438 protein-coding genes, 3 tRNA genes, 3 rRNA genes, 3 pseudogenes and 1 riboswitch (1 of these 448 running past the window's edge) are annotated in these 449,087 nt (G+C 68.3%); of the genes and pseudogenes, 276 read left to right on the top strand and 171 right to left on the bottom strand.

The features are described 5' to 3' along the window. The 4 genes in view from KNO15_RS08970 to KNO15_RS08955 are tightly spaced (at most 3 nt apart) and all read right to left on the bottom strand, a layout consistent with a single transcriptional unit that may run on beyond the window. Nucleotides 1–386: the 5' portion of an FtsW/RodA/SpoVE family cell cycle protein gene (locus KNO15_RS08970; protein ID WP_241703262.1), read on the bottom strand. Its footprint begins 1,009 nt before the window's first position; only the first 386 of its 1,395 coding nucleotides appear in the window; the start codon lies at nt 384–386; its stop codon lies beyond the left edge, outside the window. Continuing rightward, on the bottom strand, nt 373–1,617 hold the full coding sequence (locus tag KNO15_RS08965; RefSeq protein WP_241703261.1) for a PP2C family protein-serine/threonine phosphatase: 1,245 nt from the start codon (nt 1,615–1,617) through the stop codon (nt 373–375). Before KNO15_RS08965 ends, KNO15_RS08970 begins: the two co-directional genes overlap by 14 nt. Before the next feature lie 3 nt (nt 1,618–1,620). Continuing rightward, nucleotides 1,621–2,220: an FHA domain-containing protein FhaB/FipA gene (locus tag KNO15_RS08960; RefSeq protein WP_241703260.1), complete on the bottom strand. Its 600-nt coding sequence runs from the start codon at nt 2,218–2,220 to the stop codon at nt 1,621–1,623. Further along, the gene (locus tag KNO15_RS08955; RefSeq protein WP_241703259.1) at nt 2,217–2,930 is read right to left on the bottom strand and encodes an FhaA domain-containing protein; all 714 of its coding nucleotides are present in this window, start codon (nt 2,928–2,930) and stop codon (nt 2,217–2,219) included. The genes KNO15_RS08960 and KNO15_RS08955 overlap by 4 nt, the downstream gene beginning before the upstream one ends. 153 nt (nt 2,931–3,083) lie before the next feature. Between KNO15_RS08955 and KNO15_RS08950 the strand changes: the two genes are divergently transcribed. Then, nucleotides 3,084–3,167, top strand: a tRNA-Leu gene (locus tag KNO15_RS08950). 221 nt (nt 3,168–3,388) lie between these two features. On the opposite strand, the gene KNO15_RS08945 is transcribed toward KNO15_RS08950, so the two are convergent. The 3 genes from KNO15_RS08945 to KNO15_RS08935 form a co-directional block, all read right to left on the bottom strand. Next, the gene (locus tag KNO15_RS08945) at nt 3,389–5,146 is read right to left on the bottom strand and encodes a hypothetical protein (RefSeq protein WP_241703258.1); all 1,758 of its coding nucleotides are present in this window, start codon (nt 5,144–5,146) and stop codon (nt 3,389–3,391) included. Then, a complete protein-coding gene (locus KNO15_RS08940) occupies nt 5,143–6,201 on the bottom strand; it encodes a hypothetical protein (protein ID WP_241703256.1) in 1,059 nt (352 codons plus the stop codon). The genes KNO15_RS08945 and KNO15_RS08940 overlap by 4 nt, the downstream gene beginning before the upstream one ends. A gap of 132 nt (nt 6,202–6,333) precedes the next feature. Next, a complete protein-coding gene (locus KNO15_RS08935) occupies nt 6,334–6,762 on the bottom strand; it encodes a hypothetical protein (protein WP_241703254.1) in 429 nt (142 codons plus the stop codon). Nucleotides 6,763–6,881: 119 nt separating this feature from the next. Here KNO15_RS08935 and KNO15_RS08930 point away from each other — a divergent pair, with 119 nt between their 5' ends. Beyond that, on the top strand, nt 6,882–7,160 hold the full coding sequence (locus KNO15_RS08930; RefSeq protein ID WP_241703252.1) for a hypothetical protein: 279 nt from the start codon (nt 6,882–6,884) through the stop codon (nt 7,158–7,160). A 6-nt stretch (nt 7,161–7,166) separates the two neighbouring features. On the opposite strand, the gene KNO15_RS08925 is transcribed toward KNO15_RS08930, so the two are convergent. The 5 genes from KNO15_RS08925 to KNO15_RS08905 all read right to left on the bottom strand — a co-directional run bounded on the left by KNO15_RS08925 (nt 7,167) and on the right by KNO15_RS08905 (nt 10,524). Continuing rightward, nucleotides 7,167–7,460: a hypothetical protein gene (locus KNO15_RS08925; RefSeq protein WP_241703251.1), complete on the bottom strand. Its 294-nt coding sequence runs from the start codon at nt 7,458–7,460 to the stop codon at nt 7,167–7,169. Beyond that, nucleotides 7,457–7,753 carry a hypothetical protein gene (locus tag KNO15_RS08920; RefSeq protein ID WP_241703249.1) on the bottom strand — a complete coding sequence of 99 codons (297 nt, stop codon included), beginning with the start codon at nt 7,751–7,753 and terminating at the stop codon, nt 7,457–7,459. Before KNO15_RS08920 ends, KNO15_RS08925 begins: the two co-directional genes overlap by 4 nt. Before the next feature lie 79 nt (nt 7,754–7,832). Further along, entirely contained in the window at nt 7,833–8,675 is an 843-nt protein-coding gene (locus KNO15_RS08915; protein ID WP_241703247.1) for a hypothetical protein, read from the bottom strand. A gap of 713 nt (nt 8,676–9,388) precedes the next feature. After that, nucleotides 9,389–9,979, bottom strand: coding sequence for a hypothetical protein (locus tag KNO15_RS08910; protein ID WP_241703245.1), 591 nt, complete (start codon nt 9,977–9,979; stop codon nt 9,389–9,391). A 32-nt stretch (nt 9,980–10,011) separates the two neighbouring features. Continuing rightward, nucleotides 10,012–10,524 carry a hypothetical protein gene (locus KNO15_RS08905; RefSeq protein ID WP_241703243.1) on the bottom strand — a complete coding sequence of 171 codons (513 nt, stop codon included), beginning with the start codon at nt 10,522–10,524 and terminating at the stop codon, nt 10,012–10,014. Between the two features lie 291 nt (nt 10,525–10,815). On the opposite strand from KNO15_RS08905, the gene KNO15_RS08900 reads away from it, so the two are divergent. Next, nucleotides 10,816–11,664, top strand: coding sequence for a serine/threonine-protein kinase (locus KNO15_RS08900; RefSeq protein ID WP_241703241.1), 849 nt, complete (start codon nt 10,816–10,818; stop codon nt 11,662–11,664). Then, entirely contained in the window at nt 11,661–12,863 is a 1,203-nt protein-coding gene (locus KNO15_RS08895; RefSeq protein WP_241703239.1) for a hypothetical protein, read from the top strand. Before KNO15_RS08900 ends, KNO15_RS08895 begins: the two co-directional genes overlap by 4 nt. 3 nt (nt 12,864–12,866) lie before the next feature. Here the strand turns inward: KNO15_RS08895 and KNO15_RS08890 are convergent, their stop codons facing one another. The 4 genes from KNO15_RS08890 to KNO15_RS08875 all read right to left on the bottom strand — a co-directional run bounded on the left by KNO15_RS08890 (nt 12,867) and on the right by KNO15_RS08875 (nt 16,624). Continuing rightward, complete coding sequence (locus tag KNO15_RS08890; protein ID WP_241703237.1) at nt 12,867–13,307, bottom strand: hypothetical protein; 441 nt, start codon at nt 13,305–13,307, stop codon at nt 12,867–12,869. Between the two features lie 812 nt (nt 13,308–14,119). Further along, nucleotides 14,120–14,389 carry a hypothetical protein gene (locus tag KNO15_RS08885; protein WP_241703235.1) on the bottom strand — a complete coding sequence of 90 codons (270 nt, stop codon included), beginning with the start codon at nt 14,387–14,389 and terminating at the stop codon, nt 14,120–14,122. A 132-nt stretch (nt 14,390–14,521) separates the two neighbouring features. Continuing rightward, on the bottom strand, nt 14,522–15,535 hold the full coding sequence (locus KNO15_RS08880; RefSeq protein WP_241703233.1) for a hypothetical protein: 1,014 nt from the start codon (nt 15,533–15,535) through the stop codon (nt 14,522–14,524). Nucleotides 15,536–15,598: 63 nt separating this feature from the next. Continuing rightward, nucleotides 15,599–16,624 carry a hypothetical protein gene (locus KNO15_RS08875; protein ID WP_241703231.1) on the bottom strand — a complete coding sequence of 342 codons (1,026 nt, stop codon included), beginning with the start codon at nt 16,622–16,624 and terminating at the stop codon, nt 15,599–15,601. Nucleotides 16,625–16,802: 178 nt separating this feature from the next. Here KNO15_RS08875 and KNO15_RS08870 point away from each other — a divergent pair, with 178 nt between their 5' ends. Next, nucleotides 16,803–19,097 carry an NACHT domain-containing protein gene (locus KNO15_RS08870; protein WP_241703230.1) on the top strand — a complete coding sequence of 765 codons (2,295 nt, stop codon included), beginning with the start codon at nt 16,803–16,805 and terminating at the stop codon, nt 19,095–19,097. Nucleotides 19,098–19,418: 321 nt separating this feature from the next. On the opposite strand, the gene KNO15_RS08865 is transcribed toward KNO15_RS08870, so the two are convergent. Then, nucleotides 19,419–19,943, bottom strand: coding sequence for a hypothetical protein (locus tag KNO15_RS08865; protein WP_241703229.1), 525 nt, complete (start codon nt 19,941–19,943; stop codon nt 19,419–19,421). A gap of 238 nt (nt 19,944–20,181) precedes the next feature. After that, on the bottom strand, nt 20,182–21,465 hold the full coding sequence (locus KNO15_RS08860; RefSeq protein WP_241703227.1) for an APC family permease: 1,284 nt from the start codon (nt 21,463–21,465) through the stop codon (nt 20,182–20,184). A 70-nt stretch (nt 21,466–21,535) separates the two neighbouring features. Here KNO15_RS08860 and KNO15_RS08855 point away from each other — a divergent pair, with 70 nt between their 5' ends. Genes KNO15_RS08855 through KNO15_RS08835 form a run of 5 tightly spaced genes read left to right on the top strand, consistent with a single transcriptional unit; the run spans nt 21,536 to nt 24,763 of the window. Continuing rightward, nucleotides 21,536–21,976, top strand: coding sequence for a MarR family winged helix-turn-helix transcriptional regulator (locus KNO15_RS08855; RefSeq protein WP_241703225.1), 441 nt, complete (start codon nt 21,536–21,538; stop codon nt 21,974–21,976). Further along, nucleotides 21,973–23,376, top strand: a complete 1,404-nt coding sequence (locus KNO15_RS08850; protein WP_241703223.1) for an MFS transporter — start codon at nt 21,973–21,975, stop codon at nt 23,374–23,376. The genes KNO15_RS08855 and KNO15_RS08850 overlap by 4 nt, the downstream gene beginning before the upstream one ends. Nucleotides 23,377–23,408: 32 nt before the next feature. Beyond that, nucleotides 23,409–23,756, top strand: a complete 348-nt coding sequence (locus KNO15_RS08845) for a VOC family protein (protein WP_241703221.1) — start codon at nt 23,409–23,411, stop codon at nt 23,754–23,756. Further along, nucleotides 23,753–24,190: a MarR family winged helix-turn-helix transcriptional regulator gene (locus tag KNO15_RS08840; RefSeq protein ID WP_241703220.1), complete on the top strand. Its 438-nt coding sequence runs from the start codon at nt 23,753–23,755 to the stop codon at nt 24,188–24,190. Before KNO15_RS08845 ends, KNO15_RS08840 begins: the two co-directional genes overlap by 4 nt. Before the next feature lie 9 nt (nt 24,191–24,199). Then, nucleotides 24,200–24,763 (top strand): hypothetical protein, encoded by a 564-nt coding sequence (locus KNO15_RS08835; RefSeq protein ID WP_241703218.1) that lies wholly within the window; start codon nt 24,200–24,202, stop codon nt 24,761–24,763. On the opposite strand, the gene KNO15_RS08830 is transcribed toward KNO15_RS08835, so the two are convergent. From KNO15_RS08830 to KNO15_RS08815, 4 genes are all read right to left on the bottom strand, one after another. Next, nucleotides 24,744–25,307 (bottom strand): dihydrofolate reductase family protein, encoded by a 564-nt coding sequence (locus KNO15_RS08830; RefSeq protein WP_241703216.1) that lies wholly within the window; start codon nt 25,305–25,307, stop codon nt 24,744–24,746. The two genes, KNO15_RS08835 and KNO15_RS08830, sit on opposite strands and share 20 nt — an antisense overlap. Nucleotides 25,308–25,359: 52 nt before the next feature. After that, nucleotides 25,360–25,581, bottom strand: coding sequence for a hypothetical protein (locus KNO15_RS08825; protein WP_241703214.1), 222 nt, complete (start codon nt 25,579–25,581; stop codon nt 25,360–25,362). A gap of 141 nt (nt 25,582–25,722) precedes the next feature. Then, nucleotides 25,723–26,136 (bottom strand): MerR family DNA-binding transcriptional regulator, encoded by a 414-nt coding sequence (locus KNO15_RS08820; protein ID WP_241703212.1) that lies wholly within the window; start codon nt 26,134–26,136, stop codon nt 25,723–25,725. A gap of 94 nt (nt 26,137–26,230) precedes the next feature. Continuing rightward, a complete protein-coding gene (locus KNO15_RS08815) occupies nt 26,231–27,046 on the bottom strand; it encodes a shikimate 5-dehydrogenase (RefSeq protein WP_241703210.1) in 816 nt (271 codons plus the stop codon). A gap of 125 nt (nt 27,047–27,171) precedes the next feature. Here KNO15_RS08815 and KNO15_RS08810 point away from each other — a divergent pair, with 125 nt between their 5' ends. From KNO15_RS08810 to KNO15_RS08780, 7 genes are all read left to right on the top strand, one after another. Beyond that, nucleotides 27,172–28,362 carry an ROK family transcriptional regulator gene (locus KNO15_RS08810; protein WP_241703208.1) on the top strand — a complete coding sequence of 397 codons (1,191 nt, stop codon included), beginning with the start codon at nt 27,172–27,174 and terminating at the stop codon, nt 28,360–28,362. Between the two features lie 178 nt (nt 28,363–28,540). Further along, entirely contained in the window at nt 28,541–30,091 is a 1,551-nt protein-coding gene (gene mmsA, locus KNO15_RS08805; RefSeq protein ID WP_241703207.1) for a multiple monosaccharide ABC transporter ATP-binding protein, read from the top strand. Beyond that, on the top strand, nt 30,088–31,434 hold the full coding sequence (gene mmsB / locus KNO15_RS08800; RefSeq protein ID WP_241703205.1) for a multiple monosaccharide ABC transporter permease: 1,347 nt from the start codon (nt 30,088–30,090) through the stop codon (nt 31,432–31,434). The genes mmsA (KNO15_RS08805) and mmsB (KNO15_RS08800) overlap by 4 nt, the downstream gene beginning before the upstream one ends. 49 nt (nt 31,435–31,483) lie before the next feature. Next, complete coding sequence (locus KNO15_RS08795) at nt 31,484–32,575, top strand: substrate-binding domain-containing protein (RefSeq protein ID WP_241703204.1); 1,092 nt, start codon at nt 31,484–31,486, stop codon at nt 32,573–32,575. Between the two features lie 224 nt (nt 32,576–32,799). Further along, the gene (mmsA, locus tag KNO15_RS08790; RefSeq protein ID WP_241703202.1) at nt 32,800–34,362 is read left to right on the top strand and encodes a multiple monosaccharide ABC transporter ATP-binding protein; all 1,563 of its coding nucleotides are present in this window, start codon (nt 32,800–32,802) and stop codon (nt 34,360–34,362) included. Then, entirely contained in the window at nt 34,362–35,711 is a 1,350-nt protein-coding gene (gene mmsB / locus KNO15_RS08785) for a multiple monosaccharide ABC transporter permease (protein WP_241703200.1), read from the top strand. The genes mmsA (KNO15_RS08790) and mmsB (KNO15_RS08785) overlap by 1 nt, the downstream gene beginning before the upstream one ends. Nucleotides 35,712–35,763: 52 nt before the next feature. Continuing rightward, nucleotides 35,764–36,855, top strand: coding sequence for a substrate-binding domain-containing protein (locus tag KNO15_RS08780; protein ID WP_241703198.1), 1,092 nt, complete (start codon nt 35,764–35,766; stop codon nt 36,853–36,855). Between the two features lie 164 nt (nt 36,856–37,019). On the opposite strand, the gene KNO15_RS08775 is transcribed toward KNO15_RS08780, so the two are convergent. Continuing rightward, a complete protein-coding gene (locus KNO15_RS08775) occupies nt 37,020–37,670 on the bottom strand; it encodes a GntR family transcriptional regulator (protein ID WP_241703196.1) in 651 nt (216 codons plus the stop codon). 124 nt (nt 37,671–37,794) lie between these two features. Between KNO15_RS08775 and KNO15_RS08770 the strand changes: the two genes are divergently transcribed. After that, nucleotides 37,795–38,463, top strand: coding sequence for a GntR family transcriptional regulator (locus KNO15_RS08770; protein ID WP_241703194.1), 669 nt, complete (start codon nt 37,795–37,797; stop codon nt 38,461–38,463). Here the strand turns inward: KNO15_RS08770 and KNO15_RS08765 are convergent. From KNO15_RS08765 to KNO15_RS08745, 5 genes are read right to left on the bottom strand one after another with little or no spacing between them, the layout of a single operon-like run. After that, complete coding sequence (locus KNO15_RS08765) at nt 38,435–38,944, bottom strand: DUF6328 family protein (RefSeq protein ID WP_241703192.1); 510 nt, start codon at nt 38,942–38,944, stop codon at nt 38,435–38,437. The genes KNO15_RS08770 and KNO15_RS08765 overlap by 29 nt on opposite strands. Further along, nucleotides 38,941–39,345: a hypothetical protein gene (locus KNO15_RS23325; protein ID WP_241703190.1), complete on the bottom strand. Its 405-nt coding sequence runs from the start codon at nt 39,343–39,345 to the stop codon at nt 38,941–38,943. The genes KNO15_RS08765 and KNO15_RS23325 overlap by 4 nt, the downstream gene beginning before the upstream one ends. Before the next feature lie 50 nt (nt 39,346–39,395). Next, complete coding sequence (locus KNO15_RS08755) at nt 39,396–39,701, bottom strand: AzlD domain-containing protein (RefSeq protein ID WP_241703188.1); 306 nt, start codon at nt 39,699–39,701, stop codon at nt 39,396–39,398. Then, a complete protein-coding gene (locus KNO15_RS08750; RefSeq protein ID WP_241703187.1) occupies nt 39,698–40,438 on the bottom strand; it encodes an AzlC family ABC transporter permease in 741 nt (246 codons plus the stop codon). The genes KNO15_RS08755 and KNO15_RS08750 overlap by 4 nt, the downstream gene beginning before the upstream one ends. Before the next feature lie 9 nt (nt 40,439–40,447). Next, complete coding sequence (locus KNO15_RS08745) at nt 40,448–41,050, bottom strand: TetR/AcrR family transcriptional regulator (protein WP_241703186.1); 603 nt, start codon at nt 41,048–41,050, stop codon at nt 40,448–40,450. Between the two features lie 90 nt (nt 41,051–41,140). Here KNO15_RS08745 and KNO15_RS08740 point away from each other — a divergent pair, with 90 nt between their 5' ends. After that, nucleotides 41,141–42,442, top strand: coding sequence for an MFS transporter (locus tag KNO15_RS08740; RefSeq protein ID WP_241703185.1), 1,302 nt, complete (start codon nt 41,141–41,143; stop codon nt 42,440–42,442). Here KNO15_RS08740 and KNO15_RS08735 read toward each other — a convergent pair. From KNO15_RS08735 to KNO15_RS08725, 3 genes are all read right to left on the bottom strand, one after another. Next, nucleotides 42,426–43,445, bottom strand: coding sequence for an NADPH:quinone reductase (locus KNO15_RS08735; protein WP_241703184.1), 1,020 nt, complete (start codon nt 43,443–43,445; stop codon nt 42,426–42,428). The two genes, KNO15_RS08740 and KNO15_RS08735, sit on opposite strands and share 17 nt — an antisense overlap. Nucleotides 43,446–43,478: 33 nt before the next feature. Next, a complete protein-coding gene (locus tag KNO15_RS08730; protein WP_241703183.1) occupies nt 43,479–44,666 on the bottom strand; it encodes a MarP family serine protease in 1,188 nt (395 codons plus the stop codon). A gap of 120 nt (nt 44,667–44,786) precedes the next feature. Beyond that, entirely contained in the window at nt 44,787–45,710 is a 924-nt protein-coding gene (locus tag KNO15_RS08725) for a DMT family transporter (RefSeq protein WP_241703182.1), read from the bottom strand. A 72-nt stretch (nt 45,711–45,782) separates the two neighbouring features. On the opposite strand from KNO15_RS08725, the gene KNO15_RS08720 reads away from it, so the two are divergent. From KNO15_RS08720 to KNO15_RS08680, 9 genes are all read left to right on the top strand, one after another. Then, on the top strand, nt 45,783–46,718 hold the full coding sequence (locus tag KNO15_RS08720) for a LysR family transcriptional regulator (RefSeq protein ID WP_241703180.1): 936 nt from the start codon (nt 45,783–45,785) through the stop codon (nt 46,716–46,718). A gap of 82 nt (nt 46,719–46,800) precedes the next feature. Further along, the gene (locus tag KNO15_RS08715) at nt 46,801–48,048 is read left to right on the top strand and encodes an ROK family transcriptional regulator (protein WP_241703178.1); all 1,248 of its coding nucleotides are present in this window, start codon (nt 46,801–46,803) and stop codon (nt 48,046–48,048) included. Between the two features lie 138 nt (nt 48,049–48,186). Beyond that, on the top strand, nt 48,187–49,539 hold the full coding sequence (locus KNO15_RS08710) for an extracellular solute-binding protein (protein ID WP_241703177.1): 1,353 nt from the start codon (nt 48,187–48,189) through the stop codon (nt 49,537–49,539). Between the two features lies 1 nt (nt 49,540). Continuing rightward, nucleotides 49,541–50,506 carry a carbohydrate ABC transporter permease gene (locus KNO15_RS08705; protein ID WP_241703175.1) on the top strand — a complete coding sequence of 322 codons (966 nt, stop codon included), beginning with the start codon at nt 49,541–49,543 and terminating at the stop codon, nt 50,504–50,506. Next, complete coding sequence (locus KNO15_RS08700; RefSeq protein WP_241703173.1) at nt 50,506–51,342, top strand: carbohydrate ABC transporter permease; 837 nt, start codon at nt 50,506–50,508, stop codon at nt 51,340–51,342. Before KNO15_RS08705 ends, KNO15_RS08700 begins: the two co-directional genes overlap by 1 nt. Nucleotides 51,343–51,373: 31 nt before the next feature. After that, complete coding sequence (locus KNO15_RS08695; protein ID WP_241703171.1) at nt 51,374–54,364, top strand: alpha-mannosidase; 2,991 nt, start codon at nt 51,374–51,376, stop codon at nt 54,362–54,364. Nucleotides 54,365–54,533: 169 nt separating this feature from the next. After that, complete coding sequence (locus KNO15_RS08690; protein ID WP_241703169.1) at nt 54,534–55,190, top strand: response regulator transcription factor; 657 nt, start codon at nt 54,534–54,536, stop codon at nt 55,188–55,190. Further along, entirely contained in the window at nt 55,187–56,890 is a 1,704-nt protein-coding gene (locus tag KNO15_RS08685) for a hypothetical protein (RefSeq protein ID WP_241703167.1), read from the top strand. The genes KNO15_RS08690 and KNO15_RS08685 overlap by 4 nt, the downstream gene beginning before the upstream one ends. A gap of 317 nt (nt 56,891–57,207) precedes the next feature. Next, nucleotides 57,208–58,356: a hypothetical protein gene (locus KNO15_RS08680; protein WP_241703165.1), complete on the top strand. Its 1,149-nt coding sequence runs from the start codon at nt 57,208–57,210 to the stop codon at nt 58,354–58,356. Nucleotides 58,357–58,409: 53 nt separating this feature from the next. Here the strand turns inward: KNO15_RS08680 and KNO15_RS08675 are convergent, their stop codons facing one another. After that, nucleotides 58,410–59,585, bottom strand: coding sequence for an RtcB family protein (locus KNO15_RS08675; RefSeq protein WP_241703163.1), 1,176 nt, complete (start codon nt 59,583–59,585; stop codon nt 58,410–58,412). 304 nt (nt 59,586–59,889) lie between these two features. Continuing rightward, nucleotides 59,890–60,345, bottom strand: a complete 456-nt coding sequence (locus tag KNO15_RS08670; RefSeq protein ID WP_241703161.1) for an Lrp/AsnC family transcriptional regulator — start codon at nt 60,343–60,345, stop codon at nt 59,890–59,892. An 82-nt stretch (nt 60,346–60,427) separates the two neighbouring features. Between KNO15_RS08670 and KNO15_RS08665 the strand changes: the two genes are divergently transcribed. Further along, nucleotides 60,428–61,048 carry a LysE family translocator gene (locus KNO15_RS08665; protein ID WP_241703159.1) on the top strand — a complete coding sequence of 207 codons (621 nt, stop codon included), beginning with the start codon at nt 60,428–60,430 and terminating at the stop codon, nt 61,046–61,048. Nucleotides 61,049–61,086: 38 nt separating this feature from the next. On the opposite strand, the gene KNO15_RS08660 is transcribed toward KNO15_RS08665, so the two are convergent. Then, nucleotides 61,087–61,764: an NUDIX domain-containing protein gene (locus KNO15_RS08660; RefSeq protein WP_241703158.1), complete on the bottom strand. Its 678-nt coding sequence runs from the start codon at nt 61,762–61,764 to the stop codon at nt 61,087–61,089. Further along, the gene (locus KNO15_RS08655; protein ID WP_241703156.1) at nt 61,761–62,120 is read right to left on the bottom strand and encodes a YciI family protein; all 360 of its coding nucleotides are present in this window, start codon (nt 62,118–62,120) and stop codon (nt 61,761–61,763) included. Before KNO15_RS08655 ends, KNO15_RS08660 begins: the two co-directional genes overlap by 4 nt. A gap of 205 nt (nt 62,121–62,325) precedes the next feature. On the opposite strand from KNO15_RS08655, the gene KNO15_RS08650 reads away from it, so the two are divergent. Together KNO15_RS08650 and KNO15_RS08645 are read left to right on the top strand one after the other, a co-directional pair. Continuing rightward, the gene (locus tag KNO15_RS08650; RefSeq protein WP_241703153.1) at nt 62,326–62,739 is read left to right on the top strand and encodes a hypothetical protein; all 414 of its coding nucleotides are present in this window, start codon (nt 62,326–62,328) and stop codon (nt 62,737–62,739) included. Nucleotides 62,740–62,879: 140 nt separating this feature from the next. After that, entirely contained in the window at nt 62,880–63,440 is a 561-nt protein-coding gene (locus KNO15_RS08645; RefSeq protein WP_241703151.1) for a hypothetical protein, read from the top strand. Nucleotides 63,441–63,525: 85 nt separating this feature from the next. On the opposite strand, the gene KNO15_RS08640 is transcribed toward KNO15_RS08645, so the two are convergent. From KNO15_RS08640 to KNO15_RS08630, 3 genes are read right to left on the bottom strand one after another with little or no spacing between them, the layout of a single operon-like run. Beyond that, a complete protein-coding gene (locus KNO15_RS08640) occupies nt 63,526–64,506 on the bottom strand; it encodes a YihY/virulence factor BrkB family protein (RefSeq protein ID WP_241703149.1) in 981 nt (326 codons plus the stop codon). Beyond that, complete coding sequence (locus KNO15_RS08635; RefSeq protein WP_241703147.1) at nt 64,496–64,699, bottom strand: hypothetical protein; 204 nt, start codon at nt 64,697–64,699, stop codon at nt 64,496–64,498. Before KNO15_RS08635 ends, KNO15_RS08640 begins: the two co-directional genes overlap by 11 nt. Next, nucleotides 64,696–65,127: a phage holin family protein gene (locus KNO15_RS08630; protein WP_241703145.1), complete on the bottom strand. Its 432-nt coding sequence runs from the start codon at nt 65,125–65,127 to the stop codon at nt 64,696–64,698. The genes KNO15_RS08635 and KNO15_RS08630 overlap by 4 nt, the downstream gene beginning before the upstream one ends. Before the next feature lie 101 nt (nt 65,128–65,228). Between KNO15_RS08630 and KNO15_RS08625 the strand changes: the two genes are divergently transcribed. From KNO15_RS08625 to crcB, 3 genes are all read left to right on the top strand, one after another. Continuing rightward, nucleotides 65,229–65,753, top strand: coding sequence for a universal stress protein (locus KNO15_RS08625; RefSeq protein ID WP_241703143.1), 525 nt, complete (start codon nt 65,229–65,231; stop codon nt 65,751–65,753). Then, a riboswitch (Fluoride riboswitch) is annotated at nt 65,754–65,828 on the top strand. Nucleotides 65,829–65,849: 21 nt separating this feature from the next. Further along, a complete protein-coding gene (locus tag KNO15_RS08620) occupies nt 65,850–66,287 on the top strand; it encodes a fluoride efflux transporter FluC (RefSeq protein ID WP_241703141.1) in 438 nt (145 codons plus the stop codon). Further along, nucleotides 66,284–66,661 carry a fluoride efflux transporter CrcB gene (gene crcB, locus KNO15_RS08615; RefSeq protein WP_241703139.1) on the top strand — a complete coding sequence of 126 codons (378 nt, stop codon included), beginning with the start codon at nt 66,284–66,286 and terminating at the stop codon, nt 66,659–66,661. Before KNO15_RS08620 ends, crcB begins: the two co-directional genes overlap by 4 nt. Nucleotides 66,662–66,673: 12 nt before the next feature. Here the strand turns inward: crcB and KNO15_RS08610 are convergent, their stop codons facing one another. Further along, a complete protein-coding gene (locus KNO15_RS08610; RefSeq protein ID WP_241703137.1) occupies nt 66,674–67,027 on the bottom strand; it encodes a nuclear transport factor 2 family protein in 354 nt (117 codons plus the stop codon). Nucleotides 67,028–67,132: 105 nt separating this feature from the next. Between KNO15_RS08610 and KNO15_RS08605 the strand changes: the two genes are divergently transcribed. Further along, a complete protein-coding gene (locus KNO15_RS08605; RefSeq protein ID WP_241703135.1) occupies nt 67,133–67,633 on the top strand; it encodes a hypothetical protein in 501 nt (166 codons plus the stop codon). Here KNO15_RS08605 and KNO15_RS08600 read toward each other — a convergent pair. Next, entirely contained in the window at nt 67,630–68,100 is a 471-nt protein-coding gene (locus KNO15_RS08600; RefSeq protein ID WP_241703133.1) for a MarR family winged helix-turn-helix transcriptional regulator, read from the bottom strand. The two genes, KNO15_RS08605 and KNO15_RS08600, sit on opposite strands and share 4 nt — an antisense overlap. 132 nt (nt 68,101–68,232) lie before the next feature. Between KNO15_RS08600 and KNO15_RS08595 the strand changes: the two genes are divergently transcribed. The 3 genes from KNO15_RS08595 (at nt 68,233) to KNO15_RS08585 (ending at nt 71,991) form a co-directional block, all read left to right on the top strand. Beyond that, nucleotides 68,233–69,462: an MFS transporter gene (locus KNO15_RS08595; RefSeq protein WP_241703131.1), complete on the top strand. Its 1,230-nt coding sequence runs from the start codon at nt 68,233–68,235 to the stop codon at nt 69,460–69,462. Then, nucleotides 69,459–70,409: a hypothetical protein gene (locus KNO15_RS08590; RefSeq protein ID WP_241703129.1), complete on the top strand. Its 951-nt coding sequence runs from the start codon at nt 69,459–69,461 to the stop codon at nt 70,407–70,409. The genes KNO15_RS08595 and KNO15_RS08590 overlap by 4 nt, the downstream gene beginning before the upstream one ends. 82 nt (nt 70,410–70,491) lie before the next feature. Beyond that, the gene (locus tag KNO15_RS08585; protein WP_241703128.1) at nt 70,492–71,991 is read left to right on the top strand and encodes a hypothetical protein; all 1,500 of its coding nucleotides are present in this window, start codon (nt 70,492–70,494) and stop codon (nt 71,989–71,991) included. 87 nt (nt 71,992–72,078) lie between these two features. Here KNO15_RS08585 and KNO15_RS08580 read toward each other — a convergent pair whose 3' ends face one another. The 7 genes from KNO15_RS08580 to KNO15_RS08550 all read right to left on the bottom strand — a co-directional run bounded on the left by KNO15_RS08580 (nt 72,079) and on the right by KNO15_RS08550 (nt 77,561). Beyond that, a complete protein-coding gene (locus KNO15_RS08580) occupies nt 72,079–72,417 on the bottom strand; it encodes a ParB family protein (protein WP_241703126.1) in 339 nt (112 codons plus the stop codon). 114 nt (nt 72,418–72,531) lie between these two features. Next, nucleotides 72,532–73,581 carry an NAD(P)/FAD-dependent oxidoreductase gene (locus tag KNO15_RS08575; RefSeq protein ID WP_241703125.1) on the bottom strand — a complete coding sequence of 350 codons (1,050 nt, stop codon included), beginning with the start codon at nt 73,579–73,581 and terminating at the stop codon, nt 72,532–72,534. Further along, nucleotides 73,578–74,108, bottom strand: a complete 531-nt coding sequence (locus tag KNO15_RS08570; RefSeq protein ID WP_241703123.1) for an isoprenylcysteine carboxyl methyltransferase family protein — start codon at nt 74,106–74,108, stop codon at nt 73,578–73,580. The genes KNO15_RS08575 and KNO15_RS08570 overlap by 4 nt, the downstream gene beginning before the upstream one ends. Next, the gene (locus tag KNO15_RS08565; RefSeq protein WP_241703121.1) at nt 74,105–75,214 is read right to left on the bottom strand and encodes a type III polyketide synthase; all 1,110 of its coding nucleotides are present in this window, start codon (nt 75,212–75,214) and stop codon (nt 74,105–74,107) included. The genes KNO15_RS08570 and KNO15_RS08565 overlap by 4 nt, the downstream gene beginning before the upstream one ends. A 72-nt stretch (nt 75,215–75,286) precedes the next feature. Continuing rightward, nucleotides 75,287–75,691 carry a RidA family protein gene (locus KNO15_RS08560; RefSeq protein ID WP_241703119.1) on the bottom strand — a complete coding sequence of 135 codons (405 nt, stop codon included), beginning with the start codon at nt 75,689–75,691 and terminating at the stop codon, nt 75,287–75,289. Then, the gene (locus tag KNO15_RS08555; protein ID WP_241703118.1) at nt 75,688–76,545 is read right to left on the bottom strand and encodes an IclR family transcriptional regulator; all 858 of its coding nucleotides are present in this window, start codon (nt 76,543–76,545) and stop codon (nt 75,688–75,690) included. The genes KNO15_RS08560 and KNO15_RS08555 overlap by 4 nt, the downstream gene beginning before the upstream one ends. Beyond that, nucleotides 76,542–77,561: a sugar kinase gene (locus KNO15_RS08550; protein WP_241703116.1), complete on the bottom strand. Its 1,020-nt coding sequence runs from the start codon at nt 77,559–77,561 to the stop codon at nt 76,542–76,544. The genes KNO15_RS08555 and KNO15_RS08550 overlap by 4 nt, the downstream gene beginning before the upstream one ends. A 102-nt stretch (nt 77,562–77,663) precedes the next feature. Here KNO15_RS08550 and KNO15_RS08545 point away from each other — a divergent pair, with 102 nt between their 5' ends. The 4 genes from KNO15_RS08545 to KNO15_RS08530 are packed head-to-tail and all read left to right on the top strand — an operon-like array spanning nt 77,664 to nt 81,760. Continuing rightward, nucleotides 77,664–78,914, top strand: coding sequence for an amino acid deaminase (locus KNO15_RS08545; protein ID WP_241703115.1), 1,251 nt, complete (start codon nt 77,664–77,666; stop codon nt 78,912–78,914). A gap of 52 nt (nt 78,915–78,966) precedes the next feature. Beyond that, the gene (locus KNO15_RS08540) at nt 78,967–79,587 is read left to right on the top strand and encodes a bifunctional 4-hydroxy-2-oxoglutarate aldolase/2-dehydro-3-deoxy-phosphogluconate aldolase (protein ID WP_241703114.1); all 621 of its coding nucleotides are present in this window, start codon (nt 78,967–78,969) and stop codon (nt 79,585–79,587) included. After that, nucleotides 79,584–81,200 (top strand): N-acyl-D-amino-acid deacylase family protein, encoded by a 1,617-nt coding sequence (locus tag KNO15_RS08535; protein WP_241703112.1) that lies wholly within the window; start codon nt 79,584–79,586, stop codon nt 81,198–81,200. Before KNO15_RS08540 ends, KNO15_RS08535 begins: the two co-directional genes overlap by 4 nt. Beyond that, nucleotides 81,185–81,760 carry an RBBP9/YdeN family alpha/beta hydrolase gene (locus tag KNO15_RS08530; RefSeq protein WP_241703111.1) on the top strand — a complete coding sequence of 192 codons (576 nt, stop codon included), beginning with the start codon at nt 81,185–81,187 and terminating at the stop codon, nt 81,758–81,760. Before KNO15_RS08535 ends, KNO15_RS08530 begins: the two co-directional genes overlap by 16 nt. 27 nt (nt 81,761–81,787) lie before the next feature. Here the strand turns inward: KNO15_RS08530 and KNO15_RS08525 are convergent, their stop codons facing one another. The 6 genes from KNO15_RS08525 to KNO15_RS08500 all read right to left on the bottom strand — a co-directional run bounded on the left by KNO15_RS08525 (nt 81,788) and on the right by KNO15_RS08500 (nt 87,272). Further along, nucleotides 81,788–82,939 (bottom strand): mannitol-1-phosphate 5-dehydrogenase, encoded by a 1,152-nt coding sequence (locus KNO15_RS08525; protein WP_241703108.1) that lies wholly within the window; start codon nt 82,937–82,939, stop codon nt 81,788–81,790. A gap of 12 nt (nt 82,940–82,951) precedes the next feature. Continuing rightward, on the bottom strand, nt 82,952–83,389 hold the full coding sequence (locus KNO15_RS08520; RefSeq protein WP_241703106.1) for a PTS sugar transporter subunit IIA: 438 nt from the start codon (nt 83,387–83,389) through the stop codon (nt 82,952–82,954). Beyond that, a complete protein-coding gene (locus KNO15_RS08515; RefSeq protein WP_241703105.1) occupies nt 83,386–84,912 on the bottom strand; it encodes a PTS mannitol transporter subunit IICB in 1,527 nt (508 codons plus the stop codon). Before KNO15_RS08515 ends, KNO15_RS08520 begins: the two co-directional genes overlap by 4 nt. Nucleotides 84,913–84,942: 30 nt before the next feature. Beyond that, complete coding sequence (ptsP, locus tag KNO15_RS08510; RefSeq protein WP_241703103.1) at nt 84,943–86,631, bottom strand: phosphoenolpyruvate--protein phosphotransferase; 1,689 nt, start codon at nt 86,629–86,631, stop codon at nt 84,943–84,945. Nucleotides 86,632–86,633: 2 nt separating this feature from the next. Beyond that, nucleotides 86,634–86,900: an HPr family phosphocarrier protein gene (locus KNO15_RS08505; RefSeq protein ID WP_241703101.1), complete on the bottom strand. Its 267-nt coding sequence runs from the start codon at nt 86,898–86,900 to the stop codon at nt 86,634–86,636. 63 nt (nt 86,901–86,963) lie between these two features. Next, the gene (locus tag KNO15_RS08500) at nt 86,964–87,272 is read right to left on the bottom strand and encodes a PTS sugar transporter subunit IIB (RefSeq protein ID WP_241703099.1); all 309 of its coding nucleotides are present in this window, start codon (nt 87,270–87,272) and stop codon (nt 86,964–86,966) included. Nucleotides 87,273–87,468: 196 nt separating this feature from the next. On the opposite strand from KNO15_RS08500, the gene KNO15_RS08495 reads away from it, so the two are divergent. Continuing rightward, the gene (locus KNO15_RS08495; protein ID WP_241703097.1) at nt 87,469–89,370 is read left to right on the top strand and encodes a BglG family transcription antiterminator; all 1,902 of its coding nucleotides are present in this window, start codon (nt 87,469–87,471) and stop codon (nt 89,368–89,370) included. A 137-nt stretch (nt 89,371–89,507) separates the two neighbouring features. Here KNO15_RS08495 and KNO15_RS08490 read toward each other — a convergent pair whose 3' ends face one another. From KNO15_RS08490 to nucS, 4 genes are all read right to left on the bottom strand, one after another. After that, a complete protein-coding gene (locus KNO15_RS08490; RefSeq protein ID WP_241703094.1) occupies nt 89,508–89,918 on the bottom strand; it encodes a hypothetical protein in 411 nt (136 codons plus the stop codon). Between the two features lie 85 nt (nt 89,919–90,003). Then, a complete protein-coding gene (locus KNO15_RS08485; RefSeq protein WP_241703092.1) occupies nt 90,004–90,699 on the bottom strand; it encodes an HAD family hydrolase in 696 nt (231 codons plus the stop codon). A 37-nt stretch (nt 90,700–90,736) separates the two neighbouring features. Then, nucleotides 90,737–91,159, bottom strand: coding sequence for an SseB family protein (locus KNO15_RS08480; RefSeq protein ID WP_241703090.1), 423 nt, complete (start codon nt 91,157–91,159; stop codon nt 90,737–90,739). Next, nucleotides 91,159–91,854 carry an endonuclease NucS gene (gene nucS / locus KNO15_RS08475; RefSeq protein WP_241703088.1) on the bottom strand — a complete coding sequence of 232 codons (696 nt, stop codon included), beginning with the start codon at nt 91,852–91,854 and terminating at the stop codon, nt 91,159–91,161. The genes KNO15_RS08480 and nucS overlap by 1 nt, the downstream gene beginning before the upstream one ends. 56 nt (nt 91,855–91,910) lie before the next feature. On the opposite strand from nucS, the gene KNO15_RS08470 reads away from it, so the two are divergent. Continuing rightward, nucleotides 91,911–92,954 (top strand): lactonase family protein, encoded by a 1,044-nt coding sequence (locus tag KNO15_RS08470; RefSeq protein WP_241703086.1) that lies wholly within the window; start codon nt 91,911–91,913, stop codon nt 92,952–92,954. 69 nt (nt 92,955–93,023) lie between these two features. Here KNO15_RS08470 and KNO15_RS08465 read toward each other — a convergent pair whose 3' ends face one another. Continuing rightward, entirely contained in the window at nt 93,024–94,283 is a 1,260-nt protein-coding gene (locus tag KNO15_RS08465) for an MFS transporter (protein WP_241703085.1), read from the bottom strand. Between the two features lie 67 nt (nt 94,284–94,350). Between KNO15_RS08465 and KNO15_RS08460 the strand changes: the two genes are divergently transcribed. Together KNO15_RS08460 and KNO15_RS08455 are read left to right on the top strand one after the other, a co-directional pair. Beyond that, nucleotides 94,351–95,421, top strand: a complete 1,071-nt coding sequence (locus tag KNO15_RS08460) for a LacI family DNA-binding transcriptional regulator (RefSeq protein ID WP_241703084.1) — start codon at nt 94,351–94,353, stop codon at nt 95,419–95,421. A gap of 102 nt (nt 95,422–95,523) precedes the next feature. Then, the gene (locus tag KNO15_RS08455) at nt 95,524–96,732 is read left to right on the top strand and encodes an amidohydrolase (protein WP_241703083.1); all 1,209 of its coding nucleotides are present in this window, start codon (nt 95,524–95,526) and stop codon (nt 96,730–96,732) included. Between the two features lie 511 nt (nt 96,733–97,243). Here KNO15_RS08455 and KNO15_RS08450 read toward each other — a convergent pair. Then, complete coding sequence (locus KNO15_RS08450; RefSeq protein WP_241703082.1) at nt 97,244–98,578, bottom strand: MATE family efflux transporter; 1,335 nt, start codon at nt 98,576–98,578, stop codon at nt 97,244–97,246. 75 nt (nt 98,579–98,653) lie between these two features. Between KNO15_RS08450 and KNO15_RS08445 the strand changes: the two genes are divergently transcribed. The 8 genes from KNO15_RS08445 to KNO15_RS08410 all read left to right on the top strand — a co-directional run bounded on the left by KNO15_RS08445 (nt 98,654) and on the right by KNO15_RS08410 (nt 107,077). Beyond that, nucleotides 98,654–99,280, top strand: a complete 627-nt coding sequence (locus tag KNO15_RS08445) for a hypothetical protein (protein WP_241703081.1) — start codon at nt 98,654–98,656, stop codon at nt 99,278–99,280. Continuing rightward, nucleotides 99,277–100,053: an HNH endonuclease family protein gene (locus KNO15_RS08440; protein ID WP_241703080.1), complete on the top strand. Its 777-nt coding sequence runs from the start codon at nt 99,277–99,279 to the stop codon at nt 100,051–100,053. The genes KNO15_RS08445 and KNO15_RS08440 overlap by 4 nt, the downstream gene beginning before the upstream one ends. A gap of 92 nt (nt 100,054–100,145) precedes the next feature. Further along, nucleotides 100,146–101,090 (top strand): ABC transporter ATP-binding protein, encoded by a 945-nt coding sequence (locus KNO15_RS08435; protein ID WP_241703079.1) that lies wholly within the window; start codon nt 100,146–100,148, stop codon nt 101,088–101,090. Beyond that, on the top strand, nt 101,087–102,787 hold the full coding sequence (locus KNO15_RS08430) for an ABC transporter permease (RefSeq protein ID WP_241703078.1): 1,701 nt from the start codon (nt 101,087–101,089) through the stop codon (nt 102,785–102,787). Before KNO15_RS08435 ends, KNO15_RS08430 begins: the two co-directional genes overlap by 4 nt. Nucleotides 102,788–102,798: 11 nt before the next feature. After that, entirely contained in the window at nt 102,799–103,275 is a 477-nt protein-coding gene (locus tag KNO15_RS08425) for a GbsR/MarR family transcriptional regulator (protein WP_241703076.1), read from the top strand. A gap of 317 nt (nt 103,276–103,592) precedes the next feature. Further along, nucleotides 103,593–103,994, top strand: a complete 402-nt coding sequence (locus KNO15_RS08420) for a hypothetical protein (protein ID WP_241703074.1) — start codon at nt 103,593–103,595, stop codon at nt 103,992–103,994. Between the two features lie 32 nt (nt 103,995–104,026). Then, complete coding sequence (locus KNO15_RS08415; protein ID WP_241703073.1) at nt 104,027–106,003, top strand: M13 family metallopeptidase; 1,977 nt, start codon at nt 104,027–104,029, stop codon at nt 106,001–106,003. 159 nt (nt 106,004–106,162) lie between these two features. Beyond that, on the top strand, nt 106,163–107,077 hold the full coding sequence (locus tag KNO15_RS08410) for a serine hydrolase (RefSeq protein ID WP_241703071.1): 915 nt from the start codon (nt 106,163–106,165) through the stop codon (nt 107,075–107,077). Nucleotides 107,078–107,104: 27 nt separating this feature from the next. On the opposite strand, the gene KNO15_RS08405 is transcribed toward KNO15_RS08410, so the two are convergent. From KNO15_RS08405 to KNO15_RS08390, 4 genes are all read right to left on the bottom strand, one after another. Beyond that, on the bottom strand, nt 107,105–109,663 hold the full coding sequence (locus tag KNO15_RS08405) for a bifunctional lysylphosphatidylglycerol flippase/synthetase MprF (protein WP_241703069.1): 2,559 nt from the start codon (nt 109,661–109,663) through the stop codon (nt 107,105–107,107). Nucleotides 109,664–109,717: 54 nt separating this feature from the next. Beyond that, the gene (locus tag KNO15_RS08400) at nt 109,718–111,106 is read right to left on the bottom strand and encodes a glycine--tRNA ligase (RefSeq protein WP_241703067.1); all 1,389 of its coding nucleotides are present in this window, start codon (nt 111,104–111,106) and stop codon (nt 109,718–109,720) included. 65 nt (nt 111,107–111,171) lie between these two features. Next, on the bottom strand, nt 111,172–111,795 hold the full coding sequence (locus KNO15_RS08395) for a GNAT family N-acetyltransferase (protein ID WP_241703065.1): 624 nt from the start codon (nt 111,793–111,795) through the stop codon (nt 111,172–111,174). A gap of 32 nt (nt 111,796–111,827) precedes the next feature. Further along, a complete protein-coding gene (locus tag KNO15_RS08390) occupies nt 111,828–113,132 on the bottom strand; it encodes a glutamyl-tRNA reductase (protein ID WP_241703063.1) in 1,305 nt (434 codons plus the stop codon). Between the two features lie 113 nt (nt 113,133–113,245). On the opposite strand from KNO15_RS08390, the gene KNO15_RS08385 reads away from it, so the two are divergent. From KNO15_RS08385 to hemL, 11 genes are all read left to right on the top strand, one after another. Continuing rightward, the gene (locus KNO15_RS08385) at nt 113,246–114,415 is read left to right on the top strand and encodes a uroporphyrinogen decarboxylase (RefSeq protein ID WP_241703061.1); all 1,170 of its coding nucleotides are present in this window, start codon (nt 113,246–113,248) and stop codon (nt 114,413–114,415) included. Beyond that, the gene (locus KNO15_RS08380; RefSeq protein WP_241703060.1) at nt 114,412–116,025 is read left to right on the top strand and encodes a protoporphyrinogen/coproporphyrinogen oxidase; all 1,614 of its coding nucleotides are present in this window, start codon (nt 114,412–114,414) and stop codon (nt 116,023–116,025) included. The genes KNO15_RS08385 and KNO15_RS08380 overlap by 4 nt, the downstream gene beginning before the upstream one ends. Before the next feature lie 7 nt (nt 116,026–116,032). Continuing rightward, nucleotides 116,033–116,362: a hypothetical protein gene (locus tag KNO15_RS08375; protein WP_241703058.1), complete on the top strand. Its 330-nt coding sequence runs from the start codon at nt 116,033–116,035 to the stop codon at nt 116,360–116,362. 35 nt (nt 116,363–116,397) lie between these two features. Next, nucleotides 116,398–116,808 carry a phage holin family protein gene (locus KNO15_RS08370; RefSeq protein WP_241703056.1) on the top strand — a complete coding sequence of 137 codons (411 nt, stop codon included), beginning with the start codon at nt 116,398–116,400 and terminating at the stop codon, nt 116,806–116,808. After that, the gene (locus KNO15_RS08365; protein ID WP_241703055.1) at nt 116,798–117,013 is read left to right on the top strand and encodes a DUF3618 domain-containing protein; all 216 of its coding nucleotides are present in this window, start codon (nt 116,798–116,800) and stop codon (nt 117,011–117,013) included. Before KNO15_RS08370 ends, KNO15_RS08365 begins: the two co-directional genes overlap by 11 nt. 88 nt (nt 117,014–117,101) lie before the next feature. Further along, nucleotides 117,102–117,836: a hydrogen peroxide-dependent heme synthase gene (gene hemQ, locus KNO15_RS08360; RefSeq protein ID WP_241703053.1), complete on the top strand. Its 735-nt coding sequence runs from the start codon at nt 117,102–117,104 to the stop codon at nt 117,834–117,836. Then, on the top strand, nt 117,833–119,014 hold the full coding sequence (locus KNO15_RS08355) for a ferrochelatase (RefSeq protein ID WP_241703051.1): 1,182 nt from the start codon (nt 117,833–117,835) through the stop codon (nt 119,012–119,014). Before hemQ ends, KNO15_RS08355 begins: the two co-directional genes overlap by 4 nt. Continuing rightward, on the top strand, nt 119,011–120,012 hold the full coding sequence (hemC, locus tag KNO15_RS08350; RefSeq protein ID WP_241703049.1) for a hydroxymethylbilane synthase: 1,002 nt from the start codon (nt 119,011–119,013) through the stop codon (nt 120,010–120,012). Before KNO15_RS08355 ends, hemC begins: the two co-directional genes overlap by 4 nt. Further along, on the top strand, nt 120,009–120,797 hold the full coding sequence (locus tag KNO15_RS08345) for a uroporphyrinogen-III synthase (RefSeq protein WP_241703047.1): 789 nt from the start codon (nt 120,009–120,011) through the stop codon (nt 120,795–120,797). Before hemC ends, KNO15_RS08345 begins: the two co-directional genes overlap by 4 nt. Before the next feature lie 174 nt (nt 120,798–120,971). Continuing rightward, complete coding sequence (hemB, locus tag KNO15_RS08340; RefSeq protein ID WP_241703045.1) at nt 120,972–121,898, top strand: porphobilinogen synthase; 927 nt, start codon at nt 120,972–120,974, stop codon at nt 121,896–121,898. Then, nucleotides 121,886–123,280 carry a glutamate-1-semialdehyde 2,1-aminomutase gene (hemL, locus tag KNO15_RS08335; RefSeq protein WP_241703043.1) on the top strand — a complete coding sequence of 465 codons (1,395 nt, stop codon included), beginning with the start codon at nt 121,886–121,888 and terminating at the stop codon, nt 123,278–123,280. Before hemB ends, hemL begins: the two co-directional genes overlap by 13 nt. Nucleotides 123,281–123,351: 71 nt before the next feature. Here hemL and KNO15_RS08330 read toward each other — a convergent pair whose 3' ends face one another. From KNO15_RS08330 to KNO15_RS08310, 5 genes are all read right to left on the bottom strand, one after another. Beyond that, nucleotides 123,352–123,588 carry a hypothetical protein gene (locus tag KNO15_RS08330; protein WP_241703041.1) on the bottom strand — a complete coding sequence of 79 codons (237 nt, stop codon included), beginning with the start codon at nt 123,586–123,588 and terminating at the stop codon, nt 123,352–123,354. A 38-nt stretch (nt 123,589–123,626) separates the two neighbouring features. After that, a complete protein-coding gene (locus KNO15_RS08325) occupies nt 123,627–124,880 on the bottom strand; it encodes a sugar ABC transporter permease (protein ID WP_241703039.1) in 1,254 nt (417 codons plus the stop codon). Then, nucleotides 124,877–125,743, bottom strand: coding sequence for an ATP-binding cassette domain-containing protein (locus KNO15_RS08320; protein ID WP_241703892.1), 867 nt, complete (start codon nt 125,741–125,743; stop codon nt 124,877–124,879). The genes KNO15_RS08325 and KNO15_RS08320 overlap by 4 nt, the downstream gene beginning before the upstream one ends. A 148-nt stretch (nt 125,744–125,891) precedes the next feature. After that, the gene (locus tag KNO15_RS08315; protein WP_241703037.1) at nt 125,892–127,010 is read right to left on the bottom strand and encodes an ABC transporter substrate-binding protein; all 1,119 of its coding nucleotides are present in this window, start codon (nt 127,008–127,010) and stop codon (nt 125,892–125,894) included. Nucleotides 127,011–127,158: 148 nt separating this feature from the next. Next, on the bottom strand, nt 127,159–128,340 hold the full coding sequence (locus KNO15_RS08310; RefSeq protein WP_241703036.1) for an ROK family transcriptional regulator: 1,182 nt from the start codon (nt 128,338–128,340) through the stop codon (nt 127,159–127,161). Between the two features lie 164 nt (nt 128,341–128,504). On the opposite strand from KNO15_RS08310, the gene KNO15_RS08305 reads away from it, so the two are divergent. Continuing rightward, nucleotides 128,505–128,891, top strand: a complete 387-nt coding sequence (locus tag KNO15_RS08305; protein WP_241703034.1) for a hypothetical protein — start codon at nt 128,505–128,507, stop codon at nt 128,889–128,891. Nucleotides 128,892–128,937: 46 nt separating this feature from the next. On the opposite strand, the gene KNO15_RS08300 is transcribed toward KNO15_RS08305, so the two are convergent. Both KNO15_RS08300 and KNO15_RS08295 read right to left on the bottom strand, forming a co-directional pair. Continuing rightward, nucleotides 128,938–129,633 (bottom strand): alpha/beta fold hydrolase, encoded by a 696-nt coding sequence (locus KNO15_RS08300; protein ID WP_241703032.1) that lies wholly within the window; start codon nt 129,631–129,633, stop codon nt 128,938–128,940. Between the two features lie 22 nt (nt 129,634–129,655). Beyond that, nucleotides 129,656–130,045, bottom strand: coding sequence for a DUF1304 domain-containing protein (locus tag KNO15_RS08295; RefSeq protein WP_241703030.1), 390 nt, complete (start codon nt 130,043–130,045; stop codon nt 129,656–129,658). 24 nt (nt 130,046–130,069) lie between these two features. Here KNO15_RS08295 and KNO15_RS08290 point away from each other — a divergent pair, with 24 nt between their 5' ends. Then, nucleotides 130,070–131,290, top strand: coding sequence for an FAD-dependent oxidoreductase (locus KNO15_RS08290; RefSeq protein WP_241703028.1), 1,221 nt, complete (start codon nt 130,070–130,072; stop codon nt 131,288–131,290). Between the two features lie 30 nt (nt 131,291–131,320). On the opposite strand, the gene KNO15_RS08285 is transcribed toward KNO15_RS08290, so the two are convergent. Genes KNO15_RS08285 through KNO15_RS08275 form a run of 3 tightly spaced genes read right to left on the bottom strand, consistent with a single transcriptional unit; the run spans nt 131,321 to nt 133,559 of the window. After that, entirely contained in the window at nt 131,321–131,701 is a 381-nt protein-coding gene (locus KNO15_RS08285) for a DUF1304 domain-containing protein (protein ID WP_241703026.1), read from the bottom strand. Between the two features lie 27 nt (nt 131,702–131,728). Beyond that, the gene (acuI, locus tag KNO15_RS08280) at nt 131,729–132,751 is read right to left on the bottom strand and encodes an acrylyl-CoA reductase (NADPH) (RefSeq protein WP_241703024.1); all 1,023 of its coding nucleotides are present in this window, start codon (nt 132,749–132,751) and stop codon (nt 131,729–131,731) included. A 31-nt stretch (nt 132,752–132,782) separates the two neighbouring features. After that, nucleotides 132,783–133,559 (bottom strand): isocitrate lyase/PEP mutase family protein, encoded by a 777-nt coding sequence (locus KNO15_RS08275; protein WP_241703022.1) that lies wholly within the window; start codon nt 133,557–133,559, stop codon nt 132,783–132,785. Nucleotides 133,560–133,604: 45 nt separating this feature from the next. On the opposite strand from KNO15_RS08275, the gene KNO15_RS08270 reads away from it, so the two are divergent. Further along, entirely contained in the window at nt 133,605–135,089 is a 1,485-nt protein-coding gene (locus tag KNO15_RS08270) for an LssY C-terminal domain-containing protein (RefSeq protein WP_241703020.1), read from the top strand. A 19-nt stretch (nt 135,090–135,108) separates the two neighbouring features. Here the strand turns inward: KNO15_RS08270 and KNO15_RS08265 are convergent, their stop codons facing one another. Further along, entirely contained in the window at nt 135,109–136,692 is a 1,584-nt protein-coding gene (locus KNO15_RS08265; protein WP_241703018.1) for a Na+/H+ antiporter, read from the bottom strand. Nucleotides 136,693–136,777: 85 nt separating this feature from the next. Beyond that, nucleotides 136,778–137,662 carry an oxygen-dependent tRNA uridine(34) hydroxylase TrhO gene (gene trhO / locus KNO15_RS08260; protein ID WP_241703016.1) on the bottom strand — a complete coding sequence of 295 codons (885 nt, stop codon included), beginning with the start codon at nt 137,660–137,662 and terminating at the stop codon, nt 136,778–136,780. Nucleotides 137,663–137,743: 81 nt separating this feature from the next. Between trhO and KNO15_RS08255 the strand changes: the two genes are divergently transcribed. Together KNO15_RS08255 and KNO15_RS08250 are read left to right on the top strand one after the other, a co-directional pair. Beyond that, nucleotides 137,744–138,532: a polyprenol monophosphomannose synthase gene (locus KNO15_RS08255; protein WP_241703891.1), complete on the top strand. Its 789-nt coding sequence runs from the start codon at nt 137,744–137,746 to the stop codon at nt 138,530–138,532. A 10-nt stretch (nt 138,533–138,542) separates the two neighbouring features. Next, complete coding sequence (locus KNO15_RS08250; protein WP_241703014.1) at nt 138,543–139,073, top strand: YbhB/YbcL family Raf kinase inhibitor-like protein; 531 nt, start codon at nt 138,543–138,545, stop codon at nt 139,071–139,073. Between the two features lie 48 nt (nt 139,074–139,121). On the opposite strand, the gene KNO15_RS08245 is transcribed toward KNO15_RS08250, so the two are convergent. Beyond that, nucleotides 139,122–139,760, bottom strand: a complete 639-nt coding sequence (locus KNO15_RS08245; protein WP_241703012.1) for a LysE family translocator — start codon at nt 139,758–139,760, stop codon at nt 139,122–139,124. 178 nt (nt 139,761–139,938) lie between these two features. Between KNO15_RS08245 and KNO15_RS08240 the strand changes: the two genes are divergently transcribed. Continuing rightward, nucleotides 139,939–141,066, top strand: coding sequence for a bifunctional 2-methylcitrate synthase/citrate synthase (locus KNO15_RS08240; RefSeq protein ID WP_241703010.1), 1,128 nt, complete (start codon nt 139,939–139,941; stop codon nt 141,064–141,066). A 105-nt stretch (nt 141,067–141,171) separates the two neighbouring features. On the opposite strand, the gene KNO15_RS08235 is transcribed toward KNO15_RS08240, so the two are convergent. Further along, entirely contained in the window at nt 141,172–142,377 is a 1,206-nt protein-coding gene (locus tag KNO15_RS08235; protein ID WP_241703008.1) for an acetyl-CoA C-acetyltransferase, read from the bottom strand. 130 nt (nt 142,378–142,507) lie between these two features. Between KNO15_RS08235 and KNO15_RS08230 the strand changes: the two genes are divergently transcribed. Further along, nucleotides 142,508–143,260: a JAB domain-containing protein gene (locus KNO15_RS08230; RefSeq protein WP_241703005.1), complete on the top strand. Its 753-nt coding sequence runs from the start codon at nt 142,508–142,510 to the stop codon at nt 143,258–143,260. On the opposite strand, the gene aspS is transcribed toward KNO15_RS08230, so the two are convergent. After that, entirely contained in the window at nt 143,184–144,536 is a 1,353-nt protein-coding gene (aspS, locus tag KNO15_RS08225; protein ID WP_241703004.1) for an aspartate--tRNA(Asn) ligase, read from the bottom strand. The two genes, KNO15_RS08230 and aspS, sit on opposite strands and share 77 nt — an antisense overlap. Before the next feature lie 82 nt (nt 144,537–144,618). Here aspS and KNO15_RS08220 point away from each other — a divergent pair, with 82 nt between their 5' ends. The 10 genes from KNO15_RS08220 (at nt 144,619) to KNO15_RS08175 (ending at nt 158,113) form a co-directional block, all read left to right on the top strand. Continuing rightward, complete coding sequence (locus KNO15_RS08220; RefSeq protein WP_241703002.1) at nt 144,619–145,326, top strand: histidine phosphatase family protein; 708 nt, start codon at nt 144,619–144,621, stop codon at nt 145,324–145,326. Further along, entirely contained in the window at nt 145,323–145,946 is a 624-nt protein-coding gene (locus tag KNO15_RS08215) for a TlpA family protein disulfide reductase (protein WP_241702998.1), read from the top strand. Before KNO15_RS08220 ends, KNO15_RS08215 begins: the two co-directional genes overlap by 4 nt. A gap of 2 nt (nt 145,947–145,948) precedes the next feature. Then, entirely contained in the window at nt 145,949–146,686 is a 738-nt protein-coding gene (locus KNO15_RS08210; protein ID WP_241702995.1) for a cytochrome c biogenesis CcdA family protein, read from the top strand. Next, entirely contained in the window at nt 146,670–148,295 is a 1,626-nt protein-coding gene (gene resB, locus KNO15_RS08205) for a cytochrome c biogenesis protein ResB (protein WP_241702994.1), read from the top strand. Before KNO15_RS08210 ends, resB (KNO15_RS08205) begins: the two co-directional genes overlap by 17 nt. Before the next feature lie 9 nt (nt 148,296–148,304). Continuing rightward, the gene (gene ccsB, locus KNO15_RS08200) at nt 148,305–149,390 is read left to right on the top strand and encodes a c-type cytochrome biogenesis protein CcsB (protein ID WP_241702992.1); all 1,086 of its coding nucleotides are present in this window, start codon (nt 148,305–148,307) and stop codon (nt 149,388–149,390) included. A 668-nt stretch (nt 149,391–150,058) separates the two neighbouring features. Continuing rightward, nucleotides 150,059–151,582 (top strand): 16S ribosomal RNA (locus tag KNO15_RS08195). A gap of 441 nt (nt 151,583–152,023) precedes the next feature. Then, nucleotides 152,024–155,135 (top strand): 23S ribosomal RNA (locus KNO15_RS08190). A gap of 134 nt (nt 155,136–155,269) precedes the next feature. Beyond that, a 5S ribosomal RNA gene (gene rrf / locus KNO15_RS08185) occupies nt 155,270–155,386 on the top strand. Together the 16S, 23S and 5S rRNA genes form the textbook arrangement of a ribosomal RNA operon. Before the next feature lie 1,121 nt (nt 155,387–156,507). Then, nucleotides 156,508–157,119, top strand: a complete 612-nt coding sequence (locus KNO15_RS08180) for a hypothetical protein (protein ID WP_241702991.1) — start codon at nt 156,508–156,510, stop codon at nt 157,117–157,119. Then, a complete protein-coding gene (locus KNO15_RS08175; protein ID WP_241702989.1) occupies nt 157,094–158,113 on the top strand; it encodes an HAD-IIA family hydrolase in 1,020 nt (339 codons plus the stop codon). Before KNO15_RS08180 ends, KNO15_RS08175 begins: the two co-directional genes overlap by 26 nt. 20 nt (nt 158,114–158,133) lie before the next feature. Here the strand turns inward: KNO15_RS08175 and KNO15_RS08170 are convergent, their stop codons facing one another. Then, entirely contained in the window at nt 158,134–159,126 is a 993-nt protein-coding gene (locus KNO15_RS08170; protein ID WP_241702986.1) for an o-succinylbenzoate synthase, read from the bottom strand. A gap of 57 nt (nt 159,127–159,183) precedes the next feature. Here KNO15_RS08170 and KNO15_RS08165 point away from each other — a divergent pair, with 57 nt between their 5' ends. From KNO15_RS08165 to KNO15_RS08155, 3 genes are read left to right on the top strand one after another with little or no spacing between them, the layout of a single operon-like run. Continuing rightward, nucleotides 159,184–160,095: a 1,4-dihydroxy-2-naphthoyl-CoA synthase gene (locus KNO15_RS08165; RefSeq protein WP_241702984.1), complete on the top strand. Its 912-nt coding sequence runs from the start codon at nt 159,184–159,186 to the stop codon at nt 160,093–160,095. 40 nt (nt 160,096–160,135) lie between these two features. Beyond that, a complete protein-coding gene (locus KNO15_RS23320; RefSeq protein WP_241702982.1) occupies nt 160,136–161,341 on the top strand; it encodes an AMP-binding protein in 1,206 nt (401 codons plus the stop codon). 26 nt (nt 161,342–161,367) lie between these two features. Beyond that, nucleotides 161,368–162,351 (top strand): 1,4-dihydroxy-2-naphthoate polyprenyltransferase, encoded by a 984-nt coding sequence (locus tag KNO15_RS08155; RefSeq protein ID WP_241702979.1) that lies wholly within the window; start codon nt 161,368–161,370, stop codon nt 162,349–162,351. Here KNO15_RS08155 and KNO15_RS08150 read toward each other — a convergent pair. Further along, entirely contained in the window at nt 162,339–162,734 is a 396-nt protein-coding gene (locus KNO15_RS08150) for a DUF4229 domain-containing protein (protein WP_241702976.1), read from the bottom strand. The two genes, KNO15_RS08155 and KNO15_RS08150, sit on opposite strands and share 13 nt — an antisense overlap. Nucleotides 162,735–162,776: 42 nt before the next feature. Here KNO15_RS08150 and KNO15_RS08145 point away from each other — a divergent pair, with 42 nt between their 5' ends. Both KNO15_RS08145 and menD read left to right on the top strand, forming a co-directional pair. Then, a complete protein-coding gene (locus tag KNO15_RS08145; RefSeq protein WP_241702974.1) occupies nt 162,777–163,133 on the top strand; it encodes a PLDc N-terminal domain-containing protein in 357 nt (118 codons plus the stop codon). Further along, the gene (gene menD, locus KNO15_RS08140) at nt 163,126–164,925 is read left to right on the top strand and encodes a 2-succinyl-5-enolpyruvyl-6-hydroxy-3-cyclohexene-1-carboxylic-acid synthase (protein ID WP_241702973.1); all 1,800 of its coding nucleotides are present in this window, start codon (nt 163,126–163,128) and stop codon (nt 164,923–164,925) included. Before KNO15_RS08145 ends, menD begins: the two co-directional genes overlap by 8 nt. Before the next feature lie 18 nt (nt 164,926–164,943). Here menD and KNO15_RS08135 read toward each other — a convergent pair whose 3' ends face one another. Next, complete coding sequence (locus tag KNO15_RS08135) at nt 164,944–165,858, bottom strand: LysM peptidoglycan-binding domain-containing protein (protein WP_241702971.1); 915 nt, start codon at nt 165,856–165,858, stop codon at nt 164,944–164,946. 92 nt (nt 165,859–165,950) lie between these two features. On the opposite strand from KNO15_RS08135, the gene KNO15_RS08130 reads away from it, so the two are divergent. Continuing rightward, the gene (locus KNO15_RS08130) at nt 165,951–166,496 is read left to right on the top strand and encodes an acyl-CoA thioesterase (protein WP_241703890.1); all 546 of its coding nucleotides are present in this window, start codon (nt 165,951–165,953) and stop codon (nt 166,494–166,496) included. A gap of 31 nt (nt 166,497–166,527) precedes the next feature. On the opposite strand, the gene KNO15_RS08125 is transcribed toward KNO15_RS08130, so the two are convergent. Beyond that, nucleotides 166,528–167,898, bottom strand: coding sequence for an FAD-binding oxidoreductase (locus KNO15_RS08125; RefSeq protein ID WP_241702969.1), 1,371 nt, complete (start codon nt 167,896–167,898; stop codon nt 166,528–166,530). Between the two features lie 81 nt (nt 167,899–167,979). Between KNO15_RS08125 and KNO15_RS08120 the strand changes: the two genes are divergently transcribed. Next, a complete protein-coding gene (locus tag KNO15_RS08120) occupies nt 167,980–168,933 on the top strand; it encodes a DNA-3-methyladenine glycosylase family protein (RefSeq protein WP_241702968.1) in 954 nt (317 codons plus the stop codon). 31 nt (nt 168,934–168,964) lie between these two features. Here KNO15_RS08120 and KNO15_RS08115 read toward each other — a convergent pair whose 3' ends face one another. The 3 genes from KNO15_RS08115 to KNO15_RS08105 form a co-directional block, all read right to left on the bottom strand. Continuing rightward, the gene (locus tag KNO15_RS08115) at nt 168,965–169,519 is read right to left on the bottom strand and encodes an SRPBCC domain-containing protein (protein WP_241702966.1); all 555 of its coding nucleotides are present in this window, start codon (nt 169,517–169,519) and stop codon (nt 168,965–168,967) included. Between the two features lie 96 nt (nt 169,520–169,615). Beyond that, nucleotides 169,616–171,202 carry a phytoene desaturase family protein gene (locus KNO15_RS08110; RefSeq protein WP_241702964.1) on the bottom strand — a complete coding sequence of 529 codons (1,587 nt, stop codon included), beginning with the start codon at nt 171,200–171,202 and terminating at the stop codon, nt 169,616–169,618. After that, a complete protein-coding gene (locus tag KNO15_RS08105; protein ID WP_241703889.1) occupies nt 171,199–172,137 on the bottom strand; it encodes a LysR family transcriptional regulator in 939 nt (312 codons plus the stop codon). Before KNO15_RS08105 ends, KNO15_RS08110 begins: the two co-directional genes overlap by 4 nt. 162 nt (nt 172,138–172,299) lie before the next feature. Between KNO15_RS08105 and KNO15_RS08100 the strand changes: the two genes are divergently transcribed. Continuing rightward, on the top strand, nt 172,300–176,007 hold the full coding sequence (locus KNO15_RS08100) for a proline dehydrogenase family protein (RefSeq protein WP_241702962.1): 3,708 nt from the start codon (nt 172,300–172,302) through the stop codon (nt 176,005–176,007). A gap of 21 nt (nt 176,008–176,028) precedes the next feature. On the opposite strand, the gene KNO15_RS08095 is transcribed toward KNO15_RS08100, so the two are convergent. Beyond that, nucleotides 176,029–176,274 (bottom strand): hypothetical protein, encoded by a 246-nt coding sequence (locus KNO15_RS08095; protein WP_241702961.1) that lies wholly within the window; start codon nt 176,272–176,274, stop codon nt 176,029–176,031. Between the two features lie 49 nt (nt 176,275–176,323). Here KNO15_RS08095 and KNO15_RS08090 point away from each other — a divergent pair, with 49 nt between their 5' ends. Continuing rightward, entirely contained in the window at nt 176,324–177,175 is an 852-nt protein-coding gene (locus tag KNO15_RS08090; RefSeq protein ID WP_241702959.1) for an aldo/keto reductase, read from the top strand. Between the two features lie 97 nt (nt 177,176–177,272). On the opposite strand, the gene KNO15_RS08085 is transcribed toward KNO15_RS08090, so the two are convergent. The 3 genes from KNO15_RS08085 to KNO15_RS08075 form a co-directional block, all read right to left on the bottom strand. Next, nucleotides 177,273–178,706, bottom strand: coding sequence for a sensor histidine kinase (locus KNO15_RS08085; protein WP_241702957.1), 1,434 nt, complete (start codon nt 178,704–178,706; stop codon nt 177,273–177,275). After that, nucleotides 178,703–179,419, bottom strand: coding sequence for a response regulator transcription factor (locus KNO15_RS08080; protein ID WP_241702956.1), 717 nt, complete (start codon nt 179,417–179,419; stop codon nt 178,703–178,705). Before KNO15_RS08080 ends, KNO15_RS08085 begins: the two co-directional genes overlap by 4 nt. A 166-nt stretch (nt 179,420–179,585) precedes the next feature. After that, nucleotides 179,586–180,023 carry an Lrp/AsnC family transcriptional regulator gene (locus KNO15_RS08075; RefSeq protein ID WP_055921605.1) on the bottom strand — a complete coding sequence of 146 codons (438 nt, stop codon included), beginning with the start codon at nt 180,021–180,023 and terminating at the stop codon, nt 179,586–179,588. Nucleotides 180,024–180,227: 204 nt separating this feature from the next. On the opposite strand from KNO15_RS08075, the gene ddaH reads away from it, so the two are divergent. The 5 genes from ddaH to KNO15_RS08050 all read left to right on the top strand — a co-directional run bounded on the left by ddaH (nt 180,228) and on the right by KNO15_RS08050 (nt 185,018). Beyond that, a complete protein-coding gene (ddaH, locus tag KNO15_RS08070; RefSeq protein ID WP_241702954.1) occupies nt 180,228–181,088 on the top strand; it encodes a dimethylargininase in 861 nt (286 codons plus the stop codon). Between the two features lie 42 nt (nt 181,089–181,130). Next, nucleotides 181,131–182,396 carry an ornithine--oxo-acid transaminase gene (rocD, locus tag KNO15_RS08065; RefSeq protein WP_241702952.1) on the top strand — a complete coding sequence of 422 codons (1,266 nt, stop codon included), beginning with the start codon at nt 181,131–181,133 and terminating at the stop codon, nt 182,394–182,396. 59 nt (nt 182,397–182,455) lie between these two features. Beyond that, complete coding sequence (locus tag KNO15_RS08060) at nt 182,456–183,961, top strand: peptide MFS transporter (protein WP_278046496.1); 1,506 nt, start codon at nt 182,456–182,458, stop codon at nt 183,959–183,961. Nucleotides 183,962–184,004: 43 nt separating this feature from the next. Then, a complete protein-coding gene (locus KNO15_RS08055; RefSeq protein WP_241702951.1) occupies nt 184,005–184,292 on the top strand; it encodes a hypothetical protein in 288 nt (95 codons plus the stop codon). Between the two features lie 63 nt (nt 184,293–184,355). Next, a complete protein-coding gene (locus tag KNO15_RS08050) occupies nt 184,356–185,018 on the top strand; it encodes an MOSC domain-containing protein (protein WP_241702950.1) in 663 nt (220 codons plus the stop codon). Nucleotides 185,019–185,024: 6 nt separating this feature from the next. Here the strand turns inward: KNO15_RS08050 and KNO15_RS08045 are convergent, their stop codons facing one another. Beyond that, nucleotides 185,025–185,930, bottom strand: coding sequence for a hypothetical protein (locus KNO15_RS08045; RefSeq protein WP_241702949.1), 906 nt, complete (start codon nt 185,928–185,930; stop codon nt 185,025–185,027). 74 nt (nt 185,931–186,004) lie between these two features. Between KNO15_RS08045 and panD the strand changes: the two genes are divergently transcribed. The 3 genes from panD to KNO15_RS08030 are packed head-to-tail and all read left to right on the top strand — an operon-like array spanning nt 186,005 to nt 187,349. Next, nucleotides 186,005–186,457 carry an aspartate 1-decarboxylase gene (gene panD / locus KNO15_RS08040; protein WP_241702948.1) on the top strand — a complete coding sequence of 151 codons (453 nt, stop codon included), beginning with the start codon at nt 186,005–186,007 and terminating at the stop codon, nt 186,455–186,457. Beyond that, nucleotides 186,454–186,984 (top strand): hypothetical protein, encoded by a 531-nt coding sequence (locus KNO15_RS08035; RefSeq protein ID WP_241702947.1) that lies wholly within the window; start codon nt 186,454–186,456, stop codon nt 186,982–186,984. The genes panD and KNO15_RS08035 overlap by 4 nt, the downstream gene beginning before the upstream one ends. A gap of 44 nt (nt 186,985–187,028) precedes the next feature. Continuing rightward, entirely contained in the window at nt 187,029–187,349 is a 321-nt protein-coding gene (locus KNO15_RS08030; RefSeq protein WP_241702946.1) for a MazG nucleotide pyrophosphohydrolase domain-containing protein, read from the top strand. Nucleotides 187,350–187,383: 34 nt separating this feature from the next. Here KNO15_RS08030 and KNO15_RS08025 read toward each other — a convergent pair whose 3' ends face one another. Continuing rightward, nucleotides 187,384–188,652, bottom strand: a complete 1,269-nt coding sequence (locus tag KNO15_RS08025) for a saccharopine dehydrogenase family protein (protein WP_241702945.1) — start codon at nt 188,650–188,652, stop codon at nt 187,384–187,386. Between the two features lie 113 nt (nt 188,653–188,765). Between KNO15_RS08025 and KNO15_RS08020 the strand changes: the two genes are divergently transcribed. Beyond that, on the top strand, nt 188,766–189,656 hold the full coding sequence (locus tag KNO15_RS08020; RefSeq protein ID WP_241702944.1) for a LysR family transcriptional regulator: 891 nt from the start codon (nt 188,766–188,768) through the stop codon (nt 189,654–189,656). 24 nt (nt 189,657–189,680) lie between these two features. Here the strand turns inward: KNO15_RS08020 and KNO15_RS08015 are convergent, their stop codons facing one another. Together KNO15_RS08015 and KNO15_RS08010 are read right to left on the bottom strand one after the other, a co-directional pair. Further along, entirely contained in the window at nt 189,681–190,577 is an 897-nt protein-coding gene (locus KNO15_RS08015) for an aldo/keto reductase (protein ID WP_241702943.1), read from the bottom strand. A 14-nt stretch (nt 190,578–190,591) separates the two neighbouring features. Further along, complete coding sequence (locus tag KNO15_RS08010; RefSeq protein WP_241703887.1) at nt 190,592–191,563, bottom strand: aldo/keto reductase; 972 nt, start codon at nt 191,561–191,563, stop codon at nt 190,592–190,594. A gap of 124 nt (nt 191,564–191,687) precedes the next feature. Between KNO15_RS08010 and KNO15_RS08005 the strand changes: the two genes are divergently transcribed. Together KNO15_RS08005 and helR are read left to right on the top strand one after the other, a co-directional pair. Beyond that, nucleotides 191,688–192,317: an MBL fold metallo-hydrolase gene (locus KNO15_RS08005; RefSeq protein WP_241702942.1), complete on the top strand. Its 630-nt coding sequence runs from the start codon at nt 191,688–191,690 to the stop codon at nt 192,315–192,317. Between the two features lie 140 nt (nt 192,318–192,457). Continuing rightward, on the top strand, nt 192,458–194,647 hold the full coding sequence (helR, locus tag KNO15_RS08000) for an RNA polymerase recycling motor ATPase HelR (RefSeq protein ID WP_241703886.1): 2,190 nt from the start codon (nt 192,458–192,460) through the stop codon (nt 194,645–194,647). Between the two features lie 3 nt (nt 194,648–194,650). On the opposite strand, the gene KNO15_RS07995 is transcribed toward helR, so the two are convergent. From KNO15_RS07995 to KNO15_RS07985, 3 genes are read right to left on the bottom strand one after another with little or no spacing between them, the layout of a single operon-like run. Further along, a complete protein-coding gene (locus KNO15_RS07995) occupies nt 194,651–194,899 on the bottom strand; it encodes a glutaredoxin family protein (protein ID WP_241702941.1) in 249 nt (82 codons plus the stop codon). Between the two features lie 9 nt (nt 194,900–194,908). Next, complete coding sequence (locus KNO15_RS07990) at nt 194,909–195,589, bottom strand: nucleoside/nucleotide kinase family protein (protein WP_241702940.1); 681 nt, start codon at nt 195,587–195,589, stop codon at nt 194,909–194,911. A gap of 38 nt (nt 195,590–195,627) precedes the next feature. After that, on the bottom strand, nt 195,628–196,458 hold the full coding sequence (locus KNO15_RS07985; protein WP_241702939.1) for an amidohydrolase family protein: 831 nt from the start codon (nt 196,456–196,458) through the stop codon (nt 195,628–195,630). Between the two features lie 126 nt (nt 196,459–196,584). On the opposite strand from KNO15_RS07985, the gene KNO15_RS07980 reads away from it, so the two are divergent. The 4 genes from KNO15_RS07980 (at nt 196,585) to KNO15_RS07965 (ending at nt 200,857) form a co-directional block, all read left to right on the top strand. After that, complete coding sequence (locus KNO15_RS07980; protein WP_241702938.1) at nt 196,585–197,718, top strand: mandelate racemase/muconate lactonizing enzyme family protein; 1,134 nt, start codon at nt 196,585–196,587, stop codon at nt 197,716–197,718. After that, complete coding sequence (locus KNO15_RS07975) at nt 197,715–198,671, top strand: aldo/keto reductase (protein WP_241702937.1); 957 nt, start codon at nt 197,715–197,717, stop codon at nt 198,669–198,671. Before KNO15_RS07980 ends, KNO15_RS07975 begins: the two co-directional genes overlap by 4 nt. A gap of 56 nt (nt 198,672–198,727) precedes the next feature. Further along, nucleotides 198,728–199,438, top strand: coding sequence for a GntR family transcriptional regulator (locus KNO15_RS07970; RefSeq protein ID WP_241702936.1), 711 nt, complete (start codon nt 198,728–198,730; stop codon nt 199,436–199,438). Nucleotides 199,439–199,576: 138 nt separating this feature from the next. After that, on the top strand, nt 199,577–200,857 hold the full coding sequence (locus tag KNO15_RS07965) for an enolase C-terminal domain-like protein (RefSeq protein WP_241702935.1): 1,281 nt from the start codon (nt 199,577–199,579) through the stop codon (nt 200,855–200,857). Between the two features lie 81 nt (nt 200,858–200,938). On the opposite strand, the gene KNO15_RS07960 is transcribed toward KNO15_RS07965, so the two are convergent. From KNO15_RS07960 to KNO15_RS07950, 3 genes are all read right to left on the bottom strand, one after another. After that, entirely contained in the window at nt 200,939–201,685 is a 747-nt protein-coding gene (locus KNO15_RS07960; protein ID WP_241702934.1) for an SDR family NAD(P)-dependent oxidoreductase, read from the bottom strand. 45 nt (nt 201,686–201,730) lie between these two features. Continuing rightward, nucleotides 201,731–202,582 carry a fumarylacetoacetate hydrolase family protein gene (locus tag KNO15_RS07955; RefSeq protein WP_241702933.1) on the bottom strand — a complete coding sequence of 284 codons (852 nt, stop codon included), beginning with the start codon at nt 202,580–202,582 and terminating at the stop codon, nt 201,731–201,733. Between the two features lie 156 nt (nt 202,583–202,738). Next, nucleotides 202,739–203,749, bottom strand: a complete 1,011-nt coding sequence (locus KNO15_RS07950; RefSeq protein WP_241702932.1) for a LacI family DNA-binding transcriptional regulator — start codon at nt 203,747–203,749, stop codon at nt 202,739–202,741. A gap of 116 nt (nt 203,750–203,865) precedes the next feature. On the opposite strand from KNO15_RS07950, the gene KNO15_RS07945 reads away from it, so the two are divergent. The 4 genes from KNO15_RS07945 to KNO15_RS07930 are packed head-to-tail and all read left to right on the top strand — an operon-like array spanning nt 203,866 to nt 208,909. Next, a complete protein-coding gene (locus KNO15_RS07945) occupies nt 203,866–204,225 on the top strand; it encodes an L-rhamnose mutarotase (RefSeq protein ID WP_241702931.1) in 360 nt (119 codons plus the stop codon). Continuing rightward, a complete protein-coding gene (gene rhaI / locus KNO15_RS07940; protein WP_241702930.1) occupies nt 204,222–205,385 on the top strand; it encodes an L-rhamnose isomerase in 1,164 nt (387 codons plus the stop codon). Before KNO15_RS07945 ends, rhaI begins: the two co-directional genes overlap by 4 nt. Before the next feature lie 54 nt (nt 205,386–205,439). Next, the gene (locus tag KNO15_RS07935; RefSeq protein WP_241702929.1) at nt 205,440–207,476 is read left to right on the top strand and encodes a bifunctional aldolase/short-chain dehydrogenase; all 2,037 of its coding nucleotides are present in this window, start codon (nt 205,440–205,442) and stop codon (nt 207,474–207,476) included. Beyond that, a complete protein-coding gene (locus KNO15_RS07930; protein ID WP_241702928.1) occupies nt 207,473–208,909 on the top strand; it encodes a rhamnulokinase in 1,437 nt (478 codons plus the stop codon). Before KNO15_RS07935 ends, KNO15_RS07930 begins: the two co-directional genes overlap by 4 nt. Before the next feature lie 223 nt (nt 208,910–209,132). On the opposite strand, the gene KNO15_RS07925 is transcribed toward KNO15_RS07930, so the two are convergent. Both KNO15_RS07925 and KNO15_RS07920 read right to left on the bottom strand, forming a co-directional pair. Continuing rightward, nucleotides 209,133–210,431 (bottom strand): MFS transporter, encoded by a 1,299-nt coding sequence (locus KNO15_RS07925; RefSeq protein WP_241703885.1) that lies wholly within the window; start codon nt 210,429–210,431, stop codon nt 209,133–209,135. Between the two features lie 5 nt (nt 210,432–210,436). After that, nucleotides 210,437–210,865, bottom strand: a complete 429-nt coding sequence (locus tag KNO15_RS07920; RefSeq protein ID WP_241702927.1) for a MarR family winged helix-turn-helix transcriptional regulator — start codon at nt 210,863–210,865, stop codon at nt 210,437–210,439. Between the two features lie 101 nt (nt 210,866–210,966). Here KNO15_RS07920 and KNO15_RS07915 point away from each other — a divergent pair, with 101 nt between their 5' ends. The 7 genes from KNO15_RS07915 (at nt 210,967) to KNO15_RS07885 (ending at nt 218,935) form a co-directional block, all read left to right on the top strand. After that, entirely contained in the window at nt 210,967–211,818 is an 852-nt protein-coding gene (locus KNO15_RS07915; RefSeq protein WP_241702926.1) for an alpha/beta fold hydrolase, read from the top strand. A gap of 112 nt (nt 211,819–211,930) precedes the next feature. After that, the gene (locus tag KNO15_RS07910) at nt 211,931–212,980 is read left to right on the top strand and encodes a lipoate--protein ligase family protein (RefSeq protein ID WP_241702925.1); all 1,050 of its coding nucleotides are present in this window, start codon (nt 211,931–211,933) and stop codon (nt 212,978–212,980) included. A 220-nt stretch (nt 212,981–213,200) separates the two neighbouring features. Continuing rightward, entirely contained in the window at nt 213,201–215,540 is a 2,340-nt protein-coding gene (locus KNO15_RS07905) for an HtaA domain-containing protein (protein WP_241702924.1), read from the top strand. Continuing rightward, a complete protein-coding gene (locus KNO15_RS23095; RefSeq protein ID WP_241702923.1) occupies nt 215,537–216,637 on the top strand; it encodes a heme/hemin ABC transporter substrate-binding protein in 1,101 nt (366 codons plus the stop codon). The genes KNO15_RS07905 and KNO15_RS23095 overlap by 4 nt, the downstream gene beginning before the upstream one ends. Nucleotides 216,638–216,654: 17 nt before the next feature. Then, entirely contained in the window at nt 216,655–217,746 is a 1,092-nt protein-coding gene (locus tag KNO15_RS07895) for a FecCD family ABC transporter permease (protein WP_374113165.1), read from the top strand. Continuing rightward, on the top strand, nt 217,743–218,573 hold the full coding sequence (locus tag KNO15_RS07890) for a heme ABC transporter ATP-binding protein (RefSeq protein ID WP_241702922.1): 831 nt from the start codon (nt 217,743–217,745) through the stop codon (nt 218,571–218,573). The genes KNO15_RS07895 and KNO15_RS07890 overlap by 4 nt, the downstream gene beginning before the upstream one ends. After that, nucleotides 218,570–218,935 carry a hypothetical protein gene (locus KNO15_RS07885; RefSeq protein WP_241702921.1) on the top strand — a complete coding sequence of 122 codons (366 nt, stop codon included), beginning with the start codon at nt 218,570–218,572 and terminating at the stop codon, nt 218,933–218,935. The genes KNO15_RS07890 and KNO15_RS07885 overlap by 4 nt, the downstream gene beginning before the upstream one ends. A gap of 25 nt (nt 218,936–218,960) precedes the next feature. On the opposite strand, the gene KNO15_RS07880 is transcribed toward KNO15_RS07885, so the two are convergent. Both KNO15_RS07880 and KNO15_RS07875 read right to left on the bottom strand, forming a co-directional pair. Further along, a complete protein-coding gene (locus tag KNO15_RS07880) occupies nt 218,961–219,608 on the bottom strand; it encodes a hypothetical protein (RefSeq protein ID WP_241702920.1) in 648 nt (215 codons plus the stop codon). Between the two features lie 63 nt (nt 219,609–219,671). Further along, nucleotides 219,672–219,956 (bottom strand): GNAT family N-acetyltransferase, encoded by a 285-nt coding sequence (locus tag KNO15_RS07875; protein ID WP_241702919.1) that lies wholly within the window; start codon nt 219,954–219,956, stop codon nt 219,672–219,674. A 55-nt stretch (nt 219,957–220,011) separates the two neighbouring features. On the opposite strand from KNO15_RS07875, the gene KNO15_RS07870 reads away from it, so the two are divergent. Then, nucleotides 220,012–220,905, top strand: a complete 894-nt coding sequence (locus KNO15_RS07870; RefSeq protein WP_241702918.1) for a DNA-methyltransferase — start codon at nt 220,012–220,014, stop codon at nt 220,903–220,905. Between the two features lie 160 nt (nt 220,906–221,065). After that, nucleotides 221,066–221,899: a phosphatase PAP2 family protein gene (locus tag KNO15_RS07865; RefSeq protein ID WP_241702917.1), complete on the top strand. Its 834-nt coding sequence runs from the start codon at nt 221,066–221,068 to the stop codon at nt 221,897–221,899. Nucleotides 221,900–222,077: 178 nt separating this feature from the next. Here KNO15_RS07865 and KNO15_RS07860 read toward each other — a convergent pair whose 3' ends face one another. From KNO15_RS07860 to KNO15_RS07840, 5 genes are all read right to left on the bottom strand, one after another. Beyond that, nucleotides 222,078–223,100, bottom strand: a complete 1,023-nt coding sequence (locus tag KNO15_RS07860; RefSeq protein WP_241702916.1) for a LacI family DNA-binding transcriptional regulator — start codon at nt 223,098–223,100, stop codon at nt 222,078–222,080. 60 nt (nt 223,101–223,160) lie between these two features. Next, complete coding sequence (locus KNO15_RS07855) at nt 223,161–224,693, bottom strand: GH1 family beta-glucosidase (RefSeq protein ID WP_241702915.1); 1,533 nt, start codon at nt 224,691–224,693, stop codon at nt 223,161–223,163. A gap of 2 nt (nt 224,694–224,695) precedes the next feature. After that, a complete protein-coding gene (locus KNO15_RS07850; protein ID WP_241702914.1) occupies nt 224,696–225,577 on the bottom strand; it encodes a carbohydrate ABC transporter permease in 882 nt (293 codons plus the stop codon). Further along, a complete protein-coding gene (locus KNO15_RS07845; protein WP_241702913.1) occupies nt 225,574–226,713 on the bottom strand; it encodes a carbohydrate ABC transporter permease in 1,140 nt (379 codons plus the stop codon). The genes KNO15_RS07850 and KNO15_RS07845 overlap by 4 nt, the downstream gene beginning before the upstream one ends. A 115-nt stretch (nt 226,714–226,828) precedes the next feature. Continuing rightward, complete coding sequence (locus tag KNO15_RS07840; RefSeq protein ID WP_241702912.1) at nt 226,829–228,154, bottom strand: ABC transporter substrate-binding protein; 1,326 nt, start codon at nt 228,152–228,154, stop codon at nt 226,829–226,831. Between the two features lie 291 nt (nt 228,155–228,445). Between KNO15_RS07840 and KNO15_RS07835 the strand changes: the two genes are divergently transcribed. Continuing rightward, nucleotides 228,446–229,039 carry a TetR/AcrR family transcriptional regulator gene (locus KNO15_RS07835; protein WP_241702911.1) on the top strand — a complete coding sequence of 198 codons (594 nt, stop codon included), beginning with the start codon at nt 228,446–228,448 and terminating at the stop codon, nt 229,037–229,039. 325 nt (nt 229,040–229,364) lie between these two features. Continuing rightward, a complete protein-coding gene (locus KNO15_RS07830) occupies nt 229,365–230,699 on the top strand; it encodes a cation:proton antiporter domain-containing protein (RefSeq protein WP_241702910.1) in 1,335 nt (444 codons plus the stop codon). Nucleotides 230,700–230,703: 4 nt separating this feature from the next. Here KNO15_RS07830 and KNO15_RS07825 read toward each other — a convergent pair whose 3' ends face one another. Beyond that, the gene (locus tag KNO15_RS07825; RefSeq protein WP_241702909.1) at nt 230,704–232,890 is read right to left on the bottom strand and encodes an MDR family MFS transporter; all 2,187 of its coding nucleotides are present in this window, start codon (nt 232,888–232,890) and stop codon (nt 230,704–230,706) included. Between the two features lie 313 nt (nt 232,891–233,203). Between KNO15_RS07825 and KNO15_RS07820 the strand changes: the two genes are divergently transcribed. Continuing rightward, nucleotides 233,204–234,100 (top strand): amidase domain-containing protein, encoded by an 897-nt coding sequence (locus KNO15_RS07820; protein WP_241702908.1) that lies wholly within the window; start codon nt 233,204–233,206, stop codon nt 234,098–234,100. An 81-nt stretch (nt 234,101–234,181) separates the two neighbouring features. Further along, the gene (locus KNO15_RS07815) at nt 234,182–235,009 is read left to right on the top strand and encodes a M15 family metallopeptidase (protein WP_241702907.1); all 828 of its coding nucleotides are present in this window, start codon (nt 234,182–234,184) and stop codon (nt 235,007–235,009) included. A 90-nt stretch (nt 235,010–235,099) separates the two neighbouring features. On the opposite strand, the gene KNO15_RS07810 is transcribed toward KNO15_RS07815, so the two are convergent. After that, complete coding sequence (locus KNO15_RS07810; RefSeq protein WP_241702906.1) at nt 235,100–236,341, bottom strand: LCP family protein; 1,242 nt, start codon at nt 236,339–236,341, stop codon at nt 235,100–235,102. A 261-nt stretch (nt 236,342–236,602) separates the two neighbouring features. Between KNO15_RS07810 and KNO15_RS07805 the strand changes: the two genes are divergently transcribed. Both KNO15_RS07805 and KNO15_RS07800 read left to right on the top strand, forming a co-directional pair. Continuing rightward, nucleotides 236,603–237,745, top strand: coding sequence for a PP2C family protein-serine/threonine phosphatase (locus tag KNO15_RS07805; protein ID WP_241702905.1), 1,143 nt, complete (start codon nt 236,603–236,605; stop codon nt 237,743–237,745). A gap of 125 nt (nt 237,746–237,870) precedes the next feature. Continuing rightward, entirely contained in the window at nt 237,871–238,347 is a 477-nt protein-coding gene (locus KNO15_RS07800) for a universal stress protein (RefSeq protein ID WP_241702904.1), read from the top strand. 80 nt (nt 238,348–238,427) lie between these two features. Here KNO15_RS07800 and pgm read toward each other — a convergent pair whose 3' ends face one another. After that, nucleotides 238,428–240,047 carry a phosphoglucomutase (alpha-D-glucose-1,6-bisphosphate-dependent) gene (pgm, locus tag KNO15_RS07795; protein WP_241702903.1) on the bottom strand — a complete coding sequence of 540 codons (1,620 nt, stop codon included), beginning with the start codon at nt 240,045–240,047 and terminating at the stop codon, nt 238,428–238,430. An 89-nt stretch (nt 240,048–240,136) separates the two neighbouring features. On the opposite strand from pgm, the gene pheA reads away from it, so the two are divergent. From pheA to KNO15_RS07780, 3 genes are all read left to right on the top strand, one after another. Beyond that, nucleotides 240,137–241,129 carry a prephenate dehydratase gene (gene pheA, locus KNO15_RS07790; RefSeq protein WP_241702902.1) on the top strand — a complete coding sequence of 331 codons (993 nt, stop codon included), beginning with the start codon at nt 240,137–240,139 and terminating at the stop codon, nt 241,127–241,129. A gap of 21 nt (nt 241,130–241,150) precedes the next feature. Next, on the top strand, nt 241,151–241,831 hold the full coding sequence (locus tag KNO15_RS07785; RefSeq protein ID WP_241702901.1) for a hypothetical protein: 681 nt from the start codon (nt 241,151–241,153) through the stop codon (nt 241,829–241,831). A gap of 89 nt (nt 241,832–241,920) precedes the next feature. Further along, nucleotides 241,921–242,622: a DUF4190 domain-containing protein gene (locus KNO15_RS07780; RefSeq protein WP_241702900.1), complete on the top strand. Its 702-nt coding sequence runs from the start codon at nt 241,921–241,923 to the stop codon at nt 242,620–242,622. Nucleotides 242,623–242,714: 92 nt separating this feature from the next. Here KNO15_RS07780 and KNO15_RS07775 read toward each other — a convergent pair whose 3' ends face one another. Both KNO15_RS07775 and KNO15_RS07770 read right to left on the bottom strand, forming a co-directional pair. Further along, a complete protein-coding gene (locus KNO15_RS07775) occupies nt 242,715–243,965 on the bottom strand; it encodes an Ig-like domain-containing protein (protein ID WP_241702899.1) in 1,251 nt (416 codons plus the stop codon). Between the two features lie 193 nt (nt 243,966–244,158). Continuing rightward, nucleotides 244,159–245,145 (bottom strand): diacylglycerol/lipid kinase family protein, encoded by a 987-nt coding sequence (locus KNO15_RS07770; RefSeq protein WP_241702898.1) that lies wholly within the window; start codon nt 245,143–245,145, stop codon nt 244,159–244,161. Nucleotides 245,146–245,208: 63 nt separating this feature from the next. Between KNO15_RS07770 and serS the strand changes: the two genes are divergently transcribed. The 6 genes from serS to KNO15_RS07740 all read left to right on the top strand — a co-directional run bounded on the left by serS (nt 245,209) and on the right by KNO15_RS07740 (nt 250,731). After that, entirely contained in the window at nt 245,209–246,474 is a 1,266-nt protein-coding gene (serS, locus tag KNO15_RS07765) for a serine--tRNA ligase (protein WP_241702897.1), read from the top strand. Next, nucleotides 246,471–247,283 (top strand): HAD family hydrolase, encoded by an 813-nt coding sequence (locus tag KNO15_RS07760; protein ID WP_374113158.1) that lies wholly within the window; start codon nt 246,471–246,473, stop codon nt 247,281–247,283. The genes serS and KNO15_RS07760 overlap by 4 nt, the downstream gene beginning before the upstream one ends. 160 nt (nt 247,284–247,443) lie before the next feature. Then, nucleotides 247,444–248,697, top strand: a complete 1,254-nt coding sequence (locus KNO15_RS07755; RefSeq protein ID WP_241702896.1) for an LCP family protein — start codon at nt 247,444–247,446, stop codon at nt 248,695–248,697. A gap of 205 nt (nt 248,698–248,902) precedes the next feature. Next, complete coding sequence (locus KNO15_RS07750) at nt 248,903–250,147, top strand: MFS transporter (RefSeq protein WP_241702895.1); 1,245 nt, start codon at nt 248,903–248,905, stop codon at nt 250,145–250,147. 106 nt (nt 250,148–250,253) lie between these two features. Then, nucleotides 250,254–250,341: transfer RNA gene (locus KNO15_RS07745), tRNA-Ser, on the top strand. 183 nt (nt 250,342–250,524) lie between these two features. Beyond that, nucleotides 250,525–250,731: a hypothetical protein gene (locus KNO15_RS07740; RefSeq protein ID WP_241702894.1), complete on the top strand. Its 207-nt coding sequence runs from the start codon at nt 250,525–250,527 to the stop codon at nt 250,729–250,731. On the opposite strand, the gene KNO15_RS07735 is transcribed toward KNO15_RS07740, so the two are convergent. After that, entirely contained in the window at nt 250,687–251,835 is a 1,149-nt protein-coding gene (locus tag KNO15_RS07735; protein WP_241702893.1) for a site-specific integrase, read from the bottom strand. The genes KNO15_RS07740 and KNO15_RS07735 overlap by 45 nt on opposite strands. Nucleotides 251,836–251,847: 12 nt before the next feature. Beyond that, nucleotides 251,848–252,429, bottom strand: a complete 582-nt coding sequence (locus tag KNO15_RS07730; RefSeq protein WP_241702892.1) for a helix-turn-helix domain-containing protein — start codon at nt 252,427–252,429, stop codon at nt 251,848–251,850. A 777-nt stretch (nt 252,430–253,206) separates the two neighbouring features. Between KNO15_RS07730 and KNO15_RS23485 the strand changes: the two are divergent. From KNO15_RS23485 to KNO15_RS07670, 13 genes and pseudogenes are all read left to right on the top strand, one after another. Next, a pseudogene (locus tag KNO15_RS23485) lies at nt 253,207–253,446 on the top strand (sigma factor); the annotation flags it as partial. Nucleotides 253,447–253,467: 21 nt separating this feature from the next. Then, complete coding sequence (locus KNO15_RS07725) at nt 253,468–253,956, top strand: hypothetical protein (RefSeq protein ID WP_241702891.1); 489 nt, start codon at nt 253,468–253,470, stop codon at nt 253,954–253,956. Continuing rightward, nucleotides 253,953–255,056, top strand: coding sequence for a hypothetical protein (locus KNO15_RS07720; RefSeq protein ID WP_241702890.1), 1,104 nt, complete (start codon nt 253,953–253,955; stop codon nt 255,054–255,056). Before KNO15_RS07725 ends, KNO15_RS07720 begins: the two co-directional genes overlap by 4 nt. 88 nt (nt 255,057–255,144) lie before the next feature. Then, on the top strand, nt 255,145–255,804 hold the full coding sequence (locus KNO15_RS07715) for a hypothetical protein (RefSeq protein WP_241702889.1): 660 nt from the start codon (nt 255,145–255,147) through the stop codon (nt 255,802–255,804). Nucleotides 255,805–255,809: 5 nt separating this feature from the next. Further along, the gene (locus KNO15_RS07710) at nt 255,810–255,965 is read left to right on the top strand and encodes a hypothetical protein (protein ID WP_241702888.1); all 156 of its coding nucleotides are present in this window, start codon (nt 255,810–255,812) and stop codon (nt 255,963–255,965) included. Further along, nucleotides 255,962–256,285: a hypothetical protein gene (locus KNO15_RS07705; RefSeq protein WP_241702887.1), complete on the top strand. Its 324-nt coding sequence runs from the start codon at nt 255,962–255,964 to the stop codon at nt 256,283–256,285. The genes KNO15_RS07710 and KNO15_RS07705 overlap by 4 nt, the downstream gene beginning before the upstream one ends. 5 nt (nt 256,286–256,290) lie before the next feature. Beyond that, complete coding sequence (locus KNO15_RS07700) at nt 256,291–257,334, top strand: hypothetical protein (protein ID WP_241702886.1); 1,044 nt, start codon at nt 256,291–256,293, stop codon at nt 257,332–257,334. A gap of 3 nt (nt 257,335–257,337) precedes the next feature. Then, the gene (locus KNO15_RS07695; RefSeq protein WP_241702885.1) at nt 257,338–258,870 is read left to right on the top strand and encodes an SCO6880 family protein; all 1,533 of its coding nucleotides are present in this window, start codon (nt 257,338–257,340) and stop codon (nt 258,868–258,870) included. Between the two features lies 1 nt (nt 258,871). Next, a complete protein-coding gene (locus KNO15_RS07690) occupies nt 258,872–260,320 on the top strand; it encodes an ATP-binding protein (RefSeq protein WP_241702884.1) in 1,449 nt (482 codons plus the stop codon). Then, on the top strand, nt 260,317–262,122 hold the full coding sequence (locus tag KNO15_RS07685; protein WP_241702883.1) for a type IV secretory system conjugative DNA transfer family protein: 1,806 nt from the start codon (nt 260,317–260,319) through the stop codon (nt 262,120–262,122). Before KNO15_RS07690 ends, KNO15_RS07685 begins: the two co-directional genes overlap by 4 nt. After that, a complete protein-coding gene (locus tag KNO15_RS07680; RefSeq protein ID WP_241702882.1) occupies nt 262,122–262,526 on the top strand; it encodes a hypothetical protein in 405 nt (134 codons plus the stop codon). Before KNO15_RS07685 ends, KNO15_RS07680 begins: the two co-directional genes overlap by 1 nt. Further along, on the top strand, nt 262,523–262,993 hold the full coding sequence (locus KNO15_RS07675; RefSeq protein WP_241702881.1) for a hypothetical protein: 471 nt from the start codon (nt 262,523–262,525) through the stop codon (nt 262,991–262,993). Before KNO15_RS07680 ends, KNO15_RS07675 begins: the two co-directional genes overlap by 4 nt. A 109-nt stretch (nt 262,994–263,102) precedes the next feature. Continuing rightward, nucleotides 263,103–263,546 carry a single-stranded DNA-binding protein gene (locus tag KNO15_RS07670; RefSeq protein ID WP_241702880.1) on the top strand — a complete coding sequence of 148 codons (444 nt, stop codon included), beginning with the start codon at nt 263,103–263,105 and terminating at the stop codon, nt 263,544–263,546. A 108-nt stretch (nt 263,547–263,654) separates the two neighbouring features. On the opposite strand, the gene KNO15_RS23480 is transcribed toward KNO15_RS07670, so the two are convergent. Genes KNO15_RS23480 through KNO15_RS23475 form a run of 3 tightly spaced genes read right to left on the bottom strand, consistent with a single transcriptional unit; the run spans nt 263,655 to nt 265,453 of the window. Then, nucleotides 263,655–264,071: a DUF6527 family protein gene (locus KNO15_RS23480; RefSeq protein ID WP_374113157.1), complete on the bottom strand. Its 417-nt coding sequence runs from the start codon at nt 264,069–264,071 to the stop codon at nt 263,655–263,657. Then, the gene (locus KNO15_RS07665; RefSeq protein ID WP_241702879.1) at nt 264,055–265,272 is read right to left on the bottom strand and encodes a ThiF family adenylyltransferase; all 1,218 of its coding nucleotides are present in this window, start codon (nt 265,270–265,272) and stop codon (nt 264,055–264,057) included. The genes KNO15_RS23480 and KNO15_RS07665 overlap by 17 nt, the downstream gene beginning before the upstream one ends. Continuing rightward, entirely contained in the window at nt 265,247–265,453 is a 207-nt protein-coding gene (locus tag KNO15_RS23475; protein WP_374113164.1) for a multiubiquitin domain-containing protein, read from the bottom strand. The genes KNO15_RS07665 and KNO15_RS23475 overlap by 26 nt, the downstream gene beginning before the upstream one ends. A gap of 163 nt (nt 265,454–265,616) precedes the next feature. Here KNO15_RS23475 and KNO15_RS07660 point away from each other — a divergent pair, with 163 nt between their 5' ends. The 4 genes from KNO15_RS07660 to KNO15_RS07645 all read left to right on the top strand — a co-directional run bounded on the left by KNO15_RS07660 (nt 265,617) and on the right by KNO15_RS07645 (nt 267,888). Further along, nucleotides 265,617–265,973, top strand: coding sequence for a helix-turn-helix domain-containing protein (locus tag KNO15_RS07660; protein WP_241702878.1), 357 nt, complete (start codon nt 265,617–265,619; stop codon nt 265,971–265,973). Between the two features lie 11 nt (nt 265,974–265,984). Continuing rightward, nucleotides 265,985–266,557, top strand: a complete 573-nt coding sequence (locus KNO15_RS07655) for an ImmA/IrrE family metallo-endopeptidase (RefSeq protein WP_241702877.1) — start codon at nt 265,985–265,987, stop codon at nt 266,555–266,557. Nucleotides 266,558–266,757: 200 nt separating this feature from the next. Beyond that, entirely contained in the window at nt 266,758–267,408 is a 651-nt protein-coding gene (locus tag KNO15_RS07650; RefSeq protein WP_241702876.1) for a hypothetical protein, read from the top strand. Between the two features lie 75 nt (nt 267,409–267,483). Then, the gene (locus KNO15_RS07645; RefSeq protein ID WP_241702875.1) at nt 267,484–267,888 is read left to right on the top strand and encodes a hypothetical protein; all 405 of its coding nucleotides are present in this window, start codon (nt 267,484–267,486) and stop codon (nt 267,886–267,888) included. A gap of 23 nt (nt 267,889–267,911) precedes the next feature. Here the strand turns inward: KNO15_RS07645 and KNO15_RS07640 are convergent, their stop codons facing one another. The 5 genes from KNO15_RS07640 to KNO15_RS07620 all read right to left on the bottom strand — a co-directional run bounded on the left by KNO15_RS07640 (nt 267,912) and on the right by KNO15_RS07620 (nt 274,521). Continuing rightward, on the bottom strand, nt 267,912–270,620 hold the full coding sequence (locus KNO15_RS07640; RefSeq protein ID WP_241702874.1) for an AAA family ATPase: 2,709 nt from the start codon (nt 270,618–270,620) through the stop codon (nt 267,912–267,914). A gap of 130 nt (nt 270,621–270,750) precedes the next feature. Further along, nucleotides 270,751–271,992 carry an integrase core domain-containing protein gene (locus tag KNO15_RS07635; RefSeq protein WP_441328149.1) on the bottom strand — a complete coding sequence of 414 codons (1,242 nt, stop codon included), beginning with the start codon at nt 271,990–271,992 and terminating at the stop codon, nt 270,751–270,753. A gap of 375 nt (nt 271,993–272,367) precedes the next feature. Continuing rightward, nucleotides 272,368–273,225, bottom strand: coding sequence for an ArdC-like ssDNA-binding domain-containing protein (locus KNO15_RS07630; protein WP_241702873.1), 858 nt, complete (start codon nt 273,223–273,225; stop codon nt 272,368–272,370). A 239-nt stretch (nt 273,226–273,464) separates the two neighbouring features. Continuing rightward, nucleotides 273,465–273,974 carry a hypothetical protein gene (locus tag KNO15_RS07625; RefSeq protein WP_241702872.1) on the bottom strand — a complete coding sequence of 170 codons (510 nt, stop codon included), beginning with the start codon at nt 273,972–273,974 and terminating at the stop codon, nt 273,465–273,467. Nucleotides 273,975–274,026: 52 nt separating this feature from the next. After that, nucleotides 274,027–274,521 carry a GNAT family N-acetyltransferase gene (locus tag KNO15_RS07620; RefSeq protein ID WP_241702871.1) on the bottom strand — a complete coding sequence of 165 codons (495 nt, stop codon included), beginning with the start codon at nt 274,519–274,521 and terminating at the stop codon, nt 274,027–274,029. Nucleotides 274,522–274,714: 193 nt separating this feature from the next. Between KNO15_RS07620 and KNO15_RS23315 the strand changes: the two genes are divergently transcribed. The 5 genes from KNO15_RS23315 to KNO15_RS07600 all read left to right on the top strand — a co-directional run bounded on the left by KNO15_RS23315 (nt 274,715) and on the right by KNO15_RS07600 (nt 277,990). Next, nucleotides 274,715–275,053, top strand: a complete 339-nt coding sequence (locus tag KNO15_RS23315) for an arsenate reductase/protein-tyrosine-phosphatase family protein (RefSeq protein ID WP_241702870.1) — start codon at nt 274,715–274,717, stop codon at nt 275,051–275,053. Between the two features lie 246 nt (nt 275,054–275,299). Then, nucleotides 275,300–275,542 carry a hypothetical protein gene (locus KNO15_RS23310; protein WP_308220432.1) on the top strand — a complete coding sequence of 81 codons (243 nt, stop codon included), beginning with the start codon at nt 275,300–275,302 and terminating at the stop codon, nt 275,540–275,542. An 87-nt stretch (nt 275,543–275,629) separates the two neighbouring features. Continuing rightward, the gene (locus KNO15_RS23305) at nt 275,630–275,806 is read left to right on the top strand and encodes a hypothetical protein (RefSeq protein ID WP_308220431.1); all 177 of its coding nucleotides are present in this window, start codon (nt 275,630–275,632) and stop codon (nt 275,804–275,806) included. Between the two features lie 819 nt (nt 275,807–276,625). After that, complete coding sequence (locus KNO15_RS07605) at nt 276,626–277,099, top strand: TlpA family protein disulfide reductase (protein ID WP_374113163.1); 474 nt, start codon at nt 276,626–276,628, stop codon at nt 277,097–277,099. 6 nt (nt 277,100–277,105) lie between these two features. Beyond that, a complete protein-coding gene (locus tag KNO15_RS07600; RefSeq protein ID WP_241702868.1) occupies nt 277,106–277,990 on the top strand; it encodes a cytochrome c biogenesis CcdA family protein in 885 nt (294 codons plus the stop codon). Between the two features lie 624 nt (nt 277,991–278,614). On the opposite strand, the gene KNO15_RS07595 is transcribed toward KNO15_RS07600, so the two are convergent. From KNO15_RS07595 to merA, 3 genes are all read right to left on the bottom strand, one after another. Then, the gene (locus tag KNO15_RS07595; protein ID WP_241702867.1) at nt 278,615–279,964 is read right to left on the bottom strand and encodes a dihydrolipoyl dehydrogenase family protein; all 1,350 of its coding nucleotides are present in this window, start codon (nt 279,962–279,964) and stop codon (nt 278,615–278,617) included. Between the two features lie 114 nt (nt 279,965–280,078). Continuing rightward, the gene (gene merB, locus KNO15_RS07590) at nt 280,079–280,726 is read right to left on the bottom strand and encodes an organomercurial lyase MerB (protein WP_241702866.1); all 648 of its coding nucleotides are present in this window, start codon (nt 280,724–280,726) and stop codon (nt 280,079–280,081) included. A 64-nt stretch (nt 280,727–280,790) separates the two neighbouring features. After that, complete coding sequence (gene merA / locus KNO15_RS07585) at nt 280,791–282,233, bottom strand: mercury(II) reductase (protein WP_241702865.1); 1,443 nt, start codon at nt 282,231–282,233, stop codon at nt 280,791–280,793. A 229-nt stretch (nt 282,234–282,462) separates the two neighbouring features. Between merA and KNO15_RS07580 the strand changes: the two genes are divergently transcribed. Beyond that, nucleotides 282,463–282,852: a heavy metal-responsive transcriptional regulator gene (locus KNO15_RS07580; RefSeq protein WP_241702864.1), complete on the top strand. Its 390-nt coding sequence runs from the start codon at nt 282,463–282,465 to the stop codon at nt 282,850–282,852. 97 nt (nt 282,853–282,949) lie between these two features. Here KNO15_RS07580 and KNO15_RS07575 read toward each other — a convergent pair whose 3' ends face one another. After that, on the bottom strand, nt 282,950–283,303 hold the full coding sequence (locus KNO15_RS07575; RefSeq protein ID WP_241702863.1) for an ArsR/SmtB family transcription factor: 354 nt from the start codon (nt 283,301–283,303) through the stop codon (nt 282,950–282,952). 83 nt (nt 283,304–283,386) lie between these two features. On the opposite strand from KNO15_RS07575, the gene KNO15_RS07570 reads away from it, so the two are divergent. From KNO15_RS07570 to KNO15_RS07535, 8 genes and pseudogenes are all read left to right on the top strand, one after another. Next, a complete protein-coding gene (locus KNO15_RS07570; protein ID WP_241702862.1) occupies nt 283,387–284,724 on the top strand; it encodes an NAD(P)-binding domain-containing protein in 1,338 nt (445 codons plus the stop codon). 263 nt (nt 284,725–284,987) lie between these two features. Then, nucleotides 284,988–285,305: a PadR family transcriptional regulator gene (locus KNO15_RS07565; protein ID WP_241702861.1), complete on the top strand. Its 318-nt coding sequence runs from the start codon at nt 284,988–284,990 to the stop codon at nt 285,303–285,305. Continuing rightward, a complete protein-coding gene (locus KNO15_RS07560) occupies nt 285,305–286,576 on the top strand; it encodes an APC family permease (protein WP_241702860.1) in 1,272 nt (423 codons plus the stop codon). The genes KNO15_RS07565 and KNO15_RS07560 overlap by 1 nt, the downstream gene beginning before the upstream one ends. Nucleotides 286,577–286,586: 10 nt before the next feature. Next, nucleotides 286,587–287,498, top strand: a complete 912-nt coding sequence (locus KNO15_RS07555) for a metalloregulator ArsR/SmtB family transcription factor (protein ID WP_241702859.1) — start codon at nt 286,587–286,589, stop codon at nt 287,496–287,498. 55 nt (nt 287,499–287,553) lie between these two features. Next, nucleotides 287,554–287,967, top strand: coding sequence for an arsenate reductase ArsC (locus KNO15_RS07550; protein ID WP_241702858.1), 414 nt, complete (start codon nt 287,554–287,556; stop codon nt 287,965–287,967). Nucleotides 287,968–287,972: 5 nt separating this feature from the next. Beyond that, nucleotides 287,973–288,635, top strand: a complete 663-nt coding sequence (locus KNO15_RS07545) for an arsenate reductase/protein-tyrosine-phosphatase family protein (protein WP_241702857.1) — start codon at nt 287,973–287,975, stop codon at nt 288,633–288,635. Then, nucleotides 288,632–289,593 (top strand): annotated as a pseudogene (trxB, locus tag KNO15_RS07540) (thioredoxin-disulfide reductase). The gene KNO15_RS07545 and the pseudogene trxB overlap by 4 nt, the downstream one beginning before the upstream one ends. Beyond that, on the top strand, nt 289,590–290,306 hold the full coding sequence (locus KNO15_RS07535; protein ID WP_241702856.1) for an aquaporin: 717 nt from the start codon (nt 289,590–289,592) through the stop codon (nt 290,304–290,306). The pseudogene trxB and the gene KNO15_RS07535 overlap by 4 nt, the downstream one beginning before the upstream one ends. A 44-nt stretch (nt 290,307–290,350) precedes the next feature. Here the strand turns inward: KNO15_RS07535 and KNO15_RS07530 are convergent. The 3 genes and pseudogenes from KNO15_RS07530 to KNO15_RS07520 form a co-directional block, all read right to left on the bottom strand. Next, nucleotides 290,351–291,006 (bottom strand): annotated as a pseudogene (locus KNO15_RS07530) (cation diffusion facilitator family transporter). After that, the gene (locus tag KNO15_RS07525; RefSeq protein ID WP_241702855.1) at nt 291,003–291,347 is read right to left on the bottom strand and encodes an ArsR/SmtB family transcription factor; all 345 of its coding nucleotides are present in this window, start codon (nt 291,345–291,347) and stop codon (nt 291,003–291,005) included. Before KNO15_RS07525 ends, KNO15_RS07530 begins: the two are co-directional and overlap by 4 nt. A 6-nt stretch (nt 291,348–291,353) precedes the next feature. Beyond that, nucleotides 291,354–291,944: a hypothetical protein gene (locus KNO15_RS07520; protein ID WP_241702854.1), complete on the bottom strand. Its 591-nt coding sequence runs from the start codon at nt 291,942–291,944 to the stop codon at nt 291,354–291,356. Between the two features lie 84 nt (nt 291,945–292,028). Between KNO15_RS07520 and KNO15_RS07515 the strand changes: the two genes are divergently transcribed. The 13 genes from KNO15_RS07515 to KNO15_RS07455 all read left to right on the top strand — a co-directional run bounded on the left by KNO15_RS07515 (nt 292,029) and on the right by KNO15_RS07455 (nt 303,968). Continuing rightward, on the top strand, nt 292,029–292,331 hold the full coding sequence (locus KNO15_RS07515; RefSeq protein WP_241702853.1) for a hypothetical protein: 303 nt from the start codon (nt 292,029–292,031) through the stop codon (nt 292,329–292,331). A 971-nt stretch (nt 292,332–293,302) separates the two neighbouring features. Continuing rightward, nucleotides 293,303–293,917 (top strand): hypothetical protein, encoded by a 615-nt coding sequence (locus KNO15_RS07510; protein WP_241702852.1) that lies wholly within the window; start codon nt 293,303–293,305, stop codon nt 293,915–293,917. A gap of 1,138 nt (nt 293,918–295,055) precedes the next feature. After that, nucleotides 295,056–295,574, top strand: coding sequence for a M23 family metallopeptidase (locus KNO15_RS23300; RefSeq protein ID WP_241702851.1), 519 nt, complete (start codon nt 295,056–295,058; stop codon nt 295,572–295,574). A gap of 107 nt (nt 295,575–295,681) precedes the next feature. After that, nucleotides 295,682–296,494, top strand: coding sequence for a F510_1955 family glycosylhydrolase (locus tag KNO15_RS07500; RefSeq protein WP_241702850.1), 813 nt, complete (start codon nt 295,682–295,684; stop codon nt 296,492–296,494). A 68-nt stretch (nt 296,495–296,562) separates the two neighbouring features. Further along, nucleotides 296,563–297,804: a M23 family metallopeptidase gene (locus KNO15_RS07495; protein WP_241702849.1), complete on the top strand. Its 1,242-nt coding sequence runs from the start codon at nt 296,563–296,565 to the stop codon at nt 297,802–297,804. Continuing rightward, nucleotides 297,797–298,429: a TlpA family protein disulfide reductase gene (locus KNO15_RS07490; RefSeq protein ID WP_308220430.1), complete on the top strand. Its 633-nt coding sequence runs from the start codon at nt 297,797–297,799 to the stop codon at nt 298,427–298,429. The genes KNO15_RS07495 and KNO15_RS07490 overlap by 8 nt, the downstream gene beginning before the upstream one ends. A gap of 56 nt (nt 298,430–298,485) precedes the next feature. Further along, complete coding sequence (lgt, locus tag KNO15_RS07485) at nt 298,486–299,451, top strand: prolipoprotein diacylglyceryl transferase (RefSeq protein ID WP_241702848.1); 966 nt, start codon at nt 298,486–298,488, stop codon at nt 299,449–299,451. Continuing rightward, on the top strand, nt 299,444–301,141 hold the full coding sequence (gene resB / locus KNO15_RS07480) for a cytochrome c biogenesis protein ResB (protein WP_241702847.1): 1,698 nt from the start codon (nt 299,444–299,446) through the stop codon (nt 301,139–301,141). The genes lgt and resB (KNO15_RS07480) overlap by 8 nt, the downstream gene beginning before the upstream one ends. After that, the gene (gene ccsB / locus KNO15_RS07475) at nt 301,138–302,136 is read left to right on the top strand and encodes a c-type cytochrome biogenesis protein CcsB (protein WP_241702846.1); all 999 of its coding nucleotides are present in this window, start codon (nt 301,138–301,140) and stop codon (nt 302,134–302,136) included. Before resB (KNO15_RS07480) ends, ccsB (KNO15_RS07475) begins: the two co-directional genes overlap by 4 nt. A 43-nt stretch (nt 302,137–302,179) precedes the next feature. Beyond that, entirely contained in the window at nt 302,180–302,458 is a 279-nt protein-coding gene (locus KNO15_RS07470; RefSeq protein ID WP_241702845.1) for a hypothetical protein, read from the top strand. A gap of 22 nt (nt 302,459–302,480) precedes the next feature. Then, on the top strand, nt 302,481–303,248 hold the full coding sequence (locus KNO15_RS07465; protein WP_241702844.1) for a cytochrome c biogenesis CcdA family protein: 768 nt from the start codon (nt 302,481–302,483) through the stop codon (nt 303,246–303,248). 36 nt (nt 303,249–303,284) lie between these two features. Next, entirely contained in the window at nt 303,285–303,689 is a 405-nt protein-coding gene (locus KNO15_RS07460; RefSeq protein WP_241702843.1) for a DUF3566 domain-containing protein, read from the top strand. Between the two features lie 39 nt (nt 303,690–303,728). Beyond that, nucleotides 303,729–303,968 carry a hypothetical protein gene (locus KNO15_RS07455; protein WP_241702842.1) on the top strand — a complete coding sequence of 80 codons (240 nt, stop codon included), beginning with the start codon at nt 303,729–303,731 and terminating at the stop codon, nt 303,966–303,968. A 32-nt stretch (nt 303,969–304,000) separates the two neighbouring features. Here KNO15_RS07455 and KNO15_RS07450 read toward each other — a convergent pair whose 3' ends face one another. Next, complete coding sequence (locus tag KNO15_RS07450) at nt 304,001–305,848, bottom strand: DUF4396 domain-containing protein (RefSeq protein WP_241702841.1); 1,848 nt, start codon at nt 305,846–305,848, stop codon at nt 304,001–304,003. A 316-nt stretch (nt 305,849–306,164) separates the two neighbouring features. Here KNO15_RS07450 and KNO15_RS07445 point away from each other — a divergent pair, with 316 nt between their 5' ends. From KNO15_RS07445 to KNO15_RS07405, 9 genes are all read left to right on the top strand, one after another. Then, the gene (locus KNO15_RS07445) at nt 306,165–306,809 is read left to right on the top strand and encodes a hypothetical protein (protein WP_241702840.1); all 645 of its coding nucleotides are present in this window, start codon (nt 306,165–306,167) and stop codon (nt 306,807–306,809) included. A gap of 98 nt (nt 306,810–306,907) precedes the next feature. Then, a complete protein-coding gene (locus KNO15_RS07440; protein ID WP_241702839.1) occupies nt 306,908–307,345 on the top strand; it encodes a hypothetical protein in 438 nt (145 codons plus the stop codon). Nucleotides 307,346–307,419: 74 nt separating this feature from the next. Continuing rightward, on the top strand, nt 307,420–308,076 hold the full coding sequence (locus KNO15_RS07435) for a DUF305 domain-containing protein (RefSeq protein WP_241702838.1): 657 nt from the start codon (nt 307,420–307,422) through the stop codon (nt 308,074–308,076). Nucleotides 308,077–308,203: 127 nt separating this feature from the next. Then, entirely contained in the window at nt 308,204–309,718 is a 1,515-nt protein-coding gene (locus tag KNO15_RS07430) for a multicopper oxidase family protein (protein WP_241702837.1), read from the top strand. 134 nt (nt 309,719–309,852) lie between these two features. Then, on the top strand, nt 309,853–310,062 hold the full coding sequence (locus KNO15_RS07425; protein ID WP_241702836.1) for a heavy-metal-associated domain-containing protein: 210 nt from the start codon (nt 309,853–309,855) through the stop codon (nt 310,060–310,062). Between the two features lie 196 nt (nt 310,063–310,258). After that, a complete protein-coding gene (locus KNO15_RS07420) occupies nt 310,259–312,571 on the top strand; it encodes a heavy metal translocating P-type ATPase (protein WP_241702835.1) in 2,313 nt (770 codons plus the stop codon). 37 nt (nt 312,572–312,608) lie between these two features. Next, nucleotides 312,609–312,863, top strand: a complete 255-nt coding sequence (locus KNO15_RS07415; RefSeq protein ID WP_241702834.1) for a YHS domain-containing protein — start codon at nt 312,609–312,611, stop codon at nt 312,861–312,863. Nucleotides 312,864–312,946: 83 nt separating this feature from the next. Next, the gene (locus KNO15_RS07410; RefSeq protein WP_374113156.1) at nt 312,947–315,157 is read left to right on the top strand and encodes a heavy metal translocating P-type ATPase; all 2,211 of its coding nucleotides are present in this window, start codon (nt 312,947–312,949) and stop codon (nt 315,155–315,157) included. 20 nt (nt 315,158–315,177) lie between these two features. Next, a complete protein-coding gene (locus tag KNO15_RS07405; RefSeq protein WP_241702833.1) occupies nt 315,178–315,480 on the top strand; it encodes a metal-sensitive transcriptional regulator in 303 nt (100 codons plus the stop codon). 54 nt (nt 315,481–315,534) lie between these two features. On the opposite strand, the gene KNO15_RS07400 is transcribed toward KNO15_RS07405, so the two are convergent. The 4 genes from KNO15_RS07400 to KNO15_RS07385 form a co-directional block, all read right to left on the bottom strand. Next, nucleotides 315,535–317,022: a hypothetical protein gene (locus KNO15_RS07400; protein WP_241702832.1), complete on the bottom strand. Its 1,488-nt coding sequence runs from the start codon at nt 317,020–317,022 to the stop codon at nt 315,535–315,537. 121 nt (nt 317,023–317,143) lie between these two features. Further along, nucleotides 317,144–317,917, bottom strand: a complete 774-nt coding sequence (locus tag KNO15_RS07395; RefSeq protein ID WP_241703880.1) for a M15 family metallopeptidase — start codon at nt 317,915–317,917, stop codon at nt 317,144–317,146. Between the two features lie 194 nt (nt 317,918–318,111). Then, nucleotides 318,112–318,828: a type 1 glutamine amidotransferase gene (locus tag KNO15_RS07390; protein ID WP_241702831.1), complete on the bottom strand. Its 717-nt coding sequence runs from the start codon at nt 318,826–318,828 to the stop codon at nt 318,112–318,114. After that, a complete protein-coding gene (locus tag KNO15_RS07385) occupies nt 318,825–320,093 on the bottom strand; it encodes a Mur ligase family protein (protein ID WP_241702830.1) in 1,269 nt (422 codons plus the stop codon). The genes KNO15_RS07390 and KNO15_RS07385 overlap by 4 nt, the downstream gene beginning before the upstream one ends. 979 nt (nt 320,094–321,072) lie before the next feature. Here KNO15_RS07385 and KNO15_RS07380 point away from each other — a divergent pair. From KNO15_RS07380 to KNO15_RS07365, 4 genes are all read left to right on the top strand, one after another. Further along, nucleotides 321,073–321,477 carry a four-helix bundle copper-binding protein gene (locus tag KNO15_RS07380; protein ID WP_241702829.1) on the top strand — a complete coding sequence of 135 codons (405 nt, stop codon included), beginning with the start codon at nt 321,073–321,075 and terminating at the stop codon, nt 321,475–321,477. A 292-nt stretch (nt 321,478–321,769) separates the two neighbouring features. Then, nucleotides 321,770–322,144 carry an ArsR/SmtB family transcription factor gene (locus KNO15_RS07375; RefSeq protein WP_241702828.1) on the top strand — a complete coding sequence of 125 codons (375 nt, stop codon included), beginning with the start codon at nt 321,770–321,772 and terminating at the stop codon, nt 322,142–322,144. A gap of 206 nt (nt 322,145–322,350) precedes the next feature. Then, the gene (locus tag KNO15_RS07370) at nt 322,351–323,286 is read left to right on the top strand and encodes a cation diffusion facilitator family transporter (protein ID WP_242599419.1); all 936 of its coding nucleotides are present in this window, start codon (nt 322,351–322,353) and stop codon (nt 323,284–323,286) included. A gap of 279 nt (nt 323,287–323,565) precedes the next feature. Then, nucleotides 323,566–324,846 carry a coiled-coil domain-containing protein gene (locus tag KNO15_RS07365; protein WP_241702826.1) on the top strand — a complete coding sequence of 427 codons (1,281 nt, stop codon included), beginning with the start codon at nt 323,566–323,568 and terminating at the stop codon, nt 324,844–324,846. A 482-nt stretch (nt 324,847–325,328) separates the two neighbouring features. Here the strand turns inward: KNO15_RS07365 and KNO15_RS07360 are convergent, their stop codons facing one another. Next, entirely contained in the window at nt 325,329–326,531 is a 1,203-nt protein-coding gene (locus KNO15_RS07360; RefSeq protein WP_241702825.1) for a trans-sulfuration enzyme family protein, read from the bottom strand. A 127-nt stretch (nt 326,532–326,658) separates the two neighbouring features. Here KNO15_RS07360 and KNO15_RS07355 point away from each other — a divergent pair, with 127 nt between their 5' ends. The 4 genes from KNO15_RS07355 (at nt 326,659) to KNO15_RS07340 (ending at nt 330,843) form a co-directional block, all read left to right on the top strand. Next, nucleotides 326,659–327,087, top strand: coding sequence for an Lrp/AsnC family transcriptional regulator (locus KNO15_RS07355; protein WP_241702824.1), 429 nt, complete (start codon nt 326,659–326,661; stop codon nt 327,085–327,087). Nucleotides 327,088–327,333: 246 nt separating this feature from the next. Continuing rightward, nucleotides 327,334–328,890 carry an amino acid permease gene (locus tag KNO15_RS07350; protein ID WP_374113155.1) on the top strand — a complete coding sequence of 519 codons (1,557 nt, stop codon included), beginning with the start codon at nt 327,334–327,336 and terminating at the stop codon, nt 328,888–328,890. Beyond that, a complete protein-coding gene (gene alr, locus KNO15_RS07345; RefSeq protein WP_241702823.1) occupies nt 328,887–330,053 on the top strand; it encodes an alanine racemase in 1,167 nt (388 codons plus the stop codon). The genes KNO15_RS07350 and alr overlap by 4 nt, the downstream gene beginning before the upstream one ends. Before the next feature lie 37 nt (nt 330,054–330,090). Further along, complete coding sequence (locus KNO15_RS07340) at nt 330,091–330,843, top strand: IclR family transcriptional regulator domain-containing protein (RefSeq protein ID WP_241702822.1); 753 nt, start codon at nt 330,091–330,093, stop codon at nt 330,841–330,843. On the opposite strand, the gene KNO15_RS07335 is transcribed toward KNO15_RS07340, so the two are convergent. Together KNO15_RS07335 and KNO15_RS07330 are read right to left on the bottom strand one after the other, a co-directional pair. After that, entirely contained in the window at nt 330,840–331,643 is an 804-nt protein-coding gene (locus KNO15_RS07335) for an IclR family transcriptional regulator (RefSeq protein WP_241702821.1), read from the bottom strand. The two genes, KNO15_RS07340 and KNO15_RS07335, sit on opposite strands and share 4 nt — an antisense overlap. Nucleotides 331,644–331,705: 62 nt before the next feature. Continuing rightward, a complete protein-coding gene (locus KNO15_RS07330) occupies nt 331,706–332,146 on the bottom strand; it encodes an Lrp/AsnC family transcriptional regulator (RefSeq protein WP_241702820.1) in 441 nt (146 codons plus the stop codon). A 185-nt stretch (nt 332,147–332,331) separates the two neighbouring features. Between KNO15_RS07330 and KNO15_RS07325 the strand changes: the two genes are divergently transcribed. Genes KNO15_RS07325 through KNO15_RS07315 form a run of 3 tightly spaced genes read left to right on the top strand, consistent with a single transcriptional unit; the run spans nt 332,332 to nt 336,189 of the window. Continuing rightward, nucleotides 332,332–333,393, top strand: coding sequence for a homoserine dehydrogenase (locus KNO15_RS07325; protein WP_241702819.1), 1,062 nt, complete (start codon nt 332,332–332,334; stop codon nt 333,391–333,393). A 10-nt stretch (nt 333,394–333,403) separates the two neighbouring features. Next, complete coding sequence (locus tag KNO15_RS07320) at nt 333,404–334,801, top strand: aldehyde dehydrogenase family protein (protein WP_241702818.1); 1,398 nt, start codon at nt 333,404–333,406, stop codon at nt 334,799–334,801. Beyond that, complete coding sequence (locus KNO15_RS07315; protein ID WP_241702817.1) at nt 334,798–336,189, top strand: aspartate ammonia-lyase; 1,392 nt, start codon at nt 334,798–334,800, stop codon at nt 336,187–336,189. Before KNO15_RS07320 ends, KNO15_RS07315 begins: the two co-directional genes overlap by 4 nt. 284 nt (nt 336,190–336,473) lie before the next feature. On the opposite strand, the gene KNO15_RS07310 is transcribed toward KNO15_RS07315, so the two are convergent. From KNO15_RS07310 to KNO15_RS07295, 4 genes are read right to left on the bottom strand one after another with little or no spacing between them, the layout of a single operon-like run. Beyond that, nucleotides 336,474–336,929, bottom strand: a complete 456-nt coding sequence (locus KNO15_RS07310) for a carboxymuconolactone decarboxylase family protein (RefSeq protein ID WP_241702816.1) — start codon at nt 336,927–336,929, stop codon at nt 336,474–336,476. Nucleotides 336,930–336,943: 14 nt separating this feature from the next. Then, a complete protein-coding gene (locus KNO15_RS07305; RefSeq protein ID WP_241702815.1) occupies nt 336,944–337,432 on the bottom strand; it encodes a hypothetical protein in 489 nt (162 codons plus the stop codon). A 48-nt stretch (nt 337,433–337,480) separates the two neighbouring features. Then, complete coding sequence (locus KNO15_RS07300; protein WP_241702814.1) at nt 337,481–337,981, bottom strand: RNA polymerase sigma factor; 501 nt, start codon at nt 337,979–337,981, stop codon at nt 337,481–337,483. Then, nucleotides 337,978–338,736, bottom strand: a complete 759-nt coding sequence (locus tag KNO15_RS07295; RefSeq protein ID WP_241702813.1) for a hypothetical protein — start codon at nt 338,734–338,736, stop codon at nt 337,978–337,980. Before KNO15_RS07295 ends, KNO15_RS07300 begins: the two co-directional genes overlap by 4 nt. Nucleotides 338,737–339,151: 415 nt before the next feature. Between KNO15_RS07295 and KNO15_RS07290 the strand changes: the two genes are divergently transcribed. After that, the gene (locus tag KNO15_RS07290; protein ID WP_241702812.1) at nt 339,152–340,648 is read left to right on the top strand and encodes an APC family permease; all 1,497 of its coding nucleotides are present in this window, start codon (nt 339,152–339,154) and stop codon (nt 340,646–340,648) included. Further along, complete coding sequence (locus KNO15_RS07285) at nt 340,645–341,892, top strand: M24 family metallopeptidase (RefSeq protein WP_241702811.1); 1,248 nt, start codon at nt 340,645–340,647, stop codon at nt 341,890–341,892. The genes KNO15_RS07290 and KNO15_RS07285 overlap by 4 nt, the downstream gene beginning before the upstream one ends. On the opposite strand, the gene KNO15_RS07280 is transcribed toward KNO15_RS07285, so the two are convergent. Continuing rightward, nucleotides 341,883–342,524, bottom strand: a complete 642-nt coding sequence (locus KNO15_RS07280) for a TetR/AcrR family transcriptional regulator C-terminal domain-containing protein (protein WP_241702810.1) — start codon at nt 342,522–342,524, stop codon at nt 341,883–341,885. The genes KNO15_RS07285 and KNO15_RS07280 overlap by 10 nt on opposite strands. 71 nt (nt 342,525–342,595) lie before the next feature. On the opposite strand from KNO15_RS07280, the gene KNO15_RS07275 reads away from it, so the two are divergent. From KNO15_RS07275 to KNO15_RS07250, 6 genes are all read left to right on the top strand, one after another. Then, nucleotides 342,596–344,206: an amidohydrolase gene (locus tag KNO15_RS07275; RefSeq protein ID WP_241702809.1), complete on the top strand. Its 1,611-nt coding sequence runs from the start codon at nt 342,596–342,598 to the stop codon at nt 344,204–344,206. A 73-nt stretch (nt 344,207–344,279) separates the two neighbouring features. Beyond that, nucleotides 344,280–344,879 (top strand): TetR/AcrR family transcriptional regulator, encoded by a 600-nt coding sequence (locus tag KNO15_RS07270; protein WP_241702808.1) that lies wholly within the window; start codon nt 344,280–344,282, stop codon nt 344,877–344,879. Next, nucleotides 344,876–346,672 (top strand): alpha/beta fold hydrolase, encoded by a 1,797-nt coding sequence (locus KNO15_RS07265; protein ID WP_241702807.1) that lies wholly within the window; start codon nt 344,876–344,878, stop codon nt 346,670–346,672. Before KNO15_RS07270 ends, KNO15_RS07265 begins: the two co-directional genes overlap by 4 nt. A 164-nt stretch (nt 346,673–346,836) precedes the next feature. Beyond that, entirely contained in the window at nt 346,837–347,781 is a 945-nt protein-coding gene (locus KNO15_RS07260; RefSeq protein WP_241702806.1) for an alpha/beta fold hydrolase, read from the top strand. Nucleotides 347,782–347,785: 4 nt separating this feature from the next. Next, a complete protein-coding gene (locus KNO15_RS07255; RefSeq protein WP_241702805.1) occupies nt 347,786–349,000 on the top strand; it encodes a sensor histidine kinase in 1,215 nt (404 codons plus the stop codon). Next, a complete protein-coding gene (locus tag KNO15_RS07250; protein WP_241702804.1) occupies nt 348,997–349,596 on the top strand; it encodes a response regulator transcription factor in 600 nt (199 codons plus the stop codon). The genes KNO15_RS07255 and KNO15_RS07250 overlap by 4 nt, the downstream gene beginning before the upstream one ends. Nucleotides 349,597–349,638: 42 nt before the next feature. Here the strand turns inward: KNO15_RS07250 and KNO15_RS07245 are convergent, their stop codons facing one another. Continuing rightward, a complete protein-coding gene (locus KNO15_RS07245; protein WP_241702803.1) occupies nt 349,639–350,682 on the bottom strand; it encodes a LacI family DNA-binding transcriptional regulator in 1,044 nt (347 codons plus the stop codon). Nucleotides 350,683–350,835: 153 nt separating this feature from the next. Here KNO15_RS07245 and KNO15_RS07240 point away from each other — a divergent pair, with 153 nt between their 5' ends. The 12 genes from KNO15_RS07240 (at nt 350,836) to KNO15_RS07185 (ending at nt 361,792) form a co-directional block, all read left to right on the top strand. Further along, a complete protein-coding gene (locus KNO15_RS07240) occupies nt 350,836–352,188 on the top strand; it encodes an ABC transporter substrate-binding protein (RefSeq protein ID WP_241702802.1) in 1,353 nt (450 codons plus the stop codon). A gap of 2 nt (nt 352,189–352,190) precedes the next feature. Then, entirely contained in the window at nt 352,191–353,180 is a 990-nt protein-coding gene (locus KNO15_RS07235) for a carbohydrate ABC transporter permease (RefSeq protein WP_241702801.1), read from the top strand. Next, a complete protein-coding gene (locus tag KNO15_RS07230) occupies nt 353,177–354,001 on the top strand; it encodes a carbohydrate ABC transporter permease (protein ID WP_241702800.1) in 825 nt (274 codons plus the stop codon). The genes KNO15_RS07235 and KNO15_RS07230 overlap by 4 nt, the downstream gene beginning before the upstream one ends. A 3-nt stretch (nt 354,002–354,004) precedes the next feature. Continuing rightward, nucleotides 354,005–354,988 carry a glycosyl hydrolase family 32 gene (locus KNO15_RS07225; RefSeq protein ID WP_241702799.1) on the top strand — a complete coding sequence of 328 codons (984 nt, stop codon included), beginning with the start codon at nt 354,005–354,007 and terminating at the stop codon, nt 354,986–354,988. Beyond that, the gene (locus tag KNO15_RS07220; protein ID WP_241702798.1) at nt 354,988–356,139 is read left to right on the top strand and encodes a serine hydrolase domain-containing protein; all 1,152 of its coding nucleotides are present in this window, start codon (nt 354,988–354,990) and stop codon (nt 356,137–356,139) included. Before KNO15_RS07225 ends, KNO15_RS07220 begins: the two co-directional genes overlap by 1 nt. Nucleotides 356,140–356,330: 191 nt before the next feature. Continuing rightward, complete coding sequence (locus KNO15_RS07215; protein WP_241702797.1) at nt 356,331–356,753, top strand: carboxymuconolactone decarboxylase family protein; 423 nt, start codon at nt 356,331–356,333, stop codon at nt 356,751–356,753. Between the two features lie 128 nt (nt 356,754–356,881). Beyond that, nucleotides 356,882–358,054, top strand: a complete 1,173-nt coding sequence (locus KNO15_RS07210; RefSeq protein WP_241702796.1) for an FAD-dependent oxidoreductase — start codon at nt 356,882–356,884, stop codon at nt 358,052–358,054. 34 nt (nt 358,055–358,088) lie between these two features. After that, nucleotides 358,089–358,697 (top strand): amino acid synthesis family protein, encoded by a 609-nt coding sequence (locus tag KNO15_RS07205; protein WP_241702795.1) that lies wholly within the window; start codon nt 358,089–358,091, stop codon nt 358,695–358,697. Nucleotides 358,698–358,731: 34 nt separating this feature from the next. Next, the gene (locus tag KNO15_RS07200) at nt 358,732–359,493 is read left to right on the top strand and encodes a class II aldolase/adducin family protein (RefSeq protein ID WP_241702794.1); all 762 of its coding nucleotides are present in this window, start codon (nt 358,732–358,734) and stop codon (nt 359,491–359,493) included. A gap of 61 nt (nt 359,494–359,554) precedes the next feature. Continuing rightward, the gene (locus KNO15_RS07195; protein ID WP_241702793.1) at nt 359,555–360,490 is read left to right on the top strand and encodes a 3-hydroxyacyl-CoA dehydrogenase NAD-binding domain-containing protein; all 936 of its coding nucleotides are present in this window, start codon (nt 359,555–359,557) and stop codon (nt 360,488–360,490) included. A 2-nt stretch (nt 360,491–360,492) separates the two neighbouring features. After that, nucleotides 360,493–361,356 (top strand): alpha/beta fold hydrolase, encoded by an 864-nt coding sequence (locus KNO15_RS07190; protein ID WP_241702792.1) that lies wholly within the window; start codon nt 360,493–360,495, stop codon nt 361,354–361,356. Continuing rightward, on the top strand, nt 361,340–361,792 hold the full coding sequence (locus KNO15_RS07185) for a YbhB/YbcL family Raf kinase inhibitor-like protein (protein WP_241702791.1): 453 nt from the start codon (nt 361,340–361,342) through the stop codon (nt 361,790–361,792). Before KNO15_RS07190 ends, KNO15_RS07185 begins: the two co-directional genes overlap by 17 nt. A 52-nt stretch (nt 361,793–361,844) precedes the next feature. Here KNO15_RS07185 and KNO15_RS07180 read toward each other — a convergent pair whose 3' ends face one another. The 4 genes from KNO15_RS07180 to KNO15_RS07165 all read right to left on the bottom strand — a co-directional run bounded on the left by KNO15_RS07180 (nt 361,845) and on the right by KNO15_RS07165 (nt 365,350). Further along, nucleotides 361,845–363,368 (bottom strand): GMC family oxidoreductase, encoded by a 1,524-nt coding sequence (locus KNO15_RS07180; RefSeq protein WP_241702790.1) that lies wholly within the window; start codon nt 363,366–363,368, stop codon nt 361,845–361,847. Between the two features lie 3 nt (nt 363,369–363,371). Beyond that, nucleotides 363,372–364,100, bottom strand: coding sequence for a pyridoxal 4-dehydrogenase, SDR-type (gene pldH, locus KNO15_RS07175; protein WP_241702789.1), 729 nt, complete (start codon nt 364,098–364,100; stop codon nt 363,372–363,374). A gap of 50 nt (nt 364,101–364,150) precedes the next feature. Further along, complete coding sequence (gene pldA / locus KNO15_RS07170) at nt 364,151–364,909, bottom strand: 4-pyridoxolactonase (RefSeq protein ID WP_241702788.1); 759 nt, start codon at nt 364,907–364,909, stop codon at nt 364,151–364,153. A gap of 96 nt (nt 364,910–365,005) precedes the next feature. Then, a complete protein-coding gene (locus KNO15_RS07165) occupies nt 365,006–365,350 on the bottom strand; it encodes a hypothetical protein (protein WP_241702787.1) in 345 nt (114 codons plus the stop codon). Between the two features lie 278 nt (nt 365,351–365,628). Between KNO15_RS07165 and KNO15_RS07160 the strand changes: the two genes are divergently transcribed. The 7 genes from KNO15_RS07160 (at nt 365,629) to KNO15_RS07130 (ending at nt 373,616) form a co-directional block, all read left to right on the top strand. Next, nucleotides 365,629–366,711, top strand: a complete 1,083-nt coding sequence (locus KNO15_RS07160) for a putative B6 ABC transporter substrate-binding protein (RefSeq protein WP_241702786.1) — start codon at nt 365,629–365,631, stop codon at nt 366,709–366,711. An 84-nt stretch (nt 366,712–366,795) separates the two neighbouring features. Further along, complete coding sequence (locus KNO15_RS07155) at nt 366,796–368,403, top strand: putative B6 ABC transporter ATP-binding protein (protein WP_241702785.1); 1,608 nt, start codon at nt 366,796–366,798, stop codon at nt 368,401–368,403. Then, complete coding sequence (locus KNO15_RS07150) at nt 368,390–369,511, top strand: putative B6 ABC transporter permease subunit 2 (RefSeq protein ID WP_241702784.1); 1,122 nt, start codon at nt 368,390–368,392, stop codon at nt 369,509–369,511. The genes KNO15_RS07155 and KNO15_RS07150 overlap by 14 nt, the downstream gene beginning before the upstream one ends. Next, nucleotides 369,508–370,440, top strand: coding sequence for an ABC transporter permease (locus KNO15_RS07145; RefSeq protein WP_241702783.1), 933 nt, complete (start codon nt 369,508–369,510; stop codon nt 370,438–370,440). Before KNO15_RS07150 ends, KNO15_RS07145 begins: the two co-directional genes overlap by 4 nt. Before the next feature lie 14 nt (nt 370,441–370,454). Beyond that, complete coding sequence (locus tag KNO15_RS07140; protein WP_241702782.1) at nt 370,455–371,615, top strand: pyridoxal-phosphate-dependent aminotransferase family protein; 1,161 nt, start codon at nt 370,455–370,457, stop codon at nt 371,613–371,615. 59 nt (nt 371,616–371,674) lie between these two features. Further along, nucleotides 371,675–372,454, top strand: coding sequence for an IclR family transcriptional regulator (locus tag KNO15_RS07135; RefSeq protein WP_241702781.1), 780 nt, complete (start codon nt 371,675–371,677; stop codon nt 372,452–372,454). Beyond that, nucleotides 372,447–373,616, top strand: coding sequence for a M20/M25/M40 family metallo-hydrolase (locus KNO15_RS07130; RefSeq protein WP_241702780.1), 1,170 nt, complete (start codon nt 372,447–372,449; stop codon nt 373,614–373,616). Before KNO15_RS07135 ends, KNO15_RS07130 begins: the two co-directional genes overlap by 8 nt. A gap of 51 nt (nt 373,617–373,667) precedes the next feature. Here KNO15_RS07130 and KNO15_RS07125 read toward each other — a convergent pair whose 3' ends face one another. Beyond that, complete coding sequence (locus tag KNO15_RS07125) at nt 373,668–374,636, bottom strand: ketose-bisphosphate aldolase (protein ID WP_241702779.1); 969 nt, start codon at nt 374,634–374,636, stop codon at nt 373,668–373,670. A gap of 147 nt (nt 374,637–374,783) precedes the next feature. Between KNO15_RS07125 and KNO15_RS07120 the strand changes: the two genes are divergently transcribed. From KNO15_RS07120 to KNO15_RS07100, 5 genes are all read left to right on the top strand, one after another. Further along, nucleotides 374,784–376,139, top strand: coding sequence for an FGGY family carbohydrate kinase (locus tag KNO15_RS07120; protein ID WP_241702778.1), 1,356 nt, complete (start codon nt 374,784–374,786; stop codon nt 376,137–376,139). A 57-nt stretch (nt 376,140–376,196) separates the two neighbouring features. After that, nucleotides 376,197–377,258 (top strand): LacI family DNA-binding transcriptional regulator, encoded by a 1,062-nt coding sequence (locus KNO15_RS07115; RefSeq protein WP_241702777.1) that lies wholly within the window; start codon nt 376,197–376,199, stop codon nt 377,256–377,258. A gap of 165 nt (nt 377,259–377,423) precedes the next feature. After that, nucleotides 377,424–378,458, top strand: coding sequence for a substrate-binding domain-containing protein (locus tag KNO15_RS07110; protein WP_241702776.1), 1,035 nt, complete (start codon nt 377,424–377,426; stop codon nt 378,456–378,458). A 46-nt stretch (nt 378,459–378,504) separates the two neighbouring features. Beyond that, a complete protein-coding gene (locus tag KNO15_RS07105) occupies nt 378,505–379,503 on the top strand; it encodes an ABC transporter permease (RefSeq protein WP_241702775.1) in 999 nt (332 codons plus the stop codon). Beyond that, complete coding sequence (locus KNO15_RS07100; RefSeq protein WP_241702774.1) at nt 379,500–380,276, top strand: ATP-binding cassette domain-containing protein; 777 nt, start codon at nt 379,500–379,502, stop codon at nt 380,274–380,276. Before KNO15_RS07105 ends, KNO15_RS07100 begins: the two co-directional genes overlap by 4 nt. A gap of 32 nt (nt 380,277–380,308) precedes the next feature. Here the strand turns inward: KNO15_RS07100 and KNO15_RS07095 are convergent, their stop codons facing one another. The 3 genes from KNO15_RS07095 to KNO15_RS07085 are packed head-to-tail and all read right to left on the bottom strand — an operon-like array spanning nt 380,309 to nt 383,238. Then, nucleotides 380,309–380,998 (bottom strand): NADPH-dependent F420 reductase, encoded by a 690-nt coding sequence (locus KNO15_RS07095; RefSeq protein WP_241702773.1) that lies wholly within the window; start codon nt 380,996–380,998, stop codon nt 380,309–380,311. A 13-nt stretch (nt 380,999–381,011) separates the two neighbouring features. After that, the gene (locus KNO15_RS07090) at nt 381,012–382,091 is read right to left on the bottom strand and encodes an LLM class flavin-dependent oxidoreductase (RefSeq protein WP_241702772.1); all 1,080 of its coding nucleotides are present in this window, start codon (nt 382,089–382,091) and stop codon (nt 381,012–381,014) included. Between the two features lie 46 nt (nt 382,092–382,137). After that, nucleotides 382,138–383,238, bottom strand: coding sequence for an LLM class flavin-dependent oxidoreductase (locus KNO15_RS07085; RefSeq protein ID WP_241703878.1), 1,101 nt, complete (start codon nt 383,236–383,238; stop codon nt 382,138–382,140). Between the two features lie 100 nt (nt 383,239–383,338). Between KNO15_RS07085 and KNO15_RS07080 the strand changes: the two genes are divergently transcribed. The 13 genes from KNO15_RS07080 (at nt 383,339) to KNO15_RS07020 (ending at nt 394,018) form a co-directional block, all read left to right on the top strand. Next, nucleotides 383,339–383,821 (top strand): MarR family winged helix-turn-helix transcriptional regulator, encoded by a 483-nt coding sequence (locus tag KNO15_RS07080; protein WP_241702771.1) that lies wholly within the window; start codon nt 383,339–383,341, stop codon nt 383,819–383,821. 104 nt (nt 383,822–383,925) lie between these two features. Next, nucleotides 383,926–385,089, top strand: a complete 1,164-nt coding sequence (locus KNO15_RS07075; RefSeq protein ID WP_241702770.1) for a thioester domain-containing protein — start codon at nt 383,926–383,928, stop codon at nt 385,087–385,089. Nucleotides 385,090–385,164: 75 nt separating this feature from the next. Further along, nucleotides 385,165–385,485 carry a nuclear transport factor 2 family protein gene (locus tag KNO15_RS07070; RefSeq protein WP_241702769.1) on the top strand — a complete coding sequence of 107 codons (321 nt, stop codon included), beginning with the start codon at nt 385,165–385,167 and terminating at the stop codon, nt 385,483–385,485. A gap of 225 nt (nt 385,486–385,710) precedes the next feature. After that, nucleotides 385,711–386,676, top strand: a complete 966-nt coding sequence (locus tag KNO15_RS07065; RefSeq protein WP_241702768.1) for an ABC transporter permease — start codon at nt 385,711–385,713, stop codon at nt 386,674–386,676. Beyond that, on the top strand, nt 386,676–387,494 hold the full coding sequence (locus KNO15_RS07060) for an ABC transporter permease (RefSeq protein WP_208041597.1): 819 nt from the start codon (nt 386,676–386,678) through the stop codon (nt 387,492–387,494). Before KNO15_RS07065 ends, KNO15_RS07060 begins: the two co-directional genes overlap by 1 nt. A 36-nt stretch (nt 387,495–387,530) precedes the next feature. Continuing rightward, nucleotides 387,531–388,595, top strand: coding sequence for an ABC transporter substrate-binding protein (locus KNO15_RS07055; protein WP_241702767.1), 1,065 nt, complete (start codon nt 387,531–387,533; stop codon nt 388,593–388,595). Between the two features lie 38 nt (nt 388,596–388,633). Then, nucleotides 388,634–389,770, top strand: a complete 1,137-nt coding sequence (locus tag KNO15_RS07050) for an ABC transporter ATP-binding protein (RefSeq protein WP_241702766.1) — start codon at nt 388,634–388,636, stop codon at nt 389,768–389,770. An 89-nt stretch (nt 389,771–389,859) separates the two neighbouring features. Further along, a complete protein-coding gene (locus KNO15_RS07045; RefSeq protein ID WP_241702765.1) occupies nt 389,860–390,654 on the top strand; it encodes a carbon-nitrogen hydrolase family protein in 795 nt (264 codons plus the stop codon). A 69-nt stretch (nt 390,655–390,723) separates the two neighbouring features. Then, the gene (locus KNO15_RS07040; RefSeq protein WP_241702764.1) at nt 390,724–391,392 is read left to right on the top strand and encodes an RraA family protein; all 669 of its coding nucleotides are present in this window, start codon (nt 390,724–390,726) and stop codon (nt 391,390–391,392) included. Between the two features lie 82 nt (nt 391,393–391,474). Then, complete coding sequence (locus KNO15_RS07035) at nt 391,475–392,209, top strand: 3-keto-5-aminohexanoate cleavage protein (RefSeq protein ID WP_241702763.1); 735 nt, start codon at nt 391,475–391,477, stop codon at nt 392,207–392,209. A gap of 31 nt (nt 392,210–392,240) precedes the next feature. Further along, on the top strand, nt 392,241–392,729 hold the full coding sequence (locus KNO15_RS07030; RefSeq protein ID WP_241702762.1) for an Lrp/AsnC family transcriptional regulator: 489 nt from the start codon (nt 392,241–392,243) through the stop codon (nt 392,727–392,729). Nucleotides 392,730–392,734: 5 nt separating this feature from the next. Beyond that, the gene (locus tag KNO15_RS07025) at nt 392,735–393,253 is read left to right on the top strand and encodes an Lrp/AsnC family transcriptional regulator (RefSeq protein WP_208041700.1); all 519 of its coding nucleotides are present in this window, start codon (nt 392,735–392,737) and stop codon (nt 393,251–393,253) included. A 72-nt stretch (nt 393,254–393,325) separates the two neighbouring features. Beyond that, nucleotides 393,326–394,018 carry a VIT1/CCC1 transporter family protein gene (locus KNO15_RS07020; RefSeq protein ID WP_241702761.1) on the top strand — a complete coding sequence of 231 codons (693 nt, stop codon included), beginning with the start codon at nt 393,326–393,328 and terminating at the stop codon, nt 394,016–394,018. Nucleotides 394,019–394,044: 26 nt separating this feature from the next. Here KNO15_RS07020 and KNO15_RS07015 read toward each other — a convergent pair whose 3' ends face one another. Beyond that, on the bottom strand, nt 394,045–394,245 hold the full coding sequence (locus KNO15_RS07015) for a hypothetical protein (RefSeq protein ID WP_241702760.1): 201 nt from the start codon (nt 394,243–394,245) through the stop codon (nt 394,045–394,047). 104 nt (nt 394,246–394,349) lie between these two features. On the opposite strand from KNO15_RS07015, the gene KNO15_RS07010 reads away from it, so the two are divergent. Both KNO15_RS07010 and KNO15_RS07005 read left to right on the top strand, forming a co-directional pair. After that, complete coding sequence (locus tag KNO15_RS07010) at nt 394,350–395,351, top strand: DUF2804 domain-containing protein (RefSeq protein WP_241702759.1); 1,002 nt, start codon at nt 394,350–394,352, stop codon at nt 395,349–395,351. 93 nt (nt 395,352–395,444) lie between these two features. Then, the gene (locus KNO15_RS07005) at nt 395,445–397,289 is read left to right on the top strand and encodes a glycoside hydrolase family 2 protein (protein WP_241702758.1); all 1,845 of its coding nucleotides are present in this window, start codon (nt 395,445–395,447) and stop codon (nt 397,287–397,289) included. Nucleotides 397,290–397,866: 577 nt separating this feature from the next. Here KNO15_RS07005 and KNO15_RS07000 read toward each other — a convergent pair. Next, complete coding sequence (locus KNO15_RS07000; RefSeq protein WP_241702757.1) at nt 397,867–398,943, bottom strand: LacI family DNA-binding transcriptional regulator; 1,077 nt, start codon at nt 398,941–398,943, stop codon at nt 397,867–397,869. A 181-nt stretch (nt 398,944–399,124) separates the two neighbouring features. Between KNO15_RS07000 and KNO15_RS06995 the strand changes: the two genes are divergently transcribed. From KNO15_RS06995 to KNO15_RS06975, 5 genes are all read left to right on the top strand, one after another. Next, nucleotides 399,125–400,492, top strand: coding sequence for an ABC transporter substrate-binding protein (locus KNO15_RS06995; RefSeq protein WP_241702756.1), 1,368 nt, complete (start codon nt 399,125–399,127; stop codon nt 400,490–400,492). Nucleotides 400,493–400,496: 4 nt separating this feature from the next. Continuing rightward, the gene (locus KNO15_RS06990) at nt 400,497–401,420 is read left to right on the top strand and encodes a carbohydrate ABC transporter permease (protein WP_241702755.1); all 924 of its coding nucleotides are present in this window, start codon (nt 400,497–400,499) and stop codon (nt 401,418–401,420) included. Then, a complete protein-coding gene (locus KNO15_RS06985) occupies nt 401,417–402,310 on the top strand; it encodes a carbohydrate ABC transporter permease (RefSeq protein ID WP_241702754.1) in 894 nt (297 codons plus the stop codon). The genes KNO15_RS06990 and KNO15_RS06985 overlap by 4 nt, the downstream gene beginning before the upstream one ends. 35 nt (nt 402,311–402,345) lie before the next feature. Then, the gene (locus KNO15_RS06980) at nt 402,346–403,377 is read left to right on the top strand and encodes a DUF2804 domain-containing protein (protein WP_241702753.1); all 1,032 of its coding nucleotides are present in this window, start codon (nt 402,346–402,348) and stop codon (nt 403,375–403,377) included. A gap of 130 nt (nt 403,378–403,507) precedes the next feature. Then, nucleotides 403,508–403,819: a hypothetical protein gene (locus tag KNO15_RS06975; protein WP_241702752.1), complete on the top strand. Its 312-nt coding sequence runs from the start codon at nt 403,508–403,510 to the stop codon at nt 403,817–403,819. Nucleotides 403,820–403,850: 31 nt separating this feature from the next. Here KNO15_RS06975 and KNO15_RS06970 read toward each other — a convergent pair whose 3' ends face one another. The 3 genes from KNO15_RS06970 to KNO15_RS06960 all read right to left on the bottom strand — a co-directional run bounded on the left by KNO15_RS06970 (nt 403,851) and on the right by KNO15_RS06960 (nt 407,653). After that, the gene (locus KNO15_RS06970) at nt 403,851–404,867 is read right to left on the bottom strand and encodes a DUF2804 domain-containing protein (protein ID WP_241702751.1); all 1,017 of its coding nucleotides are present in this window, start codon (nt 404,865–404,867) and stop codon (nt 403,851–403,853) included. Further along, the gene (locus KNO15_RS06965; RefSeq protein WP_241702750.1) at nt 404,864–406,126 is read right to left on the bottom strand and encodes an MFS transporter; all 1,263 of its coding nucleotides are present in this window, start codon (nt 406,124–406,126) and stop codon (nt 404,864–404,866) included. Before KNO15_RS06965 ends, KNO15_RS06970 begins: the two co-directional genes overlap by 4 nt. 303 nt (nt 406,127–406,429) lie before the next feature. Next, complete coding sequence (locus tag KNO15_RS06960) at nt 406,430–407,653, bottom strand: DNA polymerase domain-containing protein (RefSeq protein WP_241702749.1); 1,224 nt, start codon at nt 407,651–407,653, stop codon at nt 406,430–406,432. A 134-nt stretch (nt 407,654–407,787) separates the two neighbouring features. On the opposite strand from KNO15_RS06960, the gene KNO15_RS06955 reads away from it, so the two are divergent. The 5 genes from KNO15_RS06955 to KNO15_RS06935 all read left to right on the top strand — a co-directional run bounded on the left by KNO15_RS06955 (nt 407,788) and on the right by KNO15_RS06935 (nt 411,514). Next, nucleotides 407,788–408,087 (top strand): lactococcin 972 family bacteriocin, encoded by a 300-nt coding sequence (locus KNO15_RS06955; RefSeq protein ID WP_241702748.1) that lies wholly within the window; start codon nt 407,788–407,790, stop codon nt 408,085–408,087. Nucleotides 408,088–408,142: 55 nt separating this feature from the next. Then, nucleotides 408,143–408,766: a hypothetical protein gene (locus KNO15_RS06950; RefSeq protein ID WP_241702747.1), complete on the top strand. Its 624-nt coding sequence runs from the start codon at nt 408,143–408,145 to the stop codon at nt 408,764–408,766. A gap of 314 nt (nt 408,767–409,080) precedes the next feature. After that, the gene (locus tag KNO15_RS06945) at nt 409,081–409,836 is read left to right on the top strand and encodes a peptidoglycan-binding domain-containing protein (RefSeq protein ID WP_241702746.1); all 756 of its coding nucleotides are present in this window, start codon (nt 409,081–409,083) and stop codon (nt 409,834–409,836) included. Beyond that, nucleotides 409,827–410,447, top strand: coding sequence for an ABC transporter ATP-binding protein (locus KNO15_RS06940; protein ID WP_241702745.1), 621 nt, complete (start codon nt 409,827–409,829; stop codon nt 410,445–410,447). Before KNO15_RS06945 ends, KNO15_RS06940 begins: the two co-directional genes overlap by 10 nt. Next, the gene (locus KNO15_RS06935; protein WP_241702744.1) at nt 410,444–411,514 is read left to right on the top strand and encodes a hypothetical protein; all 1,071 of its coding nucleotides are present in this window, start codon (nt 410,444–410,446) and stop codon (nt 411,512–411,514) included. Before KNO15_RS06940 ends, KNO15_RS06935 begins: the two co-directional genes overlap by 4 nt. A 10-nt stretch (nt 411,515–411,524) precedes the next feature. Here KNO15_RS06935 and KNO15_RS06930 read toward each other — a convergent pair whose 3' ends face one another. Both KNO15_RS06930 and KNO15_RS06925 read right to left on the bottom strand, forming a co-directional pair. Further along, on the bottom strand, nt 411,525–413,327 hold the full coding sequence (locus tag KNO15_RS06930) for a glycoside hydrolase family 2 protein (RefSeq protein WP_241702743.1): 1,803 nt from the start codon (nt 413,325–413,327) through the stop codon (nt 411,525–411,527). Next, nucleotides 413,324–414,313, bottom strand: coding sequence for a LacI family DNA-binding transcriptional regulator (locus tag KNO15_RS06925; protein ID WP_241702742.1), 990 nt, complete (start codon nt 414,311–414,313; stop codon nt 413,324–413,326). Before KNO15_RS06925 ends, KNO15_RS06930 begins: the two co-directional genes overlap by 4 nt. Before the next feature lie 164 nt (nt 414,314–414,477). Here KNO15_RS06925 and KNO15_RS06920 point away from each other — a divergent pair, with 164 nt between their 5' ends. The 4 genes from KNO15_RS06920 to KNO15_RS06905 all read left to right on the top strand — a co-directional run bounded on the left by KNO15_RS06920 (nt 414,478) and on the right by KNO15_RS06905 (nt 418,962). Continuing rightward, entirely contained in the window at nt 414,478–415,800 is a 1,323-nt protein-coding gene (locus KNO15_RS06920) for an ABC transporter substrate-binding protein (RefSeq protein ID WP_241702741.1), read from the top strand. Between the two features lie 96 nt (nt 415,801–415,896). Then, on the top strand, nt 415,897–416,835 hold the full coding sequence (locus KNO15_RS06915; protein WP_241702740.1) for a carbohydrate ABC transporter permease: 939 nt from the start codon (nt 415,897–415,899) through the stop codon (nt 416,833–416,835). After that, nucleotides 416,835–417,728, top strand: a complete 894-nt coding sequence (locus KNO15_RS06910) for a carbohydrate ABC transporter permease (protein ID WP_241702739.1) — start codon at nt 416,835–416,837, stop codon at nt 417,726–417,728. Before KNO15_RS06915 ends, KNO15_RS06910 begins: the two co-directional genes overlap by 1 nt. 25 nt (nt 417,729–417,753) lie before the next feature. Beyond that, nucleotides 417,754–418,962, top strand: coding sequence for a family 1 glycosylhydrolase (locus tag KNO15_RS06905; protein WP_241702738.1), 1,209 nt, complete (start codon nt 417,754–417,756; stop codon nt 418,960–418,962). Between the two features lie 81 nt (nt 418,963–419,043). On the opposite strand, the gene KNO15_RS06900 is transcribed toward KNO15_RS06905, so the two are convergent. Further along, nucleotides 419,044–419,475, bottom strand: a complete 432-nt coding sequence (locus KNO15_RS06900) for a VOC family protein (protein WP_241702737.1) — start codon at nt 419,473–419,475, stop codon at nt 419,044–419,046. Nucleotides 419,476–419,620: 145 nt separating this feature from the next. Here KNO15_RS06900 and KNO15_RS06895 point away from each other — a divergent pair, with 145 nt between their 5' ends. Next, a complete protein-coding gene (locus KNO15_RS06895; protein ID WP_241702736.1) occupies nt 419,621–420,631 on the top strand; it encodes an aldo/keto reductase family protein in 1,011 nt (336 codons plus the stop codon). A 104-nt stretch (nt 420,632–420,735) separates the two neighbouring features. Here KNO15_RS06895 and prpB read toward each other — a convergent pair whose 3' ends face one another. The 3 genes from prpB to KNO15_RS06880 are packed head-to-tail and all read right to left on the bottom strand — an operon-like array spanning nt 420,736 to nt 423,859. After that, nucleotides 420,736–421,641, bottom strand: a complete 906-nt coding sequence (gene prpB, locus KNO15_RS06890; RefSeq protein WP_241702735.1) for a methylisocitrate lyase — start codon at nt 421,639–421,641, stop codon at nt 420,736–420,738. Continuing rightward, a complete protein-coding gene (locus KNO15_RS06885; protein WP_241702734.1) occupies nt 421,641–423,194 on the bottom strand; it encodes an MmgE/PrpD family protein in 1,554 nt (517 codons plus the stop codon). Before KNO15_RS06885 ends, prpB begins: the two co-directional genes overlap by 1 nt. Continuing rightward, nucleotides 423,191–423,859 (bottom strand): GntR family transcriptional regulator, encoded by a 669-nt coding sequence (locus KNO15_RS06880; protein WP_241702733.1) that lies wholly within the window; start codon nt 423,857–423,859, stop codon nt 423,191–423,193. Before KNO15_RS06880 ends, KNO15_RS06885 begins: the two co-directional genes overlap by 4 nt. A 196-nt stretch (nt 423,860–424,055) precedes the next feature. Here KNO15_RS06880 and KNO15_RS06875 point away from each other — a divergent pair, with 196 nt between their 5' ends. Beyond that, the gene (locus KNO15_RS06875; protein WP_241702732.1) at nt 424,056–424,652 is read left to right on the top strand and encodes a class I SAM-dependent methyltransferase; all 597 of its coding nucleotides are present in this window, start codon (nt 424,056–424,058) and stop codon (nt 424,650–424,652) included. 15 nt (nt 424,653–424,667) lie between these two features. Here KNO15_RS06875 and KNO15_RS06870 read toward each other — a convergent pair whose 3' ends face one another. Both KNO15_RS06870 and KNO15_RS06865 read right to left on the bottom strand, forming a co-directional pair. After that, nucleotides 424,668–424,967 carry a Dabb family protein gene (locus KNO15_RS06870; RefSeq protein ID WP_241702731.1) on the bottom strand — a complete coding sequence of 100 codons (300 nt, stop codon included), beginning with the start codon at nt 424,965–424,967 and terminating at the stop codon, nt 424,668–424,670. 46 nt (nt 424,968–425,013) lie between these two features. Beyond that, nucleotides 425,014–425,871: a DUF6578 domain-containing protein gene (locus KNO15_RS06865; protein ID WP_241702730.1), complete on the bottom strand. Its 858-nt coding sequence runs from the start codon at nt 425,869–425,871 to the stop codon at nt 425,014–425,016. 119 nt (nt 425,872–425,990) lie between these two features. Here KNO15_RS06865 and KNO15_RS06860 point away from each other — a divergent pair, with 119 nt between their 5' ends. From KNO15_RS06860 to KNO15_RS06845, 4 genes are all read left to right on the top strand, one after another. Continuing rightward, a complete protein-coding gene (locus tag KNO15_RS06860) occupies nt 425,991–427,610 on the top strand; it encodes a Re/Si-specific NAD(P)(+) transhydrogenase subunit alpha (protein ID WP_241702729.1) in 1,620 nt (539 codons plus the stop codon). Beyond that, nucleotides 427,607–428,998 carry a Re/Si-specific NAD(P)(+) transhydrogenase subunit beta gene (pntB, locus tag KNO15_RS06855; RefSeq protein WP_241702728.1) on the top strand — a complete coding sequence of 464 codons (1,392 nt, stop codon included), beginning with the start codon at nt 427,607–427,609 and terminating at the stop codon, nt 428,996–428,998. The genes KNO15_RS06860 and pntB overlap by 4 nt, the downstream gene beginning before the upstream one ends. 31 nt (nt 428,999–429,029) lie before the next feature. Further along, nucleotides 429,030–429,677: a DUF2510 domain-containing protein gene (locus tag KNO15_RS06850; protein ID WP_241702727.1), complete on the top strand. Its 648-nt coding sequence runs from the start codon at nt 429,030–429,032 to the stop codon at nt 429,675–429,677. A gap of 70 nt (nt 429,678–429,747) precedes the next feature. Then, a tRNA-Ser gene (locus KNO15_RS06845) sits at nt 429,748–429,839 on the top strand. 253 nt (nt 429,840–430,092) lie between these two features. Here KNO15_RS06845 and KNO15_RS06840 read toward each other — a convergent pair. Next, the gene (locus KNO15_RS06840; protein ID WP_241702726.1) at nt 430,093–430,944 is read right to left on the bottom strand and encodes a hypothetical protein; all 852 of its coding nucleotides are present in this window, start codon (nt 430,942–430,944) and stop codon (nt 430,093–430,095) included. A 153-nt stretch (nt 430,945–431,097) separates the two neighbouring features. Here KNO15_RS06840 and KNO15_RS06835 point away from each other — a divergent pair, with 153 nt between their 5' ends. Both KNO15_RS06835 and KNO15_RS06830 read left to right on the top strand, forming a co-directional pair. Continuing rightward, nucleotides 431,098–432,027 carry a HipA domain-containing protein gene (locus KNO15_RS06835; RefSeq protein ID WP_241702725.1) on the top strand — a complete coding sequence of 310 codons (930 nt, stop codon included), beginning with the start codon at nt 431,098–431,100 and terminating at the stop codon, nt 432,025–432,027. Next, nucleotides 432,011–432,820, top strand: coding sequence for an HIRAN domain-containing protein (locus KNO15_RS06830; protein ID WP_241702724.1), 810 nt, complete (start codon nt 432,011–432,013; stop codon nt 432,818–432,820). Before KNO15_RS06835 ends, KNO15_RS06830 begins: the two co-directional genes overlap by 17 nt. A gap of 301 nt (nt 432,821–433,121) precedes the next feature. Here the strand turns inward: KNO15_RS06830 and KNO15_RS23085 are convergent, their stop codons facing one another. Then, nucleotides 433,122–433,883: a site-specific integrase gene (locus KNO15_RS23085; protein ID WP_278046501.1), complete on the bottom strand. Its 762-nt coding sequence runs from the start codon at nt 433,881–433,883 to the stop codon at nt 433,122–433,124. Nucleotides 433,884–434,036: 153 nt separating this feature from the next. Between KNO15_RS23085 and KNO15_RS06820 the strand changes: the two genes are divergently transcribed. From KNO15_RS06820 to KNO15_RS06805, 4 genes are all read left to right on the top strand, one after another. Continuing rightward, entirely contained in the window at nt 434,037–434,318 is a 282-nt protein-coding gene (locus KNO15_RS06820) for a hypothetical protein (RefSeq protein WP_241702722.1), read from the top strand. Beyond that, nucleotides 434,315–435,172: a hypothetical protein gene (locus KNO15_RS06815; RefSeq protein WP_241702721.1), complete on the top strand. Its 858-nt coding sequence runs from the start codon at nt 434,315–434,317 to the stop codon at nt 435,170–435,172. Before KNO15_RS06820 ends, KNO15_RS06815 begins: the two co-directional genes overlap by 4 nt. A 139-nt stretch (nt 435,173–435,311) precedes the next feature. Beyond that, nucleotides 435,312–435,761: a hypothetical protein gene (locus KNO15_RS06810; protein ID WP_241702720.1), complete on the top strand. Its 450-nt coding sequence runs from the start codon at nt 435,312–435,314 to the stop codon at nt 435,759–435,761. A gap of 208 nt (nt 435,762–435,969) precedes the next feature. After that, a complete protein-coding gene (locus tag KNO15_RS06805; protein WP_241702719.1) occupies nt 435,970–436,425 on the top strand; it encodes a hypothetical protein in 456 nt (151 codons plus the stop codon). A gap of 309 nt (nt 436,426–436,734) precedes the next feature. On the opposite strand, the gene KNO15_RS06800 is transcribed toward KNO15_RS06805, so the two are convergent. The 3 genes from KNO15_RS06800 to KNO15_RS06790 all read right to left on the bottom strand — a co-directional run bounded on the left by KNO15_RS06800 (nt 436,735) and on the right by KNO15_RS06790 (nt 438,890). Continuing rightward, a complete protein-coding gene (locus tag KNO15_RS06800) occupies nt 436,735–437,040 on the bottom strand; it encodes a DUF4190 domain-containing protein (RefSeq protein WP_241702718.1) in 306 nt (101 codons plus the stop codon). Between the two features lie 42 nt (nt 437,041–437,082). After that, nucleotides 437,083–437,466 (bottom strand): hypothetical protein, encoded by a 384-nt coding sequence (locus tag KNO15_RS06795; protein WP_241702717.1) that lies wholly within the window; start codon nt 437,464–437,466, stop codon nt 437,083–437,085. Nucleotides 437,467–437,834: 368 nt separating this feature from the next. Then, nucleotides 437,835–438,890 (bottom strand): LacI family DNA-binding transcriptional regulator, encoded by a 1,056-nt coding sequence (locus tag KNO15_RS06790; RefSeq protein WP_241702716.1) that lies wholly within the window; start codon nt 438,888–438,890, stop codon nt 437,835–437,837. 107 nt (nt 438,891–438,997) lie between these two features. On the opposite strand from KNO15_RS06790, the gene KNO15_RS06785 reads away from it, so the two are divergent. Continuing rightward, the gene (locus KNO15_RS06785) at nt 438,998–440,170 is read left to right on the top strand and encodes a serine hydrolase domain-containing protein (protein WP_241702715.1); all 1,173 of its coding nucleotides are present in this window, start codon (nt 438,998–439,000) and stop codon (nt 440,168–440,170) included. Between the two features lie 28 nt (nt 440,171–440,198). Here KNO15_RS06785 and KNO15_RS06780 read toward each other — a convergent pair whose 3' ends face one another. Continuing rightward, nucleotides 440,199–443,399 carry a GH92 family glycosyl hydrolase gene (locus KNO15_RS06780; RefSeq protein WP_241702714.1) on the bottom strand — a complete coding sequence of 1,067 codons (3,201 nt, stop codon included), beginning with the start codon at nt 443,397–443,399 and terminating at the stop codon, nt 440,199–440,201. A 174-nt stretch (nt 443,400–443,573) separates the two neighbouring features. Between KNO15_RS06780 and KNO15_RS06775 the strand changes: the two genes are divergently transcribed. From KNO15_RS06775 to KNO15_RS06760, 4 genes are all read left to right on the top strand, one after another. Next, the gene (locus KNO15_RS06775) at nt 443,574–444,935 is read left to right on the top strand and encodes an extracellular solute-binding protein (RefSeq protein ID WP_241702713.1); all 1,362 of its coding nucleotides are present in this window, start codon (nt 443,574–443,576) and stop codon (nt 444,933–444,935) included. Between the two features lie 95 nt (nt 444,936–445,030). Next, complete coding sequence (locus KNO15_RS06770) at nt 445,031–446,005, top strand: carbohydrate ABC transporter permease (protein ID WP_241702712.1); 975 nt, start codon at nt 445,031–445,033, stop codon at nt 446,003–446,005. Next, a complete protein-coding gene (locus tag KNO15_RS06765; RefSeq protein WP_241702711.1) occupies nt 446,005–446,934 on the top strand; it encodes a carbohydrate ABC transporter permease in 930 nt (309 codons plus the stop codon). The genes KNO15_RS06770 and KNO15_RS06765 overlap by 1 nt, the downstream gene beginning before the upstream one ends. Nucleotides 446,935–447,017: 83 nt before the next feature. Continuing rightward, entirely contained in the window at nt 447,018–449,045 is a 2,028-nt protein-coding gene (locus KNO15_RS06760) for a right-handed parallel beta-helix repeat-containing protein (protein WP_241702710.1), read from the top strand. Nucleotides 449,046–449,087: the final 42 nt, after the last annotated feature.

Raw genomic sequence — 449,087 nt, 5'->3', positions numbered from 1 at the left:
GCCCAGACGATCTGCTTGACACCGGCGCTGTCCCAGCCCGAATCCTTGTAGTGGATGTCGATGCGGTAGATCTCGGCGATGCCGATGCCGGTGAGCACGGTCGCGATCGGCAGCAGGAACGGGTCGGCCTGCGGCGCGACGAACCGGAGCGCGATGTGCATGCCGATGACGAGCACGGACAGTCCCGCCCCGAGGTAGACGAGGGTCAGGTCGACGTGTCCGAGCGCGCCGAGCTGCACCAGGACGACTGCCGCCGCGTTGATCCCGCACGCGATGAGCAGCAGCAGCAGTTCGAGGTTCCGCAGCTTCGCGGGCAGGCGCAACCGCTTGACCGGGCCGGTGGCCGGCCTGGCCTGCTTGCGTTCCCTCACGTCACTTGGCGGCATCGGTCAACTGGTCCACGATCGCCCTGGCTGCCGCCAGGTCGTCAGCGTTGATGGTCTGCTGCACGAGTTGCTTGTCGTACTGGGGCAGGCTCTTGACCGGCACGTCGCTCTCCTCATAGACGTGGGAGAGGACGATCGGTCCGAGATTCTGCTGTACGCCCTGATAGATCGCGACCTTGCCCGCGGGGGAGGCGCCGACGAAGAAGCGCGACTGGGTCCACTGGTACCCGAAGAGCACGGCGAGGACGATCGCGATGACGAGTACCGCCAGCCCGATCATCCAGGTGAGGCGCCGACGCCGCACTCGGCGTTCGTCCTCCTCGATCAGCTCGTCGAGGTAGTCGTCCGACTCCGGCTCGAAGTGGGTCGGCCCGGTCGCCGGCCGGACGGGGTGGAGGCGCAGTGTGGGAAGGCGGGCGGCGCGCGTGGTGGGCTTCGGCTCGCCGAACTGGAGCGGTGCGGAGGCCGACCCCACGGTCACCGGGTCTTTGACCACATCGCCGCGGCTCACGTCGCCGATGTCGAGGATCACCACGGTGACGTTGTCGGGCGCGCCGGCGTCGAGGCTCTGCTTGACCAGCCGGTCGGCGACCTGCTTGGGTGCGTCCTTCGATGCGAGGGCCGCGAGGAGGTCGTCGTTCTTGACGACACCGCTGAGCCCGTCCGAGCAGATCAGCCAGCGGTCGCCCGGCCGGGTGGCGAGGATGAGGGTGTCGATCTCCGGGGAGGCGTCGACATCGCCGAGCACGCGCATGAGCACGGAACGGCGGGGGTGGACCATCGCCTCCTCCTCCGTGATCCTGCCGCTGTCCACCAGTCGTTGGACGAAGGTGTGGTCGACGGAGACCTGGCTGAGTTCGCCCTCGCGGAAGAGGTAGATGCGCGAGTCGCCGATGTGGGCGATCGCGACCTCGTCGCCCACGCGCAGGAGCGCGCTGACGGTGGTGCCCATGCCTGTGAGCTCCGGGTGCTCGAAGACCGTCTCGGCGAGCAGCGAGTTCGCTGCGATCAGCGCGGACTGCAGCGCGAACTCGGCCTCCGAGGCCGTCTCGTAGTCGCCGTCCGCCTCGCGGATGCGGTTGACGGCGATGGCGCTGGCGACGTCTCCGCCGGCATGGCCGCCCATGCCGTCGGCCACCACGAACAGCTCACGCCCAGCGTAGCCGGAGTCCTGGTTGTTCGAGCGGATCTTCCCGGTGTGGGAGACGGCCGCTGCCCGGTTCGCTGCCACCGGTTACCGTCGCAGCTCGAATGTGGTCGTCCCGATCTTGATCGGGGTGTCGAGCGGTACCTGGGTCGGGACGGTGACGCGTCGACCGTCGAGGAACGTTCCGTTGGTGGAGTCGAGGTCTTGGATCATCCACTCGTCGTTCCAGAGCAGGAGACGCGCGTGGTGGGTGGACGTGTAGTCGTCGCGGATGACGAGGCCGGATTCGCTCGAGCGTCCGATGGTGATGGGGTCGCGACCGAGGGCGAGTTCGGTGCCCGAGCGCGGCCCTGAGGTGATGACCAGCCGATGCGCGGTCTGGACGCTGGCGTTGGTGCCGCCGCCCGCCGTGTTCGCGCCGGAAGGGAGGCTGGACACCGGGGCGTGCTTCATGACCGGTTCGGTCGGCCCTGCGGCGCCGGCCGGCGCACCGGCGGGGACGGGAGCAGGAGCCGCCGTGGGGAACGGCGAGGCGGGCGCCTGTGTCGCCTGCGTCTCGGGGAGCTTGCGGACACGCTGGCCGAACAGATCGGTGCGGAGCGCGTACACGATGCCGAAGACGAAGAGCCAGAGGAGCAGGAGGAACCCGAAGCGCAGCACCAGGAGCGTGAGCTCGCTCGGGTTCACGAGGTGCTCCAGAAGTTGTCGCCCTGCGTGGAGTGCGGGGATGGCGCGGCTTGGGGGAGCACCCGGAACACGATACGGGTGCGCCCGATGGTGACGACGGAGTCGGGTTCGAGGATCGCCTTCTTCACCGGCTGCCCGTTCAGCTTCGAGCCGTTCGTGGAACCCAGGTCTTCCACCTGTGCGCGGTGGCCGTCCCAGGTGATCATGACGTGACGGCGGGAGATGCCGGTGTCGTCGACGGTGATGTCCGCGTCGCCGCCGCGGCCGACGACCGTCCGTCCGCCGGTGAGCGGGTAGTGGCGTCCGTCGATGTCGAGAATGGGAGTCCAGGCGACATCGCCCTTGACGTTCTCGGAGTCGATCTGCAGCATCCCGACGCTGATGTCCTCGTCCTCCACCAGCTCGATGGAGAGCCCGCCCGCGAACTGGTAGTGCTGGCTGGTCGCGTGCTTCTGCGCGAACGAGACGAGCTCGTCGGTGAGCGCGGCACCCATCGACCGCATGCGCTTGTAATCGGCGGTCGACATGCGCAGGACGAAGCGGTTCGGGGCCAGAACGCGGTCGCGTGCGACGACGGCGGCCCGCGTGTCCATCTCTTTGCGGATGGCGCTGGTGAGCTCGACAGGCTGCAGCCCAGAGCGGAAGGTCTTCGCGAACGCGCCGTTGACGGCGCGCTCGAGCCCCCGCTCGAAGTTGTCCAGAATGCCCACTAGTCTCCCGCTCCCGGCTTGCCAGCTACATGCATGTTAGTCGGAACGCCCTGGAAGACACCCCGGACTGCTGGCTGAGCGGCGAAGATCGGGGATGGGCACGCCCGGCCGATTCGTCGGCGGCGACGCGCTCGTGTTAGTCTTCCTTGGTTCGCGCGAGTGGCGGAATTGGCAGACGCGCTGGCTTCAGGTGCCAGTGCCCGCAAGGGCGTGGGGGTTCAAGTCCCCCCTCGCGCACGGAGGGTGGATTTCAGAATCTCCGAAGGGGGATTTCGAAATTCGCTCGGACGAACGAAGAAGGGCCGGATCGACTGGAAACGTCGATCCGGCCCTTCGCATTTGGGGATCATTTGCCCCGATGACGGGGTTCGGGTCAGCGGGAAGTGGCTGGATTCCGCTATTCGGGCAGGCTGAAGCGCCCTGTCTTGCGGGTGAAAATGTCTTGGCCTGTCGGCTGACTAGGCGGGCGGCGCTGTTGCCGTCGTCGCGGTTCGAGCGAGCGTCGTGCCGGTCAGGGTCTTTCGACGTCGGATGCGGTGCTTCGGCTCGACGCTGCGTTCGTGGTCCTGGACGAAGAAGGACTCAATCTTGCGGAGGTTAGTAGAGGCAGCGGCGAGAGCCGCTGCGAGGTAGTGGAAGGCGTACCCCCGCCCCGAGCGCTTGCGCTTGTTGGCGATGTCTTCGCGCCCGGCCTCCTTGAGCATCTTGTGGGACGACTCTACGAGGCTGCGCATACCGTAGAAGGCCTGGTGTTCGGGCGACATGTATGGGAACTCCTGCAGGTACTTGACCGCAGGCGGATTCTCCTTCCGCTTCTTGCCCTTCGGAGGTGTTCCCGCGTCGATCGGAATCGTGATCGTTCCTGGCGTCGTCGGGGTGATCATCTTCTTTGAGCCACGGTCGTAGGCGATGTAGGTGCCCGGACGTGGGTAGCTGTAGCGCTGGTAGCCGTCAGCGTCAGGTCGACCTTTCGGAATCATGCGGTACGGCTTGCGGTTCTTGAGTAGCGTCTTCAGGGCTTCCTCATCGATTACAGTCCGCTTTTCGCCCGTGTCCGGATCCTCGACTTCCGATCGAATTGCCTTCATTCCTTCGATGAGGTTTTCAGGCATGGTGGTGACATACCAAGTGCCTTCGACCAGGATGAGGTCCTTGTATTCGCTCTGGATGCCGAGCTCGTCCTTCTTGTAGTCGATCGCCAGCTTCCAGCCATTCAGGCGTACCGGTATCTGGAAGTTCTTCGCTTGCTCGCCGTTGTAGGCGCGGTCCGCCATGATCATCCCGGGCCTGACGCCGAGTCTCTCGACGGATTCCACGAGGCGAAGTCCGTGTCCGACCAGGCGTCCTGGCTGGTGGAACGTCACAGCGAGCGTCAGAGAAGGGAAGAGGTTCCGCTCACCTGGGTTGTTCCAGACCATGACAGCGTTCTCGAGTTCATACGCGGCGACGTCGGTCTTCGCGCCCTCGCCGTTGTGGTTGCCTTCTCGGCGGTAGCGCTCGGCAAAAGGGTCGGCGTTCGTTCGTTTGCGACGGTCATCTGGAGAGTTAGGGCGCCCCGCGATTTCGAGCTTGGTGGCGTCGATTGCGATGTTGCCGTTGTAGCGGGCCCAGATGTCCGAGGGAAGCATTCGCACCGTTGCGTGTACGAGTTGTTCGCACATCCAGTCCAGCTTCACCATCGCGACCTTTGTGGCGATGCGTCCTTCGACGCTGTCCCACTTCGTACGCTGTGCGGCGAATTCAGCTTGGTCGAGGCGCTTGTTCCTCCGCGAAGGGTAGGGGTCCATGAGGTTGAGCAGGTTGACGGTCGACCGTCGCATCCGCTGGTACCAGCCGCCACGCGAGGTGGCCGCATCGTTGATACCGAGCATCGATCGGTGCTCCGCGTCGAATCGGTAGTGGAGCGTGTTGGCGATTTCCTGGTAGTTGGCGCCGAGACCCATCTGGATGTGGATAAGCAGGAGAATGAGGACCGCGCGGTACGGGATGGTGGGCTTTCGACCGGCGCCGCTCTTGCGCTTTGCAGAGTCCCACTCGTCCAGTCGGGCCACCACACCGGAGTTGTCGACGATGCGTGCAGCGAGCGCGAGGTACGCCTTGGACATCGGGCCGTACTTGACGCGTTCTCGCGTCAGTTCGTCACTGCTTGCGACCCCGAAGGTTTCAAGCATGCGTCGGGTAAGCAGCTTCTCCGGGTCCTCGCGGTTGGCGCTCACTTGTCACCGCCACTGTTACGGATGGCGGAGCGGTAGGACGCGACGTCCATCTGTTGGACGAAGGCGAGATAACGGGGGAGATTCTCGAACTTGTCGAAGCCGAGTGCTCGGAAGAGTTCCTTGATCGGGACGCCGGCTTGAAGCCTTCCGACGATCCAGGTCGATCGCAGTCGGTCGCCTCGCGGGTGCTTGCCGATCGTGTACTGGGTGAAGCTGCTGAGCAGGTTGCCGCCGTCGCTGCGGTTCGGAGGACCCCAGAGAGGTACGTCTTGGTCTGCGTCTTCGAGCAGAGCGATGCACCAGTCCTCCCACTCTGCGAGGAGTGGGACCGAGCGTGGATTGGTTCCTCCGCGGACGTTGATGAAGACGCCGAGGTCGTCGATGAGGACGTCCTCTGCCGCGACGTCGATGATCTCGACTGGCCGCAGGGCTGCTCCGGCGCAGAGGATGAGCATCAGCATCGCCTTGCGACGCTTGGCCTGCGTCTTCTGCCCGAGAGCCCAGGACCGGAACTCTTCCATCTCTTTCGGGCCGTATGGGTGGGCGATGCCCTTTCGGCTGAGAGGTGTCATCGAAGCGCCTTGCTCCGTCGGTAGGAGCACCTGTGAGATCCGGAGCAGCATTGATCGGTAATTGCGTCGTGTTCCCTCGCTGCGGCCGCGGTTCTCTTCGGTGGCGTAGACGTTGATGACCTGACGGCTGAAGATGACGTCTGTCTGGAGTGGCAGTCCACGTTCCACAACTGCCCAGGTCACGAAGGCGGTCGTGATGGTGACGAGGAGTTTTGCCGAGTAGGCGGTCTGGGGTGCGGCGAGCGAGCAGGCGTCTCGGACGAACTCGGCGATGCGCGGCCACGTCTCGGTGTCGCGGCGAGGCTTGTACGTCGTCATCGCTTCACGGGCTTCGAGGGGCAGCGCGTTGTGACCGATGCGGGTCAGGAGCGCGGCGACCGATCCGGTCTGTCGCGCGAAGGCGCCGACGGCGTCGGCGAGATCGGATGCATGGCTACGCGCCCAGGTCGTGTCGCCGAAGGAGAGGCGCTCGTCGAGGCGCACCTGTTCGGGAGTGCGGAGGGGTGATTGAGCTGCGTGCGGTCGGCGCGATCTCGTGGAGGCGTGGGTCATGCCTCCGGCTATGCCAGCTCGGGTGGCTCCAGGTGTGAGTTATGAACGAAGGCGCACGTGCGCTCAGAAGTAGTGCGCCGTCCACGACCAGTCTTCGTTCCGTGCCGCGGCGAGGACCGATTCGTCACCCTGTAGGAGGGCGTCGATGGGTGCGCTGCCGTGGTGTCTCGGGTTCCAGCCGCTTACCCAGAGCGCCCAGAGCCATTCTTCTTCGCAGGAGCGCGCGAGCACCTCAAGCAGGCACCTCAACTTGGGGAGCACACGATACCCAGTGCTGTCGGCGCTGGCGTCTGCGAGAGCAAAGACTGGATAGAGGATCGTCCCTCGTGCGTCGTGGACCTCGAGGATCTCTTTCTGCACCGCGAGTTCCCTCACTCGGCTAGCGGGAACATGCAGTTGTCGCGCGAGTTCGTCGAGAAGTAGATACGGGCCAAGTTCGATCTGCCACTTCTGGCGGAGGTGAATTGGAGTTCGAAGTGTGGTTGTCATCATGGCCGTTATGAGACACTATTGCTGTAGATACAGCAGCGCGAGGCGGTTGCCGATGTGAAGGGAGTGGCGATGGTGCTGCGATCGCGCCATGTGGTGCGCCCATCGTCTAGCGTGGTCGCATGGCCCGTCCGTTGCGTGTTAGTCCGAACCTTGGGCTCGACGACTGGCCGACCGCACGGATGAGTGACCATGCGCACGAAGCTGCGCGCCGTTTCGTAATCAACCTCAAAGAGGCGATGGGCGGCGACAGTGTCCTCTCGACGGCGAAGCGGGCCGGCGTGGATCGGAATTCGCTGCGACTCGTTCTTGAAGGTCGCACGTGGCCTGATGCCCGACTGGTGGCCCGGCTGGAAGCGGCCTTCAAGAAGACACTGTGGCCTGGGTACTTCGAGGAATGACATCGCCTACTCCTCGATAATCGCCTCGATGGCGATAATCGGCGACGTGACCTGCCACAAGTAGTCGAACACCTCATCGAGCTCGGGCGAATCGGGCTCCAGGGTCCAGAACCCCGATGTCCCCACCTGCCCCTGGATGATCATGCGCAGTTGGTGCATCCCGTCCCAGATGTCGTGATGGGATCTCTCTCCTGGTGTTCGGGTGACGGTGTGTGAGGAAAGGTCGAAGACGTACACGGAGCCGGAGCGGGTAGTCACGCGGTAGCGCCCTTGATCATCGGGGATTCGATCGAGCGTCATCGCTCACCTCCGAGGAGCTTCGCCCGGTAGTAGAGGAGCGCATCTACGTACACCTCGGCGTCTTCGTCGAGCACGAACTCGAGGGCGGTCAGTGATGGCTTGATGCCTGGGATCGTGACGGCGACGCAGCCGACGAGCTGTGAAACGGTGCGTCCGACGAAGATCGTCCCGTAGTCGAAGCTGACAGAGCCGGCGGGCATCAGTAGCTCGAGGTCGCGAATGTATGCGATCGCGAACTCACGCTTGGCGTCCGCCTCCGCTTGAGTGCGGTAGTAGTGAACCTCGTCCATCATCAACTCGCCCTGCTGTAGATACAGCGGGTGAGGTAACAATAGCAGCAGCTTGCCTGAGGAACAACCTTGCTTGGTCGGGCTACGCAGCCCGGAGCGAGCGCACCGATTCAGTTGTCTCGCGGGCGGGGACGTACCTCAAGTACCGGGTGAAGGCCTCCAGCGAATCCACGCCAGCGGCCTTCACCAGCTCCGGAAGAGGGGAGGACGCAGCCAGATGGGTCACGATCCACGCGGCTCTCATGCGCTGCGTCTGCACGTGGATCTTGTTGCCTCCGCGGGCGACGAAGTTCGAGATCAGATTCTTGCCCGCACCAGAGCGCCCCGGAATGAACAGGTAGTCGTCGCCGGAGAGCTCGGCCGCGCGCCGAAGCGCCGCTCGCTCCCAACGGCGCAGTAGCGGAACGGTTCGTGTCCGTCCTTCTGCTACGCGAACGAGGACCGCACCGCTCGTTGACTGCAGCACATCATGAGCTCGGATGTTCATGATCTCGATGGCCGAAAGGCCGGCGCCCAGCCCGAGCGCGACCAGAATTTCGGCATCTGCCCGTCGAGCCTTCTTCTCCTTGCGAGCCCACTCGCGCAGGAGTGACTGCTCGTCCGTTGTATAGGGGACGCTCGGGTCCGACGGCGCGAGCGCTGAAAGCGGGCGCGGAGCATGTGCTTCGTCGAGCAGGGCTTCGGCGACGCGGAGGAGCTGAGAGCGGTAGTTCCCGCGCGTGGCCGAGGCGAGCGTCGGAAGTCCCACCTCGACGAAACGGGCGATGTTGGCGCGCTCGAAGACAACCGTGCGCTCGAGTGGGATTCCCTTCTTGGAACACCACTCGGTGAAGGTGGTCAGTGCCGGCTTGAGTTTCGATGGCTCGTAGGAGGCGATGGATGCGTCGGTGATGCAGGCGGTGACGAAGTCGGTGGAGTGGCTCACGCGTCAGATATGCGCGGACGGAGGGCTTCAGCTGTAGGTTTTGGCGCTTGAGTGGTCATCTGTTCCTCGAACTGGGGCAACGTGGCGGCGTAGCCTGGGCTCCAGAGCAGGAATGAGTTGGAAGGCGCCACCGATGGACTCTGATTCGAGGGAAACGGAATCTGTGCCTCCACCCACAGTGGTCGACGGGCGGGATGACGGCAACGGTCGAGAGAAGTCAGGTGAAGTTGTCGCGAACGGTCAGCACGCTGAGCGTGATGAAGTTCTGCGACGAGCGTCGAATGACTACGCAGGATCTTTCGAGACAGCAGAGGATTCGCTGCCGCGCATTCGCGAAGGATGGCCCGAGTAGATTGAGTGGTGTTGCCCGGCGCTGAACGGGCCGGATCAGTTTCCGTCAACATCCCGGAGACGGCTGCCGGAGCGTAAGCGGTTGACGTACTCCTCACCGTCCGAATCGTGAGCGTCCCCCCACGCGCCCGTCGCCGAATCGATAGCGTCGATGTCCCGGTCGCTGAGACTGTGCGAGTTGTATCTTCGGTCAACGGCATCTCGAACCAGTGACGAGATCGAGCGGCTCGTGCGCGCTGCTTCGGCATCGAGAAGGCTCCGCTCCTCCGGTCGAAGCCAGATCTGAACCCGTCGCATCACGTTGTTCTCCGTCCGGGGTTGATTTCGGAACGCGGAGTCCCGTCGCTGTCCATCCCTGGCGCTCACGTGTCGCTCTCAAAGAGCTCATCGAGGTCCGGGTCCTCTCCGGCGACCAGACGCCCACGAAGGTCGTACAGAAGATCGGTCGCTCGAAGTTGAGCCAGGGCGTCACGTGGATCGATCCCCTCGGCATACGACCAGACCCGACGGACCTGGTCGATTGCATGTTCATCTGGATCGCGAGTGATCCGGGCGACGTAGGCCGCGGCGCACCGATTGGCGGCTTCGCGCATCACGTCATAGATGACCACCGGGTCACCCCGCTCGGCGTATCTCACCAGTTCGAGGTCGGCGGCACGCTTGGCCGCGCTGATGACGACGTCGAATTCGTCGGAACGAATCCGGTCGACTGGTGAGCTTCCGAGAACGGGGTCGAAATCAGCGAACCAGGCCTTTGTCGCATCGTCTCGCTTCCACCGTTCGAGAATCTTCCACGCCTGGTACGCGCAACGAACGCGGCGCTCTTGCTCGGGCGTCGGGCCAGTGCTTGGCTCCGCCCACATCCACGCGTCCATCTTGTTAGGCGTCACCGCGAGGTAGGAAACAAGGGGGGTGCCGAGTCGATCCAGCAGGTAGCCGACGGTGCGCTGCAAGCGTGCGCGATCGTCGTCGCGTCCACGCGCTGTCATCGGCCGTCGCCCTCGGACCGCGTTTGGTTCGGGTGATCGAGTTGATTCGTCGCTGACGCAGCTTCACGAACGTTGATCCCCAGGTCCCGAAGCCGCCGCCTGAGCGCGTTGATCAGTGGCGTCGACTCCAGCCATTCATTCGCAGTGGTGCCATCGCCGAGGATCTCGAACAACTCGTTCGCCCGCTTCTTCAGAAACACGATCACCGCGGCAGCGTGACTTGCCGACATCACCGCGATGAAGTGCTTCCTACGGAAGATGTCGACCCATATCTCGTCGTTGAGGACAATGCGCACGTCGAAGGTTCCTGGCGGCATCGCGTCTAGGTCGGAAACGGGCGCCTCGGAGGCTTCGCCGGCCCCATGTATTCGCAGGTAGGTGAGTGTCCGCGTGAATCCATCAATGATGTCGCGCGCCGAAACATCTCGGAGGAAGGCCTCCTCCATCAGGCCAGCCGGATTGATCTCAAACATCGTGCACAGTTCGCCCACGAGCGACCAGTCATCCATTGGGGCGCACCTCCCTGACGGGAATCATAGCTGTAGTTACAGCAGGCTGTGTTGTTTTGACCGCACGTCAGTCGGCGCCGCGCAGGAGCAGCGGTCCTGTACGTCGGTGCGCGAACGTGATCATCGCGTGGCTTGATCTGGCGTGGTGAGCGTGGGCTTCATCACCGAGCTGGGGCATCGACTTGCCCGTTCGCGTCAGGTGGCGAACTTCCTGATCGCCCCCCGTTCGTGGTCTTGGACCGTGACCCGTGATGCCGATAGACAGGAATGTCTAGTTGAGCAAGGGGAAAGATGGCGAAGCCGAATCTGGCAGCCGATGATGTGCGCGCGGCATTCGACGCAGCCGAAGTGAAGTTCCTTGGCAAAGGAACCTTTGGGGAGACCTGGCGAGTCGACTCGGTAGACGTCGGAGGCCAACCCACGGTTTGCGCGGTGAAGTTCCTCGACCCGAAGAACTTCAACGCCCGGCTCGTCCAGCGGGAGATCGACGGGCTCACCGTCGTTCACGGCCGACGGTTTGCGCGACTGCATGAGGTTCGCGAGGTCGCTGTCGCCGGTACAGCCCACACGACGTTGGTGTGCGAGTACCTCCCGGGCGGAGACGTCGCATCGAACGTTACTGAATCCGGGCTCCCGAGCCAGAAGGAAGTCCTTGCCTTCGGTGTCGAACTCCTCCACGGTGTGAAGCAGCTCCACGACGTCGAACGTGTCCATCGGGATCTGAAACCGGCGAACATCATTCTCCGAGACGGCCGTTGGGACACACCCGTGCTGATCGACATGGGCCTGTCGAAGGGTGCTTCCGACCTCACGATGACGGCTTACCCGCAGCGAGTCGGTTCGCTGATCTACATGGCGCCGGAGCAGCTGCGCGGTGAACGGGCGCGGAAGAGTTCGGACTTGTGGGCGTGTGGGGTGGTCCTTTTCATGCTGCTCACCGGCCAGCACCCATTCGTGACGTCATACGCAGGCAAGAGCGAAGACGACATCGCCGAGGAGATCACCGGTCCGCCGGCGCCGCTCCCTGCACACGTTGACCCTGGCCTTCGGAAGGTCATACTCCGGCTGCTTAGCGAGGACGCGTTCGAACGCGGATCCGCCAAGCGCGCCCTCAAAGACCTTCGAAAGGCTATGAAGTGACCGACCTGTCCACGCCGAAGACCGCTTCCCTCGACAAGATCCTGCGGGGGAAGGTTCCAACCTTCATCGTGCAGCGAAGCGCACGGGGAAACAAACGAACGCCGGAGGTCCTTGCGGGCCTGATCGACGACCACGGGAAAGACCTCGGAGTTGGCACATCGATCAAGATGTGGGGCAAGACCCAGAAGACGCTGAGCGAGTATCTCGGCCCGCTAGACGAGGTTCCGCTCCGCCTTGCCGACCCCGTCCTCTACCGGCACCCGAAGTCGGCCTGGCCCGGAATGGACACCATCGACGAGGCGAAGACGCCGCCCAAATTTGCCTTCTACGAAGATCTCCCGGTCGGTGTGGACCGAAACTGGATCTCGCGGGTTATTCAGGCGCAGTACAGCGTCGGCGCGACCGTTGCACTGTCCGCGAACGGGTGGGTTTCCACCACGAACGCGGCCGCTGCGCTCGACGCCGCGATGGCGGTCGCGCGCGAGAGCCGCGACATCGTCGGCGACAAGCCCATGTTCGTCAACCTCACCTTGGACAAGGAATGGCTGCTCGACCGGCAGCTACGAAACCTGTTGCTGCGTGAACTTGTCGAGTCCAACGAAAAGCAGTGGTACTTGCGGTTCTGGTGGCCGGAGATGACGAATTCGTACGGTCAGCTCACCGACGACGCGATCCTCCGCGGTTACATGAGGCTGGCCTCCACAGCACGGATCGAAGGGAAGCGGCTATTCCTTCCGAACTCCGGCCTAACCGGATGGCTCATGGGGGCGTACGGAGCGTCCGGGTTCTCCACTGGGGCATCGGCCACCGACCAGGCATTCGCCCGGCAGCGACGGATTGGCCGTCGAAAGGGACAGAAGGCACCGCCGGCAACACCACGAATCTTCGATCGGTTCCTGCTGCACACGATGGAACACAGCGTGTTCGAACGGATTCGCGTTCTGCCCGAGCATAGAGCGTTCCCGACCCGGTTCCTCGACGAAATCGACGCGGGCTCCCACAAGCCGGAGCTAGCCGGATTGCACTACGTGAAGTCGGTCGGAGACCTGCAAGCGAAGATGGCCGCCAAGGACCGACTTGTGGTCGCACACCGGCCAATCAACCGGGCGTCGAAATGGGTGAAGGGACTTGCCAACGTCGACAAGCCGACCGGCGCGAGCAACCCCGGTCACCTCGAGGTGTGGCGGGAGTTGCAGTAGCGATCACTCCAGGTCGCGCTCGGCGGTTGGGAGGTACCAGCCGAACACCGGTGAAACCTGGCCGGCGCGTTCACCTGCCTGCCACAGGCCAAAACTGCGCTCCGCAATGAGCTCTCGTCCAACGGATGTCTTCTTGGGGTCTAGCGCCCGCTTCGGGCGTACGAGTACACGGTGCCGGCCTGACTCGGCGTTGACCGTAATGACTCCGATTCCGCGTTCGGCGATCGCGTCCACCTGCTTGACGGCTGTTGTTGCGGAGGTCTCGTCCAAGGCGATGTAGGCGGCGTCAGCGGAGTACAACTGGTTCCGCGCCTGGTTGAACGCTCGCAGCCAGTCGCGAAGTTTCGCCTCGACGGTGACGACACGCCGGCCGATCGGTTGGGTACCTGGCTGAAGGGTCACCTGCCCTGCCGTGGTTGTTGTCCAGCCGAGCTGTTCAAGCATCGGTAGGACGGAGCGGCGTAGGTAGTCGCGAGTCAGGCTGACACGGTCGGCAAGCTCTCCAGGATCGATTGGTCCAGCCCCGCGGAGAGTCTGGACGACTCGAACTTCGACGTCACTACTGAGGCTACGGATGCCAAGTGCCTGCCGTTCTGCCACAACGGCGTGGTCGAATCGGACGGCGACCAGATCCGGGATTCCGCGTACCGCGGGCACCTCTCGGAAAGTGAAGACGTTCGGGTCATTCCGTCTGAAGACCGAGTCAGCGAAGCCGGGCTCGAGCGCATCGACGAGGTCGTTCTCGTACCGAAACCTGCTCTGGCTTCTGGTTGCTGAACTTGCCAATGTTTCCGCTTTCGTCTTGTTCTCGGGTACGTGATGGACCGCGTGAGACAGCGGCGGGTACTAGCCGACGTTGCCACGATAATAGATGCGGCGAGTTCGCCCGTGCAGACCCGCGATCGAGGGGAATGCCGGGAGCGCGTGCGGTCAGTCGTTCTGTGGGTATCCGATGCGTCGTACGGCGTTCGACCACAGCCAGACGAACTCCTCGAACTTTTCGCCCGCGGGGACGAACCGGATCAAGACGGCTCCACCAGGGGTGGACGCTATCACCTCCGCTTCTACCTCGATTGCGTCCGAGTAGGCGACGCGAACTGGGACGATCGCCCGAACCCGAACTGGCCTCGGTTCGTCTTGTCTACGGCCCGTGCGGCGCACCAAATCGTCAGGCAGGCTAACTGGTCGCGGCCGACGGTCCCGAGCTTCCGTCTCGGCAGCGAGGTCGGGCCTTCCGAGCTCGTAGCGCTTCTGGCTCACGTGTAGACGCCGGTGAGCACCCAGCGCGTGCAGGCGGTCTGATGCGCGTCGAACACCCGCGTGGCGCCATCATCGAGGCTGCGGCCTTGGAATCGCCAGCCGACAATGCGTTGCGCCGGATGCGTGGAGGCGTCATGGTCGAACGACTCGTGCAGCGGGGTCGGTGTGTCCGTGACCAAGTAGCGATTGCCGCGCCACACCAATCGGATAGGTCGACCGTTTTCGGTCCATACGGAGACAACCTCCGGCGTCTGGACGGTGCTCATACTCGCCTCCCTAATCGAATCTATGTTCGGAACACATATTCGATCAGAGTAGATCTGAATGACGTGACACGCCAAGTGTGTCAAGCAGCGCGCCAAGACCGACCTTGCGTATGGGGTGCATTTGCGGGGGCGTTAGCTCCGCCTTGCGACCTCCTGAAGCGCGCGCACGAGGCTGCTCGTTCCATCGTTCGGACTCCAGTGAGTCGCGAAGATCCCGCTTTCGAGGAGCATGACGCCTTCGCCAAGCTCAGCAGGTACTACCAACAAAATCCGATCTGCTGGACCCTCGGACAAAAAGTACCTCAGCTGATCAAGCACCTTCTTCGACCGGGTTTGGCTAGCCGGGGTGAAGCGCTTGACTTCGACGCCGACGGTGACTCCATCAATCTCGACCAGCACGTCAGGGACGCGCAAGTCGGTAGTCGGGCCCTCTCGAACAACTACTGGGAAATCGGATGACTCGTCAGACTCCAGTTTCAAAATCGCCTGAATGACTTGCGCCTCGTACAGCTGCGACTCAGCAGCCCGCGACCTAGCGGGGGTGTTTGCAGTCCTTCTAACGAACGCCTCCAATGCTGCGAGTTCCGACCCCGTGTATTCCTCACTGCTAGGTGAGTTTGTGGCGGCTTGCTTTCGGCGGCCTTCTTCTCTGCCTGCGACTTCGTCCATGACGCCCGACACTGCGGCTTCCTGGACCGGACTGGTCGCGGACTCCGCGAGGGCCTCAAACGTGCGAAGGATGGCCGCATACGGGAGGGGGTCCTCCGTCTTGTCTGCCGGAATCGCCCTGGAAGACGCCCACTCGAACATCTGCCACCAAGAATTGCGGTCCGCCGTAGTGCGTTGAGCCTCCAGCGCGCGATCCGAACTGCGCTGTCCCTCGTCTATGCCCTGACGGGTCACCTTCAGCTGCCGGGATATGCTCCAGAACGCAACCAGCGCTGCTGCGACAGCACACAGGCCCGCGAATCCCGAGGTCTTCACGAAATCAGTTACCCATGATCCGATGGTTGCGTCGTGTGGCCGGAACACTGCAAGCGTAAGAATGAGGGTGACCACCGCGACGACGATGGCTGTGCAAAGCACCGACCAGACCAACGTGCGTCGTGTGCCACTTGCGGTCGAAGAACCCTTGGCGTCAGTCATGGCACCCATCCAGACATCATGAGACATCGCCTACAAGATCGGGCATGACACTGCCGTTCTTCTTCAGAATGGCGTTTCGTCCCACCGACCCGGGGCTTCCCACGCTGCCGTTGATGTTCCGGCTTCGTGCGGCGCGGACGTTGCGGCTTCCGCCAGTCGACGTTGTTCTTCGCGTCGCGCGCGCACAGCCATGATTTCGCGAGGCTCCTGGTTGGAAAGCCGCACTGCGAGGGCTGCCGCTACGTGAATCGAGAGCCATGCATCCGCCCGCGTCACATCTCCATCGCGATGGGCGTGTGCATTGCCGTGGTCAGAACGGTCTGCATTGATCCAGTCGATGATTGGCTTCATGAGGGCCCTGTCGGCGGCAGTAATCAGCCCGGAACGCTGAGCCGCATTGAGCTGGTCTCCGATGCTGTTGCCCTTGGCGCCGAGCGATCGGAAAAGCTCCTGAATCGCTGCCGCCGCGTCCGTTATCGCCGCGTCTGGCTTGTTCTCCGAAAGTCGGGTTAGAGCCAACTGCAGGCCGGCGGACGCCCTAGAGAACTTAGGGTCAGAGTCCAGAAGAATTGTCGCAGGCTGCACAACTGCTTCGTGAAGTACTGAGCTGGTTCGCGGTAGAAATCGCCCATCAACGAACTCCCAATTCACGCGAGAACCAAGGAGGAAGTCGTTGACTGTCTCCGTGAAATCGATGAGCCGGTACCAAGGCTTTTCCCACTCGTGGCTGTCCCAGCCACCCACCTCGACCATTTCGTCATCGTGTTCCGCGAGCCCGGCGAAGGCGTACATTACTGCAGCTACCACGTCCAGCCGCTCCTCGGCCGAGCCGTCTCCATTTTCAAGCGAATGCCACGCGTCGGTCTCGATCAATCCGTCCGCACTACCAATGGTCCGATAGCGATCTGCTTGCGTTAACACGCGGTAGCGAGCGTTTGTTGCGTCTTCAAGCAGGGCGTACACCTTGTGGCCGACTGAAGCCGGGCAGTCCTCGAGCCAGTTCACGCCGTCACGGGCTTCTTGTTCAGCGAGCGCCTGGCGTCGCCGAATCTCTGACGGTAGCGGGTTGAACGGACCAACGCTGCTCATAGACCAACAGTACGGCGGATGAAGGCGTCTAACCGTAAGCGCACTTGTCTGGAGTCAGGCAGGGTTGCCGCGTGTTGGGACGTGAACTGACGGCGTGCGGATCGGTTGACACCCCCCCAAAGGGGAGGAACGCTGGTGCTTCCGCTCGCGTAGCGTGAATTGGGATCTGAGGAGGGAAATGGCTAGGAGCGACGATCAGCAGGAGGAGCAACTTTTCGAGGAGGAAGTGCTCCGTGTTTCTCGCGCGCTGTTCGCTAAGGATCGTCCATACCAAGGCGCGACCTACCTAGACGCGTCGGAGCGCGACGGGATCTTCATCGGCGATGACGTCGTCGTGGTCGTCGAGGCAACGGTTTCGCGACGGCTCGAAAAAGCGCAGAAGGACGGCGATAAGCTCAAGCAAGCCTGCGAGCGTTTGGCGAAGGAGCACCGGTTCAAGGGGGTCAAGGGCTACTTCGTCACCCGCGATGAGCCCACAGCAGACCAGCGTCGCTACATCGAGCAGATTGACGCCAACGTGGTCGCCTGCAGCCTGACTCAGTTGCGTTCGAAGCTCATCGATGCCAACGAGTACCTCACCGTACGCGAAATGTACGCGTTTGGAAGCGCGCGGAATCCAGCGAGCGGCAGCATGACGGACCTCGACACGTATGTCCCGTTCAGTCTGTCTCACCTCACTGAAACGTCCGAACGGAGCTTCTCTACGAAGGAGCTTGCTGACCGTACGCTCGAGGGTGGGCTCACTGTTCTCACGGGTGACTTCGGTGCCGGAAAGAGCATGACCCTACGCGAGGTACACAGAATTCTCGCCGCCGGCACTTTGAAGAAGCGGACCCTCAAGTTTCCGCTCACCCTGAACCTGCGAGATCACCAAGCTCAGACCGAACCCGACGAAGCAATACGACGCCACGCGTCCCGCGTCGGGTTTGGCAGCGGAACGCAGCTCGTCAGAGCGTGGCGCGCAGGCGAGGTATCCCTTCTTCTCGATGGGTTCGACGAAATCGCAACGACGGGCTGGTTAGGTCAGGCAACTGAGCTCCGCGACATTCGCCGACGTTCGGTGGAACTCGTTCGTAAGTTCGTTGAGCAATCTCCGGCAGGGTGCGGAATCCTCCTGACTGGTCGACGTCACTTCTTCGACAGCGCGTCCGAGATGCGACAGAGCCTTGGTATCGCAGCACGCGACCCTTTGATGCTCACGGCCGACCAATTCACGAACCAGCAGGTTTCGACTTATCTAGAGAGGCATGGATGGACGGGTGCGTTGCCGAACTGGCTACCAGCGCGTCCACTCCTGCTTGGTTACCTCGCGACGTCGGGCGCAATCAAGCAGTTGGCGGAGTCGACCACTGATGTGGGACCAGCGGAAGGTTGGGATCTCCTCCTCGAGCGTCTCTGCGCACGTGAGGCAACTATGGAATTCGGTGTTGACGGCCCGACCATTCGGCGGATCCTCGAGCGCCTTGCCACCGTCGCTCGTGGAAAGCCGGATGGAACGGGACCGCTTTTCAAGGAAGATCTGGCGCTGGCCTTCTATCAGGTGTGCAACTACAACCCGGACGAGGGCTCGTACCAGCTTCTCGAACGTCTGCCAGGGTTAGGGGTTCTCGACGAAACCGATGGCTCTAGACACCTGATAGATCCGTCCCTCGCGAGCGCGGCCGGCGCAGGCGACGTTGTACGGTTCGTGATCGCGCACGGTGCTGATGAGAGTCTAGGAGACCTGAGACGCACCGCGGTTCCGCTCAATCAACTCGGCATCTCAGTCAGCGAATTCATCGCTCGGCGCACAGATATTTCCGGCTCGCATGTGCTGGCAGTCGCAAAGCGGATCGCCGGGGCGGCGAGTGACGCGCTCGTATTGGATATGGCGCGTCTTGCGCTCGAGCTGGGTGAGACAGGGGAATGGCCGGCTCTCACTTTCTCCGAACTGTACCTTGAGAGCATCGTCGTTGCTGATGTCGACGAGGACCTTCAGTCGCTCAACTTCGTCGATTGCGTAGTCGCGACGCTGGACCTAACAGAATACGACGGCGATAGGTCGCTTCCGGTTTTTCGGAGATGTGCTTTCGGCGTGGTGAAGGGCGCTGGGAGCCTTGCTTCGTTGCCGACGGGCCACTTTCAGGACTGTGGCTTTGACCAGTTTGACCCGGCGTCCAAAACGACGCGGGGAATCCTCGCTTCTCCGGGGCTCTCTTCGCGCCAGCGGGTAATCCTTACCATCCTCAAGAAGGTCTACATGCAGGCTGGTTCGGGCAGAAAGGACAGCGCGCTCACGCGCGGATTGGATGACAAGCTGCGAGCACTGGTACCCCTGGCGGTCGAGTCGCTTATCAATGCCGACCTCATCGTCACCGGGAGGGCTGGTGGAAACACGATCTATTACCCAGTTCGCGGAGCAACGGGCCGAGTTCGACAGATGCTTGAAAGTGGATCGTCCAGCTCGGACCAGGTCATGGCCGACGCGCGTTGATGTAGCTGGCAACCTACGCGCATAGATTGGTCAGCGACGGACATGCTCCGTTCGATGTTTCGCTCTGCGCTCACCGCTACATTGTCATCCGCGCGTGCTTGAAACGTCGAAAAGATCTACTAGCCGTGCCGCGCCAGCACTGGGATTGCGTGGTGTCGTGGAATTCTCGGAGCCTTAGCCTGGAATACCGCGCGGTATGTTCCCAAACAGCCCAGTCGTCACGTGGGTCTACAGATTCTGATAAGCAGCCACGGACGAGAAGGGCCGGATCGAGTATCGATCCGGCCCTTCTTCGTTTGGCGCAGGCGAGTTCAGGCGAGTTCAGCCTGTCTTCGTCCACGTGCCACAGCGACTTGTTTCGAAGATGTCGCCCGGTTTGAGGGTGACGACGGCCGGCCCGTTCACGATGTTGTTGTCGATGATCTGCGCGTCGGATCCGGTGCTCGTCTTCCAGACGTAGTAGCAACCCGTGGAACTGGTGATCGAGTACACGCCGGGGACGACCGTCGAGCCGACGATGTGCACCCCGTCGCCGAACTGGGTCGACTGGACTTGTCGCGTCTTCTCGTCGAGAGCCGCCTGATCGGTCTTGAGTCTGGCTTCTCCCGCGGTCAAAGCGGCTTCGCGATCGCTGATGTCGTTGATGCGCTGGTTGGCCGCGTCGAGGTCGTTCTTCGCGATACCGAGGTCAGATCTCGACTCGGACAACTGGCGCTGGAGGCTGTGCTCCATCGTCGTGAACTCCGATGTCGTCGAGACGTCGGGACGGGAGATGTAACCGACAAGCGCTCCGGCCACGCCGGCAAGTACGAGAACCGCGCCGGCGACGAGTGCACAGGTGCGCACGGTTACCGTGTGCTCGAGGAGTCGCCGGCGGGGCGAGACAGCGACCGGTGGCTGTTCAGTGGTCGGCTCGTCACGATCGACAGCATCGGTCCCGTCACCGCCTTCAGCAGCACGTCGGTCCGGCTGGGAGTCTGTGTCTGGGTGTTGAGAAATGATCTGGCTCCTCGGGTTCCCGCGAGAGCCTACCGAAGTGACAGATTCTCACGCTGTCCCCAAAACGGGACGCCCGCCTTGTTTCTCAACGGCCCTGGGAGCTCCGCCCCACCCGCAACCGGATCACCCGGTACCCGACCCCCACCGCCAGCACGACGACCCCCGCGACGATCGACCCGAGCGGCAGCGTGGCCACGAGCACCAGGCACCCGATCGCGCCGGCAACCGTCAGCGCGCGCGGATACCGCCGGTTCGTCCGGTCCTGCGTCCAGGCGGAGAGGTTCGCGATGAAGTAGTAGAGCAGAACGCCGAAGGATGAGAAGCCGATCGCGCCGCGCAGGTCGGTCACGGCGATGAGCAGGCAGACGAGCAGGCCGAGCGCGAGTTCCGCGCGGTACGGCACGTGGAAGCGCGGGTGAACGGCCGCGAACCACGACGGGAGGTCGCGATTGCGGGCCATCGCAAGGCTCGTCCTGCCGATGCCCGCGATCATCGCGAGGAGGGCTCCGAGCGCGGCGGCGGCGGCACCGATCCGCACGACCAGTACCGGCCAGTCGGCTCCGGTGGTGGCCGCGACGTCGCTGAGCGGGGCCGGCGCCGCCGCGAGGCCGGCTGCGCCGAGCGCGTGGAGGGCGGAGACGGCGACCAGGGCGTAGACCAGCAGTGCGATGGTGAGCGCGATGGTGATGGCGCGGGGGATCGTGCGGGCCGGATCGACGACCTCCTCGCCCATGGTCGCCACCCGCGCGTAGCCGGCGAAAGCGAAGAAGAGGAAGCCCGCTGCCTGGAGCACGCCGTAGACGGTCACGGCGGTGCCCGGTTGCGCGGCGCTCGCCGAGGTGTGCGTGAAGCCGATGACGATGGCGACCGTCAGGGCGATCAGAGAGATCGCGACGAGGATGCGCGTGAGGAGCGCGGTCCGCGTGATGCCGAGCGTGTTCACGACGGTGAGGGCGACGACGGCGAGGATGGCCACGGGCTTCAGCCAGGCGGCGGGCACCGCGTAGGTCGCGAAGGTGATCGCCATGGCGGCCGAACTGGCGGTCTTGCCGACGACGAACGACCAGCCGGCGAGGAAGCCCGGCCATTCGCCGAGGCGTTCCCGTCCGTAGACGTAGGTGCCGCCGGAGGTCGGGTACTGCGCGGCGAGCTGCGCCGAGGAGGTGGCGTTGCAGTAGGCGATGAATCCGGCGACGACGAGACCGATCAGCAGGCCCGCACCCGCGGCCGCCGCCGCAGGCGCGAACGAGGCGAAGATCCCCGCGCCGATCATGGAGCCGAGGCCGATCACGACGGCATCGCCGAGGTTCAGCCGTCGCGCGAGCGCGCCAGGGGATGGGGCGGGGGAGGCGGTCACGGGCGCAAGCATAGCGATGCGGGGTTACGCGAAATGGACAGTTGCAACTGCACAGTTTTAACTGAACAGTTAGACTGTCGGTATGACTGATCCGTCGTCGTCCTCCGTTCGTGCCGCTCTCGACCTCCGGGTCGCGTTCGCGAGGCTCCGCCGTCGTTTGAGGGAGGTCGCGACCGAGTCCGCGGGGCTCAGTGCGCAGCAGTCGTCCGCCCTGGCGCGCATCGGCAAAGGGGAGGCCAGCACGGCGTCACGGCTCGCCGAGCTGGAGGGGGTGCGCCCGCAGTCGATGGCGACGACGATCGCCTCGCTCGAGGAGCTCGGGCTCGTAACACGGACACCCGACCCGACCGACGGCAGGCGGCAGCTCGTCGCGCTCACCGAGGCGGGGCGCAGCGCCGAGAGCGGCAACCTCGACGCCCGAAGGGAGTGGCTCGCACACGCGATGGAGGAGCGCCTGACCGAGCAAGAACGGCAGACGATCCTCGCGGCGACCGCGCTGATCGAGAAGCTGGTGCGCGCGTGATCGATCTGATCACCGCCAAGCCGGGGCCGCCCGACCGGTTCGACCGTCGGCTGCTCGCGCCCATGATGGTCGGCGCGGTGCTGAACCCGGTCAACTCGTCGATCATCGCCGTCGCCCTCGTGCCGATCGCGACGGCGCTCGGAGCGCCGGCGTCCGAGACGGCCTGGCTCGTGTCCTCCCTCTATCTCGCGACCTCCATCGGTCAGCCGCTCGTCGGCCGACTGGTCGACATGTTCGGGCCGCGCCGGCTGTCCATCGCCGGCGCGATCCTCACCGGGCTGGCCGGCGTGATCGGCGTCTTCGCCCCGAACATCGCCGTGCTCGTGATCGCGCGCGTGATCCTCGGCTTCGGAACCTGTGCCGGCTATCCCGCCGCCATGTACCTGATCCGGAGCGAAGCGACCCGCACAGGGATGCGCAGCCCGGCCGGCGTGCTGACGGCGCTCTCGGTGACCACGCAGACGATCGCCGTGGTCGGGCCGACCCTCGGCGGCCTCCTGATCCAGGTCGGTGGATGGCGGGCGACCTTCGCGGTCAACATCCCGCTGGCGCTCGCCTCGCTCGTGCTCACGCTGTTCTTCCTGCCTCGCCACACCGCTCTCGAAGCCGCCCGCCCGGCGCGTGGACGCCTGGACCTCCTCGGCATCGCCCTCTTCGCTGCGACCCTGGTGAGCCTGCTGCTCTTCCTCATGGACATTCAGCTCGCGCAGCTGTGGCTGCTCGGGCTGGCCGCGGTCTTCGGCGCGGGGTTCGCGCTGTGGGAGCTGCGCACCGACGACCCCTTCATCGACGTGCGGGTGTTCGCGGGCAACGTGCCGCTCCTCGTGACGTACGCACGAGCCGTGCTCGCCGCGACCGTCAGCTACTGCTATCTCTACGGCTTCACGCAGTGGCTGGAGGGTGGACGGGGTCTCTCGCCTGCTCTCGCCGGTCTCGTGCTGCTGCCGACGTTCGGTGTCGGCATCGTCGTGGCCGCGGTCTTCGGGCGGCGTCCCGAGATCCGCTGGAAGCTCATCGCCGGCGCACTCGGGCAGGTCGTGATGGCGGTGCTGCTGCTCTTCGTCGGCCCGGAGGCCGCGCTCTGGGCGCTCCTGCTGATCGCCGTCGTGGTCGGCGTTCCGCAGGGCATCGTCAACCTGGCGATCCAGAACACGCTCTACCACCAGGCCGACCCCACGAAGATGGGCGCGACCTCCGGGCTCCTGCGCACGTTCATGTACCTCGGGGCGATGCTCGCCTCCGCTGCGACCGGCGCGTTCTTCCACACGACGGCGAACACCGCAGGGCTCCATGACCTGGCGTGGTTCATGCTGGCAGCGGCGGTGATCTTCCTCGTGATCACGCTCGTCGACCGGTCGCTGCGCCGCGTGGATCGGCTTGCGACGGGACTCGAGGATTGACAGGCACCTGTCAATCCTCGACCATGGGATTCATGACCGCGACCATCCAGCGCATCATCGTCTCCTCCTCCCGCATCGCGGATGCCCTCCCTCTCTATCGCGACGCCCTCGGCCTGCGTGTCGACCGCGAGGCGGAGGGGTTCGCGTGGCTCACGAGCACCGACGGCGTCGAACTGATGCTTCACGAACGGGAGGCCGTGCCGTCGGACGGCGCGGTGGCGATCGGCTTCGCCGTCGACCGGCTGGACGCCGTCGTCGACGCGTGGACCCGTGCGGGAGGCGTCGTGGTCGACGCACCGCAGCTGCAGCCGTGGGGCGAGCGCATGGCGGTCGTCCGCGACGGCGACGGTCACATCGTCTGCCTCGGTGAGCGCGCGTGAGTGCCGGCGACAGGCTCACCGAGCTGGTGGACGAGGTCTTCCGCCTCGCCGACGCCTTCACGCGCGCGGGCGACGCCATCGTGGCGCACGACGGCCTGACGTCCTCCCGCTGGCTCACCCTCGGAGCGGTGGCGCACGGTCCGCTGAGCGTGGCGGCGATCGCCCGTCGCCGTGGGATGCGGAGGCAGTCGGCTGCCGAAGCCGTCGCACAGCTGGAGGCCTCCGGGTTGGTGGTCCGCCGGCCGGATCCCGCCGACGCGCGCGCGCCGCTGGTCGCGCTCACTCAGCGGGGCCGGGAGGTCCTCGACGGGATCCGCCCACGGCGCACGGCCTGGGCCGAGCAGACCGCGGCTGTCGCGGACGCAGGTGAGCTGGAGGCCGCCGTCCTGCTCGCTCGCCGCCTCCGGGAGCGACTGGACAGCCCCGCGCCGTAGAATCTTCGCGTGTCCGAGGACGTCCCGGTGCTGAGCGATTCGCTCGTCGACGTGTTCGCGAGCGGGAGCTGGATCTTCCTGCCCGCCGCGCCCGCGCGAGGACTCGCGACCGAGCTCGAGGCGGAGATCCTCGACGAGCAGTTCTCGTGGTGCGAGAACCCGCACCTCGGCGAAGGTGCCGGGCTGCTGATCCTCACGTCCGTGATGAACGGGTGGATGCTGCTACACGGCGCGAGCGAGACCGTGGGCTGGGCGGCCGGACTGCTCAGCGAACAGCGCGACGTCTACCGCGCCACGATCGACGTGCGGCTTCCGGCGATGAGCTGGGCCTTCCTCGAACGCGGTGCACCGACTCGTTCCGTCTCCGTCGAACTGGGCGACGACGGCGACCTGGTCGCACGCACGTCCGGTCATCCGCTGCCGTTCGAAGCCGACGGCATCGAGCTCCCCGACACCGGAACCGGTCTCGACGCCTTCTTCTACCCGGTCGCGCTCCTCGCCGAGCACGGCGTCACCCTGCACGACCTGGAGGTCGCGCTCGACCGGCCGAGCGTCACGCTTCGGGTGCGATGACGCGGTAGCGGACCATCACCACGCCGGAGGCGAAGGTATGCTCCTCCCGCAGTTCCAGTCGCAGCATCAGGTCGGTCGGCAGGGCCGGCGTCCCGCCGCCGACCGAGACCGGGACGAGGAGCAGGGTGACCTCGTCGACCAGCCCTGCGCGGAACGCCTCCGCTGCCAGAGTCGGGCCGCCGATGGAGACGTCACCAGGCGCGGAGTCGACCAGAGCACGCACGGCTCCCGGGTCGAAGGCGGACTCCACACGCGTGCGCGGGATGGTCACACCGGTCAGAGTCGACGAGAAAACGACTTTGTCGGCGGCGCGCCAGATGTCGGCGTACTCGCGCATCACCGCCGGCTCGTCGCCCGCGCCGATGTCCTGCCAGACGCGCATCGTCTCGAACATCCGACGGCCGTAGAGATAGGTGGAGACGCCGCGCTCGCGGGCGTTGACGGTGGCGTGGACCTCGTCGTCGGGCGCTGCCCAATCAAAGGATCCGGTGGTGTCGGCGGTGTAACCGTCGAGCGAAGCGATCGCGGAGAACACGAGAGACATGCCGCGACTCTAGGCCTCGGCGGGTCGGCGGAACAGGGGTGGGCGCGCCTGCCTAGTGGGGGAGGAGCGCAGCCAGCGCACGCAGCTCGTCGCCGAAGATCAGCGGCACGACGATGTCGAACGTGAAGCCGATCATGATGGCGAGGACTGCGGCGCCGGCCGCGAGGACGACCAGTGTCGCGAACAGCCTGAGATAGGCGTTCTCCGCCACCGACGCGAGCGCCCCCCGCGCTCGTGTCAGTTCCCCGTGGTGGCGGTGCTCCAGCGTGGTCATCTCGTTCCCCTCCGTGGCCTTCCCCTCGGCCACGACATCCAGTCAAGCCGGGATGCGGACTCGGGGCATCGGCCGGTGGGCGGGACCTGGTCATCCCCAGGGATGACACCGCCGCCCGGCGAGGGGGGACCGCGGGGGGACTCAGCGTGCGAGGAGCGAGTCGATCACGGTGCACCCCGTGCCCTGATCGGGCGACGGCGGCACCACGTCGGTCGCCGACGCGAGTCGGCGTGCGAGCTGCTCACGACGCGCTTCGAGTGCCGCGATCGCGGCGTCCAACTCGGCGATCCCGTCGGTGTACGCGACCACGGAGGCGGGGCACTCGTCACTGCGGGCATGGCCGGATCCGAGACAGGCGATGAACGGTGCCGCTTTGCTCGGCGGGATGCCGACGGCGGCGAGTTCGCGGATCTCCCGTGCAGCACGCAACTGGCCGTCGTCATAGTCCCGGTACCCGTTGGCCAGCCGGTGCGGTGCGAGCAGTCCGAGGCGCTCGTAGTAGCGCACGGCCTTCACCGTCACGCCGGCCCGATCGGCCAGCTCGCTGATCTGCATCGGACGAACCTCCACGGCGGCACGATCATGCCGCTCCGCCGCCAGCGTAAACCCTGACCCGGGGGGCAGGGTCAAGAAATCCGATGGAGGCGCCCTACTCGGCGCGAGAGAACGCCGACGCCCTGGCGACCTGCTCGGGAGTCAGCGCGACGCCGGTATAGCGCTCGAACTGGCGCGCGGCCTGGAGCGCGACGACCTCGGCGCCGGTGATGAGTCGCTTGCCCGCCGCCCGGCCGGCCGCGATCAGCGGCGTCTCCGCCGGGAAGGCGACCACGTCGAAGACCACCGATGCGCGATGCACGAAAGCCCCGCCGAACGCCAGGGCGTCCTCCTCGGCCCCGCGCATGCCGAGCGGTGTCACGTTCACGATCACGTCGAAATCGGGCTCGGGATCGTGCGCGGCCCAGGCGTAGCCGTACTTGTCCGCCAGGGTCGACCCGGCCCGCTCGTTGCGGGCGAGCACCGTCAGGTCGTCGAAACCCGCCCCGCGGAAGGCTGCGACCACGGCCTTGGCCATGCCGCCGGACCCGCGCACGACCACGCGCGATGTCGGGTCGACCGCGTGTTCGTCGAGGAGCTGGGCCACCGCTTCGTAGTCGGTGTTGGAGGCCGTGAGCAGGCCGTCTTCGTTCACCACGGTGTTGACCGACTCGATCGCCAGAGCAGACGGCTCCAGGTTGTCGACGAGCGGGATGATCGCCTCCTTGAACGGCATCGACACCGAGCACCCACGGAGACCGAGCGCCCGGATGCCGCGCACCGCGCCCTCCAGGTCGTCCGTCGTGAACGCCTTGTAGACGAAGTTCAGCCCGAGTTCGTCGTAGAGGAAGTTGTGGAATCGCGTCCCGAGGTTGCTGGGTCGGCCGGAGAGGGAGATGCAGACCTGCATGTCCTTGTTCAGGATGGGCATGGGTCCATTGTGACAGCGGGCGCAGACGGTGGGAGGGGTGACCCTGAACGCACTCGAAGCAATACGCGCCCAACCGTTACGTTCACAACTTGACTACAACTCAGTGATCATCCACGCTTATCGCTATGACCGCCACTCCGGGTCTTCCCCTGCGTGGCGCACGCAATCCCGGGTCACAGGGTGCGCTCAGGCACTTGAATCAGGAGCGGCTCGTCGAGTTCCTGCTCGCCAACGGCCCGTCGACCCAGGCAGAGCTGGCGCGCGGGACGGGGCTGTCCACCGCCACTGTCTCCAACATCGTCCGCGACATGGCGATGAAGGGGGTCGTCGCGACCTCGCCGGTGACGTCCAGCGGGCGGCGTGCGTTGCTGGTGCAGCTCACGGACACCGGGGACATCGCCGTCGGCGTGGACTTCGGTCGTCGGCACGTGAGGATCGTGCTCTGCACCCTCGGGTACGAGGTGATCGCCGAGGAGGAGGTGCCGCTGCCGCTCGGCTACGACGTGTCGGGGGCCGTCAGGGAGGCCGCTGAGCTCCTCGATCGCATGCTCCTCGCGGGAGCCCACGACCGGCAGTCGGTGCTCTCCGTCGGGGTCGGCATCCCTGGGCCGATCGACCGGCGCACCGGGACCGTGCTGCAGGGCGCCATCCTCCCGGAATGGGTCGGCGTGCGGCTCCGTGACCTCGAGGACGTGTTCCGGTTCCCGGTCGTCGTGGACAACGACGCGAACCTCGGCGCGCTCGCAGAGGTGACTTGGGGTGCGAATCGCGGGGTGCGCAACCTGATCTTCGTCAAGATCGGCACCGGCATCGGCGCCGGCCTGATCCTCAACGGCCAGCCGTACTACGGCTTCCTCGGAATCACGGGCGAGCTCGGACACACCCCCGTCACCGACCAGGGCGTGATCTGCCGCTGCGGCAACCGGGGCTGCCTGGAGACGATCGCGTCGACCACCGTGATGATCGAGACGCTCGGACACCGGGTGAACGCGCCGGTGAGCACAGCGGACATCCTGCAACGCGGACGGGACCGCGACCCCGCGGTCCTCCGCGTGGTGAGCGATGCCGGGATCGCGATCGGCCAGGCGATCGGCAACATCGCCAACGTCATCAATCCCGAGCTGGTGCTGATCGGCGGACCGCTGGTCGGGCTCGGCGATGCGCTCCTGGATCCGATCCGGCGCGGAATCCAGCACAACGCCATCCCCGTGATCGCCGACACGACCGCTGTGCGCATCTCGTCGCTCGGCGACCGCGCGGAATCGCTCGGTGCTGCGGCCCTGGTCATCCAGGGCGCGCTCGCCGGCAACGAGTAGAGCACCGCTCCCACCGGTCTCGCGGCTCGCCAGCCCGCCGACAGGTGGGCGACGGTCGTCGCGGCTCTCTCCATCGATATGTAAGCATCGATATTTGCCGGTAACATTGACATCGCGTCCGCCGCATGGCGCGATCACGCACACCAGTATTCAGCCCGATCACGATCAAGGAGCGACGATGCCGTCGAACGCAGTCATTCTGCAGATGCGCGCCATCACGAAAGAGTTCCCGGGCGTGAAGGCGCTCGAGGACGTCTCCCTCACCGTCCGTGCGAACGAGATCCACGCGATCTGCGGAGAGAACGGGGCGGGCAAATCGACGCTGATGAAAGTCCTGTCCGGGGTGTACCCCTTCGGGTCGTACTCGGGAGACATCGTCTTCCAGGGCGAGGTCATGCGTTTCAAGGACATCAAGTCGTCGGAGCAGCGCGGCATCGTGATCATCCATCAAGAACTGGCGCTGATCCCGGAACTCTCGATCACCGAGAACATCTTCCTCGGCAACGAGCCGGGCCGCGCAGGTGTCATCGACTGGAGTGCGGCGAAGAGGCGCGCGACAGAACTCCTCGCGCGTGTGGGGCTCGCCGACGACCCTGGCACGCAGATCAAGAACATCGGCGTGGGCAAGCAGCAGCTGGTGGAGATCGCCAAGGCGCTGAACAAGGACGTCAAGCTCCTGATCCTCGACGAGCCCACCGCCGCACTCAACGAAGCGGAGTCCGAGCATCTGCTCGATCTGATCGTGGGCCTGAAGCACAAGGGCGTCAGTTCCATCATCATCAGCCACAAGCTCAATGAGATCGAACGCGTGGCCGACGAGATCACGATCATCCGCGACGGCCGGTCCATCGAGACGCTCAACGTCGAAGGCGACGGCGTCGACGAAGACCGCATCATCCGCGGGATGGTCGGGCGCACGCTCGAGAGCCGGTTCCCGGAGTACACCCCGAACATCGGCGAGGTCCTGTTCGAGGTGCGCGACTGGATCGTCCAGCACCCGCAGATCCCTGACCGGCTCGTGGCGAAGAATTCGAGTTTCACCGTCCGCCGGGGCGAGATCGTGGGGTTCGCCGGGTTGATGGGCGCGGGGCGCACCGAGCTCGCGATGAGCGTGTTCGGGCGGTCGTACGGCACCTTCGTCTCGGGTGAGTTGTACAAGGACGGACGCCGGATCCGGGTGCGCAACGTCTCTGAGGCGATCGACAACGGCCTCGCGTACGTCTCGGAGGACCGCAAGGTGCTCGGCCTGAACCTCCTCGACGACATCAAGCAGTCGATCGTCGCGGCGAAGCTGAAGAAGATCGCAGCGCACGGCGTCGTCGATGATCGCGCGGAGTACACGGTCGCCGAGCAGTACCGCACGAGCCTGCGGATCAAGAGCCCGGACGTGGATCGCGGCGTCGGTACGCTCTCGGGCGGCAATCAGCAGAAGGTCGTGCTGGCCAAGTGGATGTTCACCGATCCCGACATCCTCATCCTCGACGAGCCGACCCGCGGCATCGACGTCGGCGCCAAGTACGAGATCTACGGGATCATCCAGCAGCTGGCCGCGCAGGGGAAGGGCGTCATCGTCATCTCCTCCGAGCTGCCGGAGCTGTTGGGGATCTCCGATCGCATCTACACGATCTTCGAGGGCCAGATCACCAACGAGCTTCCGCGCGCGGAGGCCACTCCCGAGACGCTCCTGAAAAGCATGACATCCGCCGAGAAGAAGGCAGCGAGCCAATGACGACACAGAAACCCGCCACGAAGCGTTCCGGAGGGATCCGCGATCTCGGAATGATGTTCGGCGGAGGCCAGTCGACGGGGCGACAGTTCGGCATCCTGGGCGCCCTCGTCGTCATCGTCCTGCTGTTCCAGGTCCTCACCGGCGGCAAGACGCTCGACCCGGTCAATCTGATCAACCTGGTCAACCAGAACGCTTACGTGCTGATCCTGGCGATCGGGATGGTGATGGTGATCATCGCCGGGCACATCGACCTCTCGGTCGGATCGGTCGCCGCCGTCGTGGGCATCATCGTGGCCACCTCGATGACCGAATGGGAGCTGCCCTGGCCCCTGGCGATCCTGCTGGGCCTGCTCGTCGGTGTGGTCATCGGCGCCTGGCAGGGCTGGTGGGTCGCGTACGTCGGAGTCCCCGCGTTCATCGTCACGTTGGCCGGCATGCTGATCTTCCGCGGCCTCAACCAGCTCATCGGCAATGCCAACACCATCCCGGTCCCCGACGACTTCACCTTCATCGGCGGCGGCTTCCTGCCCGAGTGGGGCCCCGACACGGGCTACAACAACTCCACCCTGGTGCTCGGGTTGGTGGTCGCGGTGGCGATCGCTCTGCTCGAGGTCCGCGCGCGTCGCAACCAGGCCGCGACGGGTGCGGAGAAGGCCCCGCTGTGGGTGAGTGTGTTCAAGGTGCTCGTGCTCGGCGCGGTCGTCATCTACGCGACACTGCTGTTCGGCGGCGGCCGCGTCGGCACGTCGTTTCCGGTCTCCGGCATCATCCTCGGCGCGCTGATCATCCTGTACTCGTTCGTGACCCGCAGCACGATCTTCGGTCGGCATATCTATGCGGTCGGCGGCAATGCGCACGCGGCGGAGCTTTCGGGCGTGAAGATCAAGCGCGTCAACTTCTTCGTCATGATGAACATGTCGGTGCTCGCCGCGCTGGCCGGCATGATCGCTGTCGCGCGCTCGGTCTCCTCGGGTCCGCAGGACGGTCTGGGCTGGGAGCTCGATGCGATCGCCGCGGTGTTCATCGGTGGCGCGGCCGTCTCCGGCGGTATCGGCACCGTCGCCGGTTCCATCGTCGGTGGTCTGGTTATCGCGGTGCTGAACAACGGCCTCCAGCTGCTCGGTGTCACCAGCGACAAGGTTCAGATCATCAAGGGCCTCGTCCTGCTGATCGCGGTCGGCATCGACGTCTACTCGCACCGCCGCGGCGGCCCCTCCTTGATCGGACGACTGCTGGGCGGAGGTCGCCGAACCGGGGCAGCAGCTGCCGCTCCGGCCGAGCAGCCCGCCATCGTTCCCGATTCAGAGGCCGCCGAGGACTCCTCCCGGTCACTGACCACCTGATTCCTGCGCCGTCCACGACGACGCACCGCACACCAGAAGGAACTGCAGAATGCGCAAACTCGCACTCACGACGGTGGCCATCGCCGCCGCCGCAACGCTCGCCCTGTCGGGCTGCTCCACCAGAACCGGCACTTCCACATCGACGGAGGCCGGCTTCGCCACGGACGCGACGATCGGCGTCGCCCTCCCGAGCAAGACGTCCGAGAACTTCGTCCTCGCGGGCGGCCTGTTCACGGACGGGCTCAAGAAGGCCGGATTCACGGGCGACGTGCAATATGCGGGAGGCACCAGCCTGGTCGCGGATCAGCAGTCGCAGATCCAGTCGATGATCACCAAGGGGGCGAAGGTCATCATCATCGGCTCGGTCGACGGGGGCCAGCTGACGGCGCAGACCAAGGCCGCGCACGACGCCGGCGCCGTCGTCATCGCCTACGACCGCCTCATCATCAACTCGAAGTACGTGGACTACTACGTCGCGTATGACAACGAGAAGGTCGGAGAGCTGCAGGGGCAGTCCCTGCTGGACGGCCTGGCCAAGCGGTTCCCCGGCGTGAAGCCCTGGAACATCGAGCTGTTCTCCGGGTCGCCCGACGACGCGAACTCCAAGGTCTTCTGGCGGGGCGCCATGAAGATCCTGCAGCCGAAGATCGACGACGGCACCGTCCGTGTCGTCTCCGGTCAGACCGACATCAAGGCCACGGCGACGCAGGGCTGGTCGGGCCAGAATGCGCAGAACCGGATGGACACCCTGCTCGCGGCCAACTACAGCTCCACCGAGCTCCACGGCGTGCTTTCGCCGAACGACACCCTCGCCCGGGGAATCATCACCTCGGTGCGCAGCACGGGCAAGCCGATCCCTGTCGTCACCGGCCAGGACTCTGAAGCGCAATCGGTCAAGTCGATTATGGCGGGCGAGCAGTTCTCGACCATCAACAAGGACACCCGCAAGCTCGTCGACCAGGCGATCGCGATGGTGAAGGACCTCCAACAGGGCAAGAAGCCCGAGATCAACGACGACACGTCGTACGACAACGGAGCCCGGATCGTCCCTGCCTATCTGTTGACGCCGCTCATCGTGACCAGGGAGAACGCTGCCGAAGCGTACGCCAACGACCCGCTCCTGGCGCCCCTCACCAGGTAGTCGAACCACGCGGCAGTCAAGGCCGGTCCCGCTCGGGACCGGCCTTCTTCCGTCTCCGGTGGGCCACTGCCCGCCCTCGGTGTACCGTGCGGTCTGCCCGACTGTTATCCATCCGTTGTCTTCACTATTTGACGCCAAGACTGAATTTAGCGTTTACTACTTAGGCGCAACTCGAACCTCGCGCACGCACCAGACCACCATGTACATCACACCAAGGAGCGACGATGCCGTCGAACGCAGTCATCCTGCAGATGCGCGCCATCACGAAAGAGTTCCCGGGCGTGAAGGCGCTCGAGGACGTCTCCCTCACCGTTCACGCGAACGAGATCCACGCGATCTGCGGCGAGAACGGCGCGGGCAAGTCCACGCTGATGAAGGTCCTGTCCGGCGTCTATCCCTACGGGACCTATAGCGGAGACATCGTCTACCAGGGCGAGGTCATGCGCTTCAAGGACATCAAGTCGTCCGAGCAGCGTGGCATCGTGATCATCCACCAGGAGCTCGCGCTGATCCCGGAACTCTCGATCACCGAGAACATCTTCCTCGGCAACGAACCCGGCCGCGGAGGCGTCATCAACTGGGGGGACGCCAAGCGTCGCGCCGTCGAGCTGCTCGCTCGCGTCGGCCTGAGCGACGACCCCGACACCCAGATCAAGAACATCGGCGTGGGCAAGCAGCAGTTGGTGGAGATCGCCAAGGCGCTGAACAAAGACGTGAAGCTGTTGATCCTCGATGAGCCCACCGCCGCACTCAACGAAGCGGAGTCGGCCCACCTCCTCGACCTGATCGTCGGGCTGAAGCACAAGGGCGTCAGTTCCATCATCATCAGCCACAAGCTCAACGAGATCGAGAAGGTCTCCGACGAGATCACGATCATCCGCGACGGACGTGCGATCGAGACGCTCAACGTCAAGGGCGACGGGGTGGACGAGGACCGCATCATCCGCGGGATGGTGGGCCGGACCCTCGAGAGCCGGTTCCCCGAGCGCACGCCCGAGATCGGCGAGGTCTTCTTCGAGGTGCGCGACTGGGTCGTCCAGCACCCGCAGATCCCCGACCGGCTCGTGGTCAAGAACTCGAGTTTCACCGTCCGCCGGGGCGAGATCGTCGGGTTCGCCGGCCTGATGGGCGCCGGACGCACCGAGCTCGCCATGAGCGTGTTCGGCCGGTCGTACGGCACCTTCGTCTCGGGCGAGATCTACAAAGACGGCAAGCAGATCCAGGTCCGCAACGTCTCCGAGGCCATCGACAACGGCTTGGCCTACGTGAGCGAGGACCGGAAGGTGCTCGGGCTGAACCTCCTCGACGACATCAAGCAGTCGATCGTAGCGGCGAAGCTGAAGAAGATCGCCAAGCGCGGGGTCGTGAACGACCAGAAGGAGTACGCGGTCGCGGAGGAGTACCGCACGAGCCTCCGCATCAAGACGCCCGATGTCGACCGTGGCGTCAGCACTCTCTCGGGCGGCAACCAGCAGAAGGTCGTGCTGGCCAAGTGGATGTTCACCGATCCCGACATCCTCATCCTCGACGAGCCGACCCGCGGCATCGACGTCGGCGCCAAGTACGAGATCTACGGCATCATCCAGGCCCTCGCGGCCCAGGGGAAGGGCGTCATCGTCATCTCCTCCGAGCTGCCGGAGCTCCTCGGCATCTCGGACCGCATCTACACGATCTTCGAGGGCCAGATCACCAACGAGCTTCCCATCAGCGAAGCCACCCCCGAAACGCTCCTCAAGAGCATGACCTCCGCCAAGAAGAGCCCCGCCACGAAGGGTAGTTCCCGATAATGACCACTCAGATCGCAGAGAAGAAGAAGTCCGGAGGGATCCGCGACCTCGGCAAGATGTTCGGCGGAGGCCAGTCCACTGGGCGACAGTTCGGCATCCTGGGCGCCCTCGTCGTCATCATCGTGCTGTTCGAGATCCTGACCGGCGGCAAGACGCTCGAGTCGGTGAACCTGATCAACCTGGTCAACCAGAACGTCTACGTGCTCGTGCTGGCGATCGGCATGGTGATGGTGATCATCGCCGGCCACATCGACCTCTCGGTCGGATCGGTGGCGGCCCTAGTCGGCATCATCGTCGCGAAGTCCATGACGGAATGGCACTTCCCGTGGCCGGTCGCCATCGTGCTGGGCTTGCTCGTCGGTGTGGTCATCGGCGCCTGGCAGGGCTGGTGGGTCGCGTACGTCGGAGTCCCCGCGTTCATCGTCACGTTGGCCGGCATGCTGATCTTCCGCGGCCTCAACCAGCTCATCGGCAATGCCAACACCATCCCGGTCCCCGACGACTTCACCTTCATCGGCGGCGGCTTCCTGCCCGAGTGGGGCCCGGACACCGGATTCAACAACTCCACTCTGCTGCTGGGTCTGATCGTCGCCGTCGTCATCGCCCTGCTCGAAGTGCGGACCCGCCGCAACCAGACGAAGATGGGCTCGGACAAGGCGCCGCTGTGGGTGAGCGTGTTCAAGGTCGTCGTGCTCGACGCCGTGGTCGTCTATGCCACGTTCCTCTTCGCGGGCGGCCGGGTGGGGACCTCCTTCCCGGTGTCGGGCATCATCCTCGGCGTCTTGGTGATCCTGTATTCGTTCATCACGCGGAACACCATCTTCGGTCGGCACATCTACGCGGTCGGTGGCAACTCGCACGCGGCGGAGCTGTCCGGCGTGAAGATCAAGCGCGTCAACTTCTACGTGATGATGAACATGTCGGTGCTCGCCGCGCTGGCCGGCATGATCGCCGTCGCCCGCTCGGTCTCGTCCGGTCCGCAGGACGGTCTGGGCTGGGAGCTCGATGCGATCGCGGCCGTGTTCATCGGTGGCGCAGCTGTCTCCGGCGGTATCGGCACCGTCGCCGGTTCCATCGTCGGTGGTCTGGTCATCGCGGTGCTCAACAACGGCCTCCAGCTGCTCGGTGTCACCAGCGACAAGGTTCAGATCATCAAGGGCCTCGTCCTGCTGATCGCGGTCGGCATCGACGTCTACTCCCACCGGCGCGGCGGCCCATCGCTGATCGGGCGGCTCTTCGGCGGCCGTAACCGCTCGGAGCTCACTGCGGATGCCGCAGGCGCCGAGCAGCCCGCTGTCGTGCCCACCGCCGACCCGGCCGAGGACTCCTCCCGCTCCCTCACCTCCTGACGTGCACCACCTCCCGAAACCTGCACCATCCCAACCACAGAAAGAGAACGCAATGCGCAAATTCGCACTCGCGACAGTGGCTGTCGCAGCTGCCGCCGCGCTCGCCCTGTCGGGCTGCTCGAGCCGCGACGGCTCCAGCGGAAGCTCGACGGCGTCCGGCTTCGCCAAGGACGCGACGATCGGCGTCGCCCTCCCGACCAAGACGTCGGAGAACTGGGTGCTCGCCGGCGGTCTGTTCACCGACGGCCTGAAGGCGGCCGGCTTCAAGGGTGACGTGCAGTACGCCGGTGGCTCCGGCGTCTCGGACCAGCAGTCGCAGATCCAGTCGATGATCACCAACGGCGCCAAGGTCATCATCATCGGCGCCGTCGACGGCGGCCAGCTGACCGCGCAGGCCCAGGCCGCGCACGACGCCGGTGCCACGGTGATCGCGTACGACCGCCTGATCCTCAACTCGAAGGACGTCGACTACTACGTCGCGTACGACAACGAGAAGGTCGGCGAGCTCCAGGGCCAGGCCCTCCTCGACGGCATGAAGGCCAAGTACCCGGGCAAGACCAAGTACAACATCGAGCTGTTCTCGGGCTCGCCCGACGACGCCAACTCGAAGGTCTTCTTCGACGGCGCCATGAAGGTCCTCCAGCCGAAGATCGACGACGGCACGCTGACGGTCGTCTCCAAGCAGACCGACATCAAGGCGACCGCGACCCAGGGCTGGCTGCCGCTGAACGCGCAGAACCGCATGGACACCCTGCTCGCGGGCAGCTACGGCTCGACCGAGCTCGACGGCGTCCTCTCGCCGAACGACACCCTGGCGCGCGCGATCATCACCTCGGTGAAGGGCGCGGGCAAGCCGGTCCCGATCGTCACCGGTCAGGACTCCGAGGCCGAGTCGGTCAAGTCCATCATGGCGGGCGAGCAGTACTCGACCATCAACAAGGACACCCGCAACCTGGTCAAGCAGGCCATCGACATGGTCAAGGACCTGCAGCAGGGCAAGAAGCCGGCCACGAACGACGACAAGTCGTACGACAACGGTGTGAAGATCGTCCCGGCCTTCCTGCTGAAGCCGGTCATCGTCACCAAGGAGAACGCGGCGGAGGCGTACGCCAATGACCCGACCCTGGAGCCGCTGACCAAGTAGTCGGCAGCCGAACGACACAGAAGGCCGGTCCCATCGGGACCGGCCTTCTCGCTGTCCCCCCTGGACATTTCCCCGTGGCCGAGCGTGTCTCCACGGTAGACCGCAGGGGAGGGGGAGGGCATCCGGGCTGTCACGGATATCGACACCCGTGGTGTCACGGAGGGTCAGAGGACGGAGAGGACATCTCCGATCCGAGTCACATAGTCGTTGATGACGGTGACGGCGGCGCGACCATCTCGCCTGGTCGTGGCCTCGCGCAGCTCGCGGGTGAAGCGGGACACCACGAGCGGGTCGAGTCGCCCGTGCAGCTTGCGACCGAGCCGACGCACCTGGGGAAGGACGTTGCCGAGCGTCCGAATGCGGACGTTGTTGCCCTCGATCCGCGCGAAGGCGACGACGAGGTGCTCGAAGATCGTGATGAAGCGCACGGTGTCGTCGTTGGTCGCAGCCTCCACGAGCTCGGTCAGGATGTCGCTGATGAGATCATCGTCGTCGTCCTCCCACGACGAGACGCCGCGCAGAGCGGCGCCGGCCCAGAGATCGCCGGCGACCTGCACGGACTCGAGGACGCCGACGATGTCGAAGGCGGCGACGCGGGTGAAGCGGTTGCGCTCCATCTCGACGAGGCCCTGCTCGGCGAGCCGGTCGAGTGCGTGGCGGATGGGGGTGCGCGAGATCCCGAGCCATTCGACGAGGTCGGAGTCGCGGAGTCGCTCGCCGGGCTCGAGCGTGCCATCCATGATGGCGGCCTCGATTCGGACATACGCCTCGTCGGACAACGAGATTCGAGCGACGTGATCGGTGGGCATCGGCATGGTCTTCGGGCTCCTCGGGGGAAGGATCGGGGTGGGGTGGAACGATCGGTTTGCCGGGATCAGATTCCTCTTGCTAAACTATAAATATACCAGATCAAACACTGAGTTCAGGAAACGAGCCTCTATGACACTCGAAGAACTCCGCGCGCGGTTCCCCTCGCTCGCGGCTGACAGGCGCCTCCTCCGCAACGATGTCTATGCGATCCTTCTGGCCGGCATCGTCGCCGGCGACCTGGCTCCGGGCGAACGACTCAAGGACGCCGAGCTCACCGAAGCCCTGCGCGTCTCGCGCACACCGGTGCGGGAGGCGATGAGCCGACTCTCCCAAGTCGGCCTCATCCACACCGCGCCGAACCGGTACACGCTGGTCGCGCCGATGGACAGAGCCGAGACCGGCAGCGTGATCGGAGTGCTGGGGCTGCTGCTCCCCGCGGCGATCCGTCGATCGCTCGACGACCTCGACGTCGACACCGAACTCGAGCTGACGGTGATCGCGGAACGGCTCGAGCGGGAGTCGGCGTTCTCGCCGATCGACGCTCTTCAGCGCACCACCAGCGCGTTCCTCGACGGCATCCTCGACCGCGTCCTCGCGGAGACGATCGAGACACTGCTGCCGCGGTTCATCCGCTATGTCGCGCTCTCCGAGGTCGGCGCCGCCGCTGCCTCACGCGACCGTGTCCTCGCGCTCACCCGTGCCCTCGCGGCCTCCGATGAGTCGGCGATCGAGGTGATGGAGCAGATGCTCCGCGATCTCGCCGCGACGCTCATGCCGAGTGTCGGCGGAGCCGGCTGAGCACACGCGCCGGAAAGACGAGCAGAAGGAGCGCGAGCACGACGAGCAGTGCACTGCCGGCCACGAGAGCGGCGACCAGGCCGAGCGTCACGTCGAAGATGAACGCGACGACTCCCGAGGTCAGCAGGGCGATCAGGCCGACCGTGATGCGCAGCAGCCGGTTGGCGATGGCCACCGTCCGGACCTTCTCGTGGTGTCGGAACAACTGGCGGTGCAGGGCGACCGGTGCGAGGCCGAGGGCGGTGCAGCCGGCGGCGAGCACGACGAGGACGAGGTAGAAGCCCACTTGCGGCGGGGAGAGCGAGCCGAAGCGCTGCTGAAACGCGATGGCGAGCAGGAAGCCGCTGATGAGCTGGGTGCCGGTCTGCGTCACGCGCACCTCCTGGAGGATCTCGCCCCAGTTGCGGTCCGCCCGCTGCTCTTCGGATTCCGGACGACCGTCGGCGGGATCGATGTCGTCGCGACCGGAGGTATCGCTCACCGCCCCATGGTCGTCCTCGGAGGCGGGGGACGCAATGCGCGCGCTCCCTGCGCTGCGAGCGCCGCACGATAGAAGCGCACCAACTCGGCTGCACTGGGACGCTGCGCAGCCATCGTGGCCGAGTCGGAACGCCGCTTGGCCATGTGGTGGCGCCAGGATTCCGCCGCACAGCGGTGATCCCAGGCGACGGCCGCGGCGGCCTCCAGGGTGCGGCACCAGCCGATCAGCTCCCTGCCGTCCGATCGCGGAGCCCAGGTGACGACTCGAAACCAGATGTCGGGGCGGTTGGCGTCGCCGAAGGCGAAGCGCCGGACGACGGCATACGGCGTGCCGAGGGCGCCCTGGCTGAGCAGCCACTCCATGGGCTGCGCGTTCGCCACCGGGTGCCAGGATGCGCTCACGTCAGAACGTTAGGGAGAGCCGCCGACACCGCCCCGCCGGCGGGACGCGCTCAGGTCAGGAGACGGATCAGGGCGGCGACGGCGGCCGCCGCCGGGACCACGATGATGAAGGGGACGCGCAAGGCGTAGAGACCCGCGGCGATCGCGAGGGCGGGGAGCCGGGCGTCCAGCTGGAGCGACTGGCCCACACCGAAGGTCTGCACGCAGATCAGCGCGGCGAGCAGCGCCGCCGTGAGCAGGTCGCTCGTGCGGGCGATCGTCGGATGGTCGAGTGCCTTGGGCGGGACCAGCCAGCCCGCGGCCTTGAGCGCGAGCACGGCGATGGATGCGAGCAGGATGATGTTCCAGGTCGTCACGGCTCTACCTCCCGTTCCATCGGGATGGGATCGGGGTGCCGACCGGCGTCGCGCTTGCCGAAGAGGTTGAGCGCGCCGAAGACGATCGCGACAACTGCGGCGGCGAGGACCGGGAGCCCCGGCATGAGGAACGGGGTCAGCAGCGTCGCGACGAACCCGGCCGCGACGGCGACGGCCTGGGTCTGGCGGGCGCGGAGCCTCGGCCAGAGGAGTCCGAGGAACGCGGCGGCGGCGGCCGCGTCCAGGCCGTACGCTTTGACGTCACCGATCAGGTTGCCGAGCAGAGCGCCGGCGAGCGTCATGAGGTTCCACCCGACGTACACGACGAGGCCGGTGACCCAGAAGCCGATGCGCTGCGCGCGCGGTTCCGCCTGGGCGGTGGCGACCGCCGTCGATTCATCGATCGTGAGCTGGGTCGCGGCCGTGCGCCTCCAGAATCCGGGGCCGATGATGCGCGACAGGCGCAGCGCGTAGAACGAGTTGCGGATGCCGAGGAGGGCAGCGCCGGCGATCGCCGTGCCTCCCGCCGAGACGCCGCCGGAGGCGAGGACGCCGATGAGCGCGAACTGGGACCCGCCGCTGAACATCACCAGGCTGAGGACGCAGGTCTGCCAGACATCGAGTCCGGACGCGGTCGCGAGCGCGCCGAAGGAGATGCCGTAGAGCGCCGTCGCGATCCCGACGGCCCAGCCGGAGCGGGCGGCAGCGCGCTCCTGGACTGTACGAGGCCGGGACATCTGTCGAGACTAGGGCGTATCTCCCGACTCCGCACGTCGGGCGGGGCTCTCGTCGGCCGTGCCTGCTCCCGCCCGGAACAGCCGTGCCACCATGTCGTCTGCCGTGGTGTCGCCGAGTGTCCACGGCTGGAAAATGACGCGGTTGATGATCGGTGCGATCACCACGTCCATGACGTCGTCTTCGGTGACGGCGGTCTCGGGGTGCCGTGCCAGCAGTTGCGTCGCCTCGGTGCGCCGGTTGCGAAGGCAGTCCGACGTGCGCTCTCCCGCCGCTCCGGCGCCACCGCGGAGGAGGGCGGCGTTGACCGGCTTGCGGAAGTGGGTGACGATGCCGCCCGCCCAGTCGGTGAGGTCGTCGCGAAGATCGCCGCGCTCGGCGAGTGGGCGATCCGGGTCGAGATGGTAGGTGGCGATGTCGTTGAGCAGCGTGGGGAGGTCGCCCCAGCGGCGGTAGATGCTGGTCGGGTTGACGCCGGCGCGTTCGGCGATCATCGGCACCGTGACGCGCTCGCTGCCCTTCTCTTTGACGAGCTCCTCGACGGCGGTGCGCACGCTGTGGATGACCGCGGCGCTGCGTCCGCCCGTCCGCTTCGACGGTGTGGTCGTAGACATGGGAATAGCTTAAAGCAAATCTTGTTGCTTTTTGACAGATCGCGCTTTATAGTCCATTAAAGCAACTCAATTTGCTTTTAGGAGGCCCCGATGTCCACTGCAGGAGACGCCTGCCCGACCGTCGCGACAGGTGGAATCGCCGTCGCCCGGCCGCAGGCCCGCACGGGTCGCCTACGGTCGGCCCGGCTCCGCCCGGCCGCCGCCTTCACGGGCACCGCTCTGGCGTTCGTTGCCGTCGCTCTCGCCGTCGGCGCTCCCAGCCCGCTCTTCGTGCTCTACCAGCAGGAGTGGGGATTCCCGTCGTGGCTGCTCACCGTCGCATTCGCGATCTACGCCGTCACGCTGCTGATCACACTGCTGGTCGCCGGCTCGCTCTCCGACCACGTCGGCCGGCGTCCGGTGCTGATCGGCGCACTCGCCCTCCAGGCCGCTGCGATGCTCATGTTCCTGTTCTCGAGGGACATCGGCGCGATCATCGCCGCGCGTTCCGTACAGGGCGTCGCGACCGGTGCGGCGATGAGCACCTTCACCGCTGCACTCGTCGAGCTCGCGCCCGAGCGCCAGAAGAGGCTCGGGGCGACCATCGGATCCACCGCCCCGGTCGGCGGCATCGCGCTCGGGGCGTTCTTCACCGGGCTCGCGGTTCAGTTCAGCGCCCAGCCGACCACCCTCGTCTTCGTGACGCTCGCCCTGCTGTTCGCGGCCGGCATCGTCGTGGTCGCCGCGTCGCCCGAGACCGTCGCGCCGCGGCCCGGTGCACTGCGGTCGCTCACACCCCGCCTCTTCATCCCGCCGGCCGCGCGCAGCGAGTTCGTTGCGGCCCTCCCGCTGTTCGTCGCGACGTGGATGCTCGCCGGCCTGTTCATCGGGCTCTCGCCCTCGATCCTGCACGGTGTCTTCCACCTCGACTCGGGGATTCTGAACGGTGCGATCGTGGCCGTTCCCCCTGCGGTCGGCGCCGTGGCGGGTCTGTTGCTCACCCGGGCCCCTGCCCGCACGACCACGGTGTGGTCGATGGCGGCCATCATGGTCGGGGTGGCGCTCGCCGCGGTCGGGATCGCGGGCGGGATCCTCGCCGTGCTGTTCGCCGGTGCCGTCGTCGCCGGCGCGGGATTCGGCGCCGGGTTCTCGGCGATGTTGCGGATCATCGCACCGCTCGCCCCCAACGACCAGCGTGCCGAGCTGTTCGCCGGAGTGTTCCTCGTGAGCTATCTGGCCTACGGCATCCCCGCGCTCGCAGCCGGGGAGCTGATCGGCGCGGTCGGACTCCTGCCGACCGCGCTGGGGTACACGGCCGCGATCGCCGTGGCCGCGGCGGTCGCGATGGTGGTTCAGATCGTGCGGCTCGCCCGCTCCACCCGGCTCGCGGAACCGATCACGTCAGGTCGATGAGCACCTTTCCCACGATGCCGTTCTTCACGGCGTCGTGGGCGGCGGCCGTCTGCTCGAGCGGGAAGCGCGTGATGGGGAGGCCGTGCTCCGCTCCGACGGGAAGGGCTCCAGCCGCTGCGGCCGCGGCGACGGCGCGCACGGCGGCCGCCTTCGCCTCGGGTGACACCGTGTAGGTCAGCAGGAACTGCCAGCGCAGGTTCTTCTGCATCGACGGGCGGATCGGGATCGTCACCTCGGCCGACCCGGGGGCGTCCGCATAGCTCGCGATCGTCGCGTTGCGGCCCGCGATCCTCGTGTCGAGTTCGGCGTTCGCGCTCACGTTCACCTCCACCACGATGTCGACTCCGCGAGGCGCCAGCGCGCCGATGGCCTCCGCCGTGTCCGGCTCGCGATAGTCGACGACGTGATGTGCGCCGGCAGCCCGGGCGAGCTCGGCCTTCTCGTGGCTGCTCACGGTGGCGATGACCGTCGCCCCCGCCCAGACGGCCAGCTGGATCGCGGCGTGACCGACGGCGCCCGCGCCGCCCGCGACCAGGACGGTGAGACCCTCGAGGGTGCCGGGCGCCAGCTCGAGCGGCGCCGACTCGGACGACGTGAGCGCCCGATGGGCCGTCAGGGCCGGGATGCCGAGCGACGCTCCGACATCGAAGCCGACATCGTCCGGAAGCGCGACGACCTGGTCGCGCGGGAGGACGACCAGCTCCTGTGCGGTGCCGTCCGGTCGCTGGTAGGCGGCGTCCCACACCCACACCCGGTCGCCCGGCGCCAGGCCGGACACCCCTGGCCCGACCTCGTCCACGACGCCGGCGCCGTCTTGGTTCGGCACCTGCGGACGGGGGAGCTCGGTGGGGCCGGAGCCCTGCCGCGACTTCCAGTCGGTCGGATTGACGCCGGAGACGTGGATGCGCACGCGCACCTGGCCTTCGCCGGCGTGCGGCTCGGGGCGCTCGCCGAGCGTGAGGACGTCGGAATCACCGGTGGACGAATAGCTGACAGCCTTCATGCGTCCAAGCCAACCACGTGGGAGGCGCACTCGTCAGCCCGCGGAGCAGGCTCCCGAGCTGATCGGCGTCGGGCCGACCGAGCCGAGCACCGGACGCAGCTCTTCGAGCGTGAGCGCGTATCCGGTGTCCGGGTCGACCGTCGAGCGCGCGAAGACGACGCCGACGACATCGCCGCTCTGATCGAGCAGTGGGCCGCCGGAATTGCCGGGGCGGATGGAACCGCGGAGCGAGTAGATCTGCCGCTCGACGGTTCCGCTCTGGTAGATGTCGGTGCCGCGGGCGGTGAGCTGGTCGCGGACGCGCTGCGGAGTGACCGTGAAGGGGCCGTCTCCGGGGTAGCCGGCCGCGTACGCCTGGTCGCCGGCGCCGAGATCCTGCCCGATGTCGAGCGCCGGTGCGCTCAGATCAGTGACGTCGAGCACCGCGAGGTCGCGCTCGGGGTCGAACGCGACGAGCGTCGCACGGTCGACGGTGGTGCCGCCGGACTCCCGAACGACGATCGACGATGCGCCGGCCACGACGTGTGCGTTCGTGACGACGCGGCCGCGCTGCACCACCCAACCGCTGCCTTCGGAGTCCACACCGCAGGCGGGCTTCGAGGCCAGCACCGTCACGACGGACTGCTGCGAATTCGCCACCCCGGCCGGCACGGTCGAGTCGGGCGCTCCGATGCTCTTGATCGACTCCCCGCCCTCGAACACCTTGGGGAGGCCCGCACCCGCGAGGGCGTCGTCGACCGCGCCGAGCACGGTCGAGGAGGGGAGCGGCGCGATTCCGTTCAGAGTGGAGACGACCCGGGACGAGTCGGCGGCCTGAACGACGGTCGCGAGGCTGGTCGCCATCGCGAACCCGGCGACCAGCCAGACCACGACGGCCCAGGTGACGAAGCCGAGCGCTGCACCGATCAGGGAGTCGACCCAGCGGATCGGCCCGCGACGCAGCACCTTGCCGATCACCGAAGCGGCGGCGGTGGCGAGCGCGTAGACCACGGCAGCACAGACCAGCAGGACGACGGCGGCCACGATGGATCGCTGGCTGACCCCGGTGAGCCCGGAGGAAGCCATCCAATTGACGACCATCGGTGCGAGCAGAAGGCCGAGGGCCAGGCCGACGCCGAGGCCGATCAGCGCGCCGGCGGCACGGATGGCGCCGTTGCTCCAGCCTGCGGCCACCGCGAGAACGGCGAGCACCAGCAGCACGACGTCGACCACGATCTCCACGCGACTCACCCTGCCCCACCAGGCTGGGCGCGGGCTGGGGTGGGGGTGCACGTCGGCGGTGGTTCTCCTCCAGGTCCTTCAGGTCCGCCCTCCGCCCTCCGCCCTCCGCGCTCCGCCCGATCAGCGTGGGCGGGAGACGGAGGCCGCCATCGCGCGCGGCGGAGTCCTGCGGCGCGCGGGGCTGAAGCCGATCACCGCGACACCGGCGATCACGACGGCGCCGCCGAGCAGTTCGGCGGGCTGCGGGACCTCCCCGAGCCAGACCGCCGCGATCCCCACGGCGACCGGCGACACGAGGTAGAGCAGGGACGTCGCGGTGGCCATCGGCAGGCGCGCCACCGCGTAGCCCCAGAGCACGAATCCGGCGGCGGAGGGCAGCACTCCGAGGTAGGCCGCCCCGAGCCAGGCCTCCGGACCGGCGGACGCCAGTGCAGGGAGCGACCACGGCAGTGCGGCCAGCAGCGGGATGAGCCCTGCGACCATCGCATACGTGGCGACCTCCAGCCCCGAGTAGCGGCGGAGAAGGGGCTTGGTCAACGGGTGATAGACGCCCTGGACGACCATCGCCGCCAGCACCAGCCACACCGCTGCGCTCAGCGTGAGGCCCGACCGTGCGACCGAGACGATGGCGACGCCGCCGAGCGCGACACCGCTGCCGATGAGCTTGAGCGGGGTGAGGCGCTCGCCGAAGGCACCGGCGGCGATGGCCACGCTCACGAGGGGAGCGGCGGCGACGATGAGGCTCGCGGTGCCCGCGGGAACGGTCAGCTCGCCGGCGGTCAGGAGCACCTGGTAAGCCGCCATCCCGATCACCCCGCAGGCCGCGATGAGCGGGAGGTCGCGACCGGCGGGGAGGCGCACACCGGCGAACGGTGCGACGACGAGCAGGGCGAGGCAGGCGACCGCCGTGCGCACGAGCGCCAGGCCGAGCGGCCCGAGCGCGGGAGCTGCGGCGCGGATGGCCGGGAAGGCGCTGGCCCACAGCACGACGACCAGCATGCCTGCGGTGACGATACGGACGCGTGCGATGCCTGCCGAGCTCATGAGTCCACCCTGGGCGCACGCATTCGAAAAGTCCATTTACTTTGATTGGTGGAACGCGTAAGAATCGATGATGTGTTAGACGCGAGAAAGCTCCGGATGCTGGCCGAACTCGACAGGCTCGGCACGGTCGCCGCCGTCGCCGCGGAACTGCGTCTGACCCCGCCGGGTGTGTCGATGCAACTGGCGGCCCTGGAGCGCGAGCTCGGCCTCCCGCTCACCGAGCGCCGGGGCAGGGGCCTCGCCCTCACCGCGGCGGGCCGCACGCTGGCCGCCCACGGCGGTGCGGTCTCCGACCTCCTCTCGCTCGCGGAGCTGGAGGTGGCGGCCCTGCGCGACGGCGTGGTCGGGACCTATCGCGTGGGGGCTTTCCCGTCGATCGCACGCACCGTGGTGGCCGGCGCCTGGCGGACCCTGCGACAGGATGGCGGTCTCGGGATCCGGATGGAGCTGCTCGAGCTCGAACCGCGCGACGCCCTGTCGGCGCTCGCCGCCGGCGAGGTGGACATCGCTCTCACCCACGCCTACTCGAACATGGCCGAGACGGTCGGTCCCGGCTTCGTCGCGACGCTCATCGCAGTGGAGCCGGTCTGGCTCGCGGTGCCGGCCGGCGACCCGGCCGGCACCGATGGGCCGGCGGATCTCCGGTGGTTCGCCGACCACGACTGGGTCGTGCCCCACCGGCGCTGGACCTGCTACGAGATGACCGAGCGGGCCTGCGGCCTCGCGGGGTTCGCGCCGCGGTCGGTGGCGGAGGCGACCGACTTCGCCGTCCTCCTCGCGCTCGTCGACGCGGGCGCGGGCGTCGCGCTCGTGCCCGAGCTGACCGTCGCCGAGGTCCCCGACGGTGTGCGGCTGGTTCCTCTGGCGACCCCGGTGACGCGCAACGACTACGCGGTCGTCCGGGCGGGCTCGGCGACCGATCCCGGTCTGCTGCGCGTGCGGTCGCTGCTCGCGGAGACGGCGGCCGGCCTGCTCGCCGAGCGTGAGCGAACCTCCGTCCGTCGCTGACCCTCGCGCGGATGCCGGCCGACGCGTGGGTATATTACGAGAAGGCGCCGGGTGCCCCGAAGCCCCGCGCGGAGGAGGAGCCGTGCCCAAGGGAGCGAACCTCCCCGCGATCGCCGCGTTCAACGAGACCGTGGTGCTCGACGCTGTGCGCCGCTCCGAAGGCGGTCTGAGCAGGGTCGAGCTCGCCTCCGTCACCGGGCTGTCCGCTCAGACGGTCACCAACGTCACGCGGCGGCTGCTCGCGCAGGGACTCATCCGGGAGGCCGGCAAGCAGAACGAGGGCAGCCCGGGCAAGCCGCGCACGCTCCTGCGCCTGGACCCGGCGGGTGCGTACGCCGTCGGGGTGCACCTCGACCCGACCGTGATCACCTGCGTGCTCCTCGACCTCGAGGGCGAGGTCGTCGAGCACGATCGGCGGCCGTCGCCCCCCGACGGCGACGCGAAGGAGACGCTGGCGGCGATCCTGGAGGCCATCGGCTCCGTTCTGGCGACGCCGGGGGTGGATGCAGCCAGAGTCATCGGGGTGGGTGTGGCAGCCCCTGGCCCGATCGATGCCGAGACCGGAGTGGTCGTGCGGCCTCCGCTGATCCCCGGCTGGAACGACTTCCACCTGCGCGACGAGCTCACCAGCGCGACCGGACTGCCGTCGCTGGTCGCCAAGGACGTGATCAGTGCGGCCGTCGCAGAGCGCTGGCGCGACCCGGCCGGAGCCAGCAAGGACTACGCGTTCATCTACTACGGAACCGGCGCCGGAATCGGCCTCGTACTGAACGGCGAGGTGTACACCGGCTCGACCGAGAACGCGGGCGACGCCGGCCACGTCCTGGTCGATCCGGGCGGCGCGCTGTGCGCATGCGGGCGCCGCGGCTGCTGGGGCGAGTCCGTGCGTCCCCAGCGCCTGGTCATGCAGGGGATCTGGGCCGGCGTGCTGGAGCCTCCCGGCGGCGAGACGGTGGTCGACGGCGTCGACCTCGAGCTCGACGTGGAGGTCGTCGACACGCTGTTCACGCAGCTGACCGCCGCGGCAGACGCGGGCGACGGGCGCGCCGCCGCGATCGTGGACCGATCGATCCGGAACACGGCCTTCTACCTGTCGAACCTCGCCGCCCTGCTCGACATCGACCGGGTTGTCTTCGGCGGCCCGTCGTGGTCGCGGGTCGAGAGCAGATACCTCGAGCAGCTGCCGGGCCGGATGGCCGAGATCGACATGAGCATCCTCACGCACCCGGTGCTGCTGCAGGGCACCGCGGTCGGCGAGGACGTCGCGGCCGTCGGCGCCGCGTGCCTCGTGCTCGACGAGACTTTCTCGCCACGCGTCGGGCGTCTCTGACGCCTCCTTCGGCTGTCCCCCGAGCGAGGGGAGGACGGCAACTTCTGCGCAGCTCTTGATCTATAAATCAAATTGATTTATAAATTACGAAGAGTCCACGGCATGGGAGCCGGCGGACCTCAATGCAAAGGAGCATCGATGAAGCGAAGCAGGGTACTGGCCGCAGCAGTTGCCGCAGCCGCTCTCGTCGCGTTGGCGGGCTGCTCGTCGTCCTCCGGGGGCGGCGACGGCAAGACCATCAAGGTCGCCTTCCAGGACTACGGGTCGGACATCATGTCCAACTTCATGAACAAGGCCAAGACCGACTTCGAGAAGGCGAACCCGGGGAACACCGTCACTCTGGTGCCGATCAAGGCGGCGGAGAACGACTACTACACGAAGCTCGCTCTGATGAACCGCGCGGCCACCACGGCGCCCGACATCATGTCGGAGGACACCTTCCTCATCCGCGCCGACGCGCAGGCCGGCTACCTCGCCCCGCTCGACTCCTACGTGTCGAAGTGGTCGGACTGGTCCAACTTCTTCGACAACGCCAAGGACGCGGGCAAGGGCGACGACGGCAAGGTCTACGGCATCCCCACCGGAACCGACACGCGCGGTCTCTGGTACAACAAGCAGATCTTCGAGAAGGCCGGCATCCCCACGCCGTGGCAGCCGAAGACCTGGGACGACGTGATCAGCGCCGCCAAGAAGATCAAGGTCGCCGACCCCGGTGTGATCCCGCTCAACATCTTCTCGGGCAAGGCCGCCGGTGAGGCGAGCTCGATGCAGGGCTTCGAGATGCTCCTCTACGGAGCCAGCGAGAAGGGTCTCTACGACGACTCGACCTCCAAGTGGATCACCGGCTCGAAGGCGTTCACCGACTCGCTCGACGTGATCAAGGAGGTCTACCAGGGCGGTCTCGGCCCGAGCCAGGAGATCACGAGCGACACCAACTACCAGAACACGGTCAACAACCAGCTCGTGCCGCAGGGCAAGCTGGCCATCAACCTCGACGGATCGTGGGCCTCCAACGCGTGGCTGCCCACCGGCGCCACCCCGTGGGCCGACTGGGACAAGGTCATGGGCGTCGCCAAGATGCCGACGCAGAAAGGCCAGGAGCCCGGCTCGATCAGCCTCTCCGGCGGCTGGACCTTCTCGATGGGCGCGAAGAGCTCGGCGAAGGACCTGGCCTGGAAGTTCATCACCTTCCTGACCGACAAGCAGCGATCGCTCGAGTACAACATCAACACGGCGGGCATCCCGGTGCGCAAGGACGTCGCGGACGACGAGAAGTACAAGACGTCGAACCCGACCTCCGAGTTCTTCTCCTCGCTCGTCGCGGTCACCAAGTTCCGCCCCGCGACACCGGACTACCCGAAGATCTCCAACGGCATCCAGGTCGCGATGGAGTCGGTCATGACCGGCCAGGCCTCGCCGTCCGAGGCCGCCAAGACCTACGACGACTCGGTCGTGGGGATCGTAGGCAAGGACAAGACGGAGTCGAAGTAACGTGACCTCCACTCTGGATGCCGTCGGCTCCGACGCGCGCGGCCGGGCCAGCCAGGCCCGGCCGCCGCGCGGCCAGCAGAAGGCTCGTTCGCGCGCACACACCCGGCGGTCCCTCGCCCGGGCCGTCCCCCTGGTGCCGGCCATCGGCCTCCTGGTCGTCTTCCTGGTCGGGCCGATCCTGTCGTCGTTCTACGGCTCGTTCACCAACATGTCGCTCACCGGCTCGTCGGCGGCGTCGGCGCAGTGGGTGGGCCTCCAGAACTACATCGACTTGTTCAAGAGCCCGGACTTCCCGGTGTCGGTGTGGCTGACGCTGGTGTTCCTGATCGGTTCGGCGGTCATCGGCCAGAACGTCGTCGGCATGGTGCTCGCCCTGCTGATGCGCAACGGCAGCCGCTGGGTGGGCGCCCTCGTCTCGACGTTCGTCGTCGGTGCCTGGGTGCTGCCGGAGATCGTGGCGGCGTTCGCGTCGTACGCGTTCTTCAGCCAGCACGGCACGCTCAACGCCATCCTCGCCGCCTTCGGCGTCACCGGCCCGTCGTGGCTGTTCGCGTTCCCGATGCTGTCGATCATCCTCGCCAACACCTGGCGCGGTGCCGCCTTCTCGATGCTGGTCTACTCGGCCGCCCTGCAGGAGGTGCCGCCCGAGATCACCGAGGCGGCGGAGGTCGACGGCGCGAACGGCGTGAAGAGGTTCTTCCTCGTGACGCTGCCGATGATCCGGCGCAGCATCTCCACGAATCTGATGCTCATCACGCTGCAGACCCTTTCGGTCTTCACGCTCATCTACGTGATGACCGGCGGAGGACCGGGAAACAAGAGCATGACCCTTCCCGTTCTGGCCTACCAGGAGGCCTTCAAGTTCTCCGAGCTCGGCTACGGCACGGCCATCGCGACCATCCTGCTGCTCGTCGGCGCGGTCTTCGCGATCGTCTACGTTCGCGCTCTCAAGACGGAGGTGGACTGATGAAGCTGTCCTCGCCCAACGGCCTCGCCCTGAAATGGACGGCCAACATCCTTCTGCTGCTCATCGGCATCGTGTTCGTGCTGCCCCTGGTGTGGGTGGTGCTCGCGTCGTTCGACGGAAGCGCGACCCTGTCGGTCGCCTGGCCGAAGCAGTGGACGCTGGAGAACTTCCAGAAGGTGCTCACTCCCGAGCTCGCGTTCGTGCCGCTGTGGAACAGCCTCCTGCTGTCGGCCGGGTGCGCGATCCTCACGGTGATCGTCGCCGTGCTCGCCGCCTACCCGCTGTCGCGGTACCGCAACCGCTTCAACCGGCCGTTCCTGTACGCGATCCTGTTCGGGACCTGCCTGCCGATCACCGCGATGATGGTGCCGGTCTACAGCCTGTTCGTGTCGCTCAACCTGATCGACTCGCTCGGTGGGACGATCCTGTTCATGGCGGCGTCGTCGCTCCCCATGGCGATCTGGATGACGAAGAACTTCGTCGACTCGGTGCCGATCTCCCTCGAGGAGGCAGCGTGGGTCGACGGCGCCTCGAGCATGAAGACGCTGTGGACCGTGGTGGTGCCGCTCGTGCGCCCCGGGATCGCCGTCGTCTTCATCTACGTGTTCGTCGCGGCCTGGGGCAACTTCTTCGTCCCGTTCGTGCTGCTGCTCAGCCCCGGCAACCAGCCGGCGGCGGTGAGCATCTTCACGTTCTTCGGGCAGTACGGCGCTGTGGCCTACGGCCAGCTCGCCGCGTACTCGCTCATCTACTCCGTGCCCGTCATCGCTCTCTACGTGATCGTCTCCCGCTCCCTGGGCGGTTCGTCGGCGCTCGCCGGAGCGGTCAAGGGCTAGCCCGTACCTCTTATATAGAAGGAGTCGTCGTTTGTACCAGCAGAACCAGCTCGCCGAGTTGCGGGTCGACCGTTTCGTCCGCGAGCGCCTGACGCCCGCCCTCGAGCGGGCGTCCGTGCCGGTGTCCGTCGAGATGTGGGAGGTGCCCGACGAGCCGGTGCCCTTCGCGCAGGCGGTGCAGGGGCGGTTCGAGCCCTTCGCCGTCGGTCGGCCGTGGGGACGGCCGTGGGGGACGGTCTGGTTCCGGGTCACCGGCACAGTGCCTGCCGAGTGGGAGGCCGACCCGGCAGAGGTGGAGCTCGTGGTCGATCTCGGCTTCACGGCGGGGCAGGTCGGCTTCCAGGCGGAGGGCCTGGTCTGGGCGGGCGACGGCACGATCGTCAAGGCGCTCGAGCCGCTCAACGACTACGTCCGGCTGCGGGCGGCGCCGGGGGAGTCGTTCGAACTCTTCATCGAGGCGGCGTCCAATCCCGACGTCGGCTCGGACTGGTCGTTCCGCCCGACGCCGGTCGGCCGGAAGTCGACCGCGCCGACGACCTCCATCTACACGCTGCGGCGCATCGACGTCGTGCACCGCGACACCACGGTCTGGGAGCTGATCCAGGACATCTTCACCGTGCGCGGACTGGCTGCGGCGCTGCCGGACACGTCGCCGCGCCGCGCCGCACTGTTCACCGCCCTGGAGGACGCCGTCGTCGCCGTCGACCCGTTCGCCGTGTCGGCCACGGCCGCCCGGGGCCGGGCCGCGCTCGCCGCCGTGCTCGCCTCGCCGGCCGCTGCCACGGCTCACCGTGTGTTCGCCGTCGGCCACGCGCACATCGACTCGGCCTGGCTCTGGCCGGTGCGCGAAACGATCCGCAAGTGCGCGCGCACGTTCTCGAACGTGCTCGACCTGATGGACCAGGATCCGGACTTCGTCTTCGCCTGCTCGTCGGCGCAGCAGTTCGCCTGGATGCAGCAGTACTACCCGGAGCTGTTCGAGCGCATCCGGGCGCGCGTCGCCGAGGGCCGGTTCATCCCGGTCGGCGGGATGTGGGTGGAGTCGGACACCAACCTCCCCGGCTCCGAGGCGATGGCCCGGCAGTTCGTGGAGGGCAAGCGCTTCTTCGCGGACGAACTCGGCTACGAGCCGCGCGAGGTCTGGCTGCCCGACTCGTTCGGCTACTCGGGGGCCCTCCCGCAGATCGCACGTGCCGCCGGGATGGACCACTTCCTGACGCAGAAGATCTCGTGGAACGAGGTGAACCGCTTCCCGCACCACACGTTCGAGTGGGAGGGCATCGACGGTACGCGCATCTTCACGCACTTCCCGCCGGTCGACACCTACAACTCCATCCTCTCGGGGGAGGAGCTGGCGCACGCGGAGCACAACTTCGCCGACAAGGGCAGGGCGAACACCTCCCTGGTGCCGTTCGGGTTCGGCGACGGAGGCGGTGGTCCGACCCGCGAGATGGTCGCCGCGGCCGCGCGCACGGCCGACCTCGAAGGCTCGCCGACCGTGCGGGTCGCATCGCCCGCCGCGTTCTTCGCGGCGGCCCGCGCCGAGTTCGACCTCGCGCCGGTGTGGGCCGGGGAGCTCTACCTCGAGTTCCACCGCGGCACGTACACATCGCAGGCCCGCACCAAGCAGGGCAACCGCCGCAGCGAGGCCCTGCTGCACGAAGCGGAGCTCTGGGCGGCGACCGCCGCCGTTCGAACGGGCGCCGAGTACCCGGCGGAGGAACTGCGCCGGGCCTGGCGCACGGTGCTGCTGCAGCAGTTCCACGACATCCTGCCCGGGTCGTCGATCGGCTGGGTGCACGACCAGGCCGTCGAGAACTACGCGGCCGTCGCCCGCAGCCTGGAGGATGTGATCGCCCGGTCGCTCGCCGCGCTGGGCGCGTCCGGCGAGGAGTCGGGCGCCGTCGCGAACGCGTCGCCGTACGCCGTCGACGGCGTCGCCCCGGGAGGAACGGGAGTCCCGCGCCGTGGCTCGGACGTCCGCGTCGAGCGCGATGGCGACACCGTCCGCCTGGTGAACGGCCGGATCGCGGTCACGGTCGACGCCGACGGTCTCATCCCGTCGATCGTGGACGCGGCGACCGGGCGGGAGGCCGTGCCGGCGGGTACCCGCGCGAACCTCTTGCAGCTGTTCCGCGACACCCCGACCCAGTGGGACGCGTGGGATGTCGACGTCGAATACCGGTTGTCCGGGGAGGATCTCACGGCCGTCGAGTCGCTCGACGTCGTGACGGAGACGCCGGAGCTCGCTGCCCTCCGGCTGGTGCGCCGGTTCGGCGACTCCGCCGTGACGCAGACGCTGAGCCTGGCCGCCGGCTCGTCGGCGCTCGACATCGAGACCGAGGTCGACTGGCACGAACGGCAGCGGATGCTGAAGCTCGGCTTCCCCGTCGACGTGCACACGACCTCGGCGCGATCGGAGATCCAGTTCGGCCACATCGACCGGCCGACGCACACCAACACCAGCTGGGATGTCGCGCGCTTCGAGACCAGCGCACACCGCTGGGTGCACGTGGGCGAGTCGGGCTTCGGGGTGGGTATCGCCAACGACGCCAGCTACGGCCACGACATCACGCGGCACGAGCGGGAGGGCGGGGGGACGTACTCGTTCGTGCGGCAGACGCTGCTGCGGGCGCCGCTCTTCCCCGACCCGGAGGCCGACCAGGGGGCGCACACCCTCCGCAGCTCCATCGTCGTCGGCGACGTCGACGCCGCGATCGAGACCGGCTACCGCCTCAACCTGCCGCTGCGCCCGGCCGCTGCCGGCGTGGAGCCGCTCGTGGCCTCCTCGTCGCCCGCCGTGGTCGTGGAGACCGTGAAGCTCGCCGAGGACGGCTCGGGCGACGTGATCGCCCGGCTGTACGAAGGCCACGGGTCGCGGGCAGAGACGACGCTCGCCGTCGGCTTCGCCCACGAGCGCATCGTTCGCACCGACCTGCTGGAGCGCACGACCGGCGAGGGCTCGACCGCCCTGACCCTCCGACCCTTCGAACTCGTCACGCTGCGGTTCGTCCGCGGCTGACACCTGACCGCCCGCCCCGGGCCGCGCGAACCCCGGGGCGGGCAACATCGCCTCCCGCCGCATCGCGTCACTTCGCCGTGCGATCCGCTCCCGAACTGGGGTGTGCGAACGGCGAGGAATGGCCACTCCGTGCGGTTATCCTGTGCAGACGACGGCGGAGGTGGGCAGGATGACGGCGACGTGGCGCAGGCGCGTTCTCGTGGTCGAGGACCATGCCCTGCTGCGTTCGCTCGTCGCCGAAGCGTTCACCCAGCGCGGGTTCGAGGTCGCGGCGTCACCGTCGGCCGTCGAGGCCCTCCGCGTCCTCGACGACGCCGACCCCGACCTGCTCGTGACCGACATCGATCTGGGATCCCGGCCCAACGGCGTCGAGCTGGCCACCATCCTGCGCGAGCGCGCGCCGCAGATCGCGGTCCTGTTCCTGAGCAATCTGTCCCTGGAGGCCGCCGCGGCGCAGGCGCGTGACACCGTCGCGGGAGCCTCCTTCGTGAACAAGGGCGCGATCGCCTCGGTCGACGAGCTGGTCGACGCCGCGGAAGCCGTGCTCACCGACCGCCCGGTCCGGCACGTGAGCGGAGCGGAGGGAGCACAGGGCGCGTTGCTGCGCCTCAGCACGGCCCAGCGGGAGACCACCCGGCTGCTGGCCGAAGGGCTCACGAACGCCGAGATCGCCCGCCGACGCGGGGTCTCGGTCAGGGCGGTCGAGAAGAGCGTCGCGCGGGTGTTCCAGGCGCTCGGACTCGTCGGCGACGACGCGACCGCTCCTCGCGTCGCGGCGGCGACCCTCTACACGGCCACCTACGGCAACCCCCGGTCCGGACTGTGAGCGCCACCGCCTCCATCGCCAGACGCCTGATCGCCCAGGCGACGGGACCCTCCGCCGCCACCATCTGGACGTGGCTGGTCACGGCTCCGATCGCGCTGACCGTGATGTCGGGGCTGCAGTACGTGACCGGCGGCCCGGGAGCGGTCGTCGCCGTCGCCGCAGTCGAGCACGTCGCCGTCGGCCTTCTCCTGATCGCGCTCCGGCTCCTGTTGCTGCTCGTCCCGCTGTCCGCGCGCGCCGTGACGGTGTTCGCCTCGTTCGCGGTGATTGGTGTGCTGCGTCCCCTGCTGTTCCTCGGTGCCGGCATACTGCTGCACATCCCGGTCGCGGCCGGCAACCTCGGCGGCCGGATCCTGATCAACATGGTCACGACCGTCGCGATGTTCTCGCTGATCGCCGTCGCCGTGCAACTGGTGCGCGACCACACCGGCGTCTACCGCAGGCTGCGCGCGGCCCAGGAGGCCTCCGCCCGCGACGCGGAGCGCGCCGCCGCGCGGATCCGGCAGCTCCGGCACTCGGCCGTCGACGCCGTGCTCGAGCAACTGGAGAGCGCGACGTCCGACGCGGCGATCCAGGGCATCCCTCCCGGCGAGGCCGCGACGCTGTTGCGCGGACTCGCGGAGGAGGTGGTCCGGCCGGCGAGCCACCGCATCTACGACGAGGAGTTCGCCGACACCGGCGATGGCGTCCTTCCCGGCGACGGCACCGAGCTGCAGCCCGTTCGCCGCCGGGAGTGGATCGCGTCGGTCTTCGGCGCGATGCAGGCGGCGCCCCCGCTGGCGCTCGCCGTTCTGTTCGTCCTCCTCGTGCTGCCGTTCGGCATCTGGCAGTACGGCGTGCTCTTCATGCTGCCGCCGCTCGGCTGCGGCTTCGCCGTGCTCATCGGCGGCAATGCGGTGATGGTGCCACTCGTCCGCAGCGCACCTCCCGTCCTTCGCCTCTTCGTCGTGCTCGTCGGATACGCGCTGGTGGGCGTCCTGTTGTCGGCGGCGAGCCAGCTCGTGATCCGGCTGCTCGGCGGTGACCCGCGCCTGGTCTGGTTCGAAGCCGCGACCTACTGGGTGGTGGGCTTCGCCGTCGCGTTCGTCGCCTCGCTCACGGCCCGCATGCGCCGCGACCAGAGCGAGCTGGAGGCGGCCATCCAGTCGAACATCCGCGCCGCCGCCGCCACCCGCTCTGCGCTGGAGCACGAGCGCGCCGGGCTCGCCCGCCTCCTGCACTCCGGGGTGCAGTCGGAGCTGATCGCTGCGGCGCTGGCGCTGGGATCCGGTTCGGCTCAGGACGCCTCCGCCGAGCTCCGGGACGTCGTCGACAAGATCCGCGCCGAGCTGAGCGCACCGCGCATCGAGCCGGAGGCCGCCGATCGCATCGCGGCCCTGGTCGAGAGCTGGGGTTCCGCCATCCCGTTGCGGTCGTCCATCGGCGACGTGTGGGACCGGCTGGGCGAGCCGGAGAGGGCGGAGGCCGTCGTCGACGCGATCTCGGAGGGCCTCGCCAACGCCGTGCGACACGGCGACGGCACACCGGTGACGCTCGAGGTGAGCCCGGTGGCCCCGAACGGTGTCTCGGTGCTCGTCGTCTCGGGGGGCGTGCTGTCGTCGACGAGGCCGGGAATCGGGCTGCTCCAGCTCGCCGAACGCGGGGAGGTCGCGCTTCGCGAGAGCGCCGGTCGCGTCGAGCTCGCCGTCGCCATCCCGTAGGTCACGCGCCTGTCGTAGCAGCCGTACCCACCCGCCGTCGTGCGGATCCGCGGAGCTATCTTCGTGGTGATCGGACCCGCATCCGAGATCAATCCGGGCCCGGGGTGCTTCTGCGTGACCCGAACGCGCGGGATGCGCCCCGACCCCGGTTCTCCTTCCTCCTCCTGTGTTCGCCTTTCTCGTCGGCCGGACGATTTCGTCGGATCTATTCATCCGCATTGATAGAACGTCCAGCCGAAATGGGGTAGAAATGGTTGGTACGCCTGAAGCCGTCGTCCCCCCGCGACGCCTCGACCCGACCGTCCAGGAAGTTTCGCTTGCCCAAGTCGCCTGCCCCTCTGCGGCCTCGCCGCAGCTATCGGGCACCCGTCGTCCTCGACGTGGACGCGCAGACGCAGGCGGTCGCCGACCCGGTGAGCGACTTCACGCAGGGCGATTCCCTGGCTCCGGCGGCGTCGACTCCCGCGGTTTCTGCGCCGGCGGCGTCCAGCCGGCGCGCGGCTCTGGAAGCCGAGCGCTCCCGGCCGCGCCGCGCGCAGAAGGCCGGCGCGCAGAAGGTCGTCCGCGAGCGCGTCGTCGTCAAGCCGACGCGGCCGTCCCGGGCCGACCGTCGCGCTGCGGCAGCGCAGCAGACCACCGTCCCCGCGGCGTACGTGTCGGCCGGTCCCTCGGTCGCCGACCCGCGTGACCCCCGGCACCCGCGCCGGGGCATCTTCGTCGAGAACCGCCGCCGTCGCAGCTTCCACGTCTTCGTCCTCGTCGCTCTGACGGCCTTCTTCGGCACCGCGGCCTTGCCGTCGTACGCCAGCACGGGCGAGGCCACGACCGCCGGTGCGGCTCGCACCGCGCTCGCCGTGCAGACGCTGACCGGTGGCGATGCGACCGCCCAGGTCGTCTCGCGCGACGGCCTCGGCATCGCCGAGAGCCCGCAGGCGCTCGACTCCACCACCAACAGCTCGGTGTCGCCGACAGTGCAGGCTCTCGCCGTGCAGCTCATGGGTGCCGTCGCGGCGGGCCGGCTCGTCGGCTCCACTCCCAACCACATCCCCGAGATCGCCAACCTCGCCGAGGGCAAGGTGGTGCCGAACTGCGGCGTCGACTACCGCGTGCTGCAGGCCATCTCGGTCGCGCTCGACAACTTCAGCCAGGTCGGCGTCAGCGACATCAACCGCAAGTGCACCGGCCAGATCGAAGGCGCGGGCACAGACTCCGCGCACTACGCGGACGGCGGCGGTCACGCGGTCGACTTCTACCTCCTCAACGGCTCCGCGCTGACCGGCGGCGACTCCCGCTCGGTGCAGCTGATCCGCCTCCTCGACCCGCTCGTGCCGAGCGGTACAGGCCTCGGCCAGGTCGAGTGCCGCGCCTCCATCAGCCTCGAGCACTTCGCGCCGTTCTCCGACACCTGCAACCACCTGCACATCGACTTCCTGAAATCGTCGGGCGCCACGCTCCGGTACGGATAGCCGAGCCGGGGCCGCGCCGCCGAAACGACGCGACCCAGACAGCCGGGCCCCCCTCAGTTCCCCTTCACGTTGACGATCTGCCGCAGCGTGTGCCGGACATCCACCAGGTCCGCCGCATCCGCCATCACCTGGTCGATGGGCTTGTAGGCCTGGGGGATCTCGTCCAGGAACGCGTCCGTGTCGCGGAACTCGATGCCGGTCATGGCCTCCCGAAGCTGGTCGATCGTGAACGCCTTCCTGGCAGCCGACCGCGAGAACTGCCGCCCGGCACCGTGCGGTGACGAGTGCAGCGCGAGCGGGTTGCCCCGACCTGCGACCACGTACGACGCCGTTCCCATCGACCCGGGGATGAGGCCGAGCTGACCCTCCCGCGCCGAGATGGCGCCCTTGCGCGACACCCACACCTCCTTGCCGAAGTGGCGCTCGCGCTCCGTGAAGTTGTGGTGGCAGTTGATGCGCTCGCGTTCCACGACCGCCCTTCCGAAGTACTCCTCGGTCTGGCGGACGACGCGGTCCATCATCTCCTCGCGGTTGAGCAGCGCGAAGTGCTGCGCCCACCGCAGGTCGGCGATGTACGCGTCGAACTCCGGTGTGCCCTCCACGAGGTAGGCCAGGTCACGATCCGGGAGGTCGATCCACCACTTCTCCATCAACGCCTGGGCCACCTTGATGTGGTGGCCGGCGATCCGGTTGCCCACGCCGCGGGACCCGGAGTGCAGGAACAGCCACACGGTGTCGGTCTCGTCCAGGCTCACCTCGATGAAGTGGTTGCCCGACCCGAGCGAGCCCAGCTGACGCTGCCAGTCCTTCACATGGTCGGCCGGGTCGAGCCCGATGTCGTCCGCCATCCGGGTGAGCTCGTCGACGCGCGGCTGCGCGGTCGCGACGACCCGGTTGTTCCTGCCGCCGGCCGAGAGCGGGATCGCGCGCTCGATCGCCTCACGCAGTGCCGACAGCGGAGCGGCGACGCCAGCGACGTCCTCGCGCGTGAACTGCGTGCGCACGGCGATCATCCCGCAGCCGATGTCGACGCCCACGGCGGCGGGCATGACGGCGCCGAGTGTGGGGATGACCGAGCCCACCGTCGCACCGAGCCCGAGGTGCGCATCCGGCATCAGGGCGAGGTGGGGGTGGATGAACGGCATCCGTGAGGTGGTGACCGCCTGATCCCTGGTCTTGTCCTCCAGCAGGGAGGCCCAGTTGAGCAGGCGGTTCGAGATTCTCTCCATTGTCCTTTCGTCTCTTCTCAGGGGTGGACCGGGACGGTCCACGCTCCCCGATGTGACGGAGGACGGTGAGGACGGGCCCCGGAGAACGGCCGGGGCTGTGCGCATCGATGGATGCGGTGCTACAGACCCCGAGAGCGCTCGCTCGGATAGAGGGCGCGCTGATCGCGCTTCAGGTGAGCGGGATTCCGCATCCTGGTTCCCTCCTTCGTGAGCGTGTCGCCGGGGCCGTCTGCGCCAGGTGGCGCAGGGTTCCCGACCATACACGTCCGGTGGCGGGGATGTCCAGCATTCGCCGTCGATCCCCTCACCCCAGCGGCACGCCCGCCCCCGCACCCAACCGCTTCATCACCAGCGTCGACGTCATCCGCTGGATCCCCGGCAGGCCGCCGAGCGGGCCGTCGTAGAGCTCCTGGTAGGCGGCGAGGCTCGGGGTGAGGATGCGCAGCATGTAGTCGGGGTCGCCGAAGAGGCGTTCGGCCTCCGTGACGTTCGGGATGGCGACCACGGCCTCCTCGAACGCCCCGACCGTGTCCGGATCGGTGCGGCTGATGGTCACGAAGACGATCGCCTCGAAGGTGAGGCCGACGGCGGTCGGCGACACGACGGCGCGGTACTGCTCGATGACGCCCGACTGCTCCAACTCGCGCACGCGCCGGTGGCACGCGGAGAGGCTGAGCCCGACCCGGGAGGCCAGCTCGGTGACACTGATCCGGCCGTCCTGCTGCAGTGCCGAGAGAATCTCCCGATCAAGACTGTCCATGCAGAAGATTCTGCTACACAAAGGCGATGTCGTCCGCAGATTTCGAAGCACCTTTCGCGTTTCTTCGCGTAGCTTCTCCGCCATGGACCTCGCACTCGTCGCGCAGTTCTGGACCATCGCCGTCCTGCTCGCACTGACCCCCGGCGCCGACTGGGCGTACGTCATCGGCGCCGGCCTGCGAGCACGGTCGGTGGTGCCGTCCATCCTCGGGATGCTGACGGCTTACGCGATCGTGATCGCGGCGGTCGCCGTCGGCGTGGGTGCGCTCGTCACCCAGTACCCGGTGGTCCTCACCGTGCTCACCGTGGGCGGTGCCGCCTACCTGATCTGGCTCGGCATGATTGCGCTGCTGCGCCGTGTGGAGCCCGTCGGACCGCACGGCGAGCCCATCGCCGGCAGCGCGACGGCGCAGTTCCTGCGCGGAGCCGGCGTCAGCGGGATCAACCCGAAGGGCCTCCTCCTGCTGCTGGCGCTCCTGCCCCAGTTCACCAGCCCGGGCGGGATGCCCGCGGCCGCCCAGATGCTCGTGCTCGGCGCCCTCCACCTGGCGGACATCGCGGTGATCTACACGATCGTCGCGCTCCTGGCGCGCCGGCTGCTCCGTTCGCGGCCCCGCGCGCTGGTCGTGGTCGCCAAGCTGTCGGGGGCGATGATGGTGCTGATCGGCACCAGCCTGCTGGCCGAGCGGTTCCTCCACGGGTGACGCCACGCGTCAGCCCGAAAAGCGTCAGGGCGACGGTGTCAGCGCCCGAACAGGTTCAGCGCGGCCCACTGCAACAGGATGACCGTCTTGCCGTCGACGATGCGCCCGTCGGCGATCATCGCGAGCGCCTCGTCGTACCCGACGGTCACCGGCTCGATCTCCTCACCCTCCTCGGCGAGCCCACCGCCACCCACGATCGCGGCCGGGAGGTACTCGGCGGCGTAGAAGTGCACGCACTCGGTGACGGAGCCGGGGCTCATGAACAGGTCGAAGAGATGCTCGAGGGCTCCCACCTGCACGCCGAGCTCCTCCGCGGCTTCGCGACGGATCGCCTCCTCGGGCGCGTCGCCGTCGAGGAGTCCGGCAGCGGCCTCCACCAGCATCCCGTCGGGGTGGCCGTTCACATAGGCGGGGAGGCGGAACTGCCGGGAGAGCAGCAGCGTGCGCCCGGCGGGGTCGTAGAGCAGCACGGTGGCGCCGTTGCCGCGGTCGTAGGTCTCCCGCGAGTGCGTGGCCCACGCGCCGTCGCGTCCGCGATAGTCGAAGGTCGTCCGGCGCAGGACGTGCCATCCGTCCGAGACGACCTCCACGTCGCTGATGCGCACATCGGGGTTGCCCGTTACGTCGAGGCCCGTGCGGTGGAGGCCTGTGCGGCCGCGGCTGTCGGGGAGGTCGTGGCCGGGTCGAGGGTCGTGCGAAACGTCATCACTGCTCACGGAGTGAGCGTATCGGCCGTTCCTTGGGGACGGACATACGCCCCGATCACTTCGCGCACCTCCACCCCGCCGCCCTGCCAGGTCGCCGGATTGCGCCGGGCGATCGCGAGCGCGGCCTCCCGGTCGGCGGCCTCGATGATGCCGAGGCCCGCGATGATCTCCTTCGACTCGGTGTAGGGACCGTCGGTCGTGCCGGTTCCCCTGATCGAGGTCGACTCGGTGTGCGGGGCCAGCGCGAACGCGGCGACCAGCTCGCCGTCGCGGATCATGTCCTCCGAGTGACGGTCGTGCTCGGCGAGTTCCTCGGGTGTTCCGGCGACCCCGTTGCCGTAGATGAAGATGGCGAACTGAGCCATGATCGGTCCTCTCTGTCGTGTGTCGTCGACGTGTGTCGTTCACCGGAGCGTCGAACGAGCGACGCCGGATTCGACACTACCGACCTCCCTGGGGAGTGATGACGGGTAAAACTTCACATGTGTTACGGTCTGTGCTGTACTGTTCGTCACCGATCCGACCCCGAGGGGCGGGGTGCAGCGGACGAAAGAACGGAGACACACAGACGTGAGATTCAGAAACTACGTGGAGCAGGAGTCTCCGAGACAGTGGAGAGCGAAGGTCGCCGGTATTGCAGTCCTCTCGATCGTCGTGGGGGCCACGGCGGTTCCGATTGCCGCGTCAGCGAAGAACACGTATTACGCAGACATGCTCGCCTCGAGCCGCGATCAGATCCGACAGACCAAGTCACCGCTGAACATCCGTGGTGCGCAGGGGTCCGCAGCAACGAACATCTTCCAGTTCCACCTGACAAACACGGCTGGAGCGGGCTGGTTGCTCGCGGGAGCGTCCAGCGAAAAGGGCGGAGGGCTCGGCTTCCTGCACACTCCGTACAGCCCTGGCTACAGCAATTGTTGGTGGGCCAACGCTCAAGCAAAGACCACGGGACAGATCGGATTGACATGCTACGCGATCAGCTGAACCTCGAAGGTCGCCGAAGCCGGGTCATTTTGGGCGCTGTCGCGTGCGTGCTCACGGTCGGCATCGGCGCATCGGTGGGCGTTACCGTCGCGACAGCGGAAGCTCGGCACGATGGGCCGTCTCCGGCGCGGGTGATCGCCGTGTTGGATGAGCCAGCGGACGCATTCCCCGCGACCATCGACACCGATCAGCTGATCAGGGGCGGAATCGATCGGAGTACCCTGCAGAAGCTCGGGTCGGACGGCGCGAAGTCGTTCTGGACGGGCGTCGACAACGCTGGTGACATCTGTCTGATCACGATCCTGGACGTCCGGCTCACCACGGCCGCCTCGTGCAGCACTCCGGCGAATGTGGAAGAGAAGGGGCTCGACCTCACCGCTGCCGGCGACAACCACCAACCGGACTACGACCCGGTCGTGATCGTCCTTCTCCCCGACTCGGCCGCGGCCGACCCGGTCGCGGAGGAGTCATACACGAGGGACTCCGAGTCGTTCGTGGAGTCCGTGGCGGAGGAAGCCAAGAGCCGGCCACAAGCGAAGCAACGCAGCTACGACAAGATGCACAGCCCGAAGAAGAACCCGTGGAAGAAGCATGGCTCCAACTTGCTGGTCGCTAAGCAGTCAGAGGTTCCGAAGGACGTGCGGTACGACTTCGGCCGGAAGCGGGGGCACAGCGGGCCGAAGATCAGTTACCACGGCTGATCCGTGACCGGACAGGGATGGTGCACGAGGATCACAGCACCCTCCCTGTCCGTGGTCTGCCGCCTGGACGCAGACGCGGACACCCTCACCGGAACCGCCGCCGGATCGCCCGCGCCGCCAGAGTGTCCGCCGCGTCGGCGTCTTCCGCCTTCACGATCGCCTTGTCGGATTTGAGCGGAAGAGTCCTGCCCTCTTCGACGCGGGCACCGCGCACCAGCTCGCGTGTCCTCCCGATCTCCGAGTCGAGTTCGGCGCCGAGCAGAAGGGCCACGTTCGCGATCCAGATCCACAGCAGGAAGACGATGATCCCGGCCAGGGTGCCGTAGGTCTTGTCGTAGCTGCCGAAGTTGGCGACGTAGAACGCGAACAGCGTCGAGGCGATCCCGAGCGCGACGATCGCCACGACGGCGCCGGGCGTCAGCCAGCGGAACCGCGGCTGGCGCACGTTCGGGGTCGCCGCGTAGAGCAGGGCGACCAGCAGGATCAGCGCGGCGACGACCACCGGCCAGCGGAGGATCGACCACGCGGTCTTCGCCGCGTCGCCGACGCCGAGCGCGTTGCCGAGGGCCTCGGCGATCGGGCCGGAGACCACCAGGAGCACGGCCACCACGGCGATCAGCACGAGCGACGCCAGCGTCACTCCGAGCTGGACCGGCCGCAGAGCGAACGCGCTCCGACCCTCGCGCACGCCGTAGATCCGGTTGAGCGCCCGGCCGAAACCGCCAACGTAGCCGGACGCCGACCAGATCGCACCCACCACGCCGATCACGAGCGCCCAGCCGGTCGCCGGCGACGACGCCAGGCTCTCGATCGGCTGCTTCACGACGGTCAGCATTCCGGGCGCCAGTTCGTCCACCATCCCGAACAGCGCGCCGATGCCCGCCTGGCTCTGGCCCACCAGCCCCAGGATGCTGACCAGCGCGATCATCGCGGGGAAGAGCGAGAGCACTCCGAAGTAGGTGAGGCCGGCGGCGAGGTCCGTGCAGGCGTGCAGGCCGAAACTGCGCAGGGTGCGCTTGAGGATGTATCCCCAGGGGAGGCGTCGCCAGGAGACGTCAGCGGCCACGCGAGAGTCCTCGCGCCACGAGGGCGGCCGCACCTCCCACGACGGCGAGGAAGACGGCGGCCGATGCCACCGGGTGCGAACGGATCTGCACGAGCGGGTTGAACGTGGCGAAGATGTCGTCGAGCGTCGCCGCCAGCTCGTCGCGCGTCTCTTCCAGCTCGAGCTTGAGCGTGTTGATCCCTTTGCCGCTCACGGCTGCTCCCCTCGCAGTGCCTGCGCGTCCGCCTTCAGCTCCGGCCCGAGATCGTCGGGAACCGGAGGCACTCCCCGCTTGAGCATCGCGCGTCCGATCAGCGCCAGGATGATCGCCACCACGATGAGGATGCCGGCGACGATGAGCGCGGCAAGCCAGCCCGGCACGATCAGGCTGAACGCGAAGACGGCGGCCGTCACCAGCACGCCCAGCGCGAAGAAGACGAAGACCAGAGCACCCACGAGCATCCCGGCGCCGATGCCCGCGGCCTTCGCCTTCGCCGTCATCTCGGCCTTGAACAGTGCGAGCTCGGCGGTCAGGAGGCGTTTGAGCTGTGCCGTCGCATCGCGCGTCAGCTGCGGCAGCGGCCGAAGTCCGCGCGTGGTCCGGCGGCGCTCGCGGGGGAGCGCGGTCTTGTGTTCGCTCATTTCCGTGGCCTCCCTGGCTTCGGGTTCGAACGTACCCCACCGGTGGTGACGAGCCAAGGGAGGGTCATCCTGGGAAGCAGAGGATGGTGCACACTAGGGGCATGAGCGGCAATGGCAGCACCGGCTCGGGCGGCGTACTCGTGGCGGTCGTGCCCGGCCAGCCCACAGCGGTGCTCGACCAGGCGGCCAGACTGGCCGACGACCTCGACGTGCCGCTGGTGTGCGCCAACGTCGATCCCAACCGCTACCTGGTCTCGAACTATGTGGACGGCACGGTCGTGGCCCTGCCGTACGACCCCGACCTCCCCGAGGTCGAGGAAGAGACGTTCGACCCCGAGCTCGAGTCCGACATCCGCGAGGTGATGAACGGACGTGGCGTCCCGTACACGCTGAAGCAGCTCGCCGGCGACCCCGCGTGGGCGCTCGCGCGCCTCGCCGACGAGATGGACGCGCGCTACATCGTGGTCGGAACCCGCGAGGCCGGACTGCGCGGCAGCCTCCGCGAGTTCTTCAACGGGTCGGTCGCCGTTCACCTGGCCCACCGGCAGCACCGTCCGATCATCGTCGTGCCCCTGGCACCGGTCAGCGGGTCCCAGGCGCTGCCCTGGGAGTACCCGCCGGTATAGTGGTCCAGCGGCGATGGATCTCGCCGGGGCACGCGTGCCCGAACCGCGACGGTCGCTGATAGTTCCTGCGCTTCATCACTGAAGGGTGGATGCCGCGTGTCCGCGAGAACCTCATTGCCCGTGCACCTGCACTGGCGGTCCGTGCTGCTCGTCTTCGTCGGCGGTGCGATCGGCACCACCGTGCGCTACCTGCTGTCCGCCGCCGTGCCGACGGTCGCGGGCGTCCCGCTGATCACGTTCGTGATCAACGTGACCGGGGCGTTCGTGCTCGGCTGGCTGCTGGAGGCTCTCGCCCTCCGCGGGCCGGACGCGGGGCGCCGGCGCGACCTGCGCCTGTTCGCGGGCACGGGCATCCTCGGCGGCTACACGACGTACAGCTCGTTCGCCGTCGACACGGACGGGTTGTTCGTCGCCCACGCGCCGGTCTCCGGCATCGGCTACGCGGTGGCGACCATCGTGATCGGAGCGCTCGCCTCCGTCGCCGGCATCGCCGCGGCGGCCGCGATCGCGCGGCGCAGGGGAGCCCGCCGGTGACGCCCCTGCTCGCGCTCGCCGTCGCGGTCGCGGGTGGCTTCGGCGCGGTCTCGAGACTGGTGCTCGACGGCGTGCTGCGCGCACGCTTCAGGATCGCGTTCCCGTTCGGCACCACGGTGATCAATGTGACCGGCTCGTTCCTGCTCGGTCTGGTGACCGGGCTTGCGGCGGCCCACGGCCTCCCTCCCGAGTGGAGGGCCATCCTCGGCACCGGATTCCTCGGCGGATACACCACGTTCAGCACGGCCAGCTACGAGACGGTGCGCCTGGCGCAGCAGCGGCGCTACCGTGCGGCGTTCGTCAACGGGGTCGGGATGCTCCTGCTCGCGCTCGCCGCGGCCGGTCTGGGGCTGTGGCTGGGCGGCCTTCTCTGACGAGGCGGGCCCTCAGCCCTCCTGCTCCATCCACCACTCGGTGAACTCCTCCGCTCGCCCGTCGGCGGCCAGGCGGATCACCCACAGGTTTGAGTAGGTCGGGCCGTCGTGGTAGTCGGTGACGCCCTCGACGAAGTACTGGGCGCCGTCCTGACCGAGCAGCCGCCACTCGAAGTCGACCGACCCGGGGTCGTCCTGAGCGTCCAGCCAGCCCTCGACGATCTCGAGGTGGCCGTCCCACGGCTCCGCGAACGGCTCCGTGCGGTAGCTCGCGTCCTCGGTGAACAGCGCGCGGATGTCATCGGGGTCGTTCGACTCCCACGCGGTGCGGTAGCGGTCGATCCAGCTCGTGATCGCGTCGGCCATGCACCCGTTATACGCCCTGCGTGCGCCGGCCCACCAGACTTGACAGTTCGGCGCCGCTCTGCGCGTGGGCCGCTACGCTGTGCGCATGACCGGGATGCTGCGCCCATGACGGGGTTCTTGGAGGGCTGGTCCGACTTCAACGTGGCCGTGGCGGGCGCCGGCGCGGCCCTGGGCGGGCTGCTGATCGTGGCACTGTCGGTGAACATCCGCCAGATCGCCGAGTCGCGTGGGCTGGCCGCGCGAGCCGGCGCATCCATCGCAACGCTGATCCTCGGAGTCGCCTTGAGCTGCGCGGCGCTCATCCCCGGCCAAGTGGCGTGGGGTTACGGCCTCCAGGTGCTCGGCGGGACAGCGGTGTGCGGTGTCGTCGCGGTGCGCTCCTCGATCGCGATCCGGGCGGACGCCAAGGCGACCGGCTACGGACGGTTCGACGCCGAGCGGATCGCCGTGTTCACCCTCCCGCTGTTGTTCGACCTCGTCGGCGGAGTCCTTCTGCTGGGGTTCGCGTCGCCGGTCGGTCTGGTGATGGTCGCGATCGCGACCATCCTGGCGATCGTGACGACGGTGCTGTTCTCGTGGGTCGCCCTCGTCGAGGTGCTGCGTTAGCTCCGCGCGCCGGCGCCCGCTCCGGCCAGCGCCAGCTGCGGAAGGGCGTCGAGCAGGGGGGCGAGCTCGGGGATGCTGTGCGCCTCCTGCAGGGCCGCCTCCAGCGCGTCGTCGTGTACCGGACGCGCCGTGTCGAGCAGTCGGTGGCCGCCGGCGGTGAGCTCGGTGTAGATGCCGCGTCTGTCGTCGAGGCAGTCGACGCGGGTGAGGAGGCCGCGCTCCTCCAGCCGGTTGACCAGGCGGGTGGTGGCGGACGGGCTGAGCGCGCTGGCGCGCGCGAGCTGCTGCATGCGCATGTGCCAGCCGTCCTGCCTGCTGAGGGCGTCGAGCACGGTGTACTCGACCACGGAGAGGCCGGCCTCGCGGGAGAGCGACCGCTCCAGTTCGTTCTCGATGAAGTTGTGGAGGGCGGCGAGCGTTCGCCAGCCCTGTGCGCGCACTTCGACGGCGTCGTCGGCGATGCCCACGGGGTCTCCTCACTGTCGGCGGCAGACGACGGGTTGCGCAAAGTAATTGCATGTGCAACTATTTAGGACGCGTCTGCAAGTACCTATGGTACGCGTTCGTCTCCACCATCCCCGACATTCCCAGGAGTTCCCATGCCTGTCGGCCTGATCGCGCTCGCCCTCGGCGGTTTCGGCATCGGCCTCACCGAGTTCGTGATCGCCGGGCTCCTGCCCGAGGTCGGCGCCGACTTCCACGTCGACGCCGCCGCGGCCGGGTGGCTCATCTCCGGTTACGCGCTCGCCGTCGCGGTCGGTGCGGTCGGCCTGACGGCGGCCGTCACACGGCTGCCGCGCAAGACCGTGCTGCTCGGACTGATGGTGCTGTTCATCATCGGCAACGCGCTGTCGGCCGTCGCGACCGACTACCCGACAATGCTCGCCGGACGGATCGTCGCAGCGCTCTGCCACGGCGCGTTCTTCGGCATCGGGTCCGTGGTGGCGGCGGGGATGGTCGAACCGGACAAGAGGGCACGCGCGATCGCGATCATGTTCACCGGACTGACCGCGGCGAATGTCCTGGGGGTCCCGTTCGGCACCCTGCTCGGGCAGCAGCTCGGCTGGCGCTCGACCTTCTGGGCGATCACCGCGATCGGCGTGATCGCCTTCGTGGGCCTCGCCATCCTGGTGCCGCGGTCGACGGGACAGGCCGCCGACGGAACCGCAGCGGCCGGTGGCCTGCGCGGCGAACTGCGGGCGTTCCGCTCTGCGCAGCTGTGGCTCTCGCTCGCCGCGACCGTGCTCGGGTTCGGCGGGATGTTCGGTGCGTTCACCTATATCGCCTACACGCTGACCGGCCTGTCCGGCTTCCCGGCCGCGGCCGTGCCGTGGCTGCTCATCCTCTTCGGTGTCGGACTCTTCGTCGGCAACGCGGTCGGCGGCCGGTTCGCCGATCGCTCGATCGACGGAACGCTGCTGGTGGTGCTCGCCGCGCTCGCCGTCATCCTCGGACTGTTCGCCGCGGTCGCGTCACTGCCGGTCGGAGCGGTGATCGCGCTCGTGCTGATGGGCGCGGCCGGGTTCGCGACGGTGCCGGCTCTGCAGCTCCGCGTGCTCCGCTCGGCCGAGTCCGCGCCCACACTCGCCTCGGGGGCGAACATCGCCGCGTTCAACGTCGGCAACGCGCTGGGCGCCTGGCTCGGCGGCCTCACCATCGCGGCCGGGCTGGGATACGCCTCCCCGCTGTGGGTGGGCGCTGCGATGACGGTCGCCGCGCTCGTCGTCATCCTGGTCGCGGCGCGGCTGAGGAACAGACTCTTCCGTGAAGGTAGACAGAGGAGTACGCTCACGACTGTCTCGAATGGAAGGCCGACGATCAGGGGGTGATCGTGGTGGATGTGCCCGGTGCGCGGCGCTCCTCCCTCACTCCCGTGCGGCTTCTGATCGGGGCTCTCGTCCTCGGCGGCGGAGTCACCGTGCTCGGCCTGCTGTTCGGAGGCGGCTCGGCGAACGCCGCCCAGCCTCCCGCGCCCGACCCACTGGGTTCGGTCGTCTCGAGCCTCACGAACGGTGTCGGCGACACGGCGCACGCGGTCACGTCCGCGGTCGCGCCGGCCCTGCCCGACCCGGTCCGCTCGACGGTCGCCCAGGTGGTCCAGCCGGTGACGCAGGTCGTCGACCGCGTTGCCGAGGCGACGCCGGTCTCCGCGGTCGTGACGCCCGTGGCGGCCACCGTCGACAAGGTCGTGGCGGCGACTCCCGTCTCGCAGCTCCCGGTGGTGGGTGCCGTGCTCGGCGCCACGCCGGTCGAGTCCCTGACGGCGCCGGTCACCGCCGTGGCCGACGGCGCCGTCTCCGGCGTGTCGGCCGCGCTCGACACCGCCGTGAAGCCGCTCGCGCCGGCCGTCGCGCAGCCTCCGCTCGGAGGCGCCCCGACCGTGGGGCCCGTGGTGGGTGCGTCCGGAGGCGGGTCTTCCCCGGTCGCGCTCGTCGCTACAGCTGTCGTGCCCGACGGGGGCGCTGCGGTTGTGACGGGACCCGTGCTGCACGATCCCCTCACGGCCACCGGGTCTGCCCGGGTCGCCGTGTCTTCGGCTTCCGTTCCGGGCGGTGCGCCTCCAGGCGGCTCCGACCCGCCGGCTCCGGGTGTGCCGTCCGGTTCTCTGGGAACGGGTTCCTCCGCGGGCTCGTCCGTCGGCGGCGCATCGGCTCCGGCTGTAGCCGGCGATGCGTTCGCGGCCGCCTCGACCGCGCGTGCAGGCCGTGCTGCTCTGCCTGCCGGCGACGACCTGCCGGCAGCACCGCTCTTCGACCACGACATCAGCCCCGACTGAGTGTGTCGCCTCTGCCCTCCGGCAGAACGCGACCCGAGCTCCCGACCGGGAGATCGCAGACACTCATTCGAAAGGCTGAACGATGAACAAGTACGTCTCCCGAGGGTTGTGGTTCACCCTCTGCGTCGGTGGGCTGTGGCTCGCCGGCACCGCGGCTGCGAACGCCGCGGAAGCACCATCCACGACCGGTTCCGGAGGCGTGGCCTCCGGAGGACAGGCCGCCATCGGCATCACGGTGCCCGTGACAGTCGCCGGAAACGGCATCGCCCTGGTGGGCGACGGGAGTTCGGCCGGCGCCTCGTCGCCGACGCCCGCTCCCGCTCCGGCCGTCTCCGTCTCGACCAGCGGGCTCGGCGGGGTCGCCAGCGGGGACCAAGCGCTGGTCAGCCTCTCCGTGCCCGTCTCGGTGACGGGGAACGCTGTGAGCGCCCTCGGCGACGCGGGCTCGAGCTCGGCAAGCACGACCGCCGCGAGCGCGCCGAGTGCTGCGCCGGCCGCAGGCGCGTCGACCAGCGGAACGGGCGGCGTGCTCTCCGGGGCGCAGGCGCCGATCGCCGTAGCGGTGCCGGTGACGGCGTCCGGCAACGCGATCAGCGTGCTCGGAGATGCGGGCTCGTCGGGCTCGACGGCGGCCGTGCCTGCTGCATCGGCACCGGCCGCGACCGGCTCGGGTGCGACGACGTCGGGTGCCAGTGGCCTCCTGTCCGGGGTGCAGGTACCGGTCGGAGCCTCGGCTCCGGTGACGGCGTCCGGCAATGCGGTGAGTGTGCTCGGTGACGCGACGAGCAGTGGTTCGACGGCGGCCGTGCCTGCTGCATCGGCACCGGCCGCGACCGGCTCGGGTGCGACGACGTCGGGTGCCGGTGGCCTCCTGTCCGGGGTGCAGGTCCCGGTTGGAGCCTCGGCTCCGGTGACGGCGTCCGGTAATGCAGTGAGTGTGCTCGGGAACGCCGCTTCGTCGGGTTCGTCGGCGACGGTTCCCGCCGCCGCAGCGGGCTCGGCCGGGTCGACCTCGGGTGCCGGCGGTGTGGGATCCGGTGCTCAGGTGCCGCTCGGAGCCTCGGTTCCGGTCACGGCGTCCGGTGACGCGGTGAGCGTCCTCGGCGACGCGACGAGCAGTGGTTCGTCGGCGACCGCACCGACGGCCGGATCCGGCGGCACCGGATCCACGCCGACGGGGTCGACGACCTCCGGCGACGGCGGCATCCTCGGCGGCGTGCAGCTGCCGGTGGCACTGTCGCTGCCGATCACGGTCTCCGGTGACTCGATCGCTGTGCTCGGCGACAGCACGACCAGCGGCTCGACGACCGGTCCCACCGGGCCGACGACCCCGACGACACCGACCACGCCGACGACACCGACGACGCCGACGACTCCGACCGGCCCCTCCACAGGCGGTGCCGTCTCGGTCGCGTCGACGGGTGGTGTCGCGATGCTGGCAGCTGCCGGCGCCACGACGGCTCTCGCGTCGACGGGTTCGGATGCGCTCACGCTGGGTGCGCTCGGTGCCCTGCTCGCGCTGCTCGGTGCACTGGCCGTGTTCGGCACGGCCAACCGTGAGCGCCGCCACCACACCCGATGACTCGGGAGGGATGACGACGGGATCGCACGAAGGATGACGCGACGGGGGCGGCCGGCCGCACAGCCCGGTCCGCCCCCGTGACGTCGGTCAGAACCCGATCGGACGACCGGGGGAGAGGGGCTCCTCGCTCGCTGTGAACGTCTCTCCGCTGTTGTACTCGGCCTCGCGCCGCTCGACTTCGGCGATCAGGGCCTTGTTGATCATCTCGGACCAGCTGCTGTCCTGTTCCTCGAAGGAGGTGGATCGGTAGGCCGCCCGCGCACGATTGCGGAGGCCTTCGCTGAGATAGAACGTGACGCTGGTGCGTCGGGCAGGGGCCGCCTTCTCGGCGACCGCCGTCGGGCGCACCCGGAACTCCAGGGGCGGGGCGGAGCCCTCGTCGAGCTGCGCTTCGGCGCCGCGATCGGACTGGTCGTGGTTGGTCATCGCACCTCGCAGAAATATTGCATGTGTCATCTATCGGCAGCATACTACCTGATGTTCCTGCCCACGCGATGCGCGTCGACGGCACGACAGACGTGCTCCCGGCGCGCGATCCCCTCAGCGGGACAGGCGCTCCACGATCGCCCCGAAGAGCCGAGGACGCGCCGTCGCCGTGGGGACGATGCGGGGACGGAACGACGAGCGCGCCGCGACGACGAGTCCCGTGGTGAGCATCCGGAAGTCCCGGGTGGTCGCCCGCCACGCCCGCTCGTACTGTTCCGTGTTCCCCGCGCGGACCGCCGCAACGGCCGCACGCGCCTGTGCGAAGCCCACCCGCATCCCCTCGCCGGTCAGCGCATCGACGTAGCCGGAGGCGTCGCCGGCGAGGAGCACCCGGCCGGCGGCCCTCGCTCGCGACCGCTGCAGGAGGGGACCGGCGCCGCGCGCGTCCGAGACGGCGGGGGCGCCGGCCAGCCGCTCGGCCAGAGCCGGGATCCCGGTGATCGACGCATCCTGGTCGAGCGGGCGAGGACCGAGCACCGCGACGCCGACGGTGTGATCGTCCACCGGCGTCACGTACGCCTCCACGAGCGGCGACCAGTGCACCTCCACCAGATCCGTCCACGGTTCCACCGCGTAGTGGCGGCGCAGCCCGTACCGGCGGCGGCCGGGGCGCTGCGCGCGCCCCTCGAGGCCGATCAGGCGGCGTATCGGAGAGTGGAGGCCGTCGGCGGCGATCACCCACGGCGACTCGATCGTCTGCGATCCGTCTGCTCCGAGGGTCAGCTCCACGGCATCCCTCCGCTGCACCACCCCGGTCACCCTGTCCCGGACGACGGGTGTGCCGAGTTCGGCGGCGCGGCGGGCGAGCTCACGGTGCAGCACGGTGCGCCGCACGCCCCTGCCCGGACGGTCGGCGAAGTGGTGCTCGACGCGTCGGCCGTCGTCCAGGTAGGCGATCCCGGCCAGCGGATGACCGGGCGGATCGACGCCGATGCGGTGCAGAGCGGCGAGCGCGCCCGGCATTAGACCCTCGCCGCACGCCTTGTCGATCGGATCGTCACGCGGCTCGACGACGACGACGTCCATACCCGCCAGCCGCGCTTCGATCGCGCAGGCCAGCCCGATCGGGCCCCCGCCCACGATCACGAGTTGCGGCGCGGTCATGCGCGGGCGGCAGTCGCCTCGGAGGTGGCGAGGGCACGGTTCTCGCAGGGGATGCGGAAAGCCAGCAGGAGCACCGCGTTCAGCACGGTGAAGACGGCGGCGGTGATCCACGCCGTGTGGACGAGCGGAAGGGCGAAACCCTCCACGACGACGGCCACGTAGTTGGGGTGGTGCAACCAGCGGTACGGGCCGCGCGCCACCAGCGGGAGGCCGGGCACGACGATCACTCGCGTGTTCCAGCGTGGCCCGAGGGTCGCGATGCACCACCACCGCAGGGCCTGGCTCGCCACGACCAGCACCAGCATCGGCCAGCCGAGCCAGGGAAGGAACGGGCGGTCGAGCAGCCAGACCTCGGCGAGGCAGGCGAGGAGGAGCCCGGTATGCAGCGCGACCATCGGCGGGAAGTGCCGGCGGCCGTACTCCACGCCGCCGCGCGCGAACGACCAGCGGGCGTTGCGCGACGACACGACCAGCTCGGCGATCCGCTCCGCCCCCGTCGCGAGGACGAGCACGGTGTACCAGATCACGCGACGGCCCCGAGCTCGGCCGGAGGCCGCTCGACTCGCGCGCCGCCGGCCCAGCGCAGCAGCACGAGCTCGCTGGTGACGCCGGGTCCGAGCGCGAACAGCAGGCCGATGGTGCCGGGAGGGTGGGCGTCCAACTGCTCCGCCAGCACGTGCAGCACGGCGGCAGACGAGAGGTTGCCGACCCGGGCGAGCGACCGCCAGCTGGCGTCGAGCGCGTCCGGGGGGAGGTCGAGCGCCCGCGCGAACGCCTCCAGCACTTTGGGGCCGCCGGGGTGCGCGGCCCACGCGCCGACATCGGACACCGCGAGGTCGTGCTCGGAGAGCAAGCCGCGTGCGTCGTCCGCGAAGTTGCGGTCGATGACGTCGGGGACGCCGGCGCTCAGCACGATGCGGAACCCGGTGCCGCCGATGTCCCAGCCGATCACCCCCTCGGTGTCGGGGTAGATGCGGCTGCGGGTGTCGAGGATCTCCGGTCCAGGGAGGCCGAGCTGCCGGGCGCGGTCGTCTCCCGCCATCACGACGGCGGCCGCCCCGTCGCCGAAGAGGCCGCTGGCCACGATGTTCGCCATCGAGTCGTCCCTCGCCTGCACGGTCAGCGAGCAGAGCTCCACCGAGAGCAGCACGGCGATCTCGCCCGGGTGGCCCTGCAGATAGTCGTGCACCCGGGCGATCCCGGCTGCGCCGGCGACGCAGCCGAGGCCGAAGCTCGGCAGGCGCTTGACGTCGGGCCGCATCCCGAGCCGCTGCACGAGCTGGGCGTCGATGGACGGTGCGGCGATGCCGGTGACGGAGGTGAAGAGCAGGAAGTCGACGTCGCTCGCGAGGAGCCCGGCGGCGGCCAGGGCCTGGGTCACCGCCCGCTCGGCCAGGGTCGTCCCCTCGGCGATGAAGAAGTCGTTGGACTCGCGGAACGACCCCAACGAGCTGTACCGCTCGAGCGGCATCACGAGGCTGCGGGTCTCTACGCCGCTGGCGGCGTGGATGCGGCGCATCACGGCCTGACGCTGCGGGTCGCTGGTGATCATCGCGAGCAGGGCGGCGGTGATCTCGCCCTGGCTGTAGCTGCGGGCGGGAAGCACGGGCGCCACGGCCACGATACGGCTCACATGCGAAACGTACCACCGGGGACGGTTCGCGCGGCGGGGTCGCGGGGAACTGTCAGACCCGGCGGAGGTGCATCAACCGAGCACCGCGAACGCGTCGATCTCGACGAGCATCTCCGCGCGCGGCAGACCCGTGAAGACGGTCGTGCGCGCTGGCAGCACGCCGGAGGGGACGCGCGAGGCGAGGAACTCGCCGTACGCCTCGTTCATCGCCGCGAAGTCGTCTCGGGTCGTCAGGTAGACACGCAGCATCATGACGTCGTCGAAACCGGCTCCGCCCGCCGCGAGCACGGCCTCCACGTTGCGGAGGGTGCGGACGGTCTGCGCCTTCACGTCGCCGGTGTGGAGGTACTCGTTCGTCTCCGGGTCGACCGGACCCTGCCCGGACACCTGCAGGAACGGGCCGCGGCGCACCCCCTGCGAGAAGGTGTGCGCGGGGGCGGGGGCCTCGGTCGTGCTGATGGCGATGCGGTCGGTCATGGGGTTCCTTTCGGTGGTGCGGAGGTCACGCGTGCGGAGGTCATCCGTGCGGAGGTCACCCGTGCGGAGGTCGATGGCGCCGAGGTGGCCGGCTCGAGAGCGGCCGCCTGCGGGACGGGTGCTCCGAGCTCGGCCGAGATGCGGCTCGTCGCATCGAGGAGCGTGGGCAGCAGTGCGAGGACGCCGTCGTGCGGGAGCACCACGTTCGGCACTGAGATCGAGACCGCGGCGGCGATCCGGCCGTCGGGACCGCGGACCGGCGCGCCGACGCAGTTCATGAACGTCTCGTGCTCCTCGTGGTCCTCCGCCCAGCCGCGCTCGGCGCTGATCCTGACGTCGGCGAGCAGGGCGGAGGCGGTGACATGCGTGCGCGGCGTGAAGGCGGCGAGGTCGAGGCCGGCGACCACGCGCTCCCGCTCGGCCACCTCCACGCCGCCCAGGAGCACCTTTCCGACCGCCGTCGCGTGAAGAGGGGCCGGGAGGCCGATCCGCGAGTACATCCGCAGACCCTGCCGCGAGTCGACCTTGTCGATGTACGTGACGACGCCGTCCTGGTAGGTCGCCAGATGCACTGTCTGACCGGTGGCCGCGGCGAGTTCGCGAAGGATCGGCCCGGACGCCGCGCGCACGTCGACGCCGTCGATCGCGTCGGAGGCCAGGGCGAAGACCGCGGGCCCGACGTGGTACCGGTGAGCGGCGTCGTGGCCGGCGAACCCCCGTGACTCGAGCGTCTGCAGCAGCCGGAGCACGGTCGACTTGTGCACGCCCAGTTCCTCGGCCAGCTCGTCGAGCGTGCGAACGCCACGAGCGACGAGCCCGAGCAGGTCGAGCGCTCGGGCGACGGATTGGCTCACGACGTCGTCTCGTGCCACGGGATGTCGCCGGGGTGCACGCGCCACCGGGCCCAGCTCGCGTCGTCGACCGCCGCGATCGCATCGCGCTCGCCCTCGGTCGGGACGGTCAGCGGGCGGTCGCCGTGTCCGATCAGGGTCAGTGCGGCCAGTGCGTGACCGAACCGGAGCGCGGTGCTGTCGTCGCGTCCCTCCGCGCGCCCGGCGAGGAAGCCAGCGGCGAAGGCGTCGCCCGCGCCCACCGGCTCCACGACCTCCACGGTGAGGGACGGAACATGGGTGTCGCCTCCGTCACGTCGGTACGCGGAAGCTCGTCGCTCCTCGTCTTTCAGCACCAGCGTCTCGAGGTGGGGGAGGTCGGCGAAGAGGCGCGCGGGGTCGGAATGGCCGAATTGGGCCTCCGTTTCCTCGTGCCCGGCGAACAGGAGGTCGGCCTGCCCGACGAGCGCTTGGAGCGCGGAACGGTCGCCGTCGATCCAGAGTGCCGGCCGGAGGTTGAGGTCGACGCTGACGAGCGTGTCCGGCCCGATGAGAGAGCGCAGGTTCGCGGCTGCTTCTGCCGCGGACGCCGAGAGCGCGGGCGTGATGCCGGAGGTGTGGACCAGGGCCGCACCGCGCAGGAGGGCCGCGGCGGGCTCGGAACGGAGCTGCGCGACCCCGAGCACCGACGCCGCCGACCGGCTGCGGTAGTAGTGCATACGCGTCCGCACGCCGGCGGGTCCGGCCACCGGCTCTTTCACATACAGGCCTGTCGGTCGCGCAGGGTCGCGCTCGACGGCGGAAGTGTCGACGCCGGCCTCCCGGGCGCTGCCGAGGATGCGGTCGCCGAAGCCGTCCGCGCCCAGCCGCGACACCCACGCCGTCGGCAGGCCGAGCCGCGCGAGGGAGGTCGCCACGTTGAACTCCGCGCCGCCGACGTCGGAGCCGAAGCTGCGCGCGTCCGACAGCGGGAGGTGGTGGTCGGGATACAGCGCGATCATCGCCTCACCGATGGTCACCAGGGTTGCGGGCACCGCCATCCGTTTCCCCTTCCGCGATCGTCCGGGATCATGCTAGACAAGAGGACAGCAGTTGTGCAACGGGCGTTGCATGATGCGCAACACCACGAACCAGGAGGTCGGATGGAGCAGTACAAGGCCGCGCCGCTCGGCGTCACGGCCGCCGACCTGGCCGAGCTTCCGAGCACTCGCCCGCTCCTCCAGGACTTCCCCACTCCGATCGTGACCCTCAGCGAGTCGGCCGTCGCACACAACCTCGCGACGATGGCCGAGTGGTGCCGGGAGGCCGGCGTGGGCATCGCACCGCACGGCAAGACGACCATGAGTCGCGAGCTCTGGAATCGCCAGCTCGACGCGGGGGCGTGGGGAATCACGGTGGCGACGCCGTGGCAGGCGTCCGTCGCGCTCGGCTGGGGTGTCCCGCGGGTGCTGCTGGCCAACGCGCTCGTGCAGCCGGCCGCCCTGCGCGCGCTCGCCGCCGATGCCGACCGCCTGACCGTGTGGGCGGACTCCACCCGCGCCGTCGACATCATGACCCGGGCGCTGAGCGGGGTCGACGCCGCTGCGCCGCTCGACGTGCTCGTCGAGCTCGGCGGCGCGGGAGGACGCACGGGCGCGCGCGGAGAGCAAGCGGCGCTGGCCGTCGCGACCGCCGTCGCCGCGTCACCGAGCCTCCGGCTCGCGGGCGTCGCCGGCTATGAGGGGGCGCTCGCGCACGACGCCTCGCCGGAGTCGCTCGCGCGCGTCCAGGCCTACCTCGACGAGCTTCTGGCGCTGCACGACGCCATCGAGGCCGCCGGTCTCTATCCGCCGGACGGGACGGTGATCCTCACGGCCGGCGGGAGCGCCTACTTCGACCAGGTCGCCGACGCCCTCGCGCCGCGCCGCGACCTCGACGGCCGACGCGGCCGGCGGGTCGAGGTGCTGTTGCGCTCCGGCGCGTATGTCACCCACGACGACGGCTACTACCGCTCGATCACGCCACTGCGCCGCACCGGGTCGGGTCGGGAGTTCCGGTCGGCCATCCACGGGTGGGCGACCGTCGTCTCCCGCCCCGAGCCTGGGCTGGTGCTGGTCGACGCCGGCAAGCGCGACCTGCCGTACGACGAAGGGCTGCCCGTGCCGCAAGCGATCCGGCGCCTGGATTCCCCGGTCGCCGTCCCGCTGGACGGGGCCGTCACAACGGCGCTCAACGATCAGCACGCCTTCGTGCGCGTGCCGCGCGACGCCGCTGTCGACGTCGGTGACGTCATCCGCTTCGGGCTCTCGCACCCGTGCACCACGTTCGACAAGTGGCGGGCGCTCGCCGTGGTCGACGACGCCCTCGCGCCCGAACCGCGCGTGGTCGGACTGCTGGACACGACCTTCGGATGAACGACGTTCGGATGATGCGCGCACCGCTGAGCCGCCCGCTGACAGGAGACCCATGCTGATCGAGACCCTCACCGCCGACCGGGCACTCGCCGTCGTCCGCGCGCCGCGCATCGACGACCCCGCCGCACTGTGCCGGGCTCTCGCGGCCGGGGGCATCCGCACGGTCGAGTTCACGTTCACCACGCCAGGGGTGGAGGCGGTGATCGCGGCGGCAGCGGCCGAGCCGCACGGTGCGCTCGTCGGGGCGGGCACCGTCACCGACGCCCGCACGGCGGAGGCGGCCATCGCCGCCGGCGCGCGCTTCCTGGTCACTCCCGGCATCAGTGAGGGTGCCGCCGCCGTCGCCCGCGACGCGGGAGTGCCGATCATGCTGGGCGCGCTCAGCCCGACCGAGGTCATGCGCGCCGTCGAGCTCGGCTCGGCCGCGGTGAAGATCTTCCCGGCCTCCACCGTCGGACCCGGGCACCTGAAGGATCTGCGCGGCCCGTTCCCCGACGTGCCGTTCGTGCCGTCCGGCGGCCTCCACGCCGACAACGCCGCCGAGTGGACGGCCGCGGGAGCCCTCGCGGTCACAGCTGGATCGAGTGTGGTCAGCGCGAACGACATCGAGGCGGCGGCCTGGGAGGCGGTGACCGAGCGGGCGCGCGCGTTCGCCAGGGCCGCGACCGCATGAGCAGCGGCGCCCCGGTCGGCGCCCTCCTGATCCGTGGCGGGACGATCGTCGACGGCAGCGGCCGGCCCGCCCGGAACGGCGATGTGCTCGTCGACGCCGGACGCATCGTCGGGGTCGGGGAGCGCATCGCGCCCTCTTCCGCCCGCGTGATCGACGCGAACGGCCTCGCCGTGGCACCCGGCTTCATCGACATGCACGCGCACGCCGACCTCGCGGTTCTCGACGACCCGCAGAACCTCGCGGCGGTGAGCCAGGGTGTGACGGCGCAGGTCGTGGGACAGGACGGCCTCTCGTACGCGCCGGCCACCGAGGCGACGCTGGAGGTTCTCCGCGAGCAGCTCGCCGGCTGGAACGGCCCGGCAGGAGGTGCCGGCTGGCCGGATATCGCCGGATACCTCGCCGAGGTCGACCGCCGGGGCAGTGCGGCGAACGTCGCCGTGCTCCTCCCGCACGGGACGATCCGTCTCAACGTCGTCGGCGCTGACGATCGACCGGCGACCACGCTCGAGCTCGCTGCGATGCGTGCCGAGGTCGAGCGCGGGATGCGAGACGGCGCGTTCGGCCTGTCCACCGGCCTCACCTACGCCCCCGGCATGTTCGCGGACACCGGCGAGCTGGTGGCGCTCTGCGAGATCGTCGCGGCGCACGGCGGCTACTTCGCGCCGCATCAACGCTCGTACGGGGCGGGAGCCCTCGCCGGCTACGCCGAGATGATCGAGATCGCCCGTCGCGCCGGCTGCGCTCTGCATCTCACTCACGCGACCATGAACTTCGCCGTGAACCGCGGTCGTGCCGCCGAATTGGTCGCGCTGATCGACGATGCGCTGGCCCGCGGCGACGACATCACCCTCGACACCTATCCGTACCTGCCCGGATCGACCACCCTCGCGGCTCTCCTGCCGGGCTGGGCGGCGGCGGGAGGCCCGGAGTCGACCCTCGCCCGCCTCCGCGACCCCGCAGCGCGGGCGCGGATCATCCACGAGCTGGATGTCGTCGGCAGCGACGGCGCCCACGGCGTGCCTGTGGACTGGGGCGCTGTGGAGATCTCCGGCGTGCGCGACGCCGCCCTGAGCGACCGTGTCGGACGCACCGTCGCGGAGCTCGCCGCCGCCGTGGGCGAGCCAGCGTCGGAGGTGGCGGTCGACCTCCTGATCGCCGACCGGCTCGGCACCGGCATCCTCCAGCACGTGGGCGACGAGGAGAACGTCCGCACGATGATGCGGCACCGGCGGCACACCGGCGGCAGCGACGGCATCCTCGTCGGCGCGAAGCCGCACCCGCGCGCGTGGGGGACCTTCCCGCGCTACCTCGGCCACTACGTCCGCGAGGAGGGAGTGCTCACGCTGGAGGACGCGATCGTCCACCTGTCCCGCCGGCCGGCCGATCGTCTCGGCCTCACCGACCGCGGGCGGATCGCGCCGGGCGCCGTCGCCGACCTCGTACTGTTCGACCCGCAGACCGTCGCCGACCGCGCGACCTTCGCCGAGCCGCGGCGCCAGGCCGCGGGCATCCCGTGGGTGCTGGTCGCGGGGACCCCCGTCGTGGAGGAGGGCGAGCGCACCGGGGACGTGCCCGGGAGGGCACTACGCTCGGCAGCATGCGCGCGTTCCTGATCCTGCACGGCTGGGACAACTTCCGCCCGCCCGGGCACTGGCAGCACGAGCTGGCCTCGGCCCTCCGGCGGGCCGGCGAGCGCGTGGAGTACCCGCAGCTGCCCGATGCGGCCGATCCCGACGTGGAGGCGTGGCGGCAGGCCGCCGCGGCGGCGCTGGACGAAGCGTCCGCCGACGGTGCGCGCGTCACGGTCATCGCGCACAGCCTGGGTGCCGCGCTCTGGCTGGGCGCGCGGCCGGACGACTCCGGCGCCGGGTCGGTCGTCGACCGGGTGCTCCTGGTCTCCCCGCCCTCGCCCGGTTTCCTGCGCGGCAACCCGGAGGTCGCGGCGTTCGCCGAGCTGCGGCCCAGCCGCCCGGCCGCCGCGACGCGTATCGTCGCCTCGGACGCCGACCCGTGCTGCCCGGAAGGGGCGGAGGCGGTCTTCGCCGAGCCGCTCGGCATCCCGCTGACCACGATCCCGGACGGCGGCCATCTCACCGTCGCAGCCGGATACGGCGAGTGGCCGTCGGTTCTCGACTGGTGTCTCGACCCGACGGCCACGATCGTCCCGCGCTAGCGGCTTCGCCGCCCGCGCAACCGCGCCTCAGCCCTGCGCGGCGCGCACGACCTCCACCAACGGCCCGAAGAGCTCCTCGCCCGCCTGAACGCCCATGACGTCGTCGACGATGTCCTCAGCCGCCGCGCGCTGGAGCAGCTGCTGCAGCTCGAAGCTCTGCGAATCCTCCGGCACGTCGAAACGCAGTGCGGCGCCCACGGCCGCGAGCAGGGCCTCCGGCACGCCGCCGACGAACTGCACGTAGTCGGCGGCCGGCCCGATGAACCGGTCGTTGCGGCCGAGCTTGCGCAGCGGTTCGCGGCCGACCCGGGTGACCTCGTCGACGAGGTAGGGATTGCGGAAGCGGTTCAGGATCCTGGCCCGGTACGCCGCCAGCTCCTCCGGGTCGAGCCCGTGCTTGGCGCTGAGCGCAGCCGAGGTCTCCGCGAGCGCGGCCTCTGCGGCCGTCAGCACCGTCGGGATCCCGATGGCCTCGCTGATCGTCGTCGCGCCGGCGAGGAACCCGGTGTACGCCACCGTCGCGTGCCCGGTGTTCACCGTGAACAGCTTGCGCTCGATGTACGGGCCGAGCGAGTCGACGAAGTGCGCGCCGGGGATCACCGGCACGTTCCCGTTGAACGCGCTCCGGTCGACGACCCACTCGTAGAAGGTCTCCACCGTCACGTCGATGCCCGCGTCCGGCGCCTGGGCGGGCACGATGCGGTCGACCGCCGTGTTGGCGAACACGGCTCGGGGAGCCAGCTCGTCGCGGGTGTCGTCGTCCGGCAAGCCGTCCATCAGCTCGGCGGCGAGCAGGTCGGTCGCGCCGATCGCGTTCTCGCACGCCATCACCGCCAGGCGCGGCGCGTCCGACGCACGGGCCGCCAGGCCCCGCGCGATCACAGGAGCCACGAAACGCAGGATGCGCGGGCCGACGGCGGTCGTGACCACGTCGGCGGTCGCGATCTCGGCGACCAGCGCATCCTCGTCGGTCGCGCTGTTGATCGCGCGGAAACCGGTGACGGTCTTCGTCTCCGACTCGTCGCCGACCAGGTGCACGTCGTAGGAGTCGGCCGCCGCGAGGGCGTCGATCAGCTCCGCGTTCACGTCGGCGAACACCACCTCGTACCCGGCTTCGTGGAGCAGGAGCCCCACGAAACCGCGCCCGATGTTGCCTGCCCCGAAATGGACGGCCTTCATTCGCGCCTCCGTCTACTCGTTGACGTCGCCGAGGAGGGCGAACAGAGCGTCCGCGTCCGGGGCGTCGATGAGCTTCTGAACGTCGTCCTCCTCCGAGAAGAGGATCGCGATCTTGCTCAGGATGTCGAGGTGCTCGTTGTTCCGTCCGGCGATGCCCACGACGAACCGCACCTCCTCGCCGCCCCAGTCGAGCGGCGAGGGGTAGCGGACGAAGGAGAGCGCCGACCGCACGATCTCGTCCTTGGACTCGTTGGTGCCGTGCGGGATGGCGAGCCCGTTTCCCATGAAGGTGGACACGGTCGCCTCGCGCTGCGCCATCGAGTCGACGTAGCCCGGCTGCACGGCGCCCGCCCTCACCAGCAGCTCACCGGCCTCGCGGATCGCGTCCTCCCGCGTGGTCGCGCTGCCGGCGGCCACGACGTCCCCCCGGTCGAGAATCGTGTCGGTCATCTGCTGGCGTCCTCCGTTGTGTTCTGGTTCTGCTTGGCGACCAGGTCGACGACCTCGTCGTACTTCGGGCTGTTCATGAAGTTGTCGACGGACACGTGCAGCGAGTTCGGCGACTGCCCCTTGGCGCGGTCGGTGAGCTGCTGCTGGGTGATGACGAGGTCGGCTGTACCGTCGAGATTCGCGATGGCCTGGTTCGTCACGGTGACCCCCTCCACGCCGGCCTTCTTGAACTTGTTCCGGAGCACGGACGCGCCCATCGCGCTCGAGCCCATCCCAGCGTCGCACGCGAACACGATGTTGCGCACCAGCCGATCGGTGGCGTCACCCTGGGCGTCGCCCGTGTCGTGCTCGCCCTCGGCGACGAGACCGTCGAGCACCGAGGACGACTTGCCCTTGTTGGCCTCGGTCTGGGCCACGGCGGCCGACAGGTCGCCGGCGTTCCCGGCCGCGAGGTCGCGTTTGCGCGTGGCCCGCAGAACCAGCGCGGTGAAGGTGAACGAGACGGCCGCGGCCGCGATGATCGCCAACGCGATGCCCAGCATGCTCGAAACGGGCGCTTGCGCGAAGATCGCGAACACCGAGCCGGGCGCTGCCGGCGCACGCAGCCCCGTCTGGAACGCGACGTTCACCGCCACGCCGGTCATCCCGCCCAGCACGGCGCCGATGATCAGGATGGGCTTCATCAGCACGTAGGGGAAGTAGATCTCGTGGATGCCGCCGAAGAACTGGATGACGAAAGCCCCGGGTGCGCTCGCGCGAGCGATGCCGAGCCCGAAGATCGCGTAGGCGAGAAGGATGCCGGCGCCGGGACCCGGGTTCGTCTCGATCAGGAAGAGGATCGACTTGTGGGTCGGGCCGTTCGCCTCGAGCGTTCCGATCGGTGTGAACACGCCGTGGTTGATCGCATTGTTGAGGAACAGCACCTTGCCGGGTTCGACCAGGATGCTGACGAGCGGGAGCAGATGTACTGACACCAGCCAGTCGACGCCGGCCTCGAGCGCCTTGCTCAGGCCTTGAACCAGTGGGGCGATTCCGAAGAAGCCGCCGATCGCGAGAAGGAAGCCGAGGATGCCGGCGGAGAAGTTGTTGACGAGCATCTCGAAGCCCGCCTTGATCTTCCCCTCCCAGATCTTGTCGACCAGCTTCATCAGGTAGCCGCCGAGCGGGCCCATGATCATCGCGCCGATGAACATCGGGATGTCGGAGCCGACGATGACGCCCATCGCCGCAATGGTTCCGACGACGCCGCCGCGCACGCCGTAGACGATGCGACCACCCGTGTTCGCCAGCAGGAGCGGCAGGAGGTAGGTGATCATCGGCGAGACGAGTCCGCCGATGGCCTTGTTCGGGAACGGGCCTTCCGGGATGAACAGCGCCGTGATGATGCCCCAGGCGATGAAGGCCGGAATGTTCGGCATCACCATGTTGGAGAGGAACGTCCCGAACTGTTGCACGCGGACCCGGGCGTTCCCCGGCTTCTTCGTGGTCGACGCCTTCGGCGTCGTCGCTGTCGCCGATGTCATGATGGTGCCTCGTTTCTCTGTCGGCCCGCGCTAGGGAGCGGCGGGCGTGGCGAACCCGGCGGCCGCGGTTCGGACGGCATCCCGGGCTTCGGCCGCGCCATCGGCGGCCAGGGCGACCTCGGCCAGGGTGCGGGCCTGGTCGAGGGTGTAACGGGTGAGGGACAGCCGCACGTCGGCGAGAGCCGCCGGCGACATCGAGAGGGTCGTCGCGCCGAGGCCGACGAGGACGACCGCGAGAAGGGGGTCGGCGGCGGCCTCGCCGCAGATCCCCACGGGCTTGCCGTAGGCGGCTCCGGCGGAGCCGACCTCGCCGATGAGGCGGAGGACGGCCGGATGCCACGGGTCCTGGAAGCCGGCGACCGAGCCGAGAAGGCGGTCGGCCGCGAGCGTGTATTGGGTCAGGTCGTTGGTGCCGATGGAGGCGAAGGCCGCCTCGCGCAGGACGCGGTCGGCGAGCAGGGCGGCCGACGGCACCTCCACCATCACCCCGACGGTCTTCAACCCGAACTCGGTGGCCAGGCCCACGAAGTACCGGGTCTCCTCCACCGTCGCCACCATCGGAGCCATGACCCACAGGTCGGCCTCGGTGGCGGCGTCCGCCTCGGCGAGAGCCGTCAGCTGCTCGCGCAGGATGTCCTCGTTGGCGCGCAGCGAGCGGATGCCGCGCAGGCCGAGGGCGGGGTTGTCCTCGTGGGCGTCGTTGAGGAACTCGAGCGGCTTGTCGGCTCCGGCGTCGAGCACGCGGACCACGACCTTCTTGCCGGGGAACGCCTGCAGCAGCTTCACGTACTGCTCCCGCTGCTGCTCGACGGTCGGAGCCATCCGCGCGTCGAGGAAGAGGAACTCGGTGCGGAACAGGCCGACGCCTTCCGCTCCGGCGGCCACGGCCTTCTCGGTCGCCTCGGCCGAGCCGAGGTTCGCCAGCAGCGGGACGGGCGTGCCGTCGGCGAGCGCGCCGGGCTCGAGACCGCCGGAGAGGGCGGACTCGCGTTCGGCGATCCGGCGCCGGGCCTCGTCGCTCTGCGCTGCACTCGGTGCGACGGTGACCGTGCCGGCGCCCGCGTCGAGGATCACTTCGGTGCCCTCCGCCAACTCGTCGGCCCCGGCGACCCCGACGATCGCGACGATCGCGTTCTCGCGGGCGAGGATCGCGGTGTGCGACGCCTGGCTGCCCTCGCGGGTCACCAGCCCGCGCACTTTCGTCAGGTCGAGCGAGGCGGTGTCGGCGGGGGCGAGATCCGTCGCGACGAGGATGTACGGCTGGTCGGACTCCGGGACTCCCGGCGCCGGACGACCCTCCAGCGCCGCGATCACCCGCTGGGCCACGTCGTCGAGGTCGGTGGCGCGCTCGCCCATGTAGCCGCCGAGGCCGATGAGCAGGTCGCGGAAGACGCCGAATCCCTCGAACACCGCGCGCTCGGCGGTGGTGCCGCCGTCGATGCGGGAGGCCACGTCGTCGGCGAGGGAGGAGTCCTCCGCCATCATCGACTGCGCCTCGAGCACATCGGCGGCGGTGCCGGTGACCTTTCCCGCGCGCTCGCGGAGGTCGGCTGCCACGGCCTGGACGGCGGCGGCGACGCGGGCCTTCTCCTCGTCGGGGGTGCGGGTACTGGGGGTGGCCTCCGGCTCGGGAAGCGGCGCGGACATCCGGAGGACCGGACCGAGGGCGATGCCCTGGCCGATGCCGGCTCCGGTGAGGACGATGCTGGTCTCGGTCATGATCAGGCGTCGTGGTCGGTGGTCAGGATCACGGCCAGGTCGTCGAGGACGGCCTCGGCGTTGGGGGCGTCCGTCGTCAGGACGATCTTGTCGCCGTGGTCGATGCCGAGCGAGATCACTCCGAGGATGCTGCCGGCGTCGACCGACCGGCCGCCCTCCTTCGCGAGCGACACCTTCGCGCCGGAGGCGCCGACCGCCTCGACGAAGAGCTTGGCGGGACGTGCGTGCAGCCCGTGGGTCGATCCGACGGTGATGATCCGCTCAGCCATGGTTTCGGTCTCCTTCGTTGTCCGGTGGCAGAGTACGCCGCGATTCCGCGGTGCCATCCGCTCTCATCGTGCCTCGGCCTCCGCGCTCAGGGCCAGCTCCAGCGCGCTGGCGCCGTCGAGCGAGGCGGGGGAGACGGGTGGGAGGACGGCGACGGCGGTACCGGTCGCACCGGCTCGCGCCCGCAGTTCCGGCACGGCGGCCTCCAGGTGCGCCCCGACGAGGACGACGTCGATGCCGGAGAGCGAGTCGAGCTGGCTCGCGCTGCCCGCGGCGACCTCGACCTGCAGACCGCGCGCGGCGGCGGCGGAGCGGAGCTTGACGGCGACGAAGGTGCTGGAGGCACCCGCGCCGCAGACGACCACGATCTTCATCGACCTCGTGCCTTTCGGTGGTGCGGGTTCTGCGGGTGGAACGGGACCGAGGGTCCGCTTGATGATCTCAATCGTGGTCGCGGCGCCCATCCGGGGGCCAGCAGCGTTTCTTCCTGGGGGGAGGAAGTCGCATCGTGTACCCCTCCCGTCGCCCGCTCGTCGTGGTTGACTCGATGCGGAAAGGTGGTCTCGGCGGGTGGCGCTCTCGGCGAAGCAGACGAGGATGCTCGACATCCTGTCGCGTCGTGCTGCCTGGGTGACGGCCGCCGAGCTCGCGCAGGACCTCGGTGTGACCTCACGCAGCATCCGCAGCTACGCGGCGGCACTCGGCGAACTCGTCGAGTCGGGGCCGACCGGCTACCGCGTGAAGGGCGACGCCTACGCGGCCTACCTCGCCGACGCGCCGGCCACGTCGCCCTCGGCGGGATCGCCGCAGGAGCGACTGGCGTTCCTCGCCCGGCGCCTGCTCGACGAGCCGGACGGGATCGACGTCTACGAGACCGCGGAGAGCGTGTTCGTCAGCGACTCCACCATCGAGGCGGATCTGACCCGGGTGCGCGGTCTGCTCGCCGGCACCGAACTCGAACTCGAGCGTCGGGGAGCCGTCGCGCGCCTCACCGGGCCGGAGATCGCGCGGCGCAAGCTCATCAGCCGGCTGTTCCGTGACGAGATGCGTCAGGGCGTCATCGACGTGTCGCGCATCCAGGAGGCGTTCGCGTCAGAAGGGTTGGCTGCGTTCAAGTCCGACCTGGTCGAGATGTTGGACGCGCGCGGCTTCTTCGTCAACGAGTACGGCATCAACGATGTGCTGCTGCACATGGCCGTCGCACTCGACCGGGTGGCCAAGGACCGCGTGCTGCCCGCCGCGGGCGGCGCGGAGGCGGGGGAGGCGCTGCGGAGCCTGGCCGACGATCTCGGCGAGCTCGTGCACAAGCACTTCGACGTCGAGCTCGACCCGACGGAGTTGCGGTACCTCGCGATCCTGCTGCGTACCAGGGTCATCGCCCCCGGCGCGGGCAAGGACAGCGTGACCGAGTTCGTCGGCGAGGAGGATCTCGCCACCGTCCGCGGGATCGTGGCCCGGGCCTCCACGGAGTACCTCGTCGACCTCCGGGACGAAGACTTCATCGTGCGTCTCACCCTGCACGTGCAGAATCTGGTGGCTCGCGCTCACGAGAACACCTACTCCCGCAACCCGCTCACCCGGTCGATCAAGAGCTCGTACCCGATGACCTACGAGCTCGCCGTCTACATCGCGAGCAGGTTGCAGGCGGCAGAGGGCATCGCGGTGAACGACGACGAGATCGCCTACATCGCGATGCATGTGGGCGCCTACCTCGAGCAGCAGTCGCGCCGACAGGACTCCGTGCGTACTGCAGTGGTCTGCCCCAACTACTACGACATGCACATCCTGCTGCGCGAGAAGCTGGAGAGCGCGCTCGGCGACGAACTCGACATCGTGAGCGTCATCACCTCCACCGACGCCGACTGGTCGGCGATCGACGCCGACCTGGTGCTGACGACCATCGATCCGCGCGGCCGCCGGGAGAACACGGTGATCGTGCAGCCGTTCCTCACCGAGACGGACGTCGAGCACATCCGGCAGTCGGTCGCGCGGATCCGCCGCCAGCGCCGTCGAGCCGGGATCAAGAACGAGCTGCTCGAGTACTTCGACGAGAGCCTCTTCCTGCGCAATTTCTACGCGCGCGATGCGATCACGATGATCCGGGCTCTGGGCGACCGGATGATCGCGGCCGACGCGATCGGCAGCGACTACGTGGAACAGGCCGTCGAGCGCGAGCAGATGTCGTCGACGGCGTTCACCGACACCCTCGCCGTGCCGCACGCCATGACCATGAACGCCAGGCGCACGGCGATCGCGATCGTCGTCAACGACACGGCGATGGACTGGGGCGACGCCCGGGTCAACGTGATCGCGTTCATCGCCTTCTCCGAGGGCGGTCGAGCTGCGTTCCAGACGGTCTTCGACCAGTTCGTGGAGGTCTTCTCCGACCGGGAGGCCGTGCTCGGCCTCATCCGCCGGGCCGACACCTTCACGGCGTTCATCGACGAGCTCGTGCGCATCATCGACGCGTGAAGGCTGCCCGTATTCGCCGAACGTCTCGCGTCTGACGCCGCGTACCGCCGCCTTCGCCGCACATCCGATGGTCCGAAACGACGAGACCGCCGAGAACGCAGCGGGCCTGCGCGCTCGGCGGTCTCGGGTGGCGCCGGTCAGTTGGCGGTGACGGCGTAGGTCACAGCCACGCCGGGGGTGCTGACGGCGACGGTGTACTTCGCGTTCGTGTACACCGCCTTGCTGTCGGTGGCTCCGGCCTGAACGGTGTAGCCGGCCTTCTCGAGGGCGGCCTTCGCCGCAGCGAAGCCGGTCTTGTCCTTTGGCTGCACGGTGACGGACCAGCCGTCGTTGTGATCGCCGTTGGCGACGATGATCGTGCCGTCGACCAGCGGGACGTCCGACTTCGGGAAGTCGGACGGAAGCGACTTGGAGGTCGCCTCCTGCGAGGCCGTCGCCGTCGGCGACGAGCTCGAGCCGCTCCCGCCGCCGGAGCAACCGGTCAGCGAGGCGATGGAGAGTGCCGCGACGATGGCGGCGGGTACGAGCAATTTGCTGTTGGCGCGCATGATTCTTCCTAGTGCTGTATGCGGTGCGGTAGTGGAACACTCCAGCCTACTGCGCGACCACCGACGCTCCGGTCGGCCTGCGGGATCAGCCCAGCAGCAGCGCGCTGAGCTGGTCGGCCGAGTGCACGACGGCGATGGCTCCGGCCGCCTCGGCCGGCGACCCGTAGCCCCATTCGACGAGGATCGTGGGCAGGCCGTGCTCGCCGGCGCCCTCCACGTCGTACTGACGGTCGCCCACCATGACCGTGTGGTCGAGCGCGACACCGCGCTCGGTCAGCCGGCGGAGCGCCTCGGCGACGACGTCCGCCTTGGCGCTGCGGCTCTCGTCGTCGGTGGCCCCCGCGATGACGTCGAAGTACTGTGCGAGCCCGAAGTGCTCCAGGATGCGGGTGGCCTGGGTCTCCGGCTTGCTGGTGGCGACCGCGAGTGGGATGCCCGCAGCGCGCAGCCGCTGCAGCAGGCCGCGGATGCCGGGGAAGACGGCGCTGTCGAACGCGCCGTGCGCGGCGTAGTCGGCGCGGTAGACGGTCAGGGCCGCACGGGCGGCCGCCTCGTCGAAGCCGGCCATGGACTGCAGCGAGTCGAGCAGCGGAGGCCCGACGTACTCGACGAGCTCCGCCGGGGTCGGGACGGGCAGGCCGAGGGTCTCGAACGTGCGCGCGAGCGACGCGGTGATCCCGGGCGCCGAGTCGGTGAGGGTGCCGTCGAGATCGAACAGGACGCAGGTCCAGGTGCGTGCGACGGTCGCGGTCGACGGGGTGGTCGTGGTCGGGTTGGTCATAGCCGTCCTATGGTATGTGACGTATTCGAGAGTGACGTCAGCGCTCGCTGAGAGCGGACTCGATGTGCGAGCGCGCGACCACCATGGTGTGGGCCGCTCCCGGGTCGAACTGGACCGCCACGAAATCGGCGTTGTGGATGTACCCGAGCGCCTCTGCCGCCGGCACGATGACCGCCTGAACGCGGGTTCCCTTGCCCGCGGCGGCGCCGACCGCGTTCCGCAACATCTTCATGGACGTGAACAGCGGCAGCACGGGCTCGCCCGCGGTGGACTGGATGGTGCGCAGCCGGACCTCGCCGGGGTCGGAGCCCGTGACGTCGACGACGAGCCCGCCCTTCATCGCAGCGTCGAGCAGCGCACCGAGTCGTTCGAGCGTCGGCTCTGCCGCGATGTCGGCGAGGGCCTTACGGACCGGGGCGTTCTCGTAGGTCTGCGGGAAGCGTCCCGTCGGCCCGGCCATCAGAACAGCCTCGAGTCGCTGTCGTCGAGGCCGCGCATGGCGTCGTAGTCGAGGACGAGGCAGCGGATGCCGCGATCCTCGGCCAGCGTGCGGGCCTGAGGCTTGATCTCCTGCGCGGCGAACACACCGCTCACCGGGGCGAGCAGCGGATCGCGGTTCATCAGCTCCAGGTAGCGGGTGAGCTGCTCGACGCCGTCGATGTCGCCACGACGCTTGAGTTCGACGGCGACGGAGCCGCCCCGTTCGTCCCTGGCCAGGATGTCCACGGGTCCGATCGCCGTCATGTACTCCCGGCGCACGAGTACGTGGCCGTCGCCGAGGAGGTGGATCTGCTCGGCCAGCAGCTTCTGGAGGTGCGCCTCCACGCCGTCCTTCTGCAGGCCGGGGTCGATGCCGAGGTCGTGTGCGGAATCGTGCAGCACCTCGTGGATGGACACGATCAGGAGGTCGGCGGTCTTCGCCTGGGTGACCCGCCACACCTGCGTGATCCCGGCCTCCCGCTGCAGCTCGTCCGGCTCGTCGACCGTGACGGTGCAGGGAGGGCTCATCCAGTTGAGCGGCTTGTACGAGCCGCCGTCGGAGTGGACCAGCAGGCTCCCGTCGGCCTTGAGCATCAGGAGCCGCTTGGCGAGCGGAAGGTGAGCGCTCAGTCGCCCGGCGTAGTCGACGGAGCAGTTGGCAATCACGAGGCGCACCGGTCAAGTGTACGGTGCGCGCGCGATCGCGTTCGGCCTGCTGGCAGGATGAGGGGATGGCTCACGACCTCCTCATCGGCACGTACACCCAGAGGCTCCCGCACGTCGACGGCCACGCGGAGGGCCTCCTCTCCGCCCGCTTCGACGGCACGGCCGTCGTCGACGTGGCGGTCGCCGCCGCGGTGCCCAACCCGTCGTGGGTGGTCGTCGCCGACGACGGCACACGTGCCTACGCGGTCGAGGAGACCGGCCCGGACGGCGGTGTCTCGGCGTTCGCCCGGAGCGCGGACGGGACGCTGCGGCCATTGGGCCGCGTGTCGAGCGGCGGAGACTCTCCCGCGCACCTGATGGTGCACCCCTCCGGACGGTGGCTGGCCACCGGCACCTACGTCGGAGGCACGGTCTCGGTCTTCGCTCTGGCCGACGACGGCTCGATCGGCGAGCGGACGGCGTTCGTCCAGCATGAGGGACACGGGAGCCATCCCCGCCAGGAGTCGCCGCACGTGCACCAGCTGGTCCTCGACCCGGTGACGGGAGAGCTGGTCGTGGTGGATCTCGGCCTGGGCGAGGTGCGCTGGTACGCCGTGACGGACTCCGGTGACCTGACACTGCGCCCGGAGGCGACGGTGGCGGTCGGCGCAGCGGGTCCCCGGCACCTGGCATTCCACCCCGACGGGCGGCACCTCTTCCTTCTCAACGAACTCGACAGCACGCTCGCCCTGTTGCGGCGCGACGGCGACCGCTTCGCGCTCGTCGCCTCGGTCGGCACGCGCGGTCCGGAGTCCGCCCCCGGCAATCAGACGGCGGCCGTCCGGGTCTCGCCCGACGGGCGGACCGTCCTGGTCACCAATCGCGGCGACGACACGATCGGGGTCTTCGCGTTCGACGCGGCGACCTCCGCGCTCGAGTTCCTTCAGGTCGTGGCGGTGGGAGGCCGGGCGCCGCGCGACCTCGTGTTCGCGCCCTCCGGCGACCGCGTGCTCGCCGCCTGCCAGGACAGCGACGAGGTCGTCGTGTTCGCGTTCGACGCGGACAGCCGCGCGCTGACGCGCCTCGGCGCCTCTTCCGTCCCCACCCCCGTCTGCCTCGCGTTCGCGTAGCCTGCGCCGCGAGACGGCGGATCCTCCGCCCACTCGATGGGTTTCGGCGTCGTTTGCGCCGTCTCGGCGCTACTCGGTGGCGGGGGCTGAGGCGCGGGCGCGGCGCTCGGCGAGCGGGCGGACGGCGGGCGCGGCCAGGAAGGACGCGACCAGCAGCACGAGGATGAGGTAGAGGGCGTTCAGGAGGCCGAACTCCTTGCCCAGGAAGCCGATCAGCGGAGGCCCGACGAGGAACGCGCAGTATCCGATGATGGCGACGGCGGAAACCCGTGCCGCGGGGTTGTCGTGGCCGTCCGAGGCCGCGGACATCCCGAGCGGGAAACCGAGCGAGACGCCGAAGCCCCAGAGCACCGTGCCCACCACGACCACCCAGAGCGGGCCTCCGAGGATGAACAGGAGGAGCCCGGCGACGCCCATGGCCGCGGTGACGCGGATGGCGGTCACGCGCCCGATGCGGTCGACGACCGGTCCGCCGAGCACACGACCCAGGGTCATCGCCGCGACGAAGAAGCCGAAGACGACGGCGCCGGTGGAGTTCTGCTGGCCGTGGCCGTCGACGGTGGCCAGGGCGATCCAGTCGTTCGCCGATCCCTCGCCGAACGCCATGCCCAGCATGACGACGCCGATCAGGATGAGTCGCCAATCCGCCCACACCGCGAGCGAGGCGCGCAGGCGCTGCCCGAACGGCAGGCGCGGCTGCGCCTCCGTCTCGTCGCCGAGTTCCGCCTCCCGCGGGATGAACCGGATGGCGAACAGCGCGACGGCGACCATCAGCACCGCGATGATCGCGAGGTGCCACGCCACCGCGATGTGAAGGGCTGCGGCGGCGGCGCCGATGCCTGCCCCGAGAACCGTGCCGAAGCTGAAGAAGGCGTGCATGAGCGGCATCAGCGTCTTGCCGATCTCGCGCTCGACGGCGGTGCCCTCGACGTTCATCATCACGTCGACCATCCCGTTGCCGAAGCCGAGCAGGATGAGGCCGATCGCGACCAGCGGGACAGCGTGGAAGACGCTGGAGCCGAAACCGATCAGCAGGGTGCCGACCGCGACGATCGTGAGGCCGCCGACCATTCCCTTGTGGGGTCCGAAGCGCACCATGACCAGCGATGAGACCGACAGGCCGATGATCGCGCCGACGGACATCCCGAGGATGAGGAGCCCGACCGAGGACGGGTCGCGGCCGAGGCCGAGGTCGTCGCGCACCCCCGGGATGCGCGCGACCCAGGTCGCCATGGCGAGCCCGCTGAGGATGAAGATGACGAAGACGGCGTTGCGCCAGGCACGCAGCTCGCGGCGCGAGCGGGTCGTGGTCGGGGTCGGCTGTGACATCGGCTTTTCCTGGTGAATTCGGCACTCGAATCGTTTCGATCGAAACGATTCGACTAAGCTACCACACGTGAACGACAGCAGCACACCCCTTCTGGGCGCTCGGCCGACGCTGGCCGCGGTCGCCCGACTGGCCGGTGTCTCCAACTCCACCGCCTCTCTCGCCTTCTCCGGCACGGGGCCCGTTTCCGACGCCACGCGCGAGCGGGTGCTGGAGGCCGCCAAGCAGCTCAACTACGCAGGCCCGGACCCGCGTGCCCGCTCGCTGCGCCGCGGCCGCTCCGGCATCGTCGGGGTGGTGATGGAGGAGCGGGTCGGCGACGCGTTCCGCGACCCGATCAAGATCGCACTCCTCGATGGGATCTCCGACGAGATCGCGGCCATCGACGCGGGGCTGCTCATCCTGACCGATGCGGGCGAGACCGCGCAGCGGATCGAGGACGCGCCCATGGACGCCGTGGTGCTCGTCGGCTGCAGCCCGCGGCTCGACGAGTCGGTCGCGATGCTGCGCCAGCGCGGCATCCCGCTGGTCGCGATCGAGGGCGGCCCGTCCGAGGACGTGCCGTCGATCGGGCAGGACAACAGGGAGGCGACCCGCTTCGCCGCCCAGCACCTCAGCGAGCTGGGCCACCGCGACGTCGCGATCGTCGCCCTCCCGCTCACCCGCGACCGCGCCCGCGGGCCGCTGACGGCCGAGAACGTGAGCAGCGGCAGCTCCTCCACGGGCAACGAGCGTCTCGCCGGGGCGCGGGACGTCTTCCCGACGGCGGGCGGGTGGATGACCAGGGGCTCGTTCGTCGAGGAGGGCAGGATCGCCGGCATGGCCCTCCTGTCCGACCCGAGTCACCGCCCGACCGCGGTCATCGCGCAGAGCGACCTGCTCGCCGCCGGCGTGATCCGCGCGGCCGAGGAACTCGGGCTGGAGGTCCCCGGCGACGTCAGTGTCGTCGGATTCGACGGCGTCCGCGTCGACGGGCTGTGGCCGTACGATCTCACCACCTTGGTCCAGCCCGCGGTCGAGAAGGGCCGCGCCGCGGGTCACGCCATCGTCGAGATGCTGGAGGGCCGGCCGCCCCACCCCGCTTCGTTCACGAGCGAGTTCCACCGCGGCAACACGACCGCGGCCCCCCGCCCGGCCTAGCCTCCGGCGTCCGTTCCCTGACTTTTCGTGCATCCCCCTGCTGATCTCCTCCGTTGGCGGCATGAACGAGGCCGTGCGGTCGGGCACCCGTAGGGTGGACCCATGGACCTCGAAGCCCTCTATCGCGACCTGCACGCCCACCCCGAACTCTCGTTCCAGGAGCACCGCACAGCCGGCATCGTCGCGGAACAGCTCACCGCGCTCGGCCTCGAGGTGCACACCGGGATCGCACGCACGGGCGTCGCCGGCGTGCTGCGAAACGGCGACGGCGCGACCGTCCTGCTGCGTGCCGACATGGACGGCCTCCCTGTCCTCGAGCAGACCGGGCTGCCGTGGGCCTCCACTGCGACGGCGCCCGGCGACGACGGCCACCCGGTGCCGGTCATGCACGCGTGCGGCCACGACATCCACATCACCTGCCTGCTGGGCGCGGTCGAGCGGCTGGCCGCGACGACCGACGACTGGTCGGGCACCCTGGTCGCCGTCTTCCAGCCCGCCGAGGAGCACGGCGGCGGCGCCGAGGTGATGGTGCAGGACGGCCTGTACACGAAGGTGCCCGTGCCCGACGTCGTGCTCGGGCAGCACGTGACGCCGTTCCCCGCCGGCATGGTGGGGGCGCACCCGGGAGCGGCGATGGCCGCCGTGGACGCCTTCGAGGTCACGCTGCACGGGCGCGGCGGCCACGGATCGCGACCGGAGACGACCATCGACCCGGTGGTCATGGCTGCGGCTGCGGTGATGCGCCTGCAGACCGTCGTCTCCCGCGAGATCGCCCCGCAGGACACCGCAGTCGTGACCGTCGGCACCATGCACGCCGGAACGAAGAACAACATCATCGCCCCGTCGGCGACGCTCGGGATCAGCGTGCGCAGCTTCGACGAGACGGTCCGCACCCACGTGCTGGAGGGCGTCGACCGCATCATCCGCGCCGAAGTTCAGGCCAGCGGCTCGCCGCACGAGCCGACCGTCGAGTGGGGCGAGCGCTACCCCGTCACCGTCAACGATCTGGACGCCACCGCCCGCGTCAACACCGCCTTCGCTGCAGAGTTCGGCGCAGAGGCCGTGCTCGAGCCCGGCGCGCTCTCGGGCAGCGAGGACGTCGGGAACCTCGCGACGGCCGCGGGCGTTCCGCTGGTCTACTGGCTGCTCGGCGGCGGCGACCCGGAGGTCGTTCGTGCGGCGATGGCGGCGGGAACCGTCGACACCGACATCCCCTCGAACCACTCGCCATTCTTCGCCCCGATGGCGCAGCCGACGATCGACGTCGGAGTGCGCGCCCTCGTCACCGCGGCCCGGGAGTGGCTCGCCTGAATCGACATTTGCGCCGAATGTGGCGCTAGGCGCCGCCAAACGCCACATTCGCCGCAAACGCGGCGGGGCGGTGGTGCGCGCGTCGAGGGGTGCCGCCGGTATCGAAGCGCTCGTCGTCGCTCCCGGGTGCGGCGGGATTCGTCACGAATGTCGTGATTCGTGGCACGAAAGCGCGGATTCGTCACGAATGTCGTGATTCGTGGCACGAAAGCGCGGATTCGTCACGAATGTGCGCGTGAGGACGTCGGTGAGATTCGGCACGGTCGTTGTGACACGCGCGGCGGTGGCGAGATTCGTGACGAATGTCGAGTTTCGTGGGGCGAAGGTGCGGATTCGTCACGAATGTCGTGATTAGGCGCACGAAGGTGCGGATTCGTCACGAATGTCGCGATTCGTGGCACGAAAGCGCGGATTCGTCACGAATGTTCGTGCGGCGGCTCACTGGGATTCGTCACGAATGTGGTCATGCTCGACGCGGCGGGCTTCGCCACGCTTCCGCGGCGGCCCCGCGTCAGCGCTCGGCGCCCGGGCGCATCCACGCGTGGCCTCGCGCGCGCAGGCCGAGGGTGAGCGCCCGCGCGCCGAGGTATCCGAACGCGAAGGCCGCGGTCAGCGCGGCGAGGCCTCCGCCGTCGGGCGAGCCCCACGCGACGACGGCCACGGCGAGGGGCGCGAAGACCGCGACGTTGAGCACTCCGGTGAGTGCCAGGTAGCGCGCGTCGCCCGCCCCAATGAGCACGCCGTCGAGCACGAAGACGTACCCGCCGAGCGGTGCACTGACTCCGATGATCGCCAGAGCGACCGGCAGCAGCGCCGCGACCGACGGGTCGCTCGTGAACAGGCCGGCGGCGACCGGGCTGAGCACGAGTGTCGCGACGCCGAGCACGACTCCGGATCCGATCCCCCACTGCACGCAGCGCCGGAGGACCTCGCGCACATCGTCGAGCCGTCCGGCGCCGAGCCCCTTGCCGACGAGGGCTTGCGCTGCGATCGCGAGGGCGTCGAGCGCGAACGCCAGCGTGGCGAAGACGGTCATCGTCACCTGGAAGGCCGCCAGCTCATCCGGCCCCAGCCTGGTCGCAGCGAACACCGCCAGCAGCATCGCGGCCCGCAGGCTCGCCGTGCGCAGGAACAGCCAGCCGCCCGCGCGGGCCGTGCGGCCGATGCCGCTGTGGTGGGGGAGGAGCGGCGCGCGGACGCGGCGGGCGTGGCGCACGACGATCACCGCGTAGACGACGACCATCGCCCATTGCGCGACGACGGTCCCGAGCGCGGACCCGGCGATTCCGAGCCCCGCCAGGTAGATGAAGACGAAGTTCAGGATGACGTTCGCCCCGAACCCTCCGACAGCGACCGCGAGTGGCGTCCGCGTGTCCTGCAGGCCCCGGAGCAGGCCGGTCGTCGCGAACACCAGCAGCATGGCGGGCAGGCCGAGCATCGAGAGCGTCAAATAGGTCGTGGCCTCCGCGGCGACCTCGGGGGAGGCGCCGAACAGCCCGACGAGGAACGGCGAGGCGAACCAGCCGGCCGCCGCCAGCACGATTCCCAGCCCGAGCGCCAGCCAGGTGCCGTCCACGCCGGCGGCGACGGCACCGCGCTCGTCGCCCGCGCCGAGCCGTCGCGCGACCGCCGGCGTGGTCGAGTAGGCGAGGAACACCATCAGGCCGACGATCGTCTGCAGCACCGCGCTCGCGATGCCGAGCCCGGCGAGCGGTGCGACACCGAGGTGGCCGACCATCGCCGAGTCGGCCAGGAGGAAGAGCGGTTCGGCGACGAGCGCGCCGAGGGCGGGCACGGCGAGGCGGAGGATCTCCCGGTCGAGCGGGCGGCGGAGGAGGAGGTTCACGGCTCGACCACGCTACCGCGGACCGCCGACGTGTCGTTCGGGCCGGGTGTCGGAGGCTCTTCCTACAGTGGAGGCATGAGCCATCTGATGCCGGAACTCCTGTCGACCTGGTCATGGCGTCTCGATCGCGTCCGCAACGGGCGCACGGTGCTCACGAAGGGGCAGGCGGCCTCGGCGCGCACCGATCTGGCGTACGATCGGTCGGCTCATCCGTCCGAGTACGCGGGCTACGAAGAGGAGTACGCGTCGGCGGTCGACGCCCTCGAGGTGCTGGCGCAGCAGGCCAACCGCAGCGACGACCTCCTCGCCGTCCTCCGTGCCGAGCGGCGTGCGAGCGACCAGCCGGCGCGCGACCGCTACGCCACGGCTCCCGACAGCGCGGGTGTGACCCGCACGTCGCTGGCCGCCGAGCACGACCGGGTCCCCGCGGGGCTGCCGGAGGCGCTCGACGAGTGGGTGCACCGGCTCATCCGCTATCGCGGCGGAGCGAAGGTCATCGCACCGGTCGAGGCCGCGCGGGCCGAGATCCGGCTGCGCAACGAGGCAGACCTCCACCCCGGCGCCTATCGCAATTCGACGGCCGCGCCGTACTACGGGCGCGTGATGCGCGAGCTCGGTGAGATCTCGACATCCCAACGGCCTGGCGTCCACGTCTCACGACGTGGGCTGCACCGCGGGCTCGCGGACGACTCGTTCCTGTGACGCGGACCGGCACAGCGCGCTCCGGCAGCCGGCGTCGCGCCGCTCCCTGGCCGATCGCTGCCGTCGTCCTCCTCATCGCCCTGGCGGGTGCGGGAGGCTACGCCGCGCTGAACGGTGGAGCGGCGGACGGCAGCGGGCCGTACGGGGTCGCGACCGCGCCTCCTGCGTCGCCGCCCGCTGCGTCGCCGCCCGCCGGTGCACGTTCGGCCGTCGGACTGCTCGATGCCTCGGCGGCGCGCGCCGCGCTCGCGGCCCTCCCGGTGAAGGGCAGGGCGCCCGCGACCGGCTACGACCGGGTCGCGAAGTTCGGCGAAGCGTGGCTCGACGTCGACCGCAACGGCTGCGACACCCGGGACGACATTCTGGCGCGCGATCTCGCCGACGTCACGCGACGGTCGGACTGCCGTGTGCTCACCGGCACGCTCGCCGATCCGTACACGGGCACGACCATCGCCTTCACCCGGGGTCAGCAGACCTCCGCTCGCGTGCAGATCGACCACGTGGTCGCCCTCCTCGACGCCTGGGAGACCGGGGCGCAGTCCCTGAGTCAGGAGACGCGGATCCAGCTCGCCAACGATCCGCTCGAACTCCTCGCCGTGGACGGGCCGACCAACCAGGCGAAGGGCGCCGGCGACGCGGCGACCTGGCTGCCGCCTGCCGTCGGCTTCCGGTGCGAGTACGCCGCCCGTCAGGTCAGCGTGAAGGCCAAGTACGGGCTCTGGGTGAAGCCGGCGGAGAAGTCGGCGTTGCAGCGCATCCTCGCCGGCTGCTGAGGCTCTCGGACGCCGCGATGCCGTCTCGACACGCCGTAAGGATTCCGTTAAAGGTTTTCACAAATTACTGAAACAAGCGTAGAGTCCCGCGCATGAGCACAGTGATTGAGGCCTCGGGCCTCGAGAAGCGATTCGGCCGGGTGCGGGCCCTCAACGGACTCGACCTCGCCGTGACCGAAGGTGAGGTGCACGGATTCCTCGGGCCGAACGGCGCGGGCAAATCCACCACCATCCGCATCCTGCTGGGACTGGCCCGCTCCAACGGAGGCAGTGCCCGTGTCTTCGGCAGCGATCCGTGGCGCGACGCCGTCGCTCTCCACCGCCGCATCGCGTACGTCCCCGGTGACGTCAGCCTCTGGCCGAATCTCTCCGGCGGCGAGGCGATCGACCTCCTCGCGCGTCTGCGCGGAGGCACCGCAGACAAGGCCGCGTACGCAGAGCGCAAGAAGCGGCTCGTCGACGTCTTCCAGCTCGACCCGACCAAGAAGGGTCGCGCCTACTCGAAGGGCAATCGGCAGAAGGTGGCGCTCGTCGCCGCGTTCGCGACGCCGGCCGACCTCTACATCCTCGACGAGCCGACCAGCGGTCTCGATCCGCTGATGGAGGCCACCTTCAACGCCGAGATCGCGCGCATCGCCCGCGAGGGGGCGACCGTGTTGCTGTCCAGCCACATCCTGTCGGAGGTGGAGCAGCTCTGCGACCGGGTGAGCATCATCCGCGAGGGCAAGACCGTGGAATCCGGCACACTCGAGCAGCTGCGCCACCTGACCCGCACCGAGATCTCGTTCGCGGCCGACGGCGTGACGCAGGAGCAGCTCGCCCGCATCCCGGACGCGCACGACCTGCGCACCGACAACGGCCGTGTGAAGTTCACCGCGGACAGCGACGCCCTCCCGCCCGTGCTCGCCGCGCTCGCCGAGCTCAACGCGAAGAGCCTGACGGTCGCGCCCCCGTCGCTGGAGGAGCTGTTCCTCCGCCACTACGGAGACGAGCTGGCCGCGGTCGAACAGACTGAGGAGGGGGCGAAGGCGCGATGAGCACCACCACCGCCGACCGGGCGACCGCCCGTTCGGGAGGCCACTCCGCAGCGCCCGAGCGCGGCCGGGGTGCCATCCTGCGCGTCCTGCTGCGGCAGCGACTGCGTCGCGACCGCTGGCAGCTGGTCATCTGGATCCTGTGCATCGCATTCCTGGCATTGTTCTCGGCCGCGAGCATCGACCAGACCTACGGGTCGGCCTCCGGTCGCGCCGAGCTGATCAAGCTGGCCATCGCCAACCCGACGGTGCTCGTGCTGCGCGGCCTCCCGCAGGGGACCGGCCTCGCCGCCGTCACGTTCTTCGAGATCTACACCTTCCTGGCCCTGCTCGCCGGGCTGATGAACACCTTCCTCGCCGTGCGGCACTCGCGCGCCGAGGAGGAGTCCGGTCGCGCCGAGCTCGTCGGCTCCACGCCGGCGGCGCGCCTGATGCCGACGATCGCCACGGTCGTCCACGGCGTCCTCGCGAACATCGTGCTGGCGCTCGCCACCGCGCTGGGCTTCATCGCCTCCGGGCTCCCCGCATACGGATCGCTGGTGGCGGGCGCCGCAGTCGGGGGAGCCGGGATCGCGTTCCTCGCCGTCGGCCTCCTGCTCGCCCAGGTCATGAGCACCTCGCGCGGAGCGAACGGCTACGCCGCGGCCGTCGTGGTGATCGCCTGGGCGCTGCGCGGAATCGGCGACGCCATCGGAACCGTCACGAGTTCCGGCACCGTGATGGTGTCGGGCTGGCCGACCTGGCTCAGCCCGATCGGCTGGGGCGAACAGTTCTCGCCCTACGTCCAGAACATCTGGTGGCCGCTGCTCCTGCAGCTCGGCTTCGCGGCCGTGCTCATCGCCGCCGTGTTCGGCCTCCAGGCGGTCCGCGACTCCGGAGCGGGCATCGTGCCGGAGCGAGCGGGCCGGCGGGATGCGCTGCCCCTGCTGAACGGACCGCTCGGCCTGGCGTGGCGGCTCCAGTGGCCGACCATCATCGGCTGGGCCGTCGGCGGCCTCCTGACCGGGGTGCTCGCCGGGGCGCTCGGCAGCGTCGTCAGCTCGTCGATCGCGTCCGACCCCAACCTCTCGAACATCCGCGACGCCGTCGCCCATCTGGGTGCGGGAGGCACGGGTTCGATGACCGCGCTGTTCCTCTCGGCGATCATGTCGATCGTCGGCGTCCTGGCGGCGGCGTGCGCTGTGCAGGCGGTCATCCGGCTGAGGCAGGAGGAGGTGAGCGGGTCCGCCGAGGTGATGATGGCGACGCCCGTCTCCCGGGTGCGCTGGCTGCTCGAGTTCGTCCTCGTCGGCCTGATCGCGATCGTGCTGGTGCTGGTGGCGGCCGCGCTCGCCGCCGGTCTGTCGGCCGTGGCGGCGGGGGAGAAGGCCTCGACGTTCAACGACGCGTTCGCCGCCGCAGCCGCGCAGTTCCCCGTCGCGCTGGTGTACCTGGGCGTGCTGACGCTGGTCTTCGTGCTGCTGCCGAGCTGGACCGTCCCGGTCGGCTGGGCGGCGCTCGGGGCCGGCGCTTTCATCGGTATCTTCGGGGCTCTCATCAAGCTGCCGGACTGGCTGCGGCACTTCTCGCCGTTCGCGGACGCGCCCGTCGTCGTCGGAAAGGTGGATTGGACCGGGGGATACTGGATGTTCGGCATCGCGCTGGTCGCGCTCGCCGCGTCCGCGGCGCTCATCCGTCGCCGAGACTTCGCGATCGGCTAGGGGAGAGCGGTATGGCCAGAGACGAGCAGGCTCTTGCCGAGATGATGGAGCACTCGGCGGCGGTGCTCACCGCCGCCGGGTTCCCGAAGATGCCCGCCCGGGTGCTGATGGCTCTCACCGTGACCGAGTCCGCGGGACTCACGGCGTCGCAGCTGGCCGAGCGCCTCGATGTGAGCGCCGCAGCGATCTCGGGAGCCGTGCGGTATCTCCAGACGCTCGGCATCGTCCGTCGGCTGTCGCAGAACGGCAGCCGACGGGATCTCTACCAGATGCCTGCCGACTGGTACGCGCTGATGGTGCGCAACAGCCCGATCTACGGTGTGCTGGCCGACCAGGCCGAGACCGGTCTGGCGGCGATCGACGACCCGGCCGATCCCGCGACCGAGCGGCTGCGCGACATGGCGGGCTTCTACCGGTTCATGCAGGACCGCCTCCCGGAGATGCTCAACGAGTGGGAGCAGATCCGTGCGCAGCGCTCCGAGGGCTGAGGCCGGGAGAGGGTGTCCCGGGCGACACGCCCGATCTCGGTCGAATTTGCAAAACTCCAAATATCACCAATAGAGTTTTATCTGCGTCTGATCTCAGACGTAGCGCTGTCTCGGGGGAGAGGCAGCTGCGCCGGTTGTCGGGCGGAGGCCCGGCGACCGGATCCGGGCGTGGTGCGGAACCCAGGGGGCCGAGGCGCTCGGGCCTGTCTGTCGGTTCGGTGCCGGGGTGGCACTGCATCCGTTCGGCTTCCGGCGCGCCGTTCTGAACGCGCTTCCAAAATCTGAAATGCTAGCTCTCGAACTCACCAGGGGGCAGCATGCGTTTCACCAGTCCGGCTCAGAAGGCGCTCGTCGTCGTCGTGCTGCTCGGTATCAACCTGGTGCTGGCGCTGGTTTTCGATGCACTGCACTCGGAGGTCGCCTCCATCGTGCTGACCGTCCTGCAGCTCATCGGCTGGTACCTCGCGTCGCGGCTGTTCCGCGGTCCGGGAGAGCCGCTGCGCGCGGCGCGGCCGTGGTGGCGGATGACGAATCGGCCGCTCCTCTCCGGTGTGCTCGGCGCGGGGTACGCCCTCCTCGCCGTGGTCAACATCGGGTTCTCCTTCGCCGGCTACGGGAGTCTCTCCGGCACCGTCTCGATCCTCGCGGAGCTCATCCTCGCCGCGCTCTTCCTCCTCTCGTTCGCCCGGCTGCGCGCGGCCGGCCCGGCGCGCGCCTGACAGTCGGGGCACCCGCCACGTAGGCTGGCCCCATGACGCTCACCTCCGGAATCGCGACCGACGAACTCGACCCCACGATCCGCCCGCAGGACGACCTGTTCCGGCACGTCAACGGCACGTGGATCTCGCGCACCGAAATCCCGTCCGACAAGGCGCGCTGGGGATCCTTCATGGAGCTCGCCGAGCAGTCGGAGGCCGCAGTGCGCGAGATCGTGGAGGCCGCCCAGAGCGCCCCCGAGGGCACGGAGGAGCGCAAGTTCGGCGACCTCTACACCAGCTTCCTCGACGAGGAGCGCGTGGACGCCCTCGGCGCGAAGCCCATCGAGGCACAGCTGGCGATCGCGAGCGACGTCGACAGCATCGCGGAGTTCCTGAAGACCCTCGGCCGGCTGGAGCGGCACGGCGTGGGCGGTTTCTACCAGCTCTTCGTCGACAACGACCCGGGAGACCCGGAACGCTACCTCGTCTTCGCCGAGCAGGCCGGTATCTCGCTGCCCGACGAGTCGTACTTCCGCGAGGAGCGCTTCGCGCCGATCCGCGAGGCGTTCTCCGCCCACATCCAGCGGATGTTCGAGCTCGCCGGCTTCGAAGACGCCCCCGAGCGCGCACAGCGGGTCTACGACCTCGAGGTCGAGATCGCGGCGCAGCACTGGGACAATGTGCGCTCACGCGACTCCGAGAAGACCTACAACCTCTACGCATGGGCCGACGCGGCAGCGCTGTTCGCGGGTGGTGGCGACAGCGGGGGCGCGGCGAGCCTCGACAGCTGGGCCGAGGGGCTGGGGGCGCCGCAGGGTGCACTGGCCGAGGTGGTCCTGCGTCAGCCGTCGTTCACCTCCGGCATCGCGGGGCTGCTCACCGATGACCGCCTGGAGTCGTGGAAGGACTGGCTGGCCTGGCAGATCATCCACGGCTCGGCCCCCTATCTCTCGGGTGACTTCGTCGACGCGAACTTCGACTTCTACGGTCGGACGCTCACCGGCACGCCCGAGATGCGGGCCAGGTGGAAGCGCGGCATCTCCCTGGTGGAGGGCGCGATGGGGGAGGCCGTCGGCCGCACCTACGTCGAGAAGCACTTCCCGCCCACGGCGAAGCAGGCGATGGACGCACTCGTCGCCAACCTGATCGAGGCGTACCGGCAGAGCATCCAGAAGCTCGAGTGGATGGGCGAGGACACCCGTGACAGGGCCCTCGACAAGCTCGCCAAGTTCACGCCCAAGATCGGCTATCCGGTGAAGTGGCGCGACTACTCGTCGCTGGTCATCGATCCCACCGACCTGATCGGCAACGTGCGCGCGGGCGCCCTTTTCGAGTTCGACCGCGAACTCGGCAAGATCGGCAAGCCGATCGACCGCGACGAGTGGTTCATGACGCCGCAGACGATCAACGCGTACTACAACCCGGGCTTCAACGAGATCGTCTTCCCCGCCGCCATCCTGCAGTACCCGTTCTTCGACGAGACCCGCGACGACGCCGCCAACTACGGCGCCATCGGCGCGGTGATCGGCCACGAGATCGGTCACGGCTTCGACGACCAGGGGTCGAAGTTCGACGGCGACGGCAAGCTGGAGGACTGGTGGACCGCCGCCGACCGCGAAGCGTTCGAGAAGCGAACCGGTAGCCTCATCGCCCAGTACGACGCGCTCGCGCCGGCCCAAGTGCCCGACCACCACGTCAACGGCGCGCTCACCATCGGCGAGAACATCGGCGACCTCGGTGGCCTCGGCATCGCCTGGAAGGCGTACCTGCTGTCACTCGGGGGCGGGCAGCCTCCGGTCGTCGACGGGCTCACGGGCGCCGAGCGGTTCTTCCTCTCCTGGGCGCAGGCCTGGCAGCAGAAGTCGCGCGACGAGGAGGTCATCCGGCTGCTCGCGATCGACCCGCACTCGCCCAACGAGTTCCGGTGCAACCAGATCGTCCGCAATATCGACGCCTTCTACGACACCTTCGGGGTGACCGACGCCGATGCCCTGTGGCTCGCTCCGGAGGACCGCGTCACGATCTGGTGAGGTGGTCGCGGCCCCTCCCGCGAAAGGTCTCTCGGTGACCCCCCGATCGGGGTAACATCATCCCTATCGTGTCGGGGCGCCCTCCCCGTCGCGACGCGGGCCGGGGGGACCGCTGAACAAGCCGAAGCCCCGACTCGGAAGAAAGACCCAGCCCGACCCGTGACGATCCAGACCCCGGAGACCGACCACCGACGCCGCCATGTGACCACGCGTCGAGGTCGCCACCGCGGGTCGGCGGCCGCCACTCCCGAGGTGTTCACCCGCGGGTTCGACGCGCTCGGCCGACTTGCCGTGCAGGGCGTGCAGGTGTCGGCCCGGGCGACCGACCTCTCCACCGGCGAGGTGCTGTTCTCGGTGGACGACCACGTGGTGATGCCGACGGCGAGCATCGGCAAGGTGCTCCTCCTCGTGGAGGTCTCCGCCCGGTTGCAGTCGGGCCAGCTGAGCCCGCTGGTTCAGCTCGATCGCGCGCCGCAGGACGTCGCGGGCGACTCGGGGATCTGGCAGCACCTCCAGGTGCCGGCGCTTCCCGTGTCCGACCTGGCGGCGCTGGTCGGGGCGACGAGCGACAACCTGGCGACCAACGTGCTCCTGCGCCGGGTGGGTCTGGAGGCCGTGAGCGCCCGCACGGAGTCCCTCGGCCTGACCCGCACCGCCCTCCTCGACCTGGTCCGTGATCACCGCGGGCCCGACGACGCCCCACAGCTGTCGGTCGGCAGCGCGAACGAGCTGACCTGGCTGTTCTCCGCGCTGGCCCGTGGGGAGATCGTCGACGCGCAGACCAGCCGTCAGGTGATCTCGTGGCTGTCGCTCAACAGCGACTTCTCGCTCGTCTCGAGCGCGTTCGGACTCGACCCGCACTCGCACCGCCATCCCGAGCACGGCATCCTGCTGGTCAACAAGACCGGCACCGACGAAGGCGTCCGCAGCGAGGTCGGAGTGCTGCGCGGCCCACGCGCCGGCGTCACGTACGCGGTCTCGACCTACTTCGACGACACCGCCCTCCCGGCGCGCCTCGGCGTCATCGACGGGATGCGCACGGTGGGGCTGGATCTGCTGGAGTACGTGTTCTGACGGGCTCGGGCGTCGAAGACCCCACCCTCACCGCATCAGCGTCTTCGCCAGCGCCACATACTCCTTCGCGTTCGCGTCGGGCAGGTAGGCTCGGCCGATCGCGTTGCCGATCGAGGGCAGTGCGACCGCGTCGGGGTAGGCCAGCCACAGGGTCTCGTACGTCGGGTTGAACTTGCTCTTGAAGCTGAACAGCGAAGCGAAGCCGTACGCCGGCTCCAGGGTCTTGGCGAGGAACGCGAGCAGGCGGTCGATCACCGCAGGCTCTCCCTCCGCGCTGTCGTCGTCGGTGCTCCCCGGTTTGGTCGCGAGCGGGGCGCCCGAGAGGCTGAGCACCTCCACGCCCTCCCCGCGCATCCGCTGGGCCGCGGAGGCGATCACGAACTCCATGATGCCCGGGATGCTGCGGTCGGCCCTCCGCATGAAATCGATCGTGTACCCGACGATGCGCTCGTCGCGCCAGCTCGGCAGCCAGCTGGTGACCGCCTGGAGGTCGCCCTGAGGGTCGTAGGCCAGGTAGAGCCGAACCTCCGGATCCTTCAGCTCGGCCATCCCGCCCAGGGTGAAACCCATCTCAGGCAGTTCCTTCTCGGACACCCACTGCTCGCTGAGCGACACGATCTGGCTCTGCTGCAGGGGAGCGAGTTCGTCCCAGGTGGTCCAGAGCGTCGAGATGCGCTCCTTCACACCGCGGTTGTGCGCTTGCCGCACCTTCTGCCACGGCTTGCCCTGCATGTCGAAGGTCTGCGGGTGCATGAGCGTCTCCTCGCCGACGGAGACGCTCTGCCAGCCGAGCGACTCGAACACCGGCAGGAACGAGCTGTGGATGCTGTAGAACGCGGGAGTCCAGCTGTTCGCGTCGCAGAATCCGATGAAGTCGATGATGGTCTGCTCGGCGCGGTCCGGCGGGCAGACCGGGTCGGACAGCGTGATGGCGACGCCGTTGATGACGCGGTACGCGACCGCCGCCTCGCCGTCTTCCGAGAACCAGTAGACGTTGCCCGGCCAGGTGCCCATGAAGCCGAGCGTGCCGCCTCCGCCTACGCGCAGCAGCTCCCGGAAGCGCAGTTCGTCCCCGAGGGTGCGTCCCGTGGAGGTCGCGCGGTACAGCCGCATCGTGCCGATGACGAAGATCGTCCAGAACGCCGGGCCGACCCACTGGTAGAGGAACAGCACGATCGGTGCCGTCGGCACGATCACCGGACCGAGCACCGACTCGAAACCGGACGGCACGAAGCGGCGCAGCGTTGACATGAACACGTCCCCGATGCCGGCCTCCGGCACGAATGAACCCAGGGTGGCGAGTCCTGCGATCAGGTACGCGACCGCGAGCAGCGCGAACGAGACGACGATCAGGATCGTGAAACGCACGACCGCGTCCCGCGGCGCCCGGATCTGGAACTGGCGGCGGGTCGCCAGCAGCAGCACGATCGTCGCCAGCGGCACCAGGAACGCGGCAAGCAGCCAGAGCAGAACCTCGATCGCCGGTGCGAGCGCGTCCAAGCCGTCGACCTGCACGGTGACCTCGCCGCCGGGGAGGGCGGTGAACGGGAGGACGATCATCGCCGCGTTGACCACGATCCCGAGCAGCCAGGCGAAGTGGCGTCCGCGCCGGAGGCCGATCGCCGTCACGATGAGAAGCACCAGCGGTAGCAGGGTGAGCAGCAACGGGCCGACGCCCTGCACCGCGACAGCGGCGAGCTCGTCGCGGCAGTTGGAGGTGTCGACGGCTCGGCAGGCCGCCAGCACCGAGACCGCGTCGACCTGTCGATGCAGGAACAGCGCGGCGACGAACGAGAGCGGGCCGAGACCGCCCGGCGGCAGCAGTGCGGCGAGCGGACCCACAGCCGTGATGGCCACGATCGCGGCGACGAGGTTGCGTGTCTCCGCGTGCGAGCTGCGGCGCATCCTGTGCAGCCGGCCGCGCCGGAGGATCACGCCCAACGCGAGCCCGAGCAGCGCCGCGATGAGGCGGTAGACGTTGTTCTGGTCGCCGTTGTAGAGCACGAACATCACGACGACGGCGAACGTCAGCAGCCGGATGCGCCGCCGCCACAGGGTGCTGGCGAAGGCACTCGCCGCGATCAGCGCGCCGACGATCCCGATGGTGGGGTCGAGAGTGAAGTCGAACTCCGTCGCCCGGGCTAGGATCTCGCCCACGCTCGCGGCCGCCCACTGACCGACGACGCCCAGCGTGATGCCGACCACACCGGTGACGAGGAAGGCGACGACGAGCCTCACCGTGCCGAGCAACCGCTCCGCCACGGCCAGGAGTGTGAGGGCCAGCACGAACGAGATCACGAACTGGATCGGGTCCTCCGGCACGAAGAGCGCCGTCAGCGGTGTCCACCAGTAGCCCGCATGGATCGTCGTCGGCACGCCGGCCGCCCAGACCAGCGATCCGCCTCCGACGGTGGCGGCACTCCAGAGCGTTCCGGTCGCGAGGGAGGTCGCCAGCACGATCAGCGCGAGCGCGACGCTCGCGGGCGCGACCTGCACGTAGGCGCGCAGCAGCGCCCACGCCGGCGGACGCTCCGGTGATGGAGCGGCCGGCGGGGCCGGTGCGGTGTTCGGGGGAGCCGTGCTCATCGTGTCTCCGTCGCGGTGGGCACCACCCTAGCGGTCGATGCCCGTGTGCGGAGGTCAGATCTCGCGGAGACGCTCCGCGAGGTAGCGGTCGAGACCCTCGAGCGGGATGCGCTCCTGCTTCATGGTGTCGCGGTCGCGAACGGTCACGGCGTCGTCCTCGAGCGAGTCGAAGTCGACGGTCACGGCGAGCGGCGTACCGATCTCGTCCTGACGGCGGTAACGGCGGCCGATCGCGCCCGAGTCGTCGAAGTCGACGTTGCGGCGCTTGCGCAGCTTGTCGGCCAGGCCGCGTGCGAGCGGCGACAGGGCCTCGTTGCGGGAGAGCGGGAGAACGGCGACCTTGACCGGAGCGAGGCGCGGGTCGAGGTGCAGCACCGTGCGCTTGTCGGTGCCGCCCTTGGCGTTCGGTACCTCTTCCTCGTCGTACGCGTCGACCAGGAACGCCATCAGAGCGCGGGTGAGACCGAACGACGGCTCGATCACGTAGGGCACGTAACGCTCGTTCTTGTTCTGGTCGAAGAAGCTGAGGTCTTTGCCGGAGTGCTCGATGTGGGTCTTCAGGTCGAAGTCGGTGCGGTTGGCGACGCCCATCAGCTCGCCCCACTCGCTGCCCACGAAGTCGAACTTGTACTCGATGTCGATGGTGCGCTTGGAGTAGTGCGCGAGCTTGTCCTTCTCGTGCTCCAGGCGACGGATGTTCTGCGGGTCGATGCCGAGGTCGACGAACCAGTCCCAGCACAGGTCGATCCAGGTCTGGAACCACTCCTCGTCGGTGCCCGGCTCGACGAAGAACTCGATCTCCATCTGCTCGAACTCGCGGGTGCGGAAGATGAAGTTGCCCGGCGTGATCTCGTTGCGGAACGCCTTGCCGATCTGGCCGATGCCGAACGGCGGCTTCTTGCGCGCGGTCTGCAGCACCGCGGCGAAGTCGGTGAAGATGCCCTGCGCCGTCTCCGGGCGCATGTAGTGGAGGCCGGACTCGTCGTCCACGACGCCCAGGTAGGTCTTCATCAGCCCGGAGAACTGGCGGATCGGCGTCCACTGGCCCACCTTGTCCGGGTGGTCGGGGTCGGCGATGTCGTCCAGCCCGTTCGCCGGCGGGTGGCCGTGCTCGGCCTCGTACGCCTCGAACAGGTGGTCGGCGCGGTAGCGCTTGTGCGTGATCAGCGACTCGGTCAGGGGGTCGCTGAAGACCTGCACGTGACCGGAGGCCTCCCACACCGCGGTGGGGAGGATGATGGCCGAGTCGAGCCCGACCATGTCGCCACGACCGCGCACGAACGCGTTCCACCACTCGCGCTTGATGTTCTCCTTGAGCTCCACGCCGAGGGGACCGTAGTCCCACGCCGAGCGGGTACCGCCGTAGATCTCGCCGGAGGGGAACACGAATCCGCGGTGCTGCGCCAGCGTGATGACGGAATCCAGTCTCGACGGTGCGGCCATGGGTGCTCCCTGTTCGGTGCCGGGTGGTGTGGGGACCCGTCCATCCTACTGAGGATGCGAAGGCGTCACCGGCCCACGCGGAAGTCCTGCTCCAGGATCGCGTACACGGCGGTGTCCGACCACTCGCCCTTGAAGATCTCGGTCTGGCGCAGGAAGGCCTCCTGGCGCATGCCGATGATCTCGCAGAGCCGCGCGGAGGCCTCGTTGCGCGCGTCCAGTTGAGCGAACACGCGGTGACCGCCGAGGGTGTCGAAGCACAGCTCGAGGAGACGGGTTGTCGCCTCGGTGGCGTAGCCGCGGCCGTGGACGGCCGGGTGGAACACCCAGCCCATCTCGAATTTCGCCCACTCGGCCTTCTTGAGGAACAGGCTCACGTGGCCGATCACCCTGCTGTGGCCTCCCTCGGGGTCCGGCAGCTCGACGGCGTAGACGATTCCGTCGCCGTCGGCGGCGAGCCGGTTCATGGCGATGCGCTTGCGGAGGTGCTCCGCCGACTCGTCGTGGTCGTGGACCTCCCAGTAGAGGTAGCGGGCCACATCCTTCAGCCGCTCGAACTCGTGCTCGTTCTCGAGGTCGCCGCTGTTGAGCGGACGGAGCAGGAGCCGCTCGGTGCGGAGGTCCTCCGCGGAATACGGCAGCCCGGTCGCGGCGTGCGGTGCTTCGGTGGTGATCGTGGCCTCGTCGCTCACGTGTCCTCCTCGGTCGGTTGTCGGGTGATCCGTCAGGATGCCGCGGTCTCGTCGTCGACGGCGCGCAGGGCGCGAGTCGTCGGCACGTCGTCGACCTCCAGGCCGAACAGGGCGGAGGTCGCGTCGACGAACGCCTGCGCGTCGCCGTTCCTGGCGAGCTCGCGTGCCCGCACCGACGGCGTGTGCAGGAGGACGCCGGCGAGGTGGCGCAGTGCCGCCTCCGTCTGCTCCGAGGAGTCGCCGCGCGAGCGGGCGCGGGCGATCTCGGCGTCGAGGACCCCGAAGACGTGCGAGCGCAGCGCGACGAGCGCGGGCGTGACGGCCTGCTCGGCATTCTGCGCGGCGAACTCGGCCGCTGCGGCGTCGACCAGCTCCCGGGCGTCGGCTGCGGCGTTCAGCTCTTCGACCGGGGCGTGGATGCTGATGGTCTCGAGGTCGAGGAGCTCGACGCCGGTCAGCTCTGCGACAGCGGGGTCGACGTTGCGGGGCAGGCCGAGGTCGATCACCAGGCGGCGTTCGGCGGAGCCGGGGAGGGCGATGGCCGCGGTCAGCAGGTCGCGGGTGATGACGTGGTCGGTGACGGCCGAGCAGGTGACGATCAGGTCGGCGCTCGCCAGCTCGTGCTGGAGGCCGTCGGCCTCCACCGCCGCGACATCGTGCGAGAGCGCGAACTTCGCCGCGCGTCCGGTGGGGGAGTAGACCCGCACGTCGGTCACGCCGTGGTCGCGCAGCGCGGCGAGGCTGGCGCCGGCGTATTTGCCCGTGCCGACCAGCAGCACCCGGACCTGCGTCCAGTCGGTGACGCGGCTCTCGGCCAGCTCGAGGGCGAGGCGCACCATCGATCGGCCGGCGGTCATGATCCCGGTCTGGTTCTTGACGCCGCGGGAGGTGCGCGACGCGACCTGGAAGACGCGCTCGAGGTCACCGGTGACCGTGCCCGCCGTGCGGGCCGCCTGCAGCGCCCGCCGCACCTGGCCGGCGATCTCGCCCTCGCCCACGACGACGGACTCGAGGCCGCTGGAGACCGAGAAGAGGTGCTCGGCGACGGCGTCGTCGCAGTAGACGGTGCTGGAGGCGCGCAGCACATCGGCGTCGATGCCGGCGGCGACGCTCACCGCGTCGATCACGGCCTCCGCCGAGACGGCGCGCGCCGCCGGGAGGGGCTCGTCGATGTCGAGATACGCCTCGAAGCGGTTGCACGTCGCGAGGACGACCGATCCGCTCACGAGTTCGCTGTGCTCTGCGAGTGCCGCGGTGACGGCCGGCGCATGGCGCTCGAGCCGTTCGAGGAGGTCGAACTCCGCGGTGCGGTGGCTCGACGAGAAGCAGAGAAGCACGGGGGAAAGCCTACGCTCGCCGTCGGCGTTCCTCGAATCGAGATACCCCGTCGCGGGGACCGTCCGCGAGATTCCCGGAGGATTGGCAGATTCGTCCCTGGGAGAATGGTCGGGTGACCTCCCTCGACCCGTCCCACCCGCTCTCCGCAGGCCTCACCGCCGACAGCCGCCTCGTTCGCTCCTATCACGGCGAGCGGCAGGAGGTCGTTCCCGTCTGGTTCATGCGCCAGGCCGGCCGCTCCCTGCCGGAGTACCGCGAGCTCCGGGTCGGCACCCGCATGCTCGACGCGTGCCTGGAGCCGGCGATGGCCAGCGAGATCACCCTGCAGCCGGTGCGCAGGCACGGCGTGGACGCCGGCATCTTCTTCAGCGACATCGTCGTGCCGCTCAAGCTGGCCGGCGTCGCTGTGGAGATCCAGCCCGGCCGTGGCCCCGTGTTCGAGCAGCCGGTGCGCACCGCGGCCGACGTCGCACGGCTGGAGGAGGTCGACCCCGCGTCCCTCGACGCGGCGACCTTCGCGCCGATCGCGGAGGCCGTGCGGCTGACGACGGCGGAGCTGGGGAGCACGCCGCTCATCGGTTTCGCCGGGGCGCCTTTCACGCTGGCCGCCTACCTCGTCGAGGGCGGCCCGTCGAAGGATCACATCCGTGCCCGCACGATGATGCACGCCGACCCGCAGACCTGGTCGCGGCTCATGGCGTGGAGTGCCGACGTGACCGGCGCGTTCCTCCGGGCCCAGCTGCTCGCGGGCGCGAGCGCCGCCCAGCTCTTCGACTCGTGGGCGGGTTCGCTCTCGCTGCGCGACTACGTCGAGCACGTGGCCCCTGCGTCGGCGCGCGCCCTCTCGCACGTGCGCGACCTGACCTATGAGGTGGCACAGCCTGAGGCTGCCGAGGCCCCCGACACGACGGAGGCCGGAGCGACGCCCGCGACCGACGAACCACTTGTGCGCAACGTGCCGATCGTCCACTTCGGCGTCGGCACCGGCGAGCTGCTCAAGGCGATGCACGACGTGGGCGCCGACACCGTCGGCGTCGACTACCGCACCCCGCTCGACGAAGCCGCGAGACGACTCGGCCACGTCGTGCCGGTGCAGGGCAACGTCGACCCGGCGATGCTGGACGCGCCGTGGGAGGTGCTGTCCGCGCACGTCGTCGACGTCTTGACGCGTGGGCGCGAGGCCCCGGCGCACGTGCTGAACCTGGGCCACGGTGTGCCGCCCGAGACCGACCCGACCGTGCTGACCCGCGTGGTCGAGCTCGTCCACGGGTGGCGGCCATGACCTCGGAGCCCTTCGACCACGACGCGGTCGCGGCGGAGGTCCGGCACGCCATCGAGGCACCCGCCACGCGCATCGCCGTGGTCGGCGGAGGCGTTTCCGGCCTGGTGGTGGCGCGGGAGTGCGCCCGGCCGGGGTTCTCGGTCACGGTGCTGGAGGCGTCCGGCCGCGTCGGCGGCTCCGTCGCGCCGCTGGAGCTCGACGGCCTGACGCTCGACGCGGGAGCCGAGAGCTTCGCGACGCGCGGCGGCCACGTCGCCGCTCTGCTGGAGGACCTCGACCTCGCCGACGAGATCGTCACGCCGAACCCCGCGGGCGCCTGGGTGCGCAACGGCACGCGCAGCGTCCCCCTGCCGAAGGCCGGCCTCCTAGGGATCCCCAGCTCGCCGCTGGCCAGTGACGTCGTCGCCGCCATCGGCTGGGGAGGTGCGCTTCGCGCCTACCTCGACAGGCTGATGCCGGTGCTCAAGATCGGCCAGGAGCGGCGTCTCGGCACGCTCGTCCGCAAGCGGATGGGATCGAAGGTCCTCGACGAGCTGGTGTCGCCCGTCGTCACCGGCGTCTATTCGGCGAACCCCGACGACCTGGACGTCGATGTCGTCGCGCCCGGGCTCAACGCCGCCCTGACCCGGCTCGGTTCGCTGTCCGGAGCGGTCGGCGATCTGCGCTCGTCCGCGAAGGCGGGCAGCGCAGTGCAGGGCATCCACGGCGGGATGTGGAGGCTGCCGGCGGCGCTCGCCGACGACATCGTCGCCCGAGGCGGCGCGATCCGCACGGACGCCGCCGTCGTCTCGGTGTCGCCGTGGGTGGCGCCGGACCCGGAGGAGCTCGCCGCCGTCGCAGCCGAGGAGGCTCTCGCCGGTCTGGACGACGACGCCGCACCCGGCGGCGCGACTCAGCAGGAGAGCGCTCCCGACGACGAGCGCCGCGCGCGCTGGACCCTTCGCCTCGCCGACGGCTCGTCCGTCGACGCCGACGTCCTCGTCGTGACCGCACCTGCAGACGCGGCGCTCGCCCTCCTGCCCGGCCTCGACGACGGGCTGGCCGAACTCGCGGCACTCGACTGGCCGGCCGCATCGAGCGTGGAGCTCGTGACCCTGGTGCTCACCGACGACCGTGTCGGCGACGCGCCCGTCGGCACCGGTGTGCTCGTCGCCGACGGCGAACCCTCCGGGGTCGGGGCGAAGGCGATGACGCACTCCAGCGCCAAGTGGGCCTGGGTGGCCCAGGCCGCGGGATCCGGTCGTCACGTGGTCCGGCTGTCCTACGGCCGGGCGGGTCGCCCGGCGGCGACGCTCGGCCTGAGCGATGCCGAACTGCGTGAGCGCGCGGTCGCGGACGCTGCAGCGCTGTTGAATATTCCGCTCGCGGCATCCGATGTCTCCGCATTCGCCCGGACCCCCTGGACGAACGCGCTTCCCTATGCGACAGTGGGGCAGCGGGAACGCATCACGCGCGTCCGTGACGAGGTCGAGAAGATCGAGGGCGTCGAGGTGACCGGCTCCTGGCTGACCGGCACCGGGCTGGCGTCCGTCATCCCGGACGCACGCCGGGTGGCGGAGCGGGCACGGGGTCTACGCTGGAAGTCACTGACCGACGACCTGGAGAGGTGAGGGACGAATGCGGGGAAAGCTTCTCTTCGTGACGGGCGCGGCGGTGGGTTACGTGCTCGGCACCCGGGCTGGACGCAAACGGTACGACCAGATGAAGTCGGCCGCGCTCAAGGTCTGGGAATCCCCAGGGGTGCAGAAGCAGGTGAACGCCGTCGAGGATTTCGTGGCCGAGAAGGTCGGAGAGTTCCCCGAGGCCGTCTACGTCACGGTCAAGAAGGCCGTCGTGCGCGCGAACGACCGCCGCCGGGAGTCGCGCGTGCCGGATCCGGGGCCGTCGGGGGTGGCCGTCGTTCCGCAAGCACGGGATGATCAGACTCGGGATGATTCCCAGGAGTAGCGGATGTCGTCGCGTCCGAAGGGGCAGGTGAGCGGATGACCGATCGAGAACGGGCCGGATCGCAATCGCTGGGCGAGTTGATCACGGCCCTGCCACGGCTGCTCATCGAGCTGCTGAAGGCCGAGTTGGCCCATCTCCGGGCGGAGCTCGCCGAGAAGGCGAAGTATGCCGGCATCGGCATAGGGCTCTTCGTCGGTGCTGCCGCGTTTCTGTTCTTCGCACTGGGCGTCCTCGTCGCGGCCGCGATCCTCGGGCTCGCAGTCGTCCTTCCCGGCTGGGCCTCCGCTCTCATCGTCTTCGGCGCCCTCCTGATCATCGCCGCCGTCCTCGTCCTGATCGGCGTCTCGTCGCTCAAGCGGATGAACGGCGTGGCTCCGACGGAGACGATCGCGAGCGTCAAGACCGACATCGACGCACTGAAGGGGCTGGGACGGTATGACAACTGACCGCAGCGATGTCGAACGCGCTCGCGCCGACCTGGCCGCCACCGTCGACGCGATCACCTACAAGCTGAACGTGCCCAAGCGCACGGCCGAACGCGTGCGCAGGCTGCGCGATGACAACCCGCTCGCCCTCGTCGGACTCGCGCTCGGGGTGGCCGTCGCGGTCGGCGGGGCCGTCTGGGGGATCGTGGCGGCACGCCGCCGCTGAAGTCCTCGGCCGCTGAAGTCCCGGCCACCGAGGTATCGGGCGACCGAGGCGTTTTTGCCTTCACAGGTTTGCGAGGGAGACTGTCGGTATGAGTACCCCGGCTGCCGCTCCGGCAGAGTCGACCTCCCCCGAATCCAGCACCCCCGAGAACCCCAGCGGTTTCACCCTCTGGGCTGTTCTGCGCCGCGACCCGGCGCGCCCCGACGACCTCGACGGCACCGACGTCCCCCGCGCGGTGCAGGAGCTCGAAGGCGTGATCGCCGACCTCGAGCTGCACGACGTCACCACCCGTGGACTGTACGATGTGAGCGGGCTCCGCGCCGACGCCGACCTCATGATCTGGCTGCACGGCCCGGAAGCCGAGGCGCTGCAGTGGGGACTCCGCCAGCTCCGGCGCACACAGCTCTTCAAGGCGCTGCTCCCCACCTGGAACGCCATGGGCGTGCACCGCGACGCCGAGTTCAACCGGTCGCACGTGCCGGGCTTCCTGCGCGGCAAGGAGCCGAAGGGTTGGCTCTGCGTCTACCCGTTCGTCCGCAGCTACGAGTGGTACCTGCTGCCCGACGAGGAGCGGTCGCAGATGCTGGCCGAGCACGGCCGCAAGGGTGCGGCCTTCCGCGGGGTCCTCGCCAACACCGTCGCGTCGTTCGCGCTCGGCGACTACGAGTGGATCCTCCCGCTGGAGGCCGACGAGCTGACCGACCTCGTCGACGTGATGCGTGACCTGCGCTACACGGAGGCCCGCCGCCACGTACGCGAAGAGGTGCCGTTCTTCACCGGCCGCCGCATCCTGCCGGCCGAGGTCGTGGAGGTCCTCCAGTGACGGGGACCGAGGCTGCCCCGCGCGTCCTGGCCGCCACGCCGGCCGCCGCGTCCGGAGCCGAGCACGTCACGGAGCCGGTGGCCTACGACGCGATCCTGCTCGCCGGGTTCGGTGGCCCCGAGGGCCAGGACGACGTCATCCCCTTCCTCCGCAACGTGACCCGCGGCCGCGGCATCCCCGAGGAGCGTCTCGAGGAGGTGGCGCACCACTACCGCCACTTCGGCGGCGTGAGCCCGATCAACGACCAGAACCGGGAGCTCAAAGCGGCGTTGGAGGCAGAGCTCGCCTCGCGCGGCATCGACCTGCCCGTGCTGTGGGGCAACCGCAACTGGGATCCCTACCTCGAAGACGCGCTGCGCGAGGCCCAGGAGCGCGGCTTCACGCGCATCATCGCGATCGCCACGAGCGCGTACTCCTCCTACTCGAGCTGCCGCCAGTACCGCGAGGACTTCGCCCGCGTGCTGGAGGAGACGGGGCTGGAGGGCACGATCCAGATCGACAAGGTGCGCCAGTTCTTCGACCACCCCGGCTTCGTCGAGCCCTTCATCGAGGGTGTCAAGAACGCCGTCGCTGAGCTGCAGGAGAAGGTGCCGGGCATCGACCCGGCCACCGAGATCCGCATCCTCTACTCGACGCACTCCATCCCGTCGACCGACGCGGCCAAGTCCGGTCCGGCCGAGCGCGGCTTCGGAGAGGGCGGCGCCTATGCGGCCCAGCACCTCGCCGTCGCCGAGGTCGTCTCGCACGCGGCGACCGGCGGCACGATCGGGTGGGATCTCGTCTACCAGTCCCGCTCGGGCCCGCCGTCGATGCCGTGGCTGGAGCCCGACATCAACGACCGCATCGCGGAGCTCCCCGCGCTCGGAGCCAAGGCCGTCGTGATCGTGCCGCTCGGCTTCGTGAGCGACCACATGGAGGTGCTCTGGGACCTCGACAACGAGGCGATGGAGACCAGCGAGGAGAACGGCCTCGTCGCCGTCCGCGTCCCGACCCCCGGCACGCACGCGAAGTACGTGCAGGGACTCGTGGATCTCGTGCTCGAGCGGCGCGACGGTGTGCCGGTCGACCAGCGACCGGCCCTGACCTCGCTCGGCCCCTGGTACGACGTGTGCCGGCCGGGGTGCTGCGAGAACGTGCGACTGGGCTTCAAGCCCGCCGCAGCGGGGCTCGCGCCGTGACCGGCACGGTGAGCCTCGCCGAGGGCCGCGCGGAGAAGCGGGACGGCGTGCTCCGCATCGGCACCCGCGGAAGCGCACTGGCGGTCGCGCAGACCCGCGCCGTCGCCGAGTCGATCGCGCGGGCGACCGCGCTCGACGTCGAGCTGGTGACCATCACGACGCATGGCGACACGTCTCGGGAGTCGCTGTCCGACCTGGGCGGCACCGGCGTCTTCGCCACCGCGCTGCGCGAAGCGCTCCTGGCCGACGAGTGCGACCTGCTCGTGCACTCGCTCAAAGACCTCCCGACCGCTCCAGCACCCGGCCTGGTCATCGGCGCCGTGCCCAAGCGGGCCGATGCGCGCGACGCGCTGTGCGCCCGCGAGGACTGGACGCTCGAGACGTTGCCCGATGGTGCGAAGGTGGGCACCGGGTCGCCGCGTCGCGTCGCCCAGCTGAGATCGGTGCGACCCGACCTCGACGTGATCGACATCCGCGGCAACGTGGACACCCGTCTCGGGAGGGTGGCGGAGGGCGACCTCGATGCCGTCGTCCTGGCCGCGGCGGGGCTCGGCCGGCTCGGCAGGCTGGAGGCCGTCACCGATTTCTTCGCCCTGTCGCAGGTTCCCACCGCACCAGGGCAGGGCGCCTTGGCGCTGGAGGTCCGCGAGGGTGAGCAGACCGGGCGCGGTGACGTCGCGCGCGCCCTGAAGGCCGTCGATCACGCGACCACCCACGCTTGCGCGACCGCGGAGCGCACCGTGCTCGCCGGGTTGGAGGCGGGCTGCGCCGCACCCATCGGCGCCTCGGCACTCGTCGACGACGGGCTGCTCTTCCTCACCGCCACGGTCTACCGGCCCGACGGGTCCGAGAGGCTGACGGCGTCCCACGCAGCGACGCCAGACTCGTTCGGCGCGGCCGATCTCGACGAAGCGGCCCGCGACGTCGGTGCGCGCGTCGTGGCCGAGCTGCTCGCAGCGGGGGCGGCCGACCTGGCGCCCCTCGGGGGCACGCGATGACCTCCACGACCACCACCCCGAAGCCGCTCGCCGGCTGGCGCGTGCTTGTACCGCGGGGCGGCCCGTGGGGCGACTCCGTCGCCGCCGACCTGCGCGCGAAGGGCGCGTCGCCTGTCGTCGCGGCGATGATCAACTTCGCTCCGACGGCCGATGCGCCGGCTCTGGAGGCCGCCCTGGCGCGCCTCGCCGACGGCGGGTTCGACTGGGTCACCGTCACCAGCGCGACCACCGTCGACGTCCTGAGCGCCGCGCGCGCCGTGGTTCCGCCGACCACCCGCATCGCGGCGGTCGGCGAGACCACGGCCGCCGCCCTGGCCGCAGCGGGCTACGCCGTCGACCTCGTTCCCGCCGAGGACAACTCCGCGCGCGGGCTCCTGGAGGAGTGGGAGGCCGCCACCGACGGCGTCGTGCCGCTGCGCATCCTCACCCTGCGTTCCGAGATCGCCAAGCCCCTCCTGACCGAGGGGCTGCGTCGCATCGGGCACCAGGTCGAGTCCGTCGTCGCCTACCGCACCGTCGGCATCCCCGTGCCGGAGAACATCGTCGCCGACGTGCGCGACGGGCTGGTGCAGGCCATCCTCGTCACCTCCGGTTCGGTGGCCGAGCAGGTGCAGGTGCAGCTCGGCCCCATCCCGGAGACGACGCTGGTCGCGGCCATCGGCCCGCAGACCGCGCGCGACGCCCGCGAGTACGGGCTGCGCGTGGACGTGATCGCCGAGGAGCGCACGGCGGCGTCCCTCATCGAGGCGGTCGCCGCGGCCGCCACCGGCCGCCCCACCCCCTGACCCAGCCAGCTGTTCCTCACTTCCTCTCGCGACACGCCGTGCAGGGGCGGGAGAAAGTGAGGAAGCGATGGCTGACGGCGTGCGGCGGGCACACAGCGCCGCGGGCGTAGGCTGGGGAGAGTGAGTGAGTTGCATCCCGTTGTGCGGCCGCGACGGCTTCGGCAGTCGCCCGCAATGCGCCGTCTGACCGCCGAGACCCGCCTCCATCCGGCCGAGCTGATCCTCCCGCTCTTCGTGCGCGAGGGCGCCTCCGAGCCGCACCCGATCGCCTCCATGCCGGGCGTCGCCCAGCACAGTCTCGACTCCCTGAAGCGCGCGGCCGTCGAGGCCGCGGAGGCCGGCGTCGGCGGGGTCATGCTCTTCGGCGTGCCGCAGGTCAGGGACGCGGTCGGCAGCGCCGCGACCGACCCGGACGGCATCCTCAACGTCGCCACGCGTGCGGTCGTCGACGAGGTCGGCGACGCACTCGTCGTGCAGACCGACCTGTGCCTCGACGAGTTCACCGACCACGGCCACTGCGGCGTGCTCGACGCCGATGGCCACGTCGACAACGACGCCACACTGCTGCGGTATCGCGACATGGCGATCGCACAGGCCGAGGCCGGGTCGCAACTGCTCGGTCTGAGCGGGATGATGGACGGCCAGGTGGCCGCCGTCCGCGACGCCCTCGACGCGGCGGGCCGCAGCGATGTCGTCATCCTGGCGTACGCCGCGAAATACGCGTCCGGTTTCTACGGGCCGTTCCGCGAGGCGGTGGACTCGCAGCTCTCCGGCGACCGCCGCGCCTACCAGCAGGACCCGGCGAACCGCCGCGAGGGCCTGCGCGAGGCGCGCCTCGACCTCGACGAGGGCGCCGACATCCTGATGGTGAAGCCGGCGCTGAGCTACCTCGACGTGCTGAGCGACGTCGCCGCGATCAGCGACGTGCCGGTGTGGGCCTACCAGGTCTCCGGCGAGTACGCGATGGTGGAGGCCGCCGCCGCGAACGGCTGGATCGACCGTGACCGCGTGATCGAGGAGACTCTGATCGGCGCCAGGCGCGCAGGTGCCGACGCCGTGCTCACCTACTGGGCGACCGAGGTCGCGGGATGGCTGCGATGAACGACTTCAACACGGTCCCCGGTCGGGCCGGCGACACCCAGGACCTCCAGGGACTGGCCGACGGCGCCGCGATCGGCGACGTGAACCTCGCCCAGTTCGAGCGGGCGCAGCGCGTCATCCCCGGCGGCGTCAACTCCCCGGTGCGGGCGTTCCGCTCGGTCGGCGGCACACCGCGCTTCATGGTGTCGGCGCGCGGACCCTACATCGTGGACGCCCAGGGGCGCGAGTACGTCGACCTGGTCGCATCGTGGGGGCCGGCGATCCTCGGCCATGCCCATCCGGCCGTCGTCTCGGCGGTGCAGGAGGCCGTTGCGCGCGGTCTCTCGTTCGGCGCCTCCACGCCGGCCGAGACCGAGCTCGCGGAGGCCGTGCTCGCCCGCGTCCCGTTCGTCGACAAGCTGCGGCTCGTATCGACAGGGACCGAGGCGACGATGACCGCCATCCGGTTGGCGCGCGGTTACACCGGCCGCCCGCTGCTGATCAAGTTCGCCGGTCACTACCACGGCCACTCGGACAGCCTTCTCGCCGAGGCCGGCTCCGGTCTCGCGACCCTGTCGCTTCCCGGGTCGGCGGGCGTCACCGAGGCGACGGCCGCGCAGACCCTGGTGCTCCCGTACAACGACCTCGACGCCGTGCGCGCCGCCTTCGAGGCGAACGGGCCGGACATCGCGGCCGTCATCACCGAGGCCGCCGCGGCGAACATGGGTGTCGTCGCACCGGACGACGGCTTCAACGCCGCACTCACCGACCTCGCGCACGAGTACGGCGCCCTGCTCATCCTCGATGAGGTGCTGACCGGTTTCCGGGTGAGCGAGGCCGGCTACTGGGGTCTCGACCGCGGCTACACGCCGGATCTCGTCACGTTCGGCAAGGTCATCGGCGGTGGGATGCCGCTGGCGGCGGTCGGCGGTCGCGCCGATCTCATGGACTTCCTCGCGCCGACCGGGCCCGTCTACCAGGCGGGCACGCTGTCGGGCAATCCGGTCGCCGTGGCTGCGGGTCTCGCCACGTTGGCGTACGCCGACGAGGCGGTCTACGACCGGCTCGACGTGGTGGCCGACACGCTCTCGAGCGCCGTCTCGGACGCGCTGGCGGCGGAGGGCGTCGCCCACCGTGTGCAGCGGGCGGGCAACCTGTTCAGCTTCGTCTTCGGCGACTTCGCCTCAGCGCCGCGCACGTACGCCGAGGTGCAGTCGCAGGAGGCCTTCCGGTACCGTCCGTTCTTCCACGCGATGCTCGACGCCGGGGTCTCCCTGCCGCCGAGCGTGTTCGAGGCCTGGTTCGTCACGGCCGCGCACGACGATGCGGCCATCGACCGCATCCTCCAGGCGCTCCCGGCCGCCGCGCGCGCCGCCGCTGCCGCGTCCTCCGCTCCCGCCTGACCCGAGGGGCACGTAAACGCCCCTAAACCCTCGGTTTAGGGGCGTCAACGTGCCCCTCGGCGGGAGGAAAGTCACTCGTCGGCGGCGGAGGGTTCGCGCGAGAGCGACTCGACGTACGTATAGGTCGCGGCCGACGGCCAGCCGTCGGCGTCGAGCAGGGCGTACACGTCGAAGTTCAGCTCACCGCCGCCGCCCGCCGCCCGTCGCAGCGTGCGCGGAGGCACATCCGACGACGCCCGCACCGTCACCGTCTGCGGGTCCGCACCGGAACGCAGAAGGCGAGCGTGGAAGGTGGTGGTTCGGGTCACCGGTCCACCTTCTCACACCCGCCCCGTGTCGCCGGCCGCTAAGCCTGCCCGTGCGATTCGCGCGAGCGGCGGGACAGCGAGTCGATGATGACTGCGAGCAGCAGCACGGCGCCCGTGATCATGAAGCGGTACGACGAGTCGAGGTTCATCAGCGTCAGGCCGTTGGAGATCGACTGGATGACCAGGATGCCGAGCAGCGCCGACCACGCCGAACCACGGCCGCCGAAGAGGCTCGTTCCGCCGATGACCGCCGCGGCGATGGCGTTGAGGTTGGTGTCGGTGCCGCCGGAGCCGGCGCCCACGGACGCGAGCCGGGCCGCGGCGAGCAGCCCGCCCACCGCCGCGAACGTCGAACACAGGATGAACACGCTGATGAAGATCCGGTTCACCTTGATGCCGGCGCGGCGTGCGGCCTCCACCGAGCCGCCCACTGCGAAGACCGAGCGCCCCCACTTGGTGCGGGTGAGGAAGAAGTTCATCACGATGACGAGGACCACGAAGAACAGGAACATCGCGCCGGTGCCGCGGTCGGTCGACAGATACCAGACGGCGATGCAGAGCCCGACGAGCAGCAGGACGGCCTTCACGAGCACGACGGCCGTCGATCCCTCGGACAGTCCCGCCTTGCGTCGGCGCACGTTGCGACGCCAGTCGGACCAGAACATCCCGCCCGCCGCGATCACGGCCAGCGCGTACGCCGCCCACGGCGGGAGGAAGGTCTGCTGCGCGAACTTCACGATCCAGGAGTCGTAGGGGATGTTGATCGAGCTGTTCGGTCCGAGGATCCAGAGCTGCACGCCGAGGAAGCCCAGGAGACCGGCCAGGGTGATCACGAAGCTCGGCACGCCGAACCGGGTGAAGAGCAGGCCGTAGAGCAGGCCGATCACGGATCCCGCGAGGATCGCGACGATGACCGTGAGCGCGAGCGGCCAGTGCAGCTGGGTGAAGCCCACGCCGAGGATGGCCGCGGCGACACCGCTCACCGACCCCACCGACAGGTCGATCTGACCGAGCAGCAGCACGAGCACGATACCGATGGAGATGGTGCCGATGGCCGCGCACTGCAGGGTCAGGTTGACCAGGTTGTTGGCGCTGAGGAAGGCGGGGTTCAGGATCTGGAACACCACCCAGATCACGATGAGGCCGATGACGACCGGCAGAGAGCCGAGGTCGCCTCCTCGCACCCGCCGCCCGAAGGCGCGCACGGCGCCGCCGAGGCCCTCGTCGCGGATGAGGCGCTCGTCCTGCAGGTCTGCCGCGAGCTGGGCCGGAGTCTCGGGTGCCTTGGTCATCGGTCCTGCTTCCCTTCGGTGCTCTCGGCGCCCGCGGTGTGGTCGCCGTGCTCGATGAGCTCGACACGCTCCTCGATGCGTTCTGCGCGCTGCGAGACGACATTGTCCGTCGCGCCGGTGATGGCCGAGATGATCTCTTCGTAGCTGACGTCGGGAACCCGGAAGTCCCCGTTGTTGCGGCCGAGGCGCAGCACGGCGACCCGGTCGGCCACCGCCTGCACATCGGCCATGTTGTGGCTGATGAGGATGACGCCGAGCCCCCGCTCGCGCAGGCGCTCGATGAGGTTGAGGACTTCGGCGGTCTGCGCCACCCCGAGTGCGGCGGTCGGCTCGTCCAGGATGACGACGCGCGGGTCGCCGATCAGCGAGCGGGCGATGGCGACGGTCTGGCGCTGGCCGCCCGACAGCGACGCCACAGCGATCCGCACCGACGGGATACGTGCGGATAGCTGGCGGAGCAGGCTCCACGAGCGCTTCTCCATCTCCTCCTCGTCGAGCGTGCCGTGGGTGATCTCACGGCCGAGGAACAGGTTGGAGACCACGTCGAGGTTGTCGCACAGTGCGAGGTCTTGGAACACCGTGGCGATTCCGAGATGGCGCGAGGCGGCCGGCGAGGGGATGCTGACATCCTGGCCGTCGAAGGTGATGGTGCCGGCGTCCTGCGGGTGCACGCCGGCGAGGATCTTCACCAGCGTGGACTTGCCGGCGCCATTGTCGCCGACGAGGGCGACCACCTCGCCGGGGTAGACCTCGAGGTGGATGTCGGTGAGCGCCTGAACGGCACCGAACCCCTTCGAGATTCCTCGGAGCGAGAGGACGGGCTCTCGGCTGGACCGCTCCTGGTCGGTGACCGCGGATTCCATCGTCACGGCGTACTCCTTCGGGCCTAACGCTTTCGATCACGCTGCGCGATCGTTCGCGTGCGTTCTGGGCTAACTGTATGGCGGAACCACCCGGCCCGGGATGGCGGATATCCGCCACCCCAGGCCGGGTGGGTACTGCTCTCGGTGGTTACTTGATGCCGTACTTGTCGCAGTCCGCCTTGTAGTCCGCGGTGCAGATCTTCGCGGCGGAGTCGGGGCCGTAGAAGTTGTCCTTCACGACTGTGGACTCGATGTTGTCCGTCGTCACGGCGACCGGGTTGAGCAGGATGGACGCGATCTTCGCGCCGCCCGCCGTTGCGACCTCGGTGGTCTGCTCGGACGGCTTCTGGCCCTTCGTCAGAGCGACGGCGAGTGTGGCCGCCTGCTCAGCCTCGGGCTGGAGCGCCTTGTAGACCGTCATGTACTGGTCGCCGGCGAGGATCCGCTGGATACCGGCGAGCTCGGCGTCCTGACCGGTGACCGGCGGGAGCGGGCTGACGTTGGCCGCCTTCATGGCCGCGATCGCGCCACCACCGGTGCCGTCGTTCGCCGCGTAGACGGCCTTGATCTGGTCCTTGAACTGCGAGACCTGGCCGGACACCCAGTCCTGGGCCTTGGCGGGGTCCCATCCCGGTGTGTCGAACTCGGCGAGCACCTTGTAGCCGCTGGAGTCGATGACGCTGTGCGCGCCCTTCTTGAAGAGGGTCGCGTTGTTGTCCGTCGGCGAGCCGTTGACCATCAGGATTCCGCTGCCCGCGGGCACGTTGTCCTTCTTCAGCTTGGCGACGAGCGCCTGGGCCTGCAGCTGGCCGACCTTCTCGTTGTCGAACGAGATGTAGTAGTTGAGGTCGGGGCTGTTGATGAGGCGGTCGTAGGAGATGACCGGGATGTTCTTCGCCTTGGCCTCTCCGACGATCGACGCGGCGGCCTCACCGTCGAACGGGTCGAGGACCAGGACCTTGACGCCCTGGGTCAGCATGGACTCGGCCTGCTGCTGCTGCTTGCTGGCGTCGCCGTCGGCGTTCGCGTAGAGCACCTGGCAGCCGGAGCAGAGTTGCTTGACCTTCGCCTCGAAGAACGGCTTGTCGGCCGACTCGTAACGAGCGGTGACCGAGTCGGGGAGGAGGAGACCGATCTTGGCGTTCGCCGCGCCCGAGGCGTTGTTCGTCGAGGAGTTGCCGGAACCGTTCGAACACGCTGTGAGGGTGAGGGCTGTGGCCACGATCGCGGCGGCCGCGATGACCGCTCTCTTGGTGGCGATCTTCATTGAAAAACCTCCGATTCGAAGCCGCCTTCGTTGGCGGCTGGGTTGAGTGTGTCAGTGTGGGCGCTTGGCGTCAATACTTGAATTCAAGCTTTCGATAACGGTTCGTCACGGACGGGGGGCACGGCGGGTCGGCAATGGGGGCCGAGCGTCAGACCGCCACTCCGACGCTCGTGAGCGAGACGCTGTCGACGGCGTGGGCGACGGCCCCCAGCGTCGCCGCGCGCACTCCCAGCTGCCCCTGGACGATGTCGGGCATCAGGTCTTCGTTGACGATGATCGAGCGCTCGACCGCGTGCCGCATCGGGCCGAGCAGCAGCTCGCCTGCCCGCGCCAGCTCGCCGCCGACGATGACCCGCTCGGGGTCGAGGAGGTTGCACAGGTTCGCCGTGGCGATCCCGATGTGCTTGCCGGCATCGGCGATGGCGCGGATGCAGCGTGCGTCGCCGGCCATCGCCTGCAGCACGACGTCGCCCAGCTTGAGGCTGCCGAGGTGGTCGCGCAGCTCGTCCAGGATGGCGGGGCCTCCCGCGATCGCCTCCAGGCATCCTCGGTTGCCGCAGCGGCAGAGCGGGCCGTTCTCGCGGATCGTGGTGTGACCGAACTCGCCGGCCACGCCGTTCTTGCCACGGAAGAGCTGTCCGTTGAGGAGGAGTCCCGCGCCGATCCCGTCGCCCACGTCGAGCGTGATCGTGGTGCCCTTGCCGCGGCCCGCTCCGAGCCGCGACTCCGCGAGCGCCGTGAGGTTCGCCGCGTTGTCGATGAACACGGGTCGCTTGACCCGGCGCTCCAGAGCCTCGGCGATGAAGACGCCGTCCCAGCCGCGCATGATGCCGCTGCGGGCGATGGTGCCGGTGGCGCGGTCGAGGGGAGCGGGCACCGCGAGGCCGATGGCGAGCACTTCGTCGCGGGAGGCGTCGACCGAGTCGAGCATGTCGGTCAGCAGCATGGAGACCTTGTCGAGCTCGTTGTCTGCACGGTGGTCCTTGGCCAGCGGCATGTGGTTCTCCGCCACCACGGTATTGGCGACGTCGGCGAGTGCGACGCGGAGGTGGCGCGTGGAGAAGTGCACCCCGACGACCAGGCCGAGCGCGTGGGCGAGGGTGACGTGCTGGGCGCGGCGTCCGGAACGGATGCTCTGCGCGGTATGCAGCACCCCGGAGGTCGACAGCTCCTTGACGATGTTCGAGACAGTGGCGGGGGAGAGGCCGGTCGCGCCGGCCAGCTCCACCTGCGTGAGGCCTCCGTGCTTCTTGATGGCGTCGACGATCCGAGCCCGGTTGGCTTCACGAAGTGAAGTCTGCGAGCCCGGAGTCCGCCGCTGCGTTGCCACGACGAGAAGGATACATGCCGCTTCGTGGAGCGGATCATGTGAGTCTCCGCACGGCTCGTTCGGCGGCCCGTGCCCCTCCCGATCCGTCCGCCTCCAAGGCAACGGTTATGGCTTTGTGAGATTCACGACCCCCGCCGGCGCCGGTCGCCGGGCAGGATAGACCTATGGCCGACCTGCACGTTCACCCCGACCGCCTGGAGATCCATCTCACGCGGGCTGAGAAGGTGCTGTCCCTGCGCAGGGACGATCTGGTGATCCCCCGCGACAGCATCAAGTCGGTGGCCATCACGGAGGACCCGTGGATCTGGATCCGCGGCATCCGCGCACCGGGGGCGGCCGTGCCCCTCACGCTGTCCGTCGGCACCTGGAAGTTCCACGGTGGCAAAGACTTCCTGCTCATCAAGGGCAAGCAGCGCGCCGCTGTCGTCGTCGACCTCGACGGCGAGGAGTTCTCGCGCGTGATCGTCTCCACACCGCACGCCGCCAAACTGGTAGAGGCGCTGCGCATCGACGTCAACGACATCCCCGTCGACGGCGAGATCATCGAGTAGAGCGCGTCGCCCACGGTCGATCGTCGCGTGCGATCGCCCGCCGATCTCACTCGCCGCCGCCCAGGAACGATGCGATCGTTTCGGCGACGGCCGCACGACCGGACATCATCGGCGTCCTGTGGCCACCCGTGTACCACTCGAGCCGCGAGTTCGGTATGCCTTCATGCAATTCCTCCGCGAGAGACGGCGTCGCGATGCGGTCCGCTGGCCCGGCAAGGACAAGCGTCGGCGCGACGATCGTCGCGAGCCGGCTGCGGGCATCGTAGCCTTCGGAGGCAGCGCGCTGCCTCCGGAACGCGTACGCAGGCTGCCGCGGCTTCGCACCGATCGGGATGTGTGGCGCGATCGACGTGATCAAGGAGCGTCGATGCAACGGCACGCGCGCGGAGGTCGAGAGCAGCACCAGGCGTCGGACCAGGTGGGGCCGGTCAGCTGCGAGTTGCAGAGCGATCCTTCCGCCGAGCGAGTAGCCGAGCACGTCGAGGGGCGCGAGTCCCGAATCCTCTGCGACGGCGATCGCATCCGCCGCCATGACCGCGATCGAGTACGGTTCGTCAGGCTTGTCACTCAGGCCCGCGCCGCGGTTGTCGACCGCTATGACCCTCACGCGCCCGGCAAGGGCCGTCACGAACGGTGCCATATCCGCGATGGAGACCCCAAGGCCCGGAATGAACAGCAGCGGCAGCCCGGAGCCGCGCACGTCGTAGTGGAGTCGAATATCTCCGTTGCGCGCAAACGGCATGACGTGACGCTCGTCCGCTCGCTCACCCCGCGTGCGCGAGCGAGAACACGAGTAGCCCGACGAGCGGCGGCAGCCCCTGCAGCAGGGACGCCCGCCAGTAGCGCCGGCCGGTCGTGAGCAGGACCATCGCAGCGAGCACCATGCAGGCGCCGGTGAAGAAGATCAACCCGAACCCGACATGCCGCAGGGTCGTCCAGTACAGGACGAGCCCGACGGTGGCGCCGCCGGCGAGGAAGAGGTTGTAGAAGCCCTGGTTGTAGGCCATCGGGCGTACGACGTCGGCATCCCGCTGGTCGGCGAGCCCGAATCGGCGCCAGACGTTGGGCGACGACCACAGCATGCTCTCCATGGCGAAGAACCCGAGGTGCACGATCGCCGCGAGTGCGATGAGAACGGATCCGACGATCGCCATGTGGGGAGGATACGCTTCGGGGTCATGGAAGTGATGCAGGCGTCCTGCGCCATCTCCGGGGGCGGTCCTGCGGGCATGATGCTCGGGCTGCTTCTGGCGCGCGCCGGTCTCGAGGTCGTCGTGCTCGAGAAGCACGCCGACTTCTTCCGCGATTTCCGCGGTGACACCATCCACCCGTCCACCGTCGGGGTGCTCGGCGAGCTGGGACTCCGCGATGCTTTCCTCGGCCTCCCGCACACCAGCATCCGCGCGCTCGACGCGGTGGTCGACGGTACGCGGCTGCACCCCATCGACTTCGGGAGGCTGAAGCCGCCGGACGACTTCCTGGTGCTCGCACCGCAGTGGGACTTCCTCACCTTCCTCGCGCAGGAGGCGGAACGGTATCCGAACTTCCGGCTCGTTCTGCAGGCCGAGGCGACCGCGCTGATCCGGGAGGCCGACGTCGTGCGCGGCCTGGTGGCGCACACCCCGGCGGGCGGGCTCCGAGTGGAGGCCGACCTCACCGTGGCGGCCGACGGGCGCGACTCGGTCTTGCGCGCCGCCGCGGGGCTGCGCCCCCGCCGCTTCGGTGTGCCCATCGACGTGATCTGGTTCCGGCTTCCGAAGCCGGGCGGCACGCAACCCTCGACGCTCGCCTACCTCGGCGGCGGCGCCATGGTCATCACCATCGACCGCGGCGACTACTTCCAGGCCGGGCTGGTGATCGCGAAGGGCGGCATCGACGGGCTCCGCGCGGCGGGCCTGCCGGCGTTCCGATCCGCGGTCGCCGGTGCGGCTCCGTTCCTCCGGGAGCCGTTGGAGACGATCACGGACTGGGAGTCGCTCAAGCTCCTGAACGTGCAGGTCGACCGGCTTCCGCGGTGGTACCGGCGCGGGTTCCTGGCGATCGGCGACGCCGCGCACGCGATGTCGCCGGCGTTCGGTGTCGGTGTCAACTACGCGGTGCAGGACGCCGTGGCCGCGGCGAACGTGCTCGCGGCGCCGCTGCGCGACGGCCCTGTGGATCTGCGGCTGCTCGATGCCGTGCAGCGGCGTCGTCTGCCACCCGTCGAGCGGATGCAGCGCATCCAGTTGGCGGCGCACCGCAGGATCACGAAGCCGGGCGGCGGTCCGATCCTGCCGTCACCGCCCCCTCCCGCCCTTCGGCTGGCGGTCGCCGCGGCGACCCCGGTGGTGCAGCGGTTCACAGCCCGGCTGATCGGGCGGGGGTTGCGGCCGGAGTCCGTCGCCCCTGAGCTCCGCTGACGGAGAGCCCCCTCGACCGACCGCGCCGCCTCAGGAGAACAGCATCAGCACGATGCCGATGAGCGGTAGCACGCCCTGGATGATCGCGGGGCGCACGTAGCCGCGGCCCGTGGTGACGAGCACGATCGACGCGGCGAGCATGCTCGCCATGGTGAAGTAGATGAGGGCGAGGCCGGCGGCGTGCAGTCCGACACCGAGCAGGATCAGCCCGATGATCGCGCCGATCGCCAGGAACAGGTTGTAGAACCCCTGGTTGTACGCCATCGGGCGGGTCGTGTCGGCCGCGGCCTGATCGGTGACGCCGAAGCGCTTCCAGACGGCGGGCCTGGACCAGGCCACGCTCTCCATCACGAAGATCCCGATGTGCAGTGCCGCGGCGAGGGTGACGACGACGGTCGCGAGGACGATCATGCGGTCAGCCTATTGCAGCCGTGGGGCTCAGGCCCGGACATCGACCACGGTGCGCCCGTGGAGTCGTCCCGCGAGGATGTCGTCAGCAGCAGGGATCGCCTCGGCGAGCGGGATGAACCGCGTCATCGCCGCGAGGGCCTCCTCGTCGAGGTCGGTGCCGAGGCGGCGCCACGCGGTCTCACGGAGTGCCGGAGGTGCCTCCACCGAGTTGATGCCGGTGAGGGTGACCCCGCGCAGGATGAACGGCATGACCGTCGCCGGGAGGTCGGCGCCCTGCGCCAGTCCGCAGGCGGCGACCGTTCCTCCGTAGCGCGTCTGCGCGAGCACGTTCGCGAGGGTGTGGCTGCCGACCGAGTCGATCGCACCCGCCCAGCGCTGGGTCTGCAGCGGCCGGCCCGGGTCGGAGAGCTCTGCGCGGTCGATGATGGCGGCGGCGCCGAGGTCGGTCAGGTAGCCGCCGTGCTCCACCGGGCGGCCGGTGGACGCTGTAACCGGGTATCCCAGCTTCGCCAGGAGGGACACCGCGACCGAGCCGACGCCTCCCGCCGCGCCGGTGACCAGCACGCTCGATCCGGACTCGCGCACCTCCTCAGGGTCGACACCCGTGCGCTCGAGCGCGAGCACCGCGAGCATCGCGGTGAAGCCGGCCGTGCCGATCGCCGCCGCCTGCTCGTTCAGGAGCGTGTCGGGCACGCGAACGAGAGCGTCGCCGCGAACGCGGGCGCGCTCGGCCAGGCCGCCGTGGTGGCTCTCGCCGATGCCGTCGCCGTTCAGCACGACGCGATCGCCCGGGCGCCAGCGCGGGTCCTCCGACGACTCGACGACGCCCACCAGGTCGATCCCGGGGATCAGCGGGGACACCCGCGCGACGCCGGGGCGCCCGGCGATGGCCAGGCCGTCCTTGTAGTTGAGGTCGGAGAACTCGACAGCGACAGTCACCTCGCCCGCCATCAGGAACGCGTCGCTCAGCTGCCGCACCTCCGCGGTGTGCGCGAGGATGCGGCCGCCCTCGGTCTCCTGCTCGATGACGATGGCGCGGAAGTCGCCCATGGTCCTCCTTCGGTCGGTTCGGTCGGGGGTCTCAGTTCAGCACGGGAACGCCATCGGGCAGGTCGCCTCCGGCGTAGAGCTCCGTCGCCGTGCGCTGGAGCGCCGCGAGTGCGACGCGCTGCGTCCACGGGCCGTACGAGATCCGGGCGACGCCCAGCTCGTGCAGCCGGGCGGGCGAGAGCGAGCCGGGCACTGCGATGACGCTGAGCGTGCGCGGCCCCAGGGCGGCGACGAGGCGTGACACCGTCTCCTCGTCGAGCCGACCCGGCACGAACACGCACGTCGCGCCCTCGTCGAGGAAGGCCCTGCCGCGGCGGATGGCCTCCTCGGTCTTCTCGTCGGCAGTGTTGATGTTGTCTCGGATCCAGACGTCGGTGCGGGCGTTGAGCGCGAACGGCACGCCCTCCGCCTCCGCCGCACCGACCGCGGAGCGCACGGCGGAGACCGCGTCGTCGAACGGCCGGACCTGGTCCTCCAGGTTGGCGCCGACCACGCCGACGCCGATGGCCCGGCGGATGGTGTCGCCCGCATCGCCGTAGCCGGCCTCCAGGTCGGCGCTCACGGGGAGGTCGGTCGCGGTCACGATACGGCCGACCATGTCGAGCATCAGCTCGAGGGGGATCCGCTCGCCGTCCTCGTAGCCGAAGGTCGCCGCGATGGAGTGGCTGGCCGTCGCCAGCGCCCGCGTCTCGGGGAGCGCTGCGACCACCTTCGCGCTGATCGCATCCCACACGTTGACCACCTGGAGCAGTTCAGGGGCGTGATGGAGTCGGCGCAGTTCTGCGCCGCGTTCGGTGATGGAGGCCATGACGCCACCCTACGACCCGCGCCGCGCCCGCTCTAGGATGGGCGCATGGAGGGCGCCGGGGAGCCGGGTGGACCGCCGCGGGCAGCATCCGCGGGCGGGGGACCGGGGCCGTCCAAGACCCTCTCCGCCACCGGCCGCCGGGTGTCCGTCAACGCCGTCGTCGACAACGCGTTCTTCGTGTTCGGCGGCGTCGCGGCGATCTGGCTCGCGTGGCTCGTGCTCACCGAGAGCTTCGGGTGGGGCTGGTTCCTCGTCCTCTTCTTCGTGCTGTTCTGGATCGTGCTCGCCTACCTGGTGCTGCCGAGACTGCATCGCATCCTCACCCAGATTTACGTGCCCGACTACTTCATCGGGAGGGCGAGGACCAGCGACGGCCTGCTGGGCGACCCGATCAACCTGGCACTGCTCGGGTCGGAGGCACAGCTCGACGAGGCGATGACGGCGGCGGGCTGGACCCGGGCCGACGAGGTCACCGCGGCCTCCAGCCGGCGCATCATCACCTCGACGCTGCTCCGGCGCAGCTACGACGAGGCGCCGGTGAGCCCGCTGTTCCTCTTCGGCCATCAGCAGGACCTCGCCTACCAGCAGGAGGTGCTCGGCAACCCCGCGAAGCGGCATCACGTGCGGTTCTGGCGGTGCCCGGAGGGATGGCTGCTCCCTGGCGGCCATCGCGTCGACTGGCTGGCGGCAGGGACGTTCGACCGGTCCGTCGGGTTCTCCCTGTTCACGCTGCAGATCACGCACAAGATCGACGCCAACACCGACATCGAGCGCGACCACATCGTCTCGACCCTGCAGGACGCCGGGATCGGTGCGGAGGTGTCGGTCATCCGCGACTTCTCGAGCGGCTACCACTCACGCAACGGCGGGGGCGACAGCATCGAGACCGACGGCGACCTCCCCGTGGTCGATCTGACGGCGGTGACGGTCGAGCCGTGGGCGGTGGCGCGCGCGGCCGGGGCGTATGAGCGCCGTGTGGCCCGCGCCGAGCGCCGGCCGGTGCCGACGACGCTCGGTTTCCTCCTCATGCTGCTGCGCGTGCTCGCCGGCGTGCTCACGGTCGTCCTCACGGTGCTCGCCTGGCCGGCCTTCATCCGCTCCGAGCTGGTGTCGCAGACCGGGCAGACACTCACCGCGTCCGAACTGCAGGTAGCCGACCTGGTGTTCGGGATCGCGATGGGCGTCTTCGCGGCGGGGCTCGTCTTCTCCTTCGCACTCGCGCTGCTGGTGTTCGCCGGCAGCAACTGGGCGCGCATCGCCTCCATGTCGTTGAGCGCCCTGCTGGTGATCCTCGCGGCGATCGACTTCTTCAACGGCGGCGCGCAGGTCACGCTGCACACCAACATCCTGGGGCTGCCGCTGGACATCCTGGTCGTGCTGGCGCTGTCGTCGCAGCGGGCCCGACTCTGGGCGCGGCGACCGCGGGTCCCGTCAGGGCGGGGTGCCGATGCGGGAGCAGGAGCCGACGCGGCGCAGGCGGCGGCGCTCGCCGCAGCGGACGCGCCGACCGACGACACGACCGTGCGCTGACGTCGGCGGCGTCCTGCGCTCACATCAGCTTCTTGCCGTCGCTCCCTCCGGCCTTGAGGGCCGACTCCTCGGCGTCGAGGAATGCCAGCACCGACCGGACCGCCAGTTCCTGGTAGCGGCCCTCAGCACGCGCCTCGAGCACCGCCTGGCGTTCGGCCACGATCATCGACCTCCGGAGCCTGCGGTACTCGAGCGGTGCGTCCTCGGTGTCCTCCGGGGTGGGATTCTCGAGCGCGTCCGACAGGAACACGGCGTTCACGCGCAGTCGCTCGATGACCCGGTCGTCCTCGTCCCCGGTGACCTGCGCCTCCAGGTGCTCGAGCCCCGCGGACTGCGCCTCGGCCAGGAGGCGCTGCATCTCGCCGGCCTCCTGCGCGAAATCCGGAGGCGGCAGCTTCAGTCTGCGGATGACCCACGGCAGCGTGAGCCCCTCCAGAAGGGTCGCGACGACGACCACGAACGCCAGGAACTGCAGGAACTCGCGGTGCGGCGTCTGCGCGGGGAGCAGAAACACCGCCGCGAGGGTGACCACTCCGCGGATTCCGGCGAACGACACCGCGATGCCCGTCGGCCAGGTCCAGCCACGCTCCCGGAGCCGTTGCGGTCCATAGCGGTAGAGCGCCGTCGTCCCGACCATCCAGACGAACCGCGCGAGGAACAGCGCGAGGAGCACGGCGACGCTGATCCACACCGTCTCGGCCACCGTGATGCCCGACCGGAAGGCCGAGCTCAGGATGCTCGAGAGCTCCAGCCCGATGAACAGGAACACCGCGTTCTCGAGCAGGAACTCGATCGTGCGCCAGTTGATCGTCTCGGCGATCCGCGCCTCCGCCGTCTGGATGGTCGGGGAGCGGAAGCCGAGGTAGAGGCCGGCGACCACCACGGAGAGGATGCCGGACCCGTGCAGGAACTGGGACGGGATGAACGCGAGATACGGCGTGATCAGCCCGAGGGAGGTGTCGAGCACCGGCGAGCGCAGCTGCTTGCGGATCAAGGACAGGATCCAGCCGATCAGCAGGCCGGTCCCGACACCGACCACCACGGCGATGACGAAGTCGCCGGCGATCGCCCACGGGTTGACGACGCTGACGATCGCCGCGATGGTCGCGTTCAACGCCACCAGGGCGGTCGCGTCGTTGAGCAGGCTCTCGCCCTCCAGCACGGTCACGAGTCGCCGGGGGAGGTGCACGCGCCCGGCGATCGCCGTCACGGCCACCGTGTCCGTCGGGGCGACGACCGCGCCGAAGGCGAAGGCGGCGGCGATCGTGATCGCGGGCACCACCAGCCACGTGGTGAGACCGACGACCACGACGGTGAAGATCACCAGACCGACCGAGAGCAGCAGGATGCCGTCGCGCCTGGCCCGGACGTCGACGATGGAGGTCTGGATGGCCGCCGCGAAGAGCAGCGGAGGCAGCAGGCCGTACAGCACGACCTCGGGCTCCAGGGCGACCTGTGGAACCCCGGGGATGAACGAGGCGACCGCGCCGACGACGACGAGCACGACGGGAGCCGACCAGCCCACGCGGCGCGAGAGTCCCGTGACCGTGACCGTCACGACGACGAACGACACGATCCAGACGATGGTGGCTACCGGATCCATGGTGTTCATGATGGCCGCAACGCGAAAGCGCCAGCAATGGTTCCCGGCGATCCGCGTGGATCGGGCCCGCCGATCCTGTGCCCGGTCAGGAGTGCGCGGCGCAGGCCGATGCCGAGCAGTCCTCGCAGACCACGAGCTGTTCGCGGCACGTGAGATCGGTGCAGTTGCGCATCCGATCGGTGGCGGCGCCGCACCCGGCGCAGCGGCCAACGACGGCCGCGTGGTCGGAGAACCGCACGGAGCCCCGTCCGTCGAAGACGTAGAGCGAACCCTCCCAGAGTCCGTCGTCGCCGAAGCGCTCGCCGTAGCGGACGACGCCGCCGTCGAGCTGGTAGACCTCGCCGAACCCGCGCGAGCGCATCAACCCCGAGAGCACTTCGCAGCGGATCCCTCCGGTGCAGTAGGTGACGACCGCCTTGTCCTTCAAGTGGTCGTAGCGGCCGCTGTCCAGCTCGGCCACGAACTCCCGCGTCGTCGCGACGTCGGGGACGACCGCGTCGCGGAAGCGCCCGATGCCGGCCTCGAAACGGTTGCGCCCGTCGAAGAAGACCACGTCGTCCCTCTGTTCGAGAAGCGTGTGGAGGCCGTCAGGGTCGAGCCGCTCGCCGCCGCCGACGACGCCGCCGGCCTCCACGCGAAGCTCCTCCGGGGCGCCGAACGAGACGATCTCGTCGCGCACGCGCACCGAGAGCCTCGGGAAGTCGAGACTCCCTCCCTCGTCGTCGAGGCCGGAACCCTCACTCCACTTGACGTCGAGATCGTGGAACGCGGAGTAGTCCTTCGTCTTGCGCACATAGCGTTTGAGCGCGCCGAGCTCACCACCGAGGGTTCCGTTGATGCCGTCCTTCGACAGCAGGATCCGACCACGCAGTCCGAGCGACTCGCAGAGGTCGCGCTGCCACAGCCGCACCGCGTCGGGATCAGGGAGGGGCGCGAAGACATAGAAGAGCAGTACCTTGGCGACGGGCATCGGGGGATGGTAGCAGCGTCGACTGCGAATACAGACAGATTCGTTCGCCTCCCGTTCAGCAGAATGGATGATGGTATGAGTATGCGAACCATCGTGATCCTTCCGACGTACAACGAGCGCGAGAACATCGGGTCCGTCGTCGGACGGATCCGCGCCTCCGCACCCGAGGTGGACATCCTCGTCGTCGACGACGGATCGCCGGACGGCACCGGCCAGATCGCCGACGCGCTCGCCGCGACCGACGCCAACGTGCACGTCCTGCACCGGGCGGGCAAGGAAGGCCTCGGCGCCGCGTACCGCGCGGGGATGTCGTGGGCGCTTGACGGCGGCTACGACGCGGTCGTCGAGATGGACGCCGACGGGTCGCACCGTCCGGAGGAGCTCCCGTCGCTGCTCGCCGCGCTGCGCGCCGTTCCGGCGGGCGACGGAGCAGACGGCGCCGACCTGGTACTCGGTTCCCGCTGGGTGGCGGGTGGCAGCGTGGTCAACTGGCCGATCCACCGGCGCCTCATCTCCCGCGGTGGCAGCACCTATTCGCGGTTCTGCCTGGGCGTCCGGGCGCGCGACGTCACCGGCGGCTACCGGGCTTTCACGGCGGATGCGCTGCGTCGCATCCACTTCGAGGCCGTCGAGAGCCAGGGCTACTGCTTCCAGATCGACATGCTGCGGCGCGCATACGATGCCGGCCTGGCTGTGGTCGAGGTGCCCATCACCTTCGTCGAGCGCGAGCACGGGGCCTCGAAGATGACCGGAGGCATCGTCGCGGAGGCGATGTTGCGGGTGACCGGCTGGGGGATCGTGGGTCTGCCCAAACGCTTCCGCAAGCGGCCGGAGCGATCGGCACTGACGGAGTCGACGCAGCGCGCGTAGCGTTGCCTCCATGTCGAGAGATCCGCTCGAGCGCTTCGGCGCCGTCCCCTTGTTCACCCTCACGAGCGACGACGTCGCCGACGACCGGCCGCTGGCGCGGGCCCAGTGGGGAGCGGGCGGTGGCGGCGGAGACGTCTCGCCGCAGCTCTCCTGGAGCGGGTTCCCGGCAGAGACCAAGAGCTTCGCCGTCACGATCCACGACCCCGATGCGCCGACGGGCTCCGGGTTCTGGCACTGGGCGGTCTACGACATCCCCGCCTCGGTGACCTCGCTGGCCGCCGGCGCGGGAGCCGAGGGCGGGGCCGCCCTCCCGCAGGGCGCGGCGATGCTCTCCAACGAGCTGAGGTCCAAGAGCTTCACCGGTGCGGGGCCGCCCCCGGGAACGGGCACGCACCACTACTACATCGTGGTCCACGCCCTCGACGTCGACCACCTCGAGCTCGATCCCGAGTCGACCCCGGCGGTGCTGGGCTTCAACGCCCACTTCCACTCGCTCGCGCGCGCAGTGCTCGTGCCGGTGGCGACGGCGGGGGACATCTAGCCGCGCATCGCGGTCAGTGCTGGTTGCCGGGTCAGTGCTTGTTTCCGGTCAGTGCTTGTTCCCGGTCAGCGCCAGCACCCCGCCGAGCCCGATCATGAGCACGCCCCCGGTCGCGCCGAGCCGTTCGACGCGCTTCGGCGACTTGCCGAACCACGCCCGGGCGGTGCCGGCGACGAGCGCCCAGATGCTGTCGAACGTCAGCGCCAGCAGCAGGAAGACCACGCCGAGCTCGAAGAGCTGCACGGGGATGGCACCGGCCCGGTAGTCGACGAACTGCGGCAGCACCGCGACGAAGAACACCAGGGACTTGGGGTTGGTCAGCCCCACCAGGAAGCCCTCGCCGAGGATCCGCACCCAGGACCGTCGAGACGGCGTCGCCTCGTGCGTGACCGCGGTGTGACGGCGGTGACGGATCGCCTGCACGCCGAGGTACATCAGGTACGCCGCCCCGGCGAACTTGATGATCGTGAACGCCACCAGCGACTGCGCGATCAGGGCGCCGATCCCGAGCGCGACCGCGAGCACGAGCGGCAGCATCCCGAGGGCGTTGCCGAGAACGCTCAGGAGGCCGCCCAGCCGGCCGAGCGCCAGTGACCTCCCGATCACGAACAGCACGCTCGGCCCGGGAATGACGATGAGGGCGATCGCCGCGAGCGCGAACGCGAGCAGGGACGGAACGGGCACCATGAAGAGGAGCGTAGGCGAAGGACGTTCGCCGTGTGAAGCGCGGCGCACCCGCAGATGCGACATCGCGCCGACCTCCGCGACCTGATTGACTACGAGTGAGACGACGCGTTCGACACCTCGGCGCACGACATCGGGGTGCGCCGCTGGCACCCGCCACAGCAGCGAAGGAGCAGCACACATGACCGACCCCGAGATCCACAAGGGCCTCGCCGGCGTCGTGGTCGACACCACGACCATCTCATCCGTCAACCCGCAGACCAATTCGTTGCTCTACCGCGGTTACCCAGTGCAAGAGCTGGCCGCGCAGTGCTCGTTCGAGGAGGTCGCCTGGCTGCTGTGGCACGGTGAGCTGCCCACGGCCGAGGAGCTCGAGGTCTTCGAGAAGCTGGAGCGGGGGCTGCGTCGACTCGACGACCGCACACGTCGTGCGCTCGACGACATCCCCGCCTCCGCGCACCCGATGGACGCGCTGCGCACGGCGGTCAGCCAGCTCGGCGGGCTCGACCCGACGCTGGAGCAGGAGAACGGCATCCTCGACCCCGAGCTGAACCTCGGCAGGGCCGTCTACCTCTTCGCACAGCTGCCGACGATCGTGGCGTACATCCAGCGTCGCCGTCGCGGGCTCGACGTGCTGGAGCCTCGGGACGACCTCGACTATGCGCGCAACTTCCTCTGGCTGACGTTCGGGGAGGTGCCGGACGACGTGGTCGTCGACGCCTTCCGGGTCTCGCTCGTGCTGTACGCCGAGCACTCGTTCAACGCCTCGACGTTCACTGCACGCGTGATCGCCTCCACCCTCTCCGATGTGTACTCCGCCGTGACCGGCGCGATCGGCGCTCTCAAGGGGCCGCTGCACGGCGGCGCCAACGAGGCCGTGATGCACGCGTTCGACGAGATCGGCAGCGCCGACCGGGCGGAGGCGTGGCTCGACGACGCGCTGGCCCAGAAGAGCAAGATCATGGGTTTCGGCCACCGCGTCTACAAGAACGGCGACTCCCGGGTGCCGACGATGCGCGCGTCGCTCGAAGGCCTGGTCGAGCACTACGACCGCCAGGACATGCTCGACCTCTACGACGCCCTCGAGAACGCGATGGGTGAGCGCAAGAACATCAAGCCCAACCTCGACTACCCCTCGGGGCCGGCCTACAACCTGATGGGGTTCGACACCGAGACCTTCACGCCGCTGTTCGCCGCGGCGCGCGTCACCGGCTGGACGGCGCACGTCTTCGAGCAGTACGCCGCCAACTCGCTGATCCGCCCGCTCTCGCAGTACACCGGCCCCGCCGAGCGCCACCTGACCCGCTGACCTGCGGCCACCGACGCGCCGACAACGGAGGAGATCCGCCCCATCCCGGGCCGGATCTCCTCCGTTCACTGCGGATCGGGCTGCCCCGCTTCCGGATCTCCTCCGTTAGCGCCAGAGCAGCAGCGCGTCCCCCTGCCCGCCGCCACCGCACAGTGCGACAGCCGCACGCCCGGATCCGCGCCGTGCCAGCTCATGCGCGGCATGACCCGCGAGCCGCGCTCCGGAGGCACCGATCGGATGTCCCAGCGCGATCGCGCCGCCGTGGATGTTGACCTTCTCCGGGTCGAGGTCGAGGTCGGCCGTCGACTGCACGGCGACGGCGGCGAAGGCCTCATTGATCTCGACCAGATCGAGGTCGTCCACGTCCCAGCCCGCGCGTGCGAGCGCCGCCTGGATCGCGTTCGACGGCTGCGAGTGCAGTGAGTTGTCCGGGCCGGCGACCTGCCCGCTCGCGCCGACGACCGCGAGCCAGTCCAGTCCCAGCCGCTCGGCGTTCTCGCGCGAGGTGAGGATGAGGGCCGCCGCTCCGTCGCTGAGCGGCGAGGAGTTGCCCGCCGTGAGCGTGCCGTCGGTGGCGAAGCTCGGCCGGAGTTTGCCCAGTACCTCCACTGTGGAGTCCGGGCGCACCCCCTCATCGACGGAGACGACCACAGGGTCACCCTTGCGCTGCGGGATGCTGACGGGCGCGATCTCGTCCGTGAAGACTCCGGAGGCCGCGGCGGCGCCGGCCCGTTGGTGCGAGGAGGCCGCGAATGCGTCCTGGGCTTCGCGCGTGAGCCCGAGCTTCTCGGTGTACCGCTCGGTGGAGGCGCCCATCGAGATCTTGTCGAAGGCGTCGGTCAGCCCGTCGTACGCGGCGGAGTCGACCGCCTCGATCGAGCCGTAGGTCCACCCCTTCCGCGAGCCGGGCAGGACGTGCGGGGCGTTGGTCATCGACTCCTGGCCGCCGGCCGCGACGACGGTCGCCTCGCCGGCGCGGATGAGGCGGGCGGCGTCGATCACGGCCGCGAGACCGGAGAGGCACACCTTGTTGATCGTCGTCGCAGGGACGTCCCAGCCGATGCCCGCGCCGATCGCGGTCTGCCGGGCGGGGTTCTGGCCGGCGCCGGCCTGCAGCACCTGGCCGAAGATCACGGCATCGACGTCCGAGGCGCCGACACCGGACTGCTCCAGGGCGCGGCGGAGGGCGACGGCCCCCAGCTGCAGGGCGCTCTGACTGGCGAGCGAACCCAGGATCTTGCCCTGCGGGGTGCGCGCCGCCGACAGGATGACGACGTCGTTCGGTTGGGGATCGGGGAGGGGACTGGTCATTGCGGGGCGACTCCTTCGTTGCCGGATACTCTCCATCCATTGTCATCCACAGGATGGGGCCCGGAGGCAGTTGTCCACAGATTGGTCGGGCCCGCCCGTCGCACCACCCTGCTGTTCGTACCGTGGGTCCATGTCTGTCGTGGAAGAAGCCGAGCAGTCCCTCGCCGATGTACCGAGCCACGATCGGCCGCGCGAGCGGATGCGCCGCCTCGGTGTCGGCTCCCTCACCGACGACGAGGTGCTCGCGCTCATCCTCGGGTCGGGTCAGACCGGCCGCAGCGTTCTGTCGCTGGCGCGGTCGATCCTCGGCAGCTGCGGCGGATTCCCCGGGCTCGCGACCATGGATTTCGCGCGGCTCGAGAACCTCCCGGGAGTCGGGCCGGCGACCGCAGGCCGTCTCGTCGCCATCATCGAGATCTGGCGGCGCGCCGGGCGCTCGTCGGCCTGGACGCGCCTGGTGGACCACACCGCCGTCGCCGATGTCGTGCGCCCCGAGCTGCTGCATCGCGACAGCGAGCGTTTCGTCGTCGTGGTCGCCGACCGTGCAGCGCGCCCGCTCGAGCTCGTGATGCTCCGTGACGGCGGCGTCGACGAGCGCTCCATCCAGCCGGCCGACATCCTGCAGGCGGTCCTCACCCGCGGCGGACGCTCGTTCGCCGTCGCGCACAACCATCCGTCCGGATCGCTCGACCCCTCGGTCGCCGACACGGTGCTCACCCGCAGGCTCGATCAGGCCGCCGCGACGATCGGGCTCCGCTTCCTGGGGCACATCCTCGTCGCGGGTGAACGCTGGACCGCGCTGTCCGCTACGGGGTCAGTCGCGTCGGGCCGCGGAAGAGGTAGGTCGTCTCGCGCAGGTTCGACAGGTGCAGCATCAGCATGAGCACGCGGGCGAGGCCCATTCCGAAGCCGCCGTGCGGCGGGATGCCGTACCGGAAGGTCGCGAGCACGTCCTCCAGCTCCTCGACCGACAGGCCCTTGTCGGCGGCCTGCTTCTCGAGGATGTCCACGCGGTGCTCGCGCTGGGCGCCGGTCGAGATCTCCACACCGTTGAAGATCAGGTCGTAGCTCTTGGTGAGCGACGGGTCGTCGGCGTGACGCATGTGGTAATACGGGCGGATGCTCGACGCGTAGTCCGTCAGGAAGACGAATTCGTGTCCGTAGGTCTCCTTGACGTACTGGGAGATGCGGCGCTCGCCCTCGGGGTCCATGTCGTCGTCGGCGCGCGGCACCTCGTAGCCCTGCTCGGCGACGATGCGCTTGGCCTCGGCGAGCGGGATGCGCGGGAACGGCGTGGTCGGAACGGTGACCTCGACGCCGAAGAGCGCCTCGATCTCCGCGCCGTGCTTCTCCTTGACCGCGGTGAAACCGGCGACGAGGAGGTCCTCGTGCACTTTCATGACGTCCTCGTGGCTGTCGATCCAGCTCAGCTCGGTGTCGACGCTCGTGAACTCCGTCGCGTGACGGCTCGTGAAACTCGGGTCGGCGCGGAACGCCGGCCCGATCTCGAACACCCGGCCGAATCCGGCCGCCTGGGCCATCTGCTTGAAGATCTGCGGGCTCTGGGCGAGGTAGGCGGTCGTCTCGAAGTACGGGAGCTCGAAGAGCTCGGCACGCGACTCGGACGCCGACGCCATCAGCTTCGGGGTGTGGATCTCGATGAAGCCGTTGTCGACCCAGTACTGACGCATCGCGTGTTCGAGAGTGGTCTGCACGCGGAAGATCAGGTTGTGCTTCGGTTCGCGGAGGTCGAGGAAGCGCCAGTCCATGCGCTTGTCGATGCCGCTGTCCGCCGCGATCGGGGTCTCCGGGATGGCGGCCGTCTCGACTTCGAGGGTGCTCAGCTTGATCTCGATGCCGCCGAGCTTGACCCGCTCGTCGTGCTTGAGCTCGCCCGTCGCGCGCACGAACGAGCCCTGCGACAGCCCCGAGATGGTCGTGGCCGGCTCGTCGGCGACCACCGTGCCGTCGTCGGCGACGGTGCGCGGGTTCACCAGCTGCACAGCACCCGACTCGTCGCGCAGCACGACGAACTGCACCTTCTTCTGGTCGCGGACGGTCTCGACCCATCCGGCGACACTGACGGGGCCGTCGGGAAGAGCGGCGAGGTCCTTGATCAAAACGCGTGCGGTCACGATCGACAAGCCTACCGCCCGCATCTACCGCCGCATTGGGCCGAGTCACTGCCTCCCAGCCCGGCGCTCAGTGAATTCAAGGCAAAGCGCTCCGTAGACTGGAGCCGTGGTAGCAAGCCAAGTGCATCTCGTCCGTCACGGAGAGGTGTTCAATCCCGACGGCATCCTGTATGGCAGGCTGCCGGGCTTCGGCCTCTCCAAGCTCGGTCACCGGATGGCCGCTGCGGCGGCAGACGACCTGGCAACCCGCGGCCGCCCGATGTCGTCGCTGCGTGTCTCCCCATTGCAGCGCACGCGCGAGTCCGCCGCCCCGATCGCTGCGGCGTTCGACCTCGAGCCCATCATCGACGACCGGATCATCGAGCCCACCAACCACTTCGAGGGCACGAACATGCGGCGTGCCTTGAAGAACCCGGTCAACTGGCCGTTTCTGATCTACCCGCCGCGGCCCAGTTGGGGCGAGGCCTACACGAGCATCGAGAAGCGCATGCTGGCCGCGATCGACGACGCGTTCGACTCCGTCGAGTCCGGAGACGTCGTCCTGGTGAGCCACCAGCTGCCGATCTGGGTCACGCACCTGTCGGTCGCGGGCGAGAGCTTCCCGCACGACCCGCGCAAGCGGCGGTGCGCGCTCTCGAGCGTCACGACCTTCGAGCGCGTCTCCGAGCCGTCTCCTGCCCCGCAGCCCCGCCCGGGCGAGGAGCAGACACCGGCCGATCCGTCCGCGCCGCCGGTGCTCCGCCTCGTCGAGGTCGGCTACGCCGAGCCCGCGGGCAGCCTGATCGCCACCGCGTCCGATGTGGGGGCCGTGTGAACGCCCGCTCCCCGCTCTCCGCTCGCGCGCGGTTCGCTCTCGTCGTCCCGGCCATCGCGGCGGCGGCCGCTCTGTTCCTCTCCGGCTGCACCTCCAATGACGCGCTCGCCAACCAGTACCGTTCCGGCTCCGGCCAGAACTACATCGCGGGCGATGGCAGTGTGAGCGAGTACGCAGCGGGCAACCGTGGAGCCCCCGTCGCGTTCTCCGGAACGCTGGCCGACGGCACCGCGGTGTCGTCGAAGGACTACGCGGGCAAGGTCCTCGTGGTCAACTTCTGGTACGCCGGCTGCCCGCCATGCCGGGTGGAGGCTCCCGCTCTCCAGTCGCTGTCCGAGAAGTACGCATCGCAGGGAGTGAGCTTCCTCGGCGTCAACCTGTACGACTCCGAGAGCACGGCTGCCAGCTTCGAGAAGGACAAGGGCATCACCTACCCGTCGGTCCTCGACCGCGATACCGGCTCGGTGCTGCTCGCGTTCAGCAAGACCGTCCCGCCCAAGGCGACGCCGACCACCCTCGTGATCGACAAGCAGGGCCGTGTGGCCGCCCGCATCCTCGGCGCGATCCCGGACAAGAGCATCCTCGACTCGCTCATCTCCGACGCCGTGGCCGGGAAGTGACCGTGGACGTCGGCCAGATCGTCTTCAGCGGGCAACTCCTCCTCGCGCTTCCCATCGCGCTCCTCGCCGGGCTGGTGTCGTTCGCGTCGCCGTGCGTACTACCGCTCGTGCCGGGATACCTGGCCTACGTCGGCGGCATGAGCGACCCCGGCGCCAAGCGTGACCGAAGCCGTGTGCTCCTCGGCGTCGCCCTGTTCGTCCTCGGCTTCGCCGTCGTCTTCGTCGCCTACGGTGCAGCCTTCGGCGCCCTCGGCCTCTGGCTGGTCCGCTGGCAGGAGGTGGTCATCCGGGTGCTCGGGGTGCTGGTCATCCTGATGGGGCTCGTGTTCATCGGCCAGTTCTCGTTCTTGCAGCGCACGATCAAGCCGACCTGGAGGCCCGCGACCGGGCTCATCGGCGCTCCGCTGCTCGGCATCGTCTTCGGCCTCGGCTGGACGCCGTGCATCGGCCCGACCCTCGCCGCGATCAGCGCGTTGAGCGTCGGCAGCGGCTCCCCGTGGCGCGGCGCGCTGCTGGGGCTGTTCTACTGCATCGGCCTCGGCATCCCGTTCCTGCTCGTCGCGCTCGGCTTCGACTGGGTCGCCGGATCGGTCGCGTTCATCAAGCGGCACATCCGTGTCATCAACATCATCGGAGGCGCACTGCTCGTGGTCATCGGCGTCCTGATGGCGACCGGTCTCTGGACCGCCATGATGTCCCAGTTCCTGGGGGTGATCTCCGGCTTTGTCCCGGCCATCTGATCACATCGACTCCGCGCCGCCGCGCGAAGACCCGGACGTCGCCCAGCCCAAGCTCGGACCGCTCGGCTGGCTGCGCTGGGCCTGGCGCCAGCTCACGAGCATGAAGACGGCTCTGTTCCTGCTGCTGCTGCTCGCGATCGCGGCTGTCCCCGGTTCGCTCTTCTCGCAGCGGGGGGCGGATCCCAGCGGTGTCACCAGGTACTTCAACGAGCACCCGCAGCTGGCTCCGGTGCTCGACAAGTTCCAGCTGTTCGACGTCTACACGTCCTTCTGGTTCTCGGCCATCTATCTGCTGCTGTTCGCCTCGCTGATCGGCTGCATCATCCCGCGCACCGTGCACCACGCCAAGGCACTGCGAGCGCGGCCGCCCAAGACGCCGGTTCGACTGACCCGCATGTCCGGCTTCCAGTCGCGGATCCTGCCCGCCGAGCTGCGCGACGACGCACCGAACCCGATCGAGTCGGCGCGGCAGATCCTGCGCCGGTCGCGCTATCGGGTCTCTCTCTACCAGGACGCGCGATCCACCTCGGTCTCGGCGGAGCGCGGCTACCTGCGCGAGACCGGCAACCTGGTGTTCCACATCGCGCTCCTCGGCGTCCTGGTCGCGGTCGGCATCGGCGGAGGCTTCGGCTACACCGGGCAGAAGGTCGTGGTCGTCGGGCAGAGCTTCGTGAACAGCCTCCCCTCGTACAACTCGTTCAACCCGGGGCGGTTCTTCTCCGACGGCTCGCTCGAGCCGTTCTCGATCAGGGTCGACAGCCTCGACGTCGCCTACGAGACCAAGAACCCGAATGCCGTTGGCACGCCGCTCGACTACACCGCCAAGGTGACGACGACCGGGCCCGGAGACACCTCGGGCTCCGCGACCATCAAGGTCAACGACCCGCTCGCGATCGGCGGCACCAACGTCTACCTCCTCGGCAACGGGTACGCGCCGACGATCACGGTGAAAGATCCGGAGGGCAAGGTCGTCTTCAGCGACTCCGTGCCGTTCATCGCGCAGGACGCGCGGCTCACGTCGCTCGGCTGGGTGAAGATCCCCGACGGGCTGCGCGAGCAGGTCGGGATGGTCGGCTTCTTCTATCCCACGGTCGGCAAGAGCCAAACGGCGGCGGGAGCTCTGACGTCGACCTTCCCGGGCCTCGACGACCCGCTGCTGAGCCTCAACGTCTACGCGGGCGACCTCGGCGTCGACACGGGCGTCCCGCAGTCGGTCTACAGCCTGAACACCGACAAGATGACCCAGCTCGCCGGCGCCGGCACGAAGACCAAGGCGCTCCAGCTGAAGCCGGGGCAGACCGTCGAGCTCCCGAACGGCCTCGGCACCATCTCGCTCGGCGACGTCAAGCGGTACGCGTCGCTCGACGTGCACCACGACCCCGCCCAGATCTGGGTGCTGATCTTCGCCGTGCTCATCTTCGGCGGACTGCTCATAGCGTTGTTCGTCCCGCGCAGGCGCATCTGGGTCAAGGCCGTCGAGAACCCGGACGGATCCCTGACGCTGGAGTACGCTGGCCTCGCACGAGGCGAGGACCCCAACCTGCTTGCCGCCGTCTCCGCCGTCGCGGACGAGCACATCGCCCTCCTCACCCGACAACCGACGAATTAGAGTCTTATCGTGACCGATACCCTGTCCCAGCTGTCCACGGTCTTCATCTACGTGGCGATGGGGTTCTACGCCGCGGCCTTCATCGCCTTCGCCCTCGATCTCGCCCGGCGCGGGGCGAGGGCGACGGCCGACGAGGCCGCCGTGGTACCCAGTGCCGTCGCCCGCCGGGCCGAGGTCGCGGCGCCCGTCGGGGCGTCGACCACCACGCTCACGGCGGCGGGAGGGCCGGGGGCTCCGCCATCCGCTTCGACCCGGCCGTCGTCAGCGCTGGGGCGGTTGTCGTCACGGATCAGCTCCCGGGTCGAGGACGACGTGATGAACGGCGACGCGTCGTCGGCGTCCATCCGCTGGGCGTTCGGGCTCACCATCGCCGGTTTCGTCGCCCACCTCATCGCCACGCTGTTCCGCGGCATCGCCGCCGACCGGGTCCCGTGGGCGAACATGTGGGAGTTCTCGATGACGGGAACGCTGGTCATCATCGGCGTCTTCCTCGTCGTCAACCTCAAGTGGGACATCAAGTACCTGGGCACGTTCATCGTCGGTCTGGTGCTCGTGCTCCAGGGGATCGCGCTGCTGCGGTACTACGTCCCCGTCGTCCCGCTGCAGCCGGCGCTCCAGTCGTACTGGCTGGTGATCCACATCATCGTGGCCGTGCTGGGCACGGCGTTCTTCGCGCTCGGGTTCGCACTGTCGGGGCTGCAGCTGCTGCAGTACCGGCGCGAGCGGCAGGTGGCGGAGTCGCGTCCGCAGCAGTTCAGGTTCCTGGAGACCCTCCCGAGCGCGGTCGCGCTCGAGAACCTCGCGTATCGGATCAACATCGTCGGCTTCATCGCCTGGACGTTCACGCTCATCGCCGGAGCCATCTGGGCCGAGAAGGCCTGGGGTCGTTACTGGGGCTGGGACACGAAGGAAGTCTGGACGTTCATCATCTGGGTGATCTACGCCGGCTACATCCACGCGCGGGCGACGCGCGGCTGGCGCGGATCGCGTTCCGCCTGGCTCGCCATCATCGGCTTCGCCGCGGTGCTGTTCAACTTCGGCATCGTCAACGTGTTCTTCCACGGACTGCACGCCTATTCGGGTCTCGGATCCTGACCCGATCCGCATCCGTTGTCAGACGCGGCCGCCCCTCTCGGGCGGCCGCGTTTCTGCGTCTCCGGGGTCGAGTCCCGCGGAATCTCGCGGAAGCGATGTCGCGACACGCCCGGGATGTAAGCGGGATTTGCGACGTCCCGGGGGCCTGCGTAAAGTACTTACTTGTCACCCCAAAGGTGCGGGAGAGCGGAAGAGCTCCCCGGCCTCAAGCGGGACCGAATCCTTAGCCTAGCGGCAAATCTCAACTTGAAAGAGTTGCTTTGCTGCGCTTAGGATTAACACCCCACTCACTGAGCAGGTCTAACCGGTTCGGTTCGTGCAAATCGGATGTATCCCACGATGGATGAACGAAAGAGCGCGAAACGGCCAACTTGACAAACTGACTGAGAGTGGTAAGGTAGAGAAGTTGCCTCACAGAGAAGCCCGAGAGGGTTGAAGGTGAGAGCGTCCGATCCTTGAGAACTCAACAGCGTGCACAATGTCAAATGCCAAAAACCTCGGCATTGACCCGAAGACCTCGGTCTGAAAGTCGATGCAAGAGATTCCTTTGGATTAGATAACGAATGTCAGACATTCGAATTTAGTCAAGACAAACTCGCAGTGAGAAGAGATATTCCTCTCCGATCCTGCACTATGTTTCCAGACGCTTGCGTCTTGGAGCTAAACATTTTACGGAGAGTTTGATCCTGGCTCAGGACGAACGCTGGCGGCGTGCTTAACACATGCAAGTCGAACGATGAACCTGGAGCTTGCTCTAGGGAATTAGTGGCGAACGGGTGAGTAACACGTGAGTAACCTGCCCTTGACTCTGGGATAACCTCCGGAAACGGAAGCTAATACCGGATATGACGCACGGAGGCATCTCCTGTGCGTGGAAAGAACTTCGGTCAAGGATGGACTCGCGGCCTATCAGGTAGTTGGTGAGGTAACGGCTCACCAAGCCTACGACGGGTAGCCGGCCTGAGAGGGTGACCGGCCACACTGGGACTGAGACACGGCCCAGACTCCTACGGGAGGCAGCAGTGGGGAATATTGCACAATGGGCGCAAGCCTGATGCAGCAACGCCGCGTGAGGGACGACGGCCTTCGGGTTGTAAACCTCTTTTAGTAGGGAAGAAGCGAAAGTGACGGTACCTGCAGAAAAAGCACCGGCTAACTACGTGCCAGCAGCCGCGGTAATACGTAGGGTGCGAGCGTTGTCCGGAATTATTGGGCGTAAAGAGCTCGTAGGCGGTCTGTCGCGTCTGCTGTGAAAACCCGAGGCTCAACCTCGGGCCTGCAGTGGGTACGGGCAGACTAGAGTGCGGTAGGGGAGAATGGAATTCCTGGTGTAGCGGTGGAATGCGCAGATATCAGGAGGAACACCGATGGCGAAGGCAGTTCTCTGGGCCGTAACTGACGCTGAGGAGCGAAAGCGTGGGGAGCGAACAGGATTAGATACCCTGGTAGTCCACGCCGTAAACGTTGGGCGCTAGATGTGGGGACCATTCCACGGTTTCCGTGTCGCAGCTAACGCATTAAGCGCCCCGCCTGGGGAGTACGGCCGCAAGGCTAAAACTCAAAGGAATTGACGGGGGCCCGCACAAGCGGCGGAGCATGCGGATTAATTCGATGCAACGCGAAGAACCTTACCAAGGCTTGACATACACGAGAACGCCCTAGAAATAGGGAACTCTTTGGACACTCGTGAACAGGTGGTGCATGGTTGTCGTCAGCTCGTGTCGTGAGATGTTGGGTTAAGTCCCGCAACGAGCGCAACCCTCGTTCTATGTTGCCAGCGCGTAATGGCGGGAACTCATAGGAGACTGCCGGGGTCAACTCGGAGGAAGGTGGGGATGACGTCAAATCATCATGCCCCTTATGTCTTGGGCTTCACGCATGCTACAATGGCCGGTACAAAGGGCTGCAATACCGTAAGGTGGAGCGAATCCCAAAAAGCCGGTCTCAGTTCGGATTGAGGTCTGCAACTCGACCTCATGAAGTCGGAGTCGCTAGTAATCGCAGATCAGCAACGCTGCGGTGAATACGTTCCCGGGCCTTGTACACACCGCCCGTCAAGTCATGAAAGTCGGTAACACCCGAAGCCGGTGGCCCAACCCTTGTGGAGGGAGCCGTCGAAGGTGGGATCGGTGATTAGGACTAAGTCGTAACAAGGTAGCCGTACCGGAAGGTGCGGCTGGATCACCTCCTTTCTAAGGAGCATCTGGCACCCTCGGGTGTCCAGGCGCCGGATCTGAGCGAATGTCTCAGCCGGTTAGCTCATGGGTGGAACATTGACATTGGTGCGGAGCCGATCGGCTCGAACTCAGTACGCCTCCTCGGAGGAAGGAACAGTTCGGGTCAGGAAGCCCCGCACATGCACGCTGTTGGGTCCTGAGGGACCGGGCCTCATCCAATCGGATGAGAACTGGGAACTCGGACCTTTTCTTGTCGGTCATAACTCGGCCGGCGGAGAAGGTACCGCCCGTACTTTGAGAACTACACAGTGGACGCGAGCATCTTAGATTCGAACCTTCGGGTTCGGATCACAGATCAAAGCAGTACTTCATGTACTGACTTATAGATCATTGGTCAATCTGCGTCAGAGTCTGCTTCGGCAGATGAGACGTCGATCGATTCTAAAACTCATGTGATTTCAAATTTCTAAGAGCAAACGGTGGATGCCTTGGCATCTGGAGCCGAAGAAGGACGTAGTAATCTGCGATAAGCCTCGGGGAGCTGATAAACGAGCTTTGATCCGAGGATCTCCGAATGGGGAAACCCCGCTGGGCCCGCAAGGTGACCCAGTGACTCCCGCCTGAATATATAGGGCGGGTAGAGGGAACGTGGGGAAGTGAAACATCTCAGTACCCACAGGAAGAGAAAGCAAAAGCGATTCCGTTAGTAGTGGCGAGCGAAACCGGAAGAGGCTAAACCGATCATGTGTGATAGCCGGCAGGCGTTGCATGGTCGGGGTTGCGGGACTTTTCAGCAGCTTCTGCCGAACTGCAAGCGTTACAGAGGATCATAGGCGAATGGCATTGAAAGGCCAGTCATAGAGGGTGCCAACCCCGTAGCCGAAATGGTCCAATGGCGCGAAGAGTATCCCAAGTAGCACGGGGCCCGAGAAATCCCGTGTGAATCTGTCAGGACCACCTGATAAGCCTAAATACTCCCAGATGACCGATAGCGGACAAGTACCGTGAGGGAAAGGTGAAAAGTACCCCGGGAGGGGAGTGAAATAGTACCTGAAACCGTTTGCTTACAAACCGTTGGAGCCTCCTTGTAGGGGTGACAGCGTGCCTTTTGAAGAATGAGCCTGCGAGTTAGCGATATGTGGCGAGGTTAACCCGTGAGGGGTAGCCGTAGCGAAAGCGAGTCTGAATAGGGCGATTCAGTCGCATGTCCTAGACCCGAAGCGAAGTGATCTATCCATGGCCAGGTTGAAGCGACGGTAAGACGTCGTGGAGGACCGAACCCACTTAGGTTGAAAACTGAGGGGATGAGCTGTGGATAGGGGTGAAAGGCCAATCAAACTTCGTGATAGCTGGTTCTCTCCGAAATGCATTTAGGTGCAGCGTTGCGTGTTTCTTGCCGGAGGTAGAGCTACTGGATGGCCGATGGGCCCCAAAAGGTTACTGACGTCAGCCAAACTCCGAATGCCGGTAAGTGAGAGCGCAGCAGTGAGACGGTGGGGGATAAGCTTCATCGTCGAGAGGGAAACAACCCAGACCACCAACTAAGGTCCCTAAGCGCGTGCTAAGTGGGAAAGGATGTGGAGTTGCACAGACAACCAGGAGGTTGGCTTAGAAGCAGCCACCCTTGAAAGAGTGCGTAATAGCTCACTGGTCAAGTGATTCCGCGCCGACAATGTAACGGGGCTCAAGCACGCCACCGAAGTTGTGGCATTGACATTATTGGTAGGCCTTCGTGGTCCAGCCGTGTTGATGGGTAGGAGAGCGTCGTGTGGCGAGTGAAGCGGCGGTGTAAACCAGCCGTGGACGCCACACGAGTGAGAATGCAGGCATGAGTAGCGAAAGACGGGTGAGAAACCCGTCCTCCGAAAGACCAAGGGTTCCAGGGCCAGGCTAATCCGCCCTGGGTAAGTCGGGACCTAAGGCGAGGCCGACAGGCGTAGTCGATGGACAACGGGTTGATATTCCCGTACCGGCGAAGAACCGCCCAAGCTAATCCAGTGGTGCTAAGAGTCCTAATCCTGGACACGGATCCCTTCGGGGTGAAGGTCTGGGCCTAACGCTCGACCCCATGCTGGTGCGGCTAGCGTATTAACAGGTGTGACGCAGGAAGGTAGCCCAGCCGGGCGATGGTTGTCCCGGTGTAAGTGTGTAAGCCGAGAGATAGGCAAATCCGTCTCTCACATAGGCCCAGGCACGATGCGTAGTCGTAAGACGAAATGGGTGATCCTATGCTGCCAAGAAAAGCATCGACGCGAGGTTCCAGCCGCCCGTACCCCAAACCGACTCAGGTGGTCAGGTAGAGAATACCAAGGAGATCGAGAGAATCGTGGTTAAGGAACTCGGCAAAATGCCCCCGTAACTTCGGGAGAAGGGGGGCCTGAGGCGTGAACGGACTTGCTCCGGGAGCGTTTGAAGGCCGCAGAGACCAGTGGGAAGCGACTGTTTACTAAAAACACAGGTCCGTGCCAAGTCGCAAGACGATGTATACGGACTGACGCCTGCCCGGTGCTGGAAGGTTAAGAGGAAGGGTTAGCTTCGGCGAAGCTCAGAATTTAAGCCCCAGTAAACGGCGGTGGTAACTATAACCATCCTAAGGTAGCGAAATTCCTTGTCGGGTAAGTTCCGACCTGCACGAATGGCGTAACGACTTCCCAGCTGTCTCAACCGCGAACTCGGCGAAATTGCACTACGAGTAAAGATGCTCGTTACGCGCAGCAGGACGGAAAGACCCCGTGACCTTTACTATAGTTTGGTATTGGTGTTCGGTGTGGCTTGTGTAGGATAGGTGGGAGACTTTGAAGCGGGCACGCCAGTGTTCGTGGAGTCAATGTTGAAATACCACTCTGGTCACTCTGGATATCTAACTTAGAACCGTAATCCGGTTCAGGGACAGTGCCTGATGGGTAGTTTAACTGGGGCGGTTGCCTCCCAAAAAGTAACGGAGGCGCCCAAAGGTTCCCTCAACCTGGTTGGCAATCAGGTGTCGAGTGTAAGTGCACAAGGGAGCTTGACTGTGAGACTGACAAGTCGAGCAGGGACGAAAGTCGGGACTAGTGATCCGGCAGTGGCTTGTGGAAGCGCTGTCGCTCAACGGATAAAAGGTACCTCGGGGATAACAGGCTGATCTTGCCCAAGAGTCCATATCGACGGCATGGTTTGGCACCTCGATGTCGGCTCGTCGCATCCTGGGGCTGGAGTAGGTCCCAAGGGTTGGGCTGTTCGCCCATTAAAGCGGTACGCGAGCTGGGTTTAGAACGTCGTGAGACAGTTCGGTCCCTATCCGCTGCGCGCGTAGGAAATTTGAAAGGATCTGACCCTAGTACGAGAGGACCGGGTTGGACGAACCTCTGGTGTGTCAGTTGTTCCGCCAGGAGCACCGCTGATTAGCTACGTTCGGGATGGATAACCGCTGAAAGCATCTAAGCGGGAAGCCGGCCTTGAGATGAGATTTCCATGCCTTCGGGCGAGAGGCTCCCAGCTAGACTACTGGGTTGATAGGCCGGATGTGGAAGTGGGGACTAAAGACCCATGGAGCTGACCGGTACTAATAAGCCGATAATTTGATAATCACCACTCTCATACTGTTGTAAGGCTGGTATGAGGGGCCATGAGATTGCACGCGTCCACTATGTGGTTCTCGATGTACGGTCGAGAACTGATTCAAGCGAAGCTTGATCGTTCACTTTGATACATCAATTGTGTTTCGGCGGCCATAGCGAGAGGGAAACGCCCGGTTACATTCCGAACCCGGAAGCTAAGACTCTCTGCGCCGATGGTACTGCAGGGGGGACCCTGTGGGAGAGTAGGACACCGCCGGACTTCTTTGTGAGATGGCCACCCAGTGATGGGTGGCCATTTCGCGTTAACAGGACAATTTCGCGCGAGCGGTTCCTTGCGCGATCCACGCACCTAGGCTGGGCAGAGACCCGCCACCTCGACAGGGAGAAGTCGTGAGCGATACACCGGCAGACGACGACCGGACGTCCGCGTCCCGCGGCGACGACCGCGGCCGCGGGACCGGTCGTGGGCGACGCGACGACTCCTCCAGCGGAGGGCGTTCGCAGAGTGGCGGCCGCTCGTACGACCGGGGTGGGTCGACCAATCGCGGCGGCTCCGGCCGGGGCGGCGCCTCCGACGGAGGGCCGCGACGTGACTCGTCCGGACAGGGACGCGGGCGTCCCGACACGGGCGACGGATCTCCGCGACGGAACAGCACTGGCGGGCCGTCTCGCTCGAGCGGAGCGTCCCGTTCGGGCGATCGGGACCAGCAGCGAGAGGGCAGCTGGAACCGAGACGGTCAGCGCGGCGGCGCCAGCGGCGGAGGCCGCGGCGGGCAGCACAGCCGGGACGGCCAGAGTGGTGGACAGTATCGCCGCGATGGCCAGGGTGGCGGTGGACAGTACCGCCGCGACGGCCAGGGTGGCAGTGGTCGGTACGGCCGTGATAGTGGCGACGCACGCGGTGGCCAGCGCGGTGATCGGCCGCAGCGTGATGGTGCTCCGCGCGGTGATCGGCCGCAGCGTGATGGTGCTCCGCGTCGGGGTAGTGGCTCGCGTCAGGGCGGATCATGGGATTCGAACCGGAAGCCCACTGCCGGCGGCGGATACGGCGGTCGGTCCGGCGGCCAGGACGGACGTCCGGGCGGAGCGCGATCAGGAGGAGCGCGTTCGGGCGCTGGACGATCGGGCGCTGGACGCTCCGACGACAAGCTCTGGACGAAGGGCGGCCGGCCGGCGCGCGGCGACCGGGACGCGCGTGACCACGAGTACGAGCTGACCGAGGAAGAGAAGCGCGCTCGTGAGCTGCGCTCGGTTCGCCCCCGGCACGACGACCCCGACCTCCCCGCCGATGTCGATGCCCGCGACCTCCCGAAGGAGGCGCGCATCGAGCTCAAGACGCTGAGCAAGGACAACGCGGAGTGGGTCGCACAACACCTGATCATGGCCTCACGGCTCATCGACACCGATCCGGAGCTCGCGCACCGTCACGCGTTGTCGGCGTCCCGTCGAGCCGGTCGGATCGGAGTCGTCCGGGAGACACTCGCGATCACGGCGTACGCGACCGGCGACTTCGCGCTGGCCCTGCGGGAGCTGCGCACCTACCGCCGGATCACCGGGTCCAACGACCAGATCGCCCTGATGGTCGACAGTGAGCGCGGCGTCGACAGGCCTGACCGTGCGCTCGAGCTCGGGCGATCCGTCGACCGGGCGAGCCTCCCGAGCGACGTGCAGGTCTCGCTGGCGATCGCGATGTCGGGCGCCCGCCTCGACCTCGGCCAGGACGAGGCGGCGCTCGCCGAGCTGGAGATCCCGCAGCTCGACCCGAACCGTGCGTTCAGCTGGAGCCCCGACCTGTTCCACGCCTACGCGGAGGTGCTCGAAGCCCTCGGCCGCGACGCCGACGCCGCCACCTGGCGCGAGCGCGCGGAGCGTGCCGAGATCGCCCTCGAGGAGGCGCACGCCGACGCGGAGCTCGAGACCATCCAGGTCATCGAAGAGGACTTCGAGCTGGAGGGTGAGCCGGACGATGGCGCTGTTTCGACGGACGAGTGAGGTCGCGTCGCCGCTGACCGGCGTCGACCTCGTGCTGGCCGATCTCGATGGCGTGGTCTATACCGGACCGAATGCGATCCCACACGCGGTCGACAGCCTCAACGGAGTCGCCGAAACCATTCGTGTCGGTTACATCACGAACAACGCCTCCCGTACCGACGCATCCGTCGCCGCACACCTGAGCGACCTCGGTCTCCGAGTGGAGCCGCGAGACGTGGTGACGTCGCCGCAGGCTGCGGTCCGGCTGCTGAGCGAGCACGTGCCGGCGGGGTCGACGATCCTCGTCGTCGGCGGCGACGGCCTCGTCGATGAAGTGCAGAAGGGCGGATTCGCTGTCACCCGCTCCGCCGACGACGACCCTGCCGCAGTGATCCAGGGCTTCGCGCCGGAGGTCGGCTGGGCGCAGCTGGCCGAAGCGGCGTTCGCCTTGCAAGGCCGCAGCGACAGCGAGCGCCCGTGGATCGCGACGAACACCGACTGGACGATCCCCGTCGCGCGCGGGATCGCGCCTGGCAACGGCACACTCGTGTCGGCGGTGCACACCGCAGCGGGCCGCCTGCCGCTGGTGGCGGGCAAGCCGGAGGTGGCGATCTTCCACGAGGCCATCGCTCGGTTCCAGGCGAGCAAACCCCTGTTCATCGGAGACCGACTCGACACCGACATCCTCGGTGCGAACCGCGCGGGGATCGCCTCCGTGCTCGTCCTGACCGGGATCGATCGCGCGAAACAGCTTCTCGCGGCCGACGCGGACTCCCGGCCGACCTACATCCTGCGCGACCTGCGGGGCCTCGGCGAGCCGTATCCCGAGGCGAAGACCGCACGAAACGGCGCAGTGACCGTCGGAAAGTCGACGGTCGCGATCGAGGGCAACGACGTCCGCATCATCGACGAGGGCGACGACGAGCTCGACCTGCTGAGAGCCGCGTGCGCGGTGATCTGGAGTTCGGGACGTGCCATCTACGGCCTCGAGGTCCCGGAACGCCTCTACGCCTGACCGGCCTGCCGCGGGCGGCGTCAGAGCGCCGTCGCGCGTTCGACCAGTCGGTAGCAGCGGCGGACGCGATCGAGCCACCAGTCACGGCGGTCCGCCGGTGCGCTGAGCCGATCGAGCTGAGCAGCCGAGACCTCCGGGCGCTCCACACGGATGGCGCCATCCACCGGAACGATCGGCTCCACCGCGACATCCTCTTCGAACATCGCCACGGTACCGAGTCCACAATCGAAGTCGAGCGCAGGGACCGCGGACGCCAGCCGAGCGCCCATCGCGATGCCGATGGAGGTGTCCAACGCACTGGAGACGACGACGGGGAGGCCGGCCTCGGCGACGATCCGGAGGGCCGCGTGAACTCCGCCGAGCGGCTGCGCCTTGATCACGAGCAGGTCGGCAGCACCGGCGCGGGCCACGGCGAGCGGATCGCTCGCCTTGCGAACGCTCTCGTCTGCGGCGATCGGGATGTCCATGTAGCGCGTGCGGGCGCGGATCTCGGCGAGTTCCTCGACGGTCGCGCACGGCTGCTCCACGTACTCGAGGTCGAATGTGGCAAGCGCGTGGATGGCGTGCTCGGCCTCGTCCACGTTCCACAGGGCGTTCGCGTCGATCCGGATGCGCCCCTCCGGCCCCAGCCGATCGCGGACGGCTCGAACGCGAGCGATGTCATCGGCGAGCGTCTGGCCCGGCTCGGCGACTTTGACCTTCGCCGTGCGTGCTCCGGGGTAGCGGTCGAGGATCATCGCCACGGCCTCGGCGGCGACCGCGGGCACCGTCGCGTTGACCGGGATCAGCTCCCGCAGTGGAGCGGGTTGGGCGCGCCATCCGAAGTCGATGGCGGCGTGCAGCCAGGCAGAGGCCTCCTCGTCGCGGTACTCGACGAACGGGGAGAACTCAGTCCAGCCCTCCGGCCCCTCGAAGAGAACGGCCTCGCGGAGCGTGATTCCGCGGAACCGCGCCCGCATCGGGAGCTGGACGACGCGAGCCGTCCCTAACAGGTCGTCGAGGTGCGCCAGCATTCCACAAGTTTGGCACGCGGGCCTCCGCCGGGATCGGCACGATCGTAGGCTTGGGGCATGTCTTCGGCAGTATCAGAGCTCTTCGATTCCGAGGTGTGGAAGGACGTCCCGGGATTCGGGGCGCTCACCGACATCACCTACCACCACGACCTCACCGGAAGGATCGCGCGTGTCGCTTTCAACCGGCCAGAGGTGCGCAACGCGTTCCGCCCGCACACGGTCGACGAGCTCTATGCCGCACTCGACGATGCACGAACCAACCCGCGCATCGGCGTGGTGCTGCTCACCGGCAACGGGCCGAGCCCCAAAGACGGCGGCTGGGCCTTCTGCTCGGGCGGCGACCAGCGTATCCGCGGCCGCGACGGCTACAAGTACGCCGACGGCGAGACGGCCTCCGGGATCGACAGTGCGCGGAGCGGTCGCCTCCACATCCTGGAGGTGCAGAGGCTGATCCGGTTCATGCCCAAAGTCGTCATCGCGGTGGTCCCTGGCTGGGCCGCCGGCGGAGGCCACTCGCTCCACGTGGTCTGCGACCTCACGATCGCGAGCGCGGAGCACGGCAGGTTCAAGCAGACCGACGCGGACGTCGGGTCGTTCGACGCCGGCTACGGCAGCGCCTACTTCGCGCGCCAGGTGGGGCAGAAGTTCGGGCGGGAGGTGTTCTTCCTGGCTCGGGAGTACTCCGCGCAGCGCGCCTACGAACGGGGAGCGGTGAACGCTGTCGTGCCCCACGCCGAACTGGAGGAGACGGCCGTCGAGTGGGCGGAGGAGATCCTCACCAAGTCTCCGACGGCCATCCGAATGCTCAAGTTCGCCTTCAACGCGGTGGACGACGGGCTCGTCGGTCAGCAGGTGTTCGCGGGCGAAGCGACACGCCTGGCCTACGGCACCGACGAGGCGGTCGAGGGGCGTGACGCGTTCCTCGAGAAGCGCGAGCCGGACTGGTCACCGTTCCCGTGGCAGTACTGACGGAGCCGGCGGTGCCGGCTCTCGGCGGCGGGGTGGGCGTGTGACGCGGGAGTACCGGGTGGTCGACGCGGGGCGGCCCGACGAGGTGTACGTCGCGCTTCGTGCGGCGCTCACCGACGGGGGTTCGGCGGTCGTTCCGCGGAGCACAGCGGAGCGGGTTTCACCGCAGGGTGTTTCGGCGGAGGGCGTTTCAGGGGAGCGGCAGGCGTGGCCGGGGCACGGTGACCGGGCGCCGCAGAATGTCGCGCTCGTCATCGAGACCTCGGGGTCGACCGGTGTTCCGAAGCGGGTCGCGCTCTCCGTCGACGCCCTTCTTGCGAGCGCGGCGGCCTCGGCCGGCGCCATGGGAGGTCAGGGGCAGTGGCTGCTGGCGCTTCCGGCGCACTACGTCGCGGGGGCACAGGTACTCGTGCGCTCACTCGCGGCGGGCACGGAGCCGGTGTACTACGGCGACGGGCATTTCGACCCGCTGCGGTTCGCCGAGCTGACGGCAGAGCTCGACGACGATCAGCTTTACACCTCGCTCGTACCGGTGCAGCTGGCGCGGGTCGTCGAAGCCGCAGAGGCGGGCGCCCGGGGGGCCGGAACTGCGCTGCGGCGGTTCGACGGCATCCTGGTCGGCGGCCAATCGCTCGATCCTCGCCTTCGCGAACGCGCGGAGACGCTCGGCGCTCGGCTCCTGACCACGTACGGTTCCAGCGAGACAGCGGGCGGCTGCGTCTACGACGGCGTCCCCATCGGGACGACGGTCGTGCGCGCCGTGGACGGTCTGCTCGAGATCAGCGGGCCGACGCTGGCCGAAGGATACGTCGGCGACGACGAACGGACCGCGGCGTCCTTCCACGAAGACGGAGGCGTCCGCTGGTATCGCACGGGCGACCTCGGCGACGTCGTCGACGGGCGGGTGATGGTGCGCGGGCGCTCGGACAACGTGATCATCTCCGGGGGCGAGAAGGTGCTCCTCGACTCCGTCGAGCGCATCGTCCGGGGGGTGCCGGCGCTCGGCGAAGTGGTCGTGGTCGCGGCGGACGACGACGAATGGGGGCAGGTGCCGGTCGTCGTCGCGACGGGAAGCGACAGCATCGCCGACCTCCGCGACCTGGTCGTCCGGGAGCTGGGACGCGCCGCCGCACCCGCGCGCATCGTCACGGTGGCCGACCTGCCACGCCTCAGCAACGGCAAGCCCGACCGCGTGAGCGCCGCACGTCTCGCGCGCGTCGACGGCTCCGCGTCGTCGGAGACATAGCCGTTGTTGTTACGATTCGCTCTGTGATGAGCCAGAACAACTCCCGGATGCAGCGGATGGCGCCACCGCCGGCGCGAGGACCACGTGGCGGCAGGAGCGGGCGCCCTGGGGCAAAGGCATCGGCGGTGCGACCGGCGACGACGTCGGACTGGATAGCCGGTGCACGCCTCCGCACGCTCCCGCTCGCCGTCGCGCCCGTGCTCATCGGCGTCGGGGCCGCCAAGGTGATCGAGGGGGTGGGTATCTGGCACCCTGTGCGATCACTGCTCTGCCTCGCGGTCGCCGTCCTGCTCCAGATCGGCGTGAACTACGCCAACGACTACTCCGACGGCGTCCGCGGCACCGACGAGTTCCGTGTCGGACCGGGCCGACTCACCGGGTCGGGCAAGGCGGCACCGAAGAAGGTGCTCGCCGTCGCCCTCACGTTCTTCGGACTGGCGGCCGTCGCCGGCCTCATCCTCGTCCTGCTCACGCAGTACTGGTGGGTCCTCATCGTCGGCGCGGCGGCCATCGCGGCGGCCTGGTTCTACACCGGCGGCAAGCGTCCCTACGGCTACTACGGGCTCGGCGAAGTCTTCGTGTTCGTCTTCTTCGGTCTGGTCGCCACCGCCGGCACGACCTACATGCTGGCCGGGTCGGTGAACCAGGAGGCCTGGTTCGGCGGAGTGATCGCCGGACTGATCGCGTGCGCCGTGCTCATGGTGAACAACATCCGCGACATCGGCCCCGACAAGCAGGCGCGCAAGCGCACGCTCGCCGTCCTCCTCGGCAACGTGGCCTCGCGCATCGTGTTCTGCGTGTTCCTGCTGGTGCCGTTCGGCATCCTGGCCGTGCTGGCGCTGTTCTACCCGTTCGCGTGGTTCGGCATGTTCGCTTTGCTCGCGGCCCTTCCCGCCTGCGTCATCACGCTGTTCGGCAAGACGCCGCGCGAGCTGATCACCGCCCTGCAGCTCACCAGCATCACGGGGCTGCTCGTGGCGATCGCGCTGGGCGCGGCCTACGCCTTCTGACCGGAAGCGGTACCGCCCCGCTCGACCTCGGACTGTGTCGAGTCGGACCGCGTTGCATCGGACCGTGTCGCGTCGGGCTCAGGACCTTCGGACGACCCGCCCGGGACGTGACCTGCCTCGGACTGCGCTGCGTCGATCGCGGCGTCCTCTTCGTCGTCGGCCGAGGGGGCCGGCTTGTCGCGGTGGCGAGCGGCGTACAGGTCTGACGAGACCGCGTTGCGCGGCTTGCTGAGCAGGATGTACGACAGGCACAGCCCGATCAGAGCAGCGGCGATGACCGCAGCCCACCAGACGATGCCGATCACGAGAAGGATGATCAGCGGCACGACGAACACCACCAGGCGCAGCACGGTGTAGGTCAACCAAGAGGGAATCCGCTTCACCCTCCCAGCTTAGGCACGCTCTCTGAGAGTTACGATGTAGCCATGGTTCGCCTCTGGATAGTCCTCGGCGTCGCAGCCGCGGTTTTCTACATCTATTCGGTGGCAGACTGCGCCCTCTTCGACCGTTCCCGGGTGCGTGGCCTACCCAAGCCCGTGTGGCTCCTCATCATCATCCTGTTCCCGATCATCGGCGGGGTCCTCTGGTTCCTCGTCGGCCGCGGCCGGCGCGCCAGAGCCGAGTCGGCGCGACGCGTCAGCGCTCCGGACGACGACCCGGAGTTCCTCGGCAAGCTCCGGGTCGACCACGACCAGGAAGAGCGCATCAAGCGGCTCGAGAAGGAGCTCGCCGAGCTCGACGACAACGGTCCAGACGACCAGGCCGGCCGACGGGATGGGTGACCCGCGGGTCTCGGAAGAGCCCGCGGACCTCGAAGCCGGCACAGCCGGTCGACTGCCGCGCGTCGACAGCCCAGCGACCGACTATGCGCTCGCCCTGCTGGCGGGCTTCGTGGAGGCCGGCGTCGTCGACCTCGTGGTGAGCCCCGGCTCCCGTTCGCAGGCTCTTGCGCTCGCCGCGGCCGAGCTGGAGCGCTCCGGCGCGGCGCGGCTCCACGTCCGCATCGACGAGCGGGTCGGCGGGTTCCTGGCGCTCGGGCTCACCCGGGAGACCGGAGCACCGACGGTCATCGTCACTACCAGCGGAACGGCGACCGCCAACCTCCACCCCGCCGTGCTGGAGGCCCACGAGGCTGGCGTTCCGATGATCGTGGTCACCGCCGACCGCCCCGCCGAGCTGCGCGGCATCCGGTCCAACCAGACCACTCGGCAGGACGGGCTGTACGGGACCGCGGTGCGATCCACGCGTGACATCCCCGCTCCGGTCGGCGCCGCAGACGAACAGGACGCAGCCCGGTCGATCGCGCACGCGGCGGTGGAGGAGGCTGTCGGAGCCGCGACCGCCGACCCCGGCCCCGTGCACCTCAACGTCGCGTTCCGCGAACCGCTCTCGGTGGCCGTTCCACGCCTCGCCGGCCTCGAGCGCGGAGAACTCCCCGCGACCGCCGGACCTGACGCCCTGGGCCGACCGGTCATCGAGCTCGAGGACGGTCCACTGACCGTGGTCATCGCCGGCGCCGACGCCGGTGCCGCCGCGGCCGACCTCGCGCGCGCCGGCGGGTATCCGCTGCTCGCCGAGGTGTCGAGCGGCTCGCGCTTCGGGCCGGAACTGGTGGTCGCGTACCGGGACCTCCTCCGGGAGGACGACTTCGGCGGCCGCATCGAACGGGCCATCGTGTTCGGACATCCCACGCTCAGCAGGGAGGTCCCCTCACTGCTGCAGCGCGCGGACGTCGAGGTGATCGTCGTCGCCCCGACCGGTGCCGAGGCGTACAACCCCGGTCATCGTGCCCGCGTCGTCGGGGGAGCGGGCGCTCCGGCGACGGTCGACCTCCGGAGCCCGGAGGTCCGCGCGTGGGTGGGCAGCTGGGTGTTCGCGAGCCGCAGGCTCACCGAGGAGGCAGAGCGCTCCGCCGATCCGGCCGCCACCGCCCCCGACGTGCAGAAGGCGCGCTCGTACGCGCCGTCCGACGCCCTCGCGTTCGCGCGCGCAGAACTGGCGGCCGTGCGGGCACCGATCACGCGTCCGCTGCTCGCCGAGGCGATGTGGCGATACACCTGGCCTCATGACCGCCTGGTGCTCGGCGCCTCTCGGCTGATCCGCGACGCCGACCGGCTGGTCCCCGGCAAGAAGGTCGTGGTCCACTCCAACCGCGGGCTCGCTGGAATCGACGGAACGATCGCGACCGCGACGGGGATCGCGCTCGCCAGCGCGGCGGCGGCACGAGCGGAGGGCGGAGCGTCGGGCGTCACCCGCGTGCTGCTCGGAGACCTGGCATTGCTGCACGATGTCGGCGCGCTGCTCGGCGCGCCGGGCGAAGAGCGGCCGCACTTGCAGGTCGTCGTCGGCAACGACGGCGGCGGCACGATCTTCGACGGCCTCGAAGTCGCGGCGACCGCTCCCGCCGACGCATTCGACCGAGTGCTGTACACGCCGCAATCGGTGGACCTGGCCGCGCTCGCGCGAGCCTACGGGTGGGAGCACAGCGTGGCCCGCACGAAGGGCGAGCTGGATCAGGCGCTCTCGGCGCCGCCTCCCGGGCCGAGCATCCTGGAGGTCCCGCTGCCGCGGTGAACCGGCACGCGGGGCGGGTCAGAGGCTGTCGGGATCGAGGTTCAGCTTCGTCGACGCGTACAGGAACTGGTTGCCGCCGTCGCCGGGGAGGTCGGGGTTGAGCCACAGGAGCCACTCGACCGGGATGCCGAAACGATCGGCGACGGCGGTCGTCGTGTCACCCTGCGCGACCTCGTAGCTCTTGGGTGCCCCGCTCGCGGTCTTCGCCGTGACGCTTCCCGCCGCGTTTGTGCGGGCTCCGCCGTCCACCGGGTGGACGTTCGACTGCCGGACCGGCACCGACCAGTGGACCGTGTTGACGGCGAGGACCTTGTTGGGGCCGAGCTCCTGGGGCACGCCGTCGAAGGAGGCGGCCGACGAATAGGTCACCAGCGCGGCCAGGTAGGAGGGCTGGCTGTCACCGATCAGCCCCGTCGACGATTGCGCCGCCGATGTCGGGCCGCCGAGCAGGTGATCGCCGACGCCGTGGTACGTGAGCCCGTCGCCCACGTTCGGCGCGACCTCGATGAGGGTGACGGACACCGGCACCGGGACGGTCGACGTGAAGTTCGTGTACTGGGCGGAGTACGTGTTGTTGCCGTTGGAGACGATGCGGTAATGGAAGTGGATGCTGCCCAGGGGCGACGCCACGTTGCCCTCCGCGACGACCGTGCCCTGCGGCACCGGAGTCAGCGTCGCCGCAGGGACCGGTGTGCTCGTGGGCACGGGGGTGACCGTCGCGAGGCTCCTGCTCTGGCCCAGCGGCGTGCTCGTCGGCTTGGGGGTCTTGGTGTGGGTCGATGACGCGGTCGGTTTCGCGCCTCCGCCGAAGAGTGCGCAGCCGGTGAGCAGCGAAGCCACGGTCACAGCGGCGACGAGCGCCGCCCAGCCCCTCCGCGCGCGTGCTGAATGGTCCGACAGCCGACGACGGCCGTGGTTTGTTCGAAACGACACGATTTCCCCCTCGAAGAACCCTAGCGGGCTTGGAGGCCGTCGACAATGAAGATGAGGTCGCGTTGACGGATCACTAACATGACCGCGTGCACATGATCTTCCGGACGATGCTCCACGCGTTCCTCTCCCGGTTCGGCCCGCGGCTCGATCACTGGGACGTGGCACGGACCCGCTTCCGGGTGCTGCCGACCGACCTCGACATCCTCAAGCACATGAACAACGGGGTCTACCTGTCGATCGCGGACATCGGACGGTTCGACCTGCTCCGCCGGAACGGGGTCTGGGCGATCTTCGAGAAGCGCGGCTGGTATCCCGTCGTCGCGTCGGAGACCATTTCGTTCCGCAAGTCGCTGGAGCTCTGGCAGCCGTTCGTCGTTGAGTCGCGCATCCTCGGTTTCGACGAGAAGGCCGTCTATGTGGAGCAGCGGTTCACCGTCGATGGTGAGATCTACACCCAGGCCTTCATCCGCGGGCGCTTCCTGAAGCGGTCAGGCGGTGTGGTCTCGATCGCCGAGCTGCTCGACGCGGTCGGACCGACCCCGACCGACATGACCGTTCCGGAATGGCTGCTGGAGTGGGGAGCGGACGCCGCACTCCCCTCCACGCGCGCGGAGGCCCCGAGCGTCTGGAGCGAGTGACGACGCCCGCTCGCGGAGAGCGGCGCGCGGCTCAGCTCGGCCCGAACGCGAACACGCGATCGGGGTCGTAGGAGGCACGCACCTCGGTGAGCCGGGCGTACACAGGGGCCGGCCACGCGCTCTCGAAGGTCGACGGGTCGCTGAGGTCGGACGCCCAGTTGACGTTGGTGACGGCGGAGACGCGGTGCTTCAGCGCGCGTGAGAGCGCTTCGGCCGCAGCCGGTGCGGCGCTGTCGAACGTCGTGGGATCGGCGGCGATCGCACTCAGCGTGTAACCGCTGTCGCGCCCGCCGACCGCGGTGCCGTCTGGGGTGTCGCGGCGGGCGGCGCCTCCCAGCTGCCGGATCTCGAGCGCGAGGAACGGGCTGTCGACGCGCGGGCCGGCGACCTCCAGGAGCGTGTCTCCGTCGGCGGCGTCGAAGTCGTCGAGCATGAACCCCCGGATCCACGACGGCGATCCCTGCTCCGGGTCGTTGTGGATGCTCGCGACCGCGGTCGTCGGGATCTCGGCCACGGCGTCGAGGAAGACGGGGGCGGCCTCCCGGATCGGAGCGAAGAGGCGCTCGCCCGTCGCACTGTCGCCCGGGTAGGCGAATCGCACGCTGAGGACCGTGCGCCCGCGCAGGGGCGGAGGCGGCCCGTCGACATCGGGGATCCGCAGGAGCACGACGGACGTCGTGGCCTCCTCGCCCAGACCGGCAGCCCAGTCGACCCAGGCGCGGAACGCCGGCTCGATGGCGTCGCCCTCGAAGAAGACGCTGCCGGCGTACAGCGTGGTGAGCGGGACCAGCTCGAGCGTCATCTCGGTGACGATCGCCAAGCCGCCCTTGCCTCCTCGCAGGGCCCAGAAGAGTTCGGAGTGCGAGTCGGCATCGGCGGTGACGATGTCGCCCTGGGCGGTGACCACCCGGAAGCCACGGACCCAGTCGGCGCTGAAGCCGTGCGTGCGGGCCAGCGGCCCGAGACCGCCGCCGAGGGTGTAGCCGACGGCCCCGACGCTCGTGGAGGACCCGGTGATCGGGGCGAGCCCGTACTGGGCCGTCTGCTCGATGACGGGTGCCCACCGAACGCCGGCGCCGAGCCGGACGAGGCGTGCGGGAGCATCGACGACGATCGAGTCGAGCGCCCGCGTGGAGACGATGAGCCCTCCTGCGATCGGCGACTCCGACCCGTGCCCGGTGGCCTGCACGCGCACCGGGAGGTCGTGCTCGCGCGCGAAGCGCACGGCCTCGGCGACATCGCTTTCGTCTGCGACGGCGACCACGACGTCAGGATCGTGCCGGATGGCCGGATTGAAGCAGGCGACTTCGGCGGCGAGCCCCTCGTCGCCGCGGAGGTAGACGGTTCCCTGAACGCGCTCGCGCAGGCGCGCGAGGGCATCGGCTTGGATTTCGATTCCCATGGGGAGAACGTAGGGGAGACCACCGACACTCGGCCGCTCCTGTCCGCCCGCCGGTCAGCCGTGTGACGTAGCATGCCGTTCATGACCGCTCTGCTCCCCGTCGACGCGCACTCCGGGCGCGCGGTGGAGACGGTCTACCGCCCGGCGGGCGCTCTCGACCTCGCGGGGACGATCGGCCAGCTCGGTCGCGGCCCGTACGACCCGACCACCTCGTGGGACCTGCAGGGGATGTGGCGCACCTGGCGCACGCCCGAAGGGGCGGCGACGCTGCGGATCCTCCGCGCTTCGGCCGACGGCAGTGTCCGAGCCGTCGCCTGGGGTGCCGGGGCGCACTGGGCGATCGACGCCGTTCCCGGCCTGCTCGGCAAGGGTGACGACTGGTCGGGCCTCGACGTGCGATCGCATCCGCTCCTGCGAGACAGCCTGCATCGCAACCCCGGGTTGCGTCTCACGCGCACCGGCCTCGTCCTGGAGGCGCTCATCCCGGCGATCGTCGAACAGCGAGTGACCAGCCTGGAGGCGTACCGCTCGTGGGCGCGCCTGCTGCGCTGGTACGGCGAACCCGCGCCGGGGCCGGCCCCGGAAGGCATGCGCGTGGTGCCGACACTCCAGCAGTGGCGGGGCATCCCCTCGTGGGACTGGCACAGGGCCGGCGTCGACCCGCGCCGCGCCCGCACGATCCAGGCCGTGCTCGCCGTCGCGCCCTCACTCGAACGGGCGATCGGGACCGCGGCCGCCCTCGACGACGCCGAGACGGCGATGCGAACCGTCCCCGGCGTCGGACAGTGGACGGCGGCCGAGACGCTGCAGCGTTCGCACGGCCACCCGGATCTGGTCAGCGTCGGCGACTACCACCTCGCCCACCAGGTCGGGGAGGCCCTCACCGGGTCGCGCGTCGACGACGACGGGATGCTCGAACTGCTCGAGCCGTGGCGGGGCAACCGTCAGCGTGTGGTGCGGCTGATCCTCGCGAGCGGCTTCCGGTTCCAGCGCCGCGGGCCGCGCGTCGCCCTCCAGGACCACCGCTGGCACTGACCGCCGACCGCTGCGGCGATCGTTCGCGCGCTCAGCCGGTCGTGCCGTCCCGCTGCGCTGTGGCGTGCTCGAGCCGGAGGTCGTGGTCGAGGTCACGGCACAGCGTCTGGTAGTGGTCGCGCATCGACGGGTAGTAGTCGTCCCAGTTCGGCATCGCCTTGCCATCGTGGGCGGCGACGAGCCGATCGAGGTAGTAGTCCCAGCCCACGCAGTAGTCGGCGGAGCCGGCGACCGAACGCAGCCGCTGCCCGAACGTGACGGTGGTGTGGCCGCTCGCCTCGGTCAGATGGACGAACATCACGAGGGAATCGGGAGCCTTGCCGACGTCGACGTGGAGGCGGTGCGGTGACTCGCAGAGCATGACCGCCACGTTCTGCCACTCTGCGCCGTCTCCTTCCGCGTTCATGCGGAACTTGACCGCACCGGTCGACCCGGTGCCGGTGTACTCGCCGATCCACTGCGCGAGTCGCGGCGATCTCGTGAAGTACGACCACACCTCCTCGATCGGAGCCTTGAAGATGCGGTCGAGGACCACATAGACCCCGTCTTCCTTGCGAACCAGTCGTCCCGTCGGCTGCGGCAGCATGGTGACCTCCCTGAAGAGCCCCTCCTGAACCTCACCATAGTCACACCGGTTCGATTAAGGCAGTGGGCCGTGCCTGGGTGTCGCGTGCGAGTCCTCTCAATCCTCCAGGACCGCCATCGCGGCGTTGTGCCCGCCGAGTCCGCTCACCGCACCGCCGCGCCGGGCGCCAGAGCCGCACAGCAGGATGCGCGCGTGGCGCGTGGCGACGCCCCACCGCTCGGCGGGGGTGCCGAGCGCGTCGTCGTCCTCGGCGAAGGGCCACGAGAGCGGGCCGTGGAAGATGTTGCCGCCCGGCATGTTGAGCGCGTGCTCGAGGTCGCGGGTGGTCTTCGTCTCGATGCAGGGGTTGCCCTCCCCATCGGTGAGCAAGAGGCTCTCCACCGGCTCGGCGAGGACCGAGTTCAGCGACGCGAGCACGGCATCCTGCAGGCGCTGCCTCGTCGCGTCGTTGTTGTCGTCGGTCAGCCACCGGTCGGGTGTGTGGAGGCCGAAGACGGTGATGGTCTGGGCGCCGCTCTCGGCGAGATCGGGGTCGAGGATGCTGGGGTCGGCGAGCGTGTGGCAGTAGATCTCGCACGGGAGGAGCTCGGGCATCACTCCGCGCAGCATGCCGTCGTGGGCGGCCTCCAGCTGCGTGTAGGTCTCGTTGATGTGGAACGTCCCGCCGAACGCGGCGGCCGGATCGATCGAGGCGTCGCGCAGGCGCGGCAGCCGCTTCAGCAGCAGGTTGACCTTGACCTGCGCGCCCTCCGCGCCCGGTCGCGGCGGGTCGGCGGGCTCCCCGAGCAGTGCGTCGAGGACGTCTGGCGCGACGTTGACGAGGACGTGCCGCCCCTCCACTCGGCGCTCGTGCCCGTTGCGGGTGTACGCCACAGAGCCGTCGGGCCGGATCGACGTGACCTCTGCACCGGTGACGATGCGGGCGCCGGCCTCGCGGGCGACGCGGGCGAGCTCGCCGGTGACCGAGCCCATGCCGCCCACCGGGACGTCCCACTCCCCGGTGCCCTGACCGATCACGTGATAGAGGAAGCAGCGGTTCTGCGCGAGGTCGGGGTCCGAGACGCTGGCGAAGGTGCCGATGAGGGCGTCGGTCGCCGCGACGCCGCGCACGAGGTCGTCGCTGAGGCGCGACTCGATGAAGGCGCCGATCGGGCGTTCGATGAGGGCATCCCACAGCTCGTCGTCACCGACGAGCGCCTTGGCCTCCGTGCGCGTGAGCAGGGGCTCCGTGACGGTCGGCCAGAGCGCACGGGCGACGGCGCCCGTCGACTCGTAGAAGCGGGTGAACCCCTCTGCGTCGCTTGCGGCCCCGATACGTGCGAACGAGGCGGCCGTCGCCTCGGGATCGGTGTTGTCGATCAGGAGCCCCGCGCCGTCCGGGTCGCCGGGGACCGGCGTGTAAGAGGAGTAGCGCCGTCGGGCCAGGCGGATGTCGAGACCGAGCTCGTCGATGATCCGCTGCGGGAGGAGGCTGACCAGATACGAGTAGCGCGAAAGCCGCGCCTCGACGCCGGGGAAGGCCTGGGTGCTGACCGCCGCTCCGCCGACGTCGTCGAGGCGTTCGAGCAGGATGACGCTGCGTCCGGCCTGGGCGAGGTAGGCGGCAGCGGTGAGGCCGTTGTGCCCGCCGCCGACGATCACGACATCGTGGGACGCGGCGGAGGAGGCTGCGGGGTCGGTCATGCGTCAGAGCCTACGGTACGGGTTCGGGGGTGGCGGGCGTGGTCGGCGGGCACCGCCGCGGTGAGCGCGGCGCGCACCGCGACCACTCCGGGGCTCGTCGCCGCCGCGCGTCGGGCGGACGTGAAGATCGTGCGGCGCGGGGTTCCGGGAAGCGGGAGGAGCTCGACATCGGGGCGGCCGCCGGCCCAGACCAGACCGGGGAGCAACCCGACGGCGTTGCCCGACGCGATGAGCCGGATATGGGTGACCAGATCGGCGGTCTCGAAACGGACATCGGGCTCGAAACCCGCGGCACGGCACAGCTGAACGGCCCAGGTGCGCGACACCGTGCCGACGGGTTCGAGCACCCACGGGAGACCGGCGGCGCTCGACAGGTCGGCAGCACGGATGCGGGCGTTCGCGTCGGTCGAGACCGCCAGATGGATGCTGTCGGCGGCGAGCTCCGCCCGGTCGAGGTCTGAACGCAGGGGCCGGGTGCTGCCCGGGTACTGTTCGGCGACCGCCAGGTCGAAGTCGCGCGCGGACACTTCGAAGAGGCCCTGCTCGGGTTCGCGCTCAGTGACCTCCACCCGCAGCGCGGGGTAGTCGCGCGCGAGGGCGTCGATGGCGGCGGGCAGGATCGCGTGAGCAGCGGACTGGAACACCGCGACCCGGACGACGCCGGAGACGGTGGCGCCGGAACCGGCGACGGCGGACTCGGCGGCGTCGAGCGCATCCATGAGCTCTGCGGCCCGCAGCGCGAGGAGCTCGCCCTGCGGGGTGAACTGCAGGCGCCGCCCCGACTTGACCAGGAGGACGACGCCGGTCTCCCGTTCGAGCGCGGCGAGCTGCTGCGAGACGGACGAGGGACTGTACGAGAGGGCTGCCGCGACCGCGGTGACCGTGCCGCGGATCCTCAGTTCGTGAAGCAGGCGCAGCTTGCGGATGTCGAGCACGGTGACCATTCGATTGAGGTGAACGATATCGTTCGGAAACGTTCGCTTTTGCTGATAGTAGCGCCCATCGAGAATGTATCCACAGGCGTCGTCGGCTGTGACTTCTCCACCGATCGGGAGTGGTCCCGCGTCGCCTCAGGAGCGAGGAATACAGTCGTGGACATGGTTGAACACACGGACGAGGTGCGGCCCGCGGCGCTGGCCCAGGAGGCGGTCGAGCTCGTTCGGCGCTGGCTGGCCGAAAGCGGGAGCGGTGCCGGGAGCGGTGACGGCGCGGAGGCGCGCCGCGATCCTGCCGCCGAGCGCCTCGCCGGCGTGCTGCGCGACCCCGACGGCCTCGACTTCGCGGTGGGATTCGTCGACGGCGTCGCCCGCCCTCAAGACCTCTTCGTGGCCGGATACAACCTCCAGCGCGTCGCCAAGAAGATCCCGCGATTGCTGCCGTGGTACATGCGTGCGGCGATCTGGCTCGGCGGCGTCTTCGGGCCCGTCCTGCCCTGGGTGGTCATCCCGATCGCGCGGCGCGTGCTGCGCGCCATGGTCGGCCACCTCGTGGTCGACGCCACTCCGCAGAAGCTCGGCCCGGCCATCGCTCACCTGCGCGCCCCCCGCGACCCCGCCGGCCACGGGGCACGGCTCAACCTCAACCTGCTCGGGGAGGCCGTGCTCGGCGAGACGGAGGCCGCGCGGCGTCTCGACGGCACGCGCGCCCTGCTCACCAGAGACGACGTCGACTACGTCTCGATCAAGGTCTCATCGATCGCATCGCAGCTCTCGATGTGGTCGTTCGACGAGACCGTCGATCGGGTCGTCGAGCGACTCGTCCCGCTCTACGAGTTCGCGGCGTCGTCGCCGGCACCCAAGTTCATCAACCTCGACATGGAGGAGTATCGCGACCTCGATCTCACGATCGCGGTCTTCGAACGCATCCTGAGCCGCCCGCGGCTGCTCGGCCTCGAGGCCGGAATCGTGCTGCAGGCGTATCTGCCCGACGCGCTGGACGCCCTCCAGCGATTGACGGAGTGGGCGACGCAGCGCCGCATCCAGGGCGGAGCCGCCATCAAGGTCCGCGTGGTCAAGGGCGCCAATCTCGCGATGGAGCGCGTCGATGCGGCATTGCACGACTGGCCGCTCGCCACCTACGACAGCAAGCAGGCGACCGACGCCGACTACAAGCGCGTGCTCGACTGGGCGCTCACACCCGAGCACACCGACGCGGTGAAGATCGGTGTCGCCGGGCACAACCTGTTCGACGTCGCGTACGCGTGGCTGCTCGCCTCGCGTCGTGGAGTGACCGACCGCATCGACTTCGAGATGCTGCTCGGCATGGCGACCGCGCAGGCGGAGGCCGTCAAGCGCACCGTCGGCGGGCTCTTGCTCTACACGCCCGTCGTCGACCCCGGCGAGTTCGACGTCGCGATCTCCTACCTCATCCGTCGGCTCGAAGAGAACGCCAGTCACGAGAACTTCATGTCGGCGGTCTTCGAGCTCGATTCCGACCCCGCGCTCTTCGATCGGGAGCGGAACCGGTTCCTGGCGTCGGTCGCCGACCTCGAGGCGGACCCGTTGCCGTACGGTGCCGCGCCCCTGCCCAACCGCAGGCAGGACCGCACGCGCGAGTGGGAGCAGGAGACCGCTGAGTCGTTCCTCCGGCCGCCCGCAGTCGAGGCCGAACCGGCAGCGGCTGAGGGGCTGACGAGCGTGGTGCTCGGGCTCAGCCGCGGGTCGGGCGGCGGGCTGCTCGAGCCGCCGACGGAGGCGGCGGCGCCTCCTGGGGCGGCGCCCGGTTCCGCGTCGGGTGCGTCGGGTGCTCCGGGTGCGCCGGCTGGGACGGCGACGGGGTTCCACAACACGGCGGACACCGACCCATCACTTGCGGCGAATCGCGCGTGGGGCCGCCGCATCCTGGCTCGATCGGTGTCGAGCGAGCTCGGAGCGAGGACCATCGCGGACGCCCAGGTGATCGACGCCGGGCACCTCGACCGCATCATCGCCGCGGTGCGCGCGTCAGGACTGGCATGGGGAGCACGCAGCGGCGCCGAACGCGGCGCGATGCTCGACCGGGCCGGCCACGCTCTCGAGGCCAACCGTGATCGGCTCATCGAGGTCATGGCGGCGGAGACCGGCAAGACCATCGCCGAAGCGGACCCGGAGGTGAGCGAGGCGGTCGACTTCGCCCACTACTACGCCTCGCTCGCCCGTGAGCTCGACGTGGTGCAGGGAGCGCGGTTCGTGCCGTCGGCGCTGACCGTCATCACGCCGCCCTGGAACTTCCCGGTCGCCATCCCGGCCGGGGGAGTGCTGGCCGCGCTCGCCGCGGGCAGCGGGGTGATCATCAAGCCGGCGCCGCAGGCGCGGCGCGCGGCAGCGGTCATGGTCGAGGCCCTGTGGGAGGCCGGCATCCCGCAGGAGATCCTGGCGCTCATCGACGTCGCCGAGAACGAGCTCGGGCAGCAGCTGGTCTCCGATCCGCGCGTCGACAGGGTCATCCTCACGGGCTCCTACGAGACGGCGAAGCTGTTCCGTTCGTGGCGGCCCGACCTCCCCCTGCTCGCAGAGACCAGCGGCAAGAACGCGATCATCGTGACGCCGAGCGCGGACTACGACCTCGCCGTCGCCGACATCGTGAAGAGCGCCTTCGGCCACGCCGGTCAGAAATGCTCGGCGGCGAGCCTGGTCATCCTGGTCGGGTCGGTCGCGCGGTCCGAGCGATTCCGCAATCAGCTCGTGGATGCGACGAAGAGCCTGCGCGTCGGCTACCCGAACGATCCGGTCACTCAGATGGGTCCCCTGATCGAGCCGGCCTCCGGCAAGCTCCTGCACGCGCTCACCACGCTGGGTGCCGACGAAGAGTGGCTCGTCCGCCCCCAGCCGCTCGACGACAGCGGCCGGCTCTGGTCGCCGGGCATCCGCACGGGCGTGCAGCCGGGGTCGTACTTCCACCTCACCGAGTTCTTCGGTCCGGTGCTCGGCATCATGACGGCGCGCACGCTGGATGACGCGATCCGGTACCAGAACGCGATCGAGTACGGCCTCACGGCCGGCCTGCACTCCCTCGACTCCGAGGAGCTGGCGCAGTGGCTGGACACCGTGGAGGCCGGCAACCTCTACGTGAACCGCGGAATCACCGGGGCCATCGTGCGACGTCAACCGTTCGGCGGCTGGAAGCGATCCTCCGTCGGAGCCGGCGCCAAGGCCGGCGGGCCCAACTACCTCATCGGGCTGGGCTCGTGGGAGGCGGAGACGGGCGCCTCGAGTTCCAGCCTGCACCTGCGGGGCCTGGAACCGCGGGTGACGGAGCTCATCGAGTCGGGACAGTCCGCCATGGACTACCCCGCATTCGATCTCGTGCGGCGGTCCGCCCTCAGCGATGCGATCGCCGTCGCCACCGAGTACCACCAGGCGAAAGACGTCTCGGGACTCGGGGTCGAGCGCAACGTCTTCCGGTACCGGCCCGTCCCCGTGGCGATCCGGCTGTCGGAGGGCAGCGGGCTGCCGGAGCTGCTCCGGGTGCTCGCTGCGGGCACGGTCGCTCGCTCGCCGTTCACGGTGAGCACGAGCATCGCCCTCCCGCGCGCGACACTGCAGGTGCTCAAGGCAAGAGAGGTGGAGGTCGTGGTCGAGACCGACGCGCACTGGCTCTCCCGGGTGCGCGGACGCCGCATCACCGCCCACCGCATCCGCCTCATCGGCGGCGACCCCGCCGCACTCGCGGCAGCGCTCGGCGGGACCCCGGACGTCGCGGTCTACAGCGGCGCCGTCACCCCGTCCGGCCGGATCGAGGTGCTGCCGTTCGTCCACGAGCAGGCGATCTCGATCACCAACCACCGCTTCGGCAACCCGACGCGGCTGTCGGAGGGGGTGATCTGAAGGCCCGGCGCCGGTAGCGGGCTACTCCTCTTCCTCCTCCAGCTCGAGGAGCTCGTCTGCGGCGTCCGTATTGCCGGCGGCGGCGAGGCGGCGGAGCTCCTCGAGATCGCCGCGTTCGGCCGCGAGCTCGACGAGGGCGTCCTCAGCGTCGGTGCTGCCGGCGTCCGCCAGGCGACGCAGCCCGGCGAGGTCCTCGCTCTCGATCGCGGCCTCCACCGCGAGGGCGATCTCGTCCGGATCGGACGGGACGGGTGGGATGACGGTCATGACGCTCCTTCCGACGAGCGCCACCTTACCCGGGCGTACGCTGAGACGCATGACCGAGAATCCGTCCCTCTCCACGGCCGTGCCCGCGATCGCACTGAACTCCGGAACCACCATCCCTCAGCTCGGTCTCGGCACCTGGCCCCTCGACGACGCGGAGGTCGAGCGTGCGATCGTCGCGGCGGCCGAGATCGGGTACCGGCACGTCGACACTGCGGCCAAGTACGGCAACGAGACCGGCGTGGGCCGCGGCCTGCAGGCCAGCGGGATCGCACGTGAAGACTGGTTCGTGACCACCAAACTGGACGGCGGATACCAGGGCGACGACCGTGCGATCGCCGGACTCGACGCCAGCTTGCAGCGGCTCGGGCTCGACTACGTCGACCTGTTGCTCATCCACTGGCCGCTGCCCGCGCGCGACCAGTACGTCTCCACCTGGCAGACCTTCATCGCGCTGCAGCAGAGCGGCAGAGCGCGGGCGATCGGCGTCTCCAACTTCAAGCCGGCCCACATCGACCGGCTCATCGCCGAGACGGGAGTGACGCCGGCGATCAACCAGATCGAGCTCAGCCCCGCCATCCCGCGGCTCGAACAGCGTGCGTACGGCGCCGCCCACGGAATCGTGACCGAGTCGTGGAGCCCGATCGGCGGCTCGGGCGACCTGCTCGCGTCGCCCGTCCTCGCTTCCCTCGCCGACAAGCACGGGCGCACCCCCGGCCAGATCGTGCTGCGCTGGCACGTGCAGAACGGGCTCGTCGCGATCCCCAAGTCGCGCAACCCTCAGCGGATGGCCGAGAACCTCGCGGTCTTCGACTTCGAACTCGACGCCGACGACCTCGCAACGCTCGACGGGCTCGACCAGGGCCCCGACGCGGGCGTCGACTCCGACCACACCGGGCACTGAGGAGACCGCACCTGCAGCGGGTGCCGCCGGCCGGGACGCGACGGCGTCGCGCCAGCCGCGCCCGCGACGGATCGCGCGACAGTGCTGCAGCGGGTGCCTACACTCGCACGAGCGGCAGCCGCACGCTGACCACGAGGCCGCCGCTCGGCGCGTTCGCGAGCTGCACAGAGCCTCCCGCGGCGCCCGCCAGCGCCGCGACGATCGCCAGACCGAGCCCGCCGCTGCCTCCCGACGTCGACGTGCGGGCACCGTCGGCGCGCGTGAAACGGTCCAGAGCGACCGGGATGAAGTCCTCCGGCATTCCCGGGCCCGAGTCGTGCACCGTCAACACCACCGAGCGGGTCTCGACGTGGAGGGTCGCGCTCACCACGTCCTCCGGGCCCGCACCCGCCTTCTGGCCGCGGATCGCGGTGATGGCGTTGCCCAGGAGGTTGTCGAGGATGCGCCCGAAGTCCGTCGGCGAGAGGGCGACCCGGGACGCCGGGTCCGGGCGGCTCTTGGGGTCGTAGTCGAAGTCGACCGAGATCGGGCGGGCGTCCTCATCGCTGCTCACCAGCAGGCGGGCGCGGTCGATGGCGTCGGTGAGCTCGTCGACGAGCGTGCGCCAGTCGATGCGGCCGCTCGATGGGCCCGCCTCGATGCGGGACAGCTCCAGGAGGTTGTTGGCCAGCTGACCGAGTCGCAGTGCCGTCGAATGCGACGAGCGGATGTCGTCGAGCAACGCGTCCGCGTCGCCGGCGTCGAGCTCGGCGAGTTCGAGCTGCCCGCGCAGCACCGCCAACGGCGTGCGGAGCTCGTGGCTGGCGTCCGACACCATCTGCCGCTCGCGATCCGCCGAGGCACGCAGCCTCCTGATCAGGTCGTTCAGCGTCGTCGCCAGTTCGGAGAGCTCGTCCTGGGCGGGGCCGACCGTGAGCAGCCCCTCCCGATCGTCTCCCGAGCCGCTGCGCTCGCCGCCGGCGATGCGGTCGGCCTGTTCGCGCATCCTGCTCACCGGGCGCAACGCCGTGCGCGCCAGCAACCACGACGCAGCGCCGAAACCGAGGATCAGCACCAGCGCCCCCACCAGCAGGGCGAGCGTGAGCCGGTCGAGGATCAGGGACGTCGTCTCGTCGTTGCGGGCCGCGATCACGTGCATCTCGCCCGCCGTCGTCGCCACGCTGCGCACCAGCACGTCGTAGGTGTTGCCGTTGACCGAGAACGTCGACGGGTAGGGGCCGAGCGCGAGGAGCCGGGGGATCCGATCCTCCAGCGACTCCGGAAGCGTCGAGGCGAGGATGTCGCCGTTGGCGTCGACGACGGCCAGCTCCTGGCCGCCGCCCGGCAGGTCGAACGGACCGGCCGGTTTCGCCTCCACGGACGCCGCGGGCGCGGTCACGTCGTTGGTCAGCAGGGTATTGGTCGCGTTGTGGAGGATGGAGGCCACTCCGACCCGGATCACGACGACGGCGACGAGGCCGAAGAGGGTGGCGACGACGAGGCTGCCGATCGTGATGCGCGCGGTGATCGACAGGCGCCGCAACCAGGTCACGGCGCCGGAGCCTCCGCCGACGGCTGCTTCGCGTCGAGCGCGTTCTTCGCGTCGAGCCGGTACCCGCGGCCGCGCTCGGTGACGATCGACAGACCGGCGCCGGCGAGGTCGAGCTTCTTGCGGAGGTACGAGACGTACTGGTCGATGACGTTGGTCCCGATGTTGTCCGTGGTGCCCCAGACCGACTCGAGGATGTCGGAGCGCGACAGTGTCTTGTCGGGGTTCGTGGCGAAGAGCCGCAGCAGCGTGAACTCCCGGCGGCTCAGCGGCATCTCGTGTCCTGAGACGAGCGCCTGGTGCTCGTGCGAGTCGATCGTCAGCCGGCCGACGCTCACCTGGGGGCGCATGCCGCTGGGCTCGCGGCGCAGCAGCGCGCGGACCCGGGCGGCCAGCTCGGCGAACGCGAACGGTTTGGTCAGGTAGTCGTCTGCGCCCGAGTCGAGGCCGTGCACGCGGTCCTCGATCGCGTCGCGCGCCGTGAGGAGGAGGATCGGCATCGAGTTGTCGGCCTCGCGGATGTGACGGCACAGCTCGAAGCCGCTCATGCCGGGCAGCATCACATCGATCGCGGCGGCGGAGAACGCGTCGCCGCGCAGGGCGATGAGGGCGTCGACGCCGTTGGTGACCAGAGTGACGTCGTAACCCTCAGCAGCCAGGCCGCGCTCGACGAGGCCTCCCATGTCCGGATCGTCTTCGACAACGAGGAGCTTCATGCGCCCATCGTGCCACTGATCGCCGTGTCCGCGCTCGGATCACGGCCTCGCTCACTGAGCGTCTGCTGAATGTTCTCGCAGAACGACCGTCAGGTTTGCTCTATCGCGGTCCGGAGTCGGCGCGACGCCGGAGGCCGTGCGACGGCGTCGACGGGGCCCGGGATCGTCAGTTGTTGCCGCGGTTGATGAGTCGCGAGAGCACGATCGCGCTCCGGGTGTGGTCGACGTTGGGCGCCAGCCGCACCTTCTCGAGTGCGGCCTCCAGACTCGGGATGTCGCGGGAGCGGATGTGGACGATCGCGTCGGCGCTGCCCGTGACGGTGCCGGCGTCCACGACCTCGGGAACCGCGGAGAGGATGCGCAGCAGCTCTTCGGGCGAGACCGTCCCCCGGCAGAACAGCTCGACATAGGCCTCCGTGCTCATGCCGTCGATCGCGGGGTCGACCTGGATGGTGAAGCCGCGGATCACCCCGTCGGCGACCAGCTTGTCGACGCGGCGCTTGACCGCCGAGGCCGACAGGCCGACGACGCCGCCGATGTCGCCGTAGCCGGCGCGCGCGTTCTGGCGGAGCAGGTCGAGGATGCTGCGATCGAGGTTGTCCACGGCGCAAGCATACGGTGGATCGTTGCGCGAAGGGGAAGATTACGCGAGGATCGTGCGCCCGTGCGCAAAGGATGCGCGCGGGGGCCGGCCCTTCAGCACACAGCGCCCCGGGTTTGCAAGAACCGTGCGCGAAGGCATCATGGGCGGCGATTTCGTGCGTGCAGACGCAGCCAATCGCCGACAATCGTGTGTGACACTGTCGTCATGTCCATCACCGACGAGGAGGAGCGCGCCCGCGCCGTCCGCCCGTTGCGCACTCCCCGGGCGCGGTCGGTCCTGATGTGCCCGCCAGAGCACTTCGACGTGGTGTACCGGATCAACCCGTGGATGAATCCCGGTCTCCCGACGGACACGCCCCTCGCGATGCGGCAGTGGGACGAGCTGCACCGCCGGTACGTCGCACTCGGCTTCGACGTGCAGCTCATCGAGCCGCTCGCCGGCCTCCCCGACATGGTCTACGCGGCCAACGGCGGATTCGTGATCGGCAACGTCGCCTACGGCGCGAGCTTCGCCTACCCGGAACGACAGCCGGAAGGACCCGCCTACCGCGAGTGGCTTCGCGTTGCGGGCTTCGAGGTCGTGGCGCCGCACGAGGTCAACGAGGGCGAGGGCGACTTCCTCCTGGTCGGCGAGACGATCCTGGCCGGAACCGGATTCCGCAGCAGCGACGCCAGCCATCGTGAGCTGGCCGGCGTCTTCGGGCGGGAGGTGCTCACGCTGCGCCTCGTCGATCCCAGCTTCTACCACTTGGACACCGCGCTCGCGGTGCTGGACGACGCTCCCGGACGGGAGCACATCGCGTACCTACCGCGCGCGTTCGACGCGGACAGTCGCGCCCTCCTCGCCGATCGGTACCCGGACGCGATCCTCGTCGACGACGCCGACGCCGCCGTGCTCGGCCTCAACGCGTTCTCCGACGGCTACCACGTGGTGATCGCCTCCCGTGCCATCGGGTTCGCCCGCCAGCTGCGCGATCACGGCTACGAACCCATCGGCGTCGACCTCTCCGAGCTGCTGCTCGGCGGCGGAGGCGTCAAGTGCTGCACGCTCGAACTCCGGCGATGACGCCGCACCCCACGATGAGACAGAAACGTTGAGAGGACGACCATGACCGACACCGTCGCCCACCGGATCCACCCGTCGAGCGCCGCCCCGACGGACCGCCAGGCACAGGCGATCGCGCTCGAGGACGAGCACGCGGCGCACAATTACCACCCGCTCCCCGTCGTCGTCGCCGAAGGAACCGGAGCGTGGGTCACCGACATCGACGGCCGGAGGTATCTGGACTGCCTCGCCGCCTACTCCGCCGTCAACTTCGGCCACTCCAACCCACTGCTGCTGGACGCCGCCCGCGCTCAGCTCGAACGGATCACGCTGACGAGTCGCGCCTTCCACAACGACCAGCTCGGCCCCTTCGTCACCGAGCTCGCGGCGCTCGCCGGCAAGGATCTGGTGCTGCCGATGAACACCGGCGCTGAGGCGGTGGAGTCCGCCATCAAGGTCGCGCGCGCCTGGGGCTACCGGGTGAAGGGTGTCGCGGACGGCCGGGCGAACATCATCGTCATGGCCGGGAACTTCCACGGCCGCACCACGACCATCGTGAGCTTCTCCGACGACCCGGACGCGCGCGAGGGGTTCGGCCCGTACACCCCGGGATTCCGGACCGTGCCGTACGGCGATGCCGAGGCCGTCGCCGCGGCGATCGACGCGGACACGGTCGCCGTGCTGGTGGAACCGATCCAGGGGGAGGCGGGGATCGTGGTTCCGCCTCCGGAGTTCCTGCCGGCGCTGCGGGCGCTGTGCGACGAGCGTCGTGTGCTCCTGATCGCCGACGAGATCCAGTCGGGCCTGGGGAGGACGGGCTCGACGTTCGCGTGCGACCTGGTCGGCGTCGTGCCCGACCTCTACCTCCTCGGCAAAGCGCTCGGCGGCGGTATCGTGCCGGTGTCGGCGGTGGTCGGCAACCGGGAGGTGCTGGGTGTGCTGCGCCCGGGCGAGCACGGGTCGACCTTCGGCGGGAACCCGCTGGCGGCTGCCGTGGGCCGCGCGGTCGTGGCGCTGCTCGCCACCGGGGAGCCGCAGGAACGGGCCGAGCTCCTCGGCCGCCGCCTCCGCGCCGACCTCGAGCGACTCATCGGTCACGGCGTGCTGCGCGTGCGTGGCGCCGGTCTGTGGGCCGGAATCGACATCGACCCGGCCCTCGCCACCGGCCGGGAGGTCTGCGAGCTGCTGATGGAGCGGGGCGTGCTCGCGAAGGACACCCACGGCGCCACCATCCGGCTCGCGCCGCCGATCGTGGTCGAACCGGCCGACCTCGACTGGGCCGTCGACCAGCTGGAGGCCGTGCTGGAGGACCTCGCCGCGCGCTCCTGAGCCCGCCGACGTAGAACGGAGTGTTCACCTCGGCGGGTCGCGGTGGGAGCATGGGCGCCATGACCGACACGGGAAGCAGCAACGGGCCGGAAGGCCAGACCCGCGGCGCGGGCACGACCACCACGGTCGAGGCGAATCGGGGCTTCTTCGGGCAGCCGCGCTCGCTCGCCAACATCTTCGGCGTGGAGATGTGGGAGCGGTTCTCGTTCTACGGGATGCAGGGCATCCTCCTGATCTACCTCTACTACTCCGCGGAGCGGGGCGGTCTCGGGGTCGACCAGGCGACCGCGGCGGGGATAGTAGGGGCTTACGGCGGTGCGGTCTACCTGTCGACGATCCTCGGCGCTTGGCTGGCCGACCGGCTGTTCGGGTCGGAGCGGGTGCTGTTCTGGAGCGCCGTGGTCATCATGGCGGGGCACATCTCGCTCGCCCTGCTGCCGAGCTACGCGGGAGTCATCGTCGGCCTCCTGTTCGTGGCGGTCGGCAGCGGAGGCCTCAAGGCGAACGCCACCCGCATCGTCGGCACCCTCTACGACGAGCACGACTCCCGGCGCGACGCAGGCTTCTCGCTCTTCTACCTCGGGATCAACCTGGGCGCGTTCTTCGGACCGCTGCTCACCGGGCTGCTGCAGTCGACGCTCGGCTTCCACTGGGGCTTCGGTCTGGCCGCGGTCGGAATGGCGATCGGCCTCGTCCAGTACTCGCTGGGCCGCAAGCGGCTCCCCGACGCCGCGCGCGAGGTGCCGAACCCGCTGCCCTCCGGCCGCTATCCGCTGGTGATCGCAATCGGGGTCGCCTGGATCATCGTGATCGTCGCCCTCGTGCTCACCGGCGTGATCAACGCGATCAACCTGGCGCTCTGGGTGATCGGCATCACCATCGTCGCGGCGATCGCGTACTTCGTCGTCATCCTCGGCTCGCGGCTGCTGAACAGCGACGAGCGCAGCAGGATCATCGCGTTCATCCCGCTGTTCATCACCAACGCGGCCTTCTGGTCGCTGTACCAGCAGCAGTTCACCGTCGTGACGATCTACTCGGACAAGCGGCTCGACCGCAACCTGTTCGGTTGGGAGTTCCCGGTCTCCTGGGTGCAGTCCATCAACCCGATCTTCATCATCATCCTGTCGGGCGTCTTCGTCGCGATCTGGACGAAGTGGGGTGACAAGCAGCCGTCGACGCCGCTGAAGTTCGCGGCGGGCACGGTCATCATGGGCCTGGCGTTCTTCCTGTTCCTGTTCTGGGCGGGCGGCGGCGAGCACAGCACGCCTCTGCTCGCGATGGTCGGCATCCTTCTGGTGTTCACGGTCGCCGAGCTGCTGATCTCGCCGGTCGGGCTCTCGGCGTCGACCAAGCTGGCGCCGCACGCGTTCCGGGCTCAGACGGTCGCCCTGTACTTCCTCTCCGTGGCACTCGGGACGGCCATGTCCGGCCAGCTGGCCAAGCTGTACTCGCCGGCGACGGAAGGCGTCTACTTCGGGGTGATCGGGGCGGTCGCCGTGGTCATCGGTCTCATCCTCGCCCTGCTGAGCCCCTGGGTGCTGAGGATGATGCGCGGCGTGCGCTAGCTGGCTGCCGGGCAAAGGAGGCGGCGGGGTCTAGGGTCTTGTCATGCGATCTCACCGCCCGTACCTCGTGTGGCTGCTCGGGATCGGCGGGCTGGTGACGGTCGTCGGCGTCGTCTGGGCGTTCGCGGCGATCGAGGCGGCGGGGCGGTCGGCGGCGGGCTCCGGCCCGATGATGACCCTGCCGGTGGGCGTCTACACCCAGTACACGCAGCGCAGCATCGTGCCCGACTACACGGGCCTGTGGCTCGCTCTCATCGTTACCGTCATCGGGGCCCTCGTCCTCCTGGCCGGCGCCGTCACTGCGTTCGTGCGGCGGCCTCGTCCGGCGTGAGGCCTGCAAGCCGCGGCAGGGTGCGATAGCGGCCTCCGACGGCCGGTTGCCATACTGGAGGGCATGGCTCCGCACGACAGCACCGCGCGCATCCTCGCCGTCTGTCGCGTCGCCCAGCTGCGACCCGACAGCGGCAACGTCGGCGTGACCGCGATCGACAAGCAGCCGGTCACGCCACGGCTGAAGGCGCGCGCTCTCGGGCTCTACGGCGACGTGCAGGCCGACCGCAAGCACCACGGCGGCGTCGGCAAGGCGCTCTACGCGTACGCGGACGAGGCCGCGGACTACTGGGCGGCACAGCTCGGCCGGCCGATCCCGCCCGGGTTGTTCGGCGAGAACCTGCGAACGGCCGGCCTGGATGTCGACGGCGCGGAGATCGGCGAGCGCTGGCGCATCGGTGGCGACCTCGTCGTCGAGGTCACCTGCCCGCGGACGCCGTGCGCGACCTTCCAGCGCAGGATGGGCGAGCCGCAGTGGGTGCGGCGCTTCACCGAGGCGGGACGCGTCGGCGCCTACCTCGCGGTCGTGCACCCGGGTACCGTCGGTGCGGGCGACGCGGTGGAGGTCGTCCGAAGGCCGGGGCACGGCGTCACCGTCGCGTCGTGGTTCGCCGGAGCGGACGCCGAGCAGGCGGAGGCGCTGCTCGCCGCGGAGGCGGACGGCCGGCTCGAGCTCTACCGCGCGATGACCGAGTCGATCGCGAAGGTGCGCGGCCGGGCCGCGTGAGACCGCTCAGGCCTCTCCGTCGCCCTCGTCGCCCTCGTCGAGACCCAGCTCGCGCCTCCAGTGGGCGAGGAACTCGGCGCCCGCGGTGTCGTGGACGGCGTCGCCGATCGTGATCACCTCATAGGGGCGATCGAGCAAACCGTCGGCCGGGCGCACGTCGACGTGCGCGACCTCCCGGCCGGTGCTGTGCACGAAGTCGGCCATCTTGTAGTCGCTGCGCGAGTCGCCGACCGAACGCCAGCGGTGCGGGAGCGGCCCGCGCTCGGCGAAGTAGTCGAACGCACGCTGGGCGCCCCGGTCCTTGTCGAGCAGCACCGACTCGATGTCGGTGGAGATGATCGTCGGGTCGATGCGGAACGGCACGGCGCCGTCGGCGTCGGGCGCGACGCGGTCGCCGTACCGCAGGCCGAGGCCGAGGCCGGTGAGGAGGCCGAAGGCGGCGTCCTGGAAACGGTCCTGGGCCTCCGTGTAGGTCTCGGTGTCGACGTCGGTGCGCTGCTCGACCGAGATCATCGCGCGCTTGGTCTCGTCGTAGAACATCGTGTCGGCGAAGCGGTCCCCGACCAGCTGCCGGATGCCGTCGACCGCAGCCTCGGGCAGGGCGACCGAAGCGTCGACGGCGACCTCTCCCATCCCATCGCCCGTGATCGGCGCCCACGCGCCGCCCTTCTCGAACACGCCGAACATCCGCGCGCCGTGCGACGCGAGCGCGTCGCCGAGTCCGGCATCGCACAGCGGAGCGACCACCTGATTGCGGATGAAGTCGCCGGAGCGGCCGGTGATGAAGGCGATCGGCACGCCGGCCGCAGTCATCGCGACCAGGTCGGTGACGATGCTGCGGATGGCGATGGTCCGCGTGACGGGGCTGGCGATCGGGCCGTCGACATCGAAGAGGAGACCGAGATTGTGCACGCCCCATTCTCCCGTGGCGGGCCGGCGCCTCCGAACCCGCGGGACAATGGAGGGAGACCACGAAAGGACCGGCCGTGCTCCGCACCATGTTCAAGTCCAAGATCCACCGCGCGACGGTCACCCACGCCGACCTCCACTACATCGGCTCGCTGACCGTCGACCTCGACCTGATGGAGGCCGCCGACCTGCTGCCGGGCGAGCAGGTCGCGGTGGTCGACGTCACCAACGGCTCCCGGTTCGAGACCTACCTGATCGCCGGGGAGCGCGGCAGCGGCGTCATCGGGGTGAACGGCGCGGCGGCCCACCTGGCCGACGTGGGCGACACCGTCATCGTCATCTCCTACGCGCAGCTCGACAACGCGGAGGCGCGCACGTTCGTGCCGTCGGTCGTCCACGTAGACGGCGCGAACCGCATCGTCGCGATCGGCGCCGACCCCGCAGAGGCGCTCGCCGAAGGCGTCGGTGCGCCGCCCTTCGCCGTGCCGGCCGGTGGCCCGGCGGCTGCGCCTTCTGCCGGGGCCGCGTGACCTACCGCGCCACCGAGCGCCTCCACCCGATCGACGGGACCCGCATCGAGCTGGAGGCCGAGGTGCCGTTCGCCGCATTGCGCGCCGCATTCGAGGCGGAGGTCCCGGAGCTCGACCGCGACCTCCTGCGCAGACTGCTCGACTCCGGGGCGGACTGGACGACCCTGACGCGGTCGCTCGCCGGGCCCGAATCGCATCGGCTGGTGTGCTTCTGGCGCGGCGACGCGACCGCGGTGATGCGGGTGGGCGGCATCGACCGCCCGGGCATCGGCTATCTCGTCGGCGACTACGCGACCGCGGCCAGGATGTATCGGCACGACGCGGGCACCGCGCTCTACACGCCGTTCCGCGTCGAGCTGCACGCGGCGGGGGAGGGCCGGACCGTGCTGAGCGCCGACCAGCCCAGCGCACCGCTGCTCGGCTTCGGCAACAACAAGATCACGCAGGCCGGCTACGAGCTCGACCGCATGCTCGGCGACCTCCTCGAAGACCTGGGACTGCCGCGGCCGAGCGTGCTGCGGCGGTAGAGCGTCGGCCCTGGGGCGTCCGCGGTCGCTGCCAGGATCGGAGCATGGAGATCGTGGCATTGCAAGACGAGGTGGAAGAGGTGTCGGCGTTCTACGCGCAGCGCCACGACATCACCCGGACGGACGACTGGTTCCTGCTCAAGCTCGGCGAGGAGGTCGGCGAGCTGATGCAGGCGTATCTCGCGAGGTCGGGTCAGACGCGCGACAAGGGCCGCACCGAGCTGCAGCGAGTGGAGGACTTCCGTGCGGAGCTGTCCGACGTGCTGGCGCAGGTGCTGTTGATCGCGCGGCGGTTCGACGTGGACCTGGAAGCGGAAGTCGCACGCAAGTGGCTCGTCTGGAAGCCGCAGCAGTCCGACGCGTGACCCGGGACTCCACCGTTGCCACTTCGGCGGGAGGTCAAGGTTCGCGGAGCCCCCAGGCCTGTCCGTAGCCGCCGTCGGCCTCTGGGCGTTGCATGAGTTCGAGGTACGGGCGGGCGGGGAAGGCTTCGGGGCCGAGGATGCCGGTGCCTGACCAGGTGCCGGTGGCGAGGAGTTCGAGGGCGATGACGGGGTTGAGGGCGGTCTGCCAGACGACGCATTGGGCGTCGTATTCGCGCATGGTCCATTCGTTGTCCGCGACGTGGTAGAGGTAGACGCTGCGGGGGAGGCCGTCCGTTCCGGTGCCGGTGACCTGGACGCCGGCGCAGGTCTTGCCGGTCATCCGCGGGCCGATGGTGGCCGGGTCGGGGAGAGCCGCGGCGACGACGTCGCGGGGGGCGACCTCCACCGGGCCGGCCGTGCTGCGGACGCGGATCGGGTCGGTGGAGTCGAGGCCGAGGAGATGAAGGGTCTTGAGGACGCCGATGAACTCGTCGCCGAGCCCGTATTTGAAGGTGACGCGTTCGGCGTCGAGCCAGCGGGGCATGAGGAGGACTTCCTCGTGTTCGACGTTGACGCACTCGACTTCGCCGATGCCTTCGGGGAAGTCGAAGACCTCCGGTTCGCTGAACGGCGGGGTCGTGTACCAACCGCGGTCCTTCTCCCAGATCACGGGCGGGTTGAGGCATTCCTCGATAGTGGTCCAGATGCTGAAGGACGGGGCGAAGATCTCGTTGCCCTCGTCGTCGCGGACGACGAGGTTGGCGCCGTCGCGGGTGCCGAGCTCCTGGATGTGCGAGAAGAGTTCGTCGGCGGCGTAGCGGGCGAACACGTCGGAGAGGCCGGGCTCGACTCCCATGCCGACCAGGGCGAGGCGGCCGGCGGCCTCCCAAACGCCGGCCTGCGCGAATTGGGCGTCGCCGAGCTTGATCCCGGTTCGGGCGTAGGGGTCGGTGGGGTGTGGGTGGGACAGGCTCATCGCCATATCGAGGTAGTCGGCTCCGGCGGCGAACGCGCCGGCGAAGATCGACTCGACGAACTTCGGTTCCACCGCGTTCATCACATGCGTGGCCCGGTGCTCGCGGGCGACGGCGGCGACGGAGTCCGGGTCGGAGGCATCGATGCGGGTCGCGGTGAATCGGGACGCGACGTGCTGGCCGTGCCGGGCCCGGATCCACTCCACGGTGGCTTCCGCGCGGGCCGGGTCGTAGTCGCCGACCACGATCGTCTCGTAGAAGGAGCGGCGGGCGGCGATCTTCGCGATGGCGTTTCCGACGCCACCGGCGCCGATCAGCAGGATACGCATGAGGCTCATTGTGCTCGATCGGCGAGCCGCGCGGCAGAGCGGCAGACGGGTGCGGCACCCACCTATCCGCCCGCGTCGATGATGCAGGCTGGATTGACCAGTATCCTTGCTGAATGGAACTCCGCCAGCTCGAACACTTCGTGACCGTCGCCGAAGAGCGGCACTTCACTCGCGCCGCCGAGCTGCTGCAGATCTCGCAATCCGGCCTGTCGGCCTCCATCCGGTCGCTCGAACAGGAGCTCGGCACCTCCCTCTTCATCCGCAGCACGCGTCGCGTCGAGCTGACGACGGCCGGCCAGGCACTGCTCGCCGACTCGGTGCGCACGCTCGCGAGCGCCGCAGCAGCGCGCAACGCCGTGGCAGCGGTGCGCGGGCTGCTGCGCGGCCGGCTCACCATCGGAGCCGAGCCCTGCCTCGGATCGGTGGACCTGCCCGCGGAGCTGGCGGCGTTCCGCACGGCGAACCCCGGCGTGGAGGTGCGGCTGCGGTACTCGGGCTCGGAGGAGCTGGTGGACGCGGTCGCCGGCGGTCGCGCCGACGTCGCCGTGGTGGTCGACACCGGCCACGCGCCGAACGGCGTGCGGCTGCGCGGACTGAGCACGCAGCAGCTGCTGGTGCTCTGCCACCCCGACCACCGCTTCGCAGCCGAGACCGGCATCCCGATCGAGGCGCTCCGCGGCGAGCCGCTCGTCGGGTTCCAGGAGGGCTGGGGCGCCCAGGCGCTCGCCCGCCGAGCCTTCGCGGGCGCCGGGTTCGACTATCGCGCGGCGATGGAGGTCAACGACGTGCACCCGCTGCTCGACCTCGTCGGCTACAACCTCGGCGTGGCCGTGGTGCCGCAGAGCTTCGCCCGCAAGCGCCCGGACCAGCTCCGAGCCGTCGCGCTCAACGGCGACGTTCCCGAGTGGACCGTCGCTGTGGCGGTCTCCGATGAGTCGAGCCCGGCCGCGGCGGCCTTCCTGCGCCAGCTCGCGCGCGTGGAGGCGCCGGTGCCGCCCGCCTGAGCGTCGAGGGGCACGCCAACGCCCCTAAAACTCGGTTTTAGGGGCGTTTGCGTGCCCCTCGGTGGAGAGCCGGAGGCGGGCGAGTTCCTCGGGCGTGAGTTCGACATCCACCGCCGTGATCGAGTCCAGGATGGTCTCCCGGCGGGAGGAGCCGGGGATCGGGATGACGTGCGGGCTCTGGGCCAGCTCCCACGCGAGCGCGACCACCTGGGGGGTGATTCCGCGCGCCGACGCGATCTCTGCGAACGGTGCGAACCGGTCGCCGAGGTCACCGGCGCGGCTGATGCCGCCGAGCGGGCTCCACGGCAGGAAGGCGATGCCCAGCTCGTCCGCGAGTCGCAGTTCGGGCTCGCTGGAGCGGAACGCCGGCGAGAACTGGTTCTGCACCGACGCCAGGCGACCGCCGAGAATGCTCTGAGCCTGGCGGATCTGATCCGGGTTCGCGTTGGAGATCCCGGCCAGCCGGATGACACCCTCGTCGAGGAGGTCACGGATCGCGCCGACGGAGTCCTCGTACGCGACAGCGGGGTCGGGCCGGTGGAACTGGTACAGGCCCAGCGCATCCCCGCCGAGGCGTGCCAGGGACGCTTTGGCGGCCTCCTTCAGATACTCCGGGCGACCGTCCACGTACCAGCTGCCGTCGCCGGGGCGCAGGTGGCCGCCCTTGGTGGCGACCAGCACCGTGGAGGCGTCGCCGCTCCAGGTGCGCAGCGCTTCGGCGAACAGCTCCTCGTTGTGGCCGACCTCGTCGGCGTGGAGGTGGTATGCGTCGGCGGTGTCGAGCAGCGTCACACCGGCGTCGAGGGCGGCGTGGAGGGTGTCGATGGAGCGCTTGCGGTCGGGTCGGCCCTCGATCGACATGGGCATGCCGCCCAGGCCGATCGCGGAGACTTCGACATCGCCGATTCTGCGGTTCTTCACTCAGGGTCCTTTCGTTACCAGGCGTAATCCTCGGGCGCCGTCTTGTGGCCCGGGAAGATCTCGTCGAGACGGTCGAGCGCTGCGCCATCCAGGTGGACGTCGAGGGCGCGGATGCCGGCCTCCAACTGCTCGCGGGTGCGGGGTCCGATGATCGGGCCGGTGACGCCCGGGCGGGTGAGCAGCCAGGCGAGCGCGATGTCGCCCGGCTCGTGGCCGAGCTCGGCCGCGAACGATTCGTAGGCCTCGATCGCGTCGCGGTGCGTGGCGAGCGTCTCGGCCGCGCGCCCTTCCAGGCGGCGCCTGCCCTCGTTCTGCTTGCGCAGCACCCCGCCGAGCAGGCCGCCGTGGAGCGGCGACCAGGCGATCACGCCGACACCGTTCGCCCGGGCGGCGGGCAGCACCTCCAGCTCCACCTGCCGGGTGAGGAGGTTGTAGATGGACTGCTCGCTCACGAGCCCGAGGGCGTCACGCTTGCGGGCTTCGGCCTGTGCCGTCGCGATGTGCCAGCCGGCGAAGTTGCTCGAGCCGGCGTAGAGGATCTTGCCCTGGGTGATGGCGACCTCGATCGCCTGCCAGATCTCGTCCCACGGCGTCTCCCTGTCCACGTGGTGGAACTGGTAGATGTCGATGTAGTCGGTCTGCAGCCGCCTCAGGCTGGCGTCGAGCGCGCGGCGGATGTTGAGCGCCGACAGCTTGCCCTCGTTCGGCCAGTCGCCCATCGCGCCGTACAGCTTGGTGGCGAGGACGGTGCGCTCGCGGCGCCCGTCGCCCTTCGCGAACCAGTCGCCGATGATCGACTCGGTCGCGCCGCGGCCCTTGCTGCGTCCGTAGACGTTCGCGGTGTCGAAGTAGTTGATGCCGGCCGCGTGGGCGGCATCCATGATCTCGAAGGAGTCCTCCGACGTGGTCTCCGGCCCGAAGTTCATCGTGCCGAGAACCAGTCGCGACACCGACAAGCCCGATCGCCCCAGGTGGGTGTACTGCATGTCTGTCATGCCGCCAGCCTCCGCCCGGCGCGGCGAGAAGTCCAACAGGAGGTCGTGATGGGATTGTGCGCCGGCGGTGATGGATCGCACGTCAGCAGCGCGTACGCGGGCTAGCATCCCACTCATGCGCGACGTGATCCCCGGGGTCCACCGGCTGACTTCCACCCGCGGCGGCAACGCCTACCTGATCGAGGAGGACGACCGGGCCGTCCTCGTCGACACCGGGTTGCCCTCGAGCGCGGACGCCGTGGTCGAGGAGCTGTCCGCTGCGCGCATCCCGAAGCTCACCGACATCGTGCTCACGCACTACGACCCCGACCATGTCGGGGGTGCGACCGCCGTTCAGCGCGCGACCGACGCCAGAGTCTGGCTGGGCGACCACGACATCCGCATCCTTCGCGGCGACACCGAGGCGCCGACGCGGATGCGTCGCGCGATGTTCCGGTCGGGGTGGCTGGGACGTGCAGAGCTTCCCGAGCTGACCGCGCTGCCGGGCACCACCGGCGTGCAGATCGCTCCAGCGGTCGTGGCGGAGCCGGCGCCGGGCCACACACCCGGCCATCACATCGTGCGCTGGCGCGGGGTCGCCTTCATCGGCGATGCCGCTCTCGTCTCGAAGGGTCGGCTCGTACACTTCCCCGGCTTCCTGATCAGTGACCGCCCAGCCGCCGACGCGACGCTCTCCGCGCTCACTGCCTCGACCCCGCGGCTCGTCTGCCCCGGTCACGGCGCCCCCGCCCGCCTGACCGCGTAGCCCGCGAGTACGCCCGAAATCAGTGAAAAACCGCCGACTACGCGGAAAGTTCGCGTGCTCGGCGGCGTGTGCCTGCAATTCCAGGATATGCGACGGGGCGGGGCTTGCGGCAAGGGGGTGGTGGGGGCGCAGAATCGACGATCGTGACTGCGACCTCCACTGCCTTCGCCCTGCCCGAAAATCTCCGCTTCAAAGGCGATCCCGCCCTCATCGCCCAGGATGAGCAGCACTTCGCCGCCATCGACGAGACCCTCCGCCGGACCATCGCGGAGCTGTCCGATCAGCTCACCGCCGAGTTGCGTGCCCCGGGAGGGCACGGCCAGAAGGCGCTCGACCGCGACACCGAGGTCCGCCGCCTGAGCGCCCGGCTGCGCGCGCTCGGCCGGTTCGGGCGCGACGTCTGCCTCGGGCGCATGGTCCCGGCCGCCCCTGACGGCGGTGCGGCGAGCGAGGAGACGACCTACATCGGGCGCTTCGGGCTCACCGACGGCGACGGTCGCAAGCTGCTCGTCGACTGGAGGTCGCCCGCCGCCGAGCCGTTCTTCGGCGCGACCCTCGGTGACCCGATGGGGCTCGTCAGCCGGCGGCGCTATCGGTGGACCAACGGTCGCGTCACCGACTACTGGGACGAGGCCTTCGCCCCGGATGCGCTGGACGACGCAGCGTCCCGCGCGGCGCTTGACGACCAGTCCGCGTTCATCGCGAGCCTCGGGGCGAGCCGCTCACCGCGGATGCGCGACGTGCTCGCGACCATCCAGGCCGATCAGGACGCCATCATCCGCGATCGCTCCCGCGGCGCGCTCGTCGTGGACGGCGGACCAGGGACGGGCAAGACCGTCGTCGCGCTGCACCGCGCCGCCTATCTGCTGTACGCCGACCCGCGGCTGTCGCGCGGGCACGGCGGCGTGCTGTTCGTGGGACCGAGCCCGGCGTACCTCGCGTACGTGTCCGACGTGCTCCCGAGCCTGGGGGAGGAAGGGGTGCAGCTCTGCACCCTGCGCGACCTGCTCGCCGAAGGCGCGACCGCCGGGACCGAAGCCGACGAGGAGGTCGCCCGCCTCAAGGCGTCGTCGGCGATGGTCGCAGCCGTCGAGCAGGCCGTGCGCCACTACGAGGTGCCGCCCTCGCGCGGGATGGTCGTCGAGACCGAGTGGGCCGACCTCCCGCTCACGCCCGGCGACTGGGCGGACGCGTTCGACGTGGCCGGCGCCGCAACCCCGCACGACGAAGCGCGCGACGAGGTGTGGGAGGAGTTGCTGACGATCCTGGAGACGAAGGCCGGAGACTCCGTCCCGGCGGGCGCCCTGCGCGGTCAGCTCACGCAGAACGCCGCGCTGCGGAGCGCGTTCACCCGGGCCTGGCCGCTCCTCGACCCGGCCGGCGTGCTCGCCGACCTGTTCTCGGTTCCCGCCTACCTGCAGGCGTGCGCACCCGGGCTGACCGCGGAGGAGGTCGCGCTGCTGCAGCGCGACGACCCGCGCGCGTGGACGCTCTCCGACCTCCCGCTGCTCGACGCCGCGCGCCAGCGCATCGGCGACCCGACCGCGAACCGCGTGCGTCGCGAGCGGGAGGCCGTGCTCGCGTTCGAGCGCGAGGGCAGGAACCGTGTGGTCGACGACCTGATCGCGGCCGACGACGGCGAGGGACTCGTGACGATGCTGCGCGGGTCGGACGCGCAGACCTCTCTGATCGACGAGGCGGCGCTCCCCTCGCTCGATCCTGACGTGCTCGCCGGGCCGTTCGCGCACATCGTCGTGGACGAGGCGCAGGAACTCACGGATGCCGAGTGGAGGATGCTGCTGCGGCGCTGTCCGTCGCGCGGCTTCACGATCGTGGGCGACCGGGCGCAGGCGCGGCACGGCTTCACGGAGGCATGGTCGACGAGGCTCGCTGGGGTGGGGATCCCGGACGCGCGGGTCTCGACGTTGAGCATCAACTACCGCACGCCGGAGGAGATCATGACCGAGGCGGAGCCGGTGATCCGGGCGGCCATCCCGGACGCGAACGTGCCGACGTCGGTGCGCACGAGTGGGCTCCCTGTCGTGCACGGGACGCGTGGCGACCTCGCCGCGATCGTCGCCGCGTGGCTCTCCGGCGACCCGGCCGGGATCGGCTGCGTCATCGCGGCCGACGGCGAGACGGATGCCGTGGCGGCGGTCGTCCCGCGCTCCGATCGTGTGCGCGTGCTCACGCCCGCGCAGTCGAAGGGGCTCGAGTTCGACCTGGTCGTGCTGGTCGCCCCCGAGGCCTTCGGTGAGGGGATCGCGGGCGCCGTCGACCACTATGTGGCGATGACGCGATCGACGCGGGAGCTGGTGGTGCTGGGCTAGCAGCTAGAGCGCCAGCGCCGCCTCGAGCTCGGGGTCGGTCGGCTCGACCAGGTGGCGGCCGTCGGGGAACACGATCACGGGGATGTTGGTGCGGCCGCTGATCGCCTGCGCGCGGTCGGCCTCCTCCGGGCGCGCGACGAGGTCGATGTACTCATAGTCGGCGCCGAGACGGTCGAGGAGGGCCTTGGAGCGGATGCAGTCGCGGCACCAGTCGGCGCCGAACATGGTGACGGTTTCGAACGAGTCGGTCATCCCTCCAGCCTAAGCAGCGGCGACTGGGAGTCCGCCGTCCACGATCAGCGTGGCGGTCGTGGCCGTCGGCTCGATGAGGCGGGCGTTGGCGCCGTCCACCTCGATCGCCCACGCCCGGGCCGCCTCCGGGGTGCGGCCGTGCCGGACGTGGCGCTCGATCAGCCTCCGCAGCCGTTCGGCTTCGGGGGTCGCTACGAACCAGCTCTCGGCCAGGAGGCCGGGGATGCGCGCCCACGGCTCGACGGGAGCGAGGAGGTAGTTGCCTTCGACCACCACGAGCCGCACGCCGGGGTCGATCGCGATGCTGCCGGCGACGGGTTCGCCGACGGTCCGGTCGAACGCGGGTGCGTACACGGTGTTGGCGCGATCCGCGCGGGCGCGTTGCAGCAGCGCGAGGAAGCCCCAGCCGTCGAAGGTGTCGATGGCGCCTTTGCGCTCGCGACGGCCCAGGGCCTCCAGGGTCGCATCGGCGAGGTGGAAGCCGTCCATCGGGAGATACGCGGCGACCTCTGCCCCGGCCTCCGCGCCGGCCTCCGCGTTGGCCGCGGCCACGACCGCGCGGGCCAGCGTGGTCTTGCCCGACCCGGGACTGCCGGCGATGCCGACGATCGTCCGCCCCTCCGGCGGCGTGAGGGCGAGCGCGCGGCGAGCGAGGGCGGCCGGGTCGGCCGGCGACGGGTCGGAATCCATTCGACCATTCTCGGCGCAGATCGCCGTCGGGCGGGACCTCAGCCCGTCGGCAACCGGTACGCCCGCTCCGCGGAGTGCGTGAGCACCTCCGCTCGCTCGCTCGCGGACGCCCCGGCGAGCAGCTCCTCCATGACCGTCCAGGTCTCGGCATAGGATCCTGCGAGCGTCGACACCGGCCAGTCGCCGCCGTACAGCACGCGGGACGGCCCGAACACGTCGAGCGCGTGCTCGACGTACGGCCGCAGCCGCGCGGCGCCCGAACCGCCGCCGAGGGTGGTCAGGCCGGAGAGCTTCACGAAGACGTTCGGGCGGCGGGCGAGGTCGGAGAGCAGGCTCGCCCACGGCTCGGCCGACGGGGTGCCGACCGGCGGCGTCCCGAGGTGGTCGACCACGAGCCGCAGCGACGGGAGCTCGTCGGCCAGCGCTACCGCGTGCTCCAGGTGCCGGGGGAGCACCCCGATCACGTCGAAGGCCTGGTCGCGTGCCGCCAGCAGCCCGAGCGACGAGCGCACCTCCTGCCGGCCGAGCCAGTCGGGATCGGGCTCGTCGTGGATCAGATGCCGCACGCCGACGAACGACCGATGCCCCGACCACCCGTCGAGCTGCCGGGAGGCCGTGGCCGGGTCGAGCAGGTCGACCCAGGCGACCACGCCGGCGACCATCGGGGAGGAGACCGCGAACATGGCCGCCGTGTCCTCCACGGAGTTCGCGGCCTGCACGAGGACGACCCGGTCGACGCCCGCCCGCTCGAGCTGCGGCTGCACCTCCGCGAATGCGAACGTGCGGTCGATCGGCGCCAGCGCGTCGGTCAACCACGGGTACGCGACCCGCTCCAGGTCCCAGAGATGGAGGTGGGCGTCGACGGTCATGGTCGGATCCTCCTTCGGAGCACGGGCGGTCGCGGCATCGATTGTGGATCGCGCAGGCTCCCCATATCCTATAGGCAATAGGTTTGCACTGAAAGATCCGCGATCCACATCAAGGAGAGTCCGCCCGTGACGCCCGCGCAGCCCCACCCCGCCCCCGCCACCCGCGCCCTCGACGGCACGATCGTCAGCGCCGAGGCGTGGCTGAGCGATCTCGAGGTCGAGACCGTCCGCACCGACGCCGTGCAGTCCTTCCTCAAGCAGGAGACGATCTTCGTGCGCCTTCGCACCGCGGGTGGCGTGGAGGGTATCGGCTACAGCTACACCATCGGCACGGGAGGGCAGGCCGTGCTCAGCCTGCTGCGCACGTGCCTGCTCGACGTGCTGATCGGGTTGGACGCCCACCGTCCGGAGGCCGTCTGGCGCGCTCTCTTCTCAGCGACGCGAGCGACCACGGTCGGTGCGATCACGTCGCTGGCGCTCGCCGCCGTTGACACCGCCGTGTGGGATGCGCGCTGCACGGCGTCCGGACTCCCGCTGTGGGTGGCTGCGGGCGGGACGCGGCCGAGCATCCCGCTCTACGACACCGAGGGAGGCTGGCTGCACTTCGACACCGACGAACTGGTCGCCCAGGCGGTCGAGTCGCAGCGGCGCGGATTGGGCGGTGTGAAGATCAAGGCCGGCAAGCCCCGCGGTCACGAGGACGCCGAGCGTCTGGCCGCCGTGCGCGCCGCGGTCGGGCCGGGCATGGACATCATGGTCGACGCCAACCAGTCGATGACGGCGGCGGAGGCCATCCGCCGGGCGGCGCTGTTCGAGCCGCTGGACATCTTCTGGTTCGAGGAGCCGCTTCCGGCGGAAGACGTCGCGGGCCATCGCCGGCTGGCCGAGTCGACGACGCTGCCGGTCGCGGTCGGCGAGTCCCTGTACTCGGTCGGGCACTTCCGCGAGTACCTGCAGGCGGGTGCGGCCTCCATCGTGCAGGTCGATGTCGCACGGGTCGGCGGAATCACGCCGTGGCTGAAGGTCGCGCACCTCGCCGAGTCGTTCAACGTCGCGGTAGCGCCGCACTTCCTCATGGAGCTGCACGTGTCGCTCAGTTGCGCGGTGCCGAACGCGCTCTATCTGGAGCACATCCCGCAGCTGCGCGCCGTGACGAAGCGGGAACTGGTCATCCGCGACGGGCACGGGGTCGCGCCGGACGCGCCGGGCCTCGGGATCGACTGGGACTTCGACGCGATCGACGACCGTCGCGTGGCATGATGGCGACCGTGGAGCTGGGGACGATCGGATACGGCGTCGCCGCGCTCGGGAACCTGTACTCCGCTCGCCCGGACGACGTGTGGCCCGCGATCATCCCCGCCGCCTGGGAGGCCGGGATCCGCTACTTCGACGTGGCGCCCCACTACGGGCTGGGGCTGGCGGAGGAGCGGCTCGGCGAGGGCCTGCGGGGTCTGCCGCGTGACGAGTACGTGGTGTCGACCAAGGTCGGCCGGCTGCTGGAGCCCAACCCGGACCACCGGCCGGGCCAGACCGACATCGGCAACCTCTTCGACGTCCCGTCCACGCTGCGGCGCCGGTTCGACTTCTCCCGCGACGGGGTCCTGCGCTCTGTGGAGGACTCGCTGAACCGGCTCGGCCTCGACCGCATCGACATCCTGTTCGTCCACGATCCAGACGACCACGAACGCGAGGCGCTCGATGGCGCCTTCCCGGCCCTGGCCGAGCTGCGGTCGCAGGGGGTGATCCGCGCCTACGGCGCGGGGATGAACCAATCGGCGATGCTGACCCGGTTCGTCCGGGAGACCGACCTCGACCTCGTCATGTGCGCGGGCAGGTACACACTCCTGGACGGCACCGCTGCGACCGACCTGCTTCCGGCGGCGGAGGAGCGCGGGGTGCAGGTGGTGGTGGCGTCGGTGTTCAACTCCGGCATCCTGGCCGGCGACCGCCCGGCCGCCGGGGCGACGTTCGACTACGCCGCGGCCCCGGAGGCCCTGGTCCGACGCGTCGACCGGATCGCCGACATCGCTGCACCGTACGGCGTGACCCTCCCGCAGCTGGCGGTCCAGTTCCCGACCAGGCATCCCGCCGTCTCGACCGTCGTCCTCGGCGCGGACACCCCGGAGCAGATCGTCCGCAACGCGGCACTGGGCAGCCCCGCGGTGCCGGAGGAGCTCTGGGCGGAGCTGCACGCATCGGGTCTGACCCCGTAGTCGATCCTGCATCCTCTTTCCTCTAGCCAGGGGGCTCGCGAGCCTAGGATGTGCACATGAGCATCGAACCCTCCGCCGGCCGGCACGTGCTGCCGGCCCGGCGCGCACTGGCCGACGACGTCTACGACGCTGTGCTCGGGCTGCTCATGGACCAGGTGATCGAGCCGGGCAGCCGTGCCAGCATCGACGGGATCGCGCGTCAGCTCGGCGTCTCCCCGACGCCGGTGCGGGAGGCGCTCGCTCGCCTGGAGTCCGAGGGTCTCGTGGTTAAGAAGCCGCTCAAGGGCTACACCGCTGCTCCCCTGCTCGACAGCGACGGCCTCCGGGAGCTCTTCGAGATGCGGCGACTGCTGGAGCCGTACGCCTCCCGCCACGCGGCGGGCGAGATCGACGCGGAGACGCTCGACCAGCTGGAGCGGCTGTGCGACGACATGCACCGCAGCGGCGAGGCGTCGCAGACCGGCGACGACCGGTTCGAGGACTACAAGGACTTCGCCAACCAGGACGCCGAGTTCCACCGCCTGATCGCGGTGCACTGCGGAAACGGCCTGCTGGCGGACGCGATCGTGCGACTGCGCCCGCACCTGCACCAGTACCGCATCTACTTCACGCACGGTGTCGTCGACGAGACGTCCGGAGAGCACGAGGCGGTGCTGGAGGCGCTGCGGTCCGGGGACGGGGCTCGGGCCGAGAAGGCCATGCTCGATCACATCACCAAGTCGTACAAGCGCATCTCGTCGAGCCTGAAGGCCGCCGAGGCCCGCTAGCTCACGCGAGGCCCGCGATCGCGTTCGTGGTCCTGACGACCTCTTGGGCGTTTTCTCGTGTGCGCACGGGTGCGCACGGGTGTGTGCGGGTGTGTTCGGGCTGGCATCACAATGGCTATATCCAATAGGATGTTGCCTATGAGTATCGTGATCGGCTTCGAGACCCTGGACGTGCGCTTCGAGACGTCGGCGCTCCTCGACGGCTCGGACGCGATGAATCCCGACCCCGACTACTCCGCCGCCTACCTGCGCGTGAGGACCGACGCTCCGGACGGGCTGGAAGGCCACTCCTTCGTCTTCACCATCGGCCGAGGCAACGACGTGCAGGTCGCGGCCATCGAAGCGCTGGCGCAGCGCGTGATCGGCCGTGACGTGGAGGCGATCCTCGGCGACCTCGGCGGCTTCTGGCGCGAGTTCGTCTACGACTCGCAGCTGCGCTGGCTCGGCCCAGAGAAGGGCGTGATGCACATGGCGATCGGAGCGGTGGTCAACGCCTTCTGGGATCTCAAGGCCAAGCGCGCCGGGCTCCCGCTGTGGCAGCTCCTCGCGCGGATGACGCCAGAGGAGCTGGTCGCGCTGGTCGACTTCCGCTACCTCAGTGACGCGCTGACGCCGGAGGACGCTCTCGCGATCCTGCGCGCGGCAGAGCCCGGCCGTGCCGAGCGCGAGGCGGAGCTTCTGGCGACCGGCTATCCCGGTTACACGACGACACCGGGCTGGCTCGGCTACTCCGACGACAAGCTGCGCCGACTGGCACGGGAGGCCGTCGACGAGGGCTTCCTGCAGATCAAACTCAAGGTCGGCGACCGGTTGGAGGACGATCTGCGTCGCCTCCGGATCGCCCGCGACGAGGTCGGCCCCGACATCCGGATCGCCATCGACGCGAACCAGCGCTGGGACCGCGACCAGGCGATCGAGTGGATCCGCGCACTCGAGCCGTTCGAACTCGCCTGGGTCGAGGAGCCCACCAGTCCCGACGACGTGCTCGCCCACGCCGCCATCGCGCGCGCGGTGGCGCCCGTACGCATCGCGACGGGGGAGCACGCGATGAGCCGGGTGCTGTTCAAACAGCTGCTGCAGGCCGACGCCGCGGCGATCGTGCAGATCGACTCGACGCGCGTCGCGGGGGTGAACGAGAACGTCGCCATCCTGCTGCTGGCCGCGAAGTCCGGCATCCCGGTCTGCCCGCACGCGGGCGGTGTGGGGCTGTGCGAGGCGGTGCAGCACTTCTCGATGTTCGACTTCGTCGCGGTCTCCGGCAGCAGGGACGGCCGGATGATCGAGTACACCAAGCACCTCCACGAGCACTTCGTCGCGCCGGTCGAGCTGGTCGGCGGCCGCTACCGTGCTCCGCTGACGCCGGGCGCCGGCATGGAGATGCTCGCCGACTCGCTCTCCCGCCACCGCTACCTCCCCTGACGACGGCCGAGGGGCACGCAAACGCCCCCAAAGCGCGGTTTTAGGGGCGTTTGCGTGCCCTTCGAGGGTGAGCGGGGTGCGTCAGCGGCGCGGGCGGAGGGAGTACATGCCGCCGTCGACGGCGAGGATGACGCCGTTCGTGGAGGTCGAGCGCGGCGACGCGAGGTAGGCGACGGCATCCGCGACCTCCTGCGGCTGCACCAGCCGGCCGCTCGGCTGGCGGGCCTCCAGAGCGGCACGCTCGGCGCCGGGATCGACGGCGGTGTCGAGCAGGCGGCCCACCCACGGGGTGTCTGCGGTTCCGGGTGCGACGGCGTTCACGCGGATGCCGAGCGGGAGGCAGTCGGCTGCGATCGCCAGCGTCATCGCCGAGATGGCGCCCTTGGAGGCCGAGTAGAGCACGCGCTGCGGGAGGCCGGCCCACGCCGCGATGGAGCTGGTGAAGACGATGGCGGGGGAGGGCGACGCCTTCAGGTGCGGCAGGGCGTGCCGGACGGTGCGGGCGGAGCCGATCACGTTGACGTTGAGGACGCGCGTCCACTCTGCGTCGCCGTTGGCCTCCACGTCGCCCTGCGCGCCGATGCCGGCATTGGCGACCACGACGTCGAGGCGGCCGGCGTCGGCGACGACCTGCTCCATCGCCGAGCGAACGCTCTCGTCGTCGCCGATGTCGCAGCGGACGCCGACGTGTGGGGCGGTGACCGCCTCCACGTTCAGGTCGAGCGCGTACACGCGGGCGCCGCCGCTCGCGAGCTCGTCGGCGATGGCCTTGCCCAGGCCGGATGCTCCACCCGTGACCGCGGCCACGAGCCCTTCGAATTCGGACAACGACGTCTCCTTCGCGCTGGTGTGATCTGTTCGTCTTGGCCGGGCTCAGCGCGCGGCGCGAACCGTGCTCGCCTGCTCGCCGAGCCCGTCGATCCCGAGCCGCACCTCGTCGCCGGCGCCGAGGTAGGGGAAGCGCCCGGAGAGCCCGACGCCCTCCGGCGTGCCGGTGTTGATCAGGTCGCCGGGCTCGAGGACGGTGAACTGGCTGAGCCGGTAGACGATCTCGGCGACGCCGAAGATCAGGTCGGAGGTGTTCGAGTCCTGCCGGGGTTCGCCGTCGACGGTCGACCAGATCCGCAGCCCGGACCCGTCGCCGACCTCGGCGGTCGGCACGAGCCACGGACCGAGCGGGTTGAACGTCTCGAAGCTCTTGCCTTTGCTCCACTGCCCGAGCGAGCGCTGGAGCTGGTACTCGCGCTCGGAGACGTCGTTCGCGACGGTGAAACCGGCGATGTGCCGCAGCGCCTCTTCGGGCGAGGAGAGGTAGCGGGCGCGGGTGCCGATGACGGCGGCGAGCTCGACCTCCCAGTCGGTCGTCGTCGAACCCGGCGGGAGCAGGATGTCGTCGTACGGGCCGACCACGGTGTTCGGGTGCTTGTAGAAGACCACGATGTCGCTCGGCGGCTCGGCTCCGGATTCGCGCGCGTGCGCCGCGTAGTTCATCCCGATGCAGACGACCGCCGCGGGGCGCGCGATCGGGGCGCCGACGCGGAGCCCTGTCGGGTCGACCTGCGGCAGCTCACCGGCGAGAGCAGCGGCCTCGGCTCGGGCCAGGCCGTCGGAGGCCAGAAACGCGCCGTCGATGTCCGCGGTCAGCGGGAGCAGGCTCCAGAAGGTCTCGCCGTCGCTGACGACGGGGACCTCCGCGCCGATGGGGCCGAGTCGCAGGAATCGCATGGGGGTCCTTTCGCCGGGGCTTTCAGCCTATTACTATTTCCTATAGGAATCCAATATGACGACGACGAACGGTGCATTTGCGGCAAATGTGCCCTCTGGTGGTGGCGAACGCCACATTTGCGGCAAATGTGCGGGGCGACGGGGTGGCGGCGCGGCTCAGCGCGGTGTCGTGCTCTCTCGAACCACCAGCTCGGGCTGGTAGCGGATGTGCCGCGGCTCCAGCGAGCGGTCGTCCGCCTCCTCGAGGAGGATCTGGACGGCGGTCTCGCCGATGAGCCGGCTCGGCTGGCGCACCGACGTCAGTGGCACGACGGACGCTTCGGCGAAGAGGATGTCGTCGTAGCCGACGAGGGCGATCTGGTCCGGCACGGCGGGCTTGCCGTCGATGAACAGCGACTGCAGGAGGCCGATGGCCAGCAGATCGTTGGCGGCGAAGACGGCATCCGGACGGTCGGCGGGAGCGCGGTCGGCCACGATCCGGCCGATCCTGCGGCCCTCGAAGACGGTGAGCGACTCGCCGAACAGCACCTCCAGCGTGACGCCGGGGTGCTGGTCGACGACCGACCGCGCGCCCGCGAGGCGGTCGCCGACCTGCTGGATGCCAGCGGGGCCGCCCACGAACAGGAGGCGCGTGCGCCCGGTGTCGATGAGGTGCTGCGTGGCCAGTGCGCCTCCGGCGACATCGTCGACCGAGACCGAGCTGAAGCTGCTGTCGCTGCTCTCGCGGTCGACCAGGACGACCGGGATGTCGCGCTCGCGCATCCGGCGCAGGCGCGGGGCCACGTCGCCGACCGGCGAGAGGAGCACGCCGCGCACCCGGAGCTCTTCGAAGAGGTTGAGGTAGCCGGCCTCGCGCTCGCTGCGTTCGTTGCTGTTGCCGATGATGACCTCGTAGCCCGCTTCGGAGGCCGTGTTCTCTGCGGCTGCCGCCATGTCGGTGAAGAACGGGTTCGCGCCGCTGAACGAGATGAGGCCGATGGCCTGGCTGTGCCCGAGGCGGAGTTGACGGGCCGCCTCATTGCGCACGTAGGAGAGCTTCTCCATCGCCAGCTGCACCCGCTCGACGGTCTCGGGCGAGACGATGTCGGGGCGATTGAGCACGTTCGACACGGTTCCCACGGACACCTGAGCCAGCGCTGCGACGTCCTTGACGCTTGCAGAAGCCATGTAGCGATTCCCTCCCGCCAGCCATCGTAATCGACAGGGAGGTGAAAACCTCCGGACGCGTGCTAGGCTTTGAATCGATTCAGGTTGAATCGATTCATTGAGACGAAGAGGTTGACGTGGAACGGGTGTGCTTCACGATGCGGCTGAAGCCGGACCGGGTGGATGAGTACCTGGCCGCGCATCAGGCGGTCTGGCCGGAGATGCTCGACGCCTTGCGCGAGACCGGGTGGTCGAACTACTCGCTCTTCATCGACCGGGACGCCGCCCTGGTCGTCGGCGTCGTGGAGACCGACGACTTCGAGGGGGCGCTCACCGCGATGAACGAGCGCGAGGTCAACGCGCGCTGGCAGGCGACCATGGCCGGCTTCTTCGCCGAGGAGGCCGCGCCCGACTCCACCATGAAACGGCTCACCGAGTACTTCCACCTGCGCGGTGGAGCTCAGGGCGGCGCCACGACGACGAAAGGGAGATCATGACCCTCACCGACGACATCCGCGCGCAGCTGGCGCTGCAGGCGATCGAGCTCCCGAGCTGGGCGTTCGGCAACTCGGGCACGCGCTTCCGCGTGTTCGGCACCCCCGGCACGGCGCGCGACCCGTTCGAGAAGATCTCCGACGCCGCGCAGGTGCACAAGCACACCGGGCTGGCGCCGACGGTCGCGCTGCACATCCCGTGGGACAAGGTCCCGTCGTACTCGGAGCTGCGCAAGCACGCCGAGGACAACGGCGTCGAGCTGGGCACGGTCAACTCGAACACGTTCCAGGACGACGACTACAAGTTCGGGTCGGTCACGCACTGGGACGACCGCATCCGGCAGAAGGCGATCGACCACCACTTCGAGTGCATCGACATCATGAACCAGACCGGGTCGCGCGACCTGAAGATCTGGCTCGCCGACGGGACCAACTACCCGGGCCAGGACTCGATGCGCGCACGGCAGGACCGCCTGGCCGACTCGCTCGCGAAGATCTACGAGCGGATCGGCGAGGGCCAGCGGCTGGTGCTGGAGTACAAGTTCTTCGAGCCGTCGTTCTACCACACGGATGTTCCGGACTGGGGGACCAGCTACGTGCAGACCGCCGCGCTGGGGGAGCGGGCGGTGGTGTGCCTGGACACCGGCCACCACGCGCCGGGCACGAACATCGAGTTCATCGTGATGCAGCTGCTGCGCCTCGGCAAGCTCGGCTCGTTCGACTTCAACAGCCGGTTCTACGCCGACGACGACCTGATCGTGGGCGCGGCCGACCCGTTCCAGCTGTTCCGGATCATCGTCGAGGTCATCCGCGGCGGCGGCTACGCCAACCCGGACGTCGCGTTCATGCTCGACCAGTGCCACAACCTGGAGGCGAAGATCCCGGGCCAGATCCGCTCGGTCCTCAATGTGCAGGAGGCCACGGCCAAGGCGCTGCTGGTCGACAACGAGGCCCTGGCCGCCGCGCAGGCCGCCGGCGACGTGCTCGCCGCCAACGCCGTGTTCATGGACGCGTTCAACACGGACGTGCGCGCCGACCTGGCGGCTTGGCGCGAGTCGCGCGGACTCCCGGCCGACCCGATGGCCGCCTACGCGGCCTCCGGCTACCAGCAGAAGATCGAGACCGAGCGCGCCGGGGGCACCCAGGCCGGCTGGGGCGCGTAACCTCTCATCCCGGTTTCACCCTCGCAGACCACCACGCAGAAGGAAACACGCACAATGACGAATGAGACCGTCGCGGCCCTCTTGGCCCGGTCGAACCGCCTCGGCGCAGATCCGAGGAACACGAACTACGCCGGCGGGAACACGTCCGCCAAGGGCACCGAGACCGACCCGGTGACGGGTGAGCCGGTCGAGCTGCTGTGGGTGAAGGGCTCCGGCGGTGACCTGGGCACGCTCACGGAGCAGGGCCTCGCGGTGCTGCGCCTCGACCGGTTGCGCGCACTCCAGAACGTGTACCCGGGTGTGGGCCGCGAGGACGAGATGGTCGCCGCGTTCGATTACACCCTGCACGGCAAGGGCGGCGCGGCGCCGTCGATCGACACGGCCATGCACGGCCTCGTGGAGGCCGCCCACGTCGACCACCTGCACCCCGACTCCGGCATCGCGATCGCCACCGCCGCCGACGGGGAGGCGCTGACTGCGAAGGTCTTCGGAGGTCGCGTGGTGTGGGTGCCGTGGCGTCGTCCCGGCTTCCAGCTCGGCCTCGACATCGCCGCGATCAAGGCGGCCAACCCGGAGGCGATCGGCACTGTCCTCGGAGGCCACGGCATCACGGCGTGGGGCGACACCTCCGAGGAGGCCGAGGTGAACTCGCTGTGGATCATCCAGACCGCCGCCGACTACATCGAGGCCAACGGCCGCCCGGAGCCGTTCGGCGCGCCGCTGCCCGGGTACGAGCCGCTGCCGGAGGCCGAACGCCGGGCGAAGGCCGCCGCCCTCGCGCCGCACCTGCGAGCCATCGCCTCCACCGACCGCGTCCAGGTCGGCCACTTCACCGACGCGGAGGTCGTGCTCGACTTCCTCGCATCCTCCGAGCACCCGCGCCTGGCCGCGCTCGGCACCTCCTGCCCTGACCACTTCCTCCGCACCAAGGTCAAGCCGCTCGTGCTCGACCTGCCCGCGGACGCGTCCATCGAGGACTCGGTCGCCCGGCTGGAGGAGCTGCACGAGCAGTACCGCACCGACTACCGGGCCTACTACGACCGGCACGCGACGCCCGATTCGCCCGCGATCCGCGGCGCCGACCCGGCGATCGTGCTCATCCCGGGCGTCGGGATGTTCTCCTACGGCAAGGACAAGCAGACCGCACGGGTGGCCGGCGAGTTCTACGTCAACGCCATCAACGTCATGCGCGGCGCCGAGGCGCTCTCCACCTACGCCCCGATCGACGAGGCCGAGAAGTTCCGCATCGAGTACTGGGCGCTGGAGGAGGCCAAGCTGGCCCGCCTCCCGAAGCCGAAGCCGCTCGCGGGCCGGATCGCGCTGGTCACCGGCGCGGCCTCCGGGATCGGCAAAGCCATCGCCACCCGCCTCGCAGCCGAGGGCGCGTGCGTCGTCATCGCCGACCTCGACCGGGAGAAGGCGCAGGCGGCGGCCGCGGAGATCGGGAACAGTGACGTCGCGCTCGGCGTCGCCGCCGACGTGACCGACGAGAAGGCCATCGACCGCGCCATCCAGGATGCCCTGCTCGCGTTCGGAGGCCTCGACCTCGTCGTCAACAACGCCGGGCTGTCCATCTCCAAGCCGCTGCTGGAGACCACGACCGCCGACTGGGACCTCCAACACGACGTCATGGCGAAGGGCTCGTTCCTCGTCTCCCGCGCCGCGGCCAAGGTGCTGATCGACCAGAAGCTCGGCGGCGACATCGTCTACATCTCCTCGAAGAACTCGATCTTCGCCGGCCCCAACAACATCGCCTACTCCGCGACCAAGGCCGACCAGGCCCACCAGGTGCGCCTGCTGGCCGCCGAGCTCGGCGACCACGGCATCCGCGTCAACGGCATCAACCCCGACGGCGTCGTGCGCGGCTCCGGAATCTTCGCCGGCGGCTGGGGAGCCAAACGCGCCGCGGTCTACGGCGTGCCAGAAGAGGAGCTGGGCCAGTACTACGCCCAGCGCACCCTCCTCAAGCGCGAAGTGCTCCCTGAGCACGTCGCCAACGCCGTGTTCGTGCTCTGCAGCAGCGACCTCGACCACACCACCGGACTCCACATCCCCGTCGACGCCGGCGTCTCCGCAGCCTTCCTGCGATGAACACCGACAGCTCGGCCGGTGCGGTCGCCGCCGTCGACCTGGGTGCGACCAGCGGCCGCGTCATGCACGCCCGCGTCGGAGCGAACACGCTCGAGCTCACGGAGGCGGCGCGCTTCCCCAACACGCCCGTGCGGCTGTGGGAGGGGAGCCGCTCCGCCCTGCACTGGGACCTGACCGGTCTGTTCTCGAACGTGCTGGAGGGACTGCGCTCGGTCGCGCGATCGGAGCCGCAGCTCGCGAGCGTCGGGGTGGATGCCTGGGCCGTCGACTACGGCCTGCTGCGCGACGGCCGGCTGCTCGGCGAGCCCTACCACTACCGTGACGAGCGCACCGCGGACGGGGTCGCGCTGGTGCACGCCCGGGTGTCGCCTGCCGAGCTGTACCGCGAGGGCGGCCTCCAGTTCCTCCCGTTCAACTCGCTGTACCAGCTGGCGCACGACCAGGAGACCCGGGTGTCGGAGGCCGCCGACGGCTTCCTGCTCGTCCCCGATCTGATCACCTACTGGTTGAGCGGGCAGACGATCGCCGAGCGCACCAACGCCTCGACGACCGGGCTCCTCACCGCCGACGGGTCGTGGAACGACGCGCTCATCGCGCGGGTGGGGCTGCGGCGCCCACTCTTCGCGCCGCTCGTCGACGCCGGAACGGGCGTCGGCTCGCTGCTGCCGTCGCTCGACCTCCCGTTCGCCGGGTCCGGCCCCTCGGTCACCGCTGTGGGGTCGCATGACACCGCGTCCGCGGTCGTCGCCGTGCCGATGGACGCCTCCCGAGGCGCCTACATCTCCTGCGGAACCTGGGGGCTGGTCGGGGTGGAGCTCTCGGAGCGGGTGGTCGGTGAGGCGGGTCGCGCAGCCAACTTCACGAACGAGGGCGGGGTGGACGGCCGCATCCGCTACCTCCACAACGTGATGGGGCTCTGGCTGCTCAGCGAGTCGATCCGCGAGTGGCAGCGGCGTGGCCTCCAGGTGAGCCTGGAGAGCCTGCTCGCCGAGGCTGCGGCGCTGCCGCGACCGCTGGAGCTGTTCGACGCGGACGACCCGCGCTTCCTGGCGCCCGGCGACCTTCCGTCGCGCATCGCCGACTGGTTCGCGGAACGCGGGCTCCGGGCGCCGGCGAGTCCGGCCGGGATGGTGCGCGTGATCCTAGAAAGCCTTGCCGAGGCCTTCGCCGGCACGGTACGCACCGCAGCCGAGCTGTCCGGAGTGCCGGTGGAGACCGTGCATCTGGTGGGCGGCGGGGCGCGCAACGCACTGCTCTGCCAGGCGACGGCAGACCGCAGCGGGCTGCCGGTGCTGGCCGGTCCCGTGGAGGCGACCGCCCTCGGCAACGTGCTCGTCCAGGCGCGTTCCGCAGGCCTGGTCTCCGGCGACCTGGAGACGCTGCGGGCGCTGGTCGCCCGCAACTACGCTCCGGTGCGGTACGAGCCGCGCTGACGCTCCGGTCGGCAAAGGAGGAGATCCGGGCCGGGCCACGGCGCGGCGGCAGCCAACGGAGGAGATCCGGCACCGGATGCTGCCGATGTCCTCCTTTGCCGATGCCCGCACCGCCGCGCTGTGGTGGCCAACAGAGGAGAACGGGCACGGGATGGGCCGGATGTCCTCCGTTGGCTGCCGGCACGCCGATACCGCGGCCGCATCTCCTCCGTTGGCGACGGGCTCAGCTGGCGCGCGTCGCGGTCGCCTCGGCCTCCTCGAGCTCTTCGCGGGCCTCCTCGCGCGGGCTCAGCACCACGCGGGGGCGCAGTCCGGTGAAGCGCACGCGCATCCCGCGGTACTTCACGAGGTAGAAGACGCCGACGAGGGCTGCGGCGAAGCCGCTCGCCGCGCCGACCCCCATCGCCCAGCGTGGGCCGAACGCGTCGGCGACCCAGCCGACGATCGGCGCGCCGATGGGCGTGCCGCCCATGAAGATCGCCATGTAGATCGCCATCACGCGTCCGCGCAGCAGCGGGTCCGTCGTCATCTGCACGGTGCCGTTCGCCGTGGTCATGAGGGTCTGCGACGAGACGCCGATGATGATGAGCGCCAGCGCGAACAGCCAGTACGTCGGCATGACGGCGGCGATCGCACAGCCCGCGCCGAAGAAGGCCGCGCCGGCGAAGAGCATCGAGACCCGTGGCCGTTCCCGGCGTGCGGCGAGCAGCGCGCCGATCACCGAACCGATCGCCATGATCGACGACAGCAGGCCGTACTCGCCGGCGCCCTGGTGGAACACGCTCACCGACATGGTCGAGATGAAGATCGGGAAGTTGAGACCGAACGTCCCGATCAGGAACACCATGATGAGGATGACGACGATGTCGGGGCGCCGCCGCACGTACCGGAAACCGTCGACCAGGCCGCCGCGCGAGCGCTTGGCGCGCTCGGAGCGGTACAGCTTCTCCTTTCGGAGCGTCAGCAGCGACAGCAGCACGGCACCAAAGGTCGCCGCATTGATGAGGAACACCCAACCGGCGCCGACGGCCGCGACCAGGAGGCCGGCGACGGCCGGGCCGAGCAGTCGGGCGGCGTTGAACGACGCCGAGTTGAGGGCGACGGCGTTCGACAGGTTGGGGCCCGCCACCAGGTCCGACACGAAGGTCTGCCGCGCGGGGGCGTCGAACGCCGCCACCACGCCGAGCGCCAGCGCGAACAAGTAGACGTGCCACAGCTGCACGGCGCCGCTGACGGTCAGGAGGCCGAGGCCGAGTCCGAGCAGTCCCATCAGCCCCTGCGTCAGCATCAGCAGGCGCCGCCGGTCGAGGTGATCGGCGGCCCAGCCCGTCACCGGGAGGAGGAGGAGCTGCGGCGCGAACTGCAACGCCATCACGATGCCGACGGCCGACGCGTTGTTGTGGGTGAGCTGGGTGAGGACGATCCAGTCCTGCGCCGTGCGCTGCATCCAGGTGCCGACGTTGGAGACCAGCGCCCCCGCCGCCCAGATGCGGTAGTTGACGCCGGCGAGCGACCGGAACATCGCGCTCACGAGTCGGCGAGCTCTCGGAGGATCGTGGCGGCCTCGGCGAGGGTCTCGCGCTGCTCGGGCGTCAGTGTGCGCAGCCGCTGGTGCAGCCAGGCGTCTCGGCGTCGCCGTGTCTCGGCGACCAGCCGGAGGCCGGACTCGGTGGGGACCACGACCACCTTGCGCCCGTCGACGGCGTCGGCGGTGCGGCGCACGTACCCGGCCTGCTCGAGGTGGTTGACGGTGCGGTTCATCGAGGGCGGGGTGACCCGCTCGTGCTCGCTCAGCCTCCCGATCGTGCCCGACCCCTCGCGCACGAGGAACGCCAGGGTGGAGGTCTGGGTGTCGCTGAGCTCGTCGTCCTCCTTCTCGGCGCGCAGCCGGCGCGAAAGGCGTGCGACCGCGATGCGCAGCGCGCTGCTGAGGTCGTGTGTCGAGAGCCGTGCCATAGATAGTTAGCCTAACAAATTAGACTGGCTAAATAAAGTTCGTTCGCCGGTGGCGTGCCGATATCGTGCGAAGACCGCCGGCGGTGCGTCAGAATGAGCCCGTGCAGCGAGAGTTCAGCGCCGACGACGGCCTCCGCATCTTCTTCGACGTCTACGACGCCGACCGCCCCCGCGCCGTCGTGCAACTGGCTCACGGGGTCGGTGAGCACGCGGGCCGCTACCGTCCGCTCGCCGAACACCTGGTCGGGGAGGGCTACCGTGTCTACGCCGACGACCATCGCGGTCACGGCCGCACCGGCATGGAGCAGTGGCACGGCGACGCGAGCAAGCTCGGCCGGCTCGGTCCGGGCGGACTGCGGGCGGCACTCCGCGATCTGCGGGGGTTCACGCGCCTCATCCGTGACGAGAACCCCGACCTGCCGCTCGTGTTCGTGGGCCACAGCTGGGGGTCGCTGATGGGGCAGCTGACGCTGAACCACCACTCGGCCGACTACGACGCTGCGGTGCTCTCCGGCACGGCGTACCGGATGATCGGCTCGATGAACGGCGGAGACCTCAACAAGCGGCACGCGCACCTCGGTACGACCGGGGCCGAGTGGCTGAGCCGGGACCCAGCCGTCGCTCAGGCGTTCATCGACGACCCGCTCTGCACGCTCGTGCCGCTGCGGAAGCTGTTCGGGATGGCCGACGCCGCGCGGCTGCTCGGGCGTCCGGCCCGGCATCTCGAGCGCGACCTCCCGCTGCTCATCCAGGTCGGCGATGACGATCCGCTGGGCGGCGAGGCCTCCGCCCGCAAGCTCGAGAAGTCGTACCGCGACCGCTCCGGCCTCACCGACGTGACGACGATCGTGTACCCCGGCGCCCGCCACGAGATCTTCAACGAGACCAACCGCCTCGAGGTCTTCGCCGATCTCACCGCCTGGCTCGACCCTCGCATCCCCGCCCGCGCCTGACCATCCGTTCCTCACTTCCTCCCGCGACACGCCGGCGTCAGGCGGGAGAAAGTGAGGAAGAGATGGCTGCGCACGGGGAGGGTGGCGGGCGGGGCGGATTTAGGCTGGGGGCATGCATGGTGAGTACAAGGTCCCTGGTGGCAAGCTCGTCGTCGTCGACCTGGAGGTCGTGGACGGCCTGATCGCCGGATTCCGGCTGGCCGGGGACTTCTTCCTCGAGCCCGACACCGCGCTGGAGGCCATCGACGCCTCCGTCAACGGTCTCCCGGCCGAGAGCGACTCCAAGGCGATCGCCGCCGCCGTCAAGGAGGCCCTGCCCGAAGGGGCCCTGCTGCTCGGCTTCTCGCCGGAGGCGGTCGCCGTCGCGGTGCGCCGCGCCCTCGCGCGCGCCACCAGCTGGCGCGACTACGACTGGCAGATCGTGCACGCCAAGGCGGTCTCCCCGCAGCTGCACCTGGCGCTCGACGAGGTGCTGACCACGGAGGTGGGCGAGGGGCGCCGAGGCCCGACCCTCCGCATCTGGGAGTGGGACGAGCCCGCGGTCGTGATCGGCAGCTTCCAGTCGGTGAAGAACGAGGTCGACCCGGTCAACGCCGAGAAGTACGGCGTGCAGGTCGTCCGTCGCATCACCGGCGGTGGCGCGATGTTCATGGAGGCCGGCTCGGTCGTCACCTACTCGATCTACGCACCCGCCGACCTGGTGCAGGGGATGAGCTTCGCCGACAGCTACGCGTTCCTCGACGAGTGGGCCATCGTCGCGCTCAAGTCGCTCGGGATCGACGCGAGCTATGTGCCTCTCAACGACATCACAAGCCCGAAGGGCAAGATCGGGGGCGCGGCCCAGAAGCGCCTCGGCTCGGGGGCCGTGCTGCACCACGTGACGATGAGCTACGACATGGACGGTCAGAAGATGACCGAGGTGCTCCGCATCGGCCGCGAGAAGATCAGCGACAAGGGCATCACCAGTGCCGCCAAGCGGGTGGATCCGCTGCGCAGCCAGACCGGGCTCAGTCGCGCGGAGATCATCGAGCAGCTCAAACTCACCTTCCGCAACCTGTACGGTGCGTCCGACGGAGATATCACCGAATCGGAATACGCGGAGGCCGAAAGGCTGGTCGCCGAGAAGTTCGCGACCGACGAGTGGCTGTACCGCGTGCCGTAGAGGTCGCGGATCCGCTCCAGAGGTGGACGAAGCCCGTATGTCGCTGACGGCATACGGGCTTCTTCGTGCCGTCGGAGTATCGCGGGCTTGCGCTCACCCGGGCCGCTCCTGTTAGGTTAGGCAAAGCTTAGTTAGCTGAGCCTCACCTCACCTCACCAGTAGAGAAACCTCACCAGAGAACAGCGGGGCGACCGTGCGTCGCCGCGCTCACAGGAGTGCCATGAGATCGTCACCCCCTCGTTTCGTCGCGGCCCTGGCAGCCGCTCTCCTCGCCGGGCTCGGCCTGACGGCCGTCGGCGCCGCGCCCGCCCTCGCTGCCGGCCCCGTCGTCTCCGCGCCTGCCGTCCCCAGTGGAGGCGGGACCATCACCGTCACCGGTACCGGCTTCTCAGCGGCGTCGCCCGGAATCTACCTGGGCGTCGGCCCGGCGGGCCTCGCCGGCTTCTACGCGGGCTCCGGCAGCCTCCTCGACGGCGACACCATCTGGATCGGGCCGGGCAACCCGGTCGTCGACTCCGGGGCTCAGCGCATGGCGCCGCTGGCGGCCGACGGCACATTCTCGGTCACGCTGACCGTCCCGGCGGCGACGGAGACCGTGCCCGCGTACGCGATCTACACGTCGAAGGCGCACGGTCAGGGGATGGCCGACCGCTCGCAGGACACGATCACGACCCTGACGTACGCCGCTGCCCTGCCGGCTGCGACCTCGCTCACGCTCACCGCCGACGCGGCCTCCGTGACCGCGGGCGCGACCGTGACGCTGACCGCGACGGTCGCGCCGGCCGCCGCGGGAAGCGTGGAGTTCCGGGACGGGTCGACCGTGCTCGGCTCCGGTTCGACCGACGCCGGCACCGGTGTCGCGACGCTCGCGACCAGCACGCTCGCCGTCGGCCCGCACGCGATCTCGGCGGCGTTCACGCCCGCCGACGGCGATGCCTTCGCGGCGTCGACGTCGGGCCAGGCGACCGTCACCGTGACCGCGCCGACGACCCCGACCGACCCGACGACCCCGACCGACCCGACGACCCCGACCCAGCCGACCGGCCCGTCCATCGCGGCACCGGCGGTTCCGGCCGCGGGCGGGACCATCACCGTCACCGGCGCGGGCTTCTCGGCGGCGTCGCCCGGCATCTACCTGGGCGTCGGCCCGGCGGGCCTCGCCGGCTTCTACGCGGGCTCCGGCAGCCTCCTCGACGGCGACACCATCTGGATCGGGCCGGGCAACCCGGTCGTCGACTCCGGGGCTCAGCGCATGGCGCCGCTGAAGGCCGACGGCACGTTCTCGGTCACGCTCACCATCCCGGCCGCGACCGCCACGATTCCCGCCTACGCGATCTACACCTCCAAAGCGCACGGCCAGGGGATGGCCGACCGCTCGCAGGACACCGTCACGGCGCTCGCGTACGCCGCCACCCCGGGCACACCCGGTGAGAACGCGGTCGCGACCGCGCTCGCGATCCGCATCGCCTCGACGTCGCACGCGGGCGACCCGGTCGACGTCACGGTCACCATCACCCCGCAGGCCGACGGCACCGTCACCCTGTACGACAACGGAGCCGTCGTGGCGAGCGGTCTGCGACTGACGCCCGATGCGCCAGTGTCGAACACAGCGCCCGGCGCCGTGCCCGCTCTGTTCGCGTCCGCATCGGGTGCGACCTCCGCCGCCTCCGCCGGTGGCTCGTCCTCGGTCACGACCCGCGTACCCGGGCTCGCCTCCGGAACGCATCGCTTCACGGCTTCGTTCGCGCCCGACGACGCGTCCGCGTTCGCCCCGTCCACCGCCCCGGTGGTCGCGCACACCGTGCAGCCCGCGGCGACCACGCCGGGCGGCACGGTGACGCCCACGACGCAGACCGCGGCCGGCGCGACAGCGGAGCCGGTCTGCGTCGCCCGCTCCGTCGCCGGCGCCACGCTCGACTGGGGCATCAAGTCGAGTTTCCGCACCTACATCTCCGGCGGTATCGCCAACGGCTCCTGGACGCTGAGCGGCGTCGGTTACGACGGAGGCCGCTACGGCTGGAGCGGCGGCTCCGGCAGCATCAACACGGCGGACACCCGAGGTCTGGTGCGCTTCCCGGGCACGGCCTCGTTCAGCGGGCACGGCGGCGTCCTCACGCTGACGCTCTCGAATGTCGCCCTCCGGGTGTCCGGCCCGAACACGGCCACGATCGTCGCGGACGTGCACTCGACCGACATGGGCGGCACCCCGTCCGATCACCGTGGCGTGGCCTTCGCGACGGTGGCCCTCGGCGGGGCGCCGGCCTCCGGGTCGTCGTTCTCCGCGACGAGCGCGCCGGCGACACTGACCGCCGGCGGCGCGACCGCGTTCGCCGGCTTCTACACCGCGGGCACCGCGCTCGACCCGGTGACGTTCCGCCTTCCGCTGGGCGCGACGGTCGCGTGCGACAGCACCACGGCCTCGGTCTCCGGCCTCGCGTCGACCGGTGGCGACGGGCCGGGTGACTGGCCGCTCGTGAGCGGGCTGCTCATCCTCGTCGGTATGCTCGCCGTGGTCGTCGTACGGCGGCGAGTGACCCGTGCGGGCGTGGAGGTCGTGTGACCCGGGTGCTCGCCCGGCTCGTCGTCGCGCTCACGACCGTCGCCCTCCTCGCCGGGTGCAGCGCCGCTGCGCCCGGCGGGGGGAGTCGGTCGACGGCCGGGACGTCCAGCGCCTCCCCGACGCCGGGTGCCACCGGCGCGGCGCTCGTCGACCCCCGCACGATCACCGGTCCGTCGACGGCCGCGCCGGTGACCGACATCGCGCCGATCGCGGGCACGGCGAAGCCCGCCCTCCCCGTGACCCTCACCGACGCCACCGGCGCCTCTGTGACGGTCCGCGACGCGAGCCGGGTGCTCGCACTCGACATCTACGGCACCCTCGCCGAGACGGTCGTCGGCCTGGGGCTCGGCGACCGCCTGGTCGGCCGCGGTTCGTCCAACACGCTCCAGGTCATGAAGAACCTCCCCGTCGTGACGCAGAACGGCCACGAGCTCAACGGGGAGGCGGTGCTGGCCCTGCGCCCGACGCTCGTGCTGACCGACACCACGATCGGGCCGCGAGAGGTGCAGGAACAGCTCCGCGCCTCCGGAGTGACCGTCGTGTTCTTCGACCCGAAGCGCAGCATCGACGCGATCGGCCCGCAGATCGGCGCGGTCGCGCACGCGCTCGGGCTGGACGGCCTGGGCGAGAAGCTCGCGAAGCGCACGGCGGACGACCTCGCGTCGGCGAAGGCCGACATCGCCCGCCTCGCACCCGCCGACGAGTCGCGGCGGCTTCGGGTGGCGTTCCTCTACGCGCGGGGCACTGCCGGGGTGTTCTTCCTCTTCGGCGCGGGGATGGGCGCCGACGCCCTCATCCCCGCCCTCGGCGCGGTCGACGTCGCCGGCGCGGCCGGCATCACCGGCGCGAAGCCGGCCGGCAGCGAGGCACTGCTCGCCACCAACCCGGACGCCTTCCTGATGATGAGCGACGGCCTGGCCTCCGCCGGAGGCGTCGACGGCCTCCTGAAGCGGCCGGGGGTCGCCGACACGCTCGCCGGGCAGCACCGCCGCGTCATCGATATGAACGACGGGCAGATCCTCTCGTTCGGCCCGTCCACGCCCGCCGTGCTGCGGTCGCTGGCCGACGCGCTGTACCGGCCGGGGGCGCGGGGATGACGGCGCGGGCGGCGAGGGTGCGCGTGTCCGACGCGGGGGCGGCCTCCGCCCCCGCCTCGCAGCTCTCGGCTGTCGCGCGGGCCAAGGCACGTCGAGCCGCGGTGATCACGACGCTGGTCGTGCTGCTGCTCGGCGTCGCCCTGCTGTCGGCCGGCATCGGCCAGTTCTCGCTGTCTCCCGCCGAGGTCGTGGCGTCGTTCGGCCGCCGGCTCGGGCTCGCACCGTCTGCGGCCGCCGACGCCTACGCCGACGGTGCGCTCTGGAACGTCCGCTTTCCGCGCATCGTGCTGGGACTGGTCGTCGGTGCGGCCCTCGGAGTCGCGGGCGCGCTCATGCAGGGTGTTTTCGCGAATCCGCTCGCGGAGCCGGCGGTCGTCGGCGTCTCGGCGGGGGCCGCCGTCGGGGCGTGCGCCGCGATCGTCTTCGGCCTCCACGCGTTCGGCGCCGCGACGGTACCGGCGGCGGCCTTCGTCTGCGGTGTCGTCACGACCCTCCTCGTCTACGTGCTCTCGCGAGCGCAGGGACGCACCAGAGTCCTGATGCTCGTGCTGACCGGCATCGCGGTCAACGCGATTGCCAACGCGATCATCGCGCTCCTCGTCTTCGTCGCCGACACGGCCAGCCGGGAGCAGATCATGTTCTGGCAGCTCGGCTCGCTCAACGGCGCGACCTGGTCGGCCGTGGGCATCACGCTGCCCCTGCTCGCGGTCGGCGTGGTCGGCGCCTCCGCGCTCGCCCGACGCCTCGACGTGCTCGCCCTCGGCGATCGCAGCGCCCGTCACCTCGGCGTTCCCGTCGAGCGCGTGCGACTGACGGCGGTGCTGCTGGTCGCGCTGCTGACCGCGGCGGCGGTCTCGTTCGCGGGGATCATCGCCTTCGTCGGGCTCATCGTGCCGCACGTCCTCCGGCTGCTCATCGGCCCGGCCCACGCTGCGCTGCTGCCGGCGAGCGCGCTGGGAGGCGCGCTGCTGATCGCGGCCGCCGACGTCGCAGCGCGCACGGCGGTGCCGTTCGCCGACCTCCCGATCGGCATGTTCACCGCGCTGGTCGGCGGGCCGGTGTTCTTCGTGCTGCTGCGTCGCACCATCGCGACGGGGGAGCGGGCATGACGGCGGCCGCGCCGACCGACGAGCCCGGAGCCGAACTCCGCGACGTGACCGTGGAGGTCGCCGGGCGCCGCATTCTCGATCGCGTCGACCTGGAGGTCAGGCCCGGCGAGCTGGTCGCCCTGATCGGCCCCAACGGCGCCGGAAAGTCGACCGCGCTGAGCACACTGGCGGGCGACCTCCCGCCCACCGCCGGAAGGGCGCTCATCGACGGCGTGGACGCCCACCGTCTCCGCCCGCTCGAGCTCGGCCGCCGCCGGGCGGTGCTGCCGCAGCAGAAGGGCGTCTCGTTCTCGTACCCGGTGCGGGAGGTCGTGGCGATGGGACGCACGCCGTGGGCGCGCACGCCCGAGGCGTCCCACGACGACGAGCGCATCGCGGACGCTCTCGCCCGCACCGGTGTCGCCCACCTCGCCGACCGCGACGTCACGACCCTGTCCGGCGGCGAGCTCGCACGCGTCTCGCTCGCACGGGTGCTCGCCCAGGGCTGCCCGATCACCCTGCTCGACGAGCCCACCGACGCCCTCGACCTCGGTCACCGCGAGCAGGTGCTGGCGCTCGCCGCGGGGCTCGCGCACGACGGCGGAGCCGTGCTCGCGGTGCTGCACGATCTCGACCTGGCGGCGGCGTATGCCGACCGGCTGGTCCTGCTGCACGGCGGTGGGGTCGTCGCGGAGGGGCGTCCGGAGGAGGTGCTCATCGCCTCCCGGATCAGCGAGGTCTACGACCACCCCGTGGAGGTCGTGCCGCACCCGAGCAGCGGCGTACCCTTGGTTCTTCCTGTGCGTCCGCCGAGCCGCCAGCGGGTCTCCGGTACCCTTGACGCGTGAACTGGTGGGTCGTCGTCGTCGTGTGCGTGCTCGTCGCCGCGATCGTCACCGGTGTGAAGCTCGGCTGGATCGACCTCTCCAACAAGACGAACCGCGGCTCGGGCACCATGAGCGGCGCCATCGGCGGCTCGTTCGACGAGGTCTTCGCGCCCACGCGTCACGAAGCCCAGCAGGAGCTGGACCGTCAGTCGTTCCTCCCGGCTCCCGCTCCGCTTCCCGGTGACGGCGACAAGGGCGTGTGGGAGGCGGGCAAGATCACCATCGACGTCGGTACGGCCGGTCGCGGGCAGCGCGCCGAGGGCCGCGCGCCCTCCGAAGAGGGCCGCGCCACCACGCGCACCTCGGACTCCCACCGCGCCTGACGCGGGCCCGCCGTGAGCGGTCCCCTCAGAGCAGCTCGGTCGCCAGGCTGCTGCCGGCGACCGCCCAGATCGCCATGAAGAGTGCCGCGCCGGCGAAGACCGCCGCCACCGGAGCGAGGAGGCGTGCGCGCGGCGACCGCGCGCTGGCGGCGCTCACGACCGCACCGGCGATCGCGAACACCAACGTTCCCTCGCCGGCCCCGTACGGAGAGAGCATGGACCAGGATGCCTGGAGGAAGAACGGACCGCCGACGGCTCCGGCGACGGCGACATCCTTCCAACCGGAGACGCCTCGGGAACGCCACCAGCCGAGCAACCCGTAGAACGCTGCGGCGACGACCGCGAACCCCAGCCACAGCACCGACGGCGGGTACGGGAGGTAGTAGACGACGAGTCCGAGCGCGAGGGTGACGAACGCGGCGAGCATGCGCGCCGCCACCGGACGGAACGGCAGGAGCCAGGCGGCGCCGAATGCCGCAGCGGCCCACGGAGCGCCGGCATCGTAGAGCCAGCGGGCGTCCTCGCCGGACGCCGCTCGGGCGACCGCGGCCCAGCAGGGGCCGATGGCGAGAGCGAAGGCGACGCGGAGGAGGGTGATCGGCCGTTGCCGGGGCGTGCGGCGAGCAGCTTCCTCGGTCAGGCGAGATCTGCGCGTGACGGTCTCTGGCATCATGCAAAGAATATTACATGTCAATCTCGCGCGGTTGCTGGGAGCCGGCCTCCTCCGCGGCTGGCGTCAGCGGCGCTGCAACGCCTGGTACTCGGGGTGGTCCTGCAGCCAGCGCCGCACGTACGGGCAGGTCGCGATGACCCGCAGGGAGGTGCGGTCTCGCACATCGTCGAGCGCCGTCTGCACCAGCTCGGAGGCCATCCCACGTTCCCGCTTCTCGGGGTCGACCTCCGTATGGGTGAAGACGATCGCGTCGTCCCGGAGCTCGTACTCGGCCACGCCGATCACCTCGCCGTCCTTCAGAAGGGCGTAGCGGGAGTGGTCGGGCTGCTTCTCGACGGTCAGCGTCATGCCGACAGGCTACCCGGTGCCCGCGCCCAGACGGCCCATGCGCGAGAATGGACGCATGCCCGAGCCCGCTGCCGACGCCTCCTCCTCGGTGCTGTGGCAGCCGGACGGGCCGAGCACCGTCGTACACGCCGACAACCTCGAGGTGGTCAGCGGTCTCCCGTCGGGGGCGTTCCAGCTCATCTACCTCGACCCGCCCTTCAACACCGGGCGCCCGCAGGCGCGGCAGCGCACGAAAGCCGTGCGAGCGGAGGCCGGCGCCGGCAGCGTGATCGGCTTCCAGGGCCGCAGCTACGAACGCATCAAGGGCGACCTGCTCCGCTACGACGACCGGTTCGAGGACTACTGGGGCTTTCTCGAGCCGCGGCTGATCGAGGCCTGGCGGCTGCTCGCCGACAGCGGGACGCTGTACCTGCACCTCGACTACCGCGAATCGCACTACGCGAAAGTGCTGCTCGATGCGCTCTTCGGGCGAGAGTCGTTCCTCAACGAGATCGTCTGGGCCTACGACTACGGCGCGAAGGCCAAGAACCGCTGGCCGGCGAAGCACGACACGATCCTCGTCTACGTGAAGAGCCCGCGCGGCTACTACTTCGACTCCGCGGCCGTCGACCGCGAGCCCTACATGGCCCCCGGCCTCGTCACACCGGAGAAGGCCGAACTCGGCAAGCTGCCCACCGACGTGTGGTGGCACACCATCGTGTCGCCGACCGGTCGCGAGAAGACCGGCTATCCGACCCAGAAGCCGGAGGGCGTCCTCCGTCGGATCGTGCAGGCGTCGAGCCGCGAAGGCGACTGGGTGCTGGACTTCTTCGCGGGCAGCGGCACGACCGGCGCCGTCGCGGCGGCTCTGGGCCGCAGGTTCCTGCTCGTCGACAGCAGCGCCGACGCGGTCGCGATCATGCGCGCCCGGCTGGCGGAGGCGGTCGACGGCGTGCGCTTCGTCGGCTGACGCTCGCGCGGTCCGGGGCGCGTAGTCCGCCGAGGGGCACGTAAGCGCCCCTCAAACGGTCCGATAGGGGGCTTGCGTGCCCTTCGCGGGCGCATCCGCGCCCCGCGACCCGGCTTTCCGGGACTTCCCGGGACTTCCCGGGAACGGTGTGGAAGGGTTGATGACTATGCGACCCGCCGCACTCCGTGCCCTCCCGTTCGTCTGGGGCGCGCTCGGCACGACCGTCCTCTTCGTCGGCGTGTACCTCTTCTTCGTGCGCAGCTACATCGGCCAGGTCATCGACGAGCGGTCGTTCGCCGGGGCCAATGTCTGGAAGGGCGACCTCATCGAGTTCGCGCAGTCGTTCCTGAACGCCCTCCCCGTCGCGGCCGTCGTCATCGGTGCGGTCGTGGCGCTGATCATCGTGCTCCTGCGACGCAACTGGTTGGTGCTCGCCATCGCCGCGGGGGCGGCGGTCGCGGCGAACGTGAGCACGCAGGTGCTCAAGTACTCCGTGCTGTCACGACCGGCGAAGGGCGTGGACACCGGGCTCGCGAACTCGTTGCCGTCCGGCCACACGGCTGTCGCCGCCTCCGCGGCGCTGGTCGTCTTCCTGGTGACGGCGCCGCGCTACCGGCCGCTCGCGGCTGTGCTCGGTTCACTGTTCACGGTCGCCGCGGGCGCCTCCACGCTGGTGGAGCAGTGGCACCGGCCGAGCGACGTCATCGCCGGGATGCTCGTGGTCGCGTTCTGGGGATGCATCGCCGGCGTCGTGCTGGCCTCCCTGCGGCTGCGTCCGGCCGACCCGCCGGTGCGCTCGAAGCTCTGGGCGCTGGTCTGGATCGCCGCCGCGTGCGGGATCGTGGCCGCCGTCGCGCTCGTGGTCACCTACAACTCCACTCAGAACGGCACCGAGCACCTCTTCATCGCCTACGCGGGAGGCGTCTCCGCGATCGCGACCACGGGTTTCGCGCTCGCCGTGGTCGGCAACCGCCTCTACCGCCGCCTGGCCTGAGGTCGCAGCGCGCGGTCCTCTTCGCCGGCGCGGTGGGCGGGGGGTGACCGTAGCTCCGGAGGCCTGCGCCGGGAGGGCCGCCTCTGGCCCGTTCGAACGGAGATCGGAGCGGGATCGGTACGGATCTCCGGAGTTGTCGGCGACCTCCGCCCGCGCGCCCGGCACGGCCGACCCGGCCTCAGGAGCTCTGGCGGACCACGAGCTCGGTCGGCAGCAGCGTCACGCGGTCGACGGGCTCGCCGGCGAGGCGGCGGACGAGCACGCGGGCCATGGTCTCGCCCAGGCCGATGGACGGCTGGTGCACGGTCGTCAGCGGCGGGGTCGCGGTGAGCCCGAAGTTGTCGTCGTCGAAGCCGACCACGGCGATGTCGCGCGGGATGTCGAGCCCCGCCTCGTGGATCGCCGAGTAGGCACCCGCAGCCATCTGATCGTTCGCGGCGAACAGGCCGTCGATCGGCCTGCCCGTCGCGAGCAGCCTCCGCATGGCCTCCATGCCGGAGTAGGGCGAGAAGTCGCCGTACTCGACGAGGGAGGTGTCGAGGCCGTGCGCCAGCAGGGCGTCGCGCCAGCCGGTGAAGCGGTCGAGCCCGGCAGGCATGTCCTGCGGGCCGGTGATCAGGGCGATGTTGCGGCGGCCCTGGGCGATCAGGTGCTCCGCGGCGCCGGCCGAGCCTGCCACGTTGTCCACGTCCACGAAGTACGACTCGTGCTGGGACTCGCTCACGGGCCGTCCGCCGAACACGATCGGGAGGGTCGAGCCCAGCTGAGCGTACGAATGGTCGCCCGAGTGGTGCGAGACCACCAGGGCGCCGTCGACGTTGCCGCCCATGAGGTATCGGCGGGTCTTGTCGGGGTTGGTCTCCGACGAGATCACCATGTTGAGCGTGTACTCGGTGTCTGCGAGGCTCAGGGCGACGCCTTGCACGATGGAGGCGAAGAACGGGTCGGCGAACACCTTCGCCGTCGACTCGGGAACCACCAGTGCGATCACCTGGGTGCGCCGGGAGGCGAGGGAGCGGGCGGCGCGGTTCGGCACGTAGTTGAGGTCGGCGATGGCGCGGGTCACCGCCTCCACCACCTCCGGCTTCACCTTGGGGGAGCCGTTGACGACGCGGGAGACGGTCGCCCGCGACACGCCCGCGCGCGCGGCGACGGCCTCCAGGGTCGGCACTGAACGGCCGTCCACCTGCTCCGTCGACATCGGTTCCTCTTCTCGGTGCGTCGAGTGGGGTCGGGCGCCGTTGACGACGCCCGACCCATGTTAGGCGCGAGCTGCTGCAGATCCGGTGGGCACGCCCACCACATCGGCCGCGACGGTGGCGGCGGAGGCGATGATCCGGGCGTAAGCGCGGCCCGAGTCCTTCACCGTGCGCTGCAGCGTGTCGTAGTCGACGTGGACGATGCCGAACCGCTTGGCGTACCCCCACGCCCACTCGAAGTTGTCGAGCAGCGACCAGACGAAGTAGCCGCGCACGTCGGCGCCCGCGGCGATCGCCTCGCGCACCGCCTCGAGGTGCGCGACGATGTACGCCTCCCGCTCGAGGTCGCGGATGCGGCCGTCGTCGTCCACGGCGTCGTCGTAGGCCGCGCCGTTCTCGGTGATGTACAGCGGCGGAAGCGCCGGGTACTCCGCCGTGAGCCGCACCAGCAGGTCCCGGAGGCCGTTCGGGTTGACCTCCCAGCCCATGGCGGTCGTCGGCAGGCTCCTGGACGGGAACGTGACGAACTCGCTGCCGACGAACGGCGACGACTTCGGCCGGTCCGTCGGAACCGGGGCCGACGCCGTGTCGGCGGCCAGCGGATGCCCGCTGACGTTGTCGTCGTGGTAGTGGTTGACCCCGACGAAGTCGATCGGCTGCCGGATCGCGGCGAGGTCGCCGTCGTGCACCAGCTCCTCGAACCGGTACTCGCGCAGGTCCTCCAGCACATCGGCCGGGTAGGTGCCCTCCAGGATCGGGTCGAGGTACATGCGGTTCCAGAGGCCGTCGATGCGGCGCGCGGCGTCGAGGTCGGCGGCGTCGTCCGGGTCGTTCGGCACGGCGTTCGTCAGGTTGAGCGTGATGCCGAGCCGCAGCTGCTCGGCGCGGCCGTCGTGCTCCGATGCGAGGTCGCGGATCGCCGCGCCGGCGAGCCCGTGGGCGAGATGCTGGTGGTGCAGGGCGGCCAGGGCGGCGCGCGGCTCCCTGCGGCCGGGGGCATGCTCGCCGGCGGCGTAGGCGATGAGCGACGAGCACAGCGGCTCGTTGAAGGTCGTCCAGTGCGAGACCCGGTCGCCGAGCGCGTCGTACACCGCGATGGCGTAGTCGCGGAAGCGGTAGGCCGTGTCGCGGTTCGCCCAGCCGCCGCGCTCCTCCAGCGCCAGCGGCAGGTCCCAGTGGTACAGCGTGAGCCAGGGCAGGATGCCTGCCCCGAGCAGTTCGTCGACCAGCCGGCTGTAGAAGTCCAGCCCGGCGCGGTTGACGCCTCGGTCGCCCGGCTTGACGCGCGCCCACGATGTCGAGAAGCGGTACGACTGGAGGCCGAGCTCGGCCATCAGGGCGACGTCCTGCGGCATGCGGTGATAGTGGTCGATGGCGCGCTCGGGGGCGTCGCCGCCGGCGATCGCCCCGGGGACTCGGGCGAAGGCGTCCCAGATGGAGTCCTCCTTGCCGTCCTCGTGGGCGGCGCCCTCGATCTGGGCGGCGGCGGTCGCGGATCCCCAGAGGAACCCGGCGGGCCAGCGGGAGGCGGAGGCGGAGGCGGCGGAGGCCGCCGAGGCCGCGGAGGACCCCCGGAAGGTGTGGTCGTCGGTCATTCTCAACCCTTCACTGCGCCGGCCATGATGCCCGAGACCAGCTGCCGGCCGGCGAGCACGAAGAGGATGAGCAGGGGAATGGTCGCGAGCACTGCGCCGGCGAGCACGATCGAGTAGTCGACGTATTTGGCGGACTGCAGCTGGCTCAGCGCGACCTGCAGGGTGGGGTTCTGCGGGGCGACGAGCAGCGGCCAGAGGTAGTCGGTCCACGCCGTCATGAAGGTGAACAGGCCGAGGATCGCCATGGCCGGCCGCGCCGCCGGAACGCCCACATGCCAGAAGGTGCGGATCATGTTCGCGCCGTCCACGCGGGCGGCCTCGATGAGCTCCTCCGGGATGACGTCGACGAGGTACTGCCGCATGAAGAAGACGCCGAACGCGGTGACCAGGGTCGGCACGATGACCGCGCCGAGCGTGCCGGTCCAGCCGAACTGCTTCATCACCATGAACAGCGGGATGATGCCGAGCTGGGTCGGGACCGCGAGCGTCCCGATGACGAAGACCATCAGGCCCTCGCGGCCGCGGAAGCGCAGCTTGGCGAACGCGTAGCCGGCGAGCGTCGAGAACGCCACGACGGAGGCGGTGATCACCGTCGCGACGATGATCGAGTTGCCGAGCGCCTGCCAGAACGGCACGGTGTCGAGCACGGCCGAGATGTTCGTCCAGAACTGGCCGCCCGGCAGCAGGGGAGGCCAGGTGGCCGTGAGCACTGTGCTGTCGCTGGATCCGGCGACGAACGACCACCACAGGGGGTAGGCGCCACCGACGAAGATCGCGAGCAGGATGCCGTAGGTCAGGAAGCCGGGCCGGCGGTCGATGCCGAGGGCGCGGCGGCGGGGTTCGCGCTGGGACGGGCGTGCGGCCGGCCGGGTCGCGGTGGTCATACGTTCTTCTCCTCGCTCGCCGACGCCAGGGCCAGGGCGCCTTCGGCGCTCCGCCCGTCGCCGTCGGACGCTGCGGCGTCGGTGGGTGCGGTGTCGGTCGCCGCGGCCGCGCGGCTGCGCGCCAGGCGGCGGGCGGTCCTCGTGCGGTGCACGCGCGCCTCGGTGGAGGCGATGCGGCGCGAGATGAGGAAGTTGAGCACGCCGAACGCCACGATGATGAGGAACAGCATCCACGCGATCGCGGACGCCTTCCCGAAGTTCTGGCGGTTGAACGCCATGTCCCACAGGTAGAGCACCGTCGTCTGGTACTGCCGCTGCGGGCCTCCCGGAACCGCGCTCGACGGGTTGAACAGCTTCGGTTCGGTGAAGATCTGCAGTCCGCCGATCGTCGCCGTGATGATGACGAAGATCATGGTCGGGCGGATGCTCGGCAGCGTGATCGAGAAGAAGCGGCGGAACTGTCCCGCTCCGTCGAGGGCGGCGGACTCGTGGATGTCGCGGGGCACCGCCTGCATCGCGGCAAGCAGGATGAGCGCGTTGTATCCGGTCCAGCGCCAGTTGACCATCGTCGCGATCGCGAGATGGGACGGGAACACCTCGGTCTTCCACATCACCGGGTCGAGGCCGATGGCCTGCAGGATGTTGTTGATCAGACCGTACTTCTCGTCGAACGCGCTCGAGAAGATCAGGGTGACGGCGACCGGGGTCACGACGTAGGGGAGGAGCACGCTCATGCGCCAGAAGGTCTTGGCGCGGATGTTCTGATCGAGCATCGCCGCGATGAAGACGGCTCCGATCAGCTGCGGGATGGCGGAGAGCAGGAAGATGCTGACCGTGTTGAAGAGCGAGTTCCAGAAGAACGGGTCCTTCAGCTCGGCGAGGTAGTTGGCGAAGCCCACCCACTCGCCGGGGCCAGTGAGCAGGTTCCAGTTGTTGAGCGACACGACGAACGTGTAGACGAGCGGGAACAGGCCGACGAGGGCGAAGAGCACGAAGAACGGCGCGACGTAGAAGTACGGGGAGGCTTTGACGTCGAAGCGGCTGAGCTTCTGCTTGAAGGTGAGCGCCCGGCGGTCGTCGCGATCGCGCCGGGAGGCCGTCGGCGCGGCGTCCGGGGTGCGGGTGACGGTGGTCATGCGGTTCTCCGGTGGTTGGGAGGAGGAGGACGGGCTCTGCGCCGAGCCCGAGGCTCCGGTGAGGGGATTCGGGCCCCGCCGCCTGCAGCAGCGGGGCCCGAACTGGTGAGGTGTACTACTTGTTGACGACGAGCTGGTTCAGGAGCTTGATCGCGTTGGCCCAGGCCTGGTCGCCGTTCGCCTTGCCGGAGTCGAGCTGCTGCACCGACGGGCCGAACACCTGGCTCTGGATGACCGAGTCGTCCGGGCCCTTGTACTGGGCGACGACGCCCTTCGCGCGCTCTGCCAGGATCTGGCCGACAGGAGCGTTGTTGAAGAACTTCGTCAGGTCGCTCGCGCCGGTCACGCCGGGGTCGGACTGCGCCTCGGTGACCGACGGGAACGTGCCGGCCGCCTGGAAGGTCGCGACCTGCGACTTGGCGGTGGTCAGCCACGCGGCGAGGGCAGCGGCCTCCTTCGGGTGCTTGGACTGCTTCGGCACGGTCAGGAACGAGCCGCCCCAGTTGGCTGCGCCGCCCGGGAAGACGTTCGCGAAGTCCCATCCGGTGGAGGCGTCGCCGCCGCCGGCCTTGACCTGCCCCTGCACGACGCCGAGCATCCAGCCCGGGCAGACGAACGTGGCGAACGAGCCGTCGGTGAACGCCTTGCCCTTGCCCCAGTCCCACTGGGTCTGGTTCGACGACAGGCCCGCGGCCGCGCCGCCGGCCAGCTTGCTCCACAGCGCCTTGAGGTCGCTGTTGTTCTCGATGTTGAGCTTGCCGTCCTTGGTGTAGTAACCCTCGGGCTGCTGGTTCACCATCGCGTTCCAGATGAAGCCGGACTGGTCGTAGAACGCCTTGCCCGTGGCTGCCTTGTACTGCTCGCCGACCTTGAAGAAGTCGTCCCAGGTGGCGTTGTCACCGCCGAACAGCTTGGCGACGGACTCGCGGTCGCTCGGCAGGCCGGCCGCGGCGAAGAGCTTGCCGTTGTAGCAGAGGCCCTCCGGTCCGATGTCGGTGCCGTAGCCGATGATGCGGCCGTTCTTGTCGGTGGCCTGCTTCAGCTTCCAGTCGACCCAGCGGCTCTTGATGTCGTTGGCGCCATAGTCCTTGAGGTCGTTGAACTGGTCGGAGACCTGCATGACTTTGGAGAGCCAGCCCTCCTCGACCGCCTGGACGTCGGGGAGCCCGCTTCCGGCGGCCTCCTTGGTCTGCCAGTCGGTCAGGGCGTTGTCGCCGGTGTCGATGTTGGTCGCCTTGATCTTGATGCCCGGGTGCTCCTTCTCGTACTGCGAGTAGAGCTTGTCGAAGCCCATCGTGCCGAACGTCGTGACGGTCAGCGTGATCGGGTTCGAGCTGGTCCCCGCATCGCCGCCGCTCGATGAGCAGCCGGCCGCGAGGAGGGCGAACGAGGCCGCGCCGGCGATTGCCGCCGCGACCTTGGTGCGACGTGAAAGCTTCACGGATCACTCCCTTGTGCGTGTGAGTTGTTGGGTCTGGTGACTCTGTGAGAGCGCTCTCTTTCGGGTGTAGTGAGAGCGCTCTCACGGATCGAGAGTGAATGTAGATCCGGCGTGTCGACCTTGTCAAGCCGCTTCGTGGTCGCGCTCTCATCGTTGAAAAACCGGGAATCGCGAGAACGCGGGCGCCGTCCGCGGAATCCTGCGGTCGTCGAGTGGTCGCTGTGACCGAACCGTGACCTTCCGGCCTCCGATTTTAGATAGACTGATCTACCTAGATAAGCAGGAGGCGCCGTGGCTGATTCGCCGCGCAACTCGGGTGCGCGCACCGGGGGAGCCCGCCGCCGCATCCTCGAATCGGCCGCCAGGAGGTTCTACCTCGACGGCATCGCGGCCACCGGGGTCGACGCGATCACGGCCGACGCCGGGGTGGCGAAGATGAGCCTCTACAACAACTTCGCCTCCAAGTCGGCCCTCGTCTGCGCCTCCCTCGAAGCGCGCCATGCGGAGTGGCTCGCGCTCTACGTCCGTCGTGCGCGCCGCGCGGCCGACCCGGTCACGCGCACCCTCGCCGTCTTCGACGCGTACCTCGACCAGGCGGCCCTCGCGCCGGAGCCGGGATACCGCGGGAGCGCCCTGCTGAACGCCGCGGCCGAGCTGCCGCTGGGTGACCCTGGCCGGGAGATCGTCCGCCGGCACAGTGCAGAGGTCGACGGCATCCTCGCCGCCGGCCTGCGCGAGCTCACCGACCGCGCCCGCGCGGAGCGCGTGGCCCAGCAGCTGTCGTACATCCTGCACGGCGCCCTGGCACGCTCGGGCCTGGAGGCCGACCGCCGCCGCCTCCGCGACGCCCGCACTCTCGCCCTCGACCTCCTCACCGCGCTCTAGCAGCCGCCCACCCCGCTGCGCGCGCCGCCTGCCGCGCCGCCCAGGGCCGCCGAGGGGCACGTCGTTGTCACTTTGGGCGCCCGAAAGCGACAACAAGGTGCCCCTCGGTCGTCGCCCTGGACGCTCATCGCCTCCTCCCGCTGCCGCCCGCCCCGCTGCGCGCGCCGCCTGCCGCGCCGCCCAGGGCCGCCGAGGGGCACGTAGTTGTCACCTTGGGCGCCCGAAAGCGGCAACGACGTGCCCTTCGATCCTTGGCGGGCGGGGAGGTGTGGGGACAGACTGGGTCCGGCAGTGGCAGTGGCAGCGGCACAGGGAGGGAGGACGGATGCCGGTCATCATCCTCGTGGGCCTCGCGGCCGTCGCGCTGTGGTCGCTGGTCGCGCGCCGGTTCGAGCGCTTCGGGATCGCCGGACCGGCGGCGTTGGCCGTTCTCGGCTCCCTCGTCGTCCTCATCGACGTGCACGGGTTCACCGACGCGATCGACAGCGATGTCGCCCAGCACGTCGTCGAGCTCATCCTGGCCGTGCTGCTGTTCGTCGACGCGTGCGAGGTGCGCGGCGGCATCTTCGGCGGCGAGGGGCGCAGCCTGTCCCGCCTGGTGCTGATCGCCCTCCCGCTCTCCCTGGTTCTCGTCGTGGTCGCGACCGGCTGGCTCCTTCCCGAGCTGAACGTCTTCGTGCTCATCGTGATCGCCTGCATCGTCATGCCGACCGACTTCGCGCCGGCGACGGCTCTGCTGCGCTCCGGACGCATCCCCGCCCGCGTGCGCCAGATCCTCAACGTGGAGAGCGGCTACAACGACGGACTGATCTCGCCGCTGTTCAGCATGTCGCTCGCGATCGCGGTCGCGCTGCCGACGCTGATCAAGGTCGCCAACACGGGCGAGCAGCTCACCGGCGCCACCGAGAAGCAACTCGAGAAGAACCTGTCGGAGGCCGTCTTCGCCTTCTTCGGCGCGATCCCGGCGACCCTGTTCGCGATCATCGTCGGCGTCGTGGTGGGCGCGCTGCTCGGGCTCCTCACGCGCTGGGCCACCGCTCGCGGCTGGGCGGACGCCGCGGGGATCCGGTTCGTGATGCTCCTCGCGCCCCTCCTGACCTACGGGATCGCCACCCTGCACGACGTCTCCGCGAACGGCTTCGTCGCCGCGTTCGTCGCCGGCGTCATGTTCCGCGTCCTCCGCACCCGGCGCAATGCGTTGGAGGCGGTGCCCCATGACGAACTGCTGCTGGTGGAGGAGGCGAGCACGGTCGCCGCGAACTTCGTCTGGTTCATCCTGGGCGGCATGACCACGGCCGTCATCATCGAGGGCATCGACTGGCGCATCCTGGTGATCGCCGTTCTGGCGCTCACAGTCTTCCGGGCCGTGCCCGTCTACGTGTCGATGCTGGGATCCCCGGTCACCTGGCGGGAGCGCACCTACATCGGGCTGGTCGGCCCGCGCGGCACCGCGACGATCGTGTTCGGCCTGCTGGCGTTCAACCACCTCCCGGACAAAGACAGCGCCGACGTGCTGAGCGTCACCGTCCTCACGGTCGTGGGCAGCATCCTGCTGCACGGGGTGGCCACGCCGCTCGTGCTGCGTCGCGTCACGGCCCGGGACGCCGGAACGGCCGCCGCCCCGGTGGGCGACGGCCGTTCCGTCGGTGAGGTGGAGTGACGACCTAGTCGGTCGCCGGGCGCGGTCGCTGTGCGGCGACCGAGGCGGTGTCGACGACCGGCTCGATGAGCGCGCCGGTCTCGCCGGCCACGCGGCTCGCGATGAGACCGAGGTCGGTCTCCTCGAGCTCTTCGCGCTCGGCGGCGTCGGACGCCAGCGCGCCGGCCGGCACAGGCTCGCGCTCGCCGGCCGCCGCCTCTGCTGCCGCGGCCTCCGACTTCGCGTCCGCGGCCTCCTGGAGTGCCGACTTGGCGCGCAGCGGCGGGGTCTTGAAGAACAGCGAGAGCACGAAGGCGACCAGGACCACGATCATCGCGACCCAGTAGACCTGCACCGCCGAGGCGTTGAACCCGACGAGGAACGGCTTGGTGAGCCGCGGGTCGGCGTTGTTCAGGAACGACGTGTCGTTGGTGGCCGAGCTGTTGCTGGACGTGCTCTGGTTCTTGAGCGTGGTCTGGATGGCCGGAACGATGGAATCGACGAACTGCGAACGGGCGGCGGCGTCGGAGAAGTCCAGCGTCACGGTGCCGTCCGCGGCGACGTGAGCGTACGGAGCCTTCTGCTCGATTCCTGCCGCTACTGCCGCCGTCGCCTTCGAGACCGCCTGGGCCTCGGCGGCCGCCTGGGCCTCGGCCGGGATGACGCCGGAGGCGACACCCGCCGCGACGGAGGCCTTGGCGGCATCCTGTGCCTTGGTCACGGTCGCCTGGAGGCCGGCCTGTGCCTTCGCGGTCGACTCTTCGACGATCTTGTTGTAGCTCTGCTCCATGATCTGCTTGTTCTCCGGAGCACTCGCCACCGACGGCGTGAACGCGGCGTCCAGCGCCGAGGTCAGGGTCGCGGTGTCGGTGAGCGACGCCTTGATGTTCGTCGGGAACACCGTGAACAGCAGGGACAGCAGCACGGCCGTGCCGAGCGTTCCACCGATCTGGCGGAAGAACGTGGAGGCCGACGTGGCCACACCCATGTCGCGCAGGCCGACCGAGTTCTGGCTGGCGATCGTCAGCGTCTGCATCAGCTGGCCGAGGCCGAGACCGATGAGGAGCATCGCCCCGGCGATGAACCAGTACGAGTCGCCGAACTTGAGGAACGTCAGGTAGAAGAATCCGCCCGCGAGCATCGCGGTTCCGATGATCGGGAACTGTCGGTAGTGACCGGTGCGGGCGATGATCTGGCCGGAGGCGATCGAGGAGATCATCAGGCCGAGGATCATCGGCAGCAGCTGCAGCCCCGACTCGGTCGGGGTCGCGCCGAGCACGATCTGCAGGTAGAGCGGCAGGGTCAGCATGGCGCCGAACATGCCGAAGCCGACCAGGACACCGATGACGGTCGCCATCGAGAAGGTGCTGGAGCGGAACAGCTTCAGCGGGATGAGCGCGTCATCCTTCATCGCGCGCTCGATGAGGATGAAGGCGACGATGCCGATTGCGCCGATCACGTAGCACGCGATCGAGCCTGCGCTGCCCCAGCCCCAGTCGCGACCCTGCTCGGCCACCAGCAGCAGCGGGACGAGGGCGACGATGACGCCGGCGGCGCCCCACCAGTCGATGCGCGCGGAGCCCCTGTCGTGCTTCGGCAGGTGCAGGAAGCGCATGACCATGAAGAGGGCCGCGATGCCGATCGGCACGTTGATGAGGAAGACCCAGCGCCATCCCGGGATCCAGAGGATCTCGTCCGCTCCGGCGAAGAGACCGCCGATCAGCGGGCCGATGAGGCTGGAGATACCGAAGACGGCGAGGAAGTAGCCCTGGTATTTGGCTCTCTCGCGCGGGGCGAGCATGTCGCCCATGATCGCGAGCGGCATCGACATCAGACCGCCGGCGCCGAGGCCCTGGATCGCGCGGAAGGCCGCGAGCTCGAGCATGGAGGTCGAGAACGACGCCAGGATCGAGCCGACGATGAAGATCACGATCGCGATGATGAACAGCGGGCGGCGTCCGAAGATGTCGGAGAGCTTGCCGTAGATCGGGGTCGAGATCGTCGAGAGGATCAGGTACGCCGTTGTGACCCACGCCTGCTGGCTCAGGCCGTGCAGGTCGTCGCCGATGGTGCGGATGGCGGTACCGACGATGGTCTGGTCGAGGGCGGAGAGGAACATGCCGGCCATGAGGCCGAAGATCACCAGGAGGATCTGGCGATGCGACATGATCGGTTTGGGTGCGGCGACCGCCGCGCTGGTCTGACTGGACATCTGTCTCCGTGTCGAGAGTCGTGTGAGGGGACGCCCGTCACTCGGAACGTCACACCGGTGTGGGGCAAAGAATTTTGCGGAGAGTGCAAAGTTACACCCAGTGCGAGTCTTTCGGCAACGCGAGACTACGCCCTCGGGACGTCGTTCGCCATGGGCGAACACGTGGGTGAACTCGCCGCGATCGCGCGGTCCGGCGCGGGATCCTGCGGGTTCTTCACCCCCTGAATGACCCCCGTCCAGGTGCCGCATAGGTGCCTGGCGTACCGTGGAAGGCACCGACCCGAACACCCTCCGAATCATCCCCGAAGGTCGTATGAGTTCTCTCAGCCGTTCCAGCCGTCTCCTCCCCGTCGCCGCCGTCGCGGCCGCCGCCGCACTCCTCTTCACCGGATGTGCGGGCGAGCCGTCACCCATCACCAAAGCCGTCGCGGGCGCCGCGCCGGCCGCGCAGCAGAAGAACGCGATCGTGTCCGGCATCCAGCCCGCCTCGGGCAGCGTGTCCGGCGGAACGGTGACGATCACCGGCGCCAACCTCGAGAAGGTCGCCTCGATTCAGGTGGGCGGCCAAGCCGCGGCGATCACGCAGGCGACCCCCGACAAGGCCGTCGTGACGGTTCCGGCAGCCCAGAACTTCGCGGCGGGAGCCGTGCCGATCTCCGTCACCGACGCCGCAGGCAAGGCCGTGCCGACCGACGGCAAGACGTACACGTACCAGGTCGTCACCCCCGTCGACCAGCAGCTCGCGTACGCGATGGCCCACTGGAACAACTACAACACCGCCCAGTACGGCGACCTCAACCCGGTCGGCGGTGACTGTGCGAACTTCGTCAGCCAGACCCTGATCGCCCGCGGCTGGCAGATGAACTCCGACTGGTACAACCACGACGCCGCCGCCGACTGGAGCCCGGCCTGGGGATACGTGCCCGCCATGGACAACTACTTCCGCGAGAACGCCGCCAAGCTCGGTCTCACCGAGTACTCGTTCGACCAGCGCGACAAGATCAAGCTCGGCGACATCGTGATGTTCGATTGGAACGACAACGACTCGCTCGACCACGTGCAGATCGTCACCGGCGTGCACGACGTCGACGGCAAGATCACGATCCAGATGGCCGGCCACAACGAGGACAACGACTATCGCGACCTCGACCACACCATCACCGTCGAGCACCCCGGTGCGATCGGCCACTTCTGGAGTCTCTCGAAGTAGCTCGCGGCCGACGCCCAGGTACCGCCGGAAAGCTGCGAGCCGGCTGCGCGGGCGGCCCTCCGGGGAGGCTATGCTCATCGCGTGATTCTGGGGGGTTCCCGCGGAGCGGGGCGTGAAAGAGGCGCGCGTGCGCGCCGACGCGGCGTCGCGCTGGCGGCCGCGGTCGCGGTGCTGCTGGCGCTGTCCGCCTGCACCGTCTCGGCGCCGGCAGCCCGGCGCCCTTCGCATCCCCCGAAGCCGCACGCCACCCAGACGCCGCGTGCGCTGCCCACGGCGACCTCCACCCCGACACCCGTCGGCTTCGACAAGTCCGCCCACTCGGTCGACGACCCGAACAGCATCTGGGTGGTGGTCAACAAGGCGCGCCCGCTGAACCCGATCGACTACACGCCGCCCACCCTCGTCTACCCGGACGTGACCTACGTCAACCGTCAGCCGATGCGCCCGGAGGTCGCGGACGCCCTCGTCGCGATGTTCAAGGCGGGCAAGGCGGAGGCCGGCCTGGACTTCTCCGTGCAGAGCGCCTACCGCTCGTTCGAGTCGCAGACCCGCGTCTACAACGACGATGTCGCCCAGCATGGTCAGGCCTATGCCGACACCGACACCGCGCGCCCGGGTCACAGCGAGCATCAGACCGGGCTGGCCGTCGACATCAGCGCCGTGCCCGCCAAGTGCTCGCTCGACGCGTGCTTCGGGACCACACTGCAGGGCGCCTGGCTCAGCGCCAACTCCTGGAAGTTCGGCTTCATCCTCCGCTACGCCGAGATCACGGCCCCGATCACGGGATTCACCTACGAACCGTGGCACTTCCGCTACGTCGGCGTCCCGCTCGCGAACGAACTCCACGCGGAGAGGGTCAACACTCTCGAGGAGTTCTTCGGGGTTCCCGGCGGAACCGAGTACCACTAGCGCGGCCCGCCGGTACCTCGAAATGAGGACAGCGGCGCCGCTCCGGCTCTTCGTACAGTGGTGGGATGGTGAGCGTCACCCTCATCGACGCTAGTCGTGAAATGGTCGACTGCATGTGACCTGAGCTGCAGTCTGCCCATGAACGTTGGATGGCAGGTCAACTGGATCGTTCTCGTCAGGGGTGGGCTGGTCGGGTGCCGTCCCGTCCGGCAGCTGATCCTGCGCAGTCTCGCTGGTCACTGAACCGAGTCCGGTGTCGCCGGTCAGTTTCACCGCGCGATCATTGCGTAATGCACTCATAAGCAGCTCGGCTTCCTCGATCGTTGGAGCGACGCCGCCGTCCACGTAGTGATTCGGATATTGGACGAAGACGACCTTTGACACATCGATATCCTTCAGTGCGATTCCCAGCGACGCGATCGTCGTGATGTTCTTGAGGCTCTCGGAGAGTTGGATGTTGTTCACGGCGGCTTTGGCGAGGGCGTAGACCTTCAGTGGGTTGCTCAATGTCTCTGCACTTCGAACGGTCCTCACGAGCGAGGACAAGAAGACCTGCTGGTTGCTGATTCGCGCCAGGTCGGAGCCGTCACCCACCCCGTATCGAGTGCGGAGAAACGCCAGCGCCTGAGCTCCTTGCAGAGTGTTGTCTCCTGCTGTGATGTTCAGGCCGGACTTGTCGTCGATGATGTCGCCTTCCACGCAGACCGGAACGCCGCCGACCGCATTCGACATCTCGATCACTCCATCGAACTCGATCACGCCCGCGAAGTCGATGTCCAAACCAGTGAGCTGCTTGACTGTCAGCACGGTGCAAGCCAGGCCTCCGTAGCTCAACGATGTGTTGAGCTTTTGGCGAGTCATTGCGTCGAAGCTGCCCCCGGCTCCATCGGGACACGACGGGATCGGTATGTACATGTCTCGAGGGAAGCTCACGATTGTCGCGTCCCGATGATCCGCCGAGACGTGCAAGAGCATCGTTACGTCATTAAGTGTCTCGCCGCGCACATCGTAGGCGGGGTTTCCGCCGCCGCTGTCGCTGCCGGCGAGGAGTACGTTGAATGCGCCGTCGACAGCTCCCACCTTTGGCGCCATTTCGACACCCCGTTCGTCGACAAGTGCGACGCCTTCCTTCGAGTTCGCTGTCGCATATACATCGAGGGTTGCGTAAGCGACTACCGCGCCGACACTGATGCCCGCGACGAGGATCGTGGTCAACGCCGCCGCCCGAATGGTCGAAAGCGCGCTCCGAGCTTTCAGCCGTCCATGGCGAGCGATCGGTTGGGCTGGGCTGTTCTCCTTGGCTAGCGCTTCGGTTCGCGTGGGCGTGTGCATCGGGTCAGAGTACAGACAAACTCTCAATGTAAAGCGACAATAGAAAATGCAATACTTCACGAATCATCCGTGGCCCGCCGCGCTCGCGACGCGTGCACTGCCCGTGGCGACCGACACCGCGACATCCGTTGGGATCGACAAATCCGCGTGCTCCATCGACAACCCGAACAGCATCTAGGTGGTAATTAAGAAGGCGCGCCTACGGCCGGTACCTCGAAATGAGGACAGCGGCGCCGCTCCGGCTCTTCGTACAGTGGTGGGATGGTCACCGAGGAACGCCGTCACGAAGCACTCGCCGCGCTCGGGATCCTCGATACCGCTCCGGAGGACAGGTTCGATCGCATCACGCGGCTCGCGCAGCGCTTGTTCGAGGTGCCGATGGTGAGCGTCACCCTCCTCGACGGCGAGCGGCAGTGGCGCAAGTCGCATCGCGGACTGACCACGGAGGCCCCGCGCGAGAGCGCGTTCTGCGATCTGACCGCGCGGCAGGACGCCCCGCTGGTCATCGACGACGCCGCCGCGGACGATCGCTTCCGTGACAATCCGTTCGTGGTCGGCGATCCCCACCTCCGCTTCTATGCGGGGGAGCCGCTGCGCGCGGCGGGAGGCGAGCCCGTCGGCACCCTCTGCGTGCTCGACACCGTGCCGCACAGCCTGAGCGCCGAGCAGCTGCAGCTGTTGCGCGACCTGGCCGACTGGGTGCAGGCCGAGCTCGACAGGGACGCGCAGAGCGACGGCGTCGCTGTGGTGCAGACGGCGCTGCTGCCGCGGAGGAAGCCGACGGCCAGAGGCTTCGAGATCGCCGCGGCCAGCGAGGCGGGCGCCGCCGTCGCAGGGGACTTCTACGACTGGTACGACGACGGCGACGGTTTCTGCGTCACGGTCGGCGACGTCGTCGGGCGGGGGATGTCCGCGGCGATCGTCGCGGCGTCCGTGCGCGCGGCGCTCCGGAGCACCACACCGTATGCCGGTATCGAGCGCGCGATGGAGGCCGTCTCGGCCAACCTGGAGGACGACCTGGGCCGGCTGGGCGTCCTTGCGACCGCCTTCCACGCGCGCGTCGCGCCATCGGGGACGGTCGAGTACGTCGACGCCGGGCACGGGCTGGCCTTCGTCGTGGCGGCCGCGGGCGGCGTGCGCAGACTCGAGCCCGGCCTCCCGCTTGGCACGTCGAGCACCGACCGGGTCGCGGCGACCGAGCGGCTCGCTCCTGGCGACTCGCTGCTCTGCCTGAGCGATGGCGCGTTCGACGCGCTCGGCGGGGAGCGCGGACTGCTGCGCGCGGAGGCGATCGTGCGCGGTTCGGCGACCCCCGCAGGTGCCGTCTCGCGCATCGTGAGCGCCGCGCGCGCGGCCGCGCCACTCAGCGAGGCCCTCGCCATCGTCGTGCGCCGCGGCGACTGATCGCCGAACCGCCACAGCCGCCACCGGACCAGGGCTCCGGCCTAGACGTGTCGAGGAGGCCGTGGCAGGCTGCACGCGAGGGCGCGGCGCGTCGCCGCGCTCTGGATCAGTGGGGAGTACCTGTCATGACGGATGAGAACGCAGCGACGACGTCCGAGGGACTGGTTCCATCCGGCGGCCGCGTGATCGTCGGGGTCGACGGTTCCGCGTCCTCCATCGAGGCTCTGCGGCGCGGGGCCGGGATCGCGGAGCGCTATGGAGCGACCCTGACGGGCGTCACGGCGTGGAGCTACCCGGACGCCTGGCACGGCTACGTCGGCGCGGATTGGTCGCCGGAGCAGGACGCCCACGAGATCGCGGCCGAGACCGCGCAGCAGGTCTTCGGTGACACGCTGCCCTCCTGGTACGCCCCCGAGATCGTCGCAGGGTCGCCCGCGTTCGTGCTCATCGAGGCGACGAAGAACGCCGACCTGGTGATCGTCGGCAACCGCGGGCGCGGAGGCTTCGCCGGCCTCCTGCTCGGTTCGGTCTCCCGCTCCATCGCCGAGCGCGCGCACTGCCCCGTGCTCATCATCCGGGGCGGGGAGTCTCCCGCAGCCTGACGCCGAGGGGCACGCAAGCGCCCCTAAACGGCCGTTTTAGGGGCGCTTGGGTGCCCCTCGGGTGAAGAGGAATGCGGGGGTCAGGCGCCGAGGGCGTCGGCCACGATGCGCTTGGCCTCCTCCTGCACCCGGCGGAGGTCGTCCTCGCCCGTGAAGCTCTCCGCGTAGATCTTGTAGACGTTCTCGGTGCCGCTCGGGCGGGCGGCGAACCAGGCGTTCGCGGTCTCGACCTTCACGCCGCCGAGGGGCGCGTCGTTGCCGGGAGCCCGGCTCAGGGTGGCCGTGATCGGCTCGCCGGCGAGCTCGGTCGCGGTGATCGCGTCGCCGTCGAGCTTGCTCAGCGCGGCCTTCTGCTCGGGGCTGGCCGGCGCGTCCACTCGCTGATAGACCGGGTCGCCGAAGCGTTCGGTCAGCTCGCGGTAGAGCTGGGAGGGCGACTTGCCGGTGACGGCGCGGATCTCGCTCGCCAGCAGCGCGAGCAGGATGCCGTCCTTGTCGGTCGTCCAGGCCGACCCGTCGAAGCGCAGGAAGCTCGCGCCCGCGCTCTCCTCGCCGCCGAAGCCGACCGAGCCGTCGATGAGCCCCGGCACGAACCACTTGAACCCGACGGGGACCTCCCACAGCCGGCGCCCGATCGACTCGGCGACCCGGTCGATGATCGAGGACGACACCATCGTCTTGCCGACCGCGGCGTCCGCCCGCCAGCCCGTGCGGGTGCGGAACAGGTAGTCGATCGCCACCGCCAGGTAGTGGTTCGGGTTCATGAGGCCGCCGTCGGGCGTCACGATGCCGTGCCGATCGGCGTCGGCGTCGTTGCCGGTGAGGATGTCGAACTCGGCACTGCGGGCGACGACCGACGCCATCGCCGACGGGCTCGACGGGTCCATGCGGATCTTGCCGTCCCAGTCGAGGGTCATGAAGCCCCAGGTGGGGTCGACCTCCGGGTTCACGACCGTCAGGTCGAGTCCGTAGGTGTCCGCGATCGCCTGCCAGTAGCTGACACTCGCGCCGCCCAGCGGGTCGGCCCCGATGCGGATGCCGCTGTTCCTGATGGCCTCCACGTCGATGATGTTCTTCAGGTCGGCGACGTAGTTGCCGCGGAAGTCGTAGGTCTCGACGCCGCTCGGCTCGGACATCCGCACGTCGCGCATCCCGCCGGCGATGATCTCGTTGGCGCGCTTCGCGATCCAGCTGGTGGCGTCGGTGTCGGCCGGGCCGCCGTGCGGCGGGTTGTACTTGAAGCCGCCGTCGGCCGGCGGGTTGTGGCTGGGCGTGACGACGATGCCGTCGGCCTGGTCGGGATGACCGGCCTTGTTGTAGGCGATGATGGCGTGCGACACGGCCGGGGTCGGCACCCAGTCGTCGAACTCGTCGACCAGCACGCGCACCTCGTTGGCGACCAGGACGGCGAGGGCGGTGGTCGTCGCGAACTCGCTGAGCAGGTGGGTGTCCGCCCCGATGAACAGCGGGCCGGTGATCCCCTGCGCGTTGCGGTACTCGACGATCGCCTGAGTCGTCGCCGCGATGTGATCCTCGTTGAACGCGGTGTTCAGCGACGAGCCGCGGTGCCCGGACGTGCCGAACACCACCCGCTGCTCCGGGATGCTCACGTCGGGCTTCAGCTCGTAATACGCGCGCCGCAGGGCATCGACGTCGATGAGGTCGGAGGGCTGCGCGGGGGTGCCTGCTCGTTCGTCCATGCGACTACTCTTCCACGGCCGCGGGTCGCGGGCGAGAGCGGGCGTGGCCCGCCTCGGCAAGCCCGGCGCCCCTCTATAAGCTGGGGGCCATGTCCAGCGCCCCCGCCGACCCCACCGCCGAGCTGCCCGCCTCCGTCGACGAGGTCTACAGCTTCCTCGGGCCGTCCGGCACGTTCACGGAGGCCGCGCTCGCCCAGGTTCCGGAGGCGCGCGGCAAGCACTGGCGCGCCGTGAACAACGTGGGGGAGGCGCTCGCCGACGTGGTCGCCGGGCGCAGCGTCGCGGCGATGATCGCCATCGAGAACTCGATCGAGGGCGGCGTCTCGGTCGCCCAGGACGCCCTGGCCACCATCCCCGGCCTGCGGATCGTCGGCGAGTACCTGGTGCCCGTCAACTTCGTGCTGGTCGCCCGTCCGGGCACCACGCTCGCCGACGTGCACACGGTGAACGCGCACCCTGTCGCCTACGCGCAGTGCCACCAGTGGCTGGACGCGCACCTCCCCGCCCACGGGCACCTCCCGGCCTCCAGCAACGTGGCCGCCGCGGCGTCGCTGTTCGAGGGCAGCACAGCGGATGCGGCCATCGCCCCGCCCGGGATCGTCGACCACCACGACGTGACCGTGCTCGCCGAGAACATCGGCGACAACCCGAACGCCGTGACCCGGTTCGTGCTGGTGAGCACCTCGCGCAGCGTGCCCGAGCCGACGGGTGCGGACAAGACCAGCCTGATCGCCGAGCTGCCCGACGACCGACCGGGCTCGCTGCTCGACCTCCTGGAGCAGTTCTCCACCCGCGGGATCAACCTCAGCCTCATCGAGTCCCGCCCGATCGGCGACGCCCTCGGTCGCTACCGGTTCGTCATCGACGCCGACGGCCACATCCACGACGAGCGCGTGGCCGATGCCCTGCTCGGCCTGCGACGGTTCAGCCCGTCGGTGATCTTCCTGGGGTCCTACCCGCGTGCCGACGGCGTGCGCGTGGCGTTCGACCAGCGCTACCGCGACGACGTGTTCACCGAGGCGCGCGCGTGGCTGGAGACCCTCGTCGACGACGCCGGTGCCGGTTCGGCCTCCCACGGGTAAGCTGCGCAGCAGGAGGTCGGGATGATCGTGGACGACGAGCAGAAGGACGCCGCGCGCGGCTTCGATCCCCGTTACGACCCGCAGTTCCAGCGTGGCTACCGTCCGCAGCCGGGTGAGCAGCCACGCACCCGCGTGCGCACCGCGCCCGCGCCGGATCCCGCGGGCAACCCGCAGAGCGAACGAGCACGGGAGGACGACAGAGGCTCGTCGGCGGAGGCCGCCGCCCTGTCCGTGAACCCGGCCGCACTGCCGCACGTCGCACCGGGCGCCGTCGACGCCCCCTCCGGCGCTCCCGTCTCACCCGCGCCGGCCGACCAGACCGCCGAGCGCCCCGAGCTCGTCCGCGCGTACGCCGTGCCGGCGCCGAGCCTCCTCGACCGGCTCGACCTGTCCCCGAGGCGCAACCCGCTCATGCTGGCGCTCTGGATCGTCGGCGCGGGGCTCGTCGTGCTCGGCATCGTGCTCTACTCGGTGTCGGTGAGCATCTCGTACACCGGCTCGACGCCGTCGAGCGACGTGGGTTCGCTCGTGATCTCGCAGCTCGGCTGGATGCTCGCCGGCCCGATGATCACGATCGGGCTGGCGACGCTGGTGGCGCTGCTGTTCCTCACGGCGCTGGCGGGGAGGCGGCCGCGGTCCGTCCCGTTCGGCGACGACTCCGTCGACGGCCGTCTCGGCGAGGACGGCGACAGGCTGCGTTAGCCGGTCGCCCAGGATCCCTGGCGATCGACGGCGACGAGCCGGGGAGGATCCGCAGGATCCGGCGGTCGCACCGCCACAATGAGAGGCCTATGGCCTCCGATCCCATCCAGCCTCCCGTCGGCTTGCCGCAGACGGCACCGCCCCCTCAGCCCTGGACCCGCTACGAGCCGGGGATGCCGCCCTACGCGCCGGAACCGACGACGAACGTCATGGCGATCGTGGCGTTGGCGGGCTCCTTCTTCGTCGGCATCGTCGGGATCGTCTGCGGGCACATCGCTCTCGCGCAGATCAAACGGACCGGCGAGAAGGGCCGGGGCCTGGCCCTGGCCGGAACGATCATCGGCTATGTGCAGACGGGCTTCGTCGTCCTCTGGACGCTGGGCGTCGTCGTCGCGATCGTGGTCGGAGGCATCACGACCTCCCCGTCGTCGTCGAGCGGCGCGACCGCGGAGGCCGCGCCGACCAGCGACTGCTCGACGGTCGAGAACGCGTCGCTCGCGCTGTCGACGGCCCTCACCGACATCGCCGCCTCCTCGTGGGAGGACGACCCGGCGACCGCGAAACAGGCCGTGGTAGACGCGACCTCCGCGTTCGAGGACAGCACCTCCGGGGTCACCGACTCGACGCTGTCCTACCGGCTCAACTCCGAGCAGATGGATCTCGCCAAGCTCAGCTCCGCGTTCGTCGACTACGAGGCGGCCGACGCCGGGCAGAGGGATCCGCTGCCGGTGGCCAACGCGATCACCACGACCTCGCGCGACCTTCTGGAGCTCACCACGTCCTGCCGGTGACGGCACCCGCTTCGACCGCCTTCCCGAACGCGACGAAGGGAGGGCGCCCGCATCGGCTGCGGGCGCCCTCCCGGTGGCGGTCGAACCGGAGGTCAGGCCTCCAGGCGCCGACCCACTCGGACGCAGAGCAGCACCCCGAGGGCGAGGATCGCAGCGCCGGCCCACGCGGCACCGGTGGCGTCGGTGCTGCTTCCGGTGTCCGCCAGCGCCCCAGCGGACTCCGTCGGCGCAGGCTCGATCGTCGCGAGCGGAGCGGCACTGGCCGCTGCAGCAGCACTCGGCGACGGTTCGATCAGCTCGTCCAGTGACGGGAGGGGAGCCGGTGCCGGTGCCGGAGCGGGGTCGGGCGCCGGTGCCGGGTCCGGGGTCGGGTCGGGGACCGGGGTCGGCGTGAGGGCCGCAGCGGAGACCGGGATGCCGTAGTACCCGCTGCCGACACCGGGGGCGCCGTCGTCGATCATCGCGGCGAGCGGCGTGGCCGTGACCGGTCGTGTGGATGTGCAGGACCAGATGCCCTCCGGTCCGGCCGTCGCTGTGCAGACGTCGACCTCGCCCTGGTCGCGGATCACGATGGTCGCTCCCGCGGCGCTGCTGCCGTCGCACGTCACGAGGCGGTCCGCGCCCGCCTCGCAGGTGATGCGGCTCGGGAGCGTCGGCAGACCGACGGCCGGCGACACGTCGCCCGCCTGATCGGTCGTCACGACCGTGGTGGGCGTCTTCGCCCCGGAGGAGACGCACATCCAGGTGCCGTCGGCCTGGACTGTGGACTCGCAGAGCGTCGTCCCGTCGTCGGCGGTGAGCCGCACCTGCGCGTGCGGTGCGCCGGTGCCGAAGCACGACACGGCAGCGGTCGCATTGGTGAAACAGCTGATGTCGCTCGGCGCGACGGACGCCGTCGTCGCCACCGGGGCGACGGGCGCGGCCTCCGGGGAGACGGCGACCGCGTCGAGCGGATCAGCCGTGTCGCCGGTGTCCTCCGCCTCGACGGTGTCCTCCGCGTCGCCGGTGTCCTCCGCCTCGTGCGCGGCCTCCGCATCCTCCGCCGTCACCGTGTCGTCGATCCCGGCTCCACCCGACCCGGAGTCGGCGGTGAAGTCCGCCGCCTCGGCGGCCTCGTCCTCCGTGCTCCCGGTGTCATCGACCGGCAGCGCGATCGCGTGGTCGTCCGCGGGTGCGATCGTGCCGGTCTCGAGTCGCTGCTCGGCGTCGGCCCCGGCGGGCTCGACGCAACTCGTCTCCGCGGGCGAGCAGAGCTCGTCAGCGGAGGCCGCGCCGACGCCGGCGAACGCCGTCATTCCCGCGATCGCCCCCAGTGTCGCTCCGGCCTTCCAGCGGAGTCTCATCCGTCGTTCCGATCCCGGCACACGTGCCGCTCGGCTCTGTCCCCGTGTCATTCGTCCCCCTCCGGCTCGACGCAGTGTGTGATGCTGCGTCGAAAATGTCAGTTACAAGCATTACAAGTATTGATAGTTGCGGAGGGTCGCCGGTGTCGCAAGGTGAAAAGGGGGTGAAAGGAGGTCGGGAGGTGTGGGCCGCTCAGCGCGGCACCCGCACCCGCAGCCCCTGCGGGTCGACCGTCAGCTCGAGGCCGACCACGTCGCCGAAGCCGTCGCCGTCCAGCTCGAACGGTTCCGGTTCGTCCAGGCGCACGGTGACGGTGCGCCCACGCAGGTAGCTCAACCGCGTGCGGCCCGCCCGGTTCGTGAAGCGGATGATCCTGCGGCCGAGCGCGCTCTTGCGCAGCACCCGGTTCTCCCACGTGATCGTGCGCCAGATCGCCAGCCAGCCGAACACCGTCGCCGGCTGCAGCACGGCGATGTCGAGGAGGCCGTCGTCGACCTCGCTGTCGGGGATGAGCTCCAGGTTTCCCGGCAGCGTGCCGCAGTTGGCGAAGAGGATCGTGCTGACGTGCGCGGTCTGCTCGCGGTCGTCGTCGATCCGGAAGCGGACCCGGACCTTCTTCGACCGCGGCAGGGCGCGGAACGCCGACTCGACGTACGCCACCCAGCCGAGCCGCCGCTTGAGTTCCGGCCGGGCGGTCGCGATCATACGGGCGTCGATCCCCATCCCGGCCATCACCAGGAAGGCGTGCTCCGTGCGCTCGCCGTCCGCGCGCTCCGCCGTGGCCACGCCGATGTCGATGCGGCGGGTGACGCCCTCGAACGCGACCGCGCAGGCCTCCTCGACGCTCCCGTACGGGAGGCCGATGTTGCGGGCAAGGAGGTTGCCCGTGCCGCCGGGCAGGATGCCGAGCGTCGCCTCCTGGTCGCGCAGGGCCTCCGCGACCGCCCGCACCGTTCCGTCGCCGCCGGCGGCCAGCACGAGCTCCGCCCCGCTCTCGAGGGCCTGGCGCGCCTGCCCCTGACCGCCGTCGTCGGGGGTGGTCTCCAGCCAGATCAGCTCGACGTCGCCCACCTCGGCCGCTCGGGCCTCCACCGCCGCCCGCACCCGCGGGACGTCGACGCGGACCGGGTTGTAGACGACCGCCACCGTGGCGCCGCGTGACCCCTCCCGATCGCTCACGGGATCACGTTACCCGACGGTGGAACGGGCGCCACCTCCCGGCGGAGCCTCTAAGCTGGGGCGGTGATCGATCCCGTCCTCCTGCGCGAGCACCCCGATGTCGTCCGACGTTCCCAGGAGGCGCGCGGCGACTCTGTTCAGGTGGTCGACGAAGCGCTGCAGGCCGACATCGAGCGCCGCGCCGCGATCACCTCCTTCGAAGAGCTCCGCGCGGAGCAGAACGCCTTCGGCAAGCAGGTCGCACAGGCACCCAAAGACCAGAAGCAGGCGCTCGTCGCGCAAGCCCAGCAGCTCGCGGGCCGCGTCAAGGAGGCGCAGCAGGCGGCGAACGCCGCCGAGGCGCACTTCGACGCGGTGCTGCGCCGCATCGGCAACCCGATCGTCGACGGCGTGCCCAGCGGCGGCGAAGACGACTACGTCGTGCTGAAAGAGGTCGGCGGCGTGCCGCAGTTCGACTTCGAGCCGCGCGACCACCTCGAGCTCGGCGAGCTGCTCGGCGCGATCGACATGGCCCGCGGCGCGAAGGTGTCCGGCGCCCGGTTCTCGTTCCTTCGCGGCGTCGGTGCGCGCCTCGAGCTCGCGCTGATGAACATGGCGCTCGACAAGGCCATCGCGAACGGCTTCGTGCCCATGATCACGCCGACGCTGGTCAAGCCGGAGGTCATGCAGGGCACCGGCTTCCTCGGCTCGCACGCCGACGAGGTCTACCACCTGGGCAATGACGACCTCTACCTCACCGGCACGAGCGAGGTCGCGCTCGCCGGCTATCACGCCGACGAGATCCTCGACGTCACCCAGCCGCTGCGTTACGCCGGCTGGTCCACCTGCTACCGCCGCGAGGCCGGCTCGGCGGGCAAGGACACGCGGGGGATCATCCGGGTGCACCAGTTCAACAAGCTGGAGATGTTCGTCTTCACCCTGCCGGAGAACGCGGAGGCCGAGCACGCCCGCCTGCTCGCCTGGCAGGAGGAGATGATGCAGGCCCTCGGGCTCAGCTACCGCGTCATCGACACCGCGGCGGGCGACCTCGGGTCGAGCGCGGCGCGCAAGTACGACGTGGAGGCCTGGATCCCGACGCAGGGCCGCTACCGCGAGCTGACCTCGACCTCCAACTGCACGACGTTCCAGGCGCGGCGGCTCGAGATCCGGTACCGCACCGAGAGCGGCAAGACGGCGCCGGTCGCGACCCTGAACGGCACGCTCGCGACCACGCGCTGGCTGGTCGCCATCCTGGAGACCCACCAGCGGGCCGACGGGTCGGTCGTGGTCCCCGAGCCGCTCCGCCCGTATCTCGGCGGCCTCGAGGTGCTGGAGCCGATCGCCTCGTGAGCACTGTGGCCGAGAGCGACCGACTGCTGATCGCCCTCGACGTCGATGGCACGCTCATCCACGAGGACGAGTCCGTCGGTGACGCCGTGCTCGACGCCGTGACCCGCGTGCGCGAAGCCGGTCACGAGGTGATGCTGGCAACGGGCCGCAGCTGGGAGACCGCGCGGCCGATTCATGAGAAGTTCGGCTTGACCAGCCGGTTCGTGGTCTGTGCCAACGGAGCTCTCACCATGCGGCGCGACGAAACCGTCGAAGGTGGTTACCGCCGCGAGTTCATCGAGACGTTCGACCCGACGGAGGTGCTGCGCACCATCCGCCCGCACCTGCCGTCCGGCAGCTTCATGGTGGAGGACCCGACGGGCTTCCGCCGCTACACCGAGGGCATGACCGACTGGGAGCTGGTGAACGCGGAGCAGGTCGGATTCGACGAGCTCAGCGAGCACCCGGCCACCCGCGTCGTCGTCATCTCGCCGCAGCACGACGAGGAGGAGTTCCTCGCGATCGTCGACAGGATGGGGCTGCAGCGGGTGAGTTACGCCATCGGCTGGACGGCGTGGCTCGACATCTCGCCCGACGGCGTCAGCAAGGCGACGGCCATGGAGCGGGTGCGGCACGCGCTCGACATCCCCGCCTCGCGCGTCGTGGCGGTCGGCGACGGCCGCAACGACCTCGAACTGCTCCAGTGGGCGGGCGCCGAGGGCCGGAGCGTGGCGATGGGGCAGGCCCCGGACGAGGTCAAGGCGGCGGCGACGGAGACCACGGGCACAGTCACCGATGACGGGCTGGCCGCCGTCCTGCGGTCTCTCTGACCGTTCGCCCAGCTCCCGGGCCCGGCGGCTTCCTCCCGGATTCCATCGCTGACCAGCACCTCCATCGTCCAGAGCATTGCCAGGAGGCTGTGTCAGACTGGATGATGGTGTGCGCCTTCTCAGGCGCCGCCGTCCGCCGTCGTCCGACGAGAGGGAGTGAATGGACGAGATGCCCACCCGCGCTCAGGCGCGAGCTCAGGAGAAGTCCGCCGGCCCCTCGGTCGCCCGGCACGGACGGCTCAAGCGGCACAACCCGTTCCGAACCATCGCGGCCCTGCTCGTGAGCGTGCTCGCCGTCGCCGGCATCAGCACGGCCGGCGTCGCCGCCTACGCGGCATTCGACGTCGCGACCAGCCTCAAGCCGGCCGTCAAGCTCGTCGACTCCAAGGGCAAGGTCGTCACTCCGGGCGTCGGTGCGATGGACGGCGCCTTCAACGTGCTCCTCGCCGGCAGCGACTCCGGCGGAGGCAACGCCTCGTACGGCGACCGCGGCGAGAACCTCAACGACGTCACGATGCTGCTGCACGTGTCGGCCGACCACAAGAACGCCACGGTCATCAGCTTCCCGCGCGACATGTACGTCGCCATCCCGTCCTGCCCCGACCCCAAGGGCGGCAGTTACGACGCGATGAGCCGCCAGAAGATCAACAACAGCCTGAGCTACGGCGGACTGGCGTGCACCGTGCTCACGGTCGAGAAGCTCACCGGACTCGACATCCCGTACGCGGGTGTCATCGAGTTCGACGGCGTGATCGAGATGTCCAACGCCGTCGGCGGAGTCCCGGTGTGCGTCGCGGGCGACATCTACGACCCGTACACCGGTCTCAGCGTCAAAGCGGGCGACAACACCCTCCAGGGCCCCATGGCCCTCGCGTTCCTACGCACCCGCCACGGTGTCGGCGACGGCTCCGACCTCGGCCGAATCAGCAACCAGCAGGTGTTCCTCTCGTCGCTCGTGCGCACGATCAAGAGCGCCGACACGCTCGCCAACCCGGTCAAGGTGTACGGCCTCGCGAAGGCGGCGACCAGCAACATCGCGCTGTCCGAGAGCCTCAACAACCCGACGACCATCGTCTCCATGGCGATGGCGCTCAAGAACATCGACATCTCCAAGGTCGTGTTCGTGCAGTACCCGAACCACTACGAAGGCGACGGCGTGGCTCCCACCAAGGACGCGGCCGACACCCTGATGCAGGCGCTGAAGGACGGCAAGTCGGTCACGCTCACCGGTGACACCGGAGTCGGGTCGGAGGCCGCGCCGTCGGCGACGCAGGCTCCGGCCGCCGGAGCCACCCAGCCGCCGGCAGCGGGCTCGACGACCGCACCGGCCGACGGCTCGTCGGTCGAGCTCCCGTCCGACGTGCACGGCCAGACGGCCGCGCAGGTCACCTGCTCGAAGCCGTTCCAGGACTGACCCTGCGGGGCGATCCGCTGCGCGAGCGCGCTGCGGAAATGCGCGCTGCGGGAATGGCCCGTGGTGGTGCAGACTTGAGATGAGTGGAGGTTCGTCCTCCGACACAGTTTCATCGTGTATCTACCTCGCGCCGGCTTTCCCGGCGGACCAAGGCGGCACTAGAAGGCCGCGGTCCTCCGCGGAAAGACAGAAGGCCACGACACGTATGACGCACACCACGTCCTCCCGGGAGACGCAGCAGCAGCCGACCACGCTGCTGCGTGCCGCCGGCTTCTCGTACTTCCCCGTCGCCCTGTTGGCGCGCCTCCCGTACGCCATGATGGTCGTCGGTGTTCTGACGCTCGTCGTCTCCGCGCGCGGCGAGCTGTCGCTCGGCGGTCTCACCTCGGCCATGGTCGGCGTCGGCACGGCGATCTTCGGCCCGCTGATCGGCGCCGCCGCCGACCGGGTCGGCCAGCGCGGCGTCGTGCTGGCGGCCGGGATCGCGAACAGCGTGGCGCTCCTGGCGATGGCGTGGGTGGCGTTCAGCTCGTCACCCGACTTCGTCGTCCTCATCGTCGCCTTCGTGATCGGCGCGACGGCCCCGCAGGTGTCGCCCATGTCGCGCAGCCGCCTGGTGGGCATCATCGCGAGCCGGCTCCCCGGCGACCGGCACGCTGCCGTGCTCAACGGCACCATGGCGTACGAGTCGGCGGCCGACGAGATCGTCTTCGTCTTCGGGCCGTTCATCGTCGGCCTCCTCGCGACGACCCTCAACCCGGCCGCCCCGATCGTCGGCGCGGCAGTGCTCACCGTCGTGTTCGTCTCCGCGTTCGCACTGCACCGCAGCGGGGCCGTGCGCCCGGCGACCGACGGCGGCCTCCCGGTGCAGCAGGCACCCGCCCGCGAGCTCTTCCGGCCGGGGCTGCTGGCGGTCACCGTGGGAGTGCTCGGGATGGGCCTGTTCTTCGGCTCGATGCTCACCGCCCTGACGTCGTTCCTGTCGGACTTCGGCCATCCGGAGCAGGCCGGGCTGATCTACGGCGTGATGGGCGTCGGCTCCGCGGCCCTCGCACTGGGCGTCGCGTGGTTCCCGCTGCGCTTCTCGCTGCGCTGGCGCTGGCTGACGTTCGCCGGCCTCCTCGCGGCCTCCACGATCGCCCTGCCGTTCGCGACCACCGTTCCCGGTGTGATCCTCGTGCTGCTGATCGCCGGCTTCGGCGTCGGCCCGACGCTGGTGACGCAGTACAGCTTCGGCGCGGAGCGCAGCCCGATCGGCCGGTCGGCCACCGTCATGACGATCCTCGGCTCTGCCGTGATCGTCGGCCAGTCGGCGTCGTCGGCGCTGGTCGGCGCGCTCGCGCAGAGCGCCGGCACGCACGTGGCGATGTACGCCCCGCTCGTGTCCGCGCTCGTCGTGCTGCTTGCGGGTGTCGCCAACGTCTTCATCACCGGTCGCCGCCCGCGCTGAGGCCCTCCGGATTTGCGCCGAATGTGGCGTTTCGCGCCGCCGAACGCCACATTCGGCGCAAATCCGCGGCCCTGTAGACTGCAACGGCGCCGGTTCGCCGACGCCGGGAGGGCTGTCCGAGCGGCCGATGGAGCCAGTCTTGAAAACTGGTGGGCAGAAATGTCTCGTGGGTTCGAATCCCACGCCCTCCGCCACAGATTATGCGTCTCGATCCCAGTAAATCACTGGGATCGAGCGATTGTCGCCGGACTGGCTCCACTCGATTTGACAACAAACTGACAACAAACGCTGGCGGAAGTCGGTCATCCGGGGCATGTTTGTGTGATCGCGGGCGTCGGAAGGCCCGATTTGTCGGCGGCTACCGCTTCAATGTGGACATGATCGATGTCGGCTGGCTTCTCGATACGTGGCGCGCTGCGAAGTGGGAAGCGATCGTCATGATCTGGAACGCGATCGTGGCAGATGTCATTGCCTACCCGTGGTTCGCTCTCGTGCTCGCAATCCTTGTTTTAGGGGCCGGCGTCAAAGGGCTGGGCAAGCTAGCTAAGTACGTTGGCGGCGCTTACTGGTCTGCTCATCACTGAGGATGGACGCTCGGCGAGATGCGATCGTTCGACAGAGCGTCTGGCTGCGCCGTCCAGAGCTTCAGCTACTGCGTCGAGGTCGTCGTCGAAGAGGTCCGCGTAAACGTCCAGCGTCATCGCGGCGGAGGCGTGGCCGAGCATCCTCTGCACCGCCTTCACGTTGGCTCCTGCGCTCACGGCGAGGCTGGCGGCGGTGTGCCGCAGGTCGTGGACGGTCATTGGTTCTAGGCCGGCCCTGTCGAGTGCGCTCTTGAACCACGTCCGTTGACCGCGTGTCGCGCGCTTCATGTGTTCGCCGAACCGGCCGGAAAAGAGTAGGTCGTTCGGCTCCTTGCCTGCAGCTGCGCCAGCCAGCGCGTCGATGAGGAACGCCGGGAACGGTACCGACCTACGCTTGTGGCTCTTCGGAGTTCCGACGATGGTGGCAGGACCGACTTCTACCGCGTTTTCCGAGATGGCGAGTCGGCGACGAGTGAAGTCGACGTCGCGCACGCGGAGGGCGATGACTTCGCCCCAGCGAAGGCCGGTGTAAGCCAGGAGGAGAACGAGGGCTTCGTGTTTGCCGCTCGCGTAGGCGAGGTCGTGAACCTGTTGGTGGGTGAGGTACCGGTGAGCTCGGGGGACCTTGCGCGGCAATCGCGATCCACGGGCTACGTTGACAGGCACGCGCCGGTCCTTCACGGCGATGTCGAGGATTCCGGCGAGGACACCGAACGCCCGCAAGACAGTCGTAGCCGACCTGCCGGCGCTTAGGGAGGTTACCCATGCCTGGACATCCGAGTGCCGAACATCGCCGACGGGAACTCTTCCCCAGCGTGGCTCGACCTGGAGCCGCCATGCAATCTCGAGCGGGCGGAGTGAGGAAGGCTTGAGGTGCGTCTGGTTCGCCAGCCACTCCACTCCGAGGGATGCGATAGTCACCCTCGCCGCGCTTGCATCTATGTACTCGCCACGGGCCTTGTTCGTCTCGACGGTGGCGAGGTAGAGCTCGGCTTCGCGCTTGGTCTTGAATCCTCGTTTCGTGGTCTGGCGGTGGTCGGGGGTTCGGTACATGACGCGATAGCGTCGGCCACCGGCAGACTCGTATGACAGAACGCTGCCCATCTCGCCCTCCTCTTAGGGTGCTGCCACCTCTTCGACGCCCGCAGAGGTGAGAAGCGCTGCGACGCGCTCCAGCTCGCGCTCGACCAGTTCCAGGCGTGCCTCGACGCTTGAGTCGAATGTGAGATCAGAGTCCCCGGACGCCGCTCCGACGTCGCGAACGATCCGAAGGCGGTCGAGCTCACGTCGAAGGGTCCCGAGCTCGCGAAGCGAGTTCAGGACGGAGATGTCCACGCGCTCGGCGGCCAATCGAGGCCGATACGAACTCGATGGGGTCGCTGAAAGCCAGCAATCGAATTCGGCCACGGTCATTCCGTCGAAGTCCTCGCCGAGATTTTGCAGGTCGAGTTTGGCGTCGGGGCGCCCGATGGGCGCGAGCAGCATACTGATCGGCACGCCGAGGCCCCGGGCGATATTCAAGAGCTGGCTGACGCTAATGTCGGCCTTCCGGCCGGATTCGATGTTCTCCAGGATCGCGGGGGTGATGTTCCCGCCGGGAATCGCCTCTGCTAGGTCGCTCGTCGTGCGATATCCACGTTCACGTCGCGCCAGTCTGATGCGCGCGCCTATGCCGATCTCCGATCGAAAGTCTGCCATTTCGACAGCCTATCGCCACTTCTGTTGTCAAGTCACGGAATTCTTGCTATCGTCGTTTCAACAATTGCAACACTCCTGAGTTGTCGAAACGGAGGAGATGAGATGACAGGAGAATTCATTCAGCCCGCTGAGGTGGTTGAACTCACCGGGCTGTCGATCGCAGCGCTCGCCCAACTCCGGTATCACGGTAAGGGCCCTCGCTTCTATAAGCCGACCCCACGCACTGTGCTCTACAAGCGGACGGAGGTGTTGGCATGGCTGGAAGCGAGCGCGCAGACGAGGACCGGAGCGTACGCGTAGCCGAGCCGCCTACAGAGCCTCCCGGCGTCATTCAGGACTTTGTGGACGGATACCTCGTCCCGGCGGATCCGATGGATGATCTGCAGTGCGAAAGCTGTCAGTAGAACAGCTGGTGCACCCCGGCGTGCCGCCCAAGCGCCACCCCTGTTCAGGGGTAGCGTGCGGCACCAAATGGAGCGGCCGATTCTTACCCTCTTCACCGTAACGCTGACCTCGCTAAGCGAGCCAGGGCGGCGGTGACGCATCGTGGCTGAGACTCCCCAACTTCAGAGTCGAAGTCGCCACTCCACCATCGAATCCGGGCGCGCCGCCCCGAAGCCCATATCCCCGGCGCAGCTCGGAACATCCAACCTTCCGAAACCAAGGAGGGCTCCTGCGCGCCCATTCGCGCTGACATAGCCCTGTTCTAACGAGCCGATACGGTTCGAACCCGGTCCTTCGCAGTAGCCACTTCCATGCAAGGAAGGTTGTGATCTCGTGGCTGGAGGAACCCAAGTCCGCTCGCGGACGGATGCTCTTCTCACGGAGTTGCTCCGTGAAGTCGACACGTTGCGACCGTACGTCCGCTTCCAATTGCGCGGCTGGCCGAATGAGGTCGACGCCGTTCTCCAGATCGCCCGGGAGACGGTTTGGCACCGATGCTCCACCTTCGACCCGGAGCGGGGGACTCCGCATGCTTTCGCGTTCGGCATCACCCGTCACGTCGTGCTGCGGGAGATCGAGCGGAAGTATCGCCCGATGGACGACATCACCGTCGATGTCGACGTCGAGTCCGACTCGGACATCGACCCGCTCGAGACGATGATCCGCCGGTTCGACGCGCACCGGTGGATGGTGCTGGTCGCCGACTACGTCGGCGCATCCGACTGGCATGTGATGAGCGACCTGAGCCTGGCAAACGGTGACGCTGAGCGCGTGGCAGAAGCCCATCACCTGTCCAAGCGCAGTGTCCGCACGATCCGCGAGCGGGTGTGCCAGACCGCCCGAACCGTGCTCGCTGCTCTCGCGGCCGCGGACGCGGGACTGCCGATGACCGGTTCGGTGGTCGTGTCGTGTGTGCCTGAGATCGGCGGTTTCCGGGAGGTCGCCGAGATGATCGGCGACGACGCAGACACCATCGCCGCCACTCTCCACATCCATCCCGGCTCGGCGCGAGCGCGGATCGCGACCGCCAAGCGATTGCTGATGATTGCCCGGGACGTCCTCGAGTTGGAGGTGGCGGCATGATCAGTGCGGGTGCGGCGGCAGCTCATGCCGTGACGCATCCGAAAACGACTCGGAACCTGCTGATCGTCGCGGCCGTCATCGTGCTGATCGTTCCTGTGGCGCTCGTCGCCGTGCCGGTGTCGCTGGTGCTCGCGATGGGTGCGAACGGTTTCGGTAGCGGTGGGGGAGTGTGCGGCGGATCCGTGCCGTCAGTCGAGGCGGGCCAGAAAGTGGACGGCTACGGGCCTGATCAGTTGAAGATCGCCGCGACGATCATCACTGCAGGCCAGCAGATGAGCGTGCCCCCACACGGACAGACGCTCGCGTTGATGGTCGCGATCGGGGAGTCAGGGCTGCGGAACCTCGATCACGGCGATGCGGCGGACAACACCACGATCGGTGTCTTCCAGCAGGGCGCTGGCTATGGCACTCCTGCGGAGCGGATGGACCCGGCGACCGCGGCCGCCGCGTTCTACACACGCATGCTGCACGTGCCGGATTGGCAGACCCTCGCGCCGACCCTGGTCGCGCACGCGGTCCAGATCAACGCCGACCCGAACCACTACGCCCCGTTCTGGACTCCCGCCGAGCAGTTGCTCGCCGCCCTGACGGGAGCGAGCGCCGGTGCGTGTCAGGTGCCGGCGGACGCTCGCGCGGCCGCCGCAGTCCTGGTCGGTGCGATTCAGGCGAAGAAGCTGAACTTTCTCGAGCCCCGCTACCAGCAGCAGGTGATCAACATGGCTGACGGTACCGCGACGCCGGACTGCACGATCGACGCACACGTCCTCCAGTTGATCGTGGTCGCCGTCCAGGTCTTCCAGCAGGTCGGAGTCAGCGACCTCAACCGGCGCTGCACCGGAATGACCCCCGGCGCGGGAACCGCGTCCGCGCACTGGAAAGGCAAGGCCGTCGACTTCTACGCGATCAACCGCCAATCCCTCACCGGCGCCGACACTCTCTCGGTGCGGCTAATCCACGTCCTGGACCCATACGCCCCGCACGGGTCATCGGTCGGTCAAAGCGACTGCAGATCCCGCGGCCACGTGACGCTCGGTGTGCTCATGAACTTCACCAGCGACTTTCCCGATACCTGCAACCACCAACACATCCAAGTGCCCTGACCAAACGACTCTGCAAAATGCGCGCCACAAATCGCTCCGAACCGGAAGTTCTAAGTGAAGGGCGCATACGAATCCGAGGTGAACTGAGATGAACAAGAAGCTGATCGTACTCCCGGCCCTCCTCCTATGCCTGGCACTTGTCGGCTGCGTCGGCACGACGCCCGCACCGAACCCGTCGTTCACGACGGTCTCGCCGGCCAAGCCGCCGCCGACCGCGACGTCCGCACAGGACGCCATGCCGGCGGCATCGGGCATCGTCAGCAGCGTCTGGGTGGACGTCTACCCGGGCACCACCGTCAAGGCCAAGCACGGCTGCCGGTGTACTCTCCCGAAATCGCCTTCGGAGCTCTTCCCAGTCGGAACCCCGGTCCTATTGCTGAAGGTCACCATGACCGGCAAATGGATCCCCTCCCAGGGCAACCAAGACTTCCAGGACGTCACCGGCACCACCCTCAAGGGCACCCAGTTCGACGGCCGCCCTGAACCAGCCGTCCTCGACACCGCCGACGGTCCCGCCGCCGCCAAAGCCGCTGGCCTGCCCTGGCTGCCCACCGGGCTCTTCCACGGCCAGTCGACCTGGACGATCCCGAACGAGAAGAGCCGATCCTTCGCCGCCGCCTACTACGTCCCCGCCGGAGTCGACCAACTCGAACTCACCGTGAACATCCCGTCGGAAGGCAAGGCCAACATCCTAACCGTCCCCCTTCCGGCCTCCGCGACCGCCGCGGCCAACGCCAGCGGGGAGTGACCGACATGAACCTGATCCTCAACCTGCTCGGCCTGCTGGGCCTGATCTGCATCGCTCTGCTCGGCATCGCCGCCTCCGGCTACCTCGCCGCCCGGCGCATGCGCGAAGCAAAAGAACCCGAACCGTCGACCGACCCCACGGAAAGGAACCAAGAATCATGAACGCACTCAACGAAGCCCTCGTCACCGTCCACGCACGCATCATCACCGTGGCGGCCGTCCCAAACCCCAGCCCGGACTTCTCCGGGCCCGGCGTCGGAGCCTTGCAGACGATCGCGAACGTCGTGTTCGCCATCGTGCTCATCCTCGGCGTGATCGGCGGCCTCATCGCCGCCGGATTCATCGTCGTCGGCCACATCTCCAGCAACGGACGAGTTCAGAAGGCGGGCATCATCGGCGTGCTCAGCTGCCTCGCCGGGGTCGCTGTCGCCGGCAGCATCGCCGGGCTGATCAACTGGGGCCAGTCGCTCCACGTGGCGTGACCATCATGATCGCCACTGTCGCATCCGCACCGCCGGATCCGTTCACCCCAAACTACGGCTGCTTCGTCGCCGACTTCGGCTGCCAAGCCTCCCAAACCGTCGCCCAGTTCATGGGCTCCACGATCAAGAACCTCGGCGACTTCATCGCCACGATGATCGCCGGCTCCTTCAACACGAACATCGATCAGGGCAGCTGGAACATCGCCCACTCACAGTTCCTGTTCTGGATCGCCGTCACCGCCCCGGTCATTCTGATCGTCGCGCTGGTCCAGATCGGTATCGCGATGATCCTTCAGGACTGGTCACGCATCGGCCGCACCGCTGCCGGCGCCGCCCTCGCCATCCCGTTCAGCGCGATCTGCGTGTGGGGGATGCAGAAGGCATCCGGCATCACCGACGACATCACACACGCGCTCACCACGGCCGTCCAAGGTGGCGACCTGAGCCAAAGCCTGCTGCGCGTCGTCGGCCTCTTCGACGCCCCGAAGCAGATCCACGGCGCTGTCATGAAGACGATGCAGTTCTCCCAGGACGGCGTCATCTGGGGCATGGCCACCCAAGGGGCACAGGGACCAGGTTCGGTCGGCGAATACGTGATGGCGTTGCTCATCGTCGGCCTGATGATGATCGCATCGCTGTTCTTGTTCATTGCCATGTCGATCCGCGAGTTCGGCCTCCTGGCGCTGGCCGCGATGGCCCCGGTCGGGCTGATGATGATCGGCCAGCCCAAGCTCACCGCCTGGGCGCAACGCTGGCTGAACCTGTCCGTCGGGTTGCTTATCGCCAAGCCTCTGGCTGCTGGCGTCGTCCTCCTGGCAGTGGAGCTGACCAAGGCCAGCCTCAGTATCGGCGTCATCCTCGTCGCAGCCGGGGCGGTGATCGCCGCCTCGTTCAGTCCGCTGTGGGCGACCAAGCTCGTCTCGTTCGCCGGTGCTGAAGTCGGCACCGCCCTTCACCACCGGTTCTCGGTGCGCGACCAGTTCTCGCGGGCGAGCACCGCCGCCGCACCCGTCCGCACCGCGGCACGAGTCGTCAAGGTTGGGAGATAACTCATGACCACCCTCACTGCAGACCAGATCATCACCGAGGAAGGCGCACCCCGGGTCCGCTTCGCCGCGCGGGAACGTCGAGGGATCTTCCTCGGTCTGACGTTCCTGCAGCTGGTCGTGATCGGGGCCGCCGTCGCTGTCCTGCTCTCCACCCTGTTCATCGACACCAACGCGATCTGGGTGATGATCCCGATCGTCGCGGTCGTGGTGTTCTTCGCCCTCGCCACCTACCGGCGCGAACCGGTCATCGTGATCGTCGCCCAAGCTGCGCGTTATGTGCGCCGAAGTCTGACCGGCCAGACGATCTTCCGCCGAGATGTCTGGCTCCGCGTGAGCGTCGCCTCCCTCGACGTGGGACACGCGCAGGTCGCCGCGGTCACCCCGGCCGTGACCTCGAAGTTCCTGCTCCCCGGCGCGCTCGGGGACGCGCAGATCGTCCAGATCCCCGGTGCGGGGGGCTTCATTTACAACGCCCGCGGCCGGCTCGCTTCGGTCACCGTGAAGGTCGGGTCGAAGGCGTGGGCGCTGCGGGACAAGGGCACCCAGGAGGCCGCGTACGACGGGTTCGTGGAATGGCTCAGCTCGCTGGAGAACCTGCCCGGTGTCCGGGAGACCACGATCCGGATCCGCGTTGACCGGGCGTCCTCGAATGAGTTGCGGGACTACTTGGTCGTTCGGGAGAACGAGCACGACCCGCAGGTCACGTCGGAGCTGCGCGAGCAGTATTGGGCGCTGACGCAGGCGGCCTCGAAGCGGTCTATGGGGTTCACCAACTACATCACCCTCACCTTCGACACCGCCGCGCTCAACGGCGCTATCCGGGACGCGGGCAAAGGACTCACCGGCCTTGCCGCTGTGCTGAAGGAGCGAGTCGCCGGAATCGAGACATCGATGGAGCACGCCCGGCTCACCCCAGCAGGCTGGCTCACCTCGGACGAGCTCGACGAGCTGAACGCCCTGTCGGCCGACCCCGTGGCCGCCGCGACCCGACGTGAGCAGGACTCCGGGACTGTATCTGCGCCGTCGCCGGTGATGGGGATCGACGAGGGCTGGGACGCGATCCGCGTGGACGAGTCCTGGCACCAGACATTCTGGGTCGCCGAGTGGCCACGCACCGACGTCCGCACCGGATTCCTCGAGCCGCTTCTCTACGCGGGAGACGCGACTCGGGTGATCACGCTGCAGGTGCGCCCGGTCGCCACGCACACGGCGCTGGCCCAGCTGAACCGGGCCCAGTCGGACATGGAAACCGCCGCGACCATTCGGATGAAGCTCTCCTCCCGGATCCCACTCACCCACCTCCGCGAGGAGGAAGACCTCGCCGTGCGGGAGCACGACCTCGTCGACGGGTTCGGGGATGTCCAGTACCGCGGGTTCGTGACGATCTCTGCTGAGTCCAAGGACGCTCTCGCCAAGGCGCGGACTGACATCGAGCAAGCGTCGCATCCGGCCCGGCTCGTGCTGGCGTCGATGTCAGGGCAGCAGGCCGCTGGGTTCGTTACCGCCGCGCTGCCGGTGCCGCTGGAAGGGGAATGACATGAAGCAGTCAGCAGTCATCGGTCGCATCCCGGCGAATGAGAAGCCCGGCGCCAACGGACGCCACCGTCAGACTGGTTCGGCGGACAAGACCTCGGGTTGGAAGCTCCAGTCCGCGGAGTTGCCGGCGTCGAAGATGCCATCGTGGGGGTGGAAGCAGCCGCACAACCTGCGTGGCCCACTGCGCGCCACCCCACCCGCACACCGCTGCAGCTCAAAGGTCCTCGGCGGTGCGTACCCGTTCCTGGCCGAGACCGGGGACATCCTTACCGGGGCGTACATCGGGGAGAACTTGCTCTCGCGCGCGCCGTTCTGCTTCGACCCCTGGGACGCGTACTCGGCGGAAGCCGTCCGCTCGCATTCCGTCGCCATCCTCGGGGTCAAGGGCACCGGTAAGTCGATGCTGGCGAAGTCCTGGTCCTCTCGGCTCGCAAGGTTGGGCCGCAAGGTCGCCGTGCCGCACGACCCGAACGGGGAATGGGTGCGCGTCGCCGCCTACGTCGGCGGTAAGTCGATCAGCGTCGGCCCCGGCAAGGCCGCCCGCATCAACCTGCTCGATGAAGGCGCGCGGGATCGGTCGTTTTCGGACGAGGACTGGAACCAGAACGTTCTGCAGTACCGTCGCGCGACGGTGAAGACGATCATCCGCCGCCTCCGCGAAGGCGGGAACCTGGAGCCGGTCGAGCACACCGCACTCGACGTGGCGCTCGACGCCCTACGTGGCCAGTCCACGGTCACCATCACCCACGTGTACGACCGTCTCGTCGATCCTGAGCAGAGCCAGCCGCTGGAGGTGGTCGAGGCCGGCCACCGACTCGCGCACTCGCTCCGCCGCATGGTCTCCGGCGACCTCACGGGGTTCTTCGACGGACCCTCCACCGTCCGCTTCGACGCAGACGCCCCGATGATGGTCGTCGACACCTCCGCGCTGAAAGGGGCGTCGCCGGAGGCGCAAGCGCTGGCACGGCTGGCGACCGCGAATTGGATCCGCCGTTCTTCTCTCGGCGCGAATCGGCAGGCGCGGGTGATCATCCACGAGGAGGCCGCTGTCGAGCTGCTCAACGATGTCTCCGGTGGTGACGGCCTCGCGGACCGAGTCGAGGACGAGAAGGTCGCACGTCACCTCGGCACCTCCAACTGGTATCTGCTGCACCGCGTAGCGGACTTGGACGCGCTGGGCGACCGCAACAGCGCCCTGCACTCACGGGCGCTCGGTCTGCTCGCGGACTGCGAAACCCGTATCTCGTATGCGCAACACTCGGGGGAGATCGCGAGGTCTCGGGAGATCCTGGGCTGGAACGACACTCAGGCCGACCTGGTCCGCAAGCTCCACAAGGGGGAGGGGCTCTGGCAGATCGGCCAGGACCGGGTGGCGAAGGTGCGCAACATCTGCACCGACTACGAACTCGGCATCTTCCGCACCGACGCGATGGGCGGTGAGCGAGCGTGAGAACACACGGTTCCTCTTGGACGCACGTTGCCCTCTACAGCCTCTTCGCCATCGTCGTCGCCGGCGCACTCACCACCGGCATCGCCATCGCGACCATCACCGCTACCTGCGGCGGCGGCGGGCCGCCAGACAGCGTCTTCGCCGGTCTGCAACTGTCCATCAGCGGAGACCCTTCCGGCTTCAGCGTGGTGCCGGGGTGCGTGGCGCCGGTCACCCTCATCCAGGTCCTCGATCTGTTCGCCGTCTTCCTGCTTCTCGGCGCGATCGCCGTTGGGGTGGTCTGGTGGCTTCGCTACCGACAGTCGGACCGGCACTTCATCAACGACCTCCGCGGCCGCGACGGGCTCGCCAAGCCCAGTGAAGTCCGCAAGCACACCTCCGCACGCACCGCTCTTCACCGCGCCAAGACCCTTCGGCCGTCGGCGGTCAACCCCGCGCCGTCTGCCGCTGGCTGGAAAGTTGGCAGCGCGCATGGGCAGGACGTCTACGTGTCGATCGAGGACTCGATCGTGGTTGAGGGCGCGCCCCGGTCGGGCAAGGGCTACCGGTTCATCATCAACGCCATCCTCGACTGGGACGGACCGCTCATCACCACGTCCACCCGCAACGACAACCTCTCCGCGACGATGCGCGAGCGCGCCCGCGCAGGCGAGGTCACCGTGTTCGACCCCCAAGAGCTCACCGGTATTCGCTCCGGGCTGCGGATCTCCCCAGTCGCCGGCTGCGAGGACCCCCTCGTGGCCGACCAGCGCGGTCAGGCGATCATCGCCGGCACCGCGCTCGGCGCTTCGAAGACCAACCAGGAATGGGCACAAGTGTCCTCCTCCGTGCTCTCCCGACTGCTCCACGCTGCAGCAGTATCGGAACGTGGCACCGATGCGTTGGCGCGGTGGGGCTCCAACCCGCGCCTCGCGCGCGAAGCCGTCAGCGTCCTCGCCAACCAAGGCAGCCCGGGTTGGTCAGAGGACTTGGACGCGATCATCAACGGCGACGAGAAGCTCCTCGCCAATTCCTGGTTCGGAGTCTTCGGCGCTCTCCGCCCCCTCTCAATCCCGTCAATCAGGAAGGCGATGACGCCAGGCCCTGGGGAGCAGTTCGACCTTGACGCGTTCCTTGCCGGATCCAACAGCCTCTACCTGGTCGGCACCGGCGCCGGGGCCGGCTCTGTCGGCGGATTCCTCGGCGCGGTCCTCGATGACGTCGTCGAAACAGCACGACGGAAAGCTCTCGCCTCGCCCGGGTCGCGCCTGGATCTGCCGCTCGCGTTGATTCTGGATGAGATCGCGAATATGTTCTCCTGGCCCGCGCTGCCGCGGATCATGGCAGACGGTGGTGGCATCGGCATCTCGACCATCGTCGTCCTCCAGGCCCTCTCGCAGGCCGAGACCGCCTGGTCAAGGTCCGAGGCCGACACGATATGGTCCGCCGCCACCGCCAAGCTGCTGCTCGGTGGTGCGTCCGACGTCGGCCACCTCCGCGACATCGAATCGCTTCTCGGGACCCGCCGGATCCGAAACACCGGGCACTCCTACAACGACAGCGGGTCGTCCACGAACGTGCAGAACGAGAAGGTCCCGGTCATGACGATCGACGAGATCCGCCGGATGCCCGAAACCGTCGGACTCCTCGCCTATCGCAACCGGCGCGGGATCCTGCTCGATCTGCGGGGGTGGACAGATCGCGACGACGCCCGACAGGTCAGCGCGGGCAAGAAGCTCACCGAGCTCGACCAACAGGTCGTGTTCGCCGAACAGTACCAAGCCGCGCTCGATCGCCGAGGATCAGCGGGAGAGGGAAACTGATGTCCAACCGTCGCCGTCCCGCCCGGGATAACACCTACCGCACCAACTACCTACGCTCCGGAGCATGGTTCGCCCGCCGCGACCGCTGGTTCCGAGACGAGCAGACCCGAGACGGCACTATCCGCTGCGCCCTCTGCCTCGGCGCAGGTGGCCCCCACTCCCTCGAGCTGCACCACCTCGACTACCGCGGCGTCACCCAAACCCCGCATGGCTGGACCGCTCACGAGCAGCACGAAGACCTGACACCGCTGCATCCGCGCTGCCACGAATACGTGCACCAGCTGATCGAACGCGACCGTGCCCTCTCCGGGTTCGTGTCCCGGCGCACTGCCTCCATTCAAGCGATCGCCCGGCTACAGGCCAAGATCGCCCACTACATCGAAGCGTCCCTGGAGCAGCAGTGACCGACGACATCCCACTCGATGACCTCGTCGTCTCCCTAGCCGAGGGCTGGGAAGACCAGGCGCCGCGGCAGAGTCCGGGGATGCTTGGCATCCGTGTCATCAATTGGCGCACCCTTGAAGATGAAGAGGCTCCGCAGGTCTGGGCCGACCTTAGAAGCTGGGTGGTCTGGTTCACCCACCGCTACAACATCGCTTCGAGGAAGATCCCGCCCTGCTGGTTCATGCACGGCGCGCTTGTCGAAGAACTCTCCGCCCTGCACACTGCATGGCTGGTCTCATACGACAGCCTCGACGCCGGCTACGGACCGATCGGCTGGCACGAACGCCTCGCCGTCGCCATCCCACGACTGGCGACTTGGTACAACGGCGAATGCCACAACGGCCACACTGAACTCCCACAAGCCGGCGACAATGCCGTCCCCGAGGAGTGGGCTGACTGGATCCGCCAAAGCCATGCCCATGCCTGAGCGTCGGCGGGGCGATCTGCGCGCCTTCTGCGCGCATTTCCCCGCCTCGAACCGGAAGTTCTAAGTGAGAGCGACCCGACCAACGGGCGCAGATGGAAGGAACAGGACAATGAGCACACGAGTCCCGATCAGCATCGAAGGCAACCTCGTCGCCGACCCCGACTACGGCGAATCACAGAACGGCACCAAGTTCGCCAAGTTCACCGTCGCCGTCACCGACCGCAAGCTCGAAGACGGCAAATGGGTCGACGGCGACACCCAGTACCACCGCACCACCGTCTTCGGCCGCACCGCCGAGAACGTCCGCGCCAGCCTCGCCAAAGGCGACACTGTCATCGTCAACGGCAACCTTGAGTTCCGCCACTGGACCGACCAGGCTACCGGCGAACCCCGCGCCGCCACCGAAGTGGTCGCCGACAGCGTCGGCCCCTCCCTCCGCTACACCACGGCGGAGGTCACCCGTCGCGCCCCAAAAGCTGACGGCCCGGACGCATCCGCGACCGGGCCGATTACAAGCGCTGGCGCTCCCTCCACGGAACCGGCGTTCTCGTAACCCTGGCCGAGAAGAGGGGCTGCCCTTGGGCAGCCCCTCTTCTCGGCCTTCAGTGACGATCGAACCTGGTCAAGGGTTCGGGGCGTTGCCGCCACGATCGGCTGAGTCTCAGCGTCGGTGGAAGCAAGATTGCAGGACCTGCCGTATGTAACTGCGTCGGGATGCGTGGAGCGGTTCGGGTGCAAAGTGCCGCTCGACTGAGGCTCGATCGGAGTGCGCCGCCGCAGCAACCGCCCGATCGGACCACGGTCCCGCCCAGATCACCGTGTTCCTATGGATGACGTAATGGGATTTGCAAGGTAGTCCCCAATTGCCGACTGACGGTGTTAGCGAGATGGTTTCCCCGTCGAAGTACAACTGCCATTGCGCGGGACTCAGCGGGGTGGAGACCTTCTCCCCGCAGCCCTCAAGACAGCGGTGAACAACGGCGCCGAACTCCGCGGCAACGTAGTTCGTCCCCTCTTCGAGGTCGGTGGGGATGTAGTCGACAAACGCCCATCGGACTGATTCACGCCGCTTCGGCATCGGTGTCGCTCTCGCTTTCGACCGGCTGGTCCTCATTAAGTAGGTGGTTGCCGTCGATCGTGTATGCCGAATAGTGCTCGTGTTCGAGATCGGAGTAGAAGCCGAAAAGCTTTTTCCAGCGGATCACAGCCAAGGAAGCATTGAGAGCATTTAGGTCGGCGATCTGGATGTTGAGGTCGTACTCATCCCCTTCATCCGTGTCTGAGAAGTCGATGCGTCGCCGATCGTGAACGAGTGCGCGGTCTTCTGCAGTGCTGGTGGTGACCGCGAGGATGCCGCCGAGCGCTCCGCCGGTTGGTTTCACCCCGATACCGACATCGATGAACGGAACACCGGCGGCTTCGAGCGCCTCCACGATCAGTCGCTTGGTCGTTCCTCCCTCAGCTGCCAGGAAAACAAAGTCCATGTCGGCCAGTTCACTCCGGGTCGTTTCGTCAACGTCGTACGGGTGCGCGGTGATCCCGTTGCGCATCGCAGAGTAGCTATCGCGGAAGTATTCGACCTTGAATGGCATGGCGGCGAAGTCCTCCAGCCTAGCCGCGCCGGGCGCGCGGAACGCGTTGTGCTGAAGGAATCGGTCGCCATCGAAGAGATGGATCTCCTTCACAGGGGTCTTTGCCACAAGGTCGAAGATGTAAGAACCGGTGCCGCCGAGGCCAACGATCGCAACCTTCGAGAGCCTCAGTTTCGCGGAGATCGCCGAGATACCCGCACGTGTTGATGCCGAGTCTGCATACACAAAGACACTGTCCGGATCTTCGTCCTCATGGACTACGTACGTCCTCGGCGTTGCGTTCGGGTCGAGCTGGGCGGCGTAACCCCACAGGATGTTGACGTAGGAGGTCATCTTCGCGTAATAGTCGCCAAAGCCCGCGTCAGGCTTGTTGGAAAACTGAAAGTCGATGGTAAGCCCAGGGGCAAGTTCCGCGCGCCCTACCGTGTGGATGAGATTCGGCACCTCGGATCCGTCCGGACGTGACGGCCGCTCTCCGGCGAAGGAGACAACATGGGTATCCGGTACGCCTACGATGTCGTCGTTCAGATTGAGAGTCGACATCAGGGTGCCGTACGCCACCGCCCCGGTGGGAGTGACGTATGGCACGTGGTGAAGGAGGAGGTGGTTCTCGCTGACCTGAACCTCGTATCCCTCATCGCGTAGGCGACGAAGGTCCTGGTTATGAGCGACGGGTGTAGGTGACATTGAAGATCGTCCCCTTGTTCTTCACGATCACCGATCCGCCGTCCGCGAGGCTCCCATCCTTCGGCTGGTGAGCTTTCCGGAAGGTGACGACAAAGGTGAGGTCAACTGCGTCAGCCGTGTCCGGGTAGGCGAGGGCGACGACCTGGCGGAATGTGACCGTTTCGGACGGGACGAGGTGCAGCTGCCCGTCGACGACGATCTCGTACTCTTTTTGGTTTTCCCTGCTTCTCCAGGGTTTCCTGCTGTGTCATGTTGATTCCTTTGATTAGACTTTAGGTTGTCGATTGCGAACCTGAAATCGACTCTAGACGTTCAATTGCGAAATTGCAATCAGGAGGCTCGCTATGTCCAAGGTCGGATCGTTTGACGCATCCTCGTTCTATGAGGCGCTCGACTCCGAACGGCAAAGCAGAAAATTGAATTGGAAACAGGTCGCTCAGGGATCCGGCGTCAGCGCGTCCACGCTCACCCGAATGGCGCAAGGCAAACGACCGGACGTCGACGGTCTAGCGGCGCTCTCGACATGGTCCGGCCTCAATGTTGACGACTTCGTTCGAACCGGCGACGAGAAGCCCGATCCGGAAGCTTTGACAAAGATCACGGCTTACCTACGGGCCGATCGAAACCTTACGAGCGAGGCGGCCATCGCACTTGATGGGATGATCAAGGCCGCATACGAGAACCTCCGCAGCGACAAATAGGAGAAGCGGGCGTGGGGTACTACCGAGGATTCAAGAGCTGGGCAAAGCTCGTTGCGGACGAAGCACGCGCTGACCTCGGACTCACTCGATGGAACCGACTCGACCCTCGCCAACTCGCTAAGTTCCTGGATATTCCTGTGCTGGCGCTGTCTTCAATGAAGAGCTCCGCGCCCGAGGTGGTCCATTTTCTTGTCACCGAGCCCGAGTCCTTTTCAGCCGTCACAGTCTTCGACGGGACGAAGCGAGCGATCATTCACAACGATGCGCACTCACCAGGCCGGCAGAACAGCAACATCGGCCACGAACTTGGCCACGGGCTCCTCGGGCACCCACCGACGCCACCCCTGGACGCCAATGGCTGCCGCGTATGGGATGAGGACGTCGAAGACGAAGCAAACTGGCTTGGCGGTTGCCTGCTCGTAACAGACGAAATGTGCATGACAATCGTGCGGAACCGGTGGAGCGAGGAAGAAGCTGCCCTCAAGTATGGAGTGAGTCCCAAGATGATCCGGTTTCGCGTGAACGCAAGCGGTGCTCGCAAAAGGGTGCACCGCGCCAGGAACTACGGGTCCACGCGCACTTAGCCCCTCCTGCCAATATCGAACCTGGTGCATGCCGCTCTCTTTTTAGCGCGGCACTGCTGCCTTGTCGTCGCCCATAGAGAGTGTGCTCGAGCGCCGCAGTCGTCGGAATGGCCGCTCCTCCATCGCCTGGCCGGTTGACCCAGCGCGCAGCCTAGGCGCGTCGTGGCCTTTCAACGCTCCAATGCGAAACAATCCGGAGCATGGAGCTTCAGGGTGCGGTGGAGAATTTCGAGGGCGCGATGAAGCACTGCGTCAACATCATCGAGGTGCATCGCGGCTACGGAACAGGGGGTGGCGGCCGACGGTATCGCGAAGTGTCACTTGATCGTGCGGTCGTAGTCCTGGCCGTAGCTGCGTGGCAGGCAGCGGTGCAGGACATCACCCTCGGGATTGTTGAAACGGCGGCACCTTCAGTTGCGAAGGCGCGGAAACGTGCGAGATACCTCGCAAGATGCGGCCAGGTCTTCGACGGCGTTCAGAAGCTGGCTACTCCGAATGCGCAAAACACGCGTCGCCTAATGATGAGCGCAGGGTTCGATCCTCGGCCACTTTGGACATGGACCATTGCGGGCGGCCGCGGCCGCCAGCGGGTGACATGGACACCGGCGATGGTCGATGGGCGCCTCGACGAGTGGTTGCAGGTGAGACACGCCATTGCGCATGGGCACGACGAGCTTCCCGTCGTTCAGGCCCTCGAGTCAGTCCGGCTCGATGGTGCGACCAGCGATCCGACAATACGTCTCACTGATGCAGAAACTTGCGTGTCGTTCTTACGAAGGTTGGTGCGACTTACGAGCAATGGTGCTGCCGCGCATGTCGGCACGTCGATCGTCTACCCAGCCACATCCTGATTGGCTCACCCGATCGTGATTTGAAAATGAGGCCACAGTAGACGGAGCTCCGGTGGTCGGGTGGACACTTAGGGAATGATGTACGCCGAACCCCCCAAGCCGAGGGCCTGGAAAGCGTCGGACAGGGACGCGGTTCAGCTGTGTCAAGAGTGGATGGTCTACCTCGGCGCAGCTGACACAGTCGCCGCTTCAGGGGCAGCCAAAGAAGTATGTGATCTCTACAGCACGCGCTTCGTCGCATGGGTGGACAATCGCCCCAAGAATCTGGACGTGGAGACAGTGTTGAGGGCTTCCGGCATTGCATATATCGATGGACGCCGCGCATTGGTGTTTCATCCCGGCGGCGCTTTCCCTGATGCGCAGGATCAGGCGGACATTCTCGGCGTGGCTCTATTTCGATTTGACGCGCGAGGAGGGGAGCTCGACGGGGCTAACGAGGTCGGTCGCGAGTTACGTGCGACCGGTCTGGCGAACAGTTAGTTCGGGCATCATCCGACTCATAGTTACGATTGGAGAGCAGGCGAGCCAGCCACATTGGAGCCGACTACCGTTTGAGCCGCTCGGTTGAGTTCGGATCGAGCAGCCAAGCGAGACTTCTCGAGCGTTTCCTCGGTTGCGCGTCTTTGCATCGCCTCGACGAGCTGAGAACGCGTCGATGCGTCCGTTGAGGCGACCACAACTGCTCGATTGTCATGTTTGCCACGGGTGAGGCCAACATAAAGGCCAGCAGCATCGACCCCTGGACCCACAATCGAGAGGTCGGTAGTTTCGCCTTGGACCCCGTAAACGGTAGTGGCGTATGCCAGGTGGAGGTGTGACGCGGCGTATTCGAGGGAAATGCGCCGAAGATCAGTCGAATCATTGGCCGCCGCCAGCACGACATGCGCGGAGGTCACCTTCTTGACCACCCAGTTCTCTCGGTTCTGCACGTTCGTGGTCCTGTCGTTGCGACGAGTCTGCACTACGTCGCCAGCGAAGATTGGCTGATCAGCCTGTCCGAGTACTGAACTGTTCGTATCAACAGATCCGCTCACGACTCGTCGGGCTTGAATAGCTTCATTGATTGCTTGAGCTTCAGAGTGAGTCGCGGTGACAAGTGCAATGCTTCGTCGAGTCTGGACAGCATTGAACCATGCGTCCACCATCAGATTTCGAGCTTCCACGTCGCTACTCGCCTGAACGACATGTCCGGCGTGGATCAAGTCGTCGGCGACCTCGGCCGCTTGCTCCTGGCTTGCCGGGTCGCGCAGTCTGAGAGACAAGTCCGCCCAGTCGGGATCGATGAACCGGTGGATCGTAAGAAGCTCAATCTGCCGGGGTGCTCGCCTCCAAAACAGAGCCATGGCGCCGGAGTGCCCAACGGGCAGCGCCTGGTTCTGATCGCCAACGAGAGCGACGCCAGCCCCGGTGCGTCCAACGATGTCTAGGAGTGCATTGGCCGATTCGAGGTCGAGCATTCCGGCTTCGTCGACAACGATCCGATCGCCAGGTCCGATCCCGAGTCGCGGACCCGCGTACTCTCTACCGTTTGCAGGGTCTACCTCGCCGAGCTTGAGACATGCCCATTCGGTCGCGCCAGCGGGGTTGCGTGTCCAGCGCCAACCAAAGTCGTACAGCAGCTGGTGAAGAGAGGAGGATTCGCTCTCGGTTTCGCGGCCCGCGACAGCTGAGGCCTTCTTTGTGGGCGCCACGATGATCATGTTGCGGCCACGTCGACGAAGGGTGGCACCGGCCACCTTGAGCATCGTCGTCTTTCCCGTTCCGGCCGCTCCAGAAATGGCCACAATTCTGTCTGTACCCGCAATGGAGGAAGCGCCCTGAAGCTGGCCGTCATCGAGTGTTCGGCCAGGTTCGATCGTCCTCGCAATCGCAGCGATCTCGGTGGAAGGGACCACTTCGCCTCGCGCAGCAAGTGAGTCCGTACGGTGCGCAACCGTGGCCTTGAGCGTTGCAGTGGACGTTGCCATGCGCCGCTTGATGTGCGCCGGAATGTCCGGCTCCGACAGAAGCGTCACCGTGTGCGTCCGGACCGCGAGCGAGATCACTTCATCGACCTTTTTCACGAGCTGGGCGTGTTCAGCGATCGCCCCGGCAGCGGCGATCGCTCTGATCGCTCCTGCTCGAACGTCCAAGTCGCTGAACCGGCCCCCGGTCCCGCTCGAGCGAGCATCCGCATCCACGATCGCCTGTGCCGCGAGGAGCTCGAGGTCGAGGTCTTCAATCGCCATCGAGCCAGTAGTGACCTCGCTCCGCGACCGACCGAGCTCCGGATCGGCGTGCAGGAGCTCGGCCACCACCATCGACGCCCAGTCGTCCTCGTTAAGGGACCCCGGCTTGTTCGGGCGGCCGGCCGCCCACGCCCACTGATCGATCTGAGTCAACACTGCATGGGATGGTTTCTCATCCGGGTGCTGAAGGCTCCACTGGCGCAGGTGTGCGGCCTTGTTCGCTTCGATTTGGGCGGAGCGCTTCGACAGAGGCCGCACCAAATGCTGCAGTTGCTCGATCTCCCCATCTGCGTTCAAGGTGAATCCTTTCGCAGCCAGAGCAGCGACCCATGCCGGGTCTGTTCGCGAGGCAAGGTCGCCTTCGGCGTTCACGACGTTCTGAAACCGCAGTGCGACGCGGGTGTCGACATTCGACCACTTAGCGTCCAGTCCTTGGACCTTGACGTTCAGCCATAAGTGGCGATGCTTGTGCGGATCCAACGACCGAGATCGTTCGTGGCGCAACTCGACGACTTCGATCCGAGCGAGATCCTCGCGAATCGCTCCCTGCTTCCCGCGTCGAGCGTTGAGTTCGGTCTGCCACATTTTGATGATCCGGTCCCGCAACCTGTCTTGCAAATCCTCATACGCGGCCGCCAACTCGGGGTCCAGCATCGCCGCGATTGAGAACGACTTCGGCGCGTTGATCGTCGCATCCAGGATCAGATCAGCCGCCGGCGACTCAAGGTCCCGGCCGCGCCGCTCTCCGGTGAGCGGGTCAGAGCCATCGACCCAGTCCCGCAACTGGGATCGAGTGAGCAGGTCGTCGCGGATGGCACCGTTTTCGACGATGTACCGGGTCATCACCGCGTCCGCATAGCCGGCCGCAGCCAGTGCGCCGTCGGCAGTCTTAGCCGTCAGAGTTGCGTCACAGACCCCGCCGAAGGCGTAATGCACCGCCTGCTTTACCCCTTGGGCTGCTCGCCCGCGCTTCCAGCGCGACACTCCACCTCTCACACTTAGAACTTCCGGTTGCGCGCGCATATTGGCGCGCACGGAGCGCGCACACTCGAAGTGTCTTGTCTCAGGACATCGGAAGCGGAAGTGTCTCAGGACATCGGAAGCGGTTGGTGTCTCAGGACATCGGTGACAGTTCGTCTGGTTTGGGTGCGGGTCGGCGGCCGCGGGGTCGGCCGTTGCTGACGTATTTGACGCCGGGTGAGGGCCAGGGTTGTTCGATGATGAGGGTGCCGTCGAGGTCGAAGAACATGATGGTGGGGCCGGTGTCGAGGATCGCGATTCGTTTCTTGCTGTAGTCGCGGCTGATGCCGAAGCGGATGCCGTGGAACTCGACGCTGCCGCCGCGGTCGACGAGTTTGACGCGGATCCCCTCGTCGCGGCGACCGAGCCGGGAGTCGTGCGCGGGCGGCCTGGGTGATTCGGCTTTCGGGGTGGCCTGCCAGGCCTGGTGCGGGGTGATGCGTCCGGGGAGGGCTTGGTGGGGTCGTTGGGTGTTGTAGATGATGTCGAACGCATCGACCTGTTCCTGCAGCTGGGCGAGGGTGGCGGCGATGGGCTGCTTGTCGAGGTAGCGGAACAGGGTTTGGTGGAAGCGCTCGTTCTTGCCCTGGGTGGTGGGCTTGAAGGGTTTGCCGGTGATCGCCTCGACGCCGTAGGAGGCGAGGTAGGTGGTCAGCTGGCCGGCGAACCCGCGGCGGGAGGGGTTCAGGGCCATGCCGTTGTCCGAGAGCAGTCGTTGGGGAACACCGTGGATGCGGATAGCTTTGGCAACGACGGTGATGGCGTCTTGGGAGCTCTCGGTCCAGGCGACGTGGGAGGCGACGGCGAGACGGGAGTGGTCATCGATGAGCTGGAAGATGACGCACTTGCGTCCCTCGGTGAGGACGTATTCGGTGGCGTCGATCTGCCAGCACGCGTTCGGTGCCGGATAGACGAACCGGCGATAGGAGGCGCGGGGGCGCTTCCTGGGTTCGAGGCGGGCGACGCCGGCGTCGCGGAAGATCCGAGCCAGCGACGACACCGCCGGAACCGGGGTGATCCGCAGCAGCTGCATCCGGTCGTGGACGCTGATCGGGCCGTGGTCCAGGCCGGACTGCTCCAGGGCGGCCCGGACTTGGATGGCCTGCTGTTTGATCTCCTCGGTGATCTTCCCGGGGCTGGCTCGAGGGCGCCTCGAGCGGGGTTCGAGCGCGGCGGCGGGGCCGTCCTCGATGGCGCGTTTGCGGATCTCGTAGAAGGTCTTTCGGGAGATGCCGTGCTCGGCGCAGAAGGTGGTCACCGACCCGCGCGGTGCATCCGGTGGCCACTGGGTGATCGCGAGACGGACACGGGGATCAACGGGTTCGACACGGCTCATGCCTCAAAGATCGAGGAGAAGTGTCACCACCAAACAGGGCCGTAGTGTCACCGATGTCCTGAGGCAGATTTGTTACCGATGTCCTGAGACATAACACGCGCACACTCGAAGAGTGCCTACGTGCATTCGCTCGTTTCGCTTTGGCTTGTCGTCCTTCTCGTCTTGTTTCGTTTCTGGTCTCGTTCTCTCGTTGATCTCCTTTCGCTTGATTTCCTTCGTTGCTTCTCGTCCCTTCGTCTCGTCTCTCCTTGTCACGGCCATCTCGCCCGCTCAGCATTTGGCGCCTCTTGCTCCGCCCTCACCTCCCGCCGGTCCCGAGCGCGAAAGAACCCCGACCCACGCAGATGGGTCGGGGTTCTTTTCGTTCGCTCGTGATTACTGGTCGAGCATCCCCGCGATGCTGTGGACCGCCGAAAGGACGTGTGCAGCCGACTCACGAATCACGGAGACATCCTCGTCACTCCATCCGGCGATGTAGCCGATGCTGTACGCGCTGGTATCGAAGCCGCACAGACCGGCGACCACGTAGGCGACCGATTCAGCTTCTACCTCCATGCGGCCGCGGTGCTGCCGGTACTCCTCGACGCTGTCGATATGGCGGAGCTCAATATGCGCCGTCTCGTGAATCAAGGTCTTCGCGGACTGCTCGACGCTGATGCCCTCCGCGAGTATCACGCGTAGCGTCTCGGGGTCGGTGTATCCGCTGGCATGGGTCAAGGGCTCGCGGCCGATCGTCCATCCTCGGGACTCCAGGTGATCGGTCAGTGGAGCGATGACGCCGTAGTCGTCGTCACCGACGAGTCGCTGCGTGGGATCGCTCGGGAGCGGGTTGGCTCCCTCGATCGGGTCGGTCTGCGCGATGTCGAAAACGGAGAGAGTCGGGAAGTACCGGACAAAGCGACCCTCGTCAGCTGAACGATCTTCGTCGGCTTCGGTCTCGGTCTTCTTCTCGCGGTACCCGAAGATCTTGATCGACTTCTCGCCTTTGCGGACCTGTCGCCCCTTGGCCTGCCATTGCCGGAAACCGGCGACCATGGTCGCGTCCGGTTTCTGGGCGAGGATTAGCAGAAGGTTGTTCAGGCTGTAGTTGTGGAAGGAGCGGGCGAACTCCAGGAATGCCCGCCACTGGCCGCTGTCGGCGAGCCGTTGGACCTGCTCGATAATCGACGCGTGTAGTGCCTCCGCCTCAGCCTGTCGGTCCGCCGCGTCTCGGGTAATGGTCGTGATTCCCATGATCTGCTTGCTCCTTTGTCCACTCGTCTTTCTCGCCGTCCCGGCACGAAGATCAAGAACGGGTGGAGGCCGAGCAGCGACCGACAGGAGCGGTTGCTAAGTGCAGGAGCGCAGCGACGGAGTCTGCAAATAGCGAGGGTCGCGAACGGAGCAGCCGGAAGCCGTTACGATCGCAGGCCGGAGCGGGGAGAAAACAGAAAGGCAGCGCCGACGTGGTCGGCTCCGCCCGGAACTCGCTTCTAGTTCGACGGCCGATGGTGGCGGCGCCGAACGACCGCCCTGATGATGAGTGGTGTCCCGACGATCGCCGGCAGGAACCAGAACAGCCAGGACGGGAGGAGCTGCCAGATCGGCAGATGGGGGCCGTTGTCGACGTAGAACGCGGTCAGCATGGCGACGTAGGAGACTCCCATGGCGATGATGTGGAGAGCGTCGCCGGGTCGGTGTAGCCGACGGTAGATGAACCCGTAGGTGGCCGCGACGGCGGCGACGGCGCCGGCGACAACAAGGGGCAGGTCAGTAGGCCATCGGAAGGCGGACATCGCGCACGCGGAAGCGAAGACGATCAGCATCGCGCCGAAGTAGAACCGGCCGCCGACGACGTGCCGGCCGGAGCCTTTTCGGCTGAACATGGCAACGAGTCCGCTCACGATGGCGACCAGCGCCGCGCTGACGTGGATTCCGAGCAGCACGAGGAAGACGACGGAGAGCGAGGCAACGTCCAGTCCGAGCAGAGGTTCCGTGTGCATGAGAGGTCTTCCCTCCGGTGCGCTCAGGGTAGCGCTGCGCCAGTGGTGCGGACTACTGCTTCCGCCGCCGCTCGATAAGTATGGTGTCGCGCCACTGCCCGGCCCAGGGCCCGTAGGTCATCAGGGCGATGCGTTCGCGATGCCCGACCACCCGGAAGCCGGCCTGCTCGTGCAGTCGGAGGCTGGCGGCGTTCTCGCGGAAAATGCTCGACTGGATAGTCCAGATGCCCGCGTTGTCGCAGGCGTCGATCAGCTCGTCCAGGAGCAGCCGTCCCAGTCCGTGGCCGCGGGCGCGTTCGGCCACGTAGACGGAGTGCTCGACGACGCCCCGGTACACCTCCCGTGCGGAGACCGGCGACACTGCTGCCCAGCCGGCAACGCCGTCCTCATCGACCGCTGCCAGTCGCCCGACCTGCAGCTTGCTGGCGTCGAAGTGCGCCCAGGATGGAGGTTCGGATTCGAACGTGGCGTTGCCGGTCGCGATCCCGTCGGCGTAGATTCGCTCGACGTCGGGCCAGTCCGCGGGCGTGAGCGCGCGGATGTTCATAAGGCAGTCGGGCTCTCCAGAGTGGTCACGGGATCATTCTTCCGGGGGCGCGACCCACTCCACAAGTTCCTCGACCTGTACCAGGATCGAGTCCCGGGGTTCACGCACGCCGTCGAGGTCCCAGTTCGCCGGGTCGGGGAACTCCCACTGAACGAACTGGCCCGCTACGGGGCCCGGGGTCGCGGAGCTCGGCGTGTCGACGAACCTGCTCGCGCACCACCTCGCGGTCCTGGAGCGTGAAGGGATCATCGTGCGCGAGCGCTCAGAGGGGGATCGCCGGAGGACGTACGTGCGGCTCCGGCCGGCGGCGCTCGCCGCCCTGGGGCCGTCGGCTGACGCAGCAGCGCACCGAGTCGTCTTCGTCTGCACCGCGAACTCGGCCCGCTCGCAACTGGCGGAGGCGCTCTGGTCGCGCTCCAGCACGATTCCGGTGGTCTCGGCTGGTACGCATCCTGCTTCTCGCGTCGCTGAGGGTGCCGTGCTGGTGGCCGCAGGGCATGGGGTGGAGTTGACGGGTCGCCCGAAGCTTTAGGCGGACGTCCTTGCGGACGGCGACTATGTGGTGACGGTCTGCGTCCGGGCACACGAGGAGCTGGGGTTGGGTGGCGCGCACTGGTCGGTTCCGGACCCTGTGCCGGATGGCAGTGTGAGCGCATTCGAGTCGGCTTTCGAAGAGATCGCGCGCAGGGTCGATTCGCTGGCCGCGCATCTGACACCGAGTTAGGTTGCCCGTGCGAGAGCGAGAGCGAGCGCGGCCACGGCGACGCCGGCCATCGAGGTGCTCTCAGCGGCTGCCGTCGCATGGCAGTTCACTCGCCACGACCCCGAGCGCTGGGAGAAGCCGACCCTGCGCGTCATCGCCCTCGCGTTCTTCGCACTCGCCGTCTACGTGACCGTCAGCTCAGTACTGTCGCTCGTTGGGCGGATCGACGTTCAGCGCTCTCCGGTCGGGATCGTCCTGACCGCACTGAGTGTTGTCGTCATGCCGATCCTCTCCTATGCCGAGCGCCGGGCCGGGTGAGAACTCGGGTCGGCGACGGCCGTAGCGGACTCCAAGCAGACGCTGATCTGCACACATCTCTCCGCCGCCGGATTGCTCGGCTTGCTCGTGAACAGCCTCTTCGGCTGGTGGTGGACAGATCCGATCGCAGGTCTCGTCATTGCCTTCTTCGCCGCCCGTGGGGGCATCGAAGCGCGGAAGCGGGATGCATGTGCGACCTCGGTCGGGATGCTGCTCGACCAGGATGACGGCACGCCGGACTCAGCCAAGCAGCAAGAAGCATAGGCTCACGCCTATGAGTCTCGCCAACGCCACCGGACCGCAAAGCCTCAAGCGCATCAGCGATCCGACGCGTGCTGCTCTGCTGCGGATCATTCTCGACTCCGAGGACGGCAGAGGTTAGGTGACCCGGATGGCCGAAGTCATCGGCTTGACCCAACCACCGTCTCGCACCACCTGCAGATGTCGCGTGAGCCGCGTCTGCTTTTGCCCTCCTGGTCGCTAGGGCCCGGGGATGCGCCAACCCCAGGTTCTCGTTTGACGAGTGTGGATCACTCAGGATTCGGCCGATATCAGGCTTGACATTCCTCTATAGGTAAAGGTGAACGATGGAAAAGTCCGGCCGGGTAGGACCGGGGACTTGTCTGATCGTGGATGGAGAGTTCGATGTCCGAGAATCGTGGAAGCGGGCTGAGCGCAGCGTTGATCGCCATCGGCGCGGTGGGTCTGGCGGTGGCGTGTTCCGGCCCTTCTCGCGGCGGGTGGATTCGCATTAGCTGGCGGAATGCTGGGCAGCTGGCCGGTTCTGACATTGGCTGCTCTGTTGGTGGCCGCCACCGTGGTGTACACGGTGCTCCGGGCAAGGCGTCGCTCGGCCGCCCGGCCGACGGAACCCGACGGAGCTGGCCGCTTTGGCGCGGGTGAGCAGGTCTCGCCCACGGTTGACGACTGCTGCGCCATGCCGAAGTCCGTAGTGGCGCCGCAGAATAGGGAGCGTGGCCGGCGGGAGGAACGCAAGTGAGGCGTCGGTCGAGATACGACGCGGTGCGAAGCCGCCGGGGTGGTCGTGTCGCCGTCGCCTCGGCAGGGGTCGCTGTGGCGTTGATGATGACCGGGTGCGGGGCGCAGACAACGCCCGGCGCGGCGATGGAACCGTCGGGTGGTTCAGTTGCGGGGTCCTCGTTCCCGTCGACAACGGTGCGGACGGTGTCCGGGGCGAGCTTGACCGTTCCGAACGACAAACCGGCTCTGCTCTATTTCTTCACCGCGTCGTGTTCGAGTTGTGTGACGGGCGCGAAATCCGTCGGGGCGGGTGTGTCGATGGCCGGTTCCACGGTGCAGGCCGTGGCGGTGGATCTGGACCCCGGCGAGCCGGTGAATACGATCAACGCGTTCATGCAGGACGTAGGGAATCCACCGTTGTCGGTCGTGCGCGACGATGGGACTCTGCTGAAACGGTTTGGCGTGGACGCCCTCGGTTTGACGATTGTGCTCGATAAAAATGGCCGGGTGGTCTATCGCGGGGTGGACCCCTCAGCGGCCCAAACGGCTCAGGCGATCACGGCAGCGGGCTACTAGGGAGGCGTGTTGGGCATCTTCGCTTTCGCCTTCGCGGCGGGCATGCTGTCGACGGTGAACCCATGTGGGTTTGCGATGCTGCCGGCTTTCCTCGCCTTTTACATTGGGCGCGACGAACCTGGGGCGCAAGAGAACCTCGTACGGCGGGCGCTGGTCGGGCTGGGAGCCGGGCTGCTGGTCAGTGCTGGGTTCACCGGAGTGTTGAGCGTGGTCGGGCTTCTGGTCGCGCTCGGAGTGCGCAGCCTGATTGGAGCGGTGCCTTGGGTGGCAGTGCTGGTTGGGCTGCTGCTTGTCGGGCTTGCCATCGCCCTACTCACCGGCCGGCGCGCTGGGTTCACCATGAACTCCAGTCGGATTGCTCGGCAAGGACGCGGCCCGGGCGCGATGCTCGCCTTTGGTGCCGCATACGGGGTGGCTTCCCTTTCGTGCACCCTCGCGGTGCTGCTTGCGGTAATTGCCCAGGCTCTGGCAGCTGCCAGCGCGGTCGGCCTGGTGGTGGTGTTCGCCGCGTACGCGATGGGAGCGGCGATGGTGCTGGTGCTTTTGGCTCTGTCCTCGGCCGTGGCCAGCGGCCTGCTCGCGCGGATACTGCACCGTACCGCTAAGTACGTGCCTCGGATCGCCGCGGTGGTACTCCTGCTGTCCGGGGTCTACCTCGTCGCCTATTGGGCGCCAGCGTTGGTTGCCGGGAACGCGAATGAAAGCCTGGCGAAATCAGGCAGCCGGATCTCTGCCGCATTGACCGGATTCCTCAGCAGCAACATGGGTCTGGTCACCGGCGTCGCCCTGACCGGGGTCGCGGTCAGCGTCATCAGCGCATTTCTGCTGCGGGTACGAATCCGATCCAGGAACGCCCAGCCGCCAGACAATGACGAGCCGCCATCACGATAATCGCAACCGGGAAGACCGAGGCGGTCGATGCAACGCAGCCACCAGCCGGCGGCGCGTGCCAAAGCCGCACGGGACGTGCGTGACGGCGCCAGCGTTCGCGATGCACCGCATGCTGTGTGGCGATTGCCGTAGTGGTCCAGACCGACGCAGCGGTCGTGGCCGCCGAGACTAGCCCCTCCTCCCGTAGTGGCGCCGTCGGGAGGATCGACCACCGCGCCGCCGTGGGCCGCCCTCGCCTGCTCCGGCCCGGATTTCGCGCTGCCGGCTGCCTCTTCTTAGTGGTGACGAGGCTGGCGCTTCATATCCATATGAGCGGCTCGCTGTGACGGCCGACGGCCGACCGGCGACCGGGGCGGCAGACCGTTGGCGTTGTGGGGGCGGACCACCGTCTCGTCCTGCACGCACACGACGGTTCGGGAGTCTCGCATGAGGAATCGGCCACTGTTTCAGACGTTTCGTCTCGGCCAGATCCTTGCCCAGTGGGGCGTCCAACGCGGTTCTTCAAGCTTCCTACGTGATTCGATCGCTCCTGGGAGCTTCGCGCGGGTCATTTTGCTGCTCGTGAGGTGGGAACGCAACCTGCCCGGGACCTTATTCAGATCGCTCGTTTCCGAGCCACGGAGCTCAGGCCTCGATTTGGTCGAGGGCGGCGAGGTAGGCCTCGTTGTAGGTGGGGTATTGAGCGACCTGGTCGCGGAGGGTGTCTAGCGGGATCTTGGCGCGGATGGCGAGGGAAGCATGGTGAATCCACTCGCCTGCCAAGGGTGCGACGGCCCAGGCGCCGACCAGCACCTTCGCGTCAGTATCGACCAAGAGCCCAAGCTTGCCGACTGGATCGCTCTCGTAAGTCCAAGGCCTGGTGATTGCGTTGGCGAGGTCGAGTTCGGTTGCCGTGGTGTGCAATCCGGCCCGGTCGGCCTGCTGCTGGGTGAGGCCTGCTGCTGCGATTTCGGGCTCCCCGAACACGACGCGGGGGATGCCGTCGTAGAACGCCTTCCGCGCCCCGCCGAGGATCGCATCGGCGGCAATGCGACCCTGGTACTTCGCAACGTGGGTGAACGGCATGACCCCCGTCACATCACCGATCGCCCAGATGTTCTCGGCCGCCCGGCACTGGTCGTCCACCAACACCTGACCGTGCTCACCGAGCGAGACGCCGACGTCCTCGAAGCCGAGGCCGCGGCTGCGGGGGCTGCGGCCGGCGGCGAAGATCACGACGTCTCCAGCGGCCGTGGTGCCGTCTTCGAGCTCGATCACGCTCGCGCCGCCGTCACGGCGCCCTCTCCGGGCGACCGCGTTTAGCCGTATGTCGACCCCGGCGCTCTGAAGGTAGTGCTTGGCAAGCTCCCCGACTTCTGGATCCTCGCGGTCGATCAGTCTGGCGCCGCGCTGCAGCAGGGTGACGCGCACACCGAACCTTGAGAGGAACGTCGCCGTTTCCACCCCGACGGCGCTCCCGCCGACAATTACGGCACTGCCAGGCAACGACGTAGCGGTGTAGGTCTCCCGGTTCGTCCAGGCGGTGATGTCTTCCAGTCCGTCCACCGGTGGCACGACCGCGTCGGAGCCGGTGGCGATGATGATGTGCTCGGCCAGTATTTCCTCGTCGCCGGCTTGGATGCGGCCAGGGCCGGTGATGCGGGCATCCTTCTTGATGACGCGGGCACCGCGCTTGCTGTAGCCCTCGATCTGCCTGGCGTCATCGAGGTTCCGGATCATGTAGTCGCGATAGTCGCTTGTCTGCGACCAATTCAACTCCGCACCACCGACTCCCGCCGCTCGTTGGACCTCGGTCTGAGCCTCCGGCGGCCGCAGCACCGTCTTCGAGGGGACGCAGGCCCAGTAGGCGCATTCCCCGCCGATCAGCTCGCGCTCGATCGTGGCAACTTTTTTTCCAGCCTTCATCAGCCGGCTCGCCGCGACCTCACCGCCGGGACCCATCCCGAGCACTGCAACATCGACACGTTCACTCATTAGTTATTCCTTGGGTTCTCGGTATTGATCGTGTTAGGGGTTGCGTTGGGCGCTGTTGGCTGTCGTTCGCTGCAGAGCACTTGCTGATCGTCGGGTCGCTGAGCTGCTCGGGCTCTAGCAGCAGCTGTCGGCCCGTGACGGGCGGCCGACCTCTTGGGCATTCTCGATCATGGTTCGAGCCATTTGGGTACCGAGGGCGTAGGCCTCCGTCACTGGCATGACTTCCCCTCCTGGGTGCGTCTCAAGCCAGGTTTGTGCGTCCCCGGCAGAGGTAAAGTAGTGCACCTGGTTGCAGAACGCCGATCGGACCGAGGTCATGTCCGAGGGATTGACGAGTGATACCACGGCGGTCTCAGGCGACACCGACTGTACTCCGCGGGGCCCGACGGTGATTGTGATCGGCTCGCCGGTCGTGGGGCTAACGGACTCGACTCGCGCCGAAGCATCCAGCAGGGTGGGGAAGATCAGGGTGTCCAGTGCGCACCAGGTGTAGAGCTGCTCGCCGTTGACCTCGAAGCGGTGCGGGGTAGGACGCAGGGTGAGCCCCTGGCCGATGATGCGGCCGTACTCGTACTCGATGTCGGGAACCGCCGCCAGCGCTTGTCGCACGTCGGCTTCACTGCGCCCGGTCACTGTCGCGAGAGTGCTGATCTCAACCGGATCGCCCTGGGCGAGAAGTTTCATCAGCGGCAGCCAGAGTGAGGCTTCCTGCCCGGTCTCGCTGGATGTGAGGCGCGTCGCGAGCGTGTCGTTCTCGGTCATTGTGACCCTCTTTCCTTTGTTTGTGTGTTGGAGGTTCTTTTGTTGGTGTGTTGAAGGCTTAGGGTTACGCGGCGCAGCAGGAGAGCTTGCTGATGTCGGTGCTGAAGGACTGCGCGGCGATCTTGATTCCCTCGGCCATGGTCAGATAGGGGCTCCAGAGCTTTGCGACCTGTTCGACCGTCATGCCGGCTTCGAGGATGTAGACCCCGGCCGCAGCTAGGTCGGCCGCTTCTTTCCCGACCGCGGTGAGTCCAACGATGCGGCCGGTGGTGGCTTCGGCGACCATCTTGATGAATCCCCGAGTGTCGCGATTCACGATCGCTCGGGGTATGTACTCCAGCGGCAATACCTGGCAGCGGCAGCGGACCCCGGACTGGTTTGCTTGCTTGTCAGTCATTCCGACAGCGGCCACCGTAGGGCTTGAGAAGATGATGCGGGGCAGGTGCCCGTAGTCGATCTTGCGTCCGGCGTTGGTGAACGCGTTCTCGGCCACGAGTGCCCCGTGTGCCGCGGCAACATAGACGTACTCCGGATGCCCGGTTACGTCGCCTGCTGCCCAGATCCGCGGATTGGAGGTCGCAAGCTCGTCGTTGACGGCGACCTCGCCCAGATCCCCGGTTTGCACTCCGACTGCGTCGAGGTTTAGCCCGTCGGTTACGGCTTGGCGACCGGTCGCGACGAGGAGCCGCGTAGCCGTAAACTCCTCGAGGCCGCCCGAGACGGTGGCGGTCGCGAGAATGTCGCCGGTAGTCGGGTCCGGCCTCACCGAGGTGAGCGCGGCGCGGCGCACCACCCGTATGCCCTCGTCGGCGAACACTGCCGCGAGTGCGCGGGCGACCTCCGGCTCCTCCGTAGAGGCCAGTCGCGACCGGACCAGCATCGTCACTTTCGATCCGAGGCGGGAGAAGAGTTGTGCCATCTCGATAGCGACCGGCCCGCCACCAAGGACAAGCAAAGAATCCGGAACCTCCGACAGTTCCATCGCCGTTGTCGAGGTCAAATAATCGACCTCCGCCAGCCCCTCAACCGTCGGTGCCCACGGCCGCGACCCTGTCGCGATCAAATAGTGCTCAGCACGAACTAGAATGTTGCGGCCCTCGAAGTCGGTCACGGTCAGCGCCGGGTCGTCGGGGGATCCGGTGAAGGTGGCGTCGCCCTGCAGCAGATCCCAGCCATACTCGCCGATGAGATCGATGTATTTGTCTGACCGCATCCCATTTACCAGCGCCTGCTTTCCCTCGATTAGGGTCGGCATGTCTACCGGTCCCGCGGACGTGTCGATCCCGGGAAACCGAGCGGTGTCCGATGCGACGTGGCGTGCCTCGGCAGCCGCGAGCAGTGCCTTCGAAGGCACACAGCCGGTGTTTACGCAGGTGCCGCCGACGGTCGATCGCTCGATCATCACGACCCGTTTGCCAAGGTTGGTCGCCCGAATTGCTGCCGCGAAGGCTCCGCCTCCGGATCCGATCACCGCCAGGTCGAACTGGGCGGGTGCGTTGTCAGTCATGTGGACTCCTGAGTACGAGGTGCAGATGAGTACGAGGTGCAGATGATTCGGTTGCACCATCATGCGCCTTGCCCTATACGGCAACGTCAACCCGGAGCCCAGCACTTGCGGCAACTCACTCTGTAGCTCGCGCGGCTCAATGACCCTGCCTCGCTCATTCGCCGGCCACGCGCACGACCTGCCCATCTTTCCCCTATGCTGGAAGGTCAAACGAGCGCAGGAGGACACGATGCGAATTGGTGAGGCCGCTGCGGCGGCGAGCATGACAACGAAGGCGCTGCGGTTTTACGAGGCCGAGGGGCTGCTTCCGCTTCCGGAGCGGGCCGCGAACGGCTATCGGGAGTACGGAGAGGAAACCGTGGGTCGCTTGCAGTTCATCCGCCGAGGGCGGGGCGCAGGGTTGAACTTGGCCCAGATCCGCGAGATCCTCCGTCTGCGGGACGCTGGCACAGCGCCGTGCCGCCACGTCGTGACACTGCTAGGCAACGAACTCGAGCGTCTTGATGCCCAGATCGCCGAGTTGACCGCGCTGCGTGCTACGGTGGCCAGCTTCCACGACGCCGCCGATGCCGGGGATCCAAACCGATGTGACGCGGACCTCATTTGCAGCTACGTCTGAAGCCTCGTGTTTGCCAAATTTGCTCCCAATCAACAAGGGATCGGAGGCCGGGGTGGCGAGACTCCTGTGGGACGAGTGGCCAGCTCGGCGATCTCGGTCACAGCGCTGCGGTGAGGACCTTCGAGACGCGCTCGAGGCTTCCCGGCACGAGCTTGTAGTACGACCAGGTGCCGCGCTTCGACCGGGTGATGTAGCCCGCCTCCATCAGGAGTCGGAGGTGGTGTGACACGGTCGGCTGGCTGAGCCCGACCGGCTCGGTCAGATCGCAGACGCACGCCTCCTGGCCTTCGGAGTTGGCCACGATCGAGAGCAGGCGCAGCCTGGTCGGGTCCCCAAGAGCCTTGAAGGCTGGGGCCATCGACTCGGCCTCGTCAAGGGACAGGATCTCTCTGGTCACCGGTGTGCAGCAGGCATTCACGGGGGTGATCGGGAGCGCTTCGAGGATGGCCATGCTGTTAGTGTACCCGTACATTGACAAACTTCGATGAAGCATGCACTGTAAATCGAAAACCTTCGATGAATGGAGAATGACGGATGACTCTCGTCGACCTCACCGCCCCCGCGGTACGCAGCAGTCGCCTGGACGGGCTCCCCGTGGTGATCATCGGCGCCGGCCTGATCGGGCTCGCGGCGGCAGCGCACCTGATCGAACGTGGCATCCAGTTCGAGATCTACGAGACCGGAGATGCGTCGGGCCACACCGTTGCCCAGTGGGCGCACATCCGATTCTTCTCACCCTGGAAGATGCTCGTCGATACGGCGGCAGCCCGGCTCCTGGCAGAGACTCGGTGGACGGTTCCGGACGACAAAAAGCTTCCCACCGGCGGCCAGTTCCTCGACGAATACCTCGCGCCCCTGGCTGCACTCGACTCGATCCGCCCGCACATCCACTACGGCGTCGCGGTGACCGACGTGAGTCGAGAGGGCATGGACCGCACACGCAGCGCCGGCCGCGCCGACACGCCCTTCCTGCTCCGTATCCAGGACGCGGAAGGAGTGCAAGAGGTGACCGCGCGCGCTGTCATCGATGCTTCGGGGACCTACCTGACTTCGAACAGCCTCGCCTCCTCCGGCCTCGCCCCACTCGGCCTGCCGGCAGTCGTCGAGCACGTCTCGCACGCGCTTCCCGATGTCGTCGGGCGAGAACGCGACCGGTTCGCGGGCAAGCGCGTCACCGTCGTCGGCGCCGGCCACTCGGCCGCGAACACGCTCCTGAACCTCGCCGCGCTCAAGCGGGAGGTCCCGGAGACACAGATCACCTGGCTGATCCGCAACGCCAGCGCCGTCCGCGTCACGACGTCGGATGACGATCAGCTGATCGAGCGCGCCGCAATCGGCAATCGCGTCGACCGCCTGATCGCCACCGGTGCAATCCAGCAGCTCGACCGGTTCGAGATCCTTCGCCTCGCACCCATCAGCGGCGGTGTGCGTCTGATCGGCCAGCGCGCGGGCGAGCTGGTCGAGCAGGACACCGACGTGGTCGTGAACGCGACCGGGTTCCGCCCGAACCTGGACATGCTGCGGGAGATCCGGTTGGAGCTGGACGACATCGTGGAGGCTCCGGCACGGTTGGCGCCGCTGATCGACCCCAACATCCACTCCTGCGGCACCGTCGAACCACACGGGTTCGCCGAGCTGCAGCAGCCCGAGCCGAACTTCTTCCTGGCCGGGATGAAGTCCTACGGCCGCGCCCCGACGTTCCTGCTCGCCACCGGCTATGAGCAGGTGCGCTCGATCACCGCCTACCTCGCGGGCGACATCGCGTCCGCGACGAACGTGCAACTGGTGCTGCCCGCGACCGGTGTGTGCTCGTCCGGTGCATCCGGTGCATCCGGTGAATCTGGTGCTTCCGATTCGTCCTGCTGCTCGTAGTGGTTATCGTGGACCATGTTGCCAAATGAGTTGGTCGAGTGCTCGTGTTGTGGCCGGCCGCGCCTCCGGCGACGGGTTCACGCATTGGGAGAGCGGCATGACGTTTACGTGTGTCGTCGTTGCGGCTTCTGGATCGCGTTCTTCTGGCGCGGTGACCGTCTCGACAACGGGGTCTAACTGTCGCTAGCCGGCGAGCTCCGGCGCGATAGGCTGGTCGCACCAATATCGGCTCCCGATATTGGGTGTCGATACGGGGATTTCCCATGCGTGAACTCTTCCGAGGTGCGGTGTTCCTGCACATCCTTCACCACGCGGCGGAGGGGGCGATTCACGGTGCGTGGATGAGTGCCGAGCTGGCGAATCACGGCTACGAGATTTCGCCCGGAACGCTCTACCCGACCCTTCACCGGATGGAGGAAGACGGCCTGCTGACGTCGGAAAAGCAGCTCGTCGATGGGCGGGTAATTCGCGTGTATCGGGCGACCGCGGCTGGGGTCGACGCACTAGAGGATGGTCGGCGCGCCGTCTGGGAGCTCGCAGCCGAAGTGCTCCCCGGGAAACGAACTGACGGTAGAGCCTGATGGCGACCGCTGATCCTTCGCTGGCTCGGCGGCTGGGGCTGTTCGACGCTGTCGTGATCGGCCTGGGTTCGATGATCGGCGCCGGCATCTTCGCGTCGTTCGCGCCGGCAGCGGCCGCTGCCGGCGGAGGTCTGCTAATCGGACTGCTGATTGCCGCTGTCGTCGCGTATTGCAACGCGTCGGCCTCCGCCCAGCTCGCTGCCCAGTATCCGACCTCGGGTGGCACCTACGTGTACGGGCGTGAGCGTCTGGGTGAGTGGCCCGGGTTCCTGGCCGGGTGGAGCTTCGTCATCGGCAAGACGGCCAGTTGCGCCGCTATGGCGCTCACCTTCGCCGCCTACGCCGTCCCGGCTGGCTGGCAGAAACCGGTCGCCGTGATCGCGGTCATCGCCCTGGCGGGCGTGAACTACTTCGGGGTGACTCGAACGGCCGGGCTCACGAGGCTGATCGTCGCTGTCGTCCTCGTTGTTCTCGCCTTGGTGATCGTCTCCGGCCTGACCGGCGGGGCTGCGCATCCGGCTAATCTGGGCAACCACCTCTTCGAAGCGGGCTGGTACGGGATCCTCCAGTCCGCCGGATTGCTGTTCTTCGCGTTCGCCGGTTACGCGCGTATCGCGACGATGGGCGAAGAAGTCACGAACCCGGCCCGCACTATTCCCCGCGCCATCTTGACTGCCCTGGCCATTGTCCTGGTCATCTACGTGCTCATCGCGATGACAGTGCTGCTCGTGATCGGTCCGGAACGGCTCGCCGCCTCGACCGCTCCGCTGGTCGAGGTCGTCACGGCCAGCGGTTGGGGCTGGGCGGCGGTGATCGCCCGGGTCGGAGCAGCCGCCGCGGCCCTCGGGGCGCTGCTGGCCCTCGTCGCGGGTGTCGGGCGAACCAGTCTCGCGATGGCGCGCAACCGCGACCTTCCCACCTGGCTGGCTGCGGTTCACCCGAAGTACAAAGTGCCCCACCACGCCGAGCTTGCTTTGGCGGTTGTCGTCAGTGTCCTCGTGCTCACCGTTGACCTCCGCGGCGTGATCGGCTTCTCATCCTTCGGCGTGCTCCTCTACTACTTCGTCGCCAATCTCTCCGCCCACACGCAAACCGGCGCCGACCGCCGATACCCGAAAGTCCTGCAGGTCCTTGGCGCACTCGGCTGCCTCGTCCTCGTCGTCACCCTCCCGCTGAACGCCATCCTGGTCGGTGTCATCGTGCTCGTCGTTGGGATCGCCTACCGGATCATCCGGTTACGTTTCGAGAGAAGAACAACAACCGGCGCATAGACTTTCGTCTATGGGTGGGGTGCCGGAACCGGACGCGCTGCGGAGCTTGAAGCGGATCAGCGATCCCACGCGGGCACGTATTCTCCGCCTGCTGCTCGACGCGCCCGACGGGCGCGGCTCGGTGACCAGGCTGGCAGAGACGCTGGGGTTGCGGCAACCGACGGTCTCACACCATCTGAAGCTGCTGCGCGAGGAGGGTCTGGTCGAGCGCAGCCAGGAGGGTCGCACCGCCTGGTACTCGATCACGACGGATCAGCTGGACCGGGTCGCGGAACTCGTCCGCGACGAGCCGCCGGCTGAAGACGGTGCGGCGACGGAGCGGATCATTGAGGACCTCGCTCTTCGCTATCGCGGTGTTCTGTCCCGGGAGAGCGTCGAGCAGTACGTCCGGGACAGCTACGACCGCCTTGACGGCCGCAAGAACCGGGCATCGCTGACCAGCGCGTTCGCGGTCTCCCGCCTCGACGCACTCCTGCGCGCGACCGGCGCACGGGCCGGGGTGCCGGAGGTGCTGTTCGTGTGCGTGCAGAACGCCGGCCGCTCCCAGCTGGCCTCGGCGATCCTGCGCCAGCTCGCCGGCGACCGCGTGGTTGTCCGCACCGCCGGCTCCGAGCCCGCCGACGCCGTGCGCTCCACGATCGTCACCGTGCTCGACGAGGTCGGCACCCCGCTCGGCGGTGAGTTCCCCAAGCCGCTCACCGACGAGGCAGTCCGCGCGGCGGACTACGTGATCACCATGGGCTGCGGCGACGCCTGCCCCATCTACCCGGGCCGCGAGTACCTCGACTGGGACATCCCCGACCCGGTCGGCCAGCCCATCGCCACGGTGCGGGAGATCCGCGATGACATCGAAGGCCGCGTCCGCGACCTCCTGAACCGGATCGACGCTGAACGGCTCGTGAACACGGCCGCCACCGACTAGCAAAACCATAGATGCCCGTCTATGCTTTCTGGTACGAGAGAAAGCGAGACCCGCCATGTCTGACACCAAGCCCACCGTCCTGTTCGTCTGCATCCACAACGCCGGCCGCTCCCAGATGGCCGCCGGGTACATGCGCGAACTCTCCGGAGGCCGCGTCGAGGTCCTCTCCGCCGGCTCCGAGCCGAAGGACCAGATCAATCCGGTCGCCGTTCAGGTCATGGCCGAGGAGGGCATCGACATCGCGGGCGAGCAGCCCAAGATCCTCACCACCGAAGCCGTCAAGGAGTCCGATGTCGTGATCACGATGGGCTGTGGCGACACCTGCCCGATCTTCCCCGGCAAGCGCTACGAGGACTGGGAACTCACCGACCCGGCCGGTCGCCCGGTCGACGAGGTCCGCCCGATCCGCGACGACATCAAGCAGCGCATCGAGAACCTGCTCGCCGAGCTCCTGCCCGCGGCGGTGTGACGCTCATGACCATCGACGCGACGGGGCGCCGAGCCCAACCGGAACTCGCCTATCCGGAACAGTATCTGCGGCGCTTGGCCGACGAGCTGGCGGCCAAGTTCGAGGGGATCTTCAACCGGGAGACCGTCGAACGGTACGTGCTGGAGTCCTACGCCGCCTTGCTGCGCACCGCGACGGTGAAGGCGCACCTGGCGACCCGCACCATCCATTTCGCGACCGAACGCCTGACCGCGCTCGCGCAGGCCAAGGGTGCCCTGCCGGTGATCTGGCCCGAAGTGCTGTTCGTCTGCGAGCAGAACTCCGGCCGCTCGCAGATGGCAGCCGTCCTCACCGAGGCGCTCTCCGGCGGCCGCGTCCACGTCCGCTCCGCCGGTTCGATGCCCGCGCACGAGCTGAACCCGGCCGTGGTCGAGGTGATGACCGAGCTCGGGTTGGACATGAGCCGCGAGTTCCCCAAGCCGCTGACCGACGATGTCGTGCAGGCCGCGGACGTCGTGGTGACGATGGGCTGCGGCGACGCCTGCCCGATCTACCCCGGAAAGCGCTACCAGGACTGGGAGCTGCAGGATCCGCAGGGCCAGTCCGTCGACACCGTCCGGGGCATCCGCGATGAGGTGGAGCAGCACGTTCGCGAGCTGCTGAAGAGTCTGGAGGTGACGCCCGCGTGAGCGTCGAGAACGTCGTTGTCATCGGCTCCGGCCCCGCCGGGTACACCGCCGCGATCTACCTGGCCGCGCCGGACTGGACCCGATCGTGCTCACCAGCTCCGTCGAGATCGGCGGCGCTTTGGTCAACACGACCGAGGTCGAGAACTTCCCCGGCTTCGTCGACGGCATCCAAGGCCCTGACCTGATGGAGAACCTGCGCCAGCAGGCCGAACGCTTCGGCGCCCGACTCGTCTACGACGACGCCACCGCCGTCGACCTCGCCGGCGACATCAAGACCATCACCACCGGAAACGGCGACAACTACCAGGCGCACGCCGTCGTCCTCGCAATGGGCTCCGCGCACCGAAAGCTCGGGGTCGAGGGCGAGGACCGACTCTCCGGGTACGGGATCTCGTGGTGCGCGACCTGCGACGGCGCGTTCTTCCGCGACCAGGACATCGCCGTCGCGGGCGGCGGCGACTCCGCACTCGAGGAGGCGATGTTCCTCACCCGGTTCGCCAACTCCGTCACCCTCATCCACCGCCGCGATGAGTTCCGCGCCTCCCAGATCATGCAAGACCGAGCGCTCGCCAACCCCAAGATCACCGTCCGCTGGAACACCCAGATCGCCGAAGCTCACGGCGACGACAAGCTCAAGCAGCTCAGCCTGCGCGACACTGTCACCGGCCAGCCCGGGACTCTGGACGCGACCGGGCTGTTCGTCGCCATCGGCCACGACCCCCGTAGCGCCCTCGTCACCGGACAAATCGACCTCGACCCCGACGGGTACGTTAAGGTCGCCCACCCGACCACCGCGACAAACCTGCCTGGCGTGTTCGCGTGCGGCGACCTCGTCGACCGCCGCTACCGGCAGGCGATCACCGCTGCGGGGACTGGGTGCGCTGCCGCGCTTGATGCTCAGCACTACCTTGCTGGACGCGCGCCGGTCGCGGAGCAGCCCGTGGCGGCCAACGCATGACCGCGACCACCTCGGCTGCGGAGCAGATCCGGATCCCCGCGGTCGCGGTGCTCCGTCCGGCCCTGGCCGAGTTCGTCGGTAGCGCCGGACTCACGGCGGTCGTCGTGGGGTCGGGGATCGCGGCCCAGAATCTCTCGCCGAGCGACACTGGCCTCCAGCTGCTCGAGAACGCCCTCGCGACGGCGCTCGGCCTGACGGTGCTCATCCTCGTCTTCGCGCCGAGCTCCGGCGCTCAGTTCAACCCGGTCGTCACCCTCGTCGACGCCGCAATCGGCGGTCGTCCGTGGCGCGACCTCTGGACTTACATCCCCGCGCAGATCCTCGGCTGTCTCGCCGGGGCAATGCTGGCGAACCTGATGTTCGAGCAGCCCGCCGCCCGATGGAGCAGCACCGAACGCGCGACACCGGCACACCTGCTCGCCGAAGTCGTCGCGACCGCCGGCCTGATCCTGGTCATCTTCGTCCTAGCCCGCACCGGACGCAGTGGGATCATCGCCCCAGCAGTCGGCGCGTACATCGGCGCCGCCTACTGGTTCACCAGCTCCACCAGCTTCGCCAACCCCGCCATCACCATCGGCCGCACCATTACCGACACCTTCGCCGGCATCGCACCCGGCAGCGTTCCCTGGTACATCGGCGCCCAGCTCGTCGGGGCCGGCATCGGGCTGGCAGCTGTGCGCCTGTTCGCCCCGAGGCCGGGCGCTACGCGCTAGCCGCCTGGCAGGCGGTCTGACGAGCGTCCCGTGCGTCAGCCCAGTCAGTGCCGGTCGTCGCTTCCATCCTCGAGCACCATCCCGATGGAGGTCGCGCAGGCGTCCCCTCGCCAGGCTTCGACGCCCTCGCGCAGAGCGAAGACCGCGATCATGATTCCCGCGATCGGATCGGCCCACCACCACCCGAGCACGCTGTTCAGGAGCAGGCCGATCAGGACGGCCGCAGAGAGTAGGTGCAGATCAGGGTCTGCTTCGAGTCGGCGACCGCGGTCGCCGAGCCGAGCTCGCGTCCGGCGCGGCGCTCGGCGTAGGACAGGAACGGCATGACGGCCACACTCAGTGCGGTGAGCGCGATCCCGACGGGTGAGTGCTGGACCTCGACACGGGCGACCAGCGTCAGTAACGAGCTGACGGTGACATAAGCGGCCAGCGCGAAGAACGCGACCGCGATCACTCTGAGAGTGGGCTTCTCCCACCGCTCCGGGTCAGGCCGGGTGAACTGCCACGCGACAGCCGCGGCGGAGAGGACCTCGATGGTCGAGTCCAACCCGAAACCAACGAGTGCAGCGGACGATGCGACACTGCCGGCCGCGATTGCCACGACGGCCTCGATGAGGTTGTAGCTGATGGTGGCGGCGACGATCAAGCGGATGCGCCGCTGAAGGATCCCGGAGCGCTCATGCGTGATGGGTGCAGTCATGCGCAGCGGCATTCCTCGCCTGCGCAGCACCCCGGCTCGACGAACAGCGTGACGCGCAGCAGCTCATCCAGCGCGGGCGCGATATGGCCGTCGGCCAGTCGGTACCAGGTCCGGCGGCCCTCCGGGATAGCTTCGACCAGTCCGCACCCCCGCAGGCAGGCGAGTTGGTTCGACATCACCTGGCGGGAGACGCCGAGGGCGTCGGCGAGATCGGATGGAAAGGCCGGCGCCTCCCGCAGAGCGAGCAGAACGCCGACGCGTGTGGGGTCGGACAGCGCATGGCCGAAGCGCGCCAGGGCGGCCGTGTGCGTGATGGTGGCCGCAGGGGCGATGTTCGTCATGGTCTCTCAGTGGGTGAGGACGAGGGCTTCGATCTGCTCCGGCGTTCCGGTGACGACGAGCCGAAGGTCGTTGTCGTCGGTATCCACGGACCAGTTGACGAAAGCGCAGCACAACTGCTCCGCCGCAACGAGCTCGTTGAGCTCCGCGATCGAGTCATCGCTGCGGGTGTAGTGCACGACGAGGCGGTCGTCGGTTCTCGTGCGACTGACGGCGAATCGGTCATCGAATCGATGCCAGCGTTCAACCTGGGCCCGGCCGGTATCGGGCGAAAGCGTGCACGCGATCGGAATCGAGTTGAGGGGGCCGACATGGGACATATCGCGATGATACAGCGTTCGCTGTATCAAAGTGGGGGCCTGCTCGAAATCGCGACAGCCGATCTCGCAGGAGATACGCCGGTCGCCTGCGTCGGAGATCGACTGGATGTTCCCCAGTGCGCCACGGCGCGGGTGACGACGCGAGGAGCCGCCTGCGGCGGCGCTGGGCCTGTTGCCTTGTTTGTCTTTCCGCCGGCCGATCGTAGCTCGCTCCCGGTTCTTCGTGCCGGGCTTTCGCGGCATATCCTCGCTCCGCTGCGCTCCGTTCCGGTATTCCACGATCCCAGCACTACGCCCCTCCCGCTCGCTCTCGATCTCTCCGCCGGAAGGCAAACAAGAACGAGAGACAGGGGAGTGATTGGGATGCGGGTATTCGTCATCGATACGAGAAACATGGGTCCGGAACTGCAAGGCGGACTGATCGGCGTGGTCGGCTCGTCGAGCCCATCGGCAGAGGAGAAGCGGGAATGCGTCGAGACGGTGAGCCGGCACGCCGTCGATGGATGGGCGATCGCCGCCGATCCGCGCACACCGATCGGCCGTCTGGCGGCGCTCACGGCTGAGACGGCGTGTGTGCCGTTCGTCGCCTTCAACCGGGTATCCCAGCGCGGAGGTCCAGTGGTCGGGCCGTCAACGGTGCAAGCGGCGACTCGCGAGCTGTCCTGACAGCGCAAACGAGAAGCGGGCCGTCTTACCGCCGATACCGGAATGAATCCGTAGCAAAACCCCATTCCGAATACCACCCTAAATACCCGACAATCGGCGTTACGTCAGCCCAGGAGCCGATTGGGGTCGCTCCAAACGGCCGTCCAGACGTTCCCGAGGTCGGAGGTGGTGAATACTCCCCGGTCGGTTGCGACGATGACGTTGTTGCGGCTGAGTGTGAGCGCCTGTGGTACGCCCGGCGTGATTTCGCCGCGGGTCCACGTCCGCCCGCTTGTTGCCAGAGGAAGTTGTCGGGGCTGATCCCGTAGCGGGATATGTTGCCACCTGAGTGCTGGGCTGACTGCGGAATGTGACAATTTGGTAACGAGCACATACCATTACGGGGTATTCCCATCGCGAACCTGGAATTCCCTGCCGCGTTCGCGTTCCCCGGCGAAAGGCAGTGTGTGGCAGGCTCGAGCACGTCTGCGGGCGACTTTTCACAGCTACAGCACCTCGTCAAGCCCCACGGCCCGCTGGGAACTGCGGCGACGCAACAGCGATCGAACCATACGGCTGCAGCGGACGTTTTCTCGTCTCGACGCGAGAGACACGCGTTCGAACGCCGCGGAATCGAGTTGGCTTCTGCCCAGACACCGGGTAGACGAGCCCCCCACACCGTATCCGCCCCGAGCCGACGGGCCAGCCGTCGGGATTCAGCATCCCCGCGGTTTAGACAAGACGCACTTCTTGATCTAGGCAACAACCCGATGGCGCCAAGTTCGCGCCGACTCAGCAACGCGCGGCCAGCTAAAGCCCCTTTTGCATATCGGTCCTCAAAAAGAAGCCGATCGCAAAACCGGCGACTGCGCTCGATTTGGGCAAAGGTTGTTGTGGTTGCGGCGGCGAGTGGGCTCGTTGGAACGGCCGCGTTGCCGGCGTATGCCTCTTCCCCCGATGGCTCCGCTACTGGGTCTCGAGCGGATGCGGCAGTGCAAACGCTGCTGAGTGGCGGAGCTGCTATTCCAGCTGCGGCGCGGGAAGCTTTCTCAGTCACTGAGAACAGCGTGAAACTGGACTCCACGGTGGAGTCGACCGTCTCGCCGACGGTACAGCGGTTGGCGCAAACTCTTATGGTGGCATTTGGGCAAGGGCGGTTGACGGGGTACATCCCCGACCATATCCCGGAAATCCGGAACCTCGCGGAGGGCCGCGCCGTGCCCGGATGTGGTGTCGACTATCGCGTGCTGCAGACCATTGAAGTCGCATTAGCGAACTTCAATACCGTCGGCGTCAGTGACATCAACCGACGGTGCACCGGCCAGATAGAAGGTGCCGGTAGTGCGTCCTCGCATTACGCCAATGGCGGAGGTCATGCCGTGGACTTCTATCTACTCAATGGTCGCCCGCTCACTGGCGGAGATCCAGGCTCGCTGAAGCTGATTCGCGCGCTAGACCCTGTGATGCCGCCGGATACAGATCTGGGGCAAGTGAGCTGCCGGGGGAGCGTGTCCGTCACAAACTTTCTGCCGTTCGACGACACCTGCGATCACCTCCACATTGACTTTCGGCAAGCGCAAGGGACCACGCTCAAGGTCTCGACATAGCCCGTAAATGCAGACAGATCATCCGGTCTGCTGCCGTCCACCCAGCACCGATCGCTAAGATGCGAGTGCCCCGCCACCAACCCAGGATTGAAACCATGACGCTAACGCGACTCGACCCAAAATGGGTCGTTGCTATGCGCCGGCGTCGGATCCTGCTCGCAGTGCTGTCCCTTATGGCGTTGGCGGTCGGGATGTTTGTGATGACATCCATGAACTCCGCACACCCACAAGAGGTCGTCGCAACTTCTGTTGGCACCCAACCTGTCGCGACCCACTCACACCTAGAGCCGGCAATCGTGCCGGTTCCGTCAGCCGCAAGCGCACCCGTGAGCCTTCAGAGCTCTCCGGGGCCGCAGTGCGACACAATTTGCGAGCTCAGTTGCGCGATCACCGGAGCCGCGTGTGTTCTGGTCGTGATCGCGGTCGCCGTCTCACTCTTCGCCGTAAGTAGAGGGCTCGCGCTTGTTGACTTCGTGCAGCGAATCGCGCCTATCAGGTCTTCGATTACGTCTGTCCGCGCGCATGGTCCGTCGCTAGTCGCGCTCTCGGTAAGCCGCACCTAAACCGGCACTTCTCGAACCCACGGCGCAACGCCGACCTGACTAGCAAAGAACTAGTGGTTGGCTGTCCTGGGCTTTCTGCACTCCACTGCTGTGACGTGATCGACGCTTCTCGTCCGATGGTCTCCGTCACACCCTCCCTCTTATATCGGCGACGAAGGCAGCCTCCGGCCGGCATTCTCGCTGTTACCCTCCCGAGCGACCCCACGGGTCTGCTCATGTGAAAAACGTCGGAGCTTTTCGCCACGATGCCCACACATTCTCGCCGCCGCCGAAGCGCGAACACGCTTCCCGCAACCGCCTACCAGTACGAATCACGCCGCGCCCGACGCGACGCCGAGCGACGCCGACCAGTCGCGCCCGCCACGGCAGCCGCAGGGCAACGACGTACCCGCAAACGGCGGGCGCCGATTGCTGCACTCGCGTTAGCTGGAACCCTGTTCGGAACCTACGCCCTTCCGGCCTATGCGATCGTGCCCGGCGAGCGGCAACAGATTGCAACGGCACGGCCGGGAGAGCTGCAAACGGTAACAGTCGCCGCTGCCGACCCGGCACCCGTTACACGCGAAGAAGTCGCTGTGACCGCGCCGCCGCCGCCGAAACCGAAACCAAAAGCCACCGTCACTACCCCGAACACTTTCCTGCGGACAGCGAACACGTTCACAAACGACCCCGCCTCCCCGATCCAGTGGCCATTCGATGTTGGCGTACCCATCAGCGACGGATTCGGCTACCGAGTCGCCCCCTGCTCTGGTTGCTCCTCCTATCACGAGGGCATCGATATGAATCCGGGCGCCGGAACCCCCATCCAGGCGATCGCGGATGGCGTCGTCCGCGAGGTTGGTAATCCGTCCGGAAGCCTGGGCGTGTACGCCATCATCGACCACCAAATCGACGGACAAACCGTCAGCAGCCTCTACGCCCACATGGCCTATGGTTCGCTCGCGCTCAGTGTGGGAGAAACCGTCAAAGTCCGACAACTGGTCGGACTGGTCGGCAGCACGGGGGCCAGCACCGGCGCCCATTTGCACCTCGGCATTTCCGTCAACGGAACCCCGGTCGACCCCTATGCGTGGCTTACGCAGAAAGTGAAATAGCCATGCGCTCTCGCATCCGTCGACACAGCTCAGCTCTCGTTGTCGGCCCTCTCGCGGTCGCAGTCCTGCTCAGCGGTTGCAGCGCCGCGACACTTACGGCTCCGACGATGAACGAGCTCGGACACGTGCACGGCCTGGATGCCACGCACGGTCGCATCTTTGCCGCGACCCATCACGGGGTGTGGGCGATCGACGCGGCGAAACTAGAAGATGGTTTCGCCACCGAGACCACCGCCCGGATCGGCGATGGTAGCCAGGACACAATGGGGTTCACGATCGCCAGTTCTGGCGTCATGTTCGCATCCGGGCACCCCGATCCCGGCAATAACCCGCAGCAGTTACCCGCGAACCTGGGTCTAGTCCAAAGCCTCGATGCCGCACAAACGTGGAAGCCCGTTTCGCTTGCCGGTGACACCGACTTCCACGACCTCGTTACCGCCGCGACAAGCGACGCCCGGGTACGAATCTACGGCTACGACCCGGGCCAACAACGCGTCCGGATCAGCGATGATGGCGGCCACACCTGGCGTGATGGCGCGAAACTGTCGTTGCGGAAGCTCGCGGTCAACCCGAACGCGCCCGACACGCTCCTTGCCACAACCCAGGCCGGCGTACAGATCAGCCGCGACGCCGGCATGACCTTCTCTGCCATGCCCGGTGGGCCGACCCTGTACTTGGTCGCCCCGGTGGATGCCGCAGCGGGACAATTCATCGGCGTCGACATCAACAAAACAATTTGGGCAACCACAGACGACGGTTACACCTGGGCGCGGAAGGGAACGTTCGACTCTCTGCCCGAGTCGCTGGCAACAGTGCAGGGCGCGTCCAAACTCTGGATCCTCGGTGCCGATGCCCGCGGAATCGTCGCGACCGCCGATCACGGCGCCACCTGGGTCACCCTGATCGAAGGCAGCCCATGAGCGCAACACGGGACTGGACGAAGAGTACGCGTCGCGTCCGACCAATTCGAGTGCGGTGGCCAGTGGCTGTGCTGATCCTGACCGTCCTACTCAGCAGCCAGCTGGTGGCAGCAGGCCCGGCTCGAGGCGCCGACTACCCGTCCTGGGCGGAGGTTGAAGCCGCACGCTCAAGCGAGAGTGCGAAAGCAACCGAAATCAATCGGATCACCAATCTTCTGCGCACACTGGAAGACAACGTCCGCACTGCCCAGGCAGCAGCAGCCGACCGTGGCAGCGACTATGAGAAAGCACAAGCACGACTCGATCTAGCAAATTACCGCGCACAAACGCTGCGTACTTCGGCCGATGCGGAGCAGGCGAGTGCGAGCGAATCCCAAGCACGCGCCGGCCAACTTGTCGCCCAACTTGCACGCTTCGGCAACGGCGACCCGACCACGCTGCTTCTGCTGAACGGGCAACGAGCGGAGACGCTGCTGTTCCAGCTCGGCACCATGAGCCAACTCACGCAACGCTCCAATCGGGCCTTCGCCGCCGCCACCACCAGCGCAAACACCGTCCGATCACTTACCCGCCAGGCGGATGCCGCCCAAGCCGCTCTGGCGAACCTTAGCCGCGCTGCCCAAAAGGCGCTGCAGGATGCCGTCACTGCCAGCCGTGCTGCAGCGAACCAGCTGGCTGAACAGCAACAGACACAGGGAACCCTGAAAGCCCAACTGGCAGTGCTGGTCGAGAACCGCAAAGCGACCGAAGCCGACTACCGCAAAGGGGAAGAGGCCCGACGTCAGCAAGAAGCGGCCGCCGCAGCTACCGCGGCCGCCGCAGCCGCGGCGGCTGCGGCTGCGGCTGCGGCAGGTGGGGCACCGGTGCCGTCGGGGGACGGCGGGCAACTCGGTGGACAAGGTTGGGCGAAACCGGTGTCCGGATGGATCAGCGACCGCTTCGGGCCGCGCCCGGACAAACCGGTCGCCAGTTCGGGCGCATTCCATTACGGCACAGATCTTGCCGCCGGGTGCGGCACCGCGATATTCGCCGCCGCCCCCGGACGCGTCGTATACGCAGGCTGGCTCGGAACCTACGGCAACTGGGTGCTCCTTGACCACGGCACCGGGGTGATGACCGGGTACGCGCACATCCGCGAGGGTGGAGTCCTGGTCAACGTGGGCCAAACCGTTCAAGCCGGCCAGAACATCGCCCAGGTCGGTACGACGGGCGGCTCCTCCGGTTGCCACCTGCACTTCGAAGTTCGTGTTAACGGCAACCGGATCGACCCGCAACCATTCATGAGCGAGAGAGGAATCACCCTTGGCTAACCGCATCATGCGAACCATCAGGCTCCGTACCGTCCTCACCTCGGTGGCCGCAGCTGTCATGCTCGTCGTCACGCTGGCGGGGTGCAGCAGCAACAACGATGCCCTCGCTCAGCAGTACAAAGACGGATCCGGGAAGAACTACGTCGCCGGCGACGGCACCATCACCGAAATCAAACCCCAGAATCGTGCGGCACCCGTCGCATTCGCGGGAAAGCTCGAAGACGGCAAACCGACCACTTCAGCCATGTACGCCGGGAAAGTTCTGGTCCTCAATTTCTGGTACGCCGGCTGCGCACCATGCCGGGCCGAGGCACCAGCACTCGAAAAGACGTACACAAAATTCGCCGGACAAGGTGTTGAATTCCTCGGCGTCAACGTCAGGGACCAAGCCGACACCGCCCGCGCGTTCGCCCGCACCTATGGGGTGACCTACCCCAGCGTGCTCGATGCCTCTGACGGTGCCATGCAACTGGCGTTCAGCGGGATTGTCGCCCCCAACGCGGTCCCCACCACACTCGTCGTCGACAAGGACGGGCGCGTCGCCGCTCGCATCCTTGGCCAACTGCCGGACGCGTCCGTGCTCAGCGCACTAATCAGCACCGTTCAGACAGAACAGGGACCGTGACACCTTCCGCGACGTTAGGAGCCCCCACCCGCACACCCCTCACCGAAAGTCCCCTCATGATCCGCCACCTCAGCATTCCCAGCCCCGATCCCGTGCTCGCCCAGTTCACGCTGGGTCCGCTTACCATCCACACCTATGCGCTGTGCATTCTCGCCGGAATAGTCGCAGCCACGTTGATCACATCCAAACGACTCGCTCAGCGGGGCGCCCGCGGCCCCGTCGTTCTCGACATCATTCTCTGGGCGGTGCCGTTAGGCATCGTCGGCGCCCGGTTCTACCACGTCTTCACCCACACCGGCGACTACTTCTACCCCGGCGCGAACCTGTGGAACGTGTTCGCAATCTGGGACGGCGGGAACGCCCTCTATGGATCCCTCATCGGCGGAGCCGTCGGCGCCTACGTCGGGTGCCGGCAAACCAAAATCCGGTTCTGGTCCTTCGCAGACGCGCTGGCACCGGCCATGCTCGTCGCACAATCGCTTGGACGGTTTGGCAACTACTTCAACCACGAACTCTTCGGTCTCCCCACCACGTTGCCGTGGGGTCTGCAGATCGAAGCGAGCAATCCCAAATTCCCCGCCGGCCTCCCCGCTGGAACGCTCTTCCACCCGCTGTTCCTCTACGAGATCATCTGGAACCTCATCGGAGTGGGCGTCATCCTGCTGCTGGAACGCCGCCTCACCTTGCGATGGGGGCGAGCATTCGCCGTATACCTCATCTGGTACGGCCTGGGCCGCAGCTGGCTGGAAGCCATCCGGATCGACCCCACCAGCAACACGCTCCTCGGTATTCCCGCCAACGTGTGGGCCTCCTTCGTCCTGGTCGCGCTCGGCGCGGCGCTCTTCCTCGTGCAAACCAAACGCCATCCCGACCCCGAGGACTCGCCGTACCGTGACGGGCACCAACCCGCACCCCTCAACGATCCGAACCCCGCCGTCACCGCTCCATCCATTGACGATCCTGCAGGGGCTCCCAACCACGAGACCCCACTGAGTTCGATGCGAAAGCAGTCCGATGTCTAGGCCCCTGGATCACATCGACGTCCTGCCTCCCGCACCAGGCCCTGGCAGGATCACCGAACCGGCGCTCGGGTTCACCGGATGGATGCGCTGGACCTGGCGCCAGCTGACCAGCATGCGCGTCGCCCTGTTCCTGCTCCTGCTGCTCGCTCTTGCCGCCGTCCCCGGTTCCCTGGTCCCACAACGCAGCTCCGACCCCAACGGTGTCGTCCAATACTTCAAAAACAACCCGGGCCTTGCCCCAATGCTGGACAGGCTCCAAGCCTTCGACGCCTACACCTCGTTCTGGTTCTCCAGCATCTACCTGCTGCTGTTCATCTCCCTGATCGGCTGCGTCCTGCCGCGCACGGTCCACCACTTCCGCTCCCTGCGCGCGACACCACCGAAAACGCCCGCCCGGCTATCACGGATGAGCGGTTACATCACCATCGAATTGTCAGATCGCCTGGGTGCCGCCAGCTCCGCGGCCACGGCCGCCACGGCAATCACCACGGCGGCAACAATTCTCCGCAAACGCGGCTATCGGGTTGCCGCCTTTACCGGCGTGCAGACCGCTCAGCGGCGCGAGCTGTCAGTGAGCGCCGAACGGGGCTACCTGCGCGAAGCGGGAAACCTGACCTTCCACATCGCCTTGATCGGGGTCCTGATCACCGTGGGGATCGGTGGCGGATTCGGATTCAACGGCAACCGGGTGGTTGTCGAGGGTCAAAGCATGATCAACACCCTCGCCGCTTACGATTCATTCAACCCCGGCCGCTTCTTCAGCCCCGCAGAGCTGACCCCCTACTCGCTCACCCTCAACAAGCTCGCGGTCACCTACGAAACCCAGAACAGACGGGCACGCGGACTCCCGACCGACTACACCGCGACCGTCACCACCCAAACCCAAGGCGCGCCAGACAAGACGAGCCGCACGATCAAAGTCAACGAACCGCTGGCGATCGGCGGCACCGACGTCTATCTGCTCGGAAATGGGTACGCGCCCCGGATCACGGTCCGCGACCCGCAAGGCCACGCCGTGTTCAGCGACTTCATCCCCTTCCTCCCACAGGACGCGAACCTCACCTCTCTCGGCGTCGTGAAAGTCCCCGACGGACTTGTCAAACAAGTCGGTTTGATCGGGTTCTTCTACCCCACGAAATCCACCGCAAACACTGGCGCGTTCTATTCCTCATACCCGGATCTCACCAACCCTGTGCTGACCTTGAACGCATACTCCGGCGACCTTGGCATCAACACCGGGGCACCCAAGTCGGTGTACGCACTCGACACCACCAAACTCACCCAACTCACCGGCGGCAAAACAGGGGTCCGCTCCATCGAGCTCAAACCCGGCCAGACGCAGCAACTGCCTGACGGTCTCGGCTCGATCACGCTGGACGGCGTGTCCCGGTTCGCGTCCTTCGAAATCCATCACGACCCCGCCCAGGGGTGGGTGCTGTTCTTCGCCATCGCCGCGCTCGGTGGCCTTCTCACCTCCCTCTTCGTGCCACGCAGACGCCTGTGGGTGAAAGCGATCGTCGAAGAAGCCAAACCCGTCCGCATCGAGTACGCCGGACTCGCTCGAGGCGACGACCCCCAACTGCAGGACGCGGTAGCCGACTTGGCGTCTGCCCACCAAGCAGCCTTCCGCACCACCAGTGAAGCCGATCAGGACTCACCACGAAACACCGACCTGAAGGGAACACCGTGACCGATTCTTTGTCACAGATCTCCGTCATGCTGCTGATCTGCTCGATGGTCCTCTACGCGGCAGCATTCATTGCTTTCGCGCTGGACCTCGCCCGGCGCAGCGCTCGCGCGACCGCTTCCGTTCCTAGCGCCGTCGCCCGACGTGCGCAAGAATCGGCGGCTGGCAACGCGTCCGGTCCTGCGCGCACGACAACCCTCGTCCGTGGATCCGTGGATCGGGCCAGCGTTTCTACGGCCGGGTCGGCGAGCTTGCGCACCGGATACTCACTTACCGTCCTCGCCTTCATCGTCCAACTCGGCGCCGACATTTTCCGTGGCATCGCAGCCGGACGGGTGCCGTGGGCGAACATGTATGAATTCTCGATGACGGGCACCCTGCTGATCGTGGGTGTCTTCCTCGTTGTCACGCTCCGGTACGACTTGCGATTCCTTGGCTCCTTCGTCACGGGGCTTGTGCTGATCCTCCTGGGGATCTCGAGCATGCGTTACTACGTCGAAGTCGCACCGTTACCGCCTGCGTTGCAGTCATACTGGCTCGTCATTCACGTGATGGTCGCGATCATCGCCACCGGCTTCTTCGCGATCGGCTTCGCGCTCTCCGCCGTACAACTGCTGCAGACTCGGCGAGAGACACAGATCGCCGACGGCAGACCGGCACCGCTGCGGTTCCTAGCAACCCTGCCCAGCTCCGGCACCCTGGAGAACCTGGCGTACCGGATCAACATCGTCGGTTTCATCCTCTGGACCTTCACTCTGATGGCTGGCGCGATCTGGGCAGAAAAGGCCTGGGGGCGCTACTGGGGGTGGGACACCAAGGAAGTGTGGACCTTCATCATCTGGGTCGTCTACGCCGGCTACATCCACGCCCGGGCCACCCGCGGCTGGCGTGGATCCCGCTCGGCTTGGCTGGCGATCATCGGCTTCTCTGCCGTCATGTTCAACTTCGGCATCGTTAACGTCTTCTTCAAAGGCCTGCACTCCTACAGCGGTCTCTGAACCGATCAACCCACCAACCGCAATCAGCAACAGGAAGGCAACCATGGCCCGCAAGAACGCAGAACCCCCTCGACGACGTACCACGCACGAGGAAGCCAAACCAACGCCGGAGCAATTGCGTGCACGCTACCTGCGCAAACGCCGGTTCCTGCGCGTCGGCCAACTGATCATGCTGATCGGATTCCTGGTCGGCCTGCAACATTGGCTCGCCCACCTCGGCGTCTTCGGCGCTCAGCCCCCCGGCTGGGTCGACCTCGCCGCCGGGTATCCGATGGCCGCGGCCCTCATCCTCGCCGGCGCGATCACTGCCGGCCAGAAATGACCAAACTCCTCCCACTACCGGGTTGGCGCCGATCGGAGGCGACCTAGTGGGCGCACAATTCGCCTCAATCATCGCCAATGGCGGACTGCTGCTGGCCATCCCGATCGCCATCTTCGCCGGCCTGGTTTCGTTCGCCTCCCCGTGCGTGCTCCCGTTGGTTCCCGGGTATCTGGCATATGTCGGCGGAGTCACCGGGTCCACCGGGCGCGTAAGCCGGCGTCGTACCGCTGCAGGGGTCGCACTTTTCGTCCTCGGCTTCGCCATCGTGTTCATCGCCTACGGTGCACTGTTCGGCGCATTCGGGTCCTGGCTAGTGCGCTGGCAGGACCTCATCACCCGGCTGCTCGGCCTCCTGGTGATCGTGATGGGCCTGGCCTTCATCGGCACGTTCTCATTCTTCCAACGCACCCTGAAACTGCCCATCCGCCCCTCGACCGGGATCACCGGCGCACCCCTGCTCGGAATGGTATTCGGGCTCGGCTGGACACCCTGCATGGGACCCACCCTCGCCGCCGTCCTCTCGCTCAGCCTGTCCAGCCAATCCGCCGCGCGCGGCGCCATCCTGACCGGCTTTTACTCAATCGGCCTCGGAATTCCCTTCGTCCTCCTCGCCCTCGGAATCGGTTGGGCCACGGGCGCCATCAGCTTCCTGCGCCGACACATCCGAGCAATTAACATCGCCGGCGGCAGCGTCCTGATCGTGATCGGCGTTCTCATGGTCACCGGGCTCTGGACCGTATGGATCTACAGTCTCCAAGCCCTCATCGGCGGGGTCACGCTCCCGATCTAAATCAGTCCGCCCGACGAACACCCCGAAGGAGTCCCTATGAACAGACAAGACAACATCGGCGAACCCGTCGAACGCCACGACGCCCGACTTCACCTGGTCTACACAAGTGTGTGGTCGATGGCGAAGGTGTCCCTCCTAGTCGGCTTGATCATGGCCGCAGTCACCGTGCTTGCGAGCGCCCTCCTGTGGACGTTCCTCAATCAGATCGGTGCGTTCCAGCAGATCGATTCCCTCCTGTCCGGCCCGTCAGGTGAAACCACGGCATCCTCCGCTTCAAACGTTGTCAAGGTTGTGAACTTCGGAACCGTGTTCGTCGCATCGGTTGCGGTGGGACTTGTCGGTGCGCTCGCGACCATGGTGGGTGGAATGCTCCTCGCCCTGCTCTACAACCTCAGCTCCAAAGCGACGGGCGGACTCTTCATCGGCTTCAGACAAGACTGATACCCGAGGTTGCGCTGCACGCACGCGAGGTGGCCGTGCATGTTGCGCGCCGTGGGCTGCCGGGAGCGGCATCCGGTGCAAGCGCAGATCGGCAGCGAAGGAGAAGAAGTGGTGCCTGAAAATCAGAATGAGCGGCCCTGGTGGGAGACCGGAGCTGCGCCTGAGCCCGTGCTCCCGGCAAAAGCACGTAAACATCGCCCCCTTATCATCGGTGCGTTCGTTGTCGTCGCCGTTGGCGCGCTCGCGTTCTTTCTCTCGATGTTCTCAATGAGAATGTGACGCACATTCCTCGCCCCAGCACGGGCACCTAATCACGACGACACGTCAATGATCATGGTCAGGCCGCCAGCGCCGTCCTGCTCCACATTGTTGTTCGTGGTGTGGTGATTGATATGGCAATGGATCAACCATTTTCCGGGCGCACGAGCCTTCCAGAGGACGTCGTAGCGTTGCCCGGGCCCGATGTTGATCGTGTCGGCAGCAAACCGCGCCGACGGGGCAAGAGTCTCACCGTCCCTTGCGACCACCTCGAACGGGCCACCGTGGATGTGCATCGGATGAATATCGACGGAGTTCGATCCAATGAACCGAACTTTCAGCACCTGTCCGACCTTCATTCGAATCGTCTCGGTGGACGGGTACGCCTTTCCGTTGATCGTGAAGTAGTTCGCCAGCCCGCCCTCCATCGGCATCGCCGGCCACGTGAGTCCGTTTCGGTTGAGCCATTCGCCGAGCTGAATGGTGTAGTCCACATCCGCGCGAATCGCATCGGCTGAACGTTTCGGCGCAATTATTAGTGCCCCGTACAGTCCTAACGCCTCTTGCCGGTCGGCGTGATCGTGCGAGTGGTAAAAGAATGTGCCCGCCTGTTTCACCGTGTATTGGTAGGTGAACGTCTTACCGGGTTCGATGGGATGCTGAGTGATCAGGGCCGGGCCGTCCATGTCATTGGGGACGTCGAGACCGTGCCAATGCACCGTGGTGGATTCCGGCAGCCGATTGGTCACATTGATGCGTACGCGATCGCCTTGCACAAAGTCCAGGCGCGGACCCGGAACTTGGCCGTTATACGCGTAAGCGTCCACCCAAACGCCCGGGAGGATCTGCCATCTCACTATCGACGCAGTGAGGTCGAAGACCTTTACGCCGTCGACCAATTGCGGCTGTAGCACTTGGTCGCCGCGGGCGTCCCCGGCGGCTGTAGCGGTCACGTCCCTTGGGTCGACCGCGGCCATGTCCCGCATCGCAGCTCCCGGGGTGTCGCGCGTCATGATCATCCCGGGCGGCATGATCGAACCGCCCACGTCACGAGCGCTTAATGACATGTTGACCGTGGTGGACGGCGCCGAGATCCCCGCAACAAGGGCAATCATGCCGACGAGAGCGACGGCCGCCACTTGCGGCCGAGTTGGCTGCTGGGCCCCCGGCATGCCCATACCGCCCATGCCCGTCATACTGCTTTGGTGGTTCTGGTGACTCTCGCCTGGGGTCGATGACCGGCGCGTCATCAAGCCGTGCTTGAGGCCCTTGTAGACCAACCAGACATTCGCTGGATACGCCAACGCGAAACCCGCGGCGACACCTACCGACATCACCCCCCAGAACAGCAGTTCTGTCGGTTCCATTGCACGCATGTCGGGACCCATCATCAGCAATGTCATCACTGGCGCCATGCCAGCCATCATGAAGTTCATGCTGATGAATTCCGGCAGAAATGTGCTGCGCACGTTGTGTAGGTACGTGCCGCCCATCAGGCTCTTCATGAACAAGGATTGAAAAATTAGGAGCCCGAACGCGAACCCGGCAAGGTACTCGACGATGAGGTCCAGCCACATCGGCAGGCCGAGCGCAGCGGTGATCGCCGCAGCGGCGATGATGCCGGTGGCGTCACCGGCGACACAATGGATCGTGGAGCCGACGCCCTGTTTCCACAACGGTTTCGTGAACTCTTCGTGTTCGCCCGGATGTGGTTCCTTGTCGACCAGCACGTACAGCAGCAACCCGATCGGTCCCAGATAGAGAGTGACGAGAATGAAGCCCCACTTCATCACGCCAGGTTCTGGGTTGTTTCGGAATTGGTCCACTCCGACGTAGAGGGCAGAAAGGGCCGCCAGAACAAACCAGGCAACGAGGAAATAGTCGATCGGTTGAATAAGCACGCGTCTCCTTTCCCCGGGCACAAGCGCGCTTATACCCCGGCGGGGTAAAAAGTACGCCCAGTTCCCTCGGCAAAGCAAATGTCGGCCGGGGCGCCGCAAGATCCCGCTAATCAGAAGATCGCATCGAAACCCGCCCGAATTCGTTGACGGCGTGTTGCGGGGGAGCGAGAAGCGGTCACGGGTTAGCGTCGGGGAGCCAACGACCGATCTCCTTCCGAAGGCTACGGCTTCACACATACGATTCGGACTCAGAATGTTACGACGTCACGCCGCAACTCCTTCGAGCGGCATCGGCTCGTGGAGACTTTGGGCTGGGATGGTGATTGCTGTCCTCGTCGCCGCCTCGGGCGGGATCACGGTGCCCAAAGCGATGGCCGACACGTATCCGTCGTGGGGCGATGTTCAGGCCGCACGTTCAAATGAGGCGGCAAAGCAGGCCCAGGTCTACGCGATCACCGCGCTGATTTCAAGTCTCAAGACACAAGTGAAAGCGGCCGAGGACGCCGCCGCTGCCCGCGAACGAGAACACGAAGTGGCTCAATTCGCACTGACAACGGGCCAAAAGAAGGCGGACCTGCTGACTGCCACGGCTGCGCAGCTGAAAACCAAGTCCGAGACTTCCCACCGGCAGGCGGCGACGGTGATGGCGAAGTTCGCCCGCACGGGAGGGCAGAGTGTTACTGGAACTTTGCTGACCAGCACCTCCGCCGACCGCACCGGACTGCTGTATCGGCTGGGCCTCCTGGGAATGCAACTCCTTGACGTTGATCCGCATCCGCGACCTGAGAATGCCCTACGGTTCGGGCCTTGGCCAAACCAACTGCCGAGCGAACGTGGGAAACGAGCCCGACCTGCGCAATTTTCGAGACTTCTACGACACCTGCAACCACCTTCACGTCAACGACCCGATGCAACCGTCTCCCTGTCGCGGCGCCGTCGGCGAAGCCAGGCAGCGCGGTAGTTACTGCGGCGGCGGCAGGGGACCCGGGCCGTGTCGCGGACCTGAGAATGCCCCGCGCGCATTTCCTCGCGATACCACTGGTGGGTATTCTTTACGAAGTGGACAAGGAGACCGCGCGGCACCAGACCCGAGCGACGACAATCGTCGGTCGGGTATTGATGGTGCTCGCACTCGTTTCCGGAATCGCTGCCATGCACATGGGAATTGACATGCCCATGACAGCCGCCTCCACCGCGGCCTCCGCTCAGGCGGACCCGATGAGCATGCACTCTTCAATGGCTGCGCCCACCACCCACCGATCCCCGGACGCGGCGCACGCGGGACTTACCTCGACGCCGGCACTGGCCGGACCGATGAGTCACGATGCCATGCACGCCTGCCTGTTCTTGCTCGCTGCTGCCCTGCTTTTGCTGCTCGCTTCCCCTTTGGGAAACAAGCTCCCGTTCAGCGCGCCTCGACTCATCGTGCGATGGCGACAGGACGCCGCGGTGCGGGCCCGGGATCGAACTTTGGTTCTCCAGGTACTGCGGATTTAGAGGCTGCAGGGGAGGGCTCTGCTTCTCCCATCTGATACAGCCTTGAAATCCCCAACCCAACCTTTGGAGTACTCATGAAAATCGCACCTCGTCTCGCCCTTGCCGGCGTGGTACTGGCCGCTGGTGGCCTCCTTACCGCCTGTACCGGTTCCGGCATGGGAGACATGTCCGGTATGTCCGGTATGTCCTCCACGCCCTCGGCGGCACATAACACACAAGACGTCACATTCGCGCAGATGATGATCGTGCATCACGAAGGCGCTATCGAGATGGCCGATCTCGCCCCGACACGTGCCACCTCGACCCAGGTCAAGGACTTGGCCACGAAAATCAAAGCCGCCCAGCAGCCCGAGATCGAGCAGATGAAGTCCTGGCTGAAGTCCTGGGGCGAACCGGTCACTATGTCCGGAATGGGCTCGAGCTCGCCGACCCCCAGCGACATGTCCGGAATGGACATGTCCACCCCAATGCCCACCGCTTCCTCCAGCATGGGTTCCATGCCGGGGATGACCGCACAAGACATGGACAGCCTGAAGGCCGCAACCGGGACCGCGTTCGATAAGCAGTTCCTCACTCTGATGATCCAGCACCACCAAGGTGCGATCACCATGGCCAAGCAAGAACAGTCGGGTGGCAAGGATGGTGCCGCCAGGAAGCTCGCAGACAACATCGTCAACTCCCAGACCACGGAGATCGCCGATATGAAAGCCATGCTGACGGCCCTCGGCTAGCGTGCACAGGTCGCGATCCTTGAGTCGCGCCTGACGTTGACCCCGGTGGGGTGGAACCCGCATTCCCCCTGCGCCACCTCACCGGGCCCATTTCCCTTGGTCTGCTCTGTCCCTAATGAGGTCCGCCATGCCCGCTTTTGCGGAACGCCCACGCCCGCTCACCCGACGCACCTTCCTCAGCGCAAGCGTCGGTGCCGCCACGCTCGCCGCGCTGGCTGCTTGCACCCCAGTGACACCCGCCCTGATTTCTCCGACATCCGCGGCCATTGCGGCGGCGGAGAAGGCGCGCCGGCGCACCGGACGAGCCACCACTGTCGCGTTGGATGCCCAGCCGTCGCAACTCGACTTCGCCGGTCGGATCGCGAACACGTGGACGTTCGGCTCAACACCGGCACCCGTCATCCGAGCTCGTGCCGGGGACACCATCCAGGCGCACGTCTCCAACCGATTACCAACGTCGACCTCGGTGCATTGGCACGGCATCGCTCTTCGCAACGACATGGACGGGGTACCCCCGCTTACCCAGAGCCCGATCGCCGCCGGCGACGCCTTTCAATATGACTTCACCGCCGAACACCCTGGCACCTACTGGTTCCATCCCCACGTCGGCGTGCAAATCGACCGCGGCCTCTATGGAGCACTAATCATCGACGATCCGCGAGAACCCCTGAGCTACGACCAAGAATGGATCGTCATCCTCGACGACTGGCTTGACGGACTTACCGCCACACCCGACCAAGTCTTGAACGATCTCTCCAAAGGGATGGGCTCGATGGGGATGGACGGAATGCTCATGCGGATGGGGAACATGCTCATGGGCACCAACTCGGCGTTGCTCGGCGGCGACACTGGCGACGTCTTCTACCCGCTCTATCTGATCAACGGCCGACCCGCCGCCGATCCAGAAACCTTCACAAGTAAACCCGGGTCGAAGATTCGGATCCGGTTCATCAACGCTGGCGCCGACACCGCGTTCCGAGTCGCTCTCAGCGGACACACTCTGACGATCACCCACACCGACGGCTACCCTGTCCAGCATCGCGAGGTCGACAGTGTCCTGATCGGGATGGGGGAGCGGTACGACGTCATCGTCACCGCCGGCGACGGAGTCTTCCCGCTCGTGGCGTCCGCCGAAGGCAAAGATGCCGCCGCCTACGCCGTCCTTCGCACCGGCGGTGGGGTCGCGCCAGCGCCCCTGAAGACGCTGCCCGAGCTCAACTCGACGCGGGTGGGCATCGCCGGAGATCTGATCGCGGACGACGCGGTGCAATTGAAGTCCCGTACTATCGACCGCACGGTGAGAATGAGCCTGTCCGGCAGCATGAACTCCTATAAGTGGGCAATAAACGGCCGACGATACAATCCGGACCGACCCTTGCAAGACGCCCTCCCTATTCGACAGGGGGAGCGTGTACGACTGGAATTCGTCAACGACACCACCATGTGGCATCCGATGCACCTGCACGGGCACACCTACCAACACCCCGGCCGTGGTCCCCGCAAGGACACCTCGATCGTCCTGCCCGGCAAGACTCTTCGCGTCGACTTCGACGCCGACAACCCAGGCCTCTGGCTGAGTCACTGCCACAACATCTACCACGGCGAATCCGGCATGATGGCCGTGCTCGCTTACCAGAAATAGCAACCGCGTCGATTGCTGAGCAAAACTGCTCGGCCATATTCGGTGTGATGCTCGTCTTTGGCGGGAATACGGGCCGGGGGTATCATGTTGGTGAGGGAAGGATACCCCGTGCCCGTATTTCTGGAGGAATGACAATGTCGACCACTGAGTATGAAGTTACCGGGATGACCTGCGGTCACTGTGAGATGTCAGTCCGCGAAGAAGTAGAACAGATCGCAGGTGTCGAAAACATCGACGTGTCCGCAGCAACCGGCAAGCTGGTTGTGACCAGCGCGACCGACCTCGATGACACACAAGTCTTCGCTGCGGTCGAGGAGGCCGGCTACTCAGCCGTTCGTGTCTGAGCTGAGCACTCCCACCGGGTCGGGTGGGGCTGGACGTCCTTTGGCAGCGCCAACACCCCGGCGCGGCTGCTGTTTCCAGCAGATGCGGCCGGTGGTTCACCCACTCGGCTGAACAGCCGTCTGTGAGTTACCGCAGCCCGGCGCACCGCTAATCCATTCAACCGCCTGTTGGCGCTGCCCGATCCCGGAGGATCACATGGCCACACCCGAAGCGCTCATACCGCCCGCTGCCGCGAACATCGAACTCGAAATCGGGGGAATGACCTGCGCATCGTGCGCGATGCGAATCGAGAAGAAGCTGAACAAGCTCGACGGGATCATCGCGACCGTGAACTACGCCACCGAGAAGGCGCGGGTGAGCGCCCCGGCCGAATTCGATCCGCAAACGCTGATCGCCGAGGTGGAGAAGGCAGGCTATAGCGCCACGCTTCCGGTCGTGGCGCCGCAAAACGCAGTGCCCGAGGACGCCCCCGACGTGGAGCTCATTACGCTGCGGCAGCGACTCATCGGGAGCGTCGCACTTTCTGTTCCGGTGATCGCGCTGGCGATGATCCCGGCGTTCCAGTTCACCTATTGGCAATGGTTGTCACTGACGCTCGCCGCCCCGGTGATCGTGTGGGCAGGTTGGCCGTTCCATAAGGCAGCGTTCATCAACCTCCGGCATGGGGCAGCGACGATGGACACCCTTGTCTCCGTCGGCACTTCCGTTGCCCTGCTCTGGTCTCTATATGCCCTGTTCTTCGGCACGGCCGGAATGCCAGGGATGACTCACGGTTTTGAATTTTCGGTCGTACCCAGTAGCGGCGCCGGCAACATCTATCTCGAGGTCGCTGCCGGGGTGACGATGTTCGTCCTGGCCGGCCGATATTTCGAGAAACGTTCGAAGCGTCAGGCTGGTGCGGCTTTGCGCACCCTTCTGGCGCTCGGCGCGAAGGACGTGGGGGTGCTCCGTAACGGCATCGAGACACGCATTCCCACCGATCAGCTCGCGGTTGCTGACGAGTTCGTGGTGCGCCCGGGGGAGAAGATCGCCACTGACGGTGTTGTCGTGAATGGCACGAGCGCGGTCGACGCGTCCATGCTTACCGGCGAGTCCGTCCCGGTCGAGGTCGGTGAGGGCGACAGCGTGGTGGGTGCAACGGTGAACGCCGGCGGACGGTTGGTCGTCCGCGCGACGAGGGTTGGAACGGATACCCAGCTGTCGCAGATGGCGAAGCTAGTCGAGGATGCGCAGTCGGGCAAGGCCGAGGTGCAGCGCCTGGCGGACAAGATCTCCGGCGTGTTCGTGCCCATCGTGATCGCCATCGCCATCGCCACGCTCGGCGTCTGGCTGGCAAGCGGATTCCCGGTCGAAGCCGCCTTCACCGCCGCTGTCGCTGTCTTGATTATCGCCTGCCCGTGCGCGCTCGGGTTGGCGACACCGACCGCACTGCTGGTCGGAACCGGCCGTGGTGCCCAACTCGGCATACTCATCAAGGGACCGGAAGTGCTCGAATCCACCCGCAAGGTGGACACGATCGTGCTCGACAAGACGGGCACCGTCACCACCGGCAAGATGACCCTCCTGGCTGTTCACGCGGCCGAGGGGGTCGACGAGGCCGAGCTGCTGCGGCTTGCGGGCGCCGTCGAAGACGCCTCCGAGCACCCCATCGCCCAAGCCATCGCCAAGGGAGCCACGCAGCGCGTCGGCTCGCTTCCGACAGTCGAATCGTTCGCCAATATCGAAGGGATGGGCGTGCAGGGCGTCGTAAACGGTCACCTTGTACTGGTCGGTCGCGATTCGCTGCTCACAGAATGGTCAGTTCCGGCCGATTCGACGCTTGCCATTGCCAAAAAGGCTGCCGAAGCCGCAGGGCAAAGCGCGATCGTCGTCGCCTGGGACGGGACCACGCGCGGCGTTCTCGTCGTGGCGGATGCGATCAAAGACACCAGCGCGGAGGCAATCGCCCAATTCAAACGACTGGGACTAACGCCCGTGCTCCTCACGGGCGACAACGCGACCGTAGCCAACCAGGTTGCCGCCCAGGTTGGGATCGACCGAGTCATCGCCGAGGTACTGCCCAGGGACAAAGTCGATATCGTCACCCGGCTGCAGGCCGAAGGGAAAGTCGTTGCGATGGTCGGTGATGGCGTCAACGACGCTGCCGCCCTTGCCCAGGCTGATCTCGGCTTGGCGATGGGTACCGGCACGGACGTCGCCATTGAAGCCGCAGACCTCACCCTGGTGCGCGGCGACCTCCGCTCCGCCGCAGACGCGATCCGTCTCGCCCGGCGCACCCTCGGCACAATCAAAGTCAACCTCTTCTGGGCGTTCGCCTACAATGTGGCAGCCATCCCGTTGGCCGCTCTGGGTCTACTGAATCCAATGCTCGCGGGCGCCGCGATGGCATTCTCCAGCGTCTTCGTTGTGAGCAACAGCCTCCGCCTCCGATCGTTCAAGCCGAACCCAACCAACACAGAACGTCTCGTTCAGGGCGCGACAGCCAAGCCGGCTCTTGAGAACGCCTGATTTCCCATCCACCCAACGCCGAAAGAAGGCAAACGCCATGACCGACAACCACCACCACACCGCCAGCGCACACGAGCACCACCACGGGGTGCCCACCGGGACCCAGAACCTCCTCGGACCGACTGCCACCGACCTTGCAGAATGCCCGGTCATGCAAGGCAGCCTGGTCGTCAAGGCAGACGCGGAAGCCGCTGGCCTCTACCGCGACTACGAGGGCACCCGTTACTACCTCTGCTGCGCCGGATGCGGACCGAAATTCGACGCCGACCCCGCCCGATACGCAACCGCCTGACAAAACCGCGACTATTGCTTGCGGTCGCCCCGCCGCCAGACCTGATCTCGACAGAAACCTGCAACCGTTACAGGGTAGGAACCATGACCAACCACGCCGGGCACGAAAACCACTCCGTCCCCGCCCAGACCGTGCAAGCAGGTCCGGATGCGCACGCCCACCACGACACGGCCAGACCGGGCGGCCAGGAGACGTCCACCCACGACGTGACCGACCACGCCCGCCACGATACGGCTGAGCACGGTGGGCACGACATGACTGGGCACGCCGGTCACGGCGACCACGTCGGGCAATTCCGTCGCCTGTTCTGGATTATGTTGGTCGTGGCCGTGCCGGTCGTCGTCTTCTCGCCAATGTTCGCGATGATCCTCGGTTACCGCCTCCCCGACGCCGCATGGATCGACTGGATCTCGCCGGTCCTGGGTACGGTCATGTATGTGTGGGGCGGGAAGCCTTTCCTCACCGGCGCCGTCACTGAACTTCGTTCCCGGAAACCGGGGATGATGCTCCTGATCGCTTTGGCCATCACGGTCGCGTTCTTCGCATCGTGGGGCGCGAGCCTCGGGATCCTCGACCACCAGCTCGACTTTTGGTGGGAACTCGCCCTGCTGATCGTGATCATGCTACTCGGGCACTGGATCGAGATGCGATCTCTCGCCCAAACAACGTCTGCCCTCGACTCCCTTGCCGCGCTCCTACCGGACGAGGCCGAACGGGTCGACGGCGACCAGACAGTCTCGGTACCACCGTCAGCGCTGCGCGTCGGCGACATTGTCGTGGTTCGACCCGGCGGCCGCGTTCCGGCGGACGGGAAGATCGTGGACGGTTCGGCGAGCATGGACGAGTCCATGATCACCGGCGAGTCCCGCACCGTCCGACGCGGTTCAGGCGACACCGTCATCGCCGGAACGGTCGCCACCGACTCCGGCCTGCGGGTAGAGATCACCGCCGTCGGCGACGACACCGCCCTGGCCGGCATCCAACGCCTGGTCACAGAAGCGCAGAACTCGTCCTCCCGCGCCCAACGGATCGCCGATACCGCTGCTGGATGGCTTTTCTGGTTCGCTCTCGGCTCCGGCATCATCACGGCGATCGTCTGGACCCTGATCGGACTCCCAGACGACGCCGTCGTCCGCACCATCACCGTTCTGGTGATCGCCTGCCCGCACGCACTCGGCCTCGCAATCCCGCTCGTCGTGTCGATCGCGACCGAGAGAGCGGCCCGTGGCGGCGTGCTAATCAAGGACCGGCTGGCGCTGGAGAGCATGCGCACGGTGAACACCGTCCTGTTCGATAAGACAGGGACGCTCACCAAGGGGGAGCCAACCGTGTCCGCTATCGAAGTGACCGCTAACTACGATGAGAATCGTGTGCTCTCGCTTGCTGCCGCCGCGGAGGCAGACTCCGAACACCCACTTGCCCGAGCGATCGTGAATGCGGCAAACGAGCGGCAGCTCACGGTGCCGAAGGCCACCGGATTCGCGTCGTCCCCGGCAGTCGGTGTCACCGCCATGGTGGACGGTTCCCGGGTCCAGGTCGGGGGCCCGCACCTGCTGGAGCAGGAGAACGGCTATGAACTCGAGGTCGCCTATGACTGGCGCGAAGAGGGTGCGATCATCTTGCACGTATTGGTCGACGGGCAGGTCGTCGGCGCGCTCAAACTCGCCGACGAGGTGCGCGAAGAGTCCAGGCAAGCCATCGACGCGCTCCACGCCCAGAACATACACGTCGTCATGATCACCGGCGACGCCGATGCGGTCGCCAAGTCTGTTGCCACCGAACTCGGAATTGACCGCTACTTCGCGGGCGTCCGCCCCGAAGACAAATCCGCCAAGGTGAAAGAACTGCAGGCTGAAGGCCGCAAGGTGGCGATGGTGGGTGACGGCGTCAACGACGCCCCCGCGCTGGCCCAGGCGGACGTCGGGATCGCGATCGGCGCCGGCACTGATGTCGCGATCGCGTCCGCCGGAGTTATTCTCGCCAGCGACGATCCCCGCTCGGTGCTCTCGGTCATCCAACTGTCCCGAGCCAGTTATCGGAAGATGAAGCAAAACCTGTGGTGGGCAGCCGGTTACAACTTGATCTCGGTCCCGCTCGCGGCGGGTGTTCTGGGTCCCATAGGATTTGTGTTGCCGATGTCGGTCGGCGCGATCTTGATGTCGCTCTCCACGATTGTCGTCGCCCTGAACGCGCAGCTGTTGCGTCGCCTGGACTTGCGGCCAGAAGTGAGCACCCGTGCGATGCTCCATCGAACCGATCAACCTGCTCAGCCAGAGTTGGCGCGACAGGTATAACACCCGAAGGACGACAGACGATGGACACCGCTACAGAACCAACGCATGGCTACATCACCGACAAGGACAAGTACCTCAACCGTCTCAAGCGCATTGAGGGCCAGGCCCGTGGGGTATATCGGATGGTCGACGAGGAGCAATACTGCATCGACATCCTCACCCAGATTTCTGCACTCACCTCGGCGCTGCAATCGGTTGCTCTCGGCCTCGTCGACGACCACCTCAAACACTGCGTTACCGACGCGGTCAAGCTGGGCGGCGAGGAAGCGGACGCCAAGATGAAAGAGGCATCGGACGCCATTGCGCGGTTAGTCCGCTCCTAATCACAGCAAGACCCGGGCTACACAAGCGCGCCCAGGAGCAGCTATGGCCCCCCGTCAACGAGTCAATGATGGCTGCGCGCCGCTCTTGTAAGACCGCCGCGTGGCTCCAGAAGTCGGGACCCGACGCACGCAGATGATCAACAAGACCATTAGCAACGCTCCGATCGCAACAAGTGACAGGGCAAACAGATATTGCGTCGCCGACCACACGCGCGTTTCCGTCGGTTGATAGAGCGACCGAGTTTGGTTGATGGTTCCTGTGAGGTCGTGGGAGATCGGAAGCCACACCTCCAGCTTCCCCTCGGAGGATGAAACGTCCGCGTAGACAAACCACAGCCCCGGGTATGGAAGTGACATTCGACCGGTCGCCCGACCGGACGTGCCCACCGAATCGGCCGTGAGCGGTGCCGTAATCGTTTGGCCGGCCCGACGGGCAACCAGCCACGCCGGACCCGTCATTGTCGCCGTGGTACGGAAGTCGTCCACAGTAACGGTGAGTTCACCCCTCCCGTCGCCCCGAACAGAAAGGGCCGCCGTTCCGAAGGACGGCCCCTGCCCAGGGTCATGGGCGTTCGCCCGCACAGGTGTACCCAGCGCAAAACTCAACCCGAGCAGGAGAACGATCGTCGCTGTGGCGGCGCGATTTCGGACCCCGACAACAAAGACAGCCAGGAGAGCAGCGCCCAGGACTGCCATCGTCCAGGGCAAGATCGACCCAATTTGCACGCTGCTGAGCCCGACTGCAGAGAGTATGGATGCAAGCATGGCCACGACGCTGGCGGCGACCAGCCATCGCAACCGTGGAAGCTTCTGAAGGAAGTCGACGGCCGCCAGACCGAGAAGCGCAAGCGGCAGATCCGGCGCCAACCAACCCGCCTCCGTTAGCCCGATGGTCAGTGCCGCGCGAAACACGATGTACGCGACGATCGCGGTTGTAAGGGTGAATTGGAACCCGGTCGTGCGAATGATCACCCACCCGGTGGCCAACAACGAGAGCAGCGCAACAGGCAGGTAGAGCGTCTCGCTGAACTGGGGGACGTTCGTGTCGTACTCCATCACGAGAATCTGAGCTGCAGCGAGCATGACGGTGGACAACCCGATCTGCAGCTGGCGCCACGGCCGATCGGAAACGCTCACAAGCGTCGAGCCCAAGAGGACGGTTGTTGCGATCACCGAAAGCAGGTGCGGAGGCGACCATAGAACTGCGTCGCGCCCAAAAGTGCTGTGCCAGAAGGCGTCGGCGGGTGCGGCGATCGCTGTAGCAGCAGCGCTTGCCGCGGCGAGGATGTACCCAGGCGCCCGTACAAGGGTACGGAGGGAACGGGTATCGCGAAGTACGCGCAACGCCCAGAGACCCAAACTGACGCCAACCGTCGCGATCGACGCATACAAGAGAAGGTGCGGGGGGATCAGGGGACTATCGCGCCCGAGGGTGGAATGCCAGGAGTCGTCCCAGTACGCCGAAGCCAGCCCCAGCCCGCTCGCGCCGACGATAATCCACCCGCTTGGGCGTCCAACGCCGGTTGGTTGGGAGGGATCCATGGCGAGATGCTATACCCGCACGGGGTATAAGGATAGATGGAAAAGGTGCAGGAATCTAAGCGCAGGTCGGGGGCCACCAGCTTCTCTATGTGGTGCCCGATCGGGGGTAGGGAGCCTTCAGCTAGCGTGTGATCGCTTGGGAGGAGCTTGCGTAGGTGGGTGCAGGTGGAAGTCCAAAGAACTCTTCTAATGTCTGCTTCCTACTGTCGTGAAGCTGGGAAGCCAGTGATGTGCCGACCCACCGAAAGTGCCATGGCTCGTACGCGAACCCTGTGACGGCCGATTTGTTGGGCGGGTAGCGAAGGATCCATCCGAATCGGTATGCGTTAGCGGCGAGCCACACCCCAGTCGGCGATTGGCCGAAACACTCGTCTTCGAGCCCGCAACCGCTTTGTGTATCGAGAATGTCGACCGCCATCCCTGTCTGATGTTCGCTGTAACCGGGGCGTGCGCTCGTTGCGTCCGCGTTCGCGGCTCCGCCGTAGAGCTTCGTGTAGGAGGCATAGACGCCGGTCTGGTATTTGAAGGAGCGGTACCCACTTTGGGCAACGAGAGTTGCTCCGGTTTCAGCTTTCACGGCTGCGGCGAGTTGGACAAATGCTGCTGCGGCAGCCTGTCGGAGGGTTTGATCATTTGGGTTGGGGATCTCCGCAGGGAGGGTCGTCAGGTCGCTGGGTGTGTAGGTGGCAGCACCGGGGATGGGACGGAGTTTGTTGACGAGGAACCAGGGGCTGCTGGGGTCAGTCAGCGAGTGGGGCCCCAACCGCACCGGGGTGGGGAGGGTGGTGGGTACTGGTCGTGTCCGTGGCGGCGAGGTAGCGGTCGCTGTTTCGCTGCGGCCGCGGTTGGTAGCATCCGTGGGAGCGATGATGCCGTAGACGGCTCCGAGGCTCATCATCACCGCCGCGATGAGAATTGCGCCGACAACAATTGACCACGCGAAGGTCAGGCGCTCCCGGTAGGACCTTCGCACTAGTGGCCGCATGTGCACGTAGTCAGCCCACATTGAGCGCACCACACCCATCGTTTCGCTGCTGATCTGACGGGCTCGCGCGATTCGCGATTTATGCGCGCGTTCATGTCGGGGGGTCACCGACGCCGACCTCCGGATGCTCGCGCCAACTGCTCGGCGGCATGACTGAGCTCGGATAGCTCAACGCGGCCGAACCGCCGCTCGAGCGCGATGCGGATCAGGTGGTCGGCGAAGAGGGGGTTGCGTGGAAGGAGGGGGCCGTGGAGGTAGGTGCCAAAGGTGGACCACCTGCGCGCGCCTTCTGTACGGTCGATGCCGTTGTTGCCCTGGCCAGGTGCAACTGTGGCTAGGGCTGGCGTGCCTGGGCCGAGAGTGGTTGCTCCGGCGTGATTTTCGTATCCGACGAGCGTTCCAAACTCTGTCGTTTCAGCGGTGACATTGCCGATGCTGCGTCTTGGTGCAGGCTGGGTCTCGAGGTCATAAATACCGATCCCGGTTAGTTGGGTGCCGTCCGTTACTCGCAAGGAACGGCCGAACAATTGGTAAAGCCCGCACACCATCAGCATCGGGGTTCCATCTTCGGCCATCGCCCGCAAGTCGTTTCGGTGACGGAGAAGATCGGGCTGAATCGCGACCTGTCCGCGGTCTTGCCCCCCACCTCCGATTATCAGATCGATGTCTCGGGGGAGGCTTTCACCGGGATGGAGCTCGAGAATGTTGGCCCGGTATCCTCGCCACTCGAGGCGACGCCGGAGGACAAGCACATTACCGCGGTCACCGTAGACATTCATCTGCGCCGGGTAAAGCGACAGGATTGTCAGGGTCCGTTTCATGCTGCTTCTCCAAGGATCCCGGGACGAAGAGTCCGCCTGATTGCGAGCATCGCGGTGTAAGTGCAGTAGATGCGCTTAACTGTCGGCGATGGGGTTTCGATGAAGAGTTCCAACGCACCTCCGATATTGGGTTCGCGGATCTCCGCCGTTATGTCGTCGTAGTGAAGCCGAAGTTCGAGATCTGCTGCGCGTGTTCCGGTCACAACACGAACCGGGTCGGATCTGAGGGCGGTGAAGTCGACGTCCCATATCCAGGAGACGTCTTTTCCGTCGGCGTCATGATCATTTAGCGCGATCATCGTCTGTGCGCCATCGCCCGAGTACGATTCCAACGCTGCCCGGAATGCGCCAGGATTCTTAACTAAGACCAGGTGGATCGTCTGTCCGTTGACCGCGATCAGCTCACCTCGCCCGAATGCCGGCGTGGTGTTGGCTAATGCCTGGAAGGCATGGCCTGGGTCAAACTCGCCACGGAGAACCGCACGACAGATCGCAAGGGCAGCGACCGCGTTGAGAGTGTTGAACGTACCTCCGAACGAGAGCGTGAGTGGATGGGAAGCGCCATCAAATGATACGAGAGGGCTCGGGTCGATCCGCTCAAGCGTTGTCTGATCGGAGATCGCGGTTGGTGCTGGCGGATCGGCGTCAAGAAGCTCGTCATCTCCGGGAAAAAGGGTTCGAAGCTCGGAGGATGCGCTGAAACTGGACACGGTGGCATCGACGTCTCTCAGAAAGCGGCCACTGTGTAGCCGGGGATCCAAATCGTTGACCACGACATCATCTGTGGTCGCCACAGCGACTTGATGAAGCAGATTCGTCGTGTGGTCGATTTCGCCGTACCGATCCATTTGATCGCGCATGACATTCAGAATGAGCGAGTGTCGTGGTGGCACGACTTCGACAAAAGCACCCGCGTGCCCCTCGTCGAGTTCAAGCACGGCAATGTCCGCATCTAGCCGGCCGGAGAACGAGATCTGTCCTAGGAGCGACGAGAGAATGCCGCGGCTGTAATTGCTGCCGCTCGGGTTGGAAAAGACCCTAATGTGATGCGCTCGGAGAACTTCGACGACGAGTCTTGTTGTCGTGGTCTTTCCGTTGGTTCCAGCAACCACCACCACGCCGCGAGGAAGGGAGCCGAGGATGTCTGGAAGGAGTGCAGCATCGATTCGTTCGACGATGAGGCCGGGGAGCGCGGACCCGCGGTGGGCGAGTCGCAGCAGCGAGCGGGCAGTCTTTCCTATGCAAATGGGGATTAGATGTTTCACGGTCGGGCTTTCAGTGAGTCGGCTAAGCGTGGCGCGCATGGGATGGCGCGCGCGAATGTGCCGCATACCGCGGCTGCTAGGTGCATCGGATCTGGGGACGCGAACGTCCCCAGAGAGATGTTCCTAGGTTCGACTCACTGAAAATTTGACGGCAGAGACTGATCCGCCTGGCACAGGAACTAGTCGTTCATCGGGCGCAGGTATCTGAACGTGCCTGAGGTCTAAGGAAAGCGTCGTTACGCTCTGCGCTGCCAACGCATTGGCCAGGGGCAGAAGTGTGTCGCTGTAACGAGAACGGAGGTAAGAATGGTCCTCTGACTCGGCGGAGGGGTTGTCGCTGTGGCTTTCGATCGAGTCGTGCGCAGCGTAAACCAGACTTGGCTGCGATGCTGCCACGGTGTCCACCGGGAAGCCGCTGACGGCATGGCGAGGACTCGAATGGACCCACGCCATCGTCACTAGGACGGCGACGAAAAACATGGCCATCGCCAACAAAAGTGAGCGCGCTCGACGATGCCCATTGACATCGTGCACGCGAATCATGTTTATCCCCACTCCTTGATCAGGAGCATTCTTCCAAACTGACCTGAACGGTTGCCCAGCCGGTCCGGGTCGGCAGAGCGGAATGAGCGAGTCGTGGCGGCACGACCCCGACAAAAGCGACTGCGTGCCCCTCGTCGAGTTTGAGCACGGCGATGTCCCCATCCCGCCGGTCCGAAAACGATTGGCTATCGCTGATTCTGCAGGCAAGGCGGCCCACACGCGGAATACGCCTCTGATCAGAAGCTGCCATAGGTAGGGGTCGCCGTCCGAGATCGGTCGTTACGGGTCGGGGGAACTACGTGACCGGCGTGCAGTGTCCGGCATTTGAACGTCCGCTATGCGATGTGCCGTGCTTCAAGGTCGGATCGAGCAAGCTTCGTCTTTTCGGCGTACCCTCGCCCATGCAGGGGGCTGCTGATCATGAAGGAGAAGCATTATGTCCGCCGTTGAACAAATGCTCGACAGCTACCCCGCCGACCTCGGAGACGTCGACCGACAAAAGCTCGTCGCCTGCATCGAAGCGTGCATCGAGTGCGCGCAAACCTGTACCGCCTGCGCCGACGCCTGTCTCAGCGAAGAGATGGTGGCAGACCTGGTCAAGTGCGTGCGCACCGACCTCGACTGCGCCGACATCTGCGCCTCCACCGCCAACGTCCTCTCCCGGCACACCGGCTCCAACGCAAACGTCACCCGAGCGGCACTCGAATCGTGCCGGGCGGCCTGCGGTGCGTGTGCAGACGAATGTGACAAGCACGCCAGCATGCACGAACACTGCCGCATCTGCGCCGACGTATGTCGGCGCTGCGAACAGGCCTGCGCCGACCTCATCGGCAGCCTCTAACCAGTCCGCGGGTTCGAGTGGTCGCGGTCCTCATGGCCGTGATCGCCCAAGTGGTCGTGCTCAAACCGGGCCAGAATGTGCTCCCTCGTCAGCGCCGGACCCACGTGGCCGTGCCCGCGAGCATGTTCTCGAGCCATTTCCACAAAGTCGTCGTCGGTATCACCCACAATGACCTCGCCGCACGCCTTACACGTCAGACTGCGCGCCATAAGTTCTCCTCCATCGACGTCCCGGCCAGGTTCTCACGGGACCCTGTGACCTCGGTCCCGAGAATTTATGCAATAATCTGCGTATGGATGCAGATAACGCGATATGTGGGCGCTTGCCGGACAGCCAGTACGTCGAGTTGGCCGTGGAAGTATTCGGCATGCTCGCCGATGCGACCAGGGTGCGGATCATTCTCGCTCTCCGCGACCAGGAACTCTCGGTCAACCATCTCGCCGATATCCTGGACAAGACACCCGCGTCCGTCTCCCAACACTTGGCAAAACTCCGCCTCGCTCGGATCGTTTCCTCGCGGCAGGAAGGCACCCGCGTCTTCTACCAGCTGGCCAACGAGCATGCACGACAGCTGGTCACGGACGCCATCTTCCAAGCCGAACACGCCCTCGAGGGAAGTCCGCGGCACCATCACCCGCAAGCCGAACCCGATGAGGCGACAGCGTGACCACTCCGCACCCCCACCACGACCACGGAGCCATCGGCGAGCACAACCACGACGATGGCCAGCCTCACGAGCACGAGCATGATCACGCGCACGGCGAGCACGAGCATGATCACGCGCACGGCGAGCACGAGCATGACCACGCGCATGGACATGGTCACGACCACGACCACGGTCACCCCAGCGGGTTCAAAGGGTTCCTCTACAACCTGTTCGTGCCGCACTCGCACGACGCCGCCGACTCCATCGATGACGCGCTGGAAGCCAGCCGCGAGGGCGTGCGGGCGCTGAAGGTCAGTCTGTTCCTGCTGCTCGGAACCACAATCCTGCAGTTCGTCGTCGTGCTCCTCAGCGGTTCGGTCGCGCTGCTCGCCGACACGGTCCACAATTTCTCCGACGCGCTCACCGCGGTGCCGCTGTGGATTGCATTCATTCTCGGCCGCCGCGTCGCGACCCGTCGCTACACCTACGGATTCGGCCGGGCGGAAGATCTTGCAGGTCTCTTCATCATCGCCGTGGTCGCTTTGTCGGCGATTGTTGCCGCCTGGCAATCGATCGAACGCTTCATCAACCCGCAACCGCTGCACAACCTGTGGTGGGTTGTCGCCGCCGGCTTTATTGGGTTCCTCGGCAACGAGGCGGTCGCTATCTACCGGATCCGGGTCGGACAGAAGATCGGCTCCGCCGCTCTGGTCGCCGATGGTGTGCACGCCCGGATGGACGGCTTCACGTCCCTCGCGGTGTTGCTCGGCGCATTCGGCGCAATGGTCGGCTTTCCGCTCGCCGACCCAATCGTGGGATTGCTCATCTCTGTCGCAATCGTCGTGCTGCTCTGGGGCACAGTACGCAGCATCGGGCGCCGGCTGATGGACGGCATCGAACCCGGACTCGTACACACGGTCGAAGACGCCCTCGCCGAAACACCAGGGGTGCGAGGCGTCGAGCGTGTCCAGTTGCGCTGGGTCGGACACCGACTCCAAGGCAACGCAACGATCACCCTGGACGACGTAAGCCTTGAGGTGGCCGACACCGTCGCCGCTGCCGCATCCAGTCACGTGCGCTCCACCGTGCGCAACCTTGACGACTTTGTGATCCGTCCTCAGAGCGCTAGCGGCAGCTCCGCCACAGCTCAGCTCGCCAGCTGATTGGATTGCTGTCTCCGTTGCGCAGCAAACACTGAGACCCCGGGACGAATTCGAGGCGACTCGACTTGCGTAGGCACGCGCTCGGGCAGAGGACGTTCCTCAACGGCGGGCCTACCGACGGCGTGTTGCGGGAAGGCAGCGACCCGTCACGGGTTAGCGTCGGGAACTGGCGACCGGGCCTGTTCGCCCCCACAATCAGGTTCCCTACTCTTCGGAAGCGAAATGCGACTACCTCTCGGCTCTGCGCCCCACAGTGGGTACGTCTGGTCGCGTCTGGGGGTGATCCTCGTGGTTGTGGCGGTTCTGGCCGCTTGGAATGGGGTCGCCGTCCCGAAAGCGTTTGCGGATAACTATCCATCGTGGGGCGATGTACTGGCCGCTCGATCCAGCGAGGCCGCCAAGCAGGCCCAGGTTAATGCGATCACCGCGCTTATTGCTGGGCTCAAAACGCAAGCGAAAGCGGCCGAGGATGCCGCTGCCGCTCGGGAAAAGGATAACGAGGCGGCCCAGTTCGCCCTGGCCGCGGGCCAGAAGAAATCGGACATGCTGGCCGCCGAGGCGGCGCGACTGAAAAAGAAGTCCGAGACCTCACACCAGCAGGCGGCGACGGTGATGGCAAAGTTGATCCGCACGGGAGACCAAAACCTCACCGGGAGCCTCCTGCTCAGTAAGTCGACCGACGCAGACGGACTGTTGTATCGACTGAGCAGCCTGGGAAAGCTCACTTCGACAATCAACGGCCTGTACTCACAAGCGGCTCAGGACAGCAACAATGCCAAGGCGGCCAGCGACCAGGCCGTGTCGGCAAAGAATGCCCTCGCTGCCCTGGCGGCCGCGGCGAAAGCAGCGCTCGCAAAGGCCGTGCAGGCACAACGGGACATGATCGCAGCCCTGTCCGCTCAGACAGCTCACGAGAATGAGCTTCAAGCTCAGCTGGCGTCGCTCACCAGCGCGACAGCGGTGACCGAGCAGCAGTATCAAGCCGGAGTTGCGGCGCGAGCTGCTGCGGCTGCCGCGGCAGCAGCTGCCGCGGCGGCAGCAGCCGCGGCCGCGGGTCCCAGCGCGCCAGTATCTACCGATGCGCGCGCACTTGCCCAGGAGCTGATGGGATACGTCTCAGCCGGACGGCTGTCCGGTTCCTACCCCGACCACATCATGGAGATCCGGTGGATCGCAGAGGGCCGCTCGGTGCCGAACTGCGGAATCGACACACAGGTGCTTCAAGCAATGGTGATTGCTCTTCACACCTTTTCGAGCGTCGGGGTCAGCGATATCAATCGTCGCTGCACCGGCCAGATCGAGGGCGCCGGGATCTATTCGCAACACTATGCAGGAGGTGGCGGCCATGCGGTGGACTTCTACAGCTTCAATGGGAGCTCCGCTACCGGTGCCGACGGCAACTCGTTGACGTTGATCCGTGTCCTGGACCCGAGGATGCCCTACGGTTCGGGTCTAGGTCAGCGCAGCTGCCGACGTAACGCAGGAAACGAGCCTGCCCTGCGCAACTTCCAAGACTTCAACGACACCTGCGACCACCTCCACATCAACGATCCGATGTAGCCGCCCTTGAGGTAAAGAAACCTCATGCTTTCAAGCTTTGATAGTGCTCGCTCTGACAGTTTGAACGGGCGTGCAAGCAGGATTTGCTGACGCATCGTCCCCTGATAGCTGGATCGAGCGCATTCAGACTCATTGGACCGGCATGACGGCTCCCGAGCGGTCAGCTCCGGAGCGGATCTCAGTCGGTTCCGCCATCCCGATTGCGTGACAACACTTTGACAACACTTGAGGAGAATCCAACCGGATCGGGTGGCGGTCTTGAGCACTCAAAGATGCCGAATTTCCGCGGATCTTGAAAGTATTGCGGAGGTTGAGCGGGCCGTGGCGAGAGTTCGAATCCCACGCCCTCCGCCGCTCCGCGGTCCGGCGAATCTCACCGCTGCGGCAGAGAGTCGGCGGCGGCCGCCACCCAGAGCCAGATTCGTGAGCAGATGGCTCGAGTGGGCTTCTGATGTCGCGTGTTCGCCTGCCAGGGCCGCGCTTCACCCGTAGGTCTCGTCGAGCGCATATGCGAGGTCGGTGACGAGATCGGCCGCGTCCTCGAGCCCAACCGACAAACGCAGATGGCCCATCGTGCGGAAGGGTTCCGGGTAGGTCGCGACGCGGCCGCCTTCGGTCCCGGTGTGCACGATGAGGGAGTCGTCGTGGCCGAGCGAGAAGCCGGAGGTGATCAGTCGGAGATTCGCCACGAAGCGGTTCTGCATGTCTGGGCCTCCCTGGACGGCGAACGCCATCATTCCGCCGTATCCGCGTCCGCGGAACTGCCGGGTGGCGAGCTCGTGCTCGGGGTGGGACGGCAGACCAGGGTAGTAGACGTAGGCGACACGGGGGTCTTCTTCGAGGAAGCGTGAGATCGTCTCCGCCGACGACAGGTGCTGACGCAGGCGGAGCGGAAGCGTGACCGACCCGCGCTGGATCTGCCACGCATTGAACGGCGAGATGATGCCTCCGACATCGACCATGGCGTCGGCCTTGATCGGCTCGATGAGCTCTCGCCTGCCGGAGACCGAGCCGCCCATGGCATCGCCGTGCCCGTTGATGTACTTCGTGAGGGAGTGGACCACCAGGTCGGCGCCGTCGGCGATCGGGCGGTAGAGGGGTGGTGGCGTGTAGGTCGAGTCGACCATGAGGATGGCGCCCGCGTCGTGGACGATGTCGGCGATCGCGGCGACATCCGCGACTTTCGTCGTGGGGTTGGCGATGGCTTCGATGCAGACCAGGCGGGTGTTCGGACGCAGCGCGGCCCGGACCGCTTCGAGGTCGGTGATGTCGACGAAGGTCGCTTCGATCCCGTAGCGCCCGGGCAGGAGCTCGGTCCAGAGCCGCCACGTGGCCTCGTAGGTGACGTCGCTCACCAGAACGTGGTCGCCCACGCGGACATGGGTGAAGAATACGGCGTGGAGTGCGGCGACGCCGGAGGCGAGCGCGACCGCATCCTCCGCCTCGTCCAGGGCCGCGAGCTTGTGCTGGAGCGCCTCCTGGTTGACGCCCGTGTTGCGGGTGTAGAGTCCCGGCGCGGTGGCCGACCAGCTGATCTCGCTGGGGTCGTCGGGAAGCTGATACGAGTTCGACATGACCAGCGGGGTGCGCAGGGCCTTGGTCGAGTCGAGGCGGTTCCCGGCGTGCACGGCGAGGCTGGACTCTGCCAATGTCTCGGGACGAGTGCGATCAGGGCGCGCAGTCATGCGGGCCTCCTTCGAAAAGTCAGCGCACGACGACGTGCGCAGGTGGTGGACACACAAAATGTGGCTTAGTGTGTGTCATCAACATACGCACATGCTAATAAAGCACGCAACTGGGAGGCGACGCGAGATGGACGCAATCGATCACGGCATCCTTGCCGAGCTCACGGCAGACGCTCGCGTGCCGCTCGTGACCCTCGCCAACCGAGTCCATCTGTCGCGGAACGCCGTCAAGCAACGTCTCGAGCGCATGGAGCGCGACGGTGTCATCGCTGGTTACACGGTCGTCCGGGGTGCGTCCGCAGCGCGTCGGGTCACCGCCATCGTCATGGTGTACCGAGCCGATCGGATGCGTGGCGCTCACGTCCTCACCGTGCTCGAGCAGATCCCGGAGGTCGTCCGCTGCGACATCCTCTCCGGCGAGTTCGACCTGCTCGTGACGATCCAGGCCGACACGATGGAGCGCATCGGGGCGATCTGGGAGCAGGTGGCCGCCATTCCCGGCGTCGACAACACCGTCACGTCGGTCTCCCTCGCCCGGGTCATCGACCGGGCGTAGGTCGTCGCCGCCTTCGTGGCGGAGGAGCCACGAAGGTGCCGGAACGTTCAGTCGGCTGGTCATTTCGACCATGACTCGGACGCATTGGCCCAATCGACTTCCGCCCGATCACATTTCTCCGCCACACGTTGTGCTCGCCTCGGGTCGCAGGTAGTCTCCCTCCAACGTCTCGTGCCATATCGACACATTGATGTGGGGATAACGCACGTAGCTTCATCCATCGCCTGACCTCGAATGCGAGAGATCATGAACCCGCTTCCCGGGGAGAAAGAACTCCCCAACACGCTGCCCCACACCACCGCGACCCAGGTTCCGCTGCGAAAGCTGCAGCGGACGATGGACGCCAGGCACCTGATCATGATCGCCCTCGGCGGCGTGATCGGGTCCGGCCTGTTCCTCAGCTCCGGATACACCATCAGCCAGGCCGGCCCGCTCGGGGCGGTCATCGCCTACGTCATCGGTGCGCTTGTCGTCTATCTCGTCATGGCGTGCCTGGGGGAGCTCGCCACCGCGTACCCTGTCTCCGGCGCGTTCCACATCTACGCGGCGCGATCGATCGGCCCGGCGACAGGGTTCGCAACGGCCTGGCTGTACTGGCTGTGCTGGGTCGTCGCCCTGGGATCCGAGTTCACGGCGGCGGGCATCCTCATGCAGCGCTGGTTCCCCGGCGTGCCGGTCTGGATCTGGTGCCTGATCTTCGCTGCCGTCCTCTTCACGGTCAACGCGATCTCCGCCCGGGTGTTCGGGGAGACGGAGTTCTGGTTCTCTCTGATCAAGGTCGTGGCGATCGTCGCGCTCATCGTGCTCGGCGGCGCTGCGATCTTCGGCATCACTCCGCTGTCCTCCGAGCACCCCGCGGCGGTTCTCTTCAGCAACTTCAGCACCCCGCACGGACTGTTCCCTAACGGTGTCGGAGGGGTGGTCGTGACGTCGCTGGCCGTGTTCTACGCGTTCAGCGGGTCCGAGCTGATCGGCGTGGCGGCCGGTGAGACGAAGGATCCAGGAAAGAACATCCCGCGGGCGCTTCGCTCGACCGTGCTGCGACTCCTCGTCCTCTTCGTCGGTTCGATCACCGTGATCGCAGCCATCCTGCCGTACGACAAGGCCGGGGTGACCAGTAGCCCGTTCGTCGACGTCTTCCAGTACGTCGGCGTGCCGTACGCGCCGGACATCATGAACTTCGTCATCATCACCGCGCTTCTGTCGGCGGGGAACAGCGGGCTGTTCTCCTGCGCGCGCATGCTCTTCTCCCTCGCCGAGGAAGGCCATGCGCCGAAGTCGCTCATGCGTCTCACCAAGCGCGGGATCCCGCTGGTCGCGCTCAGCGTGAGCATGGTGCTGGGGCTCGTATCGCTCCTCTCCAGCGTCATCGCGGCTCAGAGCGTCTACCTGGCGCTGGTCTCGATCGCCGGATTCGCCGTCGTCGCCGTCTGGATGTCGATCGTCGCCTCGCAGTTCTTCCACCGACGCGCGTTCGTGCGCCGGGGCGGAGACCTCTCGACGCTCCCGTACCGGACGCCGCTCTTCCCCGCCCTCCCGATCATCGCGTTCCTGCTGCTGCTGATCTCGATCGTCGCGATCGCGTTCGATCCCAACCAGATCGCCGCCCTGTACTTCGGCGTCCCGTTCACCGGCCTCTGCTACCTCTTCTTCTGGTGGCGCTACGGCCGGAGGGGCGCGAAGGGGCGCGCGGCGGTGTCGGAGGAGGCGCCGGTGGACGTCCGGGAGGATCCTGCCGCCGCCGAGTTCATGGAGGAGCTCTCGGAGCGCCCGCTGAACCGGGACGACGACCGGAGCCGATGATGACGAGTCCGGCGTGGATCGAGGTCGACACCGCGGCCATCTCGAACAACATCGCGGTCGTGCGGCGACTCCTCCCCGAAACGACGCAGCTCTGCGGCGTCGTGAAGGCGGACGCCTACGGACACGGTGTCGACCTCGTCCTCCCGGTGCTGATGGCCGCGGGCGTCGACCTGATCGGCGTCACCTCGAACGACGAGGCCAGGACTGCTCGGGCGCTCGGCTTCCGTGGGCGCGTCATCCGATTGCGTACGGCCACCAAGGAGGAGATCGAGGACGCCGGAGACCTGCTGATCGAAGAATGGGTCGGCGGTCTGCAGCACGCTCGGATCGTGGAATCGGCCGCCAGGTCGACCCGGCGGACGATCCCGGTGCATGTGGCTCTCAACTCGACAGGACTGAGCCGGGACGGCATCGACTTCGGTACGACGGCGTATCGCGCCGACCTCGCTGCGATCGGCCGGCTGACCGCTCTGCGGACGGTGGGGATCTGCGCGCACTTCCCGTGCGAGGATGCCGGGGATGTGGCCGAGGGGGCTGCGGCCTTCCGGGCTCAATCGGCGGAGGCGGTCGCGTTGCTGGCTCCCGGGGGCCTGGCCCAGCGCCACTGCGCGACATCCTTCGCGGCCCTCACCGTACCGTCCTCCCGTTTCGACCTGGTCCGGATCGGCGCCGCCCTGTATGGAGACACCAGCGCGCCCGTGACGGGGCTGCGTCCGGCCATCGCCTTCGTGTCGCAGATCGCCGCCGTCAACGAGTATCCCGAGGGGCGCAGCGTCGGCTACGACCGGACGTTCGTCACCCGGCGGGCGTCTCGACTGGCGGTCGTACCCGTCGGCTACGGCTCGGGGCTCCACCGGAACCTCGGCGGTCGGGCGGACGTGCTCGTGCGGGGAAGGCGAGCGCGGGTGGTCGACAAGCTCGCCATGAACTCGTGCGTCATCGACGTCACAGACATCCCTTCCGTGCGGATCGGGGACGAGGTCGTCCTGTGCGGCAGCCAGGGCGACGAGCAGATCAGCTTCCACGACCTCGAGCGCGCATCCGGCCAGATCGCCGCCGACCTCTACACCGCGTGGGGAGGCCTGCTGCCGCGCCGCGCACTGCGCGAGAACCGGGCGGCGCCCGTGCGCCCGTCCGCGGGCGGCCCGCTAGTCTGGCGCTGAGACCGTGCCGCGTCGGCGGTTCAGAAGGAGAGGGATCGTGTCGTTGCCGTCGTCCCTGCTTCAGGGCCTCGCACTGCTCGAGGCTGCGGTCGAGCGGGAGCGTTCCGGCCGGCAGAGTCTCACGGTCACTCGTCTCGCCGACGCGGTGGGGATCGAGCGCAGCAGGGCATCCCGGCTGACCCAGGAAATGCGGGCCCTGCGCTACCTGGAGCGCGACGAGGCGGCCGCGCTGACGGCGAGCGACGCGTACTTCGGCACCGCCGGCGCGCTCAACGAGCACTGGTTGGGAGCGGCCAGGCATGAACTGCGCGCACTCGCCTCCCGGCTCCGGTCGACCGCGCTGGTCAGCGCTGCGGACGGACCGGCCACCGTGCTTCTCCGCTATGAGATCGGCAGCGGTGCGCCCGACCCGGTCGTACGCCCCGGCATGGTCAGCCCGATCTGGTGCACCGGGTCAGGCCGTGCCCTTCTGTGGGACCACTCCCGCGCTCAGCTCGAGAGCCTTCTCGAGAACGTCCAGTTCATCGGAGTGGGCGGTCCGAACGCGGCTCGTTCCGTGGCGGAGGTGGAAGCGCACCTCGAGCGAGACCGCGCCGCCGACATCATCACCGCGGTGGACGAATACGCGGACGGGGTGACGGAGATCGCCCTCCCGATCCGCGGGAAAGCGGGTGTCGTCGCGTCGGTGTCGGTGGTAGTGCCGAAGCAGGGCGGCGCCTCGAGGCGGACCTCGCACGCGGCACTCCGGGAGGTTCGCGACCGGCTGGACGTCCTGGCGTCTGGCTTCTAGCCGACGTCCGTATCGGCCCGCGCCGGAGCTCCGATCGCGCGGGACAGGCCGTTCGCGGCCGTCACGCAGTGCGCCGCGAAGTCCTGGGTGCGGGGGAGCAGCGCATCGCGCTCGCCCACGATCTGGATCGCGGCCACGACCTCCGAGCGGAAGTCACGAACCGGCGCCGAGATCGAGTACAGTCCCGGCTCCGCTTCCTGGTCGACGATGACGAACCCCCGAGTACGCGACTCGTGCAAACGCTCCAGGAAGTCCTCCACCGATCGCGGTGCGTTCGGTCCGCGGCTCGTGAACTCGGTCCGGGCGAACACCGAACGGACCTCGTCGTCGGAGGCGTCCCACAGCACCGCTTGGCCGGCGTCGCTGCAGAACGCGGGGTAGGCGCGTCCGACCCACGAACCGATCATGCGGGCGGTGGAAGGGATGCTCTCGACGATCGTGAGGGTCGCGTCGCCCTGGAGCGTGCCGATGAAGCACGCCTCCCCGACGGTGTCGGCGAGCTCGTCGAGGACGGAGAGCCCGATGGTGCGCAATCGCCGCTGGGTCAGCTCCTGTGCCGCGGCGTACCAGCTCCACGCCAGGCGATACCGTTGGTCGTCCCCTCTGACCACCAGGTGCTTGCTCGCGAGCGCGGAGAGGGTTCGCGAGATCTGCGAGCGCTCGCGTCCGAGGGCGTGGGCGACCTCCTGGACCGACGCGCTGAACGGTTCCTGCGACGTGAGCTGAGCCAGCGCGCTCAGGATCGAGAAGCCCCGGCCCATGCTGGAGGAGATGTTGCGCTCGTCGTCACGCATCGCCATGTCGCAAGCCTAATCCGCACGCGGAGAGGGGCCGGATGCGCAGGGCGGTCCGCCTGCCGCGATCAGTGCTTCTCCACGGACGACACCGGGCGCACAACCGTCACCTTCGTCACACCGACCTGCTGGTCGAAGAACGCTTCGATCTCCGCGATTCTCGCCTCCGTCTCGACACGGAGCCTGAGGAGCAGGTCGAACCCGGTATCGGCGACGTCGCTGCTGACGAGTTCGGGGAGGGTGCGAAGGCTCCGCAGCACATCCTTGCCGCTCAGTGCCTGGTTCCGTTCGATGAACATGAGCACCGTGATCGGTTGCCGATCCGGGTCGGGGAAACCCCGGACCGCTCGGTAGCCGGCGATATGCCCGGAGGTCGTCAGCGTGGTGATGCGGTCGAGCACGTTCTCGGGCGTCTCTCCGAGGTAGCCGGCCAGTTCGGCGGTGCTCAGCCGGGCATCCCGCGTGAGCAGGTCGATCAGCGTTCGATCGTGGGTGTCGAGCGGTCGCATGGGTGCCTCCCTCGGGTGCGTGCTCCGTTCAGTAAAGCCGCACGAGCGGCGTCTCGGAGCGGCGGAGGACGTTTCGGCAGCATTCCCGCCGTTCCGGCACGGCAGGGGAGCGGATTGACAGCAGTGCTCCGACACGGCCGGAACCGATGATGGACGGCATCCGCACATGAGAATTGGAGATCATCGTGGATCGATACGACCTCGCCCTTATCGGCTTCGGCGGAGTGAACCGCGCCCTCGCCGAGCTCATCCGCGACCGTGGTGAGCGGCTGCGTTCCGAACTCGGCTTCGACCTGCGCATCGTCGCCATCACCGACCTTCGTCTCGGGTCCCTCATGCAGGCCGACGGGATCGATGTCGCACAGGTGCTGGCCATGCGGGCAGGAGAGTCCTTCGCCGGCCTCGTCGGCGGCGACGCGGAGGCTCGCAACGAATACGTCATCCGCAACTCGACCGCGGACATCGTGGTCGAGGCGACGTTCACCAACCCGCTCGATGGGCAGCCGGCCGTCTCCCACGTCACGTGGGCGCTCGAGTCGGGCAAGCACGTGACGACCACCAACAAGGGGCCGATCGCGCTCGCGGGCGCCGGGCTGAAGTCCCTCGCAGCCGAGTACGGTGTGAGATTCGAGTACGAGGGGTCGGTCCTCTCGGGCACGCCCATCCTCCGCTTCGCGAAGCAGCAGTTGGCCGGCGCAGGTCTCACCGCCGTGGAAGGCATCCTCAACGGCACCAGCAACTACGTGCTGGGGCGGATGGAGGCCGGACTGAGCCTCGCCGACGCCGTCGCGGAAGCCCAAGGCCTCGGGTACGCGGAGGCGGACCCCACTGCCGACATCGAGGGGTCGGACGTGCAGCTGAAGGTCGTCATCCTCGCGAACGAACTTCTCGGAGCGAACCTGACCACCGCGGATGTCGAGCGCGTCGGCATCTCGGTCGTCTCCGCCGAGGACATCGTCGCGGCGGCGACGCAGGGGAAGCGCTGGAAGCTCATCGGGTCGGCCAGGCGACTCCCGGACGGCACGGTGACCGGGAGGGTGGCTCCGGTCGCAGTGGCCGCCGACCACCCGTTGCAGGGCATCTCCGGCGCGACCAACGCAGTGAAGTTCGAGACCGAGCTGCTCGGCGACGTCACGGTCTCCGGCCCTGGCGCCGGTCGCGTGGAGACCGCCTACGCACTGCTGTCCGACATCATCGCGATCGACAGCTCGGTCCGCAGCGGCCTCGTGGCGACGAGCGCGGTCTGAGATGGCGACCATGACTTCGATACGGCAGACCCCGTCCCCCACCCTCGACGTCCGCAATCCCTACACGGGCGCGACGATCGGGTCGGTTCAGCAGACGGACGTGCAGGACATCGATCGTGTGATCGAGCGCGCGAAGCTGGGCTTCGAGCTCTCCCGCAAGCTCTCCCGGTACACCCGACACGGCATCCTCGCCCGTGCTGCGTCGCTCGTACTCGAGCGCCAGGACGAGCTCGCCGCCCTGATCGTGGCAGAAGCCGGCAAGACCATCCGTCAGGCGCGCAAGGAGGTCCGCCGAGCGGCGAACACGCTGTCGCTGTCCGCGGACGAGGCCCGCTCGAATGCGGGCGAGGTCGTTCCGTTCGACGCGTTCGAAGGTTCGGAGAACCGCACGGGGTGGTTCACTCGTGAGCCTCTCGGCGTGATCGCCGCGATCACGCCCTACAACGACGCCCTCAACCTGGTCGCCCACAAGCTCGGACCGGCGATCGCGGCCGGCAACTCGGTCATCCTGAAACCTTCGCAGCTCACTCCGCTGACGGCGGTCCGGCTCGTGGACCTGCTGATCGAGGCCGGCCTCCCGGACGAGATCATCACCGTCGTCAGCGGGGACCGCACGGTCGCCCAGGCGATCGTCGGAGCACGGGAAGTGCGCCTGGTGTCCTTCACGGGAGGCTTCGCGACCGGCGAGGCGATCGCGCGAGGTGCGGGACTCAAAAAGCTGTCGATGGAACTCGGAGGGAACGCTCCCGTGGTGATCTTCGACGACGCGCGCATCAACGAGGCCGTCGAAGCCACGGTCTCGGGGTCGTTCTGGGCAGCCGGCCAGAACTGCATCGGCTCGCAGCGCATCCTCGTGCATCGCGACGTCTACGACGCGTTCCGCGACCTCTTCGTCGCCGCGACGTCGGCTCTCACCGTCGGCGACCCGACCGACGAGACCACGGACGTCGGGCCCATGATCACCGAAGAAAGCGCCATGCGCGCCGAGCGTCTGGTCGACGACGCCCTCGCGGCGGGAGCGTCGGTGCTCGCCGGCCATCGACGGGAAGGCTCCGTCTACCAGCCGACCGTGCTCGAGAACGTGCCGTTCTCGTGCGAGGTGTGGGCCGATGAAGCCTTCGGGCCCATCGTCGTACTCCAGGTGTTCGACACCGAAGAGGAGGCGCTCGCGCTCGCGAACGAGATCGACTTCAGCCTCCACGCCGCCGTCTTCACCAACGATCTCAACCGCGCGCTCCGGCTGTCGGCCCAACTCGACGCCGGCGGCGTGATGGTGAACGACTCGTCCGACTACCGCATCGACAGCATGCCGTTCGGGGGTTCGAAGTACGGCAGCATGGGCCGGGAGGGAGTCCGCTTCGCATTCGAGGACATGACTCAGCCCAAGGTGGTGTGCATCAACGGATGAGCACGAACACACTCTCCCGCACAGAGACCGACTCGCTGGGAGACGCCGCGGTGCCGGCGTCGGCGTACTGGGGGATCCACACGCTGCGGGCGCTGGAGAACTTCCCCATCAGCGGGACTCCGATCTCCCGCCATCCGTCACTCGTCACGGCGTTGGTCACCGTCAAGCAGGCGGCGGTGATGGCCAACGAGGATCTCAAGCTGGTTCCCCACTCCACGGCGCGCGCCATCATCGCCGCCTGCGAGCGCATTCGTCAGGGCGACCTGCATGACCAGTTCTGCGTGGATGTCGTTCAGGGCGGCGCGGGCACGAGCAGCAACATGAACGCCAACGAGGTCATCGCCAACGCGGCGCTCGAGACCCTCGGTTTCAAGAAGGGGCGGTACGACCGCGTCCATCCCATCAACGATGTGAACAGGAGCCAGTCGACCAACGACGTCTATCCGACGTCGGTGAAGCTGGCGATCGTCTCGGCGTTCCAGCTTCTGATCCCGGAGCTGGAGGCGCTCGCGGCGGCCTTCGAGGAGCGTGGACGCGCGCACGCGGACCTGAAGAAGATCGGTCGCACGCAACTCCAGGACGCCGTGCCGATGACTCTCGGCCAGGAACTGACCGCGTTCGGCGTCTCCGTCCGAGAGGACATCCAGCGGATCCGCGAGCTCATCCCGCTGCTCCTGGAATGCAGCCTCGGTGCGACGGCGATCGGGACGGGAATCACCGCAGGGCCCGGGTACCGCACCGCCGCGCTGGATCACCTGCGCGAGCTGACGGGCCTGCCGATCGAGCCCGCCTATGACCTGTTCGAGGCCACGTGGGACACGGGCGCATTCCTGCAGGCATCCGGGATCCTGCGCCGCTCCGCAGTGAAGCTGTCCAAGATCAGTAGCGATCTGAGGCTTCTCTCGAGCGGCCCACAGACCGGTTTCGGCGAGCTCCGTCTGCCGCCGCGACAGGCCGGCTCCTCGATCATGCCGGGAAAGGTCAATCCGGTCATCCCCGAGGTGATCAATCAGATCGCCTTCTCCATCATGGGTGCGGACGTGACGGTCGCCGTCGCGGCCGAGTCGGGCCAATTGCAGCTCAATGCCTTCGAGCCGATCATCGCGCACTCGCTCCTCCAGGGGATCGGCTGGCTGACCAACGGCGTCCGCGTTCTCACCGAGCTGTGCGTGACGGGAATCCAAGGCAATAGAGAGGTGCTCGAGCAGCGCGTGTCGACCTCCGTCGGCTCGGTCACATCCCTCGTGCCTGCGATCGGCTATGAGGCCGCCGCGCGCGCCGCGAAGTACGCGCTGGAGGAGGAGATACCGATCGCCGAGGCGGTGGAGCGCTTCTCGGCGCTGGGCCGGGATGAAGCGTCCGAACTCATGTCGGTCAGACCTGTATAGCGCTACCCACGCAGAATTTGGCAAAGGTGCAGGCGCCCAAATCATGCCATACGAGCACGCCGCTCAAAATCATGGTGTCGCGGGTTCGAGTCCCGCCCTCGCTGCATAGCTCGAAAACACGGGAACGGCGGCTGATGTTCAGCCGCCGTTTCTCGTTTACGGCCAATCTGGGCAGCCACGGACACCGCGCAAGGTGAACGACGTGGGCGAACAGCGATGGCCGTTACGGATCAGATCGGATGGATCTTCCTGCTGGTCGCGAGTCCGGACGAACAGGGTCGGCATCAGTCCTTCCGCAGTCGGACCGGGTGCTCGCTGAGGATCGAGATCCGGTTGAAGGCGTTGATCGTCACCGCGACCCATTCGGCCGCGGCGAACTCGACATCGCCCAGAAGGTTACGGGCCCCGGCCAGGTCGGCCCGCGCGTCCTCGGTCAACGGCAGCGCGGTCGCTGCCTCGGCGATGGCCAGCATCGCACGCTCGCGCTCGTCGTAAACTCCCGAGTCGCGCCAGGCGGCCAGCATGTCGAGTTTCTGCTGGGGCACGCCGACGCGACGCGCCTCCCGGGTGTGGAGGTCGAGGCAGAAGGCGCACGCGTTGAGCTGGGACGAGCGCACCTTGATGAGCTCGACCTCCTGCTCTGTCACTCCCGCGCGAACCACCTCCTGCACCACCGTCGTGGAGAGTGCTTGCGCGGCTCGCCACGCATCGGGCATGACCTTGTCCAAGAACGGGCGCATGCTCTCATTCAACCTCACGGACGTGCGCGCAGTGCTCCGAAGAGCCGGGCGATGCGGTTCTGCCACGCGACGAGGACGCGTGGCTCTCGGTGCTGGTGGTGGATGCGGCCTTGCAGACGCGGGTGCCTGCCCTGTGGGCGCGGGTGCTTCCCCTGCATAGCATGACCGTGGGTGCGTGCCGAGTGGTCCGGAACGCCGGGGACGCGGTGCGTGGCCTCGTGGAGGGCACCGGCATCCCGCCCCGTCGCGACGATGCGTCCCGCGCCGAGCAGTCGCGCGATCTCGGGTGCGATCCCATCGGGAATCGGCATCGCATATCCGGCCGGAACGACCACGCGCTCGGCGAGCGCACCCGCAGGAGGCTTCAGACCGCCGAATCCGACGAGCGTGCCGTCGGTGAGGCGACCGACGCCGTCGAAGCACGGGATCGCGGGCAGTGCGGCCACGAAGTCGGCCGCGGCGTAGTGCGTGCCGGCGACGAACGCACGGTCGACGTTCTCCACTGCGACGGCTTCGACCGTGACGAGGATCTCACCGTCGCCGACTCGTGGTCATCCCAGCAGGTCGCGCAGTCGCGCTTTCGCACGTGCGAATCGGGTCCGGGCCGTAGCCGGTTTCAACCCGAGTATGGCGCCGGCCTCGGCGACTCCGAATCCGTCCCAGAGGATCAACGTGACCAGTTCGCGGTCGTTCTCCGTGAGCTGCGCGAGAGCGTCGGTCATGGTCTCGTCTGTTCCTGTCGCGACGGCAGCAGTGGCGAGGCTCTCACGAAGCCGGTCGTTCAGGGCGATGCGTCGGATCGCCCCTCGGCGGAAGTTGGCGAGGACTCGCCTGGCGACTCCGAATGCCCACGCGCGATGGTCCCGCGCATCGGCCGGGAGGTCATCACGCCTCCTCCAGAGCACCAGAAGCGTCTCGGAAAGGCAATCAGCGGCGTCCTCGGTCGGCCAGACCCGCCGAGTGAAGTAGGCGAGCAGGTCCGGCGCGATTTCGCGGAGGAACGGTTCAAGGACGTTGACGTCGGTTCGCTCGGCGCCGATGCTGGCGGTCATCCGCCGAGGTTCCCGGTGAACGGAGCGCAACCGTCGATTCCGTACGCTGCGACGATGGCATCACGATCGCCGTCTCCTGCGGAGCGGGCGACCTCGCGCAGGTGATCCACGACGCCAGAACCGTCGGTGCTCACAGTGGCCGGCCAACCGGTCGCTTCGTCGATGGTCTTGGTTGCGAGCGCGAGCGCGGCCTCATCGCGAGTCTGGTCCGCGTCGATCCATGCCCGGTACCACGTGCATCGGCCGTAGCTCTCGAACATGCGTCTGATGTCCGTTTCCTGGGTCAGCACGTGTCCGGGCGTCTCCTCCTGCGCTTCGTCGACACTTCGGTGGTAGAGGGATCCGACTGTGGCCTCGGCGTCGGCACGAGTTGTTCCGGCCGGCAACGGCATCCAGGCAGGGTAGAGGCCGCGAATGGCAGAAGGCGCGTCGGAAGCGTCGAGTCCGATCCACTCCGACTTGTCGACTTCTGTACCTTGGCCGCCGAACATGCCTGTGTGCGCCAGCCACTGCACCGCCGCTGCCGCCGGGACGCCGACAACCCCGACAGCGATGATGACTCCGAGGGCGGCTCCGAGCACAGGCCGGCGACGCCACCACACCGGCTTCGGCGTTAGTCCCGAGCGGATGTCGGGGTCGCTGAGCTGATCGAGAACGTGTGTCAGTGAAGCGGCCACGCCAGCATTCTGCGCAGGCGACACGCCGGCAACGGCTCGCACTCGCGCTTCGAGCTCGTCATCAGTGATCTTCGTCATACAACCAACATGTCCGGAACACGACCGATCGTTTCACGGCGGTCGAATACGCGCACATTCTGCGCACGACCGAGTGAGGTCAGAGGAGGTTGGTGAGGGTCGGCCGAACCCGTAGATCGTTGATGTTGCACGGCTTCTGACGGGCAGCGTCGTGGCGAGAGGGCCCAGGATAGGCCCGGCCATCGGCCGGGCTCTCTCTGTTCGTTGCGCCCAGCAGCTTCGGGTGGGGTCGATGGTGCGGGGAGAGTGTGGCGAGCCGTTCTTCTGGGTGACTCCGAGTTTCGCCCCGGCCGTGCTCCCGTACCGGCGTGGCCCTGAAACGGCTCGGCCGAACCGATTGACGCGTGTCGCTCGACGTGCCACAATCCATTAACCGAAAACCATTCGGTTAACTTATCCGAACCGAAGGGCTGACATGTCAGCAGAGACGTCCTCCTCTCCAGCACCTTCCCCCGTCCACACCGCGCGTGGCGTCGGACTTCGCGCCAACACGCTGGGCGCGGCCGGGATCGCATTCCTCGTGATCTCGGCCGCCGGCCCGCTCGGCTACCTCGGCGGGTTCAGCCCGCTGATGCTGGGAATCGGCGGCGTCGGCGTGCCTGCCGCGTTCCTCGGCGCAGGTGGCGTGCTGCTGCTCTTCCTCGCCGGCTTCACCGCCATGACACCGCACGTCCGCAGCCAGGGTGCGTTCTATGCCTACATTTCCGTCGGCCTGGGCCGGGCAGCGGGGGCCGCGAGCGCGATCGTCGCTCTCGTCGCATACAACGTCGCCCTCATCGGCGCGCTCGGCCTGATCTCGGTGTACGTCGTTCAGGATGCGAAGCTCCTCATCGGCGTCGACATCCCGTGGCCGGTCGCGGCTGTCGTGGTCGCCTTCGTGATCTTCGCGATCGCGGCCACGGGGATCGGTGTCGGTGCCCGAGTGCTGGCCGTGCTTCTCAGCGCGGAGCTCGCTCTGGTCGCGTTCGTGGCCATCGCGGTGCTCGTCCGAGGCGGCGCACACGGATTGGAACTGTCCTCGCTGCTTCCCTCGAACGTGTTCGCGCCGGGGATGGGCGCGGTCCTCGCACTCGCGTTCATCGGCTTCCTGGGCATCGAGGCGATCGCCCTCTACCGGGCGGAAGCGCGTGACCCCGACCGGACGATCCCGCGGGCGGGCGTGGTGACGGTGGTGGGGATCGCCGCGTTCTACGCGGTCGTCAGTTGGGTGGTCGTGCAGGGTTTCGGCGCGAGCAGTCTGGCCACGGCCGTCGAGAAGTACGGTGCGGACCTGTTCTTCGTCCTGGCTCGCACGTACGTCGGCGAGTGGGCCTCCATCCTCATGCAGGCCCTGATCCTCACGAGCCTCCTCGCCGCGCAACTCGCATTCCACAACGGCGCCAACCGCTACGCTCACTCCCTCGCACTGGACGGCGTGCTACCGCGCCTGGTCGCCCGGACGTCGATGCGGACCGGAGCGCCGTGGATGGCCGGACTCCTCCAGACCGTCGTCACCGTGATCGCCATCCTCGTCGCCGCAGTGCTCGGCCTGGACCCCTACCTCAATGTCGCGCTGTGGCTCACCGGCATGGCGGCGATCTTCATGATCGTCCTGCAGATCGCCACCTCCGCGGCAGTGGTCGTCCACTTCCGGCGCGCTCGGCAGGGACTGCTGCGGCGTCGATGGGCACCCGCCGTCGCTGCGATCCTCCTGTCGCTGGCTCTGGCTGTCCTGCTGGCGCAATTCGATCTCCTGACAGGGGCGGCATCGGCTGTGAACGCGGTGCTGATCGCCGTCCTGTGCAGTGTGATCGTGCTCTCGGCGGCGTGGGCCTGCGCGACGGCCATCCGGAGACCGGAACGACTTGCAGCCGTCGGCATGAGACCTGCCGACGAGACCGAACAGCACCTCACCCGAAAGGAAACCCGATGACACTGGACTACACGCTCGACCGGGCGGTCGGCACCGACCTCCCGTTTCCGCTCGAGGAATATCACGACCGCTGGGAGCGCACCCTCCTCGCGATGCGTGACGCGGACCTTCCGGCGTTGGTCGTATGGCAGAAGAGCGGCGGGTCGTTCGATCGTGCCGGAGACGTGTACTGGCTGACGAACTACGCGTCCATCGCGTCCGGACAAGAGCCTCCGCTTCCCGGCGTCGGCGCCGGCCGCGCCCACGCAGCCGTCCTCCTTCGCCCCGGACACGAGCCAGAGGTCCACACCGTCGACGGTGCCGCCTCGACCGACCCGGCGCAAGTCGCGACAGGAGCGGTCCACAGCCACTTCGACCTGGGCGAGGGACTCGCACAGCGGATGAACGACCTCGGGCTCGAGGGCCGCGTCGGCTACGTCGGCGACAACTTCCTGCCCGTGCAGATCCACCGCGCCCTCACCGAGCGCACCCCGCAGATCGAGTGGGTGGCGGTGGACGACCTGCTCGTGCGCGTGCAGATGCACAAGTCGCCGCGCGAGCGTGACGTGTTCCGGGAGGCGGGCGTCATCGCCTCCCGATCCATGGATGCGCTGATGACCGCCCTCATCGCGGGCAAGCCGGAGTCAGAAGCCGCGGCGATGGCCGCGGCGGAGGTCTACCGCGCGGGGGGTGGCATCCAGCGGGTCGCGATCGACCACGGACAGCACAGCGAGCACTTCATGTGGAGCAGCCCGATGTATGGCCACCGCCCCGTGGCTCCGCGCGAAGGCGACATGCTGCGGGGTTGGATCTACGGTCCGATCCTGCACGGTTACTGGCTGGATCCCGGACGCACCGCGGTCTGCGGCAATCGCCCCACCTCGGCGCAACGCCGGCTCGTGGAGGACAGCCTCAGCATCCACAACGCGATCATCGATGCCTTCCGCCCCGGTGCGACCGCCGCGGAGATCGGAGCTTACGGCGACCGCCTCGTGGAGCAGAGCGACTTCGCGGTAGCAGACGCCTCGCAGTGGGATGTCTACGGGCACGGACTCGGCACGTTCTTCCAGGCGCCGGTGGTCCCCGCCGGTGGTGAGGCCCCGGCAGCGGCGTTCATCCACGAGCCGATCCGTGAGGGCAGCGTCATGACCGTGGAGGTGTTCTTCAACACCCCGGGAGTCGGATCGGCGACCTGGGAGGATGTCTTCATCGTCGGCGCGGATGGCAACGAGATGCTCTCGACGAGCCCGCAGCTCTACTGGTGACCGTGGACGCTGGGCTCGGTCGGGCGATCCGAGCCCAGCGCCTCGCTCAGCCCCGCCACGAGGACCTCGAGCCCGAACGCGAACGCGCTCTCCGAACGCGCACGCCCTCGTGGCGCCGAGGAGAGCGCGTCGCGCAACGGCCCGTCGGGGAAACGCTCGGGGAGCCAGGTGTCGTCGGGTGTCGCGAGATCGAGCGCCGCACCCAGGGTGAACACGTCGACCGTCGTGACCGCGTCGAGCAGCCTGTCGTCGCTGAACCCCGCCCTGCGCAGGATGCCCGCCAGCGACTGGTAGAGGGCCACCGTCTCGGGGCCGGCGACCGTGTTCAACGTGAGCACCGGTATGAGCCGAGGATGCTCGCCGAGCGCGTCGCGATAGCGCCGGACGAAGCGGGTGAGCGATTGCTCCCAGGTGAGACCCGTCTCGTCACCCGGGTTGGACGGGATGAGCTCGTTCCGCGTCAGTTCGATGATCGCGGAGCGGCCGGTGACATGGCTGTAGAGCGAGGAGGGCACCACGCCAAGCGCACGCGCGAGCCCTTCGATCGTGAAATCACCCGTGCTGTCCACCTCGGCGATCGCCGCTCGGGCGATCAGCTCCGGCGACAGCTTCGGAGTGCGTGGTCTCGGCATCGAATCCCCCTCGACTGCACCGTTGAGATGCTCATGACAGTAACCGAATCATATTCGTAAAAGGAGCGACGATGGATCTCATCCTGGCTGGCAGCGTCCCGTTGGCGCCCGGTGGACGACCGGTCCACGCCATCGGGATCGCCGACGGGCACATCGTCGCCGTCGGCGACCGCGCCGACATCCGAGACTGGCGCGGTCGAGGAACCGCTGTCTACGATGTCGGGTCGGCAGCCATCCTGCCCGGGTTCACCGACGGCCATACCCACCCGGTTCTCGGAGCCAACCTGACAGCAGGTGTCTCGCTGCGCGATGCGCGGGATCTCGACAGCGTCCGACGCCTCCTGGCCGACGAGGCCGCAACCGCGCCCCCCGGCGAATGGCTGCGGGGCTGGGGTCTCCTGCCGGACGTCTTCGGCGGGCGCGCCCCCAGCCGGTCGATGATCGACGACGCCACCGGCGGCCGGCCGGCCCTGCTCCGGATGTTCGACGGGCACTCGGCGCTCGCGAGCTCCGCCGCCCTCCTCGCAGCCGGGATCCACGGCGCGCATGACCTGCCCGGAGTTGCCCGCATCGTGTGCGACGAGGACGGTTCGCCCACCGGCTATCTGCGGGAGCCGGATGCTGTGGAGCTGGTCGAGCGCGCGGCGCCCGCCCTCTCGTCCCATCGCCAGGCGGCCCTCCTCCGCACGGCGCTCGAGGCGATGTCCCAGGCCGGACTGACCGGAATCCATGCGCTGGAGTTCGACGACGCGGCAGCGCGCCTGTATCGAGCACTCGAGGATGACGGTCCGCTGCCGGTGACGATCCGTTGCATGCCCTGGTGCCCGGCGGACTCGGACCGGCAGGCCTGGAGTGCGCTCGCGGGGATGCAGAACCGCCGCGGCGACCGCTGGCGAGTCGGTGGCGCCAAGTTCTTCCTCGACGGAACGATCGACGACGGGACCGCCTGGCTGTCGGAGCACGACAGCCTCGGCGGCTCGACGGCGCCGCTCTGGCACGACCTCGACGCGTACGGCGCCGCGATCCGCTACTTCGCGGAACGGGGCATCGTCACTGCCACGCATGCCATCGGCGATCAGGCGGTGCTCCACGCCGCCGACGCGATCGACAGGGCGAATGCCGGCCTCGGGTCTCATCGTCGAGTCGTGCCCCACCGTATCGAGCACATCGAGTATCTCTCCGGACGCGGCATCGCCCGCATTGCTGCCTCATCGGCGACGATCAGCATGCAGCCCACCCACTGCACGGACTTTCTCCACCCGGACGAAACGGACAACTGGTCCATACGGATGGGCCACGACCGCCTCGCGAACGCCTGGCCGCTGGGGCGACTCGAAGCCGCAGGGGTTCCGCTCGTCCTCGGGTCGGACTGGCCCATCGCCGGCTTCGATCCGCGTCGAATCATCGCCTCCGCCTGCCTCCGGCGCTCACCGGGCTCCTCCCGGGCCGAGGCGATCGCGCCGCACCAGGCCCTCAGCATCCCTGCAGCGATCGCCGGCTACACCGTGTCTGCCGCCCGGTCCGTCGGAGACGGCGCGATCGCCGGATCCATCGAGGTCGGCAAGCGCGCCGACCTCAGCGTCTTCGCCGCCGATCCGTCGACTGCTCCACTCGACGAGTTCGTCGACGCCCCCGTCGTCGGCACCGTCGTGGCAGGGTCGGTCGTGTTCATGAGCGCATGATGAGGACCGGCCGTGTCTCGTGGTCTTCTGATCGTGGTTCGCCAAAATATATAGACCGGTCTATTATGAACGCATGACATCCAAAGGAGACCTGACGAAGGCACGGCTCGCAGAGTCCATGCTCGAGCTCATCCAGACCAGCGGTTTCAGCGGAACGGGCCTGAACGCGGTGATCGAGCACGCGGCGGCGCCCAAAGGGTCCGTCTACTTCCACTTCCCCGATGGGAAGGAAGGTCTCGGAGTCGCCGCGGTCGAACTCGCAGCGAAGCAGTTCGAGACGCTGATCTCGGAGGCGGCCGCGTCCACGGGGAACGCGTCGGATGCTGTCCGCGCCGTGATCGCCGCCCTGTCGACCATCGTCAGCGGGAGCGACTTCCGGTTGGGCTGCCCGGTCTCGGTCGTCACGCTGGAGATGGGCGCGGAGAGCGAGAGACTCCGGCTCGCGTGCGTCACGGCATTCGAGTCGTGGATCGCGGCAGCGGCCTCGCTCCTCGAGGCCGGCGGCGTCGATGCCGAGCACGCCCGGTCTCTGGCGACCGTCGTCGTGTCGACGATCGAGGGGGCGGTCATCGTCTCTCGCGCCATGCGGAGTGTTCAGCCGCTGGCTTCAGCCGCGGAGGTCGTGGCGGCGCTCATCGACCAGCGCTCCGCGAAGGCGGGGGAGACGCGATGACACCGGATGAAGGCTCCCGACACGCCCTGGTCTTCGGCGCCTCCGGACTGGTCGGCCGTCACCTCGTCCTCACGCTTGCAGCGGCCGGTGCGAAGGTCACCGCCGCGGTTCGGAACGCCGAGTCAGGAGCGCGCGTCGAGCGGTGGGTCGAGGAGCACGGCCTGAGCCGGCGCATCGGCACGACGATCGTCGATTTCGATGCTCCGGAGATCCTTGCGGGTGGGCCGGCGGCCTTCGCGTCCATCACCGAGATCCACAACTGCGCCGGGTCCTACCGGTTCGGCATGACCGCTCACGAGGCACGCGGCGCGAACGTCGGAATCGTCGAGAAGCTGATCGACTTCGCCGCAGGACTGCCCCGCCTGCAGCGCGTCGTCCATGTGTCGGGGTACCGCGTGGGCGGCCAGGACCCCACGAGCGTCCCGTGGTCGGCCGACCAGCGCGCCGCGATCTACGACGAACTCGGCGCCTACGAGGCGTCGAAGGTGGAATCCGACGCGATCTTCCAGGCGCGAGCTCTCGCGCGCGGAGTCCCCTGGACGATCGTCAACCCGTCCAGCGTGATCGGCGACAGTACGACGGGGGAGTCCGACCAGCTCATCGGGCTCGCCACGACGATCGAGCAGGTCTGGGACGGCACCGCGGCTGCGCTTCCCGGAGGCGGATCGACGTTCCTCCCGGTCGTGACGGTCGACTACCTGGCCGCCTTCATGGCGGCCGCGGCCGTCGATCCGGCTTCTGCCGGAGTGGCCTATTGGGTTCTCGACGACGACACCCCGCCGCTCGCCGACCTGCTCACGCACGTCGGCCGGCATCTCGGCGCGAAGGTCCCGTGGCTGAGGATTCCGGTCGGCGTCATCAAACGGCTCCCGCAGCGGATCACCAAGGCGGATCCGGAGACGCTCGGCTTCATGTCCGCCGACCGCTATCCGACGCAGTCCGCGATCGACTTCGCCGACCGGCACGGGATCCGGATGCCCGAAGTGCGGGAATCCCTGGAACGTTGGGCCGACCATCTGGCCGCCCACCGGTTCCGTGCCGATCTGAAGGGCGACCGCCGATTCGTCGATGCCGGGGGTGTGCGGACCTTCCAGCTCGGAGCGACCGCATCCAACCGGCTGATCCTCCCCGGGCTGCCGCTCAACGCCGACACCTGGGCCGAGGTCGCATCGGGCATCGACGCGCGAGCCGTCGATCTGCCCGGACTCGGCCTCAGCGGCGGCACGGGCATCCACGACTGGCAACGGTGGCTTCCTGCTGTGCTGGGCGAGGAGCCCGCCGATCTCTTCGGCCATTCGATCGGCGCGGCTGCGGCCGTGATCGCGGCCGACCGGTTCCCGGCACAGGTCAGATCCCTGACGCTGATCTCCCCCTTCTTCCTCCAATCCCCGACAGGCGCCTCGACCAGACTGCGCCCGCTCATCAGCACCTACCTCCGGCACACCGACCCGGCTCGGCTCTCTCGCACGCTGACCGGATCAGAAGCGAGCGCGGTCGCCCTCGCGTCGAGCGTCAGCGATCTCAAGCGAAGCACCGCCACGAGGGTGGCCGAGCACCTCGCGCGCGCGGGATCGAGGCGATGGCGCGCCGAGCTCCGGGAGGCACTCGGGCGATTCCGCGGCCCGGTCCGCATCATCACAGGAAGCGAAGACCCCCTCGCCCCTTCCGCGACGGAACTGCTGGAGTCGCTTCCGGACGTCGAGCTGATCTCGATCCCCGGTGCCGGGCACCATCCGCAGCTCACCCACGACGACGTTCTGATCGAGCTGCTCACGCGAGTGGGTGTGGGGTGACGGACGGGCCCGTTGTTCCCCGCGACACGGGCCGATCCCCGCACCGTGACATCTGTCACCGCGTCGCGTGACATCAGGGCACTTTCGCCGTCTTCGCATGTTCGGTGGGATTGAGGGACGACGAAACCGCGGACTCCGAGCCGCCCTCCCGAGATGAGAACCCTGTGCGAAAACGCGTGAAGATCACCCTGCTGACGATCGGAGCGGTCGTGGCGCTTCCTGTCCTCCTGCTCACGACCACGTCGATCGTGAACGTCGTGGCGACGAAGTCCGATCTCGCAGCGATCGTGCCCTACGGCGAGAAGGTCCCCGTGGACGGCAAGAAGATGAACGTGGTCGACACCGGGACCGGTGCCGAGACGATCGTTCTGCTGCCGGGCCTCGGCACTGCGGCGCCGGCGCTCGACTTCACACCTCTCATCTCCCAGCTCGACAAGAAGTACCGGGTGATCGCGGTCGAACCGTTCGGCACCGGATTGAGCGATCAGACCGCCAAACCTCGCACCGCACAGAACATCGCCCGAGAGATCCATGAGGCGCTGCAGTATCTCGGTGTCGACCGCTACGTGCTCATGGGGCATTCGATCGCCGGGATCTACGCACTCGAGTACAGCTCGATGTATGCGGATGAACTCGTCGCGTTCGTGGGAATCGACAGCAGTGTCCCGAATCAGCCCGGGTGGGACGAGCCCGCTCCGACCGACGGCCTCGCCGCCCTTCGCGACCTCGGCATCCTCCGAGTCCTGGCGGCGGTGTCCGGCGATCCGTACGCCGGGATGCCGTACGACGAGCGCACGAAGGAGCAGATGCGGCTGCTGACCACGAGGAACGCGACCGAACCGACGCTCCTCGATGAGATGAACCGAACCACCGCCAACTTCGCGGCGGTGCGGGGCAAGACGTTCCCGGCGTCGCTGCCCGTCCTGCTCTTCGTGAGGCGGGACGACCAGGACGTCCCCGGCTGGCTCGCCCTCCACGAGCGGCAGGCGGCGACCGTCGAACGAGGAAAGGTCATCGTGCTGGAGGGTGAGCACTACCTGCATCACACCCGATCGGCAGAGATCGGAACCGACACCACGGCGTTCCTGGATTCTCTCCCGATACGCTGACGACATGACGGACGGATCCGCGCGTATCCACCGCAGCTCCGGCACGGATCTCCGGTGGATGCGCGGCCTGACGGCAGCGTCGCTCGCGTCGCTCGTCCTCCTCGGCTGCTACCTGCAGTTCGTCCTCGGGATGCCGAGCGGGCCCGGGCCGCGCACAGCGTTCTTCATCGGGACGACGATCGCGACGGCGTTGCTCGCCCTGGCTGTGGTCCCGTTGCTGCTGAGGCCCTCCGGCCCCGCACTCGCGCGTCACCCGCTCCTGCTCCCGCTGCTCGCTATGGCCTGCCTGACCTGGATTCTGGCGCTGATCCCCCCGTTCGCCGGGTGGGGGTCGGGGTTCCTGCTCGCCATCGCCGGCGGGATGCTCAGTTGCGTCGTCGCGAGCCGGTGGCGCGCCGTCGTACTCGTCGCAACGCTCGGCGTGCTCGCTCTCGGCAGCGTGCCGAGCCTGCAGGAGTCGTCGACGTCCGCCACCGGCGCGCCCGCCCTGGACGACCCCGGCACACTCGTGATCGTCGGCACGCTCGTTCTCATCGCGATCATTCCTCTCTCGACCGTCTGGGTGCTGCGGGTCGCGCTTCGCCTCGACCAGGCGCGGCGGACGGCTTCCGAGCTCGCCGTGGCGACGGAACGTCTCCGATTCGCCACCGACCTCCACGACATCCAGGGCCACCATCTCCAGGTGATCGCCCTGAAAGGCGAACTCGCCGAACGCCGCCTGATCTCGGGCGACGCGGCCCTCGCAGCGGCGGAGCTCTCGGACATCCGGGCGATCGCCCAGGCCGCGCTCGAGGACACCCGCGCCGTCGTCAACGACTACCGCACCGTCACCGTGGCGGTGGAAGCGCGGAATGCGGCCGCTGTTCTGCGATCGGCGGGGATCGACTGCACGGCACGAATCGAAACGGTGGATCTCCCGACCGAGCTGGGAGCGGTCTTCGCCGTGGCGATCCGCGAAGCGGTCACGAACATCATGAGGCACAGCACAGCGACGAAGGCCACGGTCGAGCTCGTCCGTCCGACATCCGACGAGTACCGACTGACGATCACGAACGATCGGCCCGGAGCTGTTCGGACAGGAGGTACGGGCATCGTGGGGCTCAGAGAACGGGTGGCCGCTCGCAGCGGAACGGTGAGCACGCACCGTCGCGATGGCGCCTTCACCCTCGTCGTCAGCATTCCCGCCCCACCGCCGGACGCGGGGGAGGAGAAGCGGTGATCAGGATCGTGATAGCCGACGACGAAGAGCTGATCCGAGGAGCGCTGGTCGCGCTCCTCTCGCTCGAACCGGACATCGAGGTGATCGCCGACATCGGCGACGGCCGAGCCGCCGTCGCCGCGGTCCTCGAACACCGTCCAGAGGTCGCCCTGCTCGACCTCGAGATGCCGCAGCTGGACGGCATCGATGCTGCGCGAGCGCTACGGGCGGAAGCAACGCACATCGTCATCGTCACCCGGCACGCACGACCGGGCGCGTTGAAGCGTGCGCTTGCCGCTCACGTCCGCGGCTTCGTCCCGAAATCCACCCCGGCCTCCGAGCTGGCCGACATCATCCGATCGGTCGCCTCCGGCGAACGGTACATCGACGCGCGACTGGCCGCGGCAGCCCTCACCGAAGACGAGAGCCCTCTGACAGCGCGCGAAGCCGATGTGCTCCGGCTCACCACGGAGGGACTGGCCACCAAGGACATCGCGCGGTCGCTGGGGCTCGCGCACGGCACCGTGCGCAATCGACTGTCGTCGGCCATAGCCAAGCTCCACGCCGATTCGCGGATCACCGCCGCCCGGAAGGCCCGCGACAACGGCTGGATCTGAGACGGAGCCGAGTGCACCCCGTCCTGACGGCGGGACGACCGGTCAGTGCTCCACCAAGGAGGCCGGCTCCGCGTCCCGGATCGAGTCGCGCTCCACCAGGGGCATCGGAATCCTCGTCAGCTCACCGGGTTCGTCGTCGAGCAGGATCTCGACGGCACGCCGCCCCATCGTCTCGTGAGGGAGCGCCACTGTCGTGAGGCCGGGTCGAAGGTAGGCGGCGAGCTCGTCGTTGTCGAACGACACGATGGAGATGTCGTGGGGCACCCTCAGACCCGTCTCGGCGATCGCCTGATAGGCGCCGAACGCGAGCCGGTCGTTCATCGCGAGGATGGCTGCTGGACGCTTCCGCTGCCGGAGGATCTTCTTGGTGGCGGTGTAGCCGCCGTCCGGTTCCCACAGCCAGATCGACGACTCACTGCTGAACTCGACGTCGCCGTCAGCCATGGCGGCGCTGATCCCCGCGACGCGCTCGGCCACCGTGGCCGACCGGAAGAGCTCCTTCTCCTCGCGCGCGCTGTATCCGATCAGCGCGATGTCGTCGCGGATTCCGGCAGCGAAGAGCGCGTTCACGGCGCTGCGACCGCCGTTGAACTCGTCGGGGAGGACGGCTCGGGGAAAACGGGCATTCGTGGCGTTGAGCATCACGGCGGGAGAGTCGAACGCGATCTCGGGGAGGAAGAGCTCTCTCGCGCGCATCGTCGCGAACACCAATCCGTCCACCTGCCGGTCGAGCGCGGCCCCGATGGCCTCGGTCTCGCGCTTGGGCTCGCCGCCGGTCTCCAGCACCATCATCACGTGGCCGGCCGATTCGGCCGCGGCGATCGCCCCGGTGATCAGACCGGAGGCGTAGCGGGTCGTCGCGACGAGGTCGGAGACGAAGGCGATCGTGTGCGTCTTGTCGGTCTTGAGGCCGCGCGCCGCGACGTTGGGGCGGTACCCCAGCTCGGCTGCGGCGGTATGCACCCGGTCGTGCGCATCCTGCGACAGCCGGGTGTCCGGGCGCCCGTTCAGGATCATCGACGCAGCGGAGACCGACAGTCCGGCTCTCCGAGCCACATCGGCGAGCGTCACTCGCTTGCTCAGCATCGATTCCTCCTCCAGCGGATGCTATCCGGTTGGCCATCACAATCCGGGAACATCATTTGACAAACCGGAAGCCGTGACTCAGTATAAGCGTGCTGAAAGCATTTAGCAGCGGGATCGAACCCCGATCCGGTCCTGAAGACAAGGGAGTCCTGTATGTCATTCGCTTCCCCCCGCCGCCTCCGGGGCGTCCTCGCCGCCGGCGTCGTCGCCTCGGCTGTCGCTCTCGTGCTCGCCGGATGCGCGCCAGGGTCCGCCACCACCGGGCCGGCCAAGGGCGCCACCGACGTGAGCACCCAGCTCACCTCCAAGAAGGTGACACTCACGATCGCGGACGAGACGGGCTTCCCGCTCACCGACGATCTGACGAAGGAGTTCACCAAGCAGCACCCGAACGTGACCTTCAAGGTCACGCGCGACACGTTCCAGAACCTCACCGCCAACGCGCCGAAGCTGCTGGCGAGTTCCACCCCGCCCGATCTGATCCGGCTCCCGACGCTGGGCGACACGGTCAAGGACGGTCTCGTCGCGAACCTCGATCCGTACTTCAAGGCCTACGGGTGGGACAAATGGCCCGCCGCGCAGCTGGCCCCGCTGCGGATGACCGCCGACGGAGTCCGTGGCAGCGGATCGCTGTACCAGCTCGGCCTCGGCTACAGCGTGACGGGCATCTTCGTGAACACGAAGCTTGCTGAGAAGGCCGGGATCACGAGCATCCCCACGACGCTCGACGAGCTCGGTGCCGATTTCGCGAAGGCGAAGGCGGCCGGTATCGCGCCCCTGGTCGAAGGTGACAAGGACGGCGTCGTCAACTTCACCGTCCAGGCCGCGATGAACCAGTACGTCGACAAGCAGCAGTTCCTCGACTGGATGTTCAACAAGCCCGGCGCGACCTATGCCCAGCCCGGCAACATCAAGGGCGCCGAGCTGATCCGCACGTGGGCGGACGCGGGATACTTCCCCTCCGACATCAACGCCGTCGACTACTTCACGTTCGTGAGCAACTTCCAGGACGGCAAGGGCGTCTACACCTTCAACGGCAACTGGGAGGCGGCGAACTACGCCAAGAAGCTCGGCAAGGACGTGCAGTTCTTCCTCGTGCCTCCGGCGAAGAAGGGCGGCGACCACGTCGCGATGGGTGCGGCGAACTCGTTCTCCGCTGCAGCGAAGTCGAAGAACCTCGACACGGTCGCCTACTTCCTGAACTGGGTCCACACGAACGCCAAAGCGCGTCAGATCGTCGTCGATGTGACCGGCGCCGCTCCCGGCGGCGACCCGGCCGAGGCGCAGCCGAAGGTCGAGAAGGGCTCGATCACCGAGCAGGTCCTCGCGGCGGCGGCCCAGATCGGCAAGGAGAACGGCCAGGTCGACTTCATGGCGAACACCACAGCGGGCATCTACGCCGGAGCCATCATCCCGGAGTCCCAGCTCCTGGTCACCAGCAAGATCACCGGCGCGGAGTTCGTCGACAAGGTGCAGGCGTTCTACGCGCAGGAAGTGAAGAAGTAACCATGTCCGCTGTGCAGTCCCGTAACGGCGCCACCGCGATCCGACAAGAATCGTCGGCGCGACAGACGGAACGCGGAAGCGCTCACGGGGCTGCGCAGCGCCCGGCCGCCCGGAGACGGACGGCCGGGCGAGGACGTCGGATCGGCTGGCTGCTCGTCGCACCCGCGCTGATCGCCTACGCCGCGTTCGTGCTCTGGCCTCTGCTGCAGGGCATCCAGTACTCGTTCTACGACTGGAACGGAATCGGCGCCTCGACCTGGGTCGGCTTCGCCAACTATCTGACCGTGTTCACCGACCCCGACCTCCTGGGATCGATCGTCAACGCCTTCATCCTGATCGCGTTCTTCACGATCATCCCTGTCACCTTCGGCCTGGTGCTCGCGACGCTCATCCGCTCGATGCGGGCCGGCGCGTTCACGAGCTTCTCGCAGACGGTGCTCTTCCTGCCGCAGATCATCCCGCTCGCGGCGGCGGGCATTGCCTGGTCGTGGATGTACGCGCAGACCGGCGCCGTCAACCAGATCCTGAACGCGATCGGACTGGGCGGCCTCGCCCGCCCCTGGCTGGGCGACTACCAGACGGCCCTCCCCGCTGTCGGCCTCATCGGGTCGTGGACGCTGACCGGCCTGTGCACCGTGCTGCTGCTGACCGGCATCGGAAAGATCGACGTCTCCCTCTACGAGGCCGCGCGCCTCGACGGAGCCGGGTGGTGGCGCGAGTTCTTCACCATCACGCTGCCTGGGCTGCGTCAGGAGCTGGCCGTCCTGATCACGCTCACGATCATCGCAGCGCTCAGCAGTTTCGACATCATCTACACCACGACGCTCGGCGGCCCCGGCCGGGCCACGCTCGTCCCCGGGATCTCGATCTATCGGATCGGGTTCACGCAGAGCGAGGTCGGTCTCGCGTCGGCGTTCGGCATCGTCCTGATGCTGCTCGTCCTCGCCGTCGTCCTCCCGATCCAGCGCCTCTCGAAAGTCCGTGACTCATGATCGTCAACCCCGTCGAGAAGTGGACCGGCCGTACTCTGCTCGCGGTCGTCCTCGTCCTCACCCTCATCCCGCTGGTCAACATGGTCTCGGCCGCGCTGCAGCCCGCTGACGTGAACCCGACCGGCCTCACCTGGCCGTCGAACCCGCAGTGGGGCAACTTCGCCGAGGCCTTCACCACCGGCCACGTGTGGGAGCTGATGGGCTCCAGCGCGCTCATCGTGATCGGCGTCGTGCCGATCAGCCTGCTGATCTCGAGCATGGCCGGCTATGCGCTCGGCAGTCTGAACATCCGTGGCGGTCGCGCGCTCCTGATCCTGTTCATCCTCGGGCTCACGATCCCGTTCGAAGCGCTGATCATCCCTCTCTACTACGAGATGCAGTCGCTGAACGTTCTCAATACGCAGTGGGCGATCATCCTGCCGCTCATCGGCCTCTTCATGCCGTTCAGCGTCTTCTGGATGCGCGCGCACTTCGTCAACGTGCCCGCGGAACTCTCCGAGGCGGCTCGCGTGGACGGGGCGTCGATGTGGCAGGAACTGCGTCACATCCACCTGCCGCTGGCGCGGCCGGCTCTGTCGGCGCTCGCGATCCTGCTCTTCCTCTGGACCTGGAACCAGTTCCTCCTCCCGGTCGTGCTCGTCGCGGATCCGCTCCAGCGCACCGTGGCCGGCGCCCTCACGTTCTTCCAGGGCCAGTACAGCCTCAGCATCCCGTTGCTCAACGCGGGAGCGCTGCTCATCATCGTCCCCACGATCGTGGTCTTCGTGATCTTCCAGCGTCAGTTCATCAAGGCGCTGATCCAGGGTGCGGTCAAGGGCTGAAGGATGGCGTTCAGCAAAGACGGCTACTGGGTCTGGGACTTCTGGCTCGCGGACGACGGCGAGAACTACCATCTCTACTACCTCCACGCCCCGACCTCGCTCGGCGACCCGGATCTGCGTCATCGCAACGCGCGGATCGGGCACGCAGTATCGGACGATCTCGTCGACTGGGACGATCTCGGCGAGGTGCTCTCGGCCGGTGCGCCCGGCGACATCGACGGGTCAGCCACCTGGACGGGCAGCGTCGTCCGGGGGGATGACGGGCTCTGGCGGATGTTCTACACCGGTTCACTGTTCCTCTCGCCTCGCGACATCACGAACGTCGAGACGATCGGCGTCGCCGTCTCCGACGATCTCCACACCTGGCACAAGGATGGGCGGGTGCGGTTGGGGGCCGACCCCGCGTGGTACGAGATCCTCCCCGATGCGACCTGGCATGAGGAGGCGTGGCGGGATCCCTGGGTGTTCCGAGACGGGTCAGGCGACGGCTGGCACATGCTCATCACGGCCCGGACACGGGGCCTGCGCTCGCGACGCGACACCGACCGCGGGGTCATCGGGCACGCGCGATCGGCCGACCTGGTCCACTGGGAGGTCCAGCCGCCGCTGAGCTCTCCCGGAAGCGGCTTCGCGCATCTCGAAGTACCGCAAGCGGTGCGAATCGGAGGACGTGACCTCCTGGTCTTCTCCTGCGACTCCGCCCACCTCGCCGGCGACCGTTCCGGCACCGGCGGAGGGGTCTGGGTGGCAGACGCCTCGTCCGCCACCGGGCCTTTCGACGCGGCCGGGGCGCGGCTCCTCGCCACCGAGAGCCTCTATGCCGGTCGGATCGTCGTGGATCGAGGCGGGCTGCCGCGATTCATCGCATTCGAGAACAGCGTGGGCGCAGGTGCGTTCCAGGGACGGATCACCGATCCGTACGAACTGATCATCGACGGCGCCGAGTTGCGACTCGGAACGCTCGTCCAGGAAGGGGACCTCGCGTGATGGCGGTCATTCAGGGAACGACGGAGCCCGGGTTCGAGCCGGTGGCGGAGGCCTTCGCCGACGCGTTCAGCGACCGGCCGACGATGGGAGCCGCTCTCTCGGTGCGGGTCGGCGGCCGACGAGTCGTGGACCTGTGGGGCGGGATCGCGGACGAGCGCTCTGGCCGGCCGTGGGCCGCGGACACGCCGACGGTGGTCTTCTCGTGCACCAAGGGAGTGATGTCGGTACTGGTCGCCCGGCTGGTTGAAGAGGGGCGACTCGACTACACGGCGCCGGTCGCGCAGTACTGGCCCGAGTTCGCCGCAGCGGGCAAGTCCCGGGTGACGGTGGCCGAGCTGCTTTCGCACCGCGCCGGCCTCTCTGCGCTGCGGGAGCCGATCGAATTCGAACAACTCCTCGACTGGGACTACATGACCGACGCGCTCGCCCGCCAGCGACCGCTCTGGGAGCCGGGCAGCGGATACGCGTATCACGCGATCACTCACGGCTGGCTCGCGGGCGAGCTGGTGCGGCGCGTGACCGGAAAGCTCCCCGGCGCGTACCTCACCGAGCTGACCGGCGCGATCACCGGCGACGCGTGGATCGGGCTGCCGGCCGACGAGTCGGAGCGCGTCGCCCACCTCCAAGCCTCGCCCAGCCAACTGGAGGCCGGACATCAGCTCCTCGAAGCGCCGTCCGAGTGGACCGGTCTCGCGATGACGTTGGGCGGAGCCCTTCCCGCGGCCCTGGTGACGCCGGACGGCGGCTTCAACGATGAGCGGCTTCGTGCCGCCCAGGTTCCGGGAGCCGGAGGGATCGCGACCGCCGACGCCCTCTCGGCGATCTGGTCATCGACCGTCGTGGAGACCGAAGGCTCACGGTTGCTGGACGACGCGACGCTGAGGGAGGCACGGGTCCTGATGAGTTCCGGCGAGCCGGTCTTCCCGACCCCGGGACCCTGGCCGCGATGGGGGCGAGGACTGCAGCTCGACTCCGAGGCACGCCGGTACCTCGGGACGAGCAGCTTCGGGCACGACGGCGCGGGAGGACAGGTCGCCTTCGCCGACAGGGACGCGCAGCTCGGGTTCGCGTTCGTGACCAACTGGCTGGAGGCGGGAGTGGATGATCGTGCCACGCGGATCGTCGGCGCGCTCCGGAGGGTGCTCGGCTAGCTGTCCTGCCCAGGCAGGTTGTTCGATACGTGGACCCCTGTGTGGACCCCCTGCGCCGACCCCCGGAATCTCACGGTTCCGGGGGTTTTTGGCGTGCCGGCTCGGGCTGTCACCGCAATAGCCATCGCGCGTCGGTAGATATTCTCATACACTGAGGATCTATTCTCACATGAGTGAAGGGATGGATCCCGGTGGCTGATGATGCGCAGAAGTACATCGACCGGATGGTCGTCGAGCGCGGCTACGTGCTCGACTACCACAAGGTGATGGCGGCGGCGGACTTCCCGATACTGCAGGCGGCGAATACGGTCGTGGAGGCCGCCTATCTCACGCCGCGCACGCTGTCGCGGCAGACCAAGGAGCTGCTGTTCATCCTCAGCCTCACGGTCATGCGCGCGCCGTTGCCCCAGCTTCGCAGTCACATCCGCGTCGCGCTCGAAATCGGCCTCTCGCCCCAGGAGATCCTCGAGGCGATCGAGATCGCCTTGCCCGAAGCCGGTGTCGTCGCCTTCCAGTGGGGTGTCGGTGCGTGGCAGGACGTCGTCGGCATCGACCCGCTTCGGCCGACGGTCGATGCGTACGACGACGAGGGTGTCCGAGGCGCCGAGGGCTGATACGCCCAGATCGCGCCACGGGGCAAGAAAAGTGTCGGGGTCTTCTCCTGGACCGCTCTTGCCACTAGGTTGGGTACACGATCTCGTAGATCGATAATCGTGTCTCACATTGTAATAATGGAGGTCCTGTGGAACACCAGACAGAAGTTCGGGGCCAGGGCAGCGCCCGGCACGCCGAGATCGCCGGAGCGGGATTCGCCGGTCTGACCGCGGCGATCGCCCTCGCACGTCGGGGCTGGTCCGTCCGCGTGCACGAGAAGGGCCTCGAACTCCGGGAGCAGGGCGCAGGCATCGTCCTCTGGAACAACACGCTTCGCATCCTCGACGCGTTCGGTCTCACCGAAGAGATCGAACGCGGCTCCATGCGGCCGCCCTTCTACGAGACGCGGATGCAGAACCGGATCGTCTCGGACGAGGACGTGCCGGGCATCCCGTGGCGCACCATGACGCGGCCGTTCCTGCACTCGGTGCTGTCGTCGGCGGCGATCAGGGAAGGCGTCGAGATCGTCACCGGCTCCGAAGTGGTGGAGGCGCGTGATGCCGGCACTCTCCGCCTCGCGAACGGCAGCGAGGTCTCCGGCGACCTGGTCATCGGTGCCGACGGCGTCGGCTCCGCGGTGCGGGACTCCCTCGACATCCGCTACGAACGGCACCAGGCCCGCGACGGGATCACCCGGTTCCTCGTTCCCCGGTGCAAGGAGGAACTGCAGGCCATCGAGCCGGACACGGAGTGGGACAACGTCATCGACTTCTGGAACCTGGAGCCGCGCGTACTCCGTGTGCTCTACACCCCGGCGAACGACCGTGAGCTGTACATCGCACTGATGGCCCCGGCGGATGACGCGGAGGGCTCTGCGGTCCCGACGATCAACCTCGACGTGTGGACGTCCATCCACCCGCAGCTCACGCCCGTGCTGAAGAAGGCGGCCGGGATCGAGGGCAAGTACTTCCGCTACCAGACCAACCGCCTCGAGCAATGGACGCGCGGTCGCGTGGCACTCGTCGGTGACGCCGCACATGCCATGGCTCCTGCTCTCGCCCAGGGTGGCGGCTGCGCCATGATGAACGCCTACACCGTCGCCGAAGCGGCGTCCGCCGCATCGACGGGCGACATCCCGGACGCCCTGGTCGAGTGGGAGCGCATCGAGCGACCGTACACCGACCGCTGCCAGACCCGGTCGCAGCGCTACGCGGACACCCGCGGCATGTCGAAAGGCGGCCAGTTCGTGGGAGAGAACAATGAAACCGCGCTCTACGACCCGACAGACCCGCGCCGACATGACGACGTCGTCGCCCGATGAAGCGGTCCGCGCTTCCCCCGAAAGGAATCCAACGATGACATTCCCCCAGCTCGACCCGTTCTACGAGGTCAGGGAGTGGTTCGCCTTCGCTCAGGAGGTCGTGCACGAGGGCGGCCCCGCGGCGGAGGAACCGCTGATCAAGGCGGTCGCGGCCGTGGTGATCAAGAACCCGTTCGCCGGCCGCTATGTCGAGGACCTCTCCCCGCTGACGAAGCCGAGCCCGAGCCTGGGCACTGCGCTCGGCGCGAGGGCCCGCGCGCTCCTCGGTGGTCGCCCGGTCGAAGGCTACGGAAAGGGTGGCATCGCCGGGGTCAACGGCGAGCAGGACCATGTCGTCGCGTGCGTGACCACCGTGTTCGGCGACGCGTTCCGCGAGTCCGTCGGCGGTGGGGAGGCATGGATCTCTTCTGCGACCAAGACTGCGTCGGCCGGTGCATCCATCGACATCCCACTCGCGTTCAAGGACGACCTCTACGTGCGCTCGCACTACGACGCCGTCACGGTCACCTTCGCCGACGCACCGCGCCCCGACGAACTGCTCATCTGCGTCGCGGTCGCCAGCCGTGGGCGCGTCCACCACCGCGTCGGCGGCCTGACGCGCGAGGAAGCGCTGCTGAAGCTGTCCGCACCCCGGTTGCCATAGCCACGGTCGATCCAACGAGAAGGAGAACGAAAGCATGACGTACACCCCCGCGCGCTATCACGAGGACGAGTCGATCGCGAACACCCTCGACGACGTCGCCCGCGCGCATCGCATCCTCGAGCTCGAGGGACACGGCGACATGTCCATGGGCCACCTCTCCTACCGCGACCCGTTCGGCCGCGGACTGTGGCTGAAACGCGGCAACCTCGCCCTGTCGGAGGTGGTCGGGGACGACTTCATCCTCATCGACTTCGACGGGAACGTACTCGAGGGCACGGGTCTCCGTCACCTCGAGTGGCCGCTCCACGCGGAGATCATGCTGGCCCGACCGGACGTCAACGTCGTCGGCCACTCGCACTCGCACTACGCGACGGTCCTCGGTGCGACGGATCAGGAGCTCGGGCCGTACAACAACCACGGCGTGTGGTTCGCCGAGCACGGTGTCCCGCGGTTCAGCGACACCAGTCACATCGTGACGACCGTCGAACTCGGCAAGGAGGTCGCGAAGCAGCTCGGCGACGCCGAGGCCATCCTGCTGCGCAATCACGGCGTCGCCTTCGTCGGGGACAACGTGATCGAAGCGACTCTGGCCGGAATCTTCCTCGAGTGGGCGTCGCGCTTCCAGCTCGACCTCCTGCAGGCGGGCGTGTCGTATCCGTTGCCCGATCACGACGAGACGGTCGAGAAGAAGCGCCGGATCTACCCGCCCAAGGCGCAGCGCAACTACTGGATGTACTTCAACCGGAAACTCGAGCGCGTCGAGCAGTTGCAGGGCATCGGCATCGCGCAGGTCTGAATAGACCGAAACCATCGCACAGCAGCCAGCAGCACACACCATAAGAAAGGGAGCACCGATCATGAGCAGCCTTCCCGCTGTTGCCACCATCGTCGGCTCGGGAACCATGGGCCCCGGCATCGCCGCGACCCTCGCCCGCGCCGGAGCAGAAGTCCGCGTGTACGACATCAGCCCAGACGCCCTCGAGCGCGCCCGGACCTCCTCGACGTTCGCCTCCTCCGTCCTCGACCAGGTCGGCGGCCCGAAGGCCGAGGGCGGCTCCGTCTCCTTCACCACCGACATCGCCGAGGCCCTCGACGGCACGCGATTCGTCATCGAGGCCGTCCCGGAGAAGCTCGAGCTGAAGCAGTCCGTTCTGGCTCAGATCGAGCAGTACGTGGGCGACGATGTCATCATCGCCAGCAACACCTCGGGAATCCCGATCTCGACGCTGTCCACGTCGCTCGCCCGTCCGGGCCGCTTCATCGGGATGCACTGGTCGAACCCCCCGCACCTGATCCCGATGATCGAGGTCGTGCCCGGCGATCAGACCGACGCCGCGGTCACCGACCAGCTCGTCGAGATCGTGGAGGCGTTCGGCTACAACCCGGTCGTAGAGAAGGAGATCGCCGGCTTCGTCGAGAACCGCGTCCTTTACGCGATCCTCCGCGAGTGCGTCGCGCTCCTGAACGAGGGGATCGTCACCCCCGAGGGACTCGACACCTGCGTGAAGTGGGGCATCGGCTACAAGCTGTCGGTCATCGGCCCGACCCGGTTGCTCGATATGGCCGGTCTCGACATCTACAGCGCAGTGTCGAGCTATCTCAACAAGGAGCTCGACGCGAGCACCGAGACGCCTGCCGTCGTCACCGACATGGTCGCCGCGGGCAAGCTCGGCTTCAAGACCAATGGCGGAATGTACGACTACGCCGACGGCGAGGTCGACGCGAAGCGCAAGGACATCACGGCCGGTCTCGTCGCCGCGTTGAAGACCCTGACCAGCATCACCCCGGTCTGACCGTGGCGGTCACCGTCGAGGCCGGCCCCGGCGGGATGCTCATCACCCGGGGCGCCGCCGTCGAGGTGGCGTTCCGGGTGCGAGGCGACGGCCCTGCCGTCGTGCTCCTCCACGGCACGTCGGCGAACCATGCGGTGTGGGAGCCCGTCGTCGATCGGCTCCAGCCGGGCGCGCGGGTGATCTCGCTGGACCAGCGGGGACACGGGCGCAGCGGCAAGCCGGCGAGCGGCTACCGCGGTCCGGACTTCGCCGGCGATGTGGTCGTGGTGCTCGACGCCCTCGGGATCGACCGTGCGCTCGTCGCAGGGCACTCTCTGGGGGCGCGCAATGCGTGGCTCACCGGGGCGTTGTTCCCCGAACGGGTCGCGGGAGTGCTCGCGGTCGACTACACGCCGTGGGTCGAGCCGAGTATGCTCGACGACCTCCTGGTGCGCGTGGAGGCGGGGAACCGCTCGTTCGACACTGTGGACGACGTCCGCCGATACCTCCAGCAGCGCTACCGGATGCTGCCGGCCGACGCCGTCGATCGCCGAGCGCGCTGGGGCTACCGCCGCGATGGCGAGGGGCGGTTGGCCCCGCTCGCCGACCCGGCGGCCATGCGCCAGCTCATCGACGGCCTCCGCGAGCCGTGGGACGCCGAGTTCGTCTCGGTCGCGGCGCCGATGTCCCACGTTCGGGGCGCTCTCAGCCGCATCACCACCGACTCGGCGTGGAATGCGGCCGTCGCTGCCCGGCCGCATGACCGCTGGGTCGTCGACCGTTCTGCCGACCACTATGTCCCCGAGGAGAACGCGACCCTCGTGGCCTCCGAAATCGAACACCTGCTCAGCCTCGACTCAGAAGGACCCCATGGCACTCTTCGCTGACCTCGTCGTATCCAGTCCCGACCTCGCTCCGCTCGCCGCCATTCCGGAGGAGTACTCCGGCTACGGTGCCAACCGCGTCCCCGCGCTCGCGGTCTCCGGCGTCCCGGAGGGCGCCGTCGAGCTCGCACTCGTGTGCCACGACCCGGACGCTCCGCTGCCTCAGGGCTTCACGCACTGGACGGTGTACGGCATCCCCGCTGTCGGCGGAACGCTCGACCTCGACGCCGAGAGCGTGCGCATCGGACCCAACGGGCTCGGCGAACCCGGCTGGACCGGCCCGATGCCTCCGGAGGGCCATGGCATCCACCACTACTACTTCTGGGTGTACGCCCTCTCGGCACCGGTCGCGGGGACGCCGACCCGCGAAGAGTTCCTCGCGGGCTACGGCGACCGCGTGATCGAACAGGCGCGGCTCGTGGGGACGTTCCAGAAGTAGGACGTGAGGGGGCCGCACGCGGGATGACGCGTGCGGCCCCCTCTTCGTGTCCTCAGTCCGTGAAAGTGTCGGCGAACGACTCTGCGATCGCCAGGACGGCCGCGTGCACCGGTCCTGCTGTGATCGACGGGATCACGGACGCGTCGACGACATAGCAGCCGTCGAGGGCACGCAGCGCGAGGCCAGGGGTGACCGGGGCGGCGTCCTCAGCGCCCATCCGCAGCGTGCCGACAGGATGGTGGTGGGTGATCGCGGCCCGCTGGATGAAGGCGTCGAGTCGCTCAGCGCTCTGCACCCCGGCTCCCGGGAGCAGCTCCTCCGAGCGCCACACGGCCAGAGCGTTCGTGGCGCCGACCAGCCGGGCGTGCTCGAGCGCGCTGCGGAACAGGGCGCGGTCGTGCTCGGTGGAGAGGTACTGCGGATCGATGACGGGTGCGTCATCGACGTCCGGACCCGAGATCCGCAGCGAACCACGGCTCGTCGGGTTCGTGACGCCGAAGAGAAGGGTGTACGCGCCGCCGGCCGGCACGTCCGCGAGCTCGCCGCGATACACCTCGGAAGCGCTCGGGCCCACGACGCAGCCCACCACGATGTCCGGTGCCCCCGTGCGGACGTCGAGCCCGGCGGCCGACAGATAGGTCATCGACTCGGAGAGCTGGAGCCTCGTGGGAGGGACGGTCTTCGCCGAGAGGTAGACGTTGCCGGCGCCGAGGAGATGGTCATGCAGGTTCGCGCCGACCCCGGGAGTCTCCGCGACGACCGGCACCCCTGCGCTGCGGAGGATCTCCGGGTCGCCGACGCCCGAGCGCATCAGGAGCAGTGGATCGGCGACGGCGCCCGAGGCGAGCACGACGACGGCGGCGTGGATCGTCTCCAGCCGTCCGTCGCGCTCGTACCGCGCGCCGGTCACACGCCCGCGATCGATCTCGAGGGTGTGCACCGTCGCACGGTCCACGAGGTGGAGGTTGGGGCGGCCGAGCGCGGGATCGAGGAAGGCGTCGGAGGCGGTCACACGCCTCCCGTCCGCGATCGTCAGCGAGTTCGGGGTCGCCCCGATCATCTCGCCGCCGTTGTGATCCGCGATGCGGTCGACGCCGAGCCCTGCCCAGGCGTTCAGGTAGTCGGTCACCAGCGGGCTGCTGAGCTCCGGACCCGGCACGACGACAGGCAGGCCGGGCTCACCGGGCCGGCGGGACTCGATCCGTTCGAACGCAGAAAGGAGCCCCTCCCACGACCACCGCGGATCGCCCGTCGCGTCCACCCAGCGCTGGAAGTCGGCGCGACAGCCGCGCATGTGCGCCATCGCGTGCAGGTTGCTGGAGCCTCCGATGCCCTTGCCGCGCGGCCATTCGAGCGAGCGCCCGGCCAGGCCCGGCTGGGGGGTCGTCCGGTAGGCCCAGTCGTAGTCCCGGCCGTCGATGAACGGCCAGAGCTCGGGGCGGCGCATGTCCGGGTCGGTGATCCGCGTGCCGGCCTCGAGCACGGTGACCGTGCGGTCGGGGTCTCGGCTCAGCCGATCCGCCAGGACGCTGCCGGCCGAGCCGGCGCCGATGATGAGGACGTCGGTGCCGGTCATCGCTCAGTTGCGCGTGTGGCCGCCGTCGACCACGAGGGTCTGACCTGTGATCCAGCTCGCCTTCTCGGAGGCCAGGAATGCGACTGCCGGGCCGATGTCGCTCGGAACCCCGCGGCGCGCGAACGCCTGCATCGGCACGACGTAGTCGAACCCGTCGGCGTGCGGGCCGGAGAGCACGCCCTCGCTGGCGATGATCCCGGGCGCGACGGCGTTGATCGTGATCCCGTGCTTGCCGATCTCGCCGGCGAGCGCCCGGGTGAAGCCGATGTACGCGCCCTTCGTCGCCACATAGTGCGCGCAGTTCGGGGTTCCTGCGACGAACGTGTTGGAGGCGATGTTCACGATCCGGCCGTAGCCGCCCTGTGCCATGACGTCGCCGGCCGACTTGGTCATCAGGTAGAGACCGTTGACGTTGACGTCGAAGACGCGCTTCCACTCGGCGAAGTCGAGCTTCTCCCAGGGGGTGAAGGGGACGAGGCCGGCGTTGTTGACCAGGATGTCGATGCGGCCGAACTCGTCGACCACTTCGCCGACGACACGGGCGACCGCTGCTTCGTCGGAGATGTCGAGCAGCTTGGCGACGCCGTCGATCTCCTGGGCGACCGCGGAGGCGCCCTCGAGGTTGAGGTCGGCTACGACGACCTTGTGGCCGTCTGCCGCGAGCTCGCGGGCGATGGCTGCTCCGATTCCCTGCGCGGCTCCGGTGACGATCGCGACACGCTGTTCAGTCATGGTGGGCGGTTCTCCTCTTTCGTTATGGGACGTTCACGGGTTGGTGACGCTCAGTTGCCGCCGTAGTACTCCGGCGCGAGCTTCCAGGTCTCGAACGAGGCGAGCTCGTGCGACGGGTAGATGTCGGCCTCCTTGGTTCGGCCGAGGTAGTTCAGTCGGCGGATCGCCTGGACGGACTTGGCGGGGTCGAGGTGGAAACCGGCGATCCACTCCTTCTCGAGCGTCGTGCGCGTGTACGCGGCGTCTCCGCAGAAGAGCATGCTCCGCTCGTTGCTCATCTCGACGAGCATCGAGTAGTGGCCGATGGTGTGGCCGGGGGTCTCGAAGAGCCACACTCCCGGCACGATCTCGTAGTCGCCGGAGATCGGCTTGTAGCTCACACCGGGGTGGTCGAACGAGAGGTCCGAGTATCCCAGGCGTTCGAAGGGCTCGGGGACCTTCGCCTGGCGCAGTTCCGCCGTGTGGACCAGCGTGGTCGCGTTCGTCAGGTACTTGTTGCCGCCGACGTGGTCGAAGTGGAAGTGGGAGTTCACCACGATATCGACGTCCTCCGGCGTGTAGCCGCACAGAGCGAGCTGAGCCGGGATGGTCTGCTCGGGGGTCTGCAGCGGCAGCTCGAAGGGCAACACCTTGTTGACATGGTCGAGATCGAAGCCCGTGTCGTAGAGAATGAGCCCATCGGGATGCTCGACGAGCACGGAGTAAACGGGGAATCGCACGGGTGTCCCGGTGTCGATGTGCCAGTGGACGTCCGACGCGTCGATGACCAGGGTTCCGCCGTCGAGCAGGTACACCTTCGGATCCGCCATGTTTTCACCTCTCTGCAGGCGAGTTTCTCGCATGTTGTGAAATTTGCTTCACCATATGAGAGATCACCCGCCCTGGTCAAGAGGCTGAGTCAGGCGTCAGGGCAGAGGCGTCGGCGGGGGTGACGCGAGCGAGTCGCCGTCGTCGAAGGTGGGATCGCCGAGGTGCGGCTTCCAGATGTAGCAATCGTTCAGCATCGGCTGCTTGTCGAAGTCGCCGATGCAGACCACGTCGGTGTAGCGCGCGGCGTCCGAGAGCTCGTAGTGCACGCGGCAGATCACTCGGAAGACGCTCGGTGGGGCGACTGCGGCGTCGCGGAAGAGATGCTCGGACGGCGTCCAGCACTGTGTTCCCTGCACCCGGGCGCCCTCCTGCAGCCGCGCAGCCGGCGGCGCGACGCTGCCGAGCGTGGCGAATGCCTCGGCGTCATTCGGCGCTTTCACGACGTTGGTCCAGGTCGGGGAGGGCGTGGATGCGTCGGGGGTGGAAGGTGCACTGCATCCCGCCAGTGCGAGCGTGGCGGCGATCAGGATCGCGCCGCCCGCGGCGGCGCGGCGGCGGCACGCATCGTTTCGTTTGTGTAAATCTCCGGAAATCGGCATTGACCACCGTCCTTTCTTCTCATAGTGTCATCATCTATCCGCACATTGTGAGAAAACAACCCCACTCGCGGTGGTGTGTTTCGCAGTGACGCGGTACACGTCCAGGAGAGGAACCCGCAATGCACAGCTCCATTCTGAAGCGCACGGTCCTAGCGGCCGGTTCGACGCTCGCCGTCGTTGCCCTACTCGCGGCGTGCTCGGGTCGCGGCAACGATACGAGCGCCGGTTCGACGACCGGAAGCACAGGCGCGTCGTTCAGCCGCATGGCCATCGTCACGCCCGCCACCGAAGCCGACCACGGCTGGAACCAGGTCGGCCTCAAGGACGCCCAGGAGGCCGCGGACAACCTCGGTCTCAAGCTCGACTCCTACCCGAACGTCGGCTACGACAACCCGGAGACCAACATCGAGCAGGCGGCCAAGAAGTCCGGCGTCGGATTCGTCATCGCCCACGCCTCCGGCTTCGGCGACGCGGCGGCCAAGGCCCAGGCCAATACCGGCGTGCCCGTGCTCGTCACCGACTACCCGAGCAAGCAGGTGCCAGGAAAGGTCGGCGTCATCACCTTCAGCGCCGAGCAAGTCGGGTACCTCGCCGGCATCGCCGCAGCCAAGACCACCCAGTCGAAGAAGCTCGGTGTCGCCATCTCGGCCGACGACGTGAACTGGTACTCCATGTCCGGCGGCTTCGCCCAGGGCGCTCGCAGCATCGATCCGGCCATCCAGATCGACGTGGCCTATATCTCGGCCGCCGGCTACGACGACTCCAAGGGCGGCAAGTCCATCGTCCAGCAGCTGATCGCGAAGGGCGACGATGTCATCTTCGGCATGGGCGACGGCGCAACGGTCGGCTACGTGGCGGCGGTCAACGACGCCAACGCGTCCGGCAACAAGGTCAAGTACATCGCCGACATCGGTGACGTCTCCGACCTCTTCACGTCGAAGGACGCCCTCCTGACCTCTGCGCTCTGGTCGTTCACCGGCACCTACGAGCAGGCCGTCAAGGACATCAAGGCGGGCACCTACGCGAAGAAGCCGTACAACCTCGATCTGGCCAACGGCGGGATGCTGCTGCAGGACACCCCGAACCTGACTTCCGACATCAAGTCCGCCGTCAAGGACGCGACGACGAAGATCAACTCGGGTGCGATCAAGGTCGACCAGGCGCAGACGAAGGATCAGCTCGACAAGATCCTCGCGAAGTGATCCGCTGACCGACCCATCTCCCGGGTGGGGCAGCGAGTCCCGCCGCCCCACCCGCCCCGTCCGACCGGAGGACCGTTCACGCCCATGCTCACGGATACCGTGCCCCTGACCGGCGTCATCTCGCTCAACAACATCACCAAGGCGTTCCCTGGCGTGGTCGCCAACGACGACATCTCGCTCGACCTCGTCTCGGGGCAGGTGCACTGCCTGCTCGGAGAGAACGGAGCGGGCAAGTCCACCCTCATCAGCATCCTGGCCGGGATGCAGCTTCCCGATTCTGGCACCATCACGATCGACGGCGAGACGGTGTCGATCGGCTCGCCCAAGATCGCCATGCGACACGGGATCGGCGTGGTCCACCAGCACTCGACGCTCGTGCCGAGCCTGACGGTCATCGAGAATCTGATGCTCGGGGAGACCGGGCTCCTGCTGAAGGAGAAGGAGGCCCGCTCGCGTCTCGACGAGCTCTCGGCGCTTCTCGGGATCTCGATCGACCCGCGCACGCTGGCGAGCGACCTGGGACTCGGCCAGCAGCAGCAGGTCGAGATCGCCAAGGCGATGTGGAAAGGCAGCCGGCTGCTGATCCTCGACGAGCCCACCTCGATGTTGACCCCGTCGGCCATCGAGAACCTCGCCGAGAGCATCGGCCGGCTCACGGAACGCGGACTCGGTGTCGTCTTCATCACCCACAAGCTCCGGGAGGCGTACTCGATGGGGGACTGCGTCACCGTGCTCCGGTCGGGCAAGAAGGTGGGGTTCCTCTCGCCCGAGCGGATGAAGGAGCTCGACGAGGACCAGGCTCAGGCCGAGATCCTCCGAGCCATGTTCGGCGAGGACCTGCGGAAGGCCGGCACGCTCGACGAGGCCGCAGATCTCGCTGGTGCGACCGAGGCGACGCGCGAAGTCGCCCAGGTCGATCTGAGCGCTCGCCCGGTCGTCATCGAGCTCGACGACGTGACCTCCTCTGGACGCACGACCGATGTCATGGTCAAGGACGTGAGCCTGCGGATCCGGTCGGGCGAGATCTTCGGGATCGCCGGCATCGACGGGCACGGTCAGACCGGTCTCGCCGAGGTCGTCGCGGGACAGCGCGCCGCCGTGCAGGGAGCCGTGCGATTGGAGGGGGAGGACATCACCCGGACCGGCGTGCGCGACCGGCAGGAGCTCGGCGTGCGCTACGTCACCGACGACCGCCTCCACGAGGGTACGGTGTGCGACCTCAGCGTCGCGCTCAACTTCGTGCTCAAGCGCATCGGCAAGGCGCCCTTCTGGCGGTTCGGCCAGATCAACAGGTCGGCCGTGAACACGGAGGCCAAGCGTCTGATCGACGAGTACTCGATCCGCACGCCGTCGCCGTCGACGCGGGCGGCCGCGCTCTCCGGCGGCAACATCCAGAAGATCCTCCTCGCCAGGGAGCTCGCCCCCGGAGCCAAGGTCGTGGTCGTCAACAAGCCCACGTACGGGCTCGACCTGAAGACCGTGCGGCTCGTCCACGACCTGCTCCGCGAGTTCGCGGCCGGCGGAGGTGCGGTGCTGCTGATCTCGACCGAGCTCGACGAACTGGTTGAGCTCTCGCACCGGATCGGCGTGATCTCCAAGGGCGAGATCGTCGGGGTGGTCGACAACGACGGCGTGAACACCGCAGAGAAAGTAGGGCAGTACATGATCGGAGGCACTCATGCAGGCGACTGAACGGAGCCGTGCACGGAGGTCCACGAGCGTCGTCATCCGCGCGATCATCCCGGTGATCCTCGCGCTGGTCACGGCTGCGTTCATCCTGCTCGCGTTGGGCAAGGATCCGCTCGCGTTCTACGGTGACGTCGTCCAGAACGGCGTCCTGGACGGCAACTGGCAGCACAGCCTGGTCATGATGACGCCGCTGCTGATCATCGCTGTCGCGCTCATCGTCGTGTTCCGGGGCCAGCTCTGGAACCTCGGGTACGACGGGCAGTACCTCCTCGCGGCGGTGTTCGTCGCCGGACTCGGCCCGACGATGATGAAACAGATCGGCCCCGGGCTCACGTATCTGGCACTGACCCTGCTCGCGATGGCGATCGGCGCCGTCTGGACTCTCCTGCCGGCGTGGCTGAAGGCCCAGTTCGGCACCAATGAGATCATCACCACACTGGTGATGTCGTCCATCGGCGTCGGCCTCACCGGCCTTCTCATCGAGTACGTCTTCCAGGACCCGAACCAGCGGACGCCGCAGACGCGCACGCTCGACACCGGCGACATGCTCCCCTTCATCCCCGGCACGCGGATCCACATCGGCTTCATCGTCGCGCTGGTCGTCGCCGTGGTGTTCCAGTTCATCCTCAACCGCACCTCGTTCGGGCTGCGGCTCGACATCTTCGGCACCAGCCCGAAGGCCGCTCGCCACGTGGGCATCAACTCGAAGTGGATGACGATCGTGCTGTTCCTGATCAGCGGTGCGCTGATCGGCCTCGCGGCGTCCATGGACATCCTCGGGCAATGGGGCTACGTGCGGAACAACTGGAACCCGGGATACGGCGCCACGATCATGCCGTTCGTCTTCCTCGCCCGGCTGAGTCCGGTCGGATCGATCCCGTTCATCGCGTTCTACTCGATCTTCGCCACCGGCGGGACGGTGGCCTCCATCGACGCGGGGCTCTCGACGGACTTCCTGATGGTCATCGTCGCCCTGATCCTCGTCTTCATGACCATCACCGAGTATGTCGGGACGAAGCTCGACCTCGGCCAGAGCTATCTGCCGGACGAGCTGAAGGAAGCCTTCCGCCGCCCGGCCCTCGTCCTCACCCGCAGGAAGGTCCACGCATGAGCGAGCTCCTCACGGCGTCGTTCCTCTCGGCGTTCATCATCGCGTGCATCTCGGGGGCCATCCCGCTCCTGCTCGCGTCGGTCGGCGAGACGATCGGAGAGCAGTCCGGGGTCCTCAACCTCGGTATCGAGGGCATGATGCTGATCGGCGCCTACACGGGCTACGTGTGCGCCATCGCCAGCCACAGCATCTGGATCGGGATGCTCGGCGGCGCGATCGGCGGCATCGCCATCTCGCTCGTCCTCATGGTCCTGAACGTCTGGCTCGGGCTCAATCAGATCGTTCTCGGCATCGCGATCACCATCGCGGGCGGCGGCATCACGAGCGTGCTCTACCACAACACCTACGGCCAGAGTCAGCCGTCCATCCCGCCGGATCGGTGGCAGCTCCCCGGTCTCTCGGCCATCCCGGCGGTCGGCTCGTCGATCTTCAGCCAGTCGGGGGTTTTCTGGGTCTCCATCCTGCTTGCCGTGGCGGTGGCCTTCCTGCTCTCGCGGACGAACTGGGGGCTGTCCATCCGGGCTGCCGGGCAGCAGCCGTCGTCGCTGGACGCCGCGGGAGGGTCAGTGATGAAGACGCGCTCGCAGGCCGTCCTCCTCGGCGGTTTCTTCAGCGGCATCGGCGGCGCCTACCTTTCGCTGCTGTCGACGGGAGCATTCACACCGTTCATGACCGCAGGCGTCGGCTACATCGCCATCGTCGTCACGATGCTCTCCCGCGGCCGCATCTGGGTCGTGGCCGCGATCTCGACCCTGTACGGATTCACTCAGGCTCTCGGCACCGCCCTGCAACTGGGCGGCATCAGCATCCCGCCGCAGATCATCTCGATGCTCCCGTACATCGTCGTGATGATCGTGCTGCTCATCTTCGCCCGAAGCGTCTACATCTCCCCGGTCCTGGGGGCTCCATACACGAGAGGTGCACGATGACGAACACTGCCGCAATGTCGAGGCTGGACTTCACCCTGTCCGCTGGTCCCACGGTGGCCTCGGCACAGACACTGGCCGCGCTCGGCTCGCCGATCACTTACCACTACGACCCCGAGTTCCTCGACCTGTTCCGCGCCACGGAGCGCAAGGTCGCGCAGCTCTTCGAGACGCGCAACGACATCGTGCTGATGCAGGGCGAAGCGATCGTCGCGCTCGAGGGCGCCGCCCGATCGCTCGTGCGCGAGGGGATGCCCGTGCTCAACCTGGTGCAGGGTGTGTTCGGCAAAGGGATGGGGTATTGGCTGCGCGACTTCGGCGCAGAGCTCCACGAGATCGAGGTGCCGTACAACGAGGCCGTCGCTCCGGAGCGTGTGGCTGAGTACCTGGACGCGCATCCCGAGATCGAGCTGGTCGCCGTCGTCGCGTCGGAGACGCCGTCCGGAACCGTGAGCGACGTCTCGCGCATCGGCCCGATCTGCCGGGAGCGCGGTGTGCTGACCCTGGTGGACACGGTCTCCGGCGTCGGCAGCATGGAGTTCCGCACCGACGCGTGGGGGCTGGACATCTGCGTAGCGGGTGCCCAGAAGAGCCTCGGGGGCCCTCCTGGCGTCGCGCTGGTGTCCGTCAGCGCGGCGGCGTGGGACGCGATCGGACGCAACGAGCGCGCACCGCGCGCCTCGTATCTCTCGCTGCTGGACTGGAAGGAGAAGTGGCTCGGCGGAGGGGCGTTCCCGTACACGCCGTCGGTGTCGGACATGCATGGTCTCGCAGCCTGCCTCGACCAGATCCTCGACGAAGGCGTCGACGCGGCGATCGCGCGTCACGTCGCCTCGGCAGCGGTGACGCGCGCGGGTGTCCGTGCCATGGGCCTCGACCTCTGGCCCGTCTCCGACGACATCGCCGCGGCCTGCGTCACGTCGGTGGCCCTCCCGGACGGATTAGATGACGTCCAGGTGCGAAAGCACGTCCGAGACCGCTACGGGGTCATGTTGTCCAGCGGTCAGGGTGCAGGTAACATCATTCGCATTGCCCACATGGGGCCGACGGCGAGTGGCCTGTTCCCGATCGTGGGGATCTCCGCGCTCGGACGAGCTCTGATGGACATGGGGTGGGAAGTCAACGTCGGCGCCGGAGTCGACGCGGCGTTGGCAGTTCTCAGCGAGCAGCGCGGTTAGGACCCGGGGCGATGGTGGATACTGCACGGGCCGCCCGCTTCGGCAGGAAGGATGCTTCAATGGCTGTTCAGCGCACGAAGGGGGTCGACAGCGCACGGCGAGCGTTGCAGATCCTTCTCCAGTTCAGCCAGACCAAGCCGGAGCTCACGGTGGACGAGTTGATCGAAGCTCACGACATCTCGCTGCCGAGCGCCTACCGGTACATCTCGCTCCTGCGCGAGATGTACCTGATCGAAGAGCGCACGAAGGGGCGCTACGTGCTCTCGCCGCAGATCCTCCAGCTCGCCCAGGCGGCCGAGCGCACCCTCGACTACCGGGTGGAGGCTCAGCCGATCCTCGACCAGCTGCGCGAGGCGACGGGGGAGACTGCGCTCTATCTGCGTCGACTCAACGACGCCGCGGTCTGCCTGGCGATCTCGGACTCCGATCACGCGATCACGATCTCCTTCCAGCCCGGCCACGTGATGCCCTTGCACAAGGGCGCCGGGGCGAAGGTGCTCCTCGCCGGCTATCCCTCCGCCCGACGCAAGCAGTACTTCGACAAGCTCACTCCGCCGCTGTCCGAAGATGAACGCGCCAAGATCGAGACGGACCTCGCGCAGATCCTCGACGACGAGATCGCGGAGAGCTTCGGCGAGGTCGACGAGGGGGTATGGGCGTGTGCCGCGCCGGTTCGCGCTCACGGCCAACTCATCGGCGCGCTGTCCGTCGTCGCGCCGGCGTACCGTGTGGCCGACCGGCACGAGGAGCTGGACGCCGCCGTGAAGGCGGCGGCGAACGACTTCGAGGCGATGCTCGCCACGCTCGTGGAACGGCATGTCTGGTCGGGTGATGACTGACGCCCGCAGTGGACGGGTCCTGTCGGACGACGAGGTCCTGAAGGCGGTCGACCGGCAGGCGCCGACGATGGCGGCAGTGATCGACGAGCTCCACGGGAATCCGGAGCTCGCGCACCAGGAGGCCTTCGCTGCGGCGACGATCACCGGGCTGCTGGAGGCGGCCGGCGCGACCGTGGTCCGAGGCATCGCCGGGATGCCGACGGCCTTCCGGGCGGAGATCGCGGGCGGGCTTGCGGCCGGTCAGGGTGCGCCTGTCGAGGCGGGCGGCGCCGTCGGGATCATCGCCGTCTACGACGCAGCGTGTGCCAAACGACCGGACGGCACCGACGACGCTGTCCACTCCTGCGGGCACGGACCGCAGTCGGCCGGCGTGGTCGGAGCCGCGCTCGCCCTGGCCTCCATCCGCTCCCGCTGGACGGGCCGCATGATCGTGATCGGCGCCCCCGCGGATGAGATCCACTCGCCCGGCACCCGCTCCCTCGGCAGCGGGAAGGCGCGCGCGGCAGCAGCCGGAGTCTTCGACGACTTGGACGCCCTGCTGTATCCGCATCCCGAGTTCATCGACACGGTCTGGCAGGAGAGCCTCTGGATGCGCAGGGAGACGGCTGTCGTCTCGGGTTCGCGCACTCTGCGCTCCGGCACGGAGGTCGCGCCGTTTCTCGCGCTCGACGCGCTGCGGGAGGTGCTGGCCGGGTTCGACCCGGGCCGCGTGATGGTCGAATCGGCGGTGCTCGACGGAGACGTGGAGGAGGGGTCTGGGCTCACGCTCACGGTACGCGTCCTGGTCTTCGATGAATCCGAGGACGGCGCGGCCGTGCTCGCCGAAGCGGTGCGAGCGCTCTTCCCCACGGCCGTATGGACGTCCGGCACCGCGATCGCGGCGATCCAGCCCGACGAGCGGGTCACGGCAGGGGTGCTCGACGCGTTCCGCGGAATGGGACGCGAGCCGGACACGAACCCGTCGCCCCTGCCCTTCGCCACCGACTTCGGCAACGCGACGCGCCGGGCGCCTGGTGCGCTGGTCGGCGTCGGGCGGTCAGGTGGCTGGGGCTTCCACACGGACATCGGCGCCGACCAGTTCGCCGGCGACGCGGGCAGGCGGATGGCCGCCGACATCGCACGGGTCGTAGCGCTGTCGACGGTGCGGTTGGCGGCGGGCTGAGGAAGTGCGGTCCCGTGGGCCGGCCGCCGCTAGGACGAGCCGGCCCGCGCGTCATCGGTTGCGGTAGGCCTGTCCCGCCTGCCCGAACACCTGCATCCGTTCGGCGACGATGGCTTGCATGGCCTCGCGTGCCGCGCGCTGGAAGGGTGCAGGGTCGACGGTGATGCCGTCCTCGGCGAGTGACTTCCGCGCCGCCGCCGAGTACGCCATGTGCGAGTCCATCCCCTGGTTGATCTTGCGGATGCCGAGTTGCGTCGAGCGTGCCTTCTCGTCCTCGGGGACACCCCACGATTCGGGCAGGGCGCCGCCGAAGCGGTTGATCTCCGAGCGGAGGTCTGCCGGGAGGGACGACGAGCCGTGCATGACCAGGTGGGTGCCGGGGATCCGGGAGGCGATCTCGGTGATCAGGTCCATGTGCAGTACCGTGCCGTCCGGCGGGCTGGTGAACTTGTAGGCGCCGTGCGAGGTGCCGATCGCGACCGCGAGGGCGTCGACGCCCGTCTGCTCGACGAAGTCGGCGGCGTCGTCCGGGTCGGCGAGGACGATCTCCTTGACCGTCGCTCCGCCGTCCTCCGAGCCACCGATGGTGCCGAGCTCTCCTTCCACCGAGACCCCGTGTGCGTGGGCGTACTCGACGACCTTGCGCGTGACGGCGACGTTCTCGTCGAAGCTCGCGTGCGAGACCCGGTCCGGCAGCAGGCTGCCGTCGATCATGACGCTGGTGAAGCCGGCATCGATCGCTCGTACGCAGTCCTCGTAGGAGGCGCCGTGGTCGAGGTGGAGGGTGACCGGGACCTGCGGGTAGCGCTTGATCAGGTTGACCAGCGCCTCCCAGAACGGCTCGTCGCTGCCGTGCGCCGACGAGCCGGCGATGGTCTGCACGATCACGGGGGAGTCGGTCTCGACGGCGGCCTCGAGCACGGCTTCTGCCTGTACGAGGTCGGTCACGTTGAACGCGCCTACCCCGTACGAGCCGTCTCCTGCGGCGTCGAGGATCTCGCGGAGTGTGATGAGGGACAAGTTCGTCTCCTTGGTCGATGGCTGAACGTCTTCGTTCCCAGCGAGTTGTGGAACCCGGTCTGACAACGTTGGACAGACTATCGATCGTGTGCTACTTTGTCCATCGTTGGTCAGAAAGGCCCCACAAGCGTCGAAGGAGACAGGGTGATGCGAGACGAGCTGCTGCTTGGCATCGATCTCGGTACGTCGTCGATCAAGGCGAACGCGATCGACCGGCACGGACGGTCGCTCGGGATCGGCACTGCCCCCACCCCGTTCCGGGCGACGGCGTCCGGCGTGGAGATGACGCCGGAGGACCTCTTCTCGGCGATCGGCGCCGCCATCGCACAGCTCGGCGAGCTCAGGAACCGGGTCGCCGCGGTCGGGATCTCGAGCATGGGGGAGACCGGCACGGTCATCCGCCCGGACGGCCCCGGCAGGCTGCCGCTCATCGCCTGGCATGACGGCCGCGGCGAGGAGATCGCCGGACGGCTGGCGGACGAGTTCGGCGCCGACGAGATCCTCCGGCGCACCGGCCGGCGCGCGCGAAACGTCACCAGCATCGCGAAGCTCGGCTGGCTGCGTGCCTCGGGGGTCGAGCTCTCCGGCACCTGGACGGGTGTGGCCGGTCTCACTCTCTGGCGGCTCACCGGGGCGCTGGGCCAGGAGCATTCGCTCGCCGCGACCAGTGGTGCCTTCGATCCGGTCGCGGGCCGCTACGACACCGACATCCTCCGGGCGGTCGGCCTCGACCACATCGCCTGGGCGCCCGCCCGTCGAGCAGGGACGATGCTCGGCCGGATCAACGAGGGCGGCGAGCGATGGAGCGGGCTGCGCCGCGGAACCCCCGTCACCATCGCGGGGCACGACCACCCGGTGGGTGTCGTCGGCGCCGGCGGGGAGCGCGACGAGGTGATCGACTCCCTCGGCACCGGCGAGCCTCTCGTGGTCTCCTGGGGTGCCGCCGCCGGCGACCCGCATCCCGTGCTGAGCGGCCAGCCCGGCGACCTGACCGTCACGAGCTGGCCGGGAACCGACCGGCACATGCTCCTCTGGGAGACGCTGCGCCCTGGACTCGCCATGTCGGCTCTCCTCGGGCACCTCGGCCAGGCCCGAGACGACATCGAGTTCGCCGCCATCCGGGTGGCAGCGGATCCCCTCCCCGTCGAGCAGCTGTTGCGGATGCAGGAGGGCGACGTCCCTCCCCAGGTGCTCGCCCTGCCGGCCGAGGTCGCGTGGGCCGCTGCGCTGGAGGGTTACGCGGCGGCGGCGGCCGGAGCCGAGGTCGGAATGCGCCGGCTGTCCGGCGTCACAGGCAAGACGCTCCTCATCGGCGGCGGTCTGCGGTCGCGGCGATGGATCGAGGCCAAGATGGCGTGCGCGGCCTGGCCCCTCGCGATGGCTGCGGAGCGGGAGGCGGTCTCGCGCGGAGCCGCATTGCTGTCCGGAGTCGCTGCAGGATGGTGGGAGGCGGAAGACTATCCTCCGGCGGACCTCATCCCGATGAGCGAAGAGGCAGCGTGAGATGTGCGGAGGGAAGCCGAGTATGGCGGATAGGTCCTGGTCTTCCGGGAGGTGTGCATGAGCCCGCACACCGGTTCGGGGTTGCGCGCGCCGGCGCGGCTCGTCGACATCGCCGAGCATGCAGGCGTGTCGGTCAAGAGCGTCTCGCGCGTGCTGCGCGGCGAACAGTACGTCACGCAGTCGATGCGCAACAAGGTCATGGCCGCGGTCGACGAGCTCAGCTACGTGGGCGACGCCGCGGCGTCGGGGCTGCGCACGCGCCGCTCCGGAATCATCGGCCTGATCATCCCGGATGTGCGCAACGGCTTCTTCGCACTTCTCACCCGGGCGATCGAGGAGCGCCTCTCGGCAGACAGCCCCACCTTGCTGCTGGGCGACTCCGACGAGGAGAGCCAGCAGGAGGAGCGCTACCTGCGCACGTTCCGCCAGCAGCGGGTCGACGGACTGATCGTCCTCCCTGCCGGGGCTCCCAGCCTCGCGGACGCGGTGAGCGAGATCCCGACGGTCGTCGTCGACCGCACCACCCCGGGCCTGCGCGACATCGCCGACCATGTCCTTCCGAACTACGAGCGCGCGGCGCAGCAGCTCGTCGGTCATCTCGTGAAGCACCACGGGCTCTCCCAGGTCGCGCTGATCGCCGGCGACACCGGGATCTCGTCGGTCGGCGACCGTGAGGAGGGCTACCGCCGGGTGCTGGAGGAGGCCGGCCTCGAGGTCTTCGTCAGCGACGGCCACCAGACGCCGGACGACGCCGCGGCAGGAGCCATCAAGGTCTTCCGGGAGCTGACTCCGCCGTTCGGCGTCTTCGCGACCAACAACCGCATGTTCTGGGGAGCGATGGCCGCCATCGCCCGTCTCGGCCTGCACGTGCCGCGTGACGTCCTCGTCACGACGATCGACTCCATCGGCGAGGCCACCGTCACCGGCCTCAAGCCCACGCAGGCCGTCGTGCCCGTGCAGTCCGTCGCCGCTCGAGCGATGGAGTTGCTCGGCGAACGCACGGCCGACCCCACGAGAGAGGTGCGCGAGGTCCGCGTCCCCCTCGACATCGAATTCGGGACCACCTGCGGGTGCGTCCCCCTCACGACTCCGCTCATGCTCGGTCAAGCCCCGGCCTGAGCGGCAGGGCCGCAGGCGCGCGGCCGTCCGAAGAACAGTTCCGAGGAACAGTACGGAACGGCTGGTCACAGCAACTCATGCGAAGAACCACTGTGACCAGCCATCGCGTCACCGCTGCCACCGAGGCAGCGACTGTCCGAAGTCACACTCAAAGGAGAGAGCAAGATGGCACATCGCACCACCCGGAAGCGCCTCGTCCTCGCGGCAGCAGGGACGAGCCTCATTGTAGTGTCCGCACTCAGCGGCTGTTCCGCAGGAACGGCCGGCGCAGACTCGACCGACGCCTCAGGCGTGAAGATCGCTCTGGTCATCAAACCGCTGGACAACACGTACTTCGGCGCCATGGCGCAGGGGGCCGAGAAGGCCGCGAAGGCGGCAGGAGCCAAGCTCACCACCGTCGCAGCGGAGACGGTCACCGACGACAGCGGCCAGGCGACCAAGCTCAACGCGCTCGTCACCGCCGGCTACGACTGCTACATCGTCAACCCGACCAGCCAGACCAACCTGCTCACCGGGCTCGCCCCCGTGTCGCAGGCCGGCACCCCGATCGTCAACCTCGACCTCCCGATCGACACCAAGGCCGCGGACGCGGCCGGCGTGAAGCTCACCACCTACGTGGGGACGAACAACGAGACGGCGGGGGCGGCCGGCGGGACAGCCATGCTCGGCCTCGTCCCGGAGGGCGGCGATGTCGCGCTCATCGGCGGATTGGTGGCCGACCCGGGCAGCAACGCCCGCCTCAAGGGCTTCACCGACAAGGTGGGCGGCAAGCTGAAGATCACCCAGACCGTCGCGGCCGACTTCGACAAGGCGAAGGCCAAGAGCGCGGCGGCGACGATCCTCATCGCGAACCCGAACATCAAGGGCTTCTTCACCCCGTCGGGTGACATGGCGATGGGCATCGAGCAGGCGGTCGAAGAGGCCGGGCTCAAGGGCAAGGTCGCCGTGGTCGGCGTCGACGGCACGCAGGACCAGCTGAAGGACATCATCGCCGGCGGGCAGCCCGCCGCGGTCGAGCAGTTCCCCTACCTGATGGGGGAGCAGTCGGTCCAGGCGTGCCTGGCAGCCCACTCGGGCAAGAAGATCCCGGCCAAGGTCGAGACGCCCGTCCTCATCGTGGACAAGAAGAACGCCGACGCCGCGCTGAAGAACTTCCCGGCGCCGCCCGCCGACTTCACCGTGCCGAACCCCTTCGAGTAACCCGACACCCGAGCAATCCACCCACGACCCTGGGGATCCTCATCCAATGACTACGCAGTCCACCACCATCGACGCCCCGACCGATCCACCGTTCGGACGGCTCCGGAGCCTGACCCGCAGCCTCGGACAGGAGGAGGTGTGGAGCAAGGCGACCGCGCCCGTCGCGCTGGCCGTGCTCATCATCGTCTTCTCGATCGCCAACCCGCGATTCCTGTCCTGGCCGAGCATCACCTCGATGCTCGCCGACTCGACGATCCCGATCGTCCTGGCTCTCGGCGCCACCTTCGCCGTGACGCTCGCCGGGATCGACCTGTCACTCGCGGCGACGGTCGCACTGGGCAGCGTCACGATGGCGACCGCGTATCAGGCCGGCTGGCCGCTCATCCTGTGCTGCCTCGTGGCGCTCGCTTCCGGCGTCGCCGTCGGCGCGTTCAACGGAGCGTTCATCGGCTGGGTGAGGATCCCCGACTTCATCGTCACGCTGGGCTCGCTGAGCCTGGTGCTGGGCCTCGGCCTCATCATCTCGGAGGGCAAGCCCGTGCAGATCCCGGAGCCCGCGCTGACGTTCGTCAGCGTGCACTCGCTGGGCGGCATCCGCTACAACTTCCTCATCGCGATCGGCATCGCGATCGTGTTGCACATCGTCCTCTTCCACACCCGGTTCGGCACCCACCTGCTCGCGGTCGGCGACAACACCGAAGCGGCCACGGCGATGGGGCTCAAGGTTCCGCGGGTCAAGCTCGCGGGCTACATGATCTGCGGCGCGATGGGAGGTGTCGGCGCCATCATGCTCACCTCGTACATCGGCTCGAGCCAGCCTGCGACGAACACCGACTACCTGCTCAAGGCGATCGCGGCGGTGGTTCTCGGTGGTGTCAGCCTCTTCGGCGGCCGCGCCACCATCGTCGGCCCGGTGATCGGCGCCGTCCTGCTCACCTTCCTGCAGTCGGGCCTGACCCTCCTCGGTGTGAGCGCCTTCTACTCCCCGCTGATGATCGGCATCGTGGTCATCGCCGCGGCGACTCTCATGAGAGGACGAAAGTGAACGACATCAAGGTGGAGGTCTCCGACCTGCGCAAGCGGTTCGGCAGCGTCGAGGCGCTCCGGGGCGCGTCCCTCACGGTACGCACGGGCGAGGTCACCGCGATCGTGGGCGACAACGGCGCGGGCAAGTCGACGCTGGTCAAATGCCTCACGGGACTCTACACACCTGACTCGGGCGAGATCAGGATCGATGGGGAGCCGGTGCAGTTCAGCTCGCCGAAGCACGCGCGCGCGGCCGGCATCGAGACGGTCTACCAGGACCTCGCCCTCTGCGACCAGCTGAGCGTCTGGCAGAACCTCTACCTCGAGCGCGAGCTCACCCGGTTCATCGGGTTCCCGATGCTCCGTCGCCGCGAGATGCAGCGCGAGGCCCATCGTCTGGTCTCCGACCTGGCCGTCAACGTCCCCTCGGTGAACCGGCCCGTCAAGCGGCTCTCCGGCGGCCAACGCCAGGCGGTCGCGATCGCCCGCGGCGTGATGTGGGCCCGGGGGATGATCATCCTCGACGAGCCGACGGCGGCGCTCGGGTTGCGCGAGACGGCCCAGGTGGAGGCGCTGATCCAGCGCGTGGTCGACGGCGGGCAGACCGTGCTCGTCGTGTCGCACAACTTCGAGCAGGTCAAGCGGCTGTCGTCACAGGTCTGGGTGATGCGGGCGGGCAACGTCGTCCAGGGCGTGCGCACGGACGATGTCACGGGCGAGGAGCTGGTCGGGCTCGTGACCGGCGCCATCCCGGCGGTCAGTGCGCGTGCGGGTGTCAGCAACGGTAGGTGACTGCTTCGCCGGTCAGCCGAGCACTGCGGCGTTCAGAGCGCCGCGGGTGTCAGGTCCCGGTCGGTGTCGGCCGCGCGGATCAGCGTGCGCAGCTCGTCGGCCGGCACGTCCGCGCCGAAGGTCGGGCGGCCCGGCTGCAGGAGGGCGCCGGCGGCGAGCGGTCCGGCGACGACCGGGTCGAAGCCGAGGGCGTCGATCAGGGCCGCGACCCGGTCGAGGTCTGCTGCGTGGTCGCCGGCGATCGCGATGGCCTTGCGCCCGGGCGCGCCGGGCGCGCGGCTCTCCTCCTCGAGGTCGTGGTAGCCCATGTGGTTCAGGGCTTTCACGACGCGGGATCCGGGGAGGAACTCCTGGACGATCTCGCTCGTGGAGGTGAGCGGGTCGTTCAGGTCGTCGCGGATGCCGTCGGTCTCCCACCAGTAGTTCATCGCGTCGATCACGAGCTTGCCGCGCAACTGCTCGACCGGGAGGGTGCGGTACTTCCCGAGCGGCAGAGCGAGGATCACGACGTCGGCGCCCTCGGCCGTCTCCTCGGGGCGTGTCGCCGTGGCGCCCGGGGCGAGGACGTCGATGGTGAGGGCGATGCGCTCGGGGTCGCCGGAGCCCGCGATCAGCACGCGGTAGCCCGCCGCGAGGGCGAGCCGGGCGAGGACGGTGCCGACCTTGCCCGCCCCCAGGATGCCTACCGTACGAATGCCGGTCGCGCGGATGCTGTCGTTCATGTCGTCCCTCCCGTCAGCGCCGGAACGCGGCGCCGGTCGTGGGCTTCGGCGCCTCGGCGAGCAGCTCGCGCACCATCGGGATGACCTTCGCGCCGTAGAGCTCGACCGCGCGCATCCGGTCGCCGGCCCGCATGGCACCGCCGGCGGTGTAGATGAGGTCGAAGCGGCCGACGTCGAGCGTGCGGATGGCGTCGGCCATCTTGCGGGCGACGGTCTCTGGGGAGCCGATGTAGAGCGAGCCGTGTGCTACGTCCGCCTCGAACTCCTGCCGCTGCAGCGGCGGCCAGCCGCGCAGGGCGCCGATCCGGTCGCGGATCACCTTGTAGCCGGGGTAGAACAGCTCCTTCGCCTGCTCGTCGGTCTCGGCGATGAACCCCGGGGAGTGCATCCCCACTGGGAGGGCTTCCGTGCCGAACTGCTCGGCCGCCCGGCGGTACAGGTCGACGTACGGTGTGAAACGGGAGGGTGCGCCGCCGATGATCGCGAGCATCAGACGGAACCCGTAGTGCGCGGTTCGCACCACCGACTGCGGCGTGCCGCCGACGCCGACCCAGGTGCGGAGGCGACCGGACTCCGTCTTCGGGAACACGTCGGCCTCGTGCAGGGCGGCCCGGGTGGTGCCCTCCCAGCTGACCGGCTTCTCGTCCAGGAGCTTGTGGAACAGGTCGATCTTCTCCTCGAAGAGCAGGTCGTAGTCCGCCAGGTCGTACCCGAACAGCGGGAACGATTCGGTGAAGGACCCGCGTCCCAGGATCACCTCGGCCCGTCCGTTCGAGAGGGCGTCGACCGTCGCGAACCGCTGGAACACCCGCACCGGGTCGTCGGAGGAGAGCACGGTCACCCCGGAACCCAGCCGGATGCGCTCGGTCGCGGTGGCGATGCCGGCCAGCACCGTCTCCGGCGTGGAGATCGCGAACTCGGGACGGTGGTGCTCGCCCACCGCGAAGGCGTCGACCCCGAGGTCGTCGGCGAGGATCGCCTCATCGCGGGTGGCGCGGATCGCCGCCGCGTAGCTGGTGACCTCCCCCTGGTCGTCCCTGGGCAGGTCGCCGAAGGTGTCGAGGCCGAACTCGAGGCCGGTGATGTCGGTCATGGTGTGTCTCCTGACGGAACGGATGATGAAGGGATGGTGGGGGAGGTCACTGCGCGGCGTTCGCCCGGGCGGTGACGATCTGGGCCGTGTGACGACCGGTGAGGCGCCAGTCGCCCGGGTCCTCGGCGATGAGCTCGTGAACGCGCGGGACGACCCGTTCGCCGAAGAGGCGGATGCTGCGCTCGCGGGCCTTCACCGGCAGGTGCCGGATGTCGTACTTGAGGTCGAAACGGGAGAGGTGGTTGGTGCGTACGATCGCGGCCAGCTTCTGGGCCACCGTCTCGGGTGAACCGACGTAGAGCGCGCCGGTCGCGACCTCCTGTGCGTACCGTTCAGCGGTGGGCGGGTAGAACCCGCGCTCCTGGCTCAGTGCGGTCACGACGGGCTGCCAGTACTCCCAGTGCTCGGTCTTGGCCTCGTCGTCGGTCTCCGCGATCAGCCCGAGCGAGTGCTGCCCGATCGGCAGCTCCGGCTGTCCGAACCGGGCGAGGGCCCGCAGGTAGAGTTCGGCGTGGCCGGCGAAGCGTTCGGGCTTGCCGCCGATGATCGCCATCATCAGAGGGAGGCCGTGCCGGGCCGCGCGGATCACGGAGTCGGGGCTGCCGCCGATGCCGATCCAGGCGGGGATGCCGCCCTCGGGCATCCGTGGGCGCAGCCGCACCGACTCGAGAGGCGTGCGGTATCGGCCGGACCAGGTGACCCGATCCTCGCGCATGAGGCGCAGGAAGAGGTCGAGCTTCTCCTCGAAGATGTCCTCGTACTCGGCGATGTCGTAACCGAACAGGGGGAACGACTCGATCGCCGAGGCGCGGCCGAGCACGAGCTGCGCGCGTCCGCCGGAGATCCCGTCGACGGTGGAGAACTGCTGGTACAGCCGCACGGGGTCCTGCGTCGACAGCACCGTGACGGAGGTGCCGAGCCGGATCGTGGACGTCGCCTGAGCGGCCGCAGCGAGCACTACGGGAGTGGCGGAGTCGACCATGTCGTCGCGGTAGTGCTCGCCGACGCTGAAGACGTCGAGCCCGACGGACTCGGCGAGCTGTGCCTCCCGAACCATCAGCCGCAGCGTCTCGGCGTCCGACAGGACCCTGCCGCCGTCGGTCGCGACGTCGCCGAAGGAGTTCAGTCCGAACTCGAGCTCTGCCATGTCGATCACGACCTCCCTCGCCGCCGGACCACCCGGATTGACGTGTCAATGCTGTAACAATGGACTTGACGCGTCAATTCCCGGAGGGAGACGAGACGAGATGAGCGAAGACCGGCCGCGCCGTGCGCCGACGCGGGAGCAACTCCGCACCTGGCGCGACTACATCGAGACGGCCGAGGCGCTGCGCACCCGCCTGGGCAGCAGACTGCAGAGCGAATCGGAGCTGTCGACCGGTGACTACCAGGTGCTGCTCGCGCTGACGGAGGCGGAGCACCGCACACTGCGATCTTCCGAGCTGGCCGAACTGATCGGCTGGGAACGCAGCAGGCTCTCGCACCACCTCGGCCGCATGGAGAGACGGGGGCTGATCAGCCGCCAGGCGTGCGCGGACGACGTCCACGGGATCGACGTGATCGCGACCGACGCCGGCGCGACGGCCTTCCGGGCCGGCTCCGTCCCGCACCTCCGAGCGGTGCGCGAACTGTTCCTCGACGCCCTCACGCCGGCGCAGCTCGACGAGGTCGACGACATCACCCGGACGCTGCGCCGGCACTTGGGGTTGGCCCCTCTCGCGGCGGAGTGACGAGCCGCTTGCAACAGTGCTCGCATCCCGGCACGCGGGCGGCGACGCGGTCGCCCGTTCGGGGGATGCCGAGCACCCCGGCGCCCCCGATAGCGTCGAGCACGATGATGAGCACACTCTCACGAAGGGCGGCCGCTCTTCGGCGCGCGCTGGTCCTCGGAATCCTCGCCTCCGCCGTCCTCGTGTTCTCCGGCGTCGGTGCGGCGACCGCGTCGGCCATCGATGCCGGAACGCAGAACGGAAGCACGGTCTACGTGGGCAAGCGGCAGGGCTACGGCGGAACCGGTGTGTTCCCGGTCTACGCGCACCCGCCCGCGGATCCCGCCAACCCGGGCGATCCCGACCTCTGGGCGTACTGCATCGAGCACAACGTGTCGGCCAAGACCGACATCGAGGGTGTGATCGACGACCCGAGTGGATACCTCGGCGCCAACCACTTCGTGGATCCCGCTGTGCAGGCGAAGGTGCTGTGGGTGGTCGCCCACAGCTACCCGGCACTGAGCCTGGCGGACTTCGGGGCGTCCGTCGGCGTGCCGAGCATCGCCCGCAACGATGCGATCGAAGCCACCCAGTACGCGATCTGGCGGTACACCGAGCTCACCTTCGACGCTCCGTGGGCATTCGAGACGCCCGATTCCGGCACCGCCTACTGGGCGCTGCTCGCGGGGGCGAACGCCAGCCCGGTCCCGACTCCCGTCGACACCGCGACGGTCGCGATCTCCGCGCCCCCCGCGGCTCCGGCCGCCGGGACGCTCGTCGGACCATTCGTCGTGACGACCAATCGCACGGCCGCCCGCGTCACCGCGAGCCCCGCCGCGACCCTCACCGACGCGGCGGGTGACCCGATCGACCCGTCCGCGGTCGCAGACGGCCAGTCGGTCTACGTCGACCTCCGAGGCACGACGGCGGGCGGGTCGACGACGCTGACGGCGACCGTCTCCGGTGCGCCGGTCAACGGCCGCATCGTCTCGGTGCCGAACCTCCCGGGCGGGACGGCGACGGCTGCCGACCACGCCCAGTCCGTCATCCTGGTCGCGGGGAGCACGGCGACCACCAGCGCGCAGACCGCCGTGACCTGGGCGGGCACGAGCACGGGAACCGGGACGGCCGCGGGGTCGGGAACCGCTGGTGCGGGCGCTCCGGAGCTCGCAGCGACAGGCTCGGCCCCGGACGGCACGGCACTGCTGGCCGTGCTCTGCCTCGCCGGCGGACTCGGCGTGCTCGGCGTGCGCGGCCTGCTCGGCGTGCGGAGGCGCGCGCGGGCCTGACCCGCGCAGACGGATCCGGATGGGGGGATCGCCGGCCCCTGGATACCACCCCGTCACGCGTGGCATCCTCGACGCATGACCGACCTCCCCGCGCCCATCCAGACGTTCATCGACGCCACGAACCGCGGCGACACGGAGGCGTTCGTCGCCGTGTTCACCGACGACGCGCACCTGGAGGACTGGGGGCGCGTCTTCCACGGCCAGGCGGGTGCACGTTCGTGGAACGCGAGCGACAACATCGGCAAGCGGTCGCACTTCGTCGTCGACGGCGTGGAGCGCGAGGGAGACGAGTGGGTCGTGACAGTGGCGGTGACGGGCGACGGGTTCACCGGCACGAGCCCGATCCGGTTCGCGGTCGACCACGACCGCATCTCCCGCATGGTCATCGCGCCGTAACAGGCCTGCGAAACCGGAGGCCGCCCTCGGCGGGCGCCCGACCGTCCCGGTCGAGCCGGTGCCGACCGGGTCCGTCGGCGCACGCCCCGGTGCGATATGCGTAAGCATGTAACTCGGACGCCACTGATCTCGAACCCTCCCCGAGTTTCGGGCGGCTGAACCTTCCGCAAACAATGGATCAACCCGGGCGGTCGTCCTGGATCATCCGACGGAGGGAGTGCAGGCGTGACGAGCGACACCATCGATCGTGCGGACACCGTGGCCGTGCAGAGCGTCCGCTCTCGTTCCGGCGGCACCGCTGGCAGGCGGGGCGGCGTGAGCGCCACGACCAGGAGGAGCACCCGCCGCCGCACCCTCACCGGCATCCTGCTCCTCGTGCCCGCGATCGTCGCGGTCCTCGGGCTCGCGATCGTTCCGATCCTGATCGTCGCCCGCAACTCGTTCGCCGAGAGCAACGTCTACGGCGGCATCACCGGCGGCTTCACGTTCGACAACTACGCGCAGCTGATGGACCCGGTCTACGGCAAGGTCCTCGTCTACAGCCTCGGGATGGCCGTGCTCAACACGGTCATCTGCCTGGTCGTCGGCTACATCGTCTCGTACTACATCGTGTCGCGGCCTCCGCAGCGGCAGTCGCTGCTCCTGCTGCTCATCATCGTGCCGTTCTGGATCGACTTCCTGGTCCGCACGTTCGCCTGGATCTCGGTCCTCGGCCGGGGCGGCCCCGTCTACGGCCTGCTCGACCTGCTCGGGGTGAACACCTCGCAGCTGTCACTCGTGCCGAGCCAGGGCGCCGTCGTCATGGGCCTCCTGTACGCGTTCCTGCCCACCGCGATCTTCCCGATCTACGCCAGCATGCGGGCCATCGACCCGTCGGTCAAGGAAGCGGCGGCCGACCTCGGCTGCGGCTGGTGGCAGACCCACTTCCGGGTGCTGGTGCCGCTCAGCTCGACCGGCATCATCGCCGCCGCGATGCTGACGTTCATCCCCACGCTCGGCGTCTTCGTCATCCCGGTGCTGCTCGGCGGCGGCAAGCAGCAGCTCGTCGGCAACCTCATCGTCACCCTCTACACCGAGTTCCGGAACCAGCCGATGGGCGCCGCGGTCTCCATGGTGCTGCTCGTGCTCATGCTGCTCGCGATGGCCGTGGCCGGCCTCATCGCCCGGCGCGGACGGAAGAAGGTCGCCTGATGGATCGCGCAACGTCGTGGATCGCCCGCCTGGTGCTGGTCTTCCTCTACATCCCGATCATCGCGGTGATCGTCTACTCCTTCAACTCGGCGGCGGGAGGCTACACCTGGCAGGGCTTCAGCCTCCGCTGGTACGGCGAACTGTTCGCCGACGGCGCCCTGCTGCAGACGCTCGGGATCAGTGCGATCGTCGGAGTGCTCGCGGCCTCCGTCGCGACCGTGGTCGGCCTCCTCGCCGCCATCGCCCTGGTGCGGTTCCCCTTCAGGGGCTCCGGGATGGTGCTAGCCGCGATCGTGCTGCCGCTGATCGTGCCCGAGATCGTCCTCGGCGTCGCGCTGCTCTCGGTGTTCAGCTTTCTGCACGTCCCGCTCGGCATCGTCACGCTCGTCCTCGGCCACCTGATCATCACGCTGCCGCTGACGACCCTGATCATGGTGGGCGGCTTCCGCACCCTCGACCCGAGCCTCATCGAGGCCGCGGCCGACCTCGGGTGCACGCCCTGGCGTACCTTCACCCGCGTGCTGTTCCCGTTGATGCGCTCCTCGATCATCGCCTCATGGCTGCTCGCCTTCACCGTCTCGCTTGGCAACATCGTCATCTCGACCTTCGTCAGCGGCGTCGGCTCGACCACGATGCCCCTGCGCGTCTACTCGTTGCTCAAGTCCGGTCTCACCCCGGAGCTCAACGCCCTGGGGACGCTGCTGATCGTCCTGACGTTCGTCATCGTCCTCTCCGTCGGCATCCAACAGATGCGGCGGATCCTCGCGACCCCATCCGGTTCCGCGCCAGCTCCCGACAGCACCACCGCACCCCGCTAGACCCCTCCCATCCCTTCTACCCCCGGAAGAAGACCCATGAAACGCACAGCACTGCTGACCGTCGCGGCCGTCGCCGCCCTCGGTCTCACGGCCTGCTCCAGCGGAGCGGGCGGATCGTCCACCACAGCCGCCTCCACGCAGCTCAACATCTACGCGTGGGCCGACGAGATCCCCAAGAGCGTCATCGCAGCCTTCGAGAAGGAGACCGGCATCAAGGTCACCGTCGACACGTTCGATGCCAACGAGACGATGATCTCCAAGCTCGCCGCCGGCGGCTCCGGCTACGACATCGTCGAGCCGAGCCAGTACGCCGTGCAGCAGCTCGTCGGCCAGGACCTGGTCGAGAAGCTCGACCACTCCAAGATCACGGGCCTCGACAACCTCGGCAAGAAGTTCGCCGATCCCAGCTACGACAAGGGCAACGAGTACAGCGTCCCGTGGATCTGGGGGACGACCGGCCTGGCCTACAACGAGAAGTGCACCGGCACCGCGATCGACAGCTGGAAGGCGCTCTGGGACCCGGCGTACAAGGGCAAGATCTACATGCTCGACAACATGCTCAGCGCGTACATCCCCGCGCTGCAGGTCAACGGCCTGAAGGCCACCTCCACCAGCGAGAAGGACATCGCCAAGGCGACCCAGTCGCTGCTCGACCAGAAGCCCCTGCTCGCCGGCTACAACTCGTCGAACTACTCCGACCTGCTCGCGTCGGGTGACGCCTGCGTCGCGGAGGCGTACGGCGGCAGCGCGATCGCGAAGGTGACCGCGGCCAACCCCGACGTCAAGTTCGTCATCCCCAAGGAGGGCGGGACGCTCTGGGTCGACGGCTTCTCGGTGGCGAAGAACGCACCGCACTCCGACGCCGCCTACAAGTGGCTGAACTTCACGCTGCGTCCCGAGATCGCCGCCATGGCGACCAACGACGGCGGCAGCGCGACGGCGAACGAGGCGGCGAAGGCCGACATCACCGACAAGACCATGCTCGAGAGCGTCGCGGTCTACCCGACCGACGCGCAGCTCAAGGCGAGCGAGTTCATCGTCGACCCGGGCAAGGCCCTGCAGTACTTCCAGCAGGGCTGGACCAAGGTCAAGGCCTCCTAGGCCGCAGCCGCCTCCCGACCATCCACGAGGAGCATTCCATGACCACGCTCGCCAGCTCGGCCGCTGCGGACGCCACGACCGTGCGCGCACCGCGGGAGGCCCCGGCCATCCGCCTCTCCGGCGTCACCAAGACGTTCGGGAGCATCACCGTCGTCCACCCGATCGACCTGAGGATCGAGGACAACGAGTTCTTCTCGATCCTCGGGCCGTCGGGCTGCGGCAAGACGACGCTGATGCGCATGATCGCGGGCTTCGAGACGCCGACCGGCGGCTCGATCGAGCTGGCGGGCCGGTCGGTGGAGTCGCTCCCCACGCGCAAGCGCGACCTCAACATGCTGTTCCAGAGCTACGCGCTGTTCCCGCACCTGTCGGTGCGCGACAACATCGGCTTCGAGCTGAAGGTGCGCGGCCGCAAGCGCTACCCGGAGCGCGACGCGGCCATCGACGAAGCGCTCGCGCTCGTGCACATGGAGCGCTTCGCCGACCGCAAGCCGAACGAGCTCTCCGGAGGCCAGCGCCAGCGGGTCGCGCTCGCGCGCGCCGTCGTCTCCCGGCCCTCGGTCGTCCTCCTCGACGAGCCGCTCGGCGCCCTCGATCAGCAGCTGCGCAAGGAGATGCAGGTCGAGCTCAAGCGCATGCAGCGTGAGGTCGGGATCACGTTCGTGTACGTGACGCACGACCAGGAGGAGGCGCTCACGATGTCCGACCGCATCGCTGTCATGTCGGAGGGCCGGGTGCAGCAGATCGACGCACCGCGGGCGATCTACGACCACCCGGCGAACCGTTTCGTCGCCGGGTTCATCGGCACCTGCAACCTCCTCGACGGCGTGTACCATTCGACCCCCGCGGAGGCGACGGTCGACATCGCCGGAGTGGGCTCCGTCGGCGCGTCCGTCGGCGCCGCGTCCGCGGGCGAGTCCGTGACGCTCGCCGTACGCCCGGAGCGGCTGCGGCTGCGGGCGGGCTCCGCCGGTGGCGGCGAGATCGCGGCGACGCTGCTCGACGCCGTGTTCCTCGGCGACGAATGGCGCTACATCCTGCGGGCGGCGGAGGGCGTGCAGCTCATCGCCACCCGGCCCAGCCACTCCTCTGACGACGAGCTCACCCGGCTGGCGCCCGGCGACGTGGTCGCCGTGTCCTGGGCCGCGGACGACGCCCGCGTGCTCGCCTCCTGAATCCGATCGCCTGAACCCGATCACCTGATTCCCGATCGCCTCTTGATTCCCGATCGCCTCCCGATCCCCGATCGCACGAAAGGACCGCAATGAAGGTCGCCGCAGGGCAGCTCGCTCCCACCACCGACCCGTCCGTCAACCGCCGCACCATCGAGACCCTCGTGGAGGAGGCGTCGGCCGAAGGCGTCGAGCTCCTCGTCCTCCCCGAGGAGGCCATGCTGCTCGCGGACGGTCTGGAGGCTCCGCTCGGCGAGCTGGCCCGCGCCGAGTGGCCCGGCTTCGTGGAGTTCGTCTCCGGCCTCGCCCGGCAGCACCGCATGGCGATCATCGCGGCCGGGTACGAAGGCACGGACACCGACCGCCCGTACAACACCATCGTCGCGATCGACGAGGACGGCAAGGAAGCGGCGCGCTACCGCAAGCTCCACCTCTACGACGCCTTCCTGTACCGGGAGTCCGACTACGTCACCCCCGGAGACGCGAACCCCGTCGTGGTCGAGCTGGCCGGCACGATGGTCGGGCTGGTCAACTGCTACGACCTGCGGTTCCCCGAGCTCACGCGCAACCTGATCGACCACGGCGCCGATCTGCTCTCGGTCTCCGCGGCCTGGGTCTCGGGCGCGATGAAGGAGGACCACTGGCGGACCCTGCTGCGGGCCCGCGCGATCGAGTCGACCGCGTGGCTGGTCGCCGCCGGCTCAGCCTCCCCGGAGTGCATCGGGCAGAGCATGATCGTGGACCCGTTCGGCATCGTCCGCTCCCAGCTCGGCGGCGAGACCTACGGCCTCGCGATCACGACGCTGTCGCAGCGCCGCACCGAGGAGGTCCGGGCGGTGCTCCCCGTGCTGGAGAACCGCCGCCTGAACACGACCATCGAGCTCTGAGCGGCCGGCCGCCGGCCGTCGTTCAGAAGACCCCCCGTATCCACCCCGCACCGATACCGAGGTACCGCTATGCCCATCACCATCGGCCCTGAGCCGGAACCGCTGCCCTCCGAGCTCATCGAGAAGCTCGAGCGCGTCTCCTTCCCGACGCTGGGCCACTACCTGGAGGAGGGTTTCGCCGACCCGGGCATCGTGCGCGTCGCCGGCACCCGCCGCGTGGTCGGTCGCGCGGTCACCGTGCGCACCACGGCGACCGACTCGACGATGCTGCACCACGCCGCCGGACTGGTCGAGCCGGGCGACGTCGTCGTGATCGACACCGGCGGCGACGTCCGGCACGCCCCGCTCGGCGAGGTCGTCGCGTCCGCGCTGGTGATCCGTGGTGCTGCCGGGGCGGTGGTCGACGGCTCGGCCACCGACATCGACGAGATCGCCGGGCTCGGCCTGCCGGTCTACGCGCGTGGTCTCAGCATGCTGACGACCAAGCTGCACGACATCGACGCGGGCGGCCTCAACGTGCCGGTCGTGGTCGGCGGCGTCGTGGTGAACCCCGGGGATGTCGTCCTCGCCGACGCGAACGGCGTGCTCTTCGCGCCGGCGCACGTGCTCGCGGCGCTGATCGACACCGCCCTCGCCGACGACGCGGAGGAGCCAGGTCTCGTCGAGGAGCTGCGCGCGGGCGGCCGACTCGGCGACCTCACCGGCGCGACCGCGTCGGTGCAGGCGCTCACTCGCTGACCTCCGCTTCGCACAACGCGGCACGCGCCGCCTTGTACCACCCTGCACCCTCGAACGACCCTCGCTCACCAGAAAGGCCCCGATGCTCCTCAAAGCCGCCATCAACGGCGGACGCACCACGGACGAGTTCCCTGGCGTCCCACTCACCGCCACCGAGATCGCCCGCGATGCAGCCGCAGCGCTGGCCGCGGGTGCGACGGTCGTCCACGCCCATGCGCGCACGGCGGACGGCGGGCAGACCATCGAGCCCGAGCACATCGGAGAACTGGTCCGCGCCTTCCGGGCGGCCGCGCCCGACGGTGAGATCGGGACGACGACAGGACTCTGGACCTGCTCCGGCCACGCCGAGCGGATGCGGCTGGTCGCCGCCTGGCCGGCCGACGCGCTGCCCGACTTCGCCTCCGTCGCGTTCAGCGAGGACGGCGCGGCCGAAGCCGCAGAGCTGGTGCTGGAACGCGGCATGGTGCTCGAGAGCGCGGTCTGGTCGATGGCCGACGTCCCCGCCCTGCTCGCCTCGCCGACGCTGCACCGCAACGTGCGCATCCTCATCGAGCCGGAGGTCGAGTCGCCGGAGGAGGCGGTCGCCGTGTGCCGCGAGGTGGCCGCGGCCCTCCGGGCAGGCGGGGTGACGGCACCGCTGCTCTACCACGGGTACGACGCCACGGTCTGGCCCGTGGTGCGCGCCGCGGTCGAGGACGGCTGCGAGACCCGCATCGGCCTGGAGGATGGACTGACCCGCGAAGACGGCTCGCTCGCCTCCGGCAACGAGGAGCTGGTGCGCGCCGTGCTGGCCCTGGAGGCCGTTCCCACCGCCTGACGCTCCCAGCTACACGAGGTAGGTTTTTCGGATGATCGACCAGACCGACCGGTCGCTGATCGAGCTCCTGATGCGCGACGGCCGGCGCCCGTACACCGAGCTCGCCGCCGAGCTCGAGGTGAGCGAGGCGACGGTTCGCGGTCGTGTCTCCCGGCTGCAGGAGTCGGGCATCCTCAAGATCGTCGCGCTCTGCAACCCGCTGACGCTGGGCCACCAGTCGGTGCGGCTCGGGATCGGCGTGCGCGACCACTCGCCGCGGTCGGTGGCGAAGGCGCTCGCCGAGATGGCGATGGTCAACCATGTCGCCCTCTGCACCGGCTCCCGCGACGTGCTGATCGAGGCGACCTGCCGCGACCTCGACCAGCTGGTCACGCTGCTCGACGACGTACGGCGCATCCCGGGGGTCAGTGAGATCGACCAGTTCGCGCTGCTGGAGCTGTTCAAGGACTACTCGTGGGTGGGGCTGCGCGACAAGTCGGGTCAGAGCGCGGGGCAGCGCGCCGGGCGGGAGACGGCGTAGTGCCCATGGACATCGACGCGATCGACCGCAAGATCATCGACCAGCTGCGCATCGACGGCCGCCGCTCGTTCGCGATCATCGGCCGCAATGTCGGCCTCTCCGAGCCCAGCGTGCGTGCGCGGTTCCGGCGCCTGTCCGCGGCGGGAATCGTGCAGGTCGTCGGGATGCCCGACGCCCCGAAGCTCGGCGCGCTGGAGGTTCACGTGTCGATCTCGGTGGTCGGGGTCCCGGTGGCGACGGTCGCCAAGCAGCTCGTGCGCATCCCGGAGGTCACCTTCGTCGCGAGCGCCGTCGGTGCGTTCGACATGATCCTCGACATCCGTTGCGACGACGTCGTTCAGCTTTCGAACGTGCTCAACGAGAAGGTGCGCCGGGTCAAGGGCGTCGACCGCGTGGAGGCGTCGACGGTCCTGGAGATCATCAAGGACAGCTACCTGTGGGCGGGCTTCCGCGAAGACCCGGGCACCACGGCGGACGCGGTCATCAAGCGGCCGCGGACGCGGCCGCAGATGCCCAAGCTGTAGCGTCGCGGAGCGAGTCGTTCGTCGGCGTCCGGCAATCCGGCCGCGGGTTCGCATCGCATGAGACGATGTGCCATGCCCAGCGCACTGATCCGCTTCCGCGCCGCGGTGGCCGACGCCGCTTCCTTGCGATCGTGGACGGTGGACGCCAACGACGGCATCATCGCCACCGCCGGTGTGCTGGAGGGTTTCGCGGGTGCCGGTGCCAGTGATTCGACCCTGCTGACCGCCGCCATCGTCGCGACCGTCGCCGGAGCGCTCAGCCTCGGCGGCGCGAAGTGGTCGGAGGAGGCCGCAGAGCGGGATGCCCAAGTGCGCGTCGCCCGGGAGGAGGCGGCCCAGCTCGAACTGAGCCCGGCCGAGGAGATGCTCGAGCTGGCCGGGTACTACGAGTCCAAAGGCCTGAGCACCGACCTGGCCCGGCTCGTCGCCGAGCAGCTGACCGCGAGGGACGCGCTCGGCGCCCAGCTGGAGACCGAGCACGGGATCCGCGAGGTGATGTCCAGGGCGGCTCCGGTCTGGGCCGGCGTCGCGGCCTCCCTCGCCTTCGTCCTCGGCGCGCTCGTGCCGCTGCTGATCACCCTGCTGGTCCCGTCCCAGGTGGAGGCCTGGGCCGTGCTGTTCGCGGTCATCGCCTCGCTCGTGCTGACCTCCATCGTCAGCGCCCGCACCGGCCGTACGGGAGTGCTGCGAACCGTCGCGCGCTCGCTCACGGTCGGCATCGGCACCCTCGGCGTCAGCTATCTCGCGGGGCTGCTGATCTTCTAGGGAGCCTTCCCGCCGGGCGGGCGCCGCTACCGCGCCCGTCGCCTCCGCACGACCCCGATCACGATCAACGCCAGCCCGACGACCAGCACGATCGGCCCGACGGTCGCCCACAGCGGGGAACCGCTCATCGCGGAGCCGCCCAGAACGTCGACCCCCTGCAGCAGCCAGACCAGGCCGAGGACGGCGAGGATCACGCCGGGGATGACGAAGGGCAGGCTCGACTTCATGTCCACACAGTAGGCCGGTGGCGCGCCGGCGTGACTGCCCGATTCGGCGCGATATCCTCTGCTGCGTCGCCGTGGAGGCGCAGGTGCCGACAAGGAGGGGTCCGATGATCGGGCGCGAGATCACCGAGCCGGTCCGGCTCGTGCGGCCGGACGGACGCCTCGACCCGGCCTCCACCGGCTGGACGAGGCGCCAGCTGCACGACACCGACCGGATCGGCCGTGGCGCGTACGGCTGGGGGCGCAACAAGCGCTGGGAGTACTGGGGCATCATCACGCCGACGCACATCGTCGCGCTCACGATGGCCGGCCTCGACTTCGCGAACGTCCGCCAGCTGTGGGTGCTCGACCGGGCGACGCTGACCGCGATCGACAGTTTCGAGATCGGGCCGCTCGGCCGCGGCCTCCAGCTGACCGGCACCCACGGGGCCGGCGTGAACGAGTCCCGCGGGCGGGGTCTGTCGCTGCGCTTCGAGGACGGCGAGGCCGGCACGGCCCTGAGTGCTCAGAGCGATCGGGTGCGGGTGGAGGTGACGGCCTGGATCCGGTCGGGGCACGAGGCCCTCGGGATCGCGTCGCCGCACAGCCGGCGGCTGGTCGACTACACCGTGAAGGACGTCGACCGGCCGACGACCGGGACAATCACGGTCGACGGCGCGGTGCACGACGCGACCGGGTTCGCGGTGCTGGACCACGCCCGGTCGCGCGGGCTCTACCGCACCGACTGGAACTGGGGCGCGGCGGTCGGCGAGGTCGGTGGCAGACGCATCGGGATCAACCTCGGAGGCGGCGGCCCGCGCGGGCTGCTCAACGGCCTGTCGCACACCGGGTTCACCGTCGACGGCCGCCTGCACAAGATCCCCGGCGCGCTCGAGTGGGAGTTCGACCGCGCCGACTGGATGCGGCCGTGGCGGATGATCACCGATCGGGTCGACCTCCGCTTCACGCCGTTCTATGACCGGTACGCCCACGTGAACCTGCTGGTCGTCCGCTCGACGACCCATCAGTGTTTCGGTTCGTTCACGGGCCGGGTGCAGACCGACGACGGCGAGTGGATCATCGTCGACGGGCTGGAGGGATGGGCGGAGGACGTGCACAACCGGTGGTGAGTCGGGCGTGGCCCGTGATCCCCGCTTGGTGAAGCGTTGCCGGACCTGTACATTGGGCCTTGTTTCAACGTTGCAACATTCAGGAGGACCCGCGTGGCCGCAGACCGACCCGCCGACAGAGACTCGAGCGCCGATCCCATCCCGCTGCCCGAGTACCCGCGGCCCCAGCTGGTGCGCGACAGCTACCTCCCGCTGAACGGGCGCTGGGACTACGCGATCCGGCCGACCATGACCGGAGGAGTCACGCCGCCCGCGGTGTGGGACGGCGGCATCCTCGTGCCGTACTCGCCCGAGGCCGCGCTGTCCGGAGTGCGCCGCCGGCTGCTGCCGGGGGAGACCCTGTGGTACCGCCGCACCGTCGCCCTCCCCGCGGGGTTCGTCGCGGACGGGCAGCGCGTGCTGCTGCACTTCGGCGCGGTCGATCAGGACTGCGAAGTGCTGGTCGACGGCGTGGTCGTCGGTGCGAACAGAGGAGGCTACTGGCCGTTCGTCGTCGACGTCACCGAGAGCCTCGGCGACGGGAGGCCGCACGAGCTGGTCGTGGCGGTGCGTGACGAGAGCGACGCAGGGTTCCGCTCACGCGGCAAGCAATCGCTGCGGCCGGGCGGGATCTGGTACACCCCGCAGTCCGGTATCTGGCAGAGCGTCTGGCTGGAGGCGGTGCCCGAGGTCCGGGTCGAGCGGATCGCGTACCGGACGCTGCCGGCCGAAGGCGCGATCGAGGTGACCGTGGAAGCGGTGGGGTGGGCTGCCGGGTCGCTCGACGCCCGCATCGAGGTCGCCGCGGACGGCGTCGTCGTCGCGCGTGCCACCGCGATCGCCGGAGAGCCGGTCGCCGTCCCCGTCCCCGAACCGCGGCTCTGGACACCGGAGGACCCGTACCTCTACGACGTGACGGTGGTCGTGGGCGACGATGTCGTCCGCAGCTACACCGGCATGCGCACCGTCGGCGTCGCGCCCGATGCGAACGGCCTCCCGAGGCTTCTGCTGAACGGCGAGCCCTACTTCCACGCCGGCGTCCTCGACCAGGGGTACTGGCCGGACGGCCTGTACACGCCGCCGTCCGACGACGCGTTCGTGCGTGACATCCAGGCGATGAAAGATCTCGGCTTCACGATGCTGCGCAAGCACATCAAGGTCGAGCCGCTGCGCTGGTACCACCACTGCGACCGGCTCGGGATGCTGGTCTGGCAGGACCTCGTCAACGGCGGACGCCGGTACAACCCCGTCGTCATCACAGCCCCGGTGCTCACGCCTCTTCGGCTCGACGACCGCCGGCATCGCGCGTTCGGGCGACAGGACGCGGAGGGCCGTGCGGAGTTCCGCGACGAACTGGAGCGGACTGTCGCGTTGCTGTCGCCGTCACCGTCGATCGTGTGCTGGGTGCCCTTCAACGAGGGCTGGGGTCAGTTCGACGCGCTCGACGCGGTCGACCGCCTCCGCGCTCTGGACCCGGACCGCATCATCGACCACGCCAGCGGCTGGCACGACCAGGGTGGGGGAGACCTGCGCAGCCTCCACGTGTACTCCCGGCCGATCCGTCCGCGCAGGGCGTGGGGGCGCGACGGCCGGGCGGTGGTGGTCTCCGAGTACGGCGGGTACAGTCTGCGGATCGCCGGCCACGGCCACAGCGACCGGGAGTTCGGCTACCGCAAGCTGCCGAACCCGGAGGCCCTGACGGCGGCGTTCGAGCACCTCCACCGCACCGAAGTCCTCCCGGCGATCCCGCGCGGGCTGTCCGCGATCGTCTACACGCAGGTCGCCGATGTGGAGGACGAGCTCAACGGCCTCCTCACCGCCGACCGCTCGGTCACCAAGGCCGACCCGGACCGGGTGCGAATGGTGCTCGGGGAGCTGGTCGCTGAGTTCGCACGCGCCGTGGCCGCGCCCGCAGTTGCGGCCGCCGCGCCCGCCGCACCCGCGCCGAGGGGCGCGTAAGGGCTGCTGCGCCTGCGCCGAGGGGCGCGCAGGGGTCCTGTGTCCGCGCCGAGGGGCGCGTAACCGTCCCTTCCGCCTCCATCGAGGGGCACGTAACCGCCCCGAAAACCGCCGCATAAGGTCACCTACGTGCCCCTCGGCGCGGGCGCCCGCCGAGCCGAGCCCCGAAGGGCACGCAAACGCCCCTAAACCGGCGCCCTAGGGGCATCCACGTGCCCCTCGGCGTGCGGCATGGTCACGCCGGGAAAGGAATGCAGTGCTCTTCCGCTGCGCTCGCTGCGCTGCGCTTCGCATGGACCTGTTCACGCACGTCATCCTGAAGGATCGAGGGGCACGCAAGCGCCCCTAAAGCGGCGATTTTGGGGCATCTACGTGCCCCTCGGCGCGCGGCATAGTCGCGCCGGGTCGGGATTGCAGTGCTCGCGGGCTGCGCTCGCTTCGCTGCGCTTCGCATGGACCTGTGCGCGCACGTCATCCTGAAGGATCGAGGGGCACGCAAGCGCCCCTAAAGCGGCCGTTTGAGGGCACCTAAGTGCCCCTCGGCACGCAGGGCTGCAGCGCGCGCCCCGCGCGCACCCTACGCCCGCGCCCCCGAGGAGTCGCGCCGCACCACCGAGTACGGCGCGCGCGTCGTCTGCGGTTCGGCGTCGGGCTGGTCGAGGCGGCGGAGCATCGCCGTGATGGCGAGGCGGGCGAGCTCGTCCATGTCCGGTGCCACCGTGGTCAGGGCCGGGGCGGTGTACGCGGCTTCCGCGGTGTTGTCCCAGCCGACCACGGCCACGTCCTCCGGCACGCGCACACCGTTCTCACGGAAAGCGCGCAGAGCGCCGATCGCGAGAAGGTCGTTCGCGCAGAACAGTCCGTCGATCCGGGCGCCCGACCGGATCAGCTCCTTGGTGCGCTCGTAGCCCTCCTCGCGGGAGTAGTCGCCGTGCGGGTTGACCTGGTCCCACTGCTCGACCGGGACGATCCGCGCGGGAGTGAGGCCTGCGGCCTCGAGTGCGCTCGTGAAGCCGGCGAGACGCAGGTCGGCCGGGGCCGCGCCGATGGTTCCGCTGACGACGTCCCCGAGGAACGCGATGCGGGTGCGGCCCGCGTCGATCATCGTCTGGGTGACCTCGCGCGTCGAGCTGATGTTGTCGACCACGACGCTGTCGATCGTGTCGGAGCGGAAGCGCTCGCCGAGGAGCACCAGGGGGGTGGGGCCGCGCTCTGCCTCGAACCGTTCGAGGTCGATGGTCAGCGGGCTGAACAGGATGCCGTCGGTGAGGATGGCCTTGAACCCCGCCGCCACGCGCAGCTCCCGCTCGAGGGTGCCGCGCGTCTCGTCGATGACGACGTCGTAGCCGACCTTCTCGGCCTGCCCGACCACGGCGTGGGCGAGCTGTGCGAAGTAGGGATGGGACACGAAAGGCACCGAGAGCGTCAACAGGTTGCTGCGCCCGCTGCGCAGCTGCCTGGCCGCCAGTTGCGGCCGGTAGTCCAGCTCGGCGATCGCGGCCTCGACCTTCTCTCGCGTGGTCTCGCTGATGTACCGGTGACCGTTGATCACGTTCGAGACGGTGCGGTACGAGACGCCGGCGACCGCCGCAACGTCCTTCAGGGTGGGCGGTCCGCCCGGCCGGCGGCCGCGGTGCGGGGAATCGGTCGTCACTCGGCCATCGTAACGGGTCCAGCCGTCGCGGCCCAGGATTGTTGCAACGTTGCCAGATCTTAATATTTCCACGTTGCAATATGTCGCGCGGTCTGCTTGAGTGGCTCCTGCGACCCCGGCAGGAGTTCCCGTTGGCCGGCCTCCGTCGCAGATCTTCCACAACGACGAGGAGATGATTCCCATGACCCGAACCCCCCGGGTGCGCCGCATGCTCGGCATCGTGGCCGTCGCGGCCACCGCCGTGGCGCTCACCGCGTGCGGCACGAGCGACAGCACCGCGACGCCGGCCGCCATCGACGGCGGAGGTCTCGGCACCGCTGCCAAGCACGTCAAGATCACCATGATGTCCAACGACGCCTTCGCGCAGGCCTGGCAGGCGCAACTGGTGCCCGAGTTCAACAAGAAGTACCCCTACATCGACGTCACGATCGACTCGACGCCGTACGACGACCTGCTGGCCAAGGGCATGCTCAACGGCACCGACCCCGACCCGCAGTACGACCTGATCACGCTCGACGACCCGTGGGCGCCCCAGCTGGCGAACGCAGGAGTCCTCCTCGACCTGAAGAAGGCGGCATCCTCCTGGACCGAGAAGGGCTACGACTGGGCGGACTTCAACTCGGCTCCGCTCGCCGCGAGCGAGTGGAAGGGCGGCCAGTACGGCGTTCCTCTGCGCTCGAACATGCTGCTGATGTTCTACAACAAGTCGCTGTACCAGAAGGCGGGCCTCGCCGAGCCGACCCCGGAGCTCACGTGGAAGCAGTACCTCGCCGAGGCTCCCAAGCTCGTGCAGGACACGAACGGCGACGGCAAGCCGGATTCCTGGGCCGTCGGCCTCACCTGGCAGAAGGGCGTGCTCTCCCCACCGTTCTGGCAGGCCGTTCTCAACTCCAACGGCGGCGCTCTCTTCGGTGACGACATGAAGCCCACCTTCGACACGAAGGCCGGAATCGCAGCCCTGCAGACGCAGATCGACCTGCTCAAATACGCGCCCCCAGGGGCTACCGCCTACAACTACACCGAGCCGCTCGACGCCTTCCGCCAGGGCAAGGTCGCCACGATCTTCACCTGGGGCAGCGCCTACAAGTCGGCCGCGGTCGACCCCGCCGTCACCAAGCTCACGCCCGACGAGGTCGGCATCCAGACCATGCCGGCCGGTTCCGCCGGGCCGAGCACGCACCGCGGCATCTGGAGTGGATCGGTCTTCAAGAACTCCAAGCACCCGCAGGCGGCCTGGACCTTCCTGCAGTGGATGACCGACAAGGAGGGCGAGAAGTGGATCACCAACAACCTCGGCTCCTTCCCCGCCCGCAAGTCCACGCTGGCCTCCACGCCGCAGCAGGCCTGGCTGGCTCCGGTCTTCACCACCCTGCAGTCCGCGTACGACGTCGCCGCCAAGGGCAGGATGTGGCGCGTGCGCGACGTGCAGTCCAACGCCATCCAGCAGATCCTCGCGGATCAGACCAGCGCGGCGGTGATGGGCGACACCTCCAGCTCCGACGCGCTCAAGAAGGCGTCGCAGCAGATCCGCGACCTGCTGAAGGAGTAGCACGATGACGGTCGCGCTCTCGAAGCAGCGGAGGGGTAGGTCGCGCCTGCCGGGCCGCCTGAAGGACATCGCCGGACGCTGGTCGTTCATGATCCCGGCGACGGTCGTCCTGGTGGCGGTGCTCGCCTACCCGCTGCTGTACACCCTGCAGATCAGCTTCTCGCACTTCGACCTCAGCACCTTCAGCCCGGGATCCTGGGTGGGGTTGGAGAACTACACGAAGGCGCTGGGCAGCGAGTCCTTCCAGAACTCGCTCGTGGTCACCGGCATCTACCTGGTGCTGGCCCTTCCGCTGCAGATCGTCCTCGGGTTCGCGATCGCCTTCCTGCTCAACGCCGAGTGGAGGGGGCGCGGAGTGTTCCGCGCCCTCTTCCTCATCCCGATGGTCGTCGCGCCGGTCGTCTCCGGCGGCATCTGGAAGATGCTGCTCGACCCGCTCTGGGGCGTGCTCGGCTGGCTGGGCTCGCTGGTCGGCCTCCCGCCGGTCAACTGGTTCGGGAGTCCGGCCACGGCGATGATCAGCGTCGTGCTGATCGACACCTGGCGGTCGGTGCCCTTCGTCGTCCTGATCGCCTCCGCGGCTCTGCTCGCACTGCCCAAGGACGTCTTCGAGGCGGCCCAGGTCGACGGGGCCAACTGGTGGCAGACGCTCTGGCGGGTCAGCCTGCCGATGCTCGCCCCGATCATCGCCGCGACCTTCATCGTGCGCTGGCTCGGCGCGGTGAAGATGTTCGACATCATCCTGACGACCACCAACGGCGGCCCGGGCACGGCGACCGAAGTCGTCAACCTGTTCATCTACCAGCAGGCGTTCCAGCTGCTCCGCTTCAGCGAGTCGTCGGCGATGGCCGTGATCGTGCTGGTGATCACCACCATTCTCACGCTGGTGTTCCTGTGGGGAAGCAAGAAGCTGGAGGACCGGGTATGACCGCGACCGCCGAACGCCCGACGACGCAGCCGGCCCGCCGGGCCGGGCCGAGCGCACCCAGGCGGCGCAGTCGCACCGGGCACCGCTGGCGGGTCTGGTCGGGGGTGATCGTGTGCATCCTGTTCCTGCTGCCGCTGGTATGGATGGTGATCACCTCCTTCAAGTTCCAGCGCGACATCTTCACCGTGCCGCCGACGGTCTTCTTCGATCCGACGCTCAGCCAGTACGTGCAGGCGTGGGTCGGCCAGGGTCTCGGGCCGAAGATGGTGAACACCGTCATCGTCGCCCTCGGCGCGGGGCTGGTCTCGCTCGTCGCGGGAGCGATGGCCGGCTACGCGCTGGCCCGGCTGCGGATCCGCGGCGCCGCCACGATCGGCGTCCTCATCCTCGCCTCGCGCGGGGTGCCGCCGATCGCGCTCGCCGTGCCGATGTTCCTCGTCGCGAGGACGCTCGGGATCACGGACACCCACATCACGCTGATCCTGGCGTACTGCTCGTTCGTCATCCCCTACGTGATGTGGCTGATGCGCGGGTTCTTCCTGTCGCTGCCGAAGGAGCTGGAGGAGTCGGCGATGCTCGACGGCTGCTCGCGCATGGGCGCCTTCTTCCGCATCATCGTTCCGATCTCGGCGCCGGGACTGATCTCGACCTTCATCTTCAGCATCATCCTGGCCTGGGAGGAGCTGCTGTTCGCGCTCGTGCTGACCAACCGCCGCGCGACGACTGTCCCCGTCGCGATCGCCGGCATGGTCGGCGACACCGAGCACGGCGCCAACTGGGGTGCGCTGGCGGCAGCCGGCACGCTCACCGTCATCCCCGTCGTGGTGCTGGCGCTCGTCGTCCAGAAGTGGTTGATCCGAGGCCTCGCCGACGGCGCCACCAAGGGCTGAGACCCCACCGTTCCCCTTCACCGAAAGAGAGTCCCGTGAGACTACCCCTGCGCCCGGTCGCCCCGGGAGGCGAGTCCGTCGCCGAACGCGAGATCGTCGCCCCCGTCGACCTGTGCCTCCCGAGCGGCCTCCTGAACCAGGAGTCCGTCGGCTGGACCCGACGCGCCCTGCACCGCACCGGGCTGCCCGGTTGGGGCCGCAACAAGCGCTTCGAGTACTGGGCCGTCACCACGCCCGACGCGATCGTGACGATGAACATCTCGCACCACGACTACCGCGCCAACGTCTCGGTCGGTTTCACCGAGCGTGACGGCTACCGCGAGATCCACCAGGGCGGCAACACCTGGCTGCCCGGACCGGGCGGCATGCGCGACCCGTTCAACCACGGGCCGATGGAGGCCAGGCGCAAGGACGTTATGGTGCGCCTCACCCCGCGCGGCACCGGCATGCATCTCTACGCCGAGTCGCCGCGCATCCAGGCCGACATCCACGTTCTCGCCGACCCCGCGCACGAGTCGATGGGCGTCGTGGTGCCGTGGAGCGACCGCCGCTTCCAGTACACCAAGAAGGACAACTGCCTCGCGGCGGAGGGCGTCGTCGTCGTGGACGGTGTCACCCACCCGGTGGAGGCGCTCTCGTCCTCCGCCGTGCACGACCGCGGCCGGGGGAGGTGGCCCTACTTCACGTTCTGGAACTGGGGCGCCGGCGTCGGCCGCACCTCCGATGGCCGCGACCTCGGCATCCAGCTCGGCGGCAAATGGACCGACGGTACGCCGTCGAGCGAGAACTGGCTGCGGGTCGACGGGCGCCTTCACAAGATCGAGAACCACCTCGACTGGCGCTACGACCCGACGGACTGGACCGCACCCTGGACGATCACCGGCCCCGATGTCGAGATCGTCTTCACGCCGGAACACCACACGCAGCACCTCTTCGACCGCTGGCTGGTGTACAGCCGCGGCGACACTTGCTTCGGCCGCTACGACGGCCGTGTCGTCCTCGCCGGCGAGGAGGTGACCTTCTCCGGCGTGTTCGGTCACGTGGAGGAGGTCGAACGCCGCTGGTGAGTTGACGTCCCCGACCGCTCCGGAGTGCGAGGCGCATCCACGGCGCCGCCGGAGCACGGGCGGGGCGCGGCCCCGCCGATTGCCGCGTCCCGCCCGACCTTTCCTGATCACGTGCGACGAAGGAGTCCCCATGTCACCCTCGACCTCCGCGCTTCCGTCCGTGCTGCGCGTCGCGGCCGATGAGCTCGATCCCGCCGGCCCAGACGCGCCTGCGTCCGGCGAGCGATACCGCGCCCTCCTGAGCGGCCCGGCCGGCTCCGGCACCGTACGCGCGGTCATCCTCGCGGGCGAGGCGCCGCACGACCTCGTGGTCGTCCAGTACAGCGACGCGTATGCCCGGGCGTGGCTGCGCGGCGACGTGTGTGCCGACGGCGTCGCTTACAGCCTGCTGGCCGAACTGCCCGCGAGTTTCCCGGCGCGGGCGCCGGCGATCGCGCGCTGAGAACTCCGCCGAGAGGCACGGCGCCGTGTGCTCACCAGCGGTTGCGGACGTCCTCGGCCCAGCCCAGGAGGCCGTCGACGAGCAGCGGACCCTCCACGGTCGGGATCGTGCCGGCGAAATGCCCGAAGCACTGGTGACCACGGCTGCCGACGACGCCGAGCTCGGTACGGCTGACGTGGTCCCAGAACGGCTCGAAGCGCAGATCGACCTCTCCGCCCCTGATGTGCCAGGGACGCAGCCAGTCGCTCTCGTCGTACGTCCACTCGAGCTGGTCGTGGAGCTTGTGGAGGCGGCCGTCGAGCACGGTCGCGTTCTCGGTGGTGCCGGTGCCGTCTGTCCAGCGTCCGCCGATCTGCAGGCCGACAGTCCTGCCGCCCTGCTCGCCGGAGGCCGCGCCCCAGTTCCAACGCACCCGGTACGGCCAGCGCCCCCTGCCGTGGTCGAGCACGGCCCAGGTGTCGCCGGTCGCGAGCTCGGTCGTCGTGCCGCGCACGGTCACGGTTCCCGTCGCCGGTCGTGCCACGTCCTTGACCGTGTACTGGAAGCGCCGGTCGCTCCACGGCACGACCACGCCCAGACGCTCGTGACCGGCCGGAAGGGCGGCCAGAACGTCGAGGGCGACCGCGTCCGTGCGGGCGACGAGCCGGGTGCCGGCGTTCGCCTCGCTCAGCTCGATCTCGAGGCCGCGGGCGGAAGCGCGTGCCGGGCCGTCGCCGAGCGACGCGGGCAGCGTCGGCCGTGTCCACGGCGGAGCCACGATGCCGTGCTCGATGGTCTCGCCGGTGGTGCGATCGTGCACCATCACCGAGTGCACGCCGGAGTAGTCGAGCGACGAGACGGTCAGCGCCAGCAGGTGCGTCGGCGACGTGACCGCCCAGTACTCCCAGTGTTTGTTGCGGCCCCAGCCGTGCCGGCCGCCGATGCCGGAGGTGTCGTGCAGCGGCTTGCGGGTCCAGCCCACGGCCGCACGGTTCAGCCGGCCGTTCGGGAGGACGAGGGAAACGGGCTCGGTGAGCTCGCGCTCTGCGATCTGCCGCGTCCCCATCATCGCGCTCCCTTGATCGGCAGGATCGCGACCGCGCCGAGCACGGCGAAGGCGATACCGGCGACGAAGATCGACGCGTAGCCTCCCGAGACACTGATCAGCGCCCAGGCCACCAGCGGCGTGAGCGCCTGCGGCAGTGTCGTGGCCACGTTGAGGATGCCCAGGTCGCGGCCGGACGAGACGCCCTCCGCGGGGAGGACCTGTGTCATCAGTGCCAGATCCACGCTGAGGTACACCCCGTAACCGAAGCCGAAGAGCGCGGCGAGGGCGATCATCCCGGCCGTGGTCGGCCAGACCAGGGGGATCGCGAGGGCGCATCCCATGATCAGGGAGGCGCCGATGACGAACGGCTTGCGGCGATGGAGGCGGTCGGAGAGCTTGCCGGAGGCGTAGGTGCTGACGAGGGCGGCGAGCAGCTGGACGATCGTCAGCACCCCGGCGAAGGAGTTGGAGGCGTCGACGCTCAGGTGGATGTGGTCGCGGAGGATGTAGAGCAGGTAGCTCTGCACGCCCTGGTACGCGAGGATCATCAGGAACCGCGCCGCGAACGCCCACGCGAAGTCGGGGTGCTTGCGCGGGCTCACCCAGAACCCGGCGAAGAAGTCGCGCCAGCTGAACGGCGTGCGTTCGGCGTCCTTCGACGAGAAATCGCGGTTGAACAGCACGAAGCCGAACGCCGAGAGCAGCACGAGCGCCGCGAAGACGCCGTAGCCGATCCCGATGAGCTCGGCGAAGTAGCCGGCGACGATGACGCCGGCGCCCATCCCGACGAGCGTGCCCATCGCGAGCACGGCGGAGGCGACACCTCGGCTGCGGACGGGGACGCGGTCGGTGATGATCGCCGGGATGGGCGCGTTGAGCGTGTTCAGCAGGATCATCACGAGGACGTAGAAGATCGTGACCCAGAGCAGGGTGGCGGCGCCGGCGAGCAGCAGCATGAACACCGCTGCGCCGGACGCTCCGATCAGCACCCACGGCGCCCGTCGGCCGAGGCGGCTGCGGGTGCGGTCGGAGAACGCGCCGACGAGCGGCTGCACGAAGATCGTGGCGATGGAGGCTGCGGTCGTGACGATGGCCAGGTTGCCGACCTTCTGCGCCGGATCGATGTTCTGCACCTGGTTCGGCACGAAGATGACGATGAACGCGGCATAGCAGGAGAGCAGCACAGCGTTCACGAGGAACAGCCAGAGGAACAGTCTGGGCTGGTGGGTGGCGGCAGTGGCGGTCTCTGCCGATGCGGGCTTGTCGGACGTTCGGGTCACGTGCGGCTCCTCTTCGAGTAGGAGGAGTTTATGGGACGGGCGTCCCACATTGCAACGTGGAAAGAGTGGGGCCGTGTCGACGTGTGGTTCGGCGACATTCGTCACGAATGTCGCGTTTCGTGCCACGAATGTCGCGATTCGTCACGAATCTGCGGGCGTGACGGGGTGGCATTTGCGGCAAATGTGGCGATTGGGGGGCGCGAATCGCCACATTTGGCGCAAATGCGGGGAGGGGGAGAGTGGGGAGGCGGCGTGCGTGGAGGGCGGCGAGGGGCGGGGCGGCGGCGCGGCGCGGCGGCGCGCCTAGCGGCGGCCCGCCCAGGGGTCGTAGTCGGCGAGGAGGGCGCCCTGCTCCGGGCGGTCGGACTCCGGGACGTGCTGGAGGTTGACACGCACCCGGTACCACTGCGAGCTCGAGCCGCGCATGCCGTCGATGAGCTCGTCGGCGGGGTGGAGGAGCGCCGCCGCCTCGGGGTGGAGGTCGCGCCAGCGCGCCAGCGCCTCGGCGGCCTCCGGCTTGGTCTTGGTGCGCGCCACCTCGATCAGCGGCATCTGCGACACGCGCCTGCCCGCGCCGTCGCCCGCGCGTGGCGGCTTCTCGGCCGGCCCGAGCCGCGCGGCCAGGGCCAGCAGGGCATCCAGCGAGCCCGCGGCCGCGTCGATGCCCGTGTGCGGGTCTCCTCGCTCGGCGAACCGGGTCAGCACCGTCGGCACCGTGAACTCCGCGGGTCGGCGCGAGCGCACCTCGTCCCAGTCGAGCGGCGTGGAGACGCGGGCGTCCGGCAGCGGGCGCACCGAGTAGGCGGAGGCCACCGTGCGGTCTTTGGCGTTCTGGTTGAAGTCGACGAAGACGCTCTCGCCGCGCTCCTCCTTCCACCAGCGCGCCGTCGCGAGCCCTGGCGCGCGGTTCTCGACCTCCCTCGCGAGCGTCTCTGCGGCGAGCCGCACGTCGGCGAAGCCCCAGTGCGGCGCGATCCGCACGAGGATGTGGAGGCCGCGCGAGCCGCTCGTCTTCGGCCAGCCGACCAGGCCGTGGTCCTCCAGGACCTCCCGGGCGATGAAGGCGACGTCGACGATCTGCGACCAGTCGACGCCCGGCATCGGGTCGAGGTCCACCCGCAGTTCGTCGGGGTGGTCGAGGTCCTCGGCGCGCACGGCATGCGGGTTGAGGTCGAGACAGCCGAGGTTCGAGACCCAGGCGAGGCCGGCGGCGTCCCGCAGCACGGCCTCCTCGGCCGAGGTGCCGCGCGCGTAGTGCAGGGTCGCCGTGTCGATGTAGTCGGGATGGCCCTCCGGTACCCGCTTCTGGAAGAACGGCTCCTGGGTGAGTCCCTTGACGAATCGCTTGAGGACCATCGGCCGCCCGCCCGCGCCGCGGAGCGCGCCATCGGCGACCGCGACGTAGTAGCGCGCGAGGTCGAGCTTGGTCAGCCCCGCCTCGGGGAAGACCACTTTGTCCGGGCTCGAGATGCGCACCTCGTGGCCGCCGACCTCGAGGAACGTCTCGGACTTCGACGACGGAGTCATGTCGCCACGCTAGTCGCGAGGTCGGCGCGCGGCCAGTGCGAGCCGACGTGGTTAGGCATGCGCTGTCATCTGTACTAGGATCAAATCTGGGATTAAAATTTTGAATGCTATGTAACACGAATGGGACATGTATTGTGAAATTCAAGAACAAAGTTGTTTCGACGGTCCTGGCAGCCGGGGCACTGACGATCGGGGCAACGCTCGGCGCGACCCCTGCGAACGCATACACCGGCTACCCCGAGGGTGGAACGTGGAGCTACGGAAACTCGGGAACGACGTGGTCGAACTACCACCACGCTTCGAAGAAGCACCGCTCGACAGCGTGCAACTCGTACTCCTGCCTGCGCTCCCCGGACAGGGCCGGCGGCAACTGGTCCTACGCGTCCGTCTCATGGACGGTGACCGGAAACACCTGGTACTACTACAACTATTGAGCCGAGAAGGGCAGGACGGTTGTGGCCGGCCTGCCCTTCTGCTTCGAAGGCAGTGATGAAGAGAATCACCTCGCGTATCGGCATTCTGGTCGCGTGCGTGCTGGCACTAAGCGGGTGCGCCGCAGCCGGTGGAACGTCCGACAACCCGTCATCCGGTCCGGACGTTCGCGCCAGCACGGGCACTGGCTGGGCAGACGAAATCGCGGAGGCTCGTCGACGTGCTACGACCGACTTCGAGCGGAGCGCGCTTGCCGACGGCCGAATCTCCGACGCCGAGTTCGCCGAGATGGAGAACGCGTTCGCCACCTGCATGCGCGACCGCAACGTCACCTTCGGCGGATTCGGGCCCGGTGGAGGATACGAGTTCAAGCCCGGAAGCGGAACGACGACCGAGGAGGCCAACACGATCGCGGACGAGTGTTCGGCGACCTCGGGCCTCGACACCATCGGCTCCCTTTACTTCGCCATGCAGCGGAACCCGCAGAATCTCGACGAAGCCGCGATCACAGCCGCGTGCTTAGTGAAGAAGAAGGTAGTGCCGGCTTGGTACTCCGGCAGCGATTACTCGCGAGACGCGCCGGCGATGGCGTTCCCGTTCAGTGATGGGGCTCGAGGCGAGAAGGCGCTCCGAGAGTGTGATCTGGACCCGCTGGGGCTTCTGGACGAGTCGAAGGGATGACGGCGCGCGTCTTGCCGCGATTTGCGGTCATCGCCGTGCTCGTCGTTGCAGTCTTCGCCTCGGGCGCGACTGCCACCTGGTTATGGCTCAACGAAGAGCCGCCGAGTTCCTTGGCCGAGTCTCGACCGGCCGCCGACGCCCGTGTGAACTATCGGGAGTTCTCCGATTCGCGGACGGTGGCGCTGCGCGTCGAGTCGGTTCCCGATTCGCGGCTGGAATCGGGGGTTGCCGGAAGGGTCACCCACTCGGCCTGCACACCCGGGTCGGTGATCGTGTCCGGCTCGACGCCGGCCTCCGTCGACGGGCGCCCGCTGGTGGCGCTCGCGACGGACCCACCACTGTGGCGCGACCTGCGCAGCGGGGACGAGGGCGACGATGTCACAGGCCTCCAGAAGGAACTCGCACGGCTCGGCTACGCGACGAAGGCGGATGGAAAGGTCGGCGCTCGCACCCTCTCTGCAGTCGCCGACCTGTTCAAGCGTGCGGGAGATCGAACTGCCGATTCGACGATCGTCGAAGCCGGGCGAATCGTCTGGCTCGCTTCCGTGTCCGTCGCGATCGCGAGCTGCGATGTGAAGGCCGGCGCGCGGGTGGACGCGGGCGCTGCGCTCGCATCGATCGCCGGAGGTACCACCCGCGTTTCCGTGACCGACACGTCCGCCGATTTCTCCGGGGCGAAATGGACCTTGACCGTCGACTCTGTGGCCGTACCGCTTGATGCGACGGGAGATGTATCGGATCCGTTGGCGCTCGCCGAGTTGGCCGCTGCGCCGTCGTTCGTCCGCGCAGCGGCACGTTCCAACGCGACTGCGGATACGGCGGACGCCGAGAATGGAGCCGGTGCTTTCCGCGGCACGGTCGCCCTCGCGGAGCCGATCAAGGTGGGGGCGGTTCCTCCATCCTCCGTGTATTCGATCACGGGGGCGGAAGGATGCGTGGCGTCGGAGGGTGAGGCGCTTCACGTTACGATCGTCGGTTCGCAGCTGGGCCAGACGTTCGTGCTCTTCCAGGAGGGACGGCGGCCCGCGACCGTGCGTATCTCAGATTCGGAACGTCCGCTGTGCTCTTAGCCCTCGAAAACGTCGGCCATCGGTACGGTCGCGACGGTGATTGGCTTTTCAGAGGCCTGACCATCGATTTCCACCCCGGCGAGGTCTACGCGCTGACCGGGCCTTCCGGGTCGGGCAAGAGCACCCTGCTTTCCCTGCTCGCCCGTCGGAGTAGACCGCGCGAAGGAGCTGTTCGCTTCACCGACATCGAGAAGGTGAGTTGGGTGTTCCAGAATCCATTCGGCTCGCCGCACCGGACTGCGCTCGACCACGTCGCGTTGCCGATCCTCGCCCGTGGGGAGAAACCCGCTTCGGCTGAAGACGAAGCCGACGAGCTGATGTCACGATTCGGTCTGCAGTCGGTCGCGCAACGACGGTTCGGCGACCTCTCCGGTGGTGAAGCTCAGAGGCTCATGCTCGCCAGGGGACTCGCGTCCCGTCCAAGCGTCCTTCTAATCGATGAACCGACGGCCCAACTCGACAGGCGGACAGCGGAGCGCGTCGATTCAGCGATCAGGGCGGTCGCCGATCCGCGGACCATCGTGATCGTCGCGACGCATGACGAACGAACGCGCGCGGCATGCACGAAGCAACTCGACCTCGGGTCGCCCGAAGGACCGGATTACCCGTGAAGCTCTCCAGTCTGTTGCGCGAGGCCGGCCGCAACATCATGTCGGGAACAACGCGCTTCACGCTCTTCAGTCAGGTGCTCGCCCTTCTTGTCGGAGGGTTGGTTCTCGCCGATGCGCTGGCGACGGCTCGGTTGGTCGCGTCGGCGGAGGCGTTCCGCGCGTCGGGGGCGGCGACAGAGATCCTCGTCGCGGAGGGCCAAGTGGACGGTGCTGCCTGCGAGGCTCTGGCAGGGCTCCCCGGAGTCACGGCTTCTGGGGCTCTGCGGTCGTCGGAACGGAGAATCGCAATAGCCACGATTCCTGACGCCCCCATTCCGACGTACGAGATTTCGCCCGGATTTGCCGCTGTCGTCTCGGATCCGAATCCCGGGGAGGGCGTCCTCATCCCGGATGACCTGGCGCGCACCGCCGGGGTCGGCGGTGGGGGATCCGTTGCGACCGATTCCGGCCCGATTCAGATCGCCTCGGTGTACCGCTACCCATCGGATGGTCGCCGCGCAGGCTTCGGGTATGCGATCTTATCGCCGACGAACTCGAACCGGCCGTTCGACGAGTGCTGGGCCACCGCGTGGCCGCAGATCCCGAACCTGCGCTCCTTCCTGCACGCCAGCATGCTCCCTTCGAAGGGGACCAGCACCGAGAAGCCCACCGTGGTGCAGCTGAACTCGGCGTTAGGTGCGTCCTTCGACGGAAGTGTCGCCTTCGCCGGTCGATTGACACATTATGCGACCCCCCTCTCTGCGACGATCGCGCTCTGCCAGGGATTCGTCAGCGTCAGGATCAGGCGTCTTCAGCAGACGTCGGCGCTGCATGCGGGTGTCTCCAGAGGCGACCTGCTCGCGCTCAACCTGCTCGAGGGCGGTGCTTGGTCGGCCCCGGCCGCAATGATCGGAGCCGCTCTCGCCTCCGCGGCAACGTGGATGATCGGGCGCGACGACCAGCTCGCTGTCTTTGAAACGTTGGTTGCTATCCCATTGGCGGGAATGGCGGGAGCGCTCATCGGTGTCGCCGTCGGGTCGGCGACGATGAGTGAGAAGCAACTGTTCCGGTACTTCAAGGACCGGTGAGCCACCCGCTTCACCGCCCCGCGATCGCCTCCCGCAGCAGCTCGACAGGCACCTTGGCCGTGCGATCGTCGCGCAGCAGGCCGTTGGTCTCCTGCCCGGTGTCCGCGAGCTGGGTGTAGCAGAACCCCGCCAGCACCGTCGAGTCGGCGACCGCGCTGATCAGTCCCGTCACCCGCACGCCGAAGTCGGCGGAGTCGCGGGCGGAGGAGTACCCCCAGGCGTCGTCGACGTCGTGGTCGATCCAGCTCACCCCGCCGAACTCCGTCAGCATGATCGGCCGGGCGGGCGCCGAGGCGTGCAGCTGGATGCGGCGGCCGGCCGGACCCGGCCCCGCGATCAGCTCGTCGAGCGCCGTACGACTCCCGTAGCGACGGCCGAGCACCTCGGGGTCGCTCTCGTAGTCGTGGATGGTGATGAGGTCGGAGTCCGTGTGCTCCCAGCCGTCGTTCGAGATCACCGGGCGGCTGCCGTCGATGGCGCGGGTCAGCTCGGTCAGGCCGCGGCTGTACGCGCGCTGCCGCGGGTCGTGCGAGATGTGCTGCACGCCCCAGCTCTCGTTCAGCGGCACCCAGGCGATGATCGACGGGTGCGAGCGATCCCGCTGGACCAGCCGCATCCACTCCTCGGTGAGCAGCTGGACAGAGCGCGCGGAGAACTCGTAGGCGCTCGCCGTCTCCGCCCAGATCAGCAGGCCCAGCCGGTCGGCCCAGTACAGGAACCGCGGGTCCTCCGCCTTCTGGTGCACGCGCGCCGTGTTGAAGCCGAGCTCGAGGATGAGCTCCACCTCCCGTCGCAGCGCGTCGGCGGAGGGCGCAGCGAGGTGCGACTGGGGCCAGTAGTTCTGCGAGAGCACGGCGCGCACGTAGAACGGGCGATCGTTGAGCAGCAGGCAGCAGTCGTCGGTGCGCACGGTGCGCAGCCCGAGGTAGCTGGCGACGGCGTCGCCGCCCGGGTCGGGATCGCCGCCGTCGAGCGAGATCGTCGCACTGAGGAGGCGCGGGTTCGCCGGCGACCAGAGCAGCTCCTCGTATTGCTGGCCGTTGCGCTGCCGCGAGAGGGCGAGCCGCAGATGGGAGGTCGTGTCGAGCACCCGGTAGCGGGACTCGGCGAGCAGTTCCCCGTCGTGCTCGATGCGCACGTCGGCCCAGACGGCGCCCTCCGGCCTGGCGTTCAGCACGAGCTCGAGATCGACCGACGCGGCGTCTGCCGCCGTGTCCCAGGCGAGCGACTCGACGTGGAGGCCCGGCACGGCCTCCAGCCACACGGGCTGCCAGATACCGGTCGTGCGGTGGTACCAGATCGAGTGCGGGGACTCCTTCCAGTCCTGCTTGCCGCGCGGCACCGCCACGTCGAGCGGGTCGTCGACCGCGCGGACGACGAGCTCGTTCACGCCGTCCGGCGCGACGAGACCGCCGACCTCGAAGTGGAACGGGGTCTGGCCTCCGACGTGGTGCCCCAGGTAGCGGCCGTTGAGCCAGACATCGGCGGCGAAATCCACGGCGCCGAAGTGCAGCAGGACGCGCGGGCGGTCGGCCGTGAGTCCGGCCTCGGCCAGCTCGGCCGGGCCGAACGATCGTCGGTACCAGACGACCGGGTGGTAGCCGGTGTCGCCGATGCCGGAGAGCTCCGACTCGGGCGGGTACGGGACCACGATGGTCCGGTCGAACCCGATGCCCTCCGGTGCCTGCTCCGGATCCGACCCGAAGGCGAACTCCCACTCCCCGCCCAGGTCGCGCCAGTGCCGGCGCACGAGCTGGGGGCGAGGGTATGTTCCGTCCTGGTGCAGGGGGTCGGGGAGCCGGTCGACGGTCATGCGCTCATCCTCGAGACGATCTGGTAGGGGACGGTGGTGTCTCCCGCGGCAGGGGAGTCGGACAGGAGCAGCTCGAGGGCGAGGCTGCCGAGGGCGGCCTTGTCGGGAGCGACGGTCGTGAGGGGAGGCGTGCTGTAGCGGCCCTCCTCGATGTCGTCGAAGCCGATGACGGCGACATCCTCCGGCACGCGCAGCCCGGCCTCGCCGAGCGCGTGCAGGGCGCCGAGGGCCATCAGGTCGTTGAAGGCGAAGACGCCGTCGAACGGCACGCCCTCGGCGAGCAGGCCGTCGATGGCCTGGACGCCGTCGCTGCGGCGGAAGTCGATGACCTCCCGGATCAGCGCGGGGTCTTCGGCGATGCCGGCCTCCCGCAGCGCGGCGCGGTAGCCGGCGAGGCGCAGCTCGGAGGTCTCACGCGGCCCTGTCGCCTGCGCTCCGATCGCGGCGATCCGCCGGCGGCCGGAGCGCAGCAGGTAATCGGTCGCGGCGCGCGCGGCGCCGGCGTTCTCGACGGTCACGTGCGGGAAGCGCGACTCGCCGACGTGCTCGCCGAGCAGGACGATCGGGGTGGAGTCCTGGCGGTCGGCGAGGTCGCCGGCGGTCAGCGCGAGCGGCGAGAGGATGAGGCCGTCCATGACCGGGATGCCGACGCCGTCGCTGATACGGCGCTCGGCGTCGGCCTGGCCGTTGGTCTGGTTGATCAGCACGGTGATCGAGCGGTCGGCGGCCGCGGCGACGATCGCCGACGCGAGCTCGGCGAAGTACGGCTGGCTGAGGTCGGGGATGGCCAGGGCGATCATCCCGCTGCGCCCGCTGCGCAGTTGGCGGGCGGCCGAGTTGGGCCGGTAGCCGAGCTCGTCGATGGCCTCCCTGACGCGTGCTTTCAGGTCGTCGCGCACCCAGCCGGTGCCGTTGATGACGTTCGAGACCGTCTTCGCCGAGACGCCGACGTGGTCGCCGACGTCTTTCAGCGTCGTTCTGCGCATCAGCGTCTCCTTCGATCGTCCGACGCGCCGCCCCAGCGACGACGCTCCTTCGGTCAACGTTTACCATCGCACATGAGGTGCCACTTGTTCAACGATTACCGGTCGTGTATAACTTGATACCACATTCACCGTTCAACGTTGAACGTCGCTTCGAAGGAGAAGACATGCACTCACGTCCCCGCCGGGTCGCACGCCCGGCGCTCGCAGCAGTCACGGCGACCGTCGCGGCCGTCGCGCTGGCACTCACCGGCTGCGCCGGCCAGGGGTCCGGCGGCAGCAACGCCAACACCGATCAGAACGGGAAGATCACCCTCAGCTTCTGGAACGGCAACACCGGCCCTGACGGCCCGGCGATGCAGAAGGTGATCGACGCGTTCAACGCGTCGCAGTCGAAGGTCGTCGTCAAGAACGTCACCATGCCGTGGGACACCCTGTACCAGAAGCTCCTGACCGGGGCGACCTCCAAGGGCGGCCCCGACATCGTCGCCCTCGACTTCTCGCGGGTCCCCGCCTACGCGTCGCAGGGCCTCTTCCAGCCGATCGACGACTACTACGCGGGAGGCGCGCACGACACCGCGAAGCTGCCCAAGACCGCGATCGAGGCGTCGAAGTACGACGGCAAGAACTACGGGGTCCCCGTCGACATCGCGACAACGATGATGTACTACAACAAGGCGCTGTTCACGAAGGCCGGTCTCGACCCGAACAAGCCGCCGACCACCTGGGACGAGTTCGCCGCGATGGTGCCGAAGCTGACGACCACGCCGGCCGGCGCCTCCAAGCCCGACCAGTACGCGATCGCGCTCGCCGACCACGAGACCGTCGACATGTACCCGCCGTTCCTCTGGAACGCCGGAGGCGACATCGTCTCGAGCGACAACAAGAAGTCGGAGCTCGACTCGCCCGAAAGCCTGAAGGCCCTGAACTTCTGGGTCGACCTGGTGAAGAACAAGCAGGCCTCGCCGATCGGGCTCTCCGGTGCCGACGCCGACAAGCTCTTCGCCACCGGCAAGGCGGCCATCGAGATCAACGGCCCGTGGGCGACCACCGGCTACAAGCAGGCCGGCATCGACTTCGGCGTCGTCCGTCCGTTCGCCGGGCCCTCGGGCAACGCCATCCTCGCCGACGTGGAGACCATGGCCCTGCCGGCCAAGGACGACAAGGCGACCAAGGAGGCCGCCTACCAGTTCATGCACTACTGGACCCTCGAGAATTCCCAGAAGACCTGGTCGGAGGGCTCCGGTTTCTCGCCGCTCGAGCCGGAGGTCGGCGCACAGATCACCGACAACCCGTACCCGGCGATCTTCGGAGCGAAGGACGTCGTCGACGACTCGCGGATCCTCCTTCCCGGGTTGCAGTCCGGCTCGTCGATCGTGCAGGACATCTTCTATCCGTCGCTGCAGAAGGCGCTGAACGGCCAGGGGTCGGTCGACGATGTCTTCAAGGCCGCGTCGCAGCAGGTGCAGGCCAAGTTGGATCAGAAGTAGCAGCCTCGACCAGAACCAGCACAGTCTGCCGGGCGGGGTCCGCGCACACGGACCCCGCCCGCCTGCTCGACCGCTCTCGCCCAATCGAAAGGCACCATGACCACATCCACTCCGGTCGCCGCGAAGCCGGCGACGGCGCGCGCGCCGCGCGGCTTCTGGCGCGGGAGGCGACGCACCGCGCTCACGGCCTGGCTGTTCCTGGCGCCGTCGCTCCTCGCGCTGGGGCTGTTCACGGTCTACCCGATGATCCAGGCGGCCTACCTCTCGTTCACGAACTACAACCTGATCCGCGCGGCCCAGTGGGTGGGCCTGGCGAACTACCAGGAGCTCTTCGGCGACCCGGCGTTCTGGAACGCGTTCTGGAACACCGTCGTCTACGCGGTGGTCGTCACCCCGGTGACCGTCGTCCTCGCCCTGGCGCTCGCGGTGTTCCTCGACCGCGGATTCCGCGGCCGTTCGTTCGTGCGCACCTCCATCTTCCTGCCGTTCATCGTGTCGCTCGGGATCATCGCGATCGCCTGGTCGTTCCTGCTCGACCCGAACATCGGGCTGATCTCGTACTGGCTCTCGAACCTCGGCATCGTCTCCAAGCAGGGCCTGCTCTCCGACCCCACCTGGGCGCTGCCGGCCGTCATGTTCGTCGGCGTCTGGAAGAACGTCGGCTTCTACATGGTGATCTACCTCGCCGGCCTCCAGTCGGTGCCCCTCGAACTGCACGAGGCCGCGCGCCTCGACGGCGCCGGCGTCTGGCAGCGCTTCCGCAATGTCACGCTGCCGCTCCTGTCGAACCAGACGATGCTCGTGTCGGTGATGGCGCTGATCGCCTCGCTGCAGGCGTTCGACCAGATCTACGTGATGACGCACGGCGGACCGTTCTTCCGCACCGAGACGCTCGTCATGCTCATCTACCGCGAGGGCTTCCAGGAACTGCGCTTCGGCTACGGCGCCGCCATCTCCTGGGTGCTGCTCGTGTTCGTGTTCCTGCTCTCCATGATCCAGTACGGCTTCTTCCAGCGCCGGCAAGTGAGGTACTGATGACCGCGACCCTCGAACGCCCCGCCGCCCCCGCCAAGTCCGCTGCCCGGCGTCGCCGCCGACCGCACTACACGAGCACGCGCACCCTGCTGCGCTGGCTGACGACCATCGCCGGCATCGTCATCGCGCTCGCCATGCTGCTGCCGATCATCTGGATGGCCTTCACCGCATTCAAGCCGGAAGCCGACATCGTCACCTTCCCGCCGACGCTGTGGCCACGAGAGTTCACCCTGCAGCACTTCATCGACGTGTGGAACCGCATCCCGTTCGCTCACCTCTACCTGAACACGATCGTGTTCGCGGGCTCGGTGACGGTGATCTCGCTGTTCTTCGACTCGATGGCCGCGTACGCGCTGGCCCGGCTGGAGTTCCGCGGCCGCAACGTCGTGCTCGTTCTCGTGCTGATCCTCCTCATGCTGCCGTTCCAGGTGACGCTCATCCCGCTGTACGACATGCTCAACGGGCTCGGGCTCACGAACAGCCTGCCCGGCATGATCATCCCGCGCGTGACCAACGCGTTCGGCATCTTCTTCCTGCGGCAGTTCTTCCTCTCGCTGCCGAAGGATCTGGAGGAGGCCGCCCGCGTCGACGGCGCGGGGGAGTGGCGCATCTACTGGCGGGTGATCATGCCGCTGGCCAAGCCCGCCCTGCTGACGCTCGGGCTGTTCCACTTCCAGTACAACTGGAACGACCTCCTCTGGCCGCTCATCATGTCGTCCGACCTCGACAATGCGACGCTGCCCGCCGGCCTCGCCCTGTTCATGGGCCAGCACGTGGTCGAGTACGGCCTGCTGATGGCCGGCTCGCTGCTCGCGCTGCTGCCGGTCGTCATCTTCTTCCTCGTCATCCAACGCAGTTTCGTCGCGGGCATCGCGACGACCGGACTCAAATGACCTCCCGCAGCCCCGAAAGGACCGCATGACCCCCCACTGGCTCCGCGACGAGCGCCTCCACTTCGGCGTCGGCATCGAGGACACCTTCGTGCCGCAGCAGGGCATCGGCCGCCGCCCGATCGACGAGTACGAGCTGATGCAGCACTACGAGAACTGGCGGGAGGACCTCGACCTCGCCGTGGAGGCGGGAGCCGAGTTCATCCGCTGGGGCATCCCGTGGTACCTCGTGGAGCCGCGCCCCGGCGAGTTCGACTGGCGCTGGCTCGACGAGGTCAGCGCCCACATGCACAGCATCGGGCTGCGCTGCGTCGTCGACCTGATGCACTACGGCACCCCGCTCTGGCTCGACAACCAGTTCGTCAACGCGACCTACCCCGAGCGCGTCGCCTCGTACGCGCGGGCCGTCGCCGAGCGTTACGCCGGCGTCTGGGACGACTTCACCCCGCTCAACGAGCCCGTGATCAACGCGATCTACTGCGGGGAGGACGGCACCTGGCCTCCCTACCTGACGGGAGGCGACGGCTTCTCGAAGGTGATCGTCGCGCTCGCGAAGGGCATGGTGCGCACCCAGCAGGAGATCGCCGCGGTCAACCCGGCGGCGCGGTTCGTGCACGTGGACGCCGGCTTCCGCTGGGAGGGCGACGATCTCCCGCTCGCCCGCGAGGTGCTCGAGGAACGCCGCTTCGTCTCGCTCGACCTGATCACCGGCCGGGTCGTGCCAGGGCATCCGATGCACGACTACCTCACCGGCAACGGCATCCGGGAGGACGACCTGGCCTGGTTCCCCGACAACGCGGTGACGCCCGACGTCGTCGGCGTCAACTACTACCCGGGCTTCACGACGGTGCGATACCGCCCCGACGGCGGCACGGACCCGGTGGAGGCGGGAACGGCCGGCCTCCGCGACCTCATCGAGCTGTACTGGCAGCGTTACGGCCTGCCCCTCGTGGTCACCGAGACCTCGCGCGGCGGCTCGGTGGAGTCGCGGCTCGCCTGGCTCGGGGAGTCGCTGGAGGAGGTCGAGAGGCTGCGCGCCGAGGGCGTGCCGGTGCTGGGCTACACCTGGTTCCCGTTCTTCACGCTGGTCGACTGGCTGTACCGCCACGACGCCAGACCGGCCGACGACTGGTTCGTGCACATGGGCCTCGTCGACGTCGTGCGCGGCCCTGACCGGCGGCTCGCGCGCGTGCGGACCGAGGCGTTCGCCGCCTTCCGCGCGTCCGCCGCCCGCTGACCCTCCTCCATCGCTTCCGGAGTTCTGCACGCAACACGCCGACGGGCGGCGTGAATTACTCAGGAACTGATGGAGTGGGGGTCACTGCAGGCAGAACTCGTTGCCCTCGGGGTCGCGCATCATGATCGCGAACTCGTCGTAGGGTCCCCACTTGCCGTCGAGCACCTTCTCGACGGTGGCGCCCAGCGCGACCAGCCGGTCGCGCTCGGCCTCCACCTCTTCGCGGGTGGCGTGCCGGCCGGTCGACGGGCTGATGTCGAGGTGCATCCGGTTGCGCTGCCGCTTCTCGTGGTCGTAGCGGGAGAAGTAGAAGCGCTGGTGGGCCGGATCCTCGTCCCACGCGACTGCGCGCGCGGCGAGGTCGTCGTCGGTGAGGCCCGCGGCGCGCAACTCGGCCTCCTCCTCGGGGGTGAGCCACTCGGGCTCGGGGTAGCCCATGACGGCCGCCCAGAACCGGGCGAGTGCCGCGGGGTCGTGTGCATGGAAGGTGACGTTGGCGATCCGTGCGGTCATGGTGGGGAGTCTAGGCCGCGGCCGCGCGGTGCATCCAGCCGCATTCACCACCCGCACCACTGAATCCGAGAACCGCGCACTGTTGGATTTGCTGAATCAGGCTGCCTAGCATCGACCCTGACGACCCGTCACGAAAGGAACGACAGTGCAGTTCAGGTATCTGGGAAACTCCGGCTTCAAGATCTCCGAGATCACCTACGGGAACTGGCTGACCCACGGCTCGCAGATCGAGAACGACGCCGCTGCCGCCTGCGTCCGTGCCGCGCTGGATGCCGGGATCACCACCTTCGACACCGCCGACGTCTACGCGAACACCGCCGCGGAGACCGTCCTGGGCGAGGCGCTGAAGGGTGAGCGTCGCCAGTCGCTCGAGATCTTCACCAAGGTGTTCGGGCCGACCGGGCCGCAGGGCCACAACGACGTCGGGCTCTCGCGCAAGCACATCATGGAGTCCATCGACGGCTCGCTCTCGCGACTGCAGACCGACTACGTCGACCTCTATCAGGCGCACCGCTTCGACTTCTTCACGCCGCTGGAGGAGACCATGCAGGCCTTCGCCGACATCGTGCGGCAGGGCAAGGCGCTCTACATCGGTGTGAGCGAGTGGACCGCCGACCAGCTCCGCGCCGGGCACGCGCTCGCCACGGAGCTCGGCTTCCAGCTGATCTCGAACCAGCCCGAGTACTCCGCACTGTGGCGGGTCATCGAGGCGGAGGTCGTGCCGACCTCCAAGGAGCTCGGCATCTCGCAGATCGTCTGGTCGCCGGTGGCGCAGGGCGTGCTGAGCGGCAAGTACCTCCCCGGTGCCCCGCTGCCCGAGGGCAGCCGCGCCACGGACGAGAAGGGTGGCGCCGGCGCGGTCAAGCGCTGGCTGACCGACGACGTGCTCACGCGCGTCCAGCAGCTGACGCCGATCGCCCAGGAGATCGGCCTCACGCCGGCCCAGCTGGCTGTCGCGTGGGTGCTGCAGAACGACAACGTCGCGACCGCGATCATCGGCGCTTCCCGGCCCGAGCAGGTGGTCGAGAACGTGAAGGCCTCCGGCGTCACCATCCCCGCCGAGCTGCTCGGCCGGATCGACGAGGTGCTCGGCGGCGCGGTCGAGCGCGACCCGAGCCACACCGCCACCCGCTCCCCCCGCGCCCGCGAGGCCTGAGGGTCGCGGGCACCGCGCGCTCGCGATGCCGAAGGGCACGTAGACGCCCCTAAAACGCGGTTTTAGGGGCACTTACGTGCCCTTCGGCGGTGAAAGAAGGCGTCTCAGCGGCCGGTCGGGACCTCGAAGTCGAAGACGTTCGTGTCGAAGGCGGTGTAGCCCGCGTAGTCGAGCAGCTCGTACAGCCGCGCCCTGGTCTGCATGCCGGGCACCTCCGCCTTCAGCGAGCCGTCGCCGACGAGCGTGTCGAGGCCGCGCTCGGCCGCTCCCATGGCGATGCGCAGCAGCGACACCGGGTGGATGACGATGTTGATGCCCGCGCTCGCGAGCTGCTCGGCGGTGAAGAGCTCGCTCTTGCCGAACTCCGTCATGTTGGCGAGCACCGGAACGTCGACGGCGGTGCGCACGGCCTCGAACTCGGCGAGGTCGGCCATCGCCTCCGGGAAGATCGCGTCGGCCCCGGCGTCAACCAGCGCCTTGGCCCGGTCGACCGCCGCCGCCAGCCCCTCCACCGCCCGCACGTCGGTGCGCGCCATGATCAGCAGGTTCGGGTCGCGGCGCGCATCGACCGCCGCGCGGATCCGCTTGGTCGCGGTGTCCAGGCCGACGACGGCCTTGCCGTCGAGGTGGCCGCAGCGCTTGGGGTTGACCTGGTCTTCGATGTGGAGGCCGGCGACGCCCGCGTCCTCGAGCTCCTGCACCGTGCGGGCCACGTTCATCGGCTCGCCGAAGCCGGTGTCGGCGTCGATCAGCGTGGGGAGGTCGGTCATCCGGCTGATCTGCCGCCCGCGGCCGGCGACCTCCGTGAGCGTGGTGAGGCCGATGTCCGGGAGGCCGAGGTCGGCGGCGATGACGGCGCCGGAGATGTAGACGCCTTCGAAGCCCTTCTCCTGGATGAGGCGCGCGCTCAGCGGGTTGAATGCGCCGGGGAAGCGAAGCAGCTCACCGCTGGCGAGCCGCGCGCGGAAGGCCGCGCGCTTCTCGTGAGCGGGAACGGACGAGTACAGCATCAGAACAGTCCCTTCGGTGCGGCCGGCAGGCTCCCGGCCGGTGCGGTGATGGTGAGGCCGCCGAGCTCCTCCGCGGTCAGCTCGGGCAGTCGCTGGGCGAGGTCGAGGAAGCGCTCGATCTCGGCCTCCTCGAGCACTCCCGCCGCCAGGGAGCGGAACTTGGCGACGTAGTCGGCGCGCGCGAACGGCCGGGCGCCGAGCGGGTGGGCGTCGGCGACGGCGATCTCGTCGGTGATCACGCGGCCGTCGGCGAGCGTGATCTCGACGCGGCCTCCGAACGCCTTCTCGGCGGGGTCGATGGAGTGGTAGCGGCGGGTCCACTCCGGGTCTTCGGTCGTGGTGACCTTGCCCCAGAGCGCGACGGTGTCGGGCCTGGCGGCGCGCGAGGGGAGGTACGACTGCACGTGGTGCCAGCCGCCGTCCTGCAGTGCCACCGTGAAGATGTACGGGATGCTGTGGTCGAGCGTCTCGCGGGACGCGGTCGGGTCGTACTTCTGCGGGTCGTTCGCGCCGGAGCCGATCACGAAGTGGGTGTGGTGCGAGGTGTGGATCACGATGCTCTCCACCCGCTCGGGGTCGCCGACCTCCGGGTGCTCCGTGTGGAGCTTGCGGGCGAGGTCGATCCAGGCCTGCGCCTGGTACTCGGCCGAGTGCTCCTTCGTGTAGGAGTCGAGGATCGCGCGCTTGGCCTCGCCTGCCTCCGGCAACGGCACCTCGTAGGAGGCGGAGGGGCCGTCGAGCAGCCAGGCGATCACGCCGTCCTCACCCTCGTAGATCGGGGTCGGGCTGGTCTCGCCGCGCATCGCGCGGTCGACCGCCTCGACGGCCATCTTGCCCGCGAACGCCGGAGCGTGCGCCTTCCACGACGAGATCGCGCCCTTGCGGGACTGCCGGGTCGCCGTGGTGGTGTGCAGCGCCTGGCCGATCGCCTGGAAGATCGTCTCGGTGTCCAGCCCGAGCAGGGTGCCGATGCCGGCGGCGGCACTCGGGCCGAGGTGGGCGACGTGGTCGATCTTGTGAGCGTGGAGGCTGATCGCCTTCGCCAGGTCGATCTGGATCTCGTACCCGGTCGCGATGCCGCGGATCAGGTCGTGGCCGGTGCGTCCGGCGTGCTGGGCGACCGCGAGGATCGGCGGGATGTTGTCGCCGGGGTGCGAGTACTCGGCCGCCAGGAAGGTGTCGTGGAAGTCCAGCTCCCGCACTGCGACGCCGTTCGCCCACGCAGCCCACTCCGGGCTCACCCGCACCGACTGCGGCTCGCCGAACACGGTCGACCCGTGCTGCGGGTGCTCGACGGCCGAGACTAGCTCCTCGAGCTGCGCCGTCGGCAGCGGATGGGCCAGCGCCTGCGAGCGGGCGGACACGACCGGCTTGCGGGCGAGGGAGGCCGCTGCCACGGCGGCGTTGTCGATGACGCGGTTGATCACCATGTCGACGACCTCAGGGGAGACCTCCACGGGGTCCGTCGCCACTTCGGCGATCTTCCACGCGAGCTGGTCCTCTCTGGCGAGGTCCTCGTCGCTGCGGTGGACGCGGACGGTGTGGTTTCTCATACTGTCTCCTTGGTCGAAGTGAGTCGTTCCGCCGACAGCAGCACGTTCTGCAGGCTGCGGTGGAGGTGGACGCGGGTCGCGGACGCGGCGAGGCCGGCGTCGCCGTCGGCGATCGCCTCCACGATGAGCAGGTGCTCCTGCGCGGCGGCCCGCAGACGGTCGGGGTCGTCGCGCGACACCCGCCGCAGTCGTGCGAGGTGCGGCCGGAGGTTGCGGAGCGCGGCGACGAGGTAGGGGTTCGCGGCCGCGTCGTCGATGGCGCGGTCGAGGTGGTCGACCAGGTCGTAGTAGCGGGCATGCGTCGGGTCGCCGTCGTCGAGCAGGTCGGCGGCAGCGCGGAATCGGTCGCGGAGGTCGAGGAAGACGGCGAGGTCGCGGTTCTTCGCCGCCGCCCGCGCGGCCTCCTGCTCCAGCGCTCGCCGGAGCTGGAAGAGCTGCTCGACCGACTCGACGGAGACGGCCGTGACGACGAGCCCGCGACCGCCCTGCGCGGCGACGAGACCGTCCGCGGTCAAACGGGCCAGGGCCTCCCGAACCGGCGTGCGCGAGACGCCCAGTCGCTCGGACTGCTCGACCTCCTGCAGCACCGTGCCCGGCGCGAGCCGCCACTCGACGATGTCCTCGCGCAGCGCGGCGTACGCGCGATCGCTCGCCTTCGCTTCCATTCAGAGCCCTCCGTGTATACACGATGGTACACGCAAGGCGGATCTCCGGGGATTTCGCGACCCCCCTGACACCTCATGTATACGCAACCACACGGATCGGGGAATCTGATTTGCGGCAAACGTGGCGATACGCCCCCTGCAAGAGACGATTTGCGGCAAATGCCGCCAAGGGCGCCGCACGACGTAGGCTCGCGCCATGACCTTCGATCGCGAGCGGGATGTCGTCGCGTACGACCGTCGCGCCGGCGGCTACGAGCGCGGGCCGCGCGGCCTCCTGCACCGGGAGATCGCGCGGCGGGTCGGGGTGCTCGCCGTCTCGCTGGTGGCGGGTACGCCGGCGCCGCGCATCCTCGACGTGGGGTGCGGCAGCGGCGCATTGCTGCGCTTCGTCGGCGCGCTCCGCCCGGACGCGCGGCTCACCGGGGTCGATCCCGCGCCCGAGATGGTGCGCGCCGCCTCGTCCCCTCGGCTGGCGGTCGTGCAAGCATCCGCGGAGAGACTGCCCTTCGAGGAGGGGGCCTTCGACCTCGTCGTGAGCTCGACCTCCTTCAGCCACTGGGAGGACCGCGATGCCGGACTGCGCGAGTGCCGCCGCGTGCTGGCGGCGGGAGGCGGGTTACTGCTCGCGGACGTGTTCACCTCCGGGCCGCTGCCGACGCGGCTGTTCGGCCCGGGAGGCGCGGCCGCGAGCCGTGAGACGGCCGACGCGGCGATCCGGACGGCAGGCTTCGCTGCGCCCCGCTGGCGTCCGCTGTTCGCCTCGGTGATCCAGGCGGCGGTGGCGACGACCTAGCCGCGGGACCGTCGATCAGCCCTCATGCCGCACGTAGTCGAACTCCTGGAACTCCACGACCTCCGGAACCCAGCGCTCGCGCACGAAGGCGACGTGCGCCGGATGGGCGTTGTAGGCGTCGTAGGCGGTCTGGTCGGCGAACGCCATCGAGAACTGCAGGGTGAGGTCGCTCTTCGCGCCCACCTGGTCGTTGATCGTGAAGTCACGCACGCCGTCGATCGCCGACAGCTCGTGGCGGGCGGTGTCGAGGAAGTCGCGCTCGGCGGCCGACCCGCGGTCGTGGGCGAGCCGGAACGTGACGGTGTGCGTGATCATGTGCACCATTCTGGCGGGAGGTGCTGTTCGTGTTGGGCGGCGCTGCTCACCAGGGTGGGAACGGGCGGCCCGAACGGAAACGCGTCAGGCGTTCGGCGACGGGGCCGGTGATCACGATGGGGCCACCGCCCTCCGGGAAGACGGGCGCGGCAGCCGTCGCGGTCAGCGGGATCCCGTTCGGTGTACGCGCGATCGACACGAACTCAGCGTTCTCGACCGTCTCCGAGAACCCTCCAGTCGCCGCAGCGTCGATGAGCTGACGCAGGACGGGCAGCGCGTCGCCCGGCCACGGCAGCCTCCATTCGGCTCGCTCGATCTCGACGACCAGTTCGTCTGAGTAGAGGTTCCAGCGCACCGACGCCGCGTCTTCGCGCGCCGGTGCGAGGGTGACGGCGGTGTCGTCGCGGGCGCGGAGGATCACCACGGCGTCGCCGAAGCGCTGCTCTACCTCGTCGACGAGTTGCGTGAGGAGGATGGTCCGTTCGGGTCGGGGAAGCACATACGGTTCGGGTTCCGGGAACGGTCGACGCGGCGCAGGGAGTTCCGCGTCGATGGGGACGCGGAACGTCACCCGGTAAATCGTCTGGGCATAGCCGTCCGGCTCGGATGTTGTCGGCACGGCATCCACGATCCGCTCGATCGTGTCGTTCGGATCATTCGTCAGCTGGTGCGTGCCGGCCACTGGCACCATCCGCTCGTAGGCCGCCACGATCGCTTCGACGCGGCCGTGGACGTCCACGCCTGGGGCGTCGTCGGTCGGGTGCCGGTCGTCCCAGTACTGGTCCCCGCCCGCGTCCACGAACCGCACGAGAGTGAAGCCGATCTCGTCGCCGACGGCGAAAGGCACCCCGCAGCAGCCGTACTCCGAGGGCGCGATCCACACCTCGATCGTCGTGTCCTCCATCCGGACACCGTAACGGCTCGGCGCGTGCCGCGGCTACACCTCGGCCCGCACCTCGACGCCGAACCTCGTCCGCGCCGAGGCGGCCTGGTAGGGTCCACTTCAAAAGGCAGGGAGGCCAGGTGTCGACAGTCGGCATCGTCGCTGAACGTCCGGGTGAAGCCCGCGTGTCGTCCAGCCCGAGTTCCGTGAAGAAGCTCGTCTCCCTGGGCTACGACGTCGTCGTGGAGCGCGGGGCCGGCGTGAACGCCGCGTTCACGGATGACGCGTTCGCCGCGGCGGGTGCCCGCATCGTCCCGCGTGAGAATGCGTGGGCCGCCGACATCGTGCTCAAGGTCGCGCCTCCCGTCGACGACGAGATCGCGCTGCTCGCAGACGGCGCGACCCTGATCGCGTCGCTGAGTCCCGCGCTCCGCCCCGACCTCCTCGCCGCCCTGTCGCAGCGGGGGATCACCGCGCTCGCGCTCGACGCCGTTCCCCGCATCTCGCGCGCGCAGTCGATGGACGTCCTCAGCTCGATGGCCAACATCTCCGGCTATCGGGCGGTCGTGGAGGCCGCCCACGAGTTCGGCCGCTTCTTCACCGGCCAGGTCACCGCAGCGGGCAAGGTGCCGCCCGCGAAGGTGCTCGTCGCCGGCGCCGGGGTGGCCGGCCTCGCCGCGATCGGCGCCGCCTCCAGCATGGGTGCGATCGTCCGCGCCACCGACCCGCGCCCGGAGGTCGCCGACCAGGTGCGCTCGATCGGCGGTGAGTACCTGGCGGTGGAGGTCGCGGGCGATCAGAACAGCGCCATGCAGTCCGCCGACGGGTACGCCAAGCAGACCAGCGAGGACTACGACCGCCGCGCCGCCGAGATCTACTCCGAGCAGGCGCGGGAGGTCGACATCGTCATCACGACCGCGCTCATCCCGGGCCGCCCCGCACCCAAGCTGCTGACGGCGGAGGACGTCGCGAGCATGCGGCCCGGTTCGGTCATCGTCGACATGGCCGCCGCGCAGGGCGGCAACGTCGCCGGATCGGTCGCGGGGGAGCGGGTCGTGACCGACGGCGGAGTGATCATCCTCGGCTACACCGACCTGCCGTCGCGGCTGCCCACGCAGTCGTCGCAGCTGTACGGGAACAACCTGGTCAGCCTCCTGATGCTGCTGACCCCGCATAAGGACGGCCGGCTGACGCTCGACTTCGACGACGTCGTGCAGCGGTCGGTGACCGTGGTGCGCGACGGCGAGACGACCTGGCCGCCACCTCCCGTTCAGGTCTCGGCCGCACCCCCGCGCGTCGCGCCTGCGCCCGTGGCGGCACCGGCGCCGAAGCAGCCGTGGCTGACGCCCGTGCGCCGGGCCGTCCTGGTCGCGATCGGCCTAGCCGCGCTGTTCCTGCTCACAGCGTTCTCGCCCGATCCGATCCCGCGCCACTTCACCGTGCTCGTGCTCGCGACCGTGATCGGCTTCTACGTGATCGGCAACGTGCACCACGCCCTGCACACCCCGCTCATGAGCGTGACCAACGCCATCTCGGGCATCATCGTCGTCGGCGCGATCGTGCAGATCACGACGCCGGACCTCGCCGTGCAGGTGCTCGCCGCCGTCGCGGTGCTGGTGGCCTCCATCAACATCTTCGGAGGCTTCGCGGTGACGCGGAGGATGCTCGCGATGTTCTCGCGCAGCGACGCAGGGCCGGGCGGGGCTGGGTCGGGCGGTGCCGGTCGCGGCGGCGCCAGGCGGAGCGGGGCCGGCCGGTGACCGCGGTCGCCGTGGCGGATGCCGCGTACCTCGTCGCCGCCGTCCTCTTCATCCTCAGTCTCGCCGGGCTGTCGCGGCACGAGACCTCTCGGGGCGGCGTGCTCTACGGGATCGCCGGAATGGTCATCGCGCTCGCCGCGACGATCTGGCTCACCGCCGAGAACGCGCTCGCTCCGTCCGGCCTGGTGCTGATGGCCGTCGCCGTGCTGATCGGCGCGACCATCGGGCTGTGGCGGGCGCGCGTCGTGCAGATGACCGGGATGCCGCAGCTGATCGCCCTCCTGCACAGCTTCGTCGGGCTGGCGGCGGTGCTCGTCGGCTGGAACGGCTACCTCTCGCACCCGCACCTGCCGGGCGCGCTCGCCGGGGTGCACAGTGCGGAGGTGGTGATCGGCATCTTCATCGGTGCGGTGACCTTCACGGGTTCGATCGTCGCCTACCTGAAGCTGTCGGCGCGCATCTCGTCGAAGCCGCTCGTCCTCCCCGGCAAGAACGTGCTCAACGTCGGCGCCCTGGTCGTCTTCGTCGCGCTCGCCGCCTGGTATGTCGTCACCCCCGAGCTGTGGCTGCTGGCGGTGGTGACGCTGGTCGCCCTCGCACTCGGCGTGCACCTGGTGGCGTCGATCGGCGGCGGCGACATGCCCGTCGTCGTCTCGATGCTCAACAGCTACTCCGGCTGGGCTGCAGCGGCCTCCGGGTTCCTGCTCGACAACGATCTCCTGATCGTCACGGGCGCGCTCGTCGGCTCCTCGGGCGCCTACCTGTCGTACATCATGTGCAAGGCGATGAACCGGTCGTTCCTCTCGGTGATCGCCGGCGGCTTCGGTATCGAGGCGCCAACGGCCTCGGGTGCCGAGGAGCAGGGCGAGTACCAGGAGGTCACCGCCGAGCAGACGGCGGAACTGCTCAAGAACGCGACGTCGGTGGTGATCACCCCCGGCTACGGAATGGCCGTCGCGCAGGCGCAGTATCCCGTCGCCGAGCTCGTGAAGAAGCTGCGCGAGAGCGGCGTCGAGGTGCGGTTCGGCATCCACCCCGTTGCCGGCCGCCTCCCCGGCCACATGAACGTGCTGCTCGCCGAGGCGCGCGTGCCCTACGACATCGTGCTGGAGATGGACGAGATCAACGACGACCTGCCGCACACCGACGTGGTCCTCGTCATCGGCGCGAACGACACCGTCAACCCGGCAGCGGCGGAGGATCCCGGAAGCCCGATCGCGGGCATGCCGGTGCTGCGCGTGTGGGAGGCCAGCCAGGTCGTCGTGTTCAAGCGGTCGATGGCCGCGGGCTATGCGGGCGTGCCGAACCCGCTGTTCTACCGGGAGAACGCGCGAATGCTGTTCGGCGACGCGCGCCAGGCGGTGGACGAGATCCTGGGGTACTTCTAGACGTGACGACCTCGATCGCAATGGAGACAGCATGACCGACCAGACCACGCCGCCCGCACCCGGCTGGTACGCCGACCCCTACCGGGAGGCGCCGCTGCGATGGTGGGACGGAACGCAGTGGACGCCGCAGGTCAGCGGGCCGCCGGCCGGCACGCCCGCCGCGTTCGGTGTCGCCGCACGCCGTCCGCTGGCGCAGGAGACGCCCGTGTACACCGTGTGGATCTGGCTGGTGGTGCTGCTCCCGTTGGTGAGCATCCTGTTGCTGCTGGTGACGAACCCGTTCAGCGGCTACGCCCACTTCATGCAGACCATGGAGACCTCCGCCCGCCCGTCGCCCCAGGACTTCCTGCAGATCTACAGCCCGGCCTTCCTGATCGACGTGCTGGTGGGCTGGCTCCTCTACGCGGCGATGATCGTGTTCGCATGGCTCGACTACCGCGAGCTCGGCCGCCGCGGTGTGGAGCGCCCGTTCCACTGGGCGTGGTCCTTCCTCTCGAGCGCGGTCTACGTGATCGGCCGCTCGGTGATCGTGCGCCACGTCGCCCCGCGCCGCGGCCTGGTGCCGATCTGGGTGCTGATCGCGGTACTGGGGGTCAGCTTCATCGTGACCGGAACCCTCGTGGCCGAGCTGACGGCATCGATCGTCCGAGACCTGCCCCGCCCGGGCGTCGGAGCCTGAGAACCCCGTGTCCGGCCGGGCACGCAACGTCCGTTATGATGGCTCTCGTGCGTCCGCCCGCGGGCGCTCAGGAGACGTCGCATAGTCAGGCCTAGTGCACCACCCTGCTAAGGTGGAGTCCCCGTAAGGGGACCGAGGGTTCAAATCCCTCCGTCTCCGCCACTAAATATGCTGGTCAGCGGCTATTTTGGGTTGGCGCATCTGGTCCAAAACCCCACAAAAGCCCCACAGCTCGCCCGGCAGATCCGCGCCATTGCTGCGATCTGGCGCTTTTCGAGCCCCCACAACCGGGCGACGCTGCCGTCATCGAAACACTGTCGTTGAGATGGGCCGTGGGTAAGCCATCAGAGGAGGCAGCCCGACGCCAGTGGGCGTGGCCGACGGCATGACACCGCTCAACACGTGCCAGCGGTCCCTAGCCAGGGGCATCATCCCCGGCCTGATCGCTCGCGGGCTGCGTCGTGGTGGATATCTGATCTTTGAATGCCTCTGCGAAAGGCTTCCACTCGTCACCGAACTCTTCATCCATCGCGGGCGGCTCTGGGGGCCTACCGCCTTCGTCGTATTCGGCGACATAAACCTGCGTCTCGACCGCAAGCTCCGTCGCGGTGATGACAACGTCTTCGTCGAAAGCGTCCCCTAGATCGGGGAGTACGCCGTCCGTCCTTAACCTCTCGGTGATCGTGAGTGTGACCATCGCCAACATCATCAATCGCGCGACGACGGGAATAGCTGCCCGATAACGCTCCTCCACGCCATATGCACGCCCCTCGTCGCGTCTCGCAGTGTCCGCGTGGACGACGTCCCCATAGATCCACGAGAAGGCGAGGGCATTGTCACTGATACGAGACTCAGGTTCGCCGTTGGTCTGGACTCGCACCTCGTAGAACCCCAGGTTCTTCCCGTTCGGATTTGTCTTCGCCCACTGCCTCTTCATCTCCCGTAAAGACTCAAGACCGCTGCCGGAGAGTCCAGCCTTCTGCGCAAAGTAGAGCAGCGCGTTCATCACCTTCGCGTGGTAAGTGTCCTCACCGTTGAGTATGAGCGGCCGTACGCGAGCAGCGGCACTTTCTACCTGTTCTTCTGGGGGCACCTTCACGATCACTCTCATATCGCCCGTTTCCGGCGTGAAATGAATGGTCAGCCTCGGGTTCTGCAGTTCCATCAGCAGCTTTGCATCCCGAGCTAGCGAGTGGGCTCGAATACGACGCGCGCGAAGGACGAAGGACTTGAGCGAACTGAGATGCCGTTCCTCGTGGTCTGCCATATGCCCGATTCTAGGGAGCGAAATCACGACCCCTCTCAGCCGCCAAGAACGGGCATGAGCCGGCCCGCCGGTCGCTCGGCGGGTCGCTCGGCGAGTCGCTCGGCAAGGGGTGTCCTACACCTGGGCCCGAAGGCTATCCCTAGACTTCGGAGTGTGAGTCCAGACCGTGTAGACGTGACGACGTGGGAGTTCCTACGCGTCGAACCTCGCGGTGCATCAGAGAAAGTGTGGCTGTCGGAACCAGGCGGATCATCCACGCGTCCTGAAACACATTGGCTATTCAAACCGGCCACTATACAGACCAACGGCAATCGACAAGTAGGCGACTGGGCTGAGGCCGTCGCCTCGACCTTAGCCAACGACCTGGAGGTACCAGCGGCCGAGGCGCGGCTCGCCGTTCGCGACGGGATCGAAGGCGTCGTCACGCGAAATGTGCGGCCAGCCGAATACGACATGGACACGGGTCGGCTCGCGATGCTGGACGAGATCGGCGTGGAGCTCCGAGACTCCCTACGGGATCGGTCGGCGTCGATCGGGCACTCGCTCGAAAACATCCGTCGAACCCTGGACGGGTATGCACCACCACCGCAGGCACCGTCCTGGGCGGCGTGCACCGCATATGACGTGTTCGTTGGATATTTGGTGCTTGACGCCCTGATCGGCAATGGCGACCGTCACGAGCAGAACTGGTCGGTTCTCCGCGCGCGGTCCAGTGCAGGGCCAGTTGACGCGCTGGCGCCGGCGTACGATATGGAGGCGAGCTTGGGCTTCCAACTCACGGACACTGCGAGGGCCACGAGGCTCGCCGACCCCGTCGCGCTGGAGTCGTTCGCATCGAAGGGCCTGGCACGCCGCTTCGATGGAGACTTGAGGACCTCGCTGGTTGACCTGGCAGCGCGAGCTTCGAAGAGTTGCACGGATGCGGGAAGAGCACGACTCGCCGGACTGTTGAATTCATTGTCAAGTGCCAACTATGAGGCTATCCTCGCGCTCCACGGCGGAGTGTCGGAGGCCACGTGTAAGTTCGCAGGTGCAGTGTTGGAGATCAATGGAAGGAGGATCCAAGATGCCATCCGTGCTTGAAGCGCCGGGTGCTGCCGTCGTGACTGAGACCGAGCTACTCGTCATCTGGCAGCAGCCCGGCACACGTGCGATGATTCCCGTCGGGATCCTTACATTTGACGGCGCAACCTACACCTTCGATTACCTTCCCAACGTCGCTGACGTCGCAGAGTTCAGGCCGCTTCTTGGCTTCCGCGATCTCACGAAGACCTACAAGAGTGATGAACTTTTCCCCCTGTTCCGCGAGCGAGTGCTGGACCCAACGCGTCCAGACTTCGTCCGCGTACTCGATGGGCTGAGCCTCGACCCGGAGTCAGCGACCCTTTGGGAGCAACTCGTTCGTTCGGGAGGATCTTCTGAAGGGGACACCCTCCAGGTCACTCCTTTCCCTCGCGAAAGTGCAGATGGCTGGACATGCACCGCGTTGGTGGCAGGCGTTCGCTATTTGGCTAAGAAAGCCGTCGAGACGGCCGATGGCTTGACGCGTATCTACTCAGACGTCGAACTCGAAGATCTACTGGGGCGGCTGACACCGGGTCAACCGCTTCGGGTTGTCGCCGAGCTTGGAAACGACTACAACGCAGACGCCCAACTGTTCTTCACCGAGCACGGGGAGCCCGTGGGTTACGTGCCTGACTGGCTCGCGAAGCTCATGGCTCCCTGCCTCAAGGATGGAACAAGCGTCCGAGCCGTTGTAGAGCGTGTGAACGGAATGGGTGGGGGTTGGCATCTGCGGGTGCTCGTGACTCTCCACGCCGACGAACCATTCGCGAGTCTTCAAGGTCGGCTCGACGCGGCCACTCGTTCTCATTGATCTGCGTACCCGAGAGTCCCCTGGGTCCCAGCGTCAGCCAACGGCGCTGTATCTGGGATTTTCCTAGTTGAGGGTCCGCTCGTAAACTGCGGTGCCGTCTAGCAGAGATGACGAGTGCGCTGGGATTAGCGGGCTGCCGCCGCGGCCCCCACGAAAACCCCACAACTGTGGTCAGCCTGGATGGTGCTCAGTCATCCGGGAGCCGCGGAATTCCGCGGTTTTCTGGGCATTTTGAGATGCGTTAAGGGGCCTCGTCAGGGTTCAAATCCCTCCGTCTCCGCCGATCGAAACCCCCGGAATCTCAGTGATTTCGGGGGTTTTTGTTGCCAGATTTGCCCATCACCCACAAGAACCCCACAACTGATTTCGCGGCAACGTCATCAAGGCGCGCCGAAACGTCGTCCAGGTCACCGTCGAAAAGGTCGGCGTAGATATCCAGAGTCATGGCCGCGGAGGCGTGGCCGAGCATCCGTTGGATGGCTTTCACGTCGGCGCCGGCCGACACCGCGAGACTCGCCGCAGTGTGCCGGAGGTCGTGCAGGGTCATCTGCAGGATCCCAGCTGCGATCCGCGCCGTGACGAACCAGGAACGCGAAGCGGTGCTCACCCGAGTGCGGCGCAGGTACATGCCGCGCTTGTCCGCGAGGACGAACTCGTCAGGTCCCTTGCCTCGACAAGCGGCGCAAAGCCGGGTCCGGGAGGCGCGGGAACGGGACGGTGCGACGCTTGTGCGACTTTGGGTGTGCCGACCTCGATGATTCCGTCGACCTCGACCTCGACCGCGTTCTCGGAGACGCGGATGCGCCGGCGGTCGAAGTCGATGTCCTTGACCCGCAAGCCGACCATCTCCGCCCAGCGCAGACCGGTGTAGCAGAGCGGGAGTCGTGGACCTGCTGGTGGGGCAGGTAGACGTGCTCCTTCGGGATCTTCCGCGGCAGCTTGATCTCTCGGGCCGGGCTCTGGGTGATCCACATCGATCGCGCTCCCCCTGCTCGAGATCGGCCGGCTCGCAGCCGTAATGCTGCTTGGGAGTGGAGCGCGGCGACGTGCGCACAGTCGCCATGCCGGTTCGCGCTGGAGCATCCATCGGCGCCCCTCGGTGAACATCTGGGCTTCACGCTACGTGTAAGACGTTGCTAGATCGAGGGGTATCGTTGCGCTGCGCGGGCGTCGCCGCCGACGCCGGGTAGGTGCGGCTCCCCGATAGAGTTCGGTCATGCAGGTCGTACGAGCTTCCCGACGGCTCCGGATCACTGGTCGTGGAAAGTGTGGATGGTGGGCAACCGATTCGAGGGCAGTACACCCGGGATCCAGAGTTACCTCGAACGCCAGCATGGGCGACGCTTTGGCCTTCCACTCTGAAACCGACGGGTGGGCGATGGCGGACGCCGTCGGGGCTCCGGAGTTCGAGAACGCCGATCTGATCACTGCACGGTTCGGTGCGGTCGCGGCGAGCGTTTTCCGGACGGACGTGCCGTCCGCTGAGGCGGCGTCGTGACGTCGTCCGAAGCGCCCCGGCGTGCCCGCGCGGTGAAGTCCGTCGAGTTCTTCGACCTGCGCGAGCCGGTGTACCTCCTCGACGACGACGCCCGCGCAACCTCCAGCGCGGTGGTGGTCTGGCGCCCGCTCGGCTACTTCCTCCTCGCCGTGCTGTGGTTCATCCTCGCCGTCATCGCCTTGGCCGTCACGATCGCGGTCCTGCCCTGGCGGCTGTCAGCGGAGGACGTCGGCCCGCTCGGCGACGCGCCAGGGCTCGTCGGTGCCGGTGTCATCGGCGGGCTGATCGCCCTCCTCATCGTTGGTCCCGTGGTGGGAGCGATCTGCGGCGTTTTCGTGACCGTCTCGGTGGGCTCGTTCCTGAGTGCGTCGACGTACTTCGTTCGCTCGTTGCGGCCGTCTTACCGGGGCGAGAAGCTGTCGTTCTCGGCGCGCAGCCGCGGCGCAGAGGCGACGGGACCGGCATCTCTCTTCGGATTCGGCACCGCCTTCTCGCTGATTCCCGTGCGGCTCACGCGCTGGACCAAGATCGTGACGATCCTGACGGCACAGGGGCTCGTGGTCAACGTCACGTTGTGGGTGCTCGGCGCGTGGTGGGGCTGGTTCTACTTCTTCACCGTCGGGTGGCTGCTGTGGCCGGCCGAGGGCGCTGCAGCAGTCGTGTGCACGATCGTGAGCGTCGCGCTGTTCGCCGTGTTCCTCTACTTCGTGTGGCGCAACCGACGCGAATACCCGGACATCATGCCCTCCGCCTATCGTGGCACCCCGTACGAGCGGTCGTGGCCGAACCGGCCCCAACAGAAGGCGGCGCGCACGGCGAAGGCACCCGCTAGGAAGGGGTCGAGGACCTCGTGAACAGCATGGGGGAGTCCTCTCCGGGTGACTATCCAAACGGCGCAGGTAGCGTCGAAGACACAAGGTCGGCGAGATGGGCCACCCGGTGAAACGCAGTGGGAACCAACGACGTCCCGCACACGCAGAGATAAGCCCGAGCGTGATGAAGCGCAGGGGAATCATGATCGCCGGAGTGCTCGCGGCGGTGCTCGGACTCACGGGGTGCGCGTCGCCGAATCCAGATCCGGTAAAGTCCGCACTGTCGTCGGCTTCCGGAATCCAGTCCGCCAAGGTTGTCGTCAACCATCCCGGCGCCCCGTGGAACACCCAGACCCTCGTCACCGTCCGAGTGTCCGATGGCTCGGTCGCGACGAGCGAGGCCGCTGCGCGGACCGTCGCCCAGACGCTCGCCGGGACGCCTGTCGCTGAGCACGACGTTTACGTGTACTTCGACTACGACGCACCGGAGGGCGCCACGGCGCCGCCGATGCACGTCGGCGTAGATACGCTGCGGCAGGTCGCCGGCGAGCTCGGCCTCGATGCGGGTGCGGCCAGAGAGTCGCTTCACATGCGGCCGGCCGACATCCGACGCCTGGCCACCAAGGAGTAACGCGACTTTGCGCGGGGTCGGGTTTTCGGTGAAGGTGGTCGGATCGAGCGGGAGCGGGTCGTGGCGAGATGGCGGGTCAGGGTTCTGGTTGGTGAGTGCGTCGAACAGGGGGTTGCAGGTGTGCGGCAAGGAGAAATACTCAAGGCGAGCGACGAGCGGTTCTTCGCCGATCCTGAAGCCGGAACCGAGAGGTCGTGCACAAGGTGAGATGCGCTCGAATGTGATGAACGGCAAGGCGATCGTGATGGCAGGAGTGCTCGCGACGGTTTTGGGGCTGGCCGGCTGCGCCTCGCCCGACCCGGCCCCGGTGCAATCGGCGATCGCCACGGCGCCTGGAATCCTGGACGCGCGTGTCGTGATCGGCCACTCGGGAGCGCCCTGGAACGTCGACCCGATCATCACCCTGTACCTCGCCGACGCCTCGGCGGATGCGATCGAGGCAGCCGTGCGCTCCACGGCGAAGGCGATCTCCGGCGACGACGTGGCGAAGCATCCCGTCAGCGTCTTCGTCGTCATGGGCGAGCCCGATGCCTCCTCCGACGGAGACGGGATGCCGATTCCCGAGGGTGTCGGCACGCAGCTCGGAATCGGCGAGGAGGCCACGCGCTTCAGCATGATTCGGCTTACGCCTGACGACATCCGGCGTCTGGCCGCCGACCGGTGACGGTGCGGCTCCACCTGCGGGTGCCGGGGGAGTGGTTCGCCCTCGACCCGCAGGACGAGGCGACGGCGGCAGCCCAGATCGACGTGATCGCGCGGGATGTCGCGGGCGCTGCGGATGACGCGCCCGTGGAACACCCAGGCCCTCGTCACCGTCCGAGTGTCCGATGGCTCGGTCGCGACGAGCGAGGCCGCTGCACGGACCGTCGCCCAGACGCTCGCCGGGACGCCTGTCGCTGAGCACGACGTTTACGTGTACTTCGACTACGACGCACCGGAGGGGGCGCGGGCGCCGGGGCTTCGAGGGTGCAGGTCAGTAGGAGGAGCCGGAGTACCCGGCTGAAGCGGCGAACACGATCGTCAGGATGGTGAAGAGCACGATGAAGGCGATGTAGACGTAGCCGATGACGAGGCCAGCGATCGCGAGGCCTCGGCCGCTTTCGCCGGTGCGCTTGATCTGGCCGAGGGCGATGTGCCCACAGATCACACCGGCGAGCGGGAAGACGAACGCGCCGACGAGGGCGATGATCGCCAACACGTTGGTGCCGCTCTTCTGCGCCGGGTACGGGGCATAGGCGGGCGCGGCCGGCGGGTAGGCGTTCGGGTTCTGGTCGGTCATGGTGAGGTGACTCCGATAGGCGATGCGGGGTGGGTGAGGTGGCTAGTTCTGGGAGATGCTGCCGCCGAGGATGCCGGCGGGGTGGGCGGCGGCAGCGATGGCGTTGGCAGTCTCCTGGAACGCCGTATCGGTTTTGGCGGCGCCGATCGCTCCGCCCTTCAACGCCCCTGACATCATGTTGCGGTTCAGGCGCGCGACCAGGCGGCCCTGCTGGTCGACCATGAAGTCGACGAGGAAGGACACCTGGAAGTTCTTGCCCGCCATCGCACCCAGCCAGAAGGTTCGGGCAGCGCTCCCGCGCTTGGCGAGCAGACCACCGGACGGGGTGGTAGTGACGGTGAAGCCCTCGGCGTGGAGCGCAGAGGTGACGAGTTGCTTGGCGGCCTCGTGGTCGCCGAGCAGGAAGAAGTCGTGGGCGGACGCCATGGCGGGTTCCTCGAGTTCAAGGGGCGGGTGTTGGTCACCTGAAGGGTGCGTCGGGGACACTCTATCGGGGGACGAATGCTTCTGCATCCCGCTGGCCCAGCGGAGGTACTGCTTGGTCGAACGGGGAACCGGTCAGTGCCGAATTTGCGCACATTTTGCGCGCAACCGAGTGAGGTCATAGGAGGTTGGAGCGGGTCAGCCAGGCCTGTAGATCGTTGATCTCACGCTGCTTTTGAGGGGGGTTGGGTGGTGGCGACAGGACCCAGGATAGAGGGGCTTAGGGAGCGGCGTCGGGTTCAATCCCTCCGTCTCCGCACCGCAACAAGAGCGCTGGTCGGAGGTGTTTGTCCGGGCACCCCGCCCCCTCACTAAGCCAACAGCTGCTCCAGCACGAGCGAGCGCGGTGTCGGCAGGCCGCCGACGGTGGATCGGCCGGTCACGAGCGTGCACTCGACCCACGGGGTGATGGGGGAGGCGTCCTGATCGTCTTCGAGCTGGGCGACGAGCCATTCGACCGCGCGGGAGCCGACGGCCGCGAGCTGGGGGTCGATGGAGGTGAGGAAGAGTTCCCGCTCGCCCGCTTGGCCCGCCGTGTTGTCGAAGCCGACGATGGCGAGGTCGTCGGGGACGCGCCTGCCGGACGCCTGCAGTTCGGCGGCCAGGCCGACGGCGATGGCGTCGTTGCCGGCGAAGATGCCGTCGAACTCGGCGCCGGAGTCGATGAGACGGCGGGCGGCGTAGAAGCCGGATTCGCGGGAGAACGTGCCGTACAGGGGCTCGTGCGCCGGCTGCAGGCCGTGCGCCTCGAGGGCGATGGCGAAGCCGCGGGCGCGGCCCGCCACGGTGGCGAGCTCGGCCTCCGCGCTGACATGTACGAGGCGTGTGCGGCCGAGGCCGATGAGGTGCTCGGCGGCGAGCCGGCCGGCCTGCTCGTCGTCGGGGAGGAAGACGGCGTCTGCGGGGTCGCTCGACTTGCCGAACGCGTAGGCGACCGGGCCGCCGAACTCCTGCGTGATCGATCGGCTGACTACGTCGGCGCCGTCGCCGATCACGACGATGCCGTCGACCTGGCGCGCCTGCAGCTCGCGGAAGTGGGAGTGACGCAGGTCGACGCTGTGCGCGGCGTCGTAGAGCACGCTCGCGAGGTTGAAACGGCTGAGGGTGCGGTTCGTGCCGACCAGGACCGGCATACAGAAGGCGCCGGAGGCGTTCTCGGCCAGGATGCCGATCGTGCGGCTGCGGCCGGACGCGGTCGCCCGCGCGAGCGCGTTGGGGCGGTAGTCGAGCCGTTCGGCTGCCGCGAGCACGCGCCGGCGGGTGGCGTCGGCGATCCGGCCGGAGTTGTTCATCACCTGCGACGCGGTCGCCAGCGAGACGCCGGCCGCCCGGGCGATGTCGACCAGTCTGACCGGTTTGGACTCCACGGATCGGCCCTCTTTCCTGCACTGGATCTCAGCGCATCCTATCCAGGCGCACGTCACGCCACCACTCGATGGTAAAGCGCTTTGGCGACTTCTTGTAGAGTGACCGAATGGTCGAAGGATTCGTGGCGCCCGGGTGGCGCGCAGTGCGGGACGCATTCGCCGAGGCGATCGGGAGCGAGCCGGACGAAGGCGGCAGCCTGAGCATCCGGCACCATGGCGAGGTCGTCGTGGACCTCTGGGGCGGAGCGGACCCGCTCTCGGGCGCCCCATGGCAGCGGGACACCGTCACGCTCGGTTTCTCCATCACCAAGGGTGCGGCGACGGTGTGCCTCCTGCAGCTGGTCGACCGCGGGCTCGTCGGCCTCGACGACCGCGTCGCCCAGCACTGGCCGGAGTTCGGCGCGGCGGGCAAAGAGGCGCTGACGGTCCGGGATGTCCTCACCCATCGCGTCGGCCTCCCGTACATCGATCTCGACCCCATCACGCGGGCGAGCGAGTGGGAGACCGTCACCTCCGCCCTCGCCGCGCAGCCGAGCCAGTACCCGCCGCGCGAGTGGGTGGTCTATCACGCGCTCAGCTTCGGGTTCCTGGTGGGAGAGATCGTCCGCCGGGTCTCGGGCATGCCGGTGGGGGAGTACTTCGCGAAGCAGGTGGCGGACCCGCTGGGTGTCGACTTCTGGATCGGCCAGCCCGCCTCGGCCGACGAGCGTTACCTGCCCAGCCTCACACGCCTCGTCGAGGCTCCCCCGAGGCCGCCGGAGCCCGTCAGCGACGTGTGCGAGGCCGCCTGGCTTTCGGCCGCGCAGCTCCCCCCGCTCTTCGCGCGCGTCGACGGCCGGCTGGGCACCGAGCCGTTCAACCAGCCCGAGTTCCGTCGCGCGGTCATCCCCGCGGGCAACGGCGTCACCAACGGTCGCGGACTCGCCGCGATGTACGCCGCCTGCATCGGCGAGGTGGAGGGCGTGCGCCTGCTGTCCGACGGCATCGTGCGCAAGGCGTCAGAGAACCAGGCGGCCGATGCCTCCCTGCCCGACTGCACGGGAGGGACTCCCCTGCCCGCGGTCTGGGGTCTCGGCTTCGAGATCAGCAACCCGCTCAACCCGATGATCGGGCCCGGGTCGTTCGGGCACTCGGGCATGGGAGGCCGGCTCGGCTTCGCGCATCCCGCGACCGGCATCGCGTTCGGCTTCGTGAGCCAGCGGATGCTCTACCCCGAGGTCGGCATCGACCCGCGGTGGGTTCCGATGCTCGCCGCCGTCGAGGGCATCGTCGGCCTCTGACGCCGCGGGGCGCTCACGCCCCCAGCGATCAGGGCAACGGATCAGCGGAGGGAGTGAGGAGCTCCACCTGCTCCAGGGGGAGCGGTGTCAGCGCCGTCAACCGCCACCAGCGGGCCGGAGTGGACGGGGTGGCCAGGGCGAACACGCGCAGCTGATGCGCCCAGGCGTACTCCTCGTCGCGTTCGTCGGCGACGCTCCACGCCGTACCGTCGGCGGAGCGCTCGAGCCGCCACGCGTAGCGGCCGGGTTCGGCGAGCGTCAGCGTCGTCAACTCGGGTGCGGCAGCCTCCCGCAGCTCCCACGTCACGCACGCGCCGGCGGCCAGCTCGACGGTCGTGGCACCGATGTCATCGGTGAGCGCAGCGGCTGCGGGCCCTGCGCCGGACGCGACCCGCGCGTCCCGCAGGGCGTCGTCGAGCAGCGGGAGGTCGTGGTCGCTCAGCGACGACGGACGTGCCTCCGGCGAGGCGCCCCAGGCCGACGGCTCCGGACCCATCGTGAAGACGAGACGCGCGTCCCGTGCGATCCGCGCGTGCGGGATCGCCAGCGACTCCCACGGCTCGCCGTCGAGGGTCAGCGACTGCACGTAGACGTTCTCGGGAGCCTGGTTCTCCGCCACGATCTCGAGTGTTCCCGCACCCGGGATGTCGACCGTCAGGCGGGGGAAGAGGGGCGACCCGACGACGTACTCGCCGGATCCCGGCGCGAGGGGATACAGCCCCATCGCCGAGAAGAGCCACCAGGCCGACATCTCCCCGTTGTCCTCGTCGCCCGGGTAGCCCTGACCGATCTCCGACCCGGTGAAGAGCCGCGCGAGCGACTCCCGCACCAGGGCCTGCAACCGGTGCGGCGCTCCCGCGAAGGCGTACATGTACGGGACGTGGTGGGCCGGCTGGTTGGAGAGGCCGAACATCCCCAGCCGGATGTCGCGCGCCTCTGTCATCTCGTGGATGACCGACGGGTACGTGCCCCGCAGTTCCTCCCGTGCGGTCTCCGGGGTCGAGAAGTAGGCGTCGAGCAGGCGGGCGAGGCCCTGCGGCCCGCCGTGGAGGTGCGCGAGCCCGGCGCCGTCGTGGGGAGCGCTCACGGCCATGCCCCAGGCGTTCGTCTCGGTGTACCCGCCGCCCCAGACCGCCGGGTCGAAGGGCTCCTCCCAGTCGCCGTCCGGGGTGCGGGAGCGCAGGAACCCGGTCGCCGGGTCGAACAGCCTGCGGTAGGCGAGCGCGCGGGAGTGGAAGTAGCGGGCCTCCGCATCGAGCCTGGAGCGGCGCCCGCTGCCCGTCGGCGCCAGCCGGGCGAGCGCCGTCGCCTGCACCCAGAGGCCGAAGTCGTTGATCGCCCCCTCGACGGTCCAGGAGAGACCCTCGTCGAGATCGTTCGCGACGTAGCCGCGATACAGCGTCGAGCGGAGGCCCTTGCGTCCCGTGAAACGGCTCGGCGGGTGGACGGTCGCATTGCGTAAGGCCGCGTCGTACGCTTCCGCGGCGTCGAATCCGGGGGCGTGCTTCGTCACGGCGTCGGCCGAGATCACGTCGAAGCTGGTGCCCACCATGGCGTCGAGATAGCCCGGGGCGCTCCAGCGCGCGGTCCAGCCGCCGTCGCGGTAGTGCTGGAGGAAGCCGTCGAGCAGATCGCCGACCCGGTCGGGCGCGAACAGCAGATAGCCGGGCCAGGAGGTGCGGTAGGTGTCCCAGAAGCCATTGTTGGCGTACATGCGGCCGGAGCGCACGGCGGATCGGCTGTGGTCGGGGCCGTCCTCCTCCGCGGCGTCGATGAACGGGCTGGCGTAGCGCTCGTGCGGTCCCGACCCCTCGGTGAGCGCGGTCGGGTAGAGGAAGAGGCGGTAGAGGTTGGAGTAGAGGGTGACCAGCTGATCGTCCGTCGCCCCTTCGACCCTCACGCGCGACAGCAGCGCGTTCCAGGCGCGCTTCGCGGACGTCGCGACGTCGTCGATGCCGCGTGAGGGCGGCAGCTCCGTCTCGCGCGCGGCGCGGGCCTCCTCTGCGCCGATCCAGGAGGTGCCGACACGCACCGTGATCGCCCCGTCCGCGTCGGGGCGCACACGCAGGACGGCGCTGTCGGGCGCGCCGCCGATACCGGGCACGACGGAGGCCTCCTCGGTGCGCCCCGACACGACGGCGTCGAAATAGAGGCGAGGGAGACGGGTCGTGTGCGGGCCGCGACTGTCGACATGGCCGCGGACGGCTTGCGGCGTGCCGGGGTCGAGCACGTACGCGCCTCCGTCCAGACGGTCGAACATGAGCCGTGCCTCGGCAGTGCCGGCGCCCAGCTCGAAGCGGAAGATCGCCCCGTGATCGGTCGCGGCCACCTCGGCCGCCGTGCCGTCGGCCAGTCGCACCCCGTAGCGGTGCGGGCGCGCGCTCTCGTCGTCGTGGTCGAATGCGGTGCCTGCCGGATCGGGTTCGCGCGGCCCGGGGGACGCCGACAGCAGCAGCACACCGCGATCGCCCACCCAGAGGCTCGGCGTGTGGGAGATCGCAAGCCCGCGCAGCCGCGGCAGCCTGCCGTGCTCCGAGTGCTGATTCCAGGCGTAGTTCCAGTGCGCGTTCGCGGTATCGGTCATCGGCGTCACCAGGGTGAAACCGTGAGGGAGGCCCGCGAACGGCATGGTGTTGCCCCGGGAGGCCGTCGGCGACGACTGCGTGCCGCGCGTGGTGAGGACCAGCTCGGCGGGGGAGGCGTCCACGGGCAGCCGCCGAGCCGGCACGATCGCCACGCCGTCGATCCACGTGCTGAGTTCGCCGGAGGTCGGCCCGACCGGGGCCGGCGCGTCGACCACGACCTCGATCGCGACGACCCGGCGGCCGGCGTGGGCCGCGAGTGGGAGGCGGCGGAGGTTCCACTGGTCGGGCGTGAGGGCGGCGCGCTCGAGCGACGCCCTCGCCGATGCCGGGAGGCCGTACTGGTCGGCTGGATCCGCCGCCAGCAGCCGGGTGCCGTCGTCGAAGAGCAGGTCGACCGCGATGGCCGATGCGCGGAAGGCGTCGACGATCTGTGCGGAGTGGTCGAAGGCGGGGAGGACGGCGTAGCGCAGTTCATCGTCTTCCCCGAGCACGATGCTCTCCTCGCGCAGCACAGTGCGGTCGAGCACGGCGACCGACGCCGGCCAGGAGGCGCGGAGCGGGGAGTCCGTGAGCAACCCGGCCCCGGCCGCGGCGGCCGGGGCACGCTCGGGTCCGGGTGACGGAGAGAGGGTCACGCGGGTCATCGTCGGCTGCTCCTTCGGGGCTCTTCGATCCGTGACTTGACACGTCGGACCGAAATCGTCATGCTTTCATCTTGTCGATGATAAAGCGCTTTGGCAAACAGCATCTCGAAGACATGGCATGCGAACAGCCGAGAACGTCGACGGAACCCCGAACGCCTATGAAAGGTTTCAAAGATGAGACTCACCCGGATCGCCGCAACGGCCGCCGGCATCGCCACCGTCGCACTCGTCACCTCCCTCGCCGGCTGCTCCGCCAGCCCGAGCGCCGAGGGCAGCGCGGTCGAGCTCGTGATCGGCAACCAGCCCGCAGCGTCGCAGACCGCAGAGCTCGCCCTCTTCAAGGAGCAGGTCGCCGCCTTCAGGAAGCTGCACCCGAAGTGGAAGATCAGCACGAGCGAGACCGGATGGGACTCCCAGACGTTCCAGGCCAAGCTCGCAGGAGGCGACCTCCCGACGGTGATCGGCGTGCCCTTCACCGAGATGGCCGGCCTTATCAAGCGCGGCCAGGCCGCCGACATCACCGCGTCGCTCGACGGAGCCGGCGTGAAGGACGAGCTCAACTCGTCGATGGTCGACCTGGCGAGCAAGAACGGCAAGACCTACGGCATCCCGACCTCGGCCTACGCGCTCGGGCTCGCGTACAACCGCGATCTCTTCACCCAGGCCGGCCTCGACCCCGACAAGCCTCCGACGACGTGGAACGACGTGCGCACGGCGGCCAAGGCCATCACCGATAAGACCGGCCAGACGGGCTTCTCGCAGCTGACCAAGGACAACATGGGCGGCTGGATCCTCACCGCCGAGACCTACACACGCGGCGGCGCCATGGAGAACGCCGAGGGGACGAAGGCGACCTTCGACGCCGCGCCCACCAAGGACGCCCTCACCTACCTGAGCGACCTCCGCTGGACGGACCGCTCGATGGGGGCGAACGCGCTCGTCGGCATCTCCGACATCGCGCAGGATTTCGCGGCCGGCCACGTCGGCATGTTCGTCATCCAGTCCGACGCGTTCGGCACACTCACGCAGCAGCTGAAGATGGCGCCGAAGGCGTTCGGCTTCGCCGCGCTGCCCACCGTGACGGCGTCGGAGAAGCCGGTCACCCTCTCCGGCGGCAACATCGAGATCGTGAACCCGAAGGCGTCCGACGCCCAGAAGGAGGCCGCGGTCGACTGGATCAAGTACGTCTACCTCGACAAGTACACCGACAAGGGCAACGCGGTGAAGGCCGCAGAGGCCGCTGCCGCGCAGGGCGCCCCGGTTGCGATCCCCGGGCTCTCGGCCGTGAGCGACGCGAAGTACACGCAGTACCTCGGCTGGGTGTCCGGCGTGAACAACGTCCCGGTCGACAACTTCAAGCCCTACCTCGACCGTGCCGCCACGCAGACGGTCAAGGCGGAGCCGCCGGTGAACGCGCAGGACGTGTACGCCGCGCTCGACCCGGTGGTCCAGGCCGTGCTCACCGACCGCAACGCCGACATCGACGCGCTCCTGAAGAGCGCAGCGGCGACGGTCCAGGGCAAGCTGGGCCGCTGAGAGACGGGCTCCGGCGGCGACGCGACCGGGCTCGCCGCCGGAGCCTCCCCACCCCCATCCCGCCGCGCCGGCGCGGCACGAGAGACGAAGACGACATGGCACGCACCCTCGACGAGCGGCCGCCGCGACAGCGGCCGGTCCCGCCCACGCCCGCTCGGGCGGCCGCCCCGCGCGCCGCCAGGCCCGGCCGCTTCCGGCGCTGGCGCACCCGCGGCGGGCTGAGCACCCTGCTCCTGGCGCTGCCGGTCATCCTGGTCTTCTTCTACTTCTCCTGGCTTCCGATCCTGCGCGGCGTGATCATGAGCGTCCAGCGCAACAACTACGTGGCCGCGCCCGACTGGGTCGGCCTCGACAACTTCGCCTACGTGCTCCACGACCCACTGCTGGGCACGGCGATCCTGAACACGCTGTACTTCGCGGTGCTGGCCATCCTGTTCGGCTTCCCGCTCCCGCTCCTCATGGCCGTGGTCTTCTCGACCGTGACCACGCGCAGGCGCTGGCTGTACTCGCTGCTGGCCTATGTGCCCGTGATCGTGCCGCCGGTGGTGGCGATCCTGCTCTGGAAGGTCTTCTACGACCCGTCGAGCGGGGGGCTGTTCAACAGCATCCTCGGGATGGTCGGCGTCCCGCCCCAGCCGTGGCTCAACGCGGTCTCGTCGGCCATGCCGTCGATCGTGCTGGAGGCCACCTGGGCCGGCGCGGGCACCTCCGTGCTCATCTACCTCGCGGCGATCGCATCGGTACGGCCCGAGCTCTACGAGGCGGCGGAACTCGACGGCGCCGGGATCGGCTCACGGATCTGGCACATCACCCTCCCCTCCATCCGCGGCATCGTCATGACCATGCTGCTGCTGCAGATCATCGGCGCGGCGCAGATCTTCACGGAGCCGTTCCTCTTCACCGGGGGCGGGCCGCAGAACGCGACCACCACGATCCTGCTGCTGCTGTACAAGTACGCGTTCCTCGACGGCGACTACGGCGCCGCGACCGCCCTGAGCGTGATGCTCGCGGTGGTGCTCGGCCTGCTCTCCGTGGGGTACTTCCGACTGACCAGGAGGTGGGCGGACTGATGGCCGTCGTCGAAACCACGCGAGGCACCCGCCGTCGCCGCCGCGAGTCCGTGGCCGAGGGATCGTTCGTCTCTCGACACGATCTGGGACGGACGCGCACGCGCGTCACGGTCCGCGTCGTGCAGGTGCTCGTCTTCGCCGGCGTCGTCGTCGCCGGGGCCGGTCCTCTGCTCTGGCTGCTCTTCGCCTCCCTCAACTCCACCCAGGACGTGCTGCGCGACCCGCTCGGGGTGTGGCTGCACGCCGGGCAATGGGGCAACTACCTCCAGGCGTGGAACCAGGTGGACGTGAGCCGCTACCTCGGCAACACCGTCGTCGTGGCGGTGGGCGCCTGGATCGCCAACCTCGCCGTCTCGGTGCTCGGGGGCTACGTCATCGCGGTGCTGCGGCCGAAATGGGGCAACGTCCTGAGCGGAGCGATCCTCGCCACGCTGTTCCTGCCGAGCGTCGTCTCGCTCGTGCCCCTCTATCTGACGGTGATCGACCTGCCGCCGTTCGGGATCAGCCTCCAGAACACCTACTGGGCGGTCTGGCTGCCGGCCGCCGCCAACGCGTTCGGGGTGCTCGTCGTCAGCACCTTCTTCCGCGCGCTGCCCCGCGATCTCATGGAAGCCGCGCAACTCGACGGCGCCGGGACACTGCGCGTGCTCTGGTACGTCATCCTCCCGCTCTCCAAGCCCATCCTCGGCGTCGTCTCGCTGCTCGCGATCGTCGCCGCCTGGAAGGACTACCTCTGGCCATCGCTGGTGCTGACGGACACATCACTGCAGCCGATCTCGGTGGCGCTGCCGATCGTGCAGAAGACCTCGGAGCTCTCGGTCTTCCTCGCGGCCCTCTTCCTCGCCACGATCGTGCCTGTCGTGCTGTTCCTGATCTTCCAGCGCCAGTTCCTCGCCAGCGTGAGCCTCTCCTCCGGAATGAAGGACTGAGGCCGCCACGCCCCACCAGCCCGGTCGCACCACGGTGCACGGCGACGATGCCGTGCGCTGACGCAGACAAGAAGGGAATCACCATGTTCCGAATGAGAGCGCTCGCGATCGCCGCGGCGGTCGGGATCTCAGCGGCGGCAGCCGTCGTCGCGATCCCGGCGCCCGCGCTGGCGGCGGGGACCACCTACTACGTGGACGCCGCCGCCGGCTCCGACACCGCCGCAGGCACGACGCAGGCGACCGCGTGGAAGTCGCTCGCCAAGGTGGGCGCCACGACGTTCGCCGCCGGCGACAGCATCCTGTTCAAGCGGGGTCAGAGCTGGGCCGGCCAGCTGCACCCGCTCGGATCGGGCACCTCCACCAGCCCGATCACGATCGACGCATACGGCACCGGCGCAGCGCCGAAGATCGACGGCGGTTCGCTCGCCGGCGGCGGCGCGGTGCTGCTGAAGAACCAGCACGACTGGACCATCCGCTCGCTCGAGGTGGTCAACGACTCCGGGACGGACAACTTCGGCACTCTGGCCGCGCCGGGCCTCACGCGCAGCGGCATCCTCGTCGACAACGCCGGAGGAGGGACGCTCAACGGCATCACCATCCAGGGCACCACCGTGCACGACGTCAACGGCTGCTTCAACTGCTCCGATGTGGACGCCCACCTGAACGGCGGCATCGTCGTCTACGCCGAGGGCGCCTCCGACAGCTTCAGCAACGTCCACATCGTCGGCAACACGGTCCACGACCTCGGCCGCACCGGCATCGTCTTCTGGGACGCCAGCTACTACACGACCACGCCGTACGCCCTGACCCAGTCGGCGCTCAGCACGGGCGTGGTGGTCGAGCAGAACGCGGTGCAGAACGTGGACAGCGACGGGATCCTGACGTTCGGCACCGACGGGGCGCTGATCCAGAGCAACACCGTGGGCAACCCGGGCCAGAAGACGATCGTCGGTTCGACGGAAGCGGCGTCCGCCGGGCTGTGGCCGACCCGTTCGATGAACACCACCGTGCAGTACAACGAGGTCTACGGCACGCTGACCCACGACACCGACGGCCAGGGCTTCGACTCCGACCTGCTCAACGTCAACACGGTGTTCCAGTACAACTACAGCCACGACAACCAGGGCGGGTTCCTGCTCATGATGGGTGGCTACTCGTCGACCCTCGTGGTGCGCTACAACCTCAGCGTCAACGACGGCTGGGGCGGGGTGAAGGGTGTCTTCACCTTCTCGTACGGCGTTCCGACCGGCACGGACATCTACAACAACACGGTCTACATCCCGTCGGGCGCCACCTCGAAGCCGATCTTCTGCGACGGCTGCGACGGCACCACCACCGGCGCGTGGAGCTTCCGCGACAACATCGTGGAGAACCACGGCAGCGGCGACTACCTGTACCCGAACGTCGCGGGTGCGGTCATCGACAGCAATGTGTTCTTCGGCAGCCACCCCGCGGGGGAACCGGCGGACGCGCACAAGCTGACGACCGACCCCCAGCTCGTCTCGCCGTCGGGCGCCGCCCCCACGGGTCTCACCGCGGTCACGGGATACCAGCTGCAGTCGACCTCGCCGGCGATCGGCAATGGAGCGGTCATCGCAGCGAACGGCGGCCGCGACTACTTCGGCCGCACGGTGTCCGCCACCGCGGCCCCCAGCCGCGGCTTCCACGAGGCGCAGAACATCTCGGGGCCCACGACGCTCGTCGACGACGCCAGCGGCTGGGGCGTCAGCGCGTCGCACACCTCGAACATGATCATCGACACCTCGACGCCGCTCAGCAACATGAACGGCGACGCGTCGCGATTCTCGCGATCCAACGGCTCGGCCGGCTCGGTGACCTGGCTCTTCGACGGGATGAAGACCTTCTCGGCCACGGTGTACGAATTCAGCGCGGATCTGACGAAGCTCACCTTTGCGAGCTCGCCGGACGGCACGACCTGGACGAACGTGGCAACCTCGCACACCACCCCGGCCGCCACCACCAACGGCTGGGCGTCGACGACCGTCACCCCGACGGCGACGCTGCCCACCGGCACGAAGTATCTGAAGGCGACCATCAGCGCCACCACGGCGTGGTCCATCGAGCTCGGCTCCCTCACGATCTCGAAGTGACCAGCGGCGGGGGGGGGGGGGCCCCCCCCCCCGGCGGCCCCC

This window comes from Leifsonia shinshuensis, from assembly GCF_022606355.1.
Classification (GTDB): Bacteria; Actinomycetota; Actinomycetes; order Actinomycetales; family Microbacteriaceae; genus Leifsonia; species Leifsonia shinshuensis_B.
Note: the sequence above shows the minus strand (reverse complement) of the source record. Positions and strands in the feature narration are given on the sequence as shown.

What these genes read in the sequence shown, in the direction of transcription:
- KNO15_RS08935 (WP_241703254.1), bottom strand. Translation starts at nt 6,762, where the DNA reads ATGATGACAACCACACTTCGAACTCCAATTCACCTCCGCCAGAAGTGG.
- KNO15_RS08930 (WP_241703252.1), top strand. Translation starts at nt 6,882, where the DNA reads ATGGCCCGTCCGTTGCGTGTTAGTCCGAACCTTGGGCTCGACGACTGG.
- KNO15_RS08925 (WP_241703251.1), bottom strand. Translation starts at nt 7,460, where the DNA reads ATGACGCTCGATCGAATCCCCGATGATCAAGGGCGCTACCGCGTGACT.
- KNO15_RS08920 (WP_241703249.1), bottom strand. Translation starts at nt 7,753, where the DNA reads ATGATGGACGAGGTTCACTACTACCGCACTCAAGCGGAGGCGGACGCC.
- KNO15_RS08905 (WP_241703243.1), bottom strand. Translation starts at nt 10,524, where the DNA reads ATGGATGACTGGTCGCTCGTGGGCGAACTGTGCACGATGTTTGAGATC.
- KNO15_RS08900 (WP_241703241.1), top strand. Translation starts at nt 10,816, where the DNA reads ATGGCGAAGCCGAATCTGGCAGCCGATGATGTGCGCGCGGCATTCGAC.
- KNO15_RS08890 (WP_241703237.1), bottom strand. Translation starts at nt 13,307, where the DNA reads ATGCTTGAACAGCTCGGCTGGACAACAACCACGGCAGGGCAGGTGACC.
- KNO15_RS08885 (WP_241703235.1), bottom strand. Translation starts at nt 14,389, where the DNA reads ATGAGCACCGTCCAGACGCCGGAGGTTGTCTCCGTATGGACCGAAAAC.
- KNO15_RS08880 (WP_241703233.1), bottom strand. Translation starts at nt 15,535, where the DNA reads ATGACTGACGCCAAGGGTTCTTCGACCGCAAGTGGCACACGACGCACG.
- KNO15_RS08875 (WP_241703231.1), bottom strand. Translation starts at nt 16,624, where the DNA reads ATGAGCAGCGTTGGTCCGTTCAACCCGCTACCGTCAGAGATTCGGCGA.
- KNO15_RS08870 (WP_241703230.1), top strand. Translation starts at nt 16,803, where the DNA reads ATGGCTAGGAGCGACGATCAGCAGGAGGAGCAACTTTTCGAGGAGGAA.
- KNO15_RS08860 (WP_241703227.1), bottom strand. Translation starts at nt 21,465, where the DNA reads ATGCTTGCGCCCGTGACCGCCTCCCCCGCCCCATCCCCTGGCGCGCTC.
- KNO15_RS08855 (WP_241703225.1), top strand. Translation starts at nt 21,536, where the DNA reads ATGACTGATCCGTCGTCGTCCTCCGTTCGTGCCGCTCTCGACCTCCGG.
- KNO15_RS08845 (WP_241703221.1), top strand. Translation starts at nt 23,409, where the DNA reads ATGACCGCGACCATCCAGCGCATCATCGTCTCCTCCTCCCGCATCGCG.
- KNO15_RS08830 (WP_241703216.1), bottom strand. Translation starts at nt 25,307, where the DNA reads ATGTCTCTCGTGTTCTCCGCGATCGCTTCGCTCGACGGTTACACCGCC.
- KNO15_RS08825 (WP_241703214.1), bottom strand. Translation starts at nt 25,581, where the DNA reads ATGACCACGCTGGAGCACCGCCACCACGGGGAACTGACACGAGCGCGG.
- KNO15_RS08820 (WP_241703212.1), bottom strand. Translation starts at nt 26,136, where the DNA reads ATGCAGATCAGCGAGCTGGCCGATCGGGCCGGCGTGACGGTGAAGGCC.
- KNO15_RS08815 (WP_241703210.1), bottom strand. Translation starts at nt 27,046, where the DNA reads ATGCCCATCCTGAACAAGGACATGCAGGTCTGCATCTCCCTCTCCGGC.
- KNO15_RS08810 (WP_241703208.1), top strand. Translation starts at nt 27,172, where the DNA reads ATGACCGCCACTCCGGGTCTTCCCCTGCGTGGCGCACGCAATCCCGGG.
- mmsA (WP_241703207.1), top strand. Translation starts at nt 28,541, where the DNA reads ATGCCGTCGAACGCAGTCATTCTGCAGATGCGCGCCATCACGAAAGAG.
- mmsB (WP_241703205.1), top strand. Translation starts at nt 30,088, where the DNA reads ATGACGACACAGAAACCCGCCACGAAGCGTTCCGGAGGGATCCGCGAT.
- KNO15_RS08795 (WP_241703204.1), top strand. Translation starts at nt 31,484, where the DNA reads ATGCGCAAACTCGCACTCACGACGGTGGCCATCGCCGCCGCCGCAACG.
- mmsA (WP_241703202.1), top strand. Translation starts at nt 32,800, where the DNA reads ATGCCGTCGAACGCAGTCATCCTGCAGATGCGCGCCATCACGAAAGAG.
- mmsB (WP_241703200.1), top strand. Translation starts at nt 34,362, where the DNA reads ATGACCACTCAGATCGCAGAGAAGAAGAAGTCCGGAGGGATCCGCGAC.
- KNO15_RS08780 (WP_241703198.1), top strand. Translation starts at nt 35,764, where the DNA reads ATGCGCAAATTCGCACTCGCGACAGTGGCTGTCGCAGCTGCCGCCGCG.
- KNO15_RS08775 (WP_241703196.1), bottom strand. Translation starts at nt 37,670, where the DNA reads ATGCCGATGCCCACCGATCACGTCGCTCGAATCTCGTTGTCCGACGAG.
- KNO15_RS08770 (WP_241703194.1), top strand. Translation starts at nt 37,795, where the DNA reads ATGACACTCGAAGAACTCCGCGCGCGGTTCCCCTCGCTCGCGGCTGAC.
- KNO15_RS08750 (WP_241703187.1), bottom strand. Translation starts at nt 40,438, where the DNA reads ATGTCCCGGCCTCGTACAGTCCAGGAGCGCGCTGCCGCCCGCTCCGGC.
- KNO15_RS08745 (WP_241703186.1), bottom strand. Translation starts at nt 41,050, where the DNA reads ATGTCTACGACCACACCGTCGAAGCGGACGGGCGGACGCAGCGCCGCG.
- KNO15_RS08740 (WP_241703185.1), top strand. Translation starts at nt 41,141, where the DNA reads ATGTCCACTGCAGGAGACGCCTGCCCGACCGTCGCGACAGGTGGAATC.
- KNO15_RS08735 (WP_241703184.1), bottom strand. Translation starts at nt 43,445, where the DNA reads ATGAAGGCTGTCAGCTATTCGTCCACCGGTGATTCCGACGTCCTCACG.
- KNO15_RS08725 (WP_241703182.1), bottom strand. Translation starts at nt 45,710, where the DNA reads ATGAGCTCGGCAGGCATCGCACGCGTCCGTATCGTCACCGCAGGCATG.
- KNO15_RS08710 (WP_241703177.1), top strand. Translation starts at nt 48,187, where the DNA reads ATGAAGCGAAGCAGGGTACTGGCCGCAGCAGTTGCCGCAGCCGCTCTC.
- KNO15_RS08700 (WP_241703173.1), top strand. Translation starts at nt 50,506, where the DNA reads ATGAAGCTGTCCTCGCCCAACGGCCTCGCCCTGAAATGGACGGCCAAC.
- KNO15_RS08690 (WP_241703169.1), top strand. Translation starts at nt 54,534, where the DNA reads ATGACGGCGACGTGGCGCAGGCGCGTTCTCGTGGTCGAGGACCATGCC.
- KNO15_RS08675 (WP_241703163.1), bottom strand. Translation starts at nt 59,585, where the DNA reads ATGGAGAGAATCTCGAACCGCCTGCTCAACTGGGCCTCCCTGCTGGAG.
- KNO15_RS08670 (WP_241703161.1), bottom strand. Translation starts at nt 60,345, where the DNA reads ATGGACAGTCTTGATCGGGAGATTCTCTCGGCACTGCAGCAGGACGGC.
- KNO15_RS08665 (WP_241703159.1), top strand. Translation starts at nt 60,428, where the DNA reads ATGGACCTCGCACTCGTCGCGCAGTTCTGGACCATCGCCGTCCTGCTC.
- KNO15_RS08655 (WP_241703156.1), bottom strand. Translation starts at nt 62,120, where the DNA reads ATGGCTCAGTTCGCCATCTTCATCTACGGCAACGGGGTCGCCGGAACA.
- KNO15_RS08630 (WP_241703145.1), bottom strand. Translation starts at nt 65,127, where the DNA reads ATGAGCGAACACAAGACCGCGCTCCCCCGCGAGCGCCGCCGGACCACG.
- KNO15_RS08625 (WP_241703143.1), top strand. Translation starts at nt 65,229, where the DNA reads ATGAGCGGCAATGGCAGCACCGGCTCGGGCGGCGTACTCGTGGCGGTC.
- KNO15_RS08610 (WP_241703137.1), bottom strand. Translation starts at nt 67,027, where the DNA reads ATGGCCGACGCGATCACGAGCTGGATCGACCGCTACCGCACCGCGTGG.
- KNO15_RS08605 (WP_241703135.1), top strand. Translation starts at nt 67,133, where the DNA reads ATGACGGGGTTCTTGGAGGGCTGGTCCGACTTCAACGTGGCCGTGGCG.
- KNO15_RS08595 (WP_241703131.1), top strand. Translation starts at nt 68,233, where the DNA reads ATGCCTGTCGGCCTGATCGCGCTCGCCCTCGGCGGTTTCGGCATCGGC.
- KNO15_RS08585 (WP_241703128.1), top strand. Translation starts at nt 70,492, where the DNA reads ATGAACAAGTACGTCTCCCGAGGGTTGTGGTTCACCCTCTGCGTCGGT.
- KNO15_RS08580 (WP_241703126.1), bottom strand. Translation starts at nt 72,417, where the DNA reads ATGACCAACCACGACCAGTCCGATCGCGGCGCCGAAGCGCAGCTCGAC.
- KNO15_RS08575 (WP_241703125.1), bottom strand. Translation starts at nt 73,581, where the DNA reads ATGACCGCGCCGCAACTCGTGATCGTGGGCGGGGGCCCGATCGGGCTG.
- KNO15_RS08560 (WP_241703119.1), bottom strand. Translation starts at nt 75,691, where the DNA reads ATGACCGACCGCATCGCCATCAGCACGACCGAGGCCCCCGCCCCCGCG.
- KNO15_RS08550 (WP_241703116.1), bottom strand. Translation starts at nt 77,561, where the DNA reads ATGGCGGTGCCCGCAACCCTGGTGACCATCGGTGAGGCGATGATCGCG.
- KNO15_RS08545 (WP_241703115.1), top strand. Translation starts at nt 77,664, where the DNA reads ATGGAGCAGTACAAGGCCGCGCCGCTCGGCGTCACGGCCGCCGACCTG.
- KNO15_RS08540 (WP_241703114.1), top strand. Translation starts at nt 78,967, where the DNA reads ATGCTGATCGAGACCCTCACCGCCGACCGGGCACTCGCCGTCGTCCGC.
- KNO15_RS08535 (WP_241703112.1), top strand. Translation starts at nt 79,584, where the DNA reads ATGAGCAGCGGCGCCCCGGTCGGCGCCCTCCTGATCCGTGGCGGGACG.
- KNO15_RS08530 (WP_241703111.1), top strand. Translation starts at nt 81,185, where the DNA reads ATGCGCGCGTTCCTGATCCTGCACGGCTGGGACAACTTCCGCCCGCCC.
- KNO15_RS08525 (WP_241703108.1), bottom strand. Translation starts at nt 82,939, where the DNA reads ATGAAGGCCGTCCATTTCGGGGCAGGCAACATCGGGCGCGGTTTCGTG.
- KNO15_RS08520 (WP_241703106.1), bottom strand. Translation starts at nt 83,389, where the DNA reads ATGACCGACACGATTCTCGACCGGGGGGACGTCGTGGCCGCCGGCAGC.
- KNO15_RS08515 (WP_241703105.1), bottom strand. Translation starts at nt 84,912, where the DNA reads ATGACATCGGCGACAGCGACGACGCCGAAGGCGTCGACCACGAAGAAG.
- ptsP (WP_241703103.1), bottom strand. Translation starts at nt 86,631, where the DNA reads ATGACCGAGACCAGCATCGTCCTCACCGGAGCCGGCATCGGCCAGGGC.
- KNO15_RS08505 (WP_241703101.1), bottom strand. Translation starts at nt 86,900, where the DNA reads ATGGCTGAGCGGATCATCACCGTCGGATCGACCCACGGGCTGCACGCA.
- KNO15_RS08500 (WP_241703099.1), bottom strand. Translation starts at nt 87,272, where the DNA reads ATGAAGATCGTGGTCGTCTGCGGCGCGGGTGCCTCCAGCACCTTCGTC.
- KNO15_RS08490 (WP_241703094.1), bottom strand. Translation starts at nt 89,918, where the DNA reads ATGCGCGCCAACAGCAAATTGCTCGTACCCGCCGCCATCGTCGCGGCA.
- KNO15_RS08485 (WP_241703092.1), bottom strand. Translation starts at nt 90,699, where the DNA reads ATGACCAACCCGACCACGACCACCCCGTCGACCGCGACCGTCGCACGC.
- KNO15_RS08480 (WP_241703090.1), bottom strand. Translation starts at nt 91,159, where the DNA reads ATGGCCGGGCCGACGGGACGCTTCCCGCAGACCTACGAGAACGCCCCG.
- KNO15_RS08470 (WP_241703086.1), top strand. Translation starts at nt 91,911, where the DNA reads ATGGCTCACGACCTCCTCATCGGCACGTACACCCAGAGGCTCCCGCAC.
- KNO15_RS08465 (WP_241703085.1), bottom strand. Translation starts at nt 94,283, where the DNA reads ATGTCACAGCCGACCCCGACCACGACCCGCTCGCGCCGCGAGCTGCGT.
- KNO15_RS08455 (WP_241703083.1), top strand. Translation starts at nt 95,524, where the DNA reads ATGGACCTCGAAGCCCTCTATCGCGACCTGCACGCCCACCCCGAACTC.
- KNO15_RS08445 (WP_241703081.1), top strand. Translation starts at nt 98,654, where the DNA reads ATGAGCCATCTGATGCCGGAACTCCTGTCGACCTGGTCATGGCGTCTC.
- KNO15_RS08435 (WP_241703079.1), top strand. Translation starts at nt 100,146, where the DNA reads ATGAGCACAGTGATTGAGGCCTCGGGCCTCGAGAAGCGATTCGGCCGG.
- KNO15_RS08430 (WP_241703078.1), top strand. Translation starts at nt 101,087, where the DNA reads ATGAGCACCACCACCGCCGACCGGGCGACCGCCCGTTCGGGAGGCCAC.
- KNO15_RS08425 (WP_241703076.1), top strand. Translation starts at nt 102,799, where the DNA reads ATGGCCAGAGACGAGCAGGCTCTTGCCGAGATGATGGAGCACTCGGCG.
- KNO15_RS08420 (WP_241703074.1), top strand. Translation starts at nt 103,593, where the DNA reads ATGCGTTTCACCAGTCCGGCTCAGAAGGCGCTCGTCGTCGTCGTGCTG.
- KNO15_RS08415 (WP_241703073.1), top strand. Translation starts at nt 104,027, where the DNA reads ATGACGCTCACCTCCGGAATCGCGACCGACGAACTCGACCCCACGATC.
- KNO15_RS08405 (WP_241703069.1), bottom strand. Translation starts at nt 109,663, where the DNA reads ATGAGCACGGCTCCCCCGAACACCGCACCGGCCCCGCCGGCCGCTCCA.
- KNO15_RS08400 (WP_241703067.1), bottom strand. Translation starts at nt 111,106, where the DNA reads ATGGCCGCACCGTCGAGACTGGATTCCGTCATCACGCTGGCGCAGCAC.
- KNO15_RS08380 (WP_241703060.1), top strand. Translation starts at nt 114,412, where the DNA reads ATGACCTCGGAGCCCTTCGACCACGACGCGGTCGCGGCGGAGGTCCGG.
- KNO15_RS08375 (WP_241703058.1), top strand. Translation starts at nt 116,033, where the DNA reads ATGCGGGGAAAGCTTCTCTTCGTGACGGGCGCGGCGGTGGGTTACGTG.
- KNO15_RS08370 (WP_241703056.1), top strand. Translation starts at nt 116,398, where the DNA reads ATGACCGATCGAGAACGGGCCGGATCGCAATCGCTGGGCGAGTTGATC.
- KNO15_RS08365 (WP_241703055.1), top strand. Translation starts at nt 116,798, where the DNA reads ATGACAACTGACCGCAGCGATGTCGAACGCGCTCGCGCCGACCTGGCC.
- hemQ (WP_241703053.1), top strand. Translation starts at nt 117,102, where the DNA reads ATGAGTACCCCGGCTGCCGCTCCGGCAGAGTCGACCTCCCCCGAATCC.
- KNO15_RS08345 (WP_241703047.1), top strand. Translation starts at nt 120,009, where the DNA reads ATGACCTCCACGACCACCACCCCGAAGCCGCTCGCCGGCTGGCGCGTG.
- hemB (WP_241703045.1), top strand. Translation starts at nt 120,972, where the DNA reads ATGCGCCGTCTGACCGCCGAGACCCGCCTCCATCCGGCCGAGCTGATC.
- hemL (WP_241703043.1), top strand. Translation starts at nt 121,886, where the DNA reads ATGGCTGCGATGAACGACTTCAACACGGTCCCCGGTCGGGCCGGCGAC.
- KNO15_RS08325 (WP_241703039.1), bottom strand. Translation starts at nt 124,880, where the DNA reads ATGACCAAGGCACCCGAGACTCCGGCCCAGCTCGCGGCAGACCTGCAG.
- KNO15_RS08320 (WP_241703892.1), bottom strand. Translation starts at nt 125,743, where the DNA reads ATGGAATCCGCGGTCACCGACCAGGAGCGGTCCAGCCGAGAGCCCGTC.
- KNO15_RS08315 (WP_241703037.1), bottom strand. Translation starts at nt 127,010, where the DNA reads ATGAAGATCGCCACCAAGAGAGCGGTCATCGCGGCCGCCGCGATCGTG.
- KNO15_RS08305 (WP_241703034.1), top strand. Translation starts at nt 128,505, where the DNA reads ATGGCCGACCTGCACGTTCACCCCGACCGCCTGGAGATCCATCTCACG.
- KNO15_RS08300 (WP_241703032.1), bottom strand. Translation starts at nt 129,633, where the DNA reads ATGCCGTTTGCGCGCAACGGAGATATTCGACTCCACTACGACGTGCGC.
- KNO15_RS08295 (WP_241703030.1), bottom strand. Translation starts at nt 130,045, where the DNA reads ATGGCGATCGTCGGATCCGTTCTCATCGCACTCGCGGCGATCGTGCAC.
- KNO15_RS08290 (WP_241703028.1), top strand. Translation starts at nt 130,070, where the DNA reads ATGGAAGTGATGCAGGCGTCCTGCGCCATCTCCGGGGGCGGTCCTGCG.
- KNO15_RS08285 (WP_241703026.1), bottom strand. Translation starts at nt 131,701, where the DNA reads ATGATCGTCCTCGCGACCGTCGTCGTCACCCTCGCCGCGGCACTGCAC.
- acuI (WP_241703024.1), bottom strand. Translation starts at nt 132,751, where the DNA reads ATGGGCGACTTCCGCGCCATCGTCATCGAGCAGGAGACCGAGGGCGGC.
- KNO15_RS08275 (WP_241703022.1), bottom strand. Translation starts at nt 133,559, where the DNA reads ATGGCCTCCATCACCGAACGCGGCGCAGAACTGCGCCGACTCCATCAC.
- KNO15_RS08270 (WP_241703020.1), top strand. Translation starts at nt 133,605, where the DNA reads ATGGAGGGCGCCGGGGAGCCGGGTGGACCGCCGCGGGCAGCATCCGCG.
- KNO15_RS08265 (WP_241703018.1), bottom strand. Translation starts at nt 136,692, where the DNA reads ATGGATCCGGTAGCCACCATCGTCTGGATCGTGTCGTTCGTCGTCGTG.
- trhO (WP_241703016.1), bottom strand. Translation starts at nt 137,662, where the DNA reads ATGCCCGTCGCCAAGGTACTGCTCTTCTATGTCTTCGCGCCCCTCCCT.
- KNO15_RS08255 (WP_241703891.1), top strand. Translation starts at nt 137,744, where the DNA reads ATGCGAACCATCGTGATCCTTCCGACGTACAACGAGCGCGAGAACATC.
- KNO15_RS08250 (WP_241703014.1), top strand. Translation starts at nt 138,543, where the DNA reads ATGTCGAGAGATCCGCTCGAGCGCTTCGGCGCCGTCCCCTTGTTCACC.
- KNO15_RS08245 (WP_241703012.1), bottom strand. Translation starts at nt 139,760, where the DNA reads ATGGTGCCCGTTCCGTCCCTGCTCGCGTTCGCGCTCGCGGCGATCGCC.
- KNO15_RS08240 (WP_241703010.1), top strand. Translation starts at nt 139,939, where the DNA reads ATGACCGACCCCGAGATCCACAAGGGCCTCGCCGGCGTCGTGGTCGAC.
- KNO15_RS08235 (WP_241703008.1), bottom strand. Translation starts at nt 142,377, where the DNA reads ATGACCAGTCCCCTCCCCGATCCCCAACCGAACGACGTCGTCATCCTG.
- KNO15_RS08230 (WP_241703005.1), top strand. Translation starts at nt 142,508, where the DNA reads ATGTCTGTCGTGGAAGAAGCCGAGCAGTCCCTCGCCGATGTACCGAGC.
- aspS (WP_241703004.1), bottom strand. Translation starts at nt 144,536, where the DNA reads ATGCGGGCGGTAGGCTTGTCGATCGTGACCGCACGCGTTTTGATCAAG.
- KNO15_RS08180 (WP_241702991.1), top strand. Translation starts at nt 156,508, where the DNA reads ATGGCCTCACGGCTCATCGACACCGATCCGGAGCTCGCGCACCGTCAC.
- KNO15_RS08175 (WP_241702989.1), top strand. Translation starts at nt 157,094, where the DNA reads ATGGCGCTGTTTCGACGGACGAGTGAGGTCGCGTCGCCGCTGACCGGC.
- KNO15_RS08170 (WP_241702986.1), bottom strand. Translation starts at nt 159,126, where the DNA reads ATGCTGGCGCACCTCGACGACCTGTTAGGGACGGCTCGCGTCGTCCAG.
- KNO15_RS08165 (WP_241702984.1), top strand. Translation starts at nt 159,184, where the DNA reads ATGTCTTCGGCAGTATCAGAGCTCTTCGATTCCGAGGTGTGGAAGGAC.
- KNO15_RS08155 (WP_241702979.1), top strand. Translation starts at nt 161,368, where the DNA reads ATGAGCCAGAACAACTCCCGGATGCAGCGGATGGCGCCACCGCCGGCG.
- KNO15_RS08145 (WP_241702974.1), top strand. Translation starts at nt 162,777, where the DNA reads ATGGTTCGCCTCTGGATAGTCCTCGGCGTCGCAGCCGCGGTTTTCTAC.
- menD (WP_241702973.1), top strand. Translation starts at nt 163,126, where the DNA reads ATGGGTGACCCGCGGGTCTCGGAAGAGCCCGCGGACCTCGAAGCCGGC.
- KNO15_RS08130 (WP_241703890.1), top strand. Translation starts at nt 165,951, where the DNA reads ATGATCTTCCGGACGATGCTCCACGCGTTCCTCTCCCGGTTCGGCCCG.
- KNO15_RS08125 (WP_241702969.1), bottom strand. Translation starts at nt 167,898, where the DNA reads ATGGGAATCGAAATCCAAGCCGATGCCCTCGCGCGCCTGCGCGAGCGC.
- KNO15_RS08120 (WP_241702968.1), top strand. Translation starts at nt 167,980, where the DNA reads ATGACCGCTCTGCTCCCCGTCGACGCGCACTCCGGGCGCGCGGTGGAG.
- KNO15_RS08115 (WP_241702966.1), bottom strand. Translation starts at nt 169,519, where the DNA reads ATGCTGCCGCAGCCGACGGGACGACTGGTTCGCAAGGAAGACGGGGTC.
- KNO15_RS08110 (WP_241702964.1), bottom strand. Translation starts at nt 171,202, where the DNA reads ATGACCGACCCCGCAGCCTCCTCCGCCGCGTCCCACGATGTCGTGATC.
- KNO15_RS08100 (WP_241702962.1), top strand. Translation starts at nt 172,300, where the DNA reads ATGGTTGAACACACGGACGAGGTGCGGCCCGCGGCGCTGGCCCAGGAG.
- KNO15_RS08095 (WP_241702961.1), bottom strand. Translation starts at nt 176,274, where the DNA reads ATGACCGTCATCCCACCCGTCCCGTCCGATCCGGACGAGATCGCCCTC.
- KNO15_RS08090 (WP_241702959.1), top strand. Translation starts at nt 176,324, where the DNA reads ATGACCGAGAATCCGTCCCTCTCCACGGCCGTGCCCGCGATCGCACTG.
- KNO15_RS08080 (WP_241702956.1), bottom strand. Translation starts at nt 179,419, where the DNA reads ATGAAGCTCCTCGTTGTCGAAGACGATCCGGACATGGGAGGCCTCGTC.
- ddaH (WP_241702954.1), top strand. Translation starts at nt 180,228, where the DNA reads ATGTCCATCACCGACGAGGAGGAGCGCGCCCGCGCCGTCCGCCCGTTG.
- rocD (WP_241702952.1), top strand. Translation starts at nt 181,131, where the DNA reads ATGACCGACACCGTCGCCCACCGGATCCACCCGTCGAGCGCCGCCCCG.
- KNO15_RS08060 (WP_278046496.1), top strand. Translation starts at nt 182,456, where the DNA reads ATGACCGACACGGGAAGCAGCAACGGGCCGGAAGGCCAGACCCGCGGC.
- KNO15_RS08055 (WP_241702951.1), top strand. Translation starts at nt 184,005, where the DNA reads ATGCGATCTCACCGCCCGTACCTCGTGTGGCTGCTCGGGATCGGCGGG.
- KNO15_RS08050 (WP_241702950.1), top strand. Translation starts at nt 184,356, where the DNA reads ATGGCTCCGCACGACAGCACCGCGCGCATCCTCGCCGTCTGTCGCGTC.
- KNO15_RS08030 (WP_241702946.1), top strand. Translation starts at nt 187,029, where the DNA reads ATGGAGATCGTGGCATTGCAAGACGAGGTGGAAGAGGTGTCGGCGTTC.
- KNO15_RS08025 (WP_241702945.1), bottom strand. Translation starts at nt 188,652, where the DNA reads ATGCGTATCCTGCTGATCGGCGCCGGTGGCGTCGGAAACGCCATCGCG.
- KNO15_RS08020 (WP_241702944.1), top strand. Translation starts at nt 188,766, where the DNA reads ATGGAACTCCGCCAGCTCGAACACTTCGTGACCGTCGCCGAAGAGCGG.
- KNO15_RS08010 (WP_241703887.1), bottom strand. Translation starts at nt 191,563, where the DNA reads ATGCAGTACACCCACCTGGGGCGATCGGGCTTGTCGGTGTCGCGACTG.
- KNO15_RS08005 (WP_241702942.1), top strand. Translation starts at nt 191,688, where the DNA reads ATGCGCGACGTGATCCCCGGGGTCCACCGGCTGACTTCCACCCGCGGC.
- KNO15_RS07995 (WP_241702941.1), bottom strand. Translation starts at nt 194,899, where the DNA reads ATGACCGACTCGTTCGAAACCGTCACCATGTTCGGCGCCGACTGGTGC.
- KNO15_RS07990 (WP_241702940.1), bottom strand. Translation starts at nt 195,589, where the DNA reads ATGGATTCCGACCCGTCGCCGGCCGACCCGGCCGCCCTCGCTCGCCGC.
- KNO15_RS07985 (WP_241702939.1), bottom strand. Translation starts at nt 196,458, where the DNA reads ATGACCGTCGACGCCCACCTCCATCTCTGGGACCTGGAGCGGGTCGCG.
- KNO15_RS07975 (WP_241702937.1), top strand. Translation starts at nt 197,715, where the DNA reads ATGATGGCGACCGTGGAGCTGGGGACGATCGGATACGGCGTCGCCGCG.
- KNO15_RS07970 (WP_241702936.1), top strand. Translation starts at nt 198,728, where the DNA reads ATGAGCATCGAACCCTCCGCCGGCCGGCACGTGCTGCCGGCCCGGCGC.
- KNO15_RS07965 (WP_241702935.1), top strand. Translation starts at nt 199,577, where the DNA reads ATGAGTATCGTGATCGGCTTCGAGACCCTGGACGTGCGCTTCGAGACG.
- KNO15_RS07955 (WP_241702933.1), bottom strand. Translation starts at nt 202,582, where the DNA reads ATGCGATTCCTGCGACTCGGCCCCATCGGCGCGGAGGTCCCCGTCGTC.
- KNO15_RS07950 (WP_241702932.1), bottom strand. Translation starts at nt 203,749, where the DNA reads ATGGCTTCTGCAAGCGTCAAGGACGTCGCAGCGCTGGCTCAGGTGTCC.
- rhaI (WP_241702930.1), top strand. Translation starts at nt 204,222, where the DNA reads ATGACCCTCACCGACGACATCCGCGCGCAGCTGGCGCTGCAGGCGATC.
- KNO15_RS07935 (WP_241702929.1), top strand. Translation starts at nt 205,440, where the DNA reads ATGACGAATGAGACCGTCGCGGCCCTCTTGGCCCGGTCGAACCGCCTC.
- KNO15_RS07930 (WP_241702928.1), top strand. Translation starts at nt 207,473, where the DNA reads ATGAACACCGACAGCTCGGCCGGTGCGGTCGCCGCCGTCGACCTGGGT.
- KNO15_RS07925 (WP_241703885.1), bottom strand. Translation starts at nt 210,431, where the DNA reads ATGTTCCGGTCGCTCGCCGGCGTCAACTACCGCATCTGGGCGGCGGGG.
- KNO15_RS07920 (WP_241702927.1), bottom strand. Translation starts at nt 210,865, where the DNA reads ATGGCACGGCTCTCGACACACGACCTCAGCAGCGCGCTGCGCATCGCG.
- KNO15_RS07910 (WP_241702925.1), top strand. Translation starts at nt 211,931, where the DNA reads ATGCATGGTGAGTACAAGGTCCCTGGTGGCAAGCTCGTCGTCGTCGAC.
- KNO15_RS07905 (WP_241702924.1), top strand. Translation starts at nt 213,201, where the DNA reads ATGAGATCGTCACCCCCTCGTTTCGTCGCGGCCCTGGCAGCCGCTCTC.
- KNO15_RS07890 (WP_241702922.1), top strand. Translation starts at nt 217,743, where the DNA reads ATGACGGCGGCCGCGCCGACCGACGAGCCCGGAGCCGAACTCCGCGAC.
- KNO15_RS07880 (WP_241702920.1), bottom strand. Translation starts at nt 219,608, where the DNA reads ATGATGCCAGAGACCGTCACGCGCAGATCTCGCCTGACCGAGGAAGCT.
- KNO15_RS07875 (WP_241702919.1), bottom strand. Translation starts at nt 219,956, where the DNA reads ATGACGCTGACCGTCGAGAAGCAGCCCGACCACTCCCGCTACGCCCTT.
- KNO15_RS07870 (WP_241702918.1), top strand. Translation starts at nt 220,012, where the DNA reads ATGCCCGAGCCCGCTGCCGACGCCTCCTCCTCGGTGCTGTGGCAGCCG.
- KNO15_RS07865 (WP_241702917.1), top strand. Translation starts at nt 221,066, where the DNA reads ATGACTATGCGACCCGCCGCACTCCGTGCCCTCCCGTTCGTCTGGGGC.
- KNO15_RS07860 (WP_241702916.1), bottom strand. Translation starts at nt 223,100, where the DNA reads ATGTCGACGGAGCAGGTGGACGGCCGTTCAGTGCCGACCCTGGAGGCC.
- KNO15_RS07855 (WP_241702915.1), bottom strand. Translation starts at nt 224,693, where the DNA reads ATGACCGACGACCACACCTTCCGGGGGTCCTCCGCGGCCTCGGCGGCC.
- KNO15_RS07850 (WP_241702914.1), bottom strand. Translation starts at nt 225,577, where the DNA reads ATGACCACCGCGACCCGGCCGGCCGCACGCCCGTCCCAGCGCGAACCC.
- KNO15_RS07845 (WP_241702913.1), bottom strand. Translation starts at nt 226,713, where the DNA reads ATGACCACCGTCACCCGCACCCCGGACGCCGCGCCGACGGCCTCCCGG.
- KNO15_RS07830 (WP_241702910.1), top strand. Translation starts at nt 229,365, where the DNA reads ATGCCGGTCATCATCCTCGTGGGCCTCGCGGCCGTCGCGCTGTGGTCG.
- KNO15_RS07825 (WP_241702909.1), bottom strand. Translation starts at nt 232,890, where the DNA reads ATGTCCAGTCAGACCAGCGCGGCGGTCGCCGCACCCAAACCGATCATG.
- KNO15_RS07820 (WP_241702908.1), top strand. Translation starts at nt 233,204, where the DNA reads ATGAGTTCTCTCAGCCGTTCCAGCCGTCTCCTCCCCGTCGCCGCCGTC.
- KNO15_RS07810 (WP_241702906.1), bottom strand. Translation starts at nt 236,341, where the DNA reads ATGCACACGCCCACGCGAACCGAAGCGCTAGCCAAGGAGAACAGCCCA.
- KNO15_RS07805 (WP_241702905.1), top strand. Translation starts at nt 236,603, where the DNA reads ATGGTCACCGAGGAACGCCGTCACGAAGCACTCGCCGCGCTCGGGATC.
- KNO15_RS07800 (WP_241702904.1), top strand. Translation starts at nt 237,871, where the DNA reads ATGACGGATGAGAACGCAGCGACGACGTCCGAGGGACTGGTTCCATCC.
- pgm (WP_241702903.1), bottom strand. Translation starts at nt 240,047, where the DNA reads ATGGACGAACGAGCAGGCACCCCCGCGCAGCCCTCCGACCTCATCGAC.
- pheA (WP_241702902.1), top strand. Translation starts at nt 240,137, where the DNA reads ATGTCCAGCGCCCCCGCCGACCCCACCGCCGAGCTGCCCGCCTCCGTC.
- KNO15_RS07785 (WP_241702901.1), top strand. Translation starts at nt 241,151, where the DNA reads ATGATCGTGGACGACGAGCAGAAGGACGCCGCGCGCGGCTTCGATCCC.
- KNO15_RS07780 (WP_241702900.1), top strand. Translation starts at nt 241,921, where the DNA reads ATGGCCTCCGATCCCATCCAGCCTCCCGTCGGCTTGCCGCAGACGGCA.
- KNO15_RS07775 (WP_241702899.1), bottom strand. Translation starts at nt 243,965, where the DNA reads ATGAGACTCCGCTGGAAGGCCGGAGCGACACTGGGGGCGATCGCGGGA.
- KNO15_RS07755 (WP_241702896.1), top strand. Translation starts at nt 247,444, where the DNA reads ATGGACGAGATGCCCACCCGCGCTCAGGCGCGAGCTCAGGAGAAGTCC.
- KNO15_RS07750 (WP_241702895.1), top strand. Translation starts at nt 248,903, where the DNA reads ATGACGCACACCACGTCCTCCCGGGAGACGCAGCAGCAGCCGACCACG.
- KNO15_RS07740 (WP_241702894.1), top strand. Translation starts at nt 250,525, where the DNA reads ATGATCGATGTCGGCTGGCTTCTCGATACGTGGCGCGCTGCGAAGTGG.
- KNO15_RS07735 (WP_241702893.1), bottom strand. Translation starts at nt 251,835, where the DNA reads ATGGGCAGCGTTCTGTCATACGAGTCTGCCGGTGGCCGACGCTATCGC.
- KNO15_RS07730 (WP_241702892.1), bottom strand. Translation starts at nt 252,429, where the DNA reads ATGGCAGACTTTCGATCGGAGATCGGCATAGGCGCGCGCATCAGACTG.
- KNO15_RS07725 (WP_241702891.1), top strand. Translation starts at nt 253,468, where the DNA reads ATGGACGACATCACCGTCGATGTCGACGTCGAGTCCGACTCGGACATC.
- KNO15_RS07720 (WP_241702890.1), top strand. Translation starts at nt 253,953, where the DNA reads ATGATCAGTGCGGGTGCGGCGGCAGCTCATGCCGTGACGCATCCGAAA.
- KNO15_RS07715 (WP_241702889.1), top strand. Translation starts at nt 255,145, where the DNA reads ATGAACAAGAAGCTGATCGTACTCCCGGCCCTCCTCCTATGCCTGGCA.
- KNO15_RS07710 (WP_241702888.1), top strand. Translation starts at nt 255,810, where the DNA reads ATGAACCTGATCCTCAACCTGCTCGGCCTGCTGGGCCTGATCTGCATC.
- KNO15_RS07705 (WP_241702887.1), top strand. Translation starts at nt 255,962, where the DNA reads ATGAACGCACTCAACGAAGCCCTCGTCACCGTCCACGCACGCATCATC.
- KNO15_RS07700 (WP_241702886.1), top strand. Translation starts at nt 256,291, where the DNA reads ATGATCGCCACTGTCGCATCCGCACCGCCGGATCCGTTCACCCCAAAC.
- KNO15_RS07695 (WP_241702885.1), top strand. Translation starts at nt 257,338, where the DNA reads ATGACCACCCTCACTGCAGACCAGATCATCACCGAGGAAGGCGCACCC.
- KNO15_RS07690 (WP_241702884.1), top strand. Translation starts at nt 258,872, where the DNA reads ATGAAGCAGTCAGCAGTCATCGGTCGCATCCCGGCGAATGAGAAGCCC.
- KNO15_RS07680 (WP_241702882.1), top strand. Translation starts at nt 262,122, where the DNA reads ATGTCCAACCGTCGCCGTCCCGCCCGGGATAACACCTACCGCACCAAC.
- KNO15_RS07670 (WP_241702880.1), top strand. Translation starts at nt 263,103, where the DNA reads ATGAGCACACGAGTCCCGATCAGCATCGAAGGCAACCTCGTCGCCGAC.
- KNO15_RS23480 (WP_374113157.1), bottom strand. Translation starts at nt 264,071, where the DNA reads ATGCCGAAGCGGCGTGAATCAGTCCGATGGGCGTTTGTCGACTACATC.
- KNO15_RS07665 (WP_241702879.1), bottom strand. Translation starts at nt 265,272, where the DNA reads ATGTCACCTACACCCGTCGCTCATAACCAGGACCTTCGTCGCCTACGC.
- KNO15_RS07660 (WP_241702878.1), top strand. Translation starts at nt 265,617, where the DNA reads ATGTCCAAGGTCGGATCGTTTGACGCATCCTCGTTCTATGAGGCGCTC.
- KNO15_RS07650 (WP_241702876.1), top strand. Translation starts at nt 266,758, where the DNA reads ATGGAGCTTCAGGGTGCGGTGGAGAATTTCGAGGGCGCGATGAAGCAC.
- KNO15_RS07645 (WP_241702875.1), top strand. Translation starts at nt 267,484, where the DNA reads ATGATGTACGCCGAACCCCCCAAGCCGAGGGCCTGGAAAGCGTCGGAC.
- KNO15_RS07635 (WP_441328149.1), bottom strand. Translation starts at nt 271,992, where the DNA reads ATGAGCCGTGTCGAACCCGTTGATCCCCGTGTCCGTCTCGCGATCACC.
- KNO15_RS07630 (WP_241702873.1), bottom strand. Translation starts at nt 273,225, where the DNA reads ATGGGAATCACGACCATTACCCGAGACGCGGCGGACCGACAGGCTGAG.
- KNO15_RS07625 (WP_241702872.1), bottom strand. Translation starts at nt 273,974, where the DNA reads ATGCACACGGAACCTCTGCTCGGACTGGACGTTGCCTCGCTCTCCGTC.
- KNO15_RS07620 (WP_241702871.1), bottom strand. Translation starts at nt 274,521, where the DNA reads ATGAACATCCGCGCGCTCACGCCCGCGGACTGGCCCGACGTCGAGCGA.
- KNO15_RS07605 (WP_374113163.1), top strand. Translation starts at nt 276,626, where the DNA reads ATGATGACCGGGTGCGGGGCGCAGACAACGCCCGGCGCGGCGATGGAA.
- KNO15_RS07595 (WP_241702867.1), bottom strand. Translation starts at nt 279,964, where the DNA reads ATGAGTGAACGTGTCGATGTTGCAGTGCTCGGGATGGGTCCCGGCGGT.
- merB (WP_241702866.1), bottom strand. Translation starts at nt 280,726, where the DNA reads ATGACCGAGAACGACACGCTCGCGACGCGCCTCACATCCAGCGAGACC.
- merA (WP_241702865.1), bottom strand. Translation starts at nt 282,233, where the DNA reads ATGACTGACAACGCACCCGCCCAGTTCGACCTGGCGGTGATCGGATCC.
- KNO15_RS07580 (WP_241702864.1), top strand. Translation starts at nt 282,463, where the DNA reads ATGCGAATTGGTGAGGCCGCTGCGGCGGCGAGCATGACAACGAAGGCG.
- KNO15_RS07575 (WP_241702863.1), bottom strand. Translation starts at nt 283,303, where the DNA reads ATGGCCATCCTCGAAGCGCTCCCGATCACCCCCGTGAATGCCTGCTGC.
- KNO15_RS07570 (WP_241702862.1), top strand. Translation starts at nt 283,387, where the DNA reads ATGACTCTCGTCGACCTCACCGCCCCCGCGGTACGCAGCAGTCGCCTG.
- KNO15_RS07565 (WP_241702861.1), top strand. Translation starts at nt 284,988, where the DNA reads ATGCGTGAACTCTTCCGAGGTGCGGTGTTCCTGCACATCCTTCACCAC.
- KNO15_RS07560 (WP_241702860.1), top strand. Translation starts at nt 285,305, where the DNA reads ATGGCGACCGCTGATCCTTCGCTGGCTCGGCGGCTGGGGCTGTTCGAC.
- KNO15_RS07555 (WP_241702859.1), top strand. Translation starts at nt 286,587, where the DNA reads ATGGGTGGGGTGCCGGAACCGGACGCGCTGCGGAGCTTGAAGCGGATC.
- KNO15_RS07550 (WP_241702858.1), top strand. Translation starts at nt 287,554, where the DNA reads ATGTCTGACACCAAGCCCACCGTCCTGTTCGTCTGCATCCACAACGCC.
- KNO15_RS07545 (WP_241702857.1), top strand. Translation starts at nt 287,973, where the DNA reads ATGACCATCGACGCGACGGGGCGCCGAGCCCAACCGGAACTCGCCTAT.
- KNO15_RS07535 (WP_241702856.1), top strand. Translation starts at nt 289,590, where the DNA reads ATGACCGCGACCACCTCGGCTGCGGAGCAGATCCGGATCCCCGCGGTC.
- KNO15_RS07525 (WP_241702855.1), bottom strand. Translation starts at nt 291,347, where the DNA reads ATGACGAACATCGCCCCTGCGGCCACCATCACGCACACGGCCGCCCTG.
- KNO15_RS07515 (WP_241702853.1), top strand. Translation starts at nt 292,029, where the DNA reads ATGCGGGTATTCGTCATCGATACGAGAAACATGGGTCCGGAACTGCAA.
- KNO15_RS07500 (WP_241702850.1), top strand. Translation starts at nt 295,682, where the DNA reads ATGAACGAGCTCGGACACGTGCACGGCCTGGATGCCACGCACGGTCGC.
- lgt (WP_241702848.1), top strand. Translation starts at nt 298,486, where the DNA reads ATGATCCGCCACCTCAGCATTCCCAGCCCCGATCCCGTGCTCGCCCAG.
- resB (WP_241702847.1), top strand. Translation starts at nt 299,444, where the DNA reads ATGTCTAGGCCCCTGGATCACATCGACGTCCTGCCTCCCGCACCAGGC.
- KNO15_RS07470 (WP_241702845.1), top strand. Translation starts at nt 302,180, where the DNA reads ATGGCCCGCAAGAACGCAGAACCCCCTCGACGACGTACCACGCACGAG.
- KNO15_RS07460 (WP_241702843.1), top strand. Translation starts at nt 303,285, where the DNA reads ATGAACAGACAAGACAACATCGGCGAACCCGTCGAACGCCACGACGCC.
- KNO15_RS07455 (WP_241702842.1), top strand. Translation starts at nt 303,729, where the DNA reads ATGTTGCGCGCCGTGGGCTGCCGGGAGCGGCATCCGGTGCAAGCGCAG.
- KNO15_RS07445 (WP_241702840.1), top strand. Translation starts at nt 306,165, where the DNA reads ATGGTGATTGCTGTCCTCGTCGCCGCCTCGGGCGGGATCACGGTGCCC.
- KNO15_RS07435 (WP_241702838.1), top strand. Translation starts at nt 307,420, where the DNA reads ATGAAAATCGCACCTCGTCTCGCCCTTGCCGGCGTGGTACTGGCCGCT.
- KNO15_RS07430 (WP_241702837.1), top strand. Translation starts at nt 308,204, where the DNA reads ATGCCCGCTTTTGCGGAACGCCCACGCCCGCTCACCCGACGCACCTTC.
- KNO15_RS07425 (WP_241702836.1), top strand. Translation starts at nt 309,853, where the DNA reads ATGTCGACCACTGAGTATGAAGTTACCGGGATGACCTGCGGTCACTGT.
- KNO15_RS07420 (WP_241702835.1), top strand. Translation starts at nt 310,259, where the DNA reads ATGGCCACACCCGAAGCGCTCATACCGCCCGCTGCCGCGAACATCGAA.
- KNO15_RS07415 (WP_241702834.1), top strand. Translation starts at nt 312,609, where the DNA reads ATGACCGACAACCACCACCACACCGCCAGCGCACACGAGCACCACCAC.
- KNO15_RS07410 (WP_374113156.1), top strand. Translation starts at nt 312,947, where the DNA reads ATGACCAACCACGCCGGGCACGAAAACCACTCCGTCCCCGCCCAGACC.
- KNO15_RS07405 (WP_241702833.1), top strand. Translation starts at nt 315,178, where the DNA reads ATGGACACCGCTACAGAACCAACGCATGGCTACATCACCGACAAGGAC.
- KNO15_RS07400 (WP_241702832.1), bottom strand. Translation starts at nt 317,022, where the DNA reads ATGGATCCCTCCCAACCAACCGGCGTTGGACGCCCAAGCGGGTGGATT.
- KNO15_RS07395 (WP_241703880.1), bottom strand. Translation starts at nt 317,917, where the DNA reads ATGAGCCTCGGAGCCGTCTACGGCATCATCGCTCCCACGGATGCTACC.
- KNO15_RS07390 (WP_241702831.1), bottom strand. Translation starts at nt 318,828, where the DNA reads ATGAAACGGACCCTGACAATCCTGTCGCTTTACCCGGCGCAGATGAAT.
- KNO15_RS07380 (WP_241702829.1), top strand. Translation starts at nt 321,073, where the DNA reads ATGTCCGCCGTTGAACAAATGCTCGACAGCTACCCCGCCGACCTCGGA.
- KNO15_RS07375 (WP_241702828.1), top strand. Translation starts at nt 321,770, where the DNA reads ATGGATGCAGATAACGCGATATGTGGGCGCTTGCCGGACAGCCAGTAC.
- KNO15_RS07360 (WP_241702825.1), bottom strand. Translation starts at nt 326,531, where the DNA reads ATGACTGCGCGCCCTGATCGCACTCGTCCCGAGACATTGGCAGAGTCC.
- KNO15_RS07355 (WP_241702824.1), top strand. Translation starts at nt 326,659, where the DNA reads ATGGACGCAATCGATCACGGCATCCTTGCCGAGCTCACGGCAGACGCT.
- KNO15_RS07350 (WP_374113155.1), top strand. Translation starts at nt 327,334, where the DNA reads ATGAACCCGCTTCCCGGGGAGAAAGAACTCCCCAACACGCTGCCCCAC.
- alr (WP_241702823.1), top strand. Translation starts at nt 328,887, where the DNA reads ATGATGACGAGTCCGGCGTGGATCGAGGTCGACACCGCGGCCATCTCG.
- KNO15_RS07335 (WP_241702821.1), bottom strand. Translation starts at nt 331,643, where the DNA reads ATGGCGATGCGTGACGACGAGCGCAACATCTCCTCCAGCATGGGCCGG.
- KNO15_RS07330 (WP_241702820.1), bottom strand. Translation starts at nt 332,146, where the DNA reads ATGCGACCGCTCGACACCCACGATCGAACGCTGATCGACCTGCTCACG.
- KNO15_RS07320 (WP_241702818.1), top strand. Translation starts at nt 333,404, where the DNA reads ATGACTTCGATACGGCAGACCCCGTCCCCCACCCTCGACGTCCGCAAT.
- KNO15_RS07315 (WP_241702817.1), top strand. Translation starts at nt 334,798, where the DNA reads ATGAGCACGAACACACTCTCCCGCACAGAGACCGACTCGCTGGGAGAC.
- KNO15_RS07310 (WP_241702816.1), bottom strand. Translation starts at nt 336,929, where the DNA reads ATGCGCCCGTTCTTGGACAAGGTCATGCCCGATGCGTGGCGAGCCGCG.
- KNO15_RS07300 (WP_241702814.1), bottom strand. Translation starts at nt 337,981, where the DNA reads ATGACCGCCAGCATCGGCGCCGAGCGAACCGACGTCAACGTCCTTGAA.
- KNO15_RS07295 (WP_241702813.1), bottom strand. Translation starts at nt 338,736, where the DNA reads ATGACGAAGATCACTGATGACGAGCTCGAAGCGCGAGTGCGAGCCGTT.
- KNO15_RS07290 (WP_241702812.1), top strand. Translation starts at nt 339,152, where the DNA reads ATGTCAGCAGAGACGTCCTCCTCTCCAGCACCTTCCCCCGTCCACACC.
- KNO15_RS07285 (WP_241702811.1), top strand. Translation starts at nt 340,645, where the DNA reads ATGACACTGGACTACACGCTCGACCGGGCGGTCGGCACCGACCTCCCG.
- KNO15_RS07280 (WP_241702810.1), bottom strand. Translation starts at nt 342,524, where the DNA reads ATGCCGAGACCACGCACTCCGAAGCTGTCGCCGGAGCTGATCGCCCGA.
- KNO15_RS07275 (WP_241702809.1), top strand. Translation starts at nt 342,596, where the DNA reads ATGGATCTCATCCTGGCTGGCAGCGTCCCGTTGGCGCCCGGTGGACGA.
- KNO15_RS07270 (WP_241702808.1), top strand. Translation starts at nt 344,280, where the DNA reads ATGACATCCAAAGGAGACCTGACGAAGGCACGGCTCGCAGAGTCCATG.
- KNO15_RS07265 (WP_241702807.1), top strand. Translation starts at nt 344,876, where the DNA reads ATGACACCGGATGAAGGCTCCCGACACGCCCTGGTCTTCGGCGCCTCC.
- KNO15_RS07255 (WP_241702805.1), top strand. Translation starts at nt 347,786, where the DNA reads ATGACGGACGGATCCGCGCGTATCCACCGCAGCTCCGGCACGGATCTC.
- KNO15_RS07245 (WP_241702803.1), bottom strand. Translation starts at nt 350,682, where the DNA reads ATGCTGAGCAAGCGAGTGACGCTCGCCGATGTGGCTCGGAGAGCCGGA.
- KNO15_RS07240 (WP_241702802.1), top strand. Translation starts at nt 350,836, where the DNA reads ATGTCATTCGCTTCCCCCCGCCGCCTCCGGGGCGTCCTCGCCGCCGGC.
- KNO15_RS07235 (WP_241702801.1), top strand. Translation starts at nt 352,191, where the DNA reads ATGTCCGCTGTGCAGTCCCGTAACGGCGCCACCGCGATCCGACAAGAA.
- KNO15_RS07230 (WP_241702800.1), top strand. Translation starts at nt 353,177, where the DNA reads ATGATCGTCAACCCCGTCGAGAAGTGGACCGGCCGTACTCTGCTCGCG.
- KNO15_RS07225 (WP_241702799.1), top strand. Translation starts at nt 354,005, where the DNA reads ATGGCGTTCAGCAAAGACGGCTACTGGGTCTGGGACTTCTGGCTCGCG.
- KNO15_RS07220 (WP_241702798.1), top strand. Translation starts at nt 354,988, where the DNA reads ATGGCGGTCATTCAGGGAACGACGGAGCCCGGGTTCGAGCCGGTGGCG.
- KNO15_RS07205 (WP_241702795.1), top strand. Translation starts at nt 358,089, where the DNA reads ATGACATTCCCCCAGCTCGACCCGTTCTACGAGGTCAGGGAGTGGTTC.
- KNO15_RS07200 (WP_241702794.1), top strand. Translation starts at nt 358,732, where the DNA reads ATGACGTACACCCCCGCGCGCTATCACGAGGACGAGTCGATCGCGAAC.
- KNO15_RS07195 (WP_241702793.1), top strand. Translation starts at nt 359,555, where the DNA reads ATGAGCAGCCTTCCCGCTGTTGCCACCATCGTCGGCTCGGGAACCATG.
- KNO15_RS07185 (WP_241702791.1), top strand. Translation starts at nt 361,340, where the DNA reads ATGGCACTCTTCGCTGACCTCGTCGTATCCAGTCCCGACCTCGCTCCG.
- KNO15_RS07180 (WP_241702790.1), bottom strand. Translation starts at nt 363,368, where the DNA reads ATGACCGGCACCGACGTCCTCATCATCGGCGCCGGCTCGGCCGGCAGC.
- pldH (WP_241702789.1), bottom strand. Translation starts at nt 364,100, where the DNA reads ATGACTGAACAGCGTGTCGCGATCGTCACCGGAGCCGCGCAGGGAATC.
- pldA (WP_241702788.1), bottom strand. Translation starts at nt 364,909, where the DNA reads ATGGCGGATCCGAAGGTGTACCTGCTCGACGGCGGAACCCTGGTCATC.
- KNO15_RS07160 (WP_241702786.1), top strand. Translation starts at nt 365,629, where the DNA reads ATGCACAGCTCCATTCTGAAGCGCACGGTCCTAGCGGCCGGTTCGACG.
- KNO15_RS07155 (WP_241702785.1), top strand. Translation starts at nt 366,796, where the DNA reads ATGCTCACGGATACCGTGCCCCTGACCGGCGTCATCTCGCTCAACAAC.
- KNO15_RS07150 (WP_241702784.1), top strand. Translation starts at nt 368,390, where the DNA reads ATGCAGGCGACTGAACGGAGCCGTGCACGGAGGTCCACGAGCGTCGTC.
- KNO15_RS07145 (WP_241702783.1), top strand. Translation starts at nt 369,508, where the DNA reads ATGAGCGAGCTCCTCACGGCGTCGTTCCTCTCGGCGTTCATCATCGCG.
- KNO15_RS07140 (WP_241702782.1), top strand. Translation starts at nt 370,455, where the DNA reads ATGTCGAGGCTGGACTTCACCCTGTCCGCTGGTCCCACGGTGGCCTCG.
- KNO15_RS07135 (WP_241702781.1), top strand. Translation starts at nt 371,675, where the DNA reads ATGGCTGTTCAGCGCACGAAGGGGGTCGACAGCGCACGGCGAGCGTTG.
- KNO15_RS07130 (WP_241702780.1), top strand. Translation starts at nt 372,447, where the DNA reads ATGACTGACGCCCGCAGTGGACGGGTCCTGTCGGACGACGAGGTCCTG.
- KNO15_RS07120 (WP_241702778.1), top strand. Translation starts at nt 374,784, where the DNA reads ATGCGAGACGAGCTGCTGCTTGGCATCGATCTCGGTACGTCGTCGATC.
- KNO15_RS07115 (WP_241702777.1), top strand. Translation starts at nt 376,197, where the DNA reads ATGAGCCCGCACACCGGTTCGGGGTTGCGCGCGCCGGCGCGGCTCGTC.
- KNO15_RS07110 (WP_241702776.1), top strand. Translation starts at nt 377,424, where the DNA reads ATGGCACATCGCACCACCCGGAAGCGCCTCGTCCTCGCGGCAGCAGGG.
- KNO15_RS07105 (WP_241702775.1), top strand. Translation starts at nt 378,505, where the DNA reads ATGACTACGCAGTCCACCACCATCGACGCCCCGACCGATCCACCGTTC.
- KNO15_RS07095 (WP_241702773.1), bottom strand. Translation starts at nt 380,998, where the DNA reads ATGAACGACAGCATCCGCGCGACCGGCATTCGTACGGTAGGCATCCTG.
- KNO15_RS07090 (WP_241702772.1), bottom strand. Translation starts at nt 382,091, where the DNA reads ATGACCGACATCACCGGCCTCGAGTTCGGCCTCGACACCTTCGGCGAC.
- KNO15_RS07085 (WP_241703878.1), bottom strand. Translation starts at nt 383,238, where the DNA reads ATGGCAGAGCTCGAGTTCGGACTGAACTCCTTCGGCGACGTCGCGACC.
- KNO15_RS07080 (WP_241702771.1), top strand. Translation starts at nt 383,339, where the DNA reads ATGAGCGAAGACCGGCCGCGCCGTGCGCCGACGCGGGAGCAACTCCGC.
- KNO15_RS07075 (WP_241702770.1), top strand. Translation starts at nt 383,926, where the DNA reads ATGATGAGCACACTCTCACGAAGGGCGGCCGCTCTTCGGCGCGCGCTG.
- KNO15_RS07070 (WP_241702769.1), top strand. Translation starts at nt 385,165, where the DNA reads ATGACCGACCTCCCCGCGCCCATCCAGACGTTCATCGACGCCACGAAC.
- KNO15_RS07060 (WP_208041597.1), top strand. Translation starts at nt 386,676, where the DNA reads ATGGATCGCGCAACGTCGTGGATCGCCCGCCTGGTGCTGGTCTTCCTC.
- KNO15_RS07055 (WP_241702767.1), top strand. Translation starts at nt 387,531, where the DNA reads ATGAAACGCACAGCACTGCTGACCGTCGCGGCCGTCGCCGCCCTCGGT.
- KNO15_RS07050 (WP_241702766.1), top strand. Translation starts at nt 388,634, where the DNA reads ATGACCACGCTCGCCAGCTCGGCCGCTGCGGACGCCACGACCGTGCGC.
- KNO15_RS07045 (WP_241702765.1), top strand. Translation starts at nt 389,860, where the DNA reads ATGAAGGTCGCCGCAGGGCAGCTCGCTCCCACCACCGACCCGTCCGTC.
- KNO15_RS07040 (WP_241702764.1), top strand. Translation starts at nt 390,724, where the DNA reads ATGCCCATCACCATCGGCCCTGAGCCGGAACCGCTGCCCTCCGAGCTC.
- KNO15_RS07035 (WP_241702763.1), top strand. Translation starts at nt 391,475, where the DNA reads ATGCTCCTCAAAGCCGCCATCAACGGCGGACGCACCACGGACGAGTTC.
- KNO15_RS07030 (WP_241702762.1), top strand. Translation starts at nt 392,241, where the DNA reads ATGATCGACCAGACCGACCGGTCGCTGATCGAGCTCCTGATGCGCGAC.
- KNO15_RS07025 (WP_208041700.1), top strand. Translation starts at nt 392,735, where the DNA reads ATGGACATCGACGCGATCGACCGCAAGATCATCGACCAGCTGCGCATC.
- KNO15_RS07020 (WP_241702761.1), top strand. Translation starts at nt 393,326, where the DNA reads ATGCCCAGCGCACTGATCCGCTTCCGCGCCGCGGTGGCCGACGCCGCT.
- KNO15_RS07015 (WP_241702760.1), bottom strand. Translation starts at nt 394,245, where the DNA reads ATGAAGTCGAGCCTGCCCTTCGTCATCCCCGGCGTGATCCTCGCCGTC.
- KNO15_RS07010 (WP_241702759.1), top strand. Translation starts at nt 394,350, where the DNA reads ATGATCGGGCGCGAGATCACCGAGCCGGTCCGGCTCGTGCGGCCGGAC.
- KNO15_RS06995 (WP_241702756.1), top strand. Translation starts at nt 399,125, where the DNA reads ATGACCCGAACCCCCCGGGTGCGCCGCATGCTCGGCATCGTGGCCGTC.
- KNO15_RS06990 (WP_241702755.1), top strand. Translation starts at nt 400,497, where the DNA reads ATGACGGTCGCGCTCTCGAAGCAGCGGAGGGGTAGGTCGCGCCTGCCG.
- KNO15_RS06985 (WP_241702754.1), top strand. Translation starts at nt 401,417, where the DNA reads ATGACCGCGACCGCCGAACGCCCGACGACGCAGCCGGCCCGCCGGGCC.
- KNO15_RS06975 (WP_241702752.1), top strand. Translation starts at nt 403,508, where the DNA reads ATGTCACCCTCGACCTCCGCGCTTCCGTCCGTGCTGCGCGTCGCGGCC.
- KNO15_RS06970 (WP_241702751.1), bottom strand. Translation starts at nt 404,867, where the DNA reads ATGATGGGGACGCGGCAGATCGCAGAGCGCGAGCTCACCGAGCCCGTT.
- KNO15_RS06960 (WP_241702749.1), bottom strand. Translation starts at nt 407,653, where the DNA reads ATGACTCCGTCGTCGAAGTCCGAGACGTTCCTCGAGGTCGGCGGCCAC.
- KNO15_RS06950 (WP_241702747.1), top strand. Translation starts at nt 408,143, where the DNA reads ATGAAGAGAATCACCTCGCGTATCGGCATTCTGGTCGCGTGCGTGCTG.
- KNO15_RS06930 (WP_241702743.1), bottom strand. Translation starts at nt 413,327, where the DNA reads ATGACCGTCGACCGGCTCCCCGACCCCCTGCACCAGGACGGAACATAC.
- KNO15_RS06925 (WP_241702742.1), bottom strand. Translation starts at nt 414,313, where the DNA reads ATGCGCAGAACGACGCTGAAAGACGTCGGCGACCACGTCGGCGTCTCG.
- KNO15_RS06920 (WP_241702741.1), top strand. Translation starts at nt 414,478, where the DNA reads ATGCACTCACGTCCCCGCCGGGTCGCACGCCCGGCGCTCGCAGCAGTC.
- KNO15_RS06915 (WP_241702740.1), top strand. Translation starts at nt 415,897, where the DNA reads ATGACCACATCCACTCCGGTCGCCGCGAAGCCGGCGACGGCGCGCGCG.
- KNO15_RS06910 (WP_241702739.1), top strand. Translation starts at nt 416,835, where the DNA reads ATGACCGCGACCCTCGAACGCCCCGCCGCCCCCGCCAAGTCCGCTGCC.
- KNO15_RS06905 (WP_241702738.1), top strand. Translation starts at nt 417,754, where the DNA reads ATGACCCCCCACTGGCTCCGCGACGAGCGCCTCCACTTCGGCGTCGGC.
- KNO15_RS06900 (WP_241702737.1), bottom strand. Translation starts at nt 419,475, where the DNA reads ATGACCGCACGGATCGCCAACGTCACCTTCCATGCACACGACCCCGCG.
- prpB (WP_241702735.1), bottom strand. Translation starts at nt 421,641, where the DNA reads ATGCTGTACTCGTCCGTTCCCGCTCACGAGAAGCGCGCGGCCTTCCGC.
- KNO15_RS06885 (WP_241702734.1), bottom strand. Translation starts at nt 423,194, where the DNA reads ATGAGAAACCACACCGTCCGCGTCCACCGCAGCGACGAGGACCTCGCC.
- KNO15_RS06880 (WP_241702733.1), bottom strand. Translation starts at nt 423,859, where the DNA reads ATGGAAGCGAAGGCGAGCGATCGCGCGTACGCCGCGCTGCGCGAGGAC.
- KNO15_RS06875 (WP_241702732.1), top strand. Translation starts at nt 424,056, where the DNA reads ATGACCTTCGATCGCGAGCGGGATGTCGTCGCGTACGACCGTCGCGCC.
- KNO15_RS06870 (WP_241702731.1), bottom strand. Translation starts at nt 424,967, where the DNA reads ATGATCACGCACACCGTCACGTTCCGGCTCGCCCACGACCGCGGGTCG.
- KNO15_RS06865 (WP_241702730.1), bottom strand. Translation starts at nt 425,871, where the DNA reads ATGGAGGACACGACGATCGAGGTGTGGATCGCGCCCTCGGAGTACGGC.
- KNO15_RS06850 (WP_241702727.1), top strand. Translation starts at nt 429,030, where the DNA reads ATGACCGACCAGACCACGCCGCCCGCACCCGGCTGGTACGCCGACCCC.
- KNO15_RS06840 (WP_241702726.1), bottom strand. Translation starts at nt 430,944, where the DNA reads ATGGCAGACCACGAGGAACGGCATCTCAGTTCGCTCAAGTCCTTCGTC.
- KNO15_RS06830 (WP_241702724.1), top strand. Translation starts at nt 432,011, where the DNA reads ATGCCATCCGTGCTTGAAGCGCCGGGTGCTGCCGTCGTGACTGAGACC.
- KNO15_RS23085 (WP_278046501.1), bottom strand. Translation starts at nt 433,883, where the DNA reads ATGGCGACTGTGCGCACGTCGCCGCGCTCCACTCCCAAGCAGCATTAC.
- KNO15_RS06820 (WP_241702722.1), top strand. Translation starts at nt 434,037, where the DNA reads ATGCAGGTCGTACGAGCTTCCCGACGGCTCCGGATCACTGGTCGTGGA.
- KNO15_RS06805 (WP_241702719.1), top strand. Translation starts at nt 435,970, where the DNA reads ATGCGCTCGAATGTGATGAACGGCAAGGCGATCGTGATGGCAGGAGTG.
- KNO15_RS06800 (WP_241702718.1), bottom strand. Translation starts at nt 437,040, where the DNA reads ATGACCGACCAGAACCCGAACGCCTACCCGCCGGCCGCGCCCGCCTAT.
- KNO15_RS06795 (WP_241702717.1), bottom strand. Translation starts at nt 437,466, where the DNA reads ATGGCGTCCGCCCACGACTTCTTCCTGCTCGGCGACCACGAGGCCGCC.
- KNO15_RS06785 (WP_241702715.1), top strand. Translation starts at nt 438,998, where the DNA reads ATGGTCGAAGGATTCGTGGCGCCCGGGTGGCGCGCAGTGCGGGACGCA.
- KNO15_RS06780 (WP_241702714.1), bottom strand. Translation starts at nt 443,399, where the DNA reads ATGACCCGCGTGACCCTCTCTCCGTCACCCGGACCCGAGCGTGCCCCG.
- KNO15_RS06775 (WP_241702713.1), top strand. Translation starts at nt 443,574, where the DNA reads ATGAGACTCACCCGGATCGCCGCAACGGCCGCCGGCATCGCCACCGTC.
- KNO15_RS06770 (WP_241702712.1), top strand. Translation starts at nt 445,031, where the DNA reads ATGGCACGCACCCTCGACGAGCGGCCGCCGCGACAGCGGCCGGTCCCG.
- KNO15_RS06765 (WP_241702711.1), top strand. Translation starts at nt 446,005, where the DNA reads ATGGCCGTCGTCGAAACCACGCGAGGCACCCGCCGTCGCCGCCGCGAG.
- KNO15_RS06760 (WP_241702710.1), top strand. Translation starts at nt 447,018, where the DNA reads ATGTTCCGAATGAGAGCGCTCGCGATCGCCGCGGCGGTCGGGATCTCA.